General features: G+C 63.7%; 398 protein-coding genes, 2 tRNA genes, 1 other RNA gene, 14 pseudogenes and 1 riboswitch (2 of these 416 cut by a window edge). Of the genes and pseudogenes, 182 read left to right on the plus strand and 233 right to left on the minus strand.

Translation table 11 applies throughout. The annotated features are described in order from the left end of the window. The 4 genes from ppc to ACR9ZC_RS22695 form a co-directional block, all read left to right on the plus strand. Positions 1-916: the 3' end of a phosphoenolpyruvate carboxylase gene (gene ppc, locus ACR9ZC_RS22680; RefSeq protein ID WP_481582746.1), read on the plus strand. Its footprint begins 1,859 nt before the window's first position; only the last 916 of its 2,775 coding nucleotides appear in the window; its start codon lies off the left edge, out of view; its stop codon occupies positions 914-916. Between the two features lie 191 nt (positions 917-1,107). Then, positions 1,108-4,863, plus strand: coding sequence for a PAS domain S-box protein (locus tag ACR9ZC_RS22685; protein ID WP_481581989.1), 3,756 nt, complete (start codon positions 1,108-1,110; stop codon positions 4,861-4,863). Between the two features lie 22 nt (positions 4,864-4,885). Then, complete coding sequence (locus ACR9ZC_RS22690) at positions 4,886-5,929, plus strand: response regulator (protein WP_481581990.1); 1,044 nt, start codon at positions 4,886-4,888, stop codon at positions 5,927-5,929. A gap of 72 nt (positions 5,930-6,001) precedes the next feature. Further along, the gene (locus ACR9ZC_RS22695; protein WP_481581991.1) at positions 6,002-7,210 is read left to right on the plus strand and encodes an EAL domain-containing response regulator; all 1,209 of its coding nucleotides are present in this window, start codon (positions 6,002-6,004) and stop codon (positions 7,208-7,210) included. A 36-nt stretch (positions 7,211-7,246) separates the two neighbouring features. Here the strand turns inward: ACR9ZC_RS22695 and ACR9ZC_RS22700 are convergent, their stop codons facing one another. Continuing rightward, positions 7,247-7,999 carry a class I SAM-dependent methyltransferase gene (locus ACR9ZC_RS22700; RefSeq protein ID WP_481581992.1) on the minus strand — a complete coding sequence of 251 codons (753 nt, stop codon included), beginning with the start codon at positions 7,997-7,999 and terminating at the stop codon, positions 7,247-7,249. 279 nt (positions 8,000-8,278) lie between these two features. On the opposite strand from ACR9ZC_RS22700, the gene ACR9ZC_RS22705 reads away from it, so the two are divergent. The 4 genes from ACR9ZC_RS22705 to argH all read left to right on the plus strand — a co-directional run bounded on the left by ACR9ZC_RS22705 (position 8,279) and on the right by argH (position 12,226). Beyond that, a complete protein-coding gene (locus ACR9ZC_RS22705) occupies positions 8,279-9,151 on the plus strand; it encodes a helix-turn-helix transcriptional regulator (RefSeq protein WP_481581993.1) in 873 nt (290 codons plus the stop codon). Positions 9,152-9,222: 71 nt separating this feature from the next. Beyond that, positions 9,223-9,828 carry a sigma-70 family RNA polymerase sigma factor gene (locus tag ACR9ZC_RS22710; RefSeq protein WP_481581994.1) on the plus strand — a complete coding sequence of 202 codons (606 nt, stop codon included), beginning with the start codon at positions 9,223-9,225 and terminating at the stop codon, positions 9,826-9,828. Then, positions 9,825-10,649: an anti-sigma factor gene (locus ACR9ZC_RS22715; protein WP_481581995.1), complete on the plus strand. Its 825-nt coding sequence runs from the start codon at positions 9,825-9,827 to the stop codon at positions 10,647-10,649. Before ACR9ZC_RS22710 ends, ACR9ZC_RS22715 begins: the two co-directional genes overlap by 4 nt. A gap of 152 nt (positions 10,650-10,801) precedes the next feature. After that, positions 10,802-12,226 (plus strand): argininosuccinate lyase, encoded by a 1,425-nt coding sequence (gene argH, locus ACR9ZC_RS22720; RefSeq protein WP_481581996.1) that lies wholly within the window; start codon positions 10,802-10,804, stop codon positions 12,224-12,226. A gap of 47 nt (positions 12,227-12,273) precedes the next feature. Here argH and ACR9ZC_RS22725 read toward each other — a convergent pair whose 3' ends face one another. The 5 genes from ACR9ZC_RS22725 to apbC all read right to left on the minus strand — a co-directional run bounded on the left by ACR9ZC_RS22725 (position 12,274) and on the right by apbC (position 17,816). Then, the gene (locus ACR9ZC_RS22725) at positions 12,274-13,026 is read right to left on the minus strand and encodes a lysozyme inhibitor LprI family protein (protein ID WP_481581997.1); all 753 of its coding nucleotides are present in this window, start codon (positions 13,024-13,026) and stop codon (positions 12,274-12,276) included. Between the two features lie 2 nt (positions 13,027-13,028). After that, complete coding sequence (locus ACR9ZC_RS22730) at positions 13,029-15,308, minus strand: Orn/Lys/Arg family decarboxylase (RefSeq protein ID WP_481581998.1); 2,280 nt, start codon at positions 15,306-15,308, stop codon at positions 13,029-13,031. A 123-nt stretch (positions 15,309-15,431) separates the two neighbouring features. Beyond that, a complete protein-coding gene (gene dcd / locus ACR9ZC_RS22735; RefSeq protein WP_331568415.1) occupies positions 15,432-16,001 on the minus strand; it encodes a dCTP deaminase in 570 nt (189 codons plus the stop codon). Positions 16,002-16,026: 25 nt separating this feature from the next. Further along, complete coding sequence (locus ACR9ZC_RS22740) at positions 16,027-16,578, minus strand: superoxide dismutase family protein (protein WP_331568414.1); 552 nt, start codon at positions 16,576-16,578, stop codon at positions 16,027-16,029. A gap of 149 nt (positions 16,579-16,727) precedes the next feature. Next, positions 16,728-17,816, minus strand: coding sequence for an iron-sulfur cluster carrier protein ApbC (gene apbC / locus ACR9ZC_RS22745; RefSeq protein WP_481581999.1), 1,089 nt, complete (start codon positions 17,814-17,816; stop codon positions 16,728-16,730). 318 nt (positions 17,817-18,134) lie between these two features. Here apbC and ACR9ZC_RS22750 point away from each other — a divergent pair, with 318 nt between their 5' ends. Then, complete coding sequence (locus ACR9ZC_RS22750) at positions 18,135-18,800, plus strand: YiaD family glycine zipper/OmpA-like lipoprotein (protein WP_331568412.1); 666 nt, start codon at positions 18,135-18,137, stop codon at positions 18,798-18,800. Between the two features lie 385 nt (positions 18,801-19,185). Then, positions 19,186-21,354, plus strand: a complete 2,169-nt coding sequence (gene metG, locus ACR9ZC_RS22755; protein ID WP_481582000.1) for a methionine--tRNA ligase — start codon at positions 19,186-19,188, stop codon at positions 21,352-21,354. Between the two features lie 47 nt (positions 21,355-21,401). On the opposite strand, the gene ACR9ZC_RS22760 is transcribed toward metG, so the two are convergent. From ACR9ZC_RS22760 to ACR9ZC_RS22775, 4 genes are all read right to left on the minus strand, one after another. Next, complete coding sequence (locus ACR9ZC_RS22760; RefSeq protein WP_481582001.1) at positions 21,402-22,058, minus strand: hypothetical protein; 657 nt, start codon at positions 22,056-22,058, stop codon at positions 21,402-21,404. 25 nt (positions 22,059-22,083) lie between these two features. Beyond that, positions 22,084-22,782: a hypothetical protein gene (locus ACR9ZC_RS22765; protein WP_481582002.1), complete on the minus strand. Its 699-nt coding sequence runs from the start codon at positions 22,780-22,782 to the stop codon at positions 22,084-22,086. Between the two features lie 88 nt (positions 22,783-22,870). Next, the gene (locus tag ACR9ZC_RS22770) at positions 22,871-27,031 is read right to left on the minus strand and encodes a translocation/assembly module TamB domain-containing protein (protein ID WP_481582003.1); all 4,161 of its coding nucleotides are present in this window, start codon (positions 27,029-27,031) and stop codon (positions 22,871-22,873) included. Positions 27,032-27,102: 71 nt separating this feature from the next. Continuing rightward, positions 27,103-28,902, minus strand: a complete 1,800-nt coding sequence (locus ACR9ZC_RS22775) for an autotransporter assembly complex protein TamA (RefSeq protein WP_481582004.1) — start codon at positions 28,900-28,902, stop codon at positions 27,103-27,105. Between the two features lie 251 nt (positions 28,903-29,153). Between ACR9ZC_RS22775 and ACR9ZC_RS22780 the strand changes: the two genes are divergently transcribed. The 4 genes from ACR9ZC_RS22780 to panD all read left to right on the plus strand — a co-directional run bounded on the left by ACR9ZC_RS22780 (position 29,154) and on the right by panD (position 31,608). Then, a complete protein-coding gene (locus ACR9ZC_RS22780; protein ID WP_331568407.1) occupies positions 29,154-29,339 on the plus strand; it encodes a DUF3460 family protein in 186 nt (61 codons plus the stop codon). An 11-nt stretch (positions 29,340-29,350) separates the two neighbouring features. Beyond that, positions 29,351-30,220 carry a segregation and condensation protein A gene (locus tag ACR9ZC_RS22785; protein WP_481582005.1) on the plus strand — a complete coding sequence of 290 codons (870 nt, stop codon included), beginning with the start codon at positions 29,351-29,353 and terminating at the stop codon, positions 30,218-30,220. A gap of 125 nt (positions 30,221-30,345) precedes the next feature. Continuing rightward, positions 30,346-31,179, plus strand: a complete 834-nt coding sequence (gene panC / locus ACR9ZC_RS22790) for a pantoate--beta-alanine ligase (RefSeq protein WP_481582006.1) — start codon at positions 30,346-30,348, stop codon at positions 31,177-31,179. Positions 31,180-31,221: 42 nt separating this feature from the next. Next, complete coding sequence (gene panD, locus ACR9ZC_RS22795) at positions 31,222-31,608, plus strand: aspartate 1-decarboxylase (RefSeq protein WP_173259355.1); 387 nt, start codon at positions 31,222-31,224, stop codon at positions 31,606-31,608. 64 nt (positions 31,609-31,672) lie between these two features. Here panD and ACR9ZC_RS22800 read toward each other — a convergent pair whose 3' ends face one another. Further along, entirely contained in the window at positions 31,673-32,296 is a 624-nt protein-coding gene (locus ACR9ZC_RS22800) for a ParA family protein (protein ID WP_440559801.1), read from the minus strand. Positions 32,297-32,429: 133 nt separating this feature from the next. Between ACR9ZC_RS22800 and cobU the strand changes: the two genes are divergently transcribed. Both cobU and ACR9ZC_RS22810 read left to right on the plus strand, forming a co-directional pair. Next, on the plus strand, positions 32,430-32,993 hold the full coding sequence (gene cobU, locus ACR9ZC_RS22805; protein ID WP_481582007.1) for a bifunctional adenosylcobinamide kinase/adenosylcobinamide-phosphate guanylyltransferase: 564 nt from the start codon (positions 32,430-32,432) through the stop codon (positions 32,991-32,993). Continuing rightward, positions 32,993-33,946: a cobalamin-binding protein gene (locus tag ACR9ZC_RS22810; RefSeq protein WP_481582008.1), complete on the plus strand. Its 954-nt coding sequence runs from the start codon at positions 32,993-32,995 to the stop codon at positions 33,944-33,946. Before cobU ends, ACR9ZC_RS22810 begins: the two co-directional genes overlap by 1 nt. A gap of 44 nt (positions 33,947-33,990) precedes the next feature. On the opposite strand, the gene ACR9ZC_RS22815 is transcribed toward ACR9ZC_RS22810, so the two are convergent. The 6 genes from ACR9ZC_RS22815 to ACR9ZC_RS22840 all read right to left on the minus strand — a co-directional run bounded on the left by ACR9ZC_RS22815 (position 33,991) and on the right by ACR9ZC_RS22840 (position 40,407). Next, a complete protein-coding gene (locus tag ACR9ZC_RS22815; RefSeq protein ID WP_481582009.1) occupies positions 33,991-34,608 on the minus strand; it encodes a histidine phosphatase family protein in 618 nt (205 codons plus the stop codon). Then, positions 34,593-35,396 carry an adenosylcobinamide-GDP ribazoletransferase gene (locus ACR9ZC_RS22820; protein ID WP_481582010.1) on the minus strand — a complete coding sequence of 268 codons (804 nt, stop codon included), beginning with the start codon at positions 35,394-35,396 and terminating at the stop codon, positions 34,593-34,595. The genes ACR9ZC_RS22815 and ACR9ZC_RS22820 overlap by 16 nt, the downstream gene beginning before the upstream one ends. Continuing rightward, complete coding sequence (cobT, locus tag ACR9ZC_RS22825; protein WP_481582011.1) at positions 35,393-36,505, minus strand: nicotinate-nucleotide--dimethylbenzimidazole phosphoribosyltransferase; 1,113 nt, start codon at positions 36,503-36,505, stop codon at positions 35,393-35,395. Before cobT ends, ACR9ZC_RS22820 begins: the two co-directional genes overlap by 4 nt. A gap of 99 nt (positions 36,506-36,604) precedes the next feature. Continuing rightward, positions 36,605-37,411 carry an ABC transporter ATP-binding protein gene (locus ACR9ZC_RS22830; protein ID WP_481582012.1) on the minus strand — a complete coding sequence of 269 codons (807 nt, stop codon included), beginning with the start codon at positions 37,409-37,411 and terminating at the stop codon, positions 36,605-36,607. An 11-nt stretch (positions 37,412-37,422) separates the two neighbouring features. Continuing rightward, the gene (locus ACR9ZC_RS22835; protein WP_481582013.1) at positions 37,423-38,424 is read right to left on the minus strand and encodes a FecCD family ABC transporter permease; all 1,002 of its coding nucleotides are present in this window, start codon (positions 38,422-38,424) and stop codon (positions 37,423-37,425) included. A 63-nt stretch (positions 38,425-38,487) separates the two neighbouring features. Then, entirely contained in the window at positions 38,488-40,407 is a 1,920-nt protein-coding gene (locus tag ACR9ZC_RS22840) for a TonB-dependent receptor plug domain-containing protein (protein WP_481582014.1), read from the minus strand. A 102-nt stretch (positions 40,408-40,509) separates the two neighbouring features. After that, positions 40,510-40,745: riboswitch (cobalamin riboswitch) on the minus strand. Positions 40,746-40,904: 159 nt separating this feature from the next. Here ACR9ZC_RS22840 and ACR9ZC_RS22845 point away from each other — a divergent pair. From ACR9ZC_RS22845 to ACR9ZC_RS22865, 5 genes are all read left to right on the plus strand, one after another. After that, the gene (locus ACR9ZC_RS22845) at positions 40,905-41,273 is read left to right on the plus strand and encodes an ATPase (RefSeq protein ID WP_481582015.1); all 369 of its coding nucleotides are present in this window, start codon (positions 40,905-40,907) and stop codon (positions 41,271-41,273) included. Further along, positions 41,270-41,584, plus strand: coding sequence for a cell division protein ZapA (locus ACR9ZC_RS22850; protein WP_331568393.1), 315 nt, complete (start codon positions 41,270-41,272; stop codon positions 41,582-41,584). Before ACR9ZC_RS22845 ends, ACR9ZC_RS22850 begins: the two co-directional genes overlap by 4 nt. Before the next feature lie 77 nt (positions 41,585-41,661). Then, positions 41,662-41,843, plus strand: a non-coding RNA gene (gene ssrS / locus ACR9ZC_RS22855) — 6S RNA. A 109-nt stretch (positions 41,844-41,952) separates the two neighbouring features. Next, on the plus strand, positions 41,953-42,411 hold the full coding sequence (locus ACR9ZC_RS22860; protein ID WP_331568392.1) for an EVE domain-containing protein: 459 nt from the start codon (positions 41,953-41,955) through the stop codon (positions 42,409-42,411). Positions 42,412-42,451: 40 nt separating this feature from the next. Continuing rightward, a complete protein-coding gene (locus ACR9ZC_RS22865) occupies positions 42,452-43,189 on the plus strand; it encodes an SIMPL domain-containing protein (RefSeq protein ID WP_481582016.1) in 738 nt (245 codons plus the stop codon). 65 nt (positions 43,190-43,254) lie between these two features. Here ACR9ZC_RS22865 and lgt read toward each other — a convergent pair whose 3' ends face one another. After that, positions 43,255-44,154, minus strand: a complete 900-nt coding sequence (lgt, locus tag ACR9ZC_RS22870) for a prolipoprotein diacylglyceryl transferase (protein ID WP_481582017.1) — start codon at positions 44,152-44,154, stop codon at positions 43,255-43,257. Between the two features lie 91 nt (positions 44,155-44,245). Further along, a complete protein-coding gene (locus tag ACR9ZC_RS22875; protein WP_481582018.1) occupies positions 44,246-45,214 on the minus strand; it encodes a LysR substrate-binding domain-containing protein in 969 nt (322 codons plus the stop codon). Positions 45,215-45,418: 204 nt separating this feature from the next. Here ACR9ZC_RS22875 and ilvD point away from each other — a divergent pair, with 204 nt between their 5' ends. After that, positions 45,419-47,092, plus strand: coding sequence for a dihydroxy-acid dehydratase (gene ilvD / locus ACR9ZC_RS22880; RefSeq protein ID WP_481582019.1), 1,674 nt, complete (start codon positions 45,419-45,421; stop codon positions 47,090-47,092). Positions 47,093-47,101: 9 nt separating this feature from the next. Here ilvD and ACR9ZC_RS22885 read toward each other — a convergent pair whose 3' ends face one another. From ACR9ZC_RS22885 to ACR9ZC_RS22895, 3 genes are all read right to left on the minus strand, one after another. Further along, positions 47,102-47,857, minus strand: coding sequence for a DUF2486 family protein (locus ACR9ZC_RS22885; RefSeq protein WP_481582020.1), 756 nt, complete (start codon positions 47,855-47,857; stop codon positions 47,102-47,104). Positions 47,858-47,967: 110 nt separating this feature from the next. Then, positions 47,968-48,384: a DNA polymerase III subunit chi gene (locus tag ACR9ZC_RS22890; protein WP_481582021.1), complete on the minus strand. Its 417-nt coding sequence runs from the start codon at positions 48,382-48,384 to the stop codon at positions 47,968-47,970. 40 nt (positions 48,385-48,424) lie between these two features. Continuing rightward, a complete protein-coding gene (locus ACR9ZC_RS22895) occupies positions 48,425-49,936 on the minus strand; it encodes a leucyl aminopeptidase (protein WP_481582022.1) in 1,512 nt (503 codons plus the stop codon). 132 nt (positions 49,937-50,068) lie between these two features. Here ACR9ZC_RS22895 and lptF point away from each other — a divergent pair, with 132 nt between their 5' ends. From lptF to ACR9ZC_RS22915, 4 genes are all read left to right on the plus strand, one after another. Continuing rightward, on the plus strand, positions 50,069-51,166 hold the full coding sequence (lptF, locus tag ACR9ZC_RS22900) for an LPS export ABC transporter permease LptF (RefSeq protein WP_331568384.1): 1,098 nt from the start codon (positions 50,069-50,071) through the stop codon (positions 51,164-51,166). A gap of 4 nt (positions 51,167-51,170) precedes the next feature. Beyond that, positions 51,171-52,319, plus strand: coding sequence for an LPS export ABC transporter permease LptG (gene lptG / locus ACR9ZC_RS22905; RefSeq protein ID WP_331568383.1), 1,149 nt, complete (start codon positions 51,171-51,173; stop codon positions 52,317-52,319). Between the two features lie 19 nt (positions 52,320-52,338). Beyond that, on the plus strand, positions 52,339-52,734 hold the full coding sequence (locus ACR9ZC_RS22910; RefSeq protein ID WP_481582023.1) for a sirohydrochlorin chelatase: 396 nt from the start codon (positions 52,339-52,341) through the stop codon (positions 52,732-52,734). A gap of 288 nt (positions 52,735-53,022) precedes the next feature. Beyond that, positions 53,023-53,952: an HAD family hydrolase gene (locus ACR9ZC_RS22915; protein WP_481582024.1), complete on the plus strand. Its 930-nt coding sequence runs from the start codon at positions 53,023-53,025 to the stop codon at positions 53,950-53,952. A 37-nt stretch (positions 53,953-53,989) separates the two neighbouring features. On the opposite strand, the gene cobA is transcribed toward ACR9ZC_RS22915, so the two are convergent. From cobA to ACR9ZC_RS22945, 6 genes are all read right to left on the minus strand, one after another. Continuing rightward, complete coding sequence (gene cobA, locus ACR9ZC_RS22920; RefSeq protein ID WP_331568380.1) at positions 53,990-54,763, minus strand: uroporphyrinogen-III C-methyltransferase; 774 nt, start codon at positions 54,761-54,763, stop codon at positions 53,990-53,992. Positions 54,764-54,828: 65 nt separating this feature from the next. After that, positions 54,829-56,142 carry a sulfate adenylyltransferase subunit 1 gene (locus ACR9ZC_RS22925; protein ID WP_481582025.1) on the minus strand — a complete coding sequence of 438 codons (1,314 nt, stop codon included), beginning with the start codon at positions 56,140-56,142 and terminating at the stop codon, positions 54,829-54,831. Between the two features lie 43 nt (positions 56,143-56,185). Further along, positions 56,186-57,148 (minus strand): sulfate adenylyltransferase subunit CysD, encoded by a 963-nt coding sequence (gene cysD / locus ACR9ZC_RS22930; RefSeq protein ID WP_481582026.1) that lies wholly within the window; start codon positions 57,146-57,148, stop codon positions 56,186-56,188. An 81-nt stretch (positions 57,149-57,229) separates the two neighbouring features. Beyond that, the gene (locus ACR9ZC_RS22935; RefSeq protein WP_481582027.1) at positions 57,230-58,018 is read right to left on the minus strand and encodes a phosphoadenylyl-sulfate reductase; all 789 of its coding nucleotides are present in this window, start codon (positions 58,016-58,018) and stop codon (positions 57,230-57,232) included. After that, entirely contained in the window at positions 58,015-58,551 is a 537-nt protein-coding gene (locus tag ACR9ZC_RS22940; RefSeq protein WP_331568232.1) for a DUF934 domain-containing protein, read from the minus strand. Before ACR9ZC_RS22940 ends, ACR9ZC_RS22935 begins: the two co-directional genes overlap by 4 nt. 41 nt (positions 58,552-58,592) lie before the next feature. Then, positions 58,593-60,272, minus strand: coding sequence for a nitrite/sulfite reductase (locus tag ACR9ZC_RS22945; RefSeq protein ID WP_481582028.1), 1,680 nt, complete (start codon positions 60,270-60,272; stop codon positions 58,593-58,595). A 209-nt stretch (positions 60,273-60,481) separates the two neighbouring features. Between ACR9ZC_RS22945 and ACR9ZC_RS22950 the strand changes: the two genes are divergently transcribed. The 5 genes from ACR9ZC_RS22950 (at position 60,482) to eutC (ending at position 65,216) form a co-directional block, all read left to right on the plus strand. After that, the gene (locus ACR9ZC_RS22950; RefSeq protein WP_481582029.1) at positions 60,482-61,423 is read left to right on the plus strand and encodes a CysB family HTH-type transcriptional regulator; all 942 of its coding nucleotides are present in this window, start codon (positions 60,482-60,484) and stop codon (positions 61,421-61,423) included. A 29-nt stretch (positions 61,424-61,452) separates the two neighbouring features. Next, a complete protein-coding gene (locus ACR9ZC_RS22955; RefSeq protein WP_481582030.1) occupies positions 61,453-62,613 on the plus strand; it encodes an ABC transporter substrate-binding protein in 1,161 nt (386 codons plus the stop codon). Between the two features lie 146 nt (positions 62,614-62,759). Then, positions 62,760-62,844 (plus strand) — tRNA-Leu (locus ACR9ZC_RS22960). A 177-nt stretch (positions 62,845-63,021) separates the two neighbouring features. Next, on the plus strand, positions 63,022-64,401 hold the full coding sequence (locus tag ACR9ZC_RS22965; RefSeq protein WP_481582031.1) for an ethanolamine ammonia-lyase subunit EutB: 1,380 nt from the start codon (positions 63,022-63,024) through the stop codon (positions 64,399-64,401). Then, positions 64,398-65,216, plus strand: a complete 819-nt coding sequence (gene eutC, locus ACR9ZC_RS22970) for an ethanolamine ammonia-lyase subunit EutC (protein ID WP_481582032.1) — start codon at positions 64,398-64,400, stop codon at positions 65,214-65,216. Before ACR9ZC_RS22965 ends, eutC begins: the two co-directional genes overlap by 4 nt. Positions 65,217-65,248: 32 nt before the next feature. Here the strand turns inward: eutC and ACR9ZC_RS22975 are convergent, their stop codons facing one another. From ACR9ZC_RS22975 to kdgD, 21 genes are all read right to left on the minus strand, one after another. Next, entirely contained in the window at positions 65,249-66,274 is a 1,026-nt protein-coding gene (locus ACR9ZC_RS22975) for an aldo/keto reductase (RefSeq protein ID WP_481582033.1), read from the minus strand. A 236-nt stretch (positions 66,275-66,510) separates the two neighbouring features. After that, positions 66,511-66,924 carry a hypothetical protein gene (locus ACR9ZC_RS22980; RefSeq protein WP_481582034.1) on the minus strand — a complete coding sequence of 138 codons (414 nt, stop codon included), beginning with the start codon at positions 66,922-66,924 and terminating at the stop codon, positions 66,511-66,513. Between the two features lie 42 nt (positions 66,925-66,966). After that, positions 66,967-67,269, minus strand: coding sequence for a hypothetical protein (locus ACR9ZC_RS22985; RefSeq protein ID WP_481582035.1), 303 nt, complete (start codon positions 67,267-67,269; stop codon positions 66,967-66,969). Between the two features lie 8 nt (positions 67,270-67,277). Continuing rightward, positions 67,278-68,063 carry a hypothetical protein gene (locus ACR9ZC_RS22990; protein ID WP_481582036.1) on the minus strand — a complete coding sequence of 262 codons (786 nt, stop codon included), beginning with the start codon at positions 68,061-68,063 and terminating at the stop codon, positions 67,278-67,280. A 78-nt stretch (positions 68,064-68,141) separates the two neighbouring features. After that, positions 68,142-68,711: a hypothetical protein gene (locus tag ACR9ZC_RS22995; protein WP_481582037.1), complete on the minus strand. Its 570-nt coding sequence runs from the start codon at positions 68,709-68,711 to the stop codon at positions 68,142-68,144. Between the two features lie 42 nt (positions 68,712-68,753). Next, positions 68,754-69,008 (minus strand): hypothetical protein, encoded by a 255-nt coding sequence (locus tag ACR9ZC_RS23000; protein ID WP_481582038.1) that lies wholly within the window; start codon positions 69,006-69,008, stop codon positions 68,754-68,756. Then, on the minus strand, positions 69,005-77,503 hold the full coding sequence (locus ACR9ZC_RS23005) for a two-partner secretion domain-containing protein (protein WP_481582039.1): 8,499 nt from the start codon (positions 77,501-77,503) through the stop codon (positions 69,005-69,007). Before ACR9ZC_RS23005 ends, ACR9ZC_RS23000 begins: the two co-directional genes overlap by 4 nt. Continuing rightward, positions 77,500-78,039 carry a toxin-activating lysine-acyltransferase gene (locus ACR9ZC_RS23010; RefSeq protein ID WP_481582040.1) on the minus strand — a complete coding sequence of 180 codons (540 nt, stop codon included), beginning with the start codon at positions 78,037-78,039 and terminating at the stop codon, positions 77,500-77,502. The genes ACR9ZC_RS23005 and ACR9ZC_RS23010 overlap by 4 nt, the downstream gene beginning before the upstream one ends. A gap of 10 nt (positions 78,040-78,049) precedes the next feature. Further along, positions 78,050-79,780, minus strand: a complete 1,731-nt coding sequence (locus ACR9ZC_RS23015; protein ID WP_481582041.1) for a ShlB/FhaC/HecB family hemolysin secretion/activation protein — start codon at positions 79,778-79,780, stop codon at positions 78,050-78,052. A 251-nt stretch (positions 79,781-80,031) separates the two neighbouring features. Further along, positions 80,032-80,961 (minus strand): ABC transporter permease, encoded by a 930-nt coding sequence (locus ACR9ZC_RS23020; protein WP_414720259.1) that lies wholly within the window; start codon positions 80,959-80,961, stop codon positions 80,032-80,034. Continuing rightward, the gene (locus ACR9ZC_RS23025; RefSeq protein WP_331570352.1) at positions 80,961-81,830 is read right to left on the minus strand and encodes an ABC transporter permease; all 870 of its coding nucleotides are present in this window, start codon (positions 81,828-81,830) and stop codon (positions 80,961-80,963) included. The genes ACR9ZC_RS23020 and ACR9ZC_RS23025 overlap by 1 nt, the downstream gene beginning before the upstream one ends. Continuing rightward, a complete protein-coding gene (locus ACR9ZC_RS23030; RefSeq protein ID WP_481582042.1) occupies positions 81,827-82,909 on the minus strand; it encodes an ABC transporter ATP-binding protein in 1,083 nt (360 codons plus the stop codon). The genes ACR9ZC_RS23025 and ACR9ZC_RS23030 overlap by 4 nt, the downstream gene beginning before the upstream one ends. 66 nt (positions 82,910-82,975) lie before the next feature. Beyond that, positions 82,976-84,136 carry an extracellular solute-binding protein gene (locus ACR9ZC_RS23035; RefSeq protein ID WP_331570356.1) on the minus strand — a complete coding sequence of 387 codons (1,161 nt, stop codon included), beginning with the start codon at positions 84,134-84,136 and terminating at the stop codon, positions 82,976-82,978. A 50-nt stretch (positions 84,137-84,186) separates the two neighbouring features. Continuing rightward, positions 84,187-85,116, minus strand: coding sequence for an SMP-30/gluconolactonase/LRE family protein (locus tag ACR9ZC_RS23040; protein WP_481582043.1), 930 nt, complete (start codon positions 85,114-85,116; stop codon positions 84,187-84,189). 4 nt (positions 85,117-85,120) lie between these two features. Continuing rightward, positions 85,121-85,972, minus strand: a complete 852-nt coding sequence (locus ACR9ZC_RS23045; RefSeq protein ID WP_481582044.1) for an NAD-dependent epimerase/dehydratase family protein — start codon at positions 85,970-85,972, stop codon at positions 85,121-85,123. A 27-nt stretch (positions 85,973-85,999) separates the two neighbouring features. Further along, a complete protein-coding gene (garD, locus tag ACR9ZC_RS23050) occupies positions 86,000-87,595 on the minus strand; it encodes a galactarate dehydratase (protein ID WP_481582045.1) in 1,596 nt (531 codons plus the stop codon). Between the two features lie 89 nt (positions 87,596-87,684). Then, positions 87,685-89,028, minus strand: a complete 1,344-nt coding sequence (gene gudD, locus ACR9ZC_RS23055) for a glucarate dehydratase (RefSeq protein WP_331570363.1) — start codon at positions 89,026-89,028, stop codon at positions 87,685-87,687. 57 nt (positions 89,029-89,085) lie between these two features. Continuing rightward, a complete protein-coding gene (locus ACR9ZC_RS23060; protein WP_481582747.1) occupies positions 89,086-90,462 on the minus strand; it encodes an enolase C-terminal domain-like protein in 1,377 nt (458 codons plus the stop codon). A gap of 102 nt (positions 90,463-90,564) precedes the next feature. Continuing rightward, positions 90,565-91,923 (minus strand): MFS transporter, encoded by a 1,359-nt coding sequence (locus tag ACR9ZC_RS23065; protein WP_331570367.1) that lies wholly within the window; start codon positions 91,921-91,923, stop codon positions 90,565-90,567. Between the two features lie 93 nt (positions 91,924-92,016). Next, complete coding sequence (locus ACR9ZC_RS23070) at positions 92,017-93,609, minus strand: aldehyde dehydrogenase (NADP(+)) (protein WP_481582046.1); 1,593 nt, start codon at positions 93,607-93,609, stop codon at positions 92,017-92,019. Beyond that, positions 93,606-94,532, minus strand: coding sequence for a 5-dehydro-4-deoxyglucarate dehydratase (gene kdgD, locus ACR9ZC_RS23075; RefSeq protein WP_481582047.1), 927 nt, complete (start codon positions 94,530-94,532; stop codon positions 93,606-93,608). The genes ACR9ZC_RS23070 and kdgD overlap by 4 nt, the downstream gene beginning before the upstream one ends. 109 nt (positions 94,533-94,641) lie before the next feature. Between kdgD and ACR9ZC_RS23080 the strand changes: the two genes are divergently transcribed. Beyond that, positions 94,642-95,532 carry a LysR family transcriptional regulator gene (locus ACR9ZC_RS23080; RefSeq protein WP_481582048.1) on the plus strand — a complete coding sequence of 297 codons (891 nt, stop codon included), beginning with the start codon at positions 94,642-94,644 and terminating at the stop codon, positions 95,530-95,532. A 74-nt stretch (positions 95,533-95,606) separates the two neighbouring features. Then, a complete protein-coding gene (locus ACR9ZC_RS23085; RefSeq protein WP_481582049.1) occupies positions 95,607-96,311 on the plus strand; it encodes a 16S rRNA pseudouridine(516) synthase in 705 nt (234 codons plus the stop codon). Here the strand turns inward: ACR9ZC_RS23085 and ACR9ZC_RS23090 are convergent. Beyond that, a complete protein-coding gene (locus ACR9ZC_RS23090) occupies positions 96,305-97,339 on the minus strand; it encodes an NAD-dependent epimerase/dehydratase family protein (protein ID WP_481582050.1) in 1,035 nt (344 codons plus the stop codon). The two genes, ACR9ZC_RS23085 and ACR9ZC_RS23090, sit on opposite strands and share 7 nt — an antisense overlap. Positions 97,340-97,387: 48 nt before the next feature. On the opposite strand from ACR9ZC_RS23090, the gene ACR9ZC_RS23095 reads away from it, so the two are divergent. Continuing rightward, on the plus strand, positions 97,388-98,419 hold the full coding sequence (locus ACR9ZC_RS23095) for a CDP-6-deoxy-delta-3,4-glucoseen reductase (protein WP_481582051.1): 1,032 nt from the start codon (positions 97,388-97,390) through the stop codon (positions 98,417-98,419). Between the two features lie 306 nt (positions 98,420-98,725). Next, a complete protein-coding gene (locus ACR9ZC_RS23100) occupies positions 98,726-99,910 on the plus strand; it encodes an acetylornithine transaminase (RefSeq protein ID WP_331570381.1) in 1,185 nt (394 codons plus the stop codon). Positions 99,911-100,033: 123 nt separating this feature from the next. On the opposite strand, the gene ACR9ZC_RS23105 is transcribed toward ACR9ZC_RS23100, so the two are convergent. The 7 genes from ACR9ZC_RS23105 to ACR9ZC_RS23135 form a co-directional block, all read right to left on the minus strand. Continuing rightward, positions 100,034-100,750 carry an ABC transporter ATP-binding protein gene (locus tag ACR9ZC_RS23105; RefSeq protein WP_173259279.1) on the minus strand — a complete coding sequence of 239 codons (717 nt, stop codon included), beginning with the start codon at positions 100,748-100,750 and terminating at the stop codon, positions 100,034-100,036. Continuing rightward, entirely contained in the window at positions 100,750-101,526 is a 777-nt protein-coding gene (locus ACR9ZC_RS23110) for an ABC transporter ATP-binding protein (RefSeq protein ID WP_331570633.1), read from the minus strand. The genes ACR9ZC_RS23105 and ACR9ZC_RS23110 overlap by 1 nt, the downstream gene beginning before the upstream one ends. 29 nt (positions 101,527-101,555) lie before the next feature. Further along, on the minus strand, positions 101,556-102,725 hold the full coding sequence (locus tag ACR9ZC_RS23115) for an ABC transporter permease subunit (RefSeq protein WP_331570635.1): 1,170 nt from the start codon (positions 102,723-102,725) through the stop codon (positions 101,556-101,558). Positions 102,726-102,743: 18 nt separating this feature from the next. Beyond that, the gene (locus tag ACR9ZC_RS23120; RefSeq protein WP_440560704.1) at positions 102,744-103,694 is read right to left on the minus strand and encodes a branched-chain amino acid ABC transporter permease; all 951 of its coding nucleotides are present in this window, start codon (positions 103,692-103,694) and stop codon (positions 102,744-102,746) included. Beyond that, on the minus strand, positions 103,695-104,327 hold the full coding sequence (locus tag ACR9ZC_RS23125; RefSeq protein WP_481582052.1) for a hypothetical protein: 633 nt from the start codon (positions 104,325-104,327) through the stop codon (positions 103,695-103,697). Between the two features lie 107 nt (positions 104,328-104,434). Beyond that, positions 104,435-105,394 carry a 4-hydroxy-3-methylbut-2-enyl diphosphate reductase gene (ispH, locus tag ACR9ZC_RS23130; protein WP_331568422.1) on the minus strand — a complete coding sequence of 320 codons (960 nt, stop codon included), beginning with the start codon at positions 105,392-105,394 and terminating at the stop codon, positions 104,435-104,437. A 3-nt stretch (positions 105,395-105,397) separates the two neighbouring features. Next, positions 105,398-105,853 carry an FKBP-type peptidyl-prolyl cis-trans isomerase gene (locus ACR9ZC_RS23135; RefSeq protein ID WP_331568423.1) on the minus strand — a complete coding sequence of 152 codons (456 nt, stop codon included), beginning with the start codon at positions 105,851-105,853 and terminating at the stop codon, positions 105,398-105,400. A gap of 219 nt (positions 105,854-106,072) precedes the next feature. Here ACR9ZC_RS23135 and radC point away from each other — a divergent pair, with 219 nt between their 5' ends. The 4 genes from radC (at position 106,073) to nadB (ending at position 109,123) form a co-directional block, all read left to right on the plus strand. Further along, a complete protein-coding gene (gene radC / locus ACR9ZC_RS23140; protein WP_481582748.1) occupies positions 106,073-106,756 on the plus strand; it encodes a RadC family protein in 684 nt (227 codons plus the stop codon). A 234-nt stretch (positions 106,757-106,990) separates the two neighbouring features. Next, the gene (gene rpmB / locus ACR9ZC_RS23145; protein WP_173259265.1) at positions 106,991-107,224 is read left to right on the plus strand and encodes a 50S ribosomal protein L28; all 234 of its coding nucleotides are present in this window, start codon (positions 106,991-106,993) and stop codon (positions 107,222-107,224) included. Between the two features lie 10 nt (positions 107,225-107,234). Beyond that, positions 107,235-107,402, plus strand: a complete 168-nt coding sequence (gene rpmG / locus ACR9ZC_RS23150; RefSeq protein ID WP_121281636.1) for a 50S ribosomal protein L33 — start codon at positions 107,235-107,237, stop codon at positions 107,400-107,402. Positions 107,403-107,524: 122 nt separating this feature from the next. Then, positions 107,525-109,123: an L-aspartate oxidase gene (gene nadB / locus ACR9ZC_RS23155; RefSeq protein WP_481582053.1), complete on the plus strand. Its 1,599-nt coding sequence runs from the start codon at positions 107,525-107,527 to the stop codon at positions 109,121-109,123. A 19-nt stretch (positions 109,124-109,142) separates the two neighbouring features. Here the strand turns inward: nadB and nadC are convergent, their stop codons facing one another. From nadC to purN, 6 genes are all read right to left on the minus strand, one after another. Continuing rightward, positions 109,143-110,042, minus strand: a complete 900-nt coding sequence (gene nadC / locus ACR9ZC_RS23160) for a carboxylating nicotinate-nucleotide diphosphorylase (protein ID WP_481582054.1) — start codon at positions 110,040-110,042, stop codon at positions 109,143-109,145. Positions 110,043-110,065: 23 nt separating this feature from the next. Next, positions 110,066-111,211, minus strand: coding sequence for a quinolinate synthase NadA (gene nadA / locus ACR9ZC_RS23165; RefSeq protein WP_481582055.1), 1,146 nt, complete (start codon positions 111,209-111,211; stop codon positions 110,066-110,068). Positions 111,212-111,346: 135 nt separating this feature from the next. Then, entirely contained in the window at positions 111,347-112,543 is a 1,197-nt protein-coding gene (locus ACR9ZC_RS23170) for a DesA family fatty acid desaturase (RefSeq protein WP_481582056.1), read from the minus strand. A 181-nt stretch (positions 112,544-112,724) separates the two neighbouring features. Further along, a complete protein-coding gene (locus ACR9ZC_RS23175) occupies positions 112,725-114,050 on the minus strand; it encodes a mechanosensitive ion channel family protein (protein WP_481582057.1) in 1,326 nt (441 codons plus the stop codon). A 68-nt stretch (positions 114,051-114,118) separates the two neighbouring features. Then, entirely contained in the window at positions 114,119-115,522 is a 1,404-nt protein-coding gene (locus ACR9ZC_RS23180) for an RsmB/NOP family class I SAM-dependent RNA methyltransferase (protein WP_481582058.1), read from the minus strand. A gap of 82 nt (positions 115,523-115,604) precedes the next feature. Further along, positions 115,605-116,252 (minus strand): phosphoribosylglycinamide formyltransferase, encoded by a 648-nt coding sequence (purN, locus tag ACR9ZC_RS23185; RefSeq protein WP_481582059.1) that lies wholly within the window; start codon positions 116,250-116,252, stop codon positions 115,605-115,607. Between the two features lie 149 nt (positions 116,253-116,401). Between purN and ACR9ZC_RS23190 the strand changes: the two are divergent. From ACR9ZC_RS23190 to dut, 5 genes and pseudogenes are all read left to right on the plus strand, one after another. Continuing rightward, positions 116,402-117,325 (plus strand): annotated as a pseudogene (locus tag ACR9ZC_RS23190) (bifunctional riboflavin kinase/FAD synthetase); the annotation flags it as partial. A 66-nt stretch (positions 117,326-117,391) separates the two neighbouring features. Beyond that, positions 117,392-120,229 carry an isoleucine--tRNA ligase gene (gene ileS, locus ACR9ZC_RS23195; protein ID WP_481582060.1) on the plus strand — a complete coding sequence of 946 codons (2,838 nt, stop codon included), beginning with the start codon at positions 117,392-117,394 and terminating at the stop codon, positions 120,227-120,229. Next, entirely contained in the window at positions 120,229-120,729 is a 501-nt protein-coding gene (gene lspA, locus ACR9ZC_RS23200) for a signal peptidase II (RefSeq protein ID WP_331568432.1), read from the plus strand. Before ileS ends, lspA begins: the two co-directional genes overlap by 1 nt. Before the next feature lie 95 nt (positions 120,730-120,824). After that, positions 120,825-122,039, plus strand: coding sequence for a bifunctional phosphopantothenoylcysteine decarboxylase/phosphopantothenate--cysteine ligase CoaBC (gene coaBC / locus ACR9ZC_RS23205; protein ID WP_481582061.1), 1,215 nt, complete (start codon positions 120,825-120,827; stop codon positions 122,037-122,039). A 65-nt stretch (positions 122,040-122,104) separates the two neighbouring features. Continuing rightward, entirely contained in the window at positions 122,105-122,551 is a 447-nt protein-coding gene (gene dut / locus ACR9ZC_RS23210) for a dUTP diphosphatase (protein WP_331568434.1), read from the plus strand. A gap of 123 nt (positions 122,552-122,674) precedes the next feature. Here dut and clpA read toward each other — a convergent pair whose 3' ends face one another. Continuing rightward, on the minus strand, positions 122,675-124,972 hold the full coding sequence (gene clpA / locus ACR9ZC_RS23215) for an ATP-dependent Clp protease ATP-binding subunit ClpA (RefSeq protein WP_173259248.1): 2,298 nt from the start codon (positions 124,970-124,972) through the stop codon (positions 122,675-122,677). Next, positions 124,969-125,283: an ATP-dependent Clp protease adapter ClpS gene (gene clpS / locus ACR9ZC_RS23220; RefSeq protein ID WP_173259246.1), complete on the minus strand. Its 315-nt coding sequence runs from the start codon at positions 125,281-125,283 to the stop codon at positions 124,969-124,971. Before clpS ends, clpA begins: the two co-directional genes overlap by 4 nt. Before the next feature lie 543 nt (positions 125,284-125,826). Here clpS and cspD point away from each other — a divergent pair. Continuing rightward, the gene (gene cspD, locus ACR9ZC_RS23225; protein WP_017776809.1) at positions 125,827-126,033 is read left to right on the plus strand and encodes a cold shock domain-containing protein CspD; all 207 of its coding nucleotides are present in this window, start codon (positions 125,827-125,829) and stop codon (positions 126,031-126,033) included. A 346-nt stretch (positions 126,034-126,379) separates the two neighbouring features. Here cspD and ACR9ZC_RS23230 read toward each other — a convergent pair whose 3' ends face one another. Both ACR9ZC_RS23230 and icd read right to left on the minus strand, forming a co-directional pair. Continuing rightward, the gene (locus tag ACR9ZC_RS23230) at positions 126,380-127,135 is read right to left on the minus strand and encodes an SDR family oxidoreductase (protein ID WP_481582062.1); all 756 of its coding nucleotides are present in this window, start codon (positions 127,133-127,135) and stop codon (positions 126,380-126,382) included. 348 nt (positions 127,136-127,483) lie between these two features. Next, positions 127,484-128,740 carry an NADP-dependent isocitrate dehydrogenase gene (gene icd, locus ACR9ZC_RS23235; RefSeq protein ID WP_331568037.1) on the minus strand — a complete coding sequence of 419 codons (1,257 nt, stop codon included), beginning with the start codon at positions 128,738-128,740 and terminating at the stop codon, positions 127,484-127,486. 369 nt (positions 128,741-129,109) lie between these two features. On the opposite strand from icd, the gene ACR9ZC_RS23240 reads away from it, so the two are divergent. From ACR9ZC_RS23240 to ACR9ZC_RS23280, 9 genes are all read left to right on the plus strand, one after another. Beyond that, a complete protein-coding gene (locus tag ACR9ZC_RS23240) occupies positions 129,110-129,679 on the plus strand; it encodes a pseudouridine synthase (protein ID WP_481582063.1) in 570 nt (189 codons plus the stop codon). 371 nt (positions 129,680-130,050) lie between these two features. After that, the gene (locus tag ACR9ZC_RS23245) at positions 130,051-130,245 is read left to right on the plus strand and encodes a hypothetical protein (protein ID WP_440560516.1); all 195 of its coding nucleotides are present in this window, start codon (positions 130,051-130,053) and stop codon (positions 130,243-130,245) included. A gap of 185 nt (positions 130,246-130,430) precedes the next feature. After that, complete coding sequence (locus ACR9ZC_RS23250; protein WP_481582064.1) at positions 130,431-130,922, plus strand: DUF192 domain-containing protein; 492 nt, start codon at positions 130,431-130,433, stop codon at positions 130,920-130,922. Between the two features lie 193 nt (positions 130,923-131,115). After that, on the plus strand, positions 131,116-133,224 hold the full coding sequence (gene fusA / locus ACR9ZC_RS23255) for an elongation factor G (RefSeq protein WP_440560517.1): 2,109 nt from the start codon (positions 131,116-131,118) through the stop codon (positions 133,222-133,224). A gap of 227 nt (positions 133,225-133,451) precedes the next feature. Further along, a complete protein-coding gene (locus tag ACR9ZC_RS23260; protein WP_481582065.1) occupies positions 133,452-135,155 on the plus strand; it encodes an ABC transporter substrate-binding protein in 1,704 nt (567 codons plus the stop codon). A gap of 27 nt (positions 135,156-135,182) precedes the next feature. Beyond that, positions 135,183-136,193 (plus strand): ABC transporter permease, encoded by a 1,011-nt coding sequence (locus tag ACR9ZC_RS23265; protein ID WP_481582066.1) that lies wholly within the window; start codon positions 135,183-135,185, stop codon positions 136,191-136,193. Further along, positions 136,190-137,071 carry an ABC transporter permease gene (locus ACR9ZC_RS23270; protein ID WP_481582067.1) on the plus strand — a complete coding sequence of 294 codons (882 nt, stop codon included), beginning with the start codon at positions 136,190-136,192 and terminating at the stop codon, positions 137,069-137,071. The genes ACR9ZC_RS23265 and ACR9ZC_RS23270 overlap by 4 nt, the downstream gene beginning before the upstream one ends. Then, complete coding sequence (locus ACR9ZC_RS23275; RefSeq protein WP_481582068.1) at positions 137,068-139,179, plus strand: ABC transporter ATP-binding protein; 2,112 nt, start codon at positions 137,068-137,070, stop codon at positions 139,177-139,179. Before ACR9ZC_RS23270 ends, ACR9ZC_RS23275 begins: the two co-directional genes overlap by 4 nt. A gap of 308 nt (positions 139,180-139,487) precedes the next feature. Then, positions 139,488-140,762 carry a hypothetical protein gene (locus tag ACR9ZC_RS23280; protein WP_481582069.1) on the plus strand — a complete coding sequence of 425 codons (1,275 nt, stop codon included), beginning with the start codon at positions 139,488-139,490 and terminating at the stop codon, positions 140,760-140,762. 62 nt (positions 140,763-140,824) lie between these two features. Here ACR9ZC_RS23280 and ACR9ZC_RS23285 read toward each other — a convergent pair whose 3' ends face one another. Further along, positions 140,825-141,667, minus strand: coding sequence for an aldo/keto reductase (locus tag ACR9ZC_RS23285; protein WP_481582070.1), 843 nt, complete (start codon positions 141,665-141,667; stop codon positions 140,825-140,827). A 136-nt stretch (positions 141,668-141,803) separates the two neighbouring features. Between ACR9ZC_RS23285 and ACR9ZC_RS23290 the strand changes: the two genes are divergently transcribed. Further along, positions 141,804-142,550 (plus strand): GntR family transcriptional regulator, encoded by a 747-nt coding sequence (locus tag ACR9ZC_RS23290; RefSeq protein ID WP_481582071.1) that lies wholly within the window; start codon positions 141,804-141,806, stop codon positions 142,548-142,550. A gap of 26 nt (positions 142,551-142,576) precedes the next feature. On the opposite strand, the gene ACR9ZC_RS23295 is transcribed toward ACR9ZC_RS23290, so the two are convergent. Continuing rightward, positions 142,577-143,983, minus strand: a complete 1,407-nt coding sequence (locus tag ACR9ZC_RS23295; protein WP_481582072.1) for a CoA transferase — start codon at positions 143,981-143,983, stop codon at positions 142,577-142,579. A gap of 94 nt (positions 143,984-144,077) precedes the next feature. Here ACR9ZC_RS23295 and ACR9ZC_RS23300 point away from each other — a divergent pair, with 94 nt between their 5' ends. After that, the gene (locus ACR9ZC_RS23300) at positions 144,078-145,319 is read left to right on the plus strand and encodes a citrate/2-methylcitrate synthase (RefSeq protein WP_481582073.1); all 1,242 of its coding nucleotides are present in this window, start codon (positions 144,078-144,080) and stop codon (positions 145,317-145,319) included. Positions 145,320-145,352: 33 nt separating this feature from the next. Here ACR9ZC_RS23300 and ACR9ZC_RS23305 read toward each other — a convergent pair whose 3' ends face one another. Next, positions 145,353-145,649, minus strand: coding sequence for a DUF2917 domain-containing protein (locus ACR9ZC_RS23305; protein ID WP_481582074.1), 297 nt, complete (start codon positions 145,647-145,649; stop codon positions 145,353-145,355). A 159-nt stretch (positions 145,650-145,808) separates the two neighbouring features. On the opposite strand from ACR9ZC_RS23305, the gene ACR9ZC_RS23310 reads away from it, so the two are divergent. After that, the gene (locus ACR9ZC_RS23310) at positions 145,809-147,269 is read left to right on the plus strand and encodes an aminotransferase-like domain-containing protein (protein WP_481582075.1); all 1,461 of its coding nucleotides are present in this window, start codon (positions 145,809-145,811) and stop codon (positions 147,267-147,269) included. Positions 147,270-147,483: 214 nt separating this feature from the next. Further along, the gene (locus ACR9ZC_RS23315; RefSeq protein WP_481582076.1) at positions 147,484-148,749 is read left to right on the plus strand and encodes an EAL domain-containing protein; all 1,266 of its coding nucleotides are present in this window, start codon (positions 147,484-147,486) and stop codon (positions 148,747-148,749) included. 22 nt (positions 148,750-148,771) lie between these two features. On the opposite strand, the gene ACR9ZC_RS23320 is transcribed toward ACR9ZC_RS23315, so the two are convergent. Beyond that, on the minus strand, positions 148,772-149,737 hold the full coding sequence (locus ACR9ZC_RS23320) for a sigma-70 family RNA polymerase sigma factor (protein ID WP_481582077.1): 966 nt from the start codon (positions 149,735-149,737) through the stop codon (positions 148,772-148,774). Positions 149,738-149,998: 261 nt separating this feature from the next. On the opposite strand from ACR9ZC_RS23320, the gene clpP reads away from it, so the two are divergent. Then, positions 149,999-150,646: an ATP-dependent Clp endopeptidase proteolytic subunit ClpP gene (clpP, locus tag ACR9ZC_RS23325; RefSeq protein WP_481582078.1), complete on the plus strand. Its 648-nt coding sequence runs from the start codon at positions 149,999-150,001 to the stop codon at positions 150,644-150,646. 36 nt (positions 150,647-150,682) lie between these two features. Here clpP and ACR9ZC_RS23330 read toward each other — a convergent pair whose 3' ends face one another. The 5 genes from ACR9ZC_RS23330 to xseA all read right to left on the minus strand — a co-directional run bounded on the left by ACR9ZC_RS23330 (position 150,683) and on the right by xseA (position 154,735). Then, a complete protein-coding gene (locus ACR9ZC_RS23330) occupies positions 150,683-151,213 on the minus strand; it encodes a chromate transporter (protein ID WP_481582079.1) in 531 nt (176 codons plus the stop codon). Further along, positions 151,210-151,809, minus strand: a complete 600-nt coding sequence (locus ACR9ZC_RS23335; RefSeq protein WP_481582080.1) for a chromate transporter — start codon at positions 151,807-151,809, stop codon at positions 151,210-151,212. Before ACR9ZC_RS23335 ends, ACR9ZC_RS23330 begins: the two co-directional genes overlap by 4 nt. 95 nt (positions 151,810-151,904) lie before the next feature. Continuing rightward, the gene (locus ACR9ZC_RS23340) at positions 151,905-152,393 is read right to left on the minus strand and encodes a MarR family winged helix-turn-helix transcriptional regulator (RefSeq protein ID WP_331568057.1); all 489 of its coding nucleotides are present in this window, start codon (positions 152,391-152,393) and stop codon (positions 151,905-151,907) included. Positions 152,394-152,546: 153 nt separating this feature from the next. After that, on the minus strand, positions 152,547-153,125 hold the full coding sequence (gene sodB, locus ACR9ZC_RS23345) for a superoxide dismutase [Fe] (RefSeq protein ID WP_173257284.1): 579 nt from the start codon (positions 153,123-153,125) through the stop codon (positions 152,547-152,549). Positions 153,126-153,352: 227 nt separating this feature from the next. Then, positions 153,353-154,735 carry an exodeoxyribonuclease VII large subunit gene (xseA, locus tag ACR9ZC_RS23350; protein ID WP_481582081.1) on the minus strand — a complete coding sequence of 461 codons (1,383 nt, stop codon included), beginning with the start codon at positions 154,733-154,735 and terminating at the stop codon, positions 153,353-153,355. Positions 154,736-155,117: 382 nt separating this feature from the next. Between xseA and lpxK the strand changes: the two genes are divergently transcribed. The 5 genes from lpxK to ACR9ZC_RS23375 all read left to right on the plus strand — a co-directional run bounded on the left by lpxK (position 155,118) and on the right by ACR9ZC_RS23375 (position 159,027). Continuing rightward, the gene (gene lpxK / locus ACR9ZC_RS23355) at positions 155,118-156,155 is read left to right on the plus strand and encodes a tetraacyldisaccharide 4'-kinase (RefSeq protein WP_481582082.1); all 1,038 of its coding nucleotides are present in this window, start codon (positions 155,118-155,120) and stop codon (positions 156,153-156,155) included. Next, positions 156,136-156,342, plus strand: coding sequence for a Trm112 family protein (locus tag ACR9ZC_RS23360; RefSeq protein WP_331568061.1), 207 nt, complete (start codon positions 156,136-156,138; stop codon positions 156,340-156,342). Before lpxK ends, ACR9ZC_RS23360 begins: the two co-directional genes overlap by 20 nt. A gap of 61 nt (positions 156,343-156,403) precedes the next feature. Continuing rightward, a complete protein-coding gene (gene kdsB, locus ACR9ZC_RS23365; protein WP_481582083.1) occupies positions 156,404-157,222 on the plus strand; it encodes a 3-deoxy-manno-octulosonate cytidylyltransferase in 819 nt (272 codons plus the stop codon). Between the two features lie 204 nt (positions 157,223-157,426). Continuing rightward, positions 157,427-158,089 carry an adenylate kinase gene (adk, locus tag ACR9ZC_RS23370; protein ID WP_481582084.1) on the plus strand — a complete coding sequence of 221 codons (663 nt, stop codon included), beginning with the start codon at positions 157,427-157,429 and terminating at the stop codon, positions 158,087-158,089. Positions 158,090-158,268: 179 nt separating this feature from the next. Beyond that, complete coding sequence (locus ACR9ZC_RS23375; protein ID WP_331568064.1) at positions 158,269-159,027, plus strand: 3-hydroxyacyl-CoA dehydrogenase; 759 nt, start codon at positions 158,269-158,271, stop codon at positions 159,025-159,027. Between the two features lie 117 nt (positions 159,028-159,144). Here ACR9ZC_RS23375 and ACR9ZC_RS23380 read toward each other — a convergent pair whose 3' ends face one another. Further along, positions 159,145-159,984 (minus strand): SirB1 family protein, encoded by an 840-nt coding sequence (locus tag ACR9ZC_RS23380; RefSeq protein WP_331568104.1) that lies wholly within the window; start codon positions 159,982-159,984, stop codon positions 159,145-159,147. Positions 159,985-159,989: 5 nt separating this feature from the next. Continuing rightward, positions 159,990-161,540 carry a murein biosynthesis integral membrane protein MurJ gene (gene murJ, locus ACR9ZC_RS23385; RefSeq protein ID WP_331568065.1) on the minus strand — a complete coding sequence of 517 codons (1,551 nt, stop codon included), beginning with the start codon at positions 161,538-161,540 and terminating at the stop codon, positions 159,990-159,992. Between the two features lie 221 nt (positions 161,541-161,761). On the opposite strand from murJ, the gene rpsT reads away from it, so the two are divergent. Then, complete coding sequence (gene rpsT, locus ACR9ZC_RS23390; RefSeq protein WP_331568066.1) at positions 161,762-162,037, plus strand: 30S ribosomal protein S20; 276 nt, start codon at positions 161,762-161,764, stop codon at positions 162,035-162,037. Positions 162,038-162,278: 241 nt separating this feature from the next. On the opposite strand, the gene ACR9ZC_RS23395 is transcribed toward rpsT, so the two are convergent. Beyond that, positions 162,279-162,611, minus strand: coding sequence for a DUF3579 domain-containing protein (locus ACR9ZC_RS23395; protein ID WP_481582085.1), 333 nt, complete (start codon positions 162,609-162,611; stop codon positions 162,279-162,281). 235 nt (positions 162,612-162,846) lie between these two features. On the opposite strand from ACR9ZC_RS23395, the gene argF reads away from it, so the two are divergent. Continuing rightward, positions 162,847-163,776, plus strand: a complete 930-nt coding sequence (gene argF, locus ACR9ZC_RS23400; protein ID WP_481582086.1) for an ornithine carbamoyltransferase — start codon at positions 162,847-162,849, stop codon at positions 163,774-163,776. Between the two features lie 43 nt (positions 163,777-163,819). Here argF and murB read toward each other — a convergent pair whose 3' ends face one another. Next, entirely contained in the window at positions 163,820-164,851 is a 1,032-nt protein-coding gene (gene murB / locus ACR9ZC_RS23405; RefSeq protein WP_481582087.1) for a UDP-N-acetylmuramate dehydrogenase, read from the minus strand. A gap of 149 nt (positions 164,852-165,000) precedes the next feature. Here murB and ACR9ZC_RS23410 point away from each other — a divergent pair, with 149 nt between their 5' ends. After that, a complete protein-coding gene (locus ACR9ZC_RS23410; RefSeq protein ID WP_481582088.1) occupies positions 165,001-165,486 on the plus strand; it encodes a YajQ family cyclic di-GMP-binding protein in 486 nt (161 codons plus the stop codon). Between the two features lie 34 nt (positions 165,487-165,520). Here ACR9ZC_RS23410 and plsY read toward each other — a convergent pair whose 3' ends face one another. The 5 genes from plsY to queG all read right to left on the minus strand — a co-directional run bounded on the left by plsY (position 165,521) and on the right by queG (position 169,522). Continuing rightward, on the minus strand, positions 165,521-166,165 hold the full coding sequence (gene plsY / locus ACR9ZC_RS23415; RefSeq protein ID WP_331568071.1) for a glycerol-3-phosphate 1-O-acyltransferase PlsY: 645 nt from the start codon (positions 166,163-166,165) through the stop codon (positions 165,521-165,523). 74 nt (positions 166,166-166,239) lie between these two features. Beyond that, positions 166,240-166,731 (minus strand): Cys-tRNA(Pro) deacylase, encoded by a 492-nt coding sequence (ybaK, locus tag ACR9ZC_RS23420; RefSeq protein WP_331568072.1) that lies wholly within the window; start codon positions 166,729-166,731, stop codon positions 166,240-166,242. Positions 166,732-166,765: 34 nt separating this feature from the next. After that, the gene (gene xerD, locus ACR9ZC_RS23425) at positions 166,766-167,716 is read right to left on the minus strand and encodes a site-specific tyrosine recombinase XerD (RefSeq protein WP_481582089.1); all 951 of its coding nucleotides are present in this window, start codon (positions 167,714-167,716) and stop codon (positions 166,766-166,768) included. After that, complete coding sequence (locus tag ACR9ZC_RS23430; protein WP_481582090.1) at positions 167,713-168,198, minus strand: methylated-DNA--[protein]-cysteine S-methyltransferase; 486 nt, start codon at positions 168,196-168,198, stop codon at positions 167,713-167,715. Before ACR9ZC_RS23430 ends, xerD begins: the two co-directional genes overlap by 4 nt. 16 nt (positions 168,199-168,214) lie before the next feature. Then, positions 168,215-169,522 (minus strand): tRNA epoxyqueuosine(34) reductase QueG, encoded by a 1,308-nt coding sequence (gene queG / locus ACR9ZC_RS23435; RefSeq protein WP_481582091.1) that lies wholly within the window; start codon positions 169,520-169,522, stop codon positions 168,215-168,217. Between the two features lie 43 nt (positions 169,523-169,565). Here queG and tsaE point away from each other — a divergent pair, with 43 nt between their 5' ends. From tsaE to trxA, 4 genes are all read left to right on the plus strand, one after another. Beyond that, entirely contained in the window at positions 169,566-170,102 is a 537-nt protein-coding gene (gene tsaE, locus ACR9ZC_RS23440) for a tRNA (adenosine(37)-N6)-threonylcarbamoyltransferase complex ATPase subunit type 1 TsaE (RefSeq protein WP_481582092.1), read from the plus strand. Continuing rightward, on the plus strand, positions 170,084-171,658 hold the full coding sequence (locus ACR9ZC_RS23445; RefSeq protein ID WP_481582093.1) for an N-acetylmuramoyl-L-alanine amidase: 1,575 nt from the start codon (positions 170,084-170,086) through the stop codon (positions 171,656-171,658). Before tsaE ends, ACR9ZC_RS23445 begins: the two co-directional genes overlap by 19 nt. Positions 171,659-171,731: 73 nt before the next feature. Further along, the gene (locus ACR9ZC_RS23450; RefSeq protein ID WP_481582094.1) at positions 171,732-172,640 is read left to right on the plus strand and encodes a pirin family protein; all 909 of its coding nucleotides are present in this window, start codon (positions 171,732-171,734) and stop codon (positions 172,638-172,640) included. Between the two features lie 75 nt (positions 172,641-172,715). Then, complete coding sequence (trxA, locus tag ACR9ZC_RS23455) at positions 172,716-173,564, plus strand: thioredoxin (protein ID WP_331568077.1); 849 nt, start codon at positions 172,716-172,718, stop codon at positions 173,562-173,564. Between the two features lie 59 nt (positions 173,565-173,623). Here trxA and ACR9ZC_RS23460 read toward each other — a convergent pair whose 3' ends face one another. Continuing rightward, positions 173,624-174,457, minus strand: a complete 834-nt coding sequence (locus ACR9ZC_RS23460) for a tRNA threonylcarbamoyladenosine dehydratase (protein WP_481582749.1) — start codon at positions 174,455-174,457, stop codon at positions 173,624-173,626. A 218-nt stretch (positions 174,458-174,675) separates the two neighbouring features. Between ACR9ZC_RS23460 and pdxH the strand changes: the two genes are divergently transcribed. The 3 genes from pdxH (at position 174,676) to ACR9ZC_RS23475 (ending at position 177,854) form a co-directional block, all read left to right on the plus strand. Continuing rightward, a complete protein-coding gene (gene pdxH / locus ACR9ZC_RS23465; protein ID WP_481582095.1) occupies positions 174,676-175,314 on the plus strand; it encodes a pyridoxamine 5'-phosphate oxidase in 639 nt (212 codons plus the stop codon). A gap of 115 nt (positions 175,315-175,429) precedes the next feature. Continuing rightward, positions 175,430-176,692, plus strand: a complete 1,263-nt coding sequence (locus ACR9ZC_RS23470; RefSeq protein WP_481582096.1) for a class I SAM-dependent methyltransferase — start codon at positions 175,430-175,432, stop codon at positions 176,690-176,692. Further along, a complete protein-coding gene (locus ACR9ZC_RS23475; RefSeq protein ID WP_481582097.1) occupies positions 176,682-177,854 on the plus strand; it encodes a DUF72 domain-containing protein in 1,173 nt (390 codons plus the stop codon). The genes ACR9ZC_RS23470 and ACR9ZC_RS23475 overlap by 11 nt, the downstream gene beginning before the upstream one ends. Before the next feature lie 50 nt (positions 177,855-177,904). Here the strand turns inward: ACR9ZC_RS23475 and msrA are convergent, their stop codons facing one another. Further along, positions 177,905-178,456, minus strand: a complete 552-nt coding sequence (gene msrA / locus ACR9ZC_RS23480; RefSeq protein WP_481582750.1) for a peptide-methionine (S)-S-oxide reductase MsrA — start codon at positions 178,454-178,456, stop codon at positions 177,905-177,907. 260 nt (positions 178,457-178,716) lie between these two features. Here msrA and ACR9ZC_RS23485 point away from each other — a divergent pair, with 260 nt between their 5' ends. Continuing rightward, positions 178,717-179,226 (plus strand): flavin reductase family protein, encoded by a 510-nt coding sequence (locus ACR9ZC_RS23485; RefSeq protein WP_440562851.1) that lies wholly within the window; start codon positions 178,717-178,719, stop codon positions 179,224-179,226. Between the two features lie 88 nt (positions 179,227-179,314). Here ACR9ZC_RS23485 and ACR9ZC_RS23490 read toward each other — a convergent pair whose 3' ends face one another. After that, positions 179,315-179,809 (minus strand): Lrp/AsnC family transcriptional regulator, encoded by a 495-nt coding sequence (locus tag ACR9ZC_RS23490; RefSeq protein ID WP_173257319.1) that lies wholly within the window; start codon positions 179,807-179,809, stop codon positions 179,315-179,317. Between the two features lie 130 nt (positions 179,810-179,939). Here ACR9ZC_RS23490 and kynB point away from each other — a divergent pair, with 130 nt between their 5' ends. The 10 genes from kynB (at position 179,940) to ACR9ZC_RS23540 (ending at position 190,217) form a co-directional block, all read left to right on the plus strand. After that, positions 179,940-180,587 carry an arylformamidase gene (gene kynB / locus ACR9ZC_RS23495; protein ID WP_481582098.1) on the plus strand — a complete coding sequence of 216 codons (648 nt, stop codon included), beginning with the start codon at positions 179,940-179,942 and terminating at the stop codon, positions 180,585-180,587. 54 nt (positions 180,588-180,641) lie between these two features. After that, entirely contained in the window at positions 180,642-181,892 is a 1,251-nt protein-coding gene (gene kynU, locus ACR9ZC_RS23500) for a kynureninase (RefSeq protein WP_481582099.1), read from the plus strand. Positions 181,893-181,960: 68 nt separating this feature from the next. Beyond that, a complete protein-coding gene (kynA, locus tag ACR9ZC_RS23505; protein WP_481582100.1) occupies positions 181,961-182,866 on the plus strand; it encodes a tryptophan 2,3-dioxygenase in 906 nt (301 codons plus the stop codon). Between the two features lie 121 nt (positions 182,867-182,987). Further along, positions 182,988-183,473, plus strand: a complete 486-nt coding sequence (locus ACR9ZC_RS23510) for a Fur family transcriptional regulator (RefSeq protein ID WP_331568086.1) — start codon at positions 182,988-182,990, stop codon at positions 183,471-183,473. 23 nt (positions 183,474-183,496) lie between these two features. Then, positions 183,497-184,426: a metal ABC transporter solute-binding protein gene (locus ACR9ZC_RS23515; RefSeq protein WP_481582101.1), complete on the plus strand. Its 930-nt coding sequence runs from the start codon at positions 183,497-183,499 to the stop codon at positions 184,424-184,426. Further along, positions 184,423-185,316 carry an ABC transporter ATP-binding protein gene (locus tag ACR9ZC_RS23520; protein ID WP_481582102.1) on the plus strand — a complete coding sequence of 298 codons (894 nt, stop codon included), beginning with the start codon at positions 184,423-184,425 and terminating at the stop codon, positions 185,314-185,316. Before ACR9ZC_RS23515 ends, ACR9ZC_RS23520 begins: the two co-directional genes overlap by 4 nt. Continuing rightward, a complete protein-coding gene (locus ACR9ZC_RS23525) occupies positions 185,309-186,097 on the plus strand; it encodes a metal ABC transporter permease (protein WP_331568089.1) in 789 nt (262 codons plus the stop codon). Before ACR9ZC_RS23520 ends, ACR9ZC_RS23525 begins: the two co-directional genes overlap by 8 nt. A gap of 107 nt (positions 186,098-186,204) precedes the next feature. Continuing rightward, positions 186,205-187,605, plus strand: a complete 1,401-nt coding sequence (dalD, locus tag ACR9ZC_RS23530) for a D-arabinitol 4-dehydrogenase (protein WP_481582103.1) — start codon at positions 186,205-186,207, stop codon at positions 187,603-187,605. Positions 187,606-187,705: 100 nt separating this feature from the next. Continuing rightward, the gene (xylB, locus tag ACR9ZC_RS23535; protein ID WP_481582104.1) at positions 187,706-189,196 is read left to right on the plus strand and encodes a xylulokinase; all 1,491 of its coding nucleotides are present in this window, start codon (positions 187,706-187,708) and stop codon (positions 189,194-189,196) included. Between the two features lie 40 nt (positions 189,197-189,236). Further along, a complete protein-coding gene (locus ACR9ZC_RS23540) occupies positions 189,237-190,217 on the plus strand; it encodes a sugar-binding transcriptional regulator (protein WP_331568092.1) in 981 nt (326 codons plus the stop codon). 38 nt (positions 190,218-190,255) lie between these two features. On the opposite strand, the gene ACR9ZC_RS23545 is transcribed toward ACR9ZC_RS23540, so the two are convergent. From ACR9ZC_RS23545 to ACR9ZC_RS23570, 6 genes are all read right to left on the minus strand, one after another. Further along, entirely contained in the window at positions 190,256-191,377 is a 1,122-nt protein-coding gene (locus tag ACR9ZC_RS23545) for an ABC transporter ATP-binding protein (RefSeq protein WP_440560481.1), read from the minus strand. Continuing rightward, positions 191,365-192,108 (minus strand): HAD family hydrolase, encoded by a 744-nt coding sequence (locus ACR9ZC_RS23550; RefSeq protein WP_481582105.1) that lies wholly within the window; start codon positions 192,106-192,108, stop codon positions 191,365-191,367. The genes ACR9ZC_RS23545 and ACR9ZC_RS23550 overlap by 13 nt, the downstream gene beginning before the upstream one ends. After that, positions 192,105-192,965 carry a carbohydrate ABC transporter permease gene (locus tag ACR9ZC_RS23555; RefSeq protein WP_331568095.1) on the minus strand — a complete coding sequence of 287 codons (861 nt, stop codon included), beginning with the start codon at positions 192,963-192,965 and terminating at the stop codon, positions 192,105-192,107. The genes ACR9ZC_RS23550 and ACR9ZC_RS23555 overlap by 4 nt, the downstream gene beginning before the upstream one ends. Further along, positions 192,962-193,897: a carbohydrate ABC transporter permease gene (locus tag ACR9ZC_RS23560; protein WP_481582106.1), complete on the minus strand. Its 936-nt coding sequence runs from the start codon at positions 193,895-193,897 to the stop codon at positions 192,962-192,964. Before ACR9ZC_RS23560 ends, ACR9ZC_RS23555 begins: the two co-directional genes overlap by 4 nt. A gap of 169 nt (positions 193,898-194,066) precedes the next feature. Then, positions 194,067-195,413 (minus strand): ABC transporter substrate-binding protein, encoded by a 1,347-nt coding sequence (locus ACR9ZC_RS23565; protein ID WP_481582107.1) that lies wholly within the window; start codon positions 195,411-195,413, stop codon positions 194,067-194,069. Positions 195,414-195,505: 92 nt separating this feature from the next. After that, entirely contained in the window at positions 195,506-196,279 is a 774-nt protein-coding gene (locus ACR9ZC_RS23570) for an L-iditol 2-dehydrogenase (protein WP_481582108.1), read from the minus strand. Positions 196,280-196,478: 199 nt separating this feature from the next. Between ACR9ZC_RS23570 and ACR9ZC_RS23575 the strand changes: the two genes are divergently transcribed. Continuing rightward, positions 196,479-196,745 carry a hypothetical protein gene (locus ACR9ZC_RS23575; protein ID WP_481582109.1) on the plus strand — a complete coding sequence of 89 codons (267 nt, stop codon included), beginning with the start codon at positions 196,479-196,481 and terminating at the stop codon, positions 196,743-196,745. A 13-nt stretch (positions 196,746-196,758) separates the two neighbouring features. Here ACR9ZC_RS23575 and ACR9ZC_RS23580 read toward each other — a convergent pair whose 3' ends face one another. From ACR9ZC_RS23580 to ACR9ZC_RS23595, 4 genes are all read right to left on the minus strand, one after another. Beyond that, the gene (locus tag ACR9ZC_RS23580) at positions 196,759-197,514 is read right to left on the minus strand and encodes a YoaK family protein (protein WP_440561423.1); all 756 of its coding nucleotides are present in this window, start codon (positions 197,512-197,514) and stop codon (positions 196,759-196,761) included. Positions 197,515-197,642: 128 nt separating this feature from the next. After that, entirely contained in the window at positions 197,643-198,500 is an 858-nt protein-coding gene (gene fghA, locus ACR9ZC_RS23585) for an S-formylglutathione hydrolase (protein ID WP_481582110.1), read from the minus strand. A 92-nt stretch (positions 198,501-198,592) separates the two neighbouring features. Further along, positions 198,593-199,699 carry an S-(hydroxymethyl)glutathione dehydrogenase/class III alcohol dehydrogenase gene (locus tag ACR9ZC_RS23590; protein ID WP_481582111.1) on the minus strand — a complete coding sequence of 369 codons (1,107 nt, stop codon included), beginning with the start codon at positions 199,697-199,699 and terminating at the stop codon, positions 198,593-198,595. A gap of 167 nt (positions 199,700-199,866) precedes the next feature. Next, positions 199,867-201,333, minus strand: a complete 1,467-nt coding sequence (locus tag ACR9ZC_RS23595) for a xylulokinase (protein ID WP_481582112.1) — start codon at positions 201,331-201,333, stop codon at positions 199,867-199,869. A 628-nt stretch (positions 201,334-201,961) separates the two neighbouring features. Here ACR9ZC_RS23595 and ACR9ZC_RS23600 point away from each other — a divergent pair. The 13 genes and pseudogenes from ACR9ZC_RS23600 to ACR9ZC_RS23660 all read left to right on the plus strand — a co-directional run bounded on the left by ACR9ZC_RS23600 (position 201,962) and on the right by ACR9ZC_RS23660 (position 213,915). Continuing rightward, positions 201,962-202,147, plus strand: a complete 186-nt coding sequence (locus tag ACR9ZC_RS23600) for a Flp family type IVb pilin (RefSeq protein ID WP_481582751.1) — start codon at positions 201,962-201,964, stop codon at positions 202,145-202,147. Positions 202,148-202,230: 83 nt separating this feature from the next. Next, positions 202,231-202,797 carry an A24 family peptidase gene (locus ACR9ZC_RS23605; protein ID WP_481582113.1) on the plus strand — a complete coding sequence of 189 codons (567 nt, stop codon included), beginning with the start codon at positions 202,231-202,233 and terminating at the stop codon, positions 202,795-202,797. Positions 202,798-202,815: 18 nt separating this feature from the next. Beyond that, on the plus strand, positions 202,816-203,820 hold the full coding sequence (gene cpaB / locus ACR9ZC_RS23610) for a Flp pilus assembly protein CpaB (RefSeq protein WP_481582114.1): 1,005 nt from the start codon (positions 202,816-202,818) through the stop codon (positions 203,818-203,820). A 130-nt stretch (positions 203,821-203,950) separates the two neighbouring features. Next, the gene (locus ACR9ZC_RS23615; RefSeq protein WP_481582752.1) at positions 203,951-205,270 is read left to right on the plus strand and encodes a type II and III secretion system protein family protein; all 1,320 of its coding nucleotides are present in this window, start codon (positions 203,951-203,953) and stop codon (positions 205,268-205,270) included. A gap of 17 nt (positions 205,271-205,287) precedes the next feature. Continuing rightward, positions 205,288-205,725, plus strand: coding sequence for a CpaD family pilus assembly lipoprotein (locus ACR9ZC_RS23620; RefSeq protein WP_481582115.1), 438 nt, complete (start codon positions 205,288-205,290; stop codon positions 205,723-205,725). Positions 205,726-205,739: 14 nt separating this feature from the next. Then, the gene (locus tag ACR9ZC_RS23625; protein WP_481582116.1) at positions 205,740-206,969 is read left to right on the plus strand and encodes a CpaE/TadZ family protein; all 1,230 of its coding nucleotides are present in this window, start codon (positions 205,740-205,742) and stop codon (positions 206,967-206,969) included. Positions 206,970-207,144: 175 nt separating this feature from the next. Next, positions 207,145-208,419, plus strand: a pseudogene (locus tag ACR9ZC_RS23630) (TadA family conjugal transfer-associated ATPase); the annotation flags it as partial. Next, entirely contained in the window at positions 208,416-209,414 is a 999-nt protein-coding gene (locus ACR9ZC_RS23635) for a type II secretion system F family protein (protein WP_481582117.1), read from the plus strand. The pseudogene ACR9ZC_RS23630 and the gene ACR9ZC_RS23635, both read left to right, overlap by 4 nt. After that, on the plus strand, positions 209,411-210,355 hold the full coding sequence (locus tag ACR9ZC_RS23640) for a type II secretion system F family protein (protein WP_481582118.1): 945 nt from the start codon (positions 209,411-209,413) through the stop codon (positions 210,353-210,355). Before ACR9ZC_RS23635 ends, ACR9ZC_RS23640 begins: the two co-directional genes overlap by 4 nt. A 45-nt stretch (positions 210,356-210,400) precedes the next feature. After that, a complete protein-coding gene (locus ACR9ZC_RS23645; protein ID WP_481582119.1) occupies positions 210,401-211,270 on the plus strand; it encodes a tetratricopeptide repeat protein in 870 nt (289 codons plus the stop codon). Beyond that, complete coding sequence (locus ACR9ZC_RS23650) at positions 211,267-211,710, plus strand: TadE/TadG family type IV pilus assembly protein (protein WP_481582120.1); 444 nt, start codon at positions 211,267-211,269, stop codon at positions 211,708-211,710. Before ACR9ZC_RS23645 ends, ACR9ZC_RS23650 begins: the two co-directional genes overlap by 4 nt. 64 nt (positions 211,711-211,774) lie before the next feature. Further along, the gene (locus ACR9ZC_RS23655; RefSeq protein WP_481582753.1) at positions 211,775-212,809 is read left to right on the plus strand and encodes a pilus assembly protein TadG-related protein; all 1,035 of its coding nucleotides are present in this window, start codon (positions 211,775-211,777) and stop codon (positions 212,807-212,809) included. Positions 212,810-212,811: 2 nt separating this feature from the next. Further along, positions 212,812-213,915 (plus strand): phosphatase PAP2 family protein, encoded by a 1,104-nt coding sequence (locus ACR9ZC_RS23660; protein WP_481582121.1) that lies wholly within the window; start codon positions 212,812-212,814, stop codon positions 213,913-213,915. A 522-nt stretch (positions 213,916-214,437) separates the two neighbouring features. On the opposite strand, the gene ACR9ZC_RS23665 is transcribed toward ACR9ZC_RS23660, so the two are convergent. From ACR9ZC_RS23665 to ACR9ZC_RS23675, 3 genes are read right to left on the minus strand one after another with little or no spacing between them, the layout of a single operon-like run. Further along, positions 214,438-215,967, minus strand: coding sequence for an efflux transporter outer membrane subunit (locus tag ACR9ZC_RS23665; protein WP_481582754.1), 1,530 nt, complete (start codon positions 215,965-215,967; stop codon positions 214,438-214,440). A gap of 7 nt (positions 215,968-215,974) precedes the next feature. Further along, a complete protein-coding gene (locus ACR9ZC_RS23670; RefSeq protein ID WP_481582122.1) occupies positions 215,975-219,196 on the minus strand; it encodes an efflux RND transporter permease subunit in 3,222 nt (1,073 codons plus the stop codon). A gap of 18 nt (positions 219,197-219,214) precedes the next feature. Then, entirely contained in the window at positions 219,215-220,426 is a 1,212-nt protein-coding gene (locus tag ACR9ZC_RS23675) for an efflux RND transporter periplasmic adaptor subunit (RefSeq protein WP_481582123.1), read from the minus strand. A gap of 449 nt (positions 220,427-220,875) precedes the next feature. On the opposite strand from ACR9ZC_RS23675, the gene ACR9ZC_RS23680 reads away from it, so the two are divergent. Then, positions 220,876-221,505: a TetR family transcriptional regulator gene (locus tag ACR9ZC_RS23680; protein WP_331571977.1), complete on the plus strand. Its 630-nt coding sequence runs from the start codon at positions 220,876-220,878 to the stop codon at positions 221,503-221,505. Positions 221,506-221,542: 37 nt separating this feature from the next. On the opposite strand, the gene ACR9ZC_RS23685 is transcribed toward ACR9ZC_RS23680, so the two are convergent. Further along, entirely contained in the window at positions 221,543-222,190 is a 648-nt protein-coding gene (locus tag ACR9ZC_RS23685) for a cysteine hydrolase family protein (protein ID WP_481582124.1), read from the minus strand. A 149-nt stretch (positions 222,191-222,339) separates the two neighbouring features. Here ACR9ZC_RS23685 and ACR9ZC_RS23690 point away from each other — a divergent pair, with 149 nt between their 5' ends. After that, on the plus strand, positions 222,340-223,377 hold the full coding sequence (locus tag ACR9ZC_RS23690; protein ID WP_481582125.1) for a GlxA family transcriptional regulator: 1,038 nt from the start codon (positions 222,340-222,342) through the stop codon (positions 223,375-223,377). On the opposite strand, the gene ACR9ZC_RS23695 is transcribed toward ACR9ZC_RS23690, so the two are convergent. From ACR9ZC_RS23695 to ACR9ZC_RS23720, 6 genes are all read right to left on the minus strand, one after another. Then, positions 223,334-224,086, minus strand: a complete 753-nt coding sequence (locus tag ACR9ZC_RS23695) for an SRPBCC family protein (RefSeq protein ID WP_481582126.1) — start codon at positions 224,084-224,086, stop codon at positions 223,334-223,336. The genes ACR9ZC_RS23690 and ACR9ZC_RS23695 overlap by 44 nt on opposite strands. 40 nt (positions 224,087-224,126) lie before the next feature. Then, positions 224,127-224,483 (minus strand): DUF427 domain-containing protein, encoded by a 357-nt coding sequence (locus ACR9ZC_RS23700; RefSeq protein ID WP_481582127.1) that lies wholly within the window; start codon positions 224,481-224,483, stop codon positions 224,127-224,129. A 122-nt stretch (positions 224,484-224,605) separates the two neighbouring features. Beyond that, positions 224,606-225,106, minus strand: a complete 501-nt coding sequence (locus ACR9ZC_RS23705; protein WP_481582128.1) for a carboxypeptidase-like regulatory domain-containing protein — start codon at positions 225,104-225,106, stop codon at positions 224,606-224,608. A gap of 86 nt (positions 225,107-225,192) precedes the next feature. After that, positions 225,193-226,680: a DegQ family serine endoprotease gene (locus ACR9ZC_RS23710; RefSeq protein ID WP_481582129.1), complete on the minus strand. Its 1,488-nt coding sequence runs from the start codon at positions 226,678-226,680 to the stop codon at positions 225,193-225,195. Positions 226,681-226,782: 102 nt separating this feature from the next. Continuing rightward, positions 226,783-228,081, minus strand: a complete 1,299-nt coding sequence (locus tag ACR9ZC_RS23715; protein ID WP_481582130.1) for an ATP-binding protein — start codon at positions 228,079-228,081, stop codon at positions 226,783-226,785. Between the two features lie 33 nt (positions 228,082-228,114). Beyond that, complete coding sequence (locus tag ACR9ZC_RS23720) at positions 228,115-228,777, minus strand: response regulator (RefSeq protein WP_440560277.1); 663 nt, start codon at positions 228,775-228,777, stop codon at positions 228,115-228,117. Positions 228,778-228,902: 125 nt separating this feature from the next. On the opposite strand from ACR9ZC_RS23720, the gene dacB reads away from it, so the two are divergent. From dacB to ACR9ZC_RS23750, 6 genes are all read left to right on the plus strand, one after another. Beyond that, positions 228,903-230,513, plus strand: coding sequence for a D-alanyl-D-alanine carboxypeptidase/D-alanyl-D-alanine endopeptidase (dacB, locus tag ACR9ZC_RS23725; RefSeq protein WP_481582131.1), 1,611 nt, complete (start codon positions 228,903-228,905; stop codon positions 230,511-230,513). A gap of 265 nt (positions 230,514-230,778) precedes the next feature. Next, on the plus strand, positions 230,779-231,636 hold the full coding sequence (locus ACR9ZC_RS23730) for a sterol desaturase family protein (RefSeq protein ID WP_481582132.1): 858 nt from the start codon (positions 230,779-230,781) through the stop codon (positions 231,634-231,636). A 50-nt stretch (positions 231,637-231,686) separates the two neighbouring features. Next, entirely contained in the window at positions 231,687-232,826 is a 1,140-nt protein-coding gene (locus ACR9ZC_RS23735) for an SGNH/GDSL hydrolase family protein (RefSeq protein WP_481582133.1), read from the plus strand. Between the two features lie 233 nt (positions 232,827-233,059). Further along, the gene (locus tag ACR9ZC_RS23740; protein WP_481582134.1) at positions 233,060-233,677 is read left to right on the plus strand and encodes an NUDIX hydrolase; all 618 of its coding nucleotides are present in this window, start codon (positions 233,060-233,062) and stop codon (positions 233,675-233,677) included. After that, entirely contained in the window at positions 233,674-234,810 is a 1,137-nt protein-coding gene (locus ACR9ZC_RS23745; RefSeq protein ID WP_481582135.1) for an adenosylhomocysteinase, read from the plus strand. The genes ACR9ZC_RS23740 and ACR9ZC_RS23745 overlap by 4 nt, the downstream gene beginning before the upstream one ends. Then, a complete protein-coding gene (locus ACR9ZC_RS23750) occupies positions 234,807-235,541 on the plus strand; it encodes an HD domain-containing protein (protein WP_481582136.1) in 735 nt (244 codons plus the stop codon). Before ACR9ZC_RS23745 ends, ACR9ZC_RS23750 begins: the two co-directional genes overlap by 4 nt. On the opposite strand, the gene ACR9ZC_RS23755 is transcribed toward ACR9ZC_RS23750, so the two are convergent. The 9 genes from ACR9ZC_RS23755 to ACR9ZC_RS23795 all read right to left on the minus strand — a co-directional run bounded on the left by ACR9ZC_RS23755 (position 235,483) and on the right by ACR9ZC_RS23795 (position 244,846). Next, positions 235,483-236,532, minus strand: a complete 1,050-nt coding sequence (locus ACR9ZC_RS23755; RefSeq protein ID WP_481582137.1) for an L-threonylcarbamoyladenylate synthase — start codon at positions 236,530-236,532, stop codon at positions 235,483-235,485. The two genes, ACR9ZC_RS23750 and ACR9ZC_RS23755, sit on opposite strands and share 59 nt — an antisense overlap. Positions 236,533-236,600: 68 nt before the next feature. Beyond that, the gene (locus ACR9ZC_RS23760) at positions 236,601-237,821 is read right to left on the minus strand and encodes a 5-(carboxyamino)imidazole ribonucleotide synthase (protein ID WP_481582138.1); all 1,221 of its coding nucleotides are present in this window, start codon (positions 237,819-237,821) and stop codon (positions 236,601-236,603) included. Positions 237,822-237,882: 61 nt separating this feature from the next. Continuing rightward, a complete protein-coding gene (gene purE / locus ACR9ZC_RS23765; protein ID WP_481582139.1) occupies positions 237,883-238,410 on the minus strand; it encodes a 5-(carboxyamino)imidazole ribonucleotide mutase in 528 nt (175 codons plus the stop codon). A 61-nt stretch (positions 238,411-238,471) separates the two neighbouring features. Then, positions 238,472-239,362, minus strand: a complete 891-nt coding sequence (locus ACR9ZC_RS23770; RefSeq protein ID WP_481582140.1) for a phosphoribosylaminoimidazolesuccinocarboxamide synthase — start codon at positions 239,360-239,362, stop codon at positions 238,472-238,474. Between the two features lie 145 nt (positions 239,363-239,507). Then, on the minus strand, positions 239,508-240,572 hold the full coding sequence (gene fba / locus ACR9ZC_RS23775) for a class II fructose-bisphosphate aldolase (RefSeq protein ID WP_481582141.1): 1,065 nt from the start codon (positions 240,570-240,572) through the stop codon (positions 239,508-239,510). 237 nt (positions 240,573-240,809) lie between these two features. Beyond that, the gene (gene pyk, locus ACR9ZC_RS23780; protein ID WP_331572013.1) at positions 240,810-242,246 is read right to left on the minus strand and encodes a pyruvate kinase; all 1,437 of its coding nucleotides are present in this window, start codon (positions 242,244-242,246) and stop codon (positions 240,810-240,812) included. 146 nt (positions 242,247-242,392) lie between these two features. Then, entirely contained in the window at positions 242,393-243,586 is a 1,194-nt protein-coding gene (locus ACR9ZC_RS23785; protein ID WP_481582142.1) for a phosphoglycerate kinase, read from the minus strand. A 175-nt stretch (positions 243,587-243,761) separates the two neighbouring features. Beyond that, positions 243,762-244,085 (minus strand): AzlD domain-containing protein, encoded by a 324-nt coding sequence (locus ACR9ZC_RS23790; protein WP_331572017.1) that lies wholly within the window; start codon positions 244,083-244,085, stop codon positions 243,762-243,764. Next, a complete protein-coding gene (locus ACR9ZC_RS23795) occupies positions 244,082-244,846 on the minus strand; it encodes an AzlC family ABC transporter permease (protein ID WP_481582143.1) in 765 nt (254 codons plus the stop codon). Before ACR9ZC_RS23795 ends, ACR9ZC_RS23790 begins: the two co-directional genes overlap by 4 nt. A gap of 321 nt (positions 244,847-245,167) precedes the next feature. Between ACR9ZC_RS23795 and ACR9ZC_RS23800 the strand changes: the two genes are divergently transcribed. The 9 genes and pseudogenes from ACR9ZC_RS23800 to ACR9ZC_RS23840 all read left to right on the plus strand — a co-directional run. Beyond that, a complete protein-coding gene (locus ACR9ZC_RS23800; protein WP_481582144.1) occupies positions 245,168-246,091 on the plus strand; it encodes a branched-chain amino acid transaminase in 924 nt (307 codons plus the stop codon). A 75-nt stretch (positions 246,092-246,166) separates the two neighbouring features. Next, a complete protein-coding gene (locus ACR9ZC_RS23805) occupies positions 246,167-246,361 on the plus strand; it encodes a zinc-finger domain-containing protein (RefSeq protein WP_481582145.1) in 195 nt (64 codons plus the stop codon). Positions 246,362-246,507: 146 nt separating this feature from the next. After that, positions 246,508-247,542 (plus strand): lipopolysaccharide heptosyltransferase II, encoded by a 1,035-nt coding sequence (gene waaF, locus ACR9ZC_RS23810; protein ID WP_481582146.1) that lies wholly within the window; start codon positions 246,508-246,510, stop codon positions 247,540-247,542. Positions 247,543-247,710: 168 nt separating this feature from the next. Further along, on the plus strand, positions 247,711-248,163 hold the full coding sequence (locus ACR9ZC_RS23815; RefSeq protein WP_331572025.1) for a nuclear transport factor 2 family protein: 453 nt from the start codon (positions 247,711-247,713) through the stop codon (positions 248,161-248,163). A gap of 54 nt (positions 248,164-248,217) precedes the next feature. Next, positions 248,218-249,267: a YheT family hydrolase gene (locus tag ACR9ZC_RS23820; RefSeq protein ID WP_481582147.1), complete on the plus strand. Its 1,050-nt coding sequence runs from the start codon at positions 248,218-248,220 to the stop codon at positions 249,265-249,267. Beyond that, the gene (locus tag ACR9ZC_RS23825) at positions 249,260-249,862 is read left to right on the plus strand and encodes a DUF2946 family protein (protein WP_481582148.1); all 603 of its coding nucleotides are present in this window, start codon (positions 249,260-249,262) and stop codon (positions 249,860-249,862) included. Before ACR9ZC_RS23820 ends, ACR9ZC_RS23825 begins: the two co-directional genes overlap by 8 nt. Before the next feature lie 30 nt (positions 249,863-249,892). Continuing rightward, positions 249,893-250,372, plus strand: a complete 480-nt coding sequence (gene moaC / locus ACR9ZC_RS23830; RefSeq protein WP_481582149.1) for a cyclic pyranopterin monophosphate synthase MoaC — start codon at positions 249,893-249,895, stop codon at positions 250,370-250,372. Between the two features lie 256 nt (positions 250,373-250,628). Continuing rightward, the gene (locus ACR9ZC_RS23835; protein WP_481582150.1) at positions 250,629-250,922 is read left to right on the plus strand and encodes a hypothetical protein; all 294 of its coding nucleotides are present in this window, start codon (positions 250,629-250,631) and stop codon (positions 250,920-250,922) included. After that, positions 250,879-251,106 (plus strand): annotated as a pseudogene (locus tag ACR9ZC_RS23840) (tyrosine-type recombinase/integrase); the annotation flags it as partial. The gene ACR9ZC_RS23835 and the pseudogene ACR9ZC_RS23840, both read left to right, overlap by 44 nt. 71 nt (positions 251,107-251,177) lie before the next feature. On the opposite strand, the pseudogene ACR9ZC_RS23845 reads toward ACR9ZC_RS23840, so the two are convergent. The 3 genes and pseudogenes from ACR9ZC_RS23845 to ACR9ZC_RS23855 all read right to left on the minus strand — a co-directional run. After that, positions 251,178-251,399 (minus strand): annotated as a pseudogene (locus ACR9ZC_RS23845) (ATP-binding protein); the annotation flags it as partial. Between the two features lie 154 nt (positions 251,400-251,553). Further along, complete coding sequence (locus ACR9ZC_RS23850) at positions 251,554-252,351, minus strand: SDR family oxidoreductase (RefSeq protein WP_481582151.1); 798 nt, start codon at positions 252,349-252,351, stop codon at positions 251,554-251,556. Between the two features lie 13 nt (positions 252,352-252,364). Next, the gene (locus ACR9ZC_RS23855) at positions 252,365-253,324 is read right to left on the minus strand and encodes a PDR/VanB family oxidoreductase (protein WP_481582152.1); all 960 of its coding nucleotides are present in this window, start codon (positions 253,322-253,324) and stop codon (positions 252,365-252,367) included. Between the two features lie 325 nt (positions 253,325-253,649). Here ACR9ZC_RS23855 and ACR9ZC_RS23860 point away from each other — a divergent pair, with 325 nt between their 5' ends. The 4 genes from ACR9ZC_RS23860 to ACR9ZC_RS23875 all read left to right on the plus strand — a co-directional run bounded on the left by ACR9ZC_RS23860 (position 253,650) and on the right by ACR9ZC_RS23875 (position 257,423). Next, positions 253,650-255,017, plus strand: coding sequence for an aromatic ring-hydroxylating dioxygenase subunit alpha (locus ACR9ZC_RS23860; RefSeq protein WP_481582153.1), 1,368 nt, complete (start codon positions 253,650-253,652; stop codon positions 255,015-255,017). Beyond that, positions 255,014-255,550: an aromatic-ring-hydroxylating dioxygenase subunit beta gene (locus ACR9ZC_RS23865; RefSeq protein WP_481582154.1), complete on the plus strand. Its 537-nt coding sequence runs from the start codon at positions 255,014-255,016 to the stop codon at positions 255,548-255,550. Before ACR9ZC_RS23860 ends, ACR9ZC_RS23865 begins: the two co-directional genes overlap by 4 nt. Next, positions 255,547-256,149 (plus strand): cysteine hydrolase family protein, encoded by a 603-nt coding sequence (locus ACR9ZC_RS23870; RefSeq protein WP_481582155.1) that lies wholly within the window; start codon positions 255,547-255,549, stop codon positions 256,147-256,149. The genes ACR9ZC_RS23865 and ACR9ZC_RS23870 overlap by 4 nt, the downstream gene beginning before the upstream one ends. Before the next feature lie 215 nt (positions 256,150-256,364). After that, entirely contained in the window at positions 256,365-257,423 is a 1,059-nt protein-coding gene (locus ACR9ZC_RS23875) for an AraC family transcriptional regulator (protein WP_481582156.1), read from the plus strand. Between the two features lie 740 nt (positions 257,424-258,163). On the opposite strand, the gene ACR9ZC_RS23880 is transcribed toward ACR9ZC_RS23875, so the two are convergent. Together ACR9ZC_RS23880 and ACR9ZC_RS23885 are read right to left on the minus strand one after the other, a co-directional pair. Further along, positions 258,164-259,039, minus strand: coding sequence for an alpha/beta fold hydrolase (locus ACR9ZC_RS23880; protein ID WP_481582157.1), 876 nt, complete (start codon positions 259,037-259,039; stop codon positions 258,164-258,166). A 107-nt stretch (positions 259,040-259,146) separates the two neighbouring features. Further along, positions 259,147-259,998: a phenylacetaldoxime dehydratase family protein gene (locus tag ACR9ZC_RS23885; protein WP_481582158.1), complete on the minus strand. Its 852-nt coding sequence runs from the start codon at positions 259,996-259,998 to the stop codon at positions 259,147-259,149. Positions 259,999-260,350: 352 nt separating this feature from the next. On the opposite strand from ACR9ZC_RS23885, the gene ACR9ZC_RS23890 reads away from it, so the two are divergent. From ACR9ZC_RS23890 to ACR9ZC_RS23900, 3 genes and pseudogenes are all read left to right on the plus strand, one after another. Then, entirely contained in the window at positions 260,351-261,076 is a 726-nt protein-coding gene (locus tag ACR9ZC_RS23890; RefSeq protein WP_481582159.1) for a helix-turn-helix transcriptional regulator, read from the plus strand. 94 nt (positions 261,077-261,170) lie between these two features. Next, complete coding sequence (locus tag ACR9ZC_RS23895; protein ID WP_481582160.1) at positions 261,171-262,451, plus strand: MFS transporter; 1,281 nt, start codon at positions 261,171-261,173, stop codon at positions 262,449-262,451. A gap of 123 nt (positions 262,452-262,574) precedes the next feature. Further along, positions 262,575-262,661, plus strand: a pseudogene (locus tag ACR9ZC_RS23900) (IS3 family transposase); the annotation flags it as partial. Between the two features lie 147 nt (positions 262,662-262,808). Here ACR9ZC_RS23900 and ACR9ZC_RS23905 read toward each other — a convergent pair. The 3 genes and pseudogenes from ACR9ZC_RS23905 to ACR9ZC_RS23915 form a co-directional block, all read right to left on the minus strand. Beyond that, positions 262,809-263,010 (minus strand): annotated as a pseudogene (locus ACR9ZC_RS23905) (transposase); the annotation flags it as partial. Positions 263,011-263,090: 80 nt separating this feature from the next. Beyond that, positions 263,091-265,175, minus strand: coding sequence for a 2Fe-2S iron-sulfur cluster-binding protein (locus ACR9ZC_RS23910; RefSeq protein ID WP_481582161.1), 2,085 nt, complete (start codon positions 265,173-265,175; stop codon positions 263,091-263,093). 58 nt (positions 265,176-265,233) lie between these two features. Beyond that, positions 265,234-265,845 (minus strand): glutathione S-transferase family protein, encoded by a 612-nt coding sequence (locus ACR9ZC_RS23915; protein WP_481582162.1) that lies wholly within the window; start codon positions 265,843-265,845, stop codon positions 265,234-265,236. 176 nt (positions 265,846-266,021) lie between these two features. On the opposite strand from ACR9ZC_RS23915, the gene ACR9ZC_RS23920 reads away from it, so the two are divergent. The 4 genes and pseudogenes from ACR9ZC_RS23920 to ACR9ZC_RS23935 all read left to right on the plus strand — a co-directional run bounded on the left by ACR9ZC_RS23920 (position 266,022) and on the right by ACR9ZC_RS23935 (position 269,676). Beyond that, entirely contained in the window at positions 266,022-266,921 is a 900-nt protein-coding gene (locus ACR9ZC_RS23920; protein WP_481582163.1) for a LysR family transcriptional regulator, read from the plus strand. Positions 266,922-266,967: 46 nt separating this feature from the next. After that, positions 266,968-267,033: pseudogene (locus tag ACR9ZC_RS23925) on the plus strand (transposase); the annotation flags it as partial. Positions 267,034-267,251: 218 nt separating this feature from the next. Beyond that, positions 267,252-269,006 carry a methyl-accepting chemotaxis protein gene (locus tag ACR9ZC_RS23930; RefSeq protein WP_481582164.1) on the plus strand — a complete coding sequence of 585 codons (1,755 nt, stop codon included), beginning with the start codon at positions 267,252-267,254 and terminating at the stop codon, positions 269,004-269,006. Between the two features lie 46 nt (positions 269,007-269,052). Then, entirely contained in the window at positions 269,053-269,676 is a 624-nt protein-coding gene (locus tag ACR9ZC_RS23935) for a flavin reductase family protein (RefSeq protein WP_481582165.1), read from the plus strand. A 70-nt stretch (positions 269,677-269,746) separates the two neighbouring features. Here ACR9ZC_RS23935 and ACR9ZC_RS23940 read toward each other — a convergent pair whose 3' ends face one another. From ACR9ZC_RS23940 to ACR9ZC_RS23980, 9 genes are all read right to left on the minus strand, one after another. Next, positions 269,747-270,190: a MarR family winged helix-turn-helix transcriptional regulator gene (locus tag ACR9ZC_RS23940; RefSeq protein WP_481582166.1), complete on the minus strand. Its 444-nt coding sequence runs from the start codon at positions 270,188-270,190 to the stop codon at positions 269,747-269,749. Positions 270,191-270,282: 92 nt separating this feature from the next. Then, positions 270,283-270,984, minus strand: coding sequence for a maleate cis-trans isomerase family protein (locus ACR9ZC_RS23945; protein ID WP_481582167.1), 702 nt, complete (start codon positions 270,982-270,984; stop codon positions 270,283-270,285). Between the two features lie 53 nt (positions 270,985-271,037). Continuing rightward, positions 271,038-272,069, minus strand: coding sequence for a carbon-nitrogen hydrolase family protein (locus ACR9ZC_RS23950; protein ID WP_481582755.1), 1,032 nt, complete (start codon positions 272,067-272,069; stop codon positions 271,038-271,040). Between the two features lie 25 nt (positions 272,070-272,094). Next, on the minus strand, positions 272,095-273,033 hold the full coding sequence (locus ACR9ZC_RS23955; protein WP_481582168.1) for a fumarylacetoacetate hydrolase family protein: 939 nt from the start codon (positions 273,031-273,033) through the stop codon (positions 272,095-272,097). Between the two features lie 46 nt (positions 273,034-273,079). Next, a complete protein-coding gene (locus ACR9ZC_RS23960) occupies positions 273,080-274,207 on the minus strand; it encodes a cupin domain-containing protein (RefSeq protein WP_481582169.1) in 1,128 nt (375 codons plus the stop codon). Positions 274,208-274,274: 67 nt separating this feature from the next. Next, entirely contained in the window at positions 274,275-276,602 is a 2,328-nt protein-coding gene (locus tag ACR9ZC_RS23965) for a bifunctional salicylyl-CoA 5-hydroxylase/oxidoreductase (RefSeq protein WP_481582170.1), read from the minus strand. An 11-nt stretch (positions 276,603-276,613) separates the two neighbouring features. Continuing rightward, complete coding sequence (locus ACR9ZC_RS23970; protein WP_481582171.1) at positions 276,614-277,039, minus strand: acyl-CoA thioesterase; 426 nt, start codon at positions 277,037-277,039, stop codon at positions 276,614-276,616. Beyond that, complete coding sequence (locus ACR9ZC_RS23975; protein ID WP_481582172.1) at positions 277,036-278,553, minus strand: indolepyruvate oxidoreductase subunit beta family protein; 1,518 nt, start codon at positions 278,551-278,553, stop codon at positions 277,036-277,038. The genes ACR9ZC_RS23970 and ACR9ZC_RS23975 overlap by 4 nt, the downstream gene beginning before the upstream one ends. Before the next feature lie 94 nt (positions 278,554-278,647). Continuing rightward, positions 278,648-280,885, minus strand: a complete 2,238-nt coding sequence (locus tag ACR9ZC_RS23980; RefSeq protein ID WP_481582173.1) for a thiamine pyrophosphate-dependent enzyme — start codon at positions 280,883-280,885, stop codon at positions 278,648-278,650. 294 nt (positions 280,886-281,179) lie between these two features. On the opposite strand from ACR9ZC_RS23980, the gene ACR9ZC_RS23985 reads away from it, so the two are divergent. Then, positions 281,180-282,211, plus strand: a complete 1,032-nt coding sequence (locus ACR9ZC_RS23985; protein WP_481582174.1) for an AraC family transcriptional regulator — start codon at positions 281,180-281,182, stop codon at positions 282,209-282,211. 49 nt (positions 282,212-282,260) lie between these two features. Here the strand turns inward: ACR9ZC_RS23985 and ACR9ZC_RS23990 are convergent, their stop codons facing one another. The 6 genes from ACR9ZC_RS23990 to ACR9ZC_RS24015 form a co-directional block, all read right to left on the minus strand. Beyond that, positions 282,261-283,052 carry a cyclase family protein gene (locus tag ACR9ZC_RS23990; RefSeq protein ID WP_481582175.1) on the minus strand — a complete coding sequence of 264 codons (792 nt, stop codon included), beginning with the start codon at positions 283,050-283,052 and terminating at the stop codon, positions 282,261-282,263. Between the two features lie 36 nt (positions 283,053-283,088). Then, positions 283,089-283,634 carry a flavin reductase family protein gene (locus ACR9ZC_RS23995; protein WP_481582176.1) on the minus strand — a complete coding sequence of 182 codons (546 nt, stop codon included), beginning with the start codon at positions 283,632-283,634 and terminating at the stop codon, positions 283,089-283,091. A 10-nt stretch (positions 283,635-283,644) separates the two neighbouring features. After that, positions 283,645-284,889: a styrene monooxygenase/indole monooxygenase family protein gene (locus ACR9ZC_RS24000; RefSeq protein ID WP_481582177.1), complete on the minus strand. Its 1,245-nt coding sequence runs from the start codon at positions 284,887-284,889 to the stop codon at positions 283,645-283,647. Positions 284,890-284,933: 44 nt separating this feature from the next. Beyond that, on the minus strand, positions 284,934-285,722 hold the full coding sequence (locus ACR9ZC_RS24005; protein ID WP_481582178.1) for an SDR family oxidoreductase: 789 nt from the start codon (positions 285,720-285,722) through the stop codon (positions 284,934-284,936). A gap of 241 nt (positions 285,723-285,963) precedes the next feature. Further along, positions 285,964-287,166, minus strand: coding sequence for a porin (locus ACR9ZC_RS24010; RefSeq protein WP_481582179.1), 1,203 nt, complete (start codon positions 287,164-287,166; stop codon positions 285,964-285,966). Positions 287,167-287,258: 92 nt separating this feature from the next. Next, entirely contained in the window at positions 287,259-288,281 is a 1,023-nt protein-coding gene (locus ACR9ZC_RS24015; RefSeq protein ID WP_481582180.1) for an AraC family transcriptional regulator, read from the minus strand. A gap of 159 nt (positions 288,282-288,440) precedes the next feature. On the opposite strand from ACR9ZC_RS24015, the gene ACR9ZC_RS24020 reads away from it, so the two are divergent. After that, on the plus strand, positions 288,441-289,391 hold the full coding sequence (locus tag ACR9ZC_RS24020; protein ID WP_481582181.1) for a LysR family transcriptional regulator: 951 nt from the start codon (positions 288,441-288,443) through the stop codon (positions 289,389-289,391). Here the strand turns inward: ACR9ZC_RS24020 and ACR9ZC_RS24025 are convergent. The 5 genes and pseudogenes from ACR9ZC_RS24025 to ACR9ZC_RS24045 form a co-directional block, all read right to left on the minus strand. Beyond that, positions 289,388-290,967, minus strand: a pseudogene (locus ACR9ZC_RS24025) (phytoene desaturase family protein). The gene ACR9ZC_RS24020 and the pseudogene ACR9ZC_RS24025 overlap by 4 nt on opposite strands. Positions 290,968-290,990: 23 nt before the next feature. Beyond that, on the minus strand, positions 290,991-291,536 hold the full coding sequence (locus ACR9ZC_RS24030; protein WP_481582182.1) for a VOC family protein: 546 nt from the start codon (positions 291,534-291,536) through the stop codon (positions 290,991-290,993). An 83-nt stretch (positions 291,537-291,619) separates the two neighbouring features. Then, positions 291,620-293,059: a purine-cytosine permease family protein gene (locus ACR9ZC_RS24035; protein WP_481582183.1), complete on the minus strand. Its 1,440-nt coding sequence runs from the start codon at positions 293,057-293,059 to the stop codon at positions 291,620-291,622. Between the two features lie 805 nt (positions 293,060-293,864). After that, positions 293,865-294,038 (minus strand): hypothetical protein, encoded by a 174-nt coding sequence (locus ACR9ZC_RS24040; protein WP_481582785.1) that lies wholly within the window; start codon positions 294,036-294,038, stop codon positions 293,865-293,867. 5 nt (positions 294,039-294,043) lie between these two features. Beyond that, positions 294,044-294,483, minus strand: a pseudogene (locus ACR9ZC_RS24045) (transposase); the annotation flags it as partial. Positions 294,484-294,685: 202 nt separating this feature from the next. On the opposite strand from ACR9ZC_RS24045, the gene ACR9ZC_RS24050 reads away from it, so the two are divergent. After that, positions 294,686-294,895, plus strand: a complete 210-nt coding sequence (locus tag ACR9ZC_RS24050) for a hypothetical protein (protein WP_481582184.1) — start codon at positions 294,686-294,688, stop codon at positions 294,893-294,895. A gap of 115 nt (positions 294,896-295,010) precedes the next feature. On the opposite strand, the gene ACR9ZC_RS24055 is transcribed toward ACR9ZC_RS24050, so the two are convergent. After that, positions 295,011-295,892: a hypothetical protein gene (locus ACR9ZC_RS24055; RefSeq protein ID WP_481582185.1), complete on the minus strand. Its 882-nt coding sequence runs from the start codon at positions 295,890-295,892 to the stop codon at positions 295,011-295,013. A gap of 22 nt (positions 295,893-295,914) precedes the next feature. Continuing rightward, positions 295,915-296,550: a hypothetical protein gene (locus ACR9ZC_RS24060; RefSeq protein ID WP_481582186.1), complete on the minus strand. Its 636-nt coding sequence runs from the start codon at positions 296,548-296,550 to the stop codon at positions 295,915-295,917. Between the two features lie 1,219 nt (positions 296,551-297,769). Between ACR9ZC_RS24060 and ACR9ZC_RS24065 the strand changes: the two are divergent. From ACR9ZC_RS24065 to ACR9ZC_RS24075, 3 genes and pseudogenes are all read left to right on the plus strand, one after another. Next, positions 297,770-298,009 (plus strand): annotated as a pseudogene (locus tag ACR9ZC_RS24065) (cyclic pyranopterin monophosphate synthase MoaC); the annotation flags it as partial. A 112-nt stretch (positions 298,010-298,121) separates the two neighbouring features. Next, the gene (locus ACR9ZC_RS24070) at positions 298,122-298,667 is read left to right on the plus strand and encodes a tlde1 domain-containing protein (protein ID WP_481582187.1); all 546 of its coding nucleotides are present in this window, start codon (positions 298,122-298,124) and stop codon (positions 298,665-298,667) included. Further along, positions 298,664-298,915, plus strand: a complete 252-nt coding sequence (locus tag ACR9ZC_RS24075; RefSeq protein WP_481582188.1) for a hypothetical protein — start codon at positions 298,664-298,666, stop codon at positions 298,913-298,915. The genes ACR9ZC_RS24070 and ACR9ZC_RS24075 overlap by 4 nt, the downstream gene beginning before the upstream one ends. A 63-nt stretch (positions 298,916-298,978) precedes the next feature. Here the strand turns inward: ACR9ZC_RS24075 and ACR9ZC_RS24080 are convergent, their stop codons facing one another. From ACR9ZC_RS24080 to recA, 8 genes and pseudogenes are all read right to left on the minus strand, one after another. Then, entirely contained in the window at positions 298,979-299,401 is a 423-nt protein-coding gene (locus ACR9ZC_RS24080) for a signal peptide protein (protein WP_481582189.1), read from the minus strand. Between the two features lie 164 nt (positions 299,402-299,565). Beyond that, complete coding sequence (locus ACR9ZC_RS24085; RefSeq protein WP_481582190.1) at positions 299,566-301,341, minus strand: PglL family O-oligosaccharyltransferase; 1,776 nt, start codon at positions 301,339-301,341, stop codon at positions 299,566-299,568. Between the two features lie 117 nt (positions 301,342-301,458). Continuing rightward, complete coding sequence (locus ACR9ZC_RS24090) at positions 301,459-302,043, minus strand: pilin (protein ID WP_440560968.1); 585 nt, start codon at positions 302,041-302,043, stop codon at positions 301,459-301,461. Positions 302,044-302,162: 119 nt separating this feature from the next. Then, positions 302,163-302,879 carry a TerC family protein gene (locus tag ACR9ZC_RS24095; RefSeq protein WP_481582756.1) on the minus strand — a complete coding sequence of 239 codons (717 nt, stop codon included), beginning with the start codon at positions 302,877-302,879 and terminating at the stop codon, positions 302,163-302,165. A gap of 271 nt (positions 302,880-303,150) precedes the next feature. After that, positions 303,151-304,032 (minus strand): succinate--CoA ligase subunit alpha, encoded by an 882-nt coding sequence (gene sucD, locus ACR9ZC_RS24100; protein WP_173261369.1) that lies wholly within the window; start codon positions 304,030-304,032, stop codon positions 303,151-303,153. Positions 304,033-304,073: 41 nt separating this feature from the next. Further along, entirely contained in the window at positions 304,074-305,243 is a 1,170-nt protein-coding gene (gene sucC, locus ACR9ZC_RS24105) for an ADP-forming succinate--CoA ligase subunit beta (RefSeq protein ID WP_331566943.1), read from the minus strand. Between the two features lie 525 nt (positions 305,244-305,768). Then, positions 305,769-306,293, minus strand: a pseudogene (gene recX, locus ACR9ZC_RS24110) (recombination regulator RecX); the annotation flags it as partial. A 1-nt stretch (position 306,294) separates the two neighbouring features. Continuing rightward, entirely contained in the window at positions 306,295-307,368 is a 1,074-nt protein-coding gene (recA, locus tag ACR9ZC_RS24115; protein WP_481582191.1) for a recombinase RecA, read from the minus strand. Between the two features lie 255 nt (positions 307,369-307,623). On the opposite strand from recA, the gene ACR9ZC_RS24120 reads away from it, so the two are divergent. The 11 genes from ACR9ZC_RS24120 to ACR9ZC_RS24170 all read left to right on the plus strand — a co-directional run bounded on the left by ACR9ZC_RS24120 (position 307,624) and on the right by ACR9ZC_RS24170 (position 328,203). Beyond that, positions 307,624-308,415 carry a response regulator gene (locus ACR9ZC_RS24120; protein WP_481582192.1) on the plus strand — a complete coding sequence of 264 codons (792 nt, stop codon included), beginning with the start codon at positions 307,624-307,626 and terminating at the stop codon, positions 308,413-308,415. 7 nt (positions 308,416-308,422) lie between these two features. Then, positions 308,423-310,033 carry a sensor histidine kinase N-terminal domain-containing protein gene (locus ACR9ZC_RS24125; protein WP_481582193.1) on the plus strand — a complete coding sequence of 537 codons (1,611 nt, stop codon included), beginning with the start codon at positions 308,423-308,425 and terminating at the stop codon, positions 310,031-310,033. A gap of 255 nt (positions 310,034-310,288) precedes the next feature. After that, on the plus strand, positions 310,289-311,947 hold the full coding sequence (locus ACR9ZC_RS24130) for an MFS transporter (RefSeq protein WP_331566951.1): 1,659 nt from the start codon (positions 310,289-310,291) through the stop codon (positions 311,945-311,947). 111 nt (positions 311,948-312,058) lie between these two features. Next, positions 312,059-312,135, plus strand: a tRNA-Met gene (locus ACR9ZC_RS24135). A gap of 175 nt (positions 312,136-312,310) precedes the next feature. Beyond that, a complete protein-coding gene (locus ACR9ZC_RS24140) occupies positions 312,311-314,014 on the plus strand; it encodes a DUF6538 domain-containing protein (protein ID WP_481582194.1) in 1,704 nt (567 codons plus the stop codon). Positions 314,015-314,323: 309 nt separating this feature from the next. Further along, a complete protein-coding gene (locus ACR9ZC_RS24145) occupies positions 314,324-316,975 on the plus strand; it encodes a hypothetical protein (RefSeq protein ID WP_481582195.1) in 2,652 nt (883 codons plus the stop codon). A 22-nt stretch (positions 316,976-316,997) separates the two neighbouring features. After that, positions 316,998-319,082 (plus strand): hypothetical protein, encoded by a 2,085-nt coding sequence (locus tag ACR9ZC_RS24150; RefSeq protein ID WP_481582196.1) that lies wholly within the window; start codon positions 316,998-317,000, stop codon positions 319,080-319,082. Between the two features lie 25 nt (positions 319,083-319,107). Beyond that, entirely contained in the window at positions 319,108-324,954 is a 5,847-nt protein-coding gene (locus ACR9ZC_RS24155; protein WP_481582197.1) for a DEAD/DEAH box helicase, read from the plus strand. A 293-nt stretch (positions 324,955-325,247) separates the two neighbouring features. Beyond that, positions 325,248-326,423, plus strand: coding sequence for a DNA cytosine methyltransferase (locus ACR9ZC_RS24160; protein WP_481582198.1), 1,176 nt, complete (start codon positions 325,248-325,250; stop codon positions 326,421-326,423). A gap of 53 nt (positions 326,424-326,476) precedes the next feature. Next, positions 326,477-327,574 carry a DUF262 domain-containing protein gene (locus tag ACR9ZC_RS24165; RefSeq protein ID WP_481582199.1) on the plus strand — a complete coding sequence of 366 codons (1,098 nt, stop codon included), beginning with the start codon at positions 326,477-326,479 and terminating at the stop codon, positions 327,572-327,574. A gap of 2 nt (positions 327,575-327,576) precedes the next feature. Then, positions 327,577-328,203 carry an MAE_28990/MAE_18760 family HEPN-like nuclease gene (locus ACR9ZC_RS24170; RefSeq protein WP_481582200.1) on the plus strand — a complete coding sequence of 209 codons (627 nt, stop codon included), beginning with the start codon at positions 327,577-327,579 and terminating at the stop codon, positions 328,201-328,203. Here ACR9ZC_RS24170 and ACR9ZC_RS24175 read toward each other — a convergent pair. From ACR9ZC_RS24175 to ACR9ZC_RS24230, 12 genes and pseudogenes are all read right to left on the minus strand, one after another. After that, on the minus strand, positions 328,185-328,841 hold the full coding sequence (locus ACR9ZC_RS24175) for a very short patch repair endonuclease (protein ID WP_481582201.1): 657 nt from the start codon (positions 328,839-328,841) through the stop codon (positions 328,185-328,187). The two genes, ACR9ZC_RS24170 and ACR9ZC_RS24175, sit on opposite strands and share 19 nt — an antisense overlap. A 1,155-nt stretch (positions 328,842-329,996) precedes the next feature. Beyond that, a complete protein-coding gene (locus ACR9ZC_RS24180; RefSeq protein WP_481582757.1) occupies positions 329,997-330,956 on the minus strand; it encodes an SOS response-associated peptidase family protein in 960 nt (319 codons plus the stop codon). Positions 330,957-331,315: 359 nt separating this feature from the next. Beyond that, positions 331,316-331,861, minus strand: coding sequence for a hypothetical protein (locus tag ACR9ZC_RS24185; protein ID WP_481582202.1), 546 nt, complete (start codon positions 331,859-331,861; stop codon positions 331,316-331,318). Between the two features lie 107 nt (positions 331,862-331,968). Further along, positions 331,969-332,115 (minus strand): transposase domain-containing protein, encoded by a 147-nt coding sequence (locus tag ACR9ZC_RS24190; RefSeq protein WP_481582758.1) that lies wholly within the window; start codon positions 332,113-332,115, stop codon positions 331,969-331,971. A 75-nt stretch (positions 332,116-332,190) separates the two neighbouring features. After that, positions 332,191-333,503, minus strand: a pseudogene (tnpC, locus tag ACR9ZC_RS24195) (IS66 family transposase); the annotation flags it as partial. Positions 333,504-333,566: 63 nt separating this feature from the next. Then, positions 333,567-333,884, minus strand: coding sequence for an IS66 family insertion sequence element accessory protein TnpB (tnpB, locus tag ACR9ZC_RS24200; protein ID WP_481581719.1), 318 nt, complete (start codon positions 333,882-333,884; stop codon positions 333,567-333,569). Between the two features lie 14 nt (positions 333,885-333,898). Continuing rightward, positions 333,899-334,261 carry a transposase gene (locus tag ACR9ZC_RS24205; protein ID WP_481581720.1) on the minus strand — a complete coding sequence of 121 codons (363 nt, stop codon included), beginning with the start codon at positions 334,259-334,261 and terminating at the stop codon, positions 333,899-333,901. Positions 334,262-334,601: 340 nt separating this feature from the next. Beyond that, positions 334,602-335,144 (minus strand): hypothetical protein, encoded by a 543-nt coding sequence (locus ACR9ZC_RS24210; protein WP_481582203.1) that lies wholly within the window; start codon positions 335,142-335,144, stop codon positions 334,602-334,604. Between the two features lie 512 nt (positions 335,145-335,656). Then, positions 335,657-336,208: a DUF1444 family protein gene (locus ACR9ZC_RS24215; protein ID WP_481582204.1), complete on the minus strand. Its 552-nt coding sequence runs from the start codon at positions 336,206-336,208 to the stop codon at positions 335,657-335,659. 12 nt (positions 336,209-336,220) lie between these two features. Continuing rightward, a complete protein-coding gene (locus ACR9ZC_RS24220) occupies positions 336,221-336,469 on the minus strand; it encodes a hypothetical protein (protein ID WP_481582205.1) in 249 nt (82 codons plus the stop codon). Positions 336,470-336,619: 150 nt separating this feature from the next. Then, complete coding sequence (locus ACR9ZC_RS24225) at positions 336,620-337,129, minus strand: hypothetical protein (RefSeq protein ID WP_481582206.1); 510 nt, start codon at positions 337,127-337,129, stop codon at positions 336,620-336,622. An 862-nt stretch (positions 337,130-337,991) separates the two neighbouring features. Beyond that, positions 337,992-338,408 carry a hypothetical protein gene (locus ACR9ZC_RS24230; RefSeq protein WP_481582207.1) on the minus strand — a complete coding sequence of 139 codons (417 nt, stop codon included), beginning with the start codon at positions 338,406-338,408 and terminating at the stop codon, positions 337,992-337,994. A 182-nt stretch (positions 338,409-338,590) separates the two neighbouring features. Between ACR9ZC_RS24230 and ACR9ZC_RS24235 the strand changes: the two genes are divergently transcribed. The 3 genes from ACR9ZC_RS24235 to tnpB (ACR9ZC_RS24245) all read left to right on the plus strand — a co-directional run bounded on the left by ACR9ZC_RS24235 (position 338,591) and on the right by tnpB (ACR9ZC_RS24245) (position 341,706). Beyond that, positions 338,591-339,466 (plus strand): hypothetical protein, encoded by an 876-nt coding sequence (locus ACR9ZC_RS24235; RefSeq protein ID WP_481582208.1) that lies wholly within the window; start codon positions 338,591-338,593, stop codon positions 339,464-339,466. A gap of 1,534 nt (positions 339,467-341,000) precedes the next feature. After that, positions 341,001-341,486, plus strand: a complete 486-nt coding sequence (gene tnpA / locus ACR9ZC_RS24240) for an IS66-like element accessory protein TnpA (RefSeq protein WP_481582209.1) — start codon at positions 341,001-341,003, stop codon at positions 341,484-341,486. Further along, positions 341,467-341,706 carry an IS66 family insertion sequence element accessory protein TnpB gene (tnpB, locus tag ACR9ZC_RS24245; RefSeq protein WP_481582210.1) on the plus strand — a complete coding sequence of 80 codons (240 nt, stop codon included), beginning with the start codon at positions 341,467-341,469 and terminating at the stop codon, positions 341,704-341,706. The genes tnpA and tnpB (ACR9ZC_RS24245) overlap by 20 nt, the downstream gene beginning before the upstream one ends. Here tnpB (ACR9ZC_RS24245) and ACR9ZC_RS24250 read toward each other — a convergent pair. From ACR9ZC_RS24250 to ACR9ZC_RS24260, 3 genes are all read right to left on the minus strand, one after another. After that, complete coding sequence (locus ACR9ZC_RS24250) at positions 341,688-343,799, minus strand: recombinase family protein (RefSeq protein ID WP_481580251.1); 2,112 nt, start codon at positions 343,797-343,799, stop codon at positions 341,688-341,690. The two genes, tnpB (ACR9ZC_RS24245) and ACR9ZC_RS24250, sit on opposite strands and share 19 nt — an antisense overlap. Positions 343,800-344,085: 286 nt before the next feature. After that, positions 344,086-344,550: a helix-turn-helix domain-containing protein gene (locus ACR9ZC_RS24255; protein ID WP_481580252.1), complete on the minus strand. Its 465-nt coding sequence runs from the start codon at positions 344,548-344,550 to the stop codon at positions 344,086-344,088. Positions 344,551-344,721: 171 nt separating this feature from the next. After that, positions 344,722-345,078, minus strand: coding sequence for a DUF5372 family protein (locus tag ACR9ZC_RS24260; protein WP_481582211.1), 357 nt, complete (start codon positions 345,076-345,078; stop codon positions 344,722-344,724). Here ACR9ZC_RS24260 and tnpB (ACR9ZC_RS24265) point away from each other — a divergent pair. The 3 genes from tnpB (ACR9ZC_RS24265) to ACR9ZC_RS24275 all read left to right on the plus strand — a co-directional run bounded on the left by tnpB (ACR9ZC_RS24265) (position 345,003) and on the right by ACR9ZC_RS24275 (position 348,313). Then, entirely contained in the window at positions 345,003-345,194 is a 192-nt protein-coding gene (gene tnpB / locus ACR9ZC_RS24265; RefSeq protein WP_481582212.1) for an IS66 family insertion sequence element accessory protein TnpB, read from the plus strand. The two genes, ACR9ZC_RS24260 and tnpB (ACR9ZC_RS24265), sit on opposite strands and share 76 nt — an antisense overlap. Positions 345,195-345,287: 93 nt before the next feature. Beyond that, on the plus strand, positions 345,288-346,886 hold the full coding sequence (gene tnpC / locus ACR9ZC_RS24270) for an IS66 family transposase (RefSeq protein ID WP_481582213.1): 1,599 nt from the start codon (positions 345,288-345,290) through the stop codon (positions 346,884-346,886). Between the two features lie 158 nt (positions 346,887-347,044). After that, the gene (locus ACR9ZC_RS24275; RefSeq protein WP_481582214.1) at positions 347,045-348,313 is read left to right on the plus strand and encodes an IS256 family transposase; all 1,269 of its coding nucleotides are present in this window, start codon (positions 347,045-347,047) and stop codon (positions 348,311-348,313) included. A gap of 103 nt (positions 348,314-348,416) precedes the next feature. Here the strand turns inward: ACR9ZC_RS24275 and ACR9ZC_RS24280 are convergent, their stop codons facing one another. The 8 genes from ACR9ZC_RS24280 to ACR9ZC_RS24315 all read right to left on the minus strand — a co-directional run bounded on the left by ACR9ZC_RS24280 (position 348,417) and on the right by ACR9ZC_RS24315 (position 357,539). Then, positions 348,417-348,824, minus strand: coding sequence for a hypothetical protein (locus ACR9ZC_RS24280; protein ID WP_481582215.1), 408 nt, complete (start codon positions 348,822-348,824; stop codon positions 348,417-348,419). A gap of 134 nt (positions 348,825-348,958) precedes the next feature. Beyond that, positions 348,959-349,291 (minus strand): DUF2623 family protein, encoded by a 333-nt coding sequence (locus tag ACR9ZC_RS24285; RefSeq protein ID WP_481582216.1) that lies wholly within the window; start codon positions 349,289-349,291, stop codon positions 348,959-348,961. Between the two features lie 2 nt (positions 349,292-349,293). Beyond that, positions 349,294-350,415: a hypothetical protein gene (locus ACR9ZC_RS24290; protein ID WP_481582217.1), complete on the minus strand. Its 1,122-nt coding sequence runs from the start codon at positions 350,413-350,415 to the stop codon at positions 349,294-349,296. A gap of 1,268 nt (positions 350,416-351,683) precedes the next feature. Then, entirely contained in the window at positions 351,684-352,736 is a 1,053-nt protein-coding gene (locus ACR9ZC_RS24295) for a 2Fe-2S iron-sulfur cluster-binding protein (RefSeq protein ID WP_481582218.1), read from the minus strand. 45 nt (positions 352,737-352,781) lie between these two features. Continuing rightward, positions 352,782-353,711: a diiron oxygenase gene (locus ACR9ZC_RS24300; protein WP_481582219.1), complete on the minus strand. Its 930-nt coding sequence runs from the start codon at positions 353,709-353,711 to the stop codon at positions 352,782-352,784. Between the two features lie 104 nt (positions 353,712-353,815). Beyond that, the gene (locus tag ACR9ZC_RS24305; protein ID WP_481582220.1) at positions 353,816-354,796 is read right to left on the minus strand and encodes an EamA family transporter; all 981 of its coding nucleotides are present in this window, start codon (positions 354,794-354,796) and stop codon (positions 353,816-353,818) included. Between the two features lie 34 nt (positions 354,797-354,830). After that, positions 354,831-356,738 carry an asparagine synthase (glutamine-hydrolyzing) gene (gene asnB / locus ACR9ZC_RS24310; protein WP_481582221.1) on the minus strand — a complete coding sequence of 636 codons (1,908 nt, stop codon included), beginning with the start codon at positions 356,736-356,738 and terminating at the stop codon, positions 354,831-354,833. A 15-nt stretch (positions 356,739-356,753) separates the two neighbouring features. Continuing rightward, complete coding sequence (locus ACR9ZC_RS24315) at positions 356,754-357,539, minus strand: crotonase/enoyl-CoA hydratase family protein (RefSeq protein WP_481582222.1); 786 nt, start codon at positions 357,537-357,539, stop codon at positions 356,754-356,756. Positions 357,540-357,744: 205 nt separating this feature from the next. Here ACR9ZC_RS24315 and ACR9ZC_RS24320 point away from each other — a divergent pair, with 205 nt between their 5' ends. Continuing rightward, a complete protein-coding gene (locus ACR9ZC_RS24320; RefSeq protein WP_481582223.1) occupies positions 357,745-358,488 on the plus strand; it encodes an AraC family transcriptional regulator in 744 nt (247 codons plus the stop codon). Positions 358,489-358,611: 123 nt separating this feature from the next. Here the strand turns inward: ACR9ZC_RS24320 and ACR9ZC_RS24325 are convergent, their stop codons facing one another. The 11 genes and pseudogenes from ACR9ZC_RS24325 to ACR9ZC_RS24375 all read right to left on the minus strand — a co-directional run bounded on the left by ACR9ZC_RS24325 (position 358,612) and on the right by ACR9ZC_RS24375 (position 370,512). Continuing rightward, positions 358,612-360,975 carry a PAS domain-containing sensor histidine kinase gene (locus tag ACR9ZC_RS24325; RefSeq protein ID WP_481582224.1) on the minus strand — a complete coding sequence of 788 codons (2,364 nt, stop codon included), beginning with the start codon at positions 360,973-360,975 and terminating at the stop codon, positions 358,612-358,614. A 165-nt stretch (positions 360,976-361,140) separates the two neighbouring features. After that, entirely contained in the window at positions 361,141-362,565 is a 1,425-nt protein-coding gene (locus ACR9ZC_RS24330; RefSeq protein ID WP_481582225.1) for a hypothetical protein, read from the minus strand. A 213-nt stretch (positions 362,566-362,778) separates the two neighbouring features. Further along, on the minus strand, positions 362,779-363,729 hold the full coding sequence (locus ACR9ZC_RS24335) for a GGDEF domain-containing protein (protein WP_481582226.1): 951 nt from the start codon (positions 363,727-363,729) through the stop codon (positions 362,779-362,781). Positions 363,730-363,755: 26 nt separating this feature from the next. Further along, a complete protein-coding gene (locus ACR9ZC_RS24340) occupies positions 363,756-364,388 on the minus strand; it encodes a chemotaxis protein CheC (protein ID WP_331573821.1) in 633 nt (210 codons plus the stop codon). Further along, positions 364,381-364,749, minus strand: a complete 369-nt coding sequence (locus tag ACR9ZC_RS24345) for a response regulator (RefSeq protein WP_331573819.1) — start codon at positions 364,747-364,749, stop codon at positions 364,381-364,383. The genes ACR9ZC_RS24340 and ACR9ZC_RS24345 overlap by 8 nt, the downstream gene beginning before the upstream one ends. A 178-nt stretch (positions 364,750-364,927) precedes the next feature. After that, on the minus strand, positions 364,928-365,905 hold the full coding sequence (gene denD, locus ACR9ZC_RS24350; RefSeq protein WP_481582227.1) for a D-erythronate dehydrogenase: 978 nt from the start codon (positions 365,903-365,905) through the stop codon (positions 364,928-364,930). A gap of 72 nt (positions 365,906-365,977) precedes the next feature. After that, on the minus strand, positions 365,978-366,757 hold the full coding sequence (gene otnI, locus ACR9ZC_RS24355; RefSeq protein ID WP_481582228.1) for a 2-oxo-tetronate isomerase: 780 nt from the start codon (positions 366,755-366,757) through the stop codon (positions 365,978-365,980). A gap of 58 nt (positions 366,758-366,815) precedes the next feature. Then, positions 366,816-367,490: a 3-oxo-tetronate 4-phosphate decarboxylase gene (gene otnC / locus ACR9ZC_RS24360; RefSeq protein ID WP_481582229.1), complete on the minus strand. Its 675-nt coding sequence runs from the start codon at positions 367,488-367,490 to the stop codon at positions 366,816-366,818. Next, positions 367,487-368,815, minus strand: coding sequence for a 3-oxo-tetronate kinase (otnK, locus tag ACR9ZC_RS24365; protein ID WP_481582230.1), 1,329 nt, complete (start codon positions 368,813-368,815; stop codon positions 367,487-367,489). Before otnK ends, otnC begins: the two co-directional genes overlap by 4 nt. Further along, positions 368,812-369,750, minus strand: a pseudogene (gene ltnD, locus ACR9ZC_RS24370) (L-threonate dehydrogenase); the annotation flags it as partial. The gene otnK and the pseudogene ltnD, both read right to left, overlap by 4 nt. A gap of 54 nt (positions 369,751-369,804) precedes the next feature. Then, a complete protein-coding gene (locus ACR9ZC_RS24375; protein ID WP_481582759.1) occupies positions 369,805-370,512 on the minus strand; it encodes a FadR/GntR family transcriptional regulator in 708 nt (235 codons plus the stop codon). 672 nt (positions 370,513-371,184) lie between these two features. Between ACR9ZC_RS24375 and ACR9ZC_RS24380 the strand changes: the two genes are divergently transcribed. Beyond that, the gene (locus ACR9ZC_RS24380; RefSeq protein ID WP_331569494.1) at positions 371,185-371,589 is read left to right on the plus strand and encodes a heme-binding protein; all 405 of its coding nucleotides are present in this window, start codon (positions 371,185-371,187) and stop codon (positions 371,587-371,589) included. 57 nt (positions 371,590-371,646) lie between these two features. Beyond that, positions 371,647-373,830, plus strand: a complete 2,184-nt coding sequence (locus ACR9ZC_RS24385; RefSeq protein ID WP_481582231.1) for a malate synthase G — start codon at positions 371,647-371,649, stop codon at positions 373,828-373,830. A 242-nt stretch (positions 373,831-374,072) separates the two neighbouring features. On the opposite strand, the gene ACR9ZC_RS24390 is transcribed toward ACR9ZC_RS24385, so the two are convergent. Beyond that, complete coding sequence (locus tag ACR9ZC_RS24390) at positions 374,073-374,417, minus strand: hypothetical protein (protein WP_481582232.1); 345 nt, start codon at positions 374,415-374,417, stop codon at positions 374,073-374,075. 55 nt (positions 374,418-374,472) lie between these two features. Here ACR9ZC_RS24390 and ACR9ZC_RS24395 point away from each other — a divergent pair, with 55 nt between their 5' ends. Then, the gene (locus tag ACR9ZC_RS24395) at positions 374,473-375,864 is read left to right on the plus strand and encodes a sialidase family protein (RefSeq protein WP_481582760.1); all 1,392 of its coding nucleotides are present in this window, start codon (positions 374,473-374,475) and stop codon (positions 375,862-375,864) included. Between the two features lie 190 nt (positions 375,865-376,054). Beyond that, a complete protein-coding gene (locus tag ACR9ZC_RS24400) occupies positions 376,055-376,783 on the plus strand; it encodes a DeoR/GlpR family DNA-binding transcription regulator (protein WP_481582233.1) in 729 nt (242 codons plus the stop codon). 37 nt (positions 376,784-376,820) lie between these two features. Here ACR9ZC_RS24400 and ACR9ZC_RS24405 read toward each other — a convergent pair whose 3' ends face one another. From ACR9ZC_RS24405 to ACR9ZC_RS24455, 11 genes are all read right to left on the minus strand, one after another. Next, positions 376,821-377,867, minus strand: a complete 1,047-nt coding sequence (locus ACR9ZC_RS24405; RefSeq protein WP_481582234.1) for an ABC transporter permease — start codon at positions 377,865-377,867, stop codon at positions 376,821-376,823. Beyond that, positions 377,864-379,420 (minus strand): sugar ABC transporter ATP-binding protein, encoded by a 1,557-nt coding sequence (locus ACR9ZC_RS24410; protein ID WP_331569504.1) that lies wholly within the window; start codon positions 379,418-379,420, stop codon positions 377,864-377,866. The genes ACR9ZC_RS24405 and ACR9ZC_RS24410 overlap by 4 nt, the downstream gene beginning before the upstream one ends. A gap of 73 nt (positions 379,421-379,493) precedes the next feature. Further along, on the minus strand, positions 379,494-380,501 hold the full coding sequence (locus tag ACR9ZC_RS24415) for an autoinducer 2 ABC transporter substrate-binding protein (RefSeq protein ID WP_331569506.1): 1,008 nt from the start codon (positions 380,499-380,501) through the stop codon (positions 379,494-379,496). A gap of 107 nt (positions 380,502-380,608) precedes the next feature. Beyond that, complete coding sequence (locus ACR9ZC_RS24420) at positions 380,609-381,652, minus strand: ABC transporter permease (protein WP_440560009.1); 1,044 nt, start codon at positions 381,650-381,652, stop codon at positions 380,609-380,611. A 92-nt stretch (positions 381,653-381,744) separates the two neighbouring features. Next, on the minus strand, positions 381,745-382,680 hold the full coding sequence (gene rbsK, locus ACR9ZC_RS24425) for a ribokinase (protein ID WP_481582761.1): 936 nt from the start codon (positions 382,678-382,680) through the stop codon (positions 381,745-381,747). Next, entirely contained in the window at positions 382,680-383,174 is a 495-nt protein-coding gene (locus tag ACR9ZC_RS24430; RefSeq protein ID WP_481582235.1) for an RbsD/FucU family protein, read from the minus strand. The genes rbsK and ACR9ZC_RS24430 overlap by 1 nt, the downstream gene beginning before the upstream one ends. Positions 383,175-383,253: 79 nt before the next feature. Continuing rightward, complete coding sequence (locus tag ACR9ZC_RS24435) at positions 383,254-385,650, minus strand: aldehyde dehydrogenase family protein (protein WP_481582236.1); 2,397 nt, start codon at positions 385,648-385,650, stop codon at positions 383,254-383,256. A gap of 14 nt (positions 385,651-385,664) precedes the next feature. After that, positions 385,665-386,669: a deoxyribose-phosphate aldolase gene (gene deoC / locus ACR9ZC_RS24440; protein WP_481582237.1), complete on the minus strand. Its 1,005-nt coding sequence runs from the start codon at positions 386,667-386,669 to the stop codon at positions 385,665-385,667. Positions 386,670-386,774: 105 nt separating this feature from the next. Then, entirely contained in the window at positions 386,775-388,331 is a 1,557-nt protein-coding gene (locus ACR9ZC_RS24445) for an FGGY-family carbohydrate kinase (protein WP_481582238.1), read from the minus strand. Between the two features lie 186 nt (positions 388,332-388,517). Further along, complete coding sequence (locus ACR9ZC_RS24450) at positions 388,518-388,670, minus strand: DUF6496 domain-containing protein (protein ID WP_331569517.1); 153 nt, start codon at positions 388,668-388,670, stop codon at positions 388,518-388,520. 119 nt (positions 388,671-388,789) lie between these two features. Then, a complete protein-coding gene (locus tag ACR9ZC_RS24455) occupies positions 388,790-389,470 on the minus strand; it encodes a FadR/GntR family transcriptional regulator (protein ID WP_481582762.1) in 681 nt (226 codons plus the stop codon). 244 nt (positions 389,471-389,714) lie between these two features. On the opposite strand from ACR9ZC_RS24455, the gene dgoD reads away from it, so the two are divergent. Then, on the plus strand, positions 389,715-390,863 hold the full coding sequence (gene dgoD, locus ACR9ZC_RS24460) for a galactonate dehydratase (RefSeq protein ID WP_481582239.1): 1,149 nt from the start codon (positions 389,715-389,717) through the stop codon (positions 390,861-390,863). 396 nt (positions 390,864-391,259) lie between these two features. Here dgoD and ACR9ZC_RS24465 read toward each other — a convergent pair whose 3' ends face one another. Further along, on the minus strand, positions 391,260-392,183 hold the full coding sequence (locus ACR9ZC_RS24465) for a CopD family protein (protein WP_481582240.1): 924 nt from the start codon (positions 392,181-392,183) through the stop codon (positions 391,260-391,262). Positions 392,184-392,722: 539 nt separating this feature from the next. Here ACR9ZC_RS24465 and ACR9ZC_RS24470 point away from each other — a divergent pair. The 3 genes from ACR9ZC_RS24470 (at position 392,723) to ACR9ZC_RS24480 (ending at position 396,654) form a co-directional block, all read left to right on the plus strand. Then, positions 392,723-393,454: a c-type cytochrome gene (locus ACR9ZC_RS24470; protein WP_331569525.1), complete on the plus strand. Its 732-nt coding sequence runs from the start codon at positions 392,723-392,725 to the stop codon at positions 393,452-393,454. A gap of 20 nt (positions 393,455-393,474) precedes the next feature. Further along, positions 393,475-394,770: a c-type cytochrome gene (locus tag ACR9ZC_RS24475; protein ID WP_481582241.1), complete on the plus strand. Its 1,296-nt coding sequence runs from the start codon at positions 393,475-393,477 to the stop codon at positions 394,768-394,770. Between the two features lie 198 nt (positions 394,771-394,968). Beyond that, positions 394,969-396,654 carry a DEAD/DEAH box helicase gene (locus ACR9ZC_RS24480; protein WP_481582242.1) on the plus strand — a complete coding sequence of 562 codons (1,686 nt, stop codon included), beginning with the start codon at positions 394,969-394,971 and terminating at the stop codon, positions 396,652-396,654. Positions 396,655-396,682: 28 nt separating this feature from the next. Here ACR9ZC_RS24480 and ACR9ZC_RS24485 read toward each other — a convergent pair whose 3' ends face one another. The 3 genes from ACR9ZC_RS24485 to ACR9ZC_RS24495 form a co-directional block, all read right to left on the minus strand. Then, positions 396,683-397,249 carry a hypothetical protein gene (locus ACR9ZC_RS24485; protein WP_481582243.1) on the minus strand — a complete coding sequence of 189 codons (567 nt, stop codon included), beginning with the start codon at positions 397,247-397,249 and terminating at the stop codon, positions 396,683-396,685. Positions 397,250-397,268: 19 nt separating this feature from the next. Then, positions 397,269-398,096: a ferritin-like domain-containing protein gene (locus ACR9ZC_RS24490; RefSeq protein ID WP_481582244.1), complete on the minus strand. Its 828-nt coding sequence runs from the start codon at positions 398,094-398,096 to the stop codon at positions 397,269-397,271. Positions 398,097-398,365: 269 nt separating this feature from the next. Next, positions 398,366-400,006, minus strand: coding sequence for a gamma-glutamyltransferase family protein (locus ACR9ZC_RS24495; protein WP_481582245.1), 1,641 nt, complete (start codon positions 400,004-400,006; stop codon positions 398,366-398,368). Positions 400,007-400,136: 130 nt separating this feature from the next. Here ACR9ZC_RS24495 and ACR9ZC_RS24500 point away from each other — a divergent pair, with 130 nt between their 5' ends. Further along, positions 400,137-400,922, plus strand: coding sequence for a DeoR/GlpR family DNA-binding transcription regulator (locus ACR9ZC_RS24500; RefSeq protein ID WP_481582246.1), 786 nt, complete (start codon positions 400,137-400,139; stop codon positions 400,920-400,922). A gap of 343 nt (positions 400,923-401,265) precedes the next feature. After that, positions 401,266-401,463 (plus strand): hypothetical protein, encoded by a 198-nt coding sequence (locus ACR9ZC_RS24505; RefSeq protein WP_173259182.1) that lies wholly within the window; start codon positions 401,266-401,268, stop codon positions 401,461-401,463. A gap of 56 nt (positions 401,464-401,519) precedes the next feature. On the opposite strand, the gene ACR9ZC_RS24510 is transcribed toward ACR9ZC_RS24505, so the two are convergent. Next, positions 401,520-401,882 (minus strand): hypothetical protein, encoded by a 363-nt coding sequence (locus ACR9ZC_RS24510; protein WP_481582247.1) that lies wholly within the window; start codon positions 401,880-401,882, stop codon positions 401,520-401,522. A 203-nt stretch (positions 401,883-402,085) separates the two neighbouring features. Here ACR9ZC_RS24510 and glpD point away from each other — a divergent pair, with 203 nt between their 5' ends. The 7 genes from glpD (at position 402,086) to ACR9ZC_RS24545 (ending at position 410,165) form a co-directional block, all read left to right on the plus strand. After that, positions 402,086-403,636 carry a glycerol-3-phosphate dehydrogenase gene (gene glpD, locus ACR9ZC_RS24515; protein WP_481582763.1) on the plus strand — a complete coding sequence of 517 codons (1,551 nt, stop codon included), beginning with the start codon at positions 402,086-402,088 and terminating at the stop codon, positions 403,634-403,636. Between the two features lie 124 nt (positions 403,637-403,760). Continuing rightward, positions 403,761-405,260 carry a glycerol kinase GlpK gene (gene glpK, locus ACR9ZC_RS24520; protein WP_481582248.1) on the plus strand — a complete coding sequence of 500 codons (1,500 nt, stop codon included), beginning with the start codon at positions 403,761-403,763 and terminating at the stop codon, positions 405,258-405,260. Positions 405,261-405,402: 142 nt separating this feature from the next. Then, positions 405,403-406,110 carry an MIP/aquaporin family protein gene (locus ACR9ZC_RS24525; RefSeq protein ID WP_173259187.1) on the plus strand — a complete coding sequence of 236 codons (708 nt, stop codon included), beginning with the start codon at positions 405,403-405,405 and terminating at the stop codon, positions 406,108-406,110. Between the two features lie 346 nt (positions 406,111-406,456). Next, positions 406,457-407,818: a tRNA (N6-isopentenyl adenosine(37)-C2)-methylthiotransferase MiaB gene (gene miaB / locus ACR9ZC_RS24530; RefSeq protein ID WP_481582249.1), complete on the plus strand. Its 1,362-nt coding sequence runs from the start codon at positions 406,457-406,459 to the stop codon at positions 407,816-407,818. A 32-nt stretch (positions 407,819-407,850) separates the two neighbouring features. Beyond that, the gene (locus ACR9ZC_RS24535) at positions 407,851-408,915 is read left to right on the plus strand and encodes a PhoH family protein (protein WP_331569552.1); all 1,065 of its coding nucleotides are present in this window, start codon (positions 407,851-407,853) and stop codon (positions 408,913-408,915) included. Between the two features lie 82 nt (positions 408,916-408,997). Beyond that, positions 408,998-409,465 (plus strand): rRNA maturation RNase YbeY, encoded by a 468-nt coding sequence (ybeY, locus tag ACR9ZC_RS24540; RefSeq protein WP_481582250.1) that lies wholly within the window; start codon positions 408,998-409,000, stop codon positions 409,463-409,465. 34 nt (positions 409,466-409,499) lie between these two features. Continuing rightward, positions 409,500-410,165: a gamma-glutamylcyclotransferase gene (locus tag ACR9ZC_RS24545; RefSeq protein WP_481582251.1), complete on the plus strand. Its 666-nt coding sequence runs from the start codon at positions 409,500-409,502 to the stop codon at positions 410,163-410,165. Between the two features lie 74 nt (positions 410,166-410,239). On the opposite strand, the gene ACR9ZC_RS24550 is transcribed toward ACR9ZC_RS24545, so the two are convergent. Further along, positions 410,240-410,854, minus strand: coding sequence for a DUF4337 domain-containing protein (locus ACR9ZC_RS24550; RefSeq protein ID WP_481582252.1), 615 nt, complete (start codon positions 410,852-410,854; stop codon positions 410,240-410,242). A gap of 213 nt (positions 410,855-411,067) precedes the next feature. On the opposite strand from ACR9ZC_RS24550, the gene ACR9ZC_RS24555 reads away from it, so the two are divergent. From ACR9ZC_RS24555 to ACR9ZC_RS24585, 7 genes are all read left to right on the plus strand, one after another. Next, positions 411,068-411,961 carry an HlyC/CorC family transporter gene (locus ACR9ZC_RS24555; RefSeq protein WP_173259202.1) on the plus strand — a complete coding sequence of 298 codons (894 nt, stop codon included), beginning with the start codon at positions 411,068-411,070 and terminating at the stop codon, positions 411,959-411,961. A gap of 26 nt (positions 411,962-411,987) precedes the next feature. After that, positions 411,988-413,649: an apolipoprotein N-acyltransferase gene (gene lnt, locus ACR9ZC_RS24560; RefSeq protein ID WP_481582253.1), complete on the plus strand. Its 1,662-nt coding sequence runs from the start codon at positions 411,988-411,990 to the stop codon at positions 413,647-413,649. Positions 413,650-413,835: 186 nt separating this feature from the next. After that, positions 413,836-414,843, plus strand: coding sequence for a glycine--tRNA ligase subunit alpha (glyQ, locus tag ACR9ZC_RS24565; RefSeq protein ID WP_481582254.1), 1,008 nt, complete (start codon positions 413,836-413,838; stop codon positions 414,841-414,843). A 31-nt stretch (positions 414,844-414,874) separates the two neighbouring features. After that, positions 414,875-416,983 carry a glycine--tRNA ligase subunit beta gene (gene glyS, locus ACR9ZC_RS24570; RefSeq protein ID WP_481582255.1) on the plus strand — a complete coding sequence of 703 codons (2,109 nt, stop codon included), beginning with the start codon at positions 414,875-414,877 and terminating at the stop codon, positions 416,981-416,983. 17 nt (positions 416,984-417,000) lie between these two features. Beyond that, a complete protein-coding gene (gene gmhB, locus ACR9ZC_RS24575) occupies positions 417,001-417,558 on the plus strand; it encodes a D-glycero-beta-D-manno-heptose 1,7-bisphosphate 7-phosphatase (protein WP_481582256.1) in 558 nt (185 codons plus the stop codon). Between the two features lie 12 nt (positions 417,559-417,570). Continuing rightward, positions 417,571-418,329, plus strand: coding sequence for a lysophospholipid acyltransferase family protein (locus tag ACR9ZC_RS24580; protein ID WP_440559509.1), 759 nt, complete (start codon positions 417,571-417,573; stop codon positions 418,327-418,329). Beyond that, positions 418,298-419,164, plus strand: coding sequence for a M48 family metallopeptidase (locus ACR9ZC_RS24585; RefSeq protein ID WP_481582257.1), 867 nt, complete (start codon positions 418,298-418,300; stop codon positions 419,162-419,164). Before ACR9ZC_RS24580 ends, ACR9ZC_RS24585 begins: the two co-directional genes overlap by 32 nt. A gap of 33 nt (positions 419,165-419,197) precedes the next feature. Here the strand turns inward: ACR9ZC_RS24585 and gloA are convergent, their stop codons facing one another. Continuing rightward, complete coding sequence (gene gloA, locus ACR9ZC_RS24590) at positions 419,198-419,584, minus strand: lactoylglutathione lyase (protein WP_173259216.1); 387 nt, start codon at positions 419,582-419,584, stop codon at positions 419,198-419,200. Between the two features lie 165 nt (positions 419,585-419,749). On the opposite strand from gloA, the gene ACR9ZC_RS24595 reads away from it, so the two are divergent. Then, the gene (locus tag ACR9ZC_RS24595) at positions 419,750-420,724 is read left to right on the plus strand and encodes a DMT family transporter (RefSeq protein WP_481582258.1); all 975 of its coding nucleotides are present in this window, start codon (positions 419,750-419,752) and stop codon (positions 420,722-420,724) included. On the opposite strand, the gene rsmA is transcribed toward ACR9ZC_RS24595, so the two are convergent. From rsmA to ACR9ZC_RS24615, 4 genes are all read right to left on the minus strand, one after another. Beyond that, on the minus strand, positions 420,721-421,539 hold the full coding sequence (rsmA, locus tag ACR9ZC_RS24600) for a 16S rRNA (adenine(1518)-N(6)/adenine(1519)-N(6))-dimethyltransferase RsmA (RefSeq protein ID WP_331569574.1): 819 nt from the start codon (positions 421,537-421,539) through the stop codon (positions 420,721-420,723). The genes ACR9ZC_RS24595 and rsmA overlap by 4 nt on opposite strands. A 103-nt stretch (positions 421,540-421,642) precedes the next feature. Continuing rightward, positions 421,643-422,659: a 4-hydroxythreonine-4-phosphate dehydrogenase PdxA gene (gene pdxA / locus ACR9ZC_RS24605; protein WP_481582259.1), complete on the minus strand. Its 1,017-nt coding sequence runs from the start codon at positions 422,657-422,659 to the stop codon at positions 421,643-421,645. Positions 422,660-422,670: 11 nt separating this feature from the next. Beyond that, positions 422,671-424,041, minus strand: coding sequence for a peptidylprolyl isomerase (locus ACR9ZC_RS24610; protein ID WP_481582260.1), 1,371 nt, complete (start codon positions 424,039-424,041; stop codon positions 422,671-422,673). Between the two features lie 92 nt (positions 424,042-424,133). After that, the gene (locus ACR9ZC_RS24615; protein WP_481582261.1) at positions 424,134-426,500 is read right to left on the minus strand and encodes an LPS-assembly protein LptD; all 2,367 of its coding nucleotides are present in this window, start codon (positions 426,498-426,500) and stop codon (positions 424,134-424,136) included. A 211-nt stretch (positions 426,501-426,711) separates the two neighbouring features. Between ACR9ZC_RS24615 and ACR9ZC_RS24620 the strand changes: the two genes are divergently transcribed. The 3 genes from ACR9ZC_RS24620 (at position 426,712) to ACR9ZC_RS24630 (ending at position 429,881) form a co-directional block, all read left to right on the plus strand. Further along, positions 426,712-427,752: an aminoglycoside phosphotransferase family protein gene (locus ACR9ZC_RS24620; RefSeq protein WP_481582262.1), complete on the plus strand. Its 1,041-nt coding sequence runs from the start codon at positions 426,712-426,714 to the stop codon at positions 427,750-427,752. A gap of 43 nt (positions 427,753-427,795) precedes the next feature. Then, a complete protein-coding gene (gene murU / locus ACR9ZC_RS24625; RefSeq protein ID WP_481582764.1) occupies positions 427,796-428,497 on the plus strand; it encodes an N-acetylmuramate alpha-1-phosphate uridylyltransferase MurU in 702 nt (233 codons plus the stop codon). Between the two features lie 328 nt (positions 428,498-428,825). Next, the gene (locus tag ACR9ZC_RS24630) at positions 428,826-429,881 is read left to right on the plus strand and encodes a hypothetical protein (RefSeq protein ID WP_481582263.1); all 1,056 of its coding nucleotides are present in this window, start codon (positions 428,826-428,828) and stop codon (positions 429,879-429,881) included. A gap of 132 nt (positions 429,882-430,013) precedes the next feature. Here ACR9ZC_RS24630 and ACR9ZC_RS24635 read toward each other — a convergent pair whose 3' ends face one another. After that, positions 430,014-431,912, minus strand: coding sequence for an ABCB family ABC transporter ATP-binding protein/permease (locus ACR9ZC_RS24635; protein ID WP_481582264.1), 1,899 nt, complete (start codon positions 431,910-431,912; stop codon positions 430,014-430,016). Between the two features lie 142 nt (positions 431,913-432,054). Between ACR9ZC_RS24635 and ACR9ZC_RS24640 the strand changes: the two genes are divergently transcribed. Continuing rightward, positions 432,055-432,447, plus strand: coding sequence for an acyl-CoA thioesterase (locus ACR9ZC_RS24640; RefSeq protein WP_173255134.1), 393 nt, complete (start codon positions 432,055-432,057; stop codon positions 432,445-432,447). 24 nt (positions 432,448-432,471) lie between these two features. On the opposite strand, the gene ACR9ZC_RS24645 is transcribed toward ACR9ZC_RS24640, so the two are convergent. Together ACR9ZC_RS24645 and ACR9ZC_RS24650 are read right to left on the minus strand one after the other, a co-directional pair. Next, complete coding sequence (locus ACR9ZC_RS24645) at positions 432,472-435,570, minus strand: sensor domain-containing protein (RefSeq protein WP_481582265.1); 3,099 nt, start codon at positions 435,568-435,570, stop codon at positions 432,472-432,474. Positions 435,571-435,755: 185 nt separating this feature from the next. Beyond that, positions 435,756-436,244 (minus strand): nitrate reductase associated protein, encoded by a 489-nt coding sequence (locus ACR9ZC_RS24650; RefSeq protein ID WP_440558834.1) that lies wholly within the window; start codon positions 436,242-436,244, stop codon positions 435,756-435,758. Between the two features lie 87 nt (positions 436,245-436,331). Between ACR9ZC_RS24650 and fdhD the strand changes: the two genes are divergently transcribed. Then, positions 436,332-437,210 (plus strand): formate dehydrogenase accessory sulfurtransferase FdhD, encoded by an 879-nt coding sequence (fdhD, locus tag ACR9ZC_RS24655; protein ID WP_481582266.1) that lies wholly within the window; start codon positions 436,332-436,334, stop codon positions 437,208-437,210. Positions 437,211-437,216: 6 nt separating this feature from the next. Here the strand turns inward: fdhD and ACR9ZC_RS24660 are convergent, their stop codons facing one another. The 18 genes and pseudogenes from ACR9ZC_RS24660 to ACR9ZC_RS24745 all read right to left on the minus strand — a co-directional run bounded on the left by ACR9ZC_RS24660 (position 437,217) and on the right by ACR9ZC_RS24745 (position 459,385). Further along, entirely contained in the window at positions 437,217-437,981 is a 765-nt protein-coding gene (locus tag ACR9ZC_RS24660) for an enoyl-CoA hydratase (protein ID WP_481582267.1), read from the minus strand. Positions 437,982-438,086: 105 nt separating this feature from the next. Then, positions 438,087-439,286 (minus strand): acetyl-CoA C-acyltransferase, encoded by a 1,200-nt coding sequence (locus tag ACR9ZC_RS24665; RefSeq protein WP_331569597.1) that lies wholly within the window; start codon positions 439,284-439,286, stop codon positions 438,087-438,089. Between the two features lie 25 nt (positions 439,287-439,311). Further along, positions 439,312-441,750, minus strand: coding sequence for a 3-hydroxyacyl-CoA dehydrogenase/enoyl-CoA hydratase family protein (locus ACR9ZC_RS24670; protein WP_481582268.1), 2,439 nt, complete (start codon positions 441,748-441,750; stop codon positions 439,312-439,314). Between the two features lie 126 nt (positions 441,751-441,876). After that, entirely contained in the window at positions 441,877-443,664 is a 1,788-nt protein-coding gene (locus tag ACR9ZC_RS24675; protein ID WP_481582269.1) for an acyl-CoA dehydrogenase C-terminal domain-containing protein, read from the minus strand. Between the two features lie 72 nt (positions 443,665-443,736). After that, positions 443,737-444,423 (minus strand): TetR/AcrR family transcriptional regulator, encoded by a 687-nt coding sequence (locus ACR9ZC_RS24680; RefSeq protein WP_481582270.1) that lies wholly within the window; start codon positions 444,421-444,423, stop codon positions 443,737-443,739. 179 nt (positions 444,424-444,602) lie between these two features. After that, entirely contained in the window at positions 444,603-445,850 is a 1,248-nt protein-coding gene (locus ACR9ZC_RS24685) for a phospholipase D-like domain-containing protein (RefSeq protein WP_481582271.1), read from the minus strand. After that, positions 445,847-446,323, minus strand: a complete 477-nt coding sequence (gene nudB / locus ACR9ZC_RS24690; protein ID WP_481582272.1) for a dihydroneopterin triphosphate diphosphatase — start codon at positions 446,321-446,323, stop codon at positions 445,847-445,849. Before nudB ends, ACR9ZC_RS24685 begins: the two co-directional genes overlap by 4 nt. A 69-nt stretch (positions 446,324-446,392) precedes the next feature. After that, positions 446,393-448,195 (minus strand): aspartate--tRNA ligase, encoded by a 1,803-nt coding sequence (gene aspS / locus ACR9ZC_RS24695; protein ID WP_481582273.1) that lies wholly within the window; start codon positions 448,193-448,195, stop codon positions 446,393-446,395. Positions 448,196-448,253: 58 nt separating this feature from the next. Continuing rightward, positions 448,254-448,904: a DUF502 domain-containing protein gene (locus ACR9ZC_RS24700; RefSeq protein WP_481582274.1), complete on the minus strand. Its 651-nt coding sequence runs from the start codon at positions 448,902-448,904 to the stop codon at positions 448,254-448,256. 130 nt (positions 448,905-449,034) lie between these two features. Continuing rightward, the gene (locus ACR9ZC_RS24705; RefSeq protein ID WP_481582275.1) at positions 449,035-449,400 is read right to left on the minus strand and encodes an FmdB family zinc ribbon protein; all 366 of its coding nucleotides are present in this window, start codon (positions 449,398-449,400) and stop codon (positions 449,035-449,037) included. Positions 449,401-449,554: 154 nt separating this feature from the next. Beyond that, positions 449,555-450,174 (minus strand): annotated as a pseudogene (locus ACR9ZC_RS24710) (methyltransferase domain-containing protein). A 15-nt stretch (positions 450,175-450,189) separates the two neighbouring features. Further along, positions 450,190-451,767, minus strand: coding sequence for a ubiquinone biosynthesis regulatory protein kinase UbiB (gene ubiB / locus ACR9ZC_RS24715; protein ID WP_481582276.1), 1,578 nt, complete (start codon positions 451,765-451,767; stop codon positions 450,190-450,192). 19 nt (positions 451,768-451,786) lie between these two features. Beyond that, entirely contained in the window at positions 451,787-452,413 is a 627-nt protein-coding gene (locus tag ACR9ZC_RS24720; protein WP_481582765.1) for a ubiquinone biosynthesis accessory factor UbiJ, read from the minus strand. Positions 452,414-452,591: 178 nt separating this feature from the next. Further along, entirely contained in the window at positions 452,592-453,590 is a 999-nt protein-coding gene (locus tag ACR9ZC_RS24725; RefSeq protein ID WP_481582277.1) for a Tim44 domain-containing protein, read from the minus strand. A gap of 37 nt (positions 453,591-453,627) precedes the next feature. Then, a complete protein-coding gene (gene ubiE / locus ACR9ZC_RS24730) occupies positions 453,628-454,359 on the minus strand; it encodes a bifunctional demethylmenaquinone methyltransferase/2-methoxy-6-polyprenyl-1,4-benzoquinol methylase UbiE (RefSeq protein ID WP_481582278.1) in 732 nt (243 codons plus the stop codon). Between the two features lie 32 nt (positions 454,360-454,391). After that, positions 454,392-454,814 carry a gamma-butyrobetaine hydroxylase family protein gene (locus tag ACR9ZC_RS24735; RefSeq protein ID WP_481582279.1) on the minus strand — a complete coding sequence of 141 codons (423 nt, stop codon included), beginning with the start codon at positions 454,812-454,814 and terminating at the stop codon, positions 454,392-454,394. A 65-nt stretch (positions 454,815-454,879) separates the two neighbouring features. Further along, positions 454,880-455,308 (minus strand): HIT family protein, encoded by a 429-nt coding sequence (locus tag ACR9ZC_RS24740; RefSeq protein ID WP_481582280.1) that lies wholly within the window; start codon positions 455,306-455,308, stop codon positions 454,880-454,882. A 60-nt stretch (positions 455,309-455,368) separates the two neighbouring features. Continuing rightward, complete coding sequence (locus ACR9ZC_RS24745) at positions 455,369-459,385, minus strand: DUF3683 domain-containing protein (RefSeq protein ID WP_481582281.1); 4,017 nt, start codon at positions 459,383-459,385, stop codon at positions 455,369-455,371. A gap of 459 nt (positions 459,386-459,844) precedes the next feature. Here ACR9ZC_RS24745 and ilvA point away from each other — a divergent pair, with 459 nt between their 5' ends. Continuing rightward, positions 459,845-461,373, plus strand: the 5' portion of a protein-coding gene (ilvA, locus tag ACR9ZC_RS24750) for a threonine ammonia-lyase, biosynthetic (RefSeq protein ID WP_331569627.1). 1 nt of this gene lie beyond the right edge of the window; 1,529 of the gene's 1,530 nt are visible here — the first part of the coding sequence; its start codon is at positions 459,845-459,847; its stop codon straddles the right edge of the window (only 2 of its three bases are visible, at positions 461,372-461,373).

The following is a 461,373-nucleotide window of genomic DNA, read 5'->3' on the forward strand; positions in this document are numbered from 1 at the left end:
GCCGACCTACCAGGCGATTCTTTCGCAGCCGCCCGGCACGGTCGACGGCCAAATTCGCCTGACCGAGCAAGGCGAGGTGATCGGCAGCAAATTCGCGAACCCCGAGATCGGCCGCCGCAATCTCGAAACGGTCGTCGCGGCGACGCTCGAGGCCTCGCTGCTGCCGCACGGCGACGCGCCCGCGAGTCTGCCCGAGAGCGAACAGACGATGCAGGCCCTCTCCGATGCGGCGATGGCCGCGTACCGCGCGCTCGTCTACGAGACGCCCGGCTTCACCGACTATTTCTTCCAGGCCACGCCCATCGTCGAGATCGCCGAGCTGAACATCGGCAGCCGCCCGGCCTCGCGCAAGCTGCAAGATCCGCAGCACCGCCGCATCGAGGACTTGCGCGCCATCCCCTGGGGCTTCTCCTGGGGCCAGTGCCGGCTCCTGCTCACGGGCTGGTACGGCTTCGGCAGCGCCGTCCAGGCCCATATCGCCGGCGCGGCAAGCGAAGCCGAGCGAGCGCAGCGCCTCTCGACGCTCCAGAAGATGTACAAGAGCTGGCCCTTTTTCTCGACGCTGATCTCGAACATGGACATGGTGCTGGCCAAGACGGACCTTGCCGTTGCGTCGCGCTATGCGCAGCTCGTCCAAGACAAGAAGCTGCGCCAGCAGGTATTTTCACGGATCGTCGCCGAGTGGGAGCGCACCGCCGAGGTGCTTGCGCAGATCACCGGGAAAGAACAACGCCTTTCCGATAATCCGCTGCTTGCGCGCTCGATCAAGAACCGCTTCCCTTATCTCGATCCGCTCAACCATCTGCAAGTCGAGCTGCTCAAGCGCCATCGCGCCGGCGATACCAATGCGCGATTGCGGCGCGGCATTCACCTGACCATCAACGGAATCGCCGCAGGCTTGCGCAATACGGGCTGAGTGCCCGGGCGAAAATCGTTCTTCACCGTCCGTCGGGGCCGTGCGCGCAAGCCACGGCCCTTTTTCATTGCCAACGGCGCCCCCGGTTGACGGACCGGTCTACCTCTCAGGCCCCGATTTACAAGGCTCGGCGCATTAAAGTTCACCCCGGTTTCGGTCGATAAAAATGTCGAAGCCAACTGATCGCCACCATGAGCCACGCCCCCCGGATTCCATCGTCGAGCGCGCAAACGAGCCGCACGTCGCGCGTCAATCTCGCGGCGGCGCTGGGACTCGTCTTCGCGCTGTGGCTCGCGCTAGGTGCGTTCTCGGCCTGGAACCTCTATGCCGAGCGCCATAACGAGCGCTTGCAGACCGAGGCGCTCGCGAGCGCGCTGGCCTCTCACACGACCCGGGTGTTGCGCGAGGCGAATCAGGTCGCCGATGTCGTCACATGGCTCGTGAAGCGCGACGGACCCGACCTTGCGCTGGAAGACTACGTCCATTCGGGCCTCGTCGATCTCGACGTGTTCACCCAGGTGGCCGTCATCGACAAGCACGGCATTCTGCGTGCTTCGACGTTTCACGGCTTCGTGCCGATGGACCACACGGATCGCGACTACTACCGCGTCCACATGGACGACCCCAGCGCACGCCTGTTCATCAGCAAGCCGGTCATCGATCGCGTGAGCGGCGAACGTTCGGTCCAGCTGTCACGCCGCATCAACGATCCGCAGGGACGATTCGTCGGCGTGGTCGTGGTGTCCGTGCCGCCGTCGGTCTTCACGGAGCTGCTCGAATCGGAGCGCATCGGGCGCGACGGCCTCTTTGCGGTCATCGGCACGAACGATTATGTGCTGCGCGCCCGCCGCACAGGCACGCACTACAACTTCGACACGAGCTGGCCGATCCCGCCGCGCTCGCCGTTGCGCATCGCGCTCGCGCGAGCGCTGCGCGGCACGTTCGAAGCGGCCAGCTTCTACGACGCCGTACAGCGCACGATCAGCTACGAGCGTCTCGCGGACTATCCCGTCGTGGCGATGGTCGGGTTTTCGAACGCCGAATATCTGCAAGCGTTTCGGCAGCGCACGACAGCGCTCGTTGCCGCGGGGATCGTCCTGACCCTGCTGATCCTCGGCGCCGCGCTCGTTCAGGCGCGGCTCGCCAAGCGCCTCGAAGCGTCGTCGGCTCGCGAGAGCGAAGCGCTCGCGCGCACCCGCGACGAAGTCGAGCGCGCCGAAGCGCTCTTCAAGGCCATCCCCGATGCGGCGGTCGGCTTTTCCGCCGAAGGCCGCATCGATGGCCACAATCCTCACTTTCTCGGGCTCGTCGGCTGGACGGGCGACGATGCGGTCAACGCCACGCCGGCCGATGTCGCCCGCGCATTTTTCCGCGACGGCCTCGAGCAGGAGGGCGCGGCCGAGGCTGAGCGCCTGGCGGCCGTGCTGGCCGGCGATGCGACGCTCGGCAACGCGCAAAGCGCGATCTTCCGGCTCGAAACGCCGGTGCCGGCCGTCTTCGAAGTGCGCGTCGAAAAACGCGGTACGGCATCGGCGGGGGTGGTCGCGCTGATTCGCGACGTAAGCCGCGAGCGGGCCAGCGAGGAAGCGCTCAAGAACAGCGAAGCGCGCTATCGGCAGTTGATCGAACTCTCGCCCTACGCGGTCTTGCTCATTCAAGAGCAAACGATTGCGTTCGCCAATCCGAAGGCGCTTCAGACGCTCGGCGCCTATTCCGCCGCGCAAATACGCGGGCTCTCGCTGATGGAGTTCCTGCATCCCGACAGCCGCGCGACGATCGAGGAACGCATCCTGCGTTTGTCGCGCTCGCGCATCGCTTCGCCCGCGCGCGAAGCGAATTGGCTGCGACTCGACGGCAGCACGTTCATCGGCGAAATGACGGCGGTACCGTACGAAGTGGACGGCGCCTGGGGCGCGCTGGTCATGCTGCAGGACATCACGAGCCGCAAGGAAGCCGAAACGCAGCGCGACCGTTTCTTCGATCTCTCACTCGACCTCATCTGCCTCACCGATGCCAACCCGGCGGGCTACTTCAAACGGGTCAACCCAGCCTTCACGAAGGTGCTCGGCTGGTCGAACGAGGACCTGCTTTCGCGGCCTTTCATCGAATTCGTGCATCCCGACGACCGGGCCGCGACGGTCGCCGAAATCGAGCGCCGGGCGCCGGGCGAGCCGATCGAGAACGTCGAAAACCGCTACCTGTGCCAGGACGGCAGCGTACGCTGGCTCGCGTGGAAAGCCATCCAACTCGACGGGCTCATCTATGCGACTGCGCGCGATGTCACCGAAAGCCGGCTGGCCACGCAGCAGCTCGAACAGGCGCGCGCCGAGGCCGAGGCCGCCTCGCGAGCGAAGAGCGCCTTCCTCGCGGCGATGAGCCATGAAATCCGTACGCCGATGAACGGCGTGATCGGCATGACCGAGGTCCTTGCGCAAACGGGGCTTACCGCCGATCAGGGCGACATGATCACGACGATTCGCGAATCGGCGAACGCACTCTTGACGCTCATCGACGACATTCTCGACTTCTCCAAGATCGAGGCGGGACGTCTGCATATCGAGTGCGTGCCGGTTTGCCTGACCCATCTGACCGACGGCCTATGCCAGTCGCTCACACCAGTGGCCGAGCGCGCGGGCGTCAAACTGTCGAAATTCGTCGCGCCCGGTCTCCCGCGAGCCGTACTGTCGGACGACACACGGCTGCGGCAAGTGCTCAACAACCTCGTCGGCAACGCGATCAAGTTCTCGGGCGGACGGCCTGACACACCGGGCAGCGTGTCGGTGCGCGTCACCGCCACGCCGCTCGAATCGGGACGCGTCGAAGTCGCGTTCGCCATCGCCGACAACGGCATCGGCATCTCGGCGGAGACGTTACCGAAGCTGTTCAAGCCGTTCACGCAAGCCGAAGCGTCGACCACGCGCCGCTTCGGCGGCACGGGACTCGGCCTCGCGATCTGCCGCCGGCTCGTCGATCTGATGGGCGGGACCGTGACCGTCGACAGTACCGTCGGCGCGGGCTCCACATTCACGGTACGGCTGCCCTTCGATGTCGAAACGGAGGCCGTCTCCGTCAGCCGCTTTGGCGTGCACGCCACGGCACAGGGGCGCAACCCGGCCCGCATCGAGCGTTCGGGCCCGGTGTTATCGGTCGCACAGGCGCGCGAGCAAGGCCGGCTCATCCTCGTCGCCGAGGACGATGCGATCAATCAGAAAGTGATCCTGCGCCAGCTCGGCTTGCTGGGACATGTGGCCGAGATCGCGAGCGATGGCCAGGAAGCGCTCGCGCTGTGGCGGGCGCATCGCTACGCGCTGCTGCTGACCGATCTGCACATGCCTGAAATGGACGGCTACGAGCTCGTCGAGACGATCCGCCGCGAAGAGCCGTCCGGCACACGGCTCGCGATCGTCGCCTTGACGGCCAACGCCGTGCAGGGTGAAGCGGCGCGCGTCCAGGCGGTCGGGATGGACGGGTATCTCACCAAGCCGCTTCAGCTCAACCGGCTGCAGGCCGTCCTCGAAGCGCACTTTCGCGCACCCGATGCCATGGTGCCGATGACCGCGCCCATTACGGAGTCTCAAACGCATACGACCGCGCAAACAGCGGCGGCCGTCGATGTCGAGATACTGAAGGGCATCGTGGGCGACGATCCGGACATCGTGCGTGAGTTGCTGTCGGACTATCAGCAATCCGTCGGCAAGCTGGCCGCCGAGTTGCGCACGCACTGCGATGCCGGACGCGGACGCGAGGCCGGCGCAATCGCCCACAAGCTCAAATCGTCGTCGCGCTCGGTAGGCGCGATGGCGCTCGGCGATCTGTGCGCCGAACTCGAAAACGCCGGCAAGGCGGGCGATCTCGCGACGCTTGCCAACTGGGCGAATCAATTCGATACGGCACTCGCGGCCGTGGAAGACACGCTCGAGCACCTGCTCGCGGCAGAACTGAAATAAACGAATCGATAGGGGCTCAACGATGTTCAACGAAGCCGATCTCTCTTGCGAACACGCCTCGATTCTCGTGGCGTCCGAAGCCGTCGCCGACGCGGAGCTGGTCGGAAAACTGCTTGCCGACGACTTCGGCACCGTGCGTTTGTCCGTCAAACCGGAATCCGCCGTTGCCGACTTCGAAACGCACCGCCCGGCCGTGCTCGTGCTCGCGTTCGATACGATCGAAGCCGCGCAGCGTTATTACCTCGGGCTCTACCGGCTCGGCACGACAGTGCACACGGTGCCGCATCGCACCGTGCTGCTCTGCAATTCCCGCGATCTCCGCACCGCTTACGAGCTGTGCCGCAAGGAACACTTCGACGATTACGTGCTGTTCTGGCCGGCCACGAACGATGCGCCGCGCATTCGCATGTCCGTGCATCAGGTGCTGCGGCTCATGCGCACGGAAAACCGCGCCGGCGAATCGTGGCTGCGCGCGGCTCCCGGCCAGCCCGCCACTGCCCGCTCTGTGCGGACGACGGCTCGCGCCGCTGTCGCGCCAGCGCGTGAGGCCAGTGCCCAACCGGCTGCCGCCGCACCGCGCCCGGGCGGGTTCTTCGAGGAGGCGCAGCACGCAAGCCCCATCGCCGCCGGCGCCGCCCCCGAGGCAGTGCCTGCGAAGCCCGACGCGAGCGCCGCGCCGCAACCGGATCGGCCCAAAGTCCTCATCGTCGAAGACGACGAATTCCAGCAAAAGCTGCTCGCACGGCTGCTCTCCGGGCAGAACCTGCAGCTGGCGTTCGCGGGCACGGGCGCCGAAGCGCAATCGCTGATGTGGGAGATGAAACCCGATCTCGTGCTGATGGACGTCGGCCTGCCCGATACGAGCGGTGTCGAGGCGACGCGCGCGATCAAAGCGATCGCGCAATTCGCGCACGTGCCGATCGTCATGGTGACCGGCCATAGCGAACGCGCCATCGTCGTCGAAAGCCTTAAAGCAGGCGCCGTCGATTTCCTCGTGAAGCCTTTCGATCGCAATACGCTGGTCGACAAGCTGCGCCTTTTCCTGTCCGTAACGGCAATGTCATGACAGCCGCGCGCGGCGCGGTCCACGCGCCGCCTGCCTCACTCATTCATTGATTCATTGATAACGGTGAACTGCATGACTCAACCCACCAAGCAACGCAAGATCCTGGTGGTCGACGACGAGCCTTTCGTCCTGAAGGTGCTCGTGCGCCAGCTCACGCAGCTCGGCTACGAGGCGATACTGCCGTACGAGCACGCGCAAGACGCGCTGGCCGCGCTCGAAGCCGAGGACCATGAGATCGACGTCGTCTTCACGGACTTGCAGATGCCCGAGATGGATGGCGTCGAGTTCCTGCGCCAGCTCGTGGCGCGCGGCTACGATGGACAAGTCGTGCTCGTGAGCGGCGAAGATCTGCGTGTACTGAAGAGTGCGGAAAAGCTGGCTTACTCGCGCGGGCTGCGCGTGCTGGGCTCCCTCGCGAAGCCCGCCACGCGCGAGCAATTGCAGCAGCGCCTCGCGACCGATGCGCCGAATACCGCGGCCAACGCGAGCGATGCGCCCAGCTACTCGCCCGACGAATTGCGCGCGGCCATTGCAGCGGGGCAGATCGTGATGTGCTATCAACCGCAGGCCGCGTTCGCAACGGGAGAAGTGGCCGGCGTCGAGGCACTCGTCGCATGGCAGCACCCGCGCGATGGCCTCGTGCTCGTCGGACGCTTTCTCAAGATGGCCGAGCAGCATGGCATCGTGGACGATGTCACGCGGGGCCTGCTCCCAGCTCTGTTAGAACAAGCACGGCAATGGCACGCGCTCGGCCCCGATTTCCGGCTCGGGATCAACCTGTCGACGGACGATCTCGCCTCGCTCGATTTTCCCGATTTCATCGTCGACGCCGCCCATGCCGCAGACTTTCCGCTTTCGCGGCTCGTGCTCGAGATCACCGAAACGCGCATCGAGCGCAACCGCCTCATCTCGCTCGATGTCCTCACGCGTTTGCGCTTGAAGCGCATCAGTCTGCTGATCGACGATTTCGGCACCGGCGACGCGGCGCTCGCCCATCTGCGCGACATTCCGTTCGACGAACTGAAGCTCGAGCGCAGTTTCGTGCATGGCGCGAGCCGCGATTCGTCGCTCGGCGCGATCGTGAAGGCCACGCTTTCACTCGCGCGCCAGCTCAACATGCGCACCGTGGCGCAAGGTATCGACGACCTCGAGGACTGGAAGGCGATGCGCGACATGGGCTGCGAGGTCGCACAGGGCGCGTTCGTCGGTGCGCCGATGCCAGCGGCGCAACTGGCCGGCTGGCACGAGGCGTGGACGCAACGTTATGCGTCGATGATGTAGGCCTCCCGCTTTAGGCCGCGGTCCCGTGAGCGTCGTTCATCGCGCGTCGATCATGAGGACATCGATCTCGAACGAGTCGTCCTCGGCAACGGCGAAGTACTCGCGCACTTCGTCGGGGGCCGCGCGCCAAAGCGAGCGGATCCCCGCCACGCGCTCCGCGGGTGTGCGCATGCGCGCCACCCATTCGTCGAACTGCATGGGCAGCCTCCAGCGCTCGCGCACATGCGCTTCGAAGCCCGCCCGTTCGAAAAAGGCCAACCATTCGTCGGCACGGTAATCGCGGATGTGGGACGTGTCGCGCAGGAGCTCGACACTCTGCACGTAAGTGTCGAGCAAGGGATGGTCGGCACCGGCCACGTCGACGAAGATCGCGCGCGCGCCCGGCTTCAAAACGCGGCGCACTTCGCCGAGGGCGGCCGGCACGTCGTGCCAATGATGGGCACTGAACCGGCTCAAGACCCAATCGAACGACGCATCGGCGAACGGCAGCGCTTCGGCGGCGCCTTGCTGGGTCCGGATATTGTCGAATCCGCGCTCGTGAGCGGCTGCGGCGACCGTCTCGAGCATCTGGGCCGAAAGATCGTAGGCGGTCACCGTGGCCGCATGGGGCGCCACCGCAAAGCTTACATGGCCCGCACCGCAGCCCAGATCGAGCACGCTGCCGCCCGGGGCCGCGGCGAGCTCGCCGGCCAGTGTCCGCAGATCGGCGCCACTCGCGTGAGATTGACTGACGAGATAGGCGGCAGCTGTCGAGCCGAATGCATCGGCAACCTGTTCGCGGTGTTTCATTGCGGCAACTCCTTCGAAGAGTAAAAGACGGATCGGACGAATCCGGCGACAACGCCCACACGGCCGGCAACATCACCTGCACGGCCCCGAGGCGTCACATCTGACGCTACAATACGGTTGCCTCGGTACCGGTACAAGGCAAGCGATTATCCTGGTATCCGATGCACCCGGCTTGGCCCAGGCTGCCCGCTCGGGGACCGTCCGCGGGGCTCTACATGTTATGCATCAGGAGCTGGCCCGGCAGCCGGCCTCGCGCCCAATCTTGTACATGAATCGAAGATGGCCAATACGAACGATCGACCGCCGGCTTCGCGAGCCATCCCGTCATCGGCATCGTCGGCCGCTGCCGATGCGGGGCCGCTCGGCGAAACACCCGCACGCGCGCTCGGAGATTTCATCCGCGCCCATCGGGAGCGTCTTTCTCCTCAGGCCGTGGGGCTGCCGCCGGGCCCGCGTCGCCGCACACCGGGGCTGCGGCGCGAGGAAGTTGCTCAACTGTGCGGCGTGAGTCCCACTTGGTACACCTGGATCGAGCAAGGACGGTCGGTCTCGGCATCGCCCGATGCGCTCGCACGCATAGCGGCGGCCTTGCAGCTCACGCGGGCGGAGCGCGCCTACCTGTTCGAGTTGGCGGGGGAACGCGACCCGTCGGAACCCGCGCCGGCCGCGGCGGACGCACCCACCGCGCTGCTGGCGACGGTACGCCATCTCGATACGCCCGCTTATGTGCTCGATCGGCAATGGAATGCGCTGGCGTGGAACGCGCCGGCGGCCGCGCTGTTCATCGGCTGGCTCGATGGCGCGCCGCAGGACGCGGCGCGCGAGCGCAACTTGCTGCGTTTCACGTTCACTGTGCCTGCGGCGCGCACGTTCATCGTCGATTGGGAAACGCGCGCGCGGCGCCTCGTCGCCCAGTTTCGCGCCGATTCGATCCGGCACCTGAACGACGCGCCGACACGGGCCCTCATCGATGGGCTCGTTGCCGAAAGCGAGGACTTCGCGCGGTTTTGGGCATCGCAGGACGTCGGCGAACGCGAAGTCGGCAGGCGTGAATTCGATCATCCCGATGCGGGTCGCGTCGTCTACGAACAAATCACGTTCAAGCCCGCGCATCGGGAGGATTTGCTGCTTGTGGTGCTGGTTCGCGACTGATGTGTGCACCCGTTTCGCCGCGAACGAAGCGCGTAAGATAGCGCGCAACGCCCGCACGGCTCCTGCTCTCCATGACCACCTCGCCCCCCGCCGAACCGACGCCCTCCGTACTCGCCGCGCTGATCGCGCGCGTCGCCCGCGAAGATACCGCGGCAATGCGCGCGCTCTACGAGCTGACGGCAGCGAAACTGTTTGGCGTCGCGCTGCGTATATTGGTGAAGCCGGAATGGGCGGAGGAAGCCTTGCAGGAATCGTTCGTGAATATCTGGCGCCACGCGGGCGACTATCAGGAAAACCTCGCGGCGCCGCTGACGTGGATGAGCGCGATCGTGCGCAACCGTTCGCTCGATTGCCTGCGCCGGCAGCATGTTGGCCGAACGGACGCGGGCGCCGGTTTCGCGGGTTTCGCCGAATGGAGCGATGCATTCGACGAGACCCTTTCCGATGAAGGGCGCGACCCCGTCGACGCGGCTCTCGTAAGCCAGTCGGCGCGGCGGCTCGCGTACTGCATGCAGCGGCTCGACGCCCATCAGCGGCAAGCGGTGGCGCTCGCTTACCTGCGCGATGCGAGCCACGGTGAGATCGCCGAAACGCTTGCGGTGCCGCTCGGCACCGTGAAATCGTGGGTGCGCCGTGGCCTGGAGAAACTGCGCACCTGCATGGGGGCCACGCAATGAATTTGCACCGGTACCCGGGCCTCGTCGATCGCCTGGCCGGCGAGTACGCACTCGGCGTCTTGCGCGGCGGCGCGCGACGCCGGCTGGAAGCGCTCGCCGCACACGACACCGCCATTCGCACGGCTATCGCGGCGTGGCAGGCTCGCCTTGGCGCGCTGCCCGAGCTGGTCCCCGCCGTCGCGCCTCCGACAAGCACCTGGCAGGCAATCGAACGAGCGCTCGGATGGGCCGATTCGACACGCCGCGCGGCCGACGAAGCGCCCGGCAATCGGGTGCTCGCTCGCACCGTGGCCGCGCGCGAGCGCCATCGGCGCTGGTTCGACAGTCTCGCGTTCTGGCGCGGTTGGTCGTTTGCGGCCACCGGTGCGGCATTGGCCGCCGCAATCGGTTTTGCCATCGCTCTGCGGCCGGCGCCGCTCGCCGTCCAATCCGCCGCAAGCGGCGGCGCGGGCGACACGGTTGCCCACGAGAACGCGATCGAGCGCGTGTCCTACGTGGCGGCGCTGGCCGACGTGAAAACGAGCAAGACGATGGTCTTCGTCATGTGGGACGACAAAAGCGCGATGATGAGCGCACACCGCATGAGCGGCGGCGATGCGGCACCGCCGGGCCATTCGGAGCAGCTCTGGGGAATCCCCGAGCACGGCGCGCCAGTCTCGCTCGGCATGTTGCCGCCGGGCAAGGTCGTGCATATGAAGGTGCGCGGTATGAACGCCTATGTAAGGCTCGCCGTATCGGTTGAGCCGCCCGGCGGCTCCACGAGCGCAAGCGGGCCGAGCGGCCCGGTGGTCTGCGCGGGCAAGCTGATGGCGACTGCGTAGGCGAGCGCACGACGGCCGCACCGGGCCGGTCCTTGGCGCGGTGATAAAATCGAGCGTTTCCCGGCATGCGCCGCGCGAGCCGTGCCGCGGCCAGACGTACTCTCGGCGCACGCCCGGCGCTCTCACGACGGACCACTTCTCAGCCCATCATCATGACGTCTCAACTGCATAAAAAAGGCGAAGCCTGGTCGGCTCGCTTCTCGGAGCCGATGTCCGAGCTCGTCAAGCGCTACACGTCGTCAGTGTTCTTCGACAAGCGCATGGCGCTCGTCGACATCGAAGGCTCGCTCGCGCACGCGAAGATGCTCGCGGCGCAAAAAATCATCGCCGCCGAAGACCTCGCGGCCATCGAGCGCGGCATGGCGCAGATCCGCGGTGAAATCGAGCGCGGCGAATTCGTCTGGCAACTCGATCTCGAAGACGTCCATCTGAATATCGAGGCGCGTTTGACGGCGCTGATCGGCGACGCCGGCAAGCGCCTGCACACCGGCCGCTCGCGCAACGATCAGGTCGCCACCGACATTCGCCTCTGGCTGCGCGGCGAAATCGACCGCATCGGCGGCTTGCTCGGCGATTTGCGTCTTGCGCTCGTCGAATTGGCCGAGCAGCACGCCGGAACGATCATGCCGGGCTTCACGCACCTGCAGGTCGCGCAGCCCGTCACGTTCGGCCATCACCTGCTCGCGTACGTCGAAATGTTCGGGCGTGACGCCGAGCGCCTGCGTGACTGTCGCACGCGCGTGAACCGCCTGCCGCTCGGCGCGGCCGCACTGGCCGGCACGAGCTATCCGATCGATCGGCACGCCGTCGCCAAAACGCTCGGCTTCGACGGCATCTGCGCCAATTCGCTCGACGCCGTTTCGGACCGCGACTTCGCCATCGAATTTACCGCCGCGGCGGCGCTCGTGATGACGCACGTCTCGCGATTCTCCGAAGAGCTCGTCCTCTGGATGAGCCCGCGAGTCGGCTTCATCGATCTGGCCGATCGCTTTTGCACGGGCTCGTCGATCATGCCGCAAAAGAAAAACCCCGATGTGCCCGAACTCGCGCGCGGCAAAACCGGGCGGGTCAACGGCCATCTCATGGCGCTGCTCACGTTGATGAAGGGCCAGCCGCTCGCCTACAACAAGGACAACCAGGAAGACAAGGAGCCGCTTTTCGACACGGTCGATACCGTGGCGGATACGCTGCGGATCTTCGCGGAAATGGTGGCCGGCATCACGGTCAAGCCGGATGCAATGCGGGCCGCAGCGCTACAGGGCTTTTCGACGGCAACGGATCTGGCCGACTATCTCGTCAAGCGCGGCCTGCCGTTTCGCGATGCGCACGAGGCCGTCGCGCACGCGGTGCGGGTATGCGTGGACCGGCAGTGCGATCTCGCCGATCTGACGCTCGATGAAATGCGCGCGGAGCTTCCCAACGTCGCACACCTGATCGGTGAAGACGTATTCGATTACCTCACGCTCGAAGGTTCGGTGGCAAGCCGCAATCATCCGGGCGGCACGGCCCCCGAGCAGGTCCGCGCCGCGGCTCAGGCCGCGCGCCAGGCACTGCAAGCCCAGGCTCGGCGCGACTAAGCCGGCCGGGATGCCCGGCGGGGCGGTGCTTAGCGGGAGAGCGCCGGCTAGTCGTTGCCGGCCGTCTCGGCCAGCCGCTTGAGCGTCGCCACGCGCGCGCCGACCAGATCGACGCGCTCGGCCTCCGTGCCCAGCCCCGAGGTCGCCTCGAAGTAGGCAAGCCAGGCGCGCTGCGCATGCGAAAGAACGACGCGCGAGCGCGCCGCCAATTTCGCGCGCAGCTTGCGTGCATAACGGTTCAGATCGAATTGCGCATGCTCGCAAGCCGCATCGACGGTGCACGGGCGCAAACGCGCCGGACGTTTGGGCGGAGCCGGATCGGCATCGCTTGCCGAGTTCGCGGTGGCGTCGAACTGCGCGGCCGCATGACGCAGCTGCAGCGCGCGGTCGCGCACCGGCTGCAACAAAACGTTAGCTTCGGTGATGACATAAGCCGAACCGTGCGTCGTCTGGAACACGGCATGCACGAGCGGCACTTCCTTGTCCCGCCATGTCTGCCAGCGCCGCTGGCTCTCCTCCCAGCCACGCCGCATCTTGTCGGGCGCGGCTGCCGTCAGCGATCGATAAGCGGCGTCGATGGCGGCCTGCCATGAATCGCGTGCGGCATCCATGCATTGCGCCTGCCCGGCAGGCGACGAGCGGTCCGCGCGCGCGAGACAGGTGCGCATCGCCGTATCGATCGGATCCGCGGGGGCCGCTTCGGCATGGGCGGCGACGGGTACGACGAACGAGGCGCCGACCAGGACCAACGCGCCAAGCGCGAGCCTCGTAGGGAGCAGCGTTCTTGCAGCGCACTTCATGATCAGACACGCACGCAATCGACGAAATATTCCATGCGCCCTTCCACCCGCTCGGCGACGAGGCCATGAATATCGGTCGAGAAACCGGGGAAGCGCTCGTTGAACTCGCGCGCGAACTTCAGATAGTTGACGATCGTACGATTGAACCGCTCGCCTGGAATGAGCAGCGGGATACCGGGCGGATAAGGCGTCAACAACACGCTCGTCACGCGGCCCTCCAGCTCGTCGATGGGCACGCGATCGATCTCGCGGTGTGCGAGCTTCGCGAACGCATCGGAAGGCTTCATCGCGGGTTCCATGTTCGACAGGTACATCTCCGTCGTGAGCCGGGCGATGTCGTTGGCGCGATAAACGCTGTGGATCGCCTGGCACAGATCGCGCAGCCCCATGCGCTCGTAAGCGGGGTGCTGGGCCACGAACTCGGGCAGGACACGCCACAGCGGCTGATTGCTGTCGTAGTCGTCCTTGAACTGCTGAAGCTCCGTCACCATCGAGTTCCAACGGCCCTTCGTGATGCCGATCGTGAACATGATGAAAAACGAGTAGAGCCCCGTCTTTTCGACGATGATGCCGTGCTCGGCCAGATACCGGGTGACGATGGCAGCCGGGATGCCCGACTCGGCGAACTCGCCGGCGAGGTCGAGCCCCGGCGTGACGATCGTCGCCTTGATCGGGTCCAGCATGTTGAAGCCTTCGGCAAGCGGGCCGAAGCCGTGCCACGGATCGTTCGCGCGCAGTATCCAGTCCTCGCGCGAGCCGATGCCCTCGTCGGCAAGCGCCTCCGGGCCCCAGACCTGGAAGAACCAATCCTCGCCGTATTCGGCGTCGACCTTGCGCATCGCGCGTCTGAAGTCGAGCGCCTCGGCAATCGATTCCTCGACGAGCGCCGTACCGCCCGGCGGCTCCATCATCGCCGCCGCGACGTCGCACGAGGCAATGATCGCGTACTGCGGGCTCGTCGACGTGTGCATCAAGTAGGCCTCGTTGAAGCGATGCCGGTCGAACGCACCGTCGGCGGAATCCTGAACGACGATCTGCGAAGCCTGCGAAATGCCCGCGAGCAGCTTATGCGTCGAATGCGTTGCAAACACGAGCGCACCGGTGCGCGGACGGCCGGCACCGATCGCATGCATGTCCTGATAGAACGAATGGAACTCGGCATGCGGCAGCCACGCTTCGTCGAAATGCAGCGTATCGAGGAAGTCGCCGAGCAGCGACTTGATCGTTTCGACGTTGTAGATGACGCCGTCGTACGTGCTTTGCGTGATCGTCAGGATGCGCGGCTTCAGATTCGGGTTTCGCTCGAGCGCTTCGCGCGCAAACGGATTGGCCTCGATCTTCTTGCGGATGTTCTCCGGCTTGAACTCGTCGAGCGGGATCGGGCCGATGATGCCGAAATTGTTGCGCGTCGGCGTCAGGAACACCGGAATGGCGCCCGTCATCGTGATCGCATGGAGGATCGACTTGTGGCAGTTGCGATCGACGACGACGATGTCGCCCGGCGCCACCGTCGCATGCCAGACGATCTTGTTCGAAGTCGACGTACCGTTCGTGACGAAGAACAGATGATCGGCGCTGAAGATGCGGGCCGCGTTGCGCTCGGACGCCGCGACGGGGCCGATGTGATCGAGCAGTTGCCCGAGTTCGTCGACGGCGTTGCAGACGTCGGCGCGCAGCATGTTCTCGCCGAAGAACTGGTGGAACATCTGGCCGAGCGGGCTCTTGAGAAAGGCCACGCCCCCCGAATGGCCCGGACAATGCCACGAATACGAGCCTTCGTCGGCGTACTTGACGAGTTCCTTGAAAAACGGCGGCGAGAGCGAATCGAGATAGACCTTCGCTTCGCGCACGATATGGCGCGCGACGAACTCGGGCGTATCCTCGAACATGTGGATGAACCCGTGCAGCTCGCGCAGGATGTCGTTCGGCAGGTGGCGCGACGTGCGCGTCTCGCCGTACAGGAAAATCGGAATGTCCGCGTTGCGGCGGCGCACCTCGTTGACGAACGCACGCAACTCGAGAATCGCCGTCGCGAACTCGGGCAGTTCGCCATCGGGACCGGTCTCGCCGAGCATCAGTTCGTCGTCGTCGAGCGACAGAATGAAGCACGACGCGCGGCTCGATTGCTGCGCGAACGAGGTCAGGTCCCCGTAGCTCGTCAGGCCGAGGACCTCGACGCCCTCCCCTTCGATCGCCTCGGCGAGCGCCCGAATGCCGGAACCCGAGATGTTCTCGGAACGGAAGTCCTCATCGATGATGACGACGGGGAAACGGAACTTCATGAACGATTCTCCAAAAACAAGGACCGCTGGCGCGGGTCATGTTCTCCGTGCCGAGCGGTCGCTCGAAAACCTGTCAGTCTCTTTGCGCTTTGCGTCAGCGTTGTGACGGCACGCCGACGGCATTCAGGTCTTCGGCAGCGTGACGCCGTGCTGGCCCTGATACTTGCCGCCCCGGTCCGCGTAGGACACGTCGCAGACTTCGTCGCTCTCGAAAAAGAGCACCTGCGCCACGCCCTCGTTCGCATAGATCTTCGCCGGCAACGGCGTCGTGTTCGAAAACTCGAGCGTCACGTAGCCTTCCCATTCGGGCTCGAACGGCGTCACGTTCACGATGATGCCGCAGCGCGCATAGGTCGACTTGCCGAGGCAGACCGTCAGGACGTTGCGCGGAATGCGGAAGTATTCGACCGTGCGCGCGAGCGCGAACGAATTCGGCGGAATGATACAGACGTCGCCCTTGAAATCGACGAATGATTTCTCGTCGAAGTTCTTCGGGTCGACGATCGTCGAGTTGATGTTCGTGAAGATCTTGAATTCGTCGGCGCAGCGGATATCGTAACCGTAGCTCGACGTGCCGTAGCTCACGATCTTGCGGCCGTCCTCGGCCGTGCGGACCTGATCGCCCACGAACGGCTCGATCATGTTGTGCTCGGCGGCCATTCGCCGAATCCACTTGTCGGATTTGATGCTCATAAATATCGAGGTCTCTCGGTCCTGCTCATTGTCCGTGAATCACGCCGCACCCGAGCGCGGGCCCGACGCTGTGATCGGGAAATGCCGGGTCGACCGGCTCGCGATAGATCAGCACCGAACGCCCGATGACCGAGCGCACGCCGTCGAGCGAGACGTCGGGCGCGACGATGAATCCGGTCGCGCCGCCGTTCGCGTCCGCATGAAGATTGCCGAGATCGCCCTCGAGCCGCACCCCGGCGCGCAGCCTCGACGCGGCCGGCGCGAAGACGGGGCCGGCGCTCGCGCCGTCGACCGCATTGCAATCGCCACGCTCGTGCACCTGCAGCGCATGGTCGGTGTTGGGCGGCAAGCCCGCGAGGTTGTATGTGACCTGCACGCCGTCCGCCCGCTCTATGAACGTGACGGCACCTTGCACCGCGCTGCCGACCGTCGGCCGCAATTGCGCATCGGCGCGCTTTTCGTGGTGGCCCAAAAACGCGGTGCAGCCCGCAAGCGGCGCGCCCGCCAGGCCCAACAGGGCGACGCAGGCGACGACGCTCAACGCACGCGCGTGCCGCCCGTCGGTTCGTTGTCTCATGCGATCCTCATGCCGGCCGCAGCGCCCCTGCGCTGCCGTCCCGGACTCAAGCGAAGGCGACATGATACCGCGCCGCGCGGCCGGCGCGGCGCAAGGGCATGCCAGGCCCTCGCGCGAAAGCCTCGCATGCCGCTTGAAGCAGGCCCCGCTCAGGTGTTCTGAACGACGATGCTCGGGAATTTGCCGGTCATGTCGCGCGCGCGCTCCGCAATCTGGATGGCCACTTTGCGGGCAATGGCGCGGTATGTCTCGGCGATGCGTCCGCTCGGATCGGCGACGACGGACGGGTGCCCGCTGTCGGCCTGCTCGCGAATCGAGATGTCGAGCGGCAAGCTGCCGAGCACCTGCACACCGTATTCGCCGGCCATGCGCTCGGCGCCGCCGGCGCCGAAGATATGCTCGGCATGGCCGCAGTTCGAGCAGACGTGGATGCTCATGTTCTCGACGATGCCAAGGATCGGCACGCCGACCTTCTCGAACATCTTCAGGCCCTTCTTGGCGTCGATGAGGGCGATGTCCTGCGGCGTCGTGACGATGACCGCTCCCGTCACCGGGACGCGCTGTGCGAGCGTCAGTTGGATGTCGCCCGTACCGGGCGGCATGTCGACGACGAGGTAGTCGAGCTCGCGCCAATTGGTTTGCCTGAGCAGTTGCTCGAGTGCGGACGTGACCATCGGGCCGCGCCAGACCATCGGATTGTCCTGCTCGACGAGAAAGCCGATCGAATTCGCCTGCACGCCGTGACCCTCGAGCGGGTTCATCGTTTGCCCGTCGGGCGAGTCCGGCCGCCCCTCGATGCCGAGCATCATCGGGATCGACGGTCCATAGATATCGGCATCGAGCACGCCGACCGACGCCCCTTCGCTTGCCAGCGCCAGCGCGAGATTGACGGCGGTCGTGCTCTTGCCGACCCCGCCCTTGCCCGACGCCACGGCGACGATGTTCTTCACGTTGGGAAGCAGTTTGACCCCGCGCTGCACGGCGTGCGCGACGATCGATTGCGAGAGCGCGACCTCGGCGCGCTCCACGCCGGGCACCTGCCGCAGCGCCGCAACGATTAACGCACGCAGCGCGTCGAGTTGGCTTTTCGCGGGATAGCCGAGGACGATCTCCGCCCGTACGGTCGTACCGTCGACCGCGACCGACTTCACGCCCTTGGCTGCCGCGAACGGTCGGCCGGTGTTGGGATCCGTCACGGCCGCGAGTGCGGCGTCGACCAAGGCCCGATCAATGCTCATCGAAAAGACTCCGAAGCGAAACGGCTCGCGGCGAGGCGCACCGACGGGCCACAGCGTATGCGGCTCGAGGGCGACTCACGCCGCAAGGCAGGAAAATTGAAAGAAAGTGTTGCTCGCCATTGCCAAATAGCGGGCTGCCGGGCACTTTCGCCCTCGGCGCCCGCCACGGGGCCGCGTGCGGACCCCGTACGCGCTATTGTAGTGGCTTGCGTCGTCGTGGCTGGAAGACACTGCGCGCGGCAAGGCTTAGCGGTTTTCCGCCCGGGTTCGGGCCGCGCGGGCGTCGTTCTGACACGTTTTCTTGAGAGGACTCGAAAAATGAACTCGAAAATCATGACCCGCTTGACGGTATTCACGCTGGCCGGCGCACTGCTCGCCGGCTGCGCCACGGAGCAGCAAACGAACGCGGCCTATGGCACGGGCGCCGGTGCGGCCGCGGGCGCCGGCCTCGGCGCCATCTTCGGCGGCGGCAAGGGCGCGGCCATCGGCGCGGGTGTCGGCGGGCTGTTGGGCGGCATCACGGGCTACAACTGGAGCAACATCCGCAACCGGATTTCGGGCGCGTCGCGCGGCACCGGCACGACCGTCAACGAACAGCCCGATGGCTCGCTGAAGGTCAACATCCCGAGCAACGTGACGTTCGCGACCGATAGCTACCAGATCAACCCGGCGCTCTATCCGACGCTCAATGAAGTGGCGACCCAGATGGGCCAAAACCCCGAACTCGTTGCCGAAGTGCGCGGCTATACGGACAGCACGGGGTCGCCCCAGTACAACCAGACGCTTTCGCAAAACCGCGCACAAAGCGTGGCGAACTACCTCAGTCAGCACGGCGTATCGCCGAACCGTCTGGCGGCCGCTGGATACGGTCCGAACAACCCCGTCGCCGACAACGGCACGGACCAGGGCCGCGCCCAGAACCGCCGCGTCGAAATATATTTGAAAGCGACCGCGCAGCACGGCCAGGCGCCGCGCTACCAATAAGCTGGCCGCGGCCCGCCGGGCGGGCCTGCGGGGTGACCGGGAATACGCCCGGAATGTTTCGGTAAACAAATCGAAAAATTTTTCGAACTCACCCGGAAATCGGCTGTCTCTACGTACGGTACGCGGATGGCGAAGGCCGCCGCGTCACCATTCTCCTCTTGTCGTTGTTGCTCCGGGGCCGGTTCATATTCGCCCCGGTTTTTTTTGCCCGCTGCTCTCAGTACGCGGGCCGCAACGGTTCCCGACCCTCGGCGCCTCCGAGTCGGTGGGTCCTCCGCCCCTCGCGCCGAACGTCATGGGGGCGCACCCCGCTCGCTGCCGCGAATTGCCGCGCCCGCCCTGTTAAAATCGGCGTTTTCCCTGCGCGGTCCCTCCTCGAACGCCAATGACAGCACCCGACATCGCCTCCAGCCCGCCGGCGCTCCGTCGCCGGATTCTCGTCACATCCGCCTTGCCTTACGCGAATGGACAGATCCACCTCGGCCATCTGGTCGAATATATCCAGACCGACATCTGGGTTCGCACGCTGCGCATGCACGGGCACGAGGTGTACTACGTCGGCGCCGACGACACGCATGGCACGCCGGTCATGCTGAGTGCCGAAAAGGAAGGCATCACGCCGAAGGCGTTGATCGAGCGCGTCGGGCGGGAGCACAAGCGCGATTTCGACAGCTTCCTGGTCTCGTTCGACAACTACTACTCGACCGATTCGGACGAGAACCGCGAACTGTGCGAGTCGATCTTTCTCTCGCTGCAGGCAGCCGGGCTCATCGATGCCCGCGAAATCGAACAGGCCTACGATCCCGTCAAGGAAATGTTCCTGCCCGATCGCTTCATCAAGGGTCAATGCCCGAAGTGCGGCGCGAAGGATCAATACGGCGACAGCTGCGAGGTCTGCGGTTCGACCTATCAGCCGACGGAGCTGATCAACCCCTACTCGGCCGTCTCGGGCGCAACGCCCGTGCGCCGCAAGTCGACGCACTACTTCTTCCGCCTCTCGGACGTGCGCTGCGAATCGTTCCTGCGCAGCTGGGTGAGCGGGCTTGCGCAGCCGGAAGCCACGAACAAGATGCGCGAATGGCTGGGCGAAAAGGGCGAGGCGAAGCTCGCCGATTGGGATATCTCGCGCGACGCTCCGTATTTCGGTTTCGAAATTCCGGGCGCGAGCGGCAAATACTTCTATGTCTGGCTCGATGCGCCGGTCGGCTATTACGCCAGCTTCAAGAATCTGGCCGCGCGCGTCGGGCTCGACTTCGAAGCATGGATCCGCCCGGGCACCGAGACCGAGCAGTACCACTTCATCGGCAAGGACATCCTCTACTTTCACACGCTCTTTTGGCCGGCGATGCTCGAGTTCTCGGGCCACCGCACGCCGACCAACGTCTTTGCGCACGGCTTTCTGACGGTGGACGGCGCGAAGATGTCGAAATCGCGCGGTACGTTCATCACGGCGAAGAGCTATGTCGACACGGGGCTCAACCCCGAATGGCTGCGTTATTACTTCGCCGCGAAGCTCAACGCCACGATGGAAGACATCGACCTGAACCTCGAGGATTTCCTCGCGCGCGTGAACAGCGACATCGTCGGCAAGTTCGTCAATATCGCGAGCCGCGCGGCGGGCTTCCTCGTCAAGCGATTCGACGCCCGCGTGCAGGACAGCGCGATGCATCACCCGCTGCTCGGCATGCTGCGCGAGGCGCTGCCGCAAATTGCCACTCATTACGAAGCGCGCGAGTACGGCCGTGCCGTCCGGCAGACCATGGAGCTCGCCGATGCCGTCAACGCCTATGTCGATACGGCCAAACCCTGGGATCAGGCGAAAGATCCGGCCAACGCGGCGGCGCTGCACGAAACGGTCAGCGTCAGCATCGAGGCGTTCCGGCTGCTCACGCTCGCACTGAAGCCGGTCTTGCCGGCCTTGGCCGCGAACGTCGAGGCGTTTCTCGGTATCCCGCCGTTGACTTGGGCCGATGCCGGCAACGTCCTTTCGTCGGCACGCCCGATCAACCCCTATAAGCATCTGATGACCCGTGTCGATCCGGCACAGATCGAAGCGCTGATCGCGGCGAACCGCGCATCGCTGCAACCCACGGACACCACACCGCCTCATCGGCAAGCGGCCTCGGCAGCGAAAACCACCGCCGAAGCGGCCAAAAGCGCCAAGGGTCACAGCGTGGCAGCAGCCGCGAAAGCGGCCGAAAGCGCCGAGGCCTCGGTCATTTCCATCGACGACTTCGCCAAGATCGACTTGCGCATCGCACGCATCGTCGAATGCAAGGCCGTCGAGGGCTCCGACAAGTTGCTGCAACTGACGCTCGACATCGGCGAAGAGAAGACCCGCAACGTGTTCTCGGGCATCAAGTCGGCCTACCGACCCGAGGACCTCGTCGGCAAACTGACCGTGATGGTGGCGAATCTGGCGCCGCGCAAGATGAAGTTCGGGCTCTCGGAGGGGATGGTCCTGGCGGCATCGGCTGCCGACGAGAAAGCCGAACCGGGACTTTATATCCTCGAACCGCACAGCGGCGCACAGCCAGGTATGCGCGTGAAATAGCGGCGGCTGCGGGCGTGCGCGCCACGAATCGGCGTGCGCCCCGGCCGTCAATACTGCTGCAACACGGCCTTATCGATATCGCGAAAAAACAGCTTGCCGGTGCCGATCTTTCGAGAACCGCCGAACGGCGCATGCCAAAACTTGACCATCAGGATCCCGCTGCCCTGGGCAGCGGGCGCCGCGGCAAATCCCGGGTTGCGCACCTTCGGTATCTCCTTATGGAACTTCGACGCGAGTTTGCCCAACGACGCTGCAATCCGTGAGCCCACCGCACTGCTCGGCATTTTCAGACCCATCGCGCCGAACGTCGCGGGCGAACTGAAGGTCCCGCCGGCAAACTTCGCCACTCTCGTGGCCGCTTCGTTATAAGGGTATAGCGACTTGTAACGCGCCACGGTGGAAAGCTCGAAGACGGACATATAAATGTCCGGCTTGCCCGAAAAGGTATTCGGTGAAGTGTTTTCGATGCCCTTGTCCGCGTTTGCGCCGAAGAACCCGGCAATTTCGTCGAGCGTACCGTAGACGACGAGCGCCCGCGCACCCTGCCCGTTATCGGACAACAGCCACATGTCGTTCATTTGCGGACGGCAAGGAACAGGCACGCCACCATGATCGAATATCACCGCACCGAAACTACCGAAGTCGGGCCTTCCCGACGATAACCGGCACATCCGGCCGGCATGCTCCTTGATGCATATATCCATTTCGGAATCCTGAATGATAGTGACGTCAGAGCCGGAAAAGACGTTTGAAGTCATTGCCGTCGGCCGTGGAGTTCGGCATGCCCTGGCCGCTAAACCTGGAGAAGAAGACACGTCTTTGTCCGATCCGCCGCATGCCCTCGCCCGGAAACGGACTGAATGTGACGCGAAATAGCGCCCCTGCCTTGCCGTTCGATTCGGCGATACCGGGATTGCGGATGAACTTGTACATGTCGTGGACCGTGGCGATCAGGTCGCCGATATCGCCCACGTCGCCGACGGGCGCCGTACAGCCGCCAATGCCGCAGGCGAGCGCATGGGAATCCTGCGGCACGAATTTCGAGGTCGACCAATCCTTCAGGGCGACACATCGGATCAACGTGTTCGCGACGCTGACACCGGCCATGGCCGCGTCATTTCCCGCAAAGAGCGTCCTGTAACGGTTGCGCGCGACGTGCGCCGTCACGCCCATAAAAATCGATGGCAATTCCGGTATCGTGTTTTCGATGCCGTACATCGCCTCGCGCTCGAAGAAATCGACGATTTGCGCACCAGTACCAACGAGTACCAAATCGCGCGCGCCGGTTTGCGTGTCCGCGAACAAATAGCGGTTGTACGCCCCGCTTCTGATGGCGGTCGTGAATGCGCCGCGATCCTCGATGAAATTCATCGGACCGGTCCGGTGGACCATCGACGATGGGGCACGCATCATTCTGATCGGCTGCATATTTCGGTTTTCGATAAAGTCGGAAACCGCTATCGGAACATGCAACCCCCAGGCGGGAATAGGGAACTTTTCTCAGTTATTTTTCGGCTCACCGTTTCGACCAGAACGCATCGAAGCGGCGCGTGTAATTGATATCGACGCCCTGGAACGTGCCCGTATAAGTCGAAAGCGCCCAGAAACGCGAGAGATTGATCGTCGCCTTGAATGCATTGGCCGCCGATTGCAGACCCTGCTCGTAACCGAGCACGAGACGCTCGTTGATCGCTTTCGAGAGCATGACCACCTGCGGATCGGTCAATCCAACCTCACTGCGGCCCACCGTGAATTCGTCGAGTCCGAACGTCTGCGCCACGCGTTTGCCCGTCGCACTGCCGAGCAGTGCGAGCGCGGTCGTCATCGAGCTTTGCTGGCCGAGATTGTTGCCTTGATCCGTGCCATGGCCGAACAGCAGCCACGACAATTTTTCGTTGTCGGACACGTTCGGTTCCGACACGAGTTTGACGATCGGCGCGTTGACGGTGCCCGTGACCTGCACGCCGGCCTCGACCTCCTGATTGCGGCGCATCGCGAGGATATTGATGCCGGGATTCGCCACCGGTCCGTTGAACGTGAAAAAGCCGTTCTCGATGGCGAGCTTGCGGCCGAACTCGGTATAGGTCGAGCCCTCGGTCACGCCGACATTGCCGATGGCCCGCAGCGGCTGGCTCGGGGCCGACATCACGGTCACCATGCCGCGCAGCCCCAGATCCGCGCCGCGCCCCCGGAAACGGAAGTTGCGCCCCAGATCGATGTCGATGTTCGCGCGCGGCGCGAAGGGGCTCACCGGCTTGTTCATCGCCGGCTCGATCGGCTGCGGCGCACCTCGCACGGCGGCGTTGTTGCGCAAGATCACGACATCGTCCGACAAGCTGGGCGCCGGTTGCTCCGGCATGTCGAACAGCGCGCGGTCGATCTTGAACTTGCCGTCGATATTCATACCGCCGGCCGGCCCGCCGTTCGCAACCGTCGCACTGCCCGACAGCGACAGCCGCCGGTCCGGCGCGGCGAACAACTCGAGCTTGTCCGCGACGATTTGCGCCGTGATGTCGGGCTCGGCGCGATCGAGCCGCACTTGACCGGTCGCACGCAGCGTACCGTCGCCGCCATGAAACTCCACGCGTTGAAAGTCGACGAGATTCTCCGATAGCGCAATGCGTACGACACCGTCCTTCAACTGCACGCCCTGATCGATGAACGTCGCCGCGAGCCCGTCGCCGGTCAGCGCCCCCGAAAGCGCGGGTTTCGCGATCGTGCCCGCCACGGTCAGCCTGAGCGCCGCGCGCCCATCGAGCACGTAGCTCGGTCCGAACAGGCCGCCCGTCGTTTTCAGCGAAGGTACGTCGGCCGCGATCGTGCCCCCAAGCGGCGCATCGGCCGCGAGCCCAAGCTGACCGCCGCGCGCCGGATCGGGGGAAAGCGCTACGCTCAGGTTCGCGTCCGCCCTACCGATGCGGCTCGCCGCCGCGCGCAACGTGACGCTCAATCGCGAGCCGGTACGAAAATCGGCGCGCGCGCCGAGCGCGGTGATGCCGAGCGGCGCCAATCCGCCCCGGACCGTGTCGACCGACACGTCTCCGCTCACGCGTTCGAGGCGCGCGTAGCCGGACGCGGTGCGGCCTAGCGTGAAGTCCCAATCGCCGGCGAAGACGAGATCGCTACGCATGCGCGAAGGCGTGCCGGTCAGTTGCTCGCGTATCGCGAGCAGTCTCGCCACCGACAGATTCGAGGCCGAGCCGGCCGAGCGTATCGCGCCGCGGTCGTAGACGAACGACTTGATATCGATCCGCGCGCCTTCGAGCGCGAGCCGCGTCGCGCCGAGCGTCACGAACTCGCGGCTCGCGTTGATCGCAAGCGGCGCCTGCAGTTCGAGCGCCGGCATGCCGCGATTGGCGAAGCGCGTGACGGTGCCGGCCCACTGCAGGCCGTCGCGTGTATCGGTCAAACCGCCCGACGCCGCCAATACGAGGTCTACCGGCCGGCCGCGCAGCGTGCCTTTCGCCGCCACATCGAACGCGTGCTTCGCGCGCGTGCCGCTCGCGTGCGCGGAAAGGCTCGCGAAATCGGCGATGCTCGTATGGACGTCGCGCGCATCGGTCTTGAATTCGAGCGCGCCGTTCGCGCCGTCACGCACGAGCGCACGGCCCGTCGCCGCACCGACGCGGTTCTCGCCGAACGACACGTCGTGCGCATCGTAGCTGAGTGTGGCATTGGGATGAGCGAGCGAGCCCGTCACGTCGCCGTCGGCATTCACCCCGCCCGCCAGGCCAAAGCCGAGCCGCTCTAGCTGCGGCGCGGCAATGCGAAAACGCAGCCGGTCGCCCGGTGCGCCGAAGCTGCCGTGCAGTTCGACGTCATTGCCGGCGATCGATAGCGCCGCGTCGCTCGGCAATAAGCGCTTGCCGGCGACCTGCACCGTGCCTTCGCCTCTGAGCGGAAGGCCGTCGTAGAGGCTGTCGGCGAGCTTGAACCGCAGCTTCGTCGCGATACTCGGGGCCAAGGTGCCGCTCGCTTCCAGCGTGCCCGTCACGCGCGCCTCGGGCCACCGCGTCGACGCGCCCCGCGCCACCGCGGCGGACTTTCTCGCCGGGGCCGATGGATGCGATGTCGCTTGCCGCTTCGATGCGGTCGATGCGCTCGATGTCTTCGACGATGTTCCTGCGCGCGGCGGGTGCGGGGCACCCGGGCGCTTTGGCGCAGCCGGCGGCGCACTCGCCGCCAGCACGAGACGCGGATCGAAGCTCTTCAGCGTTGCGCGCAGCGAATAGGTCGATCGAGCGTCCCGCATCAGGGCGCCGTCGAGATCGACGTAGCCACTGCCGGCCGCGACGCGCACATCGCGCAACGCGATACGCTCCGGCTCCAACGCGATTTTGGCCCGTGCGCCGAGACCCGCACGCTTATCGGCAAGGTCGAACTCGAGCCCGGTCGCGGCGCCGTCGAGCTGTACGCTGATCGGCCCGTCGAGGGCCGTCGCGCGCACCCATGGCGTGATCGTGTTCAGATCGAGGCGGCTGGCCTGCAAGGCGATGCGGCCTCGGCCGCGTTTGAGCGTGCCGCCGCCCGCGAGCTCGGCGTCGTCGACGAGCCGCACGCGCAGGTTCGCAATGCGCTCCTCGCTTGCATCGAGCCGCACATCGGCGTGTGCGTCGATGAGCGGCAGCAACCGCGCGTCGAGTCTGCCCGGCTTCGCGTTGACGATCGAGACCGGACCGGCCACGACCGACGTGCCCGCCCCCGGCACGGGGCCGAGGTCGGCGTCGAGCGAAAGATCGGCCGCGGGCGCACCGGGGCTGAACGTCTGCGGGTTCACGTGAGCGAGCGCGACTTGCGCGCGCTTGAGCGGCACCGGTGCAAAAGGCGTGGCCTCCACCCGCGCGTGCCCCTTGAGCTTGAAACCGCTCGCGTCGATCTCGGCCGTCAGCGCCTCCAGCGTGCCCGTGACCTGCGCGCTCGCCCGCGCCGGCTCGCCCGCGAACTCGCCCGCATAACCGGCGTTGCCCGAGAGCGCAAACGGGCGCACGCCGTCGAGCGACAGCTCGGCCGTGATCGCCCCGTAAGGCGTATCGAGCCCGCCGAGCGCGAGCGTATGATGCCGCCCGTCGCTGCGGCCGTTCATCCGCAAACGGTCGAACTCCGTCACGCTGGCGCCGTCATGGATGCGCAGCCGGTCGATACCGATTGCGCGCACGTCGAGCTGGATCGGCAAGCGCAGGCTCTGCGGCAAAGTCATCGGCGCATTGCTGCGGGACGGCGCAAGACGCGCATCGACAGTGCCCGCGTGCAGATCGACGATGGTCAGCCGCCAGGGCGACGGCGTGAGCGCCCATCGGCCGCTCAGCCGGTCGATGCGAATCTCGGTCGTCGCGGCTGTTGCGGCCGGGGGACCGCCCGTTACCGTCGGCCGCTCGACAAAATGCACGTCGGCCAACCTCAGCCCGCTGGCGAGCGTGCCGCCCTGGAACGTGCCGGCGAGCCGTCCGCCCGAGAGCGCCACGGCCGCACGCCAAACGAGCCCGGTCCCGCGCTCGGTCGTGAGCGCGCCGAATAGCGCAAGCGATTCGGCGCCCAGCATGATCACGATGCCCACCACCGTCAACGCGAACACGCGCAGCGCCCGGCGCGGCTTGCGACGGGGCGGCGGTGCATCGCGCCCGGCGTCGTGGACGTCTGGCGGCGGTGGTGAGGGCGGCGGTGGCGAATCGTTCGTCATGCTCGTTTCGGGAAAAGCGCGCTCAAGGCTAAAGCGGTATCGAAGCGGTTTTCATGCGGTTTGAGGCCGTTTCAAAAGGCGATGCCAAGCGTCAGATACGGCCTTACGCTCTTGTTGCGAATGCCATACGCGAGGTCGACGTTGACTGGGCCGACCGGGCTGCGCCAGCGCGCGCCGAAGCCGACGCCGGGGAAGAACGTCCGCTCGCGCCAGGTATCCGTGGCTGCGCCGATGTCATAGAACACCGCGGCGCCCCAATCGTGCGTGAACCAGTGCTGATACTCGGCCGTGCCGGTGATGAGGTACTTCGTCGGCAGCACCGAGCCCGACACCTTGTTGCCGATACTCTGAAAGCCATAGCCGCGTACCGAGTTCGACCCGCCCGCGCGAAACAGCAGCGATGCCGGCACATCGGCAGAGCTGCCGCTCGTGAACACGCCGCCGAGCTCCGCGCGAAAAAGCAGGAGATCGCGTTTGCCGACCGGCAGATACTGCACGCCGCGCGCATAGCCGCGCACGAAGGTCTCGTCCGAGAGCGCATGGCGCACCGCGAAGCCCGCCTCGGCGTGGAGCAGATTGCCCGAATGCGGAAATAGCAGATCGTCGACATTGCGCCGCGTCCACGACCACTGCGGCACGAGCGCGTGGCTCGTCTTCGGGCTGGCGGCGTTCTGATCGAGCCGATCGACGTAGTACTGCAGCGAATAGGTGTAATCGATGAACTGCGACGTGCGCGCGCGCTGCACACCGATGCGCGCGCTATAAATGCGCGTGTCCGATACGTTGGTGCTCGTGTACGACGCGAGCGCGCTGTTGACCCAGCCCCGCCGCCCCGGCGGCATCGACAACTGGATCTGGCCGTATTGCTGGATCTGATCGAGCCGGCCCTGGACCGAAAACGGCCAGGCAGCCCCGAACGTATTCAGATACGAGTAGGCGCCCTGGACGTGCGCGCCCGTATCGGTCGCGTAGCCGACCCCTCCGCGCACGCTGTTATACGGATACTCGCTGACCTTCACGTGAATCGGCGTCTCGTGCGGCTTGTCGACGTCGCTGTCGACATCGATCGCGACACTGGCGTAATACGGCGTGTTCTGCAATTGCCGTTGCAGTTCCTCGATCCGCGTCGTGTCATAAAACTCGCCGACGGCAATCGGATTGACGTTGGTCACGATCCATTCGGGATAGCGGCGCACGCCCGATACGTCGAGCGGACCCACCGTAAACGTCGGACCGCTCTCGAACGCGACAGAAAGCGCCGCTGTCTTTTTGCGCGGATCGATGAGCGCCTGAGAGCGCGCGATCTTCGCGCCGAGATAGCGACGGGCCTGCAGCGCCTTGAGCGCTGCCGATTTGGCATCGCTCCAGCCCGATTGCGTGAAGGGGTCGCCCGGGTGCAGCGAGAAGGCGAAACGCGCCGCGTTCTCGCGGGAGGGGTCTTCCGTTTTCACCGGGCCGGCGAACGAGAGATCGATCGACGAGACGTTCGTGCGCGGCCCCGGATCGACATGCACGATCACCTTTTTCTTGCCCTCGGCCGTGCGGACATCGGTACGCACGACCGGTGAAAAATAGCCGTCCGTGGCTGCGAGATCGCGCACCTGCTGCGGCGTCGCCGTCAAGAGAAAATCGAATTGATCGTCCGTGATGTCGTCGCGCTTGGCAAATCGAGAGAGGTCGAGATGCGCTTTCAGCAGCTTGCGAAGTTCGCGCGGCGCATCGATCTCGATGCCATATTTGGCCGAAGCAGGCAACGCAAGCCCCGCAAGCAGTGCCCCGACAGCCGCTGCGAGCCAGCTGCGGGCGAGGCGTCCGGCGCACCGGCGGGCGGTGCGCGTCAAGCACGGGTTGTCGATCGCTGCGTCCCGCAAACAGGGCCTCCCGGCAACGTTGAAAAGACGAACTCACCCGCGGCGCATACGAGCACGCGCCGCCGGCCGCCCATTTGACCACAGCCGCGGCCTGGGGGCGACCGCGCGAAAGCGAGTCCGCTGAGCCAGCGCGGTTTTGACGCCACGGCGCCCGCGATGTTCCGCCTGCGATGGCATGCGCTAAAATCCCGGTTTGCGAGAGACGGTGCTCGCCGCACCGATGTGCCCCTTTTTTCCACGAACGACGAGCCATGTATCAATCGGATATCACGCAGTTCCTGAACCAGCTCAAGCAGCAACAGCCGACGCTCGAGGAAGAGCAGCGCCGCGGCCGCGCGCTCCTGTGGGACAAACAGCCGCTCGATCTCGAGGAGCGGGCGCGTCAGCAGGCAGCGGGCGTCAAGCAATTGCCGTACGTCTACTACCAGAACTTCTGAGCGCCCACCGCGTGAACCCCGCCGACGAGGCCACGCGCTCGCAAGAGCCGGTCTCGGCGCTCGCCGCGCCGGCCACCGATACCACGCCCGACACGATCGACGGCGTGGCATTCGCGCGTCTTTACGGCGAGCCGCTCTTCAAGCTGCCGCAGGACCTCTATATCCCGCCGGACGCGCTCGAAGTCTTTCTCGAAACGTTCGAAGGTCCGCTGGATCTGCTGCTCTATCTGATCCGCAAGCAGAACTTCAACGTACTCGATATCCCGATGGCCGATGTCACGGTGCAATACCTCGGCTATGTCGAACAACTGCGCCAGACGAACCTCGAACTCGCCTCCGAGTATCTGCTGATGGCCGCGATGCTCATCGAGATCAAGTCGCGCATGCTGTTGCCGGTGAAGAAAGCGGATACGGGCGAGGAAGCGGAGGATCCGCGCGCCGAGCTCGTGCGGCGCTTGCTCGAGTACGAACGGATCAAGCTCGCCGCGCAGCGCATCGATCAATTGCCTCAGCTCGGGCGGGATTTTCTGCGGGCCGACGTCTATATCGAGCAGAGCATCGCGCCGCGCTTTCCCGACGTCGTCATCGACGATCTGCGGGCGGCCTGGGCCGATGTGCTCAAGCGGGCCAAGCTCGTTGCGCATCACAAGATTTCGCGCGAGGAGCTGTCCGTACGCGAGCATATGAGCCTGATCCTGCGGCGGCTGCAAAATGCGCGCTTCATGGAGTTCGCCGAATTGTTCGACGTTTCGCGCGGTGTGCCTGTCGTCGTCGTCAACTTCATCGCCATGCTCGAGCTGTCGCGCGAATCGCTGATCGAGATCACGCAGGCCGAACCGTTCGCGCCGATCTACGTGCGGCTGGCTTATCTGCCGGCGTAGCGCTGAACGGCGCCACGGTTGCCCTGGAGGATCCGCTCTTTTCGCTATCGCGCCTCGTCGAATCCTCTACAATCGGCGCCCTGTTGCAGTCCACGCGCCTCGCCGCGCTTCAACCCCGGTCCATCATGAAAGTCATCAGCTCGATCCAGGAATTACGCGACCAGTTGCGCGGACAGAACCGTACGGCTTTCGTGCCGACCATGGGCAACCTGCACGAGGGACATCTCTCGCTGATGCGTCTCGCGCGTCAGCACGGCGACCCGGTCGTCGCGAGCATCTTCGTCAACCGGCTGCAGTTCGGCCCGAACGAGGACTTCGACAAGTACCCGCGCACGCTCGAAGCCGACATCGACAAGCTGCAAAGGGAAAACGTCTACGTGCTGTTCGCGCCGACCGAGCGCGACATGTATCCCGAGCCGCAGGAATATAGCGTGCATCCGCCGCACGACCTCGGCGACATCCTCGAGGGCGAATTCCGGCCGGGCTTTTTCACGGGCGTGTGCACGGTCGTCATGAAGCTGATGGCCTGCGTGCAACCGCGGGTGGCCGTATTCGGCAAGAAGGACTACCAGCAGCTGATGATCGTGCGGCGCATGTGCCATCAGTTCGCGCTGCAGACCGACATCATCGCGGCGGAAACGGTGCGCGACGCGGATGGGCTCGCGCTCAGCTCCCGCAACCGCTATCTGACCGAGGCCGAGCGCGGCGAAGCGCCGATGCTCGCCGTCACGCTCGGCCGCCTGCGCGATGCCGTGCACACCGGCGAGCGCGATTTCAAGCGGCTCGAGCGCGACGCAATGGCGAGCCTCGCCGCACGCGGCTGGCAACCCGATTACGTGGCCGTACGCAAGCGCGAGGATCTCATCGCGCCCGCCCCTCACGAAACCGATGCGCCCCTCGTCGTGCTGGCCGCCGCGAAGCTCGGCGCCACACGTCTCATCGACAATCTGGAAATCTGAAGCGGCACGCGTGAGTTGCCGCGCACGTCAGAGGAAACGACCATGCAGCGCCATTTGCTCAAATCGAAGATTCATCGCGCCGTCGTCACGCACTGCGAGCTCCATTACGAAGGCTCCTGCGCGATCGACGAAGATCTGCTCGATGCGGCCGATATCGTCGAGAACGAACGCATCGACATCTGGAACGTCAACAACGGCGAGCGGTTCTCGACCTACGCCATTCGCGGCGAACGCGGCAGCGGCATGATCTCGCTGAACGGCTCGGCCGCGCGGCGGGCCCAGCTCGGGGATCTCGTCATCATCGCCGCGTTCGCGATGGTCGACGAAGCGGATCGGGCGGCCGGCTGGGAGCCGAAACTCGTATTCGTCGACGAGCGCAACAAGATCAAAGGCAGCCGCGCCCAGGTGCCCGTGCAAAGCTGGAGCTGACGCACCCGGCGGCTGCGCGCGGAGCGCATCGCGTGCTGCGCACGGGCGCCTCGGCCAGCAGCCGTCAGCGGGCCGCCCAGGCGACGATGGGTTCCCACTGCTCGAGGTCTTTCTCGACGCGGCTTTTTGCCACGTCCCATAGCGTGAGTCCGTGCGCGGCCAATTGCACGTAGTTCTGCGTATCGCGCAAAAATCCCAGCACCGGCAGATCGAGCCCCTCCACGAAGCGGTGCAATTGGTCGGCCGAGCGCGTACGCGCGTCCACGCGCATCCCGACGACGCCGACTTCGATGGCGCCCCTGCGCACGGCCTTCTCCTTCGCGAGCCGTTCGAGGAAATGCTGTGTGGCGAGAATGTCGAACATCGACGGCTGCAGCGGCACGATGACCTTGTCCGCCAGCTCGAGCGCACTCACGAGACGATTGCCGTGCAATCCGGCCGGCGTATCGACGACGGCCCGCTCCAGGCCGCGCGGCGGCTTGGCGGGCGCATCGGGATCGACCTCCCAGCTCTCGATGGGCGGCAGGCCACCGGGCCGCAACGCCAGCCACGACTGGGCCGATTGCTGCCGGTCCAGGTCCGCGAGCGCAACCCATTCCCCGTTTGCCGCGAACGAGCCGGCCAGATTGGTCGACAACGTGCTCTTGCCCACCCCGCCCTTGGGGTTGGCCACCACGATTACCGTCATGAACGCTCCCGATTCGCGAAGCCGTCTGGCCCCGTATGGGTGTCGATGATATCGGCAAATCGGTTCGCGCCGTAGCCCCTTCGGCAACCGCCCGGACGCCATGTCGGGCCCGCGATGCCGTTACAATCGCGCGATGACCACGCCAGACCTCATTTTCGTGCTCGGCGGCGCTCGCTCGGGCAAGAGCGCCTATGCCGAGGGCCTCGCCGGGGCCAGCGGCCGCGGCGTCACCTACATCGCGACGGCCCGCGGCGCCGATGCCGAGTTCAGCGAGCGGATCGCTCACCACCGCGCGAGGCGGCCGGCGCATTGGCGGCTCGTCGAAGCCGGTGCCGCGCTCGACGATGCGCTTCGCGCGGCCGACGGGGACGATGCCTGTGTACTCGTCGACTGCCTGACGCTATGGCTCGCCGGTCTCCTGTGCCCGCCCGAAGCGTGCGGCCCCGCGGCTGAGGACGCCGACGCCCGGATCGACGCGCTCATGGCGGCGCTGGCGGCCGCTCGCGCGCGCGTCATCGTCGTCAGCAACGAGATCGGCCTGGGCGTGGTGCCGCTCGGTTCGGTGACGCGCCGCTATGTCGATGCGCTCGGCCGGCTCAATCAGCGCGTGGCCGCGCTCGCGCCCGAGGTCACGCTGATGGTGGCGGGTCTTCCTCTCGCGGTCAAAACGGCGCCGGGCCCGACCCGAACCGCCTGATGCGCAAGCTCGTCGAAGCGCTGACTCTTGCCATTGCATTCGCCTGCGCCGCCGGTTCGCCGCTGCCCGCGCGCGCGGCCGTTTCCGTCGTCGACGACGCGGGCCGCACCGTCACGCTCGCCCAGCCCGCGGCACGCGTCATTTCGCTCGCGCCGCACACGACAGAGCTCGTCTATGCAGCCGGCGGCGGCTCACGGCTCGTGGGCGCGGTGTCCTATAGCGACTATCCGCCCGAAGCCAACGCGCTGCCGCGTGTGGGCAGCAATTCCGCACTCGATCTCGAGCGCATCGTCGCGCTCAGGCCCGAACTCATCGTCGTGTGGCGGCATGGCAACGACACGCGGCAGCTCGATAAGCTGCGTGCCCTCGGCATCCCGCTTTTCGTCAGCGAGCCGCACAAGGTCGATGACGTCGCGACGAACCTGGAACGCCTCGGGACGTTGCTCGGCACCGAAAGCACGGCCCGCGCCGCGGCGCAGCGCTATCGCGACGAAATCGCCCGGCTGCGGGCGCGCTATGCCGCGCGACCCGTGGTCAGCGTGTTCTATCAGGTCTGGGACCGCCCGCTCCTGACGCTCAACGGCGCGCATATCGTCAGTGACGCCATTGCGCTATGCGGCGGACGCAACGTATTCGGCGAGCTGACCGCTCGCGTGCCCACAGTGTCGGTCGAAGCCGTCGTCGCGGCGAACCCCGAGGCCATCGTCACGGCGGCCAAGGGCGCCACCGCGCCCTCACCCGACGCGCCGCTGCCCGATCTCGCGCGCTGGCGCGCGTGGCCGCGCATGACTGCCGTCGCGCGCGGCAATCTGTTCGCCATCGACGGCGACCTGATCAACCGGCCGGGGCCACGTCTGGCCGAAGGCATCGATGCACTGTGCCGCGACCTTGAAACGGCTCGAGCGAAACGGCCTGCCTCGGGCGCAGCCGCCGGGGCTTCGGACGCGCACTGAGCGAATCCACCTCGGCTCATCGATCCGGTCGATCCGGCCAAACGTCACCCGTTCCACCGAATCACGCGCCAAGCGTCGCCCTCCTCGTCTCCCCGGAGCCAAACGATGCCGGACATCGCGACGGGCCACGCAAGTGTGCGCTCGAGCGGTACGGCAAGTGCCAGCGACGCCAGCATACGGATCACGCCCGCGTGCGTGACGGCGAGCGTCGGCGCCTTGCTTCCTCGCTGCGCCGCCCCCGCGACCTTGCTCGCCCGTTTCCAGGTCTCGAACCATTCGCCCACGCGTGTGCCGAATTGCGCCACGCTTTCGCCGCCGTGCGTGCGCGCGTGGCGCAAATCGGCAGCCCAGGCGTCGAGCGCCGCACGGTCGATGGCATCCCATCTGAGGCGCTCCCAGGCGCCGAAATCGATTTCCTGGACCCTGGCGTCGGCGGTCTCGGCGCAGTTGAAGCGGCGCGCCAATTGACGCGCCACGCCGGCGCACCGAACGAGCGGACTCGTGACGAGCGAGCGCGGCAGAGGGACATCGAGTGCCGCCAGCCGCGCGACGATGGCGGCAGCCGCCTCACGCTCGTCGACGGCGAGCGGCACGTCGGTGCGCCCGTAGCAGACGCCGCGCTCGACAGCCGGCGGCGGATGGCGGATCAGGACGAGATCCATGCGAGAACGACGAGGTAGATCGCCAGCTCGAAGACTTGCTGCGCGAAGCCCAGGCAATCGCCCGTATAGCCGCCGAGGCGCCGCTGGAAATAGCGCGACATCAGCATGCGCAGCACGGCCGCCACGGCCAGCGCGGCAAGCCCGGCGCGCCAGTCCGGCCAGAAGAGCCAAGGCAGTCCGAGTGCAGCGATGAGGCCGTACGCGCGTACGGACAGGCGCCGCACGACAGCGCCCGCCTTGCCTTCGGCTCGCGCGTAATCGAGCGTGACGAGCAGACTCGCCGCGAGCGCGCGGCTGGCCGCATGCGCGGCCACCATGACCCAGGCGGCCACGAGCGGGGGAAGCGCGGCGAGCGCCTGCCATTTGATCGCGAGAGCCATGACGAGCGCGATCGCGCCGAATGCGCCAATGCGCGGATCGCGCATGATTCGCAGGACATCCTCGCGCGCCATGCCGCCGCCGAACGCGTCGCAGCAGTCGGCCAGCCCGTCTTCGTGAAAGGCCCCCGTTACCAGCAGAGTTGCCGCCATCGAAAGCAGTACGGCCAGCGACACCGGGAAAACGCGCCACGCCAGCAGGTAGACGAGCGCGCCGAATGCACCGACCAACGCGCCGATGAGCGGGAAGTAGCGGATGGCGCCGGCCAGATCGCCTTGCGCGGCACCGACGCCATACGGTACCGGCACGCGCGTGAAATAGCCGAGTGCCGCGCACAGATAGCGCCACTCGGCGCGCGGATCGAGGCGGCGCACGCGCTCGGTCTCGTGGCCGCCGGCATGGCGTGTCACGATGTGCCGCGCCCGCCGCGGAGCGGGTCCGACTCGCTGGGTTGGCCTGTTTGGCCGGCGTCGCCGCGCCCGGCTACACCGGCGGATTCGAAGCTCGCCATCTCGTTGAGAAACGCGACCGCCGCGCGCAAGAGCGGCAAGGCAAGCGCAGCACCCGTGCCCTCGCCGAGCCGCATGTCGAGGGCCAGCAGCGGCTTGGCGTCGAAGGCGTCGAGCATGCGCCGGTGACCCGCCTCGTTCGACAGGTGCGCGAAGACGCAATAATCGCGCACCGCCGGCGCGAGCGAGTTGGCGACGAGAAACGCCGCCGTGGCGATGAATCCATCGACGAGGATCGTCATCTTCGCCTCGGCCGCGGCGAGATAGGCGCCGGTCATCATCGCGATCTCGAAGCCGCCGAATGCCGCCAGGGCGTCGAGCGGCTGCGTCGCGCCTGCGTGGCGCGCCAGCGCCGCGCCGAGCACGCGGCGCTTGTGCGCAAGCCCGGCATCGTTGAGTCCGGTGCCCCGGCCGACGCATTCGTCGATCGGCACGCCTGCGAGGCGGCTCATCAGGCATGCCGCGGACGACGTATTCGCAATGCCCATCTCGCCGAAGCCGACCACGTTGGTGCCGAGCGCCGCATGATGACGCACGCGCTGCGCGCCGGCCGCGATGGCCGCGAGCGCCGCCTCGCGCGTCATGGCGCACTCGCGTGCGAAGTTACGCGTGCCGCGGGCGATGGGAATATCGACGAGGCCTGGCAACGCTTCGAGCGTCGCGGCCACGCCCGCGTTGACGACCTCCAGCGTGAACCCGGCCACCGAGCTGATCGCATTGATCGCCGCGCCTCCGGCGAGAAAGTTCGCGACCATCTGCGCCGTGACCGCCTGTGGATAGGGGCTGACACCTTCCTCGGCGATGCCGTGGTCGCCCGCGAAGACGATCATGGCCGGCCGCGCGAGCGTGGGGTGCGTCGTGCGCTGGATCATGCCGATCTGACATGCGAGCGCTTCGAGCCGGCCAAGGCTGCCGGGCGGCTTGGTCTTGCCGTCGATGATGCGTTGAAGCTCGGAGCCGAGCGAACGGTCGAGCGGTTCGACGACGGGCAACGTAACGGAGGCGTTCATACCTTTCCTATGGGTTCGGTCGAAATCATCGTGCCGATGGCGAACGATTTCGCGAAAGAATCGGCATAAGCCGACATGCGGCCAGGTTCACTGGGGGGTTCAAGGTTCGGGGGACTCCCTTTCAGGTCGACGCAGCGCGGGCACGAGCGCCTCGTGACCGTCGGCTTCGATCAGCACGAGCGGGTATCCGAACACGCGGCTCGCGAGTTCGGGCGTGAGCACGTCCCGCACGGGCCCGGCATGCGCCGTACCGTCACCGGGCATCAGCAGCGCGTGGGTCGCGAAACGACGCGCGAGGTTCAGATCGTGACAGGAAAATATGACTGTGCGCGGACTTTCTCGGGCCCAGTGCGCGAGCAACGTCAGACAGTCGATCTGATGACGCAGGTCGAGATGCGCAAGCGGCTCATCGAGCAACAACAGCGGTGCATCCTGACAGAGCGCGGCGGCGAGCGCCACGCGCTGGCGCTCGCCGCCCGACAGCGAACGTACGTCGCGTGCCGCCAGTTGGGCAAGCGCAAGCGCGTCGAGCGCCGCGTGCGCGGCGGCGCGATCGCGCTCAGTCTCCCAGCCCCAGCCGCCAAGATACGGAAAACGGTTCAGAAGCACGATGTCGAACACCGTTGCGCTGAACGCGTCGTGCACGTTTTGCGGCATCAGCGCACGGCGTTTCGCGAGCTCGCCCGGCCGCCAATCGCCGATCGGCACATCATCGAGTGCAACACGCCCCCGCGCCGGCGGCACGAGCCCCGCGAGCGTCGAAAGCAGCGTCGTCTTGCCCGCACCGTTCGGACCCGCCACGCACCAGAGCTCGCCGGCGCCGAACGTCTGCGTGAAATCGGCCAGCAAGACGCGCTCGCCCGCGTCGAGCGCGAGCTCGTATGCAGCGAGCGTCGAAACGACCATTTGCGCGCTCCTCATCGCGACCTCCGCGCCAGCATCCACAGAAACACCGGCACGCCGAACAATGCCGTGATCACCCCCACCGGCAACTGCGCCGGCGCGGCGACCGTGCGCGCGAGCAGGTCGGCACTCATGACGAACAGGCCCCCGGCCAGCGCGCTCGCCGGCACGAGCATGCGCTGATCGTTGCCGAACGCGAGACGCAACGCGTGCGGCACCACGAGGCCGACGAAGCCTATGGTCCCCGCCGTCGTCACCGCTGCGGCGGTGGCAAGCGACGCCACCAGATAAATGCGCAAGCGCAGCTGTCCCGCGTTCACGCCCAGGGCGAACGCCACCGCTTCGCCGCGCGCGAGGACATTGAGCTGCGGCGCAACCGATGCCGCCGCGGCCAGCGCGAGCGCGAGCGCCGCCAGCGCGGGCCATGGGCTGGCCACGCCGTTGAGGTCGCCCGCGAGCCAAAAGAGAATGCCCCGCAGCCGCTCGTCCGGCGCCAGCGTCAGCAGAAGCGTGACGCCGGCCCCCCAGCCCGTGGCGAGTACGACACCGGTGAGCAACAGCCGCGGCGACGCCTCTTGCGGCTCGCCGCGGGCAAGCGCACGGCGGGCGAAGCCGAGCACGAGCGCGATGGTGAACAAGGCCCCCGCGAACGCGGCCGCATCGACGAGCCACCATGCCGCGCCCGCGAGCAAAGCGGCGATCGCAAACACGGCGGCGCCGCCCGATACGCCAAGCACGTACGGTTCGGCAAGCGGATTGCGCAGCAGCACCTGCAGCAGCGCGCCGGCCAGCGCGAGCAAAGCGCCGCAGCCGAACCCCGCGAGTGCACGCGGCAGACGAAGACTGCGCACGATTTCGTCGATCGTATCGGCGCCCGCCGTGCCGGAATGGGCAAGCGCGCCCAACGCACGCAGCGGCGGGACGCTCACACTGCCGAGCGTCAGCGCGGCGACGAATACGATGCCCGCCAGCGCGGCCAGCGCAAGCCAGATGGCGATCGCGCGTTGCGCATTCATGGCCCGAGCCTCCGCCGAGCCGCCCAAAGCACGATGAGCGCCCCGCTCGCGCACGCACGCGCGCTACTGCTGTTGCCAGCCGAGCGTGATGAACGCACTGCGCCGCGGCGTGTTGTAGGTATAGGCGAGCTCATAGTGCTTATCGAAGAGATTGTCGATCTGGGCGGCCACGTACCAGGCCTTCGTGATGCGGTAGCGCGCCGAGAGATTCACGACGCCATATCCCCCCAGGACAGTGCCGCTATCGTTGCGTGCGCCGCTCACGATCCACTCGCCGCCGACGCGCCATGTGCCGATGCTCCGGTTCGCCGCAAACGATGCGAAGTGCCGCGCACGCCGGTTCAGATCGACGTGGGCATCTTCGTCGACGGGGTTTTGCACCGTGAGCGCTGCCCGGATATCGGTCTTGCCGAGGTGACCGCGCCATGATGCCTCCAGGCCCTGCACCTTCGCGCGCCCCACGTTCTTCGCGATATAGAAGAGCCCGCCTTGTGTCGGCACATAGTTGATGAGGTCGCTGTAGTTCGTCTGAAAGGCGGTAAGGCGCGCCACGCCGAATGCATCGGAAGCATACTGCAGCGCCGCCTCGAGAGCATGACTGCGCTCGGGTCTGATCGCTCGATTGCCGCTGCCGGGGTAGTACAGATCGTCGAAGCTCGGGGCCCGGAACGCGCTCGCATAGCTGAAGCGCGCCCCCCAGTGCTCGGTGATGTCGTATCCGTAGCCCAGGTAGTAGGTGTTCGCGCCGCCGAAATCGGAATACTGATCGCGGCGCACGTTCGCCTGAATACGACTCGCGCCGAATCGGCCCGTATAGCCTGCGAATGCCGAATCGACGCGCCGCGCGGGCGCGGCGAAGATGTCCGATTCGAGCGACTGATCGAGATGCTCGTAGCCGAGTTGCAGCGTATGGTCCGGCGACAGCTTGAAATCGTTCTGCCACGTGTACTGGCGGTTGTTCGTATCGAAGCGGTTGTCGTAGACGCCGTTCGTTTTCTCGACGCTGCGATCGTCGCCCTCCGCGACGGTGAAGTGGGTGGTCCATCGATCGGTCAGCTTGCCGTTCGCGAATACGGAGACCTCGCGCACTTTGCTGTAGAGGTCGTTCAGATCGGAGGGCATTCCGAACGGGTTGTCGAAACTCGCGTTGCCGTTCGATTGAAAAAAGCGCACGCCCGCGTCCCACTTGTCGCTGAACCGATGACGGATCGCCGCCGACACCGTCTCGTTGAGGTAACCGTTCGCATTGGGATTGGCATTCGGCGCGAGCGCCGGGTCGATCGACGAAAAGCCATCGTTCTTGAAGCGCGAAACATCGAAGCTGAAGGTCGTCTTGCCTTCCTTGTCCAATGCGCCATCGACACCCGCTTCCTGCGTTTGCGTGTGATAGCTGCCGTAGCCGAGCGAAAAATGAAAACGCGGCGGATGATTGCCGCCGTCTTTCGTGAAGACCTGCACGACGCCCCCCATCGCGCCCGAGCCATAAAGCGCGGAGACGTCCCCGTTCACGACCTCCACATGGTCGATTTGCGACAGCGGAAGCTGCGCGATCTGCGCCTGCGCGAGACTGACCGAATCGACGCGCACCCCGTCGATCAGCACGAGCGATTGCGTCGGCGAGCCGCCGCGCAGCGTCAGCGACGCATTGCCGCCGGGCCCGCCGTTACGAATGAGCTGCGCGCCCGGCGCGAGCGACAGCAGCCCCGGCAGATCGATCGCCGTCGAATCCTCGATATCTTGCCGCGTAAAACTCGTGGTTTGCGGGATCGCATCGGCGAGGGCCTGAGGCGAACGCCGCGCCGTCACGACGATCGGCTCCAACGTGCCAAGGGTCGAATCGGACGCGGTGGAGGCGGAGATGGAACCTGAAACCGAAACCGTCGACGAACTCGACGGTGAATCGAAGGCGGCCGATTGCGCGAGCGCGGCAAGCGGCAGGCCTGCGAACGCAACGCACGCCGCGCGCGGCATGGATAAGGACATCGTTGGTATTCCCATGGATCGGCAGGCAGCCCGCTTCCCCGCAGGCCACCCCGTCATGAGCACGCCCCGAAACACGCGATGCAGCTTCGCGTTGCCGTCGGGAGCGGCGCTCCCCCTTTGGCCGGTATCCGGGCTGACGAGCTCTCGAATCCGCCTTCCCACGCGCCAAGGCACGCAGTGGCTTCGGATCGATTTCGCCGCGACGAACGCGGACGACGCATCGCTTACCGTTGCGGGGGCAGCACAGGTTGACGCGCGAAACGCCGCACGCTCCCTGTTTCCCGTTTAACCGCGCGCATCGGAAACGAACGCGCGGGCACCAAAGTGCCGCAAGTGTAGGAGCGGGCCCCATGAGCGTCAAGAATCGACCGTTTTGGCGTCTCGGGCGGCAACATCGGCACAAATCGACAGGATGTTGTTACGTCTCGAAACGAGACAAGGATCGGATGCTCGCGTATTCCGCGCTAAAATGCGCAAGTCTTTAGAGGACGCAGCAGATGCTCACCGAACTCGAAACCCTGTCACACAACATCGGCCGGCTGATCGCGATCAACGAACGCCATCAGCAGGCCCGCCACGCGCTCGAAGAGCAGCTTGCGCAATTGCGCGCGGAAAACGACTCGGCCCACGCCGAGCTCGAACTCCTGCGCGACGAACGCAATGCCTTGCAAGTCGAGCGCGATACATTGCTTGCCAAGATCGACGATGCGCAGGTGCGCCTGAACGCCATTCTCGAAAAACTGCCGCGCACGAAGGGCCCGTACGAAGGCGATAACCAGCTCGATCTGCTCGCCGAACCGGGCGAGCGCGAAGCGCCGCACGGCAATTCGGCGAACGCGGCGGCTCAGCAGGGAGAAAACGCATGACGACGAAGCAGATCGAAGCGACGATTCTCGGGCAGACGTACCGTCTTGCGTGCTCCCCCGAAACCGAAACGCAACTGCTCGACGCCGTTGCGCGCGTGGACGCCGAAATGACGAAAGTCCGCTCAGTGAGCAGCGTGCGCGGCACCGATCGCATCGCGGTCATGGCAGCCCTCTCGCTCGCGTCGGAACTGGTCAAGCTGCAAGAAAGTATCCGGCATGGGGAAGCATTCCCGGCCGAGGAAATCAGGCGTACAATGCGTCAAATGAACGAACAGCTTGGCGCGGTGCTGGAGCAAAGCGAAGCGCGATAGCCGTTGCATGAGGCACGACGCTTCGAGCACTGGTGGTTGTGACTGTTCGGTATGTTGAGCTTTACACAAGTTTTACGGCTTCCCTGCCTGGTTCGCCAAGGTCATAAATTCCTTGAACCAATGCCATGTGCACGGTTGCGGAAATTTGCAGCACGGGTGTGCGCGTCACTCTGTCTGATGTACCCGAAGTGCGGCTAACTGCGACCAATTCTGAACTCCCGGTTCAGGATGCCGGCCTAGCGGCCAAGGCGGGGACTTTATTCGACGGCATCGGTTCGACCGATGCCGTTTTCATTTGCGGCGCGAGAAGGCCAAAACTACCGGGCCGTGTTGGTTTCATCCACCGTTGAACGCATTCAATCGACCCTATGCGCTATTGGCTGATGAAGTCCGAACCGGACGAAGCGAGTATCGACGATCTCGCCACCGCTTCCTCGCGCACGCTCCCCTGGACCGGCGTACGCAACTATCAGGCGCGCAACTTCATGCGCGATACGATGCAGCTCGGCGACGGTGTGCTTTTTTACCATTCGAGCTGTCCCGAGCCCGGCATCGCGGGGATCGCCCGCGTCGTCTCCGGCGCCTATCCCGATCCGACGCAGTTCGACCCCAAAAGCGTGTACTTCGATCCGAAATCGACACGCGAGTCGCCGCGCTGGATGCTGGTCGACGTCGAGTTCGTCAAGAAAATACCGCTCATTTCGCTCGCCGAGCTGCGCAAACATCGCGAGCTCGCCGACATGCGCGTGCTGGCGAAAGGCAACCGTCTGTCGATCACACCCGTCACCGAAGCCGAATGGCGCTTCATCACCGAACGGCTGGCGTGAACCTCATCCATCGATTTTTCCAAGAAAAAGGACCTGAGAGATGACAAGAACGACCGCCACTGTTTTCACGCTCGTTGCCGCCGCCGCACTGACGTGTGTTGCCCCATTCGCAACCGACGCGGCGCGCGCGGCCACGCCGCCGTCCGCGGAGAGCGCGCCGGCCGGTGTGTTGTCGCTATCCGCGCAGGCGAGCGACGAAGTGCCTCAGGATGTCGTCGACATCACGCTGTTTTACGAACAGGAAGCCGCCGATGCGGCTTCATTGACGGATGCCCTCAACAAACGCACGGCCACGGCGCTTGCGCAGGCAAAGAGCGTGACCGGCGTGAGCGCACGTACGGGCGCGTTTTCGATCTATCCGTCGACCGATCGGAATGGCCGCATTTCCGCTTGGCGCGGACGCACGGAAGTCGTGCTCGAATCGCGCGATTTCGCCGCGGCGTCGAAGCTTGCCGGGCAAATGAATACGTCGATGCAAGTTGCCAATGTCTCGTTTTCATTGTCGCCCGAAGCGCAGCGCACGGCGGCCGAACACCTGACCCGGCAGGCGATCGACTCGTTCCGCAAGCAGGCCGAATCGGCCGCGCAGGCGTTCGGTTACAACGGCTACACGATACGGCAGGTCAACATCGGTCAGGAAGCGCCGCCGCCGAGACCGCTCTTCGCCATGCGCGCGATGGCCGCGGCGCCCGCCGCGGAAGCGGCGCCGCTGCCCGTCGAAGGGGGCAAGGCGCGTGTGAGCGTGAATGTCTCGGGTTCGGTGCAAATGACGCGGTAGGCGCGGTTCCCGCTCATTGCCGGCTTGCGCTGGCGCCAGCCAGCGCTGCCGTCCGCGCTGCCGCCTCAGCGGGCAAGTGCGGCAGGTGCCTTGTCCGCGCGACGGTACGACCACGCGAACAGTACGATGCCCACGACGATCATCGGCAGCGAGAGCCACTGCCCCATCGACATGCCGAGCGCGAGTAGCCCGAGGAAGTCGTCCGGCTCGCGCGCGAACTCGACGATGAAGCGGGCCAGCCCGTAGCCCATCAGAAACACGGCGGAGGTTGCACCGACGGGCCGTGGCTTGCGCGAGAAAAACCAGAGCACGAAAAAGAGCACGATGCCTTCGAGCGCGATCTCATAGAGCTCCGACGGGTGCCGCGGCAGCATATGGTACTTAGCGAAGATTTCGCCGAGATGCCAGCGCGCCGCGAGCTCGGGATGCGCGATGAGCCAGCGCGCGTCGTCTTCCGTCGCGCTCTGAAACAGCATCGCCCACGGCGCGTTCGGATCGGTCACGCGGCCCCAGAGCTCGCCGTTGATGAAGTTACCGAGCCGGCCGGCCGCGAGCCCGGCGGGCACCATCGGCGCGACGAAATCCGTCACCTGCAGCCAGGTGCGCTTGCGCTGGAACGCGAACAGCATCATCGCGAGCGTGACGCCGAGAAAGCCGCCGTGAAACGACATGCCCCCCTGCCAGACCTTGAAGATGTCGAGCGGATGCATGAAGTAGTAGTCGGGCTTGTAAAAGAGCACGTAACCGAGCCGCCCGCCGACGATCGTGCCGAGCACGCCGTAGAACATCATGTCGTCGATATCGCGCACGCTCCAGCCTTGCGCGGCGACATGCGGCAACCGCAAGCGCAGCCGGCCGACGACGATCGCCATCGTGAACGCGACGAGGTACATCAGGCCGTACCAGCGCACGGCGAGCGGTCCGAGATGGATCGCCACCGGATCGAAGTTGGGATGAATCAGCATCGTATAGGCTTAATTGGCATAGAACGGTTGATCGACGGGTAGGACCGCGACGGGCGGCCCGCGCCCGGGCGGCGGCGGCGCGACGCCACGGTCATGCCGACGCATTCGCACCGGCGTTCGCCGCGAGTGCCGCGGCGTGGCCATGCACGACATCCAGGAACCCGGCCAGCACGGGACTGACATCGGCCGTGCGCCAGACGAGCCCGGTCTCGACGATCGGCGCACGCTCGGCCAGCGGCCGGTAGACAACGCCGGTGCGGCGCAAGTTGCGCAACGACTGCGGCACGAGCGCCACGCCCATGCCTGCCGAGACCAGGCTGACGATCGTTTGCATCTGAATCGCCTCCTGGCCGATGCGCGGCGTGAGCCCCGCGGCACCGTAGCAGCCCGTAATGATGTCATAAAACCCCGGCGCCAAACGACGCGGGAAGATCACGAGCGGCAACTGGGCCAGATCGGCGAGCGTCACGGGTGTCTCGTCCCACTCGGGCGGCTCCCCATGCCGATTGCGCGAGCGCACGCGCGCGGCAGTGCTGGGCAGCGCGGCGATAAGCGGCTCGCGCATGACGGGAAGGTAGGTCAGCGCGGCCGCGTGTCGCGGCGGCAAAGGCGCGATGACGAGCCCCGCGTCGACGCGGCCCGCCACGAGCTCGTCGATCTGCACGTCGCTCGTCGCTTCGGCAAGCTGCAGCCGCACACCGGGGTAGCGTCCTGCGAATTCGCGCAGAAGCTGCGGCAACAATCCGTAATCGGCCGTCGAAACGAACGCCAGTGCCAACGTACCGGCCTCGCCCCGCGCCAGGCTTTGCGCGAGGGGGCGCAGGCCCTCCGCCGCGGCCAGCAGCTTGCGCACTTCCGGCAGCAGATCGGCGCCTACCGGCGTGAGCTCGACGGTACGCTTCGTGCGCGCGAAAAGCGCGACGCCGAGTTCCTCCTCGAGTGCGCGGATACTTTGCGAAAGCGGCGGCTGGGTCATCGCCAGCCGCTTGGCGGCACGGCCGAAGTGCCGCTCCTCGGCTACAGCGACGAAGTAACGCAATTGCCGCAGATCGGGCGTCATGGAGGGCTCCCTTCCCTTTCGGGTTTCGATCGACTGATATGTTTTTCGACTTAATCAGCCCTCAATAATATATTGGACACGCGTATCGAGTCAGGGCATTCTGGCGCCACCCCACGCAAAGCTGCTGCGGCATGCGGCCAATGCGCCCGCATCAGGCTTTGCGTGCACGGCATCTACAGGCAATCGAACGAACCCGGAGTCCCCATGGCTTACAACCGTCGCTCGCAAAACATCACGCAGGGCGTTGCCCGCGCGCCGAACCGCTCGATGTACTACGCGCTCGGCTACAAGAAGGACGATTTCGACAAGCCGATGATCGGCGTCGCCAACGGCCATTCGACCATCACGCCTTGCAACGCGGGCCTGCAACGCCTCGCCGATGCCGCCGTGAGCGCCGTGAAAGACGCGGACGCCAACCCGCAGATATTCGGTACGCCGACGATCTCCGACGGCATGTCGATGGGCACCGAAGGCATGAAGTACTCGCTCGTCTCGCGCGAAGTCATCGCCGATTGCATCGAGACTTGCGTGCAGGGTCAATGGATGGATGGCGTCGTCGTCATCGGCGGATGCGACAAGAATATGCCGGGCGGCATGATCTCGCTCGCGCGCATGAACGTGCCCGGCATCTACGTCTACGGCGGCACGATCCGTCCCGGCAATTGGAAGGGCAAGGATCTGACGATCGTCTCGTCGTTCGAGGCCGTCGGCGAATTCACGGCCGGACGCATGTCGCAGGAAGACTTCGACGGCATCGAGCAAAACGCCTGCCCGAGCACCGGATCATGCGGCGGCATGTACACGGCCAATACGATGAGCTCGTCGTTCGAGGCGCTCGGCATGTCGCTGCTCTACTCGTCGACGATGGCCAACCCCGACGATGAAAAAGTCACGTCCGCGGCTGAGTCGGCCCGCGTGCTGGTCGAGGCCGTCAAGCGCGATCTGAAGCCGCGCGACATCATCACGAAGAAGTCGATCGAAAACGCCGTGGCCGTCATCATGGCGACGGGCGGTTCGACGAACGCGGTGTTGCACTACCTCGCGATCGCGCATGCGGCCGAGGTCGAATGGACGATCGACGATTTCGAGCGCGTGCGCCAGCGTGTGCCCGTCATCTGCAATCTGAAGCCGTCGGGCGAATACGTGGCGACCGATCTGCATCGCGCGGGCGGCGTACCGCAAGTCATGAAGATTCTGCTCGACGCGGGCCTGCTGCATGGCGATTGCATCACGATCACCGGCAAGACCCTCGCCGAAGAACTGAAGGACGTGCCGAGCGTGCCGCGTGCCGATCAGCAAGTGATTTTCCCGATCGACAAGGCGCTTTACAAGGAAGGCCACCTCGCCATTCTGAAGGGCAACCTCGCGACCGATGGGGCCGTCGCCAAAATCACCGGTCTCAAGAACCCCGCGATCACGGGCCCTGCACGTGTATTCGACGACGAGCAAAGCGCGCTGGCCGCGATTCTTGCAGATCAGATCCGGCCCGGCGATGTCCTCGTGCTGCGCTATCTGGGCCCGCAAGGCGGTCCCGGCATGCCCGAGATGCTGGCACCCACGTCGGCGCTGATCGGCAAGGGCCTCGGCGAATCGGTCGGGCTCATCACCGACGGCCGTTTCTCGGGCGGGACCTGGGGCATGGTGGTCGGTCACGTCGCCCCCGAAGCATTCGTGGGCGGCACGATCGCGTTCGTTCAGGAGGGCGATTCGATCACGATCGATGCACACAAGCTGCTGTTGCAGCTGAATGTCGACGATGCCGAACTCGAACGCCGCCGCGCGGCGTGGAAGCAGCCGGCGCCGCGCTACACGCGGGGCGTGCTGGCGAAGTACGCGGCGCTCGCGCGGCCCGCGAACAAGGGCGCGGTCACCGGCTGACGCCGGGCACTATTGCGCGCCCGGGCGGCGCGATGCGCGGTGCGCCGCGAGTTCCTCGCGCACCGCGTCGCGCACCCAGCCCACCACCTCCCCTTCGAGGGCGAGCGCGACTTCACGCGTCACTTGCCGGACGAGCCAGCTCGTGTGCTCCTGCAAAGCCTCGCGGCAACGTGCTTCTATGACCGCTCGCCCTTCCTCGCGCAGGTAGCCTGCAAACCGCACGCGCAGACGCTCGGCAAGCTGCTCCGCATCGCGTTCGGACAAATCCTCCGCGGCAGGCAGTTCGACGGCAGGCGCGGCTGAAGATAGCGGCGCCGAGGCCTGAGCCTGTTGTTGCGCCGTTGCGTCTTGCGCTGCTTCGGCTTGTCGCTCCGCTTCAGCTTGTCGCTCTACCTCTGCCTGTCGCTCTGCCGCGGTCGATGCCTCGATCGGCGCTTCAACTGGCGTATCGGCAGGGGCTTCGGCGGATATCGATGGTGCAGCGGCAGCCGGCTCGACAAACTCCTCGATCTGCGCGGCTCGGACGGCTTCGGTGCTCGACTCCGTCGGGCGGCGTGCCTCATGCTGCTCCACGGTCGCGAACGATCGCGCCGATTCGTGCATCGACGGCTCGCTTCGCGTCGCGGCATCGGGCTCGTGCTGTGCCGTAGGGCGCGGCATCGGCGGCCGCCCCGCCACGAGTACATCGGTCAGCACGGGGAGCGAATCGGGATCGCCCGGATCGCTCGAATCGCTCGAATGTTCGGGATGCTTGGGATCGGTCACGATGGGTCTCCCTTTCTCTTGGATCGGCCCGTTAGGCTGGACGGCCCGGGCGTTTGCGCCACGATGGCATGCCGGCCTTGCGGGTGTCGGACAAACGCTAGTGCGCCATCTCAGGCGCCCTGCTTGTAGTTGTTGAGCGCATAGCCGCGGTCGCGATAAAAGCGATAACGCTCGCGGCCCGCGAGCAACTCCTCCTCGGCATTGCCGACGACTTCGAGCAAACGCTCGAAGCGCGCGAACTGCGCCGGCACCGTCGCACCGAGATTGAGCAGTACGCGATGGTGAGGCGCCGCTTCGAGATCGGTCGCGAGTACCACGGGCGTGCGCTCGGCGAGCGGCTGATCCGCCATGCAGTGCGGCACGAACTCGAGCGGCGAGAAGGTCCACAACCGCTCGTCGAACGCGCGCAGGCGCGCCGCGTCGGCCAGCACGACGATGGGCTGACCGGCCAGGTAGGCCTTGCGGGCGAGCCGGCACGCGTAGAGCAGCGAGTCGCCGACATTCGTATGAAAATCGATGCGCGTCACCGCGGGCTCCTCGTCGCGCAAGAGGCCATGCGTGCCGCCATCACTGCGCGGCGCGGTCGATGAGGAACTGCGTGAGCAACGGCACCGGCCGGCCCGTCGAACCCTTGGCCGCCCCGCTCTTCCATGCCGTACCTGCAATATCGAGGTGCGCCCACGGATAGGCCGAAGTGAAGCGCGACAGGAAGCAGGCCGCGGTGACGCTGCCCCCCGGGCGGCCGCCGATATTGGCGACATCGGCGAAATTCGATTTGAGCTGCTCCTGATACTCCTCGTCGAGCGGCATGCGCCAGGCCGGATCCGCGGCCTCGCGCGCGGCATCGAGCAGCTCGCCGGCCAGCGCGTCGTCTTTCGAAAAGAGTCCGCTCATATGATGGCCGAGTGCGATCACGCACGCTCCCGTCAGCGTGGCGATGTCGACCACGGCCGCCGGCTTGAAGCGCTCCGCGTAAGTCAAGGCGTCGCAGAGCACGAGCCGGCCCTCGGCATCCGTATTGAGGATTTCGATCGTCTGGCCCGACATGCTCGTGACGATGTCGCCCGGCTTCGTGGCCGTGCTGCTCGGCATGTTCTCGCACGCCGGCACGATGCCGACGACGTTCAGCTTCAGGCCGAGTTCCGCAACGGCACGCAGCGTCCCGAAAACGGAGGCCGCGCCGCACATGTCGTACTTCATTTCGTCCATGCCCTCGCCGGGCTTCAGCGAAATGCCGCCGCTATCGAACGTGATCCCCTTGCCGACGAGCACGACCGGCGCCGTCTTGGCGCCGGCGCCCTGATACTGCATGACGATGAATTGCGGCGGCTGGGCCGAGCCGCGCGTGACCGACAGCATCGAGCCCATCTTGAGCGCCTCGAGTTGCTTCACGCCCAGTATCTCGGTCTTCAGATTCCATTCCTTGCCGAGCTTTTTCGCCGTGTCGGCGAGGTAGGTCGGCGTGCATACGTTACCGGGCAGATTGCCGAGATCGCGGGCGAGGTCCATGCCGTTCGCCAGTGCGGCGCCTTCCTTGGCAGCGGCCTTGGCGAGCTTCTCGTCCGCCGCATCGACGCTGAAAACGATGCGCTTGAGGTTGCGTTTGACGGGCTCGGGCTTGCCCTTCATCTGCGTGAACTGATAGGTTTCGGCCCGCAGCGCGAGGATGGCGGCTTTCACGGCCCACTCGCCGCCGCGCTCCTGGATCGGCAGTTGGCTCAGCGTGAACGTGACCTGTGCGATCTTCGTGCCGAGAATGGCGCGCCAGGCGGCGCGCACGGCGTCGCCGTAGGCTTTCTGCCCGAAGCCGTCCTGCTTTCCGAGCCCGACCAGCAGCACGCGCGACGCGCCGATGCCGGAGACCTCCGGCAAAAAGAGGGTCGTGCCGCTCTTGCCCTGCATATCGCCGGCCTTGACGATGCGCGTAATGAGCCCTTTGGTGGCCGTGTCGATCTCGAGCGCCGCCCCGTTCAGGGTTTGCGACTCGAAGACGCCCAGCACGATGCAATCCGATTTGCCCGTCAGGAAACCGTTCGTCGTGCCTTTCGTCCACTCACAGGCTTTTATGCTAAAGTCCATCGCGCTCGTCCTCGGATAAAATTCGGCTACTGCTTTGAAGGAAAGTAGCCGCAATTATCCGCTATTTTTTTGCGGCGTCGGACCGCGACGCACACCGTCCGCGTTCTCCGCCCCCGCCATCTCTCGCCGACAATGATCTTCGAACGCTCCTTGCAGCGCGAGCTCGCATATACGGCAGGCGCCGTTTTCATGGTGCTGCTGACCATCTTTCTGACGACGATGATGATCCGCATCGTCGGCTTTGCCGCTTCGGGCGAAGTGGACCCGAAGGACGTTCTCGTGCTGATCGGGCTCACCGTCATCGGCTATCTCGCCGTGATGCTCGTGGTGACGCTGTTCGTCTCGATTCTGTTCGTCCTGACGCGCTGGTACCGCGATTCGGAAATGGTGGTCTGGCTCGCCTCCGGCGTGAGTCTCACGCGCTTCATCAAGCCGATCGCCACCTTCGCGGCGCCGATGCTGCTGCTCATCGCGTTCTTCGCGTACGTGGGCTGGCCTTGGTCCAACGCGCAAAACAAGCTCATCCGCGCGCGTTTTCAACAACGCGACGAGGTGTCGCTGCTGGCGCCGGGCCAGTTCCGCGAATCGCCCGCGAGCCATCGCGTCTTTTTCGTCGAGAAGATGACGCCCGACCAGGCCAAGGTCGAGAATGTCTTCGTGACGAGCACCGAAAACGGCAAGGTGAGCGTCGTCGTCTCGAAGCAGGGTCACACCGAAACCGAAAAAGACGGCGCGCGATTCGTCGTGCTCGACAACGGCCGCCGCTATGACGGCGAGCCGGGCAAGCCGGACTTCCGCATCATGGAATTCGAGCGCTACGGCGTAAAGATCACGCAACAGCCGGTCGTCAGCAAGCCATCGACAACCGGTCTGCCTACACTCGCGCTGTTGCGCCACCCGAGCAACACGAACCTCGCCGAGTTCGCCTGGCGCACGGGGCTGCCGCTCATGGCCATCAATCTGATGCTGCTCGGGATCCCGCTCGCCTATCAGAATCCGCGTCGCGGGCGCACGATCAACCTCGTCATGGCCGTGCTGATCTTTCTGACCTACTCGAACCTGCTCAACGTCGTGCAGTCGTGGGTCGAACAGGGTCGGATGTCGTTCGTCGTCGGCCTCCTGGGGCTGCATGCGGTCGTGACGGCGCTCGTCGTCGTCGTGTTCTGGCTGCGGGTGCGCAACCGGCCGCTGATCTCTCGCGCGCTGTTCAAGCGCGCGGCAGGAGCGTGACGCGATGCGCATCTACGAAAAATACTTCGCCCGCCAGATCTATCTCGCGTTCATCTTCATCCTGTTCGCGTTCTCGGGGCTCTTTTTCTTTTTCGATCTGATCAACGAGCTCAACACGGTCGGGCACGGCAACTACAAGTTCGGTTATGCCGTGCTGCGCGTCGCGCTGCAAACGCCGTCGCGGTTCTACGAGATCATCCCGGTGGCGGCGCTGATCAGTGCGATCTACGTCTTCGCGCAAATGGCCGCGAGCTCCGAGTACACGATCTTCCGCGTCTCGGGGCTCGCGACCGGGCAAGCGCTTCGGTCGCTGCTCAAGATCGGCATTCCCATCGTGGCACTGACCTACTTCATCGGCGAAGTCGTCGGGCCCTATACCGATCAATTATCGGAGCGCGTCCGGCTCGAAGCGCTCGGCTCTGCCGTATCGACGAATTTCGCGTCGGGCGTCTGGGTCAAGGACACGCTCGGCGCGCGCGAGAACGGCGAGCGCATCACGCGCTTCGTCAACGTGGGCGAGTTGATGCCCGACACGTCGATCAGCAATGTGCGCATTTACGAGTTCGATCCCGGGTTCCGGCTGACGAACATACGCATCGCGCAAAGCGGTCGCTACCAGGGTAACGGCCATTGGTTGCTCAAAGGTGTCACCGATACCGAGCTCACGAGCATCGCGCCGCCCGACGCGCACCCCGCCGACGCGCTGAACCCCGTCTACCGTGCGGCGCAGACGACGCTGCCCGAATATTCGCTGCGCTCGGAGCTCACGCCGCAAATCCTCTCGGTGCTGCTGATCGCGCCCGACCGGATGTCGATGTTCAACCTGTTCCGGTATATCCAGCATTTGACCGAGAATCGGCAGGACACTCAGCGCTACGACATCGCACTCTGGAAAAAGCTGCTCTATCCGTTCGCCGTGCTCGTCATGCTCGTGCTGTCGCTGCCGTTCGCGTACCTGCACACGCGTGCGGGTGTGGTCGGCGTGAAGGTATTCGGTGGCATCATGCTCGGCATGAGCTTCCAGCTCATCAACACGCTTTTTTCGCATATCGGCATGCTCACCACATGGCCCGCGCCGATGACAGCGGCCACGCCCGCACTGATCTACCTCGTGCTGGGCTTCGTGGCGCTGAAGTGGGTCGATCGGCATTGACGTTCGGAGCGCGATCATCATGACGACGGTACGCAACGGCATCGTTCTCTTCGGCCACGGCGCGCGCGACGCACGCTGGGCCGAGCCGTTCGAACGGCTCGCTGCGAAGCTGCGCGGTCTAGCCGGCCCCGGCGCGCGCGTCGACCTGGCATTCCTCGAACTGATGACGCCGGATCTGCCGACGGCCATCGCGGCGCAGGTGGCGGCCGGCTGCACGGTGGTGACGGTGGTGCCGGTGTTCATCGGCATAGGTGGGCACATCCGGCGAGATTTGCCTGCTGTCGTCGACCAATGCCGCGCCGCGCACGCTGGTGTCGAGATTCGCTGCGCTCAACCCGTCGGCGAAGACGACGCGGTACTCGACGCGCTCGCCGCGTACTGCCAACGGCAGATCGGCGTACGCGATCAGCGATAGGGCCAACGCTGACGAGCCGGGTGCCTCGCTCGTGTTCACGAAAGCTCCCCGTCTTCTGCCTTTCCTCGCCGCCTCTCACTGAAAGCCGCACTGCTCGCCTGAGCTTTCGAGAATTCGTTTCCTCCCCCCGGCCTTCGCCTCCATTCCGTTGGAATCAGACGAAGGGTCCTAACATGCGCTCGTTCCAGGTGCATAGCACCGGAAATAAGGCGCCGCTCCGTCGCAGTCCCGCTCCACCCACGTGACGGGCGACGAACGTGCGGTCGAATCTTCGACAGGAGGATTGACATGAGAGTTGGAGACACAGGAGATACACAAGGTGCGTACCAGTCTCGCCACGCAGCAACTCGGCTGTCGGCGGACGGTGATAGCGATACGCTGGACCTCGGTCGGTTGCACACGAGTCATCCCGGCCACCCGCTGGAAGGCCCGCTGAGCCATTTGCGGGCTATGCGCCTCTCGCAACCCGGCGACGCGCCGCGCCTTGCGCGAGCTACGTTCTCGGACGACGGCCGCGACAGCCGATTTGCATCGGTAACGGATGGTGACGGTACGGTCTTCGACAGTGCGCCTGTGCACGCTCAAGCGTGGTGCATCTTCTTCGATCAGTGTTTCAATATCAAGGTCGAAGCCGACGAGCCGAATCACTTCCACGGCAGCGACGAAGAGATCGTCATCCGCGAGATCCGTAAGCGAGAAAATCGCGACCTGACCACGGAAGAACTGAAGCTCTACGAAAAGAAGGACGAGATATTCCGAGACCTCGTCAGGAAGAACGGAATCAAGCCGGTGCGAGGAGCGCCCGAATTTTTCGCGCACGTCAGGACCCATGGGCCGGTCGCGCTGGTGACGAACAGTCCCGGAGAGAGCGTGGACGCGATGAAATACTGGACGGGGACACGCGACGCATTCAGCTACACGGTTACCGGAGATGACGTGATGCAGAAGAAGCCTGCACCGGAAGGCTATCTCAAAGCAGCGGAGTTGCTAGGGGTGCCCCCTGACGAGCTCGTTGGATTCGAAGATACGCCGGGAGGAGAAGAGGCCGCGCTGCGAGCGGGAATACGCGAGATGTATATCGTCGGCAACACGGTTGCGCGGGACGACTTTCCCGCAGCGGTCCATCACCGAATATTCGGAGTGGATTACCACGAGCTGAGTAAAGCTTTGCGGATCCCCGAAGCATTACTGCGGCAGCACCGCATTCCTCGGCTCTGAAGCGCGCCTCGAACCGTAGGCCCGGCGAGAGGGGACGCTAGGCCGCAGCGCGCGCGGGCCGTTCGTCGACCAAGCCTTGCCCGCTGGCGTCCTGTGTCCGCGCCCCACGCTCGGCGAACGCCTCGCCGATCATCAGCAGGCTCGGCTGAGCCGGATCGAGCCACTGCTGGGCTTCGCCCGCCGCGAGCGCTTCGAGCGTCAATGTCAGCGTACGCTCGCGGGCGGTGCTGCAAGCTTCCACGATCGCAACCGGCGTCGCGGCAGCCCGTCCCGCATCGATCAGTTGCTGCGCGATCTCGGGCGCGCTGTCGCGGCCCATGTAGAAGACCAGCGAATCCGCATTGACCTGCTCGCGGATTTCCTGCGAATCCGGTGCGCGGCTGCGCGTGGCCAGCGCCACACTGCGCGAAACGCCCCGCAAGGTCAGCGAGCGCTTGACGGCCGATGCGGCCGCGAGCGCCGCCGTGATGCCCGGCACCACTTCGTACTCGATACCGGCTTGCTCCAGTGCGCGCATTTCCTCGTCCGCGCGGCCAAACAGCATCGGATCGCCACCCTTCAGCCGCACCACGAACTCATGGGTCAGCGCCGCATCGACGATCTGCTTATTGATGAACTGCTGCGCCGTCGAGCGCCGACCGCAGCGCTTGCCGACAGCGATCTTGCGAGCCGTCGGCGCGTATTCGAGCATTTCCGGTTCGACCAGCGCGTCGTGCAGCACCACGTCCGCCATGCCCAATAAACGGGCACCGCGCACCGTAATGAGGTCCGCCGCCCCTGGCCCCGCACCGATCAAGTACACCTTGCCCATACGCCATCCGTCCCGTTCGAGTTCATGCGGCCGTCTGTCGCCTGCTTGGTGAGCCTCAGGCCGCGTCAGGCAGAGTATGCACGAATCATGCCGGCGGCCACCGTATGATGCGTGGCCTCGTCGATGAGCACGAACGCGCCCGTCGCCGGCTGCTCGTCATACACGTCGCACACCACCGGCTTTTGCAGCGTCAGCGACACCCGTCCGATGTCGTTCATCGTCAGCGCATGCCGCTCGCTCGTGTGCGCGAGCGTATGTACGTCGAGCACTTCCTTGACCGCCCCCACACGCGCGAACACCGTGTTCGTCGTCTGCTTGAGCAGATACTTGCGCTGCGTCGATAAGGGCTCCTCGTCGAACCAGCACAAGTCCGCCTCCAGCTTCTTCGCCGGCTGCGGCGCACGCTGCGCCGCCACGAACGTGTCGCCGCGCGAGACGTCCACATCCTCCGTCAGCCGGATCGTCACCGTCTGCCCGGCAAACGCGCGCGTCACCGCCGCCGTGCCGCCCACCACCGGCGCCACGATCTCCGCCACCGTCGCCTCACGCCCCGCCGGCAGCACCGTCACCACGTCGCCCACGCGCACCTCGCCCGCTTCGACCCGGCCCATGTAGCCGCGGAAGTCGTCCGCACTTGCGCCGTCCTGGCGCGCCACCCACTGCACCGGAAAACGCAGCGCCTCGCCCGTGGGCGGCGCCACCGGCAACGCCTCGAGCACGTCCAGCAGCGCCTCGCCCGCGTACCACGGCATGCGCTCGCTCGCCCGCACGATGTTGTCGCCCTTGAGCGCCGACACCGGCACGAACCGCACCCCGTTCAACCCCAGTTGCTGCGCGAGCTGCACGTACGCATCGCGAATCTCGTTGAAACGCGTCTCGCTGTACTCCACCAGGTCCATCTTGTTGATCGCCACGATCACGTGCTGCAGCCCCAGCAGTTTCACGATCGCGCTATGGCGCTTCGTCTGCGGCAGCAGCACCGCCTGGCCCGCCTCGAACGTCACACGCGTCGCATCCACCAGGATGATCGCCGCATGCGCCGTCGACGCGCCCGTCACCATGTTGCGCGTGTACTGCTCGTGGCCCGGCGTGTCCGCAATGATGAACTTGCGCTTGGCCGTGGCGAAATAGCGGTACGCCACATCGATCGTGATGCCCTGCTCGCGCTCGGCCTCCAGCCCATCGGTCAAGAGCGACAAGTCGATCTCGTCGCCCACCGTGCGCTTCATCTTCGCGCGCGAAAGCGCCGAGAGCTGATCCGAAAGCACCGCCTTGCTGTCGTACAGCAGCCGTCCGATCAACGTGCTCTTGCCGTCGTCGACGCTGCCCGCCGTGATGAAGCGCAGCACCCCGAGATCCGCCGGTTCATGTGTGTTCATAAGTCCTGCCTCGTGTCCTTCGTGTCCTTCGTGTGCTGGGCGCTTAGAAGTAACCCTGCTTCTTGCGCTGCTCCATCGCCGCTTCCGACGCCTGGTCGTCCATGCGTGTCGCGCCGCGCTCCGTGATGTCCGTCACCGCCGTCTCGGCCACGATCTTCTCGACGTCGTCCGCATCGCTCTCGACCGGGCACGTGCAGCTGATATCGCCCACCGTGCGAAAGCGCACGCGCGCCTTCTCGCTCGTCTCGCCCTCGCGCAGCGGCGTGAGCGGCGTCACCGGCACCAGCAGCCCGTTGCGCCGCACGATCTCGCGCTCGTGCGCGTAGTAGATCGACGGCAGCTCCAGCTGCTCGCGCCCGATGTACTGCCATATGTCCAGCTCGGTCCAGTTCGAGATCGGAAACACGCGCAGATGCTCGCCCGCGTGCAGCCGCGCGTTGAACAGGCTCCACAGCTCCGGGCGCTGCGCCTTCGGATCCCACTGGCCGAATTCGTCGCGAAACGAGAAGATGCGCTCCTTGGCACGCGCCTTCTCCTCATCGCGGCGCGCCCCGCCGATCATCGCCGTATAACCGTGCTGCGCGATCGTCTCGAGCAGCGTGACGGCCTGCGCGGCATTGCGCGAGTCCGTCTCGCGACGCAACCGCACGGTGCCGCGCTTGATCGAATCTTCCACATGCCCCACCACGAGTTCGGCGCCAAGCTCGGTCGCGCGCCGGTCGCGAAACTCGATCACTTCAGGATAGTTGTGACCGGTGTCGATGTGCACCAGCGGAAACGGCAGCACCGTCTTGCGGTTCGCGCCCAGCCCGAACGCCTTGAGCGCCAAGTGCAGGACCACCACCGAGTCCTTGCCGCCCGAAAACAGCAGCGCGGGCTTGGCGCATTCCGCTACCAGCTCGCGCAGAATGTGGATCGATTCCGCTTCCAGCCAGTCCAGGTGGTCCATGCGGTTCGTCGTGACCGAAAGCGGGGTCGTGGCGGAGGGTTCCAGAATCGTGCTCATATGGGTGTCGTTCCTATCGTTTGCCCGGCCGGCGCCGGTTATCCAGCGTTGCCGCGGGCACTCGTCTACTGCGTTTCTTCGTTATACCGTCGGTTTCGTATCGGCGGGGATCACGCTGATCGGCGGGAGCTGCGACATCGGCGACATATGCAAGCCGCACTCCTTCGTATCGCGCGACTCCCACCACCAGCGTCCGGCCCGGCTGTCCTCGCCGGGGCGGATGGCCCGCGTACAGGGCTCGCAGCCGATGCTCGGATAGCCGCGCGCATGAAGCGGATTCACGGGCACGTCATACTGCGTCAGATACGTCCATACTTCGGCCTCGCTCCAATCGGCGAGCGGGTTGTACTTGGCGATGCCGCGCGCGGCGTCGTGCTCTTCTTCGTGCAGTTCGGCGCGCGTCACCGACTGCTCGCGGCGCTGCCCCGTCACCCACGCATCGACGCCCGAAAGCGCACGGTTCAGCGGCTCGACCTTGCGGATCTCGCAGCAGCGCTTGCGGAACTCGACGCTTTCGTAAAACGCGTTCAGTCCATGCTCGCCAACATAGGCGTCGACCGATTCCGGTTGCGGATGAAACTGCTCGATCTCATACCCGTAGCGCTCGCGCACGCGCGCGATCATGTCGATCGTCTCGGCATGCAACCGCCCGGTATTCAACGAGAAGATGCCGATTGCGGCGCCGCGCGACAAAATCGCATGCGTGAGCACCATGTCCTCGGCCGCGAGGCTGCTCGCGAGCTTGACCTTGCCATCGTGGCGGGCCGCGATCGTATCGATCAGCGCATTCAGGCGTTCGACCTTCGCGGCCAGCTCCGCGCTATCCGCGCGGCCGGCCAGCTCGGCTGGATTGACCACGGTGGCGCTCATGCGCGTTCCTCCGCGGCCGCGGCGCGGCGACGAAAAAGCGGCTGCGGCGTATCGACAGCCGATTGATACTGCACCGAGAACTCGCCAAACGCTTTCAGCGCATCGTGAATGTCCTTGTCCGGCCGGACGGCGAACGCATCGAAGCCGCAACGCGCCATGAAATTCAACTGATCGCGCAGCACGTCGCCGATTGCGCGCAGCTCGCCACGCCAGCCGTAGCGCTCGCGCAACAGGCGCGCGATGCTGTAGCCGCGGCCGTCGCGAAACACGGGAAAGTCCACGCCGATCAGCGCGACTTTCTCGAAGTCGGCAACGAGATCGGCCGGCTCGTCATCGGGCGCGAGCCATACGCCGAGCGATGCCGCGTCGCGCTGCGCAACAAGCGCTTCACGCGCTTGCTTCCACAAGACGAACGGCACGAGTAGGCGACCGGCGGGAAGCTGATCGAGCGTCGGCAGGCTGCCGTCTTCAAGCGCGCGTACGACATGCCAATCGTCCTCGAGCACGGTCCGGTTCTTGATAATCGAAGTCATCTGCGAGTGTTCCTTCTCTTTCCTTCTTGCTCTCGTCGGTGTCAGGCGTGCGCGGGCTGGCGCGACGCGTAGACCCGTTCCTTGAACGGCGCCATACCGATTCGATTATAGGTATCGATGAACCGCTCGCCGTCGATACGATTTTCGACGAAAGTATCGATCACTTTCGTCACGACATCGGGCATTTCCTGAGCCGCGAACGACGGCCCGATCACACGGCCGAGGTGCGCAAGCGTCGCGCCCGTGCCCTGTTCGCCGCCGAGCGTCAGCTGATACCACTCCGAGCCATCCTTGTCGACGCCCAGAATGCCGATGTTCCCGACGTGATGATGGCCGCACGAATTGATACAGCCCGAGATGTTCAACGACAAGTCGCCCAGGTCGTACACGTAGTCGAGATCGTTGAAGCGGTCCTGGATCGCCTGCGCGATGGGCAGCGACTTCGCATTCGCGAGCGAGCAGAAATCGCCGCCCGGGCACGCGATGATGTCGGTCAGCAAGCCGATGTTCGCGGTCGCGAAGCCTTGCTTCTTCGCTTCTTCCCAGAGCGCGAACAGGTCGCGCTTCTTCACGTCCGCGAGAATCAGGTTCTGCTCGTGGGACACGCGAATTTCACTGAACGAGTACTGGTCGGCCCAATCCGCCACGGCTTCCATTTGCTCCGCGGTGGCATCGCCCGGCGCGCCCTTGGCCGGCTTCAAAGACAGCGTGACGGCGGCGTAGCCCGGCACCTTGTGCGGGCGCATGTTGCGCTCGACCCAACGTGCGAACGCCCGGTTTTCGAGCAGATGCTTTTCGAACGATGCGTCCGTATCCGACAACTTCTCGTACGGCTGCGGCTGGAAATGTTGCGCGACTCGATCGTATTCCGCTTGCGTCAGCGTCGAGGGGCCGTCCTTCAGGTGCTGCCATTCCTCTTCGACTTGTTGCGCGAATTTCTCGGGGCCGAGCGCCTTCACGAGAATCTTGATGCGCGCTTTGAAGAGGTTGTCGCGGCGGCCGAAGCGGTTGTAGACGCGCAGCACGGCCTCGCAATACGTGAGCAGATGCTGCCACGGCAGGTTTTCGCGAATCACGGCACCGATGATCGGCGTACGGCCCAAACCCCCGCCCGCGAGGATCGCGCAGACCACCTCGCCCGCTTCGTTCTTCGACAGATAGACGCCCAGATCGTGAATCTGTACCGCAACACGGTCTTCTTTCGATCCCGACACGGCGATCTTGAACTTGCGCGGCAACCAGCTGAATTCGGGGTGGAACGTCGACCATTGGCGCAGGATCTCCGCCCACGGACGCGGATCGACGATCTCGTCGGGCGCCACACCGGCGAACTGGTCGGCCGTGATGTTGCGGATGTCGTTGCCTGAGGTCTGGATGCCGTGCATCTGCACCGATGCCAGGTCCGCCAGCAGGTCGGGCGTGTCCTCGAGCTGGATCCAGTTGTACTGGATGTTCGTACGCGTCGAGAAGTGACCGTAGCCACGGTCGTACTTGCGCGCGATGTGTGCGAGCATGCGCAACTGGTCGCTGCGCAAGTTGCCGTACGGAATCGCGATGCGGTGCATGTACGCGTGGCGTTGCATGTAAAGGCCGTTCTGCAGACGCAGCGGGCGGAATTCATCCTCGCTCAATTCGCCCGACAAGCGGCGGCGGACCTGGTCGCGATACTGCGCGACGCGCTCGTCGACGATAGTCTGGTCGTACTGATCGTATTGATACATTCGGGGACCCCAGGTTGTGTCGCGCCGCGGCCTGGTCCGCGACGCCCGAATTGCTGTCCGTGCCTGCCGGCGCCCGTAATCCGGGCCGCCAGCTCATTTGCTAATGACAAAAACTGCTAAGCGTATTGATAAACGTCTGGGGATCGTAATAAACTGGCCTTATATTTCAAACGACTTAAAAATTGTTTCCTTATGCGCAAGGGTTATAAATGAACCTGCACCAGTTCCGGTTCGTGCGCGAGGCCGTTCGTCAGAACTTCAATCTGACGGAGGCCGCCAAGGCGCTCTACACGTCGCAACCCGGCGTTTCGAAGGCGATCATCGAGCTCGAGGACGAGCTTGGGGTCGACATCTTCACACGGCATGGCAAGCGCGTGCGCTCGCTGACGGAGCCGGGGCGGATCATTCTGGCGTCCGTCGAGCGGATTCTGCAGGAGGTGGAAAGCCTGAAGCGGGTCGGCAAGGATTTCGCCGCGCAGGACCAGGGCAATCTCATCATTGCGGCTACGCATACCCAAGCCCGATACTCGCTGCCGGCTGCCATCGCCGAGTTCAAGCGGCGCTTTCCGAAGGTGCACCTTTCGATTTTGCAAGGAAGCCCGACGCAGGTCGCCGAGATGGTCATGCACGACCATGCCGACATCGCCATCGCGACCGAGGCGATCTCCAACTATAAGGAACTGGTCTCGCTGCCGTGCTTTCAGTGGCATCACGTCGCGATCATGCCCGCGGACCACCCGCTGCTGCAGCGCAAACAGCTTTCACTGGAAGATCTGGCGCAGTACCCGCTCATCACCTACGAAGCCGCGTTCGCCGGCCGGACGAAGATCAACGAGGCGTTCGCGCGACGCAATCTGACGCCCGACGTGGTTCTCGAGGCAATCGATGCCGACGTCATCAAAACCTACGTCGAGTTGGGGCTCGGCGTGGGCATCATGGCCGATATCGCCTTCAACGCGGAACGTGACAAGCATTTGCGCGCCATGCCGGTCGGCCATCTCTTCGGCACCAATCTGACCAGGATCGCCCTGAAACAGGGAGCGTATCTGCGCAGCTATGTCTATACGCTCGTCGAGCTGCTTTCGCCGTCGCTCACGCGCAAGCTGATCGAGCAGGCGCTCAAGGGCGAACACGAAAACTACGAACTCTGAAGTCACAACAACCAAGAGAGAGAGATTACATGGTGTCGACCGCCGCCTTCTTGCGCCGCGCCTTCGCGTGCGCCGCATTTGCGCTCGTCTCGGCAGCGCACGCCGACCTGAAGGTCGGCATCGATTTGTCATCGACGGGGCCCGCCGCCGTCATCGGCATCACGAGCAAGAATGCCATCCAGATGTGGCCGGCCACCATCGCCGGTCAAAAGGCGCAGTACATCGTGCTCGACGACGGCACCGACCCCGGCAAAGCCGTTGCGAACATCCGCAAGCTCATCGATGAAGACCACGTGGACGTGATCGTCGGGCCGAATATCACGCCGGCGGCGCTCGCGGCGCTCGACCCGGTGGCCGCCTCGCAAACGCCGATGATCACGCTGATCGGCTCCGCGAGTGTGGTCGAGCCGCAGGAAGGCAAGCGCATCTGGGCGTTCAAGATGGCGCAGACCGATGGCGCGATGGCCGATGTGATGACGCGCTATATGGCGAACCATGGCGTGAAAACGGTTGCCTTTATCGGTTTCGCCGACAGTTACGGCGATAGCTGGCTCAACGAGTTCAAGCGGTTTGCCGAGCTGCGGCATATCCGGCTTGTCGCGACGGAACGCTTCAATCGCAACGATGCGAGCGTGACGGGGCAGGTACTGAAGCTGATTGCGGCCAAGCCCGATGCGGTGCTCGTTGCGGGTGCCGGTACGCCCGCCGCGCTACCGCAGCGCACGCTCGTCGAGCGCGGGTTCAAGGGGCCGATCTATCAGACGCACGGCATTGCGACACCGGAGTTCATCCGGCTTGGCGGCAAGGAAGTGGAAGGGACGCTCTTTCCGACCCAGCCCGTTGTGGTGGCGCGTACGCTGCCGGCCGATCATCCGGCGAAAAAGGCGGCGCTCGCGTTCGTGACGGCGTATGAGGACACATATGGCCCCGGCTCTGTGACGCAGTTTGCCGGCGATGCGGCTGGTGTTTATCCGCGGTTGGAGGATGCCGTGGCGAGGGCGTTGAAAAAGGCGCAGCCAGGTACGGAGCAGTTTCGCGAGGCGTTGCGGGAGGAGCTCGAGCACGCGCACGAGCTCGTCGTGCCCAATGGCGTCGTGAACACGAGCGCGAAGGACCATGTGGGGCTCGATCAGCGTGCGAGCGTGATGGGGGCGATTCGTGGCGGGAAGTTCGTCTTTATCAGCGAATGATGTCGGGCAGCGGCATCCGCTGAAGGCCCGAAGCTGCCACCGACGGGTGGGATTGTCCAATCGGGCGCTGCGGAATGTTGCCGACGCACGCGTTTTCGGCCATAATCGCGCTCTTCGCCAGCGCATTCTTGCGCCGGCCACCGAAAGCCCAGGTGGTGAAACAGGTAGACGCAGGGGACTCAAAATCCCCCGCCGCAAGGCGTGCCGGTTCGAGTCCGGCCCTGGGCACCAGAACTCTCGCTAATCCTCCGATTTCTCAAAGAATCACCCGCCGACCGGCGTCAATCCGGCGCAGCGTGATGCCGTAGCGCACCTCGATATCCGGCACGGTCAACGGGCAAGCCCCGAGGCCGAACGGCGGCGACGGCGTATAGTGCTTTTTCCATCTCTGCGAGCGAGGGCGCAGGCATGAACTTTCGCGAAACCATCGGCGCGCGCAGCTACTGCTTCGACAGCTTGGCGGCCCTGCTCGCCAAGGCCAGCCCGCGCCGCTCAGGCGACGAGCTTGCCGGGCTCGCCGCCGATTCGGAGGCGGAGCGCGCTGCCGCGAAAATGGCACTGGCCGCCGTGCCGCTTCGTGCGTTTTTGGATGAAGCGGTGATCCCGTACGAAGCCGACGAGGTGACGCGCCTCATCGTCGACGACCATTCGCCTGAAGCGTTTGCGCCGATTGCGCATCTGACCGTGGGCGATTTTCGCGAGTGGCTGCTGGCCGACACCACCGATAGCGCCATGCTGACGGCTGTTGCCACAGGTCTCACGCCGGAAATGGTGGCCGCCGTGTCCAAGCTGATGCGCAATCAGGACTTGATACTCGCCGCGCGCAAGCGTCCCGTCGTCACGCGCTTTCGCAATACGGTGGGATTGCCGGGCCATCTTGCCGTGCGCTTGCAGCCGAACCACCCCACCGACGATCTGAAAGGCATCGCCGCGTCGATCGTCGATGGGCTCATGTACGGCTGCGGCGACGCGATGATCGGTATCAACCCCGCGTCGGATTCGCTAGCTGCTATCACGGCGCTGCTTACGATGATGGATGAATTCCGCCGCGCGTATGACGTACCGACGCAGACATGCGTACTGACGCACGTCACGAACACGCTGGCCGCGATCGAAAACGGCGCGCCCGTCGACTTGATCTTTCAATCGATCGCCGGCACCGAGAAGGCCAATGCCGGATTCGGCGTCTCGCTGTCGCTGCTCGCCGAAGCGTACGACGCAGGTCTGTCGTTAAAGCGCGGGACGGTTGGCAACAACCTGATGTATTTCGAGACGGGACAGGGCAGCGCACTTTCCGCCAATGCGCATCACGGCGTCGATCAACAAACCTGCGAGGCCAGGGCTTATGCGGTCGCCCGCAAGTTCAATCCGTTCCTGACCAACACGGTAGTGGGCTTCATCGGGCCGGAATACTTGTACGACGGCAAACAAATCATCCGCGCGGGCCTCGAAGACCATTTCTGCGGCAAGCTGCTCGGCGTGCCCATGGGCTGCGACATTTGCTACACGAACCATGCCGAAGCGGACCAGGACGATATGGACACACTGCTGACCTTGCTCGGCACCGCCAACGTCAACTTCATCATGGGCGTGCCCGGCGCCGACGACATCATGCTGAACTATCAAAGCACATCGTTTCACGATGCGCTCTATGTGCGGCGTCTGCTCGATCTTCGACGCGCACCCGAGTTCGAAGCGTGGCTCGAATCGATTCGCATCACCGACGCGGCCGGGCAGATCCAGCATCAGTCAAGCAAGCCACTGCTCCTCGATTGGATTCCATCATGAAAGAGGAAGGCCAGGATGTGAGGGGTAGGCATACAGGGACGATCGAAGAGAACCCCTGGAGCGCGTTGCGTCGGTTCACCGATGCTCGCATCGCACTGGGACGCTCGGGTGCGAGCCTGCCGACTGCGCCGCTGCTCGCGTTCATCGCGGCGCACGCACAAGCACGCGACGCAGTTCACGCGCCGCTCGACACCGAAGCGCTCAGGCGTGAACTCGATCGGAGGACCCTCGATTCCATCGAAGTGCATAGCGCCGCACAAAGCCGCGAGCAGTACCTGCGGCGTCCCGACCTCGGGCGAATACTTGATGCCCCGAGCGCCGCGGATCTCGCGCAACACGCGACGTCGGCGGAAGTGCGGCCCGATCTGATCTTCGTCATTGCAGACGGACTGTCGGCTCGCGCCGCGGCGTCCCACGCGCTTCCTGTCATCGATCGGACCATCGCACAGTTGAAAGGCTGGCACGTGGGCTCGATTGTCGTGGCAACGCAGGCGCGGGTAGCGATTGGCGACCCCATCGGCGAGCTGCTGAAGGCGAACATGGTGGCGGTGTTGATCGGGGAACGGCCCGGGCTCAGTTCGCCGGCGAGCCTCGGTATCTACCTGACGTACCAGCCGCAAACCGGACGCAGCGATGCGGAACGCAATTGCATTTCGAACGTGCGCCCGGAGGGGCTCAGTTACGATGCGGCGGCGTTCAAGCTTTTGCATCTGCTCGAAGCAGCGCGAACGCGCAAGCTCACCGGTGTCGGGCTGAAAGACGAAAGCGTGTGGGACGGGGCGCTATTGGGTGAGAACGAGAGCGCGCGGCAGTGAGCGTTGAGCTCGCGCCGCGCCCGTTTTCGTGTTCAGACCGGTGACGGATTGCGCTCGGCGAAACCTTCCTGATGCCAATAGGGATAGACCGGCCTGACCCTGCTCGCCTCGTCGAGCTGCCGCATCTGTTCCTGCGTCAAGCTCCATCCCACCGCGCCGAGATTCTGCCGTAATTGCTCCTCGTTGCGCGCGCCGATCAGCACCGTGGAGACGGTCGGTCGCTGCAGCAGCCAGTTGAGCGCGATCTGTGGGATCGTCTTGCCAGTCTCCTGCGCAATGGCATCGAGCGCGTCGACCACGCGGTACAGGTACTCGTCGGGCACCGGCGGACCGATATCGGCCGTCTTGTGCAAGCGGCTCACCGCGGGCAACGGCTGGCCCCGGCGTATCTTGCCCGTCAGCCGCCCCCAGCCGAGCGGGCTCCAGACGACGGCGCCCACGCCCTGATCGAGACCCAGTGGCATCAACTCCCACTCGTAGTCGCGGCCGATCAGCGAGTAGTACGTCTGATTTGCGACGTAGCGCGGATAGCCGTAACGGTCGGCTACGTCGAGCGACTTCATCAGATGCCAGCCTGAGAAGTTCGATACGCCCGTGTAGCGGATTTTGCCCGCACGGACGAGGTCGTCCAGTGTCGAAAGCACTTCCTGCACGGGCGTCTTTGCATCGAAGCCGTGGAGCTGGAACAGGTCGATGTAGTCGGTCTGCAAGCGCTTCAATGCGGCGTTGACGGCGTTGATCAGATGGTGACGCGACGAACCCACGTTATTCGGTTCGTCGTTGACGCGGAAGGTGGCCTTCGTCGAAATCAGGACCTTGTCGCGGCGGCCTCTGAGTGCTTCGCCCAAGGTCGACTCCGATGCGCCATCGGAATAGATGTCGGCGCTGTCGAAGAGCGTCACGCCGGCGTCCAGACAGATGTCGACGAGCCGGCGCGCCTCGGCTACGTGCGTTTCGCCCCAGGCCTGAAAGAGTTCACCCTTGCCGCCGAACGTGCCTGTGCCAAAGCCGAGCACCGGGACTTTGAATCCCGATGCGCCGAGATGTCGATATTCCATATTTGACCTCGCTGAAAAGGGACGGAAGATTCCGGCGCCTGAAGCCGGCCTTTCAGCGTACTGCAATGGAAATTTGGGCGCTGGCAGGTGCGCAGTTTGGCGTGGTCGGATGCGTCCGGTCCTCGCTCCGACAGCGCCGGCGACTCTCCCCTTCTCGCTGCCCGACGCCCGCTCTTGGACGTTCAGTGCTGATTAAACCGATCAGAAGCGAACTTGCAGATCCTTGAGTATGACAGCTATTTTTGGATGACTCCTCGCCCCCGGCATACTGAGATCGCCCCTGCAATAGAGAGACTGCAAGCCAATATCTGGAACGGGACATTGTATTCCGCGGCTATTGCAACGGCGGCAGCGCCAGCGTTAACGAGGAAAACGCTCAACGCAATACGCCAGACAAGTCTGGTACAGTGATTCAAGCACCGCGCCAATAGCAGATACCCCGCCACAAAAGCGAAGACGTTGATCAAAGCGTTCGTGGTGGTCGATATGCGCTGCATGGTTGTTGCGTCAGCGGCTATGCCAAGGGCCACCCCACCCGTAGCCGTCGCGAGAGCGACCACGATCTGCAAGACCGCAAACATATACAGCACAACTTGAGCGACTGCAAATTTGTCCTCGATTAGGGCTGTGTCCAATTTAGGGTGATTCATTCTTGTTCATCCTGTTTGTCTACTTTTGTTTTGTAGCAATCACTATCTTTTGTCACCATTCGATTTATTAGCGCCATTCCTCGCCACGCCACCCATGAATGCTACGAACGTCACCATTACGGCCAACCCCAAAAATATCAACACCGCATACGGAGTAACAAATTGATGAAATCGCGATACCGTAACGTTGACCCCGACCAGCGCAATACCTGCGACGAAGACCGCAGCATATTCGGCCATAAGAGTAAGTATAAGGACCTGCCACAGGCGAAATTTGCCGAGAAATTCGCCAACGGCCTGCCCGAACACTCCACCAACGAGACCACTTACTATTTCGACTGACATTGCATCTCCTATTTCTTCTTTGGATCACCAGAATTAGCTATCGCCTGCGCCGCCTTCCCCGCGGTCGTGCTGCGCGAAACGGTCGGTCTTATTAAGCGACTGGCCGCCGTTTCAGCGATACGACCCGCGCCATAACCCAACGAGGAAGAGGCACCGCCCACGACGCCGCGGAACACGACGCTGTCGACCCTTCCCGGCAAAACGTTATTCAGAGCGGTAGTCGTTGCTCCGCCAAACGTGTTAACTCCGACATTCCATAGGAGTCCGCCATACGAGCCGGCCGCGCCCGTTATAAACGCGCCGCCTATGTCGATCGGATCGATGTGGCCGTTCTGTAGATATTGCGCCCCGGCGTTGAGCGTTGCGCTGACCGGCGAAGCAAGCGCGCCCGATCCAAGCACGCCGCTCGTACTCAGGATCGGTGCACCGGGAATCATTGCAACAGGACCAGCGATTGCCACGGTCACGGCACCCACCGCAGCACTCCATGTTCCCTTCTCGAAAAGGTCGCGATACGCCTCTTGACGACCAATTGAATTGGCGATGTCGACCGACCCCGGTTGGTTCAGTTGCTCACTATTAGCGTAATACTGCGCATACATATTCGGATTCGCCCTTTGCTCCGGCGTCGCAAAGAACATATAGCTCGTCCCGCTATCGCCATCTGCCGGCAGCAATCCCTTATGTTCCCGTAAGAACGCCGCCGCGCGCTCATTCCACGTTCCCGGCGAGCCGTTCTGAAGCATCAAATTCGCTTGAGTCAGCAACTCCTGCTCAGCCTGCGCAACGGTCAAACCGTTTCTCTTCGCGTAGTCTTCCTTTCTTCGTGCGATCGACGCTCTTTCATCCGGATGGGGCTGCCGATAAACAAGTCAGTCATTGATGGTTGGCGCGACGTAATTTTCGTTTACACATGATGGCAATTCTGTCGAAATCTTTCCACTCGCCATCAGCGCAGCCAACACCGGAAATATCTTAATGTTCCACTTAGCAAGAATGGGTCGCACGTCCTTCCCCGATACGCCGATAAAATGGAGGAGGTCACTCTTCGACATATCATCGTAGCTGACACCGAAGGAATCCAGCTTCGCGATGTCATTGAGTGGTCCATTACATTCAACGAGATGATGATGATAAATCAATGCAGCATCGGATCGAAGCTGAAAGTCCACATCAGCGGGCACGCCGCTTGGGAATACGACATCCATTTGCCAGTCTGCCATCCCTCTAGCGAGGTACCAGATATAGTCATCCTCATAAGCGATATTGCGATGCTCAGTCGCTCCGACTCCATTTGAAATGACTGCCATTGAAAGCATCATTGATATCATCAAGCTCTTCAAGTGAGGCAATGCGCTGCTTTGACAGATCGGCGCGAAATCTCGATCTATCGAAAACGGGGAGGCCCGCCCCAGGAACGCGGCCAACGGCAAACGCTTCATTTCCTTAATCTCTCAATTTGGTCCACGTTATTATCTCGATCTTCAGCTCTCTTCGTTGCTCTTCGCCTTGTAGCTGTCTCGGGCCTTCTTGTAGCTGTTGTCAAACGGCTTGATTTTTAGCATGCGGGCGCGGCTAGCATAACCACCTATAGCAGCAAGCAATAACCCGAATGACATAAGCAACACTGAATGCACGTACTTCACACTCAAATAAACGATAGCCGCGCCAACAATGCAAAGGACAGTGCGCCACCACCCACTTAGATTTCCATCTTCAATGACATGGATCTGCTTCATTTTTTCGGATCACCTTGACCTTTTATCTGATTGAGCCAATCGGAACGCTTGATTGCATTGCCTGCCTCGTTAATCACTGGGCCCCAAAGGGGGAATTTTTCTGCTGGTCTGTATAGCAGGAGGTCGACCGTACTGTCGACGCTGAATCCAACAGGATTCGGCCTCACAAGTTGCTCTATTGCACTGGCGCCGTAGCTCAAGACGGTCCCCGCAAATGCAGCAGCCGCAAACCCTGGAGAATAAGCCGAGGGGATTTCGGCAGCTGCAGCTGCTATGGCGCTGAAGCGTCCTGACGTTGTCGACACCATCGAAGCCGTATCCGCGGTCCTGTTTCTTACAAATTCAGCATCCGACCGATCGAATCGCGTAAACGGCCCAGTGAGATGGAATCCCCAATCATTGTTCGACGGCCGATCGTACGTGTAAATGCTCGGCACTTGAGCCGGCGAAGCCGAGTGATTGTTGGCCAAGATGAAGTTCTGCAACTCTGGATCCGCTTGGGCCGTCACTTGCGTAAGGATCGGCTTGCCATCGGCCGTTACCCCGCCAGAAATCCACTTTGCTCCAGCATCGGTGGGCGCCTCTCCGATCAACGTGACGGGAGCCCCCGATTCGTGCTCGCCGTTGATGTATACACCCATGATGCGCAGCTGATCTTCGATCTGCTCCTGCGAGTACTTGCCGCTGCTTTTCGCAGCCAACTGCTTTGCGAGCTTCTTCTCATCGTCACCCAACTGCCGATTAAACAACGTCTCCACCTGCGCAGCCGTCACCGCCTGCGCACTATCGGCCCCCATCGCCTGCGCTACCCCCGCCACCAGCGACGCCACCAAATTCGCGCGAGCGTCCTTCTCGCTCGGATCCAGCCCCTCAGTCCGGCTCGCCTGATCCAACACGCTATTGAGCACCACCCCGGCCGACGCGCCCAACGCCCCCGCCCCACACTCTCCCCCCGACGCCGCCCCTCCCGCGCACCCCAGCACCGCATGCAGCGCCGTATGCGCCGCGCTCCCCTCGCCACCCAGATACGGCGACAACGCCTTGATCTGCTCCGCACCCAGCGTCTGCAAATACGTCGCCCCCGCCGCCTGCACAAACTGGCTCGTCGCGCCCGTCACGTTCCCTCCTGCCGCCGCCGTCAACGCAGTCAGCACCCGACGCCCAGCCCCACCCGGCCCCCAGGTCGCATTCTCCTCGAGCACCTGCGTCAATTGCGCCATCCGCCCAGCGTCTCGCTCATCCTCAGGCTTGGCCCTTTCGCTGTCCAACTCCCGCTGTGCTTCGCTCGATGCCTTCGCCCGATTCGCCAGGAACGTCCCCGTCTCCCTTTGCAACGCCCCGACGATTTCGAAGCCCGCCCGAATCTCCTTCTCGTCGAAGATCGGCGTCAGCGCATTCGTCCCGTCATGCTCGGTCGTCAAGTCGCGATTCACGCTCGCGACAACCTCGTCAGCTCCTTTGCCCGTGAGCGCCCGCTGCTTCGCATCGTCGGTGATACGAATCGCTCCGCCGCTGATCCCGCTCACCGTCGTGCTGCTACCGCTACCCGACGCAGCCATCGCCGCCGGCGGCGTCGCACTCCAATTGCCTGACGTCGCCACGTTGTTCCCCGGGACTCTGTCGCCACCCGTCGTCGCCTGCCCCTGCTGGTTCGTGCCGACACCACCCGCCGCCGTATTACCCTTGTCAACGCCCGACGCCGTGCCCCCGCCGCTGAAGCTGTAACCGCCTCCTACCGCAAAGCTGCTTGCGCTGTATTCCGCCCGGTTCTCGATGTCGCTCGTGGTCAGCGTCGCTGTCACCAAGCTGTTGACGTCATCCGCGACAGCTTTCTCCGTGCTCGTAATCGCACCGCCCTTCAAATCCGTATTGCCCTTCACATCGATCTGAAAACCCGCGTCGCCGGCCTTGATCCCTGACTGCTCCATCACGCTCGCAAAGTCGCTCTTCATCTTCTGCTGACCGATATTCGCGCTCGCCGAGACGCCCGCACCCGCCGTCACGCTGCCCCCGATCGACTGATCCTTGCTGCGATAACCGCTTACGTCCTGCAAGCTCTCGATGTTCAGGTCGCCACCCACATGAGCCACCACCTGCTCGCCGCTTGCCACCGCTCCGCGCAGCGTCGTATCTCCGCCCGATTCCAGTATCAGCTTCTTACCCGCGGATACATGCGTATTCGTCCACGTCACATCGGTGCCGTCGGCTCTCCCGCGCGAGCCGCTCGCATTCGCCGTCACGCCCACCGACGCGCCTTGCGAGCTGACGCTGACCGCCACCCCAACGCCGCCGCCCGCGCTGCTGCTCGTACGGTGCAACTCGTGCATGTTATCCGCCGCCAGCAGCTGAATCTCGCCGTCGGCCTTCAACTTCACGTTGCCCCCGCCTTTGATCTCACTGCCCTGCACGGTCAACGTCGAATCCTGGTCCGCGCCGGTTGCGCGAATCGTCACGTTGCCCCCCGCCGCCACGTTAGAGCCGACCGCCTGAACGGAGTCTTCCGTCGTCTTGCTACGGCTCGTGGATCCGCCCACCGTGATCGCGATATTGACGCCCCCGCCCGATTTCGGATCGGACGCCACCGCATCGGCCGCATTCTTGGCCGCCAGCGCCGTTGCCGCGCCCGCCAACGCTTTCATGCGCGGATCCGACGTCTGACCCGCCGCATGTTTCATCTGGCCGGCCGTCTGTACCGCAGCAATCCCAGGCGCCGTCACCGACACAGTGAGCCCCGATTGCTTGAACACGGTTTCCTGCGTGCTGTGACTCGTTTCTTCGGCCGCCAGGATGGCGACTTTCTTCGCGTCGATTTCGACATCGCCGCCCAGCGCCACCACATCGCTACCCGTCTGGGTGTAGCGATTGCCCGCCTTGATCGCGACCTTGCCGTTCGTCGCGCCCACGGTTGACCCCGACACCGTGGTCCGGGCGTCCGCGTTATCCTGGCTTTGCTGTTGCGTGCCAACGGTGAAGCTCATTCCTCCATTGCCGAAAAGCCCCGTCTTCATCTCCTTCCGGAAGTGCCGTTCGGTCAGCGAATCGGTTGCAGCGTCGATGTTCACGTCGTGCGCGGCAACGAGCGCCGTGCCGTCCGTCGACACGACGTTGCTGCCCTTCAAGTTGATATCGTTGCCGGCCTGCACATAGGCCGTGTTGCCCGAAAACGTCGTGGCCTGATTCGTGGTCTCCGACAACGTATTGCGTGTCGAAATCGTCTTCGACGAAAACCAACTGCTGTTGCCTTTATGCCGATGAGCCTCGTCGACGTCGCGTATCGTCTGCGACGAAGTGAGGTTGACATCGTGGCCGGCCGTCGCGACAAGGGCACCCTGCTCGCTGGTTACCGATGCTCCGCGCGCGTTAAGATCATGCCCAGCCGAAAGGCGCACATCGCCCGCCGTATGAATCGACGATCCGATCTCCCGTTGCGTGCTGTCCTCGCGCCAATTATTCCGGTCCCACGTCAGCGACTGGCTGCTCGACGTATCGACAGTGGTCAGGTTCAAGTCGCGCCCCGCAGCGACGAGCGTCTGCCCGTCAACGCTGGCGTTGCCGATCTGCGCGCCCGCTAACTTCAGATCGCGCCCGGCCGAGGCGAGAAGCGTCCCGCCCGACGGGTTGGTCACGTAAAACCCCGCCACGCGACTGACGTTCGTGATCGTGCCTTGGCCATTCGCCTGGGTGCTCGTCGTGCTGATACTCTCGATATCCCTGCCCGCCGTCGCAAACAGGCTGTTTGCGGCATCGATAGTGCCGCCAAGATTCGTCAAATCCGTAAGGGCGCGTACCGCGACATCGCTTCCCGTAATGCGCCCGCCGAGGTTCTTCACGTTGTCGGCCTTCAGCGCAACGAAGTCGCGCCCCGCAATCGTTCCTTCGTTCGCGATGTCGCCCGATGCATCGAGCGCGAGCGCCTGCGCTGAAACGAGCGCACCCGATCCGTCGATATCGCCCTGCTTCACACGCACGTAGACCTGCGGTACCAGCGCCTTCGTCGTTTGCCCATCCGGCAGTGTCACTTCCTTCTCGACGAGCCAAACCATGTCGCTCGTCAATCGCGCCATCTGCTCAGCCGTCAACCCGACACCGGGCCGTAGCCCCCACGCTTTTCCATAAGTCACGCCACTGTCGATCAGTGCGCGATACTCGGCCTCGTCGCTCGCATATCCTTCGAGGAAGCGGCGGCCCGTCAGTTTCGCCACTTGCTCGCGAACCAGCTTCTGCTCATAAAAGGCATCGCCAAGCCGCTTTTGCGTCAACGCCGGATCTACCCTCAATTGCTCGAGCATGTAGTCTGAAGACAGCCAGTTTCGATAGTTGACAAAGCGTGGATCGGTTTCGATCAGATAACTGCCGGCCGGATTCGGATTGACCGAGAAAAGGCTCGCAGCCGGCACAGTCGTATTGACCTCGGTGCTGCGAATCATGAACGATTGCGCGCCGCCCTGAAGGTCGGGCGCGGACACTTCCGTGATCGGAGTCACCACGCGCCCGCTGCGCATACCGACACCTGCGGCACCCACGCTGTCGGCAATCCGCGTCACGGCGCCAACGTTCACCGCGCCGATGTGCACGCCAGTGTTGCCCGGCGCCGTGAACTCCGTATAGACGGTCGGCGTGAGCTTGATCTCCGCGATCGCTGGGGGAGGCGTATAGGGAGCCGAGCGACGGCCGGTGTCGTCGCGACCCTTCCTATGATTGCGCCAGTGAGACGTGACGGTGCCCGAATCGGTGACCGTCTGCTTGCCCGCGACTTCGGTATTGTTCAACTTCGCAATCGTGCCCGTGAGCGCGCCGCCTGCAACGATCTGGCTCTTGTCGTTGAGCACGTTCAATGCGTCGATACGCATGACCCCGCCTGAGGTGATCTTCGCGGGATCCGACTCGGCAATGACGGTCGCCGTCGTCCTGCGGTCGTATTCGTACTTGTGCCAGCTTTCGTAGCTTCGTTCCGGCGTGCGCAAATGATCCGATTCGTCGTTGTAGACCTGCACCCCCGGATCGTCGGGCCGGTAGCGGTTCGCCGATCCATCGCCCTGATATTCGACGATGTGTTCGGGCGCGCCCTGCGGCTGAACATCGATGGCAAAGTGTTCGTTCGTGTTGTTGACGTCCGCCGCGGCCATCGTCAGATTGCCGAGTGCTTCGATCGAAGCACTGTTGTTATTGACGGTCGCCGCCGAACCCATGGCTACGCGGCTGCCGTCTAGCGCTCCACCGATGGCCATGTCGCCCGCACTGAAGATCAACGCATGGTCGCGATTGTTGACGGTCTGCGCACCGATATCGAGCCGGCTGCGCGCAGCGATCGTCGCCGCGGCACCTTTCTCGGCATCGTTATTCAACGTACCCGCCGATATGGCGAGATGATCTCCGTAAATGCGCCCCGTGCCTTTATTGCTGACGACACCCGACGATACGGTCGTGTCCTGCCCGTCGATCAACCCTCGGTTCGTGATCCCCCCAGCTGCGGCAACTTGCGTGTCCACCGCACTCAGTTCCCCGCTTTCGGTGTTGTCGATCGTGCTTGCGCTGGCGTTCAGCGCGGCCCCTGCCCGCATCGCGGCCCGATTCGTCAGTTGGCCTGTCGTCTGAAACCCTACGTTGCCGCTTGCTTCGACGTTGCCCGTGTTGACGAAGTCTCCATTCACGCTGACGTCGAGGTCGCCTCGCGAGAGCACACTGCCGTCCCCGGACAGCTCCGCGCTCTTCACGCCGAGCGACTTGCCCGCGATCAACGTTCCGCCGGTATTCGTTACGCGTTGGGTCTTGTCGGCGAGTTGACGATCCTGTATCTGAACCGATTGCGCCGACGAAATCAGTCCTTCGCCGTTGTCGACCGTACCCGCACCGGTAAGCGACAGCAGTCCATCGGCGCGCATCGCGCCCGAATGATTGTCGATCGCGTCGGCCGTGACGCCGATGTTTTGCGCTTCCATGCCCTGCTCGTCGCCTTGCGTGCCGCGATTGAGCAACGCCTGCGCGCGCACCGCCAGCCGATCGCCCGAGCGCATCAGGCCGCCGCTGTTGTCGACGGTGCCGTCACTGGCACCGAGCTCGACCTTGCCGAGCGCTTGGATCTTGCCCGCCCGGTTATCGATGTGGGCACCGATCAGCGAGAGCGCCTCTTCGCCGGCAATCTGCCCGCCGTGCGCATTGACGATCGAGCCAGCGTTGGCCATCACTTCGCCTTTGGCGCCAATAAAGCCTGCGGTGTTGTCGAGCTTGCCGGTACGCAGCGTCACCGCACCGCGGCCCAGGATGCCGCCCGTCGCGCCTGAATTCGTGTTGGAAAGCATGTGGCCATGCGTGTCGATCTCCAGCGCACCAGCGGCCTGCACGAGGCCTGCGTCGTTCGTCAGTTTTCCGCTCCGAACGTCGAGCAATCCCCTTGCCACGATTGCACCGCGCTCGTTATCGACGGACTGCCCGCGGCTATCGATGCGCACGTCGCTGCCGGCTATGACGCCGCCTGTATTCGCGAGTCCACTCGACGAGACCTTGACAGCCTGTGCCGCCTCGATGCGGCCGGCAGTGTTGTCGACACGCCCTGTCGCCGCAGATACGGTCGCAGCGCCGTGCACCGATCCGATGAGGCCGTCCGCGTTATCGACTGCGCTGCCGCTAACCGACAGGTTCTGGTTCGCCCCGATCAACCCGCCAGCGTTGTCGATCGATTCTTTCGCCTCGACATCGAGCGCGCCACCCGCGGTCAAGCTGCCTTTGGCATTCACCAATGACGCCGTCACGATCTTCGCTTCCGCCCTGGCCGTGATGCTGCCTTGCTCGGTGTTGTCCAACGTGCCGCTGCGCACGGTTGCCGTCCCATTGACAGCAATCGTTCCACCTCTGTTATTCAGCGTTTGAGCATCGAGCGACACATTGATGCTGTTGGCCGCAACTCGCCCATTCGTATTGTCGAATTGTCCAGGGACTCGAATCGACAGATCGGACGTGCCCGTCTGAACGATATTGCCTCGTACGTTCGAAATGCCACGTGCCGCCAACGACAGCCGTTCCGCCGATACCGCAGCATCGTCGGCGCGAAACAAGCCCGATGCACTTGCCGCGAACGTCTGCGCGGCCGCAACAGCGGCTGCGGTCGCATCGATGTCGCCACCCGCGGCCGTCAGCGATATGTGCGTGGCTGCGGTCTGACTGCCCGCGATGGTGATTGCCGCACCGCTGGCGTTCAAATCGCCACCGGCGATGTTCTGCCCGCGCGCGTTAAGCTGGCCTGTCGCCGCGAGTTCGAGCGTACCGCTCGCGCCGAGCGCACCGTCGCTTCGTATCCCAGCGCCCAGCAACGAACCGGGTTGGCTATCGATCATGCCGGCCGCCGCAACGGTCGTATCGCCCTGTGCCGCGATCGTCCCGCCGTTGGCGACGTTGCCACGTGTCGTCAGCCGCGTGTCGCCTTGCGCATATACGGTGCCCGTATTCGTCATGGACCCGCTGGTGTCGGCGCGTACCGCCCCGCTGGCGGTGATGCGTCCGCTGTTCTCGAGCCGCCCGTCGGCCGTCACGATAACATCGCCCGCCGATGCACCGATCGCCCCCGCGTTGCGCACGCCCACGCCCGATTCGGTGCCGACCAACGTGATCTTGCCGGCATACATGCCGCCGAGGTTGGCGACATCGAGCCCGTAGGCGGGCGTTACGCCGTTCGACGCGGTTGCCGTCGAATGCACATGATCGGCGCTGATCTCGTTCGCGCCCGTGGTGACTTTCAGCGTATTGGCCCAGATACCGGCGTTCACCTGCACGGAGCGCGCGATGATGTCGGTGAAATCGGTGCGGCTCGCGTCCAAGCCCGCGCCTGAAATACCGATAGCCCCACTCGTTACGCGATAACCGTCGAGATTTCCCGCGTTCATGAGAGGAATACCGGTGGTCAGCGTCGCGCGATTGGCGTTGATGAAGCCGCATCCGTCGCAGGAAATGCCGGCCGGGTTCGCGATCACGACCTGCGCGCGGCTGCCGGCAACCTCGATGTAGCCACGCAGAAGACTCGGATGGCTGCCGTTGACCTCGTTCAGAATGACGCGGGCCGACCCGCCGGCAAGCCACGGATTGCCCTGCACCCAGCCGCCCAATTGAGTCTCGGCCGCCTTGCGCGCGTTGTTGAGAATCGCGCCCTGCGAATGGACGTCGAACTGGCTGTAGCTGTTGCGAGAAACGCCTGCCCTACTCGGCGTCTGGATATTGACGACCGGCACGCCATTGCCCGCGGTCAAAACAGTGGGCTGTTGCGCGCCCGGCGCGCTGCGGTCGGCGACGATCTGCGCGTGCACTGGGAGGCTGACGAGCCCCCACGCCAGCAGCATCCAATACTGCAACGGCCGCACGGCCGCAGCAACGCCGGCCGCACGGTTTCGCATCTGCGGCGCGCGCGACGTGCCGCGTGCCTTCCCGTCGCTGGCAACACGCTCCGAGACGGCCATCAGCAGTCCACGCGTCCGATTGAAAACGATCCGATAGCAGTGCTTGTTCATCTGGGATTGTCTCCGGTAAGCGACCTCGCGTGCGTGATCGGATGGTCAAGAAACCAGGCGCGCGCCTCGTCCTTCAACACGGCAATGCCCCTGTGCTCCATCACGCGAAGCCCGCGTTCGTCGCCGCGGTGACAGAGCGAGCGCAGACAGCAATCTGAGAAGAGCTGAGCGACGATATGACGCAAGATTCGGGTATGGCCGAACGGCGCCACCCAGTCGAGCAGCCACATCCGATCGCCGCTTGCCCAATCCGCGTCGGGCATGTGCTCAGGCAGGTTGGTCAGATAGCGCGCCTCCGCCTCTTCGCTGAAGCTCGCCCACGACAGGTAGAACACCGGCTTGCCCGCGTCAGTGGCAAGCACGAACTGTCCGGTTTTGATCGCGGGCAACAGCACTGCCGGCAAAACTTTGAGCGGGGCGTCACGATGTCCGGCCGAATGCATCCAAAGCCACACGGCACTGCCGAGCGCTTCGGCCTCGCGGCAGGAGGTGTGCAAGAGACGCGGCGCAATGACGTCGAGCGATCCATACCTCATGCGTCGTTCCTCAATAGGACCAAAGGAGGTTGAATCCCGCGGTCGTGTTCGCGGTCTGAAATCCGTCGGGCTTGCTGACGGGGCGGCCCGCGAACAGATCCCACATGAAGTGCTTGTAGCCGCCGCGTAACCCGACGACCGCGCCGGCCAGACGCGTGCCGATCAGTTGCGGCGTCGACGGACCGCTGACTTCGCCGTAATCGACGCCGAGATAAAGCTCCTGCCCGGTGCCGCCGATCGTCCAGCCCAAATCGTTGCGCAACAGCCATCCGCGCTCCCCGAGCAGCGTACTTTCTCCATCGAAGCCGCGCACGGTGTAGCGGCCGCCGATCTGAAAGCGATCCTGCGGCACGAGCGGCGTGCGATTCCATTGCGCGCGCCACGATGCAGCGTATCGAAAGCGTTGCTTCGAGATCCCGAACGGCACGTTCAGCTGCGCGTCCGCCGTGATCAGCGCCGAGCGCGATGTACCCTCGCCGAATAGTTCTTCGGGTGCGGCAAGCGCCGACAGCATTCCGGTGCCGCGCCGGTAGCCGATGCGCGTATCGAATATCGCTGCCGCGATGAACTCGCGATGCGTCACGCCGAATTCCCAACCCGCCATCCGGCGGCGTTGGACCTCGATTTCGGTATCGTCGATATAGTTGTGCGAATTGCGCAGCCAGCCGGCGACGTAGGCGCTCGTCTTGCGTACGGCATCGCGATATACGAGTCGCGAAAGACGCAGTTCGGCGTTCTCCGCGCTGCCGAGGTAGATGTACGTCTGGTTGGCGCCCGCTACCCGTTGCCGATAGTCGTAGCCGCTCGCGGTGAAGCCGAGCAGCCAGTAGCGGTAGGGCACCTCGTAGTGGGCCGTGTAGCCACGCGTCCCCTTGCCGTGGCCGTAGCTTCGGCCAAGGTCTCGATTGAAGCTGACGTAGAAAAGATCGTTGAGTGCCCACCAGTCGTCGTAGGAGACCGTGACGCTGCCTTGGTATTTGCCCGTGTACTCGCTGCCGGCATCGTCCGCCGATAACGTGATGCGGAACGGAAAGGCCTGCTTCCATGTGATGACGAGATCGCTATCGCCGGGCTGGACATCGAGACCCTCGGCGGGAGCAATCTGGATATCGGCCTCGACGCTCGGCACGCGCTTGAAGTTTTCGAGCGCCTGCTCGATATCGCGCACATTGAGGATGTCCCCGGAACGCACGGGCACGGCATTCCATTTCGTCGCACGGCGGCCGCTGTCATCGGAAAAACGCACGGCGCGAACGCGGCCGGGAATGACCGTAAGCGTCAGCGTGCCTTGCGTCAGATCTTGCGGCGCGGCCAGTACTCGCGTGGTGATATAGCCGCGCGCGACGATGGCGTTTTGCACGCGCTTCATCGTGAGGCCAACGCCTTCGCCGCCGAGGCAGCGGCCCGTGGCGCGATCGTTCGACGGGTCGGCGGCTTTGAGCGCCCACTCGAACTTCGCCGCCACGTCCCCGGCCAGCACGATGCGATCGATCCGAAAGCACGGCGATTCGCTTTCAGGCAGCCGTTCGATGCCGGCCTTCGCCGGCCGTTCGAGCCGAATGTCGGGCGCTGCTTCCTGTTGCGCTCTGAACGCGCGCTCGCGCTCTTGTTGGCGTAGCGCTTCGTGTGCGCTCCCGCCCGGCGCAATCGTCTGCGCGTGCGCACCCGATGTCGATAGCGCCCATACGCAGAATACGGCGCGTAGCACGCCGCTGCCGCGAATGGACTTCCCGTCAGTCATCTCCGGCCCTCGTTCCATGTCACGACAGTCAGCCGACTGTTCGTTTGACGTATGCGAAAGGCGCTATTTTTCGGACTAACAGGTAATCGGTGAGCGGGGAAATGAAATATCGGACTGTTTCCGTGGGTTCAACCCAGCGGAAATAGTCCGATAATCGGCCGAACGGCCACCATCATGGAACGATGGAAAGGATTCCAGAGGGAGGGAGGCAGGCGGCGGGGGCCGGGCGAACGCCGGCTCCCGCCAAGGTGCTAGCGTTGCTCTTTCACCCGCGAGACCAGCTGCGTCGGGCTCACGAACTGGAGCGCGATCACGACCCACACCAGCGTGATGGCCATATAAATCATCGCCATCGCGTCGATCGATTGCGGCGCGCGCACGCCGGTGGAAAACACCGCGTAGTAAAGCGCCACGACGAGCGTTTGCGTGTTCGGCCCAGCCGTAAAGAACGTCAACTCGAACATCCCGATGGTGCGTACGAGCACGAGCAGACCGGCGGCCAGCATACCGGGCACCAGCAACGGCAGCAGCACATGGCGGAAGTACCGCGCCGTGTTGGCGCCGAAGATGCGCGCGGCGGCTTCGAGGTTCGGATCGAGCTGTTCGATGAACGGCGTCATGACGAGAATGACGAACGGCAACGCGGGTACCAGGTTGGCCAGAATCACCCCGGCCAGCGTGCCGGCGAGGCCGACCTTGTACATCACGGTCGCCATCGGAATGCCGTACGTCACGGGCGGCACCATCAGCGGCAGCAGGAACATCAGCATGACGAGACGCTTACCGGGAAACGTTGCGCGCGCCAGCGCGTACGCGGCCGGCACACCGAGCGCGATCGACAGCAGCACTACGGCGCCGACGACCTCGACCGTCACCCACAGCACGCTCGAGAGCTGGAAGTCGCTCCATGCCTGCGCGTACCAGTGCAGCGTGAAGCCCTGCGGCAGCAGCGTGCCGAACCAGCGCGTCGCCACGGAGTTCACCGCGACGGTCGCGATCAGCAACAGCACGTTGAGCAGGAAAAACACCATCGTCCCGCGCACGATGACCTTCCAGACACGGCCACCGAGGCTCTCGGTATGCTTGCGTTCGGGCTGCGCGTTGGAGTTGGAGCCGGCGCCGCGCGAGCCGGTCGTCTCCGGCATCGATATCGCGCGCGCAGTTTGATTGTCGGTCGCCATCATCCTTTTCCTCCCGTCACCGGCCCGGTGTAGAAGAAGCGCCGCGCACCCAGCATGCCTCCCACCACCAGCAATTGCACGAAGCCCATCAAGATCGCAATGGTCGAGGCGAGCGAGTAGTCATAGCTTTCGAAGGCGGCCTCGGCGGCAGCGATCGAAATCACACGCGTGGGCCCTGCCGGCGCGCCGAGCAGCACGGCCGACGGAAAGACCGAGAACGCCTGCACGAACGAGAGGCATGCGGCCATCGTGAGACCGGGCACGAGCAGCGGCAGATAGATCTGCCGGAACTGCTGCCACGGATTCGCGCCGAGCGTCGCCGCGGCACGGGCCAGCGTCGGGTCGATGCCGCTCACGTACGACAGCGTGAGCAGGAACGCGAACGGGAAGCCCGAGACGATCAGCGAAATGAGCACGCCCCAGTAGTTATGCGTGAGCCGCACTTCGTCGCCATACATATGCAGCGCCTGCACGCCCTGCGTGAACCAGCCATTCGGCGAAAAGTAGGTGAGCATGCCGTCGGCGATCAGCACGGTGCCAAGCGTGACCGGAATCACGAGCAGCGTGGTCACGAACTTCTGGTACCGCGATTTGCGCCGCAACGAGAACGCGACCGGCACCGACAAGCCCACGTTGACGAGCGTCGCCGGCACGGCAAGCTTCAGCGTGACGAAGATCGTCGGCCACATCGCGCTGTCGGTGAAGAACGTAACGTAGTTCGCCAGCACGCCGCCGCCGTTCATCGGCTGAAACGACAGCACGAGCCCGTACGCGAACGGATAGATGAACAGCGCCAGAATGAACCCGAGTGCGGGCGTGACGAGCCATCCTTTCGCGTCACGCGGCCCCGAAAGCGAAAGCACACTCATGATGCGCGCTCCTCGCGATAGACGAGCGCGCGCTCGCTGGCAATGGCAAGCGTGACACGCTCGCCTTCCGCGAATTCGCCTTCCACACGTGCCCAAAGCCTGCCGAACGGCGCCTTGACGAAGAGCAGCGAATCGCGGCCGCCGTATTCGACCACTTCGACGTCGACGTCGAAAGCGTTCGTCGATCCAGGCTGCGCACGAACGAGGTCTTCGGGGCGAATGGCGAGCATCGCGGATTTCGCGTCGAACTCTTCCATCGGCGTGGCCACGAATTTCACGCCGCCCGCGGCGACAGCCACGCCCTCGCCCACTGCGCCTTCGAGCGTACAGGCGACGACATTGCGATAGCCCATGAATCGCGCCACATGCAGGTTCTTCGGCCGGCCGTACACTTCCTTCGGCGATGCGACCTGCTGTACGAGACCCTCTTTCATCACGACGATGCGATCCGCCATCGAAAGCGCTTCGTCCTGATCGTGCGTGACATAGATCGTCGCGCGCTCGAGCTCGCCGTGAATGCGGCGGATTTCTGCGCGCATCTCGATGCGCAGCTTCGTATCGAGGTTCGACAGCGGCTCGTCCATCAGCACGACGGGCGGCTCGATGACGATCGCGCGCGCAATCGCGACACGCTGCTGCTGACCGCCCGAGAGCTGTCCCGGCAGCTTGTGCTCGTGGCCGACGAGCTGCACGAGCTGCAAAGCCGCACGCGCACGGCGCTCGATTTCGGCTTTGGGCGCGCCGCGCATGCGCAGACCGAACCCGACGTTCTCGAGCACGCTCATATGCGGAAAGAGCGCGTAGTTCTGAAAGACCATGCCGAAGCCGCGCCTCTCGGGCGGCAGCACGTCGATCCGCTTGTCGTCCAGCCAGATCTCGCCGCCGGTCAACGGCTGCAGGCCGGCGATGCAGTTGAGTGCCGTCGATTTACCGCAGCCCGACGGTCCGAGCAGTGCGATGAACTCGCCGCGCTCGATCGCGAGATCGAGCCCTTGAAGCGCCGCGACGTGAGCGCCTTCGGCATTAGCGAAGCTGCGGCACACCGAGTTGAGACGCAACCGATCGAAAGTATGCTTCATGATGATTTCCTGACTGACATCTGGCCGGCGGGGCGGCTCGCGCTACCCCGCCGCGTTCACTTCAAATTACTTCTTCTGCGCGCCGATCTCGGCGTCCCACTTCTTGAACGCCTCGACCATCTTCTCGGCCGGCAGCGGCTGGACGTTCGGATACTTCTTGAGCCAGCCGCCATACTCGGGCCGGCCGAATTTCTGCAACACGACCCGGCTCTTTTCGGGAGCGTCCGAAGGCGTCAAGCCGTCGATCGCGGGGCCCGGATAGAAGTAGCCGTCGTCGTATGTCATTGCCTGCTGCGGCTTCTCGAGCATGAAGTTCATCATCTTCTCGAGCACTTCCACCTTGGCCTTGTCCACGCCCTTCGGAATGACCATGTAGTGCGCATCGTTGACCCACTTCATGTTGTCGAACGGCTGCACCTTGAAGGCGGCCGGCACGACGCCGAGCGCGCGCGGGTTGATGTCCCAGCCCGTTACCGTAACGGTCATGTCACGCGTGCCTTCGCCGAGTTCCTTCATGACGGCAGACGTGCCGCCCGGGTAGTACGGCACGCACTCGTTCAACTGCTTGAGAAACGCCCAGGTCTTGTCCCAGCCTTTGATCGGATCCTGCGGATCCTTGTCGCCGAGAATGTACGGCAGGCCCATCAGGAACGTACGGCCCGGGCCCGAGTTGGCCGGGCGCGCATAGATCAGCTTGTTCGGATGCGCCTTGCACCACGAGAGCAGTTGCTCGGGCGTCTTCGGGACTTCGTTCGGCGGCACCTTGTCGGGGTTGTATTCCACGAGCGGTCCAGCCGGCATGAACGTCACTTCGAGACCCTCGCCTTGCGCGAGTTTTTGCATCTCTTTCGGACCCGGCGCGTACTTGGCATTCGCGTCGTCGATCATCTTCGACGGCAGCGTCATCCACAGCTTCTGCTCGATACCGGCCGCGAGTGCGTCGGTCCCGGTCAACACGAGGTCGATATCCGAGCGGCCCGCACCTTGCATCGCCTTGATCTTGCCCGGCAATTGCGGCGCCGGCGCGTTCGTGTACGTGATGTTGCTGACGAGGTTCGGGTTCGCTTGCTTGAACGCTTCGAAGCCCGGCTTGGTCAGCGCGAGATTGCCGGCCACATCGACGATGTTGAGCGTGACCGGTTCGGCCGACGCGGCCGCGGCCGCGAGCGAAAAACAAACTGCGGCCGCCAGATGGCCTGCGCGTCGCGCGAAATGCGTACGTTTCATGTCTCCTCCGTTTTTGAACATGGTCTCGGTTGCCTCTTTGCGGTTATCGGTTATGGAGTGCCGCTCGTTGCCCTTTCAACTTCGCGGCGTGGTTGAAGACGCGCTAGCGGTTCGCGCAGTCCCGTGACCCCGGGGTCCAACGCGAACACAGCGCCCGAAAGCGGATCGCCAGCTTGCACGATCGATGTGACGAAGAGCGTATCGAGATGCGCGCCGCCGAATGCGCACATGGCCGGCTTCGCAACGGGCACTTCGATGCTGCGATCGAGCTTGCCGGCGGGCGTGAAACGGTGCACGACGCCCGCATCGTTGCCGCAGATCCAGTAGCAGCCGTCGGCGTCCACCGCCGCGCCGTCGGGCCGGCCCGCGTGCACGATCATGTCGACGAACACGCGCCGACGGCGCGGCTCGCCTGTGTCGATGTCGTAATCGAAGGCCCATACGATCTGCCGGCTCGCATGCGAGTCCGACAAGTACATCGTACGTCCGTCCGGGCTGAACGCAAGGCCGTTCGAGACGATGAGTCCGTCGACGAGCGCGGTGAACCCCGCGCCCGCATCGAGCCGCATCAGCGTGCCAACCGGCATCGCGAGCGTCGTATCGAGGACCATGGTACCGGCAATGAAGCGGCCGCACGGGTCGCATCGTCCGTCATTGAAGCGCATATCGCCACGCGGATGGGAGACGCGCGCGAGCAGCGTGCATTCGCCGAGCGGCCCACCCGCATCGGGACGCGGCACACGGTAAATTCCGGATTCCATCGCCAACAGAATGCCGTCGTCGTCCGTGATGGCAACGGAGCCCGCCATTTCCGGCAGCGCCCACTGCTCGACGGCGCCCGCGTCGGCGCGCCAGCGCCACAGCATGCGGCGCGGAATGTCGGTCCAGTAAAGCGCGCCCTCGCCCGCATGCCAGACCGGGCTTTCGCCGACCTCGCACCGCATGGCGCCGATACGCTCGATCGATACCGTTTGCCGCATCGCCCTAGTCTCCGAACGGGCCGACGATCACGAACCCGCCGCCCTGATAGCGGCGCACCGGGTCGGTTTCGGGCAGAGGCGGCTGCTCGTTTTCGATACGCGCGCGCCACGGTTCGCTCGTTTGCGCGGGCACATAGCCGATACGCGCGGCGGCCGCGTCGTTGTCCCACCACCAGTCGCGATTGGCCGACACGCCGTACACGATCAGGCAGCCCACCTCCGGCACGAACATCGCGCGGCGCACGAGCTGCTCGAGGTCGTCGTAACCGAGCCAGGTCGTCAGCATACGGCGATCCTTCGGCTCCGGAAACGACGAGCCGATACGCACGCAGACCGATTCGATGCCGTAGCGATCGAAATAAAAACGCGCGAGTTGCTCGCCGAAGGCCTTGGAAACCCCGTAGTAGCCGTCGGGACGCGGCGGGTCTTCGGGGCTCACGACTTCGTCCTGGCGGTAAAAGCCGGTGACGTGGTTCGAGCTCGCGAAGACGATGCGCCGCACGCCATGTCGGCGCGCCGCTTCATAGAGGTTGTAGGTGCCTTGGATGTTCGCCGGGAGAATCTCTTCGAACGGACGCTCGACCGATACGCCACCGAAGTGAACGATCGCATCGCAGCCGCGCACGAGCGCGTCGACCGCCGCGGCATCGCCCAGATCGCAAGGCATCGATTCTTCGCCTTCGTGCAGATCGGCGATCGGGCCCAAGTCCGACGAGCGCAGCACGTCGCAATACCGGGTGAGGCGCTCGCGCAGTACGCGCCCGAGGTTGCCCGCCGCGCCCGTGAGCAGGATGCGCCCGCAATGTGTGCCGACACCCGAGAGCGGGTCCGCGGTCGTGAGAGTTTCAGTCGTCATGTCGAGTCAGCTCTGAGCAGCTCTGGATCAGGTTACCGGGGCCGGGTTGAAAAGCACGAGGTCGTTGCGCAAGCCGAGCTTGTCGGCGCACACCTCGCGCTTGCCGCTCGCCACGTCGAGGATCATGCGGAACAGCTCCCAGCCGATGTCGGCGATGCTGGCCTCGCCCGTCGCGATGCGGCCCGCGTCGAGGTCGATCAGATCGTGCCAGCGCTCGGACAGCGCCTTGCGTGTGGACACCTTGATGACGGGCGCCATCGCCAGGCCGTAAGGCGTGCCGCGGCCCGTCGTGAAGACCTGCAGGTTGATGCCGGAGGCGAGCTGCAGCGTGCCGCAGACGAAATCGCTCGCCGGCGTGGCAGCAAAGATGAGGCCCTTGCGCCGCATTTTCTCGCCCGGGCCGAGCACGTCGACGATCGGGCTCGTGCCCGACTTGACGATCGAACCCAGCGCCTTTTCGACGACGTTCGACAAGCCGCCGCGTTTGTTGCCGGGCGACGGATTCGCGCTGCGGTCCGCGCGCCCGCCGCTCAGGTAGTCGTCGTACCAGGCCATCTCGCGCAAGAGCGCGCGACCGACGTCTTCGTCGATGGCGCGCGGCGTCAGCAGATGGATCGCATCGCGCACTTCGGTCACTTCGGAAAACATCACCGTGCCGCCCGCGCGCACGATCAGATCGGCCGCAAAGCCGACCGCCGGATTGGCCGTGACGCCCGAGAACGCGTCGCTGCCGCCGCACTGCACGCCGATCACGAGATCGGAGGCGGGGCAGGTCTCGCGCCGGCGCTCGTTCAGGCGCGCAAGGCGCTTGTCGGCCATCTCGAGGATCGCATCGACCATCTCGCCGAAACCGTGATACGCCTCGTCTTGCAGCGACAGCACAGGCGATTCGGGCTTGCCGGCCACTTCGATGGGGATGCGGCCGCCCGGGGCGAGCTCGGACGGAACGAGCCGCTCGGGCACGAGCTTTTCGCAGCCGAGGCCGATCACCATCACTTCGCCGCCGAAGTTCGGATTCACGGCGAGGTTCTGCAACGTGCGGATCGGCACGATCGCGGCCGGCGCGTTGATCGCTACGCCGCAGCCATACGTGTGCGTGAGCGCGACGACGTCGTCCACGTTCGGATAGCGCGGCATCAGCTCGCGCTTGATGCGCTCGACGACGTAATCGGTGACGCCGGCCACGCACTGCACGCTCGTCATGATCCCGAGGACGTTCTTCGTGCCGACGGTCCCGTCGGCATTGCGATAACCCTCGAACGTGTAGCCTTCGAGCGGCGGCAGATCGGGCGCGGGCCGCGTGGCGAGCGGCAGCGCATCGAGCGCCGGCGGCTGCGGCAACTGCACGGCGTGCTCGTCGACCCAGCTACCGCGCGGCAGCGCCTTCGCGGCATAGCCGATGATCTCGCCGTAGCGGACCACGGCGTCGCCCTCGGCCAGATCGGCGAGGGCGACCTTGTGTCCTTGCGGTACGCCCTGCGCGAGGATGGTGCCGTCGGGGAGCGTCGTGCCGGCGGGCAGCCCGCGGGCATTGACGACGATCGCAACGTTGTCGCGCTCGTCGACGCGGATCGTGAGCGCGCCCTCGGCGGTCTGCGCGGGCGCAGTGGTGGAAGCGGACATTGCTTGAGACTCCATCGTGACTGCTTCAGTGCCTGTCTGTCGGCCGAATGGCTATCGCGAGGGCGACAGACAGGCGGGTATTCATGCGCTCAGCGTACGAGACACGGGCGCTTGTTGTCGAACTTCCAGTCCGGGATCAGGTACTGCATCGCGACGGCGTCGTCGCGGCTGCCGAGCCCATGCTCGAGATAAAGTGCGTGCGCCTCGGCCAGCGCCTCTTCATCCAGTTCGATACCGAGGCCGCCGCGCTCGGGCACGGCCACCTGACCTTCGACGATCTCGAACGGTGCCCGCGTCAACCGCTGGCCGTCCTGCCAGATCCAGTGCGTGTCGATCGCGGTGATGTTGCCAGGCGCGGCCGCCGCGACATGCGTGAACATCGCAAGCGAAATATCGAAATGGTTGTTCGAATGCGAGCCCCAGGTGAGCCCCCATTCGGCGCACAGTTGCGCGACGCGCACCGAGCCGCGCATCGTCCAGAAATGCGGATCGGCCAGCGGAATATCGACCGATTGCAGCGATACGGCATGGCCGAGTTGGCGCCAGTCGGTCGCGATCATGTTCGTAGCGGTGGGCAGCCCCGTCGCGCGACGGAACTCGGCCATGACCTCGCGGCCCGAGTAGCCGCCTTCGGCGCCGCACGGGTCTTCCGCGTAGGCGAGCACATCGTGCTTGTCACGGCACAGACGAATGGCTTCGGCCAACGGCCACGCGCCGTTCGGATCGAGCGTGATGCGCGCATCCGGAAAACGCTTGGCCAGCGCCGTTACCGCCTCGATTTCCTCGTCGCCGGGCAGCACGCCGCCCTTGAGCTTGAAATCGCGGAAACCATAGCGTTCGCGCGCGGCCACCGCGAGGTTCACGACTGCCTGGGGCGTCAGCGCAACTTCGTTGCGCAGCCGGAACCAGTCGTTATCGGCCTCGGGCTCGCTACGATAGTCGAGCTTCGTGCGCCCGCGATCGCCGATATAAAAGAGGTAGCCGAGCATCGGCACGTGGCTGCGCTGCTGTCCCTCGCCGAGAAGCGCGGCTACCGGCACGTCGAGATACTGGCCGAGCAAGTCGAGTAGCGCGGCTTCGATCGCCGTCACGGCGTGCACGGTCACCCGCAGATCGAACGTCTGGTTGCCGCGTCCGCCCGAGTCGCGATCGGCGAAGCGCCGGCGCACGGCATTGAGCGCATCCTGCCAGCGGCCGATCGGCGTTCCGACGAGCAGCGCGCCGGCCTCTTCGAGCGTCGTGCGAATGGCTTCGCCGCCCGGCACTTCGCCGAGCCCGGTACGGCCGTCGCTATCCTCGACGATGACGATGTTGCGGGTGAAAAACGGTCCGTGCGCGCCGCTCAGGTTGAGCAGCATGCTGTCCCGGCCCGCGACGGGAACCACGCGCATGCGCGCGATCAGCGGAGTTTTACTTGAAGCATTCGGCATCATGGATCGGTGTATCGGTTGCAGTTGCTGTTGCTGGTGCTATCGCATGTTCGACGTTGACTATGTGCGGCTCGCGCCGCGCATCGCGCGCCCGAAACTCGGCCGCTTCGGATCGTAGGTCCAGCCCGGCACGAGATAGCGCATGGCCATCGCGTCGTCACGCGCACCGCTGCCGAGCGACTTGTACAGTTCATGAGCCCGCATGACGCGGTCCATGTCGATCTCGATGCCGAGACCCGGCCGCTCGGGCACCCCCACGGTGCCGCCGACGATCTTAAGCGGCTCGCGCGTGAGCCGCTCTTCGCTCTCCTGCCAGATCCAGTGCGTATCGATCGCCGTGATCGGCCCCGGGGCCGCCGCGGCGACATGCGTGAACATCGCCAGCGAAACATCGAAGTGATTGTTCGAATGCGAGCCCCAGGTGAGGCCCCACTCGCTCGTCAACTGGGCAACGCGTGCGGAACCCTGCATCGTCCAGAAATGCGGGTCGGCCAACGGGATATCGACCGCTTGCAGCGAAACGGCATGGCCGAGCTGACGCCAGTCGGTCGCGATCATGTTCGTGGCCGTGGGAATACCCGTGGCGCGCTTGAACTCCGCCATCGTCTCGCGCCCCGAATAACCGTTCTCGGGGCCGCACGGATCTTCGGCATAGGCAAGCAGATGCGATTGCCCGCGGCACAGCCGAATGGCTTCGTCGAGCGACCACGCGCCGTTCGGATCGAGCGTCGCGCGCGCGTTCGGAAAACGGGCCTTGATGGCGGCGATGGCCTGCATTTCCTCGTCGCCGTCCATTACACCGCCCTTCAGCTTGAAGTCGGCAAACCCGTAGCGGTCCGTCGCAGCTTCCGCAAGACGCGCGATGTCCTGCGGCGTCAGTGCCGCCTCGTGACGCAAGCGCAACCAGCCGTCGCGCGCGCCGGCGCCGTCGAGATACGGCAGGTCGGTTTTGCGGCGCTCACCGATATAAAACAGGTAGGCGAGCATCGGCACCCGGTCGCGCTGCTGGCCGTTCGCGAGCAACTCGGCCACCGGCACGCCCAGATGCTGGCCCAGCAGATCGAGCAGCGCCGCCTCGACGGCCGTCAGCACGTTATCCATCCGCAGATTGATTTCGTGCGGCTGGCGCAGCACGGCGGATTCGGCTTGCGAGCCGACTTCGTAGACCGTGCCGCGATGCGCCGCATCGGCGCCGCCGCCCAGCGCACGCCGGATCGCGTTCAGCGTGCCGTTCATGCGGCCGATTTCGGTCTCGATGACGAGCGGCATCACGCGTTCCAGGGCCGCGCGAATCCCCTCGCCGCCCGGCACTTCACCGACACCGGTGCGACCGGCCGAATCGCTCAGCACGACGAGATTGCGCGTGAAGAACGGGCCATGCGCGCCGCACAGGTTCAGCAGCATGCTGTCGCGTCCCGCAACCGGAATCACCTGCATGCCGGTCACGCGCGGTGTGTTGCCTTGCTTGCCGTCGTCCGTCGTTTGCTGCTCCACCTTGATTCGCTCCTATCGTGTTCGTTGTCTGCTCATCGCTTCCGATCATCGTACCGGCGCGAGTTCCACGCGCTGGATCTTGCCGACGACGAAGATGTAGCAAATGCATGCCACGAGCCCGTGCAAGCCGACGAAGACGAGCGCGCCGTTGAACGAACCCGTGTGACCGACGATATAGCCTACGGCGATCGGCGTCGTGATGCTCGACAGGTTGCCGAACGTGTTCATGAGCGCGCCCGAAAGGCCGGCGATCTGCTTCGGTGCCGTATCGGAGTTGACCGCCCAGCCGAGCGCGCCCAGTCCCTTGCCGAAGAATGCGAGCGCCATGAACGCGACCACGACCACCTGCGCATCCACATAATTGCAGATGACCATGCTCATCGACAGCAGCATCCCGAGCACGATCGGCACCTTGCGGGCGATCGAGAGCGAGGCGCCGCGCCGCAGCAGCGCATCGGAGATGATGCCGCCGAGGATGCCGCCGAGAAAGCCGCACACCGCGGGCACCGAAGCGACGAAGCCCGCCTTCAGGATCGACATGCCGCGTGCCTGGACGAGATAGATCGGAAACCAGGTGATGAAAAAGTAGGTCAGCGCGTTGATGCAGTACTGGGCGATATAGATACCCATCAGCATGCGGTTGCGCAGCAACTGCTTGATGTAGGCGACGTTCGGGCCGCTGCGGCGTTCGGCGGTCACGGCACGGTCGATATCGACGAGCCCCCCGCCGTTCTCGATGTACTCGATCTCGGCACGGTTCACGCGCGGGTGCTCTTTCGGATCGCGCACGAACACCTGCCAGGCGACGGCGGCGATCGCGCCAAGCACGCCCATGACGATGAACACATGATGCCAGCCGAAGCTATGCACGAGCCACGCCATGATGGGCGCGAAAATGACCGTGGCGGCGTATTGCGCCGAATTGAAAATGGCCGATGCGGTGCCGCGCTCGTTCGCGGGGAACCAGGCTGCGACGATGCGGCTGTTGGCCGGGAAAGCCGGTGCTTCGGCAACGCCGACGAGAAAGCGCAGTGCGAACACGGCGCCCACGGCGGCCGCGCCGGTCAGAAAACCGATCGTGCCTTGCGTGAACGTGAAGATCGACCAGATCAGAATGCTCGCACCATAGACGCGCCGCGAACCGAACTTGTCGAGCAGCCAGCCGCCCGGCAACTGCGCGATCACATAGGACCAGCCGAAAGCAGAGAAGATGTAGCCGAGCTGCACGGCGCTCATGCCGAGGTCCTTTTGCATCGCGGAGCCGGCAATCGAGACCGTGGCACGGTCGGCATAGTTGATGGTCGTCACGATGAACAACATCGTGAGGATCAAAAAGCGCACGCGCGTCGCGCGCAATGCGGTCGGGGTGCTCTGGGCTCCGACAGCGGGGGCCTTGATTTCCATATTGTCTCCTCCGTTTATTGGCGCCGCTTCGCTTGTTGCTCGCGCACGCCTTGCGTTGACCGGACCTGGGCCCGGCCGGTTTGCCGACCGCTCTCAGGCGCCCCCGGGCGCCGGTTGTCCGTCGACGAGGCGTCGCACGCCCCATGGGTTGGCTTCGCGCAATGCCTGCGGCAACAGCGCGTCCGGCAAGTCTTGATAGCAAACGGGCCGCAAGAAGCGCTCGATTGCCGCCGTGCCGACCGAAGTCGAACGCCCGTCGGTGGTTGCCGGCCACGGGCCGCCATGCACCATCGCGTGCGTGACTTCGACGCCCGTCGGCCAACCGTTCGCGAGAATGCGTCCAGCCTTGCGCTCGAGCGTCGGCAGCAACGTGCGCGCAAGTACGGCGTCGCGCGCGTCGTCCGGGTTCATGTGAAGCGTCGCCGTCAGTTGCCCCTCGAGCGAGCGCGACACGGCCGCGAGCTGCGCCGCGTCGCGGCAACGCACCACGAGCGCCGCCGCCCCGAAAATCTCCTCGTGCAGCGCGGGCTGAGCGAGAAAGCTGTCGGCATCGGTCGTGTAAAGTCCCGCCCGGCCGCGGTTCGGCTCCTCGCTGTCAAGGCCGCGCGCGACACAGCGCACGTTCGGCTCGTACTCCAGACGGTCGACGCCGCGGCGATAAGCCTCGCTGATGCCAGGCGTCAGCATCGGCTGAGCTGCGCGCTGCGCAAGCGCCGCTTTGGCCGCGCTCAGGAATCGGTCCAGGCCGGCACCGTCGATCGCGAGCACGAGCCCCGGGTTCGTGCAGAATTGGCCGGCGCCGAGCGTCAACGAATCGACGAACTGCGCGCCCAACGCGTCGGCACGTGCATCGAGCGCGGCCGGCAGCAGAAACACCGGATTGACGGCGCTCAGCTCGCCGTAAACGGGAATCGGCTGGGGGCGCGACTGTGCGATGCGCATCAACGCGATACCGCCCGCGCGCGAGCCGGTGAAGCCGACGGCCTGAATACGCGGATCGGCAACGAGCGCGCCCGATTTTTCCTTTTCGGCGAAGAGCAGCGAGAACACGCCTTCGGGCAGTTCGCAGCGTGCAACGGCGCGCTGCACCGCACTGCCGACGAGCGCGGAAGTACCCGGATGCGCCGAGTGCGCCTTCACGATCACGGGACATCCCGCCGCAAGCGCAGCGGCCGTGTCGCCACCGGCTACCGAGAACGCGAGCGGGAAATTGCTCGCGCCGAACACGGTGACCGGGCCGAGCGGAATCCGGCGCATGCGCAGATCGGCACGCGGCAGGGGCTTGCGCTCGGGCAGCGCCGGATCGACGCGCACATCGAGTGCATCGCCGCTTTTCGCAAGCCGCGCGAACAGCCGCAGTTGATTACAGGTACGCGCACGCTCGCCTTCGAGGCGCGCGCGCGGCAATGCCGTTTCAGCCATCGCCCGCTCGATCAGTTCATCGCCGAGCGCTTCGATTTCGGTTGCAATCGTTTCGAGAAACGCGGCACGCGCCGTGGGCGTCGTCTCGCGGTAGATATCGAAGGCGGCCTCGGCGAGCGTGCAGGCACGCAGCACCTCGTCGAGACTCGCGAGCGTGAAGGCCGGCTCGAGTGCCTCACCGGTCGCGGCTTCGATCGCGCGAAACGAGCCAGCCGTGCCGGCGACGCGCGCCGCTCCGATCAGGAGCTCGCCCGATACCGTCATGCTTGCACCTCATGCACGCGGCTCACGAGCTGCGACAGCTCGGCGAACTCCGCCTCGGTCAAATCCGTGAGCGGCGCCCGCACGGGTCCGGCCGGACGGCCGATCGCACGCATGCCCGCTTTGACGATCGACACCGCGTAGCCGCGCTTGCGGTTGCGCAGCGCAATGTAAGGCAGCACGAACTTGTTCAGCTCGGCATAGACCTTCGCATGATCGTTCGCGCGCACCGCCGCATAAAAATCGAGCGCGAACTTCGGCAGGAAGTTGAAGATCGCCGACGAGTAGGTCGTCACGCCGAGCGTCAGGTACGGCAACGCGAACGTTTCGGCCGTCGGCAGTCCGCCGACGTAGGTGAAGCGGTCGCCGAGGCGCGCGTGGATGCGCGTCATCAGTTCGAGATCGCCCACGCCATCCTTGAAGCCGACCAGGTTCGGGCACCGTTCGGCGAGCCGCTCGAGCGCGACTTCATCGAGAATCTGATTCGCGCGGTTATAGACGATGACGCCAAGCTTGGTCGAATTGCAGACCTGCTCGACGTGCGCGGCCACGCCATCGGTCGCCGCTTCCGTCAGATAGGGCGGCAACAACAGAATGCCGTCCGCGCCGGCAGCCTCGGCCGATTGGCAGAACTCCTTGGCCATTGCCGTGCCGTAGCCGGCCGGGGCGATGACGGGCACACGGCCGCCCGTTTCCTCGACGGCGGCGCGCACCACGCGGCTGACCTCAGCCGGCGTCAGCGAAAAGAACTCGCCGGTACCGCCCGCGGCGAACAGGCCCGCGGCGGGATGGCTGAACAGCCAATCGAGATTGGCACGGTATGCACTTTCGTCGAACGACAAATCGTCCTTGAAATGCGTAACCGGGAACGACAACAAGCCAGTGCCAATCTGGCGGGCGAATTCGGTGGGCGTATAGCGGGTCATGTTGATAGCGCGTGGAAAGCGTTCCTGACGAAGAATGAGGCGATTCTTGCACCGCGAACGATTCACGTCCAAGATAACGACTGACTCGATTAATACCTCTTTTGAATCGATGTTTGAACTAAGCCAGCTTCGCTGTTTCGTGGCCGTCGCCGAGGAACTCCATTTCGGACGGGCCGCCGAACGGCTTCACATGACCCAGCCGCCGCTGAGCAGACAAATCCGTCTGCTCGAACATCAGGTCGGCACCGAACTGTTCGAGCGCAGCAGCCGATCGGTGAGGCTCACCGCTGCGGGCCGCAGTTTTCTGCCCGATGCGGCCCGCATCCTGCGTCTGGCCGACGAGGCCGCCGCGACGGCTCGTCGGGTGGCGGCCGGCGCCGCGGGTTCGCTCGCGATCGGCTTTACGGCGTCCGTGGGCTACGGCGTGCTGCCTTCGCTCGTCAGCGCGGTACGAGCGGCCTCCTCGGGCGTGAGGCTCACGTTGAAGGAGATGGTGAGCGGCGCGCAACTCGAGGCGCTCGATGCCCGGCAAATCGATGTCGGTTTATTGCGCCCGCCCGTCGAACATGGCGAACTCGTCGCACAGCCGTGCACGCGCGAAGCGCTCGTGCTTGCGTTGCCCGTCGCGGCCGCCCAGCAGTGGCCCGCGCGGCCCGCACTCGCCGATTGCGCTGGCAAGCCGCTGCTCATGTATTCGCCGTACGAGGCCCGCTACTTTCATCAGCTCGTCAGCGGCCTGCTGGAGCGCGCCGGCGTATTGCCCGATATCGTGGAGTACGTGAGTCAGATCCATTCGATGCTGGCGCTCGTGCGCGCGGGCATCGGCGTCGCGCTGATTCCCGCAGCCGCGGCCATGCTGCGGTTCGAAGGCGTGGTCTACCGGCCCGTGCGCACGACGCCCGCGAGCCCCGTCGAGCTGCTGTTCGTACATCGCAACGATAACGACAACCCCGTATTCGCGATGCTCAAGGACGTGCTCTACAAGACGATCGCGGGTTGAGACGGCGCGCCGCGTGGCGATCGATACGTTCGGCCGCTTGGTAGAATGCGCTCGATTTATTTGCGCACTGCCCCATGGACCTCGAAAGCATTCTCTTCACGCAGGGCTTCGGCTCGCGACGGCAGTGCCGCGCGTTGATTGCCGAAGGCCGCGTGCGTATCGGCGGCGCCGTTTGCCAGGAGCCCACCGCGGAGTTCGCAACGGCTGCGCTCGAATTCGAGGTGGACGCCCGCCGCTGGCAGTACCGGGAACGCGCCTATCTGATGCTGAATAAGCCGGCCGGCTACGAATGCTCGCGCGAACCGCAGCACCACCTGAGCGTTTTTGCGCTCTTGCCCGCGCCGCTGGTGGCGCGAGGCGTGCAGTGCGTCGGGCGGCTCGACGAGGACACCACCGGCTTGCTGCTACTGTCGGACGACGGTCAATTCGTGCATGCCTATACGTCGCCGAAGCGCAAGGTTCCGAAGACTTATCTGGCAACAACGCGCCACGCGCTCGACGAGGCGCAGCTCGCCGCGCTGCGCTCGGGGGTCCTGTTGCACGGCGAGCGTCAGCCGCTCGCCGCCGCGGCCGTCCACGCGCGCGGCGAGCGATGCCTGGAGCTGACGATCAACGAAGGCAAGTATCACCAGGTGAAGCGCATGATCGCCGCGGCGGGCAACCGCTGCGAAGCGCTGCACCGCCAGCGGATCGGGGGGCTCGCACTGCCCGATGCGCTCGAGCCGGGTGCCTGGCAGTGGCTCGGCGAGCACGAGTTGGGCGCGCTTGCCGGTCATTGACCGGGGCCGGTACGCACCGTCGCAAGAAAATCGTCGACGCTCGGATAACGCAGCTTGACGCGCAACTCCCGGACGAGGCGCCCGTTGGCGAGGCGCCGTGACTCGCTCATGAACGAGAGCGTCACGGGTTCGAGCTGCTGCTCGGCCTGCTGGCGCGAAATGCGTGGGACGCGGGCGAGCCCGTACGCATCGGCGACGCGGTCGAAGTACTCCCCCATCTTCAATACGCTGTCGTCGCTGGCATGGAAGACCCGCGAAACCGCGCCGCGAGCGAGCGTGCGCAGCAGGATCGCCGCCAGATCGTCGGCATGGATGTGGTTCGTGTAGACGTCGTCGGCATCGACGAGCGCCGGCATGCGGCGCTCGATGCGCGCCAGCGGCAGCCGATCAGCTGCATAGATGCCGGGAATCCGCACGATGCTCGCGGCGAGCGCGCCGCGCGCCGTCGCGCGCCGCAGCGTCCGCTCGGCGCATACACGGCGCTTCGCGCGGGCGTTCACAGGCTTGACGGGCCGCGTTTCGTCGATCAGGGCGCCGCCGCAATCCCCATAAACTCCCGTCGTGCTCGCATAGACGAGACGTATGCGCCGCGGCGCGACGAAAGCGTCGGGTACAATACTCGTTTGTCGCCGCTCCGCTGATGGCTGCGTGCGTGTGGCTGCGCCCCGCAGCCGACCCGCCGGTGCGACGGGCCCACGCGCGGCGCGCAGCTTCGCCGGCGCGGTCAGCGCCGCAACCAGCGCGCGGGTACGCGGGTCCGTATCGCCATCGGGCGGTGGCGGCGCGAGATGCAGCACCGTCGTCGCGAGACCTGACAGGCGCCGCAGGCTGCGCGCCACGTCGAGATCGCCGACGATTGGCGTGATGCCCGCGGCGCGCAGCAGTGGCGCGCGTTCGGCGTGACTCGTCAGCGCGATGACGCGCGTTCGCGCGGCTCGGCGCACGAGCAGGCCCGCCGCCCGCAGGCCGACGTCGCCGCATCCGACGATCAGCACGCGTGAGCGCCGCAGAAGTCGTGTGGTTCTCATGGCCGGCATTGTAGCCGGCCCCTGGATTGACATCTTCGTTGCAAAGCTATGGCCTATAACGTGACCCTCCGGCAAAGCGGCCGGCAGTTTCAAGTGGAACCCGACGAAGCCGTGCTGACGGCCGCGCTGCGCCAGAACATCGGCCTGCCGTACGGCTGCAAGAACGGCGCGTGCGGCTCGTGCAAAGGCACGCTCGTGTCGGGCCAGATCGAACAGCGTTCGCATTCGTCGTCGGCATTGTCGAACGACGAAAAGACGCGCGGGATGGCGCTCTTTTGCTGCGCCACCGCCCAGTCGGATCTCGTCATCGACGTGCGCGAGATCGCCGGCGTCGGCGATATGCAGGTCAAGAAGCTGCCGTGCCGCGTGAACGCCATCGAGCGCCGGGCCGACGACGTCGTCGTACTCAAGCTGCAATTGCCCGCCAACGAGCGTCTGCAGTACCTCGCCGGCCAGTACATCGAGTTCATCCTGAAGGATGGCAAGCGCCGCAGCTATTCGATGGCGAACGCACCGCACGAGGAAGGCCCGATCGAACTGCATATCCGCCACATGCCGGGCGGCACGTTCACCGATCACGTCTTCGGCACCATGAAAGAGCGCGAGATCCTTCGCTTCGAAGGCCCGCTCGGCACGTTCTTCCTGCGCGAGGATTCGTCCAAGCCGATGGTGCTGCTCGCCTCGGGCACCGGCTTTGCACCGATCAAGGCGATCATCGAGCACGCTTTTCACCGGAACCTCGAACGCCCGATGACCCTTTATTGGGGCGGTCGCCGCAAGAAGGACCTCTATTTGATGGACCTTGCGCAGCAATGGGAAAAGGATCACCCGAACTTCAAGTTCGTGCCGGTGCTGTCCGAGCCCGACGCAAGCGACGCCTGGAGCGGCCGGACCGGCTTCGTGCATCGCGCCGTCATCGAGGACTTGCCCGATCTCTCGGGTTATCAGATCTATGCGTGCGGCGCGCCGGTCATGGTCGAAGCGGCACAGCGCGACTTCACGAGTCATCATGGCCTGCCCGGCGACGAGTTCTACGCCGATTCGTTCACGAGCGAAGCAGATCTCGCCAACGCGGTGTGACATACGGCGGCGTGGGTTTCAATTGGGTGACATGCGCCGGCACAATGGCGATGCGCAACGCGGGCACGACGAAGCGATTGCATCGATGCGCGCGCTGTCGTATTCTTGCGCGCATGAACCGCATGCACACCCTTTTCCGACGTCGCCGCTCGCTGCCCGCTTGGGAAGCCGTCGGCTCGTCGCGGATGCGCGCCTCACAGCAACAACGCTAGGCGCAAACCCGGTCAAACAGCGAAAGCCACGGACTCCCGTGGCTTTTTTCATTTTTACGGATCGTTGCCTTCTCTCACTCTCGCGGAGCGCCCCATGCATTTCAATGAATACCCGACGCAATCGCTGATGTACATCACGAACCGGCCCGAGGTCGTCTTCACCCATGGCGAAGGCTCGTGGATCTTCGATAACGAAGGCAGGCGCTACCTCGATTTCATTCAAGGCTGGGCCGTGAACTGCCTGGGTCACTGCAATCCCGGCATGATCGAAGCGCTCGAAAAGCAGGCGCGCACGTTGATCAATCCGTCGCCGGCTTTCTACAACGAGCCGATGGCAAAGCTCGCCGGCCTGCTCACCGAATACAGCGTCTTCGACAAGGTGTTCTTCGCCAACAGCGGCGCGGAAGCCAACGAAGGCGCGATCAAGCTTGCGCGCAAGTGGGGCCGGAAATTCAAGAACGGCGCATACGAGATCATCACGTTCGATCACAGCTTTCACGGACGGACGATCGCCACGATGTCCGCGAGCGGCAAACCCGGCTGGGACACGATCTACGCGCCGCAGGTCCCGGGCTTTCCCAAGGCCGAGCTCAACGACATTGCGTCGGTCGAGCGACTGATCGGCGACAAGACGGTCGCCGTCATGCTCGAGCCGATCCAGGGCGAAGGCGGCGTGATTCCCGCCACGCGCGAATTCATGCGGGAGCTGCGGGCATTGACGCAGCGGCACAACGTGCTGCTGATCGTCGACGAAGTGCAAAGCGGCTGCGGTCGCGCGGGCACGCTTTTCGCCTACGAGCTGTCCGGCATCGAGCCCGACATCATGACGCTCGGCAAGGGCATCGGCGGCGGCGTACCGCTTGCCGCGCTGCTCTCGAAGGCCGACGTCGCGTGCTTCGACGCGGGCGATCAAGGCGGCACCTACAACGGCAATCCGCTCATGACGGCCGTCGGCTACTCCGTGCTCTCGCAATTGACGGCGCCCGGCTTCCTCGAAGGCGTGCGTGAGCGCAGCGAGTACCTGCGCGAACGGCTCATCGAGTTGTCCGCGGAACGCGGCTTCGAGGGCGAGCGCGGCGAAGGCCTCTTGCGAGCGCTCTTGCTCGGCAAGGACATCGGCCCGCAGATCGTCGAAAAGGCCCGCCTCATGCAGCCCGATGGCCTGCTGCTCAACGCTGCGCGTCCGAACCTGCTGCGCTTCATGCCGGCGCTGAACGTGACCACCGAGGAAATCGATCAGATGATGGCGATGCTGCGGGAGGTGCTCGACTCGCTCTGACCGTGCGCCGCGGGGCCATACACTGTGCCCCGCGGTGACCGCCGATAAACGAGAAAGGCCGCATGCAAGAACATGCGGCCTTTCTCGTTGGGGCGGGCGGACCCGCCCGGTCACGACTGGCTCTTACTCACCGAGATAGGCGGCGCGCACCTTCGGATCGTCGAGCATATCCTTCGCGTTGCCCGACATGGTGACCGCGCCGGAGTCCATCACATAGCCACGATCCGCAGCCTGCAGCGCGAGCCGCGCGTTCTGCTCCACGAGCAGCACCGTGATGCCCTCCTTCGAAATCTCCCTCACGACCTCGAAGATTTTCTCGACCATGATCGGCGAGAGACCCATCGACGGTTCGTCGAGCAACAGCAGCTTAGGCTTCGACAGCACGGCGCGCGCCATCGCCAGCATCTGCTGCTCGCCGCCCGAGAGCGTGCCCGCGAGCTGGCTCGCCCGCTCCTTCAAGCGCGGGAAGAAGCCGAACATACGCTCGACGTCCTTCTTGATGCCGTCCGTATCGTTACGCAGATACGCGCCCATCTGCATGTTCTCGACGATCGACATGCGCGCGAAGATGCCGCGCCCTTCCGGCACCATCGCCAGACCGCGCTTGAGCAGTTCGTGCGGCGGCACGCCCTTGATCGATTGACCGTTGTACTCGATATCGCCCGCCGAATAGGGCTTCAGGCCCGTGATGGCCTTCATCGTCGTGGTCTTGCCTGCGCCGTTCGCGCCGATCAGCGTGACGAGCTCGCCCTGAGCGACCTCCATGTCGACGCCCTTGACCGCCTGAATGCCGCCGTAATTGACCTGCAGGCCCTTGATTTTCAACATTGCCGTAGCCATCAGTGGACCCCCGCTCCGAGATATGCCTCGATCACCTTCGGGTCTTTCTGCACATCCTGCGGCAGACCTTCAGCGATCACCTTGCCGTAATCGAGCACCGTCATGCGATTGCACAGGTGCATCACGAGCTTCACGTCGTGCTCGATGAGCAGGATCGTCCTGCCGTCGCCACGGATTTTGTCGAGCAGCTTGGTGAGCTCGAGCTTTTCCGTCGCGTTCATGCCCGCAGCCGGCTCGTCCAACGCGAGCAGCTTCGGATCGGTCGCCAACGCGCGCGCGATCTCGAGCCGGCGCTGATGGCCGTACGAGAGGTTGCGCGCCGTGTAGTCGGCGTATTGCAGCACGCCCACGTACTCCAGCAGCTCCAGCGCGCGCTCCTTGATCTCGCGCTCTTCCTGGCGCTCGGCCGGCGTCTGGAACACTGCGCCGAACAGGCCGTGCTTCGTGCGCACGTGACGGCCGACCATGACGTTTTCGAGCGCCGTCATGCCGCCGAAAAGGCGGATGTTCTGGAAGGTACGCGCGATCCCCGCCTTCGCCACCTGGTAGACGGCTTCCGGCTTGTATTCCTGGCCGTCGAGCCTGAACTCGCCCGAGTCGGGCGTGTAAAGGCCGGTGATCACGTTGAAGAACGTCGTCTTGCCGGCTCCGTTCGGGCCGATCAGACCGTAGATCTGTCCTTCCTCGATTTTCAAGCCGACGTCGGACAGCGCTTGCAGCCCCCCGAAGCGCTTGTTCACGCCCGTGACGGACAAACGAATGGATTTGTTGCTCATAGAAATATCTCCAGCCTTGGCTTCGGGCATTAGGCGCGCGCCGGCTTCTTGCTGCCGCGCTTGGCCAGTTTCGCGATTCGGTCCTCATGCTTCGCCGCGGGCCACAGACCCTCCGAGCGATAGAGCATGATGAGCACCATGGCGAGGCCGTAGAGCAACTGACGGATCACTTCCGTATCGACGATCTGGTGACCAAAGATCCAGTGCTGCAGCGGACCCATCGTCGAGCGCAGGAATTCGGGGAAGATAGCGAGGAGCACCGCTCCGAGGATCACGCCCGGAATGTGGCCCATGCCGCCGAGCACCACGCAAGCCAGCACAACGACCGATTCCCAGAACGTGAACGATTCGGGCGACACGAAGCCTTGAAAGCCCGCGAACATCGCTCCCGACAGGCCGCCGAACGATGCGCCCATCGCGAATGCGAGCAGCTTCACGTTACGCGTGTTGATGCCCATCGCCTTGGCGGCGATTTCGTCTTCGCGAATGGCGGCCCAGGCGCGACCGATACGCGAGTGCTGCAACCGCGTGCAAACCCAAATGACGAACAACGAACACAGCACGAACAGGTAGTAATACATGTAGACCGACGGCAGCTGCATGCCGAACAGCGTATGCGTTTGCGACAGATTGAAGCCGGCCACGTGAACCGGGTCGACACCCGTAATGCCCTGCGGCCCGTTGGTGATGTTCACCGGACGGTCGAGGTTGTTCATGAAGATCCGGACGATTTCCCCGAAGCCCAAGGTCACGATGGCGAGGTAATCGCCGCGCAGCCGCAGCGTCGGAGCGCCAAGCAGCACACCGAAGAACGCGGCGAGCCCCATCGCGATCGGCACGACCACCCAGTACGGCGCATGGATGCCGCCGGGGAACATATGGCCGATCCACTCGAACTGGTTCGAGAGGTGGGGCGAAGTGAGCAGCGCCGCCGTGTAGGCCCCCACCGCGTAAAAGGCGATGTAGCCCAAATCGAGCAGGCCGGCGAAGCCGACCACGACGTTCAGGCCCAGCGCGAGCATCACATAGAGCATCGCGAAGTCGAGCACGCGCACCCAGTAGTTGCCGCCGGCTGCGCCGATCAGAAGCGGGGCCGCGATCACGAGAGCGGCTGTCAGCACACCGACGACGAGGGTCTTCGCTGCGTTCTTTTCAGGGATGAGCGTCGTGGACGGCTCGATCGGTTGAATTGAGGTCATGTTTCTTGCTCCTTGCCCTTACGCACGGTCTGCCACGCGCTCGCCGAGCAGACCCGACGGACGGAAGACGAGGACGATGATCAGCACGATGAATGCGAATACGTCCTGATAGTTACTGCCGAACACACCGCCCGTCAGATTGCCGATGTAGCCGGCCCCAAGCTGTTCGATCAGGCCGAGCACCACACCGCCGACCATTGCGCCACCGAGGTTGCCGATGCCGCCCAGCACCGCTGCCGTGAACGCCTTCATGCCGGGAATGAAGCCCATGTAGAAGTGCACGTTGCCGTATTCGGACGCGATCATGACGCCGGCCAGCGCGGCGAGCGCGGAGCCGATCATGAAGGTTGCCGAGATGACGAAGTTGGGGTTCACGCCCATGAGACTCGCGACGTTCGGGTTCTCGGCGATCGCGCGCATCGCGCGGCCGAGCTTCGTCTTGTGCACGAGCAGCAGCAGGCCGCCCATGACGAGGAACGCAACGGCGATGATCACGATTTCCGTCATCGAGATGACCGCGCCCGGATTGTTCTCGCCGGCGGTGATGACGTTGATCGGATCGGTCGACAAGAGCTGCGGGAACGGCAGCGGGTTGCGCGACCAGATCATCATGGCCAGCGTCTCCAGCAGGATCGATACCCCGATTGCGGTAATGAGCGGCGCGAGGCGCGGCGCCCGGCGCAGGGGCCGATAGGCGGCGCGTTCGATCACGTAGCCGACGACCGCGCACACCGCGGCCGCAACGATGAGCCCGATGATCAACGTCGGGATGTTGCCGAGTCCGGGGAAGTGGTTGTGCAGCACCGAGATGGTCGATAACGCGACCATCGCGCCGACCATCAGCACGTCGCCGTGGGCGAAGTTGATGATGCCCAGAATGCCGTACACCATTGTGTAGCCCAGTGCGATGATGGCATAGACGCAGCCGAGCACCAGACCGTTGAGGATCTGCTGGATGAAGATATCCATTTAAAGCTCCTTAGCCAGTGCGACTGGATTTGCGCCCGGTGTCCGCCGTAATGCGGACGGTTGACGAAAATCGCAACGGCACTGCGGGTACTGATAAAAAAACCGGTAAGGGTTGGCCGCCTCACACGCGCCGCAAGTAGCCGTGATCCGGCGGCCGGCCCGATGAGGCGGATGCAAAAACGGCACCGTCGGGTAGCGGTGCCGTCGGACTACTGCTTCTTCGTTACTGCGATGAACCGGTGCCATGGCGGGCGCCGTCACGGCACCGCCATTCGTCGGACGATTCCGGGCGATGCCCGCGCAAGCCGGCCGGAAACGCCAGTCCTGCGTCGTTCCCGCGAAAGCCGTGCCGATTGCGCGGGCGGCGAACACCACCGCCGCCTCGCCATCGCTCGCCTCGCCGCTGCTCGATTTGCCGATCGCGGCGTAAGCAAACTGGACATGCATTAACTCGGTCTCCTGCGCCTTGCCGAAACTAGTGCCGAAGGTCACCGGACCTTTAGGACGCGCGCATTGTAACTCCAATTGAGGGCTGGCCAATAAAGGGGATCGGCAGGGTTTTCCTGCATTGCAACCTTTTTTTGAGGTATCTATTTGGCCAGGATTGCAACCCGGTTGCAATCCTGCCGACATTTTGAGGAGCAACCACGCAAGGCCGGCGCGAATGGCGAATAAAAAAGCGCGCTCGAGGGCGCGCTTTTTTTGAGAAAAGAAATCGCCGAGGCTGTCGGCAGCAAAGCTTACTCGGGCAGCGTGAGGCCACGCGGCAGCGGGAAAGCGATGCCCTCCTCGATGCCTTCCAGCGCGCGCACGTTGCGCACGCCGAGTTCGCGCAACCGGCCGATCACCGCCTGCGCCAGCACTTCGGGAGCCGAGGCGCCGGCCGTCACGCCGATGCGGCGTTTGCCCTCGACCCAGGCGGGATCGATCTGTTCGGGCGCATCGACCATATAGGCGGGCACGCCGCGCTTTTGCGCAACTTCCCGAAGCCGGTTCGAATTCGAGCTGTTGGGGCTGCCGACGACGATTACGACATCGCACTGCGGTGCCATGAATTTGACCGCATCCTGGCGATTTTGGGTGGCGTAGCAGATATCCTGCTTTTTCGGCTCGCGGATGGAGGGGAAGCGGGATTTCAGCGCCGAAATGATTTCCGACGCATCATCCACGGAAAGTGTCGTTTGTGTGACGAATGCGATGCGCTCGGGGTCGGCCGGCTCGAGCGAATGGACGTCCTCGACGCTCTCGACGAGATACATGCCCTCGGCGCACTGCCCCATCGTCCCCTCGACCTCGGGGTGCCCCTTATGGCCGATCATGATGATATCGAGGCCTTCTTGCCGCATCTTCGCGACCTCGATGTGCACTTTCGTCACGAGCGGGCAGGTCGCGTCGAAAATGCGCAGTCCGCGCGCATCGGCCTCGTCGCGCACGGCCTTCGATACGCCGTGCGCGCTGAAGATGACCGTGCTGCCCGCCGGTACTTCCTCGAGCAATTCGACGAAGACCGCGCCCTTTTTGCGCAAGTCCTCGACGACATAGGCGTTATGGACGATCTCGTGCCGCACGTAGATCGGCGCACCGAACAGCTTGATCGCCCGCTCGACGATTTCGATCGCGCGATCGACGCCCGCGCAAAAGCCGCGCGGCTGGGCGAGCAGGATTTCGGCGGTGGCGAGGGAAGTTTCCATGAAGCTCATGTCTTACAAAATTCCGATGATTTTCACTTCGAACGTGAGCGCCTGGCCCGCGAGCGGGTGATTGAAGTCGAAAAGCGCCGACGTTTCGCCGACCTCCTTGAGCACGCCCGCATAGCGGCCGCCGTCCGGCGCGTTGAATTCGATCACGTCGCCCGGGGTGAAATCCTCGTCGACCATGCCGTTTTCGCGCAAGGCGGCCAGCGCGACGCGCTGAACCAGTTCGGGATTGCGCTCGCCGAAGGCTTTTCCCGCGCCTAGCCGGAAGGTGGAATGGTGTCCCGTCTTGAGCCCCACGAGAATGTCTTCCAGCGGCGGCGCGATTTGCCCCGCCCCGACGAGCAGCGTGGCCGGCTTGTCTCCGAAGGTATTGACGATGTCGGCGCCGTCGGCCAGTGCAAGCCGGTAATGGAGGGTGACGTGCGAGCCGGGTTTTACTTCGGAGAGATCGATGATGCTCATGGGAATAACTCGTTCGGTCGGAGCGCAGGGTGCGCGCCGTGCATGCAACGCAAAGCCGCCGCGGCCGCGTCGCCCGACGCAAAGTCTGTATTGTAAGTCACCTGGCGGTGGGCACGCATGGGCGGCGAAGACGCGGCCGGACACACCGCCGCGGCGGCTTGCGATGGTGGGAGAGCGTTGATGCGGGATAGTTCTTATAGTTCCTGTCCCATCGCCGGCATGGGAGAAAAAGAGGCGCAGGACCGGCGCCCGCGCGACATGCCGCGCGAGCGGCTCTTCGGCGCCGGAGCGGGCGCGCTTTCCGACACGGAGCTCATCGCCATTTTCCTTGGCTGCGGCTTGCCCGGGCGCGACGTCTTCGAACTCGCCCGGTCGCTGCTCGAGCGTTTCGGCTCGCTGCGCAGCATGCTCGAGGCAACACCGGCCGACTTCCGGGGACTGCGCGGCATCGGGCCGGCCAAAACGGCCGTATTGCTTGCGGTCGTGGAGATGGCCCGTCGCGCGCTCGCCGAAAAGGCCCGCGAGATGCCATTCATCGATTCGAGCGCCGCGGTGGAAGACTACGTGCGCCTGCTGATCGGTACCCGGCCGTACGAGGTATTCGTCTGCTTGTTCCTCGACGCGCGCCACCGACTCATCGACAGCGAGGAAAGCGCGCGCGGCTCGCTCACGCGCATGGCCGTCTACCCGCGCGAGATCGTGCGCCGTGCGTTGGCCGTCAATGCCGCCGCACTCGTCGTGGCGCATAATCACCCCTCGGGCGCGGCCCAGCCGAGCGCGAGCGACCGCCAGCTCACCCGCATGCTGCGCGACGCCCTGGCGCTCGTCGACATCAAGCTCGTCGATCACCTCGTGGTGGGCCGCAGCGCCGTTTTCTCGTTCGCGCACGCCGGGTGGCTTTGATGTGCGCAGCACCGGCTGGCGGCGGCCCGGCGGGCGAAACGCAAATTCGGTTTGATTTATCGGCTCTTTTTCTGCTAGAATCGCCGTCTACCTCTTTTCCAACACGTTCCGCAGCCCCGATTCGTAACGTAAGAAGCGGTAAGAATCGTCAGGTCCGGCAGTTGGCCAGAGTTGGCCAGCCGGCTTGAGCCGAGGCTCGAACCCCGAATAAAAGCGTTTTAGGAGTGCTCTCATATGGCACGCGTATGCCAAGTAACTGGGAAAGCGCCGATGAGCGGCAACAACGTTTCCCACGCGAACAACAAGACGAAGCGGCGCTTCCTGCCGAACCTGCAATACCGCCGTTTCTGGGTGGAGAGCGAAAACCGGTGGGTGCGCCTGCGCATCTCGAACGCCGGCCTGCGCCTCATTGACAAGAACGGCATCGATTCCGTGCTCGCCGATCTGCGCGCACGCGGCGAAGTCTAAGGAGTAAATCATGGCGAAAGGCGCACGCGACAAGATCAAGCTCGAGTCGACCGCGGGTACGGGTCACTTCTATACGACGACCAAGAACAAGCGCAACATGCCGGAAAAGATGGCGATCATGAAGTTCGATCCCGTCGTCCGTAAGCATGTTGAGTACAAGGAAACCAAGATCAAGTAATCTGGTTTTCGGCGAGCCTGAAGACAACGAAAAGCCCCGCCCTCGTGCGGGGCTTTTTGCGCATGGCTTCGTTGCAAACAGCCAGGCGACGCCGAGCCCGAGACTGAGGACAAGGACAAAACATGAATTTCGATGTCGTGATCGTGGGCAGCGGGCTGGCAGGGTTGACCGTTGCACTGAATCTCGCCGAGACGCGGCGCGTGGCCGTCGTGGCGAAACGCTCGATGACCGAGGGTGCGAGCGACTGGGCGCAAGGCGGCATCGCAGCGGTGCTCGATTCCGCGGACAGCATCGAAAATCACGTCAACGACACGCTAGTCGCCGGTGGCGGGCTCTGCGACGAAGCGGCAACCCGCTTTATCGTCGAAGGCGGCCGCACGGCGATCGAATGGCTGATCGCGCAAGGCGTGCCGTTCACGCGTGACGCGGCGGCCGAACTCGGCTTCCACCTGACGCGTGAGGGCGGCCACAGCCACCGGCGGATCATTCACGCAGCCGATGCCACGGGCCATGCCGTCGTCGCCACGCTTTCGGAATGCGTGCGCCGTCACCCGAACATCACGCTGCTCGAAGATCACTACGCGATAGATCTCATTACGTCCGATCGCCTCGGTCTTCCGGGCCGCCGCTGCCATGGCCTGTATGCGCTGGACCTCACGAGCGGGCGCACCGTCACGCTGCAAGCGCCGAACACGGTATTGGCCACGGGCGGCGCCGGCAAGGTCTATCTCTATACAACGAATCCCGACACGGCCACCGGCGACGGGATTGCCATGGCATGGCGTGCGGGCTGCCGGGTCTCGAACATGGAGTTCATCCAGTTCCACCCGACATGCCTCTTTCACCCCTACGCGAAGTCATTCCTGATCACGGAAGCCGTGCGCGGCGAAGGCGGACGCCTGCTGCTGCCCGACGGCACGCGTTTCATGCCGGCTCATGACGAACGCGCCGAGCTCGCGCCACGCGATATCGTCGCGCGCGCCATCGACTTCGAAATCAAGAAGCGCGGCATCGATTGCGTCTATCTCGACATCAGCCATCAGCCGGCTGCTTTCCTGCACGAGCACTTCCCGACGATCCTCGCGCGCTGTCTCGAGTTCGGCATCGATATCACGAAAGATCCGATTCCCGTCGTGCCCGCGGCCCATTACACCTGCGGCGGGGTCGTCACGGATCTGGCCGGCCGCACCGACTTGGCCGGGCTCTTTGCCGTCGGCGAAACGGCCTGCACAGGGCTGCACGGCGCGAACCGGCTTGCCAGCAACTCGCTGCTCGAATGCCTCGTCATTGGGCGCGCCGCGTCCGCGGCCATCCAAAGCGATGGGTTCGAAGCCGCCGCTCACGCGCCGCTGCCCGATTGGGACGAAAGCCGCGTTTCCGATCCCGACGAAGAGGTCGTCGTCGCCCATAACTGGGACGAATTACGGCGGCTCATGTGGAACTACGTCGGTATCGTGCGCACCGACAAACGGCTGGCACGGGCGAGGCATCGGATCGCGCTGCTGCGGGACGAGATTCAGGAGTACTACACGAACTTCAAGGTCAGCCGGGATCTGCTGGAACTGCGCAATCTCGTCGATGTTGCCTCGCTCATCGTCGAGAGCGCCCGCTCGCGGCGCGAAAGCCGCGGGCTGCATTTCTCGCGCGATTGGCCGTCGGCGCTGCCGAAGGCACTGCCCACCGTACTGGCCCCCGAGCGCGTGCGCAACCGGCAAGCGTGACTGGGCGCGACGTGACGGCTCAGACGATTCGCATCGAGTAATCGGTCGCGCGCACGTCCTTCGTCAACGCGCCGATCGAGATCCGATCGACACCGGTCTCGGCAATCGCGCGCACCGTATCGAGGTTGACGCCGCCCGACACTTCCAGCACCGCCCGGCCCGCCGTGAGCTTGACGGCGTCGCGCATTGCGTCGAACGAGAAATTGTCGAGCAGGATCGATTGAGCGCCGTGCGCGAGCGCTGACTCCAGTTGCGAGAGCGTCTCCACCTCGATCTGAATCGAGACGCCGGCGTCGAGCGCGTAGGCGGCATCGAGGGCGGCGCCCACGCTGCCCGCCGCGGCGATATGGTTTTCCTTGATGAGGATGCCGTCGTAGAGCGCAAGCCGCTGATTCGCCCCGCCACCGACACGTACGGCATATTTCTGAGCGAGCCGCAGCCCGGGCAAGGTCTTGCGCGTGTCGAGAATGCGCGCGCGCGTGCCCGCGACAATGTCGGCGTAGCGGCGCGTCGCCGTGGCCACGCCCGACAGCAATTGCAGAAAATTGAGCGCGTTGCGTTCCGCGGTCAGCAGCGCGCGCGCAGGACCGCGCATCGTGCAGACCTCCGAATCGGGCGCCATGCGATCGCCCTCGCGGTACCGCCAATGAAGTTTGATCGCCGGGTCGACCTGGCGCATCACGGCGGCAAACCACGGCACGCCGCACAGCACCGCATCTTCGCGAACGACGACGCGGGCATCGCGCACACTGTCAGCCGGGACGAGCCGGCCTGTGAGATCGCCATCGCCGATATCCTCGGCGAGCGCGTCGGCGACATTGCGTGCGAGCGCCGCATCGAATGCGTCACCGTACTCGGCCTGGATTTCGGCAAACAAAGGCGACACGGCGGCGGCTTCCTTGGGCTCTGCCCGTGACATAGCTTGCATCGGCCGTGCGCTCGTCATGCGGCACCCACGTTGGCAAAGAGCGCAGCGTCGCGCGCGAGATCGCCGCTTGCCTGGACGCGCGCCTTGCGCTCCGCCGCGAAAGCAAGCATCCGGTCGATCGGCAGGCGAGCCCGCTCGCCGATGGCGCGATCGACGAAGATTTCGTTCGTCCCCCGCTCCAACACGTCGGCAAGATTCGCAACGCCGTTCATCGCCATCCACGGGCAATGCGCGCAGCTCTTGCAGGTTGCGCTGTTGCCGGCGGTCGGCGCTTCGATGAACGTCTTGCCGGGTGCGGCGAGGCGCATCTTATGAAGAATGCCGAGATCGGTCGCGACGATGAAGTGAGTCGCCGGCAGCCGCCTGGCCGCGTCGATGAGCTGCGTCGTGGAACCGACGACATCGGCTTGCGCCACCACGCTCTCCGGGGACTCCGGATGGACGAGGACCTTCGCCTCGGGGTATTCGGCGCGCAGCAAGTCGAGCTCGATGCCCTTGAACTCGTCGTGTACGAGGCAGGAGCCTTGCCACAGCAGCATGTCGGCGCCCGTTTTCTTCTGGATGTATTGACCCAGATGGCGATCGGGCGCCCAGAGAATCTTCTCGCCGCGCGCGTGCAGATCGGCAACGATCTCGAGTCCGATGGACGATGTGACCATCCAATCCGCCCGCGCCTTGACCGCGGCGCTCGTATTCGCATAAACGACTACGGTGCGATCGGGGTGCGCGTCGCAAAACGCCGAGAACTCGTCTGCCGGACAGCCGAGGTCGAGCGAGCACGTCGCGTCGAGATCGGGCATCAGGATGCGTTTGGCAGGGCTCAGGATTTTGGCTGTTTCGCCCATGAACCGGACGCCGGCGACCACGAGCGTCTGCGCCTCGTGATCGCGGCCGAAACGGGCCATTTCGAGCGAGTCGGCAACGCAGCCGCCCGTCTCGTCGGCCAGTTCCTGCAGCTCCGGATCGACATAGTAATGCGCGACGAGCACGGCCTTCTCGCGTACGAGCAACTCACGGATACGTGCCTTGAGTGCCTTGCGCTCTTCGGGCGACGGCGCAGGCGTGACTTTGGCCCACGCCTGCCCGACGCCGCATACCGCGCCGGCCGCGCTCGTTACGAGCGGCTTATCGAACTCGACAGTCTTGATCGTCGAAGCCATCTTGATCTCCGGTCCCATACCAGGGGCGCTTGGGCCATTCCGCTTGCGGCCCATGTATAGCTGACGCTACAAAAAACAACACCCCGCCAGCGCGGGGTGTTGTGTGACGTCTCGAAATTTTAATGGAATTCGCGCTCAGGCGTATCGGCGCAGCCGCAGGGCGAACTCCTGCAGCGCTTTGATGCCGCTTTGTTCGGCGCGATGACACCAGTCCTGCAACTGAGCCAGCAACTGTTCGCGCGAAGCGTTGGAACGATCCCAGATTGCGGCCAGCTCCTCGCGCAGCTCGATGAACGTGCGCAACGTCTGGCTGTCGGCGAAAATCTCGGGGAGCTGACGTTTCTGCGGTTCGTCGAGGCCTTCCTTCTCCTGGTGGAACCACGTGCGCGCGTTGCGCATCAGCATGTACTTTTCGCGCGCGCCGATCTCCTTCAAGCGCGCAAGCTCCTGGCGATACGCGCGCTTGACCGTCTTCGCGTAGCGCGCCATGACCTCGTAGCGATTCGAGAGGACGGCCTGCAGCGTGTCGTAATCGAGCGCGGGTTTGCGTGCGATGAGACGCGGTGTCGGCGCGAGCTTCTTCACCTTCGCCAGCCCCAGCACCGACAGAATGCGGATATAGGCCCAGCCGATGTCGAACTCGAACCACTTGTTCGACAGCTTGGCCGAGGTCGCATAAGTGTGGTGATTGTTGTGCAGTTCCTCGCCGCCGATCAGGATGCCCCAGGGGAAGATATTCGTGCTCGCGTCAGCGGAGTTGAAATTGCGGTAACCCCAGAAGTGCGCGAGGCCGTTGACGACGCCAGCCGCCCAGAACGGGATCCAGATCATCTGCACGGCCCATACGCTGAGGCCGACGATGCCGAAGAGCGCCACATCGACCACCATCATCAGGCTCACGCCGAGGATCGGGTAACGCGTATAAACATTGCGCTCCATCCAGTCGTTGGGCGTGCCGTGGCTGAAGCGGCGGATCGTTTCCTCGTTCTTCGCTTCGGTGCGATAGAGTTCGGCCCCTTCGAGCAGCACCTTCCAGATTCCGCGCGTTTGGGGGCTGTGCGGGTCTTCCTCCGTTTCGCACTTGGCGTGGTGCTTGCGGTGAATCGCCGCCCACTGACCCGTCAGCATGCCGGTGGTCGTCCAGAGCCAGAAGCGGAAGAAATGACTGGCGATGGGATGCAAATCGAGCGCGCGGTGAGCTTGGCAACGGTGTAGGTAAACCGTCACACCGATGATCGTCACGTGCGTGACGGCTAGCGCGAAAAGCACGATCTGCCACCATGAGAAACGGAGCAAGCCGTGCGCGAGGAAATCGAGCAAGGAATTCAACAAGGCCTTTACCTGTGGAACGACGACGCCAGCCGGGGCTCGCGACTGTCAGAAAAACGAAAGCAACGGTTGAAACAGATGAACATTGTACTGCAATGATCGCAAGTCGTTGTAACAAAAAAGGTTTCCTGCGCCGCAGCAGCCGCTTTGCCCTGCGGCATGTGGCCGCATCGGGCGCGCCGCCTTACGATGCTTGCGCCACGTCCTTTGCCGTCGGCTCGCTCGTGCCGACGATACGCACCTCGCGAGTCGGATAGGGAATCGCGATGCCGTGCTCGCAAAAAAGGCGCCAGATGTTGCGGTTGACCGCGGAGCGCACGCCGGCCGTCCCCTTGGCCGCGTCCTCGATCCAGAACCCGAGCTCGAGATTGATACCGTCGGCGCCGAACGAAACGAAATAGGGCGCGGGTGCCGGGTCCTCGAGCACGCGGTCGACGCCGCCTGCCGCTTGCGCGAGCAACGCCATCGCGCGATCGATATCCGAGTCGTAGGCGACTTGCACAGCGGCTTTCGCGTAGCCGCGCGTGAGAAACGACGAGTGGTTCTGAACGACGTCGGTGATGAGTTTTTCGTTCGGAACGAGCGTCTCGATGCCATCCAGGCCACGCACGGTCGTATAGCGGGTGCTGATCCGGGTCACGAGCCCCTGCAGCCCGCCGACGTTGATCGTGTCGCCGATCCGCAGTGACCGGTCGATCAGGATGATGAAGCCCGACACGTAGTTGCTCGCGATCTTCTGGAGCCCGAAGCCCAGGCCGACGCCGAGCGCGCCGCCGAACACGCCGAGCACGGTGATATCGATGCCGACGAGCGAGAAGCTGATCAGCACCGCGGCCAGAATCAGCAGCGCGCGGCCCGTGCGGGCGAGCACGACGCGCAGATTGGTGTCGATCGAGCGCGCCCGCATGAGGCGCTCCTCGAGCATCGAGCCCGTCCACATCGCCACGATCAGCGTGGCACAGACCCAGAGCGCGCCCGTCGCAATGGACAGCAGCGTCATACGCTCGTTGCCGACGCGAAAGCGCACCGAATCCATCCAGTGCAACACCTGCTCATGGATGCCCAGCACGAAGAGCACCATCCCCACCCAGACCACGACACTCACGATCTTTTCGGCGATGGAAAGCCAGGCGTGCGCATGGCCGTTGCGGCCGAACACACGTCGGGCAACGAAAAAAACGATATAGATCAGCGCGATACCGATGAGCGGCACCAATGCGAGTTCGAGCAGCGACGTCGACATGTCGTCTTCGAAGACCGTCTCCTCGATCCATACGAGGACACCGCCAAGCAGCGGAAACAGTGCCTTGTGCAGACTCTCGGCGCCGAAACGCGCCGGCTCGTGGCGCGCGCTGCGGCGCGAATCGAGCTTGCGGCGCACGACGCGCGCGAGCAGCCACGCGACGAGCAGTGCCCCGACGAGCATGCCGGCCTGCCAGAGCATCACGGGCTGACCGAAGTCGCGGATCAGGCCCGCGACCATATGGGAAAGAATGCGGTTTTGCGTCATCTCGAGGGACTCCAGGCGCCGGCCGCCGGCATGGGCGGACGCGCCCAGGCACGGCGTTCGGCCGCCGCTCAGGCACGGCGTTCGAGCACAGCGGCGAAAAAGCCGTCCGTCGCATGGCGATGCGGCCAGAGCGAAAGATACTCCCCCATCTCGAGACCGATGCGCTGCTCCGCGAGCACGGCGCTCGCAGGCACGAGCGCAAACTCCGAGTGCTCGGCCAGAAATTGAGCGACGACCGCCTCGTTTTCCGCTTCGAGCACGCTGCAAGTCGCATAGACGAGCCGCCCGCCCGGCTTCACGAGCCGCGCGGCGCTCGCGAGAATCGAGGCCTGCTTCGGCGCCAGCTCCTCCACCGACGCCGCGCTTTGCCGCCACTTGAGATCGGGATTGCGGCGCAGCGTGCCGAGGCCACTGCACGGCGCGTCGACGAGCACGCGATCGATCTTGCCGGCGAGCCGTTTGATCTTGATGTCGTGCTCGCTGTCGATGTGCACCGGATGGACGTTCGAGAGACCGCTGCGCGCAAGCCGCGGCTTGAGCTTCGCCAGACGCCGTTCCGCGACGTCGAACGCGTAGAGCCGCCCCGTCGAGCGCATCGCGGCACCGAGCGCGAGCGTCTTGCCGCCCGCCCCCGCGCAAAAATCGACGATCATCTCGCCGCGCCGCGGCGCGACGAGCGAGCACAGCAACTGACTGCCTTCGTCCTGCACCTCGACCCAGCCGTCCTCGAACACCTTGAGCTTCGTGAGCGCCGGCTTGCCGACCACTCGGACGCCGAGCGGAGCGAACGGCGTCGCGCCGGCTTCGATGCCGGCTTCTTCGAGCGCGGCCAGCACCTGCTCGCGGCTCGCCTTGAGCGGATTCACCCGCAAATCGAGCGGCGCCGGGTAGTTGAGGGCCGCCGCGAGCTGGGCCAGCTCGTCGGGCGCAAAACGCTTGGCGAGCGCCTCGACGATCCAGTCGGGCAGATTGGTCCGGATACGCAGCGGCAGGCTCTGCGGATCGATCTTCGCCACGTGCTCGAGCCAGGCGTTCTCGTCCTCGGAGAGGAACGGCCGCAGCGCGGAGCGCCCGGCCGTCTGCATGAGACCGAGCAGCGCAAGACGCCGCATGGGACCGCCGGTACCGCTTTCGGCCAGATGCGCGAACTCCATGCGCCGGCGCAGCACGGCGAACACGGCCTCCGCGATGAGGCCGCGCTCGTTGTGGCCGAGCTTCGGATGGGCGCGGAAAAAGCGGCTGGTCGTGGCGTCGGCGGGGCCCGTGAATTTGAGCACTTCCCCAATCAGTGCCTCGGTCTGGCCGACGAGAAAACCATGCAGCCCGCCTTCGCGCGAGCGAGCCGGCGCGGCACCGGCCGCTTTGGCCCCGCGCGGTGCGCGCAACGGGCGCGCAACGTGGCCGCGCGGCTTCGGCTGCGAAGCGGACGAGCTGGGCGAGAGGGGTTTCGATCGAGTAGTCTTTGTTTTCATGTTGCCTCCCGTCAGGCGCTGGCCGGGCGCGCAGCTGCCCCCGGCGCGGGCAGCCAACGAATATGAGCGCGATGAGGATTCATCACGCCTCTTGGTGAGTATCGGCAAAAAGCCACTGCGGCTCGGGCGGCGTCACGCTGACGCGCATGCCGTCGAGCGACAGGCGCCCCTGCACGAACCAGCGCACCGCGCGCGGATACGCCAGGTGCTCGCATGCGAGCACGCGTGCCGCGAGCCGGGCCGGGTCGTCGCCGGCCGCGATCGGCACGGCGGCCTGGATGACGATCGGCCCGTGATCGAGCTGGGGCGTGACGAAATGCACGGTCGCCCCGTGCACCGTCACGCCTGCTTCGAGCGCGCGCCGATGCGTGTGCAACCCTGGAAAGCTCGGCAGCAGCGACGGATGCACGTTCAGCATGCGCCCCGCGTAGCGTTCGACGAAAGCGGTGGTCAGCACACGCATGAAGCCGGCAAGGACGACGAGGTCCGGAGCGAAGCTGTCCACGACACGCGCGAGCGCGGCGTCGAACACCTCGCGCTCGGGATATTCGCGATGATCGACGATGGCCGTGGCGATGCCTTCGCGCGCGGCGAACGCGAGCCCGGATGCGTCTGGACGGTTCGCGATGACGGCGGCGATGCGGGCGGGCCACCCTTCGTGCGCCGCCGCGCGCACGATCGCTTCCATATTGCTGCCCCGCCCGGAAATCAGAATTACGATGTTCTTCATCCGGCGATTTTATCATTGGGGACCTGCGAGCCAGCCACGGCGGCGCCGTCCGACGCCCCGAACGTTTATAATCTCTTGTTTTGCGGCGCCGGCAAGGCGCGCATCGATCCTTGGCCTAGCGGCATCGCGCCGCTCACTCGACGGTTATCGTGAGAGTCTTCCGCGGTCTTCCCAATGCCGAAAGCCGCGCGCCCTGCGCGCTGACGATCGGCAATTTCGACGGTGTCCACCGCGGTCACCAGGCATTGCTCGCGCGCGTGCGCGAAGCCGCCCGCGCGCGCGGCCTGCCCGTCTGCGTCATGACGTTCGAGCCGCATCCGCGCGAATTCTTCAATCCCGCCGGCGCGCCGCCGCGTATCGCGATGCTGCGCGACAAGCTGGAGGCGCTGCGCATGAACGGCGTGGACCGGGTCGTCGTCGAGCATTTCAACCGCACGTTCGCGAGCCAGTCGCCCGATACGTTCGTCGAGCGCATCATCGTCGCGGGCCTGCACGCGCGCTGGGTGCTCGTCGGCGACGATTTCCGCTACGGCGCCAAGCGCGCCGGCGATTTCGCCTTGCTGCGCGCGGCCGGCGAGCGCCATGGCTTCGAGGTCGAACAAATGGACACCGTCGCCGACGCGGCCGGCGCACGCATCTCGAGTTCGGCCGTGCGGGCCGCGCTGGTCGCGGGCGATCTCGACACCGCGCGCGCCGCGCTCGGACGCGACTACGTCATCAGCGGCCATGTCGTGCACGGGCTCTCGCTCGGGCGGGACCTCGGCTTTCCGACGTTGAACCTGCCGATCGCCCACAAGCGCCCCGCGCTGGCCGGCATCTTCGTCGTGCGGGTGCACGGCATCGAGGCCGAGCCGCTACCGGGCGTCGCGAGCCTCGGCGTGCGCCCGACCGTCGACGACTCCGGCCGTGTGCTGCTCGAAGTGCACCTGCTCGACTGGCATGGGGACGCCTATGGCAAACTCGTGCGCGTCGAATTTCTGAAGAAGCTGCGCGACGAACAAAAGTACGTCGATCTCGAAACGTTGAGCGCGGCGATTGCGCGCGATGTCGCGAACGCACGCGCTTACTTTGCCTGAGGCCGTCCGACACCTGTAAAGAGAGCCTGCGGACAGGCGCCCACCGTTTTCAGCGATTTCACCATGAGCGACAAAAAAGCCGATTCGAAACCCCAGGCCAAGTATCCGGTCAACCTGCTCGACACGCCGTTCCCGATGCGCGGCGACCTGCCCAAGCGCGAACCCCTGCGGGTCAAGGAATGGGAGGACGAGCGCGTCTACGAGAAGATCCGCGCCGCCAGCGCAGGCCGGCCCCGCTTCGTGCTGCACGACGGCCCGCCCTATGCGAACGGCGACATCCACCTCGGGCACGCGGTCAACAAGATTCTCAAGGACATCATCGTCAAGTCGCGCAATATGGCCGGCTTCGATGCGGCCTATGTGCCCGGTTGGGACTGTCACGGCATGCCGATCGAGATCCAGATAGAAAAACAGTACGGCAAGTCGCTGCCGGCGGCCGAAGTGCAGCGCAAGGCCCGCGCCTACGCTGCCGAGCAGATCGAAAAGCAGAAGGCCGGCTTCAAGCGTCTGGGCGTGCTCGGCGATTGGGACAACCCGTACAAGACGATGAACTTCGGCAACGAGGCCGGTGAAATCCGCGCGCTCGGCAAGATTCTCGAAAAGGGCTACATCTACCGCGGCCTGAAGCCCGTGAACTGGTGCTTCGATTGCGGCTCCGCGCTCGCCGAAGCCGAAGTCGAGTACAAGGACCGCACCGACCCTTCGGTCAGCGTGCTCTTCCCGTTCGCCGAGACGGAACCCGTTGCACGGGCGTTCGGCCTGAACGCGTTGCAGGACACGCAAGGCGGTATCGTGATCTGGACCACGACACCCTGGACGCTGCCGGCCAACCAGGCGCTCAACGTTCATCCCGAAGTCGTCTATGCGCTCGTGCAAACGCCCAAGGGCATGCTGATCCTCGCTGAGGAGCGCGTCGAAGCGAGCCTCGCCCTGTTCGGCCTGACCGGCCAGATCGTGGCAAGCGCGCCGGGCGCGAAGCTGGCGAATCTGCGCTTCACGCACCCGCTCGCGGATGCCCATCCCGGCTACAAGCGCACGTCGCCCATCTACCTCGGGGACTACGTGACGACCGACACGGGCACCGGCATCGTTCACTCGTCACCGGCCTATGGCGTCGAAGACTTCGAATCGTGCAAGGCGCACGGTCTGGCCGATTCGGACATCCTCAACCCGGTGATGGGAGACGGCCGCTACGCCGAGTCGCTGCCGCTTTTCGGTGGGCTGTCGATCTGGAGCGCCAACCCCAAGATCATCGAAGCATTGGATGTGGCGGGGACACTGCTGCATACCGAAAAGTACCCGCACAGCTATATGCACTGCTGGCGCCACAAGACACCGATCATCTACCGCGCCACCTCGCAATGGTTCGCGGGCATGGATATCACGCCGAAGGACGGCGGCGCGACGCTGCGCGAAACGGCGCTCGCCGGTGTCGAGGCAACGGCGTTCTATCCGTCATGGGGCAAGCAGCGGCTTCACAGCATGATCGCGAACCGTCCCGACTGGACGCTCTCGCGTCAGCGTCAATGGGGCGTGCCGATGGCGTTTTTCGTCCACAAGGAGACGGGAGAGCTGCATCCGCGCACGCTTGCGCTGCTCGAGGAAGTCGCCCAGCGCGTCGAGCAAGGCGGCATCGAGGCGTGGCAGGCGCTCGACGCACGCGAGCTGCTCGGTGAGGACGCCAATCTCTACGAAAAGAATCGCGATACGCTCGATGTCTGGTTCGATTCGGGCACGACGCATTGGCACGTGCTGCGGGGCTCGCATGCGAATGTCTCGCAGTTTCCGGCGGATCTTTACCTCGAGGGCTCAGATCAGCATCGAGGCTGGTTCCATTCCTCGCTGCTGACGGCTTCGATGCTCGACGGCCGCGCACCCTATCGCGCGCTGCTCACGCACGGCTTCACCGTCGATGGCGAAGGCCGCAAGATGAGCAAGTCGCTCGGCAACGGCATCGATCCACACGATGTCGCCAACCGGCTCGGCGCCGAGATCATTCGCCTGTGGATCGCCTCGACCGACTATTCGGGCGAGCTCGCGATCTCGGAGGAAATCCTGAAGCGCGTGACGGAAAGCTACCGGCGGATCCGCAATACATTGCGCTTTTTGCTCGCGAATCTGTCGGATTTCGACTTCACGAAGGACGCACGTCCGGCCAGCGAATGGCTCGAAATCGATCGCTACGCAGTGGCGCTCTCGGCCGAATTGCAGCGCGACATCCTTGCGCACTACGAGAAGTACGAATTCCATCCGGTTGTCGCCAAGCTCATGACGTACTGCTCGGAGGACCTGGGCGGTTTTTATCTCGACGTGCTGAAAGACCGGCTCTACACGAGCGCCCCGGATTCGAGCGCGCGTCGCGCGGCGCAAACGGCGCTCTACCACATCACGCAAGGCTTGCTGCGCGTGATGGCGCCGTTCCTGTCGTTCACGGCCGAGGAAGCGTGGCAGGTGTTCCAGCCGGGCAGCGACACGATTTTCACCGAGATCTACTACGCCTACCCCGAGGTGCCGGACGCCGGCTCGCTGCTCCAGAAATGGGCACTGCTGCGTGCGGTGCGCGGCAATGTGACAAAGGCGCTCGAGGAGGCGCGCGTCGCGAATCGGATCGGCTCGTCGCTGCAGGCCGAAGTGACGATCCGCGCGAGCAGCCCCGCTTACGACGCACTCGCGAGCCTCGGCGACGATCTCAAGTTCGTGCTCATCACCTCTGCCGCCCAGGTGGTCAAAGTCGATACGGAAGCCGATGAAGGTGTCGAAGTCGATGCTTCGACATACCTCAAATGCGAACGCTGCTGGCACTATCGGGCCGATGTGGGGGCACATGCGAATCACCCGACGCTGTGCGGCCGTTGCTTCAGCAACCTGTTCGGCGAAGGCGAGACGAGGAGCGCTGCATAATGGCCAAGACCCGCGCACTACCGACCAGTACGACGCTTGGCCCCTGGCTGGGCATCGCGCTCATCGTCATTCTTTTCGATCAGTTGACGAAGATCGCGATCATGAAGGTGTTCGCCTACGCCACGCCCTACGCGCTCACGCCGTTCTTCAATCTGTTCCTGGTCTTCAACCGCGGCGCCGCGTTCAACTTTCTCGCGACTGCGGGGGGCTGGCAGCGCTGGGCGTTCACCGCGCTCGGCGTAGCCGCGGCTCTCGTCATCGTCTATCTGCTCAAGCGCCACGGCAATCAACGGCTCTTTTGCACGGCGCTGTCGATGATCATGGGCGGCGCGCTCGGCAACGTCATCGACCGGCTCGTACATAGCCGTGTGGTCGACTTTCTCGATTTCCATGTCGGCGGCTGGCACTGGCCCACGTTCAATCTGGCCGACAGCGCGATCGTAATTGGCGCAATATTGCTCGTACTGGACGAATTGCGGCGCGTACGCGGCGCGCGTTGATGCGTGCGGCGCGCACTGCCGCGCACGTCGTCGTATTTTGTCGATGATTCGGCGCGCGGCGCTTGCGCTCCGCCCATGCGCCCCCGGAGGCAACGTTGGCAACCGCAGAACTCGCAGGAAAACACCTCGTATTGGGCATGACGGGCGGCATTGCCTGCTACAAGATCGCCGAGCTCACACGGCTTCTGACGAAGGCCGGCGCGACCGTACAGGTTGCGATGACAGAAGCTGCCACCCAGTTCATCACGCCGGTAACGATGCAGGCACTCTCCGGGCACCCGGTCTATACCAGCCAATGGGACCCGCGCATCGACAACAACATGCCGCACATCGATCTGTCGCGTACGGCCCAGGCTATCGTGATCGCACCCGCCTCGGCGGACTTTCTCGCAAAGCTCGCGCACGGCCGCGCCGACGACCTGCTCTCGACGCTGTGCCTCGCTCGCGATTGTCCGTTGCTGGTCGTGCCGGCCATGAATCGGCAGATGTGGGCGAATCCGGCCACGCAGCGCAATGTGGCGCAACTGCGCGCGGACGGCGTCGTGGTGCTCGGCCCCGACTCGGGTGCCCAGGCCTGCGGCGAAATTGGCGACGGGCGCATGCTGGAGCCGCAAGCCACGTATGAAGCCATCGCGTCGTTCTTTCAGCCGAAGTGCATCGCCGGGCGCCGCGTGCTGGTCACTGCGGGGCCGACGTTCGAGCCGATCGATCCCGTGCGCGGACTGACCAACCGCTCGAGCGGCAAGATGGGATTCGCGCTCGCCCGCGCAGCGCAGCAAGCCGGGGCCGAAGTCCGCTTGATCGCGGGGCCCGTATCGCTGGATACGCCGTGGGGCGTCGTGCGGCAGGACGTTGAAACGGCACAGCAGATGTACGACGCCGTCATGCAGACGGCGGCCGATTGCGACGTCTTCATCGCGGTTGCAGCCGTCGCGGACTGGCGCGTCGATCAGGCGAGCGCCGACAAGATCAAGAAGACGGCCGATGGGCGCGTGCCGTCACTCGCGTTTGTCGAAAATCCCGATATCCTCGCCACGGTCGCGCAGCTGCCTGACGCACCTTATTGCGTCGGCTTCGCGGCCGAAAGCAGCGAACTCGAAGCACATGCCCAGGAAAAGCGGCAACGCAAAGGCGTACCGCTGCTGATCGGCAACCTGGGCCCGCAGACGTTCGGACGCGACGACAACGAGGTCGTGCTCGTCGATGCGTCCGGCACCACGCGGCTCGCCCGCATGGATAAGAACGCACTCGCCGCCGCACTCATTCGCGAGATCGCGCGCCGGCTTCCCGATGCGAGCCTGATTTCCTAGCGGCACCCGCGCTCACGCGCTAATGGCTGAAGCTATTTTTTCGTTTTCTTCCTTTTACGAACGGCATGAAACTCGATCTCAAGATTCTGGACGCGCGCATGCGCGAAACGCTCCCGGCCTACGCGACGCCCGGCAGCGCGGGCCTCGACCTGCGCGCCTGCCTCGAACGGTCGCTCGTGCTCGAACCGGGTCAGACCGCGCTGGTGCCGACCGGCTTGGCGATACACGTCGGCGACGCCGGCTACGCGGCGCTGATCCTGCCGCGCTCGGGTCTCGGCCACAAGCATGGCATCGTGCTCGGCAACCTGGTCGGGCTGATCGATTCGGACTATCAGGGCGAATTGATGATCTCGACCTGGAACCGCGGACAGACGACATTCACCATCGAGCCGATGGAGCGCCTCGCGCAGCTCGTCATCGTGCCGGTCGTTCAGGCGCAGTTCAATATCGTGGACGATTTCGCGCAAAGCGAGCGCGGCGCCGGCGGCTTCGGCAGCACCGGCAAACACTGACGGCGCGGGCCGCCGTCGTTTTTCCGTCCGCATAAAAAGCAACGGCGCGGGTTGTGGCCCGCGCCGCTTGTTTGTCGGCGGCTCGCGCGGCATTGCATTGCCGCGCGAGCCGCTGGCCGATCGTCACTCCACTTCGACCGTCTCCGGATTGGGTGAGCGCGGCGCCGCATTCTCGTCGAATGTCAGCTGCACCGTGTCGCTCTCGTCGACATCGACTGTCACGCGGCCGCCGTTCATCAGTTTGCCGAACAGCAGTTCGTCGGCCAGCGCGCGGCGGATCGTGTCCTGAATCAGCCGCTGCATCGGCCGTGCGCCCATCAACGGATCGAAACCGTGCTTCGCGAGATGGTGGCGCAGTGCGTCGGTGAAGACGGCGTCGACCTTCTTCTCGTGCAACTGGTCTTCCAGCTGCATGAGGAATTTGTCGACGACCCGCATGATGATTTCCTCATCGAGCGAGCGGAAGCTGATGATCGCGTCGAGCCGGTTGCGGAACTCGGGCGTGAACATCCGCTTGATATCGGCCATTTCGTCGCCGGTCTCGCGGCGCGACGTGAACCCGATCGAGCCCTTTTGCATCGATTCAGCGCCCGCATTCGTCGTCATGATGATGATGACGTTGCGGAAATCGGCCTTACGCCCGTTGTTGTCGGTCAGCGTGCCGTGGTCCATCACCTGCAGCAGGACATTGAAGATATCCGGATGCGCTTTCTCGATTTCGTCGAGCAGCAACACGCAGTGCGGCTTCTTCGTGATGGCTTCGGTCAGCAATCCACCCTGATCGAACCCGACATATCCAGGCGGCGCGCCGATCAGACGGCTCACCGCATGGCGCTCCATATACTCCGACATGTCGAAACGCGTGAGCTCGATGCCGAGCGTGAACGCGAGCTGCCGCGCCACTTCGGTCTTGCCGACGCCCGTCGGGCCCGAGAACAGGAAGGCGCCGATCGGCTTGTCCGTCTTGCCGAGCCCCGCGCGCGCCATCTTGATGGCGGCCGACAGTGCGTCGATAGCCGGATCCTGTCCGAAAACGACGGCCTTCAGGTCGCGATCGAGCGTCTGGAGCTTGCTGCGGTCGTCCTGCGACACGCTTTGCGCCGGCACGCGCGCGATCTTCGAGATGATCTCCTCGATTTCGCCCTTGCCGATCGTCTTCTTCTGCTTCGACTTCGGCAGAATACGCTGCGCCGCACCGGCTTCGTCAATCACGTCGATGGCCTTGTCCGGCAGATGACGATCCGTGATGAACCGCGCCGACAGCTCGGCCGCCGCCGAAAGCGCACCCGACGAGTACTTCACGCCGTGGTGCTCCTCGAAGCGGGACTTGAGGCCGCGCAGAATCGCCACGGTCTGCTCGACAGTCGGCTCCGTCACGTCGATCTTCTGGAAGCGCCTCGACAGCGCCGCATCCTTTTCGAAGATGCCGCGGTATTCCGTGAACGTCGTGGCGCCGATGCACTTGAGCGTGCCCGAGGACAGCGCGGGCTTGAGCAGGTTCGACGCATCGAGCGTGCCGCCCGATGCAGCCCCCGCGCCGATCAGCGTGTGGATCTCATCGATGAAGAGAATCGCGTGCGGGCGCTCCTTCAGTTCCTTGAGCACCGTCTTGAGCCGTTGCTCGAAGTCGCCACGGTATTTGGTACCGGCGAGCAGCGCGCCCATATCGAGCGAGTACACCTGCGCATCGGCCAGAATGTCCGGCACTTCGCCGCGCGTGATGCGCCACGCGAGCCCTTCCGCGATGGCGGTCTTGCCGACACCGGCCTCGCCGACCAGCAGCGGATTGTTCTTGCGGCGGCGGCACAGCACCTGGACGACACGCTCCACCTCGGACTCGCGTCCGATGAGCGGATCGATGCGCCCGTCCTTGGCCATCTGATTGAGGTTTTGCGTGAACTGCGCAAGCGGCGTTTCTTTCTGCGACGCGGCGTCCTCCGACTCCGGACTCGTGTCGCCCGCTTTGGCCGCGTCGTTGGTGTTCGTCTTCGCGATACCGTGCGAGATGAAGTTCACGACATCGAGCCGTGTCACGCCCTGCTGCTGCAGGTAGTAGACCGCATGCGAGTCCTTCTCGCCGAAGATCGCCACGAGCACGTTCGCACCCGTGACTTCCTTCTTGCCGTTCGACGTCGATTGCACGTGCATGATCGCGCGCTGAATCACGCGCTGAAAGCCGAGCGTAGGTTGCGTATCGACGTCGTCGGTACCGGGTACCGTCGGCGTATTGTCATGAATGAAGTTGCGCAGGTTCTGGCGCAGATCTTCGATGTTGGCCGCGCACGCGCGCAACACTTCTGCAGCTGTCGGATTGTCCAGCAACGCCAGCAAAAGATGTTCGACCGTGATGAACTCATGCCGCGCCTGGCGTGCTTCCATGAACGCCATATGCAAGCTGACTTCCAGTTCCTGGGCAATCATGCTTCCTCCATCACGCACTGCAGCGGATGCCCTGCCTGCCGTGCGTGTGTAACAACCTGCTCGACCTTGGTCGACGCGATGTCCCGCGTGTAGACCCCACAAACTCCCCGACCTTCACGATGAACCTTCAGCATGATCTGCGTCGCGGTCTCTCGGTCTTTATTGAAATATTCCTGCACGATCATCACGACAAATTCCATTGGCGTGAAATCGTCATTCAACAGCACTACTTTATACATGGACGGTGGTTTCAGCTCCTTTTCCTGCCGCTCGACGACCGTACCGTCCTGCCTGTCCGGGATAATTGCCATACACCCATTCTAAACAACTCGGTGAGCCCCGCAATCCTGCAAAAACCCGACCGACCAGTTGCCGATCGCACCGCCGCGGTGCGATGCTGCCATCGCGCCGCGCCTGTGCGAACCCGCCGTGCCCCATTGGCGGTCGCCGCACCCGCGGCGCCACGCCCGGGCGCGCAGCCCGTTCGAGTATCGCACATCGCGTGCCGGCTCTCCCGCGCCCGCGCAACAGCCCATTCCGAGCACCTCGTATCCGCTATTCCCATGTGCGTCGATTATGCGACTTTTCAAGCGCGCCCGCTTGCGCCAGCGCACACAGCGGAAGGGGGAAAAACCCTCGAACCGAAGTGCGTTTCTCGACATCTCAAAATTTTCTTGACACTTCTTTAAAGAGAACCAACAATCAAGCTGGCACTTTTTTTCAGCTGGCTGCAACAAGTGCAAGTACGAAAAAATGCCGAGGTGAGCTAGTGCGGAGGGGGCGGCTGCAAGCATGCGGCTGTCGAGCTTTTCGAGCGTGCTCGTGGTGGGACATGAGTTACAGGGGAAGTTGGTATGGCAACTGGTACGGTCAAATGGTTCAACGACGCGAAAGGCTTCGGATTCATCACGCCCGATGAAGGCGGCGAGGATCTGTTTGCACATTTCTCGGCCATCCAGATGAACGGATTCAAGACGCTCAAGGAAGGTCAGAAAGTCAGCTTCGAGGTCGTACAAGGACCGAAGGGCAAGCAAGCATCGAACATCCAGGCCGCCGCCTGAGATCGTTTGAAGCAATGCCTTCGAAAACCCGGCTTCGGCCGGGTTTTTTTCATTTTGCGAACCGCCTTCCCTAGTCCTCACCCGCTGGCCCTCAACAACGCATGAACGCATTGTCGTCCTCCGATCCGCAGATTCTTTGCGCCACGTCATAAATGCGGCACGTTTCGATCGAGCGAAACGAGGATTTGAACATCCTCACAGAACAATGACCGTTCGATGAACGAAAAGAGGCGGTATCGCGCGAAAAATCCGCTGCCTTGGCCCCAAAAACGCAGGGCTTTTTCGCGCGCGGGCGATGGTGGTTGCCCACCCCTGCGCGCATAGGCAACGAAGCATATGTACCGCTTTACGCGAAACCGCCATTGACGCGCAACACTTGCCCATTGATCCACCGGCCTTCCGGGCCCGCTAGAAACGACACGACGTTGGCGATTTCCTCCGGCTCGCCGAGACGTTCCAAGGGCGCCTGCTTCGCGATTTGTTCGATCAGCTCCGGGCTTTTGCCATGCAGGAACATCTCGGTTGCGATCGGTCCCGGTGCGACCGCGTTGACCGTGATATTGCGGCCGCGCAGTTCGTTCGCAAAGACACGCACGAGCCCTTCGACGCCGGCTTTGCTAGCGATGTACGCGCCGTATCCGGGAAAGTTTTTCGCAATCACGCTCGAAGAGAAGCCAATGAACCGGCCGCCGTCGGGCAATGCCTGCGCGGCCTGCGTCATCATCAAATACGTACCGCGCAAGTTGATCGCTATCGTCTTGTCGAAAGCATCGACATTGCCCTGCGCGATCGGCGCGACCGACATGACGCCGGCGCTGTTCACGACCACATCGGCGCGGCCGAATTCGCGTTGCGCGGTCGCATAGAGTCGCTCGACATCCTCGGCTATCGAGACGTCCGCCTGCACCGCATGGGCTCGACCGCCCGCGTCGGCAATCTGGCGCACGACTTCCGCTGCGCTCGATTCACCGCCTGCGAAGTTCACGATTACGGCAAAGCCGTCCTTCGCGAGCCGCAGCGCGATAGCCCGACCGATGCCCCGCGAGCCGCCCGTGACGATGGCAACGCCTGATGCTGGACGATGGAAAGATTGATCTTGCATGAGTCGCTCCAGTTAGCTGATTACCGAGCGCCGCGCCCGGCATGCTTCGCATTGTTCTCGTTATTGCGCAGGGTATAAAGCGGGCAGGATTGCCAGCACAGTTCAATTCCTATCAACAATGGATCGACGGGAAGCGCTTCGCCTCTTCGTCCGCATTGTCGAGACGAACGGCTTCCAAATCGTGCGTTTCGCGGCAAATTCGGGCGCGAACGACTACCCGCTGGAAATGGATGATGGACGGCCGCCGGATGGCACGGCAATCAAAAACGAAAAACGCCGACAAACCATCGGGTCTATCGGCGTTCTCCTACTTCACGACTTTGGGTTCGCAGGACCTGCGACGCCCGCTTACATGTTCTCGATCAGCACCTGGCCGAAGCCCGAGCACGATACCTGCGTCGCGCCTTCCATCAGGCGCGCGAAGTCATACGTGACGCGCTTTTGCAGAATCGACTTTTCCATCGAGGAGATGATGACGTCGGCCGCCTCGGTCCAGCCGAGATGGCGCAGCATCATTTCTGCCGAAAGGATTTCCGAACCGGGGTTCACGTAGTCCTTGCCTGCGTACTTCGGCGCCGTGCCGTGCGTAGCTTCGAACATCGCGACCGAATCCGACAGGTTGGCGCCCGGTGCAATGCCAATCCCGCCGACCTGAGCGGCCAGCGCATCCGAAATGTAGTCGCCGTTCAGGTTCAACGTCGCGATCACGTCGTATTCGGCCGGACGCAGCAGGATCTGCTGCAAGAAGGCGTCCGCGATCACATCCTTGACGACGATGTCGTTGCCCGTCTTCGGATTCTTGAACTTCATCCACGGGCCGCCGTCGACGAGCTCCGCGCCGAACTCTTTTTGCGCAAGCGCATAGCCGTAGTCGCGGAACGCGCCTTCCGTGAACTTCATGATGTTGCCCTTGTGCACGAGCGTCACCGAACGGCGATCGTTGTCGATCGCGTACTGGATCGCCTTGCGCACGAGGCGCTCCGTGCCTTCGCGCGAAACAGGCTTGATGCCGATACCCGACGTTTCCGGGAAGCGGATCTTTTTCACGCCCATTTCTTCGCGCAGGAACTTGATGACCTTCCTGGCCTGCTCCGATTCCGCCGCCCATTCGATGCCGGCGTAAATGTCTTCCGAGTTCTCGCGGAAGATGACCATGTTCGTCTTCTCGGGCTCACGCACAGGCGAAGGCACGCCCTTGAAGTACTGAACCGGCCGCAGACAGACATACAGGTCCAGCTCCTGGCGCAACGCGACGTTCAGCGAGCGGATGCCGCCGCCGACCGGCGTCGTGAGCGGACCCTTGATCGAAACCACGTACTCCTTGAGCACTTCGAGCGATTCCTCGGGCAGCCAGACGTCCGGCCCATACACCTTGGTCGCCTTCTCGCCCGCATAGATTTCCATCCAGTGGATCTTGCGCTTGCCACCGTATGCCTTTTCGACGGCCGCATCGACCACCTTGATCATCACCGGCGTGATGTCGAAACCCGTACCGTCACCCTCGATGTACGGAATGATCGGCTGGTCCGAAACGTTGAGCGAGTAGTCCGCGTTGACGGTGATCTTGTCACCGCCCGTCGGGACCTTGATGTGCTGATACGGCATGATCGACTCCAGGGTTGGCTGTGCAGATAAAACAAGCGGAAAACGGCAAAACCGGGGGCTCAGTCTCCACCGCGTTCGGCTCGCTGCGGATGTCTCGAGGTACTTGACGAAGCCGCGCAAATACGGCTGGCTCGCTATTCTAGCCCACGTCGCAAATGCGGCGCCCGCAGCACGGAACGGCATCCACGCGCGCCGACCACGCCGCAGTTCGCCTCGGCGTAGCAACCGCGAGGGGAATAGCGTTGGCTCTGATGTCTTATATAAGACAGAAGACTTGCCGTCTCGTATTATGCATTAATATCCCGCCATTTGCCATAGACGCCGGCTCGGGGTTACCGCCCGCGCAGCCGCCGTGCCTGCCGCCCGCCCATGCGCCTCATCGCCCTCAATAAGCCATTCGGTACCCTTTGCCAATTCTCGTCACATGAAACGCGCAGCTCGCTCGCGGATTGGGTGCGCGTACGGGACGTTTATCCGGCGGGGCGGCTCGACGCCGAAAGCGAAGGACTTTTGCTGCTCACGGACGATGGCCGCCTGCAGGCACGCATTGCCGAGCCCCGTCACAAACTCGTCAAACGCTACTGGGCCCAGGTGGAAGGCGTGCCCGATGCGCACGCGCTCGCGATGCTCGCGCGCGGCGTCGATCTGGGCGACTATGTCACGCGGGCATGCCGGGCATGCGCGATCGATCCGCCCGACGCACTTTGGCCGAGGGTGCCGCCCATCCGCTTCCGGGCGGCCATCCCGACGACGTGGATCGAACTGGCGTTGACCGAGGGCAAGAATCGCCAGGTACGCCGAATGACCGCGGCCGTCGGCTTTCCAACACTGCGGCTCGTGCGGGTGGGGATCGGCGCCCTGGACCTTTTCGCGCTCGGCCTCGCGCCGGGCGAATGGCGCGACGTACCGGCGCAAGCCCCGTGGCACGGCCTCGTATGATCCGCGGCGCGCCGCAACGCTCGTTTTCGAGCCAAGTCCCTGTTATGCCGGACTTTTTTTCCGGCGGTCGAAAGCGGCGCGGCACGAACTCCCCGTCCGAACAAGCAGAATCGACGACTCGCAATGCATGGAGTCAACCGCTTTGGCCGGTCACACGTTATTCGACGCAGATGCCGTCCGAAGCTGTCCGGCATTCGCGTGAAGGCTTGTGCTTTGCGGACTGTCCGCGGCCGCACTGGGCACCAGCGCGCAGACGCACCGGCAAGAAATTGTTCGATGCGGCTGTCAACCGAAAGGTGGATGGCACGTTTACCGACATGACTCATTGACCGGGTCATTTGGTTAATTAACTAAAGCTGAGGATTTACGACATGAACAAACTGATCGCCGCTCTGGTCGCTGGCCTGTTCGCAACGGCTGCTTTCGCACAAGCTTCGTCGACGGAAGCCGCTTCGGCTGCCGCTCCGGCTGCCGCTTCGGCTCCCGCCAAGAAGGCAATGAAGCATCACAAGAAGTCGCACAAGAAGGCTGCGAAGGCAGAAGCCGCTTCGGCCGCTTCGGAGTAAGTTTGTTGTAAAGACGCAGTCAAGAACACGCAGTTTGCCGTTCTTAACGGCGTTCGAAGGCAGGTCGCCGCAAGGTGCCTGCCTTTTTGTTTTTTTATCTTTTTGTTTGCTTTTCGTTTTGTTTCGGCCTGTCGCCCTCGCGTAAGATGCGCGTGGACTGGTCAAAGACCCTAAGGAGGGGTGTCGTGGGAGTGAGCCTTCGTTCAAGGATTACGCGCAGCATCGCGGTCCTCGCCATACCTGCCGCCTTGCTTGCCGGTGCGGCCGCCTTTGCGCAAGCCCTCCCAGCCGGAGCGAAGCAGCCATCGGAATTCCCGCGCGTGAAGCTGAGGGCGGGCATGTTCGTCATCGATGCCGCCGTCGCCGCCAACGATGCGGACCGCGAGCAGGGCCTCATGTACCGCACCGAACTCGCGCCGAACGAAGGCATGCTGTTCGTGTTCGGCGAAACGGCCGTGCACTGTTTCTGGATGAAGAACACGCTGATTCCGCTTTCCATCGCGTTCATGCGCGCCGACGGTACGGTTACCGATATCGACGAAATGCAGGCGGAAACCACCAACAATCATTGCCCACGCAACAATGGCGTCTATGCGCTCGAGATGAGCAAAGGTTGGTTCGCGGCCAAGGGCATCAAGCCGGGCATGAAGATACAAGGGCTGCCCCAGCCGGGCTGAGCCCGCTGCGGACGCCAGATTTGGGGGCCGTGGCCGAGGCGCCGCAACCCCCAATCGGTTATCCCCCTCTCCAGGGATCGCTGCAAAAGCCTTGCCGAGGCGCTATTCTTCTAGGTCTGCAATAAACGCGGCGTGCAATATCCGGGCGATGGCGCCCGGTCCGGTTGACGCGCCCACTTGCAAGGAGATCGACGTGCCCCGCAAGACTCCCATCGAGCGCTACCGAAACATCGGCATCAGCGCTCACATCGATGCCGGCAAGACCACGACCACCGAACGTATCCTGTTCTACACCGGCGTGAGCCATAAGATCGGCGAGGTTCACGAGGGCGCGGCCGTGATGGACTGGATGGAGCAGGAGCAGGAGCGCGGCATCACGATCACGTCCGCCGCGACGACCGCCTTCTGGAAAGGGATGGCCGGCAATTATCCCGAGCACCGCATCAACATCATCGACACCCCCGGGCACGTCGACTTCACGATCGAAGTCGAACGTTCGATGCGCGTGCTCGATGGCGCCTGCATGGTCTACGACTCGGTGGGCGGCGTACAGCCGCAGTCCGAAACGGTCTGGCGGCAGGCGAACAAGTACAAGGTGCCGCGCATCGCGTTCGTCAACAAGATGGATCGCGTCGGCGCCGATTTCTTTCGCGTGCAGCGCCAGATCGGCGAACGCCTGAAGGGCGTCGCGGTGCCGATCCAGATTCCCGTCGGTGCCGAAGAGCACTTCCAGGGTGTCATCGATCTCGTCAAGATGAAAGCCATCATCTGGGACGACGAAAGCCAGGGCGTCAAATTCGAGTACCGCGACATTCCGGCCGAACTGCAGGCTACGGCTGACGAGTGGCGCGAGAAAATGGTGGAGGCGGCCGCGGAGGCCAGCGAAGAGCTGTTGGAAAAGTATCTCGAAGACCACACCTCGCTCACCGAAGACGAGATCAAGGGCGGCCTGCGCAAACGCACGATCGCCAACGAGATCGTGCCGATGCTCTGCGGCAGCGCCTTCAAGAACAAGGGCGTACAGGCGATGCTCGATGCCGTCATCGACTACCTGCCCTCGCCTGTCGACGTGCCGGCTATCCTCGGGCATGACGAGGACGATCGCGAAGCCGAACGTCATCCGAGCGACGAAGAGCCGTTTTCGGCGCTCGCGTTCAAGATCATGACCGATCCGTTCGTCGGTCAACTGATTTTCTTTCGCGTCTATTCGGGCCTCGTCAATTCGGGCGACACGGTGCTCAATTCGACGAAGGGCAAGAAGGAGCGCATCGGCCGGATTCTGCAGATGCATGCGAACGACCGCAAGGAAATCAAGGAGGTCTATGCCGGCGACATCGCCGCCGCGGTCGGCCTGAAAGAGGCGACGACGGGCGACACGCTATGCGATCCGGCCAACCCGATCATCCTCGAACGAATGATTTTCCCGGAGCCGGTGATCTCGCAGGCCGTCGAACCGAAAACGAAGGCCGACCAGGAAAAGATGGGTATCGCGCTCAATCGCCTGGCGCAGGAGGATCCGTCGTTCCGCGTGCAGACTGACGAAGAGTCCGGCCAGACGATCATCTCCGGCATGGGCGAGCTGCACCTCGAAATTCTCGTCGACCGGATGAAGCGCGAGTTCAACGTCGAAGCGACGGTGGGCAAGCCTCAAGTGGCCTATCGCGAGACCGTGCGTACCCGCATCGAGGACGTCGAGGGCAAGTTCGTCAAGCAATCGGGCGGGCGCGGCCAGTACGGTCACGTCGTCATCAAGCTCGAGCCGCAGCCGCCAGGCAAGGGCTACGAATTCGTCGATGCGATCAAGGGCGGTGTCGTGCCGCGCGAGTTCATCCCGGCCGTCGACAAAGGCATTCAGGAGACGCTGAAAAGTGGCGTCCTGGCGGGCTATCCCGTCGTCGACGTCAAGGTCACGCTGACGTTCGGCTCGTACCACGACGTCGATTCGAACGAAAACGCGTTCCGGATGGCCGGCTCGATGGCGTTCAAGGAAGCGATGCGCCGCGCAAAGCCGGTGCTGCTCGAGCCGATGATGGCCGTCGAAGTCGAGACGCCCGAGGATTTCATGGGCAATGTGATGGGCGATCTCTCGGGCCGGCGCGGCATCGTGCAGGGCATGGACGATATCGCGGGCGGGGGCGGCAAGTCGATTCGCGCCGAGGTGCCGCTCGCGGAAATGTTCGGGTATTCCACTTCGCTGCGCTCGCTCACGCAAGGACGCGCCACCTATACGATGGAGTTCAAGCACTACGCCGAGACACCGACCCAGGTGTCCGACGCCATCATCAATTCGAAGGGCAAGTAACACGCCTTCTTCCAGCTCGTCCGACCCGCCGATGACCCGTGCATCGGCGGGTTTTCTTTTATCGGCGCCGTGACAAGCCAAGTCCACACCACGTCCACATCGGCGCACAAGTTGCGCAACGCTATCCGCAACTCGCGTTACACTGCACGCACGCTCGTCATCGCAGTACCGCTCGTCGCCGCCGCTTTCCCGCGCGCGCACTTCAAAACGAACCGGAATACGCATCGATGAAAGCCCGCCTTACCTTGCCGCACGCCCTCGAAGCCCTGCGCCGCGATGCCGGCGAACTCGGCAATCACGCCATCGACGAATACCTCGCGCAGCGCGTCACGCGGCGCGAATTGCTGCGTTACGCGAGCGTCATGGGACTCTCGGGCATGGCGGTTGCCATCGGGGGCCTGGCGTTGCCGCAGCGGGCGCGGGCGCAGACGCCCGGCGGCGGCGCCACGATCCGCGTGGCCCATTTGACGCCGGCGGGCGCGGTCGATCCGCTCACCGTTGCCGACGCCGCAGGGCTCGCGCTCATCGCACAGACGGGCGAGTTCCTCGTCGACGACGAAAGCGGTGCGAGCAGCGCCGCGGCCACCCATCGAGCGCCGGGCAACGGCGGCTTGAGGCCCGCCCTCGCGTTGTCCTGGCAGCCGAACGCAAAGGGCGACGTATGGACGTTCAAATTGCGTTCGGGCGTGAAGTTCCACGACGGACAAGTCATGAGCGCCAAGGATGTCGTTGCGACGTTCGATCGGCTGGCCGACCCCGCGAGCGGCTCGGCCGCACTCTCCATGCTCAAGGGAGTCCTGTCCAAAGGCGGCACGCGCGCGGTGGACGACGAAACGGTCGCCTTTCATCTCGATGCGCCGAACGGCAACTTCCCCTACTACGTCTCGTCCGACAATTACAACGCGGTCATCCTGCCGGCAAACTACACCGGGGGATACGAGAAGACTTTCATCGGCACGGGCCCGTTCAAGCTCGACAAGTACCAGCCCAAAGTGGCTGCGGCGTTCGTTCGGAATCCTGACTATTGGGGCGACAAGGCGCTGCCGTCGCGCGTCGAGTTTTCGTTCTATGCCGACCAACAGGCCCAGATCCTCGCGTTGCTCGGGCGCCGCGCGGATGTGATGGGCGACTTCACCGTGCAAGGCGGCGCCGGCATTCTGAACAGCGGCGATTTCGATGTGCTCTCGGTGCGTTCGAGCGCACATCGTCAGATTCATATGCGTTGCGATCAGGCGCCGTTCAACGACAAGCGCGTGCGCCAGGCACTCGCGCTTTGCCTCGATCGCGATCTTTTGGTCAAGGGCCTGTTCAAGGGACGGGCCGAACTCGGCAACGACCATCCGTTCGCGCCCGTGTTTGCCTCGTCGGATACATCGGTCGCGCAGCGCAAGGTCGACTTGCAGCGAGCCAAGGCATTGCTCGCGCAAGCGGGCCACCCCAACGGCTTCGACGCGACCCTCACGACCGAAAAATTCATGGAGATTCCCGATCTGGCCGTGGTCGTGCAAAACGCGGCACGCGCGATCGGCGTCAAGCTCAATCTCAAGATCGAAAGTCAGGGGCTCTACTACGGCTCGGGAACGTTCGGCAAATCGGACTGGCTCGATTCGACGATGGGCATCACCGATTACGGACACCGCGGTGTGCCGAATCTCTTCCTCAATGCGCCGCTCACGAGCAACGGCGCCTGGAACGCGGCGCATTTCAAGAACCCGCAGTACGATGGGCTCGTCGCAAAGTTCGTCGGTGCGCTCGATATCGCCGAGCAAAAACGGATGGCCAAGCAGATCGAAACGCTGTTGCTGGATGAAACGCCCGTCATCATTCCGTACTTCTTCGACCAGCTCGCGGCGGTGCGCAAATCGGTCAAAGGTGTTCGCTATACAGCCATCTCGCAACTGTATTTCGATCGCGCGACGACGTCCGCCTGAACTCCAGCCACATTCGCATCGGACCGCATGGCTGCCATCGCTTCCCTCTTTCGCCCCCCCCGGGCGCGCGGCAACTCGGCGCGCATCGCCTTGTTTCTGCTCGAACGTGGCGCGCTCGCGTTCATCACGCTCGCGTTGCTCTCGGCGCTCGTCTTCGCGCTCGGTCAATTGCTGCCGGGCGATATCGGGCGCGCCATCCTCGGCCCGCTTGCCGACCCTCGCGCCGTGGCGGCGCTCAATCACCAGCTCGGCGCCGATAAGCCGGTCCTGCTGCAATATGTCCACTGGATCTCGCGATTCTTACGCGGCGATATGGGTGTCTCATACGCGTTTCGCGAGCCCGTTGCGCCGTTCGTCGCGCATGCGCTCGCCAACTCGGCGAAACTCGCCGCGCTTGCGTTCGTGATCGTGGTACCGCTCGGTATCGCGAGCGGCGTCTGGGCCGCCTTGCACGAGGGACGCTGGCCCGACCGGACGCTGATGATCGTCGGCATGTCGGCCACCGTCGTGCCTGAATTCGTTTCCTCCATCGTGCTGATTCTCATATTCGGCGTCTGGCTGCGCTGGCTGCCCACCGAAGCCGTCTATCCGGCCAACGCCAGTGCCGTCACGGCCTTGCGGCATCTGATTCTGCCGGCGCTGCCGCTCGTTTTCGTACTGTTCGGCTATATCGCCAGGATGGCGCGTTCGGGGACAGTCGAAGCGCTCGATGCGGACTACACGCGCACCGCCGTCCTCAAGGGATTGCCGCCGCATGTCGTCGTCCTACGCCATGTGCTGCGCAACGCGTTGCCGCCCACCGTCACGGTGGCCGCGACCCAGCTCGGCTACATGGTCGGCGGGCTCGTCGTCGTCGAAACGCTCTTTCACTATCAGGGCATCGGCTTGTTGATCTACAACGCGGCAACGGCGAAGGATTTTCCGATGCTCGAAGCGGGCGTGCTGTGCGTGGGCATCGTTTATACCTTCGCCAATCTGCTCGCCGACGCGCTGCTCGCCTCGCTCGATCCGCGCAGAAACAAGGCAGGCACGCAATGAGCACGCACACGCATCCGCCCGGCGCCGAAACGCGTGCCGATCCGCCCAGCGAGCCCCGCTTCGAGACGCTGCGCGCACTGCTGCGCTCGCCGAGCTTCATCTGCGGCGCGCTGCTCGTCGGATTCTGGCTCGGTTGCGCGCTCCTCGGACCGTGGCTCGTGCCGCACGATCCCTATGCGTCGGACCCGCTCAATTCGCTGGCCCCGCCCGATCGGGCGCACTGGTTCGGAACCGATCAGCTCGGGCGCGACGTGTTCTCGCGGGTCATCGTCGGTGCGCGCGATATCTTCGGAATCGCGCCGCTCGCCACGCTCGTCGGTACGCTCGCGGGGACCGCGCTCGGGCTCGTTCTCGGCTATATCGGCGGCTGGTTCGACAAGCTCGCGGGCCGCCTCATCGATGCCGTGCTGGCGTTGCCGCTCGTCGTCGTCGCATTGGCCGCGCTTGCCGCACTCGGTGCATCGAGCGCCACGGTCGTGTTCGTGATCGGCTTCACGTTCATGCCGATCACTGCGCGCACCGTCCGCACCGCGGTGCTCGCCGAGCGTCATCTCGAGTACGTCGCCGCGGCTCAATTGCGCGGCGAGCGCGCGCTCTACATCATGTTCGTCGAGATCTTGCCGAACATCCTGCCGCCGATCGTCGTGGAAGGCACGGTGCGCCTGGGCTACGCGATCTTCGCTGTCGCCACACTCTCGTTTCTGGGCTTCGGCGTCGCGCCGCCCTCCCCGGACTGGGGGCTCGCGCTGTCGGAATCGTATGCGCTGATGACAGGGGGCGCATGGTGGACCGTTGTCTTCGACGCGCTGGCCATCGCGACGCTCATCGTCGGGGTGAACCTCGCCGCCGATGGCGTGCAGGGAGCGCTCGACCGATGAGCCGGCCCACGCCCAACGATTTTCCGATCCTCGATGTGACCGCACGCGCCGATGACGACGTGCTCGCGGTCACCGGGCTGACCGTTGCGTACCGCATACGGTCGCGCGAACGCGAGGTGCTCAGCGACGTCACGTTTCGCGTGCGCCGCGGCGAGGCCTATGGCCTCGTCGGCGAATCGGGCTGCGGCAAGTCCACGCTGGCGCTCGCGGCCATGGCCTACTTGCCGCGCAACGGTCGCATCAAGGCAGGGCGCATCGAGGTCACCGGCCGCGATCTCGCGACACTCGATGCCGAGGCCTTGCGAAAGATGCGGGCTCACACGGTCTCGATGGTCTACCAGGATCCCTCGCGTGCGCTCAATCCGTCGCTCAGCGTGGGTCTTCAGGTGTCCGAAGCATTCGAAATGGCGTACGGCGTTTCGCGCGCCGAGGGCGAAGCGCGGGCGCTCGATATGCTCGAGCGCGTACATATCGCGGCGCCACGGCAGGTGATGCAAGCCTATGCGCATCAGTTGTCGGGCGGCATGCAGCAGCGCGTCGTGATCGCGATGGCGCTTGCCGCGAATCCGGCGCTGCTCGTGCTCGACGAACCGACGACGGGGCTCGATGCGACGGTCGAAGCCGAAGTCCTCGACCTCGTCGCCCAGTTGCGCGACGAGCTCGGCACCGCGGTACTGTTCATCAGTCACAACCTGGCTGTGGTTGGCCGCATGTGCAGTCGCGTCGGTGTGCTCTATGCGGGGCGTCTCGTCGAAGAGGGCGCGAGTGCCGATGTATTCCGCGCACCACATCACCCCTATACGGTCGGGCTCTTGCGCTGCCTGCCCCAACGCGCGCGAAGCAAGGATACTGAGCGTCTCGATACGATCGCGGGCAGCCCGCCTCCGCTTGGCGCCGCGATGCGCGGCTGTGCTTACGCCGAGCGTTGCCGGCTCGTGGAAGAACGCTGCCGGCAGGTCGCGCCGCCTCCGCATCGGTTCAACGCGCCCAACGGTGTCCAGATGGCGCGCTGCCATCGGCACGAAGAGGCCCACGCATTGCCGCGCGAACGCGGGGCTTCCGGCGACGATGGCGCTCGACGCGCCGATGCGCCGCCCGGTGTTCGGGATCGCTCGCCGGTGTTGCGCGCCGCGTCCGTCTCGAAGACGTTCGTGCGCAACGGCCAGGCAGTGCGCGCCGTCGACGATGTCTCGATCACGCTCGCAGCGGGAGAAACGCTCGGGCTGGTCGGCGAGTCCGGCAGCGGGAAGACTACGCTCGCAAAGCTCATCGTCGGACTCATTGCGCCCGATCCCGGCGCTACGATCGAACTCGACGGCAAAGCGTTGCCATCGCGCGTTCAACGACGTGACGACAATCAGGTGAAGTCGCTGCAAATCGTCTTCCAGAACCCCGACGCCGCGCTCAATCGGGCGCACTCGGTCAAACATCTGATCGGCCGCGCACTATCGAAGCTCGCGGCACTGCGCGGGACCGCACACGATGCGCGGCTCGCCTCGCTCGTCGATGCCGTGCGCCTGCCGCGCCGATATCTCGGCTCGCGCACGCGTCAGCTATCGGGCGGGCTCAAGCAGCGCGTTGCGATCGCGCGGGCATTCGCGGGCGATCCGCGCATCGTCGTTTGCGATGAGCCGACGTCATCGCTCGATGTCTCCGTCCAGGCAGCCATCCTCAATCTGCTGGTCGATCTTCAGCGCGCACGAGGCGTGAGCTATGTGTTCATCTCTCACGACCTCAACGTCGTGCGCTACGTGTCCGACCGAATCGCCGTGCTGTATGTCGGTCGTCTGGTCGAGATCGGCGCCGCGCGCGAGGTGTTCGACGGCCCCCATCACCCTTATACCGAGGCGCTTTTATCGGCAGTACCGTCACTGCCCGGCGATCCGTCCGAAGCACGGATCCCTCGCGTCCGTCTGTACGGTGAACCGCCCAGCGCTGCTGCGCGGCCCTCAGGCTGCGTGTTCCAGACACGTTGTCCACGCAAGCTCGGCGCAATATGCGAGCAACAGGACCCGCCGTTTGCGGACGCCGGAAACGGCCATTTGATTCGATGCCACATCCCCGTCTCAGAACTGCGCCTGGCGCGTCACGAACTTCAGGGCGCCTGACACGCCCGGCATCCGGGCGATTGCCTCGTCTTCCCGCCTCTACGCCGCGCGCCGCGCTGCACGTCTTCCCTTCTTTCGCGTATCAGACGTGAAACGTTTTTGGCGCATTTCCGCGGTGGCGACGGGCAAGCTCCGAACGCTTGCCGTGTGCAGCACGCCTTAGCGCCCGATGGCACGGTTATCGCAGTAGACCCCTCGTACATCACGCGAATTCGCGCTTTGCCGCGCGACGCTGGAACTGCCGTACTCGCGCAGCTACACGCGAGATGACGGCGGCAGCGGGTCGCCGGTCGCATCGGGGGATAACCATGAAGAGCATCGTCAATATTAAGGACTCCTACACATCTGCGAAAGCGATCAGAGTCTCGCTGGCCGGAGTAATCGCACTGCTTTTGGGATCGCCCGTACAGGCGATGCCACCCGATGACGGTATAGCTCGATGGTTGCTCACCGCTGCGGCGAGCGGCGATGACAACACTGCTACCTCACCCGCTTTGCAAACCTCGCCGGACACGCAGGCCGCTCAAAGCGATGCGACCGATACTTCCGCAGCCGCGGATCCGTGCGCTGCGAACCCCAGCTCGGAAGCGTGTCTCAAATTGCTCAGCATCGATGTGGGCGGTACTGACAACGGCACTACCGCGGCGGGTTCGAACAACGGCGGCTTCGCTGGCGGCAACGGCGGCGTTAGCGGCGGGGGCAGTCGTGGTGGAGGCAGCGGCGGAGGTAGCCCGAGTGGCGGTACTGGAGGAGGCGACCACGGCAGTGGCGGCGGTACCGGCGGAGGCACGGGTGGCGGTACGGGTGGCGGTACGGGTGGCGGTACGGGCGGTGGCACGAGCGGAGGAACCGGCGGAGGCACGGGCGGAGGCACGGGTGGCGGCACGGGTGGCGGCACGGGTGGCGGCACGGGTGGCGGCACGAGCGGAGGAACCGGCGGTGGCACGGGCGGCGGCACGGGTGGCGGCACGGGTGGCGGCACGGGTGGCGGCACGGGTGGCGGCACGGGCGGTGGCACGGGTGGCGGCACCGGTGGTGGTGGCGACGGCGGTGGACACGGCGGCGGTAATGGCGGTGGACACGGCGGCGGCAACGGCGGCGGCAACGGCGGTGGTAATGGCGGCGGTAACGGCGGTGGTAACGGCGGTGGTAACGGCGGCGGACACGGCGGCGGACACGGCGGCGGACACGGCGGCGGCAACGGCGGTGGCAACGGCGGTGGTAATGGCGGCGGCAACGGCGGTGGTAATGGCGGTGGTAATGGCGGCGGCAACGGCGGTGGCAACGGCGGCGGCAATGGTGGCGGCAACGGCGGCGGACACGGCGGTGGTAACGGCGGTGGTAACGGCGGTGGTAACGGCGGTGGTAACGGTGGCGGCAACGGCGGCGGACACGGCGGTGGTAATGGCGGCGGTGGACACGGCGGCGGACACGGCGGCGGCAACGGCAGTGGCAACGGCGGTAACGGTGTCGGCAACGGCGGCGGTAACGGCAGCGGGCAAGGCAGCGGCAACGGCGGCAACGGCCACGGCAACGGCGGAGGCAACGGAAGCAACGGCGGCGGGCACGGCGGCAATCACTGATACCCACCAATCGACGCGGCGGGTGCTCCGCCGCGTCGAGATGTGCGGCTTAACGGACTGCGTTACAACATCTCCAGCGCGCGCTTCGATCGCGGCGGCTTGAACCGCGCATCGATGCGCGCGCGCTCGTCGTCGGTCAGTCGAATATCGAGCGCCCGGCGATTCTCTCGCACATGCTCGATGTTCCCCGCCTTGGGAATCGCACAAACACCGGGTTGTTCGAGCACCCATGCAAGCGCGATGCTGACAGACGAGACGCCGCGCGCTTGCGCGATATCGTCGAGCACCGATCCCTGCGGCAAGCGCATATGATCGATCGGGCTGTAGGCCATCGCCGGCATCTTTCTCGCGCGCATCCATGGCAGAAGATCGAATTCGGGCCCGCGCCGCGCGACGTTATAGAGAATCTGGTTTGCGGCGCACGCGGTACCGCCCGCCGCGAAAAGTGCGTCCATTTCCTCGACATCGAAATTACTCACGCCCCAATGCCGGATCTTGCCTGCACGCCGCAGCGATTCGAAACCTTCCACCGTTTCTTCCAACGGAACGGCACCGGGCCAGTGCAGCAAATACAGGTCGAGGCGGTCCGTCTTCACCCGTGCGAGACTCGCATCGCATGAGGCGACCACGCCGCGTCGGCTCGCGTTGTGCGGATAGACCTTGCTGACAAGGAATACCTTTTCACGCAACCCGGCGAGCGCCGCGCCCAAGAGCGTCTCGGTCGCACCGTCTCCATACATTTCCGCGGTGTCGACGACTGTCATGCCGAGTTCGATGCCTTCGCGCAACGCGGCGATTTCCGCCTCGCGCGCGGAACGCCGCTCGCCCATCTCCCATGTGCCGAGCCCCAGCTTCGCGATACGCTCGCCGTCCGGCAGCGTCACCCACGCATCGTTACGTTCCATTGCCCTCTCCCCAACGCTTTTGAAGATCAACGGGAGTGTAGCCCCGAGCCGAAAAACGTGTGCTCGCTTCGCATAACATGGCCCGCGACGCGGCGATGACATAAAATCACCGCTTGCCCCTCGCCGCGTACAGGCCATGAATGCACCCTCGGAAGACCGCTGGCGCGATCTGCGTCCGGACCCGGAAAACGATACGCCGCTTTACCTCCAGCTCGCCCGCAAGCTCGGGCAGGCCATCCACGAAAGCCGCTGGAACGCAGGCGAAGCACTGCCGTCCGAACGCGTGTTGTCCGACGCGCTTGGCGTTTCGCGCATCACCGCGCGCAAAGCCATCGCGCTGCTCGTCGAGCAAGGTCTCATTCGTCGCTCGCAAGGCGCCGGCAGCTTCATCACGCCGCGCTACGACGTACGGCTTTCGCAGTTGTCGAGCTTCAGCGAGATGCTGCGGCGCAGAGGCTTCACGCCGAGCTCGCAATGGCTCTCGCGCGATATTCAGCCCGCAAGCCGCGACGAGGTGATCCAGTTGGGGTTGTCTCCGGCGGCGGCCGTTACGCGCTTGAAACGGCTGCGTCTTGCCGATGGCATCGTCATGGCGGTCGAGAATTCGACGCTGCCGGCATCCGTCATACCTGATCCCAATGCGATCGGCGATTCGCTCTACAGCTATCTCGAACAGCGAGGTCTCGCGATCGTACGCGCGCTGCAGCACTTCCGCGCGGTCAATGCGAGCGACGAAATCGCGCGCCAAATGGGCATCGCACCGCACGACGCGCTGCTCCTCATTACTCGTATCGGCTATACGGCCGACCAGCGCGCCATCGAACTCACCGATACCTACTGCCGCAACGATTACTACGACTTCGTCGCCGAGTTGCGCAAGTAGCGCGGTAGCGCACGCAGCGCGTCAGGCTACGATTCGACCCAGCACGGCTCGTCGGCGCCGATCGGATGAGGCGGCGACGCAAAGCGCGCTGGCGTGAGCGACATCGATTCCGCCGGCGCGGCCGCGAGAACCGTACCGAACGGCGATGCCATCGTCTGCATCAGGTCGCGAACATCGTCGAGACCGACATCGGGTGCACGCCATCCGCCCTCCAGCAAGCCCAACGATTGCAGCCAGCGCCCCGTTTGCGCGAGCGAGACACGCACGTGCCAGCTGCCTCCCTCGCGCGCTCGGCGCAACAGTGCGACCATTGCCCCGAAGGCGGCCAGATACCCCGTCGCATGATCGAGCGCTTGGCAGGGCAAGTGCTTCGGCGCCGTGCCGCCGACGGCCTCGCGCTCGGTCCAGGCGATCCCGCTCGCCGACTGAACGAGACTGTCGAAGCCCCGGCGCTGAGCCCAAGGCCCCTGATGTCCGTAGGCGCTCACCGACACGTAGACGATGCCCGGGCGGATCCGTGCGAGATCCTCGGGAGCTAAGCCACGCGCCGCGAGTGCGCCGGGCCGGTAGGCTTGCAGAAATACGTCCGCACCGGCCGCCAACTCGCGTAGCCGATCGGCGTCGGTCGGCTCGCGCAGATCGAGTAGCGCGGAGCGTTTGCCGCGGCCGTTATCGATGACGAGCGGCGCGATGTTCGGCAGATGCGGACCGTTGATCAGAAGCACTTGCGCGCCGTGCTGCGCAAGCGTGCGGCCAGCGACAGGGCCCGCGATGATGCGGCTCAGATCCAGCACGCGCGTGCCGGCGAGCGGCCGGTCGGCCACCGGGTTCGCATCGTTGCCGATCGGCATCGGCGCGGCGGGTCCGATGCGCTCGATCTCGAAGTGCGGCAGCGCGGCCACGGCGGCAGCCTGCTCGTTGTCCTGCCACTCGCGAGGCGAGCGGATCAGTGCTGCGCACAAGCCGGCATCGGCGAGCGCACGATCGAGCTCGGCCCCCTCCCATCCGCGAATCGCCGCGGCCACGGCATCGCGATCGTTCGCACAGCCGAGCACGTTCACGACGCCCAGGCGGTGATGAGGGAAGTTCGTATGCAGCTGAATCCAGCGCCCGTCCCGCGTTTCGTAAAAACCCATCAACGGATCGCGCAACTCAGGCGCGGGGCCGTCGTCGATCCGCAGATAGCGCTCGCTGCGGAACACCGCAAGGGCACGCCGCATCGAGACGTCGATGCGCTGACGCCGCCCCGTGCGCAGCGCATGGCATTCGGCGGCGGCAAGCGCCGCGGCGCCGATCGTCGCGCAGGCCAGCGTCCCCACCCGATAAACGGAGGGCAGTCCCGGATCCTCACCTTCGAAATGAATATCGCCCAATGCGTCAGGTGCACAGGCGGCCAGCGACCAAAGGTGCTCGAGTGCGAGATGCGGTGTCATGATCGGCGAGACCGGTGTTGATGGTGAAAACGAGTCTAGAATCAGCTGCCATATCGATCAATCTTGATTGCAATAATCAACGTATATTGGTGCCATGCCCACTTATCTGAGCGCCACTGAAGCCGCATCGACGCTCGGCATCAGCGTGCCGACACTGTATTCCTACGTGAGCCGGGGCTTGCTCAATTCGACGCCCGACATGGACGGGAAGCGGCATGGCTACGCGGCCGACGAAGTACGTCGCCTCGCTCGCCGCAAGGCCGACGGCAAGCGCGCCGGCAAAGTCGCGCAAAAGGTCCTGGACTGGGGTGTTCCGGTTTTGGAATCGCGCATTACATCGATCGCGAACGGCCGGCTTTTTTATCGAGGCCACGATGCGCTGGCGTGGGCGGCAACGGCCACGCTGGAAGATACCGCTGCGCTGTTATGGGAGTGCGAGCGCGAGTTGATCGACGCGACGCCCGATGTTCCGCTCCCGGCAACTCAGTGGAACGCGGCCCTGAAGCTGACGCGCCGGCAAGCCCCGCACCAGCGCGCGCTCGTCATGCTGCCCATCGCCGCCGCGCACTTGCCCGGCATTTGGGCACTCGATCGGCAAGGCCGAATCGAAACCGCCGGCGCATTGTTACGTGTGCTCGCGGCGGCGTTGACCGCATCGGCTCCCTCGCGCGAACCGCTGCATCGGCAACTGGCGAAAGCGTGGGGCATCACGCGCCGGCGTACCCTCGACCTCCTGCGCGCGTCGCTCGTCGTCTGTGCGGACCACGAGCTGAACGCATCCGCGTTCACAGTGCGATGCATTGCCTCGACGGGCATGCATCTCTTCGGCGCCGTCACGGGCGGTCTGGCCGCACTCGCCGGCCCGCGTCATTGCGGAGAGACGGTACGCGTCTCGACCATGCTTGCCGAGGCCGCCCAAGCCGGAGACGTCGAGCACTATGTCATGAGCCACATGACATACGACGATCCTCGCGCGCGTACAGTGTTGCCAGGCTTCGGCCATCCGCTGTATCCCGACGGCGACCCGCGCGCGGCGCTTTTGATGACGATGCTCGACGCCTGCACCGGTGTGCGCACCGCCGAGCGGGCGAGACTGCGCAGCATCGAGGCTGTCGTCGATGTCGCCGGCCGCACAACCGGCCTTGCGCCAACGATCGACTTCGCCCTTTCGTCGATCGAACGCGTGCTGGCGCTGCCCGCAGGCGCGGCATTCGGGCTGTTCGCGCTAGGCCGCGCCGCCGGATGGATCGCGCACGCCATGGAGCAAATCGACGACGGGCGGCTCATTCGTCCTCGTGCGCGCTACGTAGGCTCGGAGCCGTCCCCGGCTCGATAACGCGAACGGCCGCAGCACCGAGATCGCGCCACGCTATGCGGCCTGCAACCACCGCGACCGCCAGCTACGCCGTGAGCGCTCGCCCGACACCCGATGGGGGTCCGCGTCGGTCACCGTCATGCGGACAGTCCCGCGACTGGGACCGACCCAGGCGCGCATGCCTGCTGCCAACGTGAACGACTGCCCCGCTTCGAGCCAGTAGTCCTCACTATCGTGCTCGACGGTCAACCAAAGCTGCCCGGACGTCACGTTGATCACGAGCGGGCGGCTGACCCGCCAGACGGTCGCGGGTTCGTGTTCTTCCATTTCGAACATACGGATTTCACGCATCGCAGCCTCCCTTTCATCAAGCATTGCCGTCACTGCATTATTGCGATAACGTCAGGGCAATCACATGCACAGTTCTGAACAGTTTCGACAAAACTGTGCAGTCGAATTACCGAACAGTCGCTGCTACTGGACACACGGCAGGCGACAAAAGGAACGCTGATGAAGCTCGAACTCGATCGCGGTAACGGCGTGCCGCTCACGGATCAGATCGTCGCAGGCATGGAGTCGTGGATTCGGTCGGGCGAAGCGCATGCGGGTGCGAAACTACCGTCGATCCGCGCGTTCGCGGCCGACTACGGCATCAGCCGCTTTCCTGTCATCGAGGCGTATGACAGGCTCGTCTCGCTCGGCTATGTCGAGTCGCGGCATGGATCCGGGTTTTATGTGAGCGCGCGCGGTCATGCCGCGCTCGAGCGTGGCGGTGCCTCGGATCCGCGTCGCGCCGAAGACGAATCGCACTACATCATGGAGCAGTTCCACCATCCTGGAGGGACGCTCAAACTCGCGAGCGGCTTCATCCCCGAAGCCTGGCGCGACATGGAAGGGATCGCGCAAGCGATCCGCCACGTCACGCGCACCGATCGCCTTGCGACGGTCGACTATGCCACGCCGCTCGGCAACGCCGCGCTGCGCGAACATCTGCAAGCGCGGATCGCTCAACTCGGCATTCATGCTGATGCATCGCAATTGCTCATCACCTCCGGGGCGAGTCAGGCCGTCGATCTGCTCGTGCGCTACCTGCTGAAAGCCGGCGACACGATGTTCGTCGAGGACCCGGGTTACTACAATTTGTTCGGACTCCTCAAGTTGCACGGCGTCAACATGGTCGGCATTCCACGCACGGCTACCGGCCCCGATCTCGATACGCTGGAAAAAGAGCTCGCCCGTCATCGGCCGCGTGCGTTCTTCGTGAACTCCGTGTTCCACAATCCGACCGGCACCGTCGTCGCGCCGTCGGTCGCATTCCGGCTCCTGCAGTTGGCTCGCGAATACGACTTCAAAATCATCGAAGACGATATCTACGCGGACTTCCAATCCAGCCCGAGCGACCGGCTCGCCGCGCTCGACAGGCTGGAGCAGGTCGTCTATATCGGCGGGCTATCGAAGACGCTTTCGTCTTCGCTGCGCATCGGCTATATCGTGGCCGATCGCGCGACCGTGAAAGACCTGGCCGACATCAAGGTGCTGACGAGTGTCGGCGGTTCGCTCTTTGCGGAGGCCGTCGCGCTCGCGATGCTCGAGCGCGGCGCGTATCACAAGTTCCTCGAGCGCTTGCGCCGGCGCATGACCGATGCGCTAGGCGCCGCGGCGCGCACGCTCGAATCGTCCGGCTGGCAGCTTTTTACCGCGCCCGTGGGCGGGAAGTTCGTCTGGGCACGCACACCCCATATCAAGGATTCACAGCGGCTCGTCGAATGCGCATCGTCGTGCGGCGTTACGGTCGCGCCCGGCAGCTACTTTCGGCCGCACGGCCAGACGAGCCCGTGGCTGCGCATCAACGCCGCCTATGCCGATGACCCGCGCGCGCAGGCTTTTTTCGAGCGCGCAATGACACTGGCGTCCGATCGCGAGGCTGAGAGCGAGGCCGAGCGCGAGGCCGAGCGCGCGTCGCTGCCTTGAACGAGCGCGCCCGGCGCGACCCACGCCGGGGCATGCGCCGCACCGCGCCAGTGCAATCCGGCCGGTGCCGCGTCCCCAGCACACGCTCCAGCCGCGTATGCCGGACGTTCGACATTGCGCATAGTTCTTGCTGACACATGCCGTACAGTAGAATCCATATGCTTTTGGCATCGCGCCGCCGCCCAGTGGCCCCCGTTACGCTCTCCTAAACAGCATGATCGATCTCGATCCTCCCGGCTTTCATCCGCCGCGCCCCGCCGCGGGCGATGCAGGCACGCGGCACACAGTCGTATACGGCAGCTACACCGTATTCAGCGTGTTTCAACCGGTGTTCTCCGTCTCGCATCGGCGCGCGATCGGCTATCACGCGTCGCTGCGCGCGCACGACGAAGACGAGCGGCACGTGCCCTCGCACGAAGTGTTCACGCAGGCAGCGCGGCGAGGCGATCTGCTCGAACTCGGACGGCTCGCCGAATCGCTGCACCTGGGCAACTTTAGCGCCTTCGACTCCAATGACGAATGGCTGTTTCTCAGCCTGCATCCCGCCGCGCTGATGGATACGAGCTACGGCGACGCGATGCTCGCCGGGCTGAAAGCACTTGGCCTGCCGCCGCAGCGCGTGGTGCTCGAGGTGCCCGAGCAGGCCGGTGGCGAAACGGGCCGCTTCGCGGAGATCGTCGATTCGTTGCGCAAGTCGGGCTTTCTGATCGCACTGGGCGGCTTCGGCGCCAAACATTCGAATATCGATCGCGTCTGGCATTTGCGCCCCGACATCGTCACGCTCGATCGCGTGATCCTCGCGCAGGCGAGCGAGCATTCGCATATCGAACGCGTCTTGCCGGGGCTGGTCTCGCTGCTGCATGAATCGGGGCAACTCGTTCTGATGGGCGGACTGTCCACCGAGCGCGAAGCCTTGATCGCGCTCGAATGCAACGTCGACTTCATGCAGGGCGCCTACTTCGCCGGTCCGAGCACGAAACCCGTGGACCCGCGCATCGCCGCCAGCGCGATGGATGCGCTGTCGGCCGCGTTGCGCGAACGCGTCAGCGCACGCGAGCGGTTGCAAGCCGAACGCCTCGCACCTTATGTGGCCGCGCTCGACCAAGCGTGCGCGCGCCTGGTCGCGGGGGAGATGCTCGAGGCGGCCACCCAGCCGCTACTCGCGTTGCCCGAAACGGCTCGCACGTTTTTGCTCGATGCGCAGGGCCGGCAAATCGGAGACAACCTCGTGCCGCTCGGGCGACGCATTTCGCGCCGTGCCAAGCGGTTCAGTCCGCTACTGCACTCGGAGGGCGCCAGTTGGGAACGCCGGCCTTATTTCACGGCGGCGGTGCGCTCGCCCGGGCACGCGCACCTGACCGCACCTTATCTGTCCATCAATGAAGCGCACCTGTGCGTGACCGCATCGATTGCCGCGCAAACGGCGCAGGGTTTGCAAGTGCTGTGCGTCGACATCAACTGGGAAGCGACCGGACTCTGACGGATTGCCGTCGCCGGACGGTTCAAGCAACGGGCAAAGCAGCAAACGCCTGCTGCCGGACGGCAGCCAGCAATGCTTCGACGGCATGCAGCCCGAAGGCGCGGTTCATCGCTGCAACGATTGCGCCATCGGTGGTGATTTCCACATGGCCGATCGCCATGTCCGCGAACGAAACGGCAACGAGCGCGACGATCTCGCCTTGCGCCGACAGCGCAAGGTAGCCCGCACCGTCGATCGCCAATGGATGCGCACAGACGGTGCCGCCGCCAAGCGCCCGGCTCTCCTCGACGAGCGCCATCGCCGTCGTTGCGGCCGCAGCGATCGGCGTTTCGGCGTTCACGCGCAAGGCCTCGCGCCCATCGATCGACAAAGTTGCGGTTGCGGTGAAAACCTGCATTGCCAGCGCCACATCGCCCGTTTCGAGCGCTTCGGACAGGCGATCGAGCGTGCCGCGCCGCGGCTCGTGGCCCCCCGTTCGCCCCGCGCGATCCGGTTCACGATGCAGACGCTCGCGCGCGCGGTGCACGAGCTGCCGGCAATGCGCGGGCGTCTTGCCAACGACATCGGCAATGGACGCATAGTCGCAATCGAACGCCTCGTGAAGAACGAAGGCAGCCCGCTCGTCAGGTGAAAGCCGCTCGACGAGCAGCATCAACCCCGCATCGAGCGACGAAGCCTTCAATGCCGCTTCCTCCGCCGATGGCGCGAACTCGTCGCGCCACGGCTCGGCGATCCATTCGCTCTCGCGCGCGGCGCGCTCGGCGGCCAGGCGCCGCAACCGGTCGAGCGCGAGACGCGTGGCGACGGTCGTCAACCACGCGGGCGGCGTATGCAGTGCCGCCGCATCCGCCGCCTGCCATTTGAGCCACACTTCCTGCACGACATCCTCAGCTTCCGCCCGGCTTGCGAGCATGCGGGCCACGATCGAGGTGAGCCGCGCACGCATGCGCTGGAATTCAGCGGTCTTGTCGATGGATGAATGCGTCATGAGTCCATGCTCCAGCAATGGTGTGCGTTCGCGCGCCTTCGCGCCGACAACGCTCGGGCGCCGCCGTTGGCGCCCGTCCGCACCGTGTCCCCTATTCATTGACGATCGACCGGGAGCAAACGTGACAACTGCCGACCGATTTTTATTCGGCAGGCGGCTGCACGAGCCGGGCCGACTTGTCACAATAGAGACACGCCGTGCGTCAACAGGATCGAAGGGCATGCCGCGCATGCCCGCGACATCATTCGTGCGAGGAACGCTATGTCCGGACATCGTCCCCCTTACCCTTACAGCCAGCTCGTGCCGACCGTCATCGAAACGACGGGCCGCGGCGAGCGCGCCTACGACATCTATTCGCGCCTTTTGCGCGAGCGCATCGTTTTTCTCGTGGGACCCGTCAACGAGGACACCGCAAGCCTCATCGTCGCGCAGTTGCTGTTTCTCGAATCGGAGAACCCGGACAAGGATATCTCGTTCTACATCAACTCGCCGGGCGGCTCGGTCTACGACGGCCTCGCCATCTACGACACCATGCAGTTCATCAAGCCGCAAGTCTCGACGCTTTGCACCGGGTTCGCAGCCAGCATGGGGACGTTCTTGCTGGCCGCGGGCGCCAAAGGAAAGCGCTACGCGCTGCCGAACGCACGCATCATGATTCATCAGCCCTCGGGCGGCAGCCAGGGAACGGCCGCCGATATCGAAATCCAGGCGAAGGAAGTACTGTTCCTGCGCGAACGGCTCAGTCAGGTTCTCGCCGAACGGACAGGTCAATCGATCGAGCAAATCGCGAAAGACACCGATCGCGACAATTTCATGTCGGCGGATGCGGCGAAGGCGTATGGGTTGATCGACGAGGTGCTCGCCGAGCGATCGGTGCTCGACGACATCGCACGACGCACCGTGCGATGACGCTTTCACCGGCGAGCGGTGCGAGATGCGGTGCGTTCAGATCTGGCCGAAGCCGGTGGCACCGATCACGGCGCCCGCGGCGAGCAGCCATAACGGATGGATGCGCGTACGAAAAGCGAGCGCGGCGCACGCCGCCGTGATCGCCCATTGAATCGCCGCCTGATTCGACGCGTGCGAGATCAATGCCGCGCTGGCCGCGACGAGCCCGACCGTCACCGGTGTCATACCGGACTGTACGTACCGGCGCCACGGGCGGTCCTTGAAACGCTCCCAGGCATGCAGCGATGCGGCCGTGACGAGCGACGACGGCCCGAACTTGGCCAGCGTGGAAACGATAAAGCCGGGCCAGCCGGCCACGTGCCAGCCGATCATCGTCACGATCATCATATTGGGGCCCGGTGCAGCCTGGGCGAGCGCGAAGAGCGCCGTGAACTGTTCCGCGCTCATCCAGTGATGCACCTGGACGACCTGACGCTGCATCTCGGGAAGGATCGTGTTGCCGCCGCCGAAAGCGAGCAGCGAGAGCTGGGAGAAGATGGTCGCCAATGCGACGAGCGTCGCGCTCATTTCACTGTGTCCTTGTGCGCGCTCAGTGCGCGGCGCTGCCGGCGCCATGCCAGCGCGATGCTCAGTGGTGTCAGCACGAGCATGGTCGGCAAAAGCGGCAGCCGCACGAGCGCAATCGCCGCGAATATGACCGCCGCGACGAAAATGCCCTCGGGCGAGCGGACAATCGGCTTGGCCACCTTCATCGCCATCGCGACCAACAGGCCCGCGGCCGCTGCGGCGAGGCCGCCGAACATGTGGTGAACGATGGGATCGTGCTGCGTTTTCGCGTAGACGACGCCGAGCGCGATGACGATCAACGAAGGCACCGCGATGAAGCCTGTTATCGCGGCAAGCGCACCCATGGCTCCGCGAAAACGCATGCCGATCGCAACGGACAGATTGATGACATTGCCGCCCGGTAGAAACTGGCACAGGCCGAGCAGATCGATGAACTCTTCGGACGACAGCCAGCGCCGCTGCTCCACCACGGCACGGCGTACGAAAGGCAGTGCGCCGCCGAACGAGATCAGACCGAGACCGAGAAAGCCGACGAACAATTCGCCCACGCCGACTTCGCGCCCGTCTGCTGCCGACACTCGAGAATCCGTTGCCATCTGCTGCCCTCCTCCTCGCCGATACGATCAATGCGATCAATGCATTCGATGCACGCAATGATTGAATGCGGCGCGCGGCGCCATCCGTACGAAGTTCAAGCGGGTGCCTTCCGCGCAGAACCTCTTTCGGGTGCGGCCCCTTCTCGATCGAAGCGGGCGAGCCGCTCGAGCAGTTCGCCCGCCTCGAGCACGACGCTGCGCTCCCGGGCGTCGAGGCTTTGAAGCATGGCCTGCGCGAGCCATTTCCCTCGTAGTGTGCGGTTGCCGTGCAGCACGCGCCGCCCCTTCGCGGTGAGCGACAACCGGGTGCGCCGCCGGTCGAGCGTATCGGCCTGACGCTTGATGTAGCCGGCCGCTTCGAGTTCCCGCAACAGCACGGCCAGATTCGAGGAACGGATGCGCTCGGCCGCACAGATCTCCGTGGGGCTCACGCCGTCGCCCAGACGATCGATCGCGCCCATGACGACCAACTGCGAAAATTGGACGGGATCCACCTGCGCTTCCTGGCGCAGACGCCGCGCCAATCCCGATATTTGCCCACGCAAGCGCGTGGCCCGCGTCAACAGTTCGTCCGAATTTTCCATGTAGCTACGATAACATAGCTATATCGACATAGCTATTTGGAAAATTCTCGGTTTGCCCTGCGCAATCGGGTTCGGTCGATGCCCTCGCCGTTCACGCGCCCCAAAAAGAAAACCCCCGAGAACGGGGGTTTTCCGAGGAGACGATGTACGTCTTTACGCGAAGTTCTTCGCGGCGAAATCCCAGTTCACGATGTTCCAGAACGCTTCGACGAACTTCGGACGCGCGTTGCGGTAGTCGATGTAGTAGGCGTGTTCCCAGACGTCGATCGTCAGGAGCGCCTTGGCATCCGTCGTGAGCGGCGTAGCCGCGTTGCTCGTCGAGACGATATCGAGCGAGCCGTCCGCCTTCTTCACGAGCCACGTCCAGCCCGAGCCGAAGTTACCCACGGCCGCCTTCGTGAAGGCCTCCTTGAAGGCATCGTACGAGCCCCACTTGGCGTTGATCGCGTCGGCCAGCGCGCCCTTCGGCGCACCACCGCCTTGCGGCGTCAGGCCATTCCAGAAGAACGTGTGGTTCCAGACTTGTGCGGAATTGTTGAAGATGCCGCCCGACGACTTCTTGACGATCTCTTCGAGCGAGAGATTCTCGAACTCCGTGCCCTTGATCAGATTGTTCAGATTCGTGACGTAGGCCTGGTGATGCTTGCCGTAGTGGAATTCGAGCGTCTCTTCCGACATATGCGGCGCAAGCGCTTTCTTGTCGAACGGCAACGGCGGGAGCTTATGTTCCATGGTGCAGTTCCTTCTATCGATTGATCGAGTGTGGGGTACTTTGTCGCAGGTGACGCTTCCGAGGCTTGGATTGTAGGCGACTTGGAATAACCCCACAAATCAGTAGCCCTTTTTCCGCAGCATTGACCGCAGCCTCGACGCAACAACGTAAAAAATGCTGAGATCGCGGCCTATGGTCGCATCTTTCGAAAGCCCGCTACCTGCCCGGGCATCTTCGCCACGGCCCTTCAGAAACCATCGGTCAGGCGCGGCTGCACATCGGCGAACGAAACATCCGCCGCCCCTTGCGCGAGGTGGACCGTGTAGCGACGCGCGGGTTTCACCGCGGTCGGGCTGCGGATCGCCCGCCCCGTCTCGCCGTCGAGCAGTGCCGCATAGCCGCGCTCGAGCGTGCGTTGCGGGCTCAGTACTTCGAGGCGAGCGCAAAGCGTGCCCAGTTTCGCTTCCTGCCGCTCGGCCAGGCGCGCGAGCGCGACATCGAGGCGGCGCGCATATCCGAGCAACGCGGCGCGCTCGGCCGCCAAATCGGGCCGCCACCGCTGCCAGCGAAGGCGCACGACGGCAAAGCGCGCTCGCGCATCGCGCACCGGCCGTCCTCCCGCCGCGGCGAGTCGCGCCTGCAATTGCTCGAGATGCGCGCGCTGTCGCCGCAAGCGCTCGGCCGGACTCACGAGCCGGCGTGCAAGCCAATCCAGTTGCTGCGCGCGCCGCTCCATCAGGCGGCCGAAGCCGCGCGCCAGCGCGGCGACGCGCTGATCGAGTTCGCGCAGCAGCACAGTACGCTGCGGGCTGACGAGCTCGGCCGCCCCTGTCGGCGTCGGCGCGCGCACGTCGGCGGCAAAATCGGCAATCGTCACGTCCGTCTCATGGCCCACGCCGCTCACCACGGGAAGATCGCTTGCCGCGATCGCACGGGCAAGCACTTCTTCGTTGAAAGCCCAGAGATCTTCGATGGAGCCGCCGCCGCGGCACACGATCAGTACGTCGACCTCGCGCCGCGCGTTGGCCTGCCGGACCATCGCCGCGAGCTTGTCGCCAGCGCCCGCGCCTTGCACGGGCGCCGGGTACACGATAACCGCCACGTGAGGCGCGCGCCGCGCCAGCGTCGTCAGCACATCGCGCAGGGCGGCCGCCTGTAGCGATGTCACGATGCCGATGGCCCGCGGGTGCGTCGGCAACGCACGCTTGCGCTCGGCGGCGAAAAGCCCTTCCGCTTCGAGCTGCGTCTTCAATCGCAGAAACGCTTCGTAGAGCCGGCCGACGCCCGTGCGGCGCACCGCCTCGACATTGAGCTGAAGTTCGCCGCGCGGCTCGTACATCGTCACGAGCGCGCGAACCTCGATCTTGTCACCCTCGCGCGGCGTGAACTCGGCGTACTGCGCGCGGCCCCGGAACATCACGCAGCGCATCTGCGCCTGCGCATCCTTGATCGAGAAATACCAATGTCCGCTCGCCGCCCGCGTGAAGTTCGATACCTCCCCCGCCACCCACGTCAGCGGAAACGAACGTTCGAGCATCGTGCTGACAGCCCGGTTGAGCACCGACACGGGGATGGCCAGCTCGCCGTCGAGCCCGCCGCCCGGTAATCCGGATGAAGAAAATGAATGCATTCGAAGTCCTGTTTTTTCCTGGACAGACGATAGTCCGCCGCCTGGCCTACGTCCAGCCGAAATTGGGCCACGCGATGCAAGGTTTCCCACATATCGAGCAGTGCCGGTCTCGCGGCGCGCGCATGGCGCGCGAGCGCGGCCCAGCGTCGCAAGTCATTGATTAATAATAACTTTTATTTGATCACACAAACACGGTCGCCGATGAGATGCTTGATTTGTCGGCCTTTGCGTCGTTTGTGACGGGGGTTCTTCACAGAGTTATCCACAGCCGTCGCGCGTTGCCCCTGGCAGCCCCGCTCCGGCCGGGCCTTGCCCGGCGCCGTCCGGGCGCGCTAGAGTGCCGGGTTCCCATTGCAGCGATGCGAACCCAACCGACGACGATATGCGCGTTCTTACCCGATTCGCCGAGAGAACCCTAGCGCGGCTCGAAGCGTACATCGCCCGCCAATGGCAACACCGCGGCATTTTCGCGATCGCATGCGTACCGTTGGCCTGCGTGTTCAGCGCCGTCGCGGCCCTGCGCCGCATCGCTTTCTCGCTCGGCTGGCGCGAGCGCGTGCGGGTCGGCGTGCCCGTCGTCATCGTCGGCAATCTGACGGTAGGGGGAACGGGGAAAACGCCGACCGTCATAGCGCTCGTCGACGCGCTGCGCTCAGCCGGGTTCACCCCGGGCGTAGTTTCGCGCGGCTACGGCGCGAAGCTTCGCCGCCCGCGGGCCGTTACCTCGGCCTCACGCCCGGACGAAGCCGGCGACGAGCCGCTGCTCATTGCGCGTCGCACCGGTGCACCGGTCTGGGTGTGCCCCGATCGCGTCGCGGCGGCCCATGCACTCGTCGCAGCGCACCGCGATGTCGATGTGATCGTCAGTGACGATGGCTTGCAGCACTACCGGCTCGCGCGCGACATCGAGATCGTCGTGTTCGATCAGCGCTTGGCGGGCAACGGCTTGCCGCTGCCCGCGGGCCCTTTGCGCGAGCCGCTCTCGCGCAGACGCGACGCCACGCTCGTCAACGATCCATTCAACCGGACGCCGCCGCCCTGGCCCGACACGTTCGCCCTCGCGATCGCGCCCGGCGACGCCTGGCATCTCGCCGATCCGGCGCTGCGCAGACCGCTTTCGCAGTTCGCCGGCGAGCGGGTGCTCGCCGCGGCAGGCATCGGCTCGCCCGAGCGCTTTTTCGCGACGCTGCGTGCCGCGGGCCTTGCCCCCGAAACGCTCGCGCTGCCCGATCACTACGCCTTTCGCGACGATCCATTTGCGCACACGCGCGCCGACATCATTCTGATCACCGAAAAGGATGCGGTAAAATTGCGCTCCCGGCACGACGCGCGAATCTGGGTCGTTCCTGTCGAAGCCACGCTACCTGGCCGCCTTATCGCACTCGTTGTGGAGAAACTCCGTGGACGCTCGCCTGCTTGAAATTCTCGTCTGCCCGATTTGCAAGGGGCCGCTGCGCTACGATCGCGCCCACGAGGAATTGATTTGTCAGGCCGACAAGCTCGCCTATCCGATTCGCGACGGCATCCCTGTGATGCTCGTCGACGAAGCCCGGCAAACGGTCGAGGGCACCCCCGTCGAACCGCTCGATCCCGCAGGCAGCGCGTGAGGCCGCGAAAGGCCGCCGAGACCGAGAGCATCCCTTCCCATCCGCAGTAGCGCCTCCGTCGATGATCGACTCCCCAACGCCCGACTCTGCGTCTTTCGTCGCAGTGGTGCCCGCGCGCCTCGCTTCGACGCGCTTGCCCGAGAAGCCGCTCGCCGATATCGCCGGCAGACCGATGGTCGTGCGTGTGGCCGAACGCGCGCGCGCAGCGGGCGCCTCACAGGTGTTGATCGCCTCCGATGATGCGCGCGTCATCGACGCCGCCCGCGTGTGGGAGATCGACGCGCTGTTGACGCGTGCCGATCACCCGTCCGGTACGGACCGGCTCGCCGAGGTCGCCACGCATTTCAATTGGAGCGACGACACCATCGTCGTCAATGTGCAGGGCGACGAACCGCTCATCGATCCCGCGTTGATCCGCGCCGTGGCGTCGCATCTTGCAGCCCATCCCGACTGTGCGATCGCGACGGCGGCCCACCCGATCGAAGAACCCGCGGAGGTCTTCAGCCCGAACGTCGTCAAGGTCGTGCTCGACGCGCGCGGCCGGGCGCTCTACTTCTCGCGCGCGCCGATTCCGTGGATGCGCGACGCCTATCAGCCTCATTGCTCGACAGCCGCACTCGACGTGGCGGCGATGCCGTCGCCGCCGCCCGATACCGTCTTTCGCCACATCGGGCTCTACGCTTACCGCGCGCGCTTTCTGCGCACGTACCCGACGCTCGCGCAAGCGCCGATCGAGCAGACCGAAATGCTCGAGCAACTGCGCGCGATGTGGCACGGCGAACGCATCGCCGTGCTCGTGACACCCGATGCGCCCGCGCCCGGCGTCGATACGCCCGCCGACCTCGAGCGCGTGCGCCTGCTTTTTAGCTTGGAGCGTTGATGGGCGTGGCATAATCAGGCCCGAAAAGCGCGAGCATTCGCAACACTCGGCTTCCGGTTCCCGCCTGCTTCGCCGCCCGCCTTCGCGAACACGATGCCCGATGGGCCGTGCCGCCGGCGGGACACCGCCGCTGGGTGTCCGCGGGGATGGCCGATTCGCTCGAATTTCGCGCCGCAGCATTCCATACAATTCGGAGATATCACCATGCGTTTGATCCTGTTGGGTGCGCCCGGCGCCGGAAAGGGTACCCAAGCCAACTTCATCAAGGAAAAATTCGGGATTCCGCAGATTTCGACCGGCGATATGCTGCGGGCGGCGGTGAAAGCCGGCTCGCCGCTCGGCGTCGAAGCCAAGCGCTTCATGGATGCGGGCGAACTCGTCCCCGATGCGCTCATCATCGATCTCGTCAAGGAACGGCTGCGCGAGCCCGATTGTGCGAAGGGCTATCTGTTCGACGGTTTTCCGCGCACGCTGCCGCAGGCCGAAGCGATGAAGCAGGCCGGCGTTGCCATCGACTATGTTCTCGAGATCGATGTGCCGTTCGACGAAATCATCGTGCGCATGAGCGGCCGACGCACCCATCCGGGCTCGGGCCGTACCTATCACGTGAAATTCAATCCGCCGAAAGTGGAAGGCAAGGACGACGTGACGGGCGAGCCGCTGATCCAGCGTGAGGACGACAAGGAAGAGACCGTGAAAAGACGTCTCGATGTCTACGTATCGCAAACGAAGCCGCTCATCGAGTACTACCAGCAATGGGCACAGCGCGGAGCGGAGAACGGACTTCAAGCGCCGCAATATCGCCGCATTTCGGGACTCGGCTCGGTCGACGACATTCGTCAGCGCGTGTTCGAAGCGCTCGTATAACGCGCACTCCCGATCTCGTCGCGCGACAAGCGCTCGGCAACCGCGCAAGACCCGCCCTCGCCGGCGGGTTTTTTTGCGCCCACGACAAGCGATTACAATCTGCTGCGGTCCATCGCCCCGCGGTCACGAGCCGCGCCGGCGCGGGCCGCCATCCAGTCAACACGCCAAGGAGTCACAGCATGGAAATTCGCGGCAACGCATTTTTGATCACCGGAGGTGCATCGGGGCTCGGCGCCGCGACGGCACGCCTGATCGCACGAGAAGGCGGCAAGGTGGCCCTCGCCGATTTGAACGAAGCGGCGGGCAATGCGCTTGCGGGCGAACTCGGCGGCACCTTCGTCAAGTGCGACGTGAGCCGGGAAGAAGATGCGCAGCGCGCCGTGGATGCCGCGCTCGGACTCGGCAAGCTCGTCGGCCTCGTGAATTGCGCCGGCGTGGCACCGGCCGTGAAGACGGTCGGCAAGGACGGCCCCCACCCGCTCGAGGCCTTTCGCCGCACGGTCGAGATCAACCTGATCGGTACGTTCAACGTCTTGCGCCTCGCCGCGGCCGCAATGGCGAAAAACGAACCCAATGAAGGCGGTGAGCGCGGCGTGATCGTGAATACGGCCTCGGTCGCCGCGTTCGACGGTCAAGTCGGCCAAGCCGCCTATGCCGCATCGAAAAGCGGTGTGGCCGGCATGACGTTGCCGATCGCGCGCGACTTGGCGCGCAACGGTATCCGTGTGATGACGATTGCGCCCGGCATCTTCGAGACGCCGATGCTGCTCGGCATGCCGAAAGAAGTGCAGGACTCGCTCGGCGCCATGGTGCCCTTCCCATCGCGCCTCGGCAAACCGGACGAATACGCGATGCTGGTCAAGCAGATTCTCGACAATCCGATGTTGAACGGCGAAGTCATTCGGCTCGACGGTGCCATCCGGATGCAGCCGAAATAACGGGGGCCGAACGGCAAAACGCCCGCAGCGTGCATCGTGCTTGCGGGCGTTTCCAGATTGTTCGTGGCGCTCCGTGCTCGGTCACGCGGCAGAGCGCCGACGCCGCGGCTGATGCGCTCAGCCGTTGCCCTGATCGGTCCGTTGACGCAACTCCTGGAGCTGCGTTTCCACGGTCATCGCGTCTTCCGCATCGGGGCGATCGTTCAGGTAGTGCTCCAGATCTTCGAGCGCGGGCCGCAGGTAGTCCAGCCGCGCGTAGGCGAAACCGCGATCGCGCACCTCTTCGATGTCCTCGGGCAGCAAGATGACGAGCCGCTGCTGCACGGCAAGCAAGCGCTGCCAGCGCTCCGTTTGCAGATAAATCGCCTTCAGATTGCGCAGCATGCGCGCGATGATCTCGCGGCTCGTAGCCGGCTGAAGCAGCATGCGCAGCGCACTGCCGAGCGATTCGGTCACGTGCGAAAGATAGGGCTCGAGCATCTCCACCATCTGCGCCTCGGAGAGCGACTGGCCCGTTGTCGGATCGAGCATGACATCGCCCTCCGGCAACGTCACGCGCATCAGGAAGTGCCCCGGAAACGAAACGCCATGAACGGGCACGCCGATCTGCTCGCCCAGCTCCATATAGAGCACGGCCAGCGTGATCGGAATGCCGCGGCGCCGTTTGAGCACCGTATTGAGATGGCTGTTGTCGGGGTCGTAGTAGTCGTTCAGATTGCCGGCGAACCCAAGGTCGCGGAAAAAGAATCGGTTCAGCGCGCCAATTTTTTCGGTCAGCCCCGCCTCGGCGGGCAAGCGGCGCTTGAGCCGCAACGCGAGTTCGTCGAGTTCGGCCAGCGTGGCCTGCAAATCGACGTCGGGATAAGCATCCTGCGCGATCGCAAGCGCGGTCTCGGTGAGCGGCAGGCCGTCGTCCTCCGCAACCAGGCTGGCGAAGTAATCGAGAACCGATGTCATGATCGTCACTTGGCTCGCCTTCTGAAGTACGCGTATTTGAAACCCATCAGCCACAGCATGCTGAAATATAGCGCGGCAAAGAGCACACTGCAGGCGGCGAGCAAGCCGATGCGCTCGAGCGGCCGCGCGTGCATGCCGATCCAGTCGAAGTTCGCCGCGCACCAGTGCATCGCGCCGGCCAGCACGAGAGACGCACCGGCCAACTGAGCCAGGAACAACGTCCATCCGCTCGACGGCGTATAAATGCCGCGCCGGCGCAGCCCGGCGAACAACAACAACGCATTGACGCAAGCACCGAGCCCGACGCTCAGCGTTAGCCCGGCGTGCGCGAAGATCGGCACGAACACGAGATTGCCGATCTGGGTCGCAATCAACACACCCACCCCGATCTTCACCGGCGTCTTGATATCCTGCTTCGCATAGAAGCCGGGCGCGAGAATCTTGATCAGAATGAGCCCGACGAGCCCGACCCCGTAAGCGGCCAGCGCGCGCCCGACCATCACGACCGAAAAACCGTCGAACCGGCCATAGTTGAATAGCGTCGCGGTCAGCGGCTCGGCGAAAAAGAAGAGCGCGAGCGCACTCGGCGCGGCGAGTAGAAACGTCACGCGCAATCCCCAATCGAGCAAAGCCGAATACTCGTGGGTATCGGCGTCGACATGGGCCTTCGAGAGGCTCGGCAGCAGGATCGTCCCGAGCGCAACCCCGAGCAGCGCGGTCGGGAACTCCATCAGGCGGTCAGCGTAGTTGATCCAGGACACGGCGCCGGGCCCGAGCCGCGATGCGATGTTCGTGTTGATGATGAGGCTCAGCTGGGCCACGGATACCGCGAAAGTGGCCGGCACCATTTTGACGAGCACACGCTTGACGCCGCGATGGGCGAGCGCTGCGATCGGATTGAGCCCGATGCGCGGCATCATGTCGATTCTGCGCAGCCCAGGCCATTGCACGGCGAATTGCAGCACGCCGCCCACGATGACGGCCCACGCGAGCGCGAACACGGGTACTTTCAGATGCGGCGCGACGGCCAGGGCCGCCACGATGAACGAAATATTCAGCAGCACGGGTGCGAACGCCGGCAGCGAAAAGTTTCCGTAGGTGTTGAGCACACCGGAAGCCAGCGTCGTCAGCGAGATGAAGATGATGTACGGGAACATGATCCGCGTCATCGAGACGGCGAAGAAGAATGCCTGGCCATCGTTCTTCAGCCCGGACGCGACGACGAACACCACCCACGAGGCCCCCGCCACGCCCGCGAGCGAGATGGCCGCGAGTGCCCAGGCGAGCACGGTCGACATGGCGTCGACTAGCCGCTTCGTCGCATCGTGCCCCTCGCTGTTCTTGAATTCGGCGAGAATCGGCACGAACGCTTGCGAAAATGCCCCCTCGGCCGAGAGGCGCCGTAGCAGGTTCGGAATGCGGAAAGCGACATAAAAGGCGTCGGTGAACTGGCTTGCACCGAAGGCTCGGGCAATCAGCGTTTCGCGGATCAGGCCGGTCACGCGGGAGAGCAGCGTGAAGCCGCTGACCGTCAGCAGGGCTCGGAAGAGATTCATGGGGCGCCTATTATACGGACAGCCGATGTTCTCTCCGCTGCGGCGTGAAATTTGCCAGGTGCCTGATTTTGTTGCTATACTCGCGCGTTTCGAAGCTCTGTCTCGCTTCGCCAACGGTTTTTGCGCCCCGGGCAACCGTTCCCGGCGGTTGAATCGAAAAACGGTGCCCGAACGAAGAGTCGGCCGGGCACCGGCAAAACAGTACAGGACAAGGAACTCTCATGGCTAACTCTGCACAAGCACGCAAGCGCGCCCGCCAAGCCGCGAAAGCGAACTCGCACAACTCGGCGCTTCGCTCGAAGTACCGCACGGCGGTCAAGGCTGTCCGCAAGGCGATCGAAGCCGGCGATCAAGCCAAGGCTGCCGAAGTCTTCCGCCTCTCGGCCAAGACGCTCGACGTCATCGCCGACAAGAAAATCGTGCATAAGAACAAGGCCGCTCGCCACAAGAGCCGCCTGGCCGCTGCCCTCAAGGCATTGCAGCCCGCTGCGCAGTAACCTCGCAGTCAGCCGTCCCGCTCGAACGCCGCAAGCGGCGCTTTACGTCTGGGCCATACGGCCTGGGCCATCATGTCTGAGCCATCTCGAATGGCGCGGAATGATCGAGCGCATGTAAAGACGAAAAAAAGCCCGCAAACGAACGTTGCGGGCTTTTTTTTGCTATGCGCCTTTCTTTCCCCCGGCGCTGGCCTCGTCGCGCACCCGAGGACGGCCTTAGGCGACCTTCGGGCGCGACGTTTCAGCCGCCGCGCTTCATCGCGCCATGGTCTTCCGGCAATTCACAGGCTTCGGTGACGACGAGGTTGTTATCTTTCGCGAAGTTCATGACGAAATCGAACGCCATAGGTTCGAGTTCGCGCAGGCGCGAGTCGAGAATGACGCATTTGAGATCACCGAGCAACGTCGGACGCACATAACGCGAATATTGAAGCCGGGCATTGGGACCCCGCACGCCCGGACCGTAGCAGGCCATGACGCCGGCCAGACGCTCCGACCAGTCGCTCGGCCGAAACTTCTTCCCGTCACGGGTGATGCCCTGAATGAAATACTCGGTGAAGGGTGCTTCGACCATGCAAGAAACCCATGTGAGGCGCCCGAAGCTGGCATGCCCGCCGGGCTTGAAGAAACCTGCCGATTATACCGGAACGGACTTTCTTGCGCACCGCACACAGGAAGCAAAGGGCGTACCGTGACGCTGCCGCCGGCTCGTCAAACGGCGGGAAATCCTTTATGCTGCATCAGGTTATCCATTGCACGGCGGCACCACCCGGCCCCCTCCGGCCGGCCCAGTCCGCCGTATTTGCTTTATGTCTGACAAAAAAGTCCGCCACTATCTGCAGTTCAAGGATTTCTCGCTGGACGAGTACGAATACGTGCTGGAACGTGCTCGCATTCTCAAGCGCAAGTTCAAGAACTACGAGACCTATCACCCGCTGCACGACCGCACGCTCGCGATGATCTTCGAGAAGCATTCGACGCGCACGCGGCTCTCGTTCGAAGCCGGCATCTTCCAGCTCGGCGGTCACGCGGTATTCATGAGCACGCGCGATACCCAACTGGGCCGCGGCGAGCCGCTCGAGGATGCGGCGCAGGTCATTTCCCGCATGGTCGACATCATCATGATTCGCACGTTCGGGCAGGACATCCTCCACCGCTTCGCCGAAAACTCGCGGGTGCCCGTCATCAACGGGCTGACGAACGAATACCACCCGTGTCAAGTGCTGGCCGATATCTTCACGTTCTATGAGCACCGCGGGCCGATCGCCGGCAAGGTCGTCGCATGGGTGGGCGATGCGAACAACATGCTCTATACGTGGATCGAGGCGGCCCAGATTCTCGGCTTCAAGCTACGCGTTTCGACGCCGGCCGGCTATAAGCTCGAGCGCTCGCTCGTCGCGCCTGAAAGCGCACCGTTTTACGAGGAGTTCGACGATCCGAACGAAGCGTGCAGCGGCGCGGATCTCGTCACGACCGATGTCTGGACGAGCATGGGCTTCGAAGCGGAGAACGAGGTGCGCAAGGCCGCATTCGCGCAGTGGTGCGTCGACACGGACATGATGGGTCGCGCGAAAGCCGATGCCCTCTTCATGCATTGCCTGCCGGCTCACCGCGGCGAGGAAGTCAGCGCGGAAGTCATCGACGGCCCGCAAAGCGTCGTCTGGGACGAGGCCGAAAACCGGCTGCACGTTCAGAAAGCGCTCATGGAGTTCCTGCTGCTCGGCAAGCTCAATCACTGAGCCTCATGCGCCGGCCCGATGAAGGGCCGCCGCCTTCAAATGCTCAAATCACGAGCGGCTCGGGCTCGAGTTCGACGCCGAATCGCTCGCGCACATCGGCTTGAATCGCACGAGCGAGCGCCAGCACGTCGGCACCGGTGGCCCCGCCGCGATTGACGAGCACGAGCGCCTGGCGCTCGTGTACGGCCGCTGCCCCAATCGCCCTGCCTTTCCAGCCGCATCGGTCGATGAGCCAGCCGGCCGCAAGCTTCGCCCGGCCGTCAGCCTGGCGGTAGGCCACGATATCGGGCGCCTTCTCCCGCAGGGCTTCCAAGGTCGAAGCGTCGACGACCGGGTTTTTGAAAAAACTGCCCGCGTTGCCGAGGACGAGCGGATCCGGCAGTTTCGCGCGACGCACCGCCACCACGGCATCGAACACCGCCTGAGGAGTCGGGGCAGCCCCACGCGCGTCGAGCTCGCGCGCGAGATCCGCGTAATCGACGCGCGGCGTCCACGCCTTCGGCAAACGGAACATGACCGAGGCGATCGCGAAACGCTCGCGCCCCTCGCGCTTGAACACGCTGTCGCGATAGCCGAAACGGCACGCGTTCGCATCGAATTCGGCGCAAGCCCCTGTCGCGAGTTCCACCGCTTCCAGCGCGGCGAACCGCTCGCACATCTCGAGCCCGTAAGCGCCGATATTCTGGATCGGCGCGGCGCCGACGGTGCCAGGAATCAACGCGAGATTCTCGAGCCCCGGCCAGCCCATCGACAACGTCCACGCGACGAACGCGTGCCAGTTTTCGCCCGCATGCGCCTGGACGTACCAGGCCTCGTCGTCCTCACGCACGAGCCGCTTGCCGGTCAGCTCGACGATCATCGCGAGTCCGTCGAAATCGTCCGTGAAGACGATGTTGCTGCCGCTGCCAAGCACGAGCGTGCGCATGCCGGCCGCACGGGGATCGCGCGCGGCAAGCGCGAACTGCTCCGGGCGTTCGATGCGGCAGGCTAGGCGCGCGCGGACGTCGAAGCCAAACGTGTTGTGCGCGCGCAGCGGGTAGTTCGCGAGAAAGGCGACGGGATCGGTAGCGGACATCGGCAGGGCCCCTGGCGGCGGCGACACGCCACAGCTTGGGCAAATGAGAATGGGATCGGTAAAATGGCGGTCGGTCCGTGATTATAGCGAGTGACGCCCGCGCCACGCGGTTCGCGTCGCCGATGCTTCAAACCCTGGGAGAAACCTCTATGCCGTCGTTCGATGTCGTTTGCGAAGCCAACATGGTCGAAGTGAAAAACGCGGTCGAACAGTCGAACAAGGAAATTTCGACGCGCTTCGATTTCAAGGGCTCCGACTCGAGAGTCGAGCAAAAGGAGCGCGAGCTGACGATGTTCGCCGATGACGAGTTCAAGCTCGGCCAGCTCAAAGACGTGCTCATCGCGAAGATGGCCAAGCGCAGTGTCGACGTGCGCTTTCTCGATTACGGCAAGATCGAGAAAATCGGCGGCGACAAGGTCAAGCAGATCGTCACGATCAAAAAGGGCGTCTCGGGCGATCTGGCGAAAAAGATCGTCAAACTCGTCAAGGACAGCAAGATCAAGGTCCAGGCGAGCATTCAGGGCGATGCGGTGCGCGTATCGGGCACCAAACGCGACGATCTGCAAAGCGTGATCGCGATGCTGCGCAAGGACGTGACCGATACGCCGCTCGACTTCAACAACTTCCGCGACTGAACCCGCTCGTGCTCGCCAGCCGCGCGAGCACGCGTCAGTGCTTGCGCGGGTGCGCGTGCGAGCCAGGCGCCGCCGGCGTCTTCTTTTCGCCAATACGGCTTTCCTTGCCGGCAATCAGCTTGCCGATATTGCCGCGATGGCGCCAGATCAGCAGCGCACTCATCGCAAAAACGGCCCAGGCCACGACGTTGGGGCCAAACAGGAAGACGTCGAAAAGCGGGGCGAACACGGCGGCCACGAGCGCGGCCAGCGACGAGTAGCGAAAAAAGAACGCAACGATGAGCCAGGTCAGCACCGTCGCGAGCCCGAGCACCGGGTTGATCGCAAGCAGAACACCAGCGGCCGTGGCGACGCCTTTCCCACCCTTGAACCTGAAAAACACCGGGTACAGATGGCCGAGGAAGACCGCTAGCGCCACGGCGGCGACCGCATTGTCATCGAGGCCGTAGCGCGGACCCACATGCGCTGCGAGCCAGACGGCGAGCCAGCCTTTGAACGCATCGCCTGCCAGCGTCAGCACGGCCGCGACCTTGTTGCCGCTGCGCAGCACGTTCGTCGCACCGGGGTTCTTCGAGCCATAGGAGCGCGGATCGGCCAGGCCCATCGCGGCGCTGACGACGACGGCAAACGAAATGGAGCCGATCAGATAGGCAAGAACGGCGGCAACGAGAATTTCCATGGAGAGGCTCTTTCAACAGTGACGTGCGCGTAAGGCCGAGTGCGGCGCACATTCTACCGAACACGGCCGCCCGTTCAATCGACGCTCGCGCAGTGGACCGGTTTTGCATCGAGCAATGCGGTCAGCACGCGGGGCTCGAGGCTCACCAGATAGCCGCGGCGGCCTCCATTCAGATAGATCGAATCGAGTTCGAGGATCGAGGCTTCGACATAGACCGGCATCGACTTTTTCGTGCCGAACGGCGATGTACCGCCGACGAGATAACCCGAATGCCGGCTCGCCACCTCGGGCTTGCACGGTTCGACACGTTTCGCGCCGATCTGCCGGGCGAGATTCTTGGTCGATACCGTGCGGTCTCCGTGCATCAGGACGATGAGCGGCTTGGCCTGCTCGTCCTCCATGACGAGCGTCTTGACGACGTGGTGTTCGTCGATGCCGAGCTGGCGCGCCGATTCGGCGGTGCCGCCATGCTCGACATAATCGTAAGGGTGCTCGCCGAAACGGATGCCGTGGCGGCGCAGCAACTGCGTCGCGGGGGTCTCGGACACATGTTTCGTTTTGTTCATCGGCGCATTGTACGGCGACCGACACGCACGCGGCTCAACCGCGCGGGTGGTGGGCCGCGTGCAACGTCTTCAGTCGTTCGCGCGCCACATGCGTGTAGATTTGCGTCGTCGAAATATCGGCGTGGCCGAGCAGGAGTTGCACCACGCGCAGATCGGCGCCGTGGTTCAGCAGATGCGTCGCGAACGCGTGCCGCAGCGTGTGCGGTGACAACGGGGCGCGAATATCGGCCGCGCGCGCGTGGCGCTTGATGATGTTCCAGAACTGCTGGCGCGTCATGCCCTCGGCGCGCGCGGTCACAAAAAGGGCGTCGGCGCCGCGCGCCGCGAGCAAGGCAGGCCGCGCATCGCGCAGATAACGCGTGATCCAGCCGTGCGCCTCTTCCCCGAACGGAACGAGCCGCTCTTTCGAGCCCTTGCCCATCACGCGCACGACACCTTCGTTCAGCCCCACCTCGACAGTCTTGAGCGTCACCAGCTCGCTCACACGCAATCCGCTCGCATACATGAGCTCGAGCATCGTGCGATCGCGCAGGCCGAGCGGCGTATCGATCTGCGGCGCGGCCAGCAGGGCCTCGACCTGCTTTTCCGTCAGCGTCGACGGGAACCGCGGCGGCTGTTTGGCCGAGCGGATTCGCAGTGTGGGATCGGCCGTCGCGCGATGCTCGCGCATGGCCCACGCATAGAAACGGCGGAACACGGAAAGGCGCCGGTTCGCCGATGTCGCCTTGCCGTCGCTGCGCGCGGCGAGATAGCCGTTGACATGAAGCTCGGCCGCCTCGTCGATGCGCAGCCGATGCGCTCGGCCCAGCCACTGCGCGAACAGGCGCAAATCGCGCCGGTAGGCTTCGAGCGTATTGCGGGCCAGCCCTTGCTCCAGCCAGAGCGCATCGCAAAATGCGTCGATCGACTGCGTGCTCGCCACGGCTTCGGGCGCCGGCGCGTCGTCCGCGGGAAGCGCCGCGTCGAAATCGGCAAGCTCGCTCATAGCGCGAGCGCCTGCTGTGCGCTTTCATGCGCGAGGAGCCAGCGCTTGACGCGCAGGTAGAAACCATCGCCGGCATGATGATTGAAGCCGCCGAGGCCGTTCGCCGCCACCACGCGATGGCACGGAATCACGATAGGAAACGGGTTGTCGCCGCAGGCTTGACCGACGGCGCGCGGCACGCCATCGATCTCGCGCGCAAGGTCGCCATACGTGCGCGTCTCGCCCGGGGCAATCGCGCACATCGCCAGCCAGACGCGCCGCTGAAAAGGCGTGCCGACATCCGCAAGCGGCAGATCGAACGACGCATCCGCCGATTCGAAATAACGCGCGATCTGCGCCACGGCGCGCTGGGCGAGCGGCGAGACCGGTGCACGCGGCTCGGCCGACGCGGGCAGATATTCGATCAGCTCGACGACGCCGGCCGCATCGTTCACGCGAATGCCCACCTTGCCGAAAGGCGCGTCCATCACGGCGCTCAACATAGTCCCTCCCCTTTGCTCATACCGCCTCGAGCGCCCATTCGACGTGCTCTCGCACGAGCGGCGACGCGTCGCCGGCCCGCGCGCGCAATGCGGCGACGATGCGCTCGCGAGCGGCCGCGTCGAGCGCCGCGCCGCCTTCGACGCGCAACGCGTTGCCGAGCGCAACAGCCAGGTTGCGTAGCCAGCATTCGTAACCGATACGCCGAATCGCACTGCCTTGCAAGCGCAGATCGAAGTCATCGGCGCTCCAGGCGAACAGCTCGACGAGCGTCGCTCGATCGAGCCCGTGGCGGACGTCGAAGTCGTCCACGGGCGCGGCCTGCGCGAACTTGTTCCACGGACACACGAGTTGGCAATCGTCGCAACCGTAGACGCGATTGCCGATCAACGGGCGCATTTCGACGGGGATGCTGCCCTTCAGCTCGATCGTCAAGTAAGAGATGCAGCGGCGCGCATCGACCCGATACGGCGCGACGATCGCCCCGGTCGGGCAGGCATCGATGCAGCGCGTGCAATGTCCGCAATGTGCTCCGGCCGGCCGGGACGGTTCGCTGGTATCGACGGGCAGCGGAATATCCACATAGATCTCGCCGAGAAAGAAGAGCGAGCCCGCATCGCGCTCGAGCAGCAGCGTGTGTTTGCCGCGCCAGCCGATGCGCGACTTGTGCGCGAGCTCGACTTCGAGCACCGGCGCCGAATCGGTGAACACACGGTAACCGTATTCGCCGATCTCCCGCTCGATGCGCTCCGCCAACTGCTGCAGCCGCTGGCGCATGACCTTGTGATAGTCGCGGCCACGGGCGTAGATCGACACGACGGCCGCCGACGGGTCGGCGAGCCGCGCTTGCTCGCGCGCGCGCCAGTCGGCCGGTGCGTCTTCGGGCGCAATGGCCGATCGGAACGATCTGAACGATTTGACGCTCGAATCGGTCGGCCTGCCCGGCACCTCGCCTGACGAGCTGCTTTCAACCTTGCGCGATTCGAGCACGGCGGCCGGCATGTATGCGATGCGCGCGGTGATCACCCGTCGCGTTCCGGCCACAAGCTCGGCCGGCCGCGCGCGTTTCACCCCATGTTTGGCCATATAATCCATCTCGCCGTGGCACCCCGCCTCGAGCCAGGCGAAGAGCCCAGCCTCGGCCTCGGACAAATCGATATCGCTGATACCGATCGCACCGAAGCCAAGCTCGCTGCCCCATGCCTTGATCCGCTGGGCGAGCGCCGCCAGCGCCGCATCGTCGAGACGCGAGCCAAGGGCGACCCTCTCTTCGCGACGCGAAGCGTCTAGCGAAGCGCCTGCCGCTTCGGACGTCTTCCTGCTCATGGCGGCGTGTTCCGTACATCGTTCATCACGCTATTTTACGAGAATGCCCGTGGCGCCCGATTCGTCGCTTCATCCGCCCGCGAGCGTCCTGCTCGAGCGCACTTTCGCGCTCGAGAACCTCGCCGCCACCGAAGCATTCGGCGCACGTTTTGCTACGGCGATCGAAGCGGTGCGCGCGAGGCCTGCATTCGAGGGCCTGCATGTGCAACTGCTCGGCGACCTCGGCGCCGGCAAAACGACGCTCGTGCGTGCCACCCTTGCAGGGCTCGGACACCGGGGCCGCGTGCGGAGTCCCACCTATACACTCGTCGAACCGTATGCGCTGCCGCGCGACGGGGGCCAGTTCGACGTCTATCACTTCGATCTTTATCGGTTTGCCGACCCGGCCGAATGGGCCGACGCCGGCTTTCGCGAGTATTTCGATTCGGGTGCGGTCTGCCTCGTCGAATGGCCGGAAAAGGCCGGCGAGTTGTTGGGCGTGCCCGATCTGGTCTTCGCGCTCGAAACCGAGGGTGAGCGCCGTCGGCTCGATGCGCGCGCCTACAGCGAATCAGGAAAAGCATGTCTAGAAAGATGTTGATCAAGCCGTTCCATTCGATCGAATCGGCCGCCACGGCGGCGCCGAGCTGGCGCCGGCGCAAGGTGCTGCGCGCCGGCGCCTCGACGCTGCTCCTCGGGCTTGCCGCGCCGTTGCTCGCGCCGACCAACGCGCTTGCGAGCTCAGTGCTCGGCGTGCGCGTCTGGCCCGCGCGCGATTACACGCGCGTGACGATCGAATCGGACCAGCCGCTGCAAAACACGCAGCAACTGCTGCAGGGGCCGGACCGGCTCGTCGTCGATCTCTCGGGGCTCGATCTCGATCAGGCGTTGCGCGATCTCGTCTCGAAGATCGCACCGAACGATCCGCAGATCCGCTCGGTACGCGTCGGCCAGTTTCAGCCCCACGTCGTGCGGCTCGTGTTCGACCTCAAGGGCTCGGTCAAGCCGCAAGTCTTTTCGCTGCCGCCCGTCGGGACGTATCGCTACCGGCTCGTGCTCGACCTGTACCCGACCGTCGCCCCCGATCCGCTCATGGACCTGCTCGCGCAGACGGAGCGCAAGGAAAAGCAACTCGGCGAAAACCAGCCCGGCAACGAGCCGCTCGCGCCGGCGCCGCTGGGGGGGCCCAGTGCGCCGCCCGCCGGCGACAACAGCGATGCGTTCTTCGAGCGCTACGCCCAGAACCTGCCGCCGGAAGGACATGCCGGCGGCGGCAACGCACCGTCCGCGCGCAAGCCCGGTAGCTTCACCCACGGCAAGAGCGGCAAGGAAGCCGGCGGCGGCCAGACGACTGGCGATGGCTCGGACAGCGCGCTTGCGCGCAATGGCGATGACGGATTGGGGGACGAAGCCTACCCGTTTTCGACGCCGAAACCCGGACGCACGGTTCGGCTGCTGACCGTCGCCATCGATCCGGGCCATGGCGGCGAAGACCCGGGCGCGATCGGCAGCGCGGGCACCTACGAAAAGCACATTGCGCTCGACGTCGCGAAGAAGCTGCGTGCGCTGATCGACGCGCAGCCCAACATGCGCGCGATGATGACGCGCGATGCGGACTTTTTCGTGCCTCTTAACGTTCGCGTGCAAAAAGCACGGCGCGTCAGCGCGGATCTTTTCGTCTCCATCCACGCCGACGCATTCACGACCCCGGCGGCGCGCGGCTCGTCCGTGTTCGCGCTCTCGGAGCACGGCGCCTCGAGCGCGGCGGCACGCTGGATGGCGAACAAGGAAAACGCGTCCGATCTGATCGGCGGGATCAACGTCAAGACAGCGGACGAAACCGTGAATCGCGCGCTGTTCGATATGTCGACCACGGCGCAGATCCGCGATTCGCTGCGCTATGGGTCCTTCGTGCTGCGCGAAATCGGCGACATCAACAAGCTGCACAAGGGTTCCGTCGAGCAAGCCGGCTTCGCGGTACTGAAGGCGCCCGATATCCCCTCGATCCTCGTCGAAACGGCTTTCATCAGCAATCCCGAGGAAGAAGCGCGCCTGAACGACGAGAACTATCGCAATCAAATGGCGAGCGCGATCCTGAAAGGCATCAAACGCTATTTCGCGGCCAATCCGCCGCTCGCCAAGAGCCGCATGACCTGATCGACACAGGTCGACACAGACGCCCCGGTACAATGACGTCGTCGCGCAACGGCGTGTCGCCACGGAGCCTGCCATGTCGCCTGTACCGGAATCGTCACCGCTGCCCGAGTCGGTCAGAGCGGTCCTCAAGCCTTCGCAGCGCGACATCGGCGGTTTCGCCGTACGGCGCGTGCTGCCCGCGCTCGCCGCGCGGCTCGTAGGTCCCTTCATCTTCTTCGATCACATGGGCCCTGCCGCGCTTGCGCCCGGCGCGGGCCTCGATGTGCGCCCGCACCCGCATATCGGTCTTGCGACGGTGACCTACCTGTTCGAAGGCGCCATCGTTCATCGCGACAGCATCGGTTCCGTGCAGACGATCGTGCCGGGCGACGTCAACTGGATGACGGCGGGACGCGGCATCGTCCACTCCGAGCGGACCCCGCCCGACGAGCGAGCCCGCGGACCGCGCATGCACGGCATTCAGACCTGGGTGGCGCTGCCGCTCGAGCACGAAACGATCGAGCCTGCATTCGAGCATCACGCGGCCGCGACACTGCCGCGTATCGAGCGCGGCGGCGTCACGCTCGATGTGATCGCGGGCTCTGCCTTCGGCGCGCGCTCGCCCGTGCGCACGTTCTCCCCCACGCTGTACGCGGCGGCGCGCTTCGCGCCCGCAAGCGCACTGGCGCTCGACGCCGAGCACGACGAGCGCGGCGTCTATCTCGTCGACGGCGACCTCGCGATCGACGGCATGCCGCTGCCGCTGGGCCATATGGCGGTGCTGAGCCCCGGCGAGACGGCGACGCTTGCCAGCACCGGCGGAGCCACCGCGATGCTGCTTGGCGGCGCGAAACTGACGGGCGAGCGTTTCATCGAATGGAACTTCGTGGCCAGCTCGCGCGAAAAGATCGAGGCCGCCAAGCGCGCCTGGAGCGAGCAGACGATGGGCCGCATCGAAGGCGAGACGGAGTGGATCCCGCTTCCCGAGCGCCCGCACCGGTGAGGCGGTGGGCGCAGGGTTGAAATGCGGGGGGCCGGTCCCAATCTGAGCCGCAGGTCCACTGCAAACGAGGATGCGATGAACACCACTTTGGCCACTTTCGAACAGGATGTGATCGAGGCGTCCAAGCTCGTCCCGGTCCTCGTCGATTTTTGGGCGCCGTGGTGCGGTCCGTGCAAGACGCTCGGCCCGCTGCTCGAAAAGCTCGAGCAGGACTACGCCGGCAAATGGCGCCTCGTGCAGGTCAACGTCGACGAAAACCCGCAACTGGCGGCCCACTTTCAAGTGCGCAGCATTCCGCATGTCGTGGCATTCGCCGATGGTCAGCCTGTCGACCAATTCATCGGCGTATTGCCCGAAAGTCAGCTGCGCGCATTTCTCGATCGGCTCGTGCCCAATGCGGCGCAAACCGAGCATAAGCGCGCGCTCGCGGCGCTGAGCAACGGTCAGCGCGACGTGGCGATCGATCACCTGCAAACCGCACTGGCACTCGAGCCCGGCAACGACTCTGCCCGGCTGGACTTGATCCAGGTACTGCTCGACGACGAGCGCATCGACGAGGCGCGTACCGAAGTCGAGCGCCTTTCGGACAAGACGAAGCAAGGCATCGACGTGCGGTATAACACGGTGAAAACGCGGCTGGACGCGCTCGACGCGGCAGCCGAGCTGCCGCCGACCGATGCACTGGAGGCGCGCATCGCGACGAATCCGGGCGATCTCGAAGCCCGCTTCGACCTCGCGAGCGCGCTGATCGCGCGTCGGGATTACGGTGGGGCGCTCGCGCACTTGCTCGAGATCGTCAAGCGGGACCGCACGTTCCGCGACGACATCGGACGCAAGACGATGCTCTCGGTCTTCGATCTCGCTGCGCACCAACCCGAGCTCGTGGCCGAATGGCGGCGTAAGCTCAGCGCGGCCCTCCATTAACGAATGGCGCTGCGGCGGCACGGCGCGGGAACGCCCTTTGGCAGCCGCTGCCGCTTTGCCTATCCAGCGGCCTTCGCAAGCGCCGCCAGCACGTGCGCGGCCGCCGCAAAACCGAAGCTCGCGGTCACGCACACGCTCGATCCGAACCCGGCGCAATTCAGGCCGATCGGCCCCGCATGCCCGGGCGACGCTTCCAGATGCTGGGCGACATCGTCCATGTCGCATACCGCCGCCTCGGGATAGATGAGCGGCTCGTCCGAATAGACGGCACTGACCTTGAACTTCGCCTTCGGTCCGCGCGGGAAACCGTGGTGCTTGCGCAATTGCGCGCGCACTTTCGAGAGCAGCGGATCTTGAACCGTCGATGCGAGATCGTCGATGCGAATGCGCGTCGGATCGAGCTGGCCGCCCGCGCCGCCCACGGTGATGAGCGGTTGTCCGCGGGCCACGCACCAGGCGATGAGCGCCGTCTTGGTGCGCACGCTGTCGATGGCATCGACGATGTAATCGAGCCTGCCGCCGAAGAGCGTCTCGAAGTTGTCCGGTTCGGCGAAGTCCTCGACGAGGCGTACGTCGCAAGCCCGGTCGATGAGGCGGATGCGTTCGGCCATCGCCTCGACTTTCGGCTTGCCGAAATTGCCGTCGAGTGCATGGATCTGGCGGTTCGTGTTGCTCTCGGCCACGTTATCGAGATCGACTAGCGTAAGCGTGCCGATCGCGCTGCGCGCAAGCGCCTCCGCCACCCACGAGCCCACGCCGCCGATCCCGACGACGGCCACATGCGCCCGCTCGAATGCGGCCAGGGCGGGAGCGCCGTAGAGCCGCCCCACCCCGCCGAAGCGCCGTGCACGGTCCGCATGATCGAGATCATGCTCGGTGCGCGGGGGATGGATAAGATCTGGGCTCGTTCCCTGGGTGGCGGACATGATGCGTAAAGTGAAAGCTGCGTGAAAACCGCGGTCGAAATTACGGAGAAAGACTGCGCTCGAGGGGTCTATTGTGCCCGATAGCGTGCCCCGGCCGTTGCTTCGAACAGACGACACGAGCACGGTCGCGCACGTTTTTTCGGCCTTGGCTATACTTGAGTCGACTGAAGCGGTCACATAAGAAGATGATCACTCTTGCTGAACTTCGCAACGAATACGCGCGCGGGTCGCTCGACGAACACGATGTCGAGCCGGATCCGATCCGCCAGTTCCAGCTCTGGTTCCAACAGGCCCTCGACGCCCAGGTGCCCGAGCCGAACGCGATGACGCTTGCCACCGTGGACGAGCAGGGGCAGCCGTCGGCCCGTATCGTGCTTGTGAAGGGTGCCGACGAGCGAGGCTTCGTCTTTTTCACGAATTACGAAAGCCGCAAGGGCCACGATCTGGCGATCAATCCGCGGGCAAGTCTGCTTTTTTACTGGATCGAGCTCGAGCGTCAGGTGCGCATCGAAGGCACGATCGAGAAAACGAGCGCGCAGGAGAGCGATGCCTATTTCGCGTCGCGCCCGCTCGGATCGCGCATCGGTGCATGGGCCTCCGACCAAAGCCGCGAAATCGCCGGCCGGACAGTGCTCGAGGAGCGTGAACAAGCGTTTGCCGAGCGATTCGGCGACAATCCCCCGCGCCCGCCGCAGTGGGGAGGCTACCGCGTCGTGCCGGCGAGGATGGAATTCTGGCAAGGTCGACCGTCTCGTTTGCACGACCGCATTGTGTACACGCGCAATGCCGACGCGAGCTGGCAGATCTCACGCCTGTCGCCATGACAGAAGATTGAAACGGAGTGTTTTCGAAGTCCAGACCATGCCGATGCTCCGAGCGCCGGACATGGTTGTTTTGCTTAGCTTTGCTATTCATTTCAACGGACACGGAGAATCTCGCATGTTCTGGGAAAAGAAGCTGGCGCAGTGGGTGGAAGACGTGCGGGCGACGACGAATCTGCCCGCGCGCCTCGTTCTTTGGGATGGGCAGCAGCACGACTTCGGCAGTTTCGCCGCGCCGCAAGTTACGCTGAAGGTAAATCACGCCTCGGCATTGCCGCTCCTGCTCGAACCGAGTCTCGACAACCTCGGCGAAGCGTATGTGAAGGGCAAGATCGATATCGAGGGCAAGCTCTCGGACATCATTTCGATCGGCTATTCGCTCGCAAAAAACACCATTACGGGCGCCAGTAAGCTCGCTCGCGTGCGGCGCTATTTCAATCACACGAAATCGTCGGACAAAAAGGCCATTCAATATCATTACGACGTTTCGAACGCGTTCTATCAGCTCTGGCTCGACGAGAACATGGTCTATTCGTGTGCCTACTTCGAAAACGGCGACGAGGATCTCGCCACGGCACAGTTGAAGAAAATCGACCATATCCTCACCAAGATTCAATTGCAGCCAGGGCAGCGGCTGCTCGACATCGGCTGCGGATGGGGGGCGCTCGTGCTGCGCGCGGCCAGCAAGTTCGGCGCGAAGTGCGTCGGCGTGACGCTGTCGCAAAACCAGTTCGATCTGGCGACGGAACGGGTCAAAGCGGCGGGCCTCGGCGATCGCATCGAAATTCGTCTGCAGGACTACCGCGACATCCCGGGACAGTTCGATCGCGTGACGAGCGTCGGGATGTTCGAGCACGTCGGGCGCAAGAATCTTCCGACCTATTTCGCGAAGGTTCGGGAGCTGCTCGCCGAAGACGGCATCGCCATGAATCACGGCATTACGTCGACGGACTACGATAGCGGCGAAACCGCACTCGGGGGCGGCGAATTCATCGATCGCTACGTGTTCCCCGACGGCGAGTTGCCTCATATCAGCCTCGCGCTCGAATCGCTGCAGCGCGGCGGCCTCGAAGCCGTCGATATCGAAAGCCTGCGCCGGCACTACGCACGCACGCTCAACATTTGGACCGAAAATTTCGAGGCCCATGCGGACGAAGCCCGCAAGCTCGTGGATGACGAGAAATTCCGCATCTGGCGGCTCTATCTCGCCGGCTGCGCCTACGCGTTCGAGCACGACGACGTATCGATCTATCAAATCGTCTGCCGCCGAGCAGGACGCAGCGCGCAGACGTTGCCGTGGTCCCGCCGCTACATGTACGATCGGCCGCTTGGAGAAACGCGTACGAGTACCGCGCCCGTTGCGGCCATCGATGGGCGATAGCAAAGAAGACCCACAATTCGATCTCTTTGGTGCACTGCCGGCGCCCGACGGCGCGCCGCGAACCTCGGGGGAGCCTGACCATACCGAACCGGCTCGCGCCGGCGCCGCGACTCCCTCCAAGGGCGGGCGCCGCGCGCGGCCCGTGCTGCCGGCCTCGCTCCCGCCCGAGTTCGGCGAGCTGGCTGGCAGCTTGCCGCCGCAGATTCGCCTCGGAACATCTTCGTGGTCGTTTCCCGGTTGGGAAGGCATCGTCTACGGCGAAGCCTACAGCGATTCGAAGCTCTCCCGCGACGGGCTCGCCGCCTACGGCGTCCATCCGCTGCTACGCACGGTCAGCCTCGATCGTTCGTTTTACGCGCCGCTTTCCATCGCCGACTATCTGCGTTACGCGCAACAGGTACCCGACGATTTTCGTTTCATCGTCAAGGCACCGGCATCGGTGACGGATGCGACGGTGCGGGGCGAACGCGGCGAGCCCGTCGCCGACAATCCCTGCTTTCTCGATGCGGGCCTGGCCGCTCGCGAATTCGTGGAGCCGTGCCTGGCCGGCCTTGGCGCCAAAGCCGGCGTGCTTGTATTTCAGTTTTCGCCCATGCCCGAACGCATGCTCGCCGAGCCGGCGGCATGGGTCGAACGGCTCGCCGCCTTCTTTGCCGCGTTGCCGCCGCTGCCCAGCGGTAGCGATGAAGCACCGGGCCCTTGCTATGCGCTCGAGATACGCGATGCGTGCCTGTTGACGCCGCGGCTCATCCGCATGCTGCGCGAGCGCGGTGTGCGTTATTGCGTCGGGCTGCACGCGCGCATGCCCGAGGCGTTGCGCCAGGCCGCAGCCCTCGCCCTCATGGACGGCGACGAGCCAGCCGGCCCGCTCGTCGTTCGCTGGAGCCTGCACAGCGGATTCAAATACGAGCAGGCGAAGGCAAAGTACGAGCCGTTCAATCGACTCGTCGATGAAGACCCCGCCACGCGGCATTCGCTCGCGGAGCTGGCCGCGCGTTATGCGTTGGCCGGCCAGCCGGTACTCATCATCGTCAACAACAAGGCGGAGGGCTCCGCCCCGCTTTCGTGCGCTGCGCTTGCTCGAGAGATAGCAGCGGCTTGCGAGCGACTGCGCGAGGAAAGGACTGGTGGGAACGCGGGCGTCGAACAGAGCGAGCGCTGACGGCGGCGTCAGCGCCGGCACGAAGCGTTCGTACCTCCAAGCCGTTGCCGTCAAACGCCGGAGCGTGTCCAGCTGGCGAACTTGGCCCGGAACTTGGCCACTTTCGGGGCCACGACGAACGCGCAGTACCCCTGCTCGGGATGTTGCGCAAAGTAATTCTGGTGATAGGCCTCGGCGGGCCAATAATTGTCGTCGAGGGAGCGGACTTCGGTCACGATCGGTTTGTCGTACACATGCTCCTGCTCGAGTTCGTCCATGACCTCTCGCGCAATGTCGCGTTGCGTATCGGAGTGCGTGAAGATGATCGATCGATATTGCGTCCCCACGTTGTTGCCCTGTCTGTTGAGCTGCGTCGGATCGTGGATCGAAAAAAATACCTGGAGGATCTCGCGGTAGCTGATCTTCCTGGGGTCGAATTGAACCTTGACCACTTCGGCGTGACCGGTCCCGCCGTCGCACACCTGCTCGTAGCTCGGACGCGGGACGTTGCCGCCCGCATACCCCGATTCGACGGAAACGACGCCGTCGAGATCGACATAAACCGCTTCCAGACACCAGAAACAACCTCCGCCCAACGTAGCGGTTTCCATCGGCTCAGTCATGACTGTCTCCCTGTCGACGAGCGTTTGCGCTTCGGTGTATTCGCTCACAAACGGATTCTAAAAGCTTAGTGCGTTTTATGTGCGGCGGAGCGCTCGAGCCCCCCGGCTGACCCGAATGCGCGGCGAAATGTCCGGATTCCATTAGAATTTCGCTATTCGCCTTTTCGCACCATGACCTTCGACTCTCCACGCCAGCTGTTCCTTCCCCGCCTGTCCACGCCACAAGCTCGTCCACGATCCCGCCGCCGGGAGTCACGCCGATGAAGCATGCGAGCCCACCCGACTTCGATTCGGGAGTGTTCCGCCGCGCGCTTGGCCAGTTCGCCACGGGCGTCACCGTCATCACCACCCGCGCCCCATCCGGCCAGTTGATCGGTATCACGGCGAGTTCGTTCAATTCGGTATCGCTCGATCCGCCCCTCGTGCTCTGGAGTCTCGCGACCCGATCCGCATCGATGCCGGTGTTTCGCAGCAATAGCCATTACGTGGTCAACGTGCTATCGGAAACGCAATACGATCTCTGTCAGCGCTTTGCCACGGTCAAGGGCGACCGGTTCGCGGGTGTGTCGCACGCGGCGGGCGGCACGGGCATGCCCGTGCTCGACGGCGCGCTCGCCTGGTTCGAATGCCATAACCGCAGCCGCTACGACGAAGGGGACCACGTGATTTTCGTCGGAGAAGTCGAGCGCTGCGGCGTCCATCCGGACGCCGAAAGCATGGCCCCGCTCGTTTTCCACGGCGGTGCATTCCACGGATTGAAGCCGCGTTGAAACACGGCGCGACAACGCCCTCGAACGTCGGTGACGAGCTGACATCGGCGTGAATAATGAGCGCTCCGCTCCGCGGGAGCGACCGCGCTCAGTGCGGCGTCGGCGTCGGCGTCAGCGTTACCGGCACGCCGGAGTCTTCCTTGAGCGTTTGCAGGACGATGTTCGACCGGATATCCATCACGCCGGGCGCCTTGTAGAGCTTCGAAAGCACGAAATCGGAGTAATGCTTGAGGCTATGCGCGAGCACGCGCAGCAGATAATGGCTCTCGCCCGTCACGACGAAGGCCGCAACGACTTCGGGCCACTCGCGCACGGCCGTGGCGAAGCGCTCATGCCAGTTCTCCTGATCGTTGCGCATCGAAACCTGCACGAATGCCTCGAGCTCGAGCCCGAGCGCCTCGCGGTTCAGACACGCCCGGTAACGCTCGATGACGCCCTGCTCCTCCAGCAGACGCAACCGGCGCAAACACGCCGACGGCGATAGCGAGATTCTTTCCGCGAGGTCGAGATTGCTGATGCGGCCCTCGTTTTGCAGCACACTCAGAATGCGGCAATCCGTGGCGTCGAGCGAGATCGCGTTCATTTTTGCCCCCATTTCGATGCTTATATCGAATTATCTTCTAGTCTAGCGCGCTTGGCGCGACGATTTCGCAAGCACCTTGCGCGCCTGGGCGCTTATCATCGAAGCATCCGTTCTTATTCACCACCCCAAAATGGACAATCGCAGGCTCTGGGATATTTCGCCGCCGGTCGAAGCACACACACCGGTCTGGCCGGGCGATACGCCGGTCACGATTGAACGCGTCTGGAAAATGGACGCGGGTTCGCCGGTCAATGTCGCACGGATGACCCTCTCACCGCATACGGGCGCGCACGCGGACGCGCCGCTGCACTATGACGCTCACGGGGCCCCGATCGGGGCGGTCGGCCTTGCGCCATACCTCGGCGCTTGCCGAGTGATCCATTGCATAGGCGCCGCGCCGCTCGTGACGCCGGCTCATGTGGCGGCGCAACTCGACGGCACGCCCCCGCGCGTGCTGCTGCGAACCTACGAGCAGGCCCCTGTCGATGAATGGGACGATGCGTTTTGCGCTGTGGCGCCCGAGACGCTCGATCTGCTCGCGCAAAGCGGCGTGATGCTGATCGGTATCGATACGCCGTCGCTCGACCCTCAGACATCCAAAACGATGGACGCTCATGGACGCGTGCGCGCCCACGGGATGGCGATTCTCGAAGGGCTCGTGCTGGACGCGATCGAGCCCGGCGATTACGAACTCATCGCGCTGCCGCTCAAATTGACGACGCTCGACGCAAGCCCCGTGCGCGCGGTCTTGCGCGCGTTGCCCGACAAGCGCGGCTAAAGTCTATCGATCGATCCGCCTTCCGACCCGTTCGTTTCCTGCCGCCCATACATCATGAAAACCCGTGACGAAGCGCTCGCGCTGGACCGCAGCGACCCTCTCGCGCACCTGCGCAGCCGTTTCGCGCTCGACGCGCAAACGATCTATCTCGACGGCAATTCGCTCGGCGTGCCGCCTGTGGCCGCGGCGGCGCGCGCACGCGCGGTCATCGACGATGAATGGCGCGGCGGGCTCATACGCAGTTGGAACGGCGCAGGCTGGTTCGCGTTGCCGCGCAGGCTCGGGGATAAACTCGCGCCACTCGTGGGCGCCGCGGCGGGCGAGACCGTCGTGACCGACACGATCTCGATCAATCTGTTCAAACTGCTCTCGGCGGCGTTACGCGAAGCCGACGCGCGCGATGCGAGCCGCCGCGTGATCGTCTCCGAGCGCGCAAATTTCCCGACCGATCTCTACATCGCGCAGGGGCTCATCGAACAACTCGATCGCGGCTACACGCTGCGGCTCGTCGACGACCCCGCAGATCTGCCCGCCGCGATCGACGACGAAACGGCCGTCGTCATGCTCACGCACGTCAACTATCGCACGGGCCTTATGCACGACATGGGCGCAATGACGGAGATCGCTCATCGTGCCGGCGCGCTGGCGCTCTGGGACCTCGCGCATTCGGCCGGCGCGGTGCCCGTCGATCTGCACGGCGCCAATGCCGATTTCGCGGTCGGCTGCACGTACAAGTATCTGAACGGCGGCCCGGGCTCGCCCGCTTTCGCGTGGGTGCCCAAGCGCCATCAGGCGCGGCTCTCGCAGCCGCTCTCCGGATGGTGGGGACATCGCGCCCCGTTCGCGATGGACCCGCGTTATACGCCCGACGACGGCATCGGACGGTTCCTTTGCGGCACGCAGCCCATTGTTTCGATGGCGCTCGTCGAAAGCGGGCTCGATGTTTTTCTCGAGACGGACATGCACGCCGTGCGCCGCAAGTCGCTCGCCCTCACGGATCAATTCATTGCGCTTGTCGAATCGCGCTGCGCGGGCCAGGCGCTTTCGCTCGTCACGCCGCGCGCGCATGCGCAGCGCGGCTCGCACGTGAGTTTCGAACATCGGCACGGCTATGAAGTGATGCAAGCGCTCATCGCGCGCGGCGTGATCGGCGACTATCGCGAACCGTCCGTGCTGCGCTTCGGGTTCACGCCGCTCTATACGCGCTTCGTCGACGTCTGGGATGCCGTCGAAACCTTGCGCGACATTCTCGAGCGCCAAACGTGGCGGGCGCCCGAATTCGCCGCGCGCCATACCGTGACTTGAACCGATGTTCGCCGGTGCGGTGCGGATCGACGATCAGCCGCATTGCAGAGGATGGAGAGGAATTCGACATGACCGATCACATGGATCTGCCCGAGTTGCCGGACGTATCCGGTGCCGGTACCGCGAAAGCCGGCAGCGCAAGCGCGCGCAACGGCGAAGGCTGGCATGACGCCAAGCTCGATTTTTCACAATCGATGAGCTATGGCGATTACTTGTCGCTCGAATCGCTGCTGTCCGCGCAGCATCCGCTGTCGCCCGATCACAACGAAATGCTGTTCATCATCCAGCATCAGACGAGCGAACTCTGGATGAAGCTCGCGCTGTATGAGCTGCATGCGGCGCTCGATTGCGTGAAGCGCGACGCCCTGCCGCCCGCCTTCAAGATGCTCGCGCGCGTGTCGCGCATTCTCGAACAGCTCGTTCAGGCGTGGAATGTTCTGGCCACGATGACACCGTCCGAATACACCGCCATGCGCCCTTATCTCGGCCGGTCGTCGGGCTTTCAGTCGTATCAATACCGGCAAATCGAATTCATGCTCGGCAACAAGAACGCGCAGATGCTCAAGCCGCACGAGCATCGGCCGGACATCCTGGCGGCCGTGCGCGCGGCGCTCGAGGCCCCCTCGTTTTACGACGAAGTGGTCAAGCTGCTTGCGCGACGCGGCTTCGCGATCGCACACGAGCGGCTCGAGCGCGACTGGACCTCGCCCACCGTCTACGACGCTTCGGTCGAAGCGGCATGGCTCGAGGTCTATCGCAACCCGTCGCAGCACTGGGAGCTCTACGAGATGGCCGAGGAACTCGTCGATCTCGAGGACGCTTTTCGCCAGTGGCGCTTTCGTCACGTGACGACGGTGGAGCGCATCATCGGCTATAAGCAGGGTACCGGCGGCACAGCGGGCGCCCCGTATCTGCGCAAGATGCTCGACGTGGTGCTTTTCCCCGAGCTTTGGCACGTGCGCACCGTGCTTTGAAACGAGGAAGCGCCGTTGCTACCGCGGCGCCTTGCCGATACCCCCGCGTAGCGAAGCGGTTTTCCGGCAAAGCGGATGATATGTTATATCATGTCACCCATACTCAATCGGGACCGAAGTCATGTCCGCTGCCGCTCACTCCCATTCCGTCGCCGATCGACTCGCGCGCGCCGATGCGTTCGCGGCCGAGAACGGCCTCGCGCTGACACCGCTGCGTCGGCAGGTCTATGCACTCGTTGCGGGTGCGGGCAAGCCGATCGGCGCCTACGACCTCCTCGCGGCGCTCGAACCCGAGCGCGGACGGGTGCCGCCCACCACGGTCTATCGCGCACTCGACTTTCTCGTCGAGCACGGCTTCGTGCATCGAATCGAATCGCGCAATGCGTTCGTCGCCTGCTGCGAGGTCGGCAAACCGCATCAGAGCCAATTCCTGATTTGCGAGCGTTGCGGCGAAACCGTCGAGATTCCCGGCGACGAGCTCGCCGAGCGCCTGTCCGCGACGCCGCCTGCGCACGGGTTCGAAGTCCACAAGCAAGTCGTCGAGTTGAGCGGACTGTGCGGCGAATGCAAGGCGCAGGGCCGGTCCGCGCCGCCGCGCTCTTCGTAACGTCGATACCAAGGAAAACATTGATGAATTCGATTGCCAAGATTCGGCGCATCGGCCGCAATAGCCGGACCGTCGCCATCGCGAAAGCCGTCGCGGCGGGGTTCGCCGCGTTGTCGATGAGCGCAGCCGCGTTCGCGGCCGGCGACGTCAAAGTCAATATTGTGGCGGCCGAGAATTTCTATGGCGATATCGCGAGGCAAATCGGCGGCGACCATGTCGACGTCACGAGCATTCTCAGCAATCCCGATCAGGATCCGCATCTGTTCGAGGCCAGTCCGAAGACGGCGCGGGCGCTGCAGCACGCCGCGATCGTCGTCTACAACGGCGCCGCGTACGATCCGTGGATGGAAAAACTGCTCGCCGCGTCCAAGGGCGGCCAGCGCACGACCATCGTCGCAGCCGAACTCGTCGACAAGAAGAGCGGCGACAACCCGCATCTCTGGTACGCCCCGCAGACGATGCCGGCCGTCGCTCGCAAGATCGAGGCGGCACTGGTTACGGCCGACCCGACGCACAAGGCCGACTACGACCGGCATCTGGCGGCCGTCATCGATGCGCTGAAGCCGATCGACCAGAAGGTCGCCCAGTTGCGCGAGCGCTATCGCGGCACGCCGGTGACCGCAACGGAGCCCGTGTTCGGCTATCTTTCGGACGCGATAGGCCTCGATATGCGCAACATGCGCTTTCAGTTGGCCGCCATGAACGACACGGAACCGAGCGCCAGCGATATCGCGGCGTTCGAGCGCGATCTGCGCGAGCGGAAAGTCCGCGTGCTGATCTACAACAGTCAGGCAACGGAAGCGCTGACTAAAAGGATGCTCCAGCTCGCGAAGCACTCGGGCGTGCCGACGGTGAGCGTCACGGAAACGCAACCGGCGGGCAAGACCTTCCAGCAATGGATGCTCGCTCAACTCGGCGCGCTCGAGGCTGCGCTCGACGCGAAACAACCATGATCGAGGCAATGGCAACGGCAATGGCGTCGGCCCGCGGCTGCGCACTCGAGCTCGAGCGCGTCACGATCGCGCTGGGCGGGCGCACGATCCTTGCCGATACCGATCTCACCGTGGGCGCAGGGGAGTTTGTCGGCGTGCTCGGCCCCAATGGCGCGGGCAAAACCACACTGCTGCGCGCGATTCTCGGGCTGGTCCCGCTCGCGCACGGAACGATCCGCATCGCGGGCGAGCCGATCGCCCGCGGCAACCCGGGCATCGGCTACATGCCGCAAGTGCGCAGCGCGCTTGCCGGCCGGCGGCTGCGCGGGCGCGACTTCATCGCCATGGCGGCGGACGGACATCGTTGGGGCCTGCCGCGTACCGATGCGGCCACGCGCGCCGAAGTCGAGCGGGTCCTGGATCTCGTGGACGGCCAAGCGTTGGCCGAGCGCCCCCTGTCCGAGCTCTCAGGTGGCGAGCGGCAGCGACTTTTGCTGGCGCAATGCCTGCTCGGCCAGCCGCGCCTGCTGCTGCTCGACGAGCCGCTCATCAGCCTCGATCCGAGCCATCAACGCGGCGTGGTGGAACTCGTGCGCCGCGTGCAGCGCGAGCTGGGCATCACCGTGCTCTTTTCCGCACACGAGCTGAACCCGCTGTTGAGCGCGCTCGATCGCGTGCTGTATCTCGGCAACGGTTCCGCTGCGCTCGGCACCGTCGACGAAGTCATCACTCGGCCGGTGCTGTCCCGGCTCTATGGCTCGCCGATCGACGTCATGCGCGTGAACGGCCGCATTTTCGTCATGTCAGGCGACGTCGAAATCGAAAAGCACGATCACGCGCACGAGGGCGAGCCAGGAGCCGGCAACGGGCACGGCCACGTCCATTCTCACGGGCATACGCACGATGTTTGAATACGACTTCATGGTCAACGCGTTCGCGGCATCGGGCATCGTTGCGGTGCTGGCCGGAATCGTCGGCTACTTCCTCGTCATGCGCGAGCAGACATTCGCGGGGCATGCCCTGTCGCACGTCGGCTTCACGGGCGCGACGGGCGCCGCGCTGATCGGCGTCTCGCCGCTCTGGGGGATGATTGCGTTCACGCTCGCCGCGGGGCTTTCGATGGGCGCGCTCGGCGAGCGGCTGGCCGGACGCGATGTCGCCATCGGCGTCGTGCTCTCGCTTTCGCTTGGCTGCGGACTGCTGTTCCTGCACTTCTTCACGGCGTACGCCACGCAAATCACGGCACTGCTGTTCGGCAACGTGCTCGGCGTCACGCATACGACGCTCGCCATACTGGCCGGCATCGCGGTGGCGAGCCTCGTCGCCCTCGGCGCAATCATGCGCCCGCTCGTTTTTGCGACGCTGCAACCCGAGCTCGCCGAAGCGAAGGGAGTCTCGCTGCGCGTCGTATCGATGCTGTTCCTGACGATCGCCGCGCTCGCCGTGGCGGCCTGTACGCAGATCGTCGGCGTGTTGCTCGTCTTCACGCTGATGGTCGGCCCTGCCGCGGCGGCGCAGAACATCTCGACGCGCCTTCGCAGCGGGATCGCGCTCGCCGCGGCGTTTGCGCTGGCGCAGGCGTGGCTCGGCGTGACGCTCGCGTTCTATACCGATTGGCCGACGAGCTTCTGGATCACCGCCCTCGCCGCACTCGTCTATCTGGCGAGTCTGCTCGCGCGACGCCGATCTTGACTTTCGCTCCGCGCAAACCGATCATTCGCTCATCGACAGAACAAAAGATCGACCCATCGCATTGAATCAGCGATTGGGGTCATATCTGACTGGATCGGAGACAAGCGATGGACAATGCGCAGCGCGGCGCTTCAAATGTAATCGTCCACCTCGGCGCGGGATCGTTTCACCGCGCCCATCAGGCGTGGTATCTGCATCGGCTGCAGCAGGCCAGCGCGCCGGGCGAGCCTCAGTGGTCGCTCACGGTCGGCAATATCCGCGGCGACATGAATGCCGTGCTCGACGCACTGGCGGCGCAACACGGGCGCTATACGCTCGAGACCGTCACGCCGCAAGGCGAGCGCGCCTACGAAACGGTCGGCTCGATCGGCCGCGTGCTGCCGTGGTCGCCCGGGCTCGAGGCGCTCATCGAAGCGGGCGCCGATCCGGCGTGCAAGATCGTCTCGTTCACGGTGACCGAGGGCGGCTATTACCTCGACGAACACGACCGGCTCGATACGGCCAACGCGGACCTCGCCGCCGATCTGCGCGGCGGGCGAACCACGATCTACGGTGCGCTCGCTGCCATTCTCGAAGCCCGCCAATCCCGCAATGCCGGCCCCGTCACACTGCAAAGCTGCGACAACCTGCGCAGCAATGGCGAGAGGTTCGAAGCGGGCATGCGCTCGTTTCTCGCGTTGAGCGGCCGCACCGCGCTCGCCGAGTGGTTCGAGGCCAACACGTCCTGCCCCAATTCGATGGTGGATCGCATCACCCCGCGCCCCACACCCGAAGTTCGCGAACGCGTGAAGGCGGCGACCGGTGTCGACGACGCCTGTCCCGTGATGGGCGAGGCCTTCATCCAGTGGGTCATCGAAGATCGCTTTTGCGCCGGGCGTCCGGCATGGGAGCGCGTCGGCGCGGAACTCGTCGAATCGGTGCTGCCCTACGAGGAAGCGAAAATCCGCATCCTGAACGCGAGCCACAGCTGCATCGCATGGGCCGGCACGCTCGCGGGGCTGACGTTCATTCATGAAGGCACGCACGACGCGCAGATCCGCAGGTTCGCGTACGACTATGTGACCGAGGACGTGATCCCCTGTCTCACGCCGAGTCCGCTCGATCTCGCCCGCTATCGCGACGTCGTGCTCGACCGCTTCGGCAACCCGTATATCCAGGACACGAATCAACGCGTGGCCGCCGATGGCTTTTCGAAGATTCCAGGCTTCATCGCGCCGACGCTGTCCGAATCCTTTGCGCGCGGCGTCGAGCCCAACGCCACGGCGGTCCTGCCCGCGCTCTTTTTCCGCTTTCTCGATCGCTGGCGGCAAGGCGCGTTGCCCTATACCTATCAGGATGGCGTGATGGACGAGGCCGCCGCGCGCGGCATGTTCGACGCGCCCGATCCACTGGCCGCTTTTTGCGCATCCCGGCTGCTGTGGGGTGGGCTGGCCGACACTCCGGCCCTCCTGGCCGCGCTGCGAAGCGCGCTCGAACGTGTCGACGGCTGGCTCGCCTCGGGTCGCTGAATCGATATCGGCAGGGCTCACCCCCATTGCAGTGCATCATTGCGCCCGGCTAAAGTAGCGCATCGCGCTTTTCGACTCCGAATCTGAAGGGCTCACAGCCATGTATCTCGGCATCGATCTCGGCACGTCCGAAGTGAAGGTCTTGCTGCTGGACCCGAACGGGCACGTGCTCGGCACGGCCGGCTCGCCGTTTTCCGTCTCGCGGCCGCATCCGCGCTGGTCCGAGCAGAACCCCGCCGACTGGTGGGAAGGCACCTGCATTGCGCTCGCGAAGCTGCGCGAGTCGCACCGCGAAGCGTTTTCGCAGGTGCGCGGCATTGGACTCTCCGGTCAGATGCATGGCGCCGTCTTGCTCGACGAGCAGGACCGCGTGCTGCGCCCCGCGATTCTCTGGAACGACATGCGCAGCGTCGACGAATGCGAAGCGCTGACCGCACGCGCGCCGCGACTGCATGAAGTCGCCGGGAACCTGGCCATGCCGGGTTTTACGGCGCCGAAGCTGCTGTGGGTCGCGCGCCACGAACCCGAGCTCTTTCGCCGTACCGCTACCGTGCTGCTGCCGAAAGACTATTTGCGCCTCATGATGACGGGCGACAAGGTCTCGGATCCATCGGACGCCGCTGGGACGCTCTGGCTCGATGTCGCACGGCGCGACTGGTCCGACGAACTGCTCGACGCATGCGATATGAAACGCGCGCAAATGCCCCGCTTGGCTGAGGGCAGCGCCCCGTCCGGCGTGCTGCGGCGCGAGCTCGCGCATGAATGGGGGCTTGCCTCGAACGAGATCGTCGTTGCGGCCGGTGGCGGCGACAACGCGACGAGCGCCATCGGCATCGGTGCGACGGAGCCGGGCGACGGTTTCGTCTCGCTGGGTACGTCCGGGGTGCTATGCGTCGTCGGAGATCGGTTCCTGCCGAATCCGGCCTCGGCCGTTCATGCGTTTTGCCATGCCATTCCCGACCGCTGGCATCAGATGAGCGTGGTGCTGTCCGCGGCGAGCTGCCTGCGCTGGGTCTGCAAGCTGACCGGCACGGACGAGCCGACGCTCGTCGCCGAAGCTGCCGCGCTCCCAACGGAGGCGCTCGCCGATGCGCCGATTTTTCTGCCCTATCTGTCGGGCGAGCGCACGCCCCACAACGATCCGTTCGCGCAAGGCGTTTTCTTCGGCATGACGCATGCGACCGATCGCGCACTGCTCGGCTACGCCGTGCTCGAAGGCGTGACGCTCGCGCTGGCCGACGGGCTCGACGCCTTGGCTGCCGCCGGGACCAAGCCGAACGCGCTCTCGCTGCTCGGCGGCGGTGCGCGCAGCGCCTACTGGGCGCAGTTGCTCGCCGATGCGTTATCGACTCCGACACGCCAGCATGGCGGCGGAGAAACCGGCGCGGCGCTCGGCGCGGCGCGGCTCGGATGGCTGGCGGCGGGCGGCGACCCGGCGCAGGCGTTGGCCAAGCCGCCCATCGTCGCGGAGTTCGCGCCGAACGCCGAGCGGCATGCTCGATTGCGCAGGCGGCTCGATTCGTACCGGGCGCTCTATCGTCACGTGCGGCCGCTGTTCGATCCGGCACATCGGCAAGTCGCCTGCATGTAAGCGGCCCAAAACGTTTCTCAGTCCTACCGGCATCGCATCCGTGTCCAAATCCAACGACAAGCTCGAACTTGCAACCCGCGCGGCCTGGCTCTACTACGTAGCCGGCGATACGCAAAACGAGATCGCCGAGAAGTTGCAAGTCTCGCGCCCCGTTGCGCAGCGGCTCGTGGCATTCGCTGTCGAAAAGAATCTGATTCGTGTGCGCGTCGAGCATCGCTTGGCCGATTGCCTCGCGCTGGCCGCGCGCCTGTCGGAGCGATACGGCTTGTCGATGTGCGAAATCGCACCCGTCGACGACGACAGCCCCGAAGCCATCGGCCGCAAGCTTGCCGTCGCGGGCGCGCAGGTCATGGAACGCTATCTGAGCGAAGAAAAGCCGATGATCGTCGCCGTCAGCAGCGGCCGTACGCTCAAGGCTGCCGTCGATCAACTCGCGCAGATCGAGCGGCCGCAGCATCGGCTCGTCTCGATGGTCGGTGCGATCGCGCAAGACGGATCGTCGAACCGTTACGACGTCGCGCTGCATATCTCGGAGAAGACGGGCGGCAAGCACTTTCTGCTGCCGGCGCCGCTGCTTGCCGATAGTGAAGCCGAGCGGGCGCAGTGGTGCAACCACCGTCTTTATCGCATCGTCGAAGGGCTGTCCGCGCAAGCGGACGTGGCATTCGTCGGCATCGGCGACATCGGGCCGCAATGCCCGCTTCATGTCGACGGCTTCATCACCGCGGACGAAGTGCAAGAACTCACGCGCCTCGGCGCCAGGGCGGAAATGTTAGGGCTGCCGATCAATGACGCAGGCGCACGCGTCGAATCGTCGACAGGGCGGCGCGTGACGAGCCTGCAGCTCGATGCGCCGCCCAAACGCCCGACGATCGGTTTTGCGGGCGGCCCGCGCAAGCATCGCGCGGTGCTGGCCGCGCTCAAAGGCGGCTGGCTCTCGGGGCTGGTGACCGATGAAGCGTGTGCGCGCGTGGCGCTCGGCGAGAGTGCTGGCGAGACGCGGCACGTGTCGGGGCGCTAGAGCGACATCGATCGCCTTTGGCGCCCCGCCCCCGCGGCTTACGCTGCTGACAGTACCTCGACGATTTTCCGATCGAACGCCCGGCCCTCTTGATCGAACAGATGGCAGTGCTCCGGGTCCGCGCCGAGCCTCAGCGCCTCGCCCCGCTCATGCCGCTCGAGCGGGGGAATGCGCGCGATCAGTCCGTCGGGCGCCACCGGGGAATCCGCGTAAAGATAGGCGGCATCGCCAAGCGACTCGACCGCGGTCACCGTCGCTGCCACACCGAACTCGCTGCCACCCGCGGCGCGTACGTGCAAGTGCTCGGGGCGAACGCCGACCGTGACCGGCTCGCCCTCGCGTACGCCGCGCGGCTCCACGGCCACTTGTTGCATCTCGCCGGTTTCGTAGCGCACGAGCACGCCATCGGCCCCTGAGCTCTGCACGACGCCTGCAAGGAAATTCATCTTCGGCGAACCGATGAAACCCGCCACGAAGCGGTTCGCAGGCGCGTGATAAAGACGGTTCGGGCTGCCGACCTGTTCGACGTTGCCGGCGGACATCACGACGATCTTGTCGGCCAGCGTCATCGCTTCGACCTGATCGTGCGTCACGTAGATCATCGTGGTCTTCAAATCGTCGTGCAGCCGCGCGAACTCGAGCCGCATTTTCACGCGCAGCGCCGCATCGAGGTTCGACAGCGGCTCGTCGAATAGAAACACCTTGGGCTTGCGCGTAATCGCGCGCCCGATCGCCACGCGCTGCCGCTGGCCGCCCGACAGCTGCTTCGGTTTGCGGTCGAGCAGGTGATCGATATGGAGGATCTTGGCGGCATTGCGCACGGCCTCTTCGATCTCGGCCTTCTTCGTGCCCGCGAGTTTGAGGCCGAACGCCATGTTGTCGTAGAGCGACATATGCGGATAAAGCGCGTACGACTGGAACACCATGGCGATGCCGCGTTTGGCGGGCGGCACTTCATTCATGCGCGCGCCATCGATGGTCAGCTCGCCGCCGCTGATGTCCTCGAGGCCCGCGATCATCCTGAGCAGCGTCGATTTCCCGCAGCCGCTCGGGCCGACGAACACGACGAACTCGCCATCGGCGATATCGAGATTTACATTGCGCAGTACTTCGTTCTCGTCGTAGCGCTTCGCAATGCCGCGCAAGGTCACGCTTGCCATGATTCGTCTCCTTTCATATCGGTCGATGCCCGCGCGAACGCGTCGCCCGAGTCGAGCCATCGGTCGACGAGCGCCGGCAGGCGGCGCATGTCGTCGAATACGTGTCGTGCGCCCGCGGCCGTGAGCGCATCGAAGTGTTGATGAGTCGCGTGCCCGCCGCCGATGAAGCCGAGCGCCGTCATACCCGCGGCACTCGCGGCCGCGACCCCGGCCACGCTGTCCTCGATGACGAGACATGCCTGCGGCGGCACGCCCAAACGATCCGCCGCGGCAAGGTAGACATCGGGTGCAGGCTTCGGCCGCGCGACGCGATCGGCGCAAAAGAGCCTATCGCCGAAAAAGCGCGCGAGCCCGGTGCGCGCCAGCACAGCCTCGACGTAGCCCGTGTAGCTGTTGCTCGCGCAAGCCTTCATCAGCGAAACAGCGTCGAGCGCCGCTTCGACGCCCGCGACCACGGGCGCGTCGCGCGCCGCGGCTTCGACACTGCGCCTGATCGCTTCGATTTCTTCGCCGCGCAACGCCTTGCCGAGCTCGGCCGCACTGTCGCCGAGCACGCGCTCGATACGCAGCCCCAGCAGCGGCATCACGACGGGCTCCACGTCGACATCGGGCCATCGCGCACTGAGCTCGGCGATCAGCATCTGTGCCGCGACCGCTTCGCTGTCGATGAGCACCCCGTCGCAATCGCAAATCAGCAGCCGGTCGGGGCGAGCAGGGATCGATCCCGTCATTTCACGGCTCCAAACGTCAAGCCGCGAACGAGCTGCTTTTGCGAGACCCAGCCGACGAGCAGAATCGGTGCGACGGCGAGCAGCGATGCAGCCGACAGCTTTGCCCAGAAGAGCCCCTCCGGGCTCGAGTACGATGCGATGAACACAGTCAGCGGCGCGGCATGCGAACTCGACAGATTGATGCTCCAGAACGCTTCGTTCCACGAGAGGATGACGAGCAACAGCGCGGTGGACGCGAGCCCCGGCAGCGCCATCGGCGTGAGCAGATAGACGATTTCCTGCCAGGTCGACGCGCCGTCGATGCGGCCGGCTTCGAGAATGTCGCGCGGAATTTCGTTGAAGTACGTGAACGCCATCCAGACCGCGATAGGCAGGTTCATCAGCGAATAGACGATGACGAGGCCCCAGACCGTATCGAGCAGTCCCATGTTCTTCCAGAGCAGGTAGATCGGCACGAGTACGCCGACGGACGGCATCATCTTCGTCGAGAGCATCCACAACAGCAGCTTTTGCGTGCGCCGCGTTGGAAAAAACGCCATCGTGTAGGCGGCCGGCACCGCGAACGCGAGGCACAACAGCGTAACGCCGGCCGAGATCAGAATCGAGTTGCGCGCGAAAGCAAAGTAATCGCTGCGGGCAAAAACCTCCCTGAAACTGTCGAACGTCGGCGAAAAGATGAGCGAAGAGGCATAGGCGTCGCGCTCCGTCTTGAATGCGGTGATCGTCATCCAGAAGATCGGAAAGAACAGCGCGAGCGAGATCAGCCACGCGAATGTGCCCGGTATCGCGCGCTTGAGCGCGGCGAGCGACGGCAATGGCCAGCCCGTGCGGGCGGCAGGCAGCGTCGGATGGCTCATTTGTCGTACTCCCCTTTGAGGTTTTTCGCGAGCATGCGCACGAGAAAGAACGCGACGACATTCGCGAGCACGACGGCGAGAATGCCGCCCGCCGACGCGAGACCGACATCGAACTGCTGCAGACCGAGCGCATAGATGAGGTACGACAGGATCGTCGTCGCATTGCCCGGGCCGCCCGAGGTCGTCGTGTAGATCTCCGCGAAGATCGACAGCAGGAAAATCGTCTCCATCATGACGACCACCGCAATGGCACGCCGCAGGTGCGGCAGCGTGATGAAGAAGAACATCGCGATGGGGCCGGCGCCATCGATGCGCGCCGCTTCTTTTTGCTCTTCGTCGAGCGACTGGATCGCCGTGAACAAAATCAGAAACGCGAATGGCAGCCATTGCCAGGCGACGATCACGATGATCGAGAACAGCGGGTAGTCGGCCAGCCAATCGATGGGCTGCATGCCGAAAGCGCGCATCAGGTCGGCCATGACGCCGTAGACCGGATGCAGCATCATGTTCTTCCAGATGAGCGCGCTGACCGTGGGCATGACGAAGAACGGCGCGATCGCGAACAGGCGTGCAACACCCTGGCCGATGAATTTTCGATCGAAGAGTACCGCCATCAACACACCGCCGACGACCGTAATACCGAGCACCGACCCGATCAGCTCGAGCGTGTGCACGATCGAGGGCATGAACGCAGGGTCGGTGATCAGATAGCGGTAATTGTCGAGGCCGGCAAACCCGGTGGCATCGGGATTGAGCAGGTTGTAGCGCGAGAACGAGTACCAGATCGTCATCGCGAGCGGAATCGTCATCCAGAGCACGAGGACCGCGACAGAAGGCATCGCAAGCCAGCGTGTCGGCAATGCGCGCCGCTCGGGACTCGGCACGGCGGCCTCGTTCTCCGCATGCGCCATGGGAAGGTGAAGATGTCGCATCGTTAAGGCCTCCTGATCTTCCGTCACCTCGTTACATCGGCCCGGCGCGTCTTGCTCGACGTGCCGGGCGGACGGCACGGGACCCGACGATGCGTATTTCACGTATTGCACGCATCGTCCGATCGATTACCGCGTTTCGGGTCCCGCTACCGCGGGTGCGTCTTGCCGGTTACTTTTGATAGCCCGCTTGCCGCACCGCGCGATCGGCCGCCGCGTTACCGGCCGCAAGCGCCTGATCGACGGACATCTGGCCCGCGAGCGCGCCCGAGACGCTCTGCCCGACTACCGTACCGAACGATTGAAACTCAGGAATGCCGACGAACTGCACGCCGGTGTAGGGAACGGGCTTCAACGTCGGGTGATTCGGGTCGGCCGTCTCGATCGCCTTCAGCACGAAGTCCGAGAACGGCGCCGCCTGCTTGTACTCGGCGCGCGCATACGTCGATTGGCGCGTGCCGGGCGGCACGGAAGCCCAGCCTTCGTCCTTCGCCACGAGTTCGATATAGGGCTTGCCCGTCGCCCAACCGATGAACTTCTTCGCGGCATCCTGCTGCTTGGACGTCTTCGGAATGGCGAGTGCCCAGGCCCACAGCCAATGCGAGCCGTTCGCCGTGACTTCCGTCGGCGCCGCGGCGAAGCCGATCTTGTCGGCCACCTGCGACTGCTGCTTGTTATAGAGCATGCCGGCAGCCACCGTCGCGTCGATCCACATCGCGCACTTGCCCGAGGACATCAGCGTCAGGTTTTCGTTGAAGCCGTTCGAGCTGGCGCCCGGGGGGCCATCCTTTTTCATCAGATCGACATAGGTGCTGACGGCCTTTTTCCATTCGGGCGTGGTCAACTGTGCGTGCCATTTCTCGTCGAACCAGCGGCCGCCGTAAGCATTGACACGCGTCGTCAGGTAGGCCATGTTTTCGCCCCAACCCGCCTTGCCGCGCAAGCAGATGCCGTAGATGCCGGCCGACTTGTCCGTCAGCTTGTCGGCAAATTGCGTGATCTGATCGTAGGTCGGATTCGGCGGCATGGTCAGGCTCTTCGCCGCGAACAAATCCTTGCGGTAGAACGTCATCGAGCTTTCCGCGTAAAACGGCAGCGCGTAGAGGGTACCGCCGGACGAGAGGCTGTCGCGCACGGGTTTGAGGACATCGTTCAGGTCGTAGTCGGCGGGCAGATTCGTCATCGGCGAGAGCCAGCCGCGCTTGCCCCACTGCGGAGCCTCGTAGGCGCCGATCATCATGACGTCGAACTGGCCGCTGCCCGTCGTGATATCGGTCGTGGCGCGTTGGCGCAGCACGTTCTCCTCGAGCACGACCCAATTGAGCTTGATATCCGGATTGGCCTTTTCGAACTCCGCCGAGAGCTTTTTCATCTCGAGCATGTCGGGATTGTTCACGACAGCGATCGTGACGGTCGCAGCCGATGCGGCGCTGGCGGCGCCTCCCGCCGCGCAAGCCAGCACAGCGGCGCCCAACGCCTTGTACGCAAAACGGCGGGCGGTACCGAATTCAGATTGCATCGTGTGTCTCCTAGTCTTGTACGTTGTAGGGAACTGCTCGGGCTCACGCCGCATCCGTCAGCCTTTGTTGTAGGCGCGCATGCGGAAAAGGTCTAGCTCATCCAGTTGCCGCCATCGACATTGAGTGTTTGCGCCGTGATGTAGTCGGCGTCGGCCGAGGCCAGAAAAAGCGCGGCGCCCGTGAGATCGGCGGGTACACCCATGCGCCCGAGCGGCACGGCTTCGCCAACGAGGCGTTTTTTTTCGCCGAGCGGCCGGTTCTCGTAGCGGGCGAACAAGGCGTCGACGTCTTTCCACATCGGGGTGTCGATGACGCCCGGGGCAATGCCGTTCACGTTGATCTTATGGGGCGCGAGAGCCAGGGCAGCCGATTGCGTGTAGCTGAGGACGGCGGCCTTCGTGGCGCAGTAATGCGACACGAGCGCTTCGCCGCGGCGGCCTGCCTGCGAGGACATGTTGATGATCTTGCCGCCCCGGCCCTGCTCGACCATGCGCCGGGCCACTGCTTGCATCATGAAGAACATGCCCTTCACGTTGACGGAGAACAGCTTGTCGAAGATGTCCCACGATTCGTCGAGCAGCGGGCGCATATCGAAGATGGCCGCGTTGTTGAACAGGATGTCGATGCCGCCGAAGCGCTCGACGGTGCCGGCCACGATGCGTTCGATGTCCTCGCGGCGCGTGATGTCGGCGGTGACGGCATGGACGCGATCGGGGTGCCGTTCGACGAGCGAGGATATGGCATCGACGGATTTGACGTCGACCAGCATACAGCGAGCGCCCTCGCTCACATACCGCTCGGCCACGGCCTCACCGATTCCGCTCGCGGCGCCCGTCACAATCGCCACTTTTTCGCGCAATTTCACGAAACGTCTCCGATTGGGTAATGAAGTGACCCGTTTTCTTTGCCGGTGAGCTATCGCTCAACGGCAGAGCATTTGCTCGTTTAGTGATCGAATGATCGGATACGCGCTCGGGGCTGTCAAGCGCGGGAAAGCGGTTTCGATGTTGCAGTGCGGGATGATGGATTGCTGTCCGACTTGTCCTATCGGATCGGCAGACGTCGTGCAATTGAACTCCCGTCCGACAATTGACTACCGGGAGATCGGCATGACGGGAATCGCCAATGAAGACGCGTTGCCCTTAGGATTGACGCCAGAGCCCACGGAACACGACGCTTGGTTCCGTGCACGGGTGAGAGAAGCGTTGGAAGACGATCGTCCGCTTGTTGCCGACGCACAAGTCGAGGCTCATTTTGCCAAACGCCGTCTTGGCTTCATGGCGGGTGAGATTGCGGATCCCGACGATTTCGACCGCATGGGGACCGAATAAAGCTCCGGCGGTCTTAGCCCCGCGGCCCCAGCATGTCGTCCACCAACGGCACTGCGGCGAGCGCGAGTAGAACCGTTGCGAGGGGCACCGTCGATACGAAGCCGAGATGCTTGAAGCCGATCGCGCCCGCGAGCCCGCCGCAAATGAACGCGGCCAGCAATGAGGCCAGGAGCACCAGCTTCTGCCGATCACCGCGCACGAACAGCGGGTCGGGCGCCTCGTCGCCGCGCGACGCATTCCAGTAAAAGAGCTTGCCGAGTTCAATGCCAAGATCGGTGACGAGTCCTGTCACATGGGTGGTACGAATCTCCGCTTTCGAAATCTTCGTGATCATCGCGTTTTGCAGCCCCATCACGAAGCACAGCAGCGCCACGGTAGCTGGCACGAACAGCACCCGATGGCCCTCGAGGTGCGAGCCGAGCAGCCCGAAACAAAGCAGTAGCATAGCTTCGAGCATTAGCGGCATGGCGTAGAGACTGGTCAGCGCACGTCTGCGGCCCCAGTTGATCAAGATGGCCGAAGTCGCCGCGCCGCAAAGGAACGAGAGCAAAGACGCCACGCAGGTCACTGCCGTCTCGATGCTGCCGAGCGCCAGAGAGTCGGCAAACGTGGAGGCGATCCCCGACATATGCGACGTGTACTGCCCCACGGCAAGAAAGCCGCCCGCATTGGCGGCGCCTGCGACGAACGCGAGCGAGCGCCCGAGCCGACGATTGGCTTCGTCGGTACGCTCGGGCATGGTGAACCCGCGGAGGTATTGAATCGGCATGCTGAACGGCTCGCGCGTCGTCGAAACGGCGCATAAAGACGCGCCGCTGAGACCGCGAAGGCACATGTCAAGCATTGGCGCGCAGCAAATCGTAGCACGCCGCCAATCGTCGCGCTGAGCCGTCTGTCTTAGGCTGGCGTGAGCGACAAGGCGCGGGCGTGATGCGTGATGTGATCTTCGATAAAGGTCTCGATGAAGTAATAGCCGTGATCGTAGCCCTCGTGCCGACGCAGAGTAAGCGGTTGTCCGGCCTTCAGGCATGCGGCTTCAAACACCTCCGGATGGAGTTGCTCGACGCGGAACTTATCCGCAAGGCCCTGATCGATGAGAATGCCTTCTTCGAAGCGTGCTGTACCGGCGCGCCCGACGAGATCGCTTGCGTCATATTGCCGCCATGCGTCGCTATCGTCGCCCAGGTAGCCGGAAAACGCCTTTTGGCCCCATGGACAGCGCATCGGTGCCGAAATCGGTGCGAATGCCGAAACGGATCGATAAAGGCCCGGATTGCGCAACGCGAGTACGAGCGCACCATGCCCGCCCATCGAATGCCCACAGATCGAGAGCCGGGCGCCGTCGATCGGCAGCTCGGCGAGCACCGCGTGGCGCAGCTCGTCACGCACATAGGAGTACATCTGGTAGTGCTTCGACCAGGGCTCGCGCGTCGCATCGACATAAAAGCCGGCCCCCACGCCGAAATCCCAGTTCTCGCTGTCGCCTTCGATATTGGCCCCGCGCGGGCTCGTATCGGGCGCGATGAGTGCCATGCCGAGCCGCGCGGCGAAGCGCTGTGCGCCCGCCTTGATGGGGAAAGTCTCTTCGGTGCAGGTCAGACCAGCGAGATAGAACAGCGCCGGCACACGGCCGTGCTGTGCGTGCGGCGGCAAATAGATCGAGAACTGCATCGGCAGTCCGATGGCCTTCGACTCGTGCCGGTAAAAACGCTGCTGCCCGCCATGACAGGCGTGCGACGAGAGCAATTCGAGCATCGTGCGTCTCCTTGATGCGGATGCGGTTCAATGCGATTCACTACGATTCGGCACCGATCCGGAGCGCGGCGACCCGCGCTCCGAACCCTGCATCAATAGAGGACGACCGAGCGAATCGATTCACCCTTCTTCATCAGATCGAAGCCTTCGTTGATGCGCTCGAGCGGCAGCGTGTGCGTGATCAGATCGTCGATATTGATCTTGCCTTCCATGTACCAATCGACGATCTTCGGGACGTCGGTGCGTCCTCGCGCGCCGCCGAAGGCCGAGCCCTTCCATTCCCGGCCCGTGACGAGCTGGAATGGACGCGTGCTGATCTCCTGGCCCGCCGCGGCGACGCCGATGATGAACGACTGGCCCCAGCCCTTGTGCGTACACTCGAGCGCCTGGCGCATCAGTTGTACGTTGCCCACGCATTCGAACGAGTAGTCTGCGCCGCCGTCCGTCAGTTGAACGATCTGGTCGACCACGTTTTCGACGTCGTTCGGGTTGATGAAGTGCGTCATTCCGAATTTCTTCGCGAGTTCGACGCGCTTCGGATTGATGTCGACTCCGATGATCTTGTCCGCGCCCACCATCTTCGCGCCCTGGATCACATTCAGGCCGATTCCGCCGAGCCCGAACAAGACCACATTGGCACCCGCTTCGACCTTCGCCGAATAGACGACCGCGCCGACACCCGTCGTCACGCCGCAGCCGATGTAGCAGACCTTGTCGAACGGCGCGTCTTCGCGGATCTTCGCCACTGCGATCTCCGGCACGACGATGTAGTTCGAAAACGTCGACGTACCCATGTAGTGAAAGAGAGGTTTGCCGTCGATCGAAAAGCGCGACGTCGCGTCAGGCATCAGGCCCTTGCCCTGCGTCGCACGAATCTTCTGGCAGAGATTCGTCTTGCGCGACAGGCAGAACTTGCATTCGCGGCATTCCGGCGTGTAAAGCGGGATGACGTGGTCGCCCTTTTTGAGGGTGCCGACGCCAGGGCCGACATCAACGACGATGCCTGCGCCTTCGTGCCCGAGAATCGCCGGAAAAATCCCTTCGGGGTCGGCGCCGGACAACGTGTAATAGTCCGTGTGGCAAATACCGGTGGCTTTGACCTCGATCAATACCTCGCCCGCACGCGGTCCCTCGAGTTCGACCTCTTCGATCGTGAGCGGGGCGCCCGCCTTCCATGCGATTGCGGCTTTCGTTTTCATCTACACGTGCTCCTGAGTTGTTTCTTTGGCGTGGTTTCGTTGGCCTACAGGCCTTCGCCACGCGGCGACGGCCATGATCGCGCAAATCCGCCTCTCGCGCGAGCCACGGTGCGACGCGCGTCGATGATTTCTCGACATGACAGAGCCTTTTTGCTCGAAGACTGGCATCACCGCTGGGCCACACCGAACCAGCTTTCCGTACGTCCATATAAATCGAGAAACCGCGCATACCGCGCGGCCAGCGCCGCATCGCCTCTCGGGCTCGCCACTGGCTCGGCGGGCGGCGCGAGCGCCGGCAGGTCCGCTTCGCGCCAGTGGCCGCTCGCCAGCCCCGCGATCAGCCCCGCACCGCGAGCACCGACGTTGGGGCAATCGACAGCGTCGAGCTCGGCATCGAGCGCATCGGCAAGCAATTGCCGCCAGCGCGGATCGACCGAGCCGCCACCCGCCAGCCGCAGGCGATCGATCTTGCGCCCCGGTTGCGGCGGGCTTTGCCCCGCATCGGCGCGGATCGCATCGAGCCCCGCACGCAGCGCGAATGCGACGCCTTCGAACGCCGCGCGCATCATCGTGCCGCGCGTGTCGTCGAGGCCGAGGCCTAGCCAGCCGCCGCGCGCGGCCGGGTTCATCCAGGGCGACCGCTCGCCGCTCAGGTAAGGCAGGAAGGTCACGGCTGAGCGTGTCGTCTCTGTGCTGGCCAGACCAAACGCGTCCGCATAGGCAGCGGGCCAGTCAACGTAACCGAGCCAGGCGCGCACGTGCTCGAGCGCGACACCCACGTTCTGCATCGCCGCCATGCGGTACCACTGTCCCGTCGCCGTCCGGTAGCGATGCAACCCGCGCGCGGGCCGGGGCTCGTTCGTCGCCAGAACCACGATCTGCCCTCCGCTGCCCGTGGTGACGAGCGCATCCCCGTCGTGCGCGAGGCCGCTGCCGAGTGCGGCGCTCGCCGTGTCGGCCGCCCCCACCGCGAGGGGAATGCCGGCCGGCAGACCGAGCGAGCGCGCCGCCTCGGCCGATAGCTCGCCCGCCGCCGCATACGAATGAGGCGCGAGCGGCGCGAACCATTGGCGCGGCAATCCCAGCGCGGCAATGCGCTCGTCGTCCCATGCCCCCGAAGCATCGGTAAGCGCGGTTGCGCAGGCGTCCGACGGATCGCTGAGTGCGGCTCCGCCCAATGCCACGCGCAGCCAATCCTTCGGTTGCAACGCCCAGCGCGTCGCGGCCGCCGCCCTCGGCTCGTTTTCCGAGATCCACCGCAAGAGCGGCCCGGCCATGCCGGGCGCGACGGGGTTCGGCTGCGGCTCGGGCCACGCATCGAGCAAGCCCGCGGCGCGCGTGTCGGGCCAGAGCATCGCCGGGCGCACTGCGCGGCCGTGCTCGTCCGTCAGTACCACGCCGTGCATCTGGCCCGCGATGCCGATGGCTTTAACGCCTGCCCGCTCCTCGTGTGGCAAAGCCGCCGCCGCGTCGACGAGCGCTCGCCACCATGCCTCGACCGGGGTTTGCGCCCATCCGGGCTGCGGCGTCTCGACCGCATAGGCCGCGCCGGACGCGGCCCGTTCGTGCCCATCCTCGTCGAAGATCGCGAGCTTGAGCGAAGCGGTGCCAAGGTCGATACCGAGAAATCGCATGGTGAGGAAAGCCAGATTTTTGGAGCGGACAGGGTTGGCGCGGCGCGCGAACGGCGAGCGCGACCGATGCCATGGGTCGATCGCCGCCCCTCGGGCGAGCGGAACACATGATAGCGGTTGCCGTCAGGCTGCACCGCGAAGCGAACCTCGAAGCCGTCCGCCGCACAGCGCACCCGCGATCGAACCACCTCCCAGTCGAACCACACGACGGTCGCGAACGAACGGCTGATCGACGATATCTTCAGGACTCCGAATTGACCGGTGGGACGAATGGTCGCTGGATGTTCGTCGTTTTTACGAGTTGCGCGGACGCCCTGGGCGGCCCGTCCCGCCTGGCTCGCAGGGACGTCGGGCCTTGATAGTCGCAATTCATCAGACTTTTGAATTGATTGAATTAGACCAATTTAAGCCGTCATATCGGGGCATGCTGCGCCGTCCAATGTCTTTAGGATTCAATCTACCGAGAGGTTCCGAAAGTCCTGGCCCTGTTATGGATTTCCCGAATCTCCCTAAAGGGGTCGGCATCGGCAGCCGTAAACAAGCCGAGAGGCCCATTGGTCCTCCCGGCGTGCTCGCGCCTGTGATAGTCGCCGATTACTTCGGATTCCTAACTTTTTTGGAGCTCACCATGCTGCGTTTCATCATGTCCCTGTCGCGCGACGAGCGCGGCGTTAGCGCGCTCGAATATGCCATTTTGGCGGCCATAGTGGTTGCTGCGCTGGTCTCTGTCGGTACTGTCTTCAGCGGCGACAATGGCTTGTCGGCTCTGTTCACCACCTTGTTCACGAAGATCCACGCCCAGCTTCCCTCGTAAGCGGGCGGGTGGATGCCCGTTGCCATGCCGGCGCGGGCACATCCGCAAATCGGTACGTCCGTTTGCCGCCAGGAGAGCTCGTCATGGATCCGATCAAAGCGATGGCATACCTGATCCTTGCCGTGCTTGCAGTTTCGGATCTGCGCCGGCGGCGTCTGCCCAATGTCTGGGTATCTGCTTTCGCCGCGCTGTATCTGCTGGAAGCCGCACTAAACGGTAGCACCCTCCGGGAGTTCGCCGGGCATGCCGCGCTCGGCGGGTTTTCGCTGGGGCTCGCGGCTGTGCTGTTTCGGGTGCGCTGGCTCGGGGGCGGAGACGTGAAGTTCGGTGCGGCCGTCTTCCTTTGGTGCGGCCCCGCCTACGCCCTCGCACTACTAGTCATCGTTTCAGTGTTCGGCGCCCTCCTCGGCCTTTCGATGCTCGCACTCACGTTTGCGCTTCGCCACCCCGCTTGTAGCGGTGTCGCCCGCCGCGCGACCTGGCTCTCCGCGGCCCGCGGCGTGCCTTACGGTGTCGCGCTCGCGCTGGCGGGAGCCATTGCAGTGCTGCTGCAGCCGACAGCCGATGGTCATGCCGCGGCCACCTTGCTGACATCCTCGTTCGGTCATCCACTCGGTCTCGCGCTAGTCGGCCATGCGCGATTTGCCTAACGAGAACCCGCCGTCCCTATGCCAAACATCCTGAAGCTTGCCGCGCTCATCGCCGTTGCCGCGATTGGTGCTTTCGTCATTCGCGCGCTGTTCATCGCGGCTTCGGCGCCCGGTGTTGCGAAGCCCGCCGCGCTCGTGCGCGTGCGCGCGGCAGCGGACGAACTGCCCGATGGTTTGCTGTTAAGAGATTCCGATCTCATCTGGAAAGCGGTAGCGCGCGACCAGATACCGGCCGGCGCGCTGTTGGAAGGCTCGCCCGAAGCGAGCGCCAACAACGATCTGAAAGGCGACTTGTTGCGCCATGCCGTGCATGCGGGCACGCCGCTCGGGCTCACCGACGTCATCTTGCCCAGCGCGCCCGGCTTTCTCGCCGCGGCACTCAAGCCGGGCATGCGCGCCATTTCGGTGTCTATCGACGATGTATCCGGCAACGCAGGACTCATTCAGCCTGGCGACTTTGTCGACGTGCTGCTAACGCAGCAAATCCGCGCCGACGCGGGCGTCGATGTTCCGCCGGCGCGGGCTGTGGAATCCGAAACGGTTGCGGAACGCGTGCGCGTGCTTGCGGTCGGCTCCGCCTTCAAACGTCCGAAGGACGATGCTGCGGCCTCGACTACGAACGTGCGAACGGCGACTTTCGAAGTCACGCCGGCCGGCGCGCAGTCGATCACCGTGGCTGCGCATCTCGGCACGCTATCGCTCGCGCTGCGCAGCTTCGCGACACGCGACAAGCACGCCTCCGACGCCGAAGACGTCGCACGCGCGCAAACGCCGCCCGTCTGGGCCGGCGACGTCTCGCGCGCGCTGAAGGCCGTGGCTCCGCCTGCGGCAACACCCGGCAGGCCAGCGGCACAGGTCCGGCAAGTGATGATCTATCGCGGCTCGAAGGCCGAGCCGGCAGGCGGCTCGGCGCAAAACGGCGCATCGCCGGGCGGACAGCCGCTGCCGCCATTGCCGCCCGGTACCCCAGCGGCCGTGCCCGCCCGTACCGCAAACGAACCCGCCACCCCTGCAGGAACATAGGACCCACATGGCCAGCCTCAGACGCGCCAATCCGTTCGCACGCCGCGCACGCCATCGCCCGGCCACGCTCGCCGAACTCGCGACGCAGCTCGCCCATTTTGGCGCGCTCGCCGCCTTCCTTTGCATTGCGATGCTCGCCGGTGCGCGTACGGCATCGGCCGACGAGCCAGACGTATTGTCCGTCGCGGCGGGCGGTGGGACGATGATCTCGCTGCCCGAGCCGGCCGTGGCCGTCTTCGTGGCGGACCCCGATATCGCCGATGTCCATGTGCCCACGCCGCGTTCCGTTTTCGTGCTCGGCAAGAAGGCCGGCACGACGACGCTCTTTGCATTGGGCGCAAACAATCGACAAATCCTGCGCAAGACGATCAGCGTAGCCACGGACACGGGTTCCGTTCAGCGGCTCTTGGATACGCGCTTTCCGCAGTTGGGCGTGCATGTGACGAGCGCCCCCGGATCGCTGATGGTGAGTGGCTCGGTTCCGAGCGCGGCCGATGCCGACGCCGTCGTTCAGACGCTGCAGCCCTATTTGCACGCCAAGGAGCAACTGGTCAACCGGATGACGGTCGCGCATCCGATTCAGGTGCTGCTTCGCGTTCGCATCACGGAAGTCGATCGCAACATCACGCATCAGCTCGGCGTCGACTGGAATGCGTTGGGCAAAAACGGCAACTTCTTCGGTGGCCTGTTCAACGGGCGCGCAATCTTCGACTCGACGACGAACCTCTTCAATCTGTCGTCGACGGGCGCGTACTCGGTGCTCGGCGGGTTCAGGGCTGGCGGCACGCAGATCGAGGGCGTCCTGGACGCGCTCGACAAGGAGGGATTGATCACGATGCTGGCCGAACCCAATCTGACCGCCGTCTCTGGACAAACCGCGAGCTTCCTCGCGGGAGGCGAGCTGCCTATTCCGGTTCCGCAAAGCGGCTCGACGAGCACGATCACAATCGAGTACAAGCCTTACGGCGTCTCGCTCAATTTCACGCCGACTGTCATGGCGGATAACCGTATCAGCCTCAGCGTGCGCCCCGAAGTGAGCCAGATCGATCCGACCAACAGCATCACGCTGAACTCGATTATCGTCCCTGCGCTGACGGTGCGCCGCATGGAGACCACGGTCGAGCTGTCGAGCGGGCAAAGCTTCGCCATCGGCGGTTTGTTGCAAAGCACGTCGAGCGATGTCCTGTCCGAGCTGCCGGGCCTCGGCCGGCTGCCGGTGCTCGGCAAGCTGTTCTCCTCGAAGAGCTACCAGAACAACAAGACCGAGCTCGTCGTGATCGTCACGCCTTACATCGTGGGACCAACCGGCCCTGGACAGTTGCACGGCGCACTCGACGACATCATGCGCCCCAGCACCGACGTCGAATTCGCCGTCCAGCATTCGCTCGGAGCGGATCCGCTGTCGGGGCAGTCGCCTCGCCTCGTCGGCGCCGCCGGCTTCGTCTATTGAGCAGGAGAAACCGGACCATGATGAATTCACGGCACATCCTCATCGTTACCGTCTTCGCCGGCGCCGCGAGCATCGGCCTCACCTCCTGCATGTCGGCGCCGCTCGGCATGCCCGACGCGTCGGTGATCGGCTACGTGCCAGGGGAAAACGGCGGACATGCGGTCCCGCCCTCATGCGAGGCACTCAACGAAGCAGCACCGATGCGGGACGCCGGGATGCAACGCCCAGGTGTGGCGTTCGGCTGCGCCACGTATTCGAATCTCGCGGCCATGGTCGCACGCCCCGCCGATTTCGTGAGCCCCCGCCCCTACGCCGGGGCTGACGCCCCGCTGGCCGCAAGCGCCGTGCGGCGCTACGAAGAAGGCCGCGCAATGCCGTTGAGCGGAGCCTATGGCGGCAATTCGGCGTCTTCCTCGTCTTCTTCGCCCGCGGCATCGCCGGCGGGTTCACAGTAACGGAGACGGCCGACATGGGCGCTCACGAAACCAGCCTGTTCAAACGCCACGCGCGCCCTTCCGGCGCGGAGAAACTCATTGCCGTCGTCACCGACGCCATCAGCGCGGAGGTGATCGACAACGTCGTCGTCGATGAAGGCATCGCGACCTCGCACGTCACGCTGGGTTCGCTCGACGATGCAGTGGGCGTCATGACCGCACTCAAGGAATCTCCGCACTACCTCATCATCGATGTGTCGGGGTCTGCCATGCCGATCTCGGATCTGATGCGGCTCGCGGATGTCGTGGACCCATCGGTCACCGTCGTCGCGATCGGCGAGCGCAATGACGTCGGACTTTTCCGAAACCTGCTGCAACTCGGCATACGCGACTATCTCGTCAAACCGCTTACGGTCGAGCTGGTCAGGCGTGCGCTCGCCGCAAACGACGCGAGCACTTCGCCGCGAATGGGCAAGGCGCTGAGCTTCGTGGGCACGCGAGGCGGCGTCGGCGTAACGACGATTGCCACGGCGCTCGCGAGCCACCTTGCCGATAAGACGCGCCGCCGCATCGCCTACATCGACCTCGACCCGTACGGCGGTGCAGCAGCCTCGATGTTCGGCGTATCCGCCACGAGCGGTCTGATCGAACTGCTGCAAAACCCGCATCGACTCGACCAACAACTGATCAACCAGGCATTCATCGCGCAGAGCGATCGCTTGTTCGTCCTGGCCTCCGAACTACCGTACAACCAGGATTTTTCCGTGCGCGCGGGGGCGCTCTCCGAGCTCATCTCCATGCTCAAGCGCCACTTCCATTACATCGTGATGGATTTGCCGCATCGGGGCGGCATGCTGATCGACGAAGCCTTCGAGGCAAGCGCGATGATCCATGTCGTGGCGGACCTCTCCGTGCACTCGACGCGCGAAGCGGCGCGCCTGTGCCAGTTCGCCGAAGCGCGCGACGCGAATCCGGCGATATCGGTACTCGTGAACGAGTCGAGACAGCCCGTGCCCGGTCGCGTGAATTCGAAGGATTTCATCAGTGCGCTCGCGCGGGGATCGGTCCATTCGCTGCCGTACGAGCCGCAGACCCTGGCGCTTACTGAAAATCTCGGAGAGTCGCTGGCCAGCCCCCAGCGTTCCCCGTTCGCAGCGGCGATCGTTGCGCTTGCAAACTCGATCACCGGTAACGAGGAAGCAGCGGCACCGTCGGCGCGCACGCCCTGGTATCGGCGTCTCGCGCCTGCCCGGAGGGCAAGCTGATGTTCGGCCGCCGCAACGGGTTGCTGAGCGTCGATCCGGCAACGGACCCGGACGAACTGCGGGCCTCGCCGGCCGAGCCAGCGTACTCCGCTCCTGTGGCCGGAAGCTTGCGCGACGCAAGTGCCAGCACCGCGGCCTCCGCGGCAGTTCACGCCCCCCGATTGCAAGCGTATCGGACCGGCACGAAGCGGTCATCCGCTCCGACACATTCAAGACGATACGCACGGCAGTCTTCGCGTCGATGAACATGTCCGCCGCATTGATGATGTCGCGCAGCGACGTGCGCGCCGGCATCGAGCAGATCGCGGCCGAGACGATCGCACGGGACAGGCTGACGCTGACGCTCGGCGAACAGACGCTGATCGTCGACGAAATCGTCAACGACATGTTCGGCATCGGGCCGATCGAGCCGTTGTTGGCCGACGAACGGGTGACCGACATCCTCGTGAACGGGCCCGATCACGTCTATGTCGAGCGCGGCGGGCGTCTCGAGTTGACGCCGTTGAAGTTCCGCGACAACGCACACGTCATCAACGTCGCGCAGCGCATCGCAGCCGCCGTCGGACGGCGCGTGGACGAAAGCAGCCCGATGGTGGACGCGCGACTGGCCGACGGCAGCCGCGTGAACGTCGTACTGCCACCCATCGCGTTGCGCGGCGCCTCCATCTCGATCCGAAAATTCGCCAAACGCAATATCACGCTGGGCCGTATGGCGCAGCAGGGCAACATCTCACCGGCGATGGTCGACGTGCTGAGGATCGCCACCGCATGCCGCCTGAACGTCGTGATTTCCGGCGGTACGGGCTCCGGCAAAACGACGCTGCTCAACGCGCTCTCGCGTTTCATCGACGAGAGCGAGCGCGTCGTTACGATCGAAGACGCGGCCGAACTGCAGCTGCAGCAGCCCCATGTAGTCAGCCTCGAAACGCGGCCCGAGAACAGCGAAGGGCTCGGCGGCGTTTCTCAGCGAGACCTCGTGCGCAATGCGTTGCGGATGCGCCCCGACCGCATCATTCTCGGCGAGACGCGCGGCACGGAAGCATTCGACGTGCTGCAGGCGATGAATACGGGCCACGACGGTTCGATGACCACGGTCCATGCAAACACGCCGCGCGACGCGATCACGCGACTCGAAAGCATGGTGATGATGGCCAACGGCAATTTGCCGCTGATGTCGATTCGCAGACAGATTGCGAGCGCGGTTCATCTGATCCTGCAAGTCGAGCGGATGCGCGACGGTGTGCGGCGCGTGACGCATGTCACCGAGATCGGGGGCATGGAAGGCGATGTCGTAATAACGCAGGACCTCTTCACGTTTCGCTACAACGCGAGCGCCTATGAAGAGCAGGTGCGCGGTGCGTTCGAATGCTCGTCGCTGCGACCGGTTTTCGCTCAACGGGCTATCTACTATGGACTCGAAGAGGCGCTGCTCGCAGCGATGCAATCATGAGACCGGTGGACGTCGTCACCGCCGGTGCCTTTTTTGCACTCGTCGTGCTGGGCCTCATCGTGAGGTCCTTGCGTCAAATGGCGCGGCAGCAACCGGCAACGCGCATTCGGACGCGCGTTGCCGAGCTGCGTGACGAACAGCAGGTCGCCACGACGCGACGCGGCGAAAACGAAGGGCAAGACAAACAGCACGAGCTGCTCCAGCGCAAGCGCCGCCTGCCCGATCAAGCGGCACTGCTGGCCCCGTTCGTGGCGAAGTACGAACGCGTTCGCACGGTGGGGGGCGCCGCCGGCATACGTCTCATTTGCGTCGTCGGTGTCGTGGCGCTCGTTGCGTCGTTCGTCGGCGCGACGTCGTTCTCGTTGGGCCCGTTGGCGCGTTTCGCGATTTCACTCGGCGCGACGGTTATCGCAATGCGCGCCGCTTACCGATGGGTCATCGGGCGGTTCCGACTGCGCTTTCTCGCAGTCTTTCCCGACACGCTCGATCTCATCATTCGCGCGGTGCGCGCAGGCATCCCCGCAGTTCAGGCCATCTGCATCGCGGGCGTCGAAAGCGAAGAGCCCGTTCGAACGACGTTTCGCACCATGGGCGATGCGCTGCTCGTGGGCGCGGAGTTGAAGGAAGTGCTCGAGCAGGCGGCAGCGCGTTTGCAGCTTGCCGATTTTTCGTTCTTCACGGTTTGCCTGATCCTGCAACGCGAAACAGGCGGCAACCTCGGCGACACCCTCGAGACTCTGGCGGCCATCGTGCGCTCGCGGCGCGACATCCGCGCGAAGAGCAAGGCGCTAACGGCTGAAGGCAAGCTCGCCAGCAAAATGATCGCGGCTGTCCCCTTCGTGATCATGGGCGTGTTTTATGTCGTGAATCGGCCATACCTCGAAGTGCTCACGAATACGCACGCAGGTCACAAGATACTGGCGCTCGCGGCCGGCTTGATGACGGCCGGCTTGTGGCTGATCAGCAAAATTGCCAACCTGGATACTTCGCGATGATGAATGCCGACTTCTGGCGCAACGCCGCCCTACTCTTGTTGCTTGCCGTCATCACGTTGTGGCTCGTCTTGCGCGGCACGAGCAAGCGCGCGCGCATCGCCCAACGCGTCCGGCAAAGCACGGTGCGCGGCAGCAGCAACGCTCCGGCCACCGCGGCCGCGATCAATGTGCCGAAACGGCTTGCCACGCGCGTGGCCTCGATCGGCGAGCGCATGCCTGTCGTGCAGGCGGAAGACCGTGCGAAGCTCGCGACACGACTTGCCAGCGCCGGTTTTCGCGACCGGCGAGCCGTAGCGGTCATGTCGGGACTCAAGGTTGTCGTCGGCGCCTGCCTTGCCCTGAGCGCGATTGCGCTCGGCGGGCATCTGCCCAAGCTTGGGCAGTTCTTTCTCTTCCGCGTACTGCTGATGGCCGGCGCCTTCGTGATCGGCATGATGCTGCCGGAATACGCGATGGGTTTTCTCATCCGACGCCGCCGCCGGGCGATCGCCGTTGCCCTGCCCGATGCGCTCGACCTGCTTGTCATCTGCACGAACGCCGGCAACAGCCTCGTCGTGGCGATCAAGCGCGTCGCAACCGAGCTGCGGATCATCTGCCCGCCGTTAGCCGACGAACTCAGCGTGACCGCGGACGAGCTCAGCCTCGGTGGCGATAGCGGTCTCGCGCTGCACGCCATGGCGGGACGCATCGGCCTTTCATCGGTGCGCGCACTCGTGACCACGCTCGTGCAGGCCCAGAAGTACGGCACGCCGATCACACAGGCCCTGCGGACGCTGTCGCGTACAGAGCGCTCGATGCAAATGGTCGCGCTCGAAGAAAAGGCCGCGAAGCTCGCGCCCAAGATGACGCTGCCGATGATGCTGTTCATCATGCCGACCGTGGCGCTCATTGCGGTCGGCCCGGCCGCAATCCGGCTCGTCGCCGTATTTCGTCACCATTGAATGGCCGTTTCCGTTTTGTTCTTGGTTTTTGTTTCTGGAGGTGGCATGACCACACCCCGCCCCACCCGCTCGAATCGCGCCTTGCTGGCGCTCTGCACGTCGATTGCGGCAGCGCTGATCATGGCGGGCTGCGCGAGCAATCACTACGTGGTGCCGCAGCCGATGCCCGTCACCCATATTCCCGACGCGAACGCCGATTTGCATATCGCGGAAAGCGCGCTCGGAGCGGGCGACACCCAGTTGGCGCTCTCCCTCTTCGAAAAGCTTTTGAAGGCCGATCCGCAATCGCGGCCCGCGCAATTGGGTCTCGCCGATACGATCTATCAGACGGGCGACCTTGCCCGAGCCAGCGTGCTCTACACGCGCGTCGCGGCTTCGGCCCCCGACGATCCGCGCACCCAGTTGGGACTCGCTCGCATCGCGCTGCGCCAACGGCATCTGGACGAGGCGGAGCAGCGCTACCGCAAATTGACCTCGGCCTATCCCGATAACGCGGTGGCGGCCGAGGGACTCGGAGCGACGCTGGACCTGCTAGGCCGGCATGAAGAGGCGCAGGCTGTCTATCGCGCCGCGCTGGAGCGCCACCCCGAAGTTCAGGGCCTCAAGGCGGACCTTGGGCTGTCGCTCGTGCTCTCGGGCCAGGCGCGAGCCGGCGCGAATGTATTGCTCGATATTGCGAGCCTGGCCGACGCGCCCCCGCAAGCGCGCCAGAACCTCGCGCTCGCCTACGGCTTGCTCGGCAACGGCGAGGCGGCCAAGCGCATTCTCGTATCGGAGATGCCGGCCGAATCGGCCGAAGACAATCTGCGTTTCTACCGGGACTTGCGCGAACGACTGACGGCACAAGCCGGCAGCGGCGCGCACGCGGCACCGGTGCCGGGAGACGGCATTTCGTCGGGCGGAGCCATTCGATGAAACCGCGTCGGCATCTCGGCAGGCATCGCCGCACACGCGCGGGCGGCATCGTCTCGCTCGAATTCGTGCTCATGCTGCCGTTCTTGCTGATGCTGATGCTCGGCATCATCGATATGAGCCTGCTGCTTTGCGACAAGGCAATCATTACGAACGCCGCGGGCGCCGCGGCGCGTCAGGGCGTGGTCTTGCGTTCGACGCCCTATACAACAACCCAGATTCAGAACGTCGCGTTGACCTTCATGCAGGGCAGCCTCGTGAGCGGCGGGACGGCCACGACGCCGACGGTCACTCCGTCAGGCAGTTGTGCAACGATCCCCAGCGGCCAGGCGCTGACAGTGACGATCGAGTACACGTATAACGGGCTCATGGTCGGCTCAGCATTCAGCGCGCTGACGGGTCCTCTCACGCTAACAGCCACGGCGGTAATGAACTGTGAATGAGCGCCTTTACTCGAGCGAACTCAATTCCGCTGCGATTGGGCCGTTAGCTGCTGGTCGCGACCACTTGCGCCGGTGGCCAGGCCGTGCCAAAGAACGTGGATCGGCTGCGCTCTGGTTCCTGTTCACATTGCCGCTGTTGCTGATGTTCGGCGCTTTCGCGGTCGATGTTCCGCGCTTTTTCGCCGTCAGCCACGAATTGCAGAATGCAGCCGATGCAGCGGCGCTTGCCGGTGCCGGCGCGCTCACGACAGGTTCAAACGTGCCAAACTGGACGGCAGCCGCAGCCTCTGCAACGGCCGCGGTCCCATTGAACATATCGGACGGCGTCAAACTATCGACAGGAACGGTCAAGACCGGCTACTGGGACGTCGCCGCCTCGTCTCCGACCTTGGTTGCGCCCAGCGCAGTCATACTACCGCCTCCTTCAGGGCACCTGCCCGAACCAGCCGTGCAGGTCACCGTTACGCGAGATGCGAGCACCAACGGCGGACTCGTCACACTCTTGCTGGGCGCGCTACTTGGCATGCCGTCCACCTCCGATAGCGCAACGTCCGTCGCGGTCATCACGCCGCCCTCGGCGGTTCCGGCCGGCGGCCTTTTTCCCGTCATTATGGATCAGTGCGTCTACAATCAATATTGGGACAGCAAGACGAATCAGCCGAAGCTCGATGCGTCCGGGCAACCTAAAACGTTCACAATCGGCAACGGCGCCACCTATGGCGGCACATGCCAAGCCGGACAGTGGACGTCGTTCAAGACCGTCGCAAACGATACGCCGACCATCCGCGGACTCATTACCAACGGCAATCCTACCGCGTTGGCAATCGGGGACAGCATCTACGTTCAGTCAGGCGTAAAAGACACTATTTACAGTAGCGTGCCCAAGGGTGTCACCGTTGTGATGCCTGTCGGCGCCAACTTTTCTACGAGCGGCTATACGCCGATCATCGCGTTCGCCGCCTTCTACATCGATACGTCGAACGGCGGCAGCGCCAAGGCCATTTCCGGCCATTTCGTCGCAGGCTACAAGATGCCCACTCAGGCATCGGGCATTGGCACCGGCTACGGCAGCTATGTGGCACCGCGGATCGCGTATTGAAGATGCGCAGACCGACATTGCACCCACAAGACTCGCCCGCTTCCTATTGGCGGTCCTACGTGATCGGCTGGACGATCATCGTGGCGCTACTTGCCGTGGATGCGCTATGGCTTCGCGCAGGCGCATACTCGGTGCGCCTGACGAGCCTGGCCGCGACAGAAAAACCCGATATAGCTTTACTCCTCATCGCGGCCGGGCTCGGCGCAATGACGAGGGTCACCCGCTATCGGACCGCAATAAAAATGCTGAGGTCCGCTGAACTATCTCAGACGCTCGCATACGTCGCCATGCTTTCCTGCTTCGCATCGACGTGTTCCATCCTGTCCTATCTTTGCGTGACGACGAACGCCCCGCTCATCGACGACGATCTAATCCAGTTCGACCGGCTACTCGGTTTCGATTGGTCCTCGACCTACCAATGGGTACGCGCGCATCCCGATATCCATCGCGCACTCGCGCTGGCTTACGACAGTGGGCTGTGGCAGTTGATCGGCGTTCCGGTATTACTTGGCCTGATGGGGCGCCGAAGGCAGTTGGCGGAGTTTTCGCTGCTTTTCATGTCGGCAGCGGTTCTGACCAGCCTGGTCCCCGCCGTCGCTCCCGCAGCCAGTGCGTTTACGCATTTCGGCATAACCGATCCGCAGACTGCTTCCACGGTATCCGACTTTGCATTGTTGCGAAGCGGTTCGTTACGGACATTCGATTTGTCGGCCGCTCAAGGCTTGGTCTCGATGCCGTCCTTTCACACCGAAATGGCCGTCATTTTTGCCTACGCGCTTCGACGCGTGCCGGTCGTTTCGGTTATCGGCGTCGTGTTGAATGCGGCGATGATCGCTTCGACGCCGACCCAGGGCGGGCACTATATGGCCGATGTGATCGGCGGCTTGCTACTCGCGCTCGCACTCATCAGGGTAGCGAGATCCATGCGTCGCCGCCGGACACCGCAGCTTGCGGCAGTCACCCAAGCCAGCCCATGGAGCCGAACCGGCGAGCCTGTCGCTTGCCGGTTCGGATTCGTTTCGACGAACGAACGATCGGCTCACCCCGCCGGTCCCTTCACCCCCGAAGCCCCGCCTTGCGGCACCTGCGCGGGCAGCGAGCCGTAATCGGTTCCCGCATCGGCCGGCCTCTGCGTTTCGCCCGTCTGCTGCAACTATCCACCGCCAAGCGCCACGTAAAGATCGACGAGATTCGTAAGCCGCGCCACGCGGGCATTGGATGCCCTGTTTTTCCGTGTAGGCTCTTCGAACGCTTTAGCGGAATTAGAGAGATCCGAACGCTCTAGCAGAATCAGAAAAGACATCCCGCGGCACGGACTGTTGCTGTGGCATGTTCTCGTCGCTCCGTACGCCGAACCATCGAGCGAGAGATCACCAGATGCGACAAGGTGTCACTGGCGACCGGCGCCGCCATTAAAGTCGGTTTAGCGAGTTTATACTGAAATCATAAACTAGCTAAACTCGCTACATCCCGTTCGCTGCCGTCAAGGGTTAGCTTCGGACGGCGTCGTCCCTCGTAAGGCGGTCGAATTCCTGCGCCGACCCGTGTTCGCGGGGCGTACAAAACGAAACCGGCGAGCTGGACTGCCGCTCGCCGGTTTGAATGCAACTTTCGAAAGCGCGACCGCCTCAACTAGCCGGTCCCTTCACCCCCGACGCCCCACCCTGCGGCACCTGCGCGGGCAACGACCCATAATCCGTCCCCGCGTCCGCCGGCCTCGGTGTCTCACCGGTCTGCTGCACCCACCCACCGCCGAGCGCCACATACAGATCAACAAGACTGGTCAGCCGTGCGACACGCGCATTGATCAGCGATTGCTGCGCCGAATAGAGATTCGTCTGCGCAGTCAACACCTGCAGATAACTATCGACGCCATTCCGATACCGCAGCTGCGACAAATCAAGCGCCCGCTGCTCCGCATTCGTATTCCGCTCGAGCGCCCCGATCTGCGCATCATAAGTACTCCGCGCCGCAAGCCCATCGGCCACATCCCGAAACGCCGACTGAATCGCCTTCTCATACTTCGCGATCTCGATCCGCTTCTGAATATTGGCAAGATCGAGATTGGCGATATTCCGCCCACCCTCGAAAATCGGCAGCGAAATCTGCGGCGTAAAACTCCAAGCCGCCGACCCAGGCTTGAACAATCCACCCAGCGTCAAGCTCTCGGTACCAGCCGAACCCGTCAGCGAAATCTTCGGGAAAAACGCTGCGCGTGCCGCGCCGATATTCGCATTCGCCGCGCGCAGCGAAGCCTCCGCTTCCATGATGTCGGGCCGGCGCGTGAGCAAATCGGACGGCAGCCCCGCCGGGATATCGCTCAAAAGCGCCTGATCGCCAAGCGAGCGGCCGGGCGGCAGATCGTCGGGCAGCGACTGCCCGATCAGCAGCGCGAGCGCGTTTTCCGCCTGCGCACGGGAACGGGCCTGTGCTTCGCGATTTGCCTTCGCCTGCTCGACGACCGTCTCCGCCTGACGCAGCGAAAGCTCGGAGCCCGTGCCGTTATCGAATTGCAGCTTCGTCAGATCGTAGGAGCTCTGCGCCGATTTCAGCGTGTCTTCGGTCACCTTGAGCAGATCGTCGAACGCGAGCATCTGCAGATACTCGTCGGCCACCTGCGAGACGAGCGAGATTTCAGCCGCTTTGCGCGCCTGCGCCGTCGAGAGATATTGCTCGAGCGCCTGGTCCTTGAGACTGCGTATACGGCCCCAAAAGTCGATTTCCCAGGAAGCGTCGAGCCCGACCGAATACGTCCGCGAAATCGTCTTGCCGAAAAAGCTCAAATCCTTCGGCGTACGCGAGACGCTTTCCTGGCCCGACGCATCGAGCGTCGGGAACAGGTCGGCACGCGTGATCCGATATTGCGCACGCGCCTGATCGACATTGAGCACGGATACGCGCAAGTCCCGGTTGTTCGCCAGCGCGATCTCGATGAGCCGCTGCAAGCGCTCGTCGACGAAAAAGTTCTTCCAGCCGATATCGGCCGCCGCTTGACCGCCGGCACTACGGCCCGGCGTACCCGCCGGCTGCGTGGCATAAACGCCCGAACTCGGGAACGCCGCAGCCACCGGCGGCGCGGGGCGCTCGTACTTGGGCTGGAACGAGCAGCCCGCAGCGAACAGCGCGGCCGCGATCGCAATCAGGGAATGGTTTCGCATCTGCATGTCACTGTCCTTCGTTGCGGGGACCACCGCCCGCGCCACTGTTGTCGCCATCGTCACCTTCGGGCTTCGGCGCATGATGCGCTTGGGCCAAGCGCGCGGCTTCGTCGGCATCCTCGGTCTCGCCCGAGAACTTCGCGCGAATGACGACGAAGAACATCGGGATGAAGAAGATCGCCAGGAACGTTGCGGTCAGCATCCCGCCGATCACGCCGGTACCGATCGCGTGCTGGCTGGCGGAGCCCGCGCCGTTGCTGATCGCAAGCGGCATCACACCCAGAATGAACGCCAGCGATGTCATCAGAATCGGCCGCAACCGCAGCCGCGATGCTTCCATCGCCGCCTCGACAGGTCCCATGCCTTCCTTGTGCTGCAACTCGCGCGCGAATTCGACGATCAGAATTGCGTTCTTCGCCGAAAGCCCCACCGTCGTCAGCAGACCGACCTGGAAGAACACGTCGTTCTCGAGCCCGCGCACCGTGGCGGCCAGCAGTGCGCCGATCACGCCCAACGGCACCACCATGATGACCGAGAACGGAATCGACCAGCTTTCATACAACGCGGCAAGACACAGGAACACGACGAGGATCGAGATGCCATACAGAATCGGCGCCTGCGAACCCGACTGGAGCTCCTGATACGAGAGCCCCGTCCACGAGTAGCCGATCCCGGCCGGCAGTTTGGCGGCGATCCGTTCCATGGCCGTCATGGCCTGTCCCGTACTCTTGCCCGCCGCGGCCTGCCCTTGAATCTCGACCGCCGAGATCCCGTTGAAGCGCTCCAGTTTCGGCGAGCCGTAGGTCCATTGCCCCGACGCGAACGCCGTGAACGGCACCATCGCGCCCGAGCCATTGCGCACGTACCACTTCGACATATCCTCGGGCGACATCCGGAACGGCGCATCGGACTGCAGGTAGACCTTCTTGATCCGGTTGTCCGTATCGAGGAAGTTGTTCACGTACTTCGACGCCCACGCAATCGAGAAGGTCTGGTCGATCGCTTCCGCGGTGACACCGAGCGCCTGCGCTTTTTCGCGGTCGATATCGACTTTGAACTGCGGCGTGTCATTCAAGCCGTTCGGCCGGACCAGCGCAAGCGTCGGGTCCTTGGCCGCCATCCCGAGCAACTGATCGCGCGCCGCCATCAGCGCCTCGTGGCCATGCCCCGCGTTGTCGGTCAGCTCGAAGTCGAAGCCGGACGCGGTACCGAGCTCGGGGATCGACGGCGGGTTGAACGGTATGACGAGCCCGTCCTTGTAGTTCGCATAGTGCATGAACATCCGCTGAATGACGGCCTGCACCTTCTGGTCCGCATGCTGCCGCTCGCCGTAATCCTTCAGCCGCACGAAGACGAGACCCGAGTTCTGGCCACGGCCCGCGAAGCTGAACCCGTTGACCGTGAACACCGATTCGACGACCGATTTCTCTTTGTTGAGCAGATAGTCGGCGATGTTCGCGAGGGTCTTGCCCGTCGTCTCTTGCGTCGAGCCTGTCGGCGTACGCACGAGAATGAACGCGTAGCCCTGGTCCTCGTCAGGCAGGAACGACTTCGGCAAGCGCACGAACAGCAGCCCGATCGCGACGATGACGACGATATAGATCAGCAGCCAGCGGCTCGAACGGCGAATGACGTGATGCACGCCTTTCTGATATTTCTCGCGGCTCGTGTTGAACGTGCGGTTGAACCAGCCGAAGAAGCCCGTCTTTTCCTCGTGATGGCCCGCCGGTATCGGCTTGAGGATCGTCGCGCACAGCGCCGGCGTCAGAATCAGCGCGACGAGCACCGAGAGCACCATCGCCGCGACGATCGTCAGCGAGAACTGCCGGTAGATCGCACCCACCGAGCCGCCCGAAAGCGCCACCGGCACGAACACGGCCGAGAGCACGAGCGCCACGCCGACGAGCGCGCCCGTGATCTGGCTCATCGCCTTTCTCGTAGCGTCCCGGGGCGATAAGCCCTCCTCGGCCATGACGCGCTCGACGTTCTCGACCACGACGATAGCATCGTCGACGAGCAGACCGATCGCCAGCACGAGCCCGAACATCGAGAGCACGTTGATCGAAAAGCCCACCGCGTTCATGATCGCGAAGGTACCGAGCAGCACCACCGGGACTGCGATCGTCGGAATCAACGTCGCGCGCAGGTTCTGCAGGAACAGGTACATGACCAGGAAGACGAGCACGATGCCTTCGAGCAGCGTCTTGATCACTTCCTCGATCGACAGCCGCACGAACGGCGTCGTGTCGTACGGGTACTTCACCGCAAGACCGTGCGGAAAGTACCGCGACAGCTCTTCTACACGCTGGCGCACGAGCTTGGCCGTCTGCAAGGCGTTGGCACCCGTGGCGAGCTGGATGCCCATACCGACGGTCGGCTGACCGTTGTAGGCGGTGTCGACGTTGTAGTTTTCGCCGCCGAGCTCGATGCGCGCAACGTCCTTGATCCGCACCTGCGAGCCGTCCGGATTCACCTTCAGCAAGATATCGCCGAACTGACCGGGCGTGCGCAGCAGCGTCTGCTCGGTGATCGTCGCCTGCAGCATCTGCCCCGGCACGGAGGGCGTCCCGCCCAGCTGGCCGGCTGCGACCTGCACGTTCTGGTTCTGGATCGCCGTCGAGACGTCGACAGGCGTGAGCCCGTAGTTCGTCAGTTTGTTCGGGTCCAGCCAGATCCGCATCGCGTACTGTGTGCCGAACAGCGACAAGGTGCCGACGCCGTCGATACGGCTGATCGGATCCTGAATGTTCGAGGCGACATAGTTCGCAAGGTCGTACTTGTTCATGCTGCCGTCTTCGGACACGAACGCGAGCACGAGCAGGAAGCTGCTGCTCGATTTCGTCACCTTCGTGCCGAGTTGCTGGACGACCGACGGCAAAAGCGGCGTCGCGAGCGAGAGCTTGTTTTGCACCTGCACCTGCGCGATGTCAGGATTGGTGCCGGCGGCAAACGTCAGCGTGATCGTGGCGGTGCCCGAATCGTCGCTCGTCGAAGATAGATAGAGCAGGTGATCGAGGCCGCTCATCTGCTGCTCGATGACCTGCGTCACCGTATTTTCGACCGTCTTCGCCGAGGCGCCCGGATACGACGCGCTGATCTGGATCGACGGTGGCGCGATCGTCGGGTACTGCGCGATCGGCAGATTGAAGATCGACGCAATCCCCGCCAGCATCAGGATGATCGCAATCACCCACGCGAAAATCGGTCGATCGATAAAAAACTTGGCCATGTAACGGGCTCCCCTCTGTTACGCGCCGGACGCGGGCTGCGATGCCGAAGCCGGCTGCGTGGCAGTGGCGGTGGAGGCGCCGGATGCCGGCGCCGCGAGCTGGGCCGGTACGGCCTTCACGGCCATGCCCGGACGGACTTTCTCCGTGCCCTGAACGATCACGCGGTCGCCCGGATTCAAGCCGCTCTCGACGATCCAGTCGGGGCCGCGCATGCCCGCGGTCACGAGCGGACGCGGCGCGACCTTGCCGTCGGCACCGACGACGAGCGCGCTCGCCTGTCCTTTCTGGTCGTGCGTGACGCCGACTTGCGGCACGAGCATCGCGCGCTCGTTGACGCCCTCCTCGATGCGCGCGCGCACGAACATGCCCGGCAGCAGGACCCGGTTCGGGTTCGGGAAGATCGCCCGCACCGTGATAGAGCCCGTCGACTGATCGACGGTCACATCGGAAAACTGCAGCTTGCCCTGCTGTGCGTACGTCCTGCCATCTTCGAGAATCAACGTGACCTTCGCGGCGCCCGGTCCGTTCGTCTTCAAGCGCCCTTCCTGGATTTCGCGACGCAGCTTGAGCCCGTCGAGGCTCGACTGCGTGAGATCGACGTACATCGGATCGAGCTGCTGAATCGTATCCATGAGCGTGGCCGCGCTCGCCTGCACATACGCGCCGGGCGTGACTTGCGACACGCCGGTGCGGCCCGTGATGGGCGCGACGACGTCCGTGTAGCCGACATTGATCTGCGCCGTCTGAACGGCGGCCTTGGCCGACGCAACGTCCGCCGCGGCCTGCCCCTGCGCGGCAACGGCATTGTCGTAGTCCTGCTTGCTGACCGCGTTCGCGGCCACGAGCACCTTGTAGCGGTTCGCCTGGGCCGCCGTGCTGGCGAGATTGGCCTGCGCCTTGGCCAGCGACGCCTTCGCACTATTGAGCGAGGCGATATACGGCGCGGGGTCGATCTTGTACAAGCGCTGGCCGGCCTTCACTTCGCTACCCTCGGTGAACTCGCGGCGCAGCACGATACCGTCGACGCGCGCACGCACCTGCGCCACGAGGAAAGCGCTCGTGCGCCCCGGCAACTCGCTCGTGACGGGCACGGCGCTCGTCGTGACGGTGACGACGCCCACCTCGGGCGTTTGCGGCGGCGGTGCCGACTGCTTTTGTCCGCACGCCGCGAGAATCATGGCAGCCGTCGCGGTAGCGATCAGGCGAAGAGGAACCGTTTCGACACGCATGGAGCGACCTCTGATCAATGACTGGGAACAAAGTAGGCCCGCTGCGCCCCATTCCCGCGAGGCGCGCGGCGCGACTCATGTCGCGAAACGCTTGAAGACGACGGCCCCGCGAGAGGGCCGGGCGCACGGCACGTCAGGCGCGCGGCGCCGCGCTGAGATACCGGCGGCGCGCCATCGAGCGATGGCGCAAAGCTGGCGCGCGATCCCGCGCGAGACTGCCAGGGACCGATATTACCGGGAATTCGCACTGGACCATTCAAACGTAGGACGGTATTGTATATACATTCATCGATGTATGTAAAAGGTTTTCGTTGCGAAACATGCTTACTTCGAGCAACAATTCGCGCCTGTAATACGCGGTAATCAATCGATTCGTTCTATTCGTCCGACTGTATCGTTACAGACGCGTGACTGCCGGGAATCGACGAAGCCGCCAAGCGGAAAGCAAGATGGTCAGGAAAACGAAAGAAGAGGCACGGGAGACGCGCAACCGGATTCTCGATGCGGCAGAGCAGGTGTTTTATGACAAGGGCGTGTCGCGGACTTCGCTCGCCGACATCGCTGCACAGGCGGGTGTCACGCGCGGCGCGATCTATTGGCACTTTGCGAACAAAGCCGATGTTTTCACGGCGATGTTCGACCGCGTCTTGTTGCCGCTCGACGAACTCTCCGCCGGCGATGGCGAGCCGCCCGATCCGCTACTGCGGCTCGCCGAGAAACTCAAATGGTGTTTGCGCGCGGCGGCTGTCGATCCGCAGCGCCGCCGCGTCTTCGACATCCTTTTTCTGAAATGCGAATTCGTCGATGAGATGGGGCCCGTCAAGGCGCGCCATCAGGCCAGCATGGAAGAAGGGCTCGGCAAACTCGAGGACGATCTGCGCGCGGCCATCGAGCGCGGCCAGTTGCCGCCCGATCTCGATACCCAACGCGCAGCTCTCTTTCTGCACGCGTTCGTCGGAGGATGTCTGCGCGATGCACTGATGCTTCCGCCGAGGATCGATCTCAGCGCGCACATCGAAGCATTCGTCGATGCGTGCCTTCATACGCTGCGTACGAGCCAGGCTCTGCGCGGCGCGTGAACGCACGTAACGCAAAGCCGCTCGCCCCGCCAGCCCCCTACGCCTGGGCCGGCATCGCCACGGCGCGCCGCCGGGCGGCCTGATTCGAAGCGTAGATCGTGCTGCGCTCGAGCGGCTCGCCCGCTGCAAGCGCCGCGAGCCAGGTATCGGTATCGGCCACGGATGCGAAGCGCGACTGCAGCACCACGCAATAGACGCGATGAATCTCCTGCGCGCTCGCAAAGCCTGCGCTGTTCTCGTAGCGCACTGAACCGGAGGCGTCGGAGAGAAACTCGACGGCGAAACCCGCGTGCAGCGCGTGAACGATGGTCGATGCGTCGCAGTTGTGCGTCATGTAGCCGACCACCGTCAACGTGTCGATTTCCTGCTCGGCGAGCCACTGAGCAAGGTCGGTCCCCGCAAACGCGCTTGGCAGCGATTTTTCGACATAGTGATCGCGCTCCCGGCCGGCGACTACCGGATGCAGTTCGGCTCCCGGCGTGCCGCGCGCAAAAAGCGGCGAGCCCGCTGGCGCGAAGTTCTGGACCACGACGACCGGGACGGAGGCGGCGCGAGCCGCATCCATCGCCCGCCCGATATTGGCGAGCGAGCTCTGGACGTTCGGGAATTCGATCGGCAAATCGCCGGTGACATATTCGTTCTGCACGTCGATGACGACGAGTGCACGGCGCGGCAAGCGAGACATGATGAGCTCCTGATGTCGAAGGGGTCCGCGAGGCGGAAGACGGACTCCATTCTTCCGTCCCGGGCCGCCCGCCGATAGTGGCCCGAATGACATTAATCGATATAATCGGGCCAATCCAATCGCCGCATTCACCCTCCGATAAGAGTTTCATGCGCCATCCGAACGCTGGCTCGCCTGACGCCGCGCCCATCGTCGCTGTCGTCGCTTTCGACGGCATCAGTCCGTTTCATCTCTCGGTGCCGTGCATCGTCTTCGGTGAGGACTACAGCGCGGGGCATGTGCCGCGCTTCGATTTGCGCGTGTGCGCATGCCGCGCGGGCGATCTTGGAACAAAGGCGGGATTCACGATTACGGCAGCGCACGGGCTCGATGCGCTGGATGTCGCCGACATCGTCATCGTGCCGAGCTGGGACGGCGCCTTTCGCGAGCCCGGGGACGCGCTGATCGCCGCATTGCGGCGCGCTCATGCGCGCGGCGCGCAATGTGTGGGGCTGTGCCTCGGCGCGTTCGTCCTGGCGGCCGCGGGTCTGCTCGACGGTCGGCGCGCGACCACGCACTGGGCGTGGGCCGGCGAATTCGCCCGGCGCTACCCGGCCGTGGAGGTCGATGCGTCAGTGCTCTACGTCGACGACGGCGATATTCTGACCTCCGCCGGCACCGCAGCCGGCCTCGACTGCTGTTTGCATGTTCTCCGTACGCGCTGCGGCGTGCAAGCCGCGAACTACGTCGCTCGCCGACTGGTCGTACCGCCGCACCGCCAGGGCTCGCAGGCCCAATTCGTGGAGCAGCCGGTCGGCACCGACGCGCGCGACGCGCGGCTCGTCGCGCTGCTCGATTGGGTCCGTGCGAACGTACACGAACCCCATACGCTCGACTCGCTGGCCGAACGCGCGCTGATGAGCCGACGCACCTTCACCCGGCGATTCCGCGAAGCGACGGGCACCACTGTCGGCGCATGGCTGCTCACGGCACGGCTTTCACGTGCTCAGCAGTTGCTCGAGACGACCGACGAGAGCGTCGATGCGATCGCCGAATCGGCGGGCTTCGGCTCGGCCGTCTCGCTGCGGCAGCATTTCGCCGAGACATTGAAAACGTCGCCGAGCGCATACCGTCGCGAATTCCGCGGCGCGGCGCAAGCGGTCGCTACTGAAGGCGGTGCAGCAGATAAAGCAACGCGCCGACGATGATGATGGCAAGCGCCCAGGCCCACGGCGGCATCGCTCGCGGTTCGCGGCGTTCGAGCCCGTGCGAACCGCGCGCGCCCAGCAGCAGACCGCTCAATCGGCCCGAGGCGGGCGACGGCGCGTCGACGTGTGGACTCCGGTGCACGAGGCCGGCCAGATTGATGGGCCGCAGGAACACATGCTGGCGCCGGCTCCATCCGGCAGGAGCCGCACGATTGGGCCGCTTGCCGTGCTTGGCCTCGACGACGGCGGCGAACTCCGCGAAGAAATCCTCGGCCAGCGCTTGCAGCGCATTTTCGATCTGCCCCGGCGGCAGCGCGGCCAGCGGCCCGGTAAGCGTTGTCCAGATCGCGTAATCGATGCGCGTGGTCTCGGCCGCATCGCCGGACCCGGCAGGCTCGAGTGCGATCTCGAGCTGGCCCCGCAGCGAACCGACGCCGGCCGCGCCAGCCTTGAAGTTGATCACGCGATGCAATACGCGAGCAGGCTCGCGCTCGGGTGAGTCTTCGACGTCCGCGAGATGCAGCCGCACCTCGTAGCGTCCTCGGAGCGGACCGACAGGCACGGTGAACGTCAACGCGAATTCGCCGTCGGGCAATCGGGTGAACGTCTCGCAGTTCTCGAGGCTTGCGCGCACGAGCGCGAGGTCCGACAGCGCTTGGGCTACGGCGGCTGGCGCAAGGTCGACGCGCACTGCATCGGTCAGCTCCATGACGACTCCCTTCGCTGCATGCGCGGCTCCTCGCGTCAGCTCACGATGTCTGGTCGATTCGATCGACGCGCTCGCTGAAAAACGCCAGGCAATCCTTGATCGCGGCAGCGGATTCGTACGGCGACTCGTAGCTCCAGGCCACGTTCTGGATGACCTCGCCGTCTTCCGTGCGCAGATGAAAATACGAGGCATCGCCTTTGTAGGGGCAATGGGTCGTCGTGTCCGAACGCGAGAAGCGCGTCATGTTGACGTCCTCGCGCGGGAAGTAGAAAACATCTTGCAAGCCGGTCTCTCTGAGCGTGAATCCCCGGCTCGTGTCCGCCAGCGTGATTCCGCTGTGGATCACCCGCAGACGATGCGGGTTGGGCTCGATATCGACGCGATGGGCATTCGTCATGGCGATTCCCTTGGCAAGGTTCGAACGGAGATGCGCCTTTGCGGCAATGCAAAAAGCCACGGGCTTTCACCCGTGGCTTCCATTATCAGACAAAGATCGCGCACGTGCGCGGCTGGCGTGCGCTACTGCGTGTTCCAGTGGAAATCCGCGTGCGCGCCGGGCTTGCCGGTGACGGTCACCGCGCGCGTTTGCTCCTGATCCTTGTACTTCGCATGCACCGTGTAACGGCCCGGAGGCAGCTTCACGAGCATGTACGGCCCCTTCGAGTCCGTCGAAAGGACCTGGTCGTTGCCGGAACCTACGATCATCACGTGCACGTCGGCCAGATAGTCGGCCGTCGGTCCCGTGAAACGCAGCGACAGCGGCCACTCATGCGCAGCGCTCTTGAGCGCCGTCGACTCGTCCAGACCCACGCCGCCCGACACGTACGAAACCGCCCCCTCGTGCTGAATGGGCGGCATGCCGCCGCCGTTCGCGTTGCCGGCACTGGTCATATCGGTCGTCGTACCGCCGACCGTGCCGGAGCCGGAGGAGGCTTGCGCGAACGCACCGCCCGCGAATCCGAGGGCAAGGACCGCGGCCAGGGCCGAGAGTCTTGCTCGTTTGCTGTTGGGTGTTTTCATGGCATCACTCCTTTTTCTTCATAAAGAAGAGAGCCAGCAATGCCCGTGCCCGGCGGGGCGCGAGGCCCCGGCACGGGCAGCTGGTTTCAACCGAGATCGACCGGCACGAAGATCTGCGCATCGTTGCGCTGGATCAGCAGCGCGACACTGCTGCCGGCCTTCGCGATGATCTGCTTCAGCTGCTCCGGCGACGAAACCGGGCTGCCGTTGACGGCGAGAATGACGTCGCCGGGCAGGATGCCGGCATTCGCCGCCGGACCCGACGATTGCTGCACGACGAGGCCGTGATTCAGAGAGCTGCTGTTCTTTTCCTGCGGCGTCAGGGCGCGCACTGCCACGCCGAGGCGGCTAGGCGCGGCGCTCGCGGTGCTGTTGTCGGCCACCTTGGTGTCCGAGAGCGAGCCCAGCGTGACCGTCAGCTGCTTTTTCGACTTGTCGCGCCAGATGTCGAGCGTGGCCTTGCTGCCGGGCTTCATCGCCGCGATCTGCGCAGGCAGATCCGTCGAATCGCCGACCGCCGCGCCGTTGACGGCAAGAATCACGTCGCCCGCTTGCAGTCCCGCCTTCGCGGCCGGGCCGCCCGGATCGACCGAACTCACGAGCGCGCCGGCCGGTTTGGGCAGGCCGAACGAGTTGGCCAGGGTCTGATTGACGCCCTGCACCGCCACGCCGAGCCGCCCGCGGCTGACATGGCCGTTCTTCACGAGCTCGTCCTTGACACGCATCGCTTCATCGATCGGGATCGCGAACGACAGGCCCTGGAAGCCGCCCGTTTGCGAGTAGATCATCGAGTTGATGCCGATCACCTGCCCTTGCAGGTTGAAGAGCGGTCCGCCCGAGTTGCCGGGGTTGACCGGCACATCCGTCTGAATGAACGGCGTGTAGTTCTCGTCGGGCAGCGAGCGGCCCTTCGCGCTGATGATGCCCGAGGTCACCGTGTTCTCGAACCCGTACGGCGAGCCGATCGCCACCACCCACTGACCGACCTTGCTCTGCTGCGGATCGCCGATCTTCACGACCGGGAGATTCGAGGCATTGATCTTGATCACGGCCACGTCGGACTGCTTGTCGGTACCGATGACCTTCGCGCGGAACTCCCGCTTGTCGGTGAGCTTGACCGTGACGACGTTCGCGCCATCGATCACATGCGCGTTGGTCAGGATGTAGCCGTCATTGCTGATGATGAAGCCCGAGCCCAGGCTTGCGCTCGGGGTGGCGTCGGGCTGCGCGTCGCCATCGCCGTCGTTGAAGCCGGGGAACTGGCCGTAAAAGCGCTTGAAGAACTGATAGAACGGATCGCTCGGGTCGATCGGCAGTTGCTGCGCGCGGTGCGCCGTGCGCTTCACGACATGCTTCGCGCTGATATTGACCACCGCGGGACCATATGCCTCGACGAGCCCCGAGAAGTCCGGGATGCCCGTTTTTGCAGCGGCTTCGGCCGGCATCATCGGCGCGGCGTACGCAGCGGTGATGATCTGGGGATCGGCGTGGCGCGTGCCCGCCACATAACCTCCGGATACGGCGAGTGCAACCGCGACCGCGATTGCCCCGCGCGACAGAAATTTCCTGTTCATCGAATGGGCCTCCTTACTTGATGGTACGCAGAGTAAGGCGCGCGACTTAAAGGAACCTTAACGGTGCGGCAACCCGTCGCACGGGGCTCAGAGGCTCGGAGATCAGAACCGCACGGTGACGAGCAGCCCGCCAAGCGCGGCCTCGCCCAGTTCGATGGTCGCGCCGTTTTGCGTGGCGACGCGCTTGACGATGGCCAAACCGAGGCCGCTGCCCGAGACATCGGCACGGGCGCGCGCCGACGCATCGCGATAGAAGCGGTCGAACACGCGCTCACGCTCGTCTGCCGGGATGCCGGGGCCGCTGTCGGCGATCTGCACGCATGGCCGCCCCTCCTGCCCCGCCGTGAGCGTCACATCGATGCGCCCGCCCGGCGGCGTGTACTTGACGGCGTTATCGAGCAGATTGCCGAACATCGCGCGCAACGCATCGGCATCGGCCATGGCGGTGGCCGGCTGCGCGTCCTCGAAGCCCAGATCGACGCCGCGGCGCTGCGCGAGCGGCGCATGCGCGGCGACGCATTCGGCGAGCAACAGTCGCAAGTCCACCGAATCGCGCACGGCGCCCGCCGCCGGCTCGGCGCGCGCGAGCGCCAGCAGTTGCTCGGCAAGACGCGTCGCGCGCGTGACACCGGCCTGCAAATCGTCGAGCGCCTCGCGGCGCGATGCATCGTCGCGCGCCCGCGCCACGAGCTGCGACTGAATCTGCACCGCGGCCAGCGGCGTGCGCAATTCGTGCGCGGCGTCGGCCACGAAGGCGCGTTGCGTATCGAGTGCCTCGGTCAGCCGCGCGAGCAGGCCGTTCAACGCACGCACGAGCGGCTGCACCTCCAGTGGCAGCCGCCTGTCGGGCAGCGGATCGAGCGCTTCGGGCCGCCGTGCGTTGAGCGCGCGCGTCACGCGCGCAAGCGGCGCCAATCCGCGCCCGACGATCACCCAGACGGCAAGACCCAAAAGCGGCAGCAGCACGATGAGCGGCCACAGCGTGCGCAGCGCGACGTTCGCGGCCAACCGGTTGCGCACGGACACGGGCTGCGCGAGCTGAACGACGTTGTCGCCGACGATGGCGCCATACACGCGCCAGTCGCCCCGCTCGGTACGCTCGGTCGAGAACCCGAGCTCGGCGCGCGGCGCGAGCGGCGCGCGCGGATGGGAGTAGTACATCAGTGCGCCCGTGCGGCTCCAGATCTGGATGACGATGCCCTCGTCGGCCTCCTTGTGGGCGCCGAAGATCTGCGAAAAAGGCTCCGACGGCAGCGCGGCGGCGATCTCCTGCAACTGGTAGTCGAAGAGTTCGTTGGCCTCGGCGAGCGCCTGGCGATAGATGAGCCAGCCCGCCGCACCCACGCCCGCAACGACGATCGCGAGCAGCCAGACAAGCAGTTGATGACGAATGGAACGCATTGAAGAAGACGAGAGGACCGCGAAAGGAAGCGCTCAGGCGTCCTTCGCGATCATGTAGCCGAGGCCGCGCACGTTGCGGATGAGTTCCGCGCCGAGCTTCTTGCGCAGCGCGTGGATGTAGACTTCGACGGTATTGCTGCCGATCTCCTCGCCCCATCCGTACATTTTTTCCTCGAGCTGACTCTTGGAGAGCACGGCGCCGGGGCGCGCGAGCAGCGCCTCGAGCAGCGCGAATTCGCGCGCCGACAGCGCGACGGGCGTGCCGTCGAGCGTCACCTGATGCGCAGCCGGATCGAGGGTCAGCGTACCGTGACGGATGACGGACTCGCTGCGCCCCGCCTGCCGCCGGATCAGCGCCCGCATGCGCGCAGCCAGCTCGTCCAGATCGAACGGCTTCACGAGATAGTCGTCGGCGCCGGCATCGAGCCCCTTCACGCGGTCCGCGACGGCGTCGCGCGCGGTCACGATCAGCACCGGCATCGTCAGCCCGCGCGCGCGCATTGCGCGCAGCACGTCCAGACCGTCGCGCTTGGGCAGCCCGAGATCGAGCAGGACCAGGTCATACGGCTCCCCGGCCGCGGCGGTCAGCGCGCTTTCGCCGTCTTGGACCCAGTCCACCGCGAAGCCGTCGCCGCGCAGCGCCTTACGCACGCCTTCGGCAATCATCTTGTCGTCTTCGACCAGCAAAATCCGCATTGCATCCGCGCGGCCGACCGCGCCAGTGTCGCTCATGACGTGCATTGTAGCCGGCTCGCGTATCGTCGTGCCGCCCGCCCGGGGGCGCGCCGCTCTACAATGTCGGCTTTGTCCGACCGTTCGCCATGCCCTTCGTGCCTTTCATGACGATCGCCCCGCTCGCCGCACTGCTCAATCGGGTTTGCCGTCTCGCCCCGCCTTCGGTATTGCCCATCCGTCCGAAAGCGCCGCCCGCGCTCGTCCGGCCGCCGCGCCGCGCGCGGGCGTTCGCACGAAGCGCGGCCGCGCTCGGCGTGGCGATGAGCCTCGCCTTTGCCGCCGGTGCCGATGCCGAAGCGCGCACACTCAAGCACCGGCCGCACATCAACGTGAGCACCGAGTTGCCCGTCGCGGTCACGCGCGCGCTGGCCCGCGCTCACGTGCCGCTGAATTCGGTCAGCGTGGTGATCGAGCGCATCGGCAACCCGACGCCCGTCGTCGCGCTCAATGCCACCAAACCGATGCTGCCGGCGTCCACGATGAAACTCGTGACCACCTACGCCGGCCTCGCGATGCTCGGCCCCGACTACCGGTGGCGCACACGCGCCTACGCGGACGGCACGGTGGATGCGAGCGGCGTGCTGCACGGCGACCTCTACGTTCAAGGCACGGGCGATCCGAAGCTCGTGCCGGAAGAGCTCGTCGATCTCGTCGACAAGATCCGCAAGAACGGCATCACGGGCATCGACGGCGCGCTCGTGCTCGACAAGCGCTTTTTCGATCCGTCCACGCGCGATCTGCCGCCGTTCGACGAAGATGCGAACGCCCCGTACAACGTCGGGCCGGATCCGCTGCTCTATGCATTCAAGTCGCTGTCGTTCACGCTGACGCCGGCCGGCGACGGCGCTGTCGCGATCGACGTGCTGCCGCCGCTCGCTCAGCTCAAGGTCGACAATGCGCTGCGCGCAAGCCCGGGCCCGTGCGTGGGCGCGGCCGATGCGGTTACGCCGAACGTGACGCCGCAAGGCGACGGCACCGTCGAAGCGATGTTCGCGGGCAACTACCCTGCGCGTTGCGGCCCGCGTACGATCAACCTCGCGGTGCTCGATCACACGGCGTTTTTCGCGGGCGGCTTTCTCGCGCTATGGCGCCAGGCGGGCGGGACGTTCAAGGGCACCACGCATGAGGGCGCCGTCCCGTTCGGCGCACGGCTCGTGGGGACCCACCACGGCCCGCCGCTCGCGGACATCGTGCGCGACATCAACAAGTTCAGCAACAACGTGATGGCGCGCAATCTGTTTCTCACGATCGGCGCCGTTGCCAGCGAGCCGCCCGCCACCCCGCAAAAGTCGGCGGCGGCCATCGAGCGGTTTTTGCATTCGCACGGACTCTCGATGCCCGCATTGACGCTCGCCAACGGCTCGGGGCTCTCGCGGGACGAAGAGGTCAGCGCGCTGGGACTCGCCGAGCTGTTGCAAGCGGCGAACGCGAGCCCGGTCGCCCAGGTGTTCGTGGCTTCGTTGCCGATTGCGGGCGTCGACGGCACCATGCGCAACCGGCTACGCAACGAACCGGTCTTAGGCAATGCGCATATCAAGACCGGGACGCTGCGCGACGTGCGGGCAATCGCGGGCTATGTCGCCGCGGCCAACGGCGAAAGCTATGTCGTAGTGAGTCTGATCAACGACGAGCATGCCGCCGCAGCGCGCGAAGCCCACGACGCACTGCTCGAATGGGTTTATCGCGGATTGAAGTGAGCGCCGCCGCGGCCTCGACGCGCCCCGCACATCGGCCGACGCGTTTGCCGCACGCGGCTTCGACTCACCCGCGGCCCCTCCCCATTCGCTCGAATACTTCTTCTAAGATAAAGTGCGCCGCCTCGAGGGCCGAACGTGTAGGCTGTCGGGCAGCGATCGAGATGGCACGCGAGGATTCTTCCCGCCGTTCCGATCGACCGAAAAGGGGACAGCGGCGCTGACAGCGCTGCGGCAAAACCAAGCAAAAGAACAGGAGGAAGACGTCATGCAATTCGACGCCGAATTGCTCCTCATTGCCATGGCGCCCGTCTTTCTCGCATGTATCGGCTGGGAAGCGTGGCATATGGCGCGTACGCGGGCCGATGCGCGAATCTACAACTGGCGCGATACGCTTTGCAACGCGGCACTTGCGCTCATGCATCAAGGCGCCGACAAGCTCGCCTGGTTCGCCGTCGTGCCGATCTACGGCTACGTCTATACGCACTACAGGCTGCTGACCTGGGAACCCCGCGCATTCGCGTTCGCGGTGCTGTTCGTGGCACAAGACCTGCTCTATTACGTCTTCCATCGCATGAGCCACCGCGTCCGCTGGCTTTGGGCCGCGCATGTGGTGCATCACTCGTCGGAGCGGCTCAACTTGTCGACAGCGTTTCGTCAGAGTCTCATGTATCCCGTTGCGGGCATGTGGGTGTTCTGGCTACCGCTCGCGCTGATCGGATTTCCGCCCGCGCAGATCGTGGCCATCGTCCTCGTCAATCTCGCCTTTCAATTCTTCGTGCACACGCAGGCGTTCGGCCGGCTCGGCTGGCTCGGACTCGTGCTCAATACGCCGTCGACGCACCGCTGTCACCATGCGCGCAATCCACGCTACATCGATCGCAATTTCGCGGGCGTGCTCGTTATTTGGGACCGCATTTGCGGCAGCTATGTGACGGAAGATCCGGCGGACCCGCCCGAATATGGAATCGTGGACGGACCCACGACGTATAACCCGCTGAAGGCGACGTTTCACGAATGGGCATCGATGTTCGCCGATGTCGCCCGCGCCGACGGCGTTCGAAACAAGCTGCGCGTGCTCGTGGCACCGCCCGAGTGGAGCGCTGCGGTGCACTCGACACGCTAGCAGCCTGGCGCAGACTCAAGCCAAACCACACATACGAGGAGATGAAATCGATGGAACTCAGTCATAAAACGCAGCCGAAGCGCCTGTTGCGCGTGGCGCAAACCGCGCTTGCCGGTGTCGCATTCGCATTGCTCGTCGCGTGCGGCGGCGGAGGTGGCTCGAGCTCGCCAGCGAGTTCCACCCCGGCCGGCGGCGTGTCGTTGAAGGTCGTGTCGTTCGGCGACAGCCTGTCGGACGTCGGTACCTACGCCCCGTTCGCGAACGCGAACTTCGGCGGCGGCCGCTTCACGACGAATCCGGGGCAGGTCTGGACACAGAATGTCGCCAACTACTATGGCGATACGTTGACGACGGCGGTAACGGGCGGCTTCGGCCTGCCCACCACGTCCACGGGCGGCTTCGGCTACGCCCAGGGCGGCGCGCGCGTTTCGCTGCAGCCGGGCATCGGCTATCCGACGACGACGACGGTGCCGGTCGCGACGCAGGTGCAGAACTACCTGAGCCAGAAAGGTAGTTTCAATAGCGGGCAACTCGTGCTCGTACAGGGCGGCCCCAACGACATCATCATCGCGGCTCAGGCTATCGCTGCCGCGCCGACCAACCCGACCGTGATCGCACAGCAACAGGCCAACGTGGTATCGGCCGCCACGACGCTCGCGGGCGTAGTCGGCACGATCCTGCAAAACGGCGCAACGAAGGTCGTCGTGGTGAACGTACCCGACATCGGCAAGGCGCCGCTCGGCGTCGCCTCGTCGGACGGCGGTGCGCTGCTCACCGCGCTCAGCAGCGGCTTCAATACCGCCTTCAGCACGGCCCTGACCGCCACGGGGCTGATGAGCAAGGTCATCTTCGTGGATTCGTTCTCGTTCATCGACAGCGTCGTGGCGAGTGCGTCGGCGAACGGGTTCTCGGTTTCGAACAACGGCACGGCCTGCAACTTGACGGCGATGCAGACGAGTGCAACGAACTACGCGACGGCCAACCCCAGCGTGCTCCAGCCGGGCGAGACGCCGGCTCAGTTCGGTGCTTCGCTGGCCTCCTCGCTGTTTTGTTCGCCGCAGGTCTATACGACGGCCAACGCGGACCAGACCTACATGTTCGCCGACACGCTCCATCCGACCACGCGGTTGCATCTGCTGTTCGCTCAGCAAGTCGAAAAACAGATCGCCGCAGCAGGCATCGGCAAGTGATACGCAGGTGATCCGATCCGCCTGACGCAACCGTCGTCGCGTTCGAAGCAGGCAGTTTCGAACGCGACGACGGACGATCGTTGACAGTCTTATCAGAACTATTTACATTCCCCGCCTTATACCTAGCAGTCGATGACAGTCGGACAAACCGACGCAAGGAACGGCCCGCTCATTGCGGCGCTGTTTCCACCCAGCGTGATACCTCGAAGAGGCAAGCGATTGTTGGAGAAACAATGCTTGACCTGCCTCACTTTACTGTCGCGTCCGACAGGGCCGATGCATCGCCGCTGTTGCGCTGTGCATCCGATCCGCTCAGCCAGCTGATCCTCTACATTCGGGCAATGCCCGCCGAGATTTCGATTCTCGATCCCGTCGTCGCCGCGCTCACGCAAGGTCTGCCCTTGACCAGCCGAAAAACGTGGCCTGCGCATATCACGGCGAGCGCGATCGCGCTCCGGGAAGAGTCGGTTCTGGTCGTCCGGCACGAGACGCTCGGCAAATGGCTGCCACCCGGCGGCCACGTCGAGGAAGGCGAACATCCTGTTCGAGCTGCGTTGCGCGAGCTCACGGAGGAAACCGGATTTTCGTGCTCCGTGCATACTTGGCATCGCTTGCATCCTTTTCCGGTCGATGTCGACGTGCACGAAATTCCATCGAACCCTGCGAAACGCGAACCCGCCCATCTGCACATCGATTTTCGATATCTGATAGACGTCGGCGCACGCACGAGCGCGTCCGAGATGGAATGCGAGTATCGGAGCATTGCCGCGATCGACGAGCCCAATCTGCGCTTGCTGTTCGCCAAGCTCGGCCGTATGGGTCTCGCCCAGGTGGAGGCCGAAGCGCGATGAGCAGGCAGTTCTTCTCGATGATGCTGCAGCACGTGCCGGCCGACGTTGAGTCGATCGTCATCGTCACTCACCTCGTTCCCGATGCGGATGAATTCGTGCTGGCGCTCAATGACAAGGTCCCCGTTTCGGCTGTCATCCCCAAACCGAGCTCCTTGAATCGAAGCGTGCTTTCGAAGATTCAGCGCGATGTGCCGGTCTTGAACTACAGCAGGCGCACGATCGCCTCGCAGCCGGCCGCCTTTCTGAACGACCTGAAAAAACGCGTCTGCGACAAAAGATTCGCCATCATCGATACGGGCGGCTATTTTTCCCACGTCCTCGACGACATGGCGAAGCCCAACGAATTCAACCTGGCCGGAATCGTCGAGGATACGGAAAACGGCCATAAAAAATACGAGTCGTTCCTGGCAAGCAACGACGAGCGCCGCGAGCTCCCTTTTCCGATTCTCTCCGTCGCCCGCAGCAAGCTCAAGGAGCCGGAAGATTTCCTCGTCGGCCAGGCCGTCGTTTTTTCCGCCGATGCTCTGCTGCGCGAGTGCGGCATCTTGTTGACGGGCAAGCAGGCCGCCGTGCTGGGTTACGGAAAAATCGGAAGCAGCATCGCAGCGAACCTGCGCGCGAAAGGCGTCCGGGTGGACGTGCACGACTCCAACCCGGTCAGGCAGGCACTCGCGTGTGCGCACGGATACAGCTTGCGCAGCCGGGCAGCCGTGCTGAGTCAGGCCGACGTGATTTTCGGGGCGACGGGAAACAAATCGGTTCGCGCAGCCGATATCGACGCCATGAAGGAAGGCGCCTTCATTTTCACGGCCACATCAGGCGACGACGAGATCGACGGCTACGACGATATTCTTGCGCGCCGCAAGCCGTCGCCGCTTCATCCGCGCGTTTGCGCACTCGCATCGCCCAAGGGGGCGACCTATCTGTGCAACGACGGCAACGCCATCAACTTCATGCATGGCGGCGTCCTCGGTCCATTTATCAAGCTGGTCCAGGCTGAATTGATCTTCGCGCTTTCTCAGCTCGACACCGCGCATCGCGGCCGCATTCGCCACCTCAGCGACGAATCCAAGCGGTTCATCGCCGATCTCTGGCTGTCTCATTTCCACCCTCCCCGCCTGAACGAGCAATGAGTCCAACCCACATATTTTCGTCGTCCGCTTCGATTCAACCGGTCATCGAGGCACTCCGGGGCGAACTGAGAACGACGTTCGACCAAAGCATCGTGGCGCACGATATCGCGCATCTGGATCGCGTCGTATGCAACGCCGCTCAGATCTGCGATACCGAACCGGATGCCGATCGCTTCGTCGTCGCCATCGCGGCACTACTGCATGACTTTCATCGCGTGCTCGAGAAGCAGCACCGTCGCCATGTCACGCCAGAAGAAGCCGAACCGGAATTGCGGCGTTGGATAGCGGCCTCGACGCTCGTTCCGGCGAGCGCTATCGATCGCATCTGCGCGGCCGTCAATTTCACCGAGTACTACCGTTGCGCAGGCCACGATATCGAATCGATGGCGCCTTCGCTCGAAGCGCGGATCGTCCGCGATGCGGACATGCTCGATGCGCTCGGGGCCGTCGGCATCGCCCGCGCGTTCATGTTCGGCGGCTATCTGGGAGAGCCGATGTGGGTCGACACAGACCCATCGTCACTGGGCGGAACGTTCGTTCCCGGCAAGGCCACGTCGGTGGTTCACCACTTCCACGAAAAGCTCTTCCGGCTCGAATCGGAGATGCTCACGCATCGCGGCAAAGTCCTCGCCCGCGCGAGGACTGAATACATGCGCAGCTTTCTGGACACGCTCATGGCGGACTTGCGCCCGCCTCGAACGCGGCGGCAGCCCGGCCCAACCGATCGTTGACGGCAATCCATTCGGCCGTCTCCGGCAGCTTTTCCACCAAAATCCGCGTGACGTCCGCACGGTCCAGCGCCCGCAGCAAGCCGTAAAGCTCGCGCGCATAGACGTGTGGATCTTCCGGCGCGGCCACGAAATGCACGCCGGCCGCGTCGGCCCATGCACCGGCACTCGAGGTGCGCGCCACGAGCGCAATATGCGCGCTCTCGTTGCGCGCGCCTTCGAGCAGCGGCACCAATGCCTCGAAAGCAGCCAGCGTGAGCGGCGTACGCGGCGCGTAGTGCGCTTTGAGCGTACCCGAGGCGCGCGGTGCCGTTGCATCGCTGCCGTCAGCCAGACGCGGGGCCACGCCGAGTACATCGGCAATGTCGACAGGCGTCACGCGCCCGGGCCGCAGCAGCGCGGGAAACCCACGCGACAAATCGAGGATCGTCGACTCGATGCCGACGTCGCACGCGCCGCCGTCGAGGACGTAGACGCTATCGCCGAATTCTTCGCGCACGTGCTGCGCCGTCGTCGGGCTTACGTGACCGAACCGGTTCGCCGACGGAGCCGCGACACCGCCGTGGCCCGCCCGGCGCGCGTCGAACGCGTCGAGCAGCGCCTGCGCCACCGGATGCGAAGGCGCCCGCAGGCCGACTGTGTCCTGACCGCCGCTCACGGCCGCGGGTATGTGCGCCGCGCGCTTCAGGATCAGCGTGAGCGGCCCCGGCCAGAACGCGTCGATGAGCCGTTTGGCGTCGTCCGGCAGTGCGTCGACCCAGTATTGCGGATCGCCGTTGGGACCTAGATGAACGATGACGGGGTGATTGGACGGCCGCCCCTTCGCCGCATAGATTCGGGCCACCGCCGCCGGGTCCTGCGCATCGCCGCCGAGCCCATACACGGTCTCCGTCGGAAAGGCGACAAGCTGCCCCGCGGCGAGCAGCGTGGCGGCCTCTTCGATTCGCTCGGCCGCAACGGCGGACACGGGAGACTGTGGCGGGCGGGGTGACATCGCGAGGCGACTTCCTGGTATGGCTTGCAGCTTGTCTGGGGCGGGTTCGATTCGACGACGGCCGGCCCTCAGCGGAGCGGGATATGCATGAGACGCGCGCAATCTCGCGCCGCGGTGCGCGCTTCGTCGAGCGTCGCGGCCGTGAAATTGATGTGTCCCATTTTGCGGCCCGGCCGGGCTTCCTCCTTGCCGTAAAGATGCAGCCGCGCCGTCGGCATGGCGGCCACGTCGTGCCAGGGCGGCGTCACCGGCGTAGTCGTGCCGGCGCCGGCGGTACCGGTGGGGCCGCTGCCCGCAAACCAGACGTCGCCGAGTATGTTGAGCATGACCGCCGGCGAATGCTGACGCGGATCGCCGAGCGGCATGCCCGTCATCGCGCGCACCTGTTGCTCGAACTGGCTCGCCGCGCAGGCGTCGACCGTGTAGTGCCCGGAGTTATGCGGCCGCGGTGCCATTTCGTTGGCAACGAGCGAACCGTCTTCGAGCACGAAGAACTCGACGCACAACACACCGACATAGCCGAGCGCCTCGGCGATTCGCCGGGCCGCCTGCTGAGCGCGCTCGACGAGCGCGGCCGGTGCGTCGGGCGCGGGCACCATCGTCAGCGCGAGCACGCCATGACGGTGGATGTTCTGCGCGAGCGGATAAACGGCCGTCGCCCCACCGGCGCCGCGCGCGACGAGCGCCGACACCTCGAACTTGAGCGGCAGCAGCTTTTCGAGCACGCAGGGCACGCCCGAGAGCTCACTGTACGCATCGCGCACCGCCTCGGCGCTCGTCACGCGGACTTGCCCTTTGCCGTCGTAGCCCAGGCGTGCCGTCTTGAGAATGCCCGGGAGTACGGCCTCGAGTTCCGCGTCGGACAGTGCCGCGAGCGCCTCCTGCGATTCGATGACGACATGGGGCGCCACCGGCACGCCGCAGCTTTCGATGAAGCGCTTTTCGGCGATGCGGTTCTGCGCGATGGCAACGCAGCGTCCGGCAGGGCTCACGAACGTGCTGCGCCCGAGAAAATCGAGGCTGGCGGCCGGCACGTTCTCGAATTCGGTCGAGACCGCCGCGCACAGGCGCGCAAGCTCGGTCAGCGCCGCCTCGTCGGTGTAGGCGGCGCGCAGATGCCGATCGGCCACGCGGCCGGCCGGACTGGATTCGTCCGGGTCGAGCACGGCGACACGGTAGCCCATCGCCTGCGCGGCGAAGCAGAACATGCGGCCGAGCTGGCCGCCACCGACCATGCCGAGCCACGCGCCGGGCAGAATCGGAGAAACAGGGGTCATGTCAGGACTCATTTCAGTGGTGTGATCTCACGCGCAGCGCGCGGGCGTCGGCATCTGGCTATATCGATCGATCTCAAAGCGGGGGCAGCACCATCGCGCGGGCCGCTTCGTTCTGGCGCTCGCGAAATGCCGCTAAACGCTTCGCGTAGTCGTCCGAGGTGCCCGCCAATACGGCGACGGCAAACAGCGCCGCATTGGCCGCGCCGGCTTCACCGATCGCGAACGTCGCCACCGGTACGCCCTTGGGCATCTGCACGATCGAATGCAGCGAATCGACCCCCTTCAGATACCGGCTCGCCACGGGCACCCCGAGCACGGGCACCGTCGTCTTCGCGGCGAGCATCCCCGGCAGATGCGCCGCGCCCCCCGCGCCGGCGATGATCGCGCGCAAGCCGCGCGCGCGGGCCGCTTCCGCGTAGGCGAACATTTCGTCGGGCATGCGGTGCGCCGAGACGACGCGCGCTTCGTACGGTATGCCGAACTCCTGCAAAATCGAGACGGCGTGTTTCATCACCTCCCAATCGGAGCTCGAGCCCATCACGACGCCGACGAGCGGCGCCGCATGCGTATGGGTGGGATCGGTCTTGACTGCTTCGCTCATCGTGCGCGGTTCCTTCGCTTGCGTCCAATCAATCACATGTCGTTCGACTGCGGCACGGCGCTCACGCGAGCTTTTGCCCTGTCAGACGCTCGAGCGCTTCACGGTATTTCTCGCTCGTCTTCGCGACCACATCGGCCGGCAGTTTCGGTGCCGGCGCCGTCTTGTTCCAGGGTTGCGTCTCGAGCCAGTCGCGCACGAACTGCTTGTCGAACGACGGCGGATTGCTGCCCACCTGGTACTGATCGGCGGGCCAGAAGCGCGACGAATCGGCCGTGAGCGCCTCGTCCATCAGGTAAAGCTTCCCGTGGTTGTCGAGCCCGAATTCGAACTTGGTATCGGCGATGATGATGCCGCGCGTCGCCGCATACTCCGATGCTTCCTGGTAGAGCTTGATCGAAATGTCGCGGATCGTCGCCGATAGTTCGGTGCCGATGCGCCGCTCCATCTCGTCGAACGTGATGTTTTCGTCATGATGCCCGAGCTCGGCTTTGGCCGCCGGCGTGAAGATCGGCTCGGGCAGCTTCTGCGCATTGGACAGGCCCGCCGGGAGCGCGACGCCGCACACCGAGCCCGTCGCCTGATAATCCTTCCAGCCGCTGCCGGCCAGATAGCCGCGCACGACCGCCTCGACGAGAATCGGCTCGAGACGCTTCACCACGATCGCACGCCCCTTCACCTGCTCCACCTCGTCAGGCGCGACCACGCTTTCGGGTGCGACACCGGTCAGATGATTCGGCACGATATGCGCGAGACGCTCGAACCAGAAGTTGGCCATCTGGTTCAGCACGCGGCCCTTGTCGGGAATCGGCTCGCCCAACACGACATCGAACGCCGACAGGCGATCGGTCGTGACGATGAGCAGGCGATCGGCACCGACCGCATAGTTGTCGCGGACTTTCCCACGGCCAAGAAGGGGCAGCGAGCGAAGCGAGGATTCGTAGAGGGTAGACATCGTCGTGGACCGTCAGTCGTCAATAGGAGTACAGATCAATACAGCGTCCCGCCGAACAGCATGGAAAAGCGTGACTCGAACAAAATGCAAACGCCGTTCCCATCGATGCAGCGGGAACGGCGAGGCGTCGATACTACCGTCCGGCTCAGCGCACGACTTGCGCCAGCTCGCCGGACTTGTACCGCTCGGCGATCTTCTCGAGCGGCAGCGGCTTGATCTTCGCTGCCTGCCCCTCGCAGCCGAATGCGCGATAGCGATCCACGCAGATCTTCTTCGCGGCCTCGCGGGCGGGTTTCAGGTAGTCGCGCGGATCGAACTTGCCCGGGTTCTCGAACAGATAGCGTCGGATCGCACCGGTGATCGCAAGGCGCAGGTCAGTATCGATATTGACCTTGCGCACGCCGTGCTTGATACCTTCCTGGATCTCTTCGACGGGCACGCCGTAGGTTTCCTTCATGTCGCCGCCGAATTCGCGAATCTCCGCGAGCAGCTCCTGCGGCACCGACGACGAACCGTGCATGACGAGGTGCGTATTCGGAATGCGCGCGTGGATCTCCTTGATGCGATCGATCGCGAGGATATCGCCGGTCGGCTTCTTCGTGAACTTGTAGGCGCCGTGCGAGGTACCGATGGCGATGGCCAAGGCGTCGCATTGCGTTTGCTTCACGAAATCGGCAGCCTGCTCGACATCCGTCAGCAACTGCTCGCGCGTCATCGTGCCTTCGGCGCCGTGGCCGTCTTCCTTGTCGCCCTTCATCGTTTCGAGTGACCCGAGCACGCCCAGCTCCGCCTCGACCGTGACGCCGATGGCATGCGCCATTTCGACGACCTTGCGCGACACGTCGACGTTGTACTCGTACGAGGCGACGGTCTTGCCGTCGGCCTGCAGCGAGCCGTCCATCATGACGCTCGTGAAACCGCTGCGGATCGCGGCCATGCAGACGGCCGGCGATTGCCCATGGTCCTGATGCATGACGATGGGAATGTGCGGGTACGATTCGATGGCAGCTTCGATCAGATGGCGCAAAAACGGTTCGCCGGCGTATTTGCGTGCACCGGCCGAGGCCTGCATGATGACCGGCGCGCCGACCTCGTCCGCCGCCGCCATGATGGCCTGGACCTGCTCCAGGTTGTTCACGTTGAACGCGGGTAGGCCGTAGCCATGCTCGGCCGCATGGTCCAGCAGTTGACGCATTGATACGAGAGGCATGCTGAGTACTCCTTGAGATGAAAACCGGGTGCTCGTAGCGGCACTTATTGTGCGAATGTGCGCGATTTTATCGCGAAGCGGGTCGGGTCCCGTAGTTTCGGGCCGGATTGTGTCCGCCCACCACGAACGACTGGCGGCCACGCGAGCCCGGGCGGCGCCGCCAAAAAGCGGCCAGCGGCGCGCAATCCGCGCTGCCACTGCCCGCATTCTGCGCATTCGGCGGCATGCGGCCAGGCGCTACGCCGGGTCGCCGACACGCACGATCTTGAGTGTATTGGTACCGCCCGCCTGCCCCATCGGCTCGCCCACCGTCAGCACCACCATGTCGCCGCGCGAAGCGAAGCCCTTCGAGACCACGACCTCCACGGCCTGCTTGAGCGCCTGGTCGCGGTCGCTGTTCGGCTCGATGGCCAGCGGCGTCACGTTGCGGAACAACGCCATCGCGCGCTCGCTCGCCACGCGCGAGGTCAACGCGAAGATCGGGACGTGGGTCCAATGGCGCGAGAGCCACAAGGCCGTCGCGCCCGATTCGGTCAACGCGACGATCGCCTTCGCGCCAAGATGGTAGGCCGTGAACAGTGCGCCCATGGCGATCGACTGGTCGATGCGCGTAAACGTCCGATCGAGAAAGTCGCGATCGAGCTCGACGTGCTCGGATTTTTCGGCTTCGATGCAAATCGCCGCCATCGCCTCGATCGTCTGCACCGGATACTTGCCGGCGGCCGTTTCGGCCGACAGCATGACGGCATCGGTCCCATCCAGCACGGCATTGGCGACGTCGGACACTTCCGCGCGGGTCGGCACGGGCGCGTAGATCATCGACTCCATCATCTGCGTGGCCGTGATCACGAGCTTGTTCGACTCCCGAGCCATGCGGATCATGCGCTTTTGCAAGGCCGGCACCGCCGCGTTGCCCACTTCGACCGCCAGATCGCCGCGCGCGACCATGATGCCGTCCGACGCGTCGAGAATGCCCTGCAGTGCCGGAATCGCTTCCGCGCGCTCGATCTTCGCGATCATCTTCGGCTTGATGCCGTACGGCATGCCGGCGATGTTCGCGAGCTGGCGGGCCATTTCCATGTCCGTCGCGTTCTTCGGGAACGATACTGCGATGTACTCGACGCCGATGGCCATCGCCGTGCGGATGTCCTCCATGTCTTTCGCCGTCAGCGCGGGCGCGGTGAGGCCGCCGCCCTGGCGATTGATACCCTTGTTGTTCGAAAGCTCGCCGCCCACCTTGACGATGGTGTGAATCTCTTCGCCGACGACACGCGACACCGTCAGGACGATCAAGCCGTCGTTCAGCAGCAGCACATCGCCCGCTCTCAGGTCGCGCGGCAGATCGCGGTAATCGAGCCCGACGCGCTCCTCGTTGCCGAGTTCGCAATTCGCATCGAGGATGAACGGGCTGCCGGCCGTGAGCTGCACCTTGCCGTTTTCGAATCGGCCGACGCGGATTTTCGGACCCTGCAGATCGGCCATGATGGCGACTTCCCGCCCCGTCTTGCGGGCCGCTTCGCGCACGTGCTCGGCGCGCTCGCGATGGTCGTCCGCCGTGCCGTGCGAAAAGTTCAGGCGCACCACGTCGAGACCCGCCTGCATCATCTGCAGCAGGACTTCCGGCGAACTCGATGCCGGGCCGATAGTGGCGACAATCTTGGTGGCGCGATGCATGTAACTCCTCGTCTGGGTTGAGTCGTTGGTTGATCGCTGCGAGTTGGCGCTATACGTCGGCGCCACGCGCATCGGCGTGGGCGCTGGGTCGCGCGCCGGCTCGAACCGGCGTCGCTTTGTCAAAATCCGATTCCCGAGGCGCCCTGTCAGGCGCGCGACTCGAGTACCTCGACCGCCGGCAGCGTCTTGCCCTCGAGGAACTCGAGGAATGCGCCGCCGCCCGTCGAGATGTAGCTCACCTTGTCGTGAATGCCGTACTTCGCGATGGCAGCCAGCGTATCGCCACCGCCCGCGATCGAAAACGCCGACGAATGCGCGATCGCCTCGGCGAGCGTCTTCGTGCCGTTGCCGAACTGGTCGAACTCGAACACGCCGACCGGACCGTTCCAGACGATCGTCCCGGCGTTGGCAAGCTGTGAAGCGAGCGCGCGGGCCGTTTGCGGACCGATGTCGAGAATCATGTCGTCGGCCTCGATCTGCGCGACGGGCTTCGTCGTGGCCGCGGCCGTCGCCGCGAACTGCTTCGCCGTGACGACGTCGCTCGGGATCGGCACGGATGCGCCGCGCGCACGCGCCGCGTCGATGATCGCCTTCGCTTCTTCGACGAGATCCGGTTCGGCGAGCGACTTGCCGATCGGCAGCCCCGCCGCCAGCATGAACGTGTTCGCGATGCCGCCGCCGACGATCAACTGATCGACCTTTTCGGCGAGCGATTTCAGAATCGTCAGCTTCGTCGACACCTTCGAGCCCGCCACGATCGCCACGAGCGGCCGTTTCGGGTTGCCCAGCGCCTTGCCGAGCGCATCGAGTTCCGCCGCAAGCAGCGGGCCCGCGCACGCGATCGGCGCGTACTTCGCGATGCCGTGCGTCGTCGCCTCGGCGCGATGCGCGGTGCCGAACGCGTTGTTGACGTAAATGTCGCAAAGCTTCGCCATCTTTTGCGCGAGCTCGTCCGAATTCTTCTTCTCGCCCTTGTTCACGCGGCAATTTTCGAGCAGCACGAGCTGACCCGGCGCGACGTTCACGCCGTTCTCGACCCAGTTGGCGACGAGCGGCACCTCGCGGCCCAGCAACTCGGAGAGGCGCTTCGCGACGGGCGCGAGCGAATCCTCCGGCTTGAACTCGCCTTCGGTCGGGCGCCCGAGGTGCGAGGTGACCATCACCGCGGCGCCGGCCTCGAGCGCGGCCCGGATGGCCGGCACCGACGCGCGCACGCGGGTGTCTTCGGTGATGTTGCCGTGCTCGTCCTGCGGCACGTTGAGATCGGCGCGGATGAACACGCGTTTGCCGGACAGCTTGCCGTTCGCGATCAGATCGGTAAGACGCAATACTTGGCTCATGGGGATATTCGCTTGCGAAGTGGGTTGCGGGCGGGCATTGCGAAACGTGCGCGCGCCGCCGATATCCCTGGCGCGCGCGACGCGGCAAACGTGCATTTTAGCCGATCGACCCGCCCGGCCCCGCCCCGAAATCGAATTCGCCGAATTTTTGGGGCCGTGTTTGCGGGCGGAACCGTTACGCCAAGAGCCGCAGGACCGTGAAGACGAGCATGCCGACGACGATGGTGCCAAGCATGCTGCGACGCCAGAGGAACCACGCCAGCCCCGCCAGCGTGCCGTAAAGCGGCTGATTCGACAACGCGAGCGAAACGCCGTGCGGCGTTTCGAGGACTTCGGGCACGACTACGGCGACGAGCGCGGCGGCCGGAGCGTAGCGCAGCGCGCGCTGCAAGCGCTCGGGCAGCACACCGCGCTCGCCGCCGAGCAGAAAGAAGGCGCGCGTGGCCGCCGTCACGAGCGTCATGCCCGCGACGACGAGCCAGATCTGGAACGTGCTCATCGCACGCGCTCCTTGCGTGGCGCGGCCGCGCGGGTCGTGCGTGCCGTGCGCGCATCGGCGCGCTGGACGAGAAACTCCGCCACGCTGCCCGCCCCGAGCGCGGCCAGCACCGCGAGCGGCAAGCCGAGCCGATACGGCAGGTCGGCCGTGGCAAGCGCGACGATGGCGGCTACCGCGACAGCGGCCGCCATCGAGCGATTCGAGACCGCGGACACGATGAGCGGCACGAGCGCGAGCGTGCCGGCGAGGCCGAGCCCCCAGTCATCGGGCACGAAGCTCGCCAGCACGATTCCGGCGACCGACGAAATCTGCCAGGACACCCAGCTCGAGGCCGCCATGCCCCAGAAATAGGCTTCCTTGCCCGGCACATAGCCGTTCGCAAACGCCTTTTTCTGAAACAGCAGATAAACGACGTCGCCATTGAAATACCCGAGCGCGAGCCGCCGCCCGAACGACAGATACGAGAAATGGGGAACGAGACCCGCGCTGAAGATCAGGAACCGCAGGTTCACCATGGTCGCCGTGAGCAGCACGGTCCAGATGGGGAGTTTCGCCGCGATGAGCGGCAGCACGGCGAGCTGCGACGAACCGGCATATACGAGGACCGACATTACGATCGCCTGGCGAACCGTGAGTACCGACTTGCTCATCGCGACGCCCGTCACGAGCCCCCACGAGCAAATCGCCATCAGAAACGGAGAATAGTCGCGCAGGCCATCTCGAAAAGCGGCGCGGTCAGTGGGCGAGAAGCGAGCGAACATGTCGGCAATGCGCCACCCGGCGCCGGGCGGCAATCAGTGTGCGAGGCGCGGTGGGGTGCATCGGCGCACCGGCGCTCCCGCGAAATGGGGCAAGCGCTCGATTATAGAGGGGCGGCGCCAAATTGACCGATACGCTGCCCCTCGGCTCGGCCATAACAGTTGCCAATATCGAACCCCCGAGGCAAACCGGGTGCCCAATGCCGGCTGCCGCGCGATTCAGGGCCTGCGCCGCGGAAAACTGGCTTAGAGCCGCGCCGAAAAAAACGCTAAAATAGCGCCCTTATCGCAAAAAGCCCGTTTCAGGGCCGCTAGGAGATTCGTATGTCAATGGCCGACCGCGACGGCAAAATCTGGATGGACGGCAAGCTGATCGAGTGGCGCGACGCGACGATCCACGTCCTCACTCATACGCTGCACTACGGAATGGGCGTTTTCGAGGGCGTGCGCGCATACAAGACCGCCGATGGCAGCACCGCGATTTTCCGGCTGAAGGAGCATACGAAGCGCCTCTTCAATTCGGCCAAGATTTTCCAGATGGATGTGCCGTTCGACCGCGAGACCCTCTCGGCCGCGCAATGCGAGGTCGTGCGCGCCAACGGGCTCGAATCGGCCTATGTGCGGCCCATCGTCTGGGTCGGCTCGGAAAAGCTCGGCGTCTCGGCGCGCGGCAATACCATCCACGTCGCGATCGCGGCGTGGCCGTGGGGCGCCTATCTGGGCGAGGAAGGCATCGCCAAGGGCATCCGCGTGAAGACCTCGTCGTTCACGCGCCACCATGTGAATGTTTCCATGGTCCGCGCCAAGGCCTCGGGCTGGTATGTGAACTCGATTCTCGCGAATCAGGAAGCCACCGCGGACGGCTACGACGAGGCACTGCTGCTCGACGTCGACGGCTATGTGTCGGAAGGCTCGGGCGAGAACTTCTTCCTCGTGAACAACGGCAAGCTCTACACGCCCGATCTCTCGTCGTGCCTGGACGGGATCACGCGCGACACGATCATCACGCTCGCGCGCGAAGCCGGCATCGAAGTCATCGAAAAACGGATCACGCGCGACGAAGTCTATACCGCCGAGGAAGCGTTCTTCACGGGTACCGCGGCCGAAGTCACGCCGATCCGCGAACTCGACAACCGGACGATCGGCACGGGCTCGCGCGGGCCCATCACGGAGAAGCTGCAGTCCGCGTTCTTCGACATCGTCGCCGGCAAGAACGCCAAATACGCGCAGTGGCTCACGAAAATCTGATGTATGCCCTGCTGCGGCGGCTCGCCGAGCGCGGCAGGCGCCAAACACACATCGCATAACGAAAATCGTCCTCATATGAGCGCAATCAAGGAAATGCCGCTGGTCGAGCTCTCGGCCAAGGATCTGCCCGCGTACTGCCCGAACCCGGCGATGGCGCGCTGGAGCGCGCATCCGCGCGTTTTCATCGACGTGTCGCACGGCGAAGCGCGCTGCCCGTACTGCGGCACGCGCTACAAGCTGCGCGACGGGGAAGTCGTCAAAGGGCATTGATCGATCCTGCACGGGCTCGCATCGAGCCCGCATGCGCGGGGTGCCGCGCCAGCGCCTAGCGCCGGCATGGCGACTCGCCTCGCCGCTCGCCTTCAGCTCATTCGTGCGGCATCGCCGCTTTTTCACGCTCTTGGAACCCCCTACTGATGCGTCGCGCGTTGGTTATCGCACCGAATTGGATCGGTGACGCATTGATGGCGCAGCCGCTTTTCACGCGGCTGATGCAACTGCACCCACGCCTCGTCATCGACGCGATCGCGCCTTCCTGGGTCGCGCCCGTTCTCGAGCGCATGCCCGAAATCCGCGATGTCCACGCAACCGACCTCGGACACGGCAAGCTCCAGTTGTTCAAACGCTGGCAGTTGGCCGGCGATTTGCGCGATGCCGGATACGATGCGGCCTATGTTCTGCCCAATTCCTTCAAATCGGCGCTGATTCCCTGGCTGGCCGGCATTGGGCTGCGGATCGGCTATACGGGCGAGCATCGCTACGGACTGCTCAATGTCCGTCACCCGAATCCGCGCCGCGACGAACGCGGCCCTATGGCGGCGCACTATGCCGCGCTCGCGTATGCGCCGGGCGCGAACGTTCCCGATCTGGCCGGGAATCTGCCGATGCCGCGGCTCGAATCGGATCTGAACGAGGCGTCGCGCGTCTCGTCGCGCTTCAATCTCGATACACGGGTGCCGCTCGTTGCTTTTTGCCCCGGCGCCGAATATGGCGGCGCGAAGCGCTGGCCGACCGAGCATTTCGCGGCACTCGCGCAGATGATCGGGCAATCGTTCCCTTATACCCAGATCGTCGCCCTGGGGTCCATGAAGGATGCGCCGATCGCGCGCGCCATCGTCGAGCGCGCTCCTCAGGTGCGCAACCTGTGCGGACAGACGTCGCTTGGCGAGGCTTGCGCACTGATCTCGCGCGCCGGCGCCGTCGTCTGCAACGATTCCGGCCTGATGCATGTCGCCGCGGCGCTCAAGCGGCCGCTCGTCGCGCTGTTCGGATCGAGTGATCCGCGCCACACACCGCCGTTATCGGAATTAGCGAAGGTACAATGGCTGCATCTCGAGTGCAGTCCTTGCTTTGCGCGCGAATGCCCGCTCGGCCACTTGCGATGCCTGCGCGAGCTGTCTCCCGAACAAGTGTTCGGCGACTTGCGCGGAATGCTGCTCGGCGAGCGGTGACGCACTGACGCACGATAAAACTTCGTGCGTTCATAGTTGCGTGAGCGCCGCGCTGAGCAAGCCTGACACCGGTGCAGAAGTAGCGCGCAGCCCTTTGGGGCGGCGCGCGTCGCACTGCCAGCCAAACGACGCGCCGCGCGCGCGAGAACGACATCGACGAGCTATCAGATGCCACGTTTTGCCCGACTTTTCGAAGCCGCAGCGGACACGCTCCACGCCTACTACCAGGCGATCGCCGATAGCGATATCGATGCTGTCATGAGCTTATGGATCGACGAGGACTTCGCCAGCTTCATCGATTCGAGCGGCGCGCACTGGCACGGGATCGACAGCATTCGTGTCGGGCTCGCGCAGCTGGCTGGAACCGGGATGCTGGCGTCGGCGATCGAACCGCTCGACGTGCGCGTCTACGACAGCCTCGGCACGGTCGTCTATGCGGTGGCCGAGGCGCATCGGGCGCGCGAGCCGCTTGACGCGCCGCGCATGGTCTACGCGACGTACGTGCTGGTGCACGAGCGCGGCGAATGGCGTATCGCGCACATTCATGCGAGCCCGATGCCGGACGAGACGGCCAACGAGTTCGCGGCGAAGATGAGACAGGGACAGGGGGCGCTGCACTAAGGAAGACGGCGCTCCGACCGCCTTCATCGAGGGCGGCGGTTTTTGGGGACGGAAATGAGTACGGCGCACGACAAGGCAACTTCGATCCCGTCATCGAACGGGACGATCGGCAGCACTCTCGTCGAACTGCTCTACTGCCCGCCCCCATGGTTGCCGACGAGCCACGCTCAGACCATCGTCCCGGCGCTGTTCGCCCGGCGTCCGGCCGTCGATTATCGGCGCGAACGATGGGGTACGCCCGACGGAGACTTCATCGATCTCGACTGGCTCGCCTATCCGGGGACCGCGTGCGCACCGCCGCCGGACGCCCCGCTTCTCGTGCTCTTTCACGGCCTCGAGGGTAGTTCCGATTCGCACTATGCGCGGGTTTCGATGGCGACTGCGCGTGCATTCGGGTGGCACGCCGTCGTGCCGCATTTTCGCAGTTGCAGCGGGCCGCTCAATCTGGCACCGCGGTTCTATCATTTGGCCGATAGCGCGGAGGTCGACTGGATTTTGCGGCGTTTGCGCAACGAGCACGCGGGGCCGCTGCTGGCCGCGGGCGTCTCGTTGGGTGGCAACGTGCTGCTGCGCTGGCTTGGCGAGCGCGGCACCGATGCGTCTTTCCTCGCCGCCGCGGCCGCCATTTCCGCCCCGCTCGACGTGCATGCGGGAGGCCGTGCATTATCGCAAGGCTTCGCGCTCGTCTATACGATGAGCTTTCTCAAGACGCTCAAGAAGAAGGGCCTGCTCAAGCTCGAGCAGTATCCGGGGCTCTTCGATCGCGATGCCATGTTGGCGAGCCGGACGATGTACGACTACGACAACGCCGTGACGGCCCCCTTGCATGGCTTCCGAAATGCCGATGACTACTGGACGCGCGCGACCACGCTTCCCCTGCTGCGGGAAATCGTCGTGCCGACGCTCGTGCTGAACGCACGCAACGATCCGTTCCTGCCGGGCACCGTCTTGCCGACTCGCGCGCAGGTCTCGCCCGCCGTCGTACTCGAGCAGCCCGAAGCGGGCGGACACGTCGGTTTCATGACCGGGCCGTTCCCGGGCCAGATCGACTGGCTGCCGCGCCGCCTCTTTTCCTTTTTCGAACCGTTTGCAACGCATGGATGAAATCGTCAAAGCCGCGCTGGCGAAGTGGCCGAACGTGCCGGCCTGTACCGGCTGGCTGCTGCTGGATCGGCGCGGACAGTGGCGCATGCGCGATGAAGGCGCCCAGGCGCGTGGCGAGCTGGGCGCACCGGTGCGGCACGAGGCACTCATCGGCTTCATCAACCGCAACTACGAGTGCGACGAAAGCGGGCAGTGGTTTTTCCAGAACGGCCCGCAACGGGTTTATGTCGAACTCGCTTATACGCCTTGGGTCGTGCGGCTCGCGCCCGCGCCGGGGGGCGGGGAAGCTTCCTGCATGCCGGCGCCCACGTTGACCACTCATACGGGCACGGCGCTGGAACCCTGCGAAGTGTTCGTCGACGATGAAGGCGCCGTGCTTTTCGTCGATGACACCAAGCCCCCGCGCGTCGCACTGCTGCACGATCACGATCTCGACCTCTTCAGCGATTTGGCGACGTTCGATGACGAGAGCGGCGGCCGTTTGCCCTGGGGCGCAGCCCGAACGCTGTCGATCGGTACGATTGCGCGCGGCCTCGTGCCGGAACGCTTCGGATTCGTGGCCAGCCCGGCATCGAAGGCAGCCAAGCGCGGCTGATAAGATAGGCGCCCTTCGAAGGAACCTCACATGCCAGAACTCACTCATTTCGATGCATCCGGCCAGGCGCATATGGTCGATGTCGCGGGCAAGGACGAGACGAAACGCATTGCCGTGGCGCGCGGCTCGATCAGGATGTTGCCGGCCACGCTCGCACTGATTCGCGAGGGCGGCGCGAAAAAAGGCGATGTGCTCGGCGTCGCGCGGATTGCGGCGATCCAGGGAGCGAAGCGGACAGCGGACCTGATTCCGCTTTGCCATCCGCTCGCGCTGACACGCGTGGCCGTCGCGTTTGCGCTCGACGAGGTGCTGCCTGGGGTGCATTGCACAGCGCAGGTCGAGACGCTCGGGCGCACCGGAGTGGAGATGGAAGCGTTGACCGCGGTGCAGGTCGGGTTATTGACCGTTTATGACATGTGCAAGGCGGTGGATCGGGGGATGGTCATCACCGAGGTGAAGGTGATGGAGAAGCATGGGGGGAAGTCGGGGGATTGGGTGGCGCAGGGGTGAGCCGTTGTCTTATAAGGCTCTTTTTTGCACCACTCATAGCCCGCTTGCCGGTTGTTGATCCCGTGCTTCACACGTCTATCGCTTCGACGAAGGCCCTCAAAGTCGATCTTGTCCCACTCCTGTCCCAATGGAGACGGGAATGGCATCGATTCGTCAACGACAAGGAAAATGGCAAGCTCGCGTTCGTCGAAACGGGTTTCCAGACGAGGTAAGGACTTTTGCATCGCGGCAAGACGCCGAACGATGGGCACGGTCCATGGAGTCCGAGATAGATAAAGGCTGCTACATCAACCGCAGCGAAGCGGAATCGACGACGCTGAAGGAAGTCATCGAACGCTACATCGTCGAGGTCTGCCCTTCGAAACGAGGCTGCGCCGAGGAAACCATACGGCTTCGCGCGCCGTGTCGGAAGAAGTTGGCAAAACTCAGCATGGCGGCACTCACACCAAAGGCCCTCGCGGCCTTCCGCGACGCTGCCCGCGACGGTCCTCAGCTTGGAAACGGCCATGCGACGGGGCGAACTCTTTCAACTACGATGGTCGAACATTGATCTTGAGGCGAGGACCGCGCATCTGCCGATGACAAAGAACGGAATGGCGAGAACGGTTCCACTGTCCTCGAAAGCCGTCACGGTCCTCAGAGAGCTTCCGCGATCTATTGACGGCTCTGTGATTCCGCTGAAGGCACTCACCCTGCACGCGGCATTTCGACGGGCATGCTTGCGGGCCGGGATAGCGAACTTCCATTGGCACGACGACCTTCGACATACTGCAATCACTCGGCTGGCCCAAAAGCTGCCGAACGCCGACACTGCGAAGTCAAAGCCGGCCAGATCCCGGCGCACTGGGAAGCGCGCCGACGTCATCTGGTACTGGACCGAGCGCATCGAGCGGTCCGTGGTCTCGGCCTGCAGCAGATGCTCGAGCAGCCAGCGCGAAGCTTCCAGGCCAGAGCTCGCCCCTTGCTCGACCAGCTCGCACCAGGCGCCGGCCATGCCATGCAGACGCAATGCCTCGAGTTCGACCAGGTTTCGACCTCGCCCTGCCCGATGCGCAGTTCGTGCTCCGCGATCCAGCGGCCGTGAACCGCGCAGGCCTCCTGCGGGTTGGCCGAGCGGAACACCTGCCGCCGATAGAGCGGCGAGGCGTCGACGCAAAGGGCGGCGGGCATGGAGCGAAGGCCTAGCCGCCCGAGCCCTCGAACCAGCCCCGGGCCGCGATGCCTTGGTCCGGGCCGAGGCTGGAGAAGCCGCCGTCGACCGCGATGTCGGTGCCCGTGATCCACGAGGCCTCGTCGCTCGCCGCGAAGGCCACCACCCGGCCCACCTCGGCGCCGTCGCCGACGCGGCCCAGAGGGTGCATGATGCCGCCCACGCGGTCGGCGATGGTGCGCGAGCCGTGCGCCATGCGCTCGAGCGATGGCGACCAGGTCCAGGCCGGCGAGACCGACAGCACGCGGATGCCGCGCGGCGCCAGCGTGACGGCGAAGTTGCGCGTGATCTGGATCAGCGCGGCTTTGGAGGCAGGGTAGATGGCGCGGTTGGCCGTACCAAACTTGCCGCCCACGCTGCCAAGGTTGACCACGACCGCGCCCGCGCGCATGTGCGGCTCTACCTTCTGCGTAAACACCGCGGCCGACACCAGGTTGACGTCCAGCGTGGCGTGCCATTGCGCGCGGCTCGACGCCAAGCCGGCGTCGTCGTAGACGCAGGCACAGTTCACCAAGACGTCGATCTGCCCGCTCACTTCCAGCGCGCGCGCCACGCAGCGATCGATGGCTTGGTCGTCGGTGATGTCGGCCTCGACGGCCTCGGCCGCCTCGCCGATGTCGGCGGCCATGGCCGCGCCGGCCTGGGCGCCGAGGCCCACGATGAAGACCCGCCGCGCGCCGTCGCGGGCCAGGGCCCGTGCGATGTCGGCGCCGATGCCCTGGGTGGCGCCGGTGACGATGGCCACCTTGCCGTGCAGTCGCTGTGTCATGGGGTCTCCGGCGTCAGAGGGCCAGCACGAGGCGCTCGCCGCGCGCACGCGAAACGCAGACGCAGAAGTTGCCGGCCTCGTGCTCGCGCGCCGACAGGCAGATGTCGCGGTGGTCGGCGTCGCCGCCGAGCACGCGCGCCACGCAGATGCCGCAGTCGCCGCGGCGGCAGTCGAACAGCGGGTCCATACCGGCCTGCTCCATCGCTTCCAGGATGGTCTGGTCGGCGGCTACCGACAGGGTGCGCCCCGAGTCCTTGAGCTCGACCTCGAAGGCGTGATCGCCTTGCTCCGCCAGCGTGCCCGTGAACAGCTCGCAGTGCAGCTGCCCTTCGGGCCAGCCGAGCTGGCGAGCGGTTTCCAGCACCGCCCCGATGAAGGCCTTGGGACCGCAGACGTGCAGATGCCGACCCGCGACCGGCGCGCCGATCACGGTGGGCAGGGGAATGCCGCGCGAGGGGTCGCCCTCGTCGAACCAGCAGGTCGCGTCCCCAAGCGCCGTGACCTCGTCGGCGTAGGCCGCGAGTTCGCGGGTGCGGGCCACGTAGTGCATTTCATGGGTCAAGCCCCGGCGCTCGAGTTCGAGCGCCATGCACAGGATAGGCGTGATGCCGATGCCCGCTGCCAGCAGCAGCGGCTGCTGCGACGCGCCCTGCAGCGCGAAAAGGTTGCGCGGCGCATTGGCGGTCAGCTCGTCTCCGTGGCGAAGGCCATGCACCCAGCGCGAGCCGCCGCTGCCGTTCTCCTCGAGCTGCACGGCGATCTCCAGTGTGTTCGACTCGCCCGCGGGCCGCACCAGCGAGTAGGCGCGGTGCAAGAGGACACCGTTCGCCGAGACCGGCACGTGCAGCTCAATGTGGGCGCCGGCCTCGTAGGCGGGCAGTGGGCGGCCATCGGCTGGGCCCAGCACGAGCTTGCGCACCCGCGGGGTCAGGTTTTCGATGTGTAGGACGTGAAGTGCAAGCGTGGATTCCAAGTGGGCCTCGTCGGTAGCGGAGAGTCGGTTGGCCGCGCGCCATAGCGCACGGTGACATCAATGTAGCGAGGCGCGGCGCGACAAAAAAGCCAGCATCGGCAGTCCTTGTCCGGTTTTGACGGCCGCTGTCAGTGGTTCCTGCCCTTCATGAACGGATGGGCGCGCGGCGCCATCTGCATGCACGCGCGCGGTGCGCGGTGGCTGCCGAATCTGGACAGCGCGCGGCCCGGTCGATGTGGAAGTTGGCTAGCGCCGGCCCTGGGCTGCGCTCAAACTTGCAGTCACTCTTTCCCTTTCGTTAGTCCCTATCGACACGAGGTCACCCATGACGAACGACGAACTGGCAAAGCTGTTCAGGCCGGGCAGCGTGCACAAACGGCTCTACACCGACGAAGACATCTTCGATCTTGAGATGAGCCGCATCTATGGCCAGGCCTGGATCTACGTCGGCCACGAAAGTCAGGTGCCCAAGCCCGGCGACTACCACTCGACGCGCATCGGCGACCAGGACGTGGTGATGGTGCGCGGCAGCGACGGCCAAGTGAACGTGCTCTACAACCGCTGCCCGCACAAGGGCGCCAAGCTGGTCCCCGAAGGCGACGGCTGCGCGGGCAAGTTCTTCCGCTGTCCCTACCACGCCTGGACCTTCAAGCTCGACGGCTCGCACATGTCTTTGCCGCTGCGCGCCGGCCTGGAAGGCACCTGCTACAGCGCCGACAACCCAGACTTCTCCATGAAGCGCCTGGCGCGCGTGGACGAGTACCGCGGATTCGTCTTCGCCTCGCAGTGCGCGAGCGGCCCCGACCTGCGCGAGTTCCTTGGTGGCAGCGCGAGCACCATCGACAACATGTGTGACCGCTCGCCCGTGGGCGAGGTCGAGGTCGCGGGTGGCGTCTTTCGCGTCATGCAGCAGTCGAACTGGAAAGTGTTTTACGAGAACCTGCATGACACCATGCACGCCCCGGCCACGCACGAGTCCTCGGTCGTCGCCGCGCGCGAGCAGTCCAAGGCCATTGGCGAGATGCCTTTCGAGCTGCTGATTCAGGAAGGCAACGGCGAACCCTGGGCCTTCTGGGAGGCGCTCGAGCTGCGCGCCTACCCCTATGGTCATGGCTACATGGAGGGCATCTTCGACCCCAACGCTGCGGAGAAGGACGCCGTCACCAAGGCGCACCACGAGTCGCTGACCGCCGCCCATGGCGCCGAGCGCGCGCGCCAGGTCATGGGCATGAACCGCCACAACACCATCATCTACGGCAGCGGTTCGCCCCACAATGTGTTCCAGCAGTTCCGCGTCATACGGCCCATCGCGGTGAACCGTACTCTGATCGAGATCCAGGTGTTCCGCTGCAAGGAGGCGCCGCAGGCGGTGTTCGACCGCGCGCTGGTCTACGCCAACCTCATCAACTCGCCTTCGTCCAACGTCATGCCCGACGACGTCGAGCTCTACCGCCGCTGCCAGGAGGGAAATAGCTCGCGCGGCGGCGACTGGGTGTCGCAGCACCGCTACCTGGGCACCGACAAGTCCATGCCCGACGGCGGGGCCGTGTCCATCAATGGTACCAGCGAACTGCCCATGCGCAACCAGATGGCCGCGTGGCGCCACTACATGCTGGGCGACGACGTGTCCCCCGAACAAGAAGCAGCCTGGACCGGCCGCACCCCATTGAGCACCGCAGGAGCCCAGGCGTGAACCTTCTAGATCGAACCTTCGACCACTCGACCGTGCCGGTGAGCGGCGCGCAACTCGACGCGCAGGCCATCCGCGGCGTCGAGCAGTTCCTCTTCAATGAAGCGCGCCTGCTGGACGAACGCCGCTTCGACGAATGGCTGGGCCTGTGGACGCCCGAGGGACGCTACTGGGTGCCGCGCCAGCATGGGCAGCAGTCGCCGTTCGACCAGATCTCGATGTTCTGGGAAGACGCGGTGCTGCGCGAGCTGCGCGTGCGCCGCATCACCAACCCGCGAAACTGGTCGCAGCAACCCGTGACGCGCAGCAGCCGGCTAGTGGGCCAAGTGCAGATCGACGGCCTCGACGCCAAAGGCCGGCTGATCGTGTCGTCCAGCATGCAGGTCACTGAGTACCGGCTGGACCAGCGGCAGCTCGCCGGGCGCGTGTTCCACAAGCTCGAGTCGGGCGATGACGGGCGCTGGCGGCTGCACCTCAAGCGCGTCAACCTGGTTAACTTGGACGCGATCTTTTCGAACCTCGAGGTGTTTCTGTGACACCCGTCACCACTGCCGTGCTGGCGCTGCACTACCAGAACGAGGTGCTGCACCCGGACGGCAAGATTCGCGTCGGCGTCGATGCGAACGACCCGCGGCGGGCGGCGGTGGTGGGCGCGGGGGCGCAGCTGCTCGCGGGCGCGCGCGAACGCGGTTGGCCGGTCATGCACGTGCGCATCGCCTTCCGCCCCGACTACTCGGACTGCCCGCTCAACACGCCGGTGTTTCGCAAAACCGTCGAGCTCGGTGCGGTCAAGGACGGCGAGTGGGGCGCGGACTTTCTCGACGGGCTGGCGCCGCACGCGCGGCCCGGCGAGTTCGTGTTCACACACACGCGCATCAGCGGCTTCGCGGGCACAGCGCTTGAGCAGACCCTTCGCATGCTGGGCGTGGCGCGCCTCCTGGTGGGCGGCGTGGCCACGCACTCGGTCGTCGAGGGCACGGTGCGCGACGCGGCCGACCGTGGCTTTGAGGTCTGGATCGCGCAGGACGCCTGTTCCGCTGGCTCACGGGAGACGCACGAGGCCGCGCTGGCGAGCATGTCGCTCATCGCCACCATCACCGACGTGGCCAGCGGCTTCGCGGCGCTGGACGCGTAGCGGCCGGAACGGGCGGCGGGTCGCGCCTGATCGCGGCCGCGCACCGTGGCGCCCTGGCCGCGCCGCTTTGGCCAGCAACCGCAATGATTATCCGTTTTCCGCCAAGACGGGCCCATCGGGCGGGGCGCTTAGTGAAACCCCGATTGTCGGGCACCTGCGGGCACCGGTATCGTTCTTGCAAATTGCACGCCCCACGTGTGAAAAGCAGGTGCCTCGTGCATGCCGACATTGCCCCCCCGTTGCTCTCGCCCTCGGCGGCGGCGCATCCGACCGAGCTGGACCTGAGTCCTGTGTACCGCCATTGCGTGTTCCGCTCGGCTGTGCGCAGCCGCTCACACCAGCTGCTGACCGATTCCCTGATCGATCACGAGGTGCAGTGGGGCCGCGGCAGCGTGGATGCGGCCATGTTCCGCGCCGATACGCCCCGAGTGCAGGTCATGGTGCTGCGTTATGGCTCCGAGGTCGAGGTCAAGCCCCGCCCCTTCGAAGACTTCAGTCTGGTGCAGATGCCCCTGCGCGGCACGATGTCGGTGGAGTCCGGCGGCGAGCAGCTCGAGGTGGGGCCGGGCCAGGTGGCGGTGCTGCCCTCGTACCGGCAGCTCAAGCTCGCCTGGAGCGAGGCGTGCGAGCAGATCATCGTTCGCGTGCCGCACGCCCTCATGCGCGGCGGGGTGTCTCAGCTCAAGGGCTTTGGCAGCGCGCCCGGCGCGCAGCCGGGCTACCTGCTTGACGGCAGCGCCGCGCGCCAGTGGGCCGTGCTGCTGCAATCGCTGCTGGCCACGGTGCCGGGGCAGGAGGACGGCGCATCGCCGCTGCGCGACCCCGCATGGGTTCACCACATGGAAGACGGCATGGCGCTGTTTACCCTGCTGCACATGCGCCGTTGGGTCGAACAGTCGCTGGCAACGTCGCCGGCGGGCAAGGCCGGCGTCCGTTCGCTGCTCGGGACCTCGGAGCGTTTGCAGGCGGCCGAACGCTGGGTCAGCACCCGGCTGTGTGCGCCGCTGGCCCTGGAGGACCTGGCCCGCGCGGCCGGCGTGAGCGAGCGCACCTTCTACATGGAGTGCATGCGCCAGACGGGCGTAGGCCCCATGACCTGGCTGCGTGACCTGCGCCTGGACGCGGCGCGGCGCAAGCTGCTCGAGCGCATGGACCGAAACGTCACCGACGTGGCCGGTGACTGCGGCTTCGGGCACCTCGGGCGTTTCTCGGCCTACTACCAGCGCCGCTTCGGCGAACTGCCGCGCGAGACCCTGTCGCGCGCGGGCCGTTAACACGCCGGCAGCAGCATCGACGGCCGCCTGCGTCTCTCCTGCCGAGCGCCAACACGCCGCTGAACAGGCGGAGGCGAATGGGTTGCGAGAAACGGATAGCGGGTTCCGGTTGGCGGATATCGCGGCCCTGCCCCCCGTCCCTAGACCGAATGTCACGCGTTAGCGTCCGTCGAACCGGACGCCGACCGGCGTTCGTTGGCGCTACACCTGTGCCTTCGACGAGATCCCCCCTTTACCCAACAAGACCGGAGACACCATGAATCGACTGCTCACCCGCGTCGCGCTCGTCGCGGCCACTGTTTGCATCGTAAGCGATCGATGACCGACGCCATACCCTATTCCTGCGAGGCTAGAGCGGCGACGATTGTGTCCACTTGAACGAGGAGGGTAAGCAATGGGATGGACGCCCCCACCCGATAGCGGCATCGATGTGCCAGAGCGGAAGTGTCATCGACCACTCGAACCGGAAGGGGCGCCATCATGTCGATGCCAAGACCTCCCACGAGAGGCTTGCTGTCCAGGCTCGCGCGGACTGGGTCGCCGACGGCTGGAACTGCGCCGATATTCAGCGTGTGACCGCCGGGCGTGGCGAGAAACCCGGGGCGCCCGCGACTATAGTGGGCCACGGCCGCCCCCCGCTCACCTTGGATCACCTGACGCCATCTAGGCTTCGCCGCAATGCGTCGGGCGAGCGTCGTGGTCCGGGATGGTGATAATCATCGATGGAGCGGTGACTTGCCCTACTGACTGGAACCGGATGCGATCAGATCAGCAATCAATTCTGCGACTTGGTCGGCTGCCTCGATTTGCGGCAGATGGCCCACGTTGTCCAGCGTGCGGCTGGTTGCCCGCGGCACAGCCCGCAGCACATGTTCCACAAGTGCCTGCGTGACAACGTTCTCGTGGCTTCCACAGGCAAAGACCACCGGCATGTCGAGCTTCTTGAAAACATCCACGTTGCTGACCGGCTGTCGGGCAAACGCACCGGCCGGCATGAACGGAGTGGAGATGGCTCCTTGCGCGATCAACGCGTCGTGAAGGTCCGCGGGAAGTGGGCTTCGTGAGATCGCCTGAACGAAGCCGCGAATCGCGCCCACCCGCTCCGACAAATCCTGGCTGGTGGACGCCTGCAATGCGGGCAGCGTGTCCGGTCGGACGTGATCCTGTGCAACTCCGGGTGGCTCCGCGACCGCTGCAAGGAGGAGCAGGCCCTTCACTGCCGAGCTTCCCTTGTGGCGCAGATAGTCGAGCGCCACAACGCCGCCGTAGGAGTGTGCGACCAGGATGAAGTGTTTGAGGCCCAGGGCCGACGTGACCGCCGCGATATCGTCCGCCCACACCTTGCTGTCGGCGTAGGCAGATGGTTCTGCTGGCTTGTCTGAGGCGCCGTGCCCACGCAGTTCCACGGTGACAAGGTTCGCCTTGCTGGCCAGCGGCCCGCGAATCAGCGGGGCCCACGAAAACCTTCCACCGAAAAAGCCGTGGATCAGCAGAACCGCGGGGCCATCGGCGGGCCCCCAGGCCTGCGCGGCAATGGAGACGCCATTGGCGCCGGCGACGCGGACGCTCTGCCGCGGAGACGGCATGATGGGTTGGATTGCGGAATGAGAGGTCACAACGAGTCCTTTCGATCGTTCTTGGAAAGCAGACAGTAGGATGGAGCTAGGTCGAATTGCTATCCGATTTGCGCCGCTCCTGGCCGGAGAACGCCAGGAACTTGGATCTAGTCCCCGTGGGACCACGGCAGGAAGCCTGTGGATCGAGCGCAGTTGATGTACTCGGCTGACAGCATGCCTTCTGGCAGCACCGACACCTCGTGTCCAAGCTTCACCGCAACCTCGCCCTGAAAGCGCTGGACCATCGATATGGCGGCTTGGAAAATGTTCAGATGTGTGGGATGTGTGTGCGTCCACCGCTCCAATGTCTGCAATGACTCGAAGTAGCCGAACGTGCTCGTGCGATTCAGATCGACGGTCCCGCTCACGTCGTATTCGCGAATGTAGCGCATGCCGTAGCACCTCGCCTCGGTCCTGTTGCCGTTGAGGTAGTCCAAGCCGACGCGCAAGACCGGCTCGACGTTTCCGAGATACCAATCGACTTCGGCTGCCTGTGCCTGCGACCAGTCCTGGAACGAACGGATCACGCAAGTGTTTCCGGGGAGAGTGATCCGGACGCGTCGGCCCAGCGTTTCCGTGGTTGCCGCCGGTCGAAGCATGAAATCGGGCGCGGCGGACGGCATCGTGTCGCGAGCGCTGGCGGGAATGCGTTCGCGGGCGGATCCCCAGTAGCCATGCACGTCGGTCTTGCGCATCTGCTTGTCGATCTGCGCTATCCCATCGTAAGCAGCGTCGTTCGAATAGTTGGTTTCGTTGCGTTCGACAGGGATGACCATGGACTCTCGCCACAGTCCTACCGGGCCCTCGAGAATCCCATCATCAGTCCAGAGCGAGGCGACCCGTGGCGTTGTGAGCCACGAAGCATAGTGCGCAGGCGAGTTCCAGTAGGCGTAGAAGATGTCGGATCTTTCGCCGTCGGCGCCCGTCGAGATGCCGCGCCCGAGGCTGGCCGGCCCCACCGCGCCTCCAAACGTGTTGCTTACGCGCGCGAGCAAGGCGCTGGCATCAGCGCCTCTGGATTCGACGCCGATGAGGCAACGAACATAATGTGTGCAGTGCGCAGGTGTCGCGACTTCCCACGTATCATAGTGATTGACGTGGCCTGCGGGTCGCAGGCTTGCGGCGCGAGTGCTGTGGGTCATTGACTTGTTCACCGAAGCTCAACCTTTCTTTTGTCCGATGGCGCAAATAGTAGCGGATAGGTCAAGCAGAGCCATCCCTCCAAATGGAGGGATGAAGGGCCGCGCACGAGCGGCCAGGTGGAACGAGCTTTCCGCGTTAGACGGTGGCTGTGTGTTGGCTGATGCTGTCTTGGAGATCACGACCGTTGTTGATCGAGAGCTCCTCGCTGCCACTGCGGTGGACATGGGACAGCGCTTGTTCGGTGCCGCCGCCGCGGGCTTCTTTCTGTTCGGTGGAAGCGGCACGTTCCCGCAAGTTGTCCATACCGAGGGGGCCGCAACGGGGTTCGTCGAGGAGTACGAGCACGGTTTGAGGCGAGTGGACCCGGTGTTGCGACTGGTGCGTAGAAGCGGTCGCGCCGCAAGCGCGCGCTGTGCCATCGCACCTGGTGACTGGAGCCAGGCCGCCATTGCCGGGCATCTCAAGCGATGGGGATTTGGCGACTCGATGCAGGGTCCGCTGCATTGCGGCGGACGGATGGTCGGGACTCTGAATGTGGTGCGGCAGCGCGACGACTGTCCGTTTGGCGTCGGTGATCTCGCTGTATTGGAGAGGGTGTGCCGAGCCGTGTCGCATGCATCGGATATTCACGTGCGACTTGCGTCGGCAGCCTCGGATTACACGCTTGACAACCCGGGCGGCCATCTGATGAAGCTGGAGGGGCGCGCGAGAGACGTCGGACAACTCGTCCTCGATGGAGCGACGAACAAAGCAATCGCGCGGCAGCTCGGCATCTCTGAGCTGACAGCCAAGGAGCATGTGGAGCGGTTGCGTGCGCGCTTCGGAGCTGTCAACCGGACTCAACTCGCGGCGTGTCTAGCGCAGCACCTCGTTCGTCCTGCGGAAAGCGGATGAGATTTGCGGCGAGCGGCTAGCTTGGGCGCATTTGAGCCTTCTACACTGAATCTTTCAGGACAACCCGATTGATCAACAGAAAAGAGGCTCGGAAATGTCGAAGGTCTTGTCAGCGTCAGCCGTAACGCCCGGCAACGTGCGTTCACGCCAGATTGTCGCAATCGTGTGTTGCTTGGTCGGGGAATTCTTCCTAGCCGCGGACTGGTATGCGTTTGCCGCCGTCATGTCCTTCATCTCAGCAGATCTGGTTCTGACTCCCGCCCAAGCCGGATTGGCTCAGGGGGCCTTTGGTCTGTCGTACTGCATTGGCATGCTGGTCTGGTCTCCGCTTGTCAGGCGGATCGGTGGGCGTGCAACGTTTTCTTTCGGACTTCTCGGTACCGGCCTCTTCATGGGAGCGCAGGTGCTCAGTACCAGCTTTTTTGAGCTCGTGGCGTTCCGGTTGATAGTCGGCGTCTTCGATGCCGCAGTCTGGATCGGCGCGATGAGACTGATAATCGGCTGGTTTCCTGAGAAGCGCCATGGCTCCGCCATCGGAGCGTTGCTCGCCTCCTACAGCCTCGCCATCACGCTTGACTTCGCGGTGGGTGTCCCCTTGGCGCAAGCCCATGGCTGGCGAGTCTTCTTCTGCGGCTTGGCTGTTTGCACGATTGTGGTAGCGCTGACAGGCTGGCTGATGCTGCGGGACGCGCCGCCTGCATCGAGCAGCATGGAATCCGGAGGCGCGCGCGCTTCCGCGCAGAACACGCCGTCGCGGGTCGTCTTCGCCTCCAAGTGGCTTTACGCCGGGGCGGCAGCGATCTTCGGTGCAACGTTCGCGCTCGCGGCGACAGCCACGTGGTTGGTGCCAGCCTTTGTCGCAGTTCATCGGATGCCATTGGAGCGTGCCGCAGTGATTGGCAGCGCCATGGGTCTGTCGCAAATCGTCATCCTGCTGATCGGAGGCTTGCTTGCGGATCGGATTGATCGGCTTGTCATGGTCAAGGTGGGCGCCGCTTTGGCAGCTGCCTCCGCGCTCGCGTTCATGGCGGTGTTGACCCGGGCCGTGCCGTGGGGTGCATTGGTCGCGGTCACGATTTTCAGCGGTGTTGCCGTACTGAACGGGGGTGCCATCTTCAGTGCCTTGACTGAGCGATTCGGCAAAGAACTCGCCACAAGCGCGATCGGCTACGCCCAAATCGGAGGCATCCTCGCCACGTTCGTCGCACCGGCGGCGATGGGGTGGGTCATCGAGCGCAGCGGGGGCTCGTTCCTCGCTGGATTTGGACTGTTCGCGGGCGTCGAGTTGGCCGTTCTCGTGATTTTGCTCACGCTGGCCCGCGATCCTCGCAGCTCGCGTTCAAGCGCCGGCAATCTTCCTGCTGAGTTGCGCTGACGCACGCCACCGCGCGTCAGTTTTCTTCGGCCGAGTGTTGCGAATGCTGGCAGCTTGCGCAGCGTTTCTCGCTCGCGTTCTTCGAACAGCCTTGCCCGCGGCGCTCCTGTAACCGGATGCACTCGCTGGTATAACGCAAAGCGAATCAAGGTCTCCCTCGGCTCTCTCAGCCCGCTCGAATACCGTGAGAGCCTCGGGATCGCGGCATGAACCGGTCCAAGATTTTGGCCGCATCCCCCGTGGCTCAGATTTACTTTGCGCGCAACAACGGGATCCTTATGCAGGTCGATCGACTGCCGCCGGGCCTTCTTGGGTTCCAGGGAGCGCGCGATGCCGAATGGCGCAAGCACACGACGCTCGCGCTCGGTTGGCGTTCTCCGATTCCAGTTCCTTCAGCCGCTTGGCCTCGGCCACATTCGTGCTGCCGAACTTGTTGCGCCAGCGAAAGAAGGTTTGGTCGGTGATGTTGTGGCGCTTGCAAACGTCTCGGATCGACTCCTGCTTGCTCTCGGCTTCGCAGGATGCGCACCACTTGTTCGTCGGTACATCGCGTCTTCATGAGTTCTCCTCGTTTCGAGCTTACGAGAGAACTCACCATCCAACTGGCTACAGGAAACGCCTCAGATCAACTCCGCAACGCTAAATTGCCAGCTGCAGCGCTTCATTCGACGCATGCATGCCTTGCGCCGGTACCGCGCAGCAGATTAGCGCTTCGTCTGCTTCTACCTGGAACGACGGTTGTGTTGCATAGGTCACCGCGCCCTTGAGCACACGCGTTCTGCAGGTGCCGCAGCTCCCGCCACGGCAGCCGAACGGCGGTGTGAGCCCCCGCGCCTGCGCCACGTCGAGAAGCGAGCCGCCCTCGGGGTTCCAGCGCCCTTCCTCACCCGACTCAGTGAAGACCACTCGCACCGATTCCGTGGCCGCGGGTGCCAATATGGCCGCCTCGGCCGCACGGGTGCCGGCATCGCTCGAACGCTTGAGCGAGGAAGGGCCGAAGGTCTCAGCATGGATGCGGTCGTCTGCAACGTTGAGATCGCGCAGCCCGTCGTAGGTCGTCTGCATGAAGCCGGGCGGGCCGCAGAGGTAGAAGTCATAGTCGCCGAACGGCAGCGTAGCCTTCAGCAATTCGATGTCAATACGGCCCTCCTTGTCGTAGTCGCGGCCAAGCACCGCAGCGCCAGGCTGACTGAGCGTGCGCACCCACCGAACCTCCCCCTTGCCGGCTTCCACCAGCGAGGCGAGCTCAGCGTCGAACGGGCGCTCTTCGAGCGTGCGCGCCGACTGGAACAGCCAGGTAGGCCGCAAGGTCCGCGTGCGCTCGCCCTCATGCACGAGGTGCCGCAGCATTGCAAGGAGGGGAGTGATGCCGATGCCCGCAGCAAGCAGCACCAACGGCCGCCGTTGCGCGGCATCCACCGTGAAGATGCCAGCCGGTGCCCGCGCCTCCAGCAGGTCGCCCACGCGGAGGCCGTGCAGGTGCCGCGAGGCCTTACCGTCCTTCTTCACGCTGATACGGTACTCGCCGTCCGAGGGCGCCAGCGACAACGTGTAAGTGCGCAAGAGCACTTCAGCGGTGTCTGGCAGCATCATACGAATCGGCAGGTGCTGGCCCGGCAGCGGAAGAACCGTCGCGACGCCGTCGTTGGGCGAAAGATATAGCGAGCGCACGGAACTGCTTTCTTGCTCCACGCGGGTCACCCGGAAAGGCCGCCATCGCTGGGCCAGCGCCTTCGCCGCAATGCGCCGGTCCGCGTCTTCCCAGCTGCCGGTCATGCGCAGGTTGGGCGACCAGCCGTCTGCCGTCATGCTCCAGCGCAGCGGCAGGCCTTCGGGGCGGTGGACCACGCGACGAGGAGTGAAGGTCCACAAGCGCTCGGCGCCTTCGAAGGCCGCGATCTCCGGAGCATCGAGGATCACCTTTGCATCACCGGTCATCTGCAGCACGTCGCCGGTATCCGAGTCGATGAACAGCAGGCCCGCCTTCGGGTTGAGTAGGAGATTGCCCAGCGTCATGAAGAACAGGTTGCCCGAGAAGTCGGGAATGGTCAGCACGCCGTCACTGCCGATGCGCACGAATCCCGGCTTACCGCCGCGGTGCGACACGTCAACCTGCCGCATGCCGTCTTGGCCGTCCACGTACGAAGCGACGTAGAAAGTGTCAGCCCGTTCGATCAGCTCGTGTGCCCGCGCGTCGAGCGCGTCGAGGTGGACCGCCGGTTCGCTCGAAGGCAACGCCGGGTCGCGTGCGAACGAAAACTCCCGGTTCTGGATGTAGCGCGGGCAGTTGCCAAAGCTCTGCACCACACCGATGTCCAACGTGCCTTCGCCGGAGCGGCGCAGATTGCCGTTCATGCGGTTGCGCCGGCGTGTCATCAGGTCGATGCCGAGCACGCCCACCGCGTCGCCGTCCTCCATGCCGCTTTCGGCAGGATCGGCCGCATCGCGCGGGGCACGCACGACCAGCGTCGCGGGGTCGGGCGACTGAAGGAACCCGGGCTCGCCAGCGCGCACAGTCGCCCACGGATCGCCCTGCGGGTCGACCGCGCCGAGCACGATGAAGTGCAGCAGCGGATAGAAGGTGCGATGCTGATCGAGCAAGAAGTTCCTAACGTACAGGCGCCCCGGCAGGTCCATGGCCCGTACCGCGCCGGCGCTCTCCTGGATGGCGAGTTCGCCGGCGTGCCAGGGCGAATCGGCGGGGGCGTTGAACTGGGTTTTCATAGAACTCTCGCGTGCAAGGGTTGTCGGTCTTCCCCGGTCTCTCGGGACTGTGGGTGCGTCAGGCAGCCAGGCCGACCGGCGTCTTGCCGAACTCGACGAAGCCGGGCAGTGCCTCAATCCGCGCGAGCCACGCGCGCACATTCGGATAGGCCAGCAAGTCGACGTTGCCTTCGGGCGCACGGGCGATGTAGCTGTACAACGCCACGTCCGCCACGGTGGGCTTCGAGTCGGCAATGAAGCTACGGCCTGCGAGTTGTGCCTCGATCACCGCCAGGATCGCGTGCGCGCGGCCAATAACTTCCTCGGGCCTGAAGTCGGCGCCGAACACAGTGATGAGCCGTGCTGCCGCTGGGCCATAGGCGATCTGCCCAGCCGCCACGCTGAGCCACTTCTGTACCGCGGCCGACGCAGTGGAGTCCTGCGGCAGCCAGTCGTGCAGGCCGAGCTTCTTCGCGAGGTAGACAAGGATCGCGTTAGAATCTGCCACGATGGTGCCATCGTCGTCGAGCACCGGGACCTGCCCGAGCGGGTTCAGTGCGAGAAACTCCGGCTTCTTGTGCGCGCCGGCCGCGAGGTCAACCTCGACCAACTCATGCTCCACGCCGGCAAGGCTGAGGAAGAGGCGCGCGCGGTGCGAGTGGCCGGATAGGGGGTGGTGGTAGAGCTTCATGAATGATCCTTTGTTGATGTCCGAACAGGCGATTCCGTGTCCGTGGCGCAAATGATCCTTCGCCACGCCCACCTTTAGAATCGCTGCGGACTGCAATTCACTCTTGTCGAAATATCAGTAAACACATCCGGGTTCTGGCGCTATTGCTTGACCCGAAGTTCGCAGGACGTTCATCGATGGATCGAATACAGGCCATGGCTACATTCATCGCGGTCGTGGAGACCGGTGGCTTCGCGTCTGCCGCACGCCGGCTCAATGTGTCGCCCTCGGTCGTCACGCGCGCCGTCAGCGAACTCGAGGAACGTCTGGGCGTAAGACTACTGACGCGCACGACGCGCTCCGTAAGGGTCACTGAGGCGGGAATGAGGTACGCAGAAAGCTGCCGGACAATCCTCGTGGACATTGAGGAGGCCGACAGCGCGGCCGCTGGTGCGCACGCATTGCCGCGAGGCCAACTCACCGTTACGTCATCGGTGAACTTCGGGTGCATGTATGTCTCCCCGATTGCGCGCAACTATTTATCTCAATTTCCTGCGGTCGAAATCAACTGCTGGTTCGTGGACAGGATGGTCAACTTGGTGGACGAGGGAGTCGATGTCGCGATACGCATTGGCGAGTTGCCTGACTCTTCATTGCAAGCTATCAAGGTTGGCCAAGTGCGCGAGGTCCTCTGTGCGTCGCCAACTTATCTGCGACAACGTGGAACGCCGAAACGCCCCGAAGACCTGTCGCAGCATGTTGTCATAGCCGCCACGGGAATAACGCCAACGCCCGAGTGGAGGTTCCGAGACGGCAGCAAGTCTGCAACGATACGGCTGCAGCCGCGATTTACGACCACGATGAACGAGGCTGCGGCCGAGTGCGCTGTCGCAGGCTTCGGCATCACGCGCCTGCCGCTCTATCAGATCGCACGAGGGGTGAAAGAAGGGTCTCTTGCACTGGTGCTCGAAGACTTCGAGCGCCCCGCCGTGCCGATCCACGTTGTGCACCGCGAAGGCCGGCACGGTACCCGCAAGGTGCGCACCTTCATCGACATGGCGGTCGAGGCGCTACGGAACGACACGGACCTGCAGTAGTCCGCAAGACGACGCGAATGGTTGACTCGGCTTTGTTGCACAACCCCTGACCGAAGCAACCGCGACCAAGAAGAGCAAGAACCCGAAGGCGCCGAAGCTGCCAGGCGAGCTACCGCGCGCCCCGTGGGTCAGCCTATAGATGCTCGCTTAGGTGACGCCGGGAAAGTTCCGGCCAATGTTCACCAACGTCAGCATATGGTGCCTCTCCATCCGATCGCGCGAGTTCGACTGATAGCGTCGGGGCGCTATCCGCGCTCGATTTGATGTCCTTATCGTCACCGTGAGGTGCATCACGCTCGCTACCGGGGCGCGTCGTCGACGTGCTTGTCGATGAGCTTGATCTCCATGATCTCGCCTTTTACGGAACCGCGTCCCCACACATCCGCGAACCATTTCTTGCAGAAATCGGTAGTCCGAGCCTTCGGAATGCGCTCTCAGGATCGCTTCTCCCCGTCAAGCCACGCAATACTGTCCCGAATGCCATCCACAGCCCCCCTATCTCCTGCCCGCGCTCCCATGGAAAGCGTTTCATCACCGCTTCGAGACCAGCTTGACGAAGATGAGTACCTGATTACGCGAAACGACGCGGAGGGGAAGATCACCTATCTGAATGGAAGGTGGGTTCATGTGACCGGTTACGAATTGTCCGCGTTGATCGGCTCCTCCAACAAGATCCTTTATCACGAAGACATGCCTGAGGAGGTCGGCGCTAACGTCTGGGCCACGCTCGGCCGCAGGCGCACGTGGACGGGCCTTCAGAAACTCCGTCGCGCGGACGGTAGCGCATTCTGGGTGCTTGCAACCGTCACCCCTGACTTTCGGAAACATGCCGTGGTGGGCTACATCAGCGTCCGTACTCGCGCTGCCCCCGATCAGGTTGCCTTCGCCGATGGCGTCTATAAGCAATGGAGACTTGGTAGAGGCAGACGATATCGATTGCGCGAAGGGGCCATCGTCTCGCGCGGATCGATACGTTCGCTGTCGTCCACATTCGCCCTATCGGCGCAAAAATGCATCTGCGCAGTCTTGGCAGGCTTGGCAACCGGCGCGGCCGCGGCCCTACTACAGCGGCTTTGCCTATCGCCTTCATCCGCTACAACGGTGAACAGCGTCTTGATCGGCGCAGCCGCCGGCGTCATGGCCGCTTTCATCCATGACCGCCGACTCGCGCACGACGAAGCCCGGGAGGCGCTCGACACAATCAGGCTCCTCTCCGCCGGAGATTTGACACGTTCCGTGTCGGACAGCGACCGGCGAGGCCATCGATATTTGCGCCATAGCCTCGATGTCATGCGACGGGGATTCCTGCTCGCTGTGAAAGAAATGCGCGCCGGCACCTCCGTGACTCGACATGCCGCCGGCGAAATTGCTTCTGCAACGGCAGATCTCGCACAGCGCGCCACACAGCAATCCGCATCGCTCGAAAGAGCAGCAGTCGCAATCGAACAACTCAACGAATCCGTACACAGCAATAGTGACAATACAGCCGCGGCGCATCGCGGAATGAAAAGCGCCTCGGCACTTGCAGCACGAGGTGTGGAATCGGCACAACTGGCGGGCAGCGCGATGCGCGCCGTGACTGAACGCGCGAATCACATCGCCGGCATCTCGGCCATGATCGAGTCGATCGCCTTCCAGACCAGCATCCTCGCACTGAACGCGAGCGTCGAGGCTGCCCGCGCCGGCGTCGACGGTCGCGGCTTCGCAGTGGTTGCCTCGGAGGTTCGGGCGCTGTCGCAGCGAAGTTCGAGCGCCGCGGGAGAGATTCGCGCGCTGGTCGAAGACACAGTCGCGCAGATCGATACGGGGGCCGGCTACGTCCTCGCCAACGAACAGACGATCGACCAGCTTGCGACATCAATTACTGAACTCGAAAGCATCGTAGCCTCGATCGCTGACGCCACGCAGCAGCAAAGTATCGCCATCAACGATGTGGGCAAAAACATTACGACGCTGAGCGACTCGGTTGCCCGAACGGCCGGCATGGTCAGCCAGGCGGCGATCTCCGCCGAAGACTTGATGGCCCAGAGTGGCGCGCTGGAATTGTCCATTGAAGCATTTCGTCTGACGTCTACCGAACGTTGAGCGATCGCCGTGCCCCCCCCCGTACTTGAGACAGAACAGAGTTGAAATGACAACGCAAGGCATCCATAGCTATGAGGTCATCGACGGTCATGGCCTGCCCCACGACCCTCTTCCGTCGATCCTGGGCCCGAGGCCCATTGGATGGATTTCGACGTTCCGGCGCGAAAGAGGTTTGAACCTCGCACCGTACAGCTTTTTCAATGTGTTCAACTATCGCCCTCCGCTAGTCGCCTTCTCGAGTGTCGGAAAAAAGGATAGCGTCTCGAACGCCGAAGCGACGGGCGAATTCGTCTATAACCTCGCCACGCGGCAACTGGCGGAACAGGTCAATCGAACCAGCGCCGAAGTGCCGCCAGAGGTAGACGAATTCAGTCTCGCGAACCTGACTCCCGCGCCCGGCATCGTCGTGTCCGTGCCACGCGTTGCCGAGAGTCCGGTCGCCCTCGAGTGCCGCGTCAGCCAGGTACTGCAACTCGCAGACGCGGCCGGGACGCAGCTCGACACCTGGATGGTCATCGGCGAGGTGGTCGCCGTGCATATCGATCGCACGCTGCTCCCGAACGGGATATATGACACAGCTAAAGCGCGGCCGATTCTGCGCGGCGGCGGGCCCGCCGATTACTTCGAAGTGCTCGCGGCAGGGAAATTTTCAATGCATCGACCCAGGTAGATCCGGGAGCGAATAAGACACTGGCCAGCGGCGCAATCGTGGAGATGGGCACTGCCTGCGCAAAGGATGCTTAACCGTGCGGTCTGTGCCGCTCGATCAACTCATGCAGGATCGCCTTCAGGGCTTCGACCTTGTCGGCGCTGAACGGCGCAAGAATCGTCCGCTCGTGCTCCTCTGCCTGCGCCATCAGGCCGGCGACGAGGCGACGACCGTTACGCGTCGCCCTGACGAGCGTATAACGCCGGTCGTTCTCACTCGTAGCGCGTTCGACATGACCTTGCGCTTCGAGCCGCAAAAGCAGGCGGGTAACGGTCGGCTGCTTGCTGACGGTCATCTGCGCAAGCGACGAAATGGTCATCGGCCCATGCCCCGCGAGCGTCGAGAGCACGCGCCACTCGAGCACGGAGAGCCCACGCTGCTCCACGACGCCATGGAACTCCGTGGACACCAGATACCACGCTTGCCCAAGCAGCGCCGGCAGGTAGTTATCGACAAATGCTTTCGTTCTGCTCATTCCCGCCGCCGCCTCCTCGTCCTCCTGGCATGGCGGGAATTCTACCGCTCCTCTTTCATCGGCCCGCAATGGGACGGCGCGAGCCGGCACGATCAGTACCGTCCCGACAGCAGCGACCCGAAACCAGGCACCCGCGTATCGAGACCAAGGCGTCGCAGCATCATGAATGTCGTCGCAACCGAGGACGACACCACCGGTAGTCCGACCCGATCCTCGATCGGCTGGACCGAGGCAAGCGACGGCATTTGCACGCATGCGGATGCCACGACAGCGTCCACGCCAGATGTGTTCAGGCGCTTCGTAATCTCGATAGGGGCCCGTGAATCTTGACGCCCCACCTCGAGATTGTCGGGGATCTCGAGCGAAATGCTATCGACCACCTCGATGCCCTCATGCTTGATGTAGTCGATCACGAGTTGCGTCAGCGGCTTCATGTAAGGAGTGAGAATCGACACTCTCTTCGCGCCAAGGGCGCGCAAGCCGTCCACCAGCGCGCCAGCGCTCGTCACTACGGGCGCCGGCGCGCCGTTTTCCTGAGTACGCCGATAGAGGCGCTCCTCCGATACGCGGTGATACCCGAGCCCCATACTCATGATCGCCACGAGACATGCATAGCCGAGCACGTCGACGCGCGCGTCCGAAAGTTCGAGCGCACAGCGATCGCTGTCGGCATCCATCGCCGCCAGTTCCTCTTTTGTTACATGCTTCATCCGCATGCGACTCGAATGAAACGTGAATCGCTCGGGAGCGAACGCTTCGCGCGCACGAAGAATCGCTGGGATCTCGGTTTCCATCGTTGTGTTCGACGAGGGGACGATTTGGCCGATACGAAATGTGCGTGCGTGAGTCACGACGGCGTCTCCTGATTCGATTCCAAAGACGGCTCCGAAGGAACCTCGAGGGTGCCTGTTACGACCGGATCGTCGAAGCGCGCGGATTGTAGTGGGCGGCGGTTGACCCGCAGGTCGAAGATATCGAAGCGGTTGTAGTGGCCGGTAATGTCATGCATCTGGCGCGGCTGGATGCAACGAGCCAGATCGATGTCCGCGTAGACGATGCCTTCATCGTCGATCAACGGGCTTCCAATCACGCGGCCGTCGGGACCGAGCACGCCGGAGAACGCGCTGTTTCGACGGGTCAGCATGGTGCGCGCCTGGGGATGAGACGCCGCCATGGCGTCGATGATCTCTTCCGATACCGTCGAGCAGGACACGATCGTGAACACCTTGCCTTCGAAGGAATGCGCCGCCGAGCGAACCTTGATCGCTTCGGACATGTCGTACTCGGCAGGAGCCACCGGCAGCGAGATGTAGTTGGCGACGTGTACGAGCTCGCCTTGCGCAAGCAAGGCGAAGCGGGCGAGCGTATTGGTGTTCTCACCGCACGCAAGCGCACCGACCGGGCCGACGCTGGTTGCATGCACGCGCAGCGCCGAAGCATCGCCCGGCGCCCACGTCAACTTCTCCGCCCAGGTCGGCACCAGCTTGCGGTGCCGGCCGAGGATGCGGCCTTCGTCCGAGATCGTCACGACCGTGTTGTAGATCGTCGCTATGCTGTGTCGGCTTCGCTCGTTCACGCCGATCACGACGTTGATCCGGTGACGTGCGGCGGCCTGCGCGATCTTCGCGATCTCAGGGCCCGGTAATTCGATCGCCGACCGCACCAGCTTTTCGAACCACGGACTGCCCTCGACCGGGTTCATGATCCAGCTCCAGTACGGATAACCCGCCACGAACACCTCTGGAAACGCGACGAGCTGCGCGCCGTTTGCGGCTGCCTCTTCGATGAGTCGGCAGACTTTGTCAACCGTGGCGTCCGTCTGCAGGAATACCGGCGCGGCTTGCACCGCGGCCGCCTTGAAACAGGGTAGTTCCAACATGGTCTGATTCCTCCTTATCGGCTTGTCACGCATCAGGCGTGAGCGTTTCGTCCCCGACAGCAACAACCGGATGACGCAGTTCGCCGATCTTCTCGAGCCGGGCTTCGATGACGTCGCCGGGCCAGACCCACTCCTGAGGATCGCGGCCTGCTCCCACGCCATCGGGCGTGCCCGTCGCGATGATGTCGCCCGGTTCCAGCGTGATGCCTGCGCTGATGTCCGCGATGAGCGCGGGCACCTTGAACAACATGTGTCGCGTGTTCGAATCCTGCTTGATCACGCCGTTGACCTTGAGGCTGAGGTCGAGCGTCTGCGGATCCGGAATCTCATCCGCCGTGACGATCACAGGGCCGAACGGCGCATAGGTGTCTTGCCCCTTCGAGTAAATCCACTGCCCCGCACGCCGGCAATCGCGAGCACTCATATCGATCATCAGGCTGTAACCGAAAACGTAATCGAGCGCCTCGCTCTCGCCGACGCGCTTCGCGCGCGTGCCGATGATCACTGCGAGCTCCACCTCCCAGTCAAGCTGCCTCGTGATCGCCTCGTTGTGCTCGATCGCATCGCCGGGCCCGATCACCGTGGTCGGAGGCTTGCTGAAAATCACCGGTTGCTTCGGCAGGTCCTTCGAGGTATCGAGCGTGCGGCTCGATTCCGCAACGTGTTCCACATAGTTCAGACCAATCCCGAAGATGTTTTTGCGCGGGCGCGGTATCGGCGCGAGCAATTTGACGTTCGCGAGCGGGCAGGCACTGCCCAGCGGCCAGTTCCCCGCGTACTGATCGAGCAGCGCGGTCGTCGTTGCGACGGCCTGCGGGCCGAGATCGATGAAATCCAACATATCGTCCGGAAGATCACAGCCGACATTCGCGCCAAAGCGCGCGAGATCGACCACGATGTCGTCGACGATTGCGCCAAGACGGGCGGCCGAACTCACATTTGCACGATAAGTGACGAGTTTCATGTTGCAGTATCCAAAGGGCGTTGATGATGTATTCGATGCCGTCCATTCAGGCGATCGGTTGATGGCCGCCGTTCTCCGCCAGCGCTTCCTCGCGGTAAAGGCCCAGTTTCTCCATGACCGGCAAGTCGCTGAAGCAGAACAGGCAGGCGTCTTCGCGGTCGCTCGTGTTGACGTGCTCGTGCCAGGCCCACGACGGCACGCAAAAGATGTCGCGTTCTCGCCAGTCGAAGCGTTGGCCGTCGATGATCGAGTAGCCGCACCCCTTCGCAACCTGATACAGAAAACTACCCGTGTGGCGGTGAGCCTTGCCGGCAAAGCCGGGGCTGAGCAGTTGCATGCTCGCGCCAATCGTCGCCATGACGTGTCCACCCGAAACCGGGTTCGTGTAGTGCATCAGCGCGCCGTCGAACGGACTGCCTTCGGCCGCCTTCACGTAGCTCTGGAGGGCCTCGTAGGTCGGCGCCCATTGATACTTGAAGAGCGGCGAATACGCTTTCGACCAACCCGCTTGTTGCGGACGCAATCCGGGAGCGCCCCAAAGAGCGGCCGAGTCATCGACGGGATGGGTCACGGCTTGGTGCAGGTCCGGATGAACCGCGTAAAAGCCGGCCTCAAGCGCATTGACGAGCGGGATGTCGAGACCGTCCTGCCAGACGCAGGGCAATCCGTCCGCCTCGACACCGTGCTCGTGCCATGTGCCGTTGGGAGTCAGCACGAAATCGTTGGCGCCGAGCGTCATCTTGTGACCATCGACGATGGTGTAAGCGCCACGCCCTTCCATGATGAAGCGCAGCGCGGACGACGAATGCGCATGCGCCGATGCGACTTCTCCGGGATGCATCACCTGCAACCCCGAGTACAGCCAGCCCACCGCAGCCGATACGTCCCGTCGTCCAGGGTTATCGAGGTACACCACTCGGCGTCCCGCCTTTTCAGGCGTAACGAGTTCAACCGAGCGCAGCACATGGTCGCGCAGATCGCGGTAGCGCCAGAGCACCGGCACCGATTGCGATTTCGGCTGCCATGGCTCGATCTTGTTGGCGACGGTCCACAATGCGCCCGTTTTCATGCTCGCCAATTGCTCGTAATACGCGACCAGCTCGGGCGTATCCTCCACATCGGCACGTCCGGCCGTCTGCTCCCGATATCGGTCGTATCCTGCTGTCCTTGTCATCGTGCGATCTCCTGTTGGTCCTGTAGACCCTGTAGGTTCTGTAGGTCGGTCGGATGATTCCTCGGCTTCAGATCCGTGTGCGGGCGAAACTGCGCTCGATCTGCTCTCTGCCCAGCGAATAGGCAGGAGGCCATTGCACCTCGCTCCAGCCTTGCTTTGCGCATTCGTGCAGCAGCCACGCAGAATTGGCCAGATACGGGCGCGACAATGCACAAAGGTCCGCTCGGCCAGACGCGACGATGCCGTTGATTTGATCCGCTTCGGTAATCGCACCGACCGCAATCGTCGGCACCCCCGCTTCGTTGCGAATGCGGTCTGCCATGGGTGTCTGGTACATGCGCCCGTATATCGGCGTCTGATCGGGTGAGACCTCTCCCGACGAAACGTCGATCAAGTCGGCACCGGCAAGATGCAGGCGTTTCGCGATCTCCACGGCTTCGTCGACGGTCGTGCCGCCGTCCGCCCAGTCAGTGCTCGAAATTCGAACCGAGATCGGTAGATGGTTGGGCCATGCTTCGCGCACCGCTGCCAGGACTTCCAAGGGAAAGCGCAGACGGCTTTCGAGCGAACCGCCATACTCGTCGTCGCGCAGATTCGTGAGCGGCGATATGAAACTGGACAGCAAACAGCCGTGTGCCGCCTGCAGCTCCAGCCAATCGAAGCCGGCCGCCGCAGCCCGACGTGCAGCTTCCGCGAACTGCGTCCGAATACGCGCGAGCTCCTCGCGGCCGGCCTGCCGCGGAACCTGCGAGATGCCTGCCAGGTACGGTGTCGCGCTTGCCGAAACCAACGCCCAATTGCCCTCGGGCAGCGGGTGATCTGGCTGCTCCCAGCCGAGCTGTGTCGAGCCGCGTCGGCCAGCATGATTCAATTGCACTCCGATACGCGCGCTGCTGTGCGCATGGACGAAATCGGTAATGCGTTTCCAAGCGGTTGCCTGCTCGTCCGTCCACAAACCAGGACACCCCGGCGTCATCCTCCCGTCTGGCGAGACGGCCGTGGCCTCCGTCAGCACGAGGCCAACGCCGCCCATCGCCCGGCTACCGAGATGCACCATGTGGAACGGAGCGGGCACCCCATCGTGACTTGAATACAGCAACGTCGGCGACACGACCACACGATTCGTCAGCGTCACGCTTCGCACGGTATAAGGCGTGAGCAGCGGCGGACACGCGCGTTCATCGCCTGCGGCCGATACGCCCGCACGCTGCGCAAGCCAGCGCTCATAGCCCGTCAGCCATTTCGGATCGCGCATCCGAAGGTTCTCGTGGGAAATGCGTTGCGAACGAGTCAGCAGCGAATAGGCGAACTGCTCGGGCTCCAATGCCGCATAGCGGGACACGTTTTCAAACCATTCGGTCGAATTGCGCGCGGCATTCTGAATTTTCAGCACCTCGACGCTGCGAACCGCCTCATAGTGGGCCAGCCCATCGCGCAGATCTCCATCGGTGACCTTGAGGCTGTTGCTCAACTCGATTGCATCTTCGAGGGCGAGCTTCGTGCCCGAGCCGATCGAGAAATGCGCGGTATGCGCAGCGTCGCCCATCAGAACGATAGGAACGTCGCGCCCCGCCGCTCCATCCGGCTTGGTCCAATGAACCCACTTCCCGCAAATCACGCGCGGAAACTGAATCCAGATCGCCGATCCGCGCAGGTGCGAGGCATTCGAAATGAGCTTTTCGCCTTGCAACCAAGGGGCAAAGAGCCGCTCGCAAAACGCAATGCCCTCCTCCTGCGACATCGCGTCGATACCGGCCGCACGCCACGCTTCATCGGTCGTTTCGACGATGAACGTCGAACGTCCCTCTTCGAAGCGGTACGCATGTGCCTGAAACCATCCGTATTCGGTCGGGACGAAAATGAAGGTAAAGGCATCGAAGATCTTGTTCGTTCCCAACCAGACGAACCGGCACTTCCGTTGGTCGATGTCGGGGCGGAACGCCTCCGCATATCGAGTCCGGATCGCGCTGTTGATGCCGTCCGAGGCAACGACGAGATCGGCCTGGTATTCCCTTGCTATGGTTTGGTCGTCCTTGACGTCCGTTTCGAACACCAGCTTCACACCGACTTCTTCACATCGGGCCTGAAGGATGTTCAACAGCTTTTTCCGCCCGATACCGATAAAACCGTGCCCTCCGCTACGGACCATCTTGTCCTTGAAGTGGATGTCGATATCGTCCCAGCGACTGAACTCGTCCGCAATTTTCTCTGCGGAAACCTGATCCGCTTCCCGAAGGTTGTCCAAGGTCGCGTCGGAGAACACGACCCCCCAGCCAAACGTGTCGTATGGCCGATTCCGCTCGACTACGATCACCTCGTTTTCCGGATCCTGGCATTTCATCAGGAGTCCGAAATAAAGCCCCGCGGGACCGCCGCCGATACAGACGATTTTCACGATAGTCTCCCCTATTCGTTGATGGATTCCAAAGTCAGCGCCTGGCGCAGCGCGACGGGAATGTCGATGGCTTGGTGCGTCTCGAGAGAGGTGGTCACGACGACCTGCGTCACGCTCATACGCAAGTCGCCATCGCTTCCCTTGCAAGCAAGCGAAAGCGTCATGGACTTTCCGCCGAGACGCTGTACTTCGAGTGTAAGTTCGACGTCATCGCCCATTCGACTGATGCCACGAAACTCCGCTTCCAATCGAACCGTAGGCAATCCGAGCCGATGCTTGCCGATGTATCCCGCGAAGCCTTCGGGAATCAGTCGATCGATCCAGGCTTCGAGCAGGTTGTTGAACATCACGAAATACTGGGGATAAAACACGATGCCCGCAGGATCACATTCGGCGAAGCGGATGCGGTGTCGTTGACTCAGCTTGCGCGGATTCATGATTGCAGATCCCCGGCAGAAAGCGCGTGCCGCTCGATACAGGCACGCAGCGCCTTGCCGTGCTCGTCGGCAAGCGCGGCGTCGCGTAGTTCGCGCAACGTGGCGGGTTTCAATGAAGCCGAATGGCGATCGACGACACCCATCAGCGTTTCATAGTTTTTCAAGCCGCGCGCGTGCGTGTCGCCATATCCTTTCACGAGGCGCTGGCACTGCGCCGTCTCGAGTGCGAGAGCGGCGTCGCTCGCCGCAAGCGTTCGAATGCGTGACAACCACGTCTCGATACGCTCGGTCTCCATGACGTAGCGCAGCGTAGCCCTACGCCAGCGGCGCCACCGCGCCAAACCGAAGAGCAGAAGGAAGCCGCCCAACGAACTCGTTTTGACGACTCGCCCGCTTTGGGAGAACCGCGTCACGAATCGGTTCGCTGCGTGCGGACGAAGCAGCCATCGCCCCAGCGAAGCCGGCAGCGTTTCGGCAATCTCCTCGATCCGCGGATGCATGAACTCGTTGATCTGCAGCAACTGATCCGATTTCGCTCTCACTTCTCCCCGCACACGCTCGAAGCGACTGCTTCGTGTCTTCAGATCCGCGACGCGAATCGTGTCCTCGTAGGACATCCACAGCGCCAGATGACGCGCCGTCTCGCTCAGCAACGCGGGATCGCCGCCGCCCGTGGAGGACCGCAACGCATCGAGACGGTCAAGATAGAGACGGGCGTAGGCGACATCCTGGTAGTCGATCAAACGACGGATGCCTTCAACGGCAATTTCAGACGCCGCGGCAGGCAGGCGGTGTGCACGCTCGACAAGCGCGGCGACCGCGGGGTGGCTCGGGGACGGCTTCGCCGCAGCCGTTTCACGCTCCGTCGACTTGGCCGCCGCGTCGGGCTCACCCTGTTTCGCACGCGCGTAACCGGCGTCGAACGCTTTGAGGCTGGGTTTGACGCCCACACCGCCCCGCTCGATCGTCGCTTCGAACTGGTCTCGAGTGAACGGCAGGACGTCGGCCGCGCAAAGTGCTCCGAACAGCACGGCGCTGATCACACTGCCCGTGTGCTCCGCCACCTCGGCCATATCGAAATGGATGAACCGTTTCGCTGCACGGGAGGCTTGGCTCACCAAAACATCGCTATCGACGCGGCCATCGCCCATCGCCGACTTCTCCGCGATCGAGTAGACGCGATGGCGTGACGCGACGAGCGTCGTGCGGTCTGCCGTCACGATGCCTCGTTGAACGGCGCGCCCCGCCTCCATCAACTCGGATGCGAGCACAACGTCGACATCCCCCGGCATCGGCATCAGCGCAAGCACCGGCCGACGCGCGGCGCTGTCCGCGCCGGGAAAGAGTTCGACGTAGTAGATCGTGGCCCCTGTGCGCTGCGCGACGCCGGGAACCGACGTCGTTTGTGCGAAATATCCATTGGCTTCGCCCAGATTCACTATCCAATCGGCGAGCACACCGCCGCCTTCGCCGCCCATGGCGAGAATGGCGATCTTGATCGGCTCAACTTTCATTCCTATGTTCCTCGTGAAGCGACGACGGGTAGCAGTACCCGATAGGCCAATGTGCAACGACGCATCCATTTGCGCAGCGCCGGCACGTATTGCGTCAACACGCGTATCGCGCGCGACGCCGGGCGTCGCTGCGCTGCAGCCAGCCGATTACCGCATCGCGCGCCCGTTGGCGGAGACGATCCCAGCGCGTCGGATTGCTGACGATTTGCGCACGGTAGAACGATGGGCAGAGCACTGCCGCGTGCGATACCTCGCCGCAAAGCCCGCAGCCGACGCAACTGTCCATGACCGCCGCGACAGGATCCTGGCGCAGCGGATCGGGGTTGGGGCGAATCGATAACGAAGGGCAGCCGGACAGCCGGATGCAGGAATGGTCGCCGGTACAGGTATCCGGATCGACGCCAAAGCGTTCGCGCACGACGCGCTCGCCCGCAGCGATCGCCTTGCGTGTCTTCGGCTTTTCGCGTCTTTGCTTGTTGAGCATGCACTCGCTCTGCGCGATCAGCACCTTGGGGCCTTTGACCTGGGTCGTCAGCGCTTCGCGCAGCGTCGCAGTCATCGTCTTCAGGTCGTAAGTGCGCTTGACCGTTCGTACCCACTTGACCCCAACCCCCTTCACCGCCTGCTCGATCTCGTGTCCCGTGCTGCGCGTCGGATTGACGGCCGTGGACGACAAGATGTCCTGACCGCCCGTCGCCGATGTGTAGCTGTTGTCGACGACGACGGTCAGGTTGTCGCTGCGATTGAAAACCGCGTTCGCGACACCGCTCGTCAAACCGTTGTGCCAGAAGCCACCATCGCCCATTACGGATATCGCGCGCTTGCCGTCCGGCGCATTGAGCGCTGCGGCGCCGGCGCCACCCAGCCCGTATCCCATCGTCGTATTGCCGAGGTTGAACGGCGGCAGAATGGAGAAGAGATGGCAACCGATATCCGCGCTCACATGGTGCGGTCCCAGCTCCCGCTCGACGAGCTTCATGGCAGTGAAAATCGGCCGCTCCGGGCAACCCGTGCAAAAACCTGGGGGGCGCGCATGGACCGCGCGTTCGAGCGCCTCCGTCCCCTCTCCTTCTGAGCCATCCGTCGCCGCGTCCAAAGCCGCGGATGATTCCTCAACAGGCACCGCGGTACGCACCTCGACAAGGGGAATGACGCGGCGCGTCGGCGTGGCAGGTGCGGGTATGGGGGTAGGTGTCGGGACAACGATCCCATAGCGTTCGAGGAAACCTCTGACGCCAGCGTATACCGTCGCCGTGTTGTACTCGCCCGCCATCGGCAGCAAATCCTTGCCATGGAGCACCGTGCCCAGCCCCAGTTGACGCAGGATATTCGCCACGTTCTGCTCGACGAAATTCGGCTGGCCTTCCTCCATAACGAGTACCGCGCGCTTGCCTTTGCAGAACCGCTCGAACTCCTCATCCACGAGCGGATACGCGACGTTCATCACGTACAGCGGTATTTTCGATTCGCCGTAGACATCGGCGAGGCCGAGTTTATCTAGCGCCCTGATCAGCGTGTTGTAGGTGCCGCCTTGCAACGCGATCCCGACATCGGCTGCGTCTTCCGAGAAGAACTCATTCAGTTGACGCTCCTGGATGAAGCGAATCGCCGCGGGCCATCGTGCCTGCACCTTTTCCTTTTCATGCAGAAAACTGGCCGGTGGCAAAACGATTCGGCTGACGTCGCGCGTGGGGTTCTCGAGCGCATCCTTGACCGTGAATGCAGGACGGCGATTGGCCGATGTCACGAATTGACCATGCACATGGCAGGCGCGAATGCGCATTTGCAACATGACCGGCGTATTGCTCGCTTCGGATAACTCGAAGCCGTCCTTCACGGCCTGCACGATGCACGGCAGATTCGGGCGTGGATCGAGCAGCCAGATCTGCGACTTCATAGCGAACGCGTGGCTGCGTTCTTGCATGATCGATGAACCCTCGCCGTAGTCCTCGCCGACGATGATGAGCGCGCCTCCCATCACACCGCCCGATGCAAGGTTGGCGAGCGCATCGGACGCGACATTGGTGCCGACGGTCGCCTTGAACGTCACAGCCCCGCGTAACGGATAGTTGACCGAGGCGGCGAGCGTTGCCGCTGCCGTCGCCTCGCTTGCGCTGTTCTCGAAACGAATGCCGTATTCCGCAAGGATGTCTTGCGCATCGGCCAATACGTCAATCAAGTGCGAGATCGGCGCACCCTGATAGCCGGCAACATACGCGACACCCGATTCGAGCAGCGCCTTCGTCACCGCCAAAATGCCTTCGCCGCTAAACAATTCGCCCTCGCCAAGGCGCAGCTTCTTTACCTCTTCGACAAACGATCGCTCAGCCATCGTTCTCCTCTCATGTGTGTGCTCCGGCACGTCGTGCCCATGTGCTCAACTTTCGGGCGCGGGAACCGCTGCGTCAATACATGATTAATCATGCAACTCGACTTTCCGCAGGATGCGGATATAGATTGCACGAATGGGATATCGACGCGCATTCAAGGCGGGGTTTTCCTCCGTCCTCGCCGAAGGTCCTGGGCAGTACTATTCTTTTAAAGCAGGCTGGGGTGTTGGTACTTCCGGCAACCTTGGGATTCGACGTCCCGGCTGCTCCGGTTCGATTTTGATAAAGGTATGGCCATGTTGCAGGCGACCTTCTCTTCGAGCGCCGCCGGGCCGGCGAAGCTGCTTGAGCGCGCCCAGGACGGCCCGGGGATGTTGTTGTTCGCGTCGACGGACGCAGACGAGGCGAGGTCGATGGTCGGGCGCGTCATGAAGCCCCACATCCTGAAGATATCCGGCAGCGAACGACTGGACGCGAGGATGCACTTCCTGCCGCTCGGGGATGTCTCGGTCAGCCGGCTTCGCTATGGACCGGCCGTCGAGATCGGCCCCGGTCCGCTGGAAGACTTCTTTTTGGTGCAGATGCCGCTCGCGGGAAGCGCCGTGATCCAAAGCGGCGCGCAACGGATCGACTCGCACCCCGAGCTCGCATCGGTTCTGAGCCCCGACGACGACACGTGCATGAAGTGGAGCGCCGGCAACGATCAATTGATGGTCCGTATTGCGCGCTCTCTGCTCGAGCGCACGCTGGTCGCACAGCTTGGCCATCCCCTCGACAGCCCACTGCGTTTCACGCTCGGGTTCGGTTGGCAAGCATGCCCGCTTTGGCAGTGCCTGCTGAATTACATCGTCGACTGCTCGACACAATGTTCAGATCTAATGGCGCATCGACTCGTCGTCGACCAGATCGAACAGCTCGTCGCCTCGACGCTGCTTGCCGCACAGCAGCACAGCTACAGCAATCCGGCACCGGCTCGCCGCGGCACGATCCTGCCTCGACACGTTCGGAGAGCGACGGATTACCTGAGGGCTTATGCTCACGAGCCTATTTCAGCGGATCAAATCGCACAGGCGGCGGGCGTCAGCATGCGCAGCCTGTACGCGGGCTTCAAGGAATTTCTGGGCGTCAGCCCGATGCAGTACCTGCGCGATCTGCGCATGGAATGCGCACGCACGGAATTGATGAGCGGGGAAGCCGCTAATGTATCCGGCGTCGCGCTCAGATGGGGCTTTGCACATATGGGCCGTTTCAGCAACAACTATAAGCGCCGATATGGCGAGACGCCGAGCCAGACGTTGCGCAAGGACAGTTTCTCGCGCACGGCTTGACGCCCCTGGCGATTCAGGCTGACCGCCGAGGGGCCGAGACTTCATCGCCTCATCCGACGAGCGCCAACACCCGAAGCGGACTGCCCGAGCCGTGCTCGATCTTCAAAGGCGCCGATACGATGAGCGCGCCACGCGGCGGCAATTGATCGAGATTTTTCAGGCACTGCAGCCCGTAACGATTCGCGCCGTGCATGAGCGTATGACATGGATACGGCAGCGGCCACGAGTAGGATTGGCCGGCATCGGTGTTGATCGTCTCGACGCCGAACCCATGGACCTCGCGTTCGCGAATGAGCCACTCGACCGCCTGCTGCGTCGGCCCGGGCGTATGAGCGCCATCTTTTCGAACATTGAGGAACGCAGCCGGATCGTCGACGCGTTTCGACCAGTCAGTGCGAAACAGTAGCCAGGCGCCCTTCGGGATCGCCCCATGATCTTGTTCCCACGCCTCCAAAAACCCGACTGTGAGCAGCCAGTCCTCGTTATCCGCCACGTGCGCACTGGCATCGACGACGACAGCCGGTGCGATGAATTGCGCGGGATCGATGGTGTCGACGCTGCCGTCAGGATAATCACGCCCGCTCGTCCAATGCACCGGCGCATCGAAGTGCGTTCCCGTGTGTTCGCCGCACGAAAAGTTGTTCCAATACCAGGCTGGGCCAGCTTCGTCGTAATGCGAGATCCGCTCGATCTTGAATGGCTGCACCTGGCCAAACTGCGGCGGCAACTGCAGCGCCGGGAATGCCGGCGACAAGGTGTGTGTCAGATCGACCACGCGGACAGCACCGGCCGCCAACTGTTCGGCCAGGGCCTGCAGGGTCTCGTTAGACTGGGAACGCATTTTTATACTCCATGGATATCCCTTCGCCGGAACGACTCAGGGGGTTGAGGGCAGCGTCGTGAAGCGCCCCGCGTGAAAAACGAGCGGTTCGCCGGTCCTGCTTGCGGTGCGTACGACTCGCCCCACGAGCAGCAAATGATCGCCCGTATCGCGGCAATGATCATGCACGCATACCAACGTTGCAATCGACTCCTCGATCGCCGGCACGCCTTCTGGTGCCATGCGCCAAGCCACCTCGGCGAACTTATCGGCCACCGCGGGGCTGGCGAAGCGGCGAGCCAGTGCTTCATGGCCGCTGGAAAGAATGTTGATCGCGAAATGCGTGCAGTCTCGGAATACGGGCAGGTTGTACGACTGATTGACAAGGCTCCAAAGGACGAGCGGCGGGTCGAGCGACAACGAAGCGAACGAATTGATCGTGAGGCCGACCGGTCGCCCGCCAGGCGTGCTTGTCGTCACGATCGCAACGCCCGTCGGATAACTGCCGAGCAGCTTGCGCAGCGCCGACGGCTGAAGGTCGACGTCGCCCCACGAGTCGATCTCGTCGCGGCAGTGGTTCGTTTCGATCATGCATTGCAACATGTCGGCCTCCTTAGTCGATCGACGGCACGGTTTCGTGACTCGCTACGAAACGCTCGCATTCGCTTTCGTCGGCCCACCACGGAAAGTAGCTTGGCGGATGATTGAAACCGTTTGCGACCGCGCTCGCGAGCGACGGCAGCCTCGTTGCCGCACCGAGCAAGTTGAGGATGTGCGGTGGCGGCGGCCTCAAAAGCGAATTGGTCCATTGAACGACCCAGCGCGCGTAATCCCAGAACTGTTCGAATGTCTGTTCCATCCACTCGCGCGTGTAAGCCTGTTCGCCGCGAGCAAGGATGGCATCCAAATAAACTCTGCAAGCCTTCGTGGCATTGTTCGCGCCCTGCCCCGTGATCGGATCGTTGGTCACGACGGCATCGCCCAGCCCGAACACGAGGCGGCCCGACGGCAACGTCATCACCGGCTTGCGCACCGTCGGCGCAAAAGCACCTGCCAGCACGCCGTTGTTGTCGGTCAGCTCGGCGCGGCGTGCCCGATCGGCTTCCCACGGCAAATACGTTTCGAGGAAGCGCTTGCTGGCGGCAAGATGGTCCTGAGGCGTACGAATCTCGCGCCAGAAATCGAGGGGACCGCGCGGCACCCCTTCGAACACCATGATGTCGCACGGGCCCGACAGCGTCAGCGCCGGAAACACGAAGTATTCGCCGACGCCAGGAATCAGGTTGAACGACACACGCGAATACCCGGGCGAGGGTTCGAGGCCATGCACGTAGGTCAGCGCCAGGGAGCGCTGAGGTTTGTCGAACGGCGATCGCGTTGCGTCCCGCTCGAACAACCTGACCACCTCGCCTTTTCCCGCGGCCAGAAGCACGAGGTCATGCTGCTCTGCCAGCACCTCGAGTTCGGCAATGCCGGCGTCCTGAATGATCACCCGGCCGCCATGTGCTTCGACTTGTTCGAGCCAGGTCGGCATCTTCACGCGCTGATCGACCGACTGAGCCGATTCATCCAGGCGTGCATTCCAGTCGATCAGCTTGGCCCCTTTCGACTCGGGAGGGGGGACGGCAAAGCCGATCCCTTCAACGGGAGGGCATGCGCGCTCCCATTGATTGAGCCCGAGATCGCGTTCGATCTGCAACGCAGGACCGAACATGCACTGGCTCGACATGACTTTTCCTTTCCGAATATCGTCCGGTGTGCGATTCGTTACAACCGTCACCTCATAGCCCTTTTGCAGCAGCCCCAGCGCGAGCGGCAAACCCGCCTGGCCCGCTCCTACGATCACGATTCGGCGCATCGATGTTCTCCTTGATAAATGTTCTGGTCGCTCCGACAAGCCGCTCATTCGGCCAACCGGGCAATGGCGGGCCGGGCTTGCTCGGGGCCCATACAGGAGTAACCGCCGTCGACGGCGTAGTCGGCGCCCGTCACGAACGAAGCGTGACCGGACAGCAAAAAGGCAACGACATCGGCAACTTCGGCGGGGTCGGCCACGCGTCCGAGCGCGTGGTAGTCCGCCGCTACACGGTCAGTTTTCGCGCGGTCGCCATGCGTCAGTTCGTCCATGACTCGCGACCATGTCCATCCGGGCGATATGGAGTTGACTCGAATGCCGTCCGCCGCGAAATCGAGCGCCATGTTGCGGGTAAGCTGCATGAGCGCCGCTTTGGACACCGGGTACAGCCATCGCCCCGTTTGCGCGACCTTCGCAGAAATGCTCGTGAAATTGACGATCGCGCCGCCGCCCGCCTTCACCATGTACGGTTGCGCGGCACGCGCCGCCATGACTGCGCTGACTACGTTGACATCGAGTGCGGTGAGCCAATCGCGTCTACCGGAGCGCGCACCGTCGTCGAGATACGTCGCTGCGAGATTCACCAGAAAATCCACGCGCCCAAAATGCTCGGCGACCTCGGCGACGCCTTTGACGAGTTGCTCGTCATTGACGATGTCTACCCGCCAAAGGCGCGTATGCACCGGATCGCGCGCGACCACGCGCGCGCCGCCCTCTTCATCGATGTCGAACACCGCCACGTTGGCACCGTAGTTGCGAAGGGCATCGACGACGGCGGCGCCGATAATCGTCGCACCGCCTGTGACAATGGCCACCTTGCCTTCAAGATCTTTCATGCGAATCCGCCTTGATCGAGGAAATGACACGTACGCTACGGACTGAGATACCGGCCCGTAGGCTCGATTCAATGATGGGTCGCCAAATCGAAATGCCTGTATCCGCATCGCGCAAAGACTATCCACCGCCTGCCGGTATTGAAGCGCCGCATCGAGCCCCGATGAACGACGAAGGCATCGACCGGCAATCGCAAGACTGCCGACCGATGCCTCTCGTTGCGCCCGGTTTCGCGCTCGACGTTCAGAACAGATGCTGCATGCCGATGCGCAACGCCATCTGATTGCGGCCGTCCGAGGGGCCGAACAACGTGATTTGCGCTTGCGCTCCGTTGCCGCTCGCACGCTGATAGGTGGCGCTTACGTAGACATTTGTCCGCTTAGAGAGGGCATAGTCCAGGATCGCGTTGAGCTGATGCGCTTTGTTGCCGTTGAGCACGGCGTTGCCGTCCATAAACTGATAGGCAGCGGCAAAATGAAGAAACGGGCTGATCGGATACATGCCGCCCACCTCATACACATTGACGGCCGCCCCGTTGAAGGTGTTTTTTGTGTTCGTGTAGAGCGCGTCGAAGTAGGCTGGTCCGACAAACAACCCGCCCCCGAAGCCGAAGTTGCGTATTCCGGAGTGACCGTTGTCGATGCCCGGATAACGCACGTAGGTGTAGGCGGCATCGAGGTTGAACCTGCTCGTGTTGTAGTCGAGCGCGAAGCTCTGCGCGCTGTTCTGAGAAAAGGTCCCGGCGACCCCGCCCAATCCGTACATCGCGCCGAAGCTGAATCCCCCGAAGTCGGGGCTTTCGTATTTGACCGAATTCGTTATCCGCTGGTCGCCCGCGACCCCATCGAAGTCAAACCCGCCCGCCGGCCGGTTGGGAATGCCCAAACCGTTGAACGGCCCTTGGCGCAGATTTTGTAGCGTGACGTAGAATAACTCTGGGCCATAGCGCCTCACCGCAAGCGACGTGAACATAAAATCGTACTGGTTGCCGGCCAGCACGCGGCCCCACTTGCTGTCTGTCAAACCCACATAGGTTTGGCGAGCAAAGAGGCTTCCTATCGACGCACCGTTTGCCTCGTTGAACTGGCCCTCGAGCACGAACGTCGCGGCGAGCCCGCCGCCCAAATCCTCCTTGCCGCGAAACCCGAACAGGTTCGGCGCAAGCACGCCGGTTCCGAGCGATAACTGATGCTTCCCGCCGACATTGGTGACGTAGTCGATCCCCGAGTCGATCAATCCGTAAATTTCGACGCTGCTCTGCGCGTGCGCAGAAGGCATGTGGCACGCGAACGGCGCCGCGATAGCGAAGCTCAGCGCAACCGACCGGCACTTTATGTACTCCCCCTTCATTCCTGATCTCCTCGTGCTAAACGAAATCGAACTTTGGTTGTTGCGCTCGGCATTGCTGTCAAATTGCGCGAGCACGGTCGGATCATCAAAGTCCAAAAGTCGTGCAGCTATCCGATTTCTGCAGGGCGAGTCCTATAGACGAAGAGGAGTCGATTGCGGCGTTTATTCGCCGCGCTGCTGGCGTTTCTTCAGGCGCGAGCCTCGTTCAGCGTATCCTGCGGACGCACGCCGAACCTGCGGCGGTAATGCGAGGCGAAATGTCCGTAATGCGCGAACCCCCAACGCATCGCGACGTCGGTCAGACGCGTCGTCGCTGGGTCGCCCGATTTGAGTTCGGCATGCACGGCTTTGAGTCGCAGTTCACGCAGATATGACATCGGTGGTTGATCGTAGGTCTGGCGGAAAGCATAGAAGAGTGCACGGGGACTCACCCCGACGACGCGCGCAATCTCCTCGACCGACGCCACATCCGCAAGGTGCGCGCGCATGTAATCCTCCGCACGTTTGACATACCCGGGTCTTACGGTCCTTCGCCCCGACAGATCGACCAGATGCTCCGAACACGTACTCGGTTGCGTAAGAAGCAACGTATCGATCAATAGTCGCTCGCAGCGTTCTGCGTGAGACGGCCGGGCGAGCAGTTCCGGAAACGCAAGACTTCCCTCCAGCACATACGCTAGCGCACTGCGCCATGCTTGCCCTGCGGAACCCGCGAGTTCCATCGCCGGATGAAAGCGAAGGCCCTGCTTCGGCAACAACTCGATGTGATCGACGCATGCACGCTCGAGCGCCTGCTGTTCGATACGGACGATGATCTGCGCAAGATCGGGCGAAAAACGCATGCGCGTGGGTTCTTGAGGCGACAGGACCGCAGCTATCTCGGAGCCGCCCAAGACCTGCTGTGTCCCGCAGGTATAGCAAGCGGCCCCGGCAACTGGCATCTGAACCAACGTGAAGCTGCCGAGCTCGCCCGGATCGACCGCGACCTCCGCACCATACCGCAGGTAAAAGATCTGCAACCCGCCGATCCTCATCGAGAGCAACGCGGCGTCAAGCTCGCGGGACGGCGCCACGAGCGACATCTTGTGCGGTTTGAACGCGCGCCCTACCATGTCGATCACGCTGGGCGGATCGACTCTACCTTGGAATTCGACGCTGAAATGATGGAACGCGCCTGGCGTGCCGTCGTAGAACCGGGGCTGAGAGTACATGGGGTCACCCGACCTGAAGCTGTTGGCACGGTCGAGTTTAAAGAAGCCACGACGTTTCTCCGAATCTATCAATATCGGAGAGCCAAATAAGTTCATTTATGGGCTGGACGACCAAAACCGAGCCAGACACATTCCTCACATCAATACCTGCGGCTCGCCATGGATACCGCCCGCCTCGACCTGAACCTGCTTCGCGTCTTCCATGCCATTCTCGAAGAACGCAATCTAACGCTCGCCGCCAACCGTCTGGGCCTTTCCCAGCCCGCGGTCAGCTACGCCCTCGGCCGGCTTCGCGCGCACCTCGACGATCCGCTTTTCGTCAGGACCGGCAACGAAATGCAGCCGACATCGGCCGCCTTGTCGCTGAGTGAGCCGCTGCGTCAAGCCATGGCGGCAACCGACCGCGCGCTTCAGATGATGGCGCCGTTCGATCCGGAAACCAGCACGAGGGTTTTTCGCATCGCGATGTCCGACCTCGGCGCACTCGCCTTCGCGCCCCCTCTGTGCGGCGCGCTGGCGCGCTGTGCGCCGCACGTGCAGCTCGATATCCGGTCGGTCGCTGTCGGCCAGATCGAGGAATCGCTGCGAGCCGGAAAACTCGACCTCGCGATCGGCAATCTGCCCGCGCTGCTGGGCCGCACGCATCATCACGAGCTATTTCACGAAGACTACCTGTGCATGACACGTCGTCGCGGCGATCTGCCGGAGGCCCGGCTGACGCTCGATCAATACCTGTCCATGCTTCACATTCTCGTCGGATCGCTCGAGAGCGCCCATCATCAAATCGAGGAACGGTTTCGCGAACAGAACATCCATCGTCAGATTGCATTGCGCGTTCCGCACTTCACCGTTGTGCCCCATATCCTCGCGCAGACCGATTGGATGGTGACGCTGCCCAGAAGAACGGTGCCTTTACTTAATCCCAATGGCCAGTTCGCGGTCTACGACTTGCCGGCGATCATTCCCGACGTCGCCGTCACAGTTCACTGGCACCCCGACTCGGACGAACGCGCCGCAAATCGCTGGCTAAGAGATCTGGTCATTCGAGCGCTCAGCGATTCACCGGCTTCGGTATCATCGTGCGACATCGATCAGCGCCAGTCGCCCTAGCTCAGACGGTTGGCGACCATCCAGCCCGAAGCGCCGCTCAATCCGGGGCCCGGATGAGTCGAGGCACCGATTTGATGGAGATTGCGGTATGGAGTGTCATGCCCGCGGCGCCCGTTGACGCCGGCAAATGGGCGAAGCCAGAAGAATTGATCGGGCGAGCACACGCCTGAATACGGGTCGCCCCCGACCAGATTGCAATTGAGTGCCTCGAGATCCGCCGGCGAATAGGCTCGGCGCCCAACGATCTTTGCTTGCAAACCCGGCATCACCGTTTCCAACTGGCGTTGCACCCGATCCGCGACTTGCTCGCGAATGTCTTCGGTCCACCGTCCGTCCGCCGGCGTGCCGATTTCGCCGAGCGCGTCGCCACGCAAGCGCGAAGGCATCTCCTGCATCTGCAGCCACAGGATTGCTCCGCCCGCGGGTGCACGGCTCGGATCGACGGCAGTCGGCTGACCGATTGCAATCGTAGGGCGGCTCGGAATGAGCCCGTTATTGGCCTGTGTTACGGACAGGCACACGTTTTCCATGCTTTCGGACAGATGCACCAGCGGAACACGAGCAAGTTCGGGATCGCACCAATCGGGGGAGAAGACAACGCGAAATGGATTTGCATGTCGCCTCTGCCGAACAGATAACCTTCGGCCCGTTCTCGCCACGGTGTGGCCACGTCCGGCAACAAGCGCCCGTACAATTGGCGCGGCGTCACATTGCAAACGACGGCTTCACGAGCACGCCATGGCCGGCCGCCCGCAAGCACGCCTACGGCCCGGCCGCCCGATAGGACCACACGTTCGACGTCCGTGTCGGTCACGAAGGTGCCGCCGCGCCGCTCGATGACGGATCTGAAGGCCTTGACGATGTTGCCGCTACCGCCCTTTACGACCGGCATGCCGCCCGCAATAACCGCGGCAAAGGTCAGCTTGCCGATCAGTGCAGAGCAGGCGTCGTCGGGCCCGAGGCCTGTATGCAGCACCCAAGGTGCGATCGCAGCGCGAGCGAGATCCGATTTGAGGCTTCGGTTGCCCCATCGACGGAAACTCTCGAGCGCTTCTCCGGCAAACGCGACCAAGCCGTCCATCCCGCGGCGGCGCCATTCCCGCCATGCCAGCTTGGCCATTTTCCAACCGTATGGGTTTTCACCGAGCAAGCCAAAGGTCAGCCCGGCGTCTTCGCCGAACATTCGCTCAGCCATCGATGCAAAAGCCGCGCCGTCGCCCGCGCAAATGGCATCGAGCCGATTGGCGGTATCGGCCAGATTCTGCTTGAACGCTATCGCGCGACCATCCGGTGTGACGATGCCGGTCGTATAGTCGCTTTGCGCGAATTCCAAGCCGGCAGCCAGCAAGTCCTCGCGCAGTTCTGCATATGCAGGACTTCCGACGAACAGTGGATACCAGGACGACAAAACATCGTGCGTGTAACCAGGAAACAATTCCTGACTATGAATGCAGCCCCCCAGGTCGGCATTGCGCTCGAGCACCGTGACCCGCTTACCGCGCTTCGATAGTACCGCCGCGCAGACCAGCGAATTGATACCGCTGCCGACGATGACGACATCCGATTCTTCTTGCATCGTATTGCTCGCTTTGTGTCGTCTCACTGCCAACGCGCGTAGAGCGGCGCGTCGGTGCTATCCATAAAGGGCAGATGTCCGTACTCCACCAGTTCCAACTGATTACCGAACGGGTCCAGAAAGTAATTCACCCGTAGTCCCGCGCACGAGCCGCTATCGATCGCAATCGGGCCTGCCATCACGCTCACACCGCGCGAACGCAGGAACGACAAGGCCTCGTCGAGATTCTCGACCTTCAGCGCGATATGACTCGCACCGATGTCGCAATTCCTCGGTGGCGTTGTCGCGGCGTCATGCGGCCGCTCATAGCGGAACAGCTCCAGCATGAGATTCTTGCCGAGCGCCATCATGACAAAATTCAAACGTGCTCCGGCGATGTTCAGGTGCGCCTGTGTCCAGTCCGTGCCATCGGGCAACGCGGGCAACTCCCTGGCATCGAACGGCCCCATTCTGTAGAGTTCGTTGGCGCCGAGCACGTCTCGATAGAAGCGTACGGCCTCGTCCAGGTCGGGCACAGTCAAGGCGACGTGATCAACGTGCATCAAACCGGGCAAACGCGTGTGTTTCACTAGTGGTCTCCTGTCGGGTGGGAGGCGACGAAGGCGCTCGCATGGGATACACGCCATATCCACGCGAGCGGGAACATCGACGCTCAAATAGTTGCCGATACCGGCCGGCCGTTGCGTGCGGGTTTAAACACGGTCAAACGCAGCACCGGATACACCACCAGGCAGATGACGACCGTACTGATTGCCTCTACCGGAATGAACCTTACGAGAACGTAGTGGGCGAGAACCACCGCCGCAATCGACGTGACGACCCCCGCCCAATTGACGATTTCCGCGGGCTTGTCCAGACCGAGGTCTTGTTCATTGACCAGCCGCCGAACGACGAAAAAATCGGCCACGATGATGCCGGCAAATGCCGTCGTCAGCACGCCTAGAATCGTGATCCAGGAATTGACCAGCGCAAGGATCTTTCCGTAGAGCATCACCAGACTGATGATATTGGCCAGGATCACAAACGCCAGCCGTCCCGGCCTGACACTGAGTGCGTCGAACAGATTGGAAAGCGAAAGCGATGCGCTGTAGGTGTTGAGCACCTGAGCCTTACCTTGAGCGAGCACCATCAGCAACGCGCCCATCACGCCACCAAATACGACGAATGCCGCGGTGACGCTGTCGGGGCTCTCCAACGTTGCATGCATGGCCGCCGCGTGTGTCATCCCCGATGTATGCGTATAGAACTCGACGAGAGACGGAATGCCCGCGTACATAACGATGCCGCCAAGCCCAAGCATCAAAACATCCATCATCAGATTGCCGATCAACGCAGCCAATCCGATGTCCCGCGACCGACGCGCGTAGCGGCCAAGATCCGCATCGACGAGCGCGAGTGCACCGGCGGATCCGATCAACACGTTCACTGCGAAGATGAACTTCTGCCCGTCGCTTTCAGCGCCCATCGCTTTCAGCGCCTCGGCCGGAAACTGCGGACCGAACGAAAACAGATCTGAAAGGGAATGCGGAGCGCCGGCGATGACGACGTAGGCGATATAGGCCAATACAGCCAGGAACAGGACGAGCGTGACCGACGAGACTTTGGCGACCAACGCGAAGCCGTAAGCCGTCAGCAGTACCCAGATCACGCTCATCAGGCCATAAATGGCAACGCGTGCGGTGACAGTATCGGCGAGGCCGAAGTAGAAGACGAACCCTCGATACAACAGCGCATTTTCGAGCGCAAGAAAGCCTATGATCATGAACGCGAAGATGAGCGACGATATGATCGAGCCTTTTTGGCCAAACCCGAAATAGCGGGACATGACCGTACTCGACAATCCCGACCGATACGCGACATGGCCGCATGCCCAACCAAGCAAAGCGCCAACAACCGTAACCGTGACGCCCGCGAGAAGCCCGATTTTGATGCCTGCGACGAACGTGACCAACGCTCCGAAAAACAATTGAACCAGGGACGTTACGATGCCCGCCGTGTTCCACGACAGGGCAAGCCACCCCTTCCGAGCACCCTCTGGCACCCGTTCCGATGCATGGTCCTCGATCGCCACGCTAAGACTTTCGTCCTTCATACTTCGCTCCTCTTTCTACGCCCCTGTCCATGCGGTAGCCGCTAACCTGCAACGAAGCGCGGCTCCGCCCGTGTTTGAACGTATCGTCAACGTTCACAAGTCCATTGACGATCCGGTTCGAGCAACGGATGTCCCAAGAGTGAAAGAAAGGCTGCGGCATGACACGTCACACGTGTTCGACGATCGTCGCGGTCGCAAAGCCCGCATGCCGTAATTCCACAATTTCGCGCAATATCCAGGATATCCCTGCTTCTCGCGATGCAGGCTGATCAAGCGACAAACAAGCGTGTCGACATGGCGGGCCCGTGATCTTCCTGCGGGAACACGCCCCAGCTCCCGTCGTCATGAAGAAAGAAGTACATCGCCCCTGAACTTTCCCGCCCAGGCATTTCAACGCGAACGCACCTTGTCGGGTACGCGCTATTGCTGCTGCGATGCATCGAGTGCCATTCGGACGAGAGGCCCAGATCAAGCCACTTTTCGATCACCGCCAACAATCCCGGAACAACAGGTTCCGTGTCGTTCGACACTCCGTTCATAGCGCCCATCTCAACCTCCATCCAGAACCCACATGCCTGCCAAGGATCGGGGCCATGGCCGTTCGGCTCTTTAGATCCCTCGACGCAACGTGCAGGTAAGACAACGATAGGTTTATCCCAGAGTGACCGCTATCCAACTGCGGCAATGGCTATCCGCGCCCAGCAGTAATCCGCAGGGCCAAGGCGTTGTCGGAAGAATGGTCCGCCATTGCCGGCGAGGAGCTAAGGTCAAGTGTGGTGTATGGGCAGCATCGTGACGGTCGATTTCAAGCGGCGAGCTTCTGCTGAACCGGCCGATCGTCTTGCACCGGTTCGCCGTCCTTGAAGGCAACGCCCTCGAGCAACAGCTTGATCTTTTCCGGGCCGTTAATACGGCGCCATGTTTTCTCGGCTCCCTCGATCAGCTTGAATGCCAGAGGAAGGTTGGTCGCGACACGCAATTGCGCGTGCGTGTCGTACGCTGGCGCACGGTCGCGAACGCCGATTCAATCGCGTTGGTCGTGCGCAAGTGCTGCCGATGTTCAGCAGGAAATTCGTAGAAGGCCAGCAAGCTCTCCCGATCCTTCTTCAACGTCTCGGTCGCCTTCGGATATTTTGCCGCATAGATCGGCACGAAACGATCGAACGCAGCGTGCGCGTCGGCGCGAGTCGCCGGAAACACCTCTTCCGGCGCCGCCCAGAAGCCCATTGCGCCTTCAGCCGGCTCACCACATTGGCCGACAAGCCCTTGGCGTCATCGCCCAGCAGCACGCTCAACGCTTCGCCCATATCGCCCGTCGAGATACCCTTTAGATACAGCAAGGGCAGCGCTGCGCTGACGCGAGGCGATTTCCTCACGTACGGCGGCACGATCGTCGAATTGAACTTCACGCCCGATCCCGATCGCGGCCAGTGATTCGATGGTCTGCACCAACAGCGCACAGGTATCATCGTCGGTCACTCGTTGGGCTGGTCGCAATCGGGTACATATTCCGGCGACGATGCTAGCCTTCTTGCAGCGCAACCCAGATGTGATCATCGATTCCCCGTCGGGGAGAAGCTATGCCTTCCGCCATCGCGCGACATCTCGACAGCAGGCGGCACTCGCATGAACTGGATTCTTGACCGTATCGCCCTGATCCTAACCGCCATTGCGTGCGCATTGGGTGCGTGGGCCTTCTATCACTACACTGGACAGTGGTCCGGGCCGATCATCATGACTATCGTGATCGTCGGGCTGTTCGCGGAAAACCACCGGCTTCGGAAGTTACTAGCTGCCAATGGCATCGAGTCCCGTCCTCGACGGCGCAATACCTAACACGCGTTGTGCGAGCGCAGACGAACGTCGCTTTGCGCGTCTCAGCGCTGGCAAGGCAAGGGGGCAACGTAGAACCGGACCAGCGACGCGGCGTCAGCGCTCAGCGGGCAGCCCGTCAAAGGGCGTTGCCGACCTCGTCCCGCTTTTTACGGTCATCTGCCTGCGAAACGTATTTGTCTGCCATGAGCCACACAGCGTCATTCTGCAACGCTTCGGGGAAGTTCATCGACCGTAGAGGCCAGATGTCCAACACCAGACGAGACGAGGCTGAGATGAAACGCGACGAATCGTCAAAACGCCGCAGGTTGAACTGCGGACTACGGCCACCATCCTCGTTCCATACGAACCAGAAGCCGAAGGGGAAGAATTTAAAGACGTGCCCGTAGATAGTCTCGTTGTTTCCGCCTAGGAACCGGAGGAATCCCATCACAGAATGCTTCATGACGACGCGGCGTCGATGCGGATAGAACCAGTAATACACGCACAACTGTTCGGGAAGGCACTGCGTCGGGTCCAGCACGTATCGTCGCAATGCGGCGTCAAGCGGCGCAACTGGATCGATTGACAGCACGTCTGGGACAACGTTCGCGGCTAATAGATGTCCCGCCACGGCGCGCAGAAACCTGTTTGGCTGGTAATCGAAACGTTGTGTCCGGGGCAACGATAAGCGGCTACGGGAAGCCAACGTGAAATATCTTTCGATTTGATGGACCACATCGCGCAAGGCAGGATCGTACTCAGTACCCAGCACGGTATTGTTGCAGCGAGAACAGATGGTCTTGAAGTGCGACCCACCCTGTGAGAAGACCATTCTTTTCGGCCTCTCGGGACTCGCGCCATAGACATCGGTGAATACGGAATCGTTGATGTTGCCGCAGTTCTTCGGCGGCACATGATCTGCCGTAAGCGGGCCGTGCGCTCGGCAGATCGCACCGTAGCCAACCTTCGGTCCACGGTTCGAGAACCGTTCCGCGAGATTCGTCGAATAATCAGCCATGACTCGGCGGAAAGCACATGGGTCAGTCCGGTAGTGGTTCCGCTCTCAGTCTACGAGCAGCCCTATCGATCCACACCCGGCACCGAACGTCCTTACTGGCCGCGTCTTGTGGACGAATCCGAATATGAAGATTCGTGCCGCTCCCCGGAATCCGGCATACGTTGCCGCCCCAACAAGCGTCAACCGGCCCCGCCAATCCGATGTCTTGGTCATCGGGGTTTGGCGATTCACGCGAGAACCAGTAGGCGACGTAGACCGTCTTCTTCGACTTCGGTGGAAGATCGAATTTCTCCACAAATCGCGGACCGGTCGATCCATCGTAAAGTGGTGCGTTCATCACGTGCGCGGTGCAGTCCTTCCAATGCACATCCGAGCGGTTCTGCACGATAGTCGCCACACTGTAGCCACGAAACTGATCGTTGAAGGCGAAGTCCGGCGACCGCACGTCGTCCGTGATCGATAAGGCAAGCGGCTGCATGTATCGCCGGGTCTTGAAGAACCCGAATATCGCGTAGACGCCCACGCCGATGACAAAACCACCGACCGCCCCGACGACGTTGTTTGTGAACTGGTCGTTGGTCACGCTGACGCCGAACTTGGCAAGGGCGAAGCCACCGAAGGAGCCACCAAACAGCGTAAGCCATCCGAATGTCTGCACGAACGCATCGTGGATCGTATACCAAAAGCCACCGACGCATGAACACCAGGCTTCGTTTTCGCTTCATCCAGTTTCCCCGATACCTCACACGTCATGCAGTTGGTCCGTCAAGGCGTGTCAGGTTTGCATGCTCGCGTAGCAGATGTCTTTAGCAGAAGAGTAATCGAAGTGCTACTTCCCCCCGATCCGCTGCTTTTCTGCCATTGAAGCAACAGAGGGGCTTTTCCCGCCGCACTCACACGGTAGGTACGTGTGAAATTGTCGTTGTTCGGATCGCTACGACCGGATTCATCGAACTGGCAAATCAACTTCGCGTGAATGCCAGCCTGTTCCAACGATGGCAGAGGATCAAAATTACAACCGTCGTAGAGTGTTCCAAAGCATTCGCCGCTGTCTGGTAGACCCGGACTTATAGAGATCGAATCGGGTCCGAATTTGGGCGGCGCATCCGTGTAGAGCGTGATCGTCCAGCCTAGTTCGTCGGTTCTCTGCCGAAGGACCGTGGAGATTCTACCCATCACATTGATCCTCAGGACCCCATTGCGATAACTTCGTACCGCCCCGGGATTTTGCGTATATCCGCTTTGCCATTGAATCGGTGAGTCAGCATTCCAGTCCCAACCTATCTGCTGCTGGCCGGGCTGCGGCATTAACGAAAGGACCACCGTCCCCAACTCGTATGAGTGCGTGCCTTGAAGCGACTGAGGGTATATGTCCGCCGGTGTCTTCGCGACCGCCGAGCAAATCCAACTCATGCAAAGCCAACTCGCGACGACCCATTGTTTCATTCTCGTCCCCGTCTTCGCCAATGACCGCAACGTTCACGCAGTCTCCCCGTTCGGCATGATTATGCCGCAGCCGAAGCACGTATTAACAATGCTGCCTGAATCTGTTCCAGCGGACCGGCAACATATCGCGCATCGAGACTCACGTAGTGCCGGTGCAGCACGTCGCCCCGCTTCGGCGCATACCCCAGGATGCGGCGCAGGATCGCGTCGCCGACGCCTTGCCTTGCCTTGCCGCTACGCTGGAATGCAACCTCGACGGGACCGTCGATCCTAGTTCAGCGGGTCGGGCGCAGGCAGCAAACCACGATGAAACATCTCTTGACGAGACACCCACCCAATCCCGTAAACTTCGGGCGCAGCAGTGGAACGCTTGTCCCAATTCTGTCCCACTGCCGTCCCACTTTAATCACTGAGTGGGACAAGATCGAACGGGCGAGCATTGCACAGCGCAGGTCGAGACCCTCGGGCGCACCGGAGTGGAGATGGAAGCGTTGACCGCCGTGCAGGTCGGGTTATTGACCGTTTATGACATGTGCAAGGCGGTGGATCGGGGGACGGTCATCACCGAGGTCAAGGTGATGGAGAAGCGATTGGTTACAACGAATACTTCGCTAATTTTCCACGCGAGATGCTCGCCCTTAAAAATATACAGTGGCCGCCCGTCGCGATAAGCGAGTGAATGGACCATGAATGACAGACAGCCCACGGTAAATTCAAGGTGCATTTCAGCATAGAATCGACCGAGTTCCTGGGGTCCATAGAACCAAACCTCCATCATATGAGTTGATTCCCGAACTCGTTCGCCAATACAATCTGCGCACCGAAAATCTAAAACGCGATGCCATGTCAACTCCCTACGCAGCGGAACGCGGCATTCCGAGCGTTCCGACGTGCAACAGAGGACGCGTATTACTCCAATTCGATGGTCGCTTTCTCTCGATGATCGGCCCGCAAGCGCGCAGCTATGCAGCCGTCTCGGGGCGGCCTTTGGGTGGTGGAGGCTTCGATTATTCGGTCTCGCGGCAACATGAAAGTAGCGTCGGCCCGATTCCACCCGGCCGGTACTGGATGCAGCCCTCGCAAATGTGGACGAACCGCTGGTACAGCATTGCGCCGCGTGCGGCCTGGGGAGACCACCGGCTATCGATCCACGTGTACCCGGGTACAGAGACGTTTAGGCGAGGTGGTTTTTTCATTCATGGCGGCACACACGCAGGCAGCGCAGGTTGTATTAACCTACATGCTCAGATGGAAAAGTTTGTGGTCGATCTGAAAGCGGCAGTCGGCGATTCCGACTGTTACGTTCCACTCACCGTCCAGTACCGATGAATCGATCCACCCGTGTACTGATCACGATGATCATCGTTACCTTGGTGATAGCGGTCGTGACGTTCAACTGGATTAACGTCAGCGAGGCATACGGCAGTGGGCCACCATACTACAGCCGCACCACCAACATGGATAAGTGGACGGACCCATTACAAGTGCTGGCTGCCGTCGATGCGCTGACGGTGATAGTGGTTCTGGCATTGGTTTATGTCATACGGAGGCGGAAGCGAACGCAAACACCGAATTAACGCGCCTGAAGCCGGCGAACATCCCGGTGTTCGCCGACATAAAGCGCCTTTACCCGACCAACGCTATTTGCATGCCTTCCCGTGATCGGGGCGGGCACCCTTGGCCTTGGCTTCCGCCTCCGTCATATACGTACCGTTCTTGGTCTTCCCGTAGTACCTGTCGCCCGGGCAGTGATAGACGTTCGTCGGGGTATTGACCCAGACCTTCCCTGCGCCTCCGCCTGTAACAGGAGACGGCGACGAAGTCATCGGCGTCGCTGCCGCCGGTGCGGCCGCCTTCGCCCCCTTCGACGACGCATTACGATCGATGCCACCGTGCCCGCGGCAAGCGCCCTTCAGCGTGGCGCCCGAGTACGGCGTCCCATCCCGGCAAGTCGCGTGCATCGCCCCTGACGCCGCAGCCGGTGCATTCGCTTGCGTTTGCCCGAAAGCAATAGACGACGCAAGAAGAGCGCCAAGAGCGACCGGCAAGAAGACTCTGTACATGGATAGTCTCTCCAAACGAGTGAAAAACGCGTTGAAGTACATACCCGGCAATGTTGTTCACCGCCGGCCGACGGAAATCGCAAGCCCTCAGTTGCGCCCTATCATGCCCGAGCTATTGTTCGCCCACAACCTGCGAGTACTGCCAGCCCGCAACTTGCGTGCAATCACTCATCCTCCGTATCCTCGCTATCCGAGTGCTCCGGCACGCCATAGCGCTTGACCAGTTCGGCTTTGAACGCAGCGAGCTTCGGCACGTTGTTGCACAAGCCATAGAGCGCCGAAAGCTGCCCCGGCCAATCGCGCAGCACGCCGGCAAATATCTTGAGCCGCTCCACCGTATCCAGGGCATCGGCCTCGCGTCCGTCGAGCGCCTGCAGCACCGCGTATCGCCGCAATACCGTCTCGCCCGGCAACAGCGCGATTGCTTTGCGATGCATCGCGAGCTTGGCCGCCAGATCGTGACTGTCGATCGGCAGCAACGTGGCCATGCCATAGTCGCCCCACGCCGAGAAAAGCCGCGACGGGTCGGCACTATATTGCTCCGCGGGGTGGGCTCCGTAATACAGCACCTCCGCACGCGCGTAATCGCGGTAGATCGGTAGCAGCGCCGCGAGCCCCGCCGCGACGATGAGGCCATGCACCGCGAGCGAGACGCGCGGCGGCACGAATCCGAGCGGTTTCGTTTCGAGAACGCCGAAGACAAACATTGCCGGCAGCAGAAAGAACATGTACTGCTGCGGGTATTCGACCAGTGCATGCATCATCAGCACGCCGATCAAGGCGAGACCGAACACGCGCGCTGCCGTATGAGGCGCAAGTAATACGCGCAACAGCCACGCGATCAAGCCGATCAGCAGCACCCCGAGCCCAACGATGCCCGTTTTGGCCAGCAGATCGATAAAAATGTCGTGCGAATTGTTGGCGATCTCCACATCGCCCAACAGCTTGACGAGTTCGAACTGAAAGCGCGGAAACTCTCCCCAACCGACACCGAGCCACGGATGGCCCCGGAACATCGTCCATCCGTACTTCCACATCGCAAGGCGCAACACGAATTGCCCCTTGTCCTGAAACCGATGCGCCGCGGAGACGTCGAGATCCAGGTGATACGCGGCGTTGGCCCAGCGCACCCCGATGTTCACGCCGATAAAAATCGCGACGAGCGCAAATGGCATGAGCCACTCGCGTGCATGTCCGCGCCCCCCTTCGCGCCGCGCAATGGCGATCGCCATCCAAAAGCCCGCCACCACGATCACCCCCGTTTGCAGCCAGGGGCCGCGCGAGACAGTCAACGCCTGGCCGAGCACGTAAATCGCCGAAACGATGCCCCATAGCAGCGGGTTGAGCCTGCGCGTCTGAACGAGAAACATCGCCGCGGCCAGCGCGAATGCAATGACCGTCGCCAGGTGATTGGCTTGCGCCATGTTGCCGAACGGCCGCCGCTCGATGGTCACGTTGTAGGCCACCACGAACGGTGCGAACCGCGTCTCGAGATGAAGCAGCTGCACGACTTGGCAGAACACCGCAAAGAGTCCGCCGATCACGAGCGCCCATGCCATCCAGCGCAATATGTCCTCTGACTGACCGGCGCGCGCGAATGCAAATCCCGTATGCGTCGCCATGAACGCCGCGAGCAGAAAGCCGGCGCCCAGCCAGTTCATCGACGGTTGCGCAAGCGGCAGCAAGAAGGTTTGCGCGATCAGCACTGCTCCGAACGCAAGCGGCACCAGCGCGACGGTCGGGGTACCGAACGCCGGCCGGGGCCGCGCGCACAGCGCGAGCCAGATCACGGCCGCACCGACAAGCAGGTAAAGCGTGAGCGCCGTAAACTCGGAATAAAAAGTCGGAATCGGGTAGGTGTGGTTGGTCACCGCGTAAGGAAGCAATACCGCAAGTGCCAACAGCGCAAATGAAAAAGTACGGGCGAACGAAGAAGTCATGAGGAACGGGGGCATCGGCAATCGGCGCACTATACAAAAAATTCCTTTCGCTGTGCGCGACCGATGCGTGCCCGCATCACCCGGCAATGCTCCGGCGAGATACTTTTCTTTCTTTTTTTACGCGCGGCACTCTGGTGGTGCAACGGAAGGGGGCAATGTGGCCACATCGAGCGGCATGGGCCCGGAACCCGGTGCGGGCAGCGACGATGCGTCCTTACCGCTGGCAAAGCATTCCCAGCTCAGCGCACCGGCCTGCATGACGCCTTTCGACAGCGCGACGCGGGCTGTAGGGGACGCGGGATCGTCAGGCGCCGAAGGCACGAGGACAAGCGTCTCCTTGCCGGCCGGGGCGATGCGCGCGGTGTAGCGGATCGATATCTGGCCGCTCTCGTCGTCGATGTGGATGGATTCGACGTTGCGCGTCGCGGGCGGCGAGAGATAGCCGCTATCGAGCGCGTTACCGAGCGCCGCGTTCTCTGCAACCGCAAGTCGCGCCACGGAAGCAAGCGACAATCCTTCACCCACGCGGCTGCGTGCCAGATAGTCCTGATAGGCCGGGACGGCATAGGCCGCCACGACGCCCACGATCGCAAGCGCAATCATGAGCTCGATCAGCGTGAATCCGCCGCGCGCGCAGGGAACGCGCCAGACGCGGGACAACACGGCATGCAGCGGAACAATCCGAAATCGGATGGCGGGCATCGGCATTTCTCCTCTAACCGAAGGACCGCTCGAATCGAGCGGACAACGGTTGGGAGCATAGCCAGCGCGCCTGCCGCGCGGCAGTCGTCCGAACGGCTAACGGCTAACGCGACTAACGGCTAACGGCTCGGGCTCTCGTGCTCTCGCCGCCGCATGCGCCGTTTGAGCGCATAGCCGATGATGACGACGATCAACGCGCCCGCGATCTTGGCGCCATATTCGGCCGCCGGGGAATCGAGCAGCGGCCAGCGATCGCCCGCCGGATCGTTGATGATGAGCCCGCCGGCGATCCAGCCGAGCAGCGCCGCGCCGATCGTCACGATGACAGGGAAACGGTCGAGCAATTTCAGCACGAGCGTGCTGCCCCAGACGATGAGCGGAATGCTGACGATGAGCCCGAAAATTACCAGGGCGATCCGATGTTGGGGATCGGCGGCCTCGGCGGCGCCGGCGATGGCGATGACGTTATCGAGGCTCATGACCGCATCGGCGATGATAATCGTCTTGATGGCCGCGACGAGTTTGTCGGCCGGTTTGACGTTCTCATGCGCATCGTGGGCCGGCGCAAGAAGTCGCACGCCGATCCAGAGCAGCAGCAAGCCGCCCGCAAACTTGAGCAGCGGTACATCGAGCAGCACCACGGCAAAAGCGATCAACGCGACGCGCAACACGATCGCGCCGGCCGTTCCCCACAGCACCCCCTGCATACGCTGCGCCGGAGGCAACTTGCGGCACGCAAGCGCGATCACGACGGCGTTATCGCCGCCGAGCAGGATATCGATGATGACAATCTGGATGACGGCGCCCCAATGGAGCGTCGAGAAAAAATCGATCATGGAATCGAGCATAGGTGCAAAAGGTATTCCTGGGACGGCGATGTCGGTAAGTTTGTGCGGCACCGGTAAAGCCGAAGCACAACCTGGAACTGACGCTGGTAGGGCAAAAAAAACGAGGAAGCCACCCGCGCTTCCTCGCTTCCTGTCGGCTATCGGAAAGCTTACGAACGAATTTCGCAAGAATACCAAAAATGCCGACGATAAGGTGCCGTCGCACGCATCGTGTGGCGTGGCAATGCCCGCCACAGCGACGCGTTCGAACGAATCAGCCTCAGAGAATGGACTTCAGCAAGCGCCCCATCTCCGACGGATTCTTCGTGACCTTGATACCACAGGCTTCCATGATTTCGAGCTTTGCCTCGGCCGTATCGGCACCGCCCGAAATCAGCGCGCCAGCATGGCCCATGCGCTTGCCCGGAGGCGCCGTTACACCGGCGATGAAGCCGACGACGGGCTTTTTCATGTTGTCTTTGATCCAGTACGCTGCGTTCGCTTCGTCCGGACCGCCGATCTCGCCGATCATGATGACGGCGTCCGTGTCGGGATCGTCGTTGAACATCTTCATGACGTCGATGTGCTTCAACCCGTTGATCGGATCGCCGCCGATACCGACCGCCGACGATTGACCCAGGCCGAGCGCCGTCAACTGACCCACTGCTTCATAGGTCAGCGTGCCCGAACGCGACACGACGCCGATGCGCCCCTTCCGGTGGATATGGCCCGGCATGATGCCGATCTTCAGTTCGTCGGGCGTGATCGTGCCCGGGCAGTTCGGCCCGAGCAGCAGCGTCTTGCGGTTTTCACGACGCATGCGGTCCTTGATCTCGATCATGTCGCGCACGGGAATGCCTTCCGTGATGCAGATCGCGAGATCGAGATCGGCTTCCACCGCTTCCCAGATCGCAGCCGCGGCACCCGCCGGCGGCACATAGATGACCGAGACCGTCGCGCCCGTTTCAGCCTTCGCTTCCTTCACGCTCGCGTAGATCGGAATGCCTTCGAAATCCTCGCCGGCCTTCTTCGGATTCACACCCGCGACGAACGCCTCGCGGCCGTTCGCGTATTCACGGCATGCGCGCGTATGGAACTGCCCGGTCTTGCCGGTGATGCCTTGCGTGATGACCTTCGTGTCTTTGTTGATCAGAATCGACATGTATTGACCTCTGTTCGTATCCGGTGGCTTCGACGCGGCGCTTACGCCTTGCCTTCGGCAGCCGCGACGACCTTCTGCGCAGCCTCTTCCATGCTGTCCGCCGAAATGATCGGCAGTCCCGAATCGGCGAGCATCTTCTTGCCGAGGTCCTCGTTCGTGCCCTTCATGCGCACGACGAGCGGCACTTGCAGATGCACGGCCTTCGAGGCGGCAATGACGCCTTCGGCAATCACATCGCAGCGCATGATGCCGCCGAAGATGTTGACGAGGATGGCCTTCAGGCCCGGGTTTTTCAGCATCAGCTTGAACGCTTCGGTGACCTTCTCGGTCGTGGCGCCGCCGCCGACATCGAGGAAGTTGGCCGGTTCGCCGCCGAACAGTTTGATGGTGTCCATCGTTGCCATCGCCAGGCCTGCACCGTTCACGAGACAGCCGATGTTGCCGTCGAGCGAGATGTAGGCGAGATCGAACTTCGAGGCTTCGACTTCGGCCGGATCCTCTTCATCCAGATCGCGGTAGGCGACGATCTCGGGGTGACGGAAGAGCGCGTTCGAATCGAAGTTGAACTTGGCGTCGAGCGCGATCACCTTGCCGTCGCCCGTCAGAATCAACGGGTTGATTTCGGCAAGCGATGCGTCCGTTTCCCAGAAGGCCTTGTAAAGACCTTGCAGAATCGCGCGGGCTTGCGGCACCGATGCGTCGGGTACGCCAATCTTCTTCGCGAGCTCATCGGCCTGCGCATCGGCGAGGCCCGTGGCCGGATCGACGGCGACCTTGTGGATCGCTTCGGGCGTCTTCGCGGCGACTTCCTCGATGTCCATGCCGCCTTCGCTCGAACCCATGACGACGATCTTTTGCGAAACGCGGTCGATCACGAGGCCGACATACAGCTCCTTCTTGATGTCCGCGCCTTCTTCGATCAGCAGACGGTTGACCTTCTGGCCTTCCGCGCCAGTCTGATGCGTGACGAGCTGCATCCCGAGGATCTGGTTCGCGTACTCGCGCACCTGCTCGAGCGATTTCGCGACCTTCACGCCGCCGCCCTTGCCACGGCCGCCCGCGTGAATCTGCGCCTTGACGACCCAGACCGGGCCACCGAGCTCCTCGGCGGCTTTCACCGCGTCATCCACAGAAAACACGGGCTTGCCGCGCGGTACCGCGACGCCGAATTTCCGCAGGATTTCCTTACCCTGGTACTCGTGAATCTTCATGCGTGATTCCCTTCAGTCTAAGAGTTGGATTGAACTTCGTAATCGCTGGCTGCCCTGGCACCGGTCGTGCCGGCCTCGTCCGTATCTGCGCGCGTACCACCTTCGCCTCGCTGCGCCATGCACGCCCCAGCCTGTGCAGGCAGGTGACGTATCGAGCGGCGGCAAAAGTAATCGGGGAATTTGAGCCCGACGCGGGCGCGGTAGGCGAGAGGGGAAACTTCGAGGGGACAGGGACACTGCACCCTATTCGCCTCGACACGAGGCGGGTGGTCGGTCAGACGCGTCCCGATGTCCCGGAGGCCATCCTCGCGCCCGAAGGCTTCCGCTCGAATCGCGCGTGAATGACAGCGCAACGGGCGGGACACGGGCGGTAAAGGCGGCATGGGAGGGAAGACGGCTGGCGAGGAAACCCGAAGATTTTAGCATAGTGGGAACCATCGCTCGGAACGCTGGCTGGCCCGAGCGTCCAGTCCCCCGGGAGCGCCCAGGAACCTCGTCACGGATGGCTGTACGATGCGATCGCGACTAGCCGTCGCTCCAGTCGCTCGACTCATCAGGCTCGCCCTGGCCCTTGAGAATCTGCATGGCGATAGCCTGTGAAAATCCGCGCATCGCCAAAAAGCGCGCTTGTTTCGCGCGCTCGGCAGGCGTTTGCGGGAGCGTACCGAATTTCTTGCGCCAGACCGCCAAGGCGCGCGCGAGTTCAGTTTCGCGAAGCTTCGAGCCAACCGCCTCGACGAGCGAATCGTCAACGGCATGCCGGCGCAATTCGCTGACGATGCGCGTCGTGCCCATCCGCTGAGCACGCCGATGCACGACGCTTTCGACGAACCGGGCATCGGACAGCCAGCCCTCGCGCTCGAGTGAATCGACGAGCGCCTCGACCGATTCTTCGGGTTCGGCAAACTGAGACAACTTGCGCGACAACTCGACACGGCTGTATTCGCGCCTCGACAGGTAATCGAGGGCGCGCGCCCGAAGCGAGCGCTGTCCGCGCGCGGCGGCACCGACGGTACCCGATGCAGCGCGGACCTTGCGCATCACGCGGCGCTTACTCCTCTTCGCCGGCTACTGCGACGCCTGCATCGGCCGCCGGTGGCATGGCATTGACGCCCAGCGACTCACGGATGCGGTTTTCGATCTCGCGCGCGATATCGGGATTCTCGCGCAGGAATTCGCGCGCGTTGTCCTTGCCCTGGCCGATGCGCTCACCGCTGTAGCTGTACCAGGCGCCGGCCTTGTCGACGATCTTCGCTTGTACGCCGAGATCGATGATCTCGCCCTGGCGCGAAATACCCTCGCCATACAAGATGTCGAAAATCGCTTCGCGGAACGGCGGCGAGACCTTGTTCTTGACCACCTTCACGCGAGTCTCGTTGCCAATGACTTCGTCGTTCTTCTTGATCGAACCGATACGGCGGATGTCGAGCCGCACCGAAGCATAGAACTTGAGCGCATTGCCGCCCGTGGTGGTTTCGGGGTTGCCGAACATCACGCCGATCTTCATACGGATCTGGTTGATGAAGATCACGAGGCAATTGGTACGCTTGATCGTGCCCGTGAGCTTGCGCAGCGCCTGCGACATCAGGCGCGCCTGCAGGCCCGGCAGCGAATCGCCCATCTCGCCTTCGATTTCCGCCTTCGGCACGAGCGCCGCGACCGAATCGATCACGATCATGTCGATCGAGCCCGAGCGCACGAGCGCGTCGGCAATTTCAAGCGCCTGCTCGCCCGTGTCGGGCTGCGACACGAGCAGATCGTTCACGTTCACGCCGAGCTTCGCCGCATATTGGATATCGAGCGCGTGCTCGGCATCGATGAACGCCGCCGTGCCGCCGAGCTTTTGCATCTCGGCAATGACTTGCAGCGTCAGCGTCGTCTTGCCCGACGATTCGGGACCGTAGATCTCGACCACACGCCCACGCGGCAGGCCGCCGACACCAAGCGCGATATCGAGGCCGAGCGAGCCCGTGGAGACCACCTGGATGTCTTCGGCCACTTCGCCATCGCCGAGCCGCATGACCGACCCTTTGCCGAACTGCTTTTCGATCTGCGCGAGCGCGGCGGCCAGCGCCTTGCTCTTTTCAGCCGTCAGTCCAGCCGAGCCTTTCTTGCTTTCTTCCATGAATCGTCCTTTGCTATGATGAGCGGCGTCTGTGGCGGGCGGGCCGAGTACTGGCCGGCACACGAAACGCAAGTACTGTATAAAAAAACAGGGTTCTTTGCAAGCCCGGTACAACGCGGATTTGCATGGCGGCAACGAGCCGGGCGGCGAGCACGGCGCAACTTTCGGTTGCTCCGGCCGCGGCGAGACCTCGAAATACATTGGAGACTGCGGCCTGTCGGGCTCGACGCCGACGAGCCGGCCAGCCCGCGCATCATGCGAATACTCATTGCCGAAGACGACAGCATACTCGCGGACGGCCTCGTCCGATCACTCCGCCAATCGGGCTATGCCGTCGATCACGTCAAGGGCGGCAGCGAGGCCGACGCCGCCCTTTCGATGCAGACGTTCGATCTGCTGATTCTCGATCTGGGGTTGCCGCGCATGTCGGGGCTGGAAGTGCTGCGCCGTCTGCGCGCGCGCAATTCGAGCCTGCCCGTACTGATTCTGACGGCCGCGGATAGCGTCGACGAGCGCGTGAAAGGGCTCGATCTCGGCGCCGACGACTACATGGCCAAGCCTTTTCATCTGAACGAACTCGAAGCGCGCGTCCGCGCGCTGACGCGCCGCGGCACGGGCGGCGGGCCGACCGTCATCCGCCACGGCTCGCTCGCGTTCGATCAGGTCGGGCGCATCGCCTATGTGAGCGATCAGGTGGTCGATCTCTCCGCGCGCGAACTCGGCGTGCTGGAAATATTGCTGCAGCGGATCGGGCGGCTGGTTTCGAAGGAACAGCTCGTCGATCATCTGTGCGAGTGGGGCGAGGAAGTCAGCAACAACGCAATCGAAGTGTACGTGCATCGTCTGCGCAAAAAGATCGAGCCGAGCGGCGTGCGCATCATCACGGTGCGAGGGCTCGGCTATTGCCTCGAAAAGCCCGCCGCAAGCTCGAACGGACCGGTAGCCGACGCGCCGTCCCAGAGCACCGCCGATGGTGCTGCTGCCGCCGCCACGGCACCCACCGCGCCCCGTGCGACCGATTCCGCCGCAAAACCTGCATCCAAGTAGGCATGTAATGGGTTCGCGCGTCTCGACACAGGACGACGGCGCGCCACCGCGCTCGCGCCCGGCACCCTCGGCCGGCTCGCACGACGCATCCGCGGCAGCGAGCAAGACACCCGACAGCGCCGCGCATACGCACGCCGCCAATCCGTACGCACCGCCCGACGAAGCCGATGCGGGCGGGCCGGAGCGACCGCGCTCGCTTTTCGGGGAAATTCTCGACTGGATGCTCGCGCCGCTGTTGCTGCTCTGGCCGATGAGCATTGCGGTGACCTACCTCGTGGCGAAGACGATCGCCAATGGTCCGTTCGATCGCGCGCTCGAGACCGATGCCTATGTGCTCGCGCGCCAGATCCATCCGGTGGGCGGCGTGGCGGAACTCTCGCTGCCCGCTGCCGCGCGCGACTTTCTGAATGGCGACAACACCGACAAGGTTTTCTACCAGGTGCTCGGCACACGCGGCGAGCTCGTTGCCGGCGTGCCCGATATGCCGCAGCCGGCCGATGACGATCGCCCTCAGCCCGGTATCGTCGAATTCCGTGACGCGATCTTGCACGGCAACGATATCCGTATCGCGTATACGAGCGTCGAATTGCCGGTCTCTCCGGCCGGGCAAACGGTGCTGGTGCAGGTCGGCGAAACGTTCGACAAGCGCAGCGCGCTCGCCAACGACATCATCAAGGGCGTGATCCTGCCGCAGTTCGTGATTCTGCCGCTTGCGATCGTGTTGGTATGGTTCGGCCTTTCGCGCGGGCTTGCGCCGCTGACGGCGCTGCAGGCCAACTTGCGCGCGCGCCGGCCCGACGACTTGTCGCCACTCGAAGCGCAGCGTGCGCCACCCGAGATCGAGCCGCTCGTCACCTCGTTCAACGATCTGCTCACGCGCCTCGCGCAAAACATCGATCTGCAAAAGCGCTTCATTGCCGATGCGGCGCATCAGATGAAAACGCCGCTTGCTGGGCTGCACACGCAAGCCGAGTTGGCATTGCGGCAGGACGTGTCGCCCGAGGTGCGCCTATCGCTCGAACAGATTGCGGCAAGTTCCGACCAGGCGGCGCGGCTCGTGACTCAGTTGCTCGCCCTCGCGCGCGCCGAAAATCGCATGTCGGGGCAAATCTTCGCGCCCATCGAGATTGCGCATCTCGCGCGATTGGCTGTGCGCGACTGGGTACGCGCCGCGCTGGCCAAACAGATGGATCTCGGCTACGAGGGCCCCGAGGAGGGCCGCGATCCGCCCGCCATGGTCGCCGGTAATGCCGTCATGCTTCGCGAGATGCTTTCGAACGTGATCGATAACGCCATCCGCTATACCCCGACTGGCGGGCGCATCACCGTGCGCGTGGTGCTCGCGCGCGACAAGCGGTTGGTTCATCTCGAAGTCGAGGACACGGGACCCGGCATCGCCCCTGCGGAGCGGCCGAAAGTCGTCGAGCGGTTCTATCGGATTCTCGGGCGTGAAGGGGACGGAAGCGGGCTCGGGCTGGCCATCGTGCGGGAAATCTCGACGATGCACGGGGGCACGCTGACGATCGACGACCATGTCTACCAAACCTCGCCCCGGCTCGCGGGCACGCTCGTGCGAATCAGTCTGCCGCTCATCGAAGGCACCCCGGATTTACCCTGAATATTGCCGGCCCGATTCCGGGCATGTGGGCAGCCCGCCGTCAGCGCGCCCTTCGCAGAACGGTTTTAGGCGAATTTGGGCGATGTTCCAGACAAATATCCGACGATACCTTAAACGCCCATTAGCGTAGGCGTAAACCAGCAGCCGGTCCTGGCGTCAGTCCGACGTAAGTTTGCCTCCCAATAATCGACCGCAAGCAGCCGTGTGTCCCAAATTTGGACATATGGAACTGCTGTCCAATATGAGGAGACACACATGGCAACGGTAGGCGGGCACATTTCGCACGCGCCGATGAGCGCCGACGAGAAGAAGGTGATCTTCGCGTCGTCGCTCGGCACTGTTTTCGAGTGGTACGACTTCTATCTGGCGGGCTCGCTCGCCGTCTATATCAGCAAGAGCTTTTTCGCGGGCGTCAATCCCACCGCCGGCTTCATCTTTACGTTGCTCGGTTTCGCGGCCGGCTTTGCCGTGCGGCCGTTCGGCGCACTCGTGTTCGGTCGGCTCGGCGATCTTGTCGGCCGCAAGCACACGTTCTTGATCACGATCGTGATCATGGGTCTCTCGACGTTCGTGGTCGGCCTCCTGCCGGGATATGCGTCGATAGGGTTTGCGTCTCCGGTGATCTTCATCGCAATGCGGCTTTTGCAGGGCCTCGCGCTCGGCGGTGAGTACGGCGGCGCGGCAACCTATGTCGCTGAACATGCCCCGGCCAACCGGCGCGGCTACTACACGTCGTGGATCCAGACGACGGCCACGCTCGGCCTGTTCCTCTCGCTGCTCGTGATTCTCGGCATTCGCACGTCCATCGGCGAAGAATCGTTCGCGAGCTGGGGCTGGCGTATTCCGTTCATCGCATCGCTGCTCCTGCTCGCCGTGTCGGTCTGGATCCGGCTGCAACTGAGCGAATCGCCGGCGTTCCTCCGAATCAAGGCTGAGGGCAAGACTTCGAAGGCACCGCTCACCGAGGCATTCGGCCAGTGGAAGAACCTGAAGATCGTGATTCTTGCGCTCATCGGCTTGACGGCCGGCCAGGCCGTGGTCTGGTACACGGGCCAGTTCTATGCGCTCTTTTTCCTGACGCAGACGCTCAAGGTGGATGGCGCGAGCGCCAATATCCTGATCGCGTTGGCCTTGTTGATCGGCACGCCGTTTTTCGTGTTCTTCGGTTCGCTGTCGGATCGTATCGGCCGCAAGCCGATCATCATGGCCGGCTGCCTGATTGCCGCACTGACCTACTTCCCGCTGTTCAAGGCACTCACGCACTTTGCCAATCCGGCGTTGGAAGCCGCGACGCAAAAGTCGCCCATCGTCGTCGTCGCCAATCCGGACGAGTGCTCGTTCCAGTTCAACCCCGTCGGCACCGCGAGCTTCACGAGTTCTTGCGACATCGCGAAGAGCGCGTTGGCGAAATCGGGCTTGAACTACTCGAACGTGGCAGCGCCCGCGGGCACCATCGCCCAGGTGAAGGTGGGGGATGCGGTGCTGGAGTCCTATGACGGCAAGGCGCCCGACGCGAAAGCGAAAGGCGCGGCGTTCACGAAGACGCTGGCCTCGACGCTCAAGGGTGCGGGGTACCCGGCGAAGGCCGATCCGTCGCAGTTGAACTGGCCGATGACGGTGGTGATCCTGACGCTGCTCGTGATCTACGTGACGATGGTGTACGGTCCGATCGCGGCGATGCTCGTGGAGATGTTCCCGACGCGGATTCGGTACACGTCGATGTCGCTGCCCTATCACATCGGCAACGGCTGGTTCGGCGGCTTCCTGCCGGCGACGGCGTTCGCGATCGTTGCGACCCAGGGAAATATCTACTCGGGGCTCTGGTATCCGGTGGCGGTGGCGTTGATCACGTTCGTGATCGGGATGCTGTTCGTCAAGGAGACGAAGGACTCCAATATCTACTCGCGGGATTGAGGCGGGGAGCGGCGAGGGACCAACGGCGGGTGAGGTTTGCAAGGGGTGGGACACGGATGAATCCCAGCACTTGACAGCGCCGCCCGTCCTAACGATAATCGTCCTTCTTTCGGCGAATTAGCTCAGTCGGTTAGAGCGACGGAATCATAATCCGCAGGTCCGGGGTTCGAATCCCTGATTCGCCACCAGCTTCAAGAAAAAGCCGCTGTTCCGCAAGGTTCAGCGGCTTTTTTGTTTTGGAACGCCGGTAATGCGCCCGAACAGGCGCGTTACGCATCTAAAGCGGCCAATCGTTTTAGATGCGGGCGGTTTTCCGGGAGCGGGTGCTACACGCCACTGTTACCTCAACGTGGAGAGCACACCGTGAAACATCCCTACCTGACCACCCGCGCCGATTCGGCCCATTACTACTTCCGCCGCAAGGTGCCGCTCGAGCTGCGCGCGCAGCTCCAGAAAACTGAAATTTGGGTGAGCCTGGAAACGCCCTGCCGGACCGAGGCCATCACCCGCCTGCCGATGGCCGCCCTCGAGTATGAGCGTCTCGTCGCTCCGGCGCGGGCGGCGGCCGCCTCGGCCGCCATGGCAGCAGACGCCTGGTTGCCGCACGGAATGCGCGCCGTCGACGATGAGCCTCACCCGTATCACCCGACCGTACAGCCGCCGGGCACGACGCGCCTTCACGCCCTGCACATTCCCCGGCTGGTCGAGCGCTACACCGTCAACGCGCTGGCGAACGACGACGAAGCACGTCCAACTTACTTCGAGAAAGAGAGCGACGAAGCCGAAGCCGACAAAGACGACTACGACGACGAGGCACACCGAGCCTTCTTGCTCGAGGCTCGCAAGCATCTGCGCCGGGCCCGGGCGTCGGACGACTTTTCGGACGTCCGCGAGTCCGTCGAGGAGCATCTGATGTGGGAGCGCGCCTGGCTGCCCGCTGCGTCGACGGAGTTTGTCACGCTGTTGAAGGCGATTGCCGATGCGCAGCTGGCTGTCGTGGAAGAAGAGCTGCGGCGCCTCGATGGCGAAGTCAGCGAGACGCCCGAGCTGATTCCCCTGGTCGACGAAAACGATACGTGGGAAGCCGCCCTGAAATGCTGGAAGGAGGAGCGCATGCCTTCGCCGAAAACCGTCCATGACGTGACGACGCAGATACAGCGCTTCAAGTCGCATGTGGGCGAGCTGCCCCTGTCGGCCCTGACGTCCGACCACGTTGAACGATTCAAGACGCTCTGCCTCGAGAAGGACGAGGTCGAGCACGGCCGCGTGAACACGATTCTGTCGTTGCTGTCGCCGCTCGCCACGCTCGCCATGCGCAAGAAATTGACGCAGCTGGCCAGCAACCCGTTCAGCGGCATGAAATATCCCGCCAAGGTGGTCGAGCTCAATCGTAAGACGGTACGCAACGCATTCACGGTGGACCAGTTGAACCAGGTCTTCTCCTGCCCCGTGTATACGCGGGGCCATCGTCCGGGCAAAGGAGGTGGCGAGGCCGCCTACTGGCTGCCGCTACTTGGTCCGCATACCGGCGCCCGGGTCGAAGACCTGTGCCGCCTCACGGTCGCGGACGTGGTCCAGCGCGAGGGCGTATGGTGTCTGCACCTGCACGACTCGAAGCGCGAGAGTCGCACCGGGAACCGGACTGTCATGCGCCACGTCCCGGTCCACCGCAATCTGCTCCGGCTTGGCTGGCTCGACCACGTCGAATCCCGCCGGCCAGCCGGCGGCTCGGCATGGCTCTTTCCCGACCTCTCGACCAACCAGTACCAGAAGCGCGGTGCGGTGTTCAGCAATTGGTTCAATGAATACCTGCGCTCGCCCATCGGCCTCACGGACCCGGCGCTCGTGTATCACAGTTTTCGCCACACGTTCCAGACGTTTGGCGAGCTGACGGGCATCAGCGGACACGTCATCGACGAACTGATTGGGCACGCGCCTGACAGCCGTTATGGCAAGAAGGAAGGCGGGTTCAAACGGCTGCCCTTTGCACTGCTCATCGAGGCGATGGAAAAGCTGGATTTTCCGGGCTTGCAATTGAGCCACCTGCCCTGCGCGGGTCAGGCATAACCAAGGCCCAGGTTCCGGGATACCGCGCCAAGTTCGCGGAGCCGGCCGCCGTTCAATGCGGTCGGCTTCTTTTTATGCGAGGTAGAGCCGTCTCGTGGTTATGCCAGAGTTTGCGCGTGGGGCAGATTCGAACGCGTGATTTTTGAATGCGTAATTGAGGTAACATCCTGTTACATTCATATAGTGAGAATAGGGCGCTTTGCTCCGACAAGCGGAGACCTGCACTTAAAACAAGAGTAAACAAATTTCTGAAAAGAGGGCCATTCGGTGTTAGCTCCAGTGGCAGACCGGTGTTCGGCGGCAGACCAGTTGCGCGTCGAAGCCGCGCTCACGGCCTACTATCTGCATTCCGACGGGGCGTTTGGTGCAGGCCCGCTGCGCTACATCGACGCGTCCGAACCGCAACTGCGCATGGCCTTGAAAATCGCGCATGACGTAGACCCGGTGCGATTTCTGGCCGCAGCCTGCGGTGGTCCGGCCGCGATGACCGACGCGCTGGCCAACGGTGTCGTGCCATTCAAGCCCAAACCAGGACTTCCGGGGTTCTTCCGGTTCCTCGTGATGACATGTGCGATTGTTGCCACGGCAGACCACAACGACTCCACTCGGAATTTTGGTGAAAACCTCGCCCGAGCCTTCGGCACCCATAACTCCTTCAACTACCGTTCGTCGTTGCCTGCCCTGTGGCATCGGCTGAAGACCTGGTGCAACGAGGCGCATGCCGCCGGTGAAGCTTTCCGAGAGGTGGTGCTCCCCCTTCCGGTGAGGGGTACTGGCAAGCACCTGGGCATCACTCACGCAATAACCTTCCCGGCCTGGCGTGACGTGCGGCGACTACGTCAACTTTTGAACCGTAGGACGGAATACCGCTCAATCGTCGACCCAGCCGGGGCAGCGATTCAACTGGCCTCCCTGGTCGAAAACGACGCCAGCTTTTCGCTGGCAATGCGCCAGGCTAGCGCGGAATACCGGCAGTTGTATCTTCAAAAGGCCTCGTTGCTTGGCCTGCATCGCTTCTGGACAGCCTTGGCCGGCCTCCTGACGGAACAGCATTCACCCGCAGCCGGGCCAATCTTTGCACCGCGCCTTGAACTCAGATTCGGCGCAACGCTTGACGACGTGGAACTGCGCGTCATCCTGGCTGACACGAACGGGAACGTCGACCCGCTCGAGGCACTGCAAGATTGCCCGGACCATGTATTGGCGCAAACGGCATCTTGGGCTAGCGAGCGAGTCGGGAAAAACGCAAGCGAGGCGCTTGTCTCGGCCATCAGCCGCGGCAGCGTCCCGTTCGTCGAGTCCCGCTTCGGCGTATGGCATTCGAGCCTGCTCCAGCCATCTGTGTCCGCCCGTTGCCTTCTCCTCCTGTCAAAGAAAAACCGGGACGTCGCCCTCAAATGGGGCGTCAGTAGCGAGCCGATTGGAGACGAGTGGAGACTGGCGGGTCCGATTCCGGCCCGCGACTGCCGCTCTGTGTATCAATACTTAGGACCGAGCATTGAACCAGCCGGTTCGCCCTCCCAGGCCATGATGCTTGTCGGCGGACACAGGACCGGCTCAGGATTTCTCGGCCGGGGAGCACTTCTCCCGCAAATCAGAACTGCGGGTCCCGGCACCGTGACGCTGCGTCCAGTGCAGGAAAACGGTATCAAGTGTCAGCTCCGCCTCGATTCCGACGACCGCTATTCAATCGTCGCGGACACCCCTCTCGAGGGCGCATACAAGCTTCGTCTGGACGAGAACATGATTCCGTCGGCGGAGCCCCTCGCCATTGAAACATCGGTTGTCTTTTTCCCAGACGCCCTGGAACACGCCCAACTCGGGGCTATTGACGAGGCGACGTGGCGGCGGCGCGAGGAAGCCCGTGTTCGCTCGACATGCGGGCCAATTGTCCTGACAGACATCAGCGGTGACCGCGCGCCCGACGTACAGCGCTCAGCACTGTTCCAGGACTGTCTGGAAGCACTGTACGCCGGGGGCCGCGCCGGCTGGTCGGAACAGGAGCTTGTGTCGACCATGCGTACCGTTCTCGGAGAAGACGCGCCCCCCATCTGGGACATACTGCGCGGATTGATGGAGTGCGGCTGGCTTACGTCAGCCTCCAACCTGAGATGGCGAGCACGCCGCTGGTGGCTGACTCCGCCCTCCCTTCTCCGAGTTAGGGATACAGAAGGCATAGAGGGGTTGCTGCTTGTGGGAAGCACACCTGCGAACATCCGGCGCCGCTTCCAGCAAACCGCTCAGGCCGCTGGCTGTACCGTGATAGAGCGACCGGGAGCAAGTGAGTACACGGCGTCTATGCAGCTCGCGCGGGGACCCACCCTGGGCATGGTTGCTGAAGAACTCGCATGGGCGGTCGTCGAGCCCCCGGTATGCATACCCATGGCTGCGCCAGATTGCTGGCCATCAGAGGACGTTGACGAATCTCGCCATCGGCGCGCAGCGAGATGGGACTGGCGCATAGGCGGTTTTCGAAGCCTTGATACCACGAATTCGGGGCCGGTAAACCTTGAACGTTTCCGGCGAGAACGGGGCGACCGCGATGACATCTTCGTTGTCAGCGGCCCCAATTCCGCACGATACGCGACCACTTCCCGGACGTCAGCAATCGTCGAGGCGTACCGGCGCGCGCGAATCGCGATGTTCAAATGGGACGGTGACCGCCTCGTACGAAACAGCGAGGACGGTCACCTCGTCGAGCCACTTGCGAATCTCGCCATGCTTTCCTCCTGTCGAAGTCCCGGTCCGGCATTGGTGGATGGGTGCTGGACGTATGTCTATGACATGAATGCAGACTGCGTTGCCTGGATACGCTCCGCGTTCGGCAAGGCATTTGTCCAACACCAGTCGGCGCTTGACGCAAAATTGAGCGGCCTGTCCGCGGAAATACTCGGATGGTCGCGAAACAGGAACGTGTTTCGGGTACAGCAAATGACGCCGCCCGCCGTAGGGCGACGATGACAATGAGGGTCATGGGGTTGTGATGGACGACGAGTTGTTTTTGGGAAAGGTCTTCAGAAACGAAGCGACCTGGGCACGGATGGAGCCCCTCGCAGTGCGAGTCGCAGGGCAATGGAAACGAATCGATAACACTATCGAAATGTTTCCCAAGGAAGGGAAAATATTCTCGACGCGCGGCCTGCTTAACGCCCCAACTGACAGCCTGTGGACATTCACGCGGCGTCCGAACGAGCAACGTGACCTAAATGGTCCTGACCTCCTGCTCGCCGAGGACATCGTGCGGGCGACGCCAATTATCGACCTGTCGTCGATTTCGCTGGAGATGGCACGACGAAGGCTCTTCAATCAGGGCGTCCAGCTTCCGCTCGAGTTCAACTCGGTGACCGCGGTCGCGCTCCTGTCCGATGACCTCTTCTGTGAGGTCACGCTCACACGCTCGGTTGACGGCCTCTGGCGTAGCAACAGCGTCTCTCGGCCCGTGCAACAGAAGGCAATGCCGAACGGCTGGAAATCGTTGCTCGACTTCAACGGATTGCGGGTCGTTCCAGCTCAAACCATACCGCGTGCTACCGTTATCAAGACGGTCAACTGGTGCAGTGACCAGGACTTTATCGAGCGCGTCATCGACCGCTTCCGCAAGTTCATGCAGGGCGTTGGAGATACCGCTTACGCACGACCATCACGGGATGCCGTCAAATATATTTCTCGCGCGCTGAGGCAGGCGGAGCTCATGCCGGGAGACGACAACGGCATCGTGCTTGACATGGAACGGCTCAAGGCGGACTGGCCGATACTCGAAGCGCGACTGGAGGCGTCCGAAGAACTGAGTTCGTTGATACTCGACCTCAAGAGTACCAAGGAAAAAGTAGCTGCAGCGACAGAACTCGCGACCCGTCGTGCTCTCGAGGAGGCACGACCCGGCTTTGAACGTCAGGTGCGAGAGGAAACCGAGGCTTCCCTTGCCGAAGCACGACGGCAGCGCGACGAACTCGCATCTGAGGTCCTGAATCTCGAGCGCCGTCGTGCTCTGGCTTCGAGCGACCTCGCGGAACTGGAACAACTGTGCCTCCTGGGCCGTGAGCAGCAGAAGGCGATTTCGAATGCCTTGTCGGCGGTTGCCTCAGACCTGCGCACCGCTCTCGCTCAAAGCCCTCTTCAAGGCCACGCCGCGCTACCGTTCGTCGCTGAAAAACTCGAACGTATGCTGGCTCAGCACGGTTACCGCGGGCCGTCGCTCATTCCACCCGTCATGCCGCCCTGGGGAACCGGATTGCCAAGCGGAGCATGCAACGAAATTGGATACGACGCGTTGGCCATCGTCATCCGCGAGGAAGCCAAGCGCCATGGAGTAGAAGAAAGCGCGCTACGACTGGCTGACATTTTCGCGCGAGCCGGCGAGCTGGTCCTGCTATGCGGTCCGCAGGCCGAACTCACGCTCCGGGCGTATGCGCGATGCATCGCCGCCGGTGTGTATCGAACGATGGCTCTGGACCCCAGCATCATCGGTCTTGACGACCTCTGGCGGGCACCCGGGACGCAAGCACCCTCCGCGTTCGCACATGCCTGGCAGGTAGCCCTCGGCGCTCCCGATTGCTTCCATATTCTCTGCATACGCGACATCGATGCCGCACCCTACCGGCTATGGCTCGCGTCGTTTCAATCCATCCTCCAGAGCGTGTCCCGCCCGACCAACCTCCTCCTATTCGCCACCACCACGGGGCAAAGTGACGCGCAGTCTGGCGTGGGTGCTTCCGACGATAATCGGTCCGAGTACTTGGTTCCGGTTTTTCCCGGTGTACATGCGGCGGGCGCCGTCGCCGCGCTGGCGAGCGCGGTTGCTCCACTACCGCCGCCCAGCCGCCTGACGGTCGCCGCGGATACCATCCCAACAGGCTCCGCCGCCAGCGACTGGCTGAAACGGCTTGTCACATTCGATTTTCCTCCAAGCGTGCTCGCCCGCCTCGCAAGATTCAGGACTCAGTTCATCGGCGACGACGCCGAGCGCCTGATGGCAGCCGTTCAAGGATGGGGACGGTTTCTCTGCTCCAGGGATGCAACGAGCCTCCCGTCGACAGTGAGAGACGGTTACACGTCGATGACGAACTGAAGACACAACAATCACGGTAAACGACATGCTCGACCCGATAGGCGCCACTCATAGAATCCGGGAATTCTTCCTGTCGTATCTGGAAACCGCTTTCCGGATTCGCGACCAGTCCGTCTCGGCAGCACGGCGAGAACTGCTTACTCGACACGGCACGCTGACAACCGAGCCCTTTCTCGAGCCGGTGCCACGCTATGAACAGGTGGAATGCTTCCTCCAAGACCTTGTCTTGCTTGACTCCGGAAATCCGCTGCGCTCTTTTTCGAGCGCGGCCCGGCGCGCCTTTGTTGAACTGGCACTATCCGGATTGTTTCCCGGTGAAGCGTCCGGCAGAGACGACGTGCGGCGAACTAGCAATGTGCGCCCCTACCTGCATCAGTGGCAGATGCTCGAACGCGGAGTGGGTCGTGGTACGCCCGGTATCGTAACGTCCGGCACGGGTTCGGGAAAAACTGAATCTTTCATGCTCCCCATCTTGGCGACCATCGCACAGGAGGCCGTGCGGTGGCCTGCGCCTACGGGGAAAAAGCTCTCGAACGAATGGTACAAAGAAGCTGGACAGGAATTCGTCGCGCAACGGTCCACGGAAAGTCCCGGTCGCCCCAAAGCGGTTCGCGCGTTGCTCATCTACCCGATGAACGCGCTGGTCGAGGACCAGATGACGCGACTACGCCGTGCGCTCGACTCCGACGAAGCCACGTCCGTGATGGATGAACGATTCAGCGGAAATCGCATCTTCTTTGGCCGATACACTGGCGCCTCGCCGGTCACCGGCCACCTCAATCATCCTCGGCGGGCCAATACTGCACAGGAGAGACGCAGGCGAGCGCGACGCATGGAGACGATGCGCAGCCGGATGAGCGACCTGTCAGACACCCAGGCACTTGCGCGCGAACATGATGCGCGAGAGCTTGCCGACGCACACGCGGCTGGCCGAGAAGCCCCCGAACCCACGAGATTTTTGTTTCCCGCGCTCGATGGCTCGGAAATGGTCACGCGCTGGGACATGCAGGCGACCCCGCCGGATATCCTGATTACCAATACGTCGATGCTCGCGACGATGCTCGTGCGCGAGGTCGACGAACCAATCTTCACGTCGACTCGCAAATGGCTCGAAGAAAACGACGATGCCTACTTCTTTCTGGTCATGGACGAACTTCACCTGATTCGGGGCTCAGCTGGAATGGAGGTCGTCGGTCTCCTGAGGAGCCTTTTCGCCAAGCTGGGTCTCGACAGACCGGAGCATCGGCATAAGGTCAGGATTCTCGCGTCGAGCGCCTCATTGCCTGATGAAGGTCCCGACTCTGAGGTTAGTCTCCAGTATTTGTTTGATTTCTTCGGCAGCTTTGGCTCAGCTCGCGAACCCGGCGACGCTGGTTTTGGCACACCCGCAGACTGGCGCCATGCAATCGTGCGTGGACGGCAACGCGCACAGCGGTATAACGGCACACTGCCGCTTGCTATCGAGCCGTTCCTGGAGCTCGCCGCTGTCTTGGACGTCAGCGGCGCTGATTTCGCTCCACAAGTAACCGCGCGCACCTCCGCACTCGATGTCGCCATTGTGAGAATAGCGAAGTCGTTGGGCATAGACGCATCTCCGGCGGATGTCGCCGCGGCTCTGCCCGAAGTGATTGCCGCTGCATCGTCCGCAATAGTTCACGCCTGCACCACCGGCGATGAAAGGTCCACTGTGCTGCGCGCCACTCCGGTCAGTGAAATCGCCCTGCGACTTTTCGGAGGGGGTGGCGTCGACGCCGAGAAAGCCGTTCGAGGGTTGTGCATTCTGCGCGGACTTGCGGACACGGTATCAACGCCCGAACTCTACGGCATCGAGGTCCCGGACGGACTTCCAAGTGTCCGCCTTCACTCCTTCTTCCGGAGTATCGAAGGCATGTTCGCGGCACCCTATCGAGACGGCGAGGGAAGGCTGCACTTCGACGGGCTCTCGGTTGAGCGCGGTCACACGCATGCTCTTTGCGACGACGGTATGACCAGGCGGCTGTTCGAGCTCGTTTACTGCGAAGCGTGCGGCGAACTGTTTGTCGGTGGACGTCGAAACGCCGACGACAATTTGGGGGCGACCGAGCTGCTGACGACCGCGCCGAACCTTGAGCAGCTACCCGAAGCCGCCGCGATTACGAACTACGAAAGTCTTAGCTACAACGAGTACGCCATTTTCTGGCCGCGGCGCGACGAGCCGAAGGAAGGTGAAACCCGGCACGAACACTGGCCCGATGCGTCGCTTGATACACGCAACGCGATGGTAAGGGCCATTGCCTCATCCGACAACTCGCGGCTCGCGGGACGGCTCTTCCACATGAATCAAGCGGACGACCTAGCCAGGAAGCCCGGGTCGGCTTCACCGCGCTGCTGTCCCGCTTGCGGGACCGACTACAGCAAGCGTAGGCCAGGGATGGGCGCTATGTCGCCGTTGCGGAGTTTTCGTACCGGTTTCGCGAAAACGTCGCAGTTGCTCGCGACCGAGCTGTTTTCCGCCTTGAGGGTGAGCGGTCGAACTCCCAAATCAGTGGTCTTTTCCGACAGCCGGCAGGATGCGGCCCGTGCCGCACTGGACATCGAGCGTCGGCACCATCAGGATACCCGCCGACAGATGCTCATCGAAGCGCTGAAGTCGGTCGTTGCTGAGCGGCCGAGTGGCGAAGCGCGCGAAGAGATGAAGAGGCAGGCCGACGAGGCACTCCAGAGGGGCGACTTTCTTGAACTAAAGCAGCTCTCCGACGAGTTGGCCAGGTTGCAGCTCGCGACCGACCCGTCACGGGTTGCACTTGCCGAAGTAATCGAACCCGTACTGCTGACTTCGAACGAACTGCGCTCTTACCTACGGCGACATGTCGAGCTTGGCATTCATCCGACGGACGCCGCAGGTATCGGCTACATCCGCAACGAGCCGTGGAATCACTGGGTCGTCCCCGCTGGAGCAAGCGGGAAGCCTGAATGGCCCGCACATAGCGACAGCGGGGAAGCCGGTGAGGCTCGCGCCGAGATTCGCGAGGACCAGCGTCCGCTGACCTACGAAGTGCTGTTCGCGAAGACCTACTTCGCGCTCGAGGAGACCGGTATCGGTTATCCGTCGATGACCGCCAGCCAGACCACTGATTCGAACCGACTCGATGCGTATCTGCGGGTGTTCGCAGATGCCTATCGTGTAGCGGGAAACCGTTGGTCGGACGATGCGGCCCATGTCGACCATGCGCAGGAGTTTGGCCCACGGCACCGGATTTTGAAGTTCGCGCGTGCGAGCGCACCCGCGGCGCCTGTCGTTGAACTAGACGACGTGCTCGAGAAATTTCGGGCCCTCGAACACGCCCACGGTATCGTGGAGCTCAGCAAACTCTACGTCAGGCTGAGCCAAAGGGGAGACCCCTACTTTCGTTGCGGGAACTGTGGCCGCGTTCATCTGCACCGAGGAACCGGCATGTGCACGCGCTGCCTTGACCCATTGCCTACTGAGCGAGAAGGAAATGTCGAGCAGCTATGGGACTCGAACTTCCTGGCACGGCGCACGATGCGTTCGGCGCAGGGTAACGAATCGGCGTTCCGGCTGCATTGCGAGGAACTCACGGGACAAACCGGCTCGCCGGCCGCCCGGCTCAGAGCCTTCAAGGGAATCTTCGTTGGAGAAAAGCGGTCGCCTGAATTTGAGCTCTTCAAGCGCATCAATGAAATCGACCTGCTATCCGTCACGACGACGATGGAGGTGGGTATTGATATTGGTGCGCTGCAGGCCGTCTATCAGGCGAACATGCCGCCGCAGCGGTTCAACTATCAACAGCGCGTCGGTCGCGCGGGTCGGCGTGGTCAGGCATTCTCGATGGTCGTCACCTTATGCCGGAGCCGAAGTCACGACCTCCACTACTTCCGCAATCCCAAGCGAATAACCAGTGATGTGCCACCTCCACCGTTCCTGACTACGGGACATGTCGTGATTGTCGAACGGATTGTGCGGAAGGCTTGGCTGGCTGCTGCGTTTGCGCGCCTGCGAGATGAAGACGGCCCTGCTTATCCAGGAGATGACTTGACGGATACGCATGGTGAGTTTCCGCCCGCGTCCAGCTTCTATGACGCCAGTGGCAACTGGCAGAGTCGGCTCAAGGGCGCGCTGGCCGCCACGCTCGCAACGCGGGACCGGGTCATTGATGCAGTGTCCGACAAGGACACGACACAAGCCGGGACCATGAAAGATGCAATGACGCCGCAACACTTAGCGCACCAAGTCTGGTCTCTCGCCGGAGAAGGGGCAGGCAGCCCACTGCCACTCGCACAGTTTCTTGCTGAGCAGGGTTTGCTGCCGATGTACGGCATGCCGACAAGGGTGCGCGACCTGTATGTCGGCATCGAGAACAACGAGGAAAACACTCCTGAATTTGCAACGGTTGACCGGGACCTTGATATCGCGGTCTACGAGTTTGCGCCGGGTCGCTCGCTTGTACGCGACAAGAGGAAGCACGAGTCAATTGGCTTCTCACCCGCGCTGCGCGAACCGGACGTGAAACCGAATCGTGCGACGTCATTCGGGTCGTGGAAAGCAGAAGTCCGATACATTGCGTTTTGCGAGTCTTGCGGGGCCGTGTCAAGTCTTGCCGACATCCCGATGGAACAGGTCCAGTGCGTGGATTGCGAATGCGACATCCTCAGCGAAAGATTCGCGACGTATACCAGTCCCGTTGCTTTCACCACTGATTTCCACCCCAAGTCTGTCGAGGAAGGAGAACTGGCGCCCGTATTCCGGCGCGTAACGACGACCGAGGCCTCAAATGTGTTTCTCGACAGCGTGCCCGGTTCAAACATGTCGGTTGGCACGACAGCGGACGCACGCGTTCTGCGACTCAACGAAGGCCAGCTCGATGACTCCGGTGTGGCCCAGCCGTTCGCAATGGTCCCGACCAAGGACCACCGAGTACCAGCGCCGGGGAATCGCAAATGGTCGTTGGACGGTCAGCTCGTTATCGAAGAAAAATTTGCCGAACTGGACATGCGCGGAGCTGCGCGGCGCAATCTGGATTTGACTGACGAAGCGGTCCGGCTGATGGCCCGCAAGAAGACGGACGCCGTGTATCTAACCCCCGTCCGGGTTCCGGAAGGACTGGATATCGGCCGGGTCGGTCGTGACTTCGGGGACACCTCGGTCCGCGCTGCGCTGATTAGCGCGACTCATCTGTTGATGCAGCGGGCCTCCCTTGAGCTGGACATCGCACCCGACGAGTTCGAGGCTCTCGAGCCGCGCCTGCGCAACGGCAAGCCGTTGCTGCAGATTGCAGACTTCCTTGTGAACGGTGCCGGATTTTCAAACCGCCTCGCCGAAGGGAATCCTCCGCTCGTCGTCAGGCTCGCGAAGTCCATGGTCGATGCCCCGCTATTAGACACCCTCGTTGCCCCGTACTTTCACGAGACGCATCGCGGTACGTGCTCGCAGGCCTGCTACGAGTGTATGCAGCGGTATGGCAACCGGGCCTATCACGGTTTGCTGGACTGGCGACTCGGACTGTCGATGCTCCGGGTGTTTCTCGACGCGTCGTCGATGGCGGGTCTGGACGGCAACTGGGCCACCTCCCCTGAGCTCGCCGACTGGCCGGATTTGGCCTGGCGCTCGGCGGGAGAGATTGCCGGACTCAGCCCTGACCTATACGACCTGAAGCGCGTTGGCCCCCTGCGGCTGCCGTCGATAGAGGAGCGCAGTACAACGCGCCGATACATAGTCGTTCATCCGTTCTGGTCGAGAAAGGCCGTGCTGGAAAAATGCGCAGACGGGTTTTCCGGGACAACGCTGTTGATTGACACATTTCAGGCCGCAAGGCGTCCGCAGCGAGTCCTCTTCGCGGCACGTGAGCATGCGCAGAAGCACGGACTGACGTAAGCCTTCCTTCGCGAGCAGCCATGCACCCACGGCTTCGCAACCGCCGAGCGGGAGCGCCGCTGATGCCATGAGTGCTGCCCTCGCCTGCTGTTCCCTGCAAGGGCGCGCCGGAGTCGCGGCGCGTCGACCGCCTGCATGTGAAGCCCGCAGTACGCGCTAAAAATCCTCGAGGCCGTTGGCAAACTCGAGTATCCTTCCGAGTGGCGCGGTTCCTGGGTGAAGGCGCCAGAGAAGTGCGACTCGGTCCCGGCATGACGTTGCGCACGCGACCAGAAATAGCGACAGATGAAAAAATGAGATTTGCAGGACTCTTTGCCGGAATCGGCGGATTCGAGCTTGGCCTGGCCGAGGCAGGTCATCGCACAGGGCTACTCTGCGACGTCAATGTAGCAGCCGAAGCAGTGCTAAAACGCCACTTTGCCGACGTGCCTTACCACTCCGACGTAACGACGCTGAGGTCCCTGCCGTCCGACATCGACGCAATCTGCGCCGGCTTCCCGTGTCAGGACTTGAGTCAAGCCGGTCGCGGTGCGGGGCTTGACGGCCAGAAGTCCGGGCTCATTGCGGAAGTCTTCCGCCTGTTGTCGCGACGGCGAATCCCTACCGTTGTAATCGAAAATGTGCCGTTCATGCTGCAGCTGAATGGCGGCGCAGCGATGCGGGCTATCGCTGACGAATTCGAGCGCCGCGGCTATCGCTGGGCATATCGCGTCGTCGATACCTTTGCGTTCGGCCTGCCGCAGCGGCGGGAACGGGTCTTTATGGTGGCTTCGCGCGAAATCGACCCGGCAGAAGTTGTTCTTGCCGACGAGAATGTACTGCCCCGTCCGAAAACCGACGTCGGTCGCATTGCGCATGGCTTTTACTGGACCGAGGGACTAACGGGTCTCGGATGGGCGGTCGACAGCGTCCCGACGCTCAAGAATGGCTCGACGATTGGCATTCCGTCGCCACCAGCGGTGTTGCTGCCAGATGGACAAATCGTCAAGCCGAGTATCCGCGACGCGGAAAGATTGCAGGGATTTGCACCGGGCTGGACTGAACCCGCCGAAAAGGCCGTTCGACCGTCGTTTCGCTGGAGTCTCGTGGGCAGTGCCGTCAGCGTCCCCGTTGCCCAATGGCTGGGGCAACGGCTGGCCAATCCAGGGGCCTATAACAGTCAACTTGACGGCGAGTTTCCGGCGTCAGGTCGGATTCCACGGGCCGCACGCTTTGACGGCAAGCGCAGATATCAGGTATCCATAGGCGTCGACCCCTTAGGACTCCGGCCACCCTCCCTGTCGGATTTCTTGCTCGATGAGGGTGACCCGCTTTCCCTCAAAGCAACACTCGGCTTCCTGACGCGAACCCGCCGCGCCAAGCTCAGGTTTGACAACGCCTTCATAGCGGCGGTGGAGCGCCATGTCGAGCTGCTAGGCGGCGAGATTCCGCCCCGGATTGAAAGACAGCTGGAACTACTGCCGGCCTGACATTGACGTCGAGGGACGCAGCGCTCGATACGGAACATTTCAGATAAATTACCATGGCAACGACAGCACGAAACCAGCTCCGCTTTATCACGGAAGAAGACAAAACGGCAGCTGAAGCACAGGTTCGCGAGCTGCAAACCGACGTCGACTATGAAACCAAGGAATACACGGTCGAACTCATAGTGCAGAAGTATCTCGAAGGAGAGCCCGAGGACGCCAACGAACTCTTCGTTCCGGCTTACCAGCGCGACTTCGTATGGAGCCCCGACCGTCAAAGCAAGTTCATCGAGTCAGTGATGCTGGGGCTCCCGATACCTTACGTGTTCACGGCTTCCCTCGCGAAAGACATCGATTCGGACGAAGGTCGTGTCGAAATCGTCGACGGTTCGCAACGCATTCGCACGCTCGCGGCCTTTCTAAACGACGAGCTGATTCTCGATGGCCTGGAGAAGCTGTCCAAATTGAACGGATTTAGCTTTTCGGACATCGAACTCTCACGACAGAGAAAGTTCAAGCGGCGCCCTATCCGTGTGATTGAATTATCGGAGAAAGCCACGGAATCGGTCAGGCGCGACATATTTGAACGCATCAATACAGGCAGTGACGAGCTCAGAGCGATGGAGAAACGCAAAGGCATCTTTACGGGGCCTTTCTATGATTTCATCGCGGAATGCGCCGCGCTTCCGCTGTTTAACGAAGTGTGCCCGATATCGTATCGCAAGCAGCGGAGGGAAGAAGCGGAGGAAATGGTACTTCGTTATTTCGCGTATGCCGACCGCTATGAACAATTCAACCACAGCGTGCGAAGCTTCCTTGACGGCTATCTGAAGGAACACCAGAACGACTTCGACAAGGAGAAGTTGCTCGCCCGCTTTGTAACGATGCTTGAGTTCGTTCGCGACAATTTCCCCTTTGGCTTCCGGAAATCTCCCACGAACTCATCCGTTCCACGAGTCCGTTTCGAAGCAATTTCTGTCGGTGTAACGCTCGCGCTGCTGAAGAACCCTGGGCTCAATGCGTCGAAGCAGGATATCGCCGACTGGTTGGCGTCAGAGGAATTTTCGAAACATACGGTTTCTGACGCGAGCAATTCGCGACCCAAGGTGAAAGCCCGCATCGAATTTGTTCGAGACCAACTTCTGCGCGTATAAAAATGCACTCCGTTCGAGCCGACTACGACAAACGATGTGCCGAAATCAAAGACTATCTCGAATGGCTTGAAGACACCGAATCGAAGGACCACGGCATTCCCAAGGGACTGCCGCCCACGATGAAGGCGGCCGCGATGCTGCTGCTTTACAACCTGGTTGAGTCGACCATGACCAACGCGGTAGAGGCCATATTTGACGAGTTGCAGACGAGAAGAGTGGCTTTCGACTCACTGAGTACCAGCCTCAAGGTTGCCGTACTTGCGAATGTCAAAAACGTGGCTGCCGACAAGCTAACGGATAAGCTGGTTGCCATCACCACCGACATCATTGGCTGCACGTTCGACAAGGCCAAGGTGTTCAACGGAAATGTGAATTCGAAAAAAATACGCGAAAAGCTGACCGAATTCGGGATTAAAACAACCAATGCTTACAAGGAGGAGCGTCTTAACGCCATCATGGTGGCCAGAAACCGGCTGGCACACGGCGCGGAATCATTTGGTGACTACGGCAAGGACCTCACTGCGGGCGAGCTAACTCGCGACTATGAGCGCGTAAGCACCTTGCTAGCTTCCGTGCTCAACGACGTAGAAGAATTTCTCAATCACCGTCACTATCTGTCAGTGGTTTGAATCGCTACGCGTATCCGGCTCACGCACCCCGTGAGGTCCTTTTTGACTTCATGCTCCCACAAGCGTACAACGCGCCATCCGGCCGCAGAAAGTTTGCCATCGACCTGTTGGTCCCGCTGCTGGTTTCGCGTGATTTTTTCGGCCCAGAATTTCGCGTTCGAGGCCGGTCTGGTGCCATGAAATGGGCATCCATGCCAGAAGCACCCGTCTACGAAAACGGCAACCTTGGCGCTGACGAATACAACGTCGGGGCGACCAGGCAGGGATTTCGCCGCCTTGACGCGATACCGAAGACCTGCAGCCCAGAGCGCATGTCGTAACCGCAACTCGATATCGGTTCCCGTCTGCCGCACCCGTCCCATTCGGGCGCTCCGTTGCTCAGGCGTCAGGATGTCGACCATGAAAAGACTATGCCAACCTGCAGTTCGCGGTCTCGACAGTTTACCAGCAAGCGAGCAGCTCTTATGACCTCCGATACTCTCGCGCCACCGGCGGATGACGCGAACCTGTCGTCGCGAGCGATTTGGCCACAACACGGGGTCTTTTCGACGCGCGCAAGCGCCGACGTCGTATCCCGAGTCTGAAACCGCACCAGTACCAATTAAGCGGCAGACTCGTTTGGACCACCCAAATCCCATAACGCCCGCGGGTTACATGCTGCGCGTGACTGTCCGTGGCACAGCTCCCGAGGTTAACCAGAAGGGAATCGCATAACGCTTGAACTTCCTCACAATTTTGTTTTGAACGAGCTTCCTTGACGCGTAGCACTTCCTTCCGAAGAGTACTGACGGAACGCTATGCACGCGCCGAAGCCCCCGCAGAAAAAAGAGTCCCATGCAACTTATGGCTTTATATGTCGGAGGAACTCTTTCATTGAAGAAGAGGTTAAAGACATATCTAGCGAATGAATTTAGGCAGGTCGAAATCTAAATTCTAGCTACGGCCAAGCTACTTGATTTCCGAGCCGCACTAGCGGCGACGCGGGAAGTCGGCGCGATGTCGACGTTGGCAGAGGGCATATCGTCCATGCATCCGGTGCTTCCGTGGCTCAGCAGCGAGTCCGCGAGGGACCCAGCCGGCACCTAAACCGGAGATTCCACCGCGTTTAAAGACGCCGCCTTACACTCTTTGCTGGAGGAGAGGGCTAGATACCCCGCGGCCAGCTGAATGGCGCCAAGCGGGGGCTCAGGGCGCGACCTGGGAGCAGCGGCTAGAGGGTGAGCGGCAAGGTGTGCGTACCTTGGCATAGTCTGGCCGAGTCGGGGCGATGCACGCGACCCTGATGCCCCGTACGAGAGACCGGCTCCGCAATCCAGCGCGCAGGCTCAGGGGTGAGGCTCGTATCCCCGGTTAGGGGGAGCTTCGCCCCATAGCTCAAGACACTCACCACAATCCAGATATGAAAACCTCTTCTTTAAGAGAAAGACTTGTTTACGACAACCGGATTCAATCCGACGCTACGCACGGACAGCGTTTGCCCCACGAGTCGATTTCGTTCCGACGTTCCCTGTCCAAGTGGAACAAGTCAGCGTTCCTCTGGTCGAGCTCTTTGTCCAGCACCGCGCACGTCAGTTCCTCAAAAGCCTTCGACTCCATGCGCTAGGAGTCTCGTGGGTCGCAGCGAATGAGAAGACGGCGGAATACTCGCTCAGCACAAATCGGTCGTGCTGGCGGCAACGGCAGTGACTTGTTCTGCTGTGGATTCGGCAGCGACTGCCAAGACTCGTGGCGTCGTGAACGGCGCGCTCCCTGCGACCTCGAAGTGAGGTTCGCCGCTGTCGTCGCGAGTCAGCTTACGCAGCCAACCGATGCTCGTAGTACGGCCGCTCCCTGTCATCAAGTATCGCGTACGGCGCCTCGAGATTGTCTGCCTCTGGCGCCAGCCATGCATCGATGTTCTCAGGCTTTATTGGGATGATGCACCGGTCGTGGCCTGCTGCCGCCACCTCAGGTGGAGGCTCGTCGGTTATTGCCGCAAACGAAAGCAGGTCGGCTTCGCCGGCACCCGTCCATCGTGACCACAAGCAAGCCACGAGCATGTCGTCACCCGAGCGGGGCTCGAATCGCAAGACGACGTTCTCGTCCTTCTCGCCTTCCCCGAGTTTCCGGCCCTCGAGCTTCGCTTTGCTGACATTTTCGAAAAACGCCGTTGCGACCAGCAGGCCGTGCGTGTAGCCAAACAGCTGCTGCCAGAAGCCTTCGAGGTTGTCCCTGCGGGCGTTGTATGTGCCCGGAAACTTCTTGTCGTAGAAAGCGGGTTTGCCGGCGGGGCGGCATTGGTATCGCATGGGCTTCACGACGCGCTCGCCCTTCTCCATGACGATGACCGGCGCGTAGTGCCCAGGAAAAATTCGAGCGTCGCGCTCCAGCAGTTCCGTTCGCCGTAGGTCGTCCAGCCTGCGACGCAGGCTCTCAACTTTGTTGGTCGCAATCCGTTTGCTTTCGCCGGCGGCCTTCGTCGCCTTCGTTTGCAGCGCCCGCTCCGCATCGGCAAGACGCGTACGTTGCTTGAACAGTTCCTCCTCGAGCCTGGCGGCTTGCGACCGGTTGAATCGTTCAATCATGTCTTTGATGCGCCGCTCGGCGCGCGTTTGCGGCACCAAGAACATCGAGTCGACAGCCTTTGAAATCAAATGCGCGGCGCCTTGCTCTCGCTCCCAATAAAGCCTGGTGAACTCCTCGAGCCCGATACGCGCGCCGAAGGTCCGGACAAACCGCCCGTAGTCCGCCTTTATCTGAGCCGAGTAGCACATAGTCGCGTCCCTCCGCACCGAGCGTCCATGATAGTATGGCGAGAGGCTGTATGGATATACAGTATCCCAGCAGGGGAGAAATGCATGTCGCGGCCGTGCCGGGGATGCGAGCATTGGGGCGGAAATGTATCCGGCACGCAGTCTGCCGTCTGCCTGAAGAACGAGGGGCAAGTCCAGACGCGCGACGAGAGCGCCTGCGCCTACTGGGTTCGAGCTATCGGGTCGGACGACGACTACCTGCCGGGTATTGACGGCAAGAGCCGCGACCGCTCGCCCCCACTTATTGACGCGTTCGACGATGATTGGCCCGACTATACCGTTGCGCCGACCGGAAGCGAAAACAAGAACTGGTTCCCTTCCTACATCGCGTCGGAGGAGCTAAGCACGCGGTTGGCGCGCTGCAACCAAATCTCCGTTGCGCGCTCCACAGCCTTCGCCGTGGTCTCGTACTGTTCGTCGCTGCCCACGTCACCGCCGGAACGTGTGCGGACTGACCGATGTACGCGGCCAACCTCGAGGAGCACGTCGTAACCGCAAAGGAGCGACGCCGTGCTCATGAACTCGACGAGGACGAATTCCGTGTCGCCGGCGGCGACGTATCGCATACAGTCGACGACGAACGCGACGACGGAACAGTTGACGGTGCGAATCGACGACTGCCCGGGCCTGTCCTCTTCTGCGCATAGAAGAGCCAGTTGGTCGATGAGTCCGGCGGCATCTACGTGCGTGGCGCTGTGGAGGTGAGCCGCGAGGTCGTCGACTACTTTTGCTGCCTCGACACAATTTAAGTCGCTCAGCAAATCGACGAGCCCGCCGGGGTCGCGCAGCACGCGATGTATATCAGCTCGTTCCAAGCCCTTTACGGCCGGCTGAACTGGGGTGACGTCGACTTCCGCGGTGACCACTCTCACCTCCCGCCGTCTGTCATTGAATTCCGGAGAACTGACCGGCAACGCGCCAGCCTCGTGCGTAAGCGCACGGCGATCCCGTCTTGACCACGAGACCGCGATGGTCAGTTAGCCGGCGCCGGTGCCTGCCACCGATGCGGCAACAATTCATCGATACGCGCTGCGGGATGTGCCGGCAAGCGCGCGAGCACATCCTTGAGATAGGCATAAGGATCGTGGCCATTGAGCTTGGCTGACTGCACCAGACTCATCACCGCGGCCGCGCGTTTGCCCGCTCGCAATGAGCCTGCAAACAGCCAGTTGTTGCGGCCGACGGCAATCGGTCGGATCTGATTTTCACACCAGTTATTATCGATCGGCGCTTGGGGATCGTCCAAGTAGTGCGTGAGCGCTGCCCATCGGCGCAGACTGTAGTCCAGCGCCTTCGCTATTGCCGAGCCCTCACTGACACGCGCACGCTGCTGCGTCATCCAGTGATGAAGCGCATCCGCAATCGGACGCGAGCGCGTTTGGCGGATATCGTGACGCTCGCTCGTGTGAGCAGTTGCACATCACGCTCGACGTCGTAAAGCTGAGCGATATATTGCAGCGCCGAGTGCGCTATCTCGCTTTTATTTGCCGCATGCAGATCGAAGAACTTGCGTCGCGCGTGCGCCATACAGCCGAGCTCGATCACACCTTGTGCGAACAACGCCTTGTAGCCCGTATAGTCGTCGCACAGCAGCTTGCCTTTCCATTCACCGAGGAACGTTCGCGCGTGCTCACCCGCGCGTGTTTCGGCGAAGTCATAGACCACGGCTTTCAGCGCTTCGAAGGCACCCGGCGTGTACGTCCACAGATACGCGCGTTGCGTCTTGCCTTTGCCGGGGCTGAGCATCGCCACCGGCGTTTCGTCAGCTTGCACAATGTCATGTGAGACGATGCAGCGCGTGAGCGCATCGACAAGCGGCTGCAATTGCACGCCGCACTCGCCGACCCATTGGCCGAGAGTCGATCGCGGGATTGCCAGGCCAGCGCGCTCGAAGATACGTTCCTGTCGGTACAACGGAACATGGTCTCCGTATTTCGACACCAGCACTTGCGCGAGCAGCCCCGCCGTGGGGATGCCCTTGTCAATCACGTGTGCAGCCACGGGTGCCTGGATCAGCGTCTCGCACTGCTTGCATACCCATTTGCCACGCACATGACGTTCGACGGTGAACACGCCCGGCGTGTAGTCGAGCTTCTCGCTGATGTCTTCACCGATGCGCTCGAGCGTGCAGCCACAGGTGCACGTCGATGAGCCAGGTTCGTGCGCGATATCCACTCGCGGCAAGTGTGCCGGCAAAGGTGTGCGTTTGGGCTTTTTCTTCCCGGCAGACTCGGGTTGCGAGGACAGCGCTTCGAGTTCCATCTCGATCGCTGCGATATCGCCGTCAATCGCTTCTTCGAGCAGGCTTTGCTGCTCGCCGCTGAACTTCTCGCTGCGGGCGGCGAACTTCAACCGCTTGAGCAGCGCGATCTCGTGCGTGAGCTGCGCGTTGCGCGCTTCCTTGAAGCGAATCAATTCGTCCTTCTCGGCAACCTGCGTCATCAACTGCGCGGCGAGCGCGCGCAGTTCGTCGGCATTCAGGGCATTCAGGTCGATCGAGGAGTTCATCCTGCAGAGTGTGCCAGAACACACCTTGCAGGCGGGGCAAGCCAGTTTACGGCCGTGGGGATATCAGACCACGCGGATCGCGTGATCTGCGCTGAGCGTGTGCCAAGCGAGGCCCTTGATCAGGGCGTCCCATTGCTCGGTGTTCAGGGCGACGGCGAATTCGCCGTGCCCAGTGCTCCACGCGAAGCGGCCCTTGTTCAGGCGGCGCGCTGCCAGCCATAGGCCGAGGCCGTCGTACACGAGCACCTTCATGCGCGTCGCGCTCTTGTTGGTGAACAGATATGCGTGATGGGGGCGGGCCGAGCCGAACACCTTGACCACGCGCGCGAGGACCGTGTCCGGTCCGGCTCGCATGTCCAGCGCTTCGGTGGCCAGCCACATTGCTTCGACTCGGATCACCGTAGCCAGCCCTGCAGCCAATGTGCGCAGTCTTGCGCAGCGCTCACCGGCCAGCGCATCGTGATCGCTGTTGTACCGCGACGCAGTTCGACGACGATCTCTTGCGCAGGCACAGGCATCGTCGTTGCCAGCGGCACCGGCACGAATTCCGCAACCCGCGTCGAACGCTCAACGACATCTTTCGCTTCGCGAGCGCCAATCCACCGACGCAACAGGTTGGCGTTGATTCGATAATGCAACGCAATCGCTGCAATCGAGACGCCCGGACGCATGCATGCGGCGACGGCCTCAGCTTTGAATTCTGCGGTATGCCGGCGTCGGCGCCGGCGCGGCGTTTGAACTTCGATCTGCTCTTGCATAGCGTACACGTGTCCACTTAAGTTGAAGTGGACGCGATGGTCGCCGCTTACGGCGTCGTCATTCAAGACGGGATGGCCGTGCGCTTACCCTCGTGCAGCCTATCAGTTTTGCGTGCGCAGAACTGATGCCAATGCACAGGCTCATTTTCCGTATCTCACAGTTTGGTAACTCGCGAGCGAACGCCCTTGCGCGGCCGATGGGCTCTGTGGACACAAGCATCTTCGAAACCCGCCGATGTCCGACGAACGCCAAAAGCAGCTCTAGCGCATCGGTTCGGGGCCGCGTCCCCACTGCATCGAGTCCGGTGCTGCCATTGCGGCATCGTCCGCTCTTGCTGCACTAGCAAATCAGCTCGCCGCAATCGTAGTCGAACCGATAAGCACGCCGGTCGAAGTCCACCGCTTCGATGTAGTTGTTACGCAATCGGAAACCTTCCGAGAACACGTCTGCGCCTGACGCTGACCACACCGGTTTGCCATCGGACGTGAGCCGCATAATCTGTAGCTCGCCGTGAGAGAAAATCGCCTCTCGGCTCTCGTCCCAGTAGACGCCGAAACAAGTCGCATCGTCCACGCGCGTTGCCCACAGCAACGAATGAGGGCCATTGAGAGAAATGCACACTACGTGGTCACCGACTGCCAGGAAGAGGCGTTCTGAAGCTGCAGCGGCGGAACGCGGATGGACGGCCGAGCAGCCCCCCGCTGCGCCAATTGCGAAGATGTAGTTTCCATTAAGCTCCACGCCGTGAACCGATGTTGGTGGGCTCTCGGCGAAGGATACGTACCGCTCATACCTACGCACATTGTCTCGGGCGCCGGCGCAGTACGTCGGTTCGTCGAAAACTCGTACGAGGCCGTAAGGCGTCGACAGTTCTATTGGCATAGCCGCATGTGTGCGTCACTTGAATGTGGTCGGGGCGAACGGCCCTGGCCGCCATATGCTCACAGTAAGACCGAATGCAACATTCAATAGAATAAGGGCTCCCAGCGCTAGCGGCCATACCATCGGAGGTTGTTCCCAACGGGTGACGATTGCGGTTTCCGGGGATGACTTTATCAGTCGCACTTGCAGTTTGAGCTTCAGCAACGCGTCGCGATTGTAGCGGCCGTCCTTGTCTCGAATAAGTCGTTCGTACTGGCGCCCGGCGTACGAGTATCCGACGAGAGGGCTTAGATTGCCGTTTGAACCCGGCTCCAGCCGCAGGACATGCCCTTCGACCACGGTCGAGCCATTTCCGAACGCTTTTGATGTCAGATATGCGTTCACCGCTCCATAGGTCCAGCCCGCCGCGATGATGCATGTGACGGCGGCCCTGAAGCAACGTACCGCAATCGAATCGGGTCTTTCATTCCACACGGCACACCCCGAAGTTCACGCCCCACCAGTGGCCACGGTCACGAGCATTTTTGCCACTCAAGCCCAACCCGCCGATATAAGTCCGGCGGCAAGCGATGGTCCCCGCCTTGGACTCTTCGGATGACCTCGCGAAGCTCCGCGACACCGTCCGCCGATGAGGCGTCACAGAACGCTAGAACGTCCCGCGCCGGCGCGGCCACCATGAAAGTGTCCTGCACCAAGTGAGCATACCAATGCATCCACATCGCATGAACCGTCAGAAGGCTGGCTTCAAAATTTCCGCCCATCAGCGCGACGTAGATAGGGCCGTACTCGCGCACAGTTAGCTTTTCTTCGGCGAGGCGCTCTAGGTTGGCGACTGCGATGCCATGCAGTTCGTCGGTCGACACACCTTCCTGCTCAAGATGTCTGTGCTGGACGAACCGGAACTGGTCGCCAGCGTCGACGACATATGTCAACAGTAAGTCTTCGTTGATGCTTCGCAAAACAGGGGAATCGGCATTGGAAAGCGACTGTGCCGGTTCCTCGTCCTTCATCACCGGCTTCAGATAAGCGACGGCTCGTTGGCAAAACGACGATGTCGAACCCAAGTGCTTCTCCGCTTATTCTTGAAGGCCCGCGACGCAGGCGCGGATGGCATTGGCATACTGAGGCTGCTCAAGGTCGAGCCCCGCACAAGCAAGAGCCACGAGAAGGTGTTCGATGCCCTCGATTACGCCGACAACCCTGGCCGTCTCTACCATGCTGTCGTATGTCGGAAGCTCGCGTGCCAACTCGGATTCGATGTTCACCACGCCATCGTCGATGCTGATTTCGATGTCGAACGGCAAAGAGAATGTTCTATTTTCCATTGTCCTGTTCCCATGGCAAGGACCAAAGCGCCAGCGCCCGGCTTCGGCGCCTCGAAAACCGTGGTCGCGACCTCATGGCGGACGTGAACCGACGTTGTGTTGGCCGTTGACGTACATAGTATCCGGCCAACGGTTTGAACGCGAACTCGCTCACGGCGCTTTGCTGCGCGCGCGCCCACTGAGCCGCCCTCCATCCCTGCAGAAGGCGAAATAGGCGAAGCCAAAAAAGTAAAAGACCATCCAATGCCCAGAAAATCCGCGAATCACCCGAGCCCGAAGTGAGGTGTACTCGGCGGAGCTCAAAGCTCGAACGATTCTTCCGTGGTTCTCAATTACGTACTGCCCCGTCTTGATGGCCGGCGTCCCGGCCATGCTTGAGAACGACATATAGAAATTGATGAGCGCGTAGGCGAAGAGCACGCCCGCAAGAACCTTTACCCAGCCAGGAAACGCCTGGCGCAATTCTGCCAGCGCTGGCCTAGCTCCGAATCGCTTGCGCGCTAATAAGACGGCAGGGGCGAACACGATGAATACACCCACATGCAAGGCCCACACGAACGGGACTAGGCTCATGACGTCGACGCCGAACAGAGAGGCGACATGGACCGCGAGCGAGAGTGCGAGCCCGATAGCTGCGATGGAAGCCATGAAATGGTTCATTTGATGCACCTTCCACTGCGAGACCCATTGCCACCGGCCCAGTGCGCCACAGACAGTCCGCTAGCCGAACGGCGCTCCACGGCTTCCGGCCGCTGCTCGTCGCAGTCGCTCGAGCCTGCCATGGCTCTGGACCCTCGAATGCGGTCAATCCAGACCTTCAGACGCGGCGCATATACGCCGCTTAGATAGTCGACATCGAGAACAACGAAGTCACCCTTCGGGAATGGTGGCCATTGGTTCTGAACTGCGAACCGAAGCATGCTCGCAGCGGATTTGACCTCACGCCGGTTCAATTTGCCGCCTTTTGCGTAGTCGGCGGTGGTCCCGCGAACGAACAGCAGAACATAAGCACGGTGCCCACCCCGACCTATGAAAACCTCGAGGTCCCTGGTGTCAAGGACCACCGCCCATGGCACGCTGATGAGACCGAAGTACTCCAGGCAATCGTCTCCCAGACGCAGTGCAGGCCGTGCCCATGGAAGACCGCTTCCGAATCGCAGGATGCGACTCAGATTGCGACCAGCCACCACGGCACCCAAGGCGGCCCCGGAAGCGAAAGGGGCGAATGCCGCCGCTGCGAGAGCGAGACGCGCGGCCCCATGGACAAATAGCATATAGACCATGGCACCCGCAGCACCGAAGAGGGCCGTTGCAAAGCACGCGAGGAGTGTTAGTGCCGTCTTCTTCGCATAGACCTCGCGAACAGGCTCCTCTGACGCCCATAGGTCCCGCGTCGCCTCGAGCTTCGCTCGCCGACGCATTCTAGCCTCGAGCCCCGCCCAGTTGATAGCGATGGCTATCAGCACGAATGCAACGAACTCCACGGGAATATGGCAAACAGAGGTTGATGGACCTGAGGTCGTTACACCTCAGGGTCAAACAACGAAGCGAGCACCGGGTAAGCGTTCGCATCCATGGCCGCGCAGCCAAGCTTACGCAGCACGTTATGGTGTCGGTTGTTGAGCCAACAGTCAGCGCCCGCGTCGCGCAGGATGAGGCGAAACGCGCGCGCGTCGCCGCGGCTTGCGAACAGTTGGTCCATGTACCTGTCGGCGTCCAATCGCCCGGCCTCCGCGGCAGCTGCCAGGCTGTCCATCACCCACACCAGCGCCGGATTGTGAGGCATTGCAAGCAAGTCCCTGACTCGAATTGGCGTCAGCATCTTGCTCTCATGATTCCAACCACCGAATTCGAGGCACGCGCTCGCGGTGCGCTTTCCCTCTTCGGTCTCAAACAGTAGCGGAGTAACGGTGGGAATATATGCGTTGATTGTTGCCATCGTGCCCTCGGAACTGCTGTTTTCATTATGTCCGTCAGCGATTAAGACGGGCCTTACGGATTAACGGCATCTCCAACCAAAGCTTTAGACTATCGGGCGACTTGCGAGCGCTGCGCTGCGGCTACACGGTAGCCGAGTCATCGGCCATAATCCTACAATCAAGACCCGGGGACCAAATCTTAATGAGCTACGACCTCTTCTTTACGTTGCCAGCCGACGCCACCCAGGATGACATCGGAGCATACTTTCGGCAGCGCAGGCACTACAGGGTCGACGGCGGCGCCACATACGAGAATCCTGATACCGGCGTCTACTTCTCTTTCGCTGTGGACCAAGGCGAGGCATCAGTTGAGAAGAATGGACGCCTCCACCGGCGTATCGCGTTCAACCTCAACTATTTTCGCCCACACATCTTTGGTCTCGAAGCCGAGCCGGAAGTATCGGCGTTTGTCGAGCGATTCAATCCGATGATTGAAGACCCACAGGTCCAAGGGATGGCGAATGGCCCTTACTCGAAGGAAGCGTTTCTCCGCGGCTGGAACTGCGGAAACGAAGTCGCGTACCGAAGCATTATCCAGTCGCACGGCAAGTCCAACACTTTCCTTACGATGCCAGAGGCGGCCGTCGAAGGCGCATGGCGCTGGAATCGCGCAGTCCCCAAAATGCAGGCAGCGCATGGGGAGTCGCTCTTTGTGCCCAAAATCATGATGCTGAACGTTGATGGGCAAGCAAAGTCGTCGGTGGTGTGGGGCGACGGCATCCCCACCTTGCTTCCAGAGGTGGACATCGTTTTCGTTTATCGCGACGAACTCGCTCCGAAGCCGCTGTTTGGTCCGAGGACGAAAGACCATTGCCTTGTCACGCACAGCCAGCTCGACGGCATCTTAGAGCCGCTTTCCGAAAGGGGCTATCCGCTGCTAGTGCGAACGCCGACGTACGTCGAGACGCCGGAGGTCGTGAGCAAGTTTGTTCGCAAGCTCCCGAAATACACCGGCGCGCTTGAGAGGGTGACGATAGACCGGGTGCTCAGCCGGGAACTGTTCGAAGAAAGCCGGTAATGCACTACCTTAATATGCGGACCAAGACCTTCGACGTTGCAGCCTCTCCGAAAGCTCCGTTAAGAAGACCGACATCAAAATTTGCGACGTGGGCTATCTTGGCCGTCTTCATCGGGCATCTGCTGCCGTCGGCATGGGCGCAATCGTCACCAAACGACATGCACGGTATCGCAGTTCCGCTAGACCTATGTAATGAGCTTCCGTTCGATGAGCATGTGCGGGCCGACGCTAATTTTCAAGCAATGCAGGTTGCCATCTCGAAGGACGCGTCGTTTCCGGATTGGGCGCGCCGAAGGCTGGCGTGGTCCTGCAGTCCAAGCGATATCGTCTGGGCGAATCTCGAGTGGTGGATAACGAGTAGCACGTTGGATATACCACCCTATGAGAGTGCAGAGCATCGCCAGCACTTGGTCGTCATGTTCAGCCCTGATTTTCGGCGCTGGACAGGCATGGTCGAGTACATTGACTACGTAGCCGGCACAGGGTGGAGACTCACGCGAAGGACTTGGCTTAACGACACGCCGCCGGCATGGAGGCAAGTGCTTATGACCAAAACTTTGGACCCACACGTGTATGAACTGCCATTTGCATCCCCGTGAGGCCGATGATGACGAGCACCGTGGGTTTTGATGGACAGCTTGAACGTGTCAGCGACGAATGGTGGTCGCTTACGCGACGCTGGGGCGCAACGGTACGTTCGCCAACAGCCACGCAACTGCGGGAAGCGCTAGAAGAACTTTTCTCGTCCCGGGACCCGGAGCACCCGAACACGTGGCTGTGCTTTGGCCGAAACGGAGGCGGGATGTTCGTGGTCGACGTCTACGAGGACGGCACAATCCATTTTGATGAATGGGCAGATACGGACTATGAGCGCAAACTTGCCCCAACACGCTGTATAACGCGGGCAACGCTCCCCATGGCTCTGGAGTTGTGGCGGGCCCTGCGCCTAGGCGATGTGCCGGCGCTTCGCACCGCGGGGTGGTCGTAACCGCCATGGAGCGTTCGCGGTCGTGACGCAAGAAACGGCTAGCCGCGTTCTTCATGTAATAGGCCGAAATTCCTCAGTAACATGTAACGAATCAGCAGCGCGGGAATTCCGCCCGTCCCCTGAAGGAGTCGTTACATGTCGCTGTCATCTACTCAGCTCGGCGTCATCGGGGAGAACCTGCTAGTCAACGCGGTCATGAAGGCAATCGATGGGCGCCTTTCTCCGTTCAGACCGATTGCGGACGACGATGGCTTGGACGTGCTGTTCTTCGACAAAACACGGGCAACTCCGTTGCGATGCAACTCAAGTGTCGCACCGTCACCACGCGCAAGCGCAACTCCGCCGAACGAGGGAACGTCGCGTACTTCCAAGTCCGAAAGGCGACGTTCACGATGCCCGGCGGGCGTATTTGCTTGCAGCGCTTTTCAACCCGGAGCTTACGGAATTCGTGGCCACCTGGTTCGTAAGCGATCAATCGTCGACGCCCTGTTCCTGCGAGGCTAGGGCGGCGACGATTATGTCCACTTGAACGAGGAAGTGGACGCAATGACAGAGCACAGCAACGATCTGAAGTCACGCCTGGTGACAGGCTTTGAACGCGACGGGCGGCGCCGGCGTTTTGATCCGCAGGCCAAGCTGGAATTGGTTCAGGCATGCATGCAACCGGGTGTGTCGGTTGCGAGGATGGCGCTGGATCATGCGGTGAACGCGAACCTGCTACGCAAGTGGATCAGAGACTACGAGCGTGAGCGCAGCGGCGCTGGGGCGAGCAAGGCGTTCAAGCGCCAAGCTCCGGCGTTCGTTCCCGTGGTTCCGATCGGCGAGATCGAGGCCCCTGTCACTGACGTTTGTCGGCGATCGCCTCGTATGGGGATTGGGCAATCACGCGATGGCCTCACGCCGTCGTCGCAGCTCGTTGCGCAGTTGCCCAATGGGGTGACGCTCAAGCTCGATTGCAACGAGCGCGAGCTCGCGTTGATGTCGACGATGATCAAGACGCTGGTGCGCTGCCATGTTCCGGCTCGACCCTGAGTTGAAGGTCTACGTGCATCGCGACGCGGTGGACTTCCGCAAGAACATTACCGGCATGGCGGCCTTGGTCGAGCAAGCGCTCGGACTCGATCCATTCGCCCGGGCGGTGTACGTGTTCCGTAATAAGCGCGCCGATCGCATCAAGCTGCTGCTATGGGAGCGCAACGGATTCTGGCTCTTGATGAACTATCTGGCTTCATACTACAACTCCTTCAGTTGAATTGGAGCGTTTTGATCCGCTGTCGCTCGAGCAGCTGCTACTCGGTCGGTAAGTCGATCCCATCGACTGCTATGCTTCACTGGTGGGTTCGAATCGGGGACGTCGTAGAGAAACGCGTAATCGTTGTAGGCGTGTCTGATGACGAGACCGTACTCCACCCACCTCATGAGCGTTGCGACGTGGATTCCGAGACGTGTAGCGGCTTCGGATCTCGTCAACATGCCACGATCTCGCAGTCTGTCGCGACGCGATCGGAGTCCGTTTCGCTGAGCGATGTACGAGACGCGCAACGCGGTGAATCGAATGTTGCCCTTACCTGGTCGGACGCAACCGCCCGGGCGGATACCTTGATCGTTGAGGATTTCCGCAATCTCTGGACATGTGTGGCTATCCAGAAGCTTGTCGATAAGCGCCAGGACCTCCGGCCGGGTCTTGACCTGTTGTGCCGAGGATTTGGGATTCTGTGCCGTGAGCGTTTCAGTCTTGCCTGCCTTGAAACGAACGTGAATCTTGGTTGTTCCTTCGTCTGGAAGTTTGACCAGCGTGACGTCCTCGATGATGTAGGCGAGCAATCGCTTACGCTCCCGATTCGCCAAGGACTGGTCTCTCCAAAGCGTGTTGAAGTCAGCCGTCATGACGACGAGCCGGTCGCGGATCGCATCGTCGAGCACAAGACGCTCCTGCTGCTGACTGCGCTCCCTTTGTTCCCTGGCGTCGGCCAATGCACGCAACTTGTCGTTCCATTCCTGCTCGAGGGTGTCGGCAACCAGACGGTTGTTCGGGTCCACTAGCATGAAACGCCGTTGCGCAAGATCTGCGTCGAACTGGGCGCGTTCGATGGCGCGCAGGCGTAACTGGTCGGCTTCATCGTGGCGCGCTTCGATCTCCCTGCGAATCTCCCATGCCAGCTCGACTGCGGCCGGAGTCATCGAGGCGACAACTAATGCACCAACCGCCTCATCGATCGGGGCTCCAGCAATCGACTGGCAACAAGGCTCTCCGCGGGTGCCTTGGGCGCGATCGCAGATATACCACGCCTCCTGTCGTCCGCGTCGCGTGGCATACCGGAGCCGCAAGTGCCTGCCGCAACGTCCACAGATGGCACGTCCCTGCAGTAATGCCGCTCCCTCGCGAGGCGGCGACGATCGCGCAACTTCATACCCACGACCATTCGTTTCGAGAACCTTGAGGTTCTGCTGAAACTGTTCCCAGGTGATGTATCCGGGATGGGCGTCAGGGATACAGGCAAGCCAGTCATCGCGATCACGTCGTCGAGGCACCTTCCGCCCGTCGGCAATTCTCCGATACTGCCGTCGGCCATAGGCGTAAGCACCTGCATAGCGCGGATTGTTCAGCATCCGAAGTGCCGTCGACGCGGAAAGGTGCTGGAAAGTGACGAACTTCTCATTGTGCGTGCGGGACGGGAAGAGAAGGCCTTCATTCTTGAAGACCTTGACCGTCTGACTGGCGGAGCCGACCCGCCAGAACGTCTCGAAGAAGTACGCGATGGTCTCTCTGACCTGGGAGTCCGGATCAAGCACTACGTTGCCGAGTTCGTCATATACAAAGCCTGTTGGTAGCAGACAGCGATACTCGCCGCGGTTGACCTTGTTCAAGATTCCGCCGCGTAGTCGTGCTTTGAGAACATGCAGTTCGGCTTCACTCATTGTTCCTTTGAGTCCAAGCAGGAGCCGATCGTTAAAGGTCGCCGGATCGTAGACTCCGTCCTCGTCAAGGATGAGCGTATCCGCAAGCGCGCAGATTTCCAGCAGCCGATGCCAGTCGGCATTGTTTCTCGCCAGGCGTGAGACCTCCAGGCCCATGACGATGCCCGCGCGTCCCATGCCAACATCCGTAACCAACCGTTGAAACCCTTCGCGCCAGGACGCCGATGCTCCGGACTCTCCCTGGTCGCTATCGATCGTGACGATTTGCTCGTCGCGCCAACCGAGCGCGGTTGCGCGCCCACGCAGGGCGTATTGCCGCTTCGTGCTCTCGACGTTCTCGACGACTTGCCGCATCGACGACTGCCGGACGTAAAGGTAAGCGCTCCGTTCGAGGTGGTGAGGTTGAACTTTAAGCGATGCGTTCATGGTGTTCTCCGTTCGTTGAGCGTCACAGCCATGCCTGCTAGTGCATAGATGATGCTCTGGCGCTCGAAGGACTGTACGTACGGCGAGGACCGGGTAACGACCGGATCCAGCGGAGCACACGTTGGGACCATCATGCGTGCCCACGCCCACATGCCTCGAGCAAGAAGGACGCTGAGTCCGCGACGCGCTTCTGGAGGCAGGGCCTCGCCAAGCACAGCGGAACGCAGCACTTCGTATTGCGCAGCGATTGCAGATGAAACTACCAACGGCCAAGCATCGGATCGCGCTATTCCGCCGTTTTTTTTACACCGAGGGCACGCTCGATCGTTCTCGGATGTACATCAAGACCAAATTCCTTTCGAACCAGCTGTGCCAGTTCGCGTGCTCGAATCGGCTCTCCGGGCGTGAACTGCGATTTGAGAAAGGCCAACACGTCACCCTGTATCTTGTGTGGACCGCGCGGTCCTCGCTTCCTCGGAACCAACCCCGCGATCCCGCCTTGCTCAAAGTCCGTCCGCGCCTGGTAGAAGGTTGGTCGCGAAACACCGTATTCGTCGGCGATCTCGGTGACCGACGCCTTCTCGACGGAGACGCGGCGCAACATCTCGTACTTGACCTGCACAGCGTCGCGGGGATCGAAGAATCCGCCTTCGCAGAACTTCGGATCACGAACGCTCTCCGGTGCCGGATTCAGCGTGCCGTCCTCCGCGAGAACATCGGTCTTCGAGCGCCTGCGTTCATTCGTTGGCACGTTTGCTCCGGGGGCTGCTTCCATTTGTAATTAAATTATGCCGCACAATGAACCTTGTCAAGCTGTCTTCACGGCCGTGTTCGCTTATAATTTGCGTAGATTGTGCGCATGCGCCGACAGAAGACCAGAGATTGCGGCGTTAATTATTTTACACATGCGACATAATTCGCTTTACAACGACGAGGAGATCTCAGCGTCCCTGCGCGAAGAGAGGCGTCTCACGAGAAATGCAAGCTCCATCAGATCCGCGACTGTGAACAGTGCGCGCTGTTGCCCTATCGTGACTTCGGGCTCGGGCTCAGTCATATCCGTCCACCTCGGAGGTACCGAGCACACCGACTTGTCGTCGATGCGCAGCAAGAGACGCTTGCCAGAGCGGTTATAGCGCTCGCCGACGCAGACGAGTTGCCGGCCACTGAAGGGATGGAAGGGATGAGTTATGCGGACAAGCCGTGTCGAGGGAGCGACAAGGCCTGCATTCCGAGGTATGTTACAAGCGGCTGGAAGCAGATCGTTTCGTCTGGCCACGCGAGGCTGCTGACATTCTCGAACTGAGCGTTGAGCAGTTGCACTGGCTGCTGGACGGCATTGATCTGACCGCCATGCGCAAACATCCGGCGCGGCACTACGTGCGCGTCAACTAGGAGCGGCGCATGGTTGCGCGACAGCAACATACAGGTCGAGATCGGCACGGTGACGTAAACCTATGGCGAGACGAAACCCGCTATGGTTACGGGATGACACGCGCTCTGCTACCTGCCTCGATCACCGCCGAAGAACTCGCCGCGCTCATCGCCGAGCGCGACGCGATGCTTGCTGAGCGCGACGCACTGCGTGGCGAACTGCGCGTGACGAAGGTCGAGCGCGATTTGCTCAAGGAGCAGCTCAAAGCCTATGAGCGGCGACTGTTTGGCGCCAAGAGCGAAGCACGCAGCGCCGATCAACGCGACTTGTTCTTGAACGAGGCGGAAGCCTTGGCGCCGACGGCGGCCACATTGCCGGCGCAAGAGGAAGATGAAACTCAAACGCAGGTAGCCGGCCACGCGCGCAAGAAGCCCGGGCGCAAACCGCTCGATCCGGCCTTGCCGCGCGAAGTCGTTCGCTACGAACTGCCGGAATCGGAGCGCGTGTGCCCTCACGACGGCTCGGTGCTCGTCGAGATCGGCGTGGAAGTGAGCGAACAACTGGACATCATCCCGCAGCAAGTGCGGGTGATTCGGCACGAACGTGTGAAGTACGCATGCCCGCGCTGCGACGAGAGCCTGAAGGTCACGCCGGCACGCTCACGCGTCATCCCGAAGGGCCTCTTTACAGAAGCCGCGCTCGCGTGGTTCGTGGTTTCCAAGTATATGGACGGTTTGCCGCTGTATCGCATCGCCGCGTTGCTCAAGCGCTTCGGAGGCGACATCTCGCGCAATACGCTGGCCGCAAGCGTGGTGCGAGTGGGCGAAGCCGTGCAGCCGGTAATCAACCTGATGCGGGATCACCTGCTCGATAGCGATATCGTGTTCGCCGACGAAACGACGGTACAGGTTCTCAAGGAGCCAGGAAGAGCGCCACAAACCAAGAGCTATATGTGGGTGCAGATGAACGGCAGCGGGCCACCGGTGAGACTGTTTGGCTACGCGCCGGGGCGCGGCAAACAACACGGCAGCGATCTGTGGGCCGGCATTCGCCGTGGCGCCGTGTTTATGACGGATGGCTACGAGCCGTACAACGCGATCGCCGATGCCAATGGCCTCGTGCACCTTGGATGTTGGGTGCATGCCAGGCGGTACTTCGTGGAAGCTGAGGACGTATTGCCTAAGAAGGCACGCGGCCCTCATCAACCGACCACGCAGTTCATCACGCTGATCGGCAAGCTGTACGCGGCGGAGTCGCACGCAGATAAGAAGCCGCATCGCCGGGCTCGCCTTCGCCGGCGCTACAGCCGTGCGGTGCTTGCGCGAATCAAGGCGTTGCTCGATGAGTATCTAGCGATGACGGCACCCAGCGGCCTGCTAGGCAAGGCCCTGAATTACCTCGCCGGACAATGGCCGAAGCTGAACCGCTACATCGAAAACGAAACGTGGCCGATCGACAATAACCCCTGCGAGAACGCGATTCGCCCATTCGTGGTGGGGCGCCGTGCGTGGCTGTTCGCCGATACGACCGGCGGAGCGAAGGCGAGCGCCAACCTCTATTCGCTCGTCGAGACGTGCAAAGCCAACGGCGTCGACGCCTATCGCTATCTGACCGAGTTGTTCAAGGCATTGTCCTACGCACGAAGCGCAGACGATTACGAGGCGCTGTTGCCATGGAAGCTGGGCCAGCGTACGGATAGCACCGCGGCCTAATAGCCGTCAGCGTGCAAGGGCGTGGTTAATCGACCGCTTACGTTGTAGTTGACGCCAGACAGGGCGTCAGAGAGGCGCTTACTGGATGTCGCACTGATGGGAGCCTGTCAGAATTTTAGTGTGCCGAGGTCATGAGACGATAACGGAAATTACGTCCTATGACCGAAGCAACCGTGACCAAGAAGAGCAAGAACCCGAAGGCGCCGAAGCTGTTCCCTGACGAACTGGTCGATCAACTGCTGGCGCAGATTCAGAACAAGGATGCCGAGTCGGTTCTCGGCGAATCGGGCCTGGCCGGGCAACTGAAGAAGCGACTGGCTGAGCGCATGCTGGCAGCGGAGCTCACGCATCACCTGGAGAACGAGGCTGAGCAAGGCAAGGCCGGCAACCACCGCAACGGTACGAGCCCCAAGACGGTCCTCACGCCCAACGGCGAACTGAATCTGGACATTCCGCGCTATCGGCAGGCGACGTTCGAGCCGCAGCTAGTGGGCAAATATCAACGCCGGCTGCCAGGCTTTGATGACCACGTCATCAGCATGTACGCGCGCGGCATGAGCGTGCGCGAGATCCAAGGCCATTTGCTGGAGCTATATGGCCTACAGGTGTCGCCCGACCTGATTTCGACCGTCACCGATGAGGTGCTGGCCGAAGTCGAACAGTGGCAGCAACGCCCCCTCGAAGCGATGTATCCGATCGTGTATTTCGACGCACTTCGGCTGAAGATTCGCGACGAAGGCACGGTCAAGAACAAGGCGGTGTACCTCGCGCTGGGCATTCGGGCCGACGGCCGTAAGGAAGTGCTGGGTTTGTGGATCGAGCAAACCGAAGGCGCCAAGTTCTGGCTGAAGGTCTTCAACGAACTGAAGAACCGCGGCTTGCACGACATCCTGATCGCCGTCGTCGATGGCTTGCGCGGTTTCCCCGAGGCGATCGAAGCGGTGTATCCGGCCGCCCAGATCCAGACATGCATCGTGCACCTGATCCGCAATTCGCTGAATCTGGCGAGCTGGAAGGACCGTAAGCCGTTGGCTGCGGCGCTCAAGCCGATCTATCAGGCCGCCACCGCCGAAGCCGCTGAGGCGGCGCTGCAAGCCTTCTCGCAAAGCGAATGGGGCAAGAAATTCCCAACGGTCGCCGCGATGTGGCAGCGCCAATGGGAACAAGTCATCCCATTCTTCGCCTATCCGCCGGAAGTACGCAAAATCATATACACGACCAACGCGATCGAGAGCATGCACATGCAGTTGCGTAAGATCGTCAAGAACCGCGGTCACTTCCCAAGCGACGAAGCCGCAAGCAAACTGCTGTACCTGGCCTTGCGCAACATCGAAAAGGATTGGAAGATGCCACCGATCACTTGGCGGCAAGCAGTCAATCAGTTCGCCATCCTGTTCGGCGAGCGATTCACCGCCGCCATCAGCTGAGATTTTTAACCGACCTCAGCACACAAACTTTCTGACACCTCCACTGATGGCCGTCGGAAGAGCGCCAACCCGGGCGTTGCTCAGCCCGGGCGCATCTTGCCACTTACGCTACGCGGCTGTCGTCCCAGTCGTCATCGTCACCGAACCCATTGTTCAGGTCGCCGAGCGGCGGCAATGGTTCGCCGTATTCGTCGAGGTGGCCGTAGCGGTCCTCGTCGTCGGCCCTGTTCTCAGCATCTATGCTTGGCGCCGCCTCATAGACATCGGCTATGACCGATGAAACGGGTTTACCGCTCTCTCGAGCGAGCTGCGCCACAGCATCCTCAGCCTCTTGCGATAGCTCGTTGTCCGTCGCCAGCCAGCCATTCTCGTGCATGTTGCAGATTTCGCTCACACGCTCGCGATACTGGAAGCTCGCGGCGAAATCATTTGGTGTCACGTGCATATTTTTTTCGTCACCAGTGGCAGCTTCGGGCACGGTTTTTTTTGCATCGTCAGGCAGTTCAGCCATTTTCTGCTCCTTTAGATGAGTTCTTCGGGTGCAACAAACACGTGTTGCCGAACCGGCTTCAAGCTGTCCGGCAACCAAGAAAAGCGAGAAAGTTGCGAGCCAGGGGCTTCAACTGCTCCTGGTCCATACAGCGGCTAGTCGGATTTTTCCGAGCTGTGGGCGCGGCGAAGACCTTGTTCGTAGGCGTAACTTACCCGCTCCACCAGCTCTCGAGAGAACTCGAGCTCGACGAGCAGACGGTCCAACGGAAGCGAGTAGCGCGCGCCAAGCTCGCCTGCTACAGATGCACCTGCCATACGGCTCGCGCGCTGCACGGATGCCGAAATGCACTGGCCCGCGACAAATCCGACGACATAGTCTTGTTTGTAACGTGACATCTCATATGCGTCAGGGGCCTCGGCAGCATCCAGCCCCACCTCGAAACCGACTTCGACCAGCGTTTTGGCCTCGTTAGATTGTTGGCTCATGGCTACGCGTCCTCCTTGCCCGCGCCGCCGTCACGGGCAGCATCGGTTTCCATGCGCGCCTTTTCACTGGCGAGGTTGGCTTCAGCCACGGCCGCGGCGAGCTCGCGCTCGGCGTTGGGATTCTGTTCGGCGATGCGACGGTAGCGCAGCGATTTTTCCGTGTCGGGCGCGACCTTGTGGGAATAGAACCCCGCAGGGTCGTCGCCGTCGCGAACCCCGGAGGGGTCAGAGTAGTAGTGAGAAAGGTACAAGGCCGCTTTCCAGTAACCGCGGTCGGCAGCGCGTTCCAGGATGCGAATGACCTTGCTGACCTGTTTGGGCGGAGCGTCAGCGCCGGCGAGGGTCGCCGCCGCGTCTGCCAGTTCCTCGTAAATTAAATCTGCGTCAGGGTTCCCATCAAAATCCTCTTCGCTCGCCTCCATGACGAGGTCCCACGCCTGCTGGCGATTTTTGCGATTCCAACCGACGGTGAGGAGTCGGGCAAGGCAGGCCTTTGCGAACGGGTCAAAGAGAGAGACTGCGCGAAGAATGCGAAAGCCAACTTCAGCGTTTTCGTCTTCCTTGAGCCGGGCAATGATGTTGCACGCAAACTCTCCCGCTCTCATGCGAATTCTCTCGGCCCAGGCCGGCGCCGCCCAGTGGACGTTCTCGATGATGAGCCGCACCTCTTCCTCGGTCGGAAGACTGGAGGTCTTGCGGCGGAACCCCATCACGAACTCACAATTCCGCTCACAGCCTGTGCCACCGCGCTTTTGAGCCGCGAAGTAGTTTTCGACGTCCAGGTCGGGATTGCGTGCGGAAGGCTGCCACTCTCGAACGAACTGTGCTACGAGCTCTGTGTTCGCCGGGATACCGCGCTCAGTCAAGAACTGTAGCGCTCGCGCATTTTGCTCTATGCGACCAGCGACGAAGCGTTGCTCGTCATCTTCGTCGAGCTGCGAGGGGGGCTCAGCGTTTGTCCAAGAGGTTCTCATCTCGCGCCACGAATCGAGCGCGCACAGAACAAAGGCTGTGAGGTCCTTCGGCGGGATTTTGCCAACCGCGTCGGGAAAAAATTTGAGAAGGAATTCGTTGCAGCGCTCGGCGGCCCGAGTGGGAACTCTTGAATCTTTGAAATACATCATAGCGACCTCAACGGACGTCAACAGTTAAGCTCCGGCACTTTCGCGCGGGAACAAGAGGAATTCGAGTCATCATTGATTCCTGACTCGAGTTGCTCGTAGCTGTTGCGTTGCCCGTAGGGCCGAATGGGACGCACGGCGTTGGAACTCCCTACTACCTTCCACGCCACCCAAAGAGACCGAACAATCCGACGGGGGTCAATGTCGGACGCTTCCGAGTGCTTGGTCTCGGTTACAAATATACGAGACAAGCGTCCGACGGGTCAACAGGTGTTCATGCCTGATACAGTGACGGCCACTCAATCGCAGTATCCAAGCGGCGGGAGCATTTCTTCGCCTGCCTCGCGTGGCGGGGACCACGGTCACTATCTGATTTGGGCTTCGCGCGCGCTGCCGAAGATTGTGCCTGCGAAACACATCGGCATACCAGATGCACGTAGGCACCCTGATGGGAGAGGCACCCCGAACGTCATGCCCAAAGATGGCAGGCCACGCCGAGACGGGCTTGCCCAGTTTTGCCGCGAGGAACGCCGGCCTCTGAGCGGGTGTGGCGGACCGGAAACGGGCGTTGGCCTTTTCAATCTTCACGAGGCGGTCGGCCGTGCGTGGTAGCAGTATCGCGGAAACAAGCCCCCGGTGACGAGGTGGGCTCGGCGGTGAGGTGGCAATCTTCCACAATGCTTCCCCAAATTTCATCAGACGATTCCCACGAAACGGTTGTGTCCGCGTCAAGCCTCACAAGGAACAAACCAAGTGAAGTGCGAAAAAACGCGAAGTTTTCTCCAAGAGTTGTGCTGCCGGCGCACACGACCGAAGCGGCGGGCCGCGCGTAATCAAATCAGTTGTCACGCGTCGCAAGCCATCGAAAAAGACGCTCCGTACAGCGGACCTAAGGTGCTCCGAGGCGCCCCGCTCCAGCAGGACGCACTTGCCCGCGTAACCACACTTGAACTGCTACCCCGGCCTGCTATCTTGAAGCTGTGTAGCAGCCGCGCAGCGCGGCGTGACAGGGGTTCCCGGGCATCTGCCGCGAATCCCTGATTCGCCACCAAATCTCGAAAAGCCTTGTAGATCATCGATCTGCAAGGCTTTTCTCATTTTGGCACCCCGAGAACAACTCCAGAAAACGACACACCTGGAGTTCGAACCCATGCCGTGTGTCCGCCCAAAACGCCACATCCGCCCGCCCCTCGTGGCTGGCTTTGCCCGCGTTCTGACAAAGCCTCACGCTGCTGTCTGGACCGCAACCCGCCGCGAGCCGAGCGGCTCGCTCAAAGCGCCAGTGTCAATGTCTCCCCGGCTGGCTTACTGCAACAAGCCAAGCGGAAGCCCCGCCGTCGCTCCACGCCGGACAAGCCGATGTCCGACGTGGACACGACCTCGCCCTCGAGCAACTGGACGCTGCAGCGCCCGCAAATCCCCATTCGACATTGACTCGGCACGTTCACACCGTTGCTTTCCAGCGTTTCCAGCAACGTGTGGTCATGAGACGCACTAATAAACCGCCCGCTGTTTGCGAGCCGCAGCGTAGCGCAGTTCCCCGCTACATCGCCGGCGTCAGGCCGTGCGTTATCCAAGTACGCCACATCGATGCTCGATCGGTGCTGGTCGAGGATGGTCGCATCGGGAAAGCTGGCTCTGATCTCCGCTTCCCAATCGGATACGAACTTCCCGCTGCCGCACAGCACGACCGCATCGGGCGCCGCCATGCTATTTGCCAGCTCCCGAGGATCCGGACGGCCCGAATTGAGATATGAAATGCCGGCGCGCACGTGCTCCCGCGTAACGAATGTCGCGACCGATAGCCACGGATATTTCGCCTGCAGCGCGAGTAGCTCGGTGAAGTAAATCAGCGCGTCGAACTGCGGCACGCATACGATCAAATGAACGTTCGGCACCTCCGCACCCCGATCCGAGAGCGCTGCCAAACCTCTAACCAAACCCAACGGCAGGGTGATCCCGACTCCTCCGCAGGCCATCAAGAGCTGGCGGTACCGCAATAACGATCCGCTCGTCAGCACTCCGGAGACCTCATCGGCCACCAATATCGAATGCTTTGCGAGCGACTGGTGAATGGATGCGGAAACACCGTGGCCAGGCTGGCGCTTGACAGCGATCTCGATGAGGTCGTCTTCGGGTTTGCCCGCTATCGAGTAGTTTCTCGTCTGGATCTTGTTCGACGCGTCCGGGTACTGCACCAACAGGTGCTTTCCATAGTCGCATTCGTCGTAACGCTCGGGATTCAGCAAGCGCAGCCAGTACGAGTTGACCGAGTTCGACATCCGCACGACATGTTCACACTTGAAATGAAGTGGCCCTTTCATCTACTTCTCTCAGGTTACCGGCACTATTTTTATCGATGCTTTCAATCACGCTGGCGAGTACGCGGAATTGAATTGAAGCCCCAATTTGTCCAACAACGTCATGACGGAATCGCGATAAACCTTGACCTTCCCCACTCGCTCCGAATCGCGAACGATTTCCTCGCGGTGAGGAAACTGCAGCAGCTCGAAGGCGCTGGCCCACGCGCCCAACTCGTTGTCCGCGAACATCTCAACGGTTTGCTGCACGATGTCGGCAAAGAAGGAACGCTCGCTTGCCCTGAGCGACGCCACGATATGTTCCGCAGCGGTGCTGAATACGCCGGAATGCCCCCATTCGTCAATCGCATGGGATCTCGTGACTTCCCGGCACAAGGGTTGGATGTCGGCATCGTCCGAGAGCGTCCTCAGATAGTCTGTGATCAACGTCTCGCTTGCCGCGGCGATTGCGAAGCGCGCAAGCCGGCGCGTGCCTTCCGAACCGCACTCCGAAAGCAATCGTTCACGCCACGTGACGAGATTGAAATCGGTGTAATCCAGCGGAACGAGGTTGCGGTGTCGATAGACGTAGTTGCTGGCACCGATCGACATCTTGGTATGCAAAGCCTCGTCCAGCAGCGCCTCGCTCATCGCCTGCTGCAATTCGTATCTCGCCATCGCGTCCCCGATGGGGCACTTGATCAGGTCCTCGCATGCTGGCGTAACGACGTCGCATTCGATATAGACGGTCTTGAGGTTGTATATTGCCCATCCATACGACAGCACAGCCGATCTAAGTTCGGACGGCGCATCCTGCCATCTCGGATGCTCGCGGAACGGCACGAGAGCCTCCGCGAAATCCACCTTCTCCGGCGCAAAGACGATTGACGTCTGATCCATCAGCCCTTGATTGACCATGGCACGCTCGCGCCACAATCCAGAGAGCCTTCTCAGCGTTTCTTTGACATGACTAAATTCAACGGCGTTTTCTGTAAGCATGCGGCCACTCTGCGAAAGGTAAAGATCCCGGCCGTGCGCCGTAGCGCCGGCCGGTGTTTGTTATTGATTTGAACGATGCAGACTGCTCTGTTCGAAATGCCGAATCAGATCTTGGACGCGCTGACGGGAACCGTCCGCGCGACGCCCCCGGCGCTCCCCCGGCGGAGAATTCCGATCGCGAGGCCCACGATGATCACCACGATCGACACCATTTCCACCGGCTGAACACGTTCACCGATGAGGGCGATCGAGGTCACGATCCCGAACACCGGAATCATCAGGGAGAGCGGCGCGACCGTCGACACGGGATACAACTTCATCAGCGAGTTCCAGCCCCAATACGAAAAATGCGTCGCGAGATAAACCTGGAACACGAGCGAAAACACGGCAACGCTGCCGACGTTGTGCCAGGTCGTCACGAACGGTTGTGCGCCCTCGACTAACCACGCACCGACCAACATCGGGATGGGAGGAAAGAGACTGGCCCAGACCATGAACGAGAAAATCTCTTTCACGCCGGATTTCTTGATGATGACGTTGCCGATACTCCATGCCACCGCACTGAGTACGATCAGCGCAATACCGAATACCTGATGCGCGCCTTGCTGCGCCAGGAAGATGCCAGCCAAGCCGATCAGCACGACAGCGGCACCGATCCATTGCGCCGGGCGCAGGCGTTCGCGAAACAGCAGAGCACCCCAGAACATCGTGAAAAAGGCACTCAGTTGAATGATTAGGGATGCGATTCCCGGTGCAACGCCCGCGGCAATACCGTAGTTAATCGCACCCCACATGCCGACGCCGAATATCAATCCGTAGGCTGCGACGTAGCCGAAATTAACGGAAGGCCGGCGTACGAAAAAGACCAGCGGTATAGCCGCGAGCACGAACCGGATCCCCGTGAGGACGAACGGATCCATCGAATCCAGACCTAGCTTGGTGATAGGGAAGTTGATGCCCCATACGAAGGTGACCAGCAACGCCAGGGCAAGGTGCTTTTTTTCCATGATGGCTCCAGTGCAAGAAATTCGATTGGCGGGCGCGATGGGATCGCTCCCGCCGCGCAGCGGTGCGCCTTCCAGCACACCGCTGCGGTTGCAGGAAGGCGCCCGCGTCTCGCTAGCGAAGCGCGAAGCGCTTTTGCAGCAAGCAAAGACCGGTGATTTCCATCAACACATGATCTGCGGCGGCGCGCTGTGCCTCGGGAAGCGTGCGCGCAAGACCGAGAAAATCGCGTACGCTCGATGGCTCGAAGAACGGCAATTCGGTGAGTAATGGGCTGGTCAACGTGTCTGCGACAAGTTGGAACATCTTCGACGACGGATCGAGCGTCGAAGGGGGCGCGCGGAAGTACTGCTTTTTCCGATCGTAGATTTCCGTGGGCAGGTAGGGCCGCATGGCCTCGCGCAACGCGTACTTCTCCACGCTGCCGCGAATCTTCATCCATACCGGCAAGCTCGCCGCCTCCTCCACCACACGATGATCAAGCAGCGGCGGCCGGCCTTCCAGACTACCGGCCATCTCCAACCGATCTCCAAGGGTTGTCAGCACGAGGTTCGGCAGGCTCGATTTCGCAACGGCGTATAAGGACTTGTTGACCGGATCCCATTGATCGAATGCGGGTCCGCCGAGCCTGTCGAAGAACTGCCGGTACGGTGCGGCGTGCTCGTGCCGCTCGCTGTATGCCCGGCGGAAGAGCTTGGTCAGCGGACTGAACAAGGCTGACTGCGTCTCGATCCAGGAGATGCTGTGCTCGAGATTGCGATTTACCCACTGGACGTCTTCTGTCGGCGCCTCCAGGTAACGGTCGCGCTGGGTTGCCATCCGCTCAGCAAGGCGACGAATTTCATCGGGGTCCTGGCGATCATGGTTGAACCGGACCATATCGCGCCGGTAATGCGGATATCCGGCGAACACCTCGTCAGCACCTTCACCAGTCAACACCGCGCGCATTCCCTTGTTCTGAATGAACTTGCAAAGCATGTATTTGGCGATGCTGTGTGCATTCGAAAACGGGGTTTCGGTGTGCCACAGTGCGTCTTCGAAGTGATCGGCAAGATCGTCCTGGCTCACGGACAGCACATGCAATTGCGCATTGTTATGCTTCGCAGCGATCTCCGCGTAGCGGCGCTCGTCGTATCCTTGCGCACCTTCGAACGACAAGTGAAACGCATTTCGCGATTCGCCGGACAGTGCGGTCGCAAGCCCCAGCATCGCGGACGAATCGAGACCGCCACTCAACGAGACGCCAACCGGTACATCGGCATGGAGGCGCAGGCGCACCGCGTCTTCGATTGCGCTGCGTACGCCTTCGATCATCGACGCTTCCGTGCGCCCATGATCGACCGCGGTTCGAGCCGGGAATTGCCAATCCCAGTATGTCTTTTCCTGAATGCCGGCACTGTCCGCGAGCAGGAGCGTTCCCGGCTTCACGCTGCGAACGCCCTTGAACAACGTGCGATCGCGCAGGATGAAGCCGCGGCTGGCATACCCGTCGTGGTCCCATTGGGCGGGCACGCCCGCCGCCACGAGCGCCTTGATCTCGGAACCGAAGTAAAGCGCGCCATCGTGCTCGGCGTAATACAACGGCTTGACGCCGATGCGGTCGCGGACAGCGAGAAGCGTTTCGCGCAGGCGGTCGTATATCAGAATCGCGAATTCGCCGCGCAATTGCTTGAGACCGCGAATCCCATCTCGCCGGTACAAATGCAGCGCGATTTCGCTGTCAGAGGAGGTTTTGAATCGGCATCCCTGCGCCTCCAACTCCGAACGAATTCGAGCGTAGTCGTAAAATTCGCCATTGACCATCATGACAAAATCGCCTTCGTCCGCTACGATAGGCTGAGTACCGTTACTGAGTCCGACCAATCCGAGGCGGACATACCCCATTGCCACCTTTCCGTTTGGATCGAACCACGTGGAACGGCTGTCCGGCCCGCGATGGTGGATGGCCGCCATCGACGCATCGAGCTGGTCGGGCTTGAATTCAATAGACTGCTTCGAGAGGATTGCGATGTATCCGCACATATGAGCTACCCAGATTTAGGGAGTTGTTTTTAGAATTTGAGTTGTTTTCTTGCGATTGAGGAATGCGTCCATGCGTTGCGCCGTTTCGGCGCCGGACTGAGCAACAGCCGCAACCAATGCCTCTGTAAACAGCCCTTCATCGTGACCCTGCTCGACGATGCGCGGCAGTGCATGAATGATTGCGTGATTGGTAATGGGCAGATTTCGTGCGGCAACTGCGGCCAGTTCTACGGCCTTATCCACCGCAGCGCCAGGCGGCACGACATACTGAGCGACGCCTCGCGCGAAGCATTCGTGCGCAGGAAGGGGACGCCCCGTGAGCATCATCTCCATCATCAACGCAGTGCCTGCCAGCCGAGGGAATCGAACCGACGCGCCGAGCCCGACATAAAGACCTCGTGCGGCCTCCGGAAGCTGGAAATAAGCGCTTTCGTCCATTACCCGAATATGACATGCACTGGCCATTTCCAGCCCCGCACCGATCGCCGCCCCCGAAAGTGCGGCGACAACCGGTATATGACCGAATTGGATTAATCGAAACGTTTCCTGCCACTGCCGAAAGAATTGAAAGCAATCGATAACGGATTGATCTTTCACCTGTGTGAGGTCGAGCCCGGAGCAGAAATGCTCGCTGGTGCTGTAAAGTACAGCTGCGCCAACATCATCGGGGATATTTGAAAATATTTCGCGAAGCTCGAACATCATCGACTTCGGCATCGCGTTTCGCTTCTCGGGGCGGTTTAACCCAACCATTAAAACGCTGTTCTGTCGAGACACCTTAACAAAGGATTGCTCTGTCAATTAAACCCTCGGATTTTTTTTGGAATAGCGATACTACCGTGCAATCGCGCATGTTCAGTTGCGAAATCAGGCTTTCTTATTATAAAATCGGGCCAGCGGCATCTCATCGCGAAGCGCGCCAACGGCCGGGCGCGAAGCACCGATTGATCCAATGAAAATAGAGAGATTCGATTCGAACGATGGTCCCCATGCGACTGATGTCGCAGTGACGACTCGAACCTTTAAGGCAGGCGAGGTGTTCGCTCGCCACAGTCATGAGGAAGGACAATTCGCCTACGCAGCGACGGGCGGCATCTCGATGTTTACCGATGAGGGAAACTGGATCGTACCTACGCAGCGCGCGATCTGGGTGCCCGCGAGCGTCGGTCACGAAATGCATATGCACGGCCCCGTCACCATGTTCAATACGTTCATTGGGTCGAGGGCGGCTCAGCTTGCGGCTTTGCCATCTCATTGCCAGGTTTTCGGCGTTTCTGCGTTACTGCGGCATCTGCTCGACGCGATGTTGGAACTGCCGGTAGATGCCGGTGCGAAACGCGCGCGACTGGAAGCGGTGCTACTCGACGAGATGAGCGAGATGCCGCGTCTTCCATTCAGCGTGCCGTTACCCCAGGATCCGCGGTTGTCGCGTGCGTGTCGGCGTATGCTCGACGCGCCAACACAGACGGTATCGATCGACGAAATGGCAAGGCTGGCGAATGTCAGCCGGCGCACGTTCACGCGGCAATTCCGCGAAGCGACGGGTCTTAGCTTTGTGGCGTGGAGGCAGCACGTCTGCGTGCTCGAAGCCCTGTCTCGACTGAGTCAGGGGGCGAGCGTGAAAGATGTGTCGGTCGATCTGGGATATAGCAGTACCAGTGCTTTTTCCGCCGCGTTCAAACAGCTTCTCGGGGAGCCACCCGTTCGTTACTGTTCCCGATATCGAGCACTTGCGGTAACGGCTCGTTGAGCGCAATCGCGGTCCCGGGTCAACATGAACGAATACTGCACTCATTCCATTTAGACCCATTTCCAGCCGACCTCAGCCGCGGCAGAAATGAATGTAAATGGGTGTCGAAATGGCAACCGCCCCTCACCGCTCCGAATTGGCACTATGCGGTACCACCACTCGTCCGCTCGAGTGCGGTTGGAGCGGCACCATCGCCTCGATCGCCGTCCCTTCCCCCGGCGCACTGACGATAGCGAGCGTGCCACCCAGCATCGACACGCGCTCCCTCATCCCCGCCAATCCGAAAGACCGTTTGCGGATCGCCACCGGATCGAAGCCGCGGCCGTCATCGCAGACGCGCAACTTGCAAGAGCTTGCGTCATGCTCGAGCGTGACGACGACATGTTGCGCACGTGCGTGCCGGCGAACGTTCGTCAACGCTTCCTGGGCGATGCGAAACAAGGCAACGGCGTGATCCTCGGCCAGCGGTGGCACCTCTTCCGGCATCTGGAGCCTGCACGACGGCGGTTCGTTGTGGCCAAACTCCGCAACGAGCCATTCGAGCGCCGCAGCGATACCCGCATCGAGCACCGCCGGCCGCAACGACGACACCACGTCGCGAACCACGCGCATCGTCTGATCCGCCAGCGTCACGAGCTTTCGAACATGCTCGGCGAGCTCGGGGTTATCGGTGCCGAAGCGCAGTCGAAGCGTCGATGCGCCCATGCGAAGCGCCGTCAAATGCTGCCCCAGTTCGTCATGCATCTCGCGCGCGATGCGCTTGCGCTCCTCCTCGACCGCCGTTTCGCGCTTGGATGTCAGCTCGCGCAACAATTCATAGGACTCATGCACACGATGCTCGGCGTCCTTGCGCTCGGTAATGTCTCGCCAAATCGTCAGCACGCCCTGGACCGCGCCCGCGGTATCGTACTCGGGCACCGCGTGCACGTACCAGCACTCGTGTCGGCCATCGTGATCGCCCGAAAGCTCGAACTTCGCGGGCCGGCCGCTCACCATGATCTGCTTCAACCTCGCCTTGAACTCGCGCGCGGCGCCGCGCGGCGCGCGCGGCAAGCTCCCGGCGCTGCCGCCAATCAGCTCGGCGGCTCTGATGCCGCTCGCGCGCTCGAACTCGGGGTTGACATACGTGCGCCGGCAGTTCCGGTCATACCGGGCAATCGGGTCGGGCGCATTTTCGGCGAGTGTCCGAAATGCGCGTTCGCTGTCTCGCAGCGCCCGCTCCATGAGGCGCAAACGGGTAATGTCCCGTGCCAGACCCAGCACACTGATGACCTCTCCTCCGGCGCTTTTCTCGGGAATGTAGCGCACCTCGAAGATGCGCTCGCCTTGAGGCGTCGCCCATTGGACTTCGGCCTCGTTGGGCTCTTTGCTGACGAAAGCGTGGCGGACCGCGGCAATATGGCGCTGCTTCAAGTCTGCGTCGTCGTTCGCGGCGAATTCGAACGGACGCCCGCCGGCCGCTTCCCGCCGCGCAATCCCGAATGCGGCGGAGACGGCCGGATTGGCGTAGATCACTTGCCCGGCGCTATCGAAGCGCGCAATGAAATCGGGCAGATTCTCGGTCAGCGTGCGAAACAGTTGTTCGTTGCGTTTGAGCTCGTCGATATCGCGGCAGATGGCAAGAACGCTTGCCACCGTCCCGTCCGGCGCCAGCTCCGGCACCACGCGCATATGCCCCCAGCGTAGCGCGCCGGAACCGTCGCGAAACCGCATTTCGTCGGTGATCTCGTTTCCTGTTTCGAGAACATATCTGAGCTGCGCCATATATCGGCCGGTATCGACGATGGGCGACAGTTCCGCGGGAGATCGACCGATCACGTTCGGGGCAAAGTTGAGCAACAACGGGCTGACGTAGGTACGGCGCAAGGCGCGATCGTAGCGGGCGATATAGTCGGGCGAATGTTCGACGACGGCGCGAAACGCCTGTTCGCTCGCATGCAGTCTTTCTTCGGCATTGCGCCATTCGGTAATATCGCGCCCGAGCGCCAGCGCGCCAATGACCTCTTTCGCGGGCCCGCGCTCGGGAACGATGCGGATATGGTGATGGCGGACGGTCCCGCCCGGATCCGCCAACGACATCCCCAGTTCCTGCGGCGAGCCCGATGCAATCACCTCGGCGAGCCGTTGATGAAGCTCCGCGAGCGTTTCGCCCGGATGATGCTCGCTCGGGGTTTTTCCGAGCAGCATTTCCAGCGGGCGGCCAAGCGTGGCCTGCAAAGCCGAGTTCGCGTAGACGAGACGGCACTGGAGATCGTAACGGCAGATGACGTCCGGGCTGCACTCGGCGAGCCGGCCAAATTGCGCATCGAGTTCGACCTGGGTCGAGAGCAGCGATTGCGTCTGCTCCCGCGCCCTCAGTTGCAAGAGCCCATCGAGGCGCGTCAACTGCCGTTCGAGACGATCGGCCCGCTCCTGCAGGGCGGCATTATTTCGTTTCAATTCCTCGAGCAGGTTCGAAACGGGCGAATGGGTGGGGGTTCGGCTCATGCGTCACTTTCTCCGCGTCCCGACGGATCGCTAACGCATGCATTGGGGAGGCAAGACTGGCTCGAGTAAGACCTCCCGAGCACCGGGCCAAGCGCCCCTGCGTCCCGCCTACGGCCCGCTTGTACTTTGCGCCGATCGTCGTCATAGCGGAGTGTACACGCGTCGTTAAAACGGGCCGCCCCCTCGCGTGACCTGGGGGGCATACTCAACCGTCATGATCGCTTCGTCGCCGAGCATGTCCGCCATCGATACCTGCATATGCAAACGCCCGTGCGAAAGCGGATTGGCGTCAACGCGTTTCATTGCTCCGAGCAGCAGCGCCAATTCGTCCCGCTGCGGATCCTCGGCAGACATCCGCGCGAGCCGCTCGGTCCCGCGGCCGATCAAGTTCGCATCGGTCGCCCGCGTGCCGATCTCGATCAATTGTCCGTGCGTCAGCGTTCGGTCAGCGTCGAACGCCTCGACTACCGCGATGCTCCCGGCGTAAATCGCCCGATAGCCCGGACCTTCGGTCGGAATACGATCGCGTATCGTTTGAACATCGGGCAGTTTGAACTTCGCCAACGTCGGCCGATCGACCAGGTCTTCGCGTAACAGGTACTGAATCCCCTCGTCCCAAAACCGTTTATGCCAAGCGGCCGACCCAATGTCATCGTAATACTCGAGGCTGCACATCTGCGCGGAGATCGCCGGCTCGATCTCGGTTAACGGTTCATCGTCACGTTCGCCCCACTCGCCGACCAATAGCGAGCGACGGACATAGCTCTCGTGAAACGAGCGGGCGGTACAAACAATTTCGTTCTGATCGACGACGGCAAACATCTGACACTGCATGACCATGGCGGCTGCCTCCTCGCGGCTCACGTCACCCGCTTTCACGGCATCGCCGAGCATCTCGTACCACTTGGCCCGCTCGCGCTCCGACGCGTGATGAGCTGTCCCGGCCGTAAATATCTTCGCCACCCGAAGTTCGAACGGGTCGAAATGCGCATTGCGCGCCGCATGTTCGTAGCGTTGCAAGGTGTGCGGTACGAACGGAGGTTTGCGGTCGCTGCCCACGTTCCAATCGTGGCGATAGCCCACCGCCTCATAGAAGTCGAGGCCCAGGCTCGCCAGTCGCCCGGGAAACGGTTCGCCGAGCGCGGCGCAATAAGCGAGGAAATTTGCGCCGGCCGCCCGGCCAACCCCCGCACAGTGTTGCGCGTCGTGTTGAAAACCGGGGCCTTCGTACTCCACTTCGCTCCTGAACGACGCTGCGCATTCCGGTGCCCGGGCAGCAAATCCCGTTGCCCAATGCGCGTCGTCGGTCGTCTTGCGGCCTGTGGATTCCAGCGGTGCCCTGGAGAGCGAAATCTTCGAAGCATAGGCGGCAGGCAGCGGCGGGCGGCCCCCACTCGCAGGGAAAAGATCGATGCGCACCGGTCCTGTAAGCTCGGCACGCCTCGCCAACGCGCCTTGGCTCGTACCACGAAAATGTGGAAGCTCGCTCAGCGCAGCCGGTCGCACGGCAGGCGATCCCGGTTTGACGACCTCTTTCGAGGCCGCATCGTCGGCAGGCCGATCGACGTTGTTATCCGAAGTGCCTCCCAAGCCCCGTATCGAAGAATCCATGTGACAGAGATACCCGTGACGAAGGGAAATCGATGCTATGAGAACGCCGCCGCACGTTTGCGTCGAGAGGCGAAGCAGCGAGAGGCAATACGAAGAGGGGGCTGGCCGCGGCCGATGGTTCGAACGCCGCAGCGCTTATCGGCAACCGGTCGCGTCGAGAGGTTTCGAGCTGTGGCAGCCGCTGCGGCGGCGTCACGCATGCGCGACGGCCATCGCGACGCGATTGCGCCCGCTGCGCTTGGCAGCGTAGAGCGCGTGATCGGCCTCTTCGACGAGCAGCTCGACGCTCGCCGCACCCTCGCGCACCGTCGCGCAGCCGACGCTGACGGTCACACTCAGCCGCACATCCGGCAGCGCGACGCCATCGCCGGCAATCGCTTGACGAATGCGCTCGCCGGCCGCTCGCGAGCCGGCCGGATCGCAATGCGGAAGGATCACCATGAACTCCTCGCCGCCGTAGCGCGCGAGCACGCCCGTGTCGCCGATCTCGTCCGCGACGGTCGCGGCGATCCGTCGCAATACGGCGTCGCCGGCCGGATGACCGTACGTATCGTTGACGTGTTTGAAGTGATCGATGTCGAACAGCAGCACGGAAAACACCTCGCCGCTCGCCTGCCAGGCGCGATACTCGCCTTCGAGGCGCCGTATGATGTAACGCCGATTGAACAGGCCCGTAAGCGCATCGCGCTCGGACGAATCGCGCAGCGCTTCGAGCGCCGCCTCTTTTTCGCGCCAGGCGGCGGCAAGCTCCGTAACATCGGCAATCGTCACGCAGACAGCCACGACCTGGCCGTCTTCCATGAGCGGCATGAATGCGCAATCCTGCTGCATGCGGTCGAACGATCCGGTGATGGGGCAATCGTGTTCGAACGGCAATAGCCACGGCCGGTGTTGCCACGACGAGAACGAGCCGCTGTGCAGCAGGAACACGGTATCGAACTTGCGCTTGAGCCAGGCATGCGGCAGATCGGGAAAGCATTCGAAGATGCTGCGTCCGCGCGCGGCCTCGGCGCAAACGCCGCTATGCTCGGACATGAAGCGATTCCACATCACGATGCGATAGTCGCGATCGACGGCGAAAATCCCCAGCTGAACCCGCTCGAGCGCAAGCTCGGCAAGCCGGGCGGTGTCGGGCATTTCCATTGACTGCCTCTGCCTCGAAGACGTCGTCAGAGATTGGCGAGGAATCCGTCGAGCGCGGTGACCAGCGCCTCGACCGCCTTCGCCGTCATCAGCGTCAACAGGTGCGATCCGAACACGCCATCTTCCGTCTGCAAGGTCACCTCGAGCAGCAACGCCCTGTCCCATGGCAGTTTCGACGGGTTGAGGATGTCTTCGAGATCGAGATGCGCACCCATCACGCGCGGCGGCGTGAATGTCGGTACCTGCCCGATCTGCTCGAACAGGCCCGTCAGGCAGGCCCCGGTGATGAGATTGGCGACGTCGGACAACGCTTCGATATCTTGCTCGTCGGCCTCCTCGGGCGACGCGAGTTCAGACTCGTCGGCACGGAAGACGAACTTCATGTGCGCCGCGCCTCGGCTATCGAACAGCGATATGGCTTCGCCGGCTATGTCGCAGCGAAAGCTTTGGCGCAGCGCCGTGACAGGCTCGGTGAAGTCGAGCATGTCGCGCACGGCGGACGGCAGCGAAACGGTGTCCACCATGCGGATGCGCGGCACGGAAAGATGAATGAACCGGCCCAGCAATGCAGCCAGTCTCGCCCCGGCCTGCCCCATCCCGATGTTGGCGATTTCCTGAAGCGCGTCGCGCCGGTCGCCGCTCAAGATCGCGTCACTCATAGAGTCCATACTCTTTCAGGATGGGCAACAGCTTTTCGCTAGAAATGGGTTTTTCGACGAAGGCGACGGCACCCAGTGCCTTCACACGTACTCGCGCTTCGGGCTGGATATCGGCGGACACGACGATGACGAAGCTGTCGAGTCCTTCCGCACGCACCGTTTCCAGGACATCGAAACCCGTCATGCCCGGCATCGTCAGGTCCAGAAACATGATCGAAGCGCGCCCTTCGCGGTATGCCGCGATGGCGTCGGAGCCGTTCGACGCCTGAGACACATCGATATCCCAGGCGTCCGGTAACGCGTTGATCAGCAAGCGGCGGGCGAGCGTCGAGTCGTCCACCACGAGTACAGGCAATCCCATGGCCGTCATTCCTTTGTAACTGAAGGCAATAACGGCGGGGTAAATTACTTTCTGAAGTGCTCCATAACCCGAGGGTAATAGAATAATCCGCAAACGATTGCGGACATTATCATCCAACCGTTTAAAACGCACCCCATTTTTAATTGATTTAAATCAAATCGGGCTGGCCTTTCGGGTGCTAGACGCGTGGCGCGTCATCCGCGAGGTACGCCCGGATCACATCGACGAAGTCACGGTCGCCGATAAATCCAAGCGATTCCGCACGCGTCGTGTCCCATCGTCCAGGCCAACTGCCGACGATGCGCTCGATACGTTCGTCACGCCGATAAACGACGCGCGCGGCAGCGGCGTCGCCTGCCACCTGGCGCAACGCGTCGATCATCTGCGCGGCGCTGACGCACAAGCCCGGCAAGTTGACGATCGGCCTTTCTCCAAGCAGCGACGGATCGAGCGCATAACCGTGCACCAGGGCCTCGATCGCGGCGCGCGGCGAAAGCAGCCACAAGCGCGTCGCCGGGTCGACCGGCAACACGGCGGTCTCGCCGGCCAACGGCTCGCGCACGATACCGCTCGCAAACGAGGACGCCGCGGCATTGGGCCGCCCCGGCCGCACGCTGACGGTCGGCAAACGCAGCACCCGGCCGTCGACGAAGCCGCGACGGGTGTAATCGGCGAGCAGCAGCTCGGCGACCGCCTTTTGCATCCCGTAGGAAGAGCGCGGATCGAGCGCGGTGTCGTCGCGCACGATCTCAGGCAGCGCTCCACCGTAGACTGCCACCGAGCTCGTGAACACGACGCGCGGACGATGTCCCCGTGCGCGGCATACCTCGAGCAATTGGCGCGACGCGTCGAGGTTGATTCGCATGCCGAGATCGAAATCCGCTTCCGCCTGACCGCTCACGATCGCCGCCAGATGAAAAATCGCGCAAGTGTCCGGGTCGATTGCGTCTTCCAGCACGCGCCGCTCGGCAATATCGCCGACTACGCTGCGCACGCGCGTATCGCCCGCGCTGGGAGCGGGCACGACATCGAGCAACGTCAATTCGTCGATGGGTTGGGTGCGGCCCTCGCAACCGGGCAACGCGCCGTCATCGAGGAGCCTGCGCGCGAGCCGTTGACCGAGAAAGCCCGCACCTCCGGTAATCAGTACCTTCATCTGGAATATTCCTCGTGGTCCTGTTTCAGTTCATCCGGCGTCCTGACGATTCGCGGCCCTGGGCGATGGCGCCTAGCGCTTGTATGGAGCGAACCAGCCGAGCCCCTCGGACGTGCCCGCGCGCGGCCGATATTCGCAGCCGATCCAGCCGTCGTAACCCAATGCGTCGATGAGCGGGAACAGATACGGATAGTTGAGCTCGCCGATGTCCGGCTCGTGCCGCTCGGGAACGCCCGCGATCTGGATATGTCCGATGCCCGCGATATCGCGCTCGAGCTTGGTTGCGAGGTCGCCCTCGACGATCTGACAGTGATAGCAATCGAACTGCACTTTCAAATTCGGCGCACCGACCTCGCGGCAGATCGCCTGGGCGTCGTCTTGCCGGCTCAGGAAATAGCCGGGCATATCGCGTGTATTGATCGGCTCGATGAGGATCGTGATGCCGGCGCTGCGCGCCCTGTCGGCGGCGAGCGCGAGGTTGCTCAAATAGGTGTCGCGATGACGTGCACGATCGTCCCCGGGGCCGGCTAGCCCGGCCATCACATGGATCTTGTCGTTGCCGAGCACGGCAGCGTACTCGAGCGCACGATCGACCCCTCGGGCGAACGCGTCCTCTCGCCCTGGCAACGATGCCAGGCCGCGCTCGCCCGCGGCCCAGTCGCCGGGCGGCGCATTGAAAAGCGCCTGCACGAGATCGTTCGCGTCCAGCCGGGCTTTCAATTCCTGCGCGGGAAAATCATAGGGAAAGAGGTACTCGACGGCCGCGAACCCGTCCCTCGCAGCGGCGGCGAAGCGATCGGGGAACGCATGCTCGTTGTACATCATCGTCAGATTCGCTGCGAAGCGCGGCATGATAGGACTCCTTTCAGTGTCGAGGGCGCATCACGTGCAACGAGACGGGTCGGACGCGCTACCAGTGGGCGCCGAACGTCTGCCGCAATTCGTCGAGCGCCGTTTCGTCGAGCGGTTCCGGGCGCGGCGTCGCCATGAGCCACAGCCGCGCTGTCTCTTCGAATTCCTCGAGCGCATACGAAGCGTGCGAGACGGAACGCTCCCAGACCACGGGCCCCAACCGCTCGAGCAGGACGGCTCGCACGGTTGCCGCCAGCGCGGCGACTTCTCGCGCAACGTCGCTGTCGCCGGGGCGGCGGTAACGGATCAGCGGCGCATGGCCCACTTTCATCACGTAGTACGGCGTGATCGGCGGCAGGACGTCGTCGTCGCGCCATACACCGCCCGCCTCAGGCCGGGTGAGCGTGAGTGCCACGAGGTGCGTCGAATGCGTATGGACGATGCCGCGCGATGCGGGACTCGCCGCGTAGATCGCACGATGCAGCGCAAGCGTTTTCGACGGCTTGTCTCCCGAAACGGGGTGCCCGTCCAGATCGACCTTGGCAATGCGCGCCGGATCGAGCCGTCCGAGGCATGCGTCGGTCGGCGTGATGAGCCAGCCGTCGTCCAGGCGCGCACTGATATTCCCCGCCGTGCCGACCGTATAGCCGCGCGCGTAGAGGCTCGCACCGGTCGCGCAAATCTCTTCGCGCGCCGCGGATTCAGCCTGTCGCAAATTAAGCGAGGCCGTCATGACGCCGCACCGCCGAGTTGACGCAGCGCCTTCTCGAAAAAGTCGACGCTGCCGAAGTTGCCCGACTTGAGCGCCAGCGCGAGCGGGGTCGGTCCGATGCTCACCGTTGCGGGCACACCCGGATCGATTTGCGCGCCGATGTGCAGCGCACGCACGCCAAGCGCTTGCACGACCGCGCCGGATGTTTCGCCGCCTGCGACGACGAACCTGCGTACGCCCAGCGCATGAAGCGCGCGGGCAATCGATGCGAGCGCGGCTTCGACGAGTGCTCCCGCTCGCTCGACGCCGAGTTCATGCTGGGCGGCCCGCACCTCGTCAGGTGTGGCCGTGGCATAGACGAGTACCGGCTCAGGTGTCGATGCTTCGGAGTGCTCTCGTGCGAAAGCCACCGCCCGTTCGACGAGCGGTTCGTCGCGGGCCAGCGCGAGCGGATCGATGCGAAAAGCGGGGCGCGACGCCCGCCACGCCCCCACTTGCGCAAGCGTCGCTTTGGATGCACTGCCGGCCAGCACGGCCGCACCGCCATCCACGCACGGCAGTGCCCCCGCATCGCACGTCGCTGACAGCAACCCCGCGCGGCGAAAGTTCTCCGGGAGCCCGAGCGCGAGACCCGAGCCGCCCGTCACGAGTGCTCTATCCATGCATGCGGCGCCTAGCGTGTGCAGATCGCTGTCGGATATCGCATCGGCAATCGCAATGCGCACGCCTTTGGCCTGTTCGGCGGCCAAAGCGGCGCGCACCGCATCGCTGCCGCGCGCAACCGCGTCATAGCGCACGAGCCCGACTTTGCCCTGGGTTTGCCGTTCGAGCACGCGCACGAGATTGGGATCGCGCATCGGCGTGAGCGGATGGTTCTCCATGCCCGACTCGCTCAAGAGCGCATCGGCGACGAACAGATGTCCTCGATAAACGGTGCGTCCGTTTTCCGGAAAAGCGGGACAGGCAATGGTCAAACCGCTGCCGGGCAGATCGGCGAGGGCATCGAGAAGCGCCTCGGCCACCGGACCGATGTTGCCTGCATCGGTCGAATCGAAAGTCGAACAATATTTGAAGAAGAACTGCCGGCAACCTTGCGCGCGCAGCCATTCGAGTGCGGCGAGCGACTGAGAGATCGCATCGGCCGCCTCGATCGTGCGCGACTTCAGTGCAACCACGAGTGCGTCGGCACCGCGTGCGGCCGCGGCGACTTCCTGGGCCTCGGGTACACCGATCGTTTGCACCGTGCGCATGCCGCCGCGTACGAGCATGTTCGCGAGATCGGTCGCACCGGTGAAATCGTCGGCGATGCACCCCAGCAGCGCACGCCCTTGCTGTGCCCCGCTCATTGCGCGGCCTCTTTGTCGTTGTGGCGCCCGCCCGCCGGCAGGTCGATGCCAGGGAACACCTTGATGACGGCCGAATCGTCCTCGCCGCCGTGGCCGGCGCTCGATGCCGTCATGAACATCTGATGCGCCGCGGCTGAGAGCGGCAATGGAAATTTGCTCCGCCGCGCGGTGTCGAGCACGAGGCCAAGGTCCTTCACGAAGATGTCCACGGCCGACAGCGGCGTGAAGTCGCCCGCAAGGATATGCGGCACGCGGTTTTCGAACATCCAGGAGTTGCCGGCGCTATGCGTGATGACCTCGTAGAGCGCCTCGGGGTCCACGCCCTCGCGCAGACCCAGTGCCATGGCCTCGGCCGCCGCGGCAATGTGAACGCCCGCCAGCAGTTGATTGACGATCTTGATTTTCGAGCCGATACCGTGCGCCGCGCCCAGCCGATACACTTTTGCGGCTATCGCTTCGAGTACGTTGTTGCAGCCTTCATACGCGGCGTCCGGCCCCGACGTCATCATCGTCATCTCGCCCGATGCGGCCCGCGCGGCGCCTCCGGACACGGGCGCGTCCAGCATCTGCAGCCCCGCGGCCTCGATACGCTTGCCGAGCGCAACGGCATATTCGGGTGCCACGGTCGCACTCGCGATGACGATACCGCCGCGCGACATCGCCGGTACGGCACCGTTCTCGCCGAAGAGCACTGCATCGGTCTGTGCGGCATTGACGACGAGCGTCAAAACCACCTCGCAACGGCGCCCGAGTTCCGCCGGGTCCGCGCAGGCGACGCCGCGCTCAGCGGCGAACGCATCGAGCACGTCGCGGCGCACGTCGCACCCATGCACGGTGAACCCGGCACGCAGTAACGATCGGGCCACGCCGAGGCCCATGGCACCCAGCCCAATAACACCGACATTTCTCGACATGCTCGACCTCTGCTGAAAATCAGGAGTCCTACGGAATTGAAAGTACGCCGCCCGTTTGACGACGCGCCGTGAAGCTCAGCGGCAGATTCCGGCTTCTGCCAGCCGCCGAGCGGCGTTGTACATGTGCGTACAGGCGGCATTGCGTGCGGCCATCGGGTCGCCGGCACGGATTGCAGCCACGATCGCGGCATGTTCTTCGCGCACCTGGCGCGCAAAGTCGCCGCGCAGCGCCTCGTTGCGACGTGTCACGACAGTGCCCGCTTCCAGATATTGATTGAGGAACGTCAGCGTCTTGAGGAAGTACGGATTGCCCGTCGCCACGGCGATGGCACGGTGAAACGCAACATCTTCCGCGACGCCGTCATCTCCCTCCGCCCCCGCCGCGTCGATTTTTGCGAGGGCTGCATCGATAGCCGCCATATCGGCCGCGGTACGGCGCATCGCAGCCTCGGAGGCGACTTCCGCTTCAATGGCGCGCCGCAATGCGAGGATTTGCACGACGGCGCTCGGCTCCACCGCCTCCGCATAATCGATGCGCAAGGGCCGGATGCCGGCCCGCTCGACGATGAACACCCCACTGCCCTGGCGCGGTTCGACCACGCCTTCGTTCTTCAGACGCGACACGGCCTCGCGAATAACGGTTCGGCTCACGCCGAACTCCTGCGCCAGCACGGCTTCCGTCGGAAGTTTCCCGGTCCGCGCGAACGAGCCCTTCTCGATCTGCTTGAGCAATTGCTGCGCGACGGTGTCGCTCAAGGCACGCACAGGAATCTTCTCGAACATCGGGCGGGACATAAGATGCGTCGCTCATCATCAGGTGATGCGGTCATCATACAAGTTTGCCATCGAGCTCCTATCGGGACAAACCCGGGGGCACTCGCACATCGATTGATCGAATTGGCCGCAATTGATCGCTCGTTTCGGCCAATTGAATTGCCGCGACGGGGGCTACACTGTTTTCCATGGAGCGAGACGTTGGCTCCATCCACACGCTCCCCTCGTGTGGGGATTCAAAGTACCTGAAGACCAGTTGCACCAACGAAGTTTGTCCGACGTAGTGGTATCGCCGCAGTCGCATCACCGGCAGTTGGAAGTACGCGGTTGGCAATACGCAGTTGACAGTACGCAGTCGCATCACTCGTAGCTCGCAGTTCGGATCATCGCAATCAGCAGCACGGGGTTACATCCTGGAACCGGGGGAACGGCGCGGGCACCTGAATTTCCGCCCAAGGCCGCTTGGCAGCACGCAGTATCTGTATGTAGCAGGTGGTTGAGGCCGCTGACGCTGGAAACAGCATCAGCGGCCTTTGTTCGTCTGCCGCCGCACGGGGCGGCGGGGCCGCAACGCACCGGCGCGGGCCGGATCGCGGTACATTGTTCTCTGCACGTTTGAGCGGCACGCTTCTCGCACCGCGAAAACGAAGCTGAACGACGAACCACCAGAGAGCACACGACATGCAAACCAAACCGGTACTCGGTCTTGCCGAAATCGACGACCTCCTCGCCGCCGCCCGCAGCGAAGCGCAACGTCACGGCTGGGCCGTCAGCATCGCGCTCGTCGACGACGGCGGCCATCCGCTCGGCCTCGTAAGGCTCGACGGCGCATCGCCATCGAGCGCTTACCTCGCCACCGAAAAGGCCCGCACCGCGGCGCTCGGGCGGCGCGAATCGAAGCTTTACGAAGACATGATCAATGGCGGACGCGTCGCTTTTCTCAGCGCGCCGATCAGCGCGACGCTCGAAGGCGGCGTGCCTATCCTCGTGAATGGGCAATGCGTCGGCGCGCTCGGCGTGTCGGGCGTCAAGTCCGATCAGGACGCGCAAGTCGCCAAGGCCGGCGCCGCGCGCCTCGCAGCCTGAGCCGTTTCCCTCTTCTCAACGTATCAGCAAGTCAACCCGCATACTGACCGACCGACCATGGACAATCCGATCGACCATCACGGGCTGCGCGTCGCCCCAGCGCTCAGCCGCTTCATCGAAGACGAGGCGATGCCCGGCACGGACCTCGATGCCGCCGCGTTCTGGCAAGGCTTTTCGGCGCTCGTGCACGAGTTGGCGCCGAAAAACCGCGCGCTCGTCGCCGAACGCGAACGCCTTCAGACGGCGCTCGACGAATGGCACCGCTCGCATCCCGGCCCGGTGCGCGATCTCGCGACGTACCGCGCGTTTCTCGAGCAGATCGGCTATCTCGCGCCGCTGCCGCCGCATTTTCAGATCGGCACAGCCGGCGTCGACGAGGAGATCTCGGAGCAGGCTGGCCCGCAACTGGTCGTGCCCCTTTCGAACGCGCGTTACGCACTGAACGCGGCAAACGCCCGCTGGGGCAGCCTCTACGATGCCCTCTACGGCACCGATGCGCTGCCCGAAGACGGCGGGGCGACGCGCTCGGGTGCCTATAACCCCGTGCGCGGCGCAAAGGTGATAGCGTACGCTCGCACGTTTCTCGATCAGGTGGCTCCGCTCGCGAACGGCTCGCACCGCGATGTAACGCGCTATGCCGTACGGGATGGCCAGTTGAGCACGGAAACAGCCAAGGGCGTCACGTCTCTCGCCGAGCCGGCGCTGTTCGTCGGCTATCAGGGCGAGCCCGAATCGCCTTCCGCCATTCTGCTCAAGCACAACGGACTGCACGTCGAAATCCAGATCGATGCCGACGCACCCATCGGCCGCACGGACCCAGCGCATGTCAATGACGTCGTGCTCGAAGCGGCGGTCACGACGATCATCGATTGCGAGGATTCGGTCGCGGCCGTCGATGCCGAAGACAAAGTCCTGCTCTATCGCAACTGGCTCGGCCTGATGCAAGGCACGCTGACCGAGTCCGTCTCGAAGGGCGGCACCACGTTCACGCGCCGGCTCAATGCGGATCGCAGCTATTGCGCGCCCGATGGCGGCACGCTCGCGCTGCATGGCCGCTCGCTGCTGTTCGTGCGCAACGTGGGCCATCTGATGACGAACGGGGCGGTGCTCGATCGCGACGGAAACGAGATTCCCGAGGGCATCCTCGACGCTGTCGTGACCACGCTGTGCGCGCTGCACGACCGCCAGCGCAAGACGAATTCGCGCACCGGCGCGATCTATATCGTCAAGCCGAAGATGCACGGGCCTGCCGAAGTGGCGTTCGCCAACGAGCTGTTCGATCGCGTGGAAGACCTCTACGGTTTGCCGCGTCATACGATCAAGATGGGCATCATGGACGAGGAACGCCGCACGAGCCTGAATCTCGCCGCGTGCATCGCTGCAGCCAGCGGCCGCGTCGCGTTCATCAACACCGGCTTTCTCGACCGCACGGGCGACGAAATTCATACCGGCATGGAAGCGGGGCCGATGCTGCGCAAGGGCGATATGAAGAGCTCGAAGTGGATCGCCGCGTACGAGCGCCATAACGTACTCGTCGGCATTGCCTGCGGGCTGCGCGGTCGCGCGCAAATCGGCAAGGGGATGTGGGCGATGCCCGATCTGATGCGCGCCATGCTCGAACAAAAGGCCGCTCAACTGCGCGCGGGTGCGAATACGGCATGGGTGCCTTCGCCTACCGCAGCGACGCTTCACGCGCTGCACTATCACGAGGTCGATGTGCAGGCCGTCCAGCGATCGCTCGAAGGGGTCGATTACGCGAGCGAGCGCGACGCGTTGCTCGAAGGGTTACTGACCGTTCCAGTCGTCGAAAAAGCCGCGTGGTCCGAAGACGAGCTTCGCAACGAAGTCGAAAACAATGCACAAGGCATCCTGGGCTACGTCGTGCGATGGATCGATCAAGGGGTCGGCTGCTCCAAGGTGCCTGACATCCACAATATCGGCTTGATGGAGGATCGCGCGACGCTGCGCATCTCGAGCCAGCACATTGCCAACTGGCTCCATCATGGCGTCGTCGACCGATCGTTCGTCGAGGAAACGTTCCGCCGGATGGCCGTCGTCGTGGACAAGCAAAACGCCGGCGATCCGAACTACCGGCCGATGGCGCCCGAATATGACGCGTCGGTGGCGTTCGAGGCCGCTTGCGCACTCGCGCTGCAAGGCCGGCAGCAGCCGAGCGGGTATACCGAACCGCTGTTGCATAACTTCCGGCTCGAGTACAAACGCCGTCTGAAGCAGCATTGACCAGACCGTCCATCGGTCGGCCTGCCGCCCGCGCCTCGCGATATGGGGCGACGCGCGGGCGCGCGAAACCGGACAGGCCCGTATCGGCTGGGGCGGCTGGCTGCAATACCGTCTACATGACGCTCTATCACAAGTCCTGCGCGGCGATCTGGTAATTCCTACGCTGCCACAATAACCGCGCTCTTACGCATCTTCGTAGTAGGCGGCCTCATTGGCCGCCTTTTTCTCGCCCCCAAGAATTGTTACAAAAATCTCACGATGGGGACCCGCGGATTACCTAAAGTGCATTTGCTGTTCCCGGCGAGGTCGGGCTCGCCCTGAAACGGCAGTCCGTCCCAGTCGCGGCACTCATGCCGTGGCTGGACGACGCGGCGACCGACGCGCTGGCGTTTCCAGCGCTTGCGGCCCTGCGGCAGTTGAAGCGGTAGTGTGTTTGGCGAGCAAAAAAGCACAATGACGTGAGGCACGCCGAGGATGCAATCGTCGAAACTCGGACGAACGGGGCGCAGGACTTGCCACGTCGTGCGTTTTTGTAGCGGCACCTCCGGCTGGCTGACGCGGGTCGCATCGAGAGGGGTGTCTTCCATGCGACTCAAATACAAGCCTCGTACGTTCATTCGCGCCATTCCGGCTGCGGTGGTGATGGCAGCGGCCTCGGCTGCGGCCGCGGCGGCAACCGTCGATCCGGTGGTGGTATCCGGCCCGAGTCCATTCGCCTCGTGCACGATCGGTGGCCCGGGCACCAGCTACGTCAACGCGGAAGTGGAACCCTGGGTGGCGGTCAATCCGGCCAATCCGTCGAATGTGATCGGTGCCTGGCAACAGGACCGCTGGTCCAATGGCGGTGCGCGCGGCCTCGTCGCCGGTTATTCGTTCGACGGCGGCCAAACCTGGGCGCAGACGAATCTTCCGTTCTCCGCCTGCGCCGGCGGCCTCGGCTACGAGCGCGCGTCCGATCCGTGGGTTTCCATCGGTCCCGACGGAACGGCTTATAGCGTGTCGATCTCGTTCAATCAATCGAACAACAATAATGCAGTCGCCGCGGCCGTTTCGAAAGATGGCGGAAAGACATGGGGCAATCTGAGCGTGATCATTGCCGATAACGAGCCGTCGCTGCAATTTTTCAACGATAAAGAGTCGGTCACGGCCAATCCGACGAAAGCCGGCGTGGCTTATGCCGTATGGGATCGGCTCGAGCTGCCCAACGGCAATCCGTACGCGAACTTGCATACGACGGCCTATCGCGGGCCAGCGCTCTTTTCGAAGACGGTAGACGGCGGACTCACCTGGAGTTCACCTGCCCAGATCGTCACGGTGCCGTCGCGGCAACAGACGATCGGCAACCAGATCGTCGTCGATCCACGCAACGGCACGCTCTATGATTTCTTCGATCTGATTACCTCGCCTTCGAACGGCACCCCGTATAACGTCGCGTTCATCAAGTCGACCGATGATGGCGCGACGTGGACGAAGCCGCGACTCATTGCCGATCTGCGCACGGTGGACGTCGTCGATCCGAACACGAACGAGCCGTTGCGCACGGGCGATATCATCCCCGAGCCGGCGATCGATCCGGCGACGGGTCAGCTCTACGTCGTCTGGCAAGACGCGCGCTTCAGCGGCGGGCAGTACGACGAGATCGCGATCTCGACATCGACCGATGGCGGCGCAACATGGAGCGCTCCCGCGCGCGTGAATACCCCGACGGGGCGGCTCGCGTTCAACCCGGCTGTCCGCGTCAATTCGTCGGGCACCGTCGCCGTGACGTATTACGACTTGCGCAATTTGGCGGCCGGCAACACGACGACGCTACCGACCGACTATTGGCAGACGACGTCGACCAATGGCGGAGCAAGTTTCGGGAATGAAGTGCATCTGGCGGGATCGTTCGATCTGAAGCTCGCGCCGTTCGCGGAAGGGTATTTCGTCGGCGACTACGAAGGACTCGACGCGCGGGGAACCTCGTTCTTGCCGTTCTTCGTGCGGACCAATACGACCACGGCCAATCCCACGGATGTAATCGCAGCACCCTGAACCGCATGTTGACCTGCAGCGGCCGCTGAGATAGCGGCCGCTGCCGAGCGAACGACGTCCCTCCGCCCCCGTTGCCTGCCAACTCTCGCTCGTAATTGTTATAATCCGCTCATACCGCCGATATAAAAATAACGCCCTCTTATCGGTGCCCATGACGAATACGACGGCAGCGGCCCAGACCCACGCTCCTATGCTCAAGACCGAACGCCTGCGCTCGCTCGCCGACGCGCTCGCCAAGCACAATGTCATGCGTCTGCGCGACGCAGCTTCGCTGCTCGGCGTTTCCGAAATGACGGTGCGTCGCGATATTGCCGCGAATCCCGAGCGCTTTACCTATCTCGGCGGCTATATCGTCAGTGCGGTCAACGTGCCGAATGCGGCGGGCTACTCGCTCGAACAGGAAAAGGACCACTTCGCCCAAGCCAAGGCACAAGCTTCGGCGCATGCGGCCGCGCTGATCGCCGATCACGAGACGATCTTCATCGATTGCGGCACGACACTGGCTTCGCTCGCCCGGCTGATACCGGCCACGATGCACGTTACCGTCGTCTGCTATTCGCTCAACGTTGCCGAGATTCTGCGGCGCATGCCGAACGTACGCATGATCCTTCTGGGCGGCGTCTACGTGCCCTCCTCCGACTCGTTCACGGGCGACGAAAGTCTGGAGATGCTGCGCCGCATGGGGATCAACAAGGCATTCATTTCGGCAGGCGGCATCGATGAGACGCGCGGAGTCACCTGCTGGAATTTCCACGAAGTCGCGCTGAAGCAAGCGGCGATGGATAACTCGGTCGAGCGGCACCTCGTGGCCGATTCGAGCAAATTCGGCATCGTCAAAGCCGTGCGCTTTTCGCAGCTCGGCGATTTCGATTCGATCATCACCGAAAAAGGCCAGACGCTGCGCAAGCGCAAGGCTTGACGCATGCGGTGAGCGGGACGCCGCGCACCGCGTCCCGTCAACCGCGCCGGCGCAGTACGAAAAGCGTCCCGGCGATCAGGATGAACGCGCCGACGATGACCTTCTGCCACGTACTCGGCACGCCAATCAGAATCAGCACATTGTTGATGAGCGTCACGAGCACGACGCCGAGCAGCGTCCCGATGACAGTACCGCTGCCCCCCGTGATGCGGGCACCGCCGAGAATGACCGCCGCGATCACATCGAGCTCGGAGCCTACGAGGTCGAACGGATTCGCAATCCGATTGTTCGATACGTGCAGAATGCCGGCGATGCCGGCGAGAAAACCGGTATAGCCGAACACGAACAGATGCACGGCCCGCAGGTTGTAGCCGAGCCGCTCGGCAATGGCGAGGCTCCCGCCCATCGCATAGACCGCTCGCCCCATCATCGTCCGGTTGAGCAGCCACCACGTCGCGAGCGCCGCAACGACCAGCGCGATCACCGAGATCGGCAGCACCGCATGCAATCCGTCGGCCGTCCGATAGGCCATGAGCGGTATGCGGCCGAAGCGGTCCATGCTGTGCGGAATGTTCATGAAGAACGTCGTGCCGACGAAAGTCAGCAAGACACCGCGGTAAAGATACTGCGTGCCGATCGTCACGATCAGCGACGGCGCCTTCAACCGATAGACGAGTACGCCGTTGAGCAACCCGAGCAGCACGCCGCCGATAGCGCCTGTCGCCAGGATCAACGCAAACGGCGCGTCGGGCCACCACGCGAATACGGCCTTCGTAATGGCATACATCGTCAGCGCGCCGATGGCGGTGAACGACACGTCGATGCCGCCGGAGGCGAGCACGACGAGCGTGCCGAGCGCGAACAGCGACATCGTCGTAGCCGAATGCAGCATGTCGAACAACGTCGCCCATTGCAAAAAGCGCGGATTGAGCGAGGTCACGACGACACAAGTCACCGCGATCAACGCGGCAGTGAACCACTCGGGGTTGCGCGCGAGGCGCGCACGCCAGCTCGCCGCCCGCGCCTTGCGGGACAGCTCCAGTGCGTTCGTGTTGGGGGTACTCATCGTTTGATTGATGCTCATACTGGCTCCGCCTGCGCCGGCCCCGCTTCCGCCAACAGCGCCTGATACAGCGCCGCCTCGGTCAGCCCTTCGGCACGATATTCCCCCGCAATGCGGCCTTTTTTCATCATCAGGATTCGATCGCAATTGAGCAGCAACTCCGGCAGATCGTCGCTGATCAGCAAGATGCCGATGCCGCGCTGCGAAAGCCGCTGCATGATCCGGTAGATGATGTCCTTCGATCCGACGTCCACGCCGACCGTCGGCCCATGCAGGATCAGCACATGAGGATCGATCGCAAGCCAGCGGCCGATCAGCACGCGCTGCTGGTTGCCGCCCGAGAGCGACTGCACAGGCTTGTCGATGTCGGGCGTGGCGATCTGAAGTTCCTTCACCGTATCGACGGCCAATGCGCGCGAGCGCTTGCGGTCGATCTGGCCGAAACGGTCGCGCAAGCTCGAAATCATCGCCGTGATGACGTTTTCGCGAATCGACTTGTCGAGAAAGAGCCCTTCGCTCAAGCGGTCTTCCGGTACATAGCCGATCCGGTGCCGCTTGGCATCGGCCGGCGTCGAAAGCGTCACGCGCCGGCCTTCGAGCGTGACGGTGCCCGTATCGGCGGGGCTCACGCCCGCGAGCGCGCGCGCAAGCTCGTTGCGCCCCGAGTCGAGCAAACCGGTCACGCCGAGAATCTCGCCGCGATGCAGCGCGAACGAGACCTGACGAAACTGCTCGCGCCGCCCGAGTTCTTGCACGTCGAGGACCACCTCCGCGTGCGAGTCGGCCGCATCGCGATAGCGCTCTTCCGAAAGCTTGCGCCCCGTCATGAGCTCCGAGAGCTGCGCCTTCGAGTAATCGGCGATCGGGCCTTGCGCGACCTTCTGCCCGTCGCGCATCACGATGACCTCGCCGCCGATCGCAAAACATTCGTCGAGCTTGTGGCTCACGAACAGTACCGTGACGCCTTGCGCGCGCAGCGTCTCGAGCACCTCGATCAGATTGGCGACTTCCTTTTGCGTCAGCGACGTCGTCGGCTCGTCCATGATGACGAACTTCGCTTCGCTCGCGATCGCGCGAGCGATCGCAACGAGCTGGCGCGTCGCGAGCGGCAGCTGTTCGATCAGCGTGCGCTGGAATTCGGCGTCGCTGGGCAGACCCACTGCTTCGAGCGCGCGCCGCGCCGTCGAAAACAGCACGCGCCGGTCGAACGTGCGGGCGAGCCGGCCATCGTGCTCGGCGAGCTCGGCCGTGAGGGCCACGTTTTCCGCCACGCTGAGATTCGGCAGCAGCGAGAGATCCTGATAGACGGTTTCGATACCGGCCGCGAGCGCCTGCAACGGCGAAAGCCGCGCATAGCGCGCGCCTTCGATCACGAGCTCGCCTTCGTCGGGCGGCTGCGCCCCCGAGATGATCTTGATGAGCGTGCTTTTGCCGCAACCGTTTTCGCCCAACAGGTGATAGATCTGGCCGCGCGCAAACGAAAGCGTCACCCCGCGCAGCGCATGCACACCGGTGAAGCGCTTGTGTACGCCTACGACTTGCAACAACGGCTCGCTGGCCTGGTGCTCATTCATCGTGATCCCGCTCGCAATCGAAACGACGAAGCGCGCCCGGCTGCTACTGCCGGGCGCGCGCCTCACGCGCCGATCAGAAGTTGTATTGCTTGTAGTTCGTCTTGTCGACGCTCACCCAACCCTGGCCGCGTGCGATGAGGCCCTTGCCCGGCCCCTTGCTGAAGACGACTTTCTCATAGCCGGGCATGCCGAGATTCAGCGTATCGCCGACTTTGAACGTCTTGCCGTCGACGAGCATCTTCGCGATCTTGTTCATCGCCTCGCCGGCCAGCTTCGGATCCCAGAACGCAATGCCGTTGATCGCGCCGCTTTCGAGGTACTTGCCGGCTTCGGCCGGCAACCCCGTGCCGAACACGCAGACCTTGCCCTGCAGGCCCGCTTCCTCCACGGCGCGCCCGATGCCGAGCACGTCGAGCGACGACGATCCCTGGAAGCCCTTGATGTCCGGATGCTTGCGCAGCACTTCCTTGGCCACTTCGTAGGCACGCGTGCCGTCGTTGTTGGTTTCGAGGTTGTGCTCGACGAGTTGCATCTTCGGATACTTCGCCTTCGCCTCGGCGATGCCGCCCTCGGCCCATTGCACCTGCGAGCGGCTGCCGAGCGAGCCGACGAGCGTCGCCCACTTGCCCTCGCTCTTCATGCAGCTGGCGAGCCTGTCATTGAGCGCGGCGCCGTACGCGGCGTTATCGAAGGCCTCGAGATCGACCATCGTGTTCTTGGCGTTGTCCGCCTCGTGCGTGACGACCTTGATGCCGCGATCCATCGCTTTTTTCAGCACCGGTTCGAGCGTCGGCGGGTCATAGGGGACGACTGCCAGCGCGCTCACCTTCTTGGCGATCAGGTCTTCGATGATCTTTGCCTGTTGGGCGGCGTCGGCACGGCCAGGACCGGTCTGGTACGCGTTCACGCCCGTCTCCTTGGCGAATTCCTTGACGCCGTCGTCCATGCGGTTGAACCAGCTGATGCCGGTCACTTTCACGACCGTGACGATCGTCTCGTTCGTCGCCGCTTGTGCCGCGAATACGATGCCGGCGCCGAGTGCGCATGCGGTGAGCGCGAGGCTCAATCGAATCGGTTTCATGCCGTGTGTCTCCTGTGTATTGTTCGCTCGATGCCCCTTGCTACCGCGGCGAACGCCCGAGGCCTTGGTGTTCGCCGACTGCTCGATCCGCTTCGTCCCTGCTGTCTTCATCCCCCGGGGCGAGGCGGCGTCTTGCCGCCGCGCGGCAGCGCGATGCCGAAAATCGCGCGTACGCGTTCGCCGCCCGCAAATGCCAGCGAGAGCAGCAGCAGAAATCCCCACGTACAGTCTCCGAAGAACTGCGACACGTTCATGAGGTTGAACAGGCTCGAGAGAAACTGCAGCACCGTCGCGGCAAAAAACACGCAGACGACGCGGCCGTACCCGCCCGCGGGATTCACGCCGCCCATCACCGCGATCAGAATCGCGATGAGCAGGTACGAGTTGCCGTAGTCCCACTTCGCGCTCATGGTGTGCGTCACGCTCACGAGACCCGCGAGCGAAGCCAGCAGGCCGCATAGCGTATAGGTGGCAATCAACATTCGCGCGTTCGGCACGCCCGCATAGAACGCGGCGCGCTGGTTGGTACCCATCAGATACAAGCGCAGTCCGAACGGCGTGCGCTTGAGCACCCAGCCCAGCACGAGCGCCGCGGCGAGAAAGATGCAAAACGAGATGGGCACCTGAAAGAACGTGCCGTTGCCGATGTCCGAAAGCGGCTCGATGTAATCGATGTGCACCGACGCGCCGTTGCTCAGCGCCACGGCCAAACCCGTGAAGACGAGTTGCGTGCCAAGCGTGCAAAGGATCGGCGTGAGCTTCAGACGAGCAATCACCAATCCGTTCAAAAAGCCCCCCGCAAGCCCCATCGTCACGACGATCGCGCAAAAGAGCGCGGTATAGAGCACCGGGGAATCGTCGCCGTTGACGAACTGCGGCACGACGAGTGCGGCGACCATGCCCGACAGGTTCGCAAGACCCACGCCCGAGAGATCGATGCCGCCGTTGCCGGAGAGCATCGACAGCATGATGCCGAACGCAAGCAGCCCGACCTCGGGCAACTGCGAGCCCATCGACTGCAGGTTGTCGATGCCGACGAACTGCCCGTGCGAAAACCCTACCGCGACAAGCACCACGAGCACGTTGACGCTCAATAGAAAGTTGAGCTGCCGGTCGGCGAACCACTGGGCGGGACGGATTGACGGCTTCATGTTGACGACATGCTCCTCCAAATCTTTTGCTCGGACCGTTCGCGTTTGCCGCGCGAAACCTGTTTCACGCGATGTTCGCGTCGCGCTCCGCCTCAGCCCGCGGCCGCAGCCGCACCGAGCAGCGCCTCGATTTCGGCGAGTCGCGGCATCGACGGTGCCGTGCCCGGGCGCGTGACCGAAATACCGGCGAGCGCACAGCCGAAGCGTATCGCCTCGACCGGATCGTCGCCGCGTGCGAGCGCGGCCGCGAAGCCGCCTGTGAAGCCATCGCCGGCACCGGCCGTCTCGATGACGGGTCCGCATCGGAACGCCGGCACGAAGACCGAGCGCGCATGCGAGTGCATGAGCGCGCCGGCCTCGCCAAGCGTCACGATGACCGCACCCGCACCCTTCGCGAGCAGCGCATCGGCCGCCTTGCGCGCATCGTCGCGCGAACGCACTTCGATGCCGGTCAGCGTGGTGGCCTCGGTCTCGTTCGGCGTGACATAGTCGCACAGCGCGAAGATATCGTCGGGCAGCGGCAGCGCCGGAGCCGGATTGAGCACCGTGGTCACGCCGTGGCGGCGCGCGATCTCGAGGCCGCGACGGGCGGCTGCCACCGGCTGCTCGAGCTGGGTCACGAAGACCTGAGCCGAAGCGATATCGGCTTCGATCGCGTCCGCATCGCCGGCATCCATCGTGCCGGCCGCGCCGGCCGCGACGATGATCGCATTGTGGCCCGTTCCCTCTTCGACGAAGATGTGCGCCGCGCCCGTTGCCATGCCCTCGACACCCGTGGCGCGCGCCACGATCCCCTCCGCCTGCCAGGTCGCGCGCGCGATGTCGCCGAACGCGTCGTTGCCCAACCGCGTGCAAAAGACGACCTCGGCACCGGCGCGCGCGGCGGCGACCGCCTGGTTCGAGCCTTTGCCGCCCGGACCCATTGCAAACGTCGAGCCGGCAATCGTCTCGCCGATGAGCGGCATGCGTGTCGCCCGGAACGCGAGGTCCGTCACATAGATGCCGAGGATGACGACGCGCCCGCCCATCATGCTGCCTTCGGGGCATCCCCGGAGGGGATTACCTGCGGGGCATCCGGCGCGAGAATCACGCCCTTGGCGAAAACGAAGCAGCCATAGCCGCGCAGCTCGCCCGTCGCAATGACGCAATAGGCCTTGCGCGCGCGGGCATAAAAAGCGTGACGCTCGATGGACGCGAACGGCACGCTGCGCCCCTCGGCGGCATCGACCTCCGCTTGCGCCTCGCGCTGCACGGCCGGCAGCGCCTGCGGATCGCCGACGACTTCCATGCGCATCGCGGGCGCCTCGACGTACGTGTCGAGCGGCAAGATCGACAGCACCGCGCGCACGGCTTGTGCCGAATCGGCGCCATCCATGCGCAACAGGCGGCCCAGCTTCGTATCGCGAGCCACTGAATCCGCGGGGAAATTGGCGTCGCAGATCACGACCTCGTCGCCGTGCCCCATTGCGCTCAGCGCGTAAAGAACATCCGGGTTCAACAGCGGGTTCAGATTCTTCAGCATCTCGTCTCCTGTCTCCTATCGCCTGACGATGCGAGGCATCGGCATTGTATTGCGCGCGCGTCGAGCGCGCCGCCGCGAATCAATCGCCGTAAGGTATCCAAATGTTCTTGACTTGCACAGCCTGGCGCAAGAACGGCAAACCCTCATTCATCGCATCGAACCAATCGATTTGCCGTCCGTAGTCGACAAATGTCCGTTTCAGGTTGCCGACCGATTCGCGCTCGACGAGCGTCGAATCGGCAGCCGGCCCGAAGCACCAGAGCGCGTCGACGTCGTCGTGCTTGGCCAGCGCGGGCAACAGTGCCGCGCGCGCGCCCGTGACGATGTTCAGCGCGCCGGCCGGCACGTCCGACGTTTCGACGACCTGATAGAAGTCCGTCGCCATCAGCGGGCAAGCCTCGCTCGGCAGCACGACGACGCGATTGCCGAGCGCAAGCGCCGGTGCCACGAGCGAGACGAACGCCGCCAGCGGCGCTTCGTCGGGACACGCTATGCCGATCACCCCGAGCGGCTCATGCATCGCCAAGGCCACGCCGCGCAGCGGCGGTGCATGTACGGCACCGTCGAATTTGTCGGCCCACGCGGCGTAGGTGAAAAGACGCGCGATCGATGTCTCGACTTCGCGCGACGCCTCCTGTCGCACTGCTCCGGTGCGGCGCGCGAGTTGCTGGGCGAACTCCTCGGCGCGCACGGCAAGGTTCTCCGCGAGATAGTAGAGCACCTGGCCCCGGCCATGCGCGCTCGTTTGCGACCACTTGCCCGCGCTACGCGCCGCCGCTACCGCATCGCGGATGTCCTTGCGGTTGCCGTCGCCGACTTCGCCGACGAAGGTACCGTCGGGCGCGTGAACTTCGCGCGAGTAGCCGCTGTCGGGCCGAACCTGCTTGCCGCCGATGTACAGCTTGGCCGTGCGGTCGATGCGCGCAATGGTGTCGTCGCGCTGGCCGACGACCCCGGCCGGCGATGTCGCGCGCGGTGCGGATTCGGCGCGCAATGGCAATCCGCGCCAGCCGGGCGGCTTCAAATACTCATAGATGCCCTCTTTGCCGCCCTCGCGCCCATAGCCCGATTCGCGATAACCGCCGAACCCGACGGCCGCATCGAAGAGATTCGTCGCATTGACCCACACCACGCCACAGGCAAGACGCGGCGCGATGTCGAGCGCGCGGCCGATCGTTTCGCTCCAGACGCTCGCGGCCAGCCCATAGCGCGAGTTGTTCGCGAGCTCGACCGCTTCGTCCGGCGTGCGAAAGCTCATGACCGTCAAGACGGGGCCGAAGATTTCCTCCTGCGCGAGTGTCGATGCGGGTGCGACGCCGGTCACCAGCGTCGGCGCATAAAAGACGCCGCGCGCCGGCAACTCGACTTCTCGCGGCTGCCAGATCGTGCAGCCTTCGCGCCGGCCCGTTTCGACGAGCGCCTCGATGCGCGCGAGCTGCACGCTGTCGACGATCGCGCCCATATCGATGCCCTTGTCGAGCGACGGGCCGACCCGTAGCGTCGCCATGCGGCGCTTGAGCTTGTCGATGAAACGCCGCTCGATGCCTTCTTGAACGAGCAGCCGCGAACCCGCGCAGCAGACTTGCCCCTGATTGAACCAGATGGCGTCGACAACGCCCTCGACGGCACCGTCGAGGTCCGCATCGTCGAAAACGATGAACGGCGATTTGCCGCCGAGTTCGAGCGTCAGCGACTTGCCGGAGCCCGCCGTGGCGGCGCGAATGAGTCGGCCGACTTCGGTCGACCCCGTGAAGGCGATCTTGTCGACGTCGCCATGCTCGACGAGGGCGGCACCCGTGCGTCCGTCGCCCGTGACCACATTGAGCACGCCATCGGGCAGACCGGCGCGCCGGGCCAGCTCCGCGAACAGCAGCGCCGTCAGCGGCGTGTATTCGGCCGGTTTCAGCACGACACAGTTACCGAGCGCGATGGCCGGTGCGATCTTCCACGCGAGCATCAAAAGCGGGAAGTTCCACGGCACGATCTGGCCGATCACGCCAAGCGGCGTGAAACCCGCGAATTCGGTGTCTTGCAACTGAGCCCAGCCCGCGTGATGCAGGAAGTGGCGTGCGACGAGCGGCACGTCGATATCGCGCGTCTCGCGAATCGGCTTGCCGTTGTCGAGCGCTTCGAGCACGGCAAAGAGACGGCTCTCGCGCTGCACCATCCGTGCAAGTGCGTAGAGGTAACGCGCGCGGCCCGCGCCGCCCAGCGCTTGCCAGCCCGGCTGTGCAGCGCGAGCGGCCGCGACGGCCGCATCGACATCGGCCGCATCGCCCTGGGCCACGCGCGCAAGCGTTTCGCCGCTCGCCGGCGCCAGCACATCGAATGTCTCGCCGGCCGACGGCGCGCGCCACGCGCCCCCGATGAAATGTCCGAACCGGCCCTCGTGTGCGGCAAGCCACGCACGCGCAGGCTGATCGTCCTCGGGTGCGGGACCGTAATCCATCGAAGCAAAGTACTCGGCTACGCTCATCGCAGTGCGCTCGGTCAGGCTAGAGGGTGTCGGTTGAAAGCGGAATAGCGGCCGCTGACGTGGTGTTCGAGCTGCCGCTCGATATCGGCCAGCAGGCTCGACGCGCCGATGCGAAACAGCGCGGGTTCGAGCCAGGGGCGGCCGAGTTCTTCCTTCATCAGAATTTGATACGCAAGTACCGATTTGGCCGTGGAGACCCCACCTGCCGGCTTGAAGCCGATGGCGAAGCCCGCTCGCTCCCCGTACTCGCGGATCATGCGCGTCATCACGAGCGAAACGTCGAGCGTGGCGTTCACGCCTTCCTTGCCCGTCGACGTCTTGATGAAGTCCGCACCGGCCATCATGCAGACCATCGAAGCCTTCGCCACGTTCGACAGCGTGCGGATGTCGCCCGTCGCCAAAATCGCCTTCAAGTGGGCCGCCCCGCATGCGGCGCGAAACTCGCGCACCTCGTCGTACAGCGCGCGCCAGTTGCCGGTCAGCACGTGCTCACGCGTCACGACGATGTCGATCTCCGCCGCGCCGTCGGCCACCGACGCTTCGATTTCCTTGAGCTTGAGCGGATGCGGGATCAGGCCGGCCGGAAAGCCCGTCGACACGGCCGCAACGGGAATGCCGCTCCCGGCCAGCGCGTCGACCGCGGCCGCGACGAAGCGGTGATAGACGCACACGGCGCCGGTTGTCAGCCGCGCGTCGCCCATGCCGAGCGCCTCGAGGAGGTCGTCGCGAATCGGCCGACGCGCCTTGGCGGCCAGACGCCGCACGCGCGCCTCCGTATCGTCGCCGGCGAGCGTCGTCAGATCGATGCAGGTCACGGCCTTCAGCAGCCATGCCGCCTGGGCGTCCTTCTTGACCGAGCGGCGAGTGCCGAGCGTCGCCGTGCGGCGCGCGACGGCCGATTGATTGACGCGCAGCGTGTCGAACCATGCCGCATCGAACGACACGCCCGCATTACGCGACGGATGAGGCGCCGCAGCGCCACGCAGCGCGACCACCGCCTGGGATGTAGCTTCTGACATGGAAAGATGCCTGAATGGTGCGCCACACAACGCGGCGTGAGCGCAGATTGGCAACCATCCTATATCAGGCGATACGATCGTGACAAGTGCTTGTGATGATTATCTCTACAAGCCTGTCTGATCGGTCCGCAACGCGTGCATCGATTCGCGCAGCGCGGGGTAGAGCGCCTTGTAGACGTCGAACCGTTGCGCGTAGATCGCGCGTCTGCCGGCGTCGGGCCGTGCGTGCTCCCGCAGCGTCACCCAGCCGCGTGCGGCGGCCTCTTCGGTCACGATTCCGGTACCGAGCGCCGCAAGCAGCGCCGCCCCTATGGCGGCCTCGACTTCCTGTTCGATCGTGTAGACCGGGTAGCCCGTCACGTCGGCGATGATCTGCATCCACAGATTCGAATGCGCGCCCCCGCCCACGACGATGAGCCGCTCGTCGAGCGACTGCGCGCCCCGCCGTCCCGCGTCGATGTTGTGCTGCAGCGCGAACGCCACGCCCTCCAGCACGGCACGGTAGAGGTGCGCGCGCGTATGGACGAGGTTGAGGCCGACGAATGCACCGCTCGCCTGCGGGTCCCAGATCGGACTGCGCTCGCCCATCAGATAAGGCAGAAACATCACGCCCTCGCAGCCGGCCGGCACTTCAGCGGCGGCGGTTTCGAGCAGTTGATGAGGGTCGCCGTGCGGCAGAGCGCGCGCCGCCTCGACCTCGGCCTGGCAGAACTGATCGCGATACCAGCTCACGCAAGCCCCCGCGCAGCTGGCCCCGCCGAAGATGTAGAGATCGCGCCGGCCATTGAGCACGTACGGCATGCTGACCAGGCCATGTCGCGCATCGACGGTCTGGTTGATATAGCCCCAACACATGCTTGTGCCAATCATCGCAACATGCTGGCCGGCCCGCGTGACACCGGCCGCCAGCGTGGCGATGGCCGCATCGACGCCGCCGGCAACGATCGGCATACCCGGCGCGAGCCCGAGCTCGGCGGCCCATGACGCCAACAAGCCGCCCACCGCTTCCGACGATTCGACGAGCCGCTGGGGCATCAGCGCAGCGGGGATGCCCAGCATGGCGAGCGCTTCGTCCGACCAGCTACGGCGCGCGACATCGTAGACGCCGCCGATGTTGCCGGCCGAGCTGTGATCGACGGCGAGCTCGCCGGTGAGCCGGTAGGCGATATAAGCGTTGGGGGGAAGAAAGTAGCGGGTCTGGTTCCAGACATCGGGCTTGTGCTCTCGCAGCCACAGCATTTTGGTAAAGCCGTAATAGCTGTCGACACCGTTGCCGGTGATGGCCCGCAAACGCTCGACATCGATATTGCGGCGTACCCATTCCACTTGATCGGTCGCGCGCCGATCCATCCAGATCAGGCAAGGATGAAGCGGACGAAATTCGTCATCGACGGGGATGCCCGACCCGCCGTACAGGCTGCTGATCGCCAACGCTTTGATGTCGCTTGCCGCGATGCCCTTCGCGCGCGCCTCGCGCGTGCAGGCCGCGATGCAAAGCACCGCTGCGTCGAACCAGACGTCGGGCCATTGTTCGGCCCACAGCGGTCGCGGTGTGTCGGGCCGGTAGCCATGCGCGTGCTGCGCGACGATGGCGCCGCGCGCGTCGACGAGGACAGCTTTCGTACTTTGCGTGCCGATATCGATGCCGATGACGTAATCCATGGCGGGACGTGTCTCCTTCGTTGTTTTCGCGCGCGACGAGCGCGCACGGTCCGCCCAGGTGCGAACAGTGCGTTTATAGGCCGATCGTCGGGGCGGTGCAACGTCTGGAGCGGGGCAACCGTCCAGGGCGCACTCGATAATGCCGTTCGCGCCCTGGCGCCCATGGCGACATGGACTGTCGGCGCCTTACTTCTCGCTCTTCTTCGGAATCTTGGCGCCGTGCTTGCGCGCCTGATTCAGTGCGATGGCAACGGCTTGCTTTTGCGGTTTGCCGTGCTTCATTTCGGTCTTGACGTTCTTCGAAACGTCTTCGCGGGACGTGCCCTTGCGTAGTGGCATGATGTCCTCCTGGATGGGTTGTCCATACTCGCTCGTCTTCGCGACGGCTTACTCGTATACAAGCAACGCCCATTCCACGCACAACCGGCACGCGCGCCGGCGAAGTGCCGACCGATGCTTCAGCCCTCGATGCGCCGGCGCGTCGTGCCCAGCAACTCGGCCATGGCCCGCCGCGCCCCATCGGCGTCGCGCTGCCGGATCGCCTCGAACACCGCCGAATGCTCGTCAAGCGACGCGTTGAACACCTCCGCGCGTTTCGCATTGAGCAGCAGCTGCGCTCCGAGCGTGCGGCCGATCAGCGGTCCGAGCGGCATCAGTAGCTCGTTGCTGCAAGCGGCCAGAATGCCGAGATGAAAACCGAGGTCGGCGCGTACCCATTCGTCGACGGTCCGCGCCGACACCATCGCGGCATGGGCGCGCTCGAGCGCGACGAGCGTCTCGCTCGTATGGGCGCGCGCCGCCAGTTCGGCCGCATAAGGCTCGACCATCTCGCGCATTTCCTGCAGCTTCAACGCGAAACTGAGCGGCGGCGCCACCTGCGAGTACCAATCGAGCAGATCCGCATCGAGCAGGTTCCAGGCATGGCGCGGCCGCACACGCGTACCGACCTTCGGCCGCGATTCCACGAGCCCTTTCGATGTCAGCGTGCGCAGCGCTTCGCGCAGCACGGTCCGGCTCACGCCGAACGAGCTCATCAACTCCGCCTCGCGCGGCAGGATCGATTCGGGCGCATAGTCGCCCCGCAAAATGCCTGTCGCCAGCAGGTAGGCGACGCGTCCGTGCAGATCGCGCTGGATGATGATTCTCCTTTCGAATGGCTTTCGCCGGCCGTTGCGATTCGCGGCCGTCGACCGCGATTATCGCGGGGCCTGCGCAAAGCGCAAGCCGCCGATCCGGGCAGGAAGTCGCCGCTATAAAAGTACTATTAATATTACTCTAAATAAAGTTGAGGTACGATACGGTTTTCGGCGCGATCGGACGGCGCCCGGCTGTCCGTCAGTCAGGCTGCCACCGCCCTGCACAGTCAAAGGAGGAGAGGGATCCATGAAAATCACCAAGCTCGAAACGTTCGTCGTGCCGCCGCGCTGGCTGTTTCTGAAGATCGAGACCGACGCAGGTATCGTCGGCTGGGGCGAGCCGGTCGTCGAAGGTCGGGCGCATACGGTTCAGACGGCGGTCGAGGAACTGGCCGATTACCTGATCGGCAAGGACCCGCTCGCCATCGAAGATCATTGGCAGGTGATGTATCGCGCCGGCTTTTACCGCGGCGGCCCGATCTCGATGAGCGCGATCGCAGGCATCGACCAGGCGCTCTGGGACATCAAAGGCAAGCACCATGGCGTGCCTGTCCACGCCCTGCTGGGCGGCCAGGTGCGAGACCGGATCAAGGTGTATTCGTGGATCGGCGGCGACCGCCCGAGCGATGTGGCGAACAACGCGCGCGCGGTAGTCGAGCGCGGCTTCAAAGCGCTCAAGATGAACGGCTCGGAGGAAGTGCAGATCGTCGATACCTTCGACAAAGTCGAACGCGTCATCGCGAATGTCGCGGCCGTGCGCGACGCGGTCGGCCCGCACGTGGGCATCGGCGTGGACTTCCACGGTCGTATTCACAAGCCGATGGCTAAGGTGCTCGCGAAAGAGCTCGATCCGTACAAGCTACTGTTCATCGAAGAGCCGGTACTCTCGGAAAACGCCGAAGCGCTGCGCGACATCGTGAACCAGACGAACACCCCGATCGCGCTCGGCGAGCGGCTCTATTCGCGCTGGGACTTCAAGCAGATTCTGCAAGGCGGCTACGTCGACATTCTCCAGCCGGACGCCTCGCACGCGGGCGGCATCAGCGAGTGCCGCAAGATCGCGACGATGGCCGAGGCCTATGACGTCGCGATCGCGCTGCACTGCCCGCTCGGCCCGATCGCGCTGGCGGCCTGCCTGCAACTCGATGCCGTCAGCTACAACGCATTCATTCAGGAGCAAAGCCTCGGCATCCACTACAACCAGGGCAACGACTTGCTCGATTACATCCGCAACCCCGAAGTCTTCAAGTACGAGGACGGTTTCGTCTCCATCCCACAAGGGCCCGGACTCGGTGTCGAAGTCGACGAGTCGAAGGTGCGCGAGATGGCGAAAGTAGGACATCGCTGGCGCAACCCGGTTTGGCGCCACGAGGATGGCAGCGTCGCCGAGTGGTAACCGCGAAGCGCGGCGCCGCACGGCGCCGCGCGATGCCGCGTAACGTTCGTTCAACGTTACGCCCCGTAACGGCACGCGCGTAACGCCCGCCGTTTCGGGCGCTCTCGGCCGATCAGGCAATCGCCCGGTCGCAGCCCGATTCATTGCTGCATAGGGCTTCGCGGTGGGCCGCCCCATCGATGCGAACGACTGGCCCGGCTCTTGCATATCTCCCCGCAAAACGACACATCAGGGAGAAACCGCCATGCATGACTCCGGGAACAGATGGCGGTCAGCGCGCTCGTGACGTTCGGCGTGCTGCGCGTTCTGGCCGCGGCGCTGCTCTGGCGCCGCGGCTGGGAAGCTGCATGGGCCGACAAGGCCGGTATCGCCGCGGCCCACGCCGCGACGCGGCTATCAGGTATGGCCGGGCGGTGTCAGCCCCAGCACCGCCGCGGTCACGAAGATCGCGATCATCACCAGTGCTTCGAGGTGTAGAACGTTGCGAAACGTATGCGCATCGAGCGTCGAAGCGCTGCGGCGCAGCCGCGGCAACGCCGACGTACGGTTGAGCGCCCCCAGCATGACGGCCAGCAGCACGAGCGCGAGCTTGAGCGTCAGCACGTGTCCCCAGGCAGTCCCGCGCAAGGCCGCAAACGAGCCTCCCAGTCCACGTTGTGCGCCGACCAGACCGGAGATCAACACGACGCAAAAAGCCACGAGCGATACGTTCGAGACCCGATCCGCAAGGCGGATCAGCGCGATACGCGTGATCGACGTGTCGAGCGCGGGCAGCACCACGAGCCCGCCGGCCAGCACCACGCCTCCCCAGACGGCCGTCGCCAGCACGTGAACCGCCTGCATCGCCCAGCCGAGCGAGGGCATGCCCGCATCGGCGGCATGCCCGATCGCAGCCGTGCCGGCCGCGCTGGCGAGCGCGCCGAGCCAGAACATCCCCACCCCGAAGCGCCCGCCGCGAGACAGGAGCGCCGCCATGAGCAGCCAGGCGGCGCCGACGAATGCAACGCACCAGGCATGTCCGACATGGGTCGTGCCGACGACATCCGGCAAAGCCGCCAAGCCGCCCGCTACGCCGGCACCCGTCATCGCACCGGCTTCATACAGCAACCAGCCGCCCTCCGCCAGCACGAGCGCGAACGCGGCGGCCATCAGCGACGCGCGCGCCCGATGCCAGGCGCCATGCGACGGCGCGATCCGCGCGAGCGCACCGTCCGCGGCAAGCCACCGCTCGAAAAGCGTCGAACCGATGGCAAATGCAAAGGCGACATGAACGAGCGCGGTCAGCGCGACTTGTCCGATCAGCAGGCCGGAAGCGTTCATCAGGACTGACGCTCCGTGAACACGAAGGGAGGATGCGGATGCCGGCCGGCAACTCGACTGGAACGGCGGGATCGGGTCATACGGGAATCGGGGAAGGATCGCTTCATCGGCAGGCAGGACAAACGAGGGGCTAACGAGAAAAAACCGGGGCGGCCGGCGCGCACGATGCCGCGCAAAGCGTGAATCGGTGGGCCGCGCCGGTCCGACGCAGCCGAGAGTGTACGCGAGCCGTGCGTATCGGAACGGAACGGGACCTTGGCGTGGCCGAACGGTGTATGCCGGGCAAGCCGGAGCGCATCGAATATGCGCGTCAAATTGTCGCGCCGCCGCATCAGGACGGATTTGCGTCGCCTGAGGCAAATAGCTCGTGACAGGCATCGATGATAGAATGCTGCGTCGCAACGCCGCGGGTCGCCGCTGCAAGTGTGGCAAACCCGAATAACTCGCCGAATAATTCGCCGAACAATTCGCCTCGAGCTGTAGGCCAGCTCGCAGCACCGCACCGGGCCGATCGAAGTCCGGCAGGTCCCCGAATAACGATGGAGTTACGCGTGTCTTCCAGACGCATTTTCCGCCCGCTACTCGCCCTCTTGCTGATCGGTGGTGCTGGCGTCGCAACGAGCGCACAAGCGCAAACCCAGCCGAAGGCCCCGGATACGATGGAACAGCGCGTGCAAGGCTGCACGGCGTGCCATGGCAGCCATGGGCAGGGCACCGATAACGACTACTTCCCGCGCCTCGCGGGTAAGCCGGCCGAGTATCTGTTCAATCAATTGCAAAATTTCCGCGAGGGCCGGCGCAAGTATCCGCCGATGAACTACCTCGTCACGTACCTCTCGGACGAATACCTGCACGAGATCGCCGATTACTTCTCGAAGCAGCGCCCGCCCTACCCGGCCCCCGCCAAGCCGACGGTCTCGCCGGAGACGCTCGCGCGCGGCAAGGAGATCGTGCTCAATGGCGATGCCTCGAAGAACATTCCCGCCTGCGCCGCCTGCCACGGCAAGAGCTTGACGGGCATGGAGCCGGCGATTCCGGGTCTCGTCGGACTGCACCAGGACTACATCAGCGCGCAGCTGGGCGCCTGGCGCAGTGGCACGCGCCACGCCAAAGCGCCCGATTGCATGCACGAGATCGCGACGCGCCTGACCGATGACGACGTCAACGCCGTCGCCGCCTGGCTTTCGACTCAGCCCGCCCCGAAAAACCCCGTTCCGGCTCCGGCCCGCTCGATGAAGACTCCGCTTGCCTGCGGTAGCGAACCGCAATAAGCGCGAGGAGAGACATACCCATGAAACGCAAGTCACTGTTCGCGCTGTCGGCTGTCGTCCTGACGGCCGCCGCGCTCGGCTCCGTCCTCTGGACGGGCAGCGATAACCTGCACAACGGCTCGGCCCAGGCAGCCACGCCGGCCGACCAGGCTGCGCTCGTGAAGCGCGGCGAATACCTTGCCCGCGCCGGCGATTGCATCGCATGCCACACCGTACGCGGCGGTCAGCAATTCGCGGGCGGCCTGCCGATGGCCACGCCGTTCGGCACGCTCTATACGCCGAACATCACCCCCGACGATCAATACGGTATCGGCAAGTGGTCGTCGGATGATTTCTATCGCGCCATGCACACGGGCCGCTCGAAGGACGGCAGCCTGCTCTACCCGGCTTTCCCGTTCGCGAGCTACACGAAGGTGACGCGCGAGGATTCGGACGCGATCTACGCCTACTTGCGCTCGGTGCCGCCGGCCTCCGTGCCGAGCCGTCCGCATGAACTGCGCTTTCCGTTCAACAATCGCAACCTGCTGATCGGCTGGCGTACGCTGTTTTTCCGCGAAGGCGTCTACAAGGACGATCCGACGAAGTCGGTCGAATGGAACCGCGGCGCGTATCTCGTCGAAGGCCTCGGCCACTGCTCGATGTGCCATACGTCGATCAACATGATGGGCGGCCCCGTCAATTCGGCCGCGTTCGCCGGCGGTCTGATTCCGCTGCAGAACTGGTACGCGCCGTCGCTCACCTCGAACAAGGAAGCGGGCCTCGGCGACTGGGACATCACGGACATCGCCAATCTGCTCAAGAACGGCGTGTCGCAGCGCGGCGCCGTGTTCGGTCCGATGGCAGAGGTCGTCCACAACAGCCTGCAGTACTTGTCGGATGAGGACGTCCGTGCGATGGCCACGTATCTGAAGACCATTCCGCAGAAGAAGGAAGCGCCCGAGACGATGCAGTACGAGACGTCGGAGAAGTTCGGCGGCGAACTCTTCGACCTGGGCAAGAAGGTCTACGGCGACAAATGCGCGACCTGCCATTCCGCAAACGGCCTCGGCAAGCCGCCGGCCTACCCGCCGCTCGCGAACAACCAATCGATCCAGATGCCGTCGGCGGTCAATCCGATCCGCATGGTGCTCAATGGTGGTTATCCGCCGAGCACGGGTGCCAACCCGAAACCGTACGGCATGCCGCCGTTCGCGCAAGCGCTGACGAATCAGGAAGTCGCAGCCGTCGTGACGTACATCCGTCAGTCGTGGGGCAACAAGGGCTCTGCGATTTCGCCGCAGCAAGTGACGGATCTTCGCTCGGCGCCGCTCGATTGAGCACATGAACCACAAAGGGCGCGGCCATGCGGATTACCGCGGCCGCGCCCTTCGCATTTCCGGCGAAGCCAACCGGCTCCGCCGGAACCCAGGCTGGCCGGCGCCAACAGCGCCGCGCTCGCACGTTCGCCGCACGGCCGCCTTCGCGGCACGCGGCATGCGTGACGGACAGCCGTCATCCCGCATTTGAAGAAAACTATGTCCTTCGATTCCCTCGGCCTGTCCGAACCGCTGGTACGGGCTGTTCATGAGCTCGGCTACACCTCGCCCACCCCGATCCAGAAGCAGGCCATCCCCGCCGTGCTCGCCGGTGGCGACCTGCTTGCCGGCGCGCAGACCGGCACCGGCAAGACAGCCGGCTTTACATTGCCGATTCTGCAGCGGCTCGCCGCGCCGCGCGCCGGGCAGGCTGCCGGCACACGCCGCCCGCACGCCGTGCGCGCGCTGATCCTGACGCCGACGCGCGAGCTCGCCGCTCAGGTCGAGGAAAGCGTGCGTGCCTACGGCAAATACTTGCCGCTGAAGTCGACCGTGCTGTTCGGCGGCGTCGGCATCAATCCGCAAATCGATGCGCTCAAGCGCGGAGTCGACATCGTCGTCGCGACCCCGGGCCGGCTGCTCGACCATATGCAGCAAAAGACGATCGACGTCTCGCATCTCGACATCCTCGTGCTCGATGAAGCGGACCGCATGCTCGACATGGGCTTCATCCACGATATTCGCCGCGTGCTCGCAAAGCTGCCGCCCAAGCGTCAGAACCTGCTCTTTTCGGCGACGTTCTCGGAGGAGATCAAAGCGCTTGCCGACAATCTGCTCGACGCGCCGGCGCTTATCGAAGTCGCACGCCGCAACACGACGACCGAGCTTGTCACGCAGCGCGTGTACAGCGTCGATCGCGATCGCAAGCGCGAACTGCTCACGCATCTGATCCGCGAAAACACCTGGTTCCAGGTGCTCGTGTTCACGCGCACGAAGCACGGCGCCAACCGGCTGGCCGAGCAACTGACGAAAGACGGAATCAGCGCGCTGGCCATCCACGGCAACAAGAGCCAATCGGCCCGCACACGCGCGCTCGCGGAGTTCAAGGACGGCACGCTGCAGGTGCTCGTCGCAACGGACATCGCGGCGCGCGGCATCGACATCGATCAATTGCCGCACGTGGTCAACTTCGATCTGCCGAACGTTCCCGAAGACTACGTTCACCGGATCGGGCGGACCGGCCGTGCAGGTTCGACCGGCGAGGCGATTTCGCTCGTGTGCGTCGACGAGCGCCAACTGCTGAAGGACATCGAAAAGCTGACCCGGCAGACATTCCCGCAAGAGGTGATTCCGGGCTTCGAGCCGGACCCGAACGTAAAACCCGAGCCGATCCAGCAGCGCCGCGGTCAAGGTGGCGCAGCGCGCCAGCCACGCGCGCAAGCGCCGCGGCGCGAGACGTCCCAAAGCGCCAAAGCGCCGGCTGCACCCGCCGCTCAAGCTTCACGCCGAGAAAGCGGCGCGGGCAAGAGCGGCGCTGCAGGCCATGCGAAAGGAAAAGGCAACGGCAGCGGTAACGGCGGTCTTAACGACAGCGCTCATGGCAGCAGCGCCAAAGGCCGCACCGGTGAGCGCCGCAGCGGTACCGCGACGCCCAAAGCAAGCGATGGATCGCGGCCTGCCGCTGGGCAAGCGCCGAAGAGCGGGCAACGTTCGCCCGCGCGCGGCGCCGCCAAACCCGAATCGGCCGCGCGGCGGGAGCCGGCTCCTCAGGCCGCGCCGTCCGCCGGTGCCAAGCGCGACACGGCACGCGGCACGGGAGTGCGCTCGGGCGATCCCGGCGCGCTGCTAGGCGGCAAGCCGCGCTCACCTGCCGGCCCCGCTGGCGACAGGGCGCGCCGCCGCTGACCCCGACGCGAGCGGCTCGTCGCGACAATCAAGGACTTGCCGCTCCTCCGTCCGCTTGGGATCTCGATGCCACAGCGCGACGCAAGCGCTCGATCTGCTGCTGCCAGCGATCGATCACCGCCTGCCTTTGCTGCGAGAGCAGCTCGAACGTAATGCCGGACGTGAGCTTCGCGTAGCCGACTTGTTGCGCATCGGCCGAATCGATCGACGCGATGAAGCACGCGAGCGGTCCGCCCTCCTCGACCTCGAGCGCGTCCACCCGCAGCTGCACCTGATAGAAAGCACCCTCATGAACGAACGTGAGCGCGGCTCGCCCGCGCCCACGGCGCGCGGCCGCGTCCAGCATGCGTGCTGCACGCGCGGCGGGCCACAGGGCGAAGGCCAGCGAGCGCGAATCGGGCGCATAGAGCTCGCCCGCGCTCAATAGCGAGGTGCGCAGAGGGCTCTGCGCATCGGCATCCGCGACGACGAGACAAGCGGCAAAGCCCTCCTTGCCGGCAAGCCCGGTGCCATCGAAGAGCGCGCGAAGCACGGGCGGCCATTCATCGAACGCCTGCACTGCAAGCGCACGTTCGCGTGAGGAAGAATCGGACATCGGGGTGCGCGCGATCGGCTCAGCGGAAGAAGACGTGCTGCGCCATCTTCGCGAGCGGGTAATGGACACCCGGCTGGATGCGCGCCGGAATGTCGAGTGGCTTGAGCAGCATTTTCACGCACATGTCGGCCGAGAGATTGCGGCGCACGAGCGAGCTGATCCGCGCGGTACGCGCACGGTTGTACTCGGTATCGTGTGCGCGCTCGGGATAGCGCGTCGCAAAGACGTGACGCAGCGCGATCTCCGAATCCTCGCTCTTGATTTCGATGACCCGGCGCAGCAGCGCGCCCAGGACGGCCAGGCGGCCATTCCCCTCGATCACGTTGTACTTCTTGAAGTATTTGAAAAAGTGCTTGTAATGGCGCACTTCGTCCGTCCGGATGTGATCGGTGATCTCCTTGAGCACCGGTTCGTCGAAGCATTCGTTGATGGCACGATAGAGCGTGGCCGTACCGGTTTCGACGACGCAGCGGGCCACCATTTCGAGTGCCCGCGTTTTTTCGAATTCCTCGACCGAGCAAGTCGTCGAGTATTCCTCGAAGAAGTTCCGAAACGACGTATCCCAGTCGAACTCGGGCCAGACGTGGTTGATATAGGCTTTCAGCGCGCGACCATGCTGCAGCTCTTCAGGTTCCCACTCGTCGTTGAGCCATGCGGAGACCTCGGGATCTCCGTCGAAATAGGCGGTGAGGTTGCTCGTATAGAGGTCCGTGCCGCTCTCGATGAATGACGCCGCGCACAAGAGCAACAGCAGATCTTCGTTCGTCGCGGCGCGTCGACGATCGATCCGCGTCAGATCGATATCCTCGATACGCCAAGGCAGTGCGTGCTTGGATTCGGTGTACATTGCGTTGCGCTCCCAAAGCCGCGTCCCCCGAACCGATCGCGGCCGGCGATCGGCCCGGCGCGAAGCCCTAGTTTCGAGCCGGTTCATCGGATGCGGCGTTTTGAACTTTTCGATCCGTTTTCCCGGCATGTTAGCCGGACTTGTCCGATACTGCTTCGACACAGACAGTGACCGCGCAGTCACCCTCCGGTTCCGGGCCTGAGGCCGCCATAGAACCTTCGGACGATTCGCTCGTCTTTCGCCGTATTACAGACAATCGGCCCGTCGGCTCAAAACCCGGCCGCAAGCCCATCGCGCCGGCTGTCGCTGGCGGCCACATAGCCGCGCTCGGCGTTGCCATGCTCCAGCTTCCAGACGTACTGGCCGGAGCCGAAATCCATGTAGGGATCGTCGAACGCCGCGATCCGATGGCCGCGCGCCTCCAAGGCGCGTGCCACCTCTGGCTCGAACGTCGACTCGAGATCGATCGAGAAATCTGGATTGACCTTCCAGCGCGGGGCATCGCAGGCCGCCTGCGGCTGCTGGCCATAATCGAGCATGCGCACGATCGATTGCAGATGGCCTTGCGGCTGCATATCGCCGCCCATGACGCCAAAGCTCATCACGGGCCACACGTGAGCGCCTTCGCGCTGCGTGACGAACGCCGGAATGATCGTGTGAAACGGACGCTTGCCGCCTGCCACTGCGTTGGGCGAGCGCGGATCCATCGAAAAACCGCAGCCGCGGTTTTGCAAAGCGATGCCCGTGCCCGGCACGACGACGCCCGAACCGAATCCCATATAGTTCGACTGGATGAAACTCACCATCATCCCGCGCTCGTCGGCAGCCGAAAGATAGATCGTGCCGCCCGCGCGCGGCATCCCGAAAGCGGGATGCGCGGCGCGGCGCGGATCGATGCATGCCGCGCGCGCGGCGAGATAGGCATCGTCGAGCAACTCGGCCGGTGAGATCTCCATTGCTCGCGGGTCCGCGACGTAGCGGTAGACGTCCGCGAAGGCAAGCTTCATCGCCTCGATCTGCATATGCTGCGAATCCACGCCGTCGCGCGCAAGCGCCTTCAGGTCGAAGCGCGCCAGTATGCCGAGCGCGATGAGCGCCGCGATGCCCTGGCCGTTCGGCGGAATTTCATGCACGGTGTAGCCGCGATAGTCTTTCGCGATGGGCTCGACCCATTCGACACGGTAATCGCGCAAATCGGCCGCCGTCAGCGCGCTGCCGCCATCGCGCGCGAACGCGGCGATGCGCTCGGCCGGCTCGCCTTCGTAGAACGCGCGCGGGCCCGATTCGGCCAGCTCGCGCAGCGTGCGCGCATGACCTGCAAAGCGCACGAGCTCGCTTGGCGACGGCGCGCGCCCATGCGGCATGAAGGCTTCGGCAAACCCGGGCTGGCCCTCGAGTTCGGGCACGGCCGCCGCCCACTTTCTTGCCACGATGTTCGCGACGGCGTGCCCTCGCTCGGCGATCTCGATGGCGGGCGCCATGATGTCCGAAAACGAGAGTTCGCCGAATTTCTCGCTCAGCGCTTCCCAGCCGGCCACCACGCCGGGGACCGTGACGGTGTCCCAGCCGCGCTTGGGCTGCGCCGCTATGCCGCGCGCGCTTTCGCCATGACGGCGCCTGAAATAATCGATGCTCCAGGCTGCCGGTGCCACGCCCGAAGCATTGAGCCCATGAAGCGCTTCGCCGTCCCAGACGAGCGCGAACGCATCGCCACCGAGGCCGCACGACACGGGCTCGACAATCGTCAGCACGGCGGCGGCCGCCAATGCGGCATCGACGGCGTTGCCGCCCTCCCAGATCATGCGCAGCCCCGCCTGTGCGGCGAGCGGATGCGAGCTCGCCACGACATTGCGGGCGAACACGGGCAGACGCGGTGTCGGGTACGGGTTGTGCCAGTCGAAATGCGTCATCTTGGGTTTTCCGGAATTCGCGTTTATCTCGATCGATCCACTGCAGCCGGCCAGGCTCGTTCGAGGGCCTGTAACCAGCGCGAACAGGCCCTACAATACCCCCTCTTCAATCGCCGCGCTCAGCCCCGCCATGACCCGAGACCCTCGCTTAAGCCTGAACGCCCGCCAGCAGGAACTGCTCGACTGGGTGCAGCGCGATGGCTTCGTCACGGTGGAGGACCTCGCCTCGCATTTCAACGTGACGCCGCAGACGATCCGCCGCGACGTGAACTGGCTCTCCGACATGAACCTGCTGCGTCGCTACCACGGCGGAGCAAGTTTGCCGACGAGCTCGGAAAACGTCTCCTACACGGCGCGGCAACGCATGTTCCATGAGGAAAAACGCCGCATCGCCGCGTTGCTCGCCTCTCATATCCCCGACCAGGCCTCGCTTTTCATCAACCTCGGCACGACCACCGAGGAGGTCGCACGGGCATTGAATCGCCATCGCGGGCTGCGCGTCATTACGAACAATCTGAACGTCGCCAACATGATGAGCGGCTACCCCGACTGCGAAGTGCTCGTCACTGGGGGAATCGTCCGGCCATGGGACAAGGGCATCGTCGGCGAACTCGCGATCGATTTCATCCGTCAGTTCAAGGTCGACTTCGCGGTCATCGGCACCTCGAGCATCGAGCCCGACGGTACGTTGCGCGACTTCGACACGCGCGAGGTTCGCGTGGCCGAAGCGATCATCCAGCAGGCGCGTACGACACTGCTGGCCGCCGACCACTCCAAATTCGGCCGCCCGGCCCTCGTTCGCCAGGGGCACCTGAACCAGATTCACGCGCTGTTCACCGATGCCCCACCGCCGCCCGAAATGGCGGAAACGATTTCGGCCGCAGGTACGCAAGTCTATGTCGCCGCCGATGAGTGAGCAAAGGCTCGCGGCGTGAGCCAAGGCTCTTACGGCGCGCCCGCCCTGGATGCCGAGCAGGCGCCTACACCGAACGCGTCGGTCCATGCTGCGACGCACGCGAAACTTGAAGTAATTTCGCGAAATAACGGGCGCGGGTGAACCGCTTCCGGCCCGGCTAATTGTCAAACAGAAAATTTTGAGGGGATGATTTGGAGAAGAACGGGCGCTTGACTACACTCCAGTTCCCCGACGCGCTATGGCTGCGCGGTGCGGGTACCACCTGACCTGCTCCCGATAGGTTGAGCACGCCGGCAGCCGAACGCCGGTTGCCGAGGCAATTCGATTGCCCATGGAGAGAACGATGCTGAGTCCGCATGAATTCGCCACGTTGCTGCTCGTCAAGGATGCTCCCAACCAAGTCGATATGGCCCGAGAAGAGCTCGATGCACTGCTCGAACAACAACTGGTGCGGCTCGAAAGTCTCGCGTCGGGTCTTCAGGAATGGCGCCTGACCGAGTCGGGCGACTCGGCCATCAAAGCCATCAAACGCTTCTCCTAGCGCACCCGACCCGCGCTGCGCGCGGCACGGGTCCGCGCATCTTTCGTCTTTGGACGTCAGCCACGCAATGTCGGGTCCACTGCGGCGCGCCAACTGAGCGCTTTGGCCCGCGCGTCGTTGATGAAATCGGCCCAGCCGGTGGAGGCGCTCGCCCCGCCGGCAGCCAATGTTGCGTGCTCGCGCGCGATCGACGTCTGAAAGCCGCAGTACTCGTTTTGCGACAGCCTGCCATGGCGGTAGGCCACATAAGCGTCCAGTAAGGCCGGATAGACGGTCGCCGTCTGCGCGCCGTAATCGGCCGATGCGCCGCACACCTGCTCGAGCGCGCCCAGCGACGGCGTGCTCAATCCGTCCCATCCCGCGCAGCCAGTCAAGAGCACGGCCGTCACCGCCGCGCCGCGTCGAATCCGATCAAGCATCGTCCACCTCTTCGTCCGTTTCCCGTGATGGTAGCCTCCCCCGCGCGCGGCGCACATCGGCAACGCGACATGTTCGAATCGAGGCCGAATACCGCACTTTACTTTTTCGATAATGTTCGATAGATTTCGCAAACGAACATGATAGGTTCGTTTCGTTTTCAATCGGAGTCGCAATGGCCGCTGAGGGCACGGGAGCACGGCAACTGACGCAAGGCAGCCCATACGATCTGCTCGTCGTGGGCGGCGGGATCAACGGCGCGGGGATCGCGCGCGACGCCGCGGGGCGCGGACTCAGGGTCGCGCTCGTCGAGCAGGACGACCTTGCGGGGCACACGTCGTCGTCGAGCACCAAGCTCATTCACGGCGGACTGCGCTATCTCGAATACAAGGAATTCGGGCTCGTGCGCAAGGCGCTGCAAGAGCGCGAGACGCTGTTGCGTTCGGCGCCTCATATCATTCGGCCGCTGCGCTTCGTCATGCCCCATATGCCGAATCTGCGTCCGGCGTGGATCATTCGCGCGGGGCTCTTCCTCTACGATCATCTTGCACGGCGCGAGTTGCTGGCGGGCTCGCGGGGCATCGTCATGCGTCGCCACCCGGCCGGCGCGCCGCTCGTGGATTCGATCGAACGCGGCTTCGTCTACTCGGACGGGTGGGTCGATGACGCCCGGCTCGTGGTGCTCAATGCGGTGGATGCGGCCGAGCACGGCGCGACCGTCGCCACGCGTACACGGCTCGTCAAGGCCGTGCGTGCAGGCGGCGAATGGCATGCCGAACTCGCGGGCGCCGACGGCACCCCGTTCACGATACGCGCGCGCGCACTAGCGAATGCGGCCGGACCTTGGGTCGGCACGCTGCTGCACGATGCGCTCGGCCGCGCGGCACATCACACCGTGCGGCTCGTCAAAGGAAGCCACATCGTGACGCGGCGCCTGTTCGAACATGATCACGCCTATATCTTTCAGAACCCGGACAAGCGGATCATTTTCGCCATTCCATACGAGCATGAGTTCACGTTGATCGGCACGACCGACGTCGAATACCACGGCGACCCGGCGCGCGTGTCAATCGACGAGAACGAAACACGCTATCTGTGCGAATCGATCAACCGCTATTTCAAACGCAAGATCTCGCCCGCCGATGTTTGCTGGACTTACTCCGGCGTGCGGCCCCTGCTCGAGGAGGAGGGGGCGGACAATCCATCGGCCGTGACGCGCGACTATCGGCTGGAACTCGATGCGCGAGAAGGTGAAGCCCCGCTGCTGTCGGTCTTCGGCGGCAAGATCACGACCTTTCGCAAGCTCGCGGAAGAAGCCGTCGACCGGCTCGCCGACGCGCTCGGCCGGTCGGCATCGGCATGGACTGCCGGCGCGCCGCTGCCGGGTGGCGACATCCCCGGCGCGCAATTCGAACGGTTCGCCACGCGGTTCGCAAGCGAACATCCGTGGCTGCCCGCCGAGCTCGCGCGCCGCTATGCGCACGCGTACGGCACGCGCGCGGTGCGCATGCTCGGCGAAGCGCGCTCGCTCGCGGATCTCGGCGCACCGCTCGCCCCCGGCTTGTTCGAGTGCGAGTTGCGATACCTGCGCGACACCGAATGGGCGCGCTGCGCATACGACGTGCTGTGGCGCCGCTCCAAGGTCGGCCTGCATCTTCCGGCCGGCACGCTGACCGAAGCAAGCGCATCGATCGACGCATGGTTCGCACGCGTGCCGGCCGCCGCGCCGACCACGCTGACGCCGGCGCAGCACTGAGCAGCGCGCCAAGGCCCGTTAGAGGCTCGTACCGGCGCTGCAATGAACGTTTCACCCGAGGGCCCGCCGCAAGCGAGTTATCCGCGGCGCATCAAAATCTATGACAACACATGGAGAAGAGACGATGCAGGACCAATACATTCTCGCGCTCGATCAGGGCACGACGAGTTCACGTGCGATGCTGTTCGATCGCCACGGCAACATCGTATCGGCCGCCCAGAAGGAGTTCCGCCAGATCTATCCGCAGCCGGGCTGGGTGGAACACGATCCGCAGGAAATCTGGTCGACTCAGGCCGGGGTCGCCGCCGAAGCCGTCACGCGCGCCGGCTTGAATGGGACATCGATTGCCGCCATCGGCATCACGAACCAACGCGAAACGACGATCGTCTGGGACCGCGAGACCGGCCAGCCCGTTCATAACGCCATCGTCTGGCAGGATCGGCGCACTGCGGCATTTTGCGACTCGCTCAAGCAGCAAGGTCTCGAACAAACCGTGCGGGCGAAGACCGGGCTGCCGATCGACGCCTACTTCTCGGCGACCAAGATCCGCTGGATTCTCGACAACGTCCCCGGGGCACGCGAGAAAGCGAAGCGCGGCCAGCTCGCGTTTGGCACCGTCGACAGTTGGCTCGTCTGGAATTTCACGAAGCACGCGCTGCATATCACGGATGTGACGAACGCCTCGCGCACGATGCTGTTCAACATTCATACGCTGCAATGGGACGCAGACCTGCTCGAGGCGCTCGACATTCCGCGCAGCATGCTGCCTGAAGTACGCGATTCATCGGAAGTCTACGGGCCGACCGTGACGACCGTATTCGCGTCGAAAATTCCGCTCGCCGGCATTGCGGGCGATCAGCATGCGGCACTCTTCGGACAAATGTGCACGCGCTCGGGCATGGTGAAGAACACCTACGGCACCGGGTGCTTTCTCGTCATGAATACCGGCGACAAGCCGATCGAGTCGAAGAACAATCTCGTCACGACGCTCGCCTGGAAGATCGGCGAGCGCGTCGAGTACGCGCTCGAGGGCAGCATCTTCATCGCCGGTGCCGTCGTGCAATGGCTGCGCGATGGCCTCGGCATCATTCAGCGCGCCGCCGATATCGAAGCACTGGCGGCCAGCGTGCCGCATTCCGACGGCGTCTACCTTGTACCCGCGTTCGCTGGCCTCGGCGCACCGCACTGGAATCCGCGGGCACGCGGCACGCTTTTCGGCGTCACGCGCGGGACCACGAGCGCGCACATCGCGCGCGCCGCGCTCGATTCGATCGCCTATCAATCCGTCGATGTGCTCAAGGCAATGGAAGCCGACTCCGGTATTCGCATCGGCGAGCTGCGCGTGGACGGCGGCGCCTGCGCCAACAATCTGCTCATGCAATTCCAGGCCGACATGCTCGGCGTGGCAGCCGTGCGACCCCGCATCAGCGAGACGACGGCGCTCGGGGCCGCTTACCTCGCCGGCCTCGCGGTCGGCTACTGGGGCGGTATCGACGAGCTGCAAAGCCAGTGGCAGCTCGACCGGCGCTTTTCGCCCGCCATGGATGCGCGCGCCGCCGAGGTCTGCCTCGCGGGCTGGCAGCGCGCCGTCACCGCGGCCAAAGCCTGGGCCGACGCGAGCTGAGCGTTCTTGAACGCGCGGGCCGTGCGTTCGAGAACGTTTTGACGTCTTCATAGCCGCAGCGCGGACAGCCGCTCGATGCACGAGCAGGCCTTACCGCGCGCAACGTCGACACCGTCAATCTAGCCATTCCGGAGTAACAACCATGTCTCCTCTCATCGCTGAATTCCTCGGCACGGCATTGCTCGTGCTGCTTGGCAATGGCGCCGTAGCCAACGTGCTGCTCGCGCGCACGAAAGGCAAGGGCGCCGATCTCATCGTCATCGTCTGGGGCTGGGCGATGGCGGTTTTCGTCGCCGTCTATGTCACCGCATCGTTCAGCGGCGCGCATCTGAATCCGGTCGTGACCATCAGCCTCGCGCTGGCCGGCAAGTTCGCCTGGTCGAAGGTGGCGGGCTATGTGATCGCTCAGATGCTGGGCGGCATGGCCGGCGCGTTGCTCGTGTGGCTGGCCTATCGGCAGCATTTCTCGACGACCGACGACCCAGATATCAAGCTAGCCTGCTTTTGCACGGCACCGGCGATTCGCAGTGTCGGGCACAACGTGCTGACCGAGACGATCTGCACGTTCGTGCTCATTCTCGGTGTGCTCTACCTCGCCTCGCCCCAGGTGGGGCTTGGCGCGCTCGATGCGCTGCCGGTCGGTCTGCTCGTACTCGGCATCGGCATTTCGCTCGGCGGTCCGACCGGCTATGCGATGAGTCCGGCCCGCGACCTCGCGCCGCGCCTCATGCATGCGATCCTGCCGATCCCCGGCAAGCGCAACAGCGATTGGCGCTACGCCTGGATTCCCGTTTGCGGACCGCTGGCCGGCGGCGCCATGGCCTCATTCGTCTACATGCACGCGCACTGACGACACGACACGCTGCCCGGGCGGCCCGGGCAACCTCCGCCGGGCGGGGCCGCTTTCGCACGATGCGTCATCAGTAAACACGCTCGGGCGCACGTTGCGGTTGCAGGCCGAGGCGGCCTGGGCCGATCTGCCGATGCTCGGCGCGCAGGCGCCGACCGGCCGGGGTCAGACCGGCGAGGCCGCCGCCCGGAGCGGCAATCGTGAAACGCTATAATACCGAGCTATGCGGACTGCTTCGGCCGGCCTCGTCTCATGGGCGGCGCCAGACAGCGCTCGCGCCCTCATTCCTTCGACATCGACTTCGAATTTACCGCCCCCAGGTCAACCACTGCGAACGGCGAGCTTCATGACAAAGAAAGTGTATGTAAAGACCTTCGGCTGCCAGATGAACGAGTACGACTCCGACAAAATGGTCGACGTGCTCGGGCAAGCGGAAGGACTCGTCAAGACCGACACCCCCGAAGACGCGGATGTCATCCTCTTCAATACCTGCTCGGTGCGCGAAAAAGCGCAGGAAAAGGTGTTTTCCGACCTGGGCCGCGTGCGCGAGCTCAAAGAAGCGAAGCCCGGGCTGCTGATCGGCGTCGGCGGCTGCGTGGCGAGCCAGGAAGGCGCGGCGATCGTCGCGCGCGCCCCCTACGTGGACCTCGTCTTCGGCCCTCAGACACTGCACCGGCTGCCGCAGATGATCGACGCGCGCCGCGCGAGCGGCCGCGCTCAGGTCGATATCTCCTTTCCCGAAATCGAAAAGTTCGATCACCTGCCGCCGGCGCGCGTGGAAGGTCCGAGCGCCTTCGTCTCGATCATGGAAGGCTGCAGCAAGTACTGCAGCTACTGCGTCGTGCCCTACACGCGCGGCGAGGAAGTTTCGCGCCCCCTCGATGACGTGCTGACCGAGATTGCCGGCCTCGCCGATCAGGGCGTGCGCGAAGTCACGCTGCTCGGACAGAACGTCAATGCCTATCGCGGCCCGATTACGGCGGGCGCGGCGGAGATCGCCGATTTCGCCACGCTCATCGAATACGTCGCCGAGATTCCCGGCATCGAACGCATTCGCTATACCACGTCGCATCCGAAGGAATTCACGCAGCGGCTCATCGATACCTACGCGAAGGTCGACAAGCTCGTTTCGCATCTGCACCTTCCCGTGCAGCACGGTTCGGACCGCATTCTGATGGCGATGAAGCGCGGCTACACGGTACTCGAGTACAAGTCCGTGATCCGCCGGCTGCGTGCCATCCGCCCCGACCTCTCGCTGTCGACCGACATCATCGTCGGCTTTCCCGGCGAAACGGAAGAGGACTTCGACAAGACGATGGCGCTCGTCGACGAGATGAGCTACGACACGAGTTTTTCCTTCATCTTCAGCCCGCGCCCCGGCACGCCGGCCGCCAATCTGCACGACGACACGCCGCGCGAAGTGAAGTTGAAGCGCCTGCAGCATCTGCAGGCGACGATCGATGCGAACGTCGTGCGCATCAGCGAAGCGATGGTCGGCAACCTCGAGCGCATCCTCGTGGAAGGACCGTCGCGTAAGGATCCGAGCGAACTCGCCGGACGCACGGCGAATAACCGCGTCGTGAACTTCCCGGCGCCGCTCGCCGTACATTCGAGGCTCATCGGTCAAATGATCGATGTGCGCATCAACCATGCTTATCCGCATTCGCTGCGCGGCGAGCTCGTGCTCGCCGATGCCGCCTTGCATTGAGCGCTTACCCGGACTAAGGATCGCCCTTCGCCTTGAAGACTGCCCAACCGCTGGAGTTCACCGCACCGCGCGACGACAACGCCCGCCTGGCCAATCTGTGCGGCCCCCTCGACGAGAACCTGCGTCAGATCGAGCAGGCGCTCGACGTCACACTGCAGCGGCGCGGCCATCGCATTGCGATCCGCGGGCGCGGCGCCAAGCTTGCGCTCGGCGCGCTCGAAACGTTCTACAACCGCGCGCGCGAGCCGCTTTCCGTCGACGACATCCAGCTCGCGCTCGTCGAGTCGCGTCATCCGAGCAACCGCTCCGGCGCATCCGAGGAAGAACGCAGCGAGTCCGGCGCACGCTACGACCCCGACCACCCGTTCGACGAACCCGCCGGTCTCGACGATGAGGACCTGGAGGAACTCGGGCCCAAGCTTTATACGCGCCGCGCCGACTTGCGCGGACGCACGCGCGCGCAGCGCGACTATCTGAAGCAGATCGTCTCGCACGACGTGACGTTCGGCGTCGGCCCGGCCGGCACGGGCAAAACCTACCTCGCCGTGGCCTGCGCGGTGGACGCGCTCGAGCGCGATCACGTCAAGCGCATCGTGCTGACGCGCCCGGCCGTCGAGGCTGGCGAACGCCTGGGCTTTTTGCCCGGCGACCTCGCACAGAAAGTCGACCCGTATCTACGTCCGCTCTACGACGCCCTTTACGATCTGCTCGGTTTCGACAAGACGGCCAAGATGTTCGAGCGCCAGATGATCGAAATCGCCCCGCTCGCCTATATGCGCGGACGCACGCTCAATCACGCCTTCATCATTCTCGACGAAGCGCAAAACACCACGCCCGAGCAGATGAAGATGTTCCTCACGCGCATCGGCTTCGGCTCGAAAGCCGTCGTGACGGGCGACACGACACAGATCGATTTGCCGCGCGGCGCCAAGAGCGGCCTCATCGAAGCCGAGCAGGTGCTGGCCAACGTGCGCGGCATCGCGCTCACGCGCTTCACGAGCGCCGACGTCGTGCGCCACCCGCTCGTCGCGCGCATCGTCGACGCCTACGACCAGCACATGAAGAAAGAGGACGGTCACGCGTCCGACGATCGGTGATGAGCGAGTCCCGCACGAAGCGCTGCGCGAGCCGCCACCGCCCGAGCCCGCGGCATGGGGTGAACGGCACGGGGGCACGCGCATGAATCCCGCTCCACGCCTTGCGCTCTCGGTGCAATTTCCGGCCGCCGGCGCCTACCCTGAACACAAGGCGCTGCTGACACGCGCGCGCGTGACGAGCTGGGTGAAGGCAGCGCTTTTTGCCGATGGCGAACTCACGCTGCGCTTCGTCGACACCGAGGAAGGACGCCTGCTGAACCGCACCTATCGCGGCAAGGACTACGCGACGAACGTCTTGACGTTCGCCTATGCCGAGACCGAAGACGATCCGGTCTCGGGCGACATCATCGTGTGCTGCCCCGTCATCGAAAAAGAAGCCGCCGAGCAGCGCAAGCCGCTCGAAGCCCACTACGCGCATATGATCGTGCACGGCACGCTGCATGCGCAGGGCTACGATCACGAGACCGAAGACGAAGCGCACGAAATGGAGACGCTCGAAACCGGTATTCTCGGCCAGCTCGGCTTCGCCGACCCATACCGCGACCGCTGACGAATCCCGCGAACGCCACCTCCGCTTCGACGCCATGGCCTCAGCTGTCTGCTCCGATCCCGACGATAAACTGCCCGAGCCCGCGTGCGGCTATCCGCCGTCGCTCGGCGAGGCGCGCCTGCTCTCGGACGACGAGCTCGCCGCTTCGCTCGCCGCGACGCTCGAGCATTGGGACGGCGCGAGCGACCTGTGGCTGTTCGGCTACGGCTCGCTGATCTGGAACCCGGGCATGCCGGCCGCGGAGACGATCCATGCGCGCGTGCGCGGCTATCACCGCGGACTTTATTTGTGGTCGCGCGTCAATCGCGGCACGCCCGAGCAACCGGGCCTCGTGCTCGCGCTCGACCGCGGCGGCTCCTGCACGGGCGTGGCATTCCGGCTCGACGGCCCGAACGCCATGCCGCATCTGCAAGCGCTCTGGCGGCGCGAAATGGTGATGGGCTCCTACCGGCCGGCATGGCTGCCCTGCTCGCTGGCCGACGGGCGCCGCGTCCCCGCGCTGGCGTTCATCATGCGCCGCGATGTGCCAACCTACACCGGCAAACTGCCCGACGCGGTCGTGAAGGCTGTTTTCGGTTGCGCGCGCGGACGCTACGGCACGACGCTCGACTATGTGAGCCGCACGGTCGACGCGCTGCGCAAAAGCGGCATGCCGGACCGCGCGCTCGAAGCCCTGCTCAGGCGCTGCGCCGAGGAATAACGCGGGCCGCGCAATTCGAAGCGAGCGATCACTTCGGGGCCCCGCCCTATTTTTCCGGTCCGTTTCGCCGTCGGTCACACGCCAAGCAGCGCGGCCCCACCGACCGCGACGCCTGCAATCGCGACGCCGAATGCGCCGGCCAGCAGCCAGCGGCGCCGCGTCAGCAACGTAATCGCGGCCAGCGAGATGGCGACTTGCGTGAGGGTGGTCGCCTGCGCCCAACGATGGTGCAAGTGCAATTGATGCTCGCTCGCCTCGTCGGCTTCCCGCACTCCCTTTTCGAGCGCTTCGGCATGTTCGCGAATCGCCGTTTTCTGCTGCGCGTACTTCGCCATGTCAGCCGTGAATTTCGCGCTGGCTTTCGCGTCGCTCGCGGCGAGCGCCGCCCCGAGTTCGGCCAGATTCTGCTTTTCGCCTTTCGCCTGGTAGTAGCTCCACTGGTTGGCGGCCTCCGTCTTCCGGATGGCCGCCTCGTTCTTGTAAAAGAGCGCGAGCCCCTCCGTCGAACCGCCCTGGTACGAGAAAACGGCGCCGATGGTCGCGAGAATCGCCGTCATGACCGCGACGCGCCCGGCGAACGGGTCGGGGGCGACGCCGGGGGCGGCGTGATGGCCGCCCGCATGAGCACCGTGGCCCGCATGTTCGAGCGCCTCTTCATGCGGCCCCCGGACTTCGAATTCTTCGGACATATTCGTTTCGTAAAAAGGTGGAGAAAAGCGGCTGCTATCTTGTCTCAAAACTCGCTTGTCTCAAAATTTGTTTGTTCCAAAATTTGCTCGTCCCCAAAATAACGCGGTGCTGCGCGACTTCATGGGCAGGGCATGTACGCTGAGGTGCCGCACGGCTGGTGTATCCTTGACTTTCCGTGTACCACGCGCCCGGCCGTCTCCGGGCGCCCCGCCATGAACGACTCCTATCCCAGTCGACGACAGACCGACAAGCCGCACGAAAAGCGTTCGCTGCTCGAGCGTTTGACCGATTTCATCTCGCCCGAGCCCGATTCGCGCGCCGAACTGCTCGACATCCTGCAAGACGCGCACGAGCGCAACCTGATCGACGCGGATTCACTGTCGATGATCGAGGGCGTGTTCCAGGTATCCGAGCTTTGCGCGCGCGACATCATGATCCCGCGCGCGCAGATCGACGCGATCAACATCGCCGACAGCCCCGAGCAGTTCATCCCCTTCGTCCTCGAAAAAGCGCATTCGCGCTACCCGGTCTACGAAGGCAATCGCGACAACGTCATCGGTGTGCTGCTGGCGAAGGATCTGCTGCGCTACTACGCCGAGGACGAGTTCGATGTGCGCGGCATGCTGCGCCCCGCCGTCTTCATCCCCGAAGCGAAGCGCCTCAATGTGCTGCTGCACGACTTCCGCGTGAACCGCAACCATATCGCCATCGTCGTCGACGAGTACGGCGGCGTGGCCGGTCTCATCACGATCGAAGACGTGCTCGAGCAGATCGTGGGCGATATCGAAGACGAGTTCGATTTCGACGAGGAAAGCGGCAACATCATTGCCTCGCCCGATGGCCGCTATCGCGTGCGCGCGCTGACCGAGATCGAACAGTTCAACGAGACGTTCGGCACCCGGTTCTCGGATGAAGAAGTCGATACGATCGGCGGGCTCGTCACCCATCACTTCGGACGCGTGCCGCATCGCGGCGAGCGCGTTCGCATCGACGATCTGATCTTCGAAATCCTGCGCGGCGACGCACGCCAGATCCATGTGCTGCTCGTGCGGCGCGATCCGCTGGCCGGCCAGCGCGAACGCGAAGCCCAACACGTTCAGACCTGAGCCGCACCACTTTCGCCTCCTCGTTCATGGCAGAACCGATTTCCTCTCGCGCGCGACACCCCGCGCGCGCCGCGTACCGCACGCATGGCGACGCCGATCGCTCAGCGCTCGCGGCCGTGCGCGGCATACCACATTGGCACTATCTGGCCGCGCTCGCGCTCGGCGCGGCCAACACCCTGTCGTTCGCGCCGACGCGCGCGGGCGGCTGGGTCGAGCTGGCGCTCTTCATGCTCTTTTACGTCTGCCTCGCGCGCACGCATCACTGGAAAAGCGCGGCATTGACCGGCGCCGCATTCGGCTTCGGCAACTTCGTCACGGGCGTGTGGTGGCTCTACGTCAGCATGCACGACTACGGCGGCATGCCCGCGCCGCTCGCGATTGCCGCGCTGGTGCTGTTCTCGATCTATCTGGCGTCGTATCCGGCGCTCGCCGCCGGTCTCTGGTCGGTGGGCGAGGGCCATTCGAATCGCGCCCGCGCGCAGCGGGGATTCGTGCCGGGCTGGCAGGGGGCGTTCGCGTTCGCCTGCGCATGGGCGCTTGGCGAATGGCTGCGTGGAACGGTGTTCACGGGCTTTCCGTGGCTTGCGAGCGGCTACGCCCAAGTCGATGGACCGCTCGCGGGCTTCGCGCCGCTCGTGGGCGTCTACGGCGTCGGTTGGGCCGTTGCACTGGCTGCCGCGCTCGCGGTGCAAGCGGTCGCAGGGCTCGCGGCACGGCCGGCGCAGCGAGCGCGGGCTCTCTTGCCCGCGCTCGCTGTACTCGCGCTCGTCGCGGGCGGCATAGCGCTTTCGCAACTCGCCTGGACCCGCCCCGACGGCGCACCGATCTCCGCGCGAATCCTGCAGGGCAACGTGAAGCAGGAGATGAAGTTCGACGAAGCAGGGGTCACGGCGGCGATCGCGCTCTACGAGAAAATGATCACGGCCAAGCCGGCCGATCTCGTTATCACGCCCGAAACGGCGGTTCCGCTGCTGCCGCAGCAGTTCCCCGAGCCCTTCGTCCGCGCCGTGCGCCAATTCGCCGACAGCACGGGCTCATCGGTGCTGCTCGGGGCGTTCGGCGCGAAGATCGCGCCCGACGGGCAGATCACCGAACCGACTAACAGCCTGTTCGGCGTGACGCCCCGCTCGGGCGTGCTCTACCGTTACGACAAACATCACCTCGTGCCGTTCGGCGAATTCGTGCCGTGGGGCTTTCACTGGTTCGTGCGGCTCATGAACATTCCGCTCGGCGATCTGGCGAACGGAAAGCCCGTGCAGCCGCCGTTCCAGGTGGGTCATCAGACCGTCGATGTCGACATCTGCTACGAGGACATTTTCGGTGAAGAGATCGCGCGCCGATTGCGCGAAGCGGCGACGCCGGCCAGTGTGCTCGTCAACGTGTCGAACCTCGCATGGTTCGGCAAGACGATCGCGCTCGATCAGCATCTGCAGATGGCGCGCATGCGCACGCTCGAGACCGGACGGCCGCTGCTCGCGGCAACGAACACCGGGGCCACCGCGTCGATCGACTCGAGGGGGCGCGTCATCGCCCAGCTACCCGTGCTCGCGGCCGGCGCGCTCGACGTACAGGTGCAGGGCATGACGGGCACGACGCCCTACATCGCAACGGGCAACCTCGTCGTGCTGGCCGTCTCGCTCCTGCTGCTCGCGCTTTGCGTCGCGTTCGCGCGGCGCCGGCGAGACTGATCCGCGCACTGCCGGCCCCCCGAAAGTCGCACGCGCATCCCAATCCGGTAAAATTCATCGTTTTAGCAGGCGGGAAGCGGCGAACGATGCGCCATCCCGCGCCCCCGGCCGCGCCCGATCCCATTCGCGCGGCCAATCATCGGCGCGAACCGCGGCTTGTCCGCCGCGCGCCGCAAAAGGCACGACATGCTCACGTTTCAGCAAATCATCCTGACGCTGCAATCCTATTGGGACCAACAGGGCTGCGCGCTGCTTCAGCCCATCGACATGGAAGTCGGCGCCGGGACGTCGCACGTGCACACGTTCTTGCGGGCCGTCGGTCCCGAACCGTGGCGCGCCGCCTACGTCCAGCCGTCGCGCCGCCCGAAGGATGGCCGCTACGGCGACAATCCGAACCGCCTGCAGCACTACTATCAGTATCAGGTGGTGCTGAAACCCGCGCCCGAGAACATCCTCGATCTCTACCTCGGCTCGCTGGAGGCGCTCGGTTTCGATCTGAAGCAAAACGACGTGCGCTTCGTCGAGGACGATTGGGAAAACCCCACGCTCGGCGCATGGGGCCTCGGCTGGGAAGTCTGGCTCAATGGCATGGAAGTCACGCAGTTCACGTACTTCCAGCAGGTCGGCGGCCTCGATTGCAAGCCCGTGCTCGGCGAAATCACTTATGGGCTCGAACGGCTCGCCATGTACCTGCAAAAGGTCGAGAACGTCTACGACCTCGTCTGGACGGAGTGGGAAGAAGCGGGCCCGAGCGGCCCCGAGATGCGCCGGCTGACGTATGGCGACGTCTACCATCAGAACGAAGTCGAACAGTCCACTTACAACTTCGAGCACGCGAACGTCGAACTGCTCTTCACGCTTTTCTCCAGCTACGAGTCGGAAGCGAAGCGCACGATCGAAACGCAATTGGCGCTGCCCGGCTACGAGCTCGTGCTCAAAGCGGCCCATACGTTCAATCTGCTCGATGCGCGAGGGGCCATCTCGGTGACCGAGCGTGCCGCCTATATCGGCCGCATCCGCGCGCTGTCGCGCCTCGTCGCCCAGGCCTACTACGATTCGCGCGAAAAGCTCGGCTTCCCGATGCTCGGCAATCCCGTGCACGGCGTGCGCGGGCTCACGACCGACGCGCAAGACGCCGCGCTGCCCGCCTGGGCGCCGCCGCTCAAGGTTGAGCGTACGATCGACGAGCAGTGACCCAAACCAGGAACAGAGCTAGTCCCAGAACATGAATCAAATCGAACAAGCCACGCTCCTCGTCGAATTGCTGACCGAAGAACTGCCGCCCAAAGCACTCGCGCGCCTCGGTGAAGCCTTTGCCACCGGCCTCGTGGAGCGGCTGGCCGCGCGCGATCTCATCGCCGGCGAACCCTCGTTCGAGCGTTTTGCGACGCCACGACGCCTGGCCGTCGCGATCAAGCATGTGCGCAGCGTCGCACCGGCCAAGGACGTGCGCGAGAAAGTCCTGCCGGTGTCGGTTGCATTCGATGCGAACGGGCGTCCGAGCGCGCCGCTCGCCAAGAAGCTCGCGGCGCTCGGCTTTCCTGACATCGACGTCGATCAGCTCGAGCGTGCGCAAGACGGTAAGGCCGAAGCGCTGTTTCTGCGCTACTCGGCCCCCGGTGCCACGCTCGCTGCGGGGTTGCAGGCGGCGCTCGACGAAACGCTTGCAAAGCTGCCGATCCCGAAGGTGATGACCTATCAGCGTCCCGACGGCACGAGCGTGCAGTTCGTTCGCCCGGTTCAGCGGCTCACGGTACTGCATGGCGAAGAAGTCGTGCCGGTCACCGCGTTCGGCATCGACGCGGGCGACACCACGCTCGGCCACCGGTTTTTGTCGGACGGTCTCGTGGCCATCCTCCGTGCCGACGAGTATGCGGCCACGCTGCGCGCGAAAGGGCATGTGGTGGCGAACTTCGCCGATCGCCGCGCGAGCATCGTGACGCAATTGCGCGCGCATGCGGGCGGCGATGTCGTGGTGATGCCCGATGCACTGCTCGACGAGGTGACCGCGCTGGTCGAATGGCCCGTGGTCTACGCCTGCCGTTTCGAAGACGAGTTTCTGCAGGTCCCGCAGGAATGCCTCATCCTGACGATGCAGACGAACCAGAAGTATTTCGCGTTGACCGATAGCGAAAGCAAATTGCGCTCGCGGTTTCTGATCGTCTCCAACATCGAAACGAAAACGCCCGGCGAGATCGTCGAGGGCAACGAGCGCGTCGTGCGGCCACGGCTGGCCGATGCCAAGTTCTTCTTCGAGCAGGACAAGAAAAAGCCGCTGGCGGAGCGCGTGCCCCTGCTCGCGAACGTCGTCTATCACAACAAGCTGGGCTCGCAGTTCAAGCGCGTCGAGCGCCTCGTCGCGCTGGCCGGCAAAATCGCTCCGTTCGTCGATGCGAACATCGCCGAGGCCGAGCGTGCCGCGTACCTCGCCAAGGCGGACTTGCTGACCGATATGGTGGGCGAGTTCCCCGAGCTGCAAGGCACGATGGGCACCTACTACGCGCGCCATGATGGCGAGCCCGAGGATGTCGCGCTCGCTTGCAGCGAGCACTATCAGCCGCGCTTTTCCGGCGATGCGCTGCCTTCCACGCGCGTCGGTACGGCGGTTGCGCTCGCCGACAAACTCGAGACGCTTGCCGGAATCTGGGGCATCGGCCTCGTGCCCACCGGCGAAAAGGATCCGTTCGCATTGCGCCGCCACGCGCTCGGCGTGTTGCGCATTCTCATCGAGAACGCGTTGCCGATCGATCTCGTCGAACTCATCGAGGCTGCATGCGGCGTCTTCGCGGCCGAACCGCAGGTCGCCGATTCGTCGAAGCCGCTCTACGCATTCTTCATGGACCGCCTGCGCGGTCTGCTGCGCGAGCGCGGCTACTCGGCCGGGGAGATCGAGGCCGTGCTGAGCCTCGAGCCGCGGCGCATCGACGATGTCATTGCGCGCCTGGACGCCGTGCGCGAATTCACGGCACTGCCCGAGGCGGAGGCACTGGCTGCGGCCAACAAGCGGATCTCGAACATCCTCAAGAAGTCCGAACTCGACGCGAAGCCGTCGGGCAGCGGAATCGAGTCGCGCCTGCTCGTCGAGGATGCCGAAAGAGCGCTGAGCGACGCGCTCGTCGCGGTCGCGCCCACGGTGCAATCGCAGCTCGCCCAGCGCGATTACACGCGCGCGCTTTCGGCGCTTGCCGCGCTGCGCGCACCGGTCGACACGTTCTTCAACGATGTCATGGTGAACGCCGAGGACGACGCGCTGCGCAAAAACCGGCTCGCCTTGCTCGCGGCGCTTCATGCGCAGATGAACTGCGTCGCCGACATTTCGAAGCTCGCTGCCTGACGCCGGGAACGCTCGCCATGACCTCCGCCAAGAAGCTCGTCATCCTCGATCGCGACGGGGTCATCAACGTCGATTCGGACGCGTTCATCAAGTCGCCCGACGAGTGGATCGCCATTCCCGGCAGCCTCGAGGCCATTGCCCGGCTCAATCAAGCCGGCTACCGCGTCGTGGTTGCATCGAACCAGTCGGGTATCGGGCGCGGCCTGTTCGACATGGCGGCGCTCAACGCCATGCATGCGAAAATGCAGCGCGCCGCGGCCGCGGTGGGCGGCCGCATCGATGCCGTGTTCTTCTGCCCGCATACGGCGGACGACCAATGCGAATGTCGCAAGCCGAAACCGGGGCTGCTCAAGATGATCATGGACCGCTTCGAGATCGATCCCTCGGCGACGCCCGTCGTCGGCGATGCGCTACGCGACCTCCAGGCCGGTGCGGTGCTCGGCTTCGACCTGCACCTCGTGCTGACCGGCAAAGGCGCGAAAACGCTTGCCGCGGGCGGCCTGCCGGAGGGCACCAAGGTGCATGAAGACTTGAAACATTTCGCGCTCGATTACCTCGCCGAGCGCGACGAGTAGACTCCGATTCCGATGCGCTTTCTTCGCTCGTTCGTCCTTTTTTGCTTCTTGATCGTCTTCACGATCCCGTACGCCACGGCCTGCTTCGTCGCATTCCCGTTCATGCGGGCCGACAAGCGCTACTGGATGGCTGTTGGCTGGTGCCGGACGACGCTCTTCGTCGCGCGTCACTTGAACGGCATTCGCTACCGCGTCGAGGGCATGGAGAACCTGCCCGACGGTCCCGCGGTCCTCCTCCCCAAACACCAATCGGCATGGGAAACGGTCGCGTTGCCGGCGATCATGCCACGCCCGCTTTGCTACGTGTTCAAGCGCGAACTGCTTTACGTGCCGTTTTTCGGCTGGGCGCTCGGCATGCTGAAGATGATTCAGATCGATCGCAAGGAAGGCAAATATGCTTTCGCATCGGTGGTGAAGCAGGGCCGGCAGCGCTTGAGCGAAGGTGCGTGGGTCATCATGTTTCCCGAAGGCACGCGTACGGCGGTCGGCACGCAGGGCAAGTACAAAACGGGTGGTGCGCGTTTCGCGATGGATGCGGGCGCGTGCGTCGTGCCGATCGCACACAATGCGGGGCGTGTCTGGCCTCGCAACTCGTTCATCAAATACCCTGGTATCGTTACGGTGTCGATCGGCAAACCGATCGATACCGTCGGGCTCTCGGCGGATGAGATCAACACGCGCGTCGAGACATGGATCGAAACCGAGATGCGCCGTATCGATCCGGATGCTTACTATAGCGATGCCCAAACCTGCTCCACCCAGCCGCGCTAAAGCGCTCGACAATCGGCAACTCGACTTGCCGCTGTTCGCCGAACCGCCCCTCGAAGCGCCGCCGGCGCCCGCCTCGCTTCAATCGCCCGATCCCACGAAATTTGCCCCCGGCGTCAAGCTTCGCCGGCTGGCGCTCGACGGCCGTACGCTCGAATACGGACTCAAGCGCTCGACGCGCCGCACCATCGGCTTCACGATCGATGGCAGCGGCCTGACCATCACGGCGCCCCGCTGGGTTACGCTCGCCGATATCGAAGCCGCCATTGCCGGCAAGCAGCGCTGGATCTTCGCGAAGCTGTCCGAATGGCAAACGCGCGCCGAACAGCGCGCGCTGCCGCACATCGAGTGGCGCGATGGAGCGCAGATCCCCTTTCTCGGCAAACCGGTCACCGTCGCGCTCGGCTCATCGCACGGTGCGCTTCGCTTCGATCCGGAGGCGGCCGTGCTCGCGCTCGCGTTGCCGGCCCATGTCGATGCCCAGCAGATCAAGGATCGCGTGCAGGGTTGGCTGCAAAACGAGGCCAAGCGCGTGTTCGGCGAGCGGCTCGAGGTCTATGCGCAAAAACTCGGCGTCTCGTTCAAGGGTTACGCACTCTCGTCGGCCGCAACGCGCTGGGGCAGTTGTTCGAGCGACGGGCGCATCCGCCTGAACTGGCGACTGATTCACTTTCCGCTGTCGATCGTCGACTACGTCGTGGCGCACGAGCTGGCGCACCTGCGCGAAATGAACCACAGTCCGCGCTTCTGGCAGACGGTCGAATCGATCTTTCCCGAGTTTCGCGAAGCGCGGCACACGCTCAAGCATCACCCGCCCGAGCTGCTCCCCGCCCTCTAGTCCGTGCCCCGGCACCGCTCACACGCGCGTCCGTCAGCGCTTTTTCTGGATGAACTCGATCTTGTAGCCGTCGGGATCGGCGATGAACGCGATGACGGTCGTTCCATGCTTCATCGGGCCCGCCTCGCGCACGACGGTGCCGCCTTGCGCCTTGATCTTTTCGCAAGCCGCATAGGCATCGTCGACTTCGATCGCGAGATGGCCGAACGCGTTGCCCAGGTCATACGCTTTCGTATCCCAGTTGTGGGTGAGCTCGAGCACCGTCCCTTCGCTCTCGTCCGTATAGCCGACGAACGCCAGCGTGAAACGGCCTTCCGGGTAGTCCTGCCGACGAAGGACTTTCATGCCCAGCAATTCCGTGTAAAACGCGATCGAACGATCGAGATCGCCGACGCGTAGCATCGTGTGCAGCAAGCGCATAGCATGCTCCTCTGAAAAAAAGCGACTCTAGCAACAATGCGGCGGCCGTGCCTTGCCCCTTTGGGGCGTACGGTTACTCGCCAGCCGCAGTGCGGCGGCCACGGCATTTTGATATGTTACCCGGCACGCGCCGCCGATCCGTCGCGCCTGCCCCGACAGGACATAATGAACACAGCCGCCTCCCGCCTCGCTGCCTCCGCTTCGCCGCCGCTGCGCCGCGCACCGGATACCCTCGCAATTCTGACGATGGTCGCGCTCTGCGCGATCTGGGGATTCCAGCAAGTCGCGATCAAATCGACGAACGGATTGATCGGGCCGATGCTTCAGGCCGCCCTGCGCTCGGCGATCGCCACAGTGCTCGTCTGGGGCTGGACACGCGCCCGCGGCACGCGGCTTTTTGCAGCGGACGGCACGCTCGGTGCCGGGCTCGTTGCCGGTCTGCTGTTTGCCGGCGAATTCGTCTGCATCTTTCTCGGCCTGACTTTGACGAGCGCGTCCCGTATGGCGGTCTTCCTCTATACGGCGCCCTGTTTCACCGCGCTGGGGCTCCATCTTTTCGTACCGGGCGAGCGCATGCGGGCCGTGCAATGGCTTGGCATCGTCGTCGCCTTCGCAGGCATGGCGCTCGCGTTCGCCGACGGCTTCGCACGCGCACCCGCTGCCGGCGCGGTAGCCGCGGGTCTCGCCGGCGACGCCCTCGGCGTACTGGCCGGAGCCCTTTGGGCCGCGACGACGGTCGTCGTGAGAGCTACGTCGTTGTCGCACACGAGCGCCAGCAAGACGCTCTTTTATCAGCTCTCCGTTTCCGCCGTCGTACTGTTCGCGCTGGCGCTCCTGCGCGGCGAGCCGCACACGATCCATATCACGGCGCTGGCCGTGGCGAGCCTCGCCTACCAGGCGGTCATCGTGGCCTTCGTGAGCTATCTGACGTGGTTCTGGCTCTTGACGCGCTATATGGCGTCGCGCCTGTCCGTGTTCTCGTTCCTCACCCCGCTGTTCGGTGTGACCTTTGGCGTCGTACTGCTGGGGGAGTCATTCAGCGCCCGCTTTCTGGTCGCATCGGCGCTCGTTTTGGCCGGCATCGTACTCGTGAACGCGCCCGCTCGCCGGAACGGCGCTGCTCCTACTACATCCGCCTAGGAAGACGTCAGCGCCTGCGTCGCACGCACGTATTCCTCGACCGGAACGTCTTCCGCACGGCGCGCGAGATCGAAGCCGAGTGCCTCGAAGTCGATTCGGTCGCGATAGGCTGCAAGGGTGTTCCGCAGCATCTTGCGACGCTGCGAAAAGGCCGCGGTGACCAGCTCGCCAAAGGCCCGCTCGTCAACGGGCACGAGCTCGTCCGGTCGGTAGGGAATCATTCGTACGATCGCGGAATCGACTTTCGGCGGGGGCTGGAACGATTCGGGCGGCACATCGAGCAGCTTGTCCATCGCATACCGGTACTGCAGCATCACCGAAAGCCGTCCGAACGCCTTCGTCCCGGGCTCGGCCACCATGCGCTCGACCACCTCGCTTTGCAGCATGAAATGCTGATCGACGACGATCGGCGCCCATGCCATCAAGTGAAAGAGCAGCGGACTCGAGATGTTGTAGGGCAGATTGCCGACGATACGCAGCGTTGGACGCGCTTGCGTGTCGACGAGCGTCGCGAAATCGAATGCCAGCGCATCCCCGGCATGCAGCGCCAGGCGGTCTCCGAACTTGTTCTTCAGCCGCGCGATGAGATCGCGATCGAGCTCGACGGCGTGAAGCGGCGAACCGGGCGCGGCCACGTGCTCGATCAGCGGCTCGGTCAGCGCACCGAGCCCCGGGCCGATCTCGACCATCCGCTCGCCGGGCAACGGCCGAATGACCGCAACGATCGAGTCGATCACGCCCAGATCGACGAGGAAGTTCTGGCCGAAACGCTTGCGTGCGAAATGGCCTTGATGCTGTTTGCTGCTGTTGGACATTGCGTCGTTGAAGCGCCGAATGAAAGACGATGAATTGCGAGGGGATACGTTTGGGTTTCGAGCGGCCCGCCGAGCCGGCCGGACGGATGGACCGCCGTAGCAATCAGCCGCCGCGCCGGTTGCGCGCCATCGTGACGGCGGTATCGATCGCGGCAATGAGACTGCCCGCGTCGGCGCGGCCGGTGCCTGCCAGATCGAGCGCCGTGCCGTGATCGACCGACGTTCGAATGATCGGCAAACCGAGCGTCACATTGATGCCCTCGCCGAATGTCGCGTACTTGAGTACCGGTAGACCTTGATCGTGGAACATCGCCAGCACGCAATCGGCTTGATCGAGATAACGCGGCTGAAACAGCGTATCGGCCGGATAAGGACCGCGCGCATCGATCCCCCGCTGCGCCGCAATCGCCAGCGCCGGTGAAATCACATCGATCTCCTCGCGCCCCAGATAGCCGCTCTCGCCTGCATGCGGGTTCAATCCGGTCACGAGAATGCGCGGTACGGGCAGTCCAAAATCGCGGCGCAGATCCCGCTCGATGATGACGAGCGTCTCGACGAGGCCATCGATCGTCAACGCGCCCGGTACGTCCTTCAGCGGCAAGTGCGTGGTGGCCAGCGCGACCCGTAGCGGCCGCACACCCGTGCCCGCGAGCATCATGACGACGCGCGGCGTATTCGTCCTCTCGGCGAGATATTCGGTGTGGCCCGTGAAAGGCACGCCGGCGTCGTTGATCGTGCTCTTTTGCAGCGGAGCGGTGACGATGGCGTCGAGCGTGCCGGCCAGCGCGCCGTCGATGGCGTCATCCAGCAATCGAAGCACATAAGGGCCATTCGCCGCATCGAGCCGCCCCGCCACCGCCGGCTTGGCGAGCGGCCGGTGTTCGACGCACACGGATGCCACCCGACCCGGCGCGGCCTCGGCAACGAGCGACACCCAATCGACGCCCACCGCACGCGCGCGCGCCGCGAGCAACGCGGCGTCGCCGAACACGGTGAAGTTTGCATCGGGCCAGTGCGCCGCGGCACCGGCGAGCGCCATCGCCGTCAACTCAGGACCGACACCGGCGGGCTCACCGGTTGTAATCGCGATCCGCAGCGGGGAGTGAGGGGCGCGCACCATGGCTCAATGACTCATTGCTGCGCGAGCGAGCCGCCGAGCTTGTATTCGATGTAGGCGGAATCGCGCAACTGGCGCAGCCAGTCCGCGTAGGCTTGCTCGGCCTTGCGCTGGCCGATCGCCTGCCGCGCGAGGTCCATTTGCTGCTGAACCGAGCCTTGTGCCTCGCGCCGGCCAAGTACCTGTACGAGGTGGTAGCCGTATTCGGTGCGAATCGGTTGGCTGATCTCGCCGTCCTTGAGATTGTTCATCGCGCGCTCGAACTCCGGCACGGTCTCGCCCGGGCTGATCCAGCCGAGATCGCCGCCCTGCGACGCCGAACCGTCTTGCGAGTAGGTCCGCGCAAATTTGCCGAAGTCGCCGCCCGCCTCGATCTGCTGACGGATATCGAGCTCCTGCTGGCGCGCCTGTTGTTCGGTGACTCCGCCCGGTCCCACGCGCAGCAGGATATGCCGCACGTGCGTCTGGACGAGCTTCGGCGCATCGCTTGCGGTACCGCCTACACCCGTGCGGCGATCGACGAGGCGCACGATCTCGAAGCCGTCCGCCGTGCGCACGAGATCGGGGCTCACCTCGCCCGGACGCAGCGCCGAGGTCGCCTTGACGAGATCTTCGGGCAGCCGTGAAGGCGGCAGGAAACCGAGGTCGCCGCCCTTTTTGGCGTCGGCGGCCTGTGACTGCTCTTTCGCGAGCGACTCGAATTTCGTGCCGCTCTTGGCGCGATCGAGGATCGACTGCGCCTTCTTCTGCGCGTCCGCCAGCACATCCTGCGACGCGCCCTCCGGCACCTTGACGAGAATGTGCTCGATGCGCAGGTCCTGCTGCACCTTCGCGTCGGGCCCGCGCTGGCTCGCGATGTAGTTCGCCACTTCGGCATCCGACACGGTGACCTTGCTGTCCACCTCACGCTCCCGCAGCTTGGAAAGCGTCAACTCGGTACGCGCATCGCGCGTAAACACCGACCACGGCACGCCCTGCGCCTCGATGCGCGCGCGATAGATCTCGAGCGACATGTTGTTCGCCTTCGCGAGACGCTGCACCGCCGCGTCGACAGCCGCGTCGTCCACGGTGATCCCGTCTTCCTTCGCGCGCTGCAGTTGAATGCGCTCGAGGATCATCTGATCGAGCACCTGGCGCGTCAGCTGGTCGGAGGGCGGCACCGGCGCGTTTTGCTGCTGCAAGCGGCGCGCCACGAGATCGACCCGCAATTGCAGCTCGCGCTCCGTGATGACATCGTCGTTGACCACGGCCGCGACGGAGTCGACCGACTGCCCGCTCGGAGCAGCCACTGCCTGGGCCGCGGCCGGCCCCGCCGGCATGAAGACCAGAGCGGCCCCGATACCGGCCGCGAGCGTTGCCCAGCGAAGCTTATTCGAAATTGCCACAGCTACTCCATTCATATCGGGCCGCCGAAATCGAGCCCTGCCCCGTTTTGCGAAAATCGATTGCGCGCATGCGAGCCCCGCATCGTCGCGCTTCATTCATAGTTCGAATAACGCGAAACCGGCAGCGGCGGGGGCGGCGGCGGTGTATACCCCGCCACGCTGGCCCTGAATGCTGCCGTGAGTCCGTTGTCGACATTCGACAAGCCTTTCAGCGTCAACTGCGCGAGCATACGCGTCGACGAGCGGGCTCCGCCTGCCGAATTGATGCCGTTGGCGTAACGCTGGACGCCGACGCCGAGCGTCCAGCAATCGGCATCGTACTGGAAGCCGACCAGCCCGTCGACGATGCGGTGACCGGCCAGGTCGTAGTTGAACCGCCCCACGCCGTAGAGCCGGCGCGTGATCGGCCATTCGCCCGATACCACGAACTGGTTGATCGGCTCATTGTCGAGCGTGTCGTTGGCCCGCGTGTAACGATAGGCCACGTTCACGACCTTGCGCGCCTCCGGGCTGAAGCCGAAGCCGACGCTCGAACGCACCAGCTGGTTGTTGTCGGCATTATATTGGAACGCCGTTTCCGAGGCGAAACCTGCGCCGAGCTTGATCGACGCGCCCGCGATCAGGTCCGAATGGCTCGTGGCCGGAATCGGGTCGCTCGATGTGAGTCTCACGCGTTGATCGCGGAAGTAATACTGCTGCGCGATGACGAACCGCGCGCGCTCGTCGCCCGTCGCCGCGTTGATGAAGCGCGTCGTGAGGCCAGCCGTGAGGCGGTTCGCATCGGCAATGCGGTCGTTACCGACGAACGTATTGGGCGTGAAGATTTCGGCAAGCCCGAAGTCGGACTCCGCGGTATCGAACAGCGGCGCGAAGTTCTGATTGCGATAGGGCGTATAGACGTAGTAAAGCCGCGGCTCCAGCGTCTGGATATAGTCTTCGCCGAAAAGCCGCAGCGAGCGCTCGAAGATGAGGCCCGTATCGAAGCTGAAGGTCGGAATCGACTCGGTGAAGTTTTTCGGCTGGCCGGCGGGAGCCGTCGAGCCGAGCGTCGTCAGGTTGTACGACGCGAAGTGCATCTGCACTTTTGGCACGACGAAGTAGCCGGGCCCGATCAAGCCGTACGAAAGGTACGGGTTGAACATGAGCCGGTTGCCCTGCGTCGCATCGGCGGCCGTGATGTGGAAGCGGGTGTAGTCGGCTTCCACGCCGTAATCGAACCCGCCGACGTTGTACCGCGTGTATTTCACGTTCAACTGCGGTTCGCGGCCGTAGGGCGCCGCGGCGTCGTTGTAGGTCTGCCAGTGCTGCTCGCGCGCCAGCACGGACCAGGGCCCGTTGTTGTACGTGATCCCCGCTTCCTGGTCGTAGATGATCTGCGTGCCGACCAGGAACTGATTGCCGACGGTCGCGAGATCCTGCGAGTAGGTGTCGTCCGATACCCGGTTGTAGTTCACGTATGCGCCGAAGCCGCCGCCCAGGTTCTGGCTGTGCTGCCAGTAGATCGCGTAGCGATCCTTGCGCTTGATCGCATCGTTCGGCAAATACTCGGCCGTGAACGTGCCGGTGTACGTCGGCGAAAGATATCGAAACGACCCTTGCGTTTGCACGCCGCGTTTCGAAATGATGCGTGGCGTGAGCGTGAAATCGCGATTCGGCGCAATGTTGAAGTAGTACGGCTGCGAGAATTCGATGCCGTTGGTCGAGCTCACCGAGAAAAGCGGCGGCAGCAGACCGCTGCGCCTTTCGCCGCTCAGCGGAAACGAGAGCCAGGGGCTCGCGAAGATCGGCACACCCTGGAAAAACAGCACCGCATTGCGGGCCACGCCTTCATCCGAGCCGGTATCGAAATCGAATTCGCTGCCACGGATATACCACGCGGGCCGCGTCTCGCATTGGCAGCCCGTATAAGTGCCATCGGTGAACACGGAGCGCTCGCGGTCGAGCAGTTCGACCCGCTTGGCGCTGCCCGATCCGCCACGCAGCGTGAAGCGATATTTCGGTACGGGCATGTATCCCGCGTTCGCCTCGACCCACAAATGCGCCTCAGGGCCGGCAAACGACACGCCATTGCCGATCAGACGCACGTTGCCGTAGGCATCGGCGTGATCCGTATCCTCGTCGTAGTGAAGGGCATCGCCCTTGATGACGTTGGCCGGCCGCCGAATCTCGGCCGACCCTTTGGCCGCGACATCGCGATCGGCGGTGCCGGTCGCGTCGTCGCCCAGCACGAACGTGGCAGGCGAGCCGCCGGCCGCGACCGGATGCTCTTCGATCTGCGGAGCGAGTCTCAGGCCCCATGGCGCGTCGAGCTGCTGCGCTTGGGCGGCCGCGCCCGTCAGTTGCGCGTGCGAGACCGACGGCATCAGGCCCGGCATGGCGATCAGCGCAGCCGCGAGGCGTTTCATGCGCGGCGCGCTATCGCCGGAGAAATTCGTTCGAAGAAACTGTCTGGGCGGCATGTATCGATTGGCGAATCGGCCCGGCAGCCAGGCACGGCGCCGTCGCACGACGTGCACCGCCGGTATCCGGTGGCGGTCTCGTCGCGCACGAGCGGCGTGCTCGACGCACGGGACGACGGGCGGTCAAACTGGACCGTGCAAAGGCCGACACGGGGCGCATCGTGAAAAGTCGTCGGGTATTATATGGCAAGACGTTTTGCCTCCCCCCGTTATGACGAATACTTGTCCGGCCGATGATGCCCGTATCGACGCGCTTGCCAACTGGCTGCGCGCACACCAGGCCCATTATGGCCTGAACCTCTCAACGCTCGCGCCTGCATCCGCCGATGCGAGTTTTCGCCGTTACTTTCGCCTCGAAAGCTCGGGCACGCATGGCCCGACACTGATTGCCGTCGATGCCCCGCCGCCGGAAAAATGCCGCGAGTTCGCTCAGATCGCCGGTCTGCTCGCGAGTGCGGACGTCCACGTGCCGCGGGTACTCGAATGCGATTTCGAGCAGGGCTTCATGCTCGTCACCGATCTGGGCACGACGCCCTACATCGAAGTGCTCGACCCCGGCGACCCGCAAGCCGCGCGGCCGCTCATGCGCGACGCGCTCGACGCCTTGATCCGCTGGCAGTCCGGCTCGCGCGAGGGCGTACTGCCGGCTTTCGACGAGGCGTTCTTGCGCCGCGAGATGGAACTGATGCCCGAATGGTTCATCGAGCGGCACCTCGGACGCACCGTCGACGAGAACGTGCGCAGCGTCCTCGACCGCACCTACGCGCTGTTGATCGCCAGCGCTCGCGCGCAGCCGCAGGTCTACATGCTGCGCGACTTCATGCCGCGCAACCTGATGGTCTGCGAGCCGAATCCCGGGGTCCTCGATTTTCAGGACGCGGTCCATGGCCCGATCACGTACGATGTCGCGTCGCTGCTGCGCGATGCGTTCCTGAGCTGGGACGAGGAGTTCGAGCTCGATTGCTTCGTCTACTACTGGGAGCGCGCGAAAAAAGCGGGGCTGCCGGTCGATGCGGACTTCGGCGAGTTCTACCGGCAGATCGAATGGATGGGGTTGCAGCGGCACATCAAGGTCCTGGGGCTTTTTGCGCGGCTTTACCATCGCGATGGCAAATCGCGCTATCTCGCCGACTTACCGCGTTTCATGGGCTACGCGCGCAAGGTAAGCGAGCGCTACCGGCCGCTTGCGCCATTCGCACGATTGCTCGACGAACTCGAAGGACGTGCGAGCGAAGTCGGCTATACATTTTGACGCCCCGCGCACGATGAAGCTGAATCCACTTTTGACCCACGCGATGATCTTCGCGGCCGGGCGCGGCGAGAGAATGCGCCCGCTCACCGATACCTGTCCCAAACCGTTGCTCGAAACGGGCGGCAAACCGCTCATCGTCTGGCAACTGGAGCGGCTGGCCAGGGCCGGTTTCGAAACGATCGTCATCAACCATGCGTGGCTCGGCGACCGGATCGAAGCCGCGCTCGGCAACGGTTCGCGCTGGGGCGTACGCATCGCCTACTCGGCGGAAGGGGCCGCGCTCGAGACAGCCGGCGGCATCGCTCAGGCGTTGCCGCTGCTCGAAGAGGACGGAGCGCCCGCGGTCTTCGCCGCGGTCAGCGGCGACGTCTACTGCGACTTCGACTACGAACGGCTCGCCGGGCCCGCGGCGCGATTGGCGGCGATGGAGGAGCCCGGCATGCATCTCGTGATGGTGCCGAATCCAGCGTTTCATCCCGAGGGCGACTTCGCGCTCGTCGACGGGGCGCTCTCGCTCGACGGTTCGCCACGTTATACGTTCGGCAATATCGGGCTTTACGACACGCGAATGTTTCGGGGACTGGCGCGCGGCGAGCGGCGCGCGCTGAGGCCTTACTATCGCGAGACCATTGCCGCCGGGCGCGCAAGCGGCGAAGTCTTCGATGGCTTGTGGGAGAACGTCGGCACGCCGGCGCAGCTCGACGCGCTCGATCGGCGGCTAAGGGAGCGCGGAGCCGTCCGATAACGAGCCGCGCCGGGCGAATTCAGCCATCGGAAAAGCCGCCAATCGACGCCGGATAGCAGACACCGTAGATTCGAGCGCTCCCCCGCTTCATACACCACGGGCGTAAATCACGCGCTGGCCCTCGGCTGCGCGGCCCTCCGGCGATGCCCGTTCGTCCCCATACCTCATTTGCCGTATAGCGGCCGATCCCGATTCCTCTGCAGAATGGTTTCGCGCGGCCCAGTCTCACGAGCCGGCGCGAGGACCTGCGATCGAACAGCTGTTTTTGTTCGAGACGGCGACTGCATTTCTCGTCGAGAGCTTTCTAAATTAATTAGGAGAACTAATTGTGAACTGGAATCGCGCCTTTACCGATTTGATCCGCAACGGTCGCCCGGCCTACTGGGGCAACTGGACGCTTTCACCGAAACTCGCCCCGGGCGCCGTCGGCATCATTACCCCGGACACGGGCGACTTCACGCTCGTCAGGGAGGCAACGCCGGGCGTTGCCCACAGCAGCCGCACCATTCCGAATCAGTGGAAGCTGTCGTCGAGCAACGTTCACCGCACGGAAACGCAGGTCAACCTCGACGGATCGGGTACCGATCCGGAGACCGGAACGAAGGTCAAGGCCGGCCTCGAAGTGAAGTGGGAGTTTTCGTCCGCGGGCGCAATCGCATCGGAATTCAGCATCGAGACGGAAAAGTACATCAACAACTTGACCTCACTGACGAAGCCTGAAACGCTGAAGTGGCTCGCCGAACAGGCCAAATCGGTGAGCATGGGCTCCGACGGGAAGATCTCGCAGGGCTTCGGCGTCATCACCAGTGCGATCTACGCGCACAGCGGCGTGAACGCAGGCTCCCAGGACAGCAGCTCGTCGCTTGCGCTGACGGGTTCGGCGAGCGCGGTGCAGGACATGCTCGGCGGGGTCAACGGCAAGGGTTCGTTCCTCTCGGTCAACCAGCATAAAAGCGTCGACCAGCACCTGTGGCCGTTCAAGCCGGGAGAGATTGCGCCCGATGCCGTACCGATCGCCTATACGGTCGCATCGTTCGATGGACAACTGCTGATTCCCAACTGGATCACGCGCCTCAGCGCGTTCGAGATCTTCTTCAACAACAAGCCCGGCTGCACTTACATCACACATATCAAGCTGGCTTACGACACACCGCACGGACGGCAAGACAACGAATTTACGCTCTCGGGCGGTATTTCGAAGACCGTCAGCAACATCCCGCTGCATGCGACGGACATCCATGTCGAAGTGAAATTCAAAGGCGTGGTCAATGACGACAACTACACCTTCCATTGGGCCACCCCGTTGGGGCAATGGCTGACGGGACGTCGCGAGATCGAAATGAGCGGCGTCTGGCCGGGCGCCACCCACGCGCGGGAAGTGTAGAAGACGGCAGCGGCAAGCAAGCACTGATCGGCACGCGTCGATTCACTCAGCGTGCGTACGGCCCGCAGTCCCCTACGGGACTGTCGGGCCGGCCCACCCAAGGAATCCGGACGCGTCAGCGCGCTTGCAGCTCTAATCCGCTGCCTGTCGAAGCACCCCGTCATGCTGCTCACCTGAACCCGCATCGCGAACCGCGCGCTGCTGCTGCAACGCCCACATCTGCGCGAACGCCCCGCCCGCAGCCAGCAATTGCGCGTGCGTTCCGCGCTCGACGATCCGGCCGTGCTCCATGACGATGATCTGATGCGCGCGAACGACGGTCGACAAGCGATGCGCGATCACGAGCGTCGTGCGCCCTCGCGCAATCTGATCGAGTTCCGCCTGGATGGCACGCTCCGAGCGCGAATCGAGCGCCGAAGTCGCCTCGTCGAACACGAGGATCGGCGGGTTCTTCAGCAACGTGCGCGCAATCGCCACGCGTTGCTTCTCGCCGCCCGACAGCTTGAGCCCGCGCTCGCCGACCGGCGTCTCGTACCCTTTTGGCAGCCCCTCGATGAAATCGTGAATGTGCGCCGCGCGCGCGGCCGCGACGACTTCCTCGCGCGTTGCCGTCGGCCGTCCGTAAGCGATGTTGTAGTAGATCGTGTCGTTGAACAGCACCGTATCCTGCGGCACGATGCCGATCGCCTGACGCAGCGAGTCCTGCGTTACATCGCGAATGTCCTGCCCATCGATACGGATGGAACCGCCCGACGCCCGGTCCAGATCGTAAAAGCGAAACAGGAGCCGCGCGAGCGTCGACTTGCCGGCGCCGCTCGCGCCGACGACAGCGGTCGTCGTACCGGCCGCAATCGTAAAGCTCACGTCATTCAGAATCTGCCGCGCGGCCTCGTAGCCGAACGACACGTGCCGGAATTCGAGCTCGGCCCCACGCACCGCGAGCGCCTGTGCGCCGGGCTCGTCGGGGATCTCGCGCTCCGCGCCGAGCAGCGTGAACATGCGGTCCATATCGGTGAGGGCCTGCTTGAGCTCGCGATAGACGACGCCCAGGAAGTTCAGCGGAATATAGAGCTGCAGCATGAACGTGTTGATGAGCACGAGGTCCCCGAGCGTGAGCCGCCCCGCCATCACGCCCGACGTCGCGCGCCATAGGATGAAAACCAGCGCGGTGCCGATGATCGTTTGCTGGCCGAAATTCAACAGCGACAGCGAGTTCTGCGATTTGATCGCCGCTGCGCGAAACCGCTTGAGGTTTTCGTCGTACCGCTGCGCTTCCCACGCTTCGTTGCCGAAGTACTTGACCGTCTCGTAGTTGAGCAGCGAATCGATCGCTCTCGAATTCGCGCGCGAATCGAGTTCGTTCATCGCGCGGCGCAAATGCGTGCGCCACTCGGTCACTTTCACGGTGAAGACGATGTAGACGACGAGGGCAACGAGCGCAACGATGGCGTAATACGCCTCGTACTTGACGATGAAAAACCCGAGGACGAGCCCGACTTCGACCAGTGTCGGCAAGATGCTGTACAGCGAATAGGAGATCAGTTGCTGAATGCCGCGCGTGCCGCGCTCGATATCGCGCGACATCCCGCCCGTTTGCCGTTCGAGGTGAAAGCGCAGCGAGAGCGAATGCAGATGGCGAAAGACCTTGAGCGCAAGGTCCCGCACAGCGCTTTCGGTGACCTTCGAAAAGAGAATCTCGCGCAACTCGGTGAAAAGCGAAGTCGATAGCCGCACGACGGCATAGGCGACGACCAGCAACCCGATTCCTCCCGCCAGCACGATCGCAGGATCGTTCGCCGCGCGGCCGAGGGCGGTCAGCTGCCGCATGGAGACCAGCCCATCGACGATGCGCTTCATGACGATCGGCACGCCAAGATTGGCGACCTTGGCACCGATCAGGCACGTGAGCGCCAGCGCGACGCGTGCCTTGTAGCCGGCCAGATAAGGCAACAGCGAGCGAATGGTTTGCCAATCGCGCCGCGGCGCGCTCGAAGGCGGGGCGAGTTCACTCGAAGCGGAATAACGGCGCATGGCAGTATCGGGGGCCGTGGGGACGGCGGTTATCTGTACAATTCCTACGCTCGACTCAGCGCACCGAGTATTGTCGCAGAAGCGCATCGGGCGCGTTGGCGCCGTCCACGGCCGCGCCTTTTTCCTTTTTCACGGTATTTTTATGACTTCCCCTCTGCTTCCGCAAAAGGTTTGCACGCTGCGCGTCGTGCCGCAGCCCGCCGACGCGAACGTCCACGGCGACGTCTTCGGCGGCTGGATCATGGCGCAAGTCGATATCGCGGGCTCGATCCCGGCCAGCCGGCGCGCCAACGGCCGCGTGGCGACGGTCGCCGTCAACTCGTTCGTCTTCAAGCAGCCCGTGTTCGTCGGTGACTTGCTGAGCTTTTATGCCGACATCGTCAAGACTGGAAACACGTCCGTCACCGTGGATGTGGAAGTGTTTGCGCAGCGCATGAGTCTGGCCGAAGAAGTCGTCAAGGTGACCGAGGCCACGCTCACTTATGTGGCGACCGATCACGAACGCCGTCCGCGCAAGCTGCCCGATCTCAAGTAGCGCAACGGGCCCCGAGCGGAACGCTCACATCACTGCGGCGCCCGAGCGCTCCGCTTGCAGCAGATGCGGAATCGCGTCGTGCGGCATCGGGCGCGCAAAGAAATACCCCTGCATCTCGTGGCACGCGCGCTTTTTCAGGAAGTCGAGTTGCGCGGCCGTCTCGACGCCCTCCGCGATCACCTGCAGATCGAGCGAATGGGCGAGCGCGATGATCGCGGAGGTGATTGTCTCGTCGTCGCTCGACGCGCCGATGTCCGACACGAACGAGCGGTCGATCTTCAAGCGATCGACGGGGAAGCGCTTCAAGTAGCTGAGGCTCGAATAGCCCGTGCCGAAATCGTCGATCGCGAGCCCGATGCCGAGCGCATGCAGCTCGTTGAGCATCACGACAGCCTCCTCGGCGTTTCGCATGATCGCGCTTTCGGTCAACTCGAGCTCGAGGTACTGAGGCTCGAGGCCCGTCTCTTCGAGAACCGACATGACGAGCCGCGCGATGTCGCGCTGCTGGAACTGCCGGGCCGAAAGATTCACCGAGACGCGCGCAGGCGGCAGCCCGTCGTCCTGCCAGGCCTTGTTCTGCCGGCACGCCTCGCGCAGCACCCATTCGGAAAGCGGGCCGATGAGCCCGCTCTCCTCCGCCACCGGAATGAAGGCGGAAGGCGGCACGAGCCCGACTTCGGGGTCCAGCCAGCGCACGAGCGCTTCCATGCCGACGATGCGGCCTGTTTCGATATCGACCTGCGGCTGGTAATGCAGCAGAAACTCACCGTCGCGCAACGCGCGGCGAAGCCGTCTTTCGAGGTTCAGCCGGGCGCCGACGCTCGTGTTCATTTCGGGCTGATAGAACTGGAACGTATTGCGGCCCATGTCCTTTGCGCGATACATGGCGAGGTCGGCCTTTTTCAGCAAGGTTTCCACATCCTCGCCGTCCTGCGGGTAAAGGCTCGCCCCCATGCTGCATCCGACAAAGAGTTCCGTGCCGTCCAGCATGACGGGCTCGGAGATCGTCGCGCGCACGCGCTCCATCCAATGGATCAGCGCATCTTTTTCGACGAGGTCCGCCAATACGATCACGAACTCGTCCCCGCCATGACGTGCGACGGTATCGCCCGGGCGCGCGCTGCGCGCGAGCCGGTCGGCGACGACGGCGAGCAGGCGGTCGCCGACGCTGTGGCCGAGGCTGTCATTGACGTTCTTGAAGCCGTCGAGATCGATGAAGACGACGGCGAGATTCAAGCCTCGCGCGATCGATTGCTGCAGACGTTCGCGCAACAGATTGCGATTGGGCAGCCTCGTCAGGCTGTCGTAGTTCGCCTGATACTCGAGCTGCTCCTGGTAGCGGATCAACTCGGTCACATCGTTGATGACGCCGATATGGTGCGTCGTCTTGCCGTCGGGATCCGGCACCGGCGCGATGAACAGCTGATTCCAGAACAGCGCGCCATCCTTGCGATAGTTGCGCAGCACAGCGCTCACCTCGCGATTTGCCGCGAGTGCTTCGCGTATTTCGGCGAGACCTTCCTGGTCGCGGTCGTTGCGTTGGAGGAAACGGCAATCCTGGCCTACGACCTCGGCAGGATCGTAGCCCGTGATCCGCTTGAACGCGGGGTTCACGTATTCGATCAAATGTCCGCGTTCGGCCGCGCCCGTGATCAAGATCGCATTGACGCTCGCGTCGAGCGCCCGGCTTTGCAATCGCAGCGCGAGATCGGAGCGCTTGCGATCGGTGACATCCGTATAGGAGCCCAGTACGCCGATGACCTTGCCATCGCCGTTCGTCAGCGGAATCTTGCTCGTGATACCGGCGCGGTGCGCGCCGTCGATCATCACTTCGAACTCGGCGTTCATTTTCGGCACGCCGGTTTCCATCACATCGAGGTCGGAGCGCTGGAGCGCCTCGGCCATGTTCTTCCACGGCAAGTCGTAATCGGTCTTGCCGACGACCTGCTCCGTGTAGGCGAGCCCCGCGTCCCGGGCGAAGGCCATGTTGCAGCCGAGATAGCGCGATTCGCGGTCCTTCCAGAAAATGCGCTGAGGAATATTGTCGATGATGCTTTCGAGCATCTGATTGGAACGCTGCGCCTCCGCTTCGGCCTGAATCTGCTCGGTCACGTCATCGGCCAACACGAACATTGCGGAGCGGCCCATGAAGCTCAGCGCATGATTCGAAATATCGGCCGACAGCTGTGAACCGTTGCGACGCTGATGGTGCCAGACACCCGCCATGACGCGGCCGCGCCTCGGCAGCGTGGCGCTGCGGTCGAGATACGTCTCGAGGCGGGGCAGTTCGTCCGAGGGATGGATATCCCGGATCGTCATCGAAAGCAGCTCGCTCTCGGTATAGCCGTACTGCTCGAGCGCCGCGGCGTTCACCGCCAAAAATCGCAGCGTTTCCCGGTCGTAAATCCACATCGGCACCGGGTGCGCGTCGAAGAGCTCGCGAAACCGCTCGTCGCTGCGCCGCATGGCCCGGGCAACGCGCAGCTTCGCGCGTGCGGCGCTTTCACGCGCGCCGAACATGTAGATGAGCAGGCCGCAGCCGAGGACCATCGTGAGGACGACCAGCAATGTCGCAAGACGAGCCGAGCGCGTCGATTCGGCAAGCGATGCCTCGAGCGCCTCGTCCTCGCGAATCCGCAGCGTGGCGAGCGCATCGTCCACCTGATCGAATCTGGCCCCCAGCCGGGCGTACGCCGATGTCGCCCACCCATGCGCTTCGGAATCGTCATCGGCCGCCGCGCGTTCCAGTGCGGCAAGCGTTCCCGCTTCGGCGGCGTCGCCAGCTGCGAAAAGCGTCTCGAGCGCGGTGCTCATCGCCGGTTCGTCGGCCAGTTCGGCTACAAGCCGCCCCTTGATGTCGACAAGGCGGGCTTCCTGGGCGGCGCCGAGCGTCGGCGACACCGCCGAGCCGGAGATTTCGAACCGTCCAAGCGCGGCCAGGCCCGCTCCAAGCGTCATGCGGTACGCGTCGAGATCGCGTTTGACGCTCATCGAGCGCAGCGTACGCTCGTTCGTCGCACGCTCGCCGCGAATTTGGGTATAGGCGACGAACGCATTAGCGCCCACCGCGGCAGCCACGACTACCAGGTTGATCAGCAGCCGCTTCGATAAAAAGGAAGTCATGGATTCGGAACGCCGTTCGGACGGGGGCTGAGCATGCCTCGATCGCCGACGGCGCCGGGCTCACCAACCTATAGGGTGGCACCGCGAGTGAATCGAATTTTTGACGTGCCAACCTATCGATAACGGCAGCGACGGCGAAAACTTGAGGGGCGCGCGCAAAAAACGGCCCCAGAGGAGGTCCGGCGCTACGGTCGGGCGAGGTCCGCGAGCCCGAACTCGCGCATCGCAGGCACGAAATCGTGATTGCCCTCGGGTTTGCGCGAAAGCTTCGTCAGGACATACCGCTTGAATGGATCGAGCCCGCCCCAGCGCTGCGCTTCGACAGGCTCGAGTCCGGCAATCCGGCACTGATTTTGCACGCCGTCGGGCACGACCGACGTCTCGCGCCACGCCGGGTTCGGCTCCGGCGCGAACCAATCGGGCTCGACGTTGGCGTGAGTACGCATCATTTCGAACAGCGCATGGTCGAAGTTCGGCTCGATGGCCGTGTCCTCGTCGACGGGAAACCGCGCCAGCAATACGCGATCGGCGTGGGGCAGGCACTGCCACTGGGCGAGGGAAATGCGCAGTCCGAAGCGATCCAGATTGAAGCGGACCGACATCGGCATGAATTTGAGGTTTTCCGACGATACGGCTTCGAAATCGAACATCAGCGGCGATTCGTGCAATCCCATGACCGAGTCCTCGTGTTTCGAGGCGGCAATGCCTCGTCCGGCAGGCCGAGCTGGCTTCGGGTATTTTAGAACCTTATTCGACCGGCAATGGCGCAACGCACCGTCCGGTCACCTGGAACATGCCGAGGAGCGACCTTGAACGACCCACTGGACTACGCCGAGCAAGCCGGCGCCATCGAACAACCGGTGCGCCGGCACCGAGCGGGCGCGGTCGAGTCCGTGACCGACCGCATCGGCCAGGAATGGCCTGTCGCCCTCGTATTCAATGGGATTTCGCATGCGGTGATGATGTGCACCCCGCGCGATCTGGAGGCGTTCGCCGTCGGGTTTTCGATTTCCGAGGGCATCGTCGAGCGCGGTAGCGATATCCATGACATCGAGGTTGCGATCCATGCCGACGCGGCACCCATTCCCTACGCCGAGGTGGCGCTGACGGTCGTTCAGCAGGCATTCGTCGCGCTCAAGGACCGCCGCCGCGCGCTGGCGGGCCGCACGGGCTGCGGCGTCTGCGGCATCGAAAGCATCGACTTGCTCGACCTCACCCCCGAACGAGTACCCGAGCATGGTTTTCTCGCACGGCTGGCTCCCGATGCGATCGCGCGCGCGGCGCGCGAGCTGCCCGAGCATCAAGTCCTGACGAGACTCACGGGCGGCTTGCACGCCGCCGCCTGGTGCGACAGCGAGGGATCGATCGTCGCGGCGTTCGAGGACGTGGGACGCCACAACGCGTTGGACAAGCTGATCGGCCATCTCATACTGCAGCGCGCCGATACGACGGACGGGTTCGTCTTCCTGTCTAGCCGCGCGAGCTATGAGCTCGTACGAAAAGCGGCACGTGTCGGCATCCCGATGGTCGCGACGATCTCGGCACCTTCGTCGCTGGCGGTTTCGATCGCCCGGCAAGCCGGAATTCGCCTGCTCAGTTTCTGCCGCGAAGCGGGCTACGTGGACTACACGACGGCCTAGGCCTGTTCAATCGAACTGCCTGAAATCGGGTCTGCGCTTTTGGAAAAACGCGGTCATCGCCTCGCGCGCCTCCGGCGAAAGCAGCATCTTGCCGAAGTGGACGACTTCGTCGTTCATGCGCTCGGCGACTTCATGTGCGTGTGCGCGCTTCATCAGCATCTTCGTGACGCGCAGCGACGAAGCGGGCAACGCAGCCAGCTTCGTCGCCTGCCCGAATGCAAAGGCTTCGAGGTCGGCAGCCGGTAGCAACCGATTCACGATCCCCATTCTGTGCGCTTCGTCGGCGTCGAACGGCTCACCGAGCAACAGCTTCTCGGCCGCGAGCTGATGGCCGCAAAGACGCGGCAGCAGCAAGCTCGATGCGGCCTCGGGGCACAGCCCCAGTTGCGCAAACGGCAGCGAAAAAACCGCCGATTCAGCGGCGTAGACGATATCGCAGTGAAGCAGCAGCGTCGTGCCGATGCCGATCGCGACGCCGGCGACCGACGCGACCACCGGCTTGTCGACCGTGCTGATGCTCCGCAGGAACTGCAGGACCGGCGCATCGGCATCCGTCGGCGGCGATTTCATGAAGTCTTCGAGGTCGTTGCCCGCGCTGAACGCTGCCGCGCCGCCGCGAATCAGAATCGCACGCACGCTGGCGTCGTCATGTGCGTGCGCGAGTGCGTCGGTCATCGCACGATACATCGAGGACGTAATCGCGTTTTTCTTCTCCGGCCGGTTGAACGTTATCGTCATGACGCCTTCGGCGCGTTCGACCAAAATATCCATTGCCTGCGTCTCCTCGAAGATTGTTACGGGACAAAGCATTCGCGGGCGGTCGGCGAGCACCCGATCATCCGCCCGCGAACTCCGTACACGGCCAGGTGCCCCCCCTCAAAGCCGCTCGATGATGCCCGCGGCGCCCATACCGGTGCCGACGCACATCGTCACCATGCCGTACTTCAGATTGCGCCGACGCAGACCATGGACGACCGTGGCCGCGCGGATCGCGCCCGTCGCACCGAGCGGATGGCCAAGCGCAATCGCACCGCCCAACGGATTGATCTTGGCCGGATCGAGGCCCAATTCACGAATCACCGCCAGCGATTGCGCGGCGAATGCTTCATTGAGTTCGATCCAGTCCAGATCGTCCTGCTTCAACCCCGCAGCCTTGAGCGCCGCCGGAATCGCCTCTTTCGGGCCGATGCCCATGACTTCCGGCGGCACGCCACGCACGGCGAAGCTCACGAAGCGAGCGAGCGGCGTCAGCCCGAACTGCTTGAGAATCTTTTCGGAGACGACGATCAGCGCACCCGCACCGTCCGACGTTTGCGAGCTGTTGCCCGCCGTCACCGAGCCCTTGTTGGCGAACACCGCACGCAGCTTCGCCAGCCCTTCGAGCGACGTATCGGGGCGCGGCCCCTCGTCGAGCGCGATCTCGCGCGTTTTGGTCCTGACCTCGCCGCTCGCGAGATCGGGCACGCGCTCGACGATTTGAAACGGTGCGATCTCATCGCGGAACTCGCCCGCCTGCTGTCCCGCGATCGCCTTGCGGTGCGATTCGAGCGAAAACTTGTCCTGATCCTCGCGGCTCACCTTCCACCGTTCGGCGACGCGCTCGGCGGTGAGCCCCATGCCGTAGGCGATGCCGATATTTTCGTCGCGATCGAAAATGTGCGGTGACATCGACGGCGTGTTGCCCATCATCGGCACCATGCTCATCGATTCGCAACCGCCCGCGATCATCGCATCGGCCTCGCCGACGCGAATGCGATCGGCAGCCATGGCCAGCGCCGTCACGCCCGATGCGCAAAACCGGTTGACGGTCACGCCGCCGACCGATTGCGGCAAGCCCGCCAGCAGCGCACCGATCCGCGCGACGTTGAGGCCTTGCTCCGCTTCGGGAATCGCGCAGCCGACGATCGCATCCTCGATCACTTTCGTATCGAGCCCCGGTACCTGCGCCACGGCCGCCTTGATCGCATGGACGAGCAGCTCGTCGGGCCGCGTGTTCCTGAACGCGCCGCGCGGCGCCTTGCCGATCGGCGTACGGCTCGCCGCGACGATATATGCGTCTTGCAACTGTTTGCTCATTTGCAGCTCCTGAATGCGACTCTCGTTAATTGCGCACCGGCTTGCCGGTCTGCAGCATGCCCATGATCCGCTCCTGCGTCTTTTGCGTGCCGAGCAATTCGACGAAAGCGCGCCGCTCGAGCGTCAGCAGCCATTCCTCGTCGACGAGACTGCCGGCTTCCACGTCGCCGCCGCAGATCACCTCGGCAATACGCGAAGCGATCAGGAAATCGTGAGCGCTGATGAAGTTGCCGTCGCGCATGTTGACCAGTTGAGCCTTGATCGTCGAGATCGCGGAGCGGCCCGCCACCGGAATCTGCGTGGCACGCAACGGCGGACGGTAGCCTGCCGCGGCCAGCGCGCGCGCCTCCTTCTTCGCGGTATCGAGCAGCTCGAACACGTTGAAGACGATCGTGTCGGACGGCTTGAGATACCCCATTGCACGCGCCTCGAGCGCCGAGCCGGAGACTTTGGCCATCGCCGCGTTCTCGAACGATTTGCCGATGAACTTCAACAGTTCGCCCGTCGGCGCGCCGATCGCCGCGGCCGCGTCGGCGGCCCGCAATGCCGCTTCCTTGAGCCCGCCCCCGGCCGGCACGAGCCCGACACCCACTTCGACGAGGCCGATGTAGCTTTCGATGTGCGCGACGCGCTTCGCACTGTGCAGAACCAGCTCGCAACCGCCACCGAGCGCGATGCCCGAGATCGCCGCGACGACGGGGACGTTCGCATACTTGATCCGCAACATCCCCTGCTGGAATTTCTTCACGAACGGCTCGATGCCCTTGGCGCCGCCCATCATGAAAGCGGGCATGGCCTCCTCGAGATTGGCACCGGCTGAAAACGGACCGCCCGGCGTCCCGAGCTTGAGCGAGGTCGGCTGCCAGACGACCACGGCCTTGTACGCCTTCTCGGCGAGCTCGATCGCCTGCACGATCCCGTCGATCACGCTCGGGCCGATCGTGTTCATCTTGCTCTTGAACGACACGACGACCACATCGTCTTCACCTGCGCGCGGATCGACCCAGGCGCGCACCGCATCGGTTTCGAAAAGCGTCTTGCCGTCGGTCTTCGGATCGATCCCGGTTTCGCCGACGAGCGGTGCGCGGAACACCTGCTTGTCATAGACGGGAAGCGCCGGGCGCGGCACGAACTTGCCCGCGGCGGGCGACCACGAGCCCTCGTTCGTATGCACACCACCGCTTTCGGCCACCGCACCTTCGAACACCCACGACGGCAGCGGCGCCTTCGAAAGCGCCTTGCCCGCGCTGACGTCTTCCTGCACCCATTCGGCGACCTGCTTCCAGCCGGCCGCCTGCCAACCTTCGAACGGTCCATCGTTCCAGCCGAAGCCCCAACGGATCGCCAGATCGACATCGCGCGCGTTATCGGCGATCGACTCGAGATGCACGGCGATGTAGTGGAATACGTCGCGGAAAATCGCCCAGAGGAACTGGGCCTGCGGGTGCTCCGATTCGCGCAGCAGCTTCAACCGTTCCGCGGCCGGGCGCTTGAGAATGCGGCCGACGAGCTCGTCCGCCTTGGCACCGCCTTCGATATAGGTACCCGATTTCGGGTCGAGCACCTTGATGGCCTTGCCTTCCTTCCTGTAAAAGCCTGCCCCGGTCTTCTGGCCGAGCGCGCCCTGCTTCACGAGCTCCGCCAGTACGGCCGGCGTTTCATAGACGGGCGCAAACGGATCGTCGGCGAGATTGTCCTGCATCGTCTTGATGACATGGGCCATCGTGTCCAGGCCGACGACATCGGCGGTACGGAACGTCGCCGATTTGGCGCGGCCGAGCCGCGCGCCGGTCAGATCGTCGACCTCGTCGAAGCGCAGACCGAACTTCTGCGCTTCCGCGATCACGGCAAGAATCGAGAACACGCCGACGCGATTGGCGATGAAGTTCGGCGTATCCTTGGCCCGCACGACGCCCTTGCCGACGACGCTCGTCAAGAACGTCTCGAGATCGTCGAGAATCTGCGCACGCGTATGCGGCGTCGGAATCAGCTCGACGAGATGCATGTAGCGCGGCGGATTGAAGAAATGCACGCCGCAAAAGCGCGCTTTGAGTTCGTCGGAGAATCCGTCCGACAGCTTGCCGATCGACAGCCCCGAAGTATTCGTGGCGAAAATCGCATGCGGCGCGAGATGCGGCGAGACCTTCTTGTAGAGGTCATGCTTCCAGTCCATGCGCTCGGCGATGGCTTCGATGACGAGATCGCACTCGCCCAGCCGGGCGATGTCGTCTTCATAATTGGCCGGCTCGAGAAAGCGCGCGTCGTCCTTGACGCCGAACGGCGCGGGCGAGAGCTTCTTGAGATTCTCGATCGCTTTCAGGGCGATCCCGTTTTTGGGGCCTTCCTTGGCCGGCAGATCGAAGAGCAGCACCGGAACCTTGGCATTGATCAGATGCGCCGCGATCTGCGCACCCATCACGCCGGCACCGAGCACGGCCACCTTGCGAATGATCAGGTTGCTCACGTCAATTCTCCCTCGGAGTCATGCGGTTTGCCGGCCCCCGCTTGGGCGCATCAGGCGCACCTTGCGGCAGCCGGCCGATATGAAACGGACGCGTCGAACGAAGACGTCGGCGAATCTCGTCATCGTTCAGAAAAGCGCCTCGTCGATGTCCATCAATGGCTTTGCACCGGCACGCGCCATACGAATCGTGGCGGCCGTCTCGGGCAGCAGTTTGGCGAAGTAAAAACGCGCGGTGGCAAGTTTCGACTTATAGAACGGATCGCCCGACGCCTCTTTGTCGAGCGCGATGCGCGCCATGCGGGCCCAGAAATACGAAAACACGAGGTGCCCCACTGTGCGCAGATAGGGCACGGCCGCCGCCCCGACCTCGTCCGGGTTCTGCATGGCCTTCATGCCGATTTCCATCGTCAGCTTCTGCACTTTCTCGCCGATGTCGGCCAGCGGATTGACGAACTCCTGCATCTCGGGCTTCACGCCCTGCTCTTCGACGAAATCCGACACGAGCTTGCCGAATTTCTTGAGCTTCGCGCCCATGTCGCCGAGCACCTTGCGGCCCAGCAGATCGAGTGCCTGCACGGCGTTCGTGCCTTCGTAGATCATGTTGATGCGCGCGTCGCGCACGTACTGCTCCATTCCCCATTCGGAAATGAAGCCGTGACCGCCGAAGACCTGCATGGCGTGATTCGTGCATTCGAATGCGTTGTCGGTCAGGAACGCCTTGATGATCGGCGTCAGCAGAGCGACGAGATCGGCCGCTTCCTTGCGCACCGATTCGTCGGCGTGGGAGAGTTCCTTGTCGATCTGCAGTGCCGACCAGTACGTGAATGCACGCCCGCCCTCGGCATAGGCCTTTTGCGTCAGCAGCAGGCGGCGAACGTCCGGATGCACGATGATCGGGTCCGCCGGCTTGTCCGGTGCTTTGGGCCCGGTCAGCGAGCGCATCTGCAAGCGCTCCTTCGCATAGGCGAGCGAGTTCTGGTACGCGACTTCCGTAAGGCCGAGCCCTTGCATGCCGACGCCGAGCCGCGCCGCGTTCATCATCACGAACATGGCCTGCAGCCCGCGGTTCGGCTCGCCCACGAGCCAACCCTTCGCGTTGTCGAGATTCATGACGCAGGTGGCGTTGCCGTGGATGCCCATCTTGTGCTCGATCGAGCCGCACTTGACGCCATTGCGCTCGCCGATCTCGCCGCTTGCGTTCGGCACGAATTTCGGCACGATGAAAAGCGAAATGCCCTTCGTTCCCGGCGGCGCGTCGGGCAGCCGGGCAAGCACGAGGTGCACGATGTTTTCGGCGAGATCGTGCTCGCCGCTCGAAATGAAGATCTTGGTGCCGGTGATCGAGTAGGAGCCGTCGAGCGCGGGCTCGGCTTTCGTGCGCAGAATGCCGAGGTCCGTACCGCAATGGGGCTCGGTCAGGCACATCGTGCCCGTCCACGTGCCGGCCACGAGCTTCGGCAGATAGACGCGCTGCTGCTCCGGCGTGCCGTGCTCCCGCAAACATTCGTAGGCGCCATGAGAGAGCCCCGGATACATCGTCCAGGCCTGATTGGCCGAGTTGGCCATTTCATACAGCGCGTTGTTGACGAATGCGGGCAGGCCCTGGCCACCGTATTCAGGGTCGCAGCCGAGCGCGGGCCAACCTGCCGCGACGTATTGCGCGTAGGCCTCCTTGAAACCCTTCGGCGTCGTGACGACACCGTCGCCCTGATAGACGCAGCCTTCGCGGTCGCCGGTCTGGTTCAGCGGGAAGAGCACCTCCGAGCAGAACTTGCCGGCCTCCTCGAGCACCTGGTTGATCGTATCGGCATCCAGATCGGCATGTTTCGGCATGCCTTTCAGTTCGGCTTCGACATCGAGCAGCTCGTGCATGACGAACTGCATGTCCCGCAACGGCGCGGCGTACTGACCCATGACTCCCCTCCCAAGATATGCAGCGATCAGCTCGGCCGTCGCGCGGGCGGGTATCGATGGCCCGCGCGCCCGCTAACGGCTTTCGCTCTGACTTTGCGATGAACCGCCCCCACGCTCACTTCGTTCACTGCCCCCCGAGGGGGCATCAGTGCGCTTGGGGCGGCCCGGCTCGCACTGATACAAGACGATCGTCTTTTCCAACGCGGCCCACGTCAGTCGCACCGCATCCGGCAGGTGCAGAAAGCGTGCATCATGATGCAGACCGAGCGTGAAACTATACAGTTCGAAAAGCATCAGATTCGGATCGGTATCCGGACGCAAATGCCCCTCCGCCAACGCCTGCGAAATCGCGCGCAGCAATGCCGCACGCCAGGTCGACACACTCGCGACGAGCTCTTCGCGGACCGGATTGTCGCCGCGATCGTCGTACTCGACCGCGCCGCTGATATAGATGCATCCCGTCGTCACTTCCTGGATGCGCTTCTCGATCCAGCGGCTCAGCATTGCACGCAAACGCGGCAACCCGCGCGGCTCGCGCAGGCTCGGGAAGAAGACCTCTTCCTCGAAGCGGCGGTGGTACTCGCGCACCACCTCCACCTGCAAATCTTCGCGCGAGCCAAAGTGCGCGAACACGCCGCTCTTGCTCATCTGCATACGCTCGGCCAAAAGCCCGATCGTCAGGCCCTCGAGCCCATCGCGGCTCGCCAGGTCAAGCGCAGCATCGAGAATCGCGGCGCGCGTCTGTTCACCTTTTCGCATGGCCAAATACCGTTCTTATAGGATTCCATCCAAAAACGAACGGCCGTACTATTATTGAGCGCAGCCGTCGTCGAAACAAGGACTTTATTAGAAAACCCGATCTAACCGGGCAGAGTTCCGATGATCGGAGTATTGCCGCATTCGCCGGTATCGGGATAGAGGGCTTTCGCGGATTGCCCTCAGTCGTAGCCGCCGATCGTGAGCAGTTTCATTGCCATGCGGTAGACCATATAGGCCGCCCGGTTCACGACCCGCTCGTACCAGGGGCGTGCCGCATAGCGGACGGCGTCGATCGGTCTCCCATCGTCGAAGGCCGCGAGAATCGCGCGGCGCAAAAGACCGATTTCGTCGTGCTCGACGAGCACGACATTCGCTTCATTGTTGAGCACCAGGCTAAGCGCATCGAGATTGGACGAACCGATCGTCGCCCAACTCGAATCGATGACCGCCACCTTGGCATGCAGCATCGTCTTTTCATACTCCCCGATACGCACGCCCGCCATCAACAGTGTTCGATAGAGGTAGCGCACGGCATGATCGAGTACGACGAATTCCTTTCTGCCGACGAGCAGGCGCACATCCACGCCGCGCCTTGCCGCGCGCACGAGCGCGCGACGCATTCGGCGTCCCGGCATGAAGTAGGGGTTGGCGACGAGGATTTCGCGGCGCGCGCGGCCGATCGCCACGAGGTAGGCCTTTTCGATCGCGCGGCGGTTCACGAGATTATCGCGCGCGATGAATGCGACGGCTGGCTCGCCGGCCGTCAAAGGCGCGGCGCGCCGCGCACGCACGCCAGGGGCTGACGAAATACCCCGCATGCCCGCGCGCAGCGCGTCGAGCGGATTCGGCCGATGGCCGATCTCCAGACGGCGCCATTGGATGTCGAACGCCGCTCGTACCTGCGCAACGACGGGCCCGTTCAATTCCACGGCAAAATCCCAACGCGGGAACGGCAGGCGCAAAGCGCCGGCATCGTAATCGTCGACGATATTGATGCCCCCGCAAAACGCGGCGATTCCGTCGACAAAAGCGATCTTCCGATGCGTGCGCGAAAAGCCGAACCGGCCGAACAGGTGCGGATTGTAGATGCGGTGTTCGACGCCGGCTTCACGCCACGCGTCGAAGAGCGGAAGCCGGCCCGTGCCGATGCCGTCGGTGATCACGCGCACGCGCACGCCGCGCGCGGCCGCGCGCGTCAGCGCCTCCGATACCGGACGGCCGGCTGCATCGTCGCAATAGATATACGTTTCGAGCGCCACGTCGTGCTGCGCCGCGTCGATGCGGGCAACGAGCGCCGCGAAGTAGGCATCGCCCGTCCCGAAAAGGCGCACGCGATTGCCGGCGGTAAAGGCAAGGCGGATCGAACGACGCCGCGACACCAGCGCCGCGCCGAAGCGCGCCAACCGGCGCGCGCCGTGACGGCTCATTCGCCGCGCGCTCGCAAGCGACGCGGCAACTGCAGGATCGCGTCGCGGTTGGACGACGAAAAGCACCGGGCCGCCGCTTGCTCGTAGGGCAGCCAGAGGTAAGCGGTGTGCTCGCGCGGTGCGAGCTTCACCTCGAGCCGCCGCGGCACTTCGAGCCCGAACCAGTGCTCCAGGTTGCGAGTGACGCCTTCGGCATAGCGATGGCGCCAGACCGGGTAGATGTCGTACTCGATGTGCTGGCCCCAATCGACGAGCGCGTTCGCCGGCACGTCGGCACTGCCGATGGCGATGCCCGTTTCCTCCGCCACCTCGCGCATCGCGGTCTGCGTCAGCGGTTCATCGAGGCTGTCCTTCGACCCGGTCACGGATTGCCAGAACCCAGGCCGGTCGGCGCGCTCGATGACGAGCACGTCGAGCTCCGGCGTGTAAATGACGACGAGAACGGACTCCGGGATCTTCGGCGGTTTTTGCATGGCTTTGACAAAAGGCGCCGAAGCGCCTTTTCCGATGATCCGCGCGGCACGCCGCGCGAGAGCAACAGCTTACGCCTTCGGCTGCTCGGGCTGGCGCAGTCGGATGTGCAGCTCGCGCAGTTGGCGCTCGTCGACGGGGCTCGGCGCTTGCGTCAGCAGACATTGCGCACGCTGCGTCTTCGGGAACGCAATGACATCGCGAATCGAATCGGCACCCGCCATCATCGTCACGATGCGGTCGAGACCGAACGCAATCCCGCCATGCGGCGGCGCGCCGTACTGCAGCGCGTCGAGCAGGAAGCCGAACTTCGCACGCGCCTCGTCCGGACCGATCTTCAGCGCGCGGAAGACCTTGCTTTGCACCTCTTCGCGATGGATCCGCACGGATCCGCCGCCGATCTCCCAGCCGTTGAGCACCATATCGTAAGCTTTCGCGAGGCAACGGCCCGGGTCCGTCTCGAGATACTCGAGGTGCTCATCTTTCGGGCTAGTGAACGGATGGTGAGCGGCGACGTGGCGCGCCTCTTCCTCGTCGTATTCGAACATCGGGAAATCGATGACCCACAGCGGCTTCCAGCCTTGCTCGACAAGGCCGTTCGCCTTGCCGAATTCCGAATGGCCGATCTTCAGACGCAATGCGCCGAGGCTGTCGTTGACCACCTTCGCGCGATCGGCGGCAAAGAAAACGATGTCGCCGTCCTCAGCGCCGGTGCGCTCGAGGATCGCCGCAATCGCCGCATCGTGCAGGTTCTTGACGATCGGGCTTTGCAGACCGTCACGCCCCTTCGCGGCATCGTTGACCTTGATCCAGGCGAGGCCTTTCGCGCCGTAAATGCGCACGAACTCCGTATACCCGTCGATGTCGCCGCGCGAGAGCTCGCTGCCCTTGGGCACGCGCAGCGCCGCGACACGGCCGTCCTTCGTATTGGCAGGTGCGCTGAATACCTTGAACTCGACGTCCTTCATGGCATCAGTCAGCTCGGTGAACTCGAGCTTCACACGCAGGTCGGGCTTGTCCGAACCGAAACGCGCCATCGCCTCGGCGTACTGCATGACCGGGAACGGATCGTCGAGCGCGACATCGATCGTTTCCTTGAACACGTGCCGGATCATCTTTTCGAAAAGATCGCGGATTTCCTGTTCCGAGAGGAACGACGTTTCGCAGTCGATTTGCGTGAATTCCGGCTGACGGTCGGCCCGCAGGTCCTCGTCGCGGAAGCATTTGACGATCTGATAGTAGCGATCGAAGTTCGCCACCATCAAAAGCTGCTTGAAAAGCTGGGGCGACTGCGGCAGCGCGAAGAACTGCCCGGCGTTCACACGCGACGGCACGAGGTAGTCGCGCGCGCCTTCGGGCGTGCTCTTCGTGAGCATCGGCGTTTCGATATCGATGAAGCCCTGCGCGTCGAGGTACTTGCGCACTTCGATCGCCACGCGGTAACGCAAACGCAGGTTGTGCTGCATTTGCGGACGGCGCAGATCGAGCACACGGTGCGTCAGGCGCGTGGTTTCCGAGAGATTGTCGTCGTCGAGCTGGAACGGCGGCGTGACCGATGCGTTGAGCACGGTGAGCTCATGGCAGAGCACTTCGATCTTGCCGCTCTTCAGGCCCGCGTTGATCGTACCCTCGGGGCGGTTGCGCACGACGCCGACAACGCGCACGCAGAACTCGTTGCGCACACCCTCTGCGGCTTTGAACATGTCGGCACGATCGGGATCGCAAACGACCTGGACCAGGCCTTCGCGGTCGCGCAGGTCGATGAAAATGACGCCGCCGTGGTCGCGCCGGCGATGCACCCACCCGCAGAGCGCAACGGTTTGACCCAGCAGGTGTTCGGTCACCAGACCGCAGTATTCAGATCTCATCGACATGGTGTTCGTCTATCGTTTGCATGATTGAGCGATGAACGCTACGCGTTTCGCCCGGTATTTAAAGAGGCGGTTCGACGGGCCGGCGCGCCAGGGCGGCCGCGGGCGGCGCCGCGGGGGCGACCACACCCATCGAGACGATGTACTTGAGCGCCGCATCGACGCTCATATCGAGCTCGATGACTTCGCTTTTCGGCACCATCAGGAAAAAACCGGAGGTGGGGTTGGGCGTCGTCGGCACATAGACGCTCACGTGCTCGGTGTTCAGGTGGTTGAGGACATCGCCGCCCGGCACACCCGTCAAAAAAGCGATCGTGTAAGAGCCGCGCCGCGGGTATTCGATCAGAAGCGCTTTTCGAAACGCATTGCCGCTGCTCGACAACAGCGTGTCCGAGACCTGTTTCACGCTCGTATACAGCGGGCCCACGATCGGGATGTGACGCACGATGGCGTCCCACCAGGTCACGAGCTTCTGACCGACGAAGTTCTGGGTGAACAGGCCGACGATGAAGATGAACGCCAGCGTCAGCAGCGCGCCGATGCCCGGCAGATGGAAGCCGAAGAGCTTCTCGGGCTGCCACGAAGCCGGCAGCAAGAGCAGCGTCTGGTCCATCGTACCGATGATGAGCCCGAGCACCCATAGCGTGATCGCCAGGGGCACGAGAACCAACAGACCGGTCAGGAATACGGATTTGAACGTCGTGTTTTTCATGTATACCGTCAGAAAACCGCGGAAAAGGTTCGGCGCGGCGTCCGAAAGCGCATTCGAGGACGGCCAGCCTCGAGCGCGCCGGAAGCCGCCCGGCTGCCTGCCCGGTCACCGATCGGCGCGATGCAGCGGATCAGGCGTCCGCCGTGCTGGATGCCGTCGTACCGGAACCGGTCGAGCCGCCCCCGCCCGTCGAAGCCGCGGACGTCGCGGAAGCCGACGAAGCGGTTCCCGTAGCGGTTCCAGAATCACCCGACGCCGTCTTCGATTCGCCGCTGTCTTTCTGGCCATTCGCCGCGGCACCGGCGCCCCTGGAGCCGCCACGAAAATCGGTGACGTACCAGCCCGAGCCCTTCAATTGAAAGCCCGCGGCCGTCACTTGCTTCCGAAATGCCTCGCTCTTGCACTCCGGACACTGCGTGAGCGGTGCGTCGCTCATTTTCTGAAGCACGTCTTTTTCGAATCCGCACGATTCGCAGCGATAAGCGTAGATGGGCATGATTCTCTTCCCGGCAATTCCGACAAAACGGTTCGGTGCGTACAAAGCGTTGAATTATAACCGCAACCGGCCCCGGTCTGATTTCAGGCAGCCGGGGGCCGGGCCGTTCCGAGATGGGGGCGTCGGCGCGAAATTCAAGGCCCCGGAAAGGGCCTCAGCGGCGGCGCCACGTGAGCCAGCGCTCGCGCCCGGTGAAGACGGGTAGGGAGTCGTCGACCGGCGCGTCTTCGACGAGCTCGAACGACGGTGCGAAGAGCGCCTCGAGTTGGGTACGCTCGATACCGAAGGGCGGCCCCTTGGGTGTCGAGCCGAGAAAAAGAAGCCGGCGAGCAAGCCGCCCGGCGCCAGCAGTTGCGCCATGCGTTGGACGTAATCGGCGCGGCGTGCCAGCGGCAGCGCGCAGAAAAACGCCCGCTCGTAGATCCACCCCGGCTCGAACGGCGGCATGTAGCTGAAAAAATCGGCCTGCTCGACCAGCGCGCCGAATTCTCCGAGCTGCGCACGGGCGGCCGCCACCGCATCGGCCGAAAAATCGATGGCGCGCACGGTCCAGCCGGCTCGAGCGAGCGCGAGTGCCACATACGCGCTACCGCAACCCGGGATCAACACGGGGCACCGTTCGGTGCGCGCCATGAAAGCGAGAAACGCATGCTGCACCCCCGCCTGATCCCAGGGCGTGAACCCCTTGCGAAAACGCTCGTCCCAGAAGTGGGCCGAGCCGGGATCGCGGGAATCGAAGGTCGGCTCGCTGCCGGGCTGCGTCGAATCGCTCATAGAGGGGCTCCGGTCTCACCCACCGTATGCCAGCACGAGCCAGAACCGCGCGGCCACCGCGCCGACGCCCATCGCCACGCCGAACAGGAGGAGCGCCTGCAACAGCCGATTCGTACGCCGCTGTTCGACGAGCAGCATCTGAATCACCGTGTCCTGCGCCCCACGCGTACCGTCGTGGCGGCCGGCCAGCACATTGTGCACGAGGCGCGGCAACTGCGGCAGCGTCTTGCTCCACTGCGGCGCTTCGACGCGCAGCCGGTCCAGCCAGCCCCGGATGCCGATCTGTTCGTTCATCCAGCGTTCGAGGTAAGGCTTCGCCGTCTTCCACAGATCGAGCTCCGGATCGAGCGAGCGGCCGAGTCCCTCGACATTGAGCATCGTCTTTTGCAACAACACGAGCTGCGGCTGAATCTCGACATTGAAGCGCCGCGAGGTCGAAAACAGCCTGAGCAACACCTGCCCGAGCGAGATGTCTTTCAGGGCCCGGTCGAAATAGGGCTCGCACACGGCGCGAATCGCACTTTCGAGTTCTTCGACGCGAGTGGTGGGCGGAACCCAGCCCGATTCCAAATGCAGCGTCGCCACGCGGTGATAGTCGCGTTTGAAAAACGCCAGGAAGTTTTGCGCCAGATAGTTTTTGTCGAAGTCCGACAGCGCGCCGATGATGCCGAAGTCGAGCGCGATATAGCGCCCGAAATGCGCTGGATCGAGGCTGACCTGAATGTTGCCCGGGTGCATATCGGCATGAAAAAAGCCGTCCCGGAAAACTTGTGTGAAGAAAATCTCCACACCTTCGCGCGCGAGCTTTGGAATGTCCACGCCCGCCTCGCGCAGCGTCTCGACCTGGCTGATCGGAACGCCGACCATGCGCTCCATGACGAGCACGTTCTGCGTACAGAACTCCCAGTACATCTCCGGGACGAGCAACAGATCGAGCCCGATGAAGTTGCGGCGCAACTGGCTGCCGTTGGCGGCCTCGCGCATCAAGTCGAGTTCGTCGTGGAGGTATTTGTCGAATTCGGCAACGACTTCGCGTGGTTTGAGGCGCTTGCCGTCGGCCCATAGCCGCTCCGCCCAGACCGCGATGTCGCGCAAAAGCGCCAGATCGGAATCGATGACGGGCAGCATGTTCGGCCGAAGCACCTTGATGGCGACGGACTTGCCGGCATGCTGCCCCGCCTTGACCTTCGCGAAGTGCACTTGCGCGATCGATGCGCTCGCCACCGGCACGCGCTCGAATTCGTCGAACAGCGCGTCGACCTTGGCGCCGAGCGATTTTTCGATGATATCGATGGCGACATCCGAATCGAATGGCGGCACCTGATCCTGCAGCTTCGCGAGCTCGATCGCCACGTCGAGCGAAAGCAGATCCCGCCGTGTCGACAGCACTTGACCGAACTTGACGAAAATCGGGCCCAGGCTCTCCAGCGCGAGCCTCAGCCGCACCGCCGGCGGCGACTTGAAGCGACGCCCGATCGTGCCGATGCGCAGCAGGAACCGCACGCGGCGGTCGTTGATGCGGGCCAGCATCATTTCGTCGAGGCCGAACCGGATGACCGTATAGACGATCTTGATAAAGCGCAGAAAACGCATGGAAAAGTCCGTGGCCTCGCTAGCGGGTGCCGCGCGAAATCGAAGCGCCGCCGGCGCCGGCTTGGGCCTCGATGCGCTCGATACGCTTTTCCACGCGTGCAAGGGCATCGCGCGCCCGCGCGAGCTCGGTGTTGAAACTTTCGAGCAACGTGCGCCGCACGAGCTGGGGGTTCTCGTCGAGCAAATACTCGGCCGCCGCGTCGCGCAAATTGCGTCCCGCGCGCAGTGCCCGCTCGCCGGCCGTGCGCACGAGCGCCGACATCCGGTAAGCACTGGCGTCTCCGATCAGCCGCGCGAGATCCTCTTCCGGCTCCCAGCGCAAGTGCTCGGCCAGTTTCCCGAGCTGCGTCGCGAATTCGGCGTCGCCTTCGATCCTTACATGTTTCATGACCGCAGCCTGCCCACCCTGCACGAATGCCGATACCGCTTCGGCCGGCACCGCGATGGAGACATCGGGCAGCGCGCCCTCATGCTCGTCGAGCGCATTGAGATAGCCCTCGGGCTGCACCGCCAAGGTGACGGAAAGCGAAGAGAAGACGAGACGTGCCGTTTTCCCGGAATATGGCACGAGCCGCTCTCGCGCCCAAGCTTCGCGGGCAAGCAGGTGATTGACGGCTGCGGCAAAGGGCTTGGCGGCAAGGATCATCGGGCTCGACATGGCTCGGGACCGCAGTAACAGCTAAAGCAGCAACTGCGGTCGACAAAAAAGCCCGCGAGGCGGCTGCCTGCGCGGGCCACTATTGTAACGTCGGTTCGCGCACGGCCGCCGCCGCATCGCGCGCCATGGTGCGGCCGCGACGCCGCACCCGAACCACGCGTCGCCCTCAGTGCTGCGCGATCTGCTGGATGCCGGCCAGCAGCCAGCCCTCGCCCGTGCGGGCCGCCTTGGAGAGATTCCAGACCTCGACGAACGGCCCGGCCGACTCACCGGCCGACTCGCGAATCAAGCCGCTGAACCTCACGCTCGCCAGATATTCGCTGCCGCGATCTTCGACGCCGATGAGCTCGGCGTTGAGCTGCACGACGTCGGTCTGATCGCGTTCGCGGCCCCGCGCATCGATATCGACCTTCAGTTCAGCGAACATTTCGGGGGTCGTGAATTCGCGAATGTCGGCGAGATTGCCCTCGTCCCACGCCGCCTGCAACCGAACGAAGTTGACCTTCGCGTGGCGCAGGAAGGTTTCGGTGTCGAAACCGGCTGGCAATGCCGCGCTTGACGCAGCGCCCATCGCGGCGCCCGGCATCGCTCCGCTCGAAGCGGCCGGCTCGGCCGTCTGCATACGCGATGCCCCGAACTCCCGCATCGGCGCGCCACCGGTCCCCGCCGCTGCGGCACCATAAGCCGGCACCGGCTCCCGACGGCGCGACATGAATTTACGCACGAGCCAAATGCCCGCCATCGCCAACAACGCGATCACGATGACGTTTGCCATCATGCTGGCAAACGCGCCGCCGAGCCCGAAGTGTGAAAGCAACGCCGCGATGCCGAGGCCGGCGGCCAACCCGGCGATGGGGCCGAGCCAGCGCGAACGCGCGGGCGCCGGCTGCGCCGGGCTCGACGGCGTGCGCGCGGCGGCCGCCGGTTGCGCCGACTGCAGCGAGTTCTGCTGCGTCGACGACTGCGACTGCGTGGCCGTGGACGGTGCCGTTTGCGTGGTCTGGGCCTGGCGCCCGAACGTGCGTCCGCCCCCCAACCGCTTCGCTTCTGCATCGAGCGAAGCAACGGTGGTCACCGCCAGCACCGCGACCAGCGCAACGGAGCCGATCCGCCTCGCAAGGGGCTTAGAAAGGTTTTTGGAAGCAACAGGAAGGGGATCGGACATCTCGAAATTCCTCACGAAAAACAAGCGGTTAGCGGCGCTAATATTTAGTCGCCACGTGCAAGGCTACCACGCCAGCTGACAAATTGTAATATTTGACGGCGTCGAGGCCTGCTTGTTCCATCATTGTTTTCAGTGTTTCCTGATCCGGGTGCATGCGGATCGATTCGGCCAGGTAGCGGTAGCTTTCGGCATCGCGGGCGAATTTGTTGCCGAGCCAGGGTAAGACCTTGAACGAATAGAGGTCGTACGCTTTTTTCAGCGGCTCCCAAACTTTCGAAAACTCGAGCACCAGCAATCGGCCGCCCGGCTTCAGCACGCGCCGCATCTCGGCGAGCGCGACTTCCTTGCGCGTCATGTTGCGCAGCCCGAAAGCGACCGTGACGACGTCGAAGTAATTGTCGGGAAACGGAATCTTCTCCGCGTCGCACAGCAGGGCCGGCGTGATGACACCTTCATCGAGGAGCCGGTCCCGCCCCACCCGCAACATCGATTCGTTGATGTCGGTATGCCACACTTCGCCCGTCGGACCGGCCCGCTTCGCGAATGCCTTGGACAGATCGCCCGTGCCGCCCGCGATATCGAGCACTTTCGCACCCGGACGCACGTTCGCCTGCCCGATGGTGAACTGCTTCCAGACCCGGTGCAGCCCCCCGGACATCAGGTCGTTCATCAAGTCGTAATTCGACGCGACGGAGTGGAACACGCCCGCGACCTTCCTGGCCTTGTCCCGCTCGTCGACCGTTTCGAAGCCGAAGTGGGTCTTGCTCATCGCGAATATCCTCCGCTTTTTATTCAATGGTTTCAGTGGCAATGGCCGTGCGGCGCACCGGAGGCGCCGGGCTCGCTCATCGGCGCATCGCGGTCCACTCCTGCCGCGGCGAGCTTGCCCAGGTATTCGCTCCAGTATGCGTCCTGGCGAGTGGCCAGATCGTGGAGCAAGTCCCATGAGTAAAGACCCGTGGCGTGCCCATCCGAGAATGTCGGCTGCAGTGCGTAGTTGCCGACCGGCGCGATCGAAACGATCGTCACGTCGCGCTTGCCGGTCTGGAGCGTTTCCTGGCCCGGCCCGTGCCCGCGCACCTCGGCTGACGGCGAATAGACGCGTAGCAGTTCGAACGGGACCCGGTAGCTCTGCCCGTCCGCATATTGCAATTCCAGTACACGCGATTTCGCATGGACGACGACGCCGGTCGGAACCGGGGTATCGGGAGTGAGTCCGCTCATGACTGCCTCGATATTCGTTGTGTTCAGTGCCGCCGGCACCCGCAGCGCGCCCCGGACCGCAGGTATCAGGCAAACGCCTGCACGACCTCGCGGCGCACCGCATCGCCAAGCAGCGTGGCCTGTGCGCGGCGCGATGCGAGCAGCGCCTCGGACACGGTGCGCTGCCGCGGCGCCCAGATCGGCAAGGGGAAATGCGCGTCGTTCGTGAAACGCGGGATCACGTGCCAATGCAGGTGCGGCACCTGGTTGCCAAGGCTTGCGAGATTGACCTTGGCCGGCTGCATGACTGTGCGCAATGCTCGTTCGACAGCATAGACCACACGCATCAAACGCTCGCGGTGAGCGGCGGAAAGATCGGAGAATTCGGCGACATGCGCATTCCAAATCACCCGGCAAAAGCCCGGATAGTCGATCTCGTCGGTCAGCACGACGCGCATGGCGTCATCCTGCCAAAGCACCGTTCCCCCTTCCTCACGGCAAAATACGCAGTCCATGGTCGTCCTTTCGCGTCGTTGCGGCCCGATCGTCACCGATCGAGCCGGCGATGGCCGCTATTACACCAGCACGCGCTCGATCCCGCCATCGTTGGCCTGGCGCACGTAGTTCACCATCCAGTCCTCGCCGAGCGTGCGCCGCGCGATTTCGACGACGATGTAGTCAGCCTCGATGTCGGCATCCTCGTTGTAGCGCTTCAGCCCTTGCAGGCAGGAAGGACAGCTCGTGAGAATCTTGACGTTGGCTTCGCCGTTCGCAGCGGCCCCGGCGTTCGCATCGACGATCGGCAGCGCGCGCAATTTGGCCGCCCCCTTTCTGATCTCCTCTTCCTTGCGAAAGCGCACTTGCGTGGAGATGTCGGGGCGGCTCACGGCGAACGTGCCCGATTCGCCGCAGCAGCGGTCGTTCTTCTCGATTTTGTACCCGTCCTTCTCGGCGCCCATCAGCTCGTTGACGAGCTTGACCGGATCCATCGTCTTGATCGGCGTATGGCAGGGATCGTGGTACATGTACCGCGTGCCCTTCACGCCGTCGAGCTTCATGCCCTTTTCCAATAGGAATTCGTGGATGTCGATGATCCGGCAGCCCGGGAAGATCTTCTCGAATTCATAGCCGGCCAGTTGGTCGTAGCAGGTGCCGCACGAGACGACCACGGTCTTGATGTCGAGATAGTTCAATGTGTTCGCCACCCGGTGAAACAGCACGCGGTTGTCGGTCACGATCTTCTCGGCCTTGTCGTACTGCCCAGCACCGCGCTGCGGATAACCGCAGCATAGATAGCCTGGCGGCAGCACCGTCTGCACGCCCGCCTCCCACAGCATCGCCTGCGTCGCGAGGCCGACTTGCGAGAACAGGCGCTCGGAGCCGCAGCCCGGGAAATAGAACACAGCTTCCGAATCGACCGACGTCGTCTTCGGATTGCGAATGATCGGCACGATCTTGTTGTCTTCGATGTCGAGCAGCGCGCGCGCCGTCTTCTTCGGCAGATCGCCCGGCATCTTCTTGTTGATGAAATGGATCACCTGCTCGACGACGGGCGGCTTGCCCGTCGTCGCCGGCGGATGCGCGGTCTGTTTTCTCGCGAACTGCTTGAGCAGGTCGTTGCCGAGCCGCTGCGCCTTGTAGCCGACGCCCATCATCGCCGTGCGCGCCAGATTGATCGTGCGCGGGTTCGTCGCGTTCAGGAAGAACATGCCCGCGGTCGTGCCCGGGTTGAACTTCTTCTTGCCCATCTTGCGCAGAAGGTTGCGCATGTTCATCGACACGTCGCCGAAGTCGATCTTCACCGGACACGGCGTCACGCACTTGTGGCAGACGGTGCAATGGTCCGCGACATCGTTGAACTCGTCCCAATGCTTGATCGACACGCCGCGACGGGTCTGCTCTTCGTAGAGGAACGCCTCGATCAGCAGCGACGTCGCGAGAATCTTGTTGCGCGGGCTGTAGAGCAGGTTCGCCCGCGGCACGTGCGTCGCGCACACCGGCTTGCACTTGCCGCAGCGCAGGCAGTCCTTCACGGAATCGGCAATCGCGCCGATGTCGGACTGCTGCATGATGAGCGACTCGTAACCCATGAGGCCGAAGCTCGGCGTGTAGGCGTTGCGCAAGTCCGCACCAGGCAGCAGCTTGCCCTTGTTGAACCGGCCTTGCGGGTCGATCCGCTCCTTGTAGGCGCGGAATTCGGCAATCTCGTCATCGGTCAGGAATTCGAGCTTGGTGATGCCGATGCCGTGTTCACCCGAAATCACGCCGTCGAGCGAACGCGCGAGCTTCATGATGCGCTCGACCGCCGCGTGGGCATCCTGCAGCATCGCGTAGTTGTCCGAGTTCACCGGAATATTCGTATGCACGTTGCCATCGCCCGCGTGCATATGGAGCGCGACGAAGACACGGCCGCGCAGCACCTGCTTATGGATGGCCTGCGCCTCTTCGAGGATCGGCTTGAACTCTCCGCCGTTGAAGATCTGCCTCAGCTCGGCGCGGATTTCCTGCTTCCACGACACGCGCACCGTGCGATCCTGCGTCACGTCGAAGACCGTTGCATCGGGCTGGCCATCGACGCGGTCGGCGAACTTCTCGGCAAGCCCCTCGTAGCCTAGCTGCACGAGCGTATGCTGCGCCTCGCGAAGCGGCATATCGAGGTTCTCGCGCAGGAAGACCCAGCGCGCACGCACACGCGCGAGCAATGCCAGCGCCTGCTGGACACGGTCTTCGAGCAACTCCGCGCTAGGAATCTCGTTGGCATCGTCGCTTTTGCCGAGCGGCAGCTTCCCGGCCTTGAAAAACGCTTCGAGCGCATCGACGAGCTGCAGCTTGTTCTTGATCGACAGCTCGATGTTGATCCGCTCGATGCCGTCCGTGTATTCGCCCATGCGATCGAGCGGAATCACCACGTCTTCGTTGATCTTGAACGCGTTCGTATGCTTGGCGATCGCCGCCGTGCGGCTGCGGTCGAGCCAAAAACGCTTGCGCGCCTCGGCGCTCACGGCCACGAACCCCTCGCCGCTCTTGCCGTTGGCCATGCGCACCACTTCCGAGGTGGCCGAGGCCACGGCGTCGGCATCGTCACCGACGATGTCGCCGATCAACACCATCTTCGGGAAGGCATTGCGCTTCGATTTGGTCGCGTAACCGACCGCGCGCAAATAGCGTTCGTCCAAATGCTCCAGGCCCGCCAGGATCGCGCCGCCGCGCTTCGCCGTCTCGAACAGGTAGTTCTTGATTTCGACGATGCTCGGTATCGCCTCGCGCGCCTGGCCGAAAAATTCGAGGCAGACCGTGCGCGTGTGCGCGGGCATCTTGTGCAGCACCCAGCGCGCCGACGTGATGAGGCCGTCGCAACCCTCCTTTTGCACGCCGGGCAACCCGGACAGGAACTTATCGGTGACGTCCTTGCCGAGCCCTTCCTTGCGAAAGCGCCGGCCTTCGATCGCCAACGTTTCCGTACGCAAAAAGCGCTCGCCCGGAGCGTGCTCGCCGTCGAACCACTTCAGCTCGAAGCGCGCCATGTCGGCATCGTGGATCTTGCCGAGGTTGTGGCCGAGCCGCGTCACTTCGAGCCAGTTGCCCTCCGGATCGACCATGCGCCACCAGGCGAGATTGTCGAGCGCGGTGCCCCAGAGCACGGCCTTCTTGCCGCCCGCATTCATCGCGATGTTGCCGCCGATGCAGGAGGCGTCGAGCGAAGTCGGATCCACCGCGAACACATAGCCGCCGGCCTCGGCCGCTTCCGTGACGCGACGCGTGACGACGCCCGCGCCCGAAAAGATGGTCGGCACCTTGAGTGCGAGCCCGGGGAGTTCCGTGAGCTCGATTGCGCCCAGTTGCTCGAGCTTTTCCGTATTGATGACGGCCGCAAACGGCGTGAGCGGCACGGCCCCACCCGTATAGCCGGTGCCGCCGCCGCGCGGGATCACCGTCAGGCCCAGCTCGAAGCACGCCTTCACGAGACGCGCGATTTCCTGCTCGGTGTCCGGCGTGAGCACGACGAACGGATATTCGACGCGCCAGTCGGTCGCATCGGTCACGTGCGAGACACGCGACAAGCCGTCGAAGCGGATGTTGTCTTTCTGCGTGCAGCGTCCGAGCACCTTCAGCGCACGGCGGCGCAACTCCGCGAGCGCCGCGAATTCGCCGGCAAACGCGTCCACCGCGCGGCGCGCGGCCGCGACCAATGTTTCCACGCGCGCGGCCCGCTCGCGTCCCGCGTCGTCGCGATGCTCGGCGAGATCGGCGTGCCGCCGCTTCTCGATTTCATTGAGCCGATGCTCGAGCGCCTCGATGAGCAGCGTGCGGCGCCTCGGATTGTCGAGCAGATCGTCTTGCAGATACGGATTGCGGCGCACGACCCAGATGTCGCCCAGCACTTCGTAGAGCATGCGGGCCGAGCGGCCGGTGCGGCGCTCGTTGCGCAGCTCGTCGAGGATGCTCCAGGCTTCGGTGCCAAGCAGCCGGATGACGATTTCGCGATCGGAAAACGACGTGTAGTTGTAGGGAATCTCGCGCAGCCGCGGTTCGGGATCGGCGGCCAATGCCGCGGCGGCGCCGTGCGGGTCGAATACTTGTGGTGCGTTCATGGTCGGACGGATCGATGGGCCGGCTTGCGCATCGGGTCGATTACGCAAACGGCGGCGCGCGTCACGCGCAATGTTTGGAAACTGGGCTTCAAGGCGGTTGGCCGCCGCTCGATGCGGCGCCGGCAAGCCTTCACGGGCAGAGGCTCATGCGTGACGCGATCGCGCGTGACGGACATACTTTTCCGCCGCGGGACGCGCTTCTCGCGGAGCGGGGATCAAGTGGGCGGTCCGAGGCTGCCAGCGCATTTTCCGGTCCTGGTCTCAAACTAGGATTCTACCGCATGAAGCGGGCCGCTGCTCGTGTCGGCCGGCGCCGCCGGGCGCCGCGCCACGCATTGCTCGACCGACCGGACGGCCGGCAGATGACGGGGCGCCGAGAGCCGAAAACACCGCCGTTGGCGCTATCATTGACTATTTCCGCCTCTGCCGGCACTGCAAGCGCTTAGCGCGCACCGTCCCATGACCTCCTCGTCCCACGATTACCTCAAAAAAATCCTCACGGCCCGCGTCTACGACGTTGCGCGCGAAACGGAACTCGAACCCGCGCGCAATCTTTCGGCGCGCTTGGCGAACCGCGTCTATCTGAAGCGCGAGGACAACCAGCCAGTCTTTTCGTTCAAGCTGCGCGGCGCCTACAACAAGATGGTCCATATTCCGACCGACGCGATCGCGCGCGGCGTCATTACGGCCTCGGCCGGCAACCATGCGCAAGGCGTGGCCTACTCGGCCGCGCGCCTCGGCGTGAAGGCCGTCATCGTCGTGCCGGTGACGACGCCGCAGGTGAAGGTCGACGCGGTGCGCGCCCACGGGGGCCCGACCGTCGAGGTGGTGCAAACCGGCGAATCGTATAGCGATGCCTACGCGCATGCGCTCGAGCTGCAGGAAGCGCGCGGACTGACGTTCGTCCATCCGTTCGACGACCCGTATGTGATCGCAGGCCAGGGCACGATCGCGATGGAAATCCTGAGCCAGCACCAGGCACCCATTCATGCGATCTTCGTGCCGATCGGCGGCGGCGGCCTCGCGGCCGGCGTGGCGGCCTATGTCAAAGCCGTACGCCCCGAAATCAAGGTGATCGGCGTGCAGACCGAGGATTCGTGCGCCATGGCGCAGTCGATCAAGGCGTCCGAGCGCGTCACGCTCGCCGAAGTCGGGCTCTTTTCGGACGGCACCGCCGTCAAGCTCGTCGGAACGGAGACGTTCCGGATGTGCCGCGAGTATCTCGACGACGTTCTCATCGTGAACACCGACGCGCTTTGCGCCGCCATCAAAGACGTCTTCCAGGATACCCGCAGCCTGCTCGAGCCGGCTGGCGCCCTCGCCGTTGCGGGCGCCAAGCAATACGCCGAGCGCACCGGCATCGAAAACGAAACGCTCGTCGCCGTCACGTCGGGCGCGAACATGAACTTCGACCGCATGCGTTTCGTCGCCGAGCGTGCCGAAGTCGGGGAGGCGCGCGAAGCCGTCTTCGCCGTCACGATTCCCGAAGAACGCGGCAGCTTCAAGCGCTTTTGCGAACTCGTCGGCGAGCGCAGCGTCACCGAATTCAACTACCGCATCGCCGACGCGAGCGCAGCTCATATCTTCGTCGGCGTGCAGATCAAGAGCCGCGACGAATCGGCCGCCATTGCGCGCGCGTTCGAGGCGCACGGCTTCGCCACCGTCGACCTGACCAGCGACGAGCTCTCGAAGCAGCACATCCGCTATATGGTGGGTGGGCGCTCGCCTCTGGCGCACGACGAGCGCCTCTTTCGCTTCGAGTTCCCGGAGCGCCCGGGCGCATTGATGCGCTTTTTGTCGTCGATGGCGCCGGACTGGAACATCAGCCTTTTCCACTACCGGAACCAGGGCGCGGACTACAGCTCGATCCTGGTCGGTATCCAGGTACCCGTTGCGGACAACGAGGCGTTCGTGCGCTTTTTGTCGACGCTCGGGTATCCGTATTGGGACGAGAGTAGCAACCCCGTTTATCGCCTGTTTCTGGCCTG

The organism is Trinickia sp. HAY1-2D (assembly GCF_056754935.1).

Excerpts from the sequence above, each read along its gene's own strand:
- ACR9ZC_RS22685 (WP_481581989.1), top strand. The coding sequence starts at position 1,108 with ATGAGCCACGCCCCCCGGATTCCATCGTCGAGCGCGCAAACGAGCCGC.
- ACR9ZC_RS22690 (WP_481581990.1), top strand. The coding sequence starts at position 4,886 with ATGTTCAACGAAGCCGATCTCTCTTGCGAACACGCCTCGATTCTCGTG.
- ACR9ZC_RS22695 (WP_481581991.1), top strand. The coding sequence starts at position 6,002 with ATGACTCAACCCACCAAGCAACGCAAGATCCTGGTGGTCGACGACGAG.
- ACR9ZC_RS22700 (WP_481581992.1), bottom strand. The coding sequence starts at position 7,999 with ATGAAACACCGCGAACAGGTTGCCGATGCATTCGGCTCGACAGCTGCC.
- ACR9ZC_RS22705 (WP_481581993.1), top strand. The coding sequence starts at position 8,279 with ATGGCCAATACGAACGATCGACCGCCGGCTTCGCGAGCCATCCCGTCA.
- ACR9ZC_RS22710 (WP_481581994.1), top strand. The coding sequence starts at position 9,223 with ATGACCACCTCGCCCCCCGCCGAACCGACGCCCTCCGTACTCGCCGCG.
- ACR9ZC_RS22715 (WP_481581995.1), top strand. The coding sequence starts at position 9,825 with ATGAATTTGCACCGGTACCCGGGCCTCGTCGATCGCCTGGCCGGCGAG.
- argH (WP_481581996.1), top strand. The coding sequence starts at position 10,802 with ATGACGTCTCAACTGCATAAAAAAGGCGAAGCCTGGTCGGCTCGCTTC.
- ACR9ZC_RS22725 (WP_481581997.1), bottom strand. The coding sequence starts at position 13,026 with ATGAAGTGCGCTGCAAGAACGCTGCTCCCTACGAGGCTCGCGCTTGGC.
- ACR9ZC_RS22730 (WP_481581998.1), bottom strand. The coding sequence starts at position 15,308 with ATGAAGTTCCGTTTCCCCGTCGTCATCATCGATGAGGACTTCCGTTCC.
- dcd (WP_331568415.1), bottom strand. The coding sequence starts at position 16,001 with ATGAGCATCAAATCCGACAAGTGGATTCGGCGAATGGCCGCCGAGCAC.
- ACR9ZC_RS22740 (WP_331568414.1), bottom strand. The coding sequence starts at position 16,578 with ATGAGACAACGAACCGACGGGCGGCACGCGCGTGCGTTGAGCGTCGTC.
- apbC (WP_481581999.1), bottom strand. The coding sequence starts at position 17,816 with ATGAGCATTGATCGGGCCTTGGTCGACGCCGCACTCGCGGCCGTGACG.
- ACR9ZC_RS22750 (WP_331568412.1), top strand. The coding sequence starts at position 18,135 with ATGAACTCGAAAATCATGACCCGCTTGACGGTATTCACGCTGGCCGGC.
- metG (WP_481582000.1), top strand. The coding sequence starts at position 19,186 with ATGACAGCACCCGACATCGCCTCCAGCCCGCCGGCGCTCCGTCGCCGG.
- ACR9ZC_RS22760 (WP_481582001.1), bottom strand. The coding sequence starts at position 22,058 with ATGGATATATGCATCAAGGAGCATGCCGGCCGGATGTGCCGGTTATCG.
- ACR9ZC_RS22765 (WP_481582002.1), bottom strand. The coding sequence starts at position 22,782 with ATGCAGCCGATCAGAATGATGCGTGCCCCATCGTCGATGGTCCACCGG.
- ACR9ZC_RS22770 (WP_481582003.1), bottom strand. The coding sequence starts at position 27,031 with ATGACGAACGATTCGCCACCGCCGCCCTCACCACCGCCGCCAGACGTC.
- ACR9ZC_RS22780 (WP_331568407.1), top strand. The coding sequence starts at position 29,154 with ATGTATCAATCGGATATCACGCAGTTCCTGAACCAGCTCAAGCAGCAA.
- panC (WP_481582006.1), top strand. The coding sequence starts at position 30,346 with ATGAAAGTCATCAGCTCGATCCAGGAATTACGCGACCAGTTGCGCGGA.
- panD (WP_173259355.1), top strand. The coding sequence starts at position 31,222 with ATGCAGCGCCATTTGCTCAAATCGAAGATTCATCGCGCCGTCGTCACG.
- ACR9ZC_RS22800 (WP_440559801.1), bottom strand. The coding sequence starts at position 32,296 with ATGACGGTAATCGTGGTGGCCAACCCCAAGGGCGGGGTGGGCAAGAGC.
- cobU (WP_481582007.1), top strand. The coding sequence starts at position 32,430 with ATGACCACGCCAGACCTCATTTTCGTGCTCGGCGGCGCTCGCTCGGGC.
- ACR9ZC_RS22810 (WP_481582008.1), top strand. The coding sequence starts at position 32,993 with ATGCGCAAGCTCGTCGAAGCGCTGACTCTTGCCATTGCATTCGCCTGC.
- ACR9ZC_RS22815 (WP_481582009.1), bottom strand. The coding sequence starts at position 34,608 with ATGGATCTCGTCCTGATCCGCCATCCGCCGCCGGCTGTCGAGCGCGGC.
- cobT (WP_481582011.1), bottom strand. The coding sequence starts at position 36,505 with ATGAACGCCTCCGTTACGTTGCCCGTCGTCGAACCGCTCGACCGTTCG.
- ACR9ZC_RS22830 (WP_481582012.1), bottom strand. The coding sequence starts at position 37,411 with ATGGTCGTTTCGACGCTCGCTGCATACGAGCTCGCGCTCGACGCGGGC.
- ACR9ZC_RS22835 (WP_481582013.1), bottom strand. The coding sequence starts at position 38,424 with ATGAATGCGCAACGCGCGATCGCCATCTGGCTTGCGCTGGCCGCGCTG.
- ACR9ZC_RS22840 (WP_481582014.1), bottom strand. The coding sequence starts at position 40,407 with ATGTCCTTATCCATGCCGCGCGCGGCGTGCGTTGCGTTCGCAGGCCTG.
- ACR9ZC_RS22845 (WP_481582015.1), top strand. The coding sequence starts at position 40,905 with ATGCTCACCGAACTCGAAACCCTGTCACACAACATCGGCCGGCTGATC.
- ACR9ZC_RS22850 (WP_331568393.1), top strand. The coding sequence starts at position 41,270 with ATGACGACGAAGCAGATCGAAGCGACGATTCTCGGGCAGACGTACCGT.
- ACR9ZC_RS22860 (WP_331568392.1), top strand. The coding sequence starts at position 41,953 with ATGCGCTATTGGCTGATGAAGTCCGAACCGGACGAAGCGAGTATCGAC.
- ACR9ZC_RS22865 (WP_481582016.1), top strand. The coding sequence starts at position 42,452 with ATGACAAGAACGACCGCCACTGTTTTCACGCTCGTTGCCGCCGCCGCA.
- lgt (WP_481582017.1), bottom strand. The coding sequence starts at position 44,154 with ATGCTGATTCATCCCAACTTCGATCCGGTGGCGATCCATCTCGGACCG.
- ACR9ZC_RS22875 (WP_481582018.1), bottom strand. The coding sequence starts at position 45,214 with ATGACGCCCGATCTGCGGCAATTGCGTTACTTCGTCGCTGTAGCCGAG.
- ilvD (WP_481582019.1), top strand. The coding sequence starts at position 45,419 with ATGGCTTACAACCGTCGCTCGCAAAACATCACGCAGGGCGTTGCCCGC.
- ACR9ZC_RS22895 (WP_481582022.1), bottom strand. The coding sequence starts at position 49,936 with ATGGACTTTAGCATAAAAGCCTGTGAGTGGACGAAAGGCACGACGAAC.
- lptF (WP_331568384.1), top strand. The coding sequence starts at position 50,069 with ATGATCTTCGAACGCTCCTTGCAGCGCGAGCTCGCATATACGGCAGGC.
- lptG (WP_331568383.1), top strand. The coding sequence starts at position 51,171 with ATGCGCATCTACGAAAAATACTTCGCCCGCCAGATCTATCTCGCGTTC.
- ACR9ZC_RS22910 (WP_481582023.1), top strand. The coding sequence starts at position 52,339 with ATGACGACGGTACGCAACGGCATCGTTCTCTTCGGCCACGGCGCGCGC.
- ACR9ZC_RS22915 (WP_481582024.1), top strand. The coding sequence starts at position 53,023 with ATGAGAGTTGGAGACACAGGAGATACACAAGGTGCGTACCAGTCTCGC.
- cobA (WP_331568380.1), bottom strand. The coding sequence starts at position 54,763 with ATGGGCAAGGTGTACTTGATCGGTGCGGGGCCAGGGGCGGCGGACCTC.
- ACR9ZC_RS22925 (WP_481582025.1), bottom strand. The coding sequence starts at position 56,142 with ATGAACACACATGAACCGGCGGATCTCGGGGTGCTGCGCTTCATCACG.
- cysD (WP_481582026.1), bottom strand. The coding sequence starts at position 57,148 with ATGAGCACGATTCTGGAACCCTCCGCCACGACCCCGCTTTCGGTCACG.
- ACR9ZC_RS22935 (WP_481582027.1), bottom strand. The coding sequence starts at position 58,018 with ATGAGCGCCACCGTGGTCAATCCAGCCGAGCTGGCCGGCCGCGCGGAT.
- ACR9ZC_RS22940 (WP_331568232.1), bottom strand. The coding sequence starts at position 58,551 with ATGACTTCGATTATCAAGAACCGGACCGTGCTCGAGGACGATTGGCAT.
- ACR9ZC_RS22945 (WP_481582028.1), bottom strand. The coding sequence starts at position 60,272 with ATGTATCAATACGATCAGTACGACCAGACTATCGTCGACGAGCGCGTC.
- ACR9ZC_RS22950 (WP_481582029.1), top strand. The coding sequence starts at position 60,482 with ATGAACCTGCACCAGTTCCGGTTCGTGCGCGAGGCCGTTCGTCAGAAC.
- ACR9ZC_RS22955 (WP_481582030.1), top strand. The coding sequence starts at position 61,453 with ATGGTGTCGACCGCCGCCTTCTTGCGCCGCGCCTTCGCGTGCGCCGCA.
- ACR9ZC_RS22965 (WP_481582031.1), top strand. The coding sequence starts at position 63,022 with ATGAACTTTCGCGAAACCATCGGCGCGCGCAGCTACTGCTTCGACAGC.
- eutC (WP_481582032.1), top strand. The coding sequence starts at position 64,398 with ATGAAAGAGGAAGGCCAGGATGTGAGGGGTAGGCATACAGGGACGATC.
- ACR9ZC_RS22975 (WP_481582033.1), bottom strand. The coding sequence starts at position 66,274 with ATGGAATATCGACATCTCGGCGCATCGGGATTCAAAGTCCCGGTGCTC.
- ACR9ZC_RS22980 (WP_481582034.1), bottom strand. The coding sequence starts at position 66,924 with ATGAATCACCCTAAATTGGACACAGCCCTAATCGAGGACAAATTTGCA.
- ACR9ZC_RS22985 (WP_481582035.1), bottom strand. The coding sequence starts at position 67,269 with ATGTCAGTCGAAATAGTAAGTGGTCTCGTTGGTGGAGTGTTCGGGCAG.
- ACR9ZC_RS22995 (WP_481582037.1), bottom strand. The coding sequence starts at position 68,711 with ATGAAGCGTTTGCCGTTGGCCGCGTTCCTGGGGCGGGCCTCCCCGTTT.
- ACR9ZC_RS23000 (WP_481582038.1), bottom strand. The coding sequence starts at position 69,008 with ATGAAGCAGATCCATGTCATTGAAGATGGAAATCTAAGTGGGTGGTGG.
- ACR9ZC_RS23005 (WP_481582039.1), bottom strand. The coding sequence starts at position 77,503 with ATGAACAAGCACTGCTATCGGATCGTTTTCAATCGGACGCGTGGACTG.
- ACR9ZC_RS23010 (WP_481582040.1), bottom strand. The coding sequence starts at position 78,039 with ATGAGGTATGGATCGCTCGACGTCATTGCGCCGCGTCTCTTGCACACC.
- ACR9ZC_RS23015 (WP_481582041.1), bottom strand. The coding sequence starts at position 79,780 with ATGACTGACGGGAAGTCCATTCGCGGCAGCGGCGTGCTACGCGCCGTA.
- ACR9ZC_RS23020 (WP_414720259.1), bottom strand. The coding sequence starts at position 80,961 with ATGGCGACCGACAATCAAACTGCGCGCGCGATATCGATGCCGGAGACG.
- ACR9ZC_RS23025 (WP_331570352.1), bottom strand. The coding sequence starts at position 81,830 with ATGAGTGTGCTTTCGCTTTCGGGGCCGCGTGACGCGAAAGGATGGCTC.
- ACR9ZC_RS23030 (WP_481582042.1), bottom strand. The coding sequence starts at position 82,909 with ATGAAGCATACTTTCGATCGGTTGCGTCTCAACTCGGTGTGCCGCAGC.
- ACR9ZC_RS23035 (WP_331570356.1), bottom strand. The coding sequence starts at position 84,136 with ATGAAACGTACGCATTTCGCGCGACGCGCAGGCCATCTGGCGGCCGCA.
- ACR9ZC_RS23040 (WP_481582043.1), bottom strand. The coding sequence starts at position 85,116 with ATGCGGCAAACGGTATCGATCGAGCGTATCGGCGCCATGCGGTGCGAG.
- ACR9ZC_RS23045 (WP_481582044.1), bottom strand. The coding sequence starts at position 85,972 with ATGACGACTGAAACTCTCACGACCGCGGACCCGCTCTCGGGTGTCGGC.
- garD (WP_481582045.1), bottom strand. The coding sequence starts at position 87,595 with ATGTCCGCTTCCACCACTGCGCCCGCGCAGACCGCCGAGGGCGCGCTC.
- gudD (WP_331570363.1), bottom strand. The coding sequence starts at position 89,028 with ATGATGCCGAATGCTTCAAGTAAAACTCCGCTGATCGCGCGCATGCGC.
- ACR9ZC_RS23060 (WP_481582747.1), bottom strand. The coding sequence starts at position 90,462 with ATGCAGGTGATTCCGGTTGCGGGACGCGACAGCATGCTGCTGAACCTG.
- ACR9ZC_RS23065 (WP_331570367.1), bottom strand. The coding sequence starts at position 91,923 with ATGGAAATCAAGGCCCCCGCTGTCGGAGCCCAGAGCACCCCGACCGCA.
- ACR9ZC_RS23070 (WP_481582046.1), bottom strand. The coding sequence starts at position 93,609 with ATGACGGTATCGGGCGAGCTCCTGATCGGAGCGGCGCGCGTCGCCGGC.
- kdgD (WP_481582047.1), bottom strand. The coding sequence starts at position 94,532 with ATGACCCGCTATACGCCCACCGAATTCGCCCGCCAGATTGGCACTGGC.
- ACR9ZC_RS23080 (WP_481582048.1), top strand. The coding sequence starts at position 94,642 with ATGTTTGAACTAAGCCAGCTTCGCTGTTTCGTGGCCGTCGCCGAGGAA.
- ACR9ZC_RS23085 (WP_481582049.1), top strand. The coding sequence starts at position 95,607 with ATGGACCTCGAAAGCATTCTCTTCACGCAGGGCTTCGGCTCGCGACGG.
- ACR9ZC_RS23090 (WP_481582050.1), bottom strand. The coding sequence starts at position 97,339 with ATGAGAACCACACGACTTCTGCGGCGCTCACGCGTGCTGATCGTCGGA.
- ACR9ZC_RS23095 (WP_481582051.1), top strand. The coding sequence starts at position 97,388 with ATGGCCTATAACGTGACCCTCCGGCAAAGCGGCCGGCAGTTTCAAGTG.
- ACR9ZC_RS23100 (WP_331570381.1), top strand. The coding sequence starts at position 98,726 with ATGCATTTCAATGAATACCCGACGCAATCGCTGATGTACATCACGAAC.
- ACR9ZC_RS23105 (WP_173259279.1), bottom strand. The coding sequence starts at position 100,750 with ATGGCTACGGCAATGTTGAAAATCAAGGGCCTGCAGGTCAATTACGGC.
- ACR9ZC_RS23110 (WP_331570633.1), bottom strand. The coding sequence starts at position 101,526 with ATGAGCAACAAATCCATTCGTTTGTCCGTCACGGGCGTGAACAAGCGC.
- ACR9ZC_RS23115 (WP_331570635.1), bottom strand. The coding sequence starts at position 102,725 with ATGACCTCAATTCAACCGATCGAGCCGTCCACGACGCTCATCCCTGAA.
- ACR9ZC_RS23120 (WP_440560704.1), bottom strand. The coding sequence starts at position 103,694 with ATGGATATCTTCATCCAGCAGATCCTCAACGGTCTGGTGCTCGGCTGC.
- ACR9ZC_RS23125 (WP_481582052.1), bottom strand. The coding sequence starts at position 104,327 with ATGTCGGCAGGATTGCAACCGGGTTGCAATCCTGGCCAAATAGATACC.
- ispH (WP_331568422.1), bottom strand. The coding sequence starts at position 105,394 with ATGAGCTTCATGGAAACTTCCCTCGCCACCGCCGAAATCCTGCTCGCC.
- ACR9ZC_RS23135 (WP_331568423.1), bottom strand. The coding sequence starts at position 105,853 with ATGAGCATCATCGATCTCTCCGAAGTAAAACCCGGCTCGCACGTCACC.
- radC (WP_481582748.1), top strand. The coding sequence starts at position 106,073 with ATGGGAGAAAAAGAGGCGCAGGACCGGCGCCCGCGCGACATGCCGCGC.
- rpmB (WP_173259265.1), top strand. The coding sequence starts at position 106,991 with ATGGCACGCGTATGCCAAGTAACTGGGAAAGCGCCGATGAGCGGCAAC.
- rpmG (WP_121281636.1), top strand. The coding sequence starts at position 107,235 with ATGGCGAAAGGCGCACGCGACAAGATCAAGCTCGAGTCGACCGCGGGT.
- nadB (WP_481582053.1), top strand. The coding sequence starts at position 107,525 with ATGAATTTCGATGTCGTGATCGTGGGCAGCGGGCTGGCAGGGTTGACC.
- nadC (WP_481582054.1), bottom strand. The coding sequence starts at position 110,042 with ATGTCACGGGCAGAGCCCAAGGAAGCCGCCGCCGTGTCGCCTTTGTTT.
- nadA (WP_481582055.1), bottom strand. The coding sequence starts at position 111,211 with ATGGCTTCGACGATCAAGACTGTCGAGTTCGATAAGCCGCTCGTAACG.
- ACR9ZC_RS23175 (WP_481582057.1), bottom strand. The coding sequence starts at position 114,050 with ATGACGCAAAACCGCATTCTTTCCCATATGGTCGCGGGCCTGATCCGC.
- ACR9ZC_RS23180 (WP_481582058.1), bottom strand. The coding sequence starts at position 115,522 with ATGAAAACAAAGACTACTCGATCGAAACCCCTCTCGCCCAGCTCGTCC.
- purN (WP_481582059.1), bottom strand. The coding sequence starts at position 116,252 with ATGAAGAACATCGTAATTCTGATTTCCGGGCGGGGCAGCAATATGGAA.
- ileS (WP_481582060.1), top strand. The coding sequence starts at position 117,392 with ATGAGCGACAAAAAAGCCGATTCGAAACCCCAGGCCAAGTATCCGGTC.
- lspA (WP_331568432.1), top strand. The coding sequence starts at position 120,229 with ATGGCCAAGACCCGCGCACTACCGACCAGTACGACGCTTGGCCCCTGG.
- dut (WP_331568434.1), top strand. The coding sequence starts at position 122,105 with ATGAAACTCGATCTCAAGATTCTGGACGCGCGCATGCGCGAAACGCTC.
- clpA (WP_173259248.1), bottom strand. The coding sequence starts at position 124,972 with ATGATTGCCCAGGAACTGGAAGTCAGCTTGCATATGGCGTTCATGGAA.
- clpS (WP_173259246.1), bottom strand. The coding sequence starts at position 125,283 with ATGGCAATTATCCCGGACAGGCAGGACGGTACGGTCGTCGAGCGGCAG.
- cspD (WP_017776809.1), top strand. The coding sequence starts at position 125,827 with ATGGCAACTGGTACGGTCAAATGGTTCAACGACGCGAAAGGCTTCGGA.
- ACR9ZC_RS23230 (WP_481582062.1), bottom strand. The coding sequence starts at position 127,135 with ATGCAAGATCAATCTTTCCATCGTCCAGCATCAGGCGTTGCCATCGTC.
- icd (WP_331568037.1), bottom strand. The coding sequence starts at position 128,740 with ATGCCGTATCAGCACATCAAGGTCCCGACGGGCGGTGACAAGATCACC.
- ACR9ZC_RS23240 (WP_481582063.1), top strand. The coding sequence starts at position 129,110 with ATGCGCCTCATCGCCCTCAATAAGCCATTCGGTACCCTTTGCCAATTC.
- ACR9ZC_RS23245 (WP_440560516.1), top strand. The coding sequence starts at position 130,051 with ATGAACAAACTGATCGCCGCTCTGGTCGCTGGCCTGTTCGCAACGGCT.
- ACR9ZC_RS23260 (WP_481582065.1), top strand. The coding sequence starts at position 133,452 with ATGAAAGCCCGCCTTACCTTGCCGCACGCCCTCGAAGCCCTGCGCCGC.
- ACR9ZC_RS23265 (WP_481582066.1), top strand. The coding sequence starts at position 135,183 with ATGGCTGCCATCGCTTCCCTCTTTCGCCCCCCCCGGGCGCGCGGCAAC.
- ACR9ZC_RS23270 (WP_481582067.1), top strand. The coding sequence starts at position 136,190 with ATGAGCACGCACACGCATCCGCCCGGCGCCGAAACGCGTGCCGATCCG.
- ACR9ZC_RS23275 (WP_481582068.1), top strand. The coding sequence starts at position 137,068 with ATGAGCCGGCCCACGCCCAACGATTTTCCGATCCTCGATGTGACCGCA.
- ACR9ZC_RS23280 (WP_481582069.1), top strand. The coding sequence starts at position 139,488 with ATGAAGAGCATCGTCAATATTAAGGACTCCTACACATCTGCGAAAGCG.
- ACR9ZC_RS23285 (WP_481582070.1), bottom strand. The coding sequence starts at position 141,667 with ATGGAACGTAACGATGCGTGGGTGACGCTGCCGGACGGCGAGCGTATC.
- ACR9ZC_RS23290 (WP_481582071.1), top strand. The coding sequence starts at position 141,804 with ATGAATGCACCCTCGGAAGACCGCTGGCGCGATCTGCGTCCGGACCCG.
- ACR9ZC_RS23295 (WP_481582072.1), bottom strand. The coding sequence starts at position 143,983 with ATGACACCGCATCTCGCACTCGAGCACCTTTGGTCGCTGGCCGCCTGT.
- ACR9ZC_RS23300 (WP_481582073.1), top strand. The coding sequence starts at position 144,078 with ATGCCCACTTATCTGAGCGCCACTGAAGCCGCATCGACGCTCGGCATC.
- ACR9ZC_RS23305 (WP_481582074.1), bottom strand. The coding sequence starts at position 145,649 with ATGCGTGAAATCCGTATGTTCGAAATGGAAGAACACGAACCCGCGACC.
- ACR9ZC_RS23310 (WP_481582075.1), top strand. The coding sequence starts at position 145,809 with ATGAAGCTCGAACTCGATCGCGGTAACGGCGTGCCGCTCACGGATCAG.
- ACR9ZC_RS23315 (WP_481582076.1), top strand. The coding sequence starts at position 147,484 with ATGATCGATCTCGATCCTCCCGGCTTTCATCCGCCGCGCCCCGCCGCG.
- ACR9ZC_RS23320 (WP_481582077.1), bottom strand. The coding sequence starts at position 149,737 with ATGACGCATTCATCCATCGACAAGACCGCTGAATTCCAGCGCATGCGT.
- clpP (WP_481582078.1), top strand. The coding sequence starts at position 149,999 with ATGTCCGGACATCGTCCCCCTTACCCTTACAGCCAGCTCGTGCCGACC.
- ACR9ZC_RS23330 (WP_481582079.1), bottom strand. The coding sequence starts at position 151,213 with ATGAGCGCGACGCTCGTCGCATTGGCGACCATCTTCTCCCAGCTCTCG.
- ACR9ZC_RS23335 (WP_481582080.1), bottom strand. The coding sequence starts at position 151,809 with ATGGCAACGGATTCTCGAGTGTCGGCAGCAGACGGGCGCGAAGTCGGC.
- ACR9ZC_RS23340 (WP_331568057.1), bottom strand. The coding sequence starts at position 152,393 with ATGGAAAATTCGGACGAACTGTTGACGCGGGCCACGCGCTTGCGTGGG.
- sodB (WP_173257284.1), bottom strand. The coding sequence starts at position 153,125 with ATGGAACATAAGCTCCCGCCGTTGCCGTTCGACAAGAAAGCGCTTGCG.
- xseA (WP_481582081.1), bottom strand. The coding sequence starts at position 154,735 with ATGCATTCATTTTCTTCATCCGGATTACCGGGCGGCGGGCTCGACGGC.
- lpxK (WP_481582082.1), top strand. The coding sequence starts at position 155,118 with ATGCGCGTTCTTACCCGATTCGCCGAGAGAACCCTAGCGCGGCTCGAA.
- kdsB (WP_481582083.1), top strand. The coding sequence starts at position 156,404 with ATGATCGACTCCCCAACGCCCGACTCTGCGTCTTTCGTCGCAGTGGTG.
- adk (WP_481582084.1), top strand. The coding sequence starts at position 157,427 with ATGCGTTTGATCCTGTTGGGTGCGCCCGGCGCCGGAAAGGGTACCCAA.
- ACR9ZC_RS23375 (WP_331568064.1), top strand. The coding sequence starts at position 158,269 with ATGGAAATTCGCGGCAACGCATTTTTGATCACCGGAGGTGCATCGGGG.
- ACR9ZC_RS23380 (WP_331568104.1), bottom strand. The coding sequence starts at position 159,984 with ATGACATCGGTTCTCGATTACTTCGCCAGCCTGGTTGCGGAGGACGAC.
- murJ (WP_331568065.1), bottom strand. The coding sequence starts at position 161,540 with ATGAATCTCTTCCGAGCCCTGCTGACGGTCAGCGGCTTCACGCTGCTC.
- rpsT (WP_331568066.1), top strand. The coding sequence starts at position 161,762 with ATGGCTAACTCTGCACAAGCACGCAAGCGCGCCCGCCAAGCCGCGAAA.
- ACR9ZC_RS23395 (WP_481582085.1), bottom strand. The coding sequence starts at position 162,611 with ATGGTCGAAGCACCCTTCACCGAGTATTTCATTCAGGGCATCACCCGT.
- argF (WP_481582086.1), top strand. The coding sequence starts at position 162,847 with ATGTCTGACAAAAAAGTCCGCCACTATCTGCAGTTCAAGGATTTCTCG.
- murB (WP_481582087.1), bottom strand. The coding sequence starts at position 164,851 with ATGTCCGCTACCGATCCCGTCGCCTTTCTCGCGAACTACCCGCTGCGC.
- ACR9ZC_RS23410 (WP_481582088.1), top strand. The coding sequence starts at position 165,001 with ATGCCGTCGTTCGATGTCGTTTGCGAAGCCAACATGGTCGAAGTGAAA.
- plsY (WP_331568071.1), bottom strand. The coding sequence starts at position 166,165 with ATGGAAATTCTCGTTGCCGCCGTTCTTGCCTATCTGATCGGCTCCATT.
- ybaK (WP_331568072.1), bottom strand. The coding sequence starts at position 166,731 with ATGAACAAAACGAAACATGTGTCCGAGACCCCCGCGACGCAGTTGCTG.
- xerD (WP_481582089.1), bottom strand. The coding sequence starts at position 167,716 with ATGAGCGAGCTTGCCGATTTCGACGCGGCGCTTCCCGCGGACGACGCG.
- ACR9ZC_RS23430 (WP_481582090.1), bottom strand. The coding sequence starts at position 168,198 with ATGTTGAGCGCCGTGATGGACGCGCCTTTCGGCAAGGTGGGCATTCGC.
- queG (WP_481582091.1), bottom strand. The coding sequence starts at position 169,522 with ATGAGCAGGAAGACGTCCGAAGCGGCAGGCGCTTCGCTAGACGCTTCG.
- tsaE (WP_481582092.1), top strand. The coding sequence starts at position 169,566 with ATGCCCGTGGCGCCCGATTCGTCGCTTCATCCGCCCGCGAGCGTCCTG.
- ACR9ZC_RS23445 (WP_481582093.1), top strand. The coding sequence starts at position 170,084 with ATGTCTAGAAAGATGTTGATCAAGCCGTTCCATTCGATCGAATCGGCC.
- ACR9ZC_RS23450 (WP_481582094.1), top strand. The coding sequence starts at position 171,732 with ATGTCGCCTGTACCGGAATCGTCACCGCTGCCCGAGTCGGTCAGAGCG.
- trxA (WP_331568077.1), top strand. The coding sequence starts at position 172,716 with ATGAACACCACTTTGGCCACTTTCGAACAGGATGTGATCGAGGCGTCC.
- pdxH (WP_481582095.1), top strand. The coding sequence starts at position 174,676 with ATGATCACTCTTGCTGAACTTCGCAACGAATACGCGCGCGGGTCGCTC.
- ACR9ZC_RS23470 (WP_481582096.1), top strand. The coding sequence starts at position 175,430 with ATGTTCTGGGAAAAGAAGCTGGCGCAGTGGGTGGAAGACGTGCGGGCG.
- ACR9ZC_RS23475 (WP_481582097.1), top strand. The coding sequence starts at position 176,682 with ATGGGCGATAGCAAAGAAGACCCACAATTCGATCTCTTTGGTGCACTG.
- msrA (WP_481582750.1), bottom strand. The coding sequence starts at position 178,456 with ATGACTGAGCCGATGGAAACCGCTACGTTGGGCGGAGGTTGTTTCTGG.
- ACR9ZC_RS23485 (WP_440562851.1), top strand. The coding sequence starts at position 178,717 with ATGAAGCATGCGAGCCCACCCGACTTCGATTCGGGAGTGTTCCGCCGC.
- ACR9ZC_RS23490 (WP_173257319.1), bottom strand. The coding sequence starts at position 179,809 with ATGAACGCGATCTCGCTCGACGCCACGGATTGCCGCATTCTGAGTGTG.
- kynB (WP_481582098.1), top strand. The coding sequence starts at position 179,940 with ATGGACAATCGCAGGCTCTGGGATATTTCGCCGCCGGTCGAAGCACAC.
- kynU (WP_481582099.1), top strand. The coding sequence starts at position 180,642 with ATGAAAACCCGTGACGAAGCGCTCGCGCTGGACCGCAGCGACCCTCTC.
- kynA (WP_481582100.1), top strand. The coding sequence starts at position 181,961 with ATGACCGATCACATGGATCTGCCCGAGTTGCCGGACGTATCCGGTGCC.
- ACR9ZC_RS23510 (WP_331568086.1), top strand. The coding sequence starts at position 182,988 with ATGTCCGCTGCCGCTCACTCCCATTCCGTCGCCGATCGACTCGCGCGC.
- ACR9ZC_RS23515 (WP_481582101.1), top strand. The coding sequence starts at position 183,497 with ATGAATTCGATTGCCAAGATTCGGCGCATCGGCCGCAATAGCCGGACC.
- ACR9ZC_RS23520 (WP_481582102.1), top strand. The coding sequence starts at position 184,423 with ATGATCGAGGCAATGGCAACGGCAATGGCGTCGGCCCGCGGCTGCGCA.
- ACR9ZC_RS23525 (WP_331568089.1), top strand. The coding sequence starts at position 185,309 with ATGTTTGAATACGACTTCATGGTCAACGCGTTCGCGGCATCGGGCATC.
- dalD (WP_481582103.1), top strand. The coding sequence starts at position 186,205 with ATGGACAATGCGCAGCGCGGCGCTTCAAATGTAATCGTCCACCTCGGC.
- xylB (WP_481582104.1), top strand. The coding sequence starts at position 187,706 with ATGTATCTCGGCATCGATCTCGGCACGTCCGAAGTGAAGGTCTTGCTG.
- ACR9ZC_RS23545 (WP_440560481.1), bottom strand. The coding sequence starts at position 191,377 with ATGGCAAGCGTGACCTTGCGCGGCATTGCGAAGCGCTACGACGAGAAC.
- ACR9ZC_RS23550 (WP_481582105.1), bottom strand. The coding sequence starts at position 192,108 with ATGACGGGATCGATCCCTGCTCGCCCCGACCGGCTGCTGATTTGCGAT.
- ACR9ZC_RS23555 (WP_331568095.1), bottom strand. The coding sequence starts at position 192,965 with ATGAGCCATCCGACGCTGCCTGCCGCCCGCACGGGCTGGCCATTGCCG.
- ACR9ZC_RS23560 (WP_481582106.1), bottom strand. The coding sequence starts at position 193,897 with ATGCGACATCTTCACCTTCCCATGGCGCATGCGGAGAACGAGGCCGCC.
- ACR9ZC_RS23565 (WP_481582107.1), bottom strand. The coding sequence starts at position 195,413 with ATGCAATCTGAATTCGGTACCGCCCGCCGTTTTGCGTACAAGGCGTTG.
- ACR9ZC_RS23580 (WP_440561423.1), bottom strand. The coding sequence starts at position 197,514 with ATGCCGATTCAATACCTCCGCGGGTTCACCATGCCCGAGCGTACCGAC.
- fghA (WP_481582110.1), bottom strand. The coding sequence starts at position 198,500 with ATGCTCGAATTGCTCTCGTCGCACGCCTGTCATGGCGGGCAGCAGCGT.
- ACR9ZC_RS23590 (WP_481582111.1), bottom strand. The coding sequence starts at position 199,699 with ATGAAAACGAAAGCCGCAATCGCATGGAAGGCGGGCGCCCCGCTCACG.
- ACR9ZC_RS23595 (WP_481582112.1), bottom strand. The coding sequence starts at position 201,333 with ATGCGATTTCTCGGTATCGACCTTGGCACCGCTTCGCTCAAGCTCGCG.
- ACR9ZC_RS23600 (WP_481582751.1), top strand. The coding sequence starts at position 201,962 with ATGCTGCGTTTCATCATGTCCCTGTCGCGCGACGAGCGCGGCGTTAGC.
- ACR9ZC_RS23605 (WP_481582113.1), top strand. The coding sequence starts at position 202,231 with ATGGATCCGATCAAAGCGATGGCATACCTGATCCTTGCCGTGCTTGCA.
- cpaB (WP_481582114.1), top strand. The coding sequence starts at position 202,816 with ATGCCAAACATCCTGAAGCTTGCCGCGCTCATCGCCGTTGCCGCGATT.
- ACR9ZC_RS23615 (WP_481582752.1), top strand. The coding sequence starts at position 203,951 with ATGCTCGCCGGTGCGCGTACGGCATCGGCCGACGAGCCAGACGTATTG.
- ACR9ZC_RS23620 (WP_481582115.1), top strand. The coding sequence starts at position 205,288 with ATGATGAATTCACGGCACATCCTCATCGTTACCGTCTTCGCCGGCGCC.
- ACR9ZC_RS23625 (WP_481582116.1), top strand. The coding sequence starts at position 205,740 with ATGGGCGCTCACGAAACCAGCCTGTTCAAACGCCACGCGCGCCCTTCC.
- ACR9ZC_RS23635 (WP_481582117.1), top strand. The coding sequence starts at position 208,416 with ATGAGACCGGTGGACGTCGTCACCGCCGGTGCCTTTTTTGCACTCGTC.
- ACR9ZC_RS23640 (WP_481582118.1), top strand. The coding sequence starts at position 209,411 with ATGATGAATGCCGACTTCTGGCGCAACGCCGCCCTACTCTTGTTGCTT.
- ACR9ZC_RS23645 (WP_481582119.1), top strand. The coding sequence starts at position 210,401 with ATGACCACACCCCGCCCCACCCGCTCGAATCGCGCCTTGCTGGCGCTC.
- ACR9ZC_RS23650 (WP_481582120.1), top strand. The coding sequence starts at position 211,267 with ATGAAACCGCGTCGGCATCTCGGCAGGCATCGCCGCACACGCGCGGGC.
- ACR9ZC_RS23660 (WP_481582121.1), top strand. The coding sequence starts at position 212,812 with ATGCGCAGACCGACATTGCACCCACAAGACTCGCCCGCTTCCTATTGG.
- ACR9ZC_RS23665 (WP_481582754.1), bottom strand. The coding sequence starts at position 215,967 with ATGCGAAACCATTCCCTGATTGCGATCGCGGCCGCGCTGTTCGCTGCG.
- ACR9ZC_RS23670 (WP_481582122.1), bottom strand. The coding sequence starts at position 219,196 with ATGGCCAAGTTTTTTATCGATCGACCGATTTTCGCGTGGGTGATTGCG.
- ACR9ZC_RS23675 (WP_481582123.1), bottom strand. The coding sequence starts at position 220,426 with ATGCGTGTCGAAACGGTTCCTCTTCGCCTGATCGCTACCGCGACGGCT.
- ACR9ZC_RS23680 (WP_331571977.1), top strand. The coding sequence starts at position 220,876 with ATGGTCAGGAAAACGAAAGAAGAGGCACGGGAGACGCGCAACCGGATT.
- ACR9ZC_RS23685 (WP_481582124.1), bottom strand. The coding sequence starts at position 222,190 with ATGTCTCGCTTGCCGCGCCGTGCACTCGTCGTCATCGACGTGCAGAAC.
- ACR9ZC_RS23690 (WP_481582125.1), top strand. The coding sequence starts at position 222,340 with ATGCGCCATCCGAACGCTGGCTCGCCTGACGCCGCGCCCATCGTCGCT.
- ACR9ZC_RS23695 (WP_481582126.1), bottom strand. The coding sequence starts at position 224,086 with ATGGAGCTGACCGATGCAGTGCGCGTCGACCTTGCGCCAGCCGCCGTA.
- ACR9ZC_RS23700 (WP_481582127.1), bottom strand. The coding sequence starts at position 224,483 with ATGACGAATGCCCATCGCGTCGATATCGAGCCCAACCCGCATCGTCTG.
- ACR9ZC_RS23705 (WP_481582128.1), bottom strand. The coding sequence starts at position 225,106 with ATGAAAACACCCAACAGCAAACGAGCAAGACTCTCGGCCCTGGCCGCG.
- ACR9ZC_RS23710 (WP_481582129.1), bottom strand. The coding sequence starts at position 226,680 with ATGAACAGGAAATTTCTGTCGCGCGGGGCAATCGCGGTCGCGGTTGCA.
- ACR9ZC_RS23715 (WP_481582130.1), bottom strand. The coding sequence starts at position 228,081 with ATGCGTTCCATTCGTCATCAACTGCTTGTCTGGCTGCTCGCGATCGTC.
- ACR9ZC_RS23720 (WP_440560277.1), bottom strand. The coding sequence starts at position 228,777 with ATGCGGATTTTGCTGGTCGAAGACGACAAGATGATTGCCGAAGGCGTG.
- dacB (WP_481582131.1), top strand. The coding sequence starts at position 228,903 with ATGCCCTTCGTGCCTTTCATGACGATCGCCCCGCTCGCCGCACTGCTC.
- ACR9ZC_RS23730 (WP_481582132.1), top strand. The coding sequence starts at position 230,779 with ATGCAATTCGACGCCGAATTGCTCCTCATTGCCATGGCGCCCGTCTTT.
- ACR9ZC_RS23735 (WP_481582133.1), top strand. The coding sequence starts at position 231,687 with ATGGAACTCAGTCATAAAACGCAGCCGAAGCGCCTGTTGCGCGTGGCG.
- ACR9ZC_RS23740 (WP_481582134.1), top strand. The coding sequence starts at position 233,060 with ATGCTTGACCTGCCTCACTTTACTGTCGCGTCCGACAGGGCCGATGCA.
- ACR9ZC_RS23745 (WP_481582135.1), top strand. The coding sequence starts at position 233,674 with ATGAGCAGGCAGTTCTTCTCGATGATGCTGCAGCACGTGCCGGCCGAC.
- ACR9ZC_RS23750 (WP_481582136.1), top strand. The coding sequence starts at position 234,807 with ATGAGTCCAACCCACATATTTTCGTCGTCCGCTTCGATTCAACCGGTC.
- ACR9ZC_RS23755 (WP_481582137.1), bottom strand. The coding sequence starts at position 236,532 with ATGTCACCCCGCCCGCCACAGTCTCCCGTGTCCGCCGTTGCGGCCGAG.
- ACR9ZC_RS23760 (WP_481582138.1), bottom strand. The coding sequence starts at position 237,821 with ATGAGTCCTGACATGACCCCTGTTTCTCCGATTCTGCCCGGCGCGTGG.
- purE (WP_481582139.1), bottom strand. The coding sequence starts at position 238,410 with ATGAGCGAAGCAGTCAAGACCGATCCCACCCATACGCATGCGGCGCCG.
- ACR9ZC_RS23770 (WP_481582140.1), bottom strand. The coding sequence starts at position 239,362 with ATGTCTACCCTCTACGAATCCTCGCTTCGCTCGCTGCCCCTTCTTGGC.
- fba (WP_481582141.1), bottom strand. The coding sequence starts at position 240,572 with ATGCCTCTCGTATCAATGCGTCAACTGCTGGACCATGCGGCCGAGCAT.
- pyk (WP_331572013.1), bottom strand. The coding sequence starts at position 242,246 with ATGCATCGCGCCACCAAGATTGTCGCCACTATCGGCCCGGCATCGAGT.
- ACR9ZC_RS23785 (WP_481582142.1), bottom strand. The coding sequence starts at position 243,586 with ATGAGCCAAGTATTGCGTCTTACCGATCTGATCGCGAACGGCAAGCTG.
- ACR9ZC_RS23790 (WP_331572017.1), bottom strand. The coding sequence starts at position 244,085 with ATGAGCACGTTCCAGATCTGGCTCGTCGTCGCGGGCATGACGCTCGTG.
- ACR9ZC_RS23795 (WP_481582143.1), bottom strand. The coding sequence starts at position 244,846 with ATGTTCGCTCGCTTCTCGCCCACTGACCGCGCCGCTTTTCGAGATGGC.
- ACR9ZC_RS23800 (WP_481582144.1), top strand. The coding sequence starts at position 245,168 with ATGTCAATGGCCGACCGCGACGGCAAAATCTGGATGGACGGCAAGCTG.
- ACR9ZC_RS23805 (WP_481582145.1), top strand. The coding sequence starts at position 246,167 with ATGAGCGCAATCAAGGAAATGCCGCTGGTCGAGCTCTCGGCCAAGGAT.
- waaF (WP_481582146.1), top strand. The coding sequence starts at position 246,508 with ATGCGTCGCGCGTTGGTTATCGCACCGAATTGGATCGGTGACGCATTG.
- ACR9ZC_RS23815 (WP_331572025.1), top strand. The coding sequence starts at position 247,711 with ATGCCACGTTTTGCCCGACTTTTCGAAGCCGCAGCGGACACGCTCCAC.
- ACR9ZC_RS23820 (WP_481582147.1), top strand. The coding sequence starts at position 248,218 with ATGAGTACGGCGCACGACAAGGCAACTTCGATCCCGTCATCGAACGGG.
- ACR9ZC_RS23825 (WP_481582148.1), top strand. The coding sequence starts at position 249,260 with ATGGATGAAATCGTCAAAGCCGCGCTGGCGAAGTGGCCGAACGTGCCG.
- moaC (WP_481582149.1), top strand. The coding sequence starts at position 249,893 with ATGCCAGAACTCACTCATTTCGATGCATCCGGCCAGGCGCATATGGTC.
- ACR9ZC_RS23835 (WP_481582150.1), top strand. The coding sequence starts at position 250,629 with ATGGAGTCCGAGATAGATAAAGGCTGCTACATCAACCGCAGCGAAGCG.
- ACR9ZC_RS23850 (WP_481582151.1), bottom strand. The coding sequence starts at position 252,351 with ATGACACAGCGACTGCACGGCAAGGTGGCCATCGTCACCGGCGCCACC.
- ACR9ZC_RS23860 (WP_481582153.1), top strand. The coding sequence starts at position 253,650 with ATGACGAACGACGAACTGGCAAAGCTGTTCAGGCCGGGCAGCGTGCAC.
- ACR9ZC_RS23895 (WP_481582160.1), top strand. The coding sequence starts at position 261,171 with ATGTCGAAGGTCTTGTCAGCGTCAGCCGTAACGCCCGGCAACGTGCGT.
- ACR9ZC_RS23910 (WP_481582161.1), bottom strand. The coding sequence starts at position 265,175 with ATGAAAACCCAGTTCAACGCCCCCGCCGATTCGCCCTGGCACGCCGGC.
- ACR9ZC_RS23915 (WP_481582162.1), bottom strand. The coding sequence starts at position 265,845 with ATGAAGCTCTACCACCACCCCCTATCCGGCCACTCGCACCGCGCGCGC.
- ACR9ZC_RS23920 (WP_481582163.1), top strand. The coding sequence starts at position 266,022 with ATGGATCGAATACAGGCCATGGCTACATTCATCGCGGTCGTGGAGACC.
- ACR9ZC_RS23930 (WP_481582164.1), top strand. The coding sequence starts at position 267,252 with ATGAGCTTGATCTCCATGATCTCGCCTTTTACGGAACCGCGTCCCCAC.
- ACR9ZC_RS23935 (WP_481582165.1), top strand. The coding sequence starts at position 269,053 with ATGACAACGCAAGGCATCCATAGCTATGAGGTCATCGACGGTCATGGC.
- ACR9ZC_RS23940 (WP_481582166.1), bottom strand. The coding sequence starts at position 270,190 with ATGAGCAGAACGAAAGCATTTGTCGATAACTACCTGCCGGCGCTGCTT.
- ACR9ZC_RS23945 (WP_481582167.1), bottom strand. The coding sequence starts at position 270,984 with ATGGAAACCGAGATCCCAGCGATTCTTCGTGCGCGCGAAGCGTTCGCT.
- ACR9ZC_RS23950 (WP_481582755.1), bottom strand. The coding sequence starts at position 272,069 with ATGTTGGAACTACCCTGTTTCAAGGCGGCCGCGGTGCAAGCCGCGCCG.
- ACR9ZC_RS23955 (WP_481582168.1), bottom strand. The coding sequence starts at position 273,033 with ATGAAACTCGTCACTTATCGTGCAAATGTGAGTTCGGCCGCCCGTCTT.
- ACR9ZC_RS23960 (WP_481582169.1), bottom strand. The coding sequence starts at position 274,207 with ATGACAAGGACAGCAGGATACGACCGATATCGGGAGCAGACGGCCGGA.
- ACR9ZC_RS23970 (WP_481582171.1), bottom strand. The coding sequence starts at position 277,039 with ATGAATCCGCGCAAGCTGAGTCAACGACACCGCATCCGCTTCGCCGAA.
- ACR9ZC_RS23975 (WP_481582172.1), bottom strand. The coding sequence starts at position 278,553 with ATGAAAGTTGAGCCGATCAAGATCGCCATTCTCGCCATGGGCGGCGAA.
- ACR9ZC_RS23980 (WP_481582173.1), bottom strand. The coding sequence starts at position 280,885 with ATGGCTGAGCGATCGTTTGTCGAAGAGGTAAAGAAGCTGCGCCTTGGC.
- ACR9ZC_RS23985 (WP_481582174.1), top strand. The coding sequence starts at position 281,180 with ATGTTGCAGGCGACCTTCTCTTCGAGCGCCGCCGGGCCGGCGAAGCTG.
- ACR9ZC_RS23990 (WP_481582175.1), bottom strand. The coding sequence starts at position 283,052 with ATGCGTTCCCAGTCTAACGAGACCCTGCAGGCCCTGGCCGAACAGTTG.
- ACR9ZC_RS23995 (WP_481582176.1), bottom strand. The coding sequence starts at position 283,634 with ATGTTGCAATGCATGATCGAAACGAACCACTGCCGCGACGAGATCGAC.
- ACR9ZC_RS24000 (WP_481582177.1), bottom strand. The coding sequence starts at position 284,889 with ATGCGCCGAATCGTGATCGTAGGAGCGGGCCAGGCGGGTTTGCCGCTC.
- ACR9ZC_RS24005 (WP_481582178.1), bottom strand. The coding sequence starts at position 285,722 with ATGAAAGATCTTGAAGGCAAGGTGGCCATTGTCACAGGCGGTGCGACG.
- ACR9ZC_RS24015 (WP_481582180.1), bottom strand. The coding sequence starts at position 288,281 with ATGTACTCTCAGCCCCGGTTCTACGACGGCACGCCAGGCGCGTTCCAT.
- ACR9ZC_RS24020 (WP_481582181.1), top strand. The coding sequence starts at position 288,441 with ATGGATACCGCCCGCCTCGACCTGAACCTGCTTCGCGTCTTCCATGCC.
- ACR9ZC_RS24035 (WP_481582183.1), bottom strand. The coding sequence starts at position 293,059 with ATGAAGGACGAAAGTCTTAGCGTGGCGATCGAGGACCATGCATCGGAA.
- ACR9ZC_RS24050 (WP_481582184.1), top strand. The coding sequence starts at position 294,686 with ATGAACTGGATTCTTGACCGTATCGCCCTGATCCTAACCGCCATTGCG.
- ACR9ZC_RS24055 (WP_481582185.1), bottom strand. The coding sequence starts at position 295,892 with ATGGCTGATTATTCGACGAATCTCGCGGAACGGTTCTCGAACCGTGGA.
- ACR9ZC_RS24075 (WP_481582188.1), top strand. The coding sequence starts at position 298,664 with ATGAATCGATCCACCCGTGTACTGATCACGATGATCATCGTTACCTTG.
- ACR9ZC_RS24080 (WP_481582189.1), bottom strand. The coding sequence starts at position 299,401 with ATGTACAGAGTCTTCTTGCCGGTCGCTCTTGGCGCTCTTCTTGCGTCG.
- ACR9ZC_RS24085 (WP_481582190.1), bottom strand. The coding sequence starts at position 301,341 with ATGACTTCTTCGTTCGCCCGTACTTTTTCATTTGCGCTGTTGGCACTT.
- ACR9ZC_RS24090 (WP_440560968.1), bottom strand. The coding sequence starts at position 302,043 with ATGCCCGCCATCCGATTTCGGATTGTTCCGCTGCATGCCGTGTTGTCC.
- ACR9ZC_RS24095 (WP_481582756.1), bottom strand. The coding sequence starts at position 302,879 with ATGATCGATTTTTTCTCGACGCTCCATTGGGGCGCCGTCATCCAGATT.
- sucD (WP_173261369.1), bottom strand. The coding sequence starts at position 304,032 with ATGTCGATTCTGATCAACAAAGACACGAAGGTCATCACGCAAGGCATC.
- sucC (WP_331566943.1), bottom strand. The coding sequence starts at position 305,243 with ATGAAGATTCACGAGTACCAGGGTAAGGAAATCCTGCGGAAATTCGGC.
- recA (WP_481582191.1), bottom strand. The coding sequence starts at position 307,368 with ATGGAAGAAAGCAAGAAAGGCTCGGCTGGACTGACGGCTGAAAAGAGC.
- ACR9ZC_RS24120 (WP_481582192.1), top strand. The coding sequence starts at position 307,624 with ATGCGAATACTCATTGCCGAAGACGACAGCATACTCGCGGACGGCCTC.
- ACR9ZC_RS24125 (WP_481582193.1), top strand. The coding sequence starts at position 308,423 with ATGGGTTCGCGCGTCTCGACACAGGACGACGGCGCGCCACCGCGCTCG.
- ACR9ZC_RS24130 (WP_331566951.1), top strand. The coding sequence starts at position 310,289 with ATGGCAACGGTAGGCGGGCACATTTCGCACGCGCCGATGAGCGCCGAC.
- ACR9ZC_RS24150 (WP_481582196.1), top strand. The coding sequence starts at position 316,998 with ATGGACGACGAGTTGTTTTTGGGAAAGGTCTTCAGAAACGAAGCGACC.
- ACR9ZC_RS24155 (WP_481582197.1), top strand. The coding sequence starts at position 319,108 with ATGCTCGACCCGATAGGCGCCACTCATAGAATCCGGGAATTCTTCCTG.
- ACR9ZC_RS24160 (WP_481582198.1), top strand. The coding sequence starts at position 325,248 with ATGAGATTTGCAGGACTCTTTGCCGGAATCGGCGGATTCGAGCTTGGC.
- ACR9ZC_RS24165 (WP_481582199.1), top strand. The coding sequence starts at position 326,477 with ATGGCAACGACAGCACGAAACCAGCTCCGCTTTATCACGGAAGAAGAC.
- ACR9ZC_RS24170 (WP_481582200.1), top strand. The coding sequence starts at position 327,577 with ATGCACTCCGTTCGAGCCGACTACGACAAACGATGTGCCGAAATCAAA.
- ACR9ZC_RS24175 (WP_481582201.1), bottom strand. The coding sequence starts at position 328,841 with ATGGGATTTGGGTGGTCCAAACGAGTCTGCCGCTTAATTGGTACTGGT.
- ACR9ZC_RS24180 (WP_481582757.1), bottom strand. The coding sequence starts at position 330,956 with ATGTGCTACTCGGCTCAGATAAAGGCGGACTACGGGCGGTTTGTCCGG.
- ACR9ZC_RS24190 (WP_481582758.1), bottom strand. The coding sequence starts at position 332,115 with ATGAGTCTGGTGCAGTCAGCCAAGCTCAATGGCCACGATCCTTATGCC.
- tnpB (WP_481581719.1), bottom strand. The coding sequence starts at position 333,884 with ATGTGGCTGGCCACCGAAGCGCTGGACATGCGAGCCGGACCGGACACG.
- ACR9ZC_RS24205 (WP_481581720.1), bottom strand. The coding sequence starts at position 334,261 with ATGCAAGAGCAGATCGAAGTTCAAACGCCGCGCCGGCGCCGACGCCGG.
- ACR9ZC_RS24210 (WP_481582203.1), bottom strand. The coding sequence starts at position 335,144 with ATGCCAATAGAACTGTCGACGCCTTACGGCCTCGTACGAGTTTTCGAC.
- ACR9ZC_RS24220 (WP_481582205.1), bottom strand. The coding sequence starts at position 336,469 with ATGGAAAATAGAACATTCTCTTTGCCGTTCGACATCGAAATCAGCATC.
- ACR9ZC_RS24225 (WP_481582206.1), bottom strand. The coding sequence starts at position 337,129 with ATGAACCATTTCATGGCTTCCATCGCAGCTATCGGGCTCGCACTCTCG.
- ACR9ZC_RS24230 (WP_481582207.1), bottom strand. The coding sequence starts at position 338,408 with ATGGCAACAATCAACGCATATATTCCCACCGTTACTCCGCTACTGTTT.
- ACR9ZC_RS24235 (WP_481582208.1), top strand. The coding sequence starts at position 338,591 with ATGAGCTACGACCTCTTCTTTACGTTGCCAGCCGACGCCACCCAGGAT.
- tnpA (WP_481582209.1), top strand. The coding sequence starts at position 341,001 with ATGACAGAGCACAGCAACGATCTGAAGTCACGCCTGGTGACAGGCTTT.
- tnpB (WP_481582210.1), top strand. The coding sequence starts at position 341,467 with ATGTTCCGGCTCGACCCTGAGTTGAAGGTCTACGTGCATCGCGACGCG.
- ACR9ZC_RS24250 (WP_481580251.1), bottom strand. The coding sequence starts at position 343,799 with ATGAACGCATCGCTTAAAGTTCAACCTCACCACCTCGAACGGAGCGCT.
- tnpC (WP_481582213.1), top strand. The coding sequence starts at position 345,288 with ATGACACGCGCTCTGCTACCTGCCTCGATCACCGCCGAAGAACTCGCC.
- ACR9ZC_RS24275 (WP_481582214.1), top strand. The coding sequence starts at position 347,045 with ATGACCGAAGCAACCGTGACCAAGAAGAGCAAGAACCCGAAGGCGCCG.
- ACR9ZC_RS24280 (WP_481582215.1), bottom strand. The coding sequence starts at position 348,824 with ATGGCTGAACTGCCTGACGATGCAAAAAAAACCGTGCCCGAAGCTGCC.
- ACR9ZC_RS24285 (WP_481582216.1), bottom strand. The coding sequence starts at position 349,291 with ATGAGCCAACAATCTAACGAGGCCAAAACGCTGGTCGAAGTCGGTTTC.
- ACR9ZC_RS24290 (WP_481582217.1), bottom strand. The coding sequence starts at position 350,415 with ATGATGTATTTCAAAGATTCAAGAGTTCCCACTCGGGCCGCCGAGCGC.
- ACR9ZC_RS24295 (WP_481582218.1), bottom strand. The coding sequence starts at position 352,736 with ATGAAAGGGCCACTTCATTTCAAGTGTGAACATGTCGTGCGGATGTCG.
- ACR9ZC_RS24300 (WP_481582219.1), bottom strand. The coding sequence starts at position 353,711 with ATGCTTACAGAAAACGCCGTTGAATTTAGTCATGTCAAAGAAACGCTG.
- asnB (WP_481582221.1), bottom strand. The coding sequence starts at position 356,738 with ATGTGCGGATACATCGCAATCCTCTCGAAGCAGTCTATTGAATTCAAG.
- ACR9ZC_RS24325 (WP_481582224.1), bottom strand. The coding sequence starts at position 360,975 with ATGAGCCGAACCCCCACCCATTCGCCCGTTTCGAACCTGCTCGAGGAA.
- ACR9ZC_RS24335 (WP_481582226.1), bottom strand. The coding sequence starts at position 363,729 with ATGGAAATGCCCGACACCGCCCGGCTTGCCGAGCTTGCGCTCGAGCGG.
- ACR9ZC_RS24340 (WP_331573821.1), bottom strand. The coding sequence starts at position 364,388 with ATGAGTGACGCGATCTTGAGCGGCGACCGGCGCGACGCGCTTCAGGAA.
- ACR9ZC_RS24345 (WP_331573819.1), bottom strand. The coding sequence starts at position 364,749 with ATGGGATTGCCTGTACTCGTGGTGGACGACTCGACGCTCGCCCGCCGC.
- denD (WP_481582227.1), bottom strand. The coding sequence starts at position 365,905 with ATGAAGGTACTGATTACCGGAGGTGCGGGCTTTCTCGGTCAACGGCTC.
- otnI (WP_481582228.1), bottom strand. The coding sequence starts at position 366,757 with ATGCCGCGCTTCGCAGCGAATCTGACGATGATGTACAACGAGCATGCG.
- otnC (WP_481582229.1), bottom strand. The coding sequence starts at position 367,490 with ATGACGGCCTCGCTTAATTTGCGACAGGCTGAATCCGCGGCGCGCGAA.
- otnK (WP_481582230.1), bottom strand. The coding sequence starts at position 368,815 with ATGAGCGGGGCACAGCAAGGGCGTGCGCTGCTGGGGTGCATCGCCGAC.
- ACR9ZC_RS24375 (WP_481582759.1), bottom strand. The coding sequence starts at position 370,512 with ATGTTCGAGAAGATTCCTGTGCGTGCCTTGAGCGACACCGTCGCGCAG.
- ACR9ZC_RS24380 (WP_331569494.1), top strand. The coding sequence starts at position 371,185 with ATGCAAACCAAACCGGTACTCGGTCTTGCCGAAATCGACGACCTCCTC.
- ACR9ZC_RS24385 (WP_481582231.1), top strand. The coding sequence starts at position 371,647 with ATGGACAATCCGATCGACCATCACGGGCTGCGCGTCGCCCCAGCGCTC.
- ACR9ZC_RS24390 (WP_481582232.1), bottom strand. The coding sequence starts at position 374,417 with ATGGAAGACACCCCTCTCGATGCGACCCGCGTCAGCCAGCCGGAGGTG.
- ACR9ZC_RS24395 (WP_481582760.1), top strand. The coding sequence starts at position 374,473 with ATGGCAGCGGCCTCGGCTGCGGCCGCGGCGGCAACCGTCGATCCGGTG.
- ACR9ZC_RS24400 (WP_481582233.1), top strand. The coding sequence starts at position 376,055 with ATGCTCAAGACCGAACGCCTGCGCTCGCTCGCCGACGCGCTCGCCAAG.
- ACR9ZC_RS24405 (WP_481582234.1), bottom strand. The coding sequence starts at position 377,867 with ATGAGCATCAATCAAACGATGAGTACCCCCAACACGAACGCACTGGAG.
- ACR9ZC_RS24410 (WP_331569504.1), bottom strand. The coding sequence starts at position 379,420 with ATGAATGAGCACCAGGCCAGCGAGCCGTTGTTGCAAGTCGTAGGCGTA.
- ACR9ZC_RS24415 (WP_331569506.1), bottom strand. The coding sequence starts at position 380,501 with ATGAAACCGATTCGATTGAGCCTCGCGCTCACCGCATGCGCACTCGGC.
- ACR9ZC_RS24420 (WP_440560009.1), bottom strand. The coding sequence starts at position 381,652 with ATGAAGCCGTCAATCCGTCCCGCCCAGTGGTTCGCCGACCGGCAGCTC.
- rbsK (WP_481582761.1), bottom strand. The coding sequence starts at position 382,680 with ATGGGCGGGCGCGTCGTCATCCTCGGCATCTATGTGACGGACCTCGCG.
- ACR9ZC_RS24430 (WP_481582235.1), bottom strand. The coding sequence starts at position 383,174 with ATGCTGAAGAATCTGAACCCGCTGTTGAACCCGGATGTTCTTTACGCG.
- ACR9ZC_RS24435 (WP_481582236.1), bottom strand. The coding sequence starts at position 385,650 with ATGAGCGTAGCCGAGTACTTTGCTTCGATGGATTACGGTCCCGCACCC.
- deoC (WP_481582237.1), bottom strand. The coding sequence starts at position 386,669 with ATGTCAGAAGCTACATCCCAGGCGGTGGTCGCGCTGCGTGGCGCTGCG.
- ACR9ZC_RS24445 (WP_481582238.1), bottom strand. The coding sequence starts at position 388,331 with ATGGATTACGTCATCGGCATCGATATCGGCACGCAAAGTACGAAAGCT.
- ACR9ZC_RS24450 (WP_331569517.1), bottom strand. The coding sequence starts at position 388,670 with ATGCCACTACGCAAGGGCACGTCCCGCGAAGACGTTTCGAAGAACGTC.
- dgoD (WP_481582239.1), top strand. The coding sequence starts at position 389,715 with ATGAAAATCACCAAGCTCGAAACGTTCGTCGTGCCGCCGCGCTGGCTG.
- ACR9ZC_RS24465 (WP_481582240.1), bottom strand. The coding sequence starts at position 392,183 with ATGAACGCTTCCGGCCTGCTGATCGGACAAGTCGCGCTGACCGCGCTC.
- ACR9ZC_RS24470 (WP_331569525.1), top strand. The coding sequence starts at position 392,723 with ATGGAGTTACGCGTGTCTTCCAGACGCATTTTCCGCCCGCTACTCGCC.
- ACR9ZC_RS24475 (WP_481582241.1), top strand. The coding sequence starts at position 393,475 with ATGAAACGCAAGTCACTGTTCGCGCTGTCGGCTGTCGTCCTGACGGCC.
- ACR9ZC_RS24480 (WP_481582242.1), top strand. The coding sequence starts at position 394,969 with ATGTCCTTCGATTCCCTCGGCCTGTCCGAACCGCTGGTACGGGCTGTT.
- ACR9ZC_RS24485 (WP_481582243.1), bottom strand. The coding sequence starts at position 397,249 with ATGTCCGATTCTTCCTCACGCGAACGTGCGCTTGCAGTGCAGGCGTTC.
- ACR9ZC_RS24490 (WP_481582244.1), bottom strand. The coding sequence starts at position 398,096 with ATGTACACCGAATCCAAGCACGCACTGCCTTGGCGTATCGAGGATATC.
- ACR9ZC_RS24495 (WP_481582245.1), bottom strand. The coding sequence starts at position 400,006 with ATGACGCATTTCGACTGGCACAACCCGTACCCGACACCGCGTCTGCCC.
- ACR9ZC_RS24500 (WP_481582246.1), top strand. The coding sequence starts at position 400,137 with ATGACCCGAGACCCTCGCTTAAGCCTGAACGCCCGCCAGCAGGAACTG.
- ACR9ZC_RS24505 (WP_173259182.1), top strand. The coding sequence starts at position 401,266 with ATGCTGAGTCCGCATGAATTCGCCACGTTGCTGCTCGTCAAGGATGCT.
- ACR9ZC_RS24510 (WP_481582247.1), bottom strand. The coding sequence starts at position 401,882 with ATGCTTGATCGGATTCGACGCGGCGCGGCGGTGACGGCCGTGCTCTTG.
- glpK (WP_481582248.1), top strand. The coding sequence starts at position 403,761 with ATGCAGGACCAATACATTCTCGCGCTCGATCAGGGCACGACGAGTTCA.
- ACR9ZC_RS24525 (WP_173259187.1), top strand. The coding sequence starts at position 405,403 with ATGTCTCCTCTCATCGCTGAATTCCTCGGCACGGCATTGCTCGTGCTG.
- miaB (WP_481582249.1), top strand. The coding sequence starts at position 406,457 with ATGACAAAGAAAGTGTATGTAAAGACCTTCGGCTGCCAGATGAACGAG.
- ybeY (WP_481582250.1), top strand. The coding sequence starts at position 408,998 with ATGAATCCCGCTCCACGCCTTGCGCTCTCGGTGCAATTTCCGGCCGCC.
- ACR9ZC_RS24545 (WP_481582251.1), top strand. The coding sequence starts at position 409,500 with ATGGCCTCAGCTGTCTGCTCCGATCCCGACGATAAACTGCCCGAGCCC.
- ACR9ZC_RS24550 (WP_481582252.1), bottom strand. The coding sequence starts at position 410,854 with ATGTCCGAAGAATTCGAAGTCCGGGGGCCGCATGAAGAGGCGCTCGAA.
- ACR9ZC_RS24555 (WP_173259202.1), top strand. The coding sequence starts at position 411,068 with ATGAACGACTCCTATCCCAGTCGACGACAGACCGACAAGCCGCACGAA.
- lnt (WP_481582253.1), top strand. The coding sequence starts at position 411,988 with ATGGCAGAACCGATTTCCTCTCGCGCGCGACACCCCGCGCGCGCCGCG.
- glyQ (WP_481582254.1), top strand. The coding sequence starts at position 413,836 with ATGCTCACGTTTCAGCAAATCATCCTGACGCTGCAATCCTATTGGGAC.
- glyS (WP_481582255.1), top strand. The coding sequence starts at position 414,875 with ATGAATCAAATCGAACAAGCCACGCTCCTCGTCGAATTGCTGACCGAA.
- gmhB (WP_481582256.1), top strand. The coding sequence starts at position 417,001 with ATGACCTCCGCCAAGAAGCTCGTCATCCTCGATCGCGACGGGGTCATC.
- ACR9ZC_RS24580 (WP_440559509.1), top strand. The coding sequence starts at position 417,571 with ATGCGCTTTCTTCGCTCGTTCGTCCTTTTTTGCTTCTTGATCGTCTTC.
- ACR9ZC_RS24585 (WP_481582257.1), top strand. The coding sequence starts at position 418,298 with ATGCCCAAACCTGCTCCACCCAGCCGCGCTAAAGCGCTCGACAATCGG.
- gloA (WP_173259216.1), bottom strand. The coding sequence starts at position 419,584 with ATGCGCTTGCTGCACACGATGCTACGCGTCGGCGATCTCGATCGTTCG.
- ACR9ZC_RS24595 (WP_481582258.1), top strand. The coding sequence starts at position 419,750 with ATGAACACAGCCGCCTCCCGCCTCGCTGCCTCCGCTTCGCCGCCGCTG.
- rsmA (WP_331569574.1), bottom strand. The coding sequence starts at position 421,539 with ATGTCCAACAGCAGCAAACAGCATCAAGGCCATTTCGCACGCAAGCGT.
- pdxA (WP_481582259.1), bottom strand. The coding sequence starts at position 422,659 with ATGGTGCGCGCCCCTCACTCCCCGCTGCGGATCGCGATTACAACCGGT.
- ACR9ZC_RS24615 (WP_481582261.1), bottom strand. The coding sequence starts at position 426,500 with ATGCCGCCCAGACAGTTTCTTCGAACGAATTTCTCCGGCGATAGCGCG.
- ACR9ZC_RS24620 (WP_481582262.1), top strand. The coding sequence starts at position 426,712 with ATGACGAATACTTGTCCGGCCGATGATGCCCGTATCGACGCGCTTGCC.
- murU (WP_481582764.1), top strand. The coding sequence starts at position 427,796 with ATGATCTTCGCGGCCGGGCGCGGCGAGAGAATGCGCCCGCTCACCGAT.
- ACR9ZC_RS24635 (WP_481582264.1), bottom strand. The coding sequence starts at position 431,912 with ATGCGCCGTTATTCCGCTTCGAGTGAACTCGCCCCGCCTTCGAGCGCG.
- ACR9ZC_RS24640 (WP_173255134.1), top strand. The coding sequence starts at position 432,055 with ATGACTTCCCCTCTGCTTCCGCAAAAGGTTTGCACGCTGCGCGTCGTG.
- ACR9ZC_RS24645 (WP_481582265.1), bottom strand. The coding sequence starts at position 435,570 with ATGACTTCCTTTTTATCGAAGCGGCTGCTGATCAACCTGGTAGTCGTG.
- ACR9ZC_RS24650 (WP_440558834.1), bottom strand. The coding sequence starts at position 436,244 with ATGGGATTGCACGAATCGCCGCTGATGTTCGATTTCGAAGCCGTATCG.
- fdhD (WP_481582266.1), top strand. The coding sequence starts at position 436,332 with ATGGCGCAACGCACCGTCCGGTCACCTGGAACATGCCGAGGAGCGACC.
- ACR9ZC_RS24660 (WP_481582267.1), bottom strand. The coding sequence starts at position 437,981 with ATGGATATTTTGGTCGAACGCGCCGAAGGCGTCATGACGATAACGTTC.
- ACR9ZC_RS24665 (WP_331569597.1), bottom strand. The coding sequence starts at position 439,286 with ATGAGCAAACAGTTGCAAGACGCATATATCGTCGCGGCGAGCCGTACG.
- ACR9ZC_RS24675 (WP_481582269.1), bottom strand. The coding sequence starts at position 443,664 with ATGGGTCAGTACGCCGCGCCGTTGCGGGACATGCAGTTCGTCATGCAC.
- ACR9ZC_RS24680 (WP_481582270.1), bottom strand. The coding sequence starts at position 444,423 with ATGCGAAAAGGTGAACAGACGCGCGCCGCGATTCTCGATGCTGCGCTT.
- ACR9ZC_RS24685 (WP_481582271.1), bottom strand. The coding sequence starts at position 445,850 with ATGAGCCGTCACGGCGCGCGCCGGTTGGCGCGCTTCGGCGCGGCGCTG.
- nudB (WP_481582272.1), bottom strand. The coding sequence starts at position 446,323 with ATGCAAAAACCGCCGAAGATCCCGGAGTCCGTTCTCGTCGTCATTTAC.
- aspS (WP_481582273.1), bottom strand. The coding sequence starts at position 448,195 with ATGTCGATGAGATCTGAATACTGCGGTCTGGTGACCGAACACCTGCTG.
- ACR9ZC_RS24700 (WP_481582274.1), bottom strand. The coding sequence starts at position 448,904 with ATGAAAAACACGACGTTCAAATCCGTATTCCTGACCGGTCTGTTGGTT.
- ACR9ZC_RS24705 (WP_481582275.1), bottom strand. The coding sequence starts at position 449,400 with ATGCCCATCTACGCTTATCGCTGCGAATCGTGCGGATTCGAAAAAGAC.
- ubiB (WP_481582276.1), bottom strand. The coding sequence starts at position 451,767 with ATGCGTTTTCTGCGCTTTATCAAGATCGTCTATACGGTCATCCGGTTC.
- ACR9ZC_RS24720 (WP_481582765.1), bottom strand. The coding sequence starts at position 452,413 with ATGATCCTTGCCGCCAAGCCCTTTGCCGCAGCCGTCAATCACCTGCTT.
- ACR9ZC_RS24725 (WP_481582277.1), bottom strand. The coding sequence starts at position 453,590 with ATGTCCGATCCCCTTCCTGTTGCTTCCAAAAACCTTTCTAAGCCCCTT.
- ubiE (WP_481582278.1), bottom strand. The coding sequence starts at position 454,359 with ATGAGCAAGACCCACTTCGGCTTCGAAACGGTCGACGAGCGGGACAAG.
- ACR9ZC_RS24735 (WP_481582279.1), bottom strand. The coding sequence starts at position 454,814 with ATGAGCGGACTCACTCCCGATACCCCGGTTCCGACCGGCGTCGTCGTC.
- ACR9ZC_RS24740 (WP_481582280.1), bottom strand. The coding sequence starts at position 455,308 with ATGGACTGCGTATTTTGCCGTGAGGAAGGGGGAACGGTGCTTTGGCAG.
- ACR9ZC_RS24745 (WP_481582281.1), bottom strand. The coding sequence starts at position 459,385 with ATGAACGCACCACAAGTATTCGACCCGCACGGCGCCGCCGCGGCATTG.